The organism is Kordia sp. E (genome assembly GCF_056033805.1).
Genome location: NZ_JBRASR010000001.1, coordinates 1 through 461,373, shown reverse-complemented (window position 1 = coordinate 461,373; position 461,373 = coordinate 1). Strand labels below are relative to the sequence as shown.

At 32.3% G+C, this 461,373-nt stretch carries 442 protein-coding genes and 7 tRNA genes (1 of these 449 only partly in view); 252 read left to right on the top strand and 197 right to left on the bottom strand.

What is annotated here, in order from left to right; all coding sequences use genetic code 11:
• Together ACUUYC_RS02245 and ACUUYC_RS02240 are read right to left on the bottom strand one after the other, a co-directional pair.
• Window positions 1-637 carry the 5' portion of a GHMP family kinase ATP-binding protein gene (locus tag ACUUYC_RS02245; protein ID WP_474263367.1) on the bottom strand. Its footprint begins 338 nt before the window's first position, so the window shows 637 of its 975 coding nt (coding positions 1-637); its start codon is at window positions 635-637; the stop codon falls past the left edge of the window.
• Between the two features lie 3 nt (window positions 638-640).
• Window positions 641-1,930 (bottom strand): HAD-IIIA family hydrolase, encoded by a 1,290-nt coding sequence (locus ACUUYC_RS02240; protein ID WP_474263365.1) that lies wholly within the window; start codon window positions 1,928-1,930, stop codon window positions 641-643.
• Window positions 1,931-1,978: 48 nt separating this feature from the next.
• Between ACUUYC_RS02240 and ACUUYC_RS02235 the strand changes: the two genes are divergently transcribed.
• The 16 genes from ACUUYC_RS02235 to ACUUYC_RS02160 all read left to right on the top strand — a co-directional run bounded on the left by ACUUYC_RS02235 (window position 1,979) and on the right by ACUUYC_RS02160 (window position 18,094).
• Window positions 1,979-4,315, top strand: coding sequence for a TonB-dependent receptor (locus ACUUYC_RS02235; protein ID WP_474263363.1), 2,337 nt, complete (start codon window positions 1,979-1,981; stop codon window positions 4,313-4,315).
• 83 nt (window positions 4,316-4,398) lie between these two features.
• Window positions 4,399-4,581, top strand: coding sequence for a hypothetical protein (locus tag ACUUYC_RS02230; protein WP_474263361.1), 183 nt, complete (start codon window positions 4,399-4,401; stop codon window positions 4,579-4,581).
• A gap of 97 nt (window positions 4,582-4,678) precedes the next feature.
• Window positions 4,679-6,301, top strand: a complete 1,623-nt coding sequence (locus ACUUYC_RS02225) for a hypothetical protein (RefSeq protein ID WP_474263359.1) — start codon at window positions 4,679-4,681, stop codon at window positions 6,299-6,301.
• 5 nt (window positions 6,302-6,306) lie between these two features.
• Window positions 6,307-7,779, top strand: coding sequence for a glycosyltransferase family 4 protein (locus ACUUYC_RS02220; RefSeq protein ID WP_474263357.1), 1,473 nt, complete (start codon window positions 6,307-6,309; stop codon window positions 7,777-7,779).
• Window positions 7,776-8,561 carry a galactosyltransferase-related protein gene (locus ACUUYC_RS02215; RefSeq protein WP_474263355.1) on the top strand — a complete coding sequence of 262 codons (786 nt, stop codon included), beginning with the start codon at window positions 7,776-7,778 and terminating at the stop codon, window positions 8,559-8,561. The genes ACUUYC_RS02220 and ACUUYC_RS02215 overlap by 4 nt, the downstream gene beginning before the upstream one ends.
• 144 nt (window positions 8,562-8,705) lie before the next feature.
• Complete coding sequence (locus tag ACUUYC_RS02210; protein ID WP_474263353.1) at window positions 8,706-9,035, top strand: hypothetical protein; 330 nt, start codon at window positions 8,706-8,708, stop codon at window positions 9,033-9,035.
• A 5-nt stretch (window positions 9,036-9,040) separates the two neighbouring features.
• Window positions 9,041-10,141 carry a glycoside hydrolase family 3 N-terminal domain-containing protein gene (locus tag ACUUYC_RS02205; protein WP_474263351.1) on the top strand — a complete coding sequence of 367 codons (1,101 nt, stop codon included), beginning with the start codon at window positions 9,041-9,043 and terminating at the stop codon, window positions 10,139-10,141.
• A gap of 11 nt (window positions 10,142-10,152) precedes the next feature.
• Window positions 10,153-11,103 carry an SDR family NAD(P)-dependent oxidoreductase gene (locus ACUUYC_RS02200; RefSeq protein WP_474263349.1) on the top strand — a complete coding sequence of 317 codons (951 nt, stop codon included), beginning with the start codon at window positions 10,153-10,155 and terminating at the stop codon, window positions 11,101-11,103.
• 17 nt (window positions 11,104-11,120) lie between these two features.
• Complete coding sequence (locus ACUUYC_RS02195) at window positions 11,121-11,777, top strand: nucleotidyltransferase family protein (protein ID WP_474263347.1); 657 nt, start codon at window positions 11,121-11,123, stop codon at window positions 11,775-11,777.
• A gap of 84 nt (window positions 11,778-11,861) precedes the next feature.
• Window positions 11,862-12,101 carry an acyl carrier protein gene (locus tag ACUUYC_RS02190; protein WP_474263345.1) on the top strand — a complete coding sequence of 80 codons (240 nt, stop codon included), beginning with the start codon at window positions 11,862-11,864 and terminating at the stop codon, window positions 12,099-12,101.
• A 3-nt stretch (window positions 12,102-12,104) separates the two neighbouring features.
• Window positions 12,105-13,205: a hypothetical protein gene (locus ACUUYC_RS02185; RefSeq protein ID WP_474263343.1), complete on the top strand. Its 1,101-nt coding sequence runs from the start codon at window positions 12,105-12,107 to the stop codon at window positions 13,203-13,205.
• A gap of 4 nt (window positions 13,206-13,209) precedes the next feature.
• Window positions 13,210-14,385, top strand: coding sequence for a radical SAM protein (locus ACUUYC_RS02180; protein WP_474263341.1), 1,176 nt, complete (start codon window positions 13,210-13,212; stop codon window positions 14,383-14,385).
• 89 nt (window positions 14,386-14,474) lie between these two features.
• The gene (locus ACUUYC_RS02175) at window positions 14,475-15,473 is read left to right on the top strand and encodes an LLM class flavin-dependent oxidoreductase (protein ID WP_474263339.1); all 999 of its coding nucleotides are present in this window, start codon (window positions 14,475-14,477) and stop codon (window positions 15,471-15,473) included.
• A 145-nt stretch (window positions 15,474-15,618) separates the two neighbouring features.
• A complete protein-coding gene (locus tag ACUUYC_RS02170) occupies window positions 15,619-15,786 on the top strand; it encodes a hypothetical protein (RefSeq protein WP_474263337.1) in 168 nt (55 codons plus the stop codon).
• A 360-nt stretch (window positions 15,787-16,146) separates the two neighbouring features.
• The gene (locus ACUUYC_RS02165) at window positions 16,147-16,686 is read left to right on the top strand and encodes a cysteine dioxygenase (protein ID WP_474263335.1); all 540 of its coding nucleotides are present in this window, start codon (window positions 16,147-16,149) and stop codon (window positions 16,684-16,686) included.
• Between the two features lie 22 nt (window positions 16,687-16,708).
• On the top strand, window positions 16,709-18,094 hold the full coding sequence (locus ACUUYC_RS02160) for a pyridoxal phosphate-dependent decarboxylase family protein (RefSeq protein ID WP_474263332.1): 1,386 nt from the start codon (window positions 16,709-16,711) through the stop codon (window positions 18,092-18,094).
• A gap of 308 nt (window positions 18,095-18,402) precedes the next feature.
• Here ACUUYC_RS02160 and ACUUYC_RS02155 read toward each other — a convergent pair whose 3' ends face one another.
• Window positions 18,403-18,615: a hypothetical protein gene (locus tag ACUUYC_RS02155; protein WP_474263330.1), complete on the bottom strand. Its 213-nt coding sequence runs from the start codon at window positions 18,613-18,615 to the stop codon at window positions 18,403-18,405.
• Between the two features lie 149 nt (window positions 18,616-18,764).
• Window positions 18,765-20,474 carry a tetratricopeptide repeat protein gene (locus tag ACUUYC_RS02150; protein WP_474263328.1) on the bottom strand — a complete coding sequence of 570 codons (1,710 nt, stop codon included), beginning with the start codon at window positions 20,472-20,474 and terminating at the stop codon, window positions 18,765-18,767.
• Window positions 20,475-20,718: 244 nt separating this feature from the next.
• Here ACUUYC_RS02150 and ACUUYC_RS02145 point away from each other — a divergent pair, with 244 nt between their 5' ends.
• From ACUUYC_RS02145 to ACUUYC_RS02135, 3 genes are all read left to right on the top strand, one after another.
• Complete coding sequence (locus ACUUYC_RS02145) at window positions 20,719-21,270, top strand: LytR/AlgR family response regulator transcription factor (RefSeq protein ID WP_474263326.1); 552 nt, start codon at window positions 20,719-20,721, stop codon at window positions 21,268-21,270.
• Window positions 21,271-21,412: 142 nt separating this feature from the next.
• A complete protein-coding gene (locus ACUUYC_RS02140) occupies window positions 21,413-21,628 on the top strand; it encodes a hypothetical protein (RefSeq protein ID WP_474263324.1) in 216 nt (71 codons plus the stop codon).
• Between the two features lie 68 nt (window positions 21,629-21,696).
• Window positions 21,697-21,924 carry a hypothetical protein gene (locus tag ACUUYC_RS02135; protein WP_474263322.1) on the top strand — a complete coding sequence of 76 codons (228 nt, stop codon included), beginning with the start codon at window positions 21,697-21,699 and terminating at the stop codon, window positions 21,922-21,924.
• A 291-nt stretch (window positions 21,925-22,215) separates the two neighbouring features.
• Here the strand turns inward: ACUUYC_RS02135 and ACUUYC_RS02130 are convergent, their stop codons facing one another.
• From ACUUYC_RS02130 to ACUUYC_RS02115, 4 genes are all read right to left on the bottom strand, one after another.
• Window positions 22,216-22,854: a hypothetical protein gene (locus ACUUYC_RS02130; protein ID WP_474263320.1), complete on the bottom strand. Its 639-nt coding sequence runs from the start codon at window positions 22,852-22,854 to the stop codon at window positions 22,216-22,218.
• Window positions 22,826-23,902, bottom strand: coding sequence for a fatty acid desaturase family protein (locus tag ACUUYC_RS02125; RefSeq protein ID WP_474263318.1), 1,077 nt, complete (start codon window positions 23,900-23,902; stop codon window positions 22,826-22,828). Before ACUUYC_RS02125 ends, ACUUYC_RS02130 begins: the two co-directional genes overlap by 29 nt.
• Window positions 23,899-25,107, bottom strand: a complete 1,209-nt coding sequence (locus ACUUYC_RS02120; protein ID WP_474263316.1) for an aminotransferase class I/II-fold pyridoxal phosphate-dependent enzyme — start codon at window positions 25,105-25,107, stop codon at window positions 23,899-23,901. The genes ACUUYC_RS02125 and ACUUYC_RS02120 overlap by 4 nt, the downstream gene beginning before the upstream one ends.
• 158 nt (window positions 25,108-25,265) lie before the next feature.
• Entirely contained in the window at window positions 25,266-25,472 is a 207-nt protein-coding gene (locus ACUUYC_RS02115; protein ID WP_474263314.1) for a hypothetical protein, read from the bottom strand.
• Window positions 25,473-25,989: 517 nt separating this feature from the next.
• Here ACUUYC_RS02115 and ACUUYC_RS02110 point away from each other — a divergent pair.
• Both ACUUYC_RS02110 and ACUUYC_RS02105 read left to right on the top strand, forming a co-directional pair.
• A complete protein-coding gene (locus tag ACUUYC_RS02110) occupies window positions 25,990-27,609 on the top strand; it encodes a helix-turn-helix domain-containing protein (RefSeq protein WP_474263312.1) in 1,620 nt (539 codons plus the stop codon).
• Window positions 27,610-27,705: 96 nt separating this feature from the next.
• The gene (locus ACUUYC_RS02105) at window positions 27,706-27,885 is read left to right on the top strand and encodes a hypothetical protein (protein WP_474263310.1); all 180 of its coding nucleotides are present in this window, start codon (window positions 27,706-27,708) and stop codon (window positions 27,883-27,885) included.
• Window positions 27,886-27,978: 93 nt separating this feature from the next.
• On the opposite strand, the gene ACUUYC_RS02100 is transcribed toward ACUUYC_RS02105, so the two are convergent.
• Window positions 27,979-29,637 carry an alkaline phosphatase family protein gene (locus ACUUYC_RS02100; protein ID WP_474263308.1) on the bottom strand — a complete coding sequence of 553 codons (1,659 nt, stop codon included), beginning with the start codon at window positions 29,635-29,637 and terminating at the stop codon, window positions 27,979-27,981.
• Window positions 29,638-30,084: 447 nt separating this feature from the next.
• Between ACUUYC_RS02100 and ACUUYC_RS02095 the strand changes: the two genes are divergently transcribed.
• The 7 genes from ACUUYC_RS02095 to ACUUYC_RS02065 all read left to right on the top strand — a co-directional run bounded on the left by ACUUYC_RS02095 (window position 30,085) and on the right by ACUUYC_RS02065 (window position 37,125).
• Window positions 30,085-30,831 carry a LytR/AlgR family response regulator transcription factor gene (locus tag ACUUYC_RS02095; protein WP_474263306.1) on the top strand — a complete coding sequence of 249 codons (747 nt, stop codon included), beginning with the start codon at window positions 30,085-30,087 and terminating at the stop codon, window positions 30,829-30,831.
• A gap of 398 nt (window positions 30,832-31,229) precedes the next feature.
• Window positions 31,230-31,385, top strand: a complete 156-nt coding sequence (locus ACUUYC_RS02090; protein ID WP_474263304.1) for a hypothetical protein — start codon at window positions 31,230-31,232, stop codon at window positions 31,383-31,385.
• A gap of 92 nt (window positions 31,386-31,477) precedes the next feature.
• Entirely contained in the window at window positions 31,478-33,451 is a 1,974-nt protein-coding gene (locus ACUUYC_RS02085; RefSeq protein ID WP_474263302.1) for a S8 family peptidase, read from the top strand.
• Window positions 33,452-33,462: 11 nt separating this feature from the next.
• Window positions 33,463-33,657, top strand: a complete 195-nt coding sequence (locus ACUUYC_RS02080; RefSeq protein WP_474263300.1) for a cyanobactin biosynthesis system PatB/AcyB/McaB family protein — start codon at window positions 33,463-33,465, stop codon at window positions 33,655-33,657.
• Between the two features lie 61 nt (window positions 33,658-33,718).
• On the top strand, window positions 33,719-33,898 hold the full coding sequence (locus ACUUYC_RS02075; protein WP_474263298.1) for a hypothetical protein: 180 nt from the start codon (window positions 33,719-33,721) through the stop codon (window positions 33,896-33,898).
• Between the two features lie 4 nt (window positions 33,899-33,902).
• On the top strand, window positions 33,903-35,789 hold the full coding sequence (locus ACUUYC_RS02070; RefSeq protein ID WP_474263296.1) for a cyanobactin maturation protease PatG family protein: 1,887 nt from the start codon (window positions 33,903-33,905) through the stop codon (window positions 35,787-35,789).
• Between the two features lie 31 nt (window positions 35,790-35,820).
• Window positions 35,821-37,125: a PI-PLC domain-containing protein gene (locus ACUUYC_RS02065; protein WP_474263294.1), complete on the top strand. Its 1,305-nt coding sequence runs from the start codon at window positions 35,821-35,823 to the stop codon at window positions 37,123-37,125.
• 119 nt (window positions 37,126-37,244) lie between these two features.
• Here the strand turns inward: ACUUYC_RS02065 and ACUUYC_RS02060 are convergent, their stop codons facing one another.
• Window positions 37,245-39,347: a hypothetical protein gene (locus ACUUYC_RS02060; RefSeq protein ID WP_474263292.1), complete on the bottom strand. Its 2,103-nt coding sequence runs from the start codon at window positions 39,345-39,347 to the stop codon at window positions 37,245-37,247.
• Window positions 39,348-39,629: 282 nt separating this feature from the next.
• On the opposite strand from ACUUYC_RS02060, the gene ACUUYC_RS02055 reads away from it, so the two are divergent.
• The 4 genes from ACUUYC_RS02055 (at window position 39,630) to ACUUYC_RS02040 (ending at window position 44,234) form a co-directional block, all read left to right on the top strand.
• Window positions 39,630-39,890 carry a DUF4212 domain-containing protein gene (locus ACUUYC_RS02055; protein WP_474263290.1) on the top strand — a complete coding sequence of 87 codons (261 nt, stop codon included), beginning with the start codon at window positions 39,630-39,632 and terminating at the stop codon, window positions 39,888-39,890.
• A 27-nt stretch (window positions 39,891-39,917) separates the two neighbouring features.
• Window positions 39,918-41,693 (top strand): sodium:solute symporter family protein, encoded by a 1,776-nt coding sequence (locus ACUUYC_RS02050; protein ID WP_474263288.1) that lies wholly within the window; start codon window positions 39,918-39,920, stop codon window positions 41,691-41,693.
• A 173-nt stretch (window positions 41,694-41,866) separates the two neighbouring features.
• Window positions 41,867-43,774, top strand: a complete 1,908-nt coding sequence (acs, locus tag ACUUYC_RS02045) for an acetate--CoA ligase (protein WP_474263286.1) — start codon at window positions 41,867-41,869, stop codon at window positions 43,772-43,774.
• Between the two features lie 304 nt (window positions 43,775-44,078).
• Window positions 44,079-44,234, top strand: a complete 156-nt coding sequence (locus ACUUYC_RS02040; RefSeq protein ID WP_474263284.1) for a hypothetical protein — start codon at window positions 44,079-44,081, stop codon at window positions 44,232-44,234.
• 112 nt (window positions 44,235-44,346) lie between these two features.
• On the opposite strand, the gene ACUUYC_RS02035 is transcribed toward ACUUYC_RS02040, so the two are convergent.
• The 3 genes from ACUUYC_RS02035 to ACUUYC_RS02025 form a co-directional block, all read right to left on the bottom strand.
• Entirely contained in the window at window positions 44,347-45,699 is a 1,353-nt protein-coding gene (locus ACUUYC_RS02035) for a DEAD/DEAH box helicase (protein ID WP_474263282.1), read from the bottom strand.
• A gap of 217 nt (window positions 45,700-45,916) precedes the next feature.
• The gene (locus ACUUYC_RS02030) at window positions 45,917-46,108 is read right to left on the bottom strand and encodes a hypothetical protein (protein ID WP_474263280.1); all 192 of its coding nucleotides are present in this window, start codon (window positions 46,106-46,108) and stop codon (window positions 45,917-45,919) included.
• A 214-nt stretch (window positions 46,109-46,322) separates the two neighbouring features.
• Complete coding sequence (locus ACUUYC_RS02025; RefSeq protein ID WP_474263278.1) at window positions 46,323-47,861, bottom strand: sulfatase family protein; 1,539 nt, start codon at window positions 47,859-47,861, stop codon at window positions 46,323-46,325.
• A 257-nt stretch (window positions 47,862-48,118) separates the two neighbouring features.
• Here ACUUYC_RS02025 and ACUUYC_RS02020 point away from each other — a divergent pair, with 257 nt between their 5' ends.
• Genes ACUUYC_RS02020 through ACUUYC_RS02010 form a run of 3 tightly spaced genes read left to right on the top strand, consistent with a single transcriptional unit; the run spans window position 48,119 to window position 50,507 of the window.
• Complete coding sequence (locus ACUUYC_RS02020; RefSeq protein ID WP_474263276.1) at window positions 48,119-48,589, top strand: hypothetical protein; 471 nt, start codon at window positions 48,119-48,121, stop codon at window positions 48,587-48,589.
• Between the two features lie 25 nt (window positions 48,590-48,614).
• Window positions 48,615-48,962, top strand: a complete 348-nt coding sequence (locus ACUUYC_RS02015; protein WP_474263274.1) for a hypothetical protein — start codon at window positions 48,615-48,617, stop codon at window positions 48,960-48,962.
• Between the two features lie 9 nt (window positions 48,963-48,971).
• Complete coding sequence (locus ACUUYC_RS02010) at window positions 48,972-50,507, top strand: peptidoglycan-binding domain-containing protein (protein ID WP_474263272.1); 1,536 nt, start codon at window positions 48,972-48,974, stop codon at window positions 50,505-50,507.
• Window positions 50,508-50,528: 21 nt separating this feature from the next.
• Here ACUUYC_RS02010 and ACUUYC_RS02005 read toward each other — a convergent pair whose 3' ends face one another.
• The 4 genes from ACUUYC_RS02005 to ACUUYC_RS01990 are packed head-to-tail and all read right to left on the bottom strand — an operon-like array spanning window position 50,529 to window position 53,335.
• On the bottom strand, window positions 50,529-50,942 hold the full coding sequence (locus ACUUYC_RS02005; RefSeq protein WP_474263270.1) for a hypothetical protein: 414 nt from the start codon (window positions 50,940-50,942) through the stop codon (window positions 50,529-50,531).
• Between the two features lie 43 nt (window positions 50,943-50,985).
• Window positions 50,986-51,645 carry a hypothetical protein gene (locus tag ACUUYC_RS02000; protein ID WP_474263268.1) on the bottom strand — a complete coding sequence of 220 codons (660 nt, stop codon included), beginning with the start codon at window positions 51,643-51,645 and terminating at the stop codon, window positions 50,986-50,988.
• A 21-nt stretch (window positions 51,646-51,666) separates the two neighbouring features.
• Window positions 51,667-52,527 (bottom strand): GNAT family N-acetyltransferase, encoded by an 861-nt coding sequence (locus tag ACUUYC_RS01995; RefSeq protein WP_474263266.1) that lies wholly within the window; start codon window positions 52,525-52,527, stop codon window positions 51,667-51,669.
• A gap of 19 nt (window positions 52,528-52,546) precedes the next feature.
• On the bottom strand, window positions 52,547-53,335 hold the full coding sequence (locus ACUUYC_RS01990) for an SH3 domain-containing protein (protein ID WP_474263264.1): 789 nt from the start codon (window positions 53,333-53,335) through the stop codon (window positions 52,547-52,549).
• Window positions 53,336-53,623: 288 nt separating this feature from the next.
• On the opposite strand from ACUUYC_RS01990, the gene ACUUYC_RS01985 reads away from it, so the two are divergent.
• From ACUUYC_RS01985 to ACUUYC_RS01975, 3 genes are read left to right on the top strand one after another with little or no spacing between them, the layout of a single operon-like run.
• Window positions 53,624-54,196 carry a hypothetical protein gene (locus ACUUYC_RS01985; RefSeq protein ID WP_474263262.1) on the top strand — a complete coding sequence of 191 codons (573 nt, stop codon included), beginning with the start codon at window positions 53,624-53,626 and terminating at the stop codon, window positions 54,194-54,196.
• Between the two features lie 18 nt (window positions 54,197-54,214).
• Entirely contained in the window at window positions 54,215-55,996 is a 1,782-nt protein-coding gene (locus ACUUYC_RS01980) for a histidine kinase dimerization/phosphoacceptor domain -containing protein (RefSeq protein ID WP_474263260.1), read from the top strand.
• Window positions 55,996-56,757 (top strand): LytR/AlgR family response regulator transcription factor, encoded by a 762-nt coding sequence (locus ACUUYC_RS01975; protein ID WP_474263258.1) that lies wholly within the window; start codon window positions 55,996-55,998, stop codon window positions 56,755-56,757. Before ACUUYC_RS01980 ends, ACUUYC_RS01975 begins: the two co-directional genes overlap by 1 nt.
• A 71-nt stretch (window positions 56,758-56,828) precedes the next feature.
• On the opposite strand, the gene ACUUYC_RS01970 is transcribed toward ACUUYC_RS01975, so the two are convergent.
• The 5 genes from ACUUYC_RS01970 to ACUUYC_RS01950 form a co-directional block, all read right to left on the bottom strand.
• On the bottom strand, window positions 56,829-57,203 hold the full coding sequence (locus tag ACUUYC_RS01970; protein ID WP_474263256.1) for a hypothetical protein: 375 nt from the start codon (window positions 57,201-57,203) through the stop codon (window positions 56,829-56,831).
• A 1-nt stretch (window position 57,204) separates the two neighbouring features.
• Complete coding sequence (locus ACUUYC_RS01965) at window positions 57,205-57,915, bottom strand: hypothetical protein (protein WP_474263254.1); 711 nt, start codon at window positions 57,913-57,915, stop codon at window positions 57,205-57,207.
• A 5-nt stretch (window positions 57,916-57,920) separates the two neighbouring features.
• Window positions 57,921-59,171, bottom strand: a complete 1,251-nt coding sequence (locus ACUUYC_RS01960) for an RNA polymerase sigma factor (protein ID WP_474263252.1) — start codon at window positions 59,169-59,171, stop codon at window positions 57,921-57,923.
• Window positions 59,171-59,524 carry a YciI family protein gene (locus ACUUYC_RS01955; RefSeq protein WP_474263250.1) on the bottom strand — a complete coding sequence of 118 codons (354 nt, stop codon included), beginning with the start codon at window positions 59,522-59,524 and terminating at the stop codon, window positions 59,171-59,173. Before ACUUYC_RS01955 ends, ACUUYC_RS01960 begins: the two co-directional genes overlap by 1 nt.
• Window positions 59,525-59,598: 74 nt before the next feature.
• Window positions 59,599-60,315: a hypothetical protein gene (locus tag ACUUYC_RS01950; protein ID WP_474263247.1), complete on the bottom strand. Its 717-nt coding sequence runs from the start codon at window positions 60,313-60,315 to the stop codon at window positions 59,599-59,601.
• A 229-nt stretch (window positions 60,316-60,544) separates the two neighbouring features.
• On the opposite strand from ACUUYC_RS01950, the gene ACUUYC_RS01945 reads away from it, so the two are divergent.
• The 5 genes from ACUUYC_RS01945 (at window position 60,545) to ACUUYC_RS01925 (ending at window position 64,996) form a co-directional block, all read left to right on the top strand.
• Window positions 60,545-61,267, top strand: a complete 723-nt coding sequence (locus ACUUYC_RS01945; RefSeq protein ID WP_474263245.1) for a hypothetical protein — start codon at window positions 60,545-60,547, stop codon at window positions 61,265-61,267.
• A gap of 301 nt (window positions 61,268-61,568) precedes the next feature.
• Window positions 61,569-61,712, top strand: coding sequence for a DUF2256 domain-containing protein (locus ACUUYC_RS01940; protein ID WP_474263243.1), 144 nt, complete (start codon window positions 61,569-61,571; stop codon window positions 61,710-61,712).
• Window positions 61,705-63,003 carry a DASH family cryptochrome gene (locus tag ACUUYC_RS01935; protein WP_474263241.1) on the top strand — a complete coding sequence of 433 codons (1,299 nt, stop codon included), beginning with the start codon at window positions 61,705-61,707 and terminating at the stop codon, window positions 63,001-63,003. The genes ACUUYC_RS01940 and ACUUYC_RS01935 overlap by 8 nt, the downstream gene beginning before the upstream one ends.
• Before the next feature lie 23 nt (window positions 63,004-63,026).
• Window positions 63,027-64,562: a cryptochrome/photolyase family protein gene (locus ACUUYC_RS01930; protein WP_474263239.1), complete on the top strand. Its 1,536-nt coding sequence runs from the start codon at window positions 63,027-63,029 to the stop codon at window positions 64,560-64,562.
• Window positions 64,563-64,579: 17 nt separating this feature from the next.
• Window positions 64,580-64,996: a DUF2452 domain-containing protein gene (locus ACUUYC_RS01925; protein WP_474263237.1), complete on the top strand. Its 417-nt coding sequence runs from the start codon at window positions 64,580-64,582 to the stop codon at window positions 64,994-64,996.
• A 59-nt stretch (window positions 64,997-65,055) separates the two neighbouring features.
• On the opposite strand, the gene ACUUYC_RS01920 is transcribed toward ACUUYC_RS01925, so the two are convergent.
• From ACUUYC_RS01920 to ACUUYC_RS01905, 4 genes are all read right to left on the bottom strand, one after another.
• Window positions 65,056-65,673 carry a hypothetical protein gene (locus ACUUYC_RS01920; protein WP_474263235.1) on the bottom strand — a complete coding sequence of 206 codons (618 nt, stop codon included), beginning with the start codon at window positions 65,671-65,673 and terminating at the stop codon, window positions 65,056-65,058.
• Window positions 65,657-66,151, bottom strand: coding sequence for an RNA polymerase sigma factor (locus ACUUYC_RS01915; protein WP_474263233.1), 495 nt, complete (start codon window positions 66,149-66,151; stop codon window positions 65,657-65,659). The genes ACUUYC_RS01920 and ACUUYC_RS01915 overlap by 17 nt, the downstream gene beginning before the upstream one ends.
• Window positions 66,152-66,396: 245 nt before the next feature.
• Window positions 66,397-67,428, bottom strand: a complete 1,032-nt coding sequence (locus tag ACUUYC_RS01910; protein ID WP_474263231.1) for a hypothetical protein — start codon at window positions 67,426-67,428, stop codon at window positions 66,397-66,399.
• 145 nt (window positions 67,429-67,573) lie between these two features.
• Window positions 67,574-68,878: an aryl-sulfate sulfotransferase gene (locus ACUUYC_RS01905; protein ID WP_474263229.1), complete on the bottom strand. Its 1,305-nt coding sequence runs from the start codon at window positions 68,876-68,878 to the stop codon at window positions 67,574-67,576.
• A gap of 300 nt (window positions 68,879-69,178) precedes the next feature.
• Between ACUUYC_RS01905 and ACUUYC_RS01900 the strand changes: the two genes are divergently transcribed.
• Window positions 69,179-69,925 (top strand): zinc-dependent peptidase, encoded by a 747-nt coding sequence (locus ACUUYC_RS01900; protein WP_474263227.1) that lies wholly within the window; start codon window positions 69,179-69,181, stop codon window positions 69,923-69,925.
• On the opposite strand, the gene ACUUYC_RS01895 is transcribed toward ACUUYC_RS01900, so the two are convergent.
• The 4 genes from ACUUYC_RS01895 to ACUUYC_RS01880 all read right to left on the bottom strand — a co-directional run bounded on the left by ACUUYC_RS01895 (window position 69,922) and on the right by ACUUYC_RS01880 (window position 73,581).
• Window positions 69,922-70,578 (bottom strand): sensor histidine kinase, encoded by a 657-nt coding sequence (locus tag ACUUYC_RS01895; RefSeq protein ID WP_474263225.1) that lies wholly within the window; start codon window positions 70,576-70,578, stop codon window positions 69,922-69,924. The two genes, ACUUYC_RS01900 and ACUUYC_RS01895, sit on opposite strands and share 4 nt — an antisense overlap.
• Window positions 70,579-71,023: 445 nt before the next feature.
• Window positions 71,024-71,683 carry a ribulose-phosphate 3-epimerase gene (gene rpe, locus ACUUYC_RS01890; RefSeq protein WP_474263223.1) on the bottom strand — a complete coding sequence of 220 codons (660 nt, stop codon included), beginning with the start codon at window positions 71,681-71,683 and terminating at the stop codon, window positions 71,024-71,026.
• Between the two features lie 137 nt (window positions 71,684-71,820).
• Window positions 71,821-72,684, bottom strand: a complete 864-nt coding sequence (locus ACUUYC_RS01885) for a sigma-70 family RNA polymerase sigma factor (protein ID WP_007096854.1) — start codon at window positions 72,682-72,684, stop codon at window positions 71,821-71,823.
• 135 nt (window positions 72,685-72,819) lie between these two features.
• Window positions 72,820-73,581, bottom strand: coding sequence for a 7-carboxy-7-deazaguanine synthase QueE (locus ACUUYC_RS01880; protein ID WP_474263220.1), 762 nt, complete (start codon window positions 73,579-73,581; stop codon window positions 72,820-72,822).
• 188 nt (window positions 73,582-73,769) lie between these two features.
• Between ACUUYC_RS01880 and ACUUYC_RS01875 the strand changes: the two genes are divergently transcribed.
• The 7 genes from ACUUYC_RS01875 to ACUUYC_RS01845 all read left to right on the top strand — a co-directional run bounded on the left by ACUUYC_RS01875 (window position 73,770) and on the right by ACUUYC_RS01845 (window position 80,478).
• Window positions 73,770-76,076, top strand: coding sequence for a phosphotransferase (locus ACUUYC_RS01875; protein WP_474263218.1), 2,307 nt, complete (start codon window positions 73,770-73,772; stop codon window positions 76,074-76,076).
• A 58-nt stretch (window positions 76,077-76,134) separates the two neighbouring features.
• Window positions 76,135-76,584 (top strand): CDP-archaeol synthase, encoded by a 450-nt coding sequence (locus tag ACUUYC_RS01870; protein ID WP_474263216.1) that lies wholly within the window; start codon window positions 76,135-76,137, stop codon window positions 76,582-76,584.
• A gap of 139 nt (window positions 76,585-76,723) precedes the next feature.
• On the top strand, window positions 76,724-77,326 hold the full coding sequence (locus ACUUYC_RS01865) for a CDP-alcohol phosphatidyltransferase family protein (protein ID WP_474263214.1): 603 nt from the start codon (window positions 76,724-76,726) through the stop codon (window positions 77,324-77,326).
• A 1-nt stretch (window position 77,327) separates the two neighbouring features.
• Entirely contained in the window at window positions 77,328-77,738 is a 411-nt protein-coding gene (locus ACUUYC_RS01860; RefSeq protein ID WP_474263212.1) for a GtrA family protein, read from the top strand.
• A gap of 236 nt (window positions 77,739-77,974) precedes the next feature.
• Entirely contained in the window at window positions 77,975-79,090 is a 1,116-nt protein-coding gene (locus tag ACUUYC_RS01855; protein WP_474263210.1) for a helix-turn-helix domain-containing protein, read from the top strand.
• Between the two features lie 93 nt (window positions 79,091-79,183).
• Window positions 79,184-79,555: a hypothetical protein gene (locus tag ACUUYC_RS01850; protein WP_474263208.1), complete on the top strand. Its 372-nt coding sequence runs from the start codon at window positions 79,184-79,186 to the stop codon at window positions 79,553-79,555.
• A gap of 206 nt (window positions 79,556-79,761) precedes the next feature.
• The gene (locus ACUUYC_RS01845; protein WP_474263206.1) at window positions 79,762-80,478 is read left to right on the top strand and encodes an energy transducer TonB; all 717 of its coding nucleotides are present in this window, start codon (window positions 79,762-79,764) and stop codon (window positions 80,476-80,478) included.
• Window positions 80,479-80,554: 76 nt separating this feature from the next.
• Here the strand turns inward: ACUUYC_RS01845 and ACUUYC_RS01840 are convergent, their stop codons facing one another.
• The 7 genes from ACUUYC_RS01840 to tamL all read right to left on the bottom strand — a co-directional run bounded on the left by ACUUYC_RS01840 (window position 80,555) and on the right by tamL (window position 90,069).
• Complete coding sequence (locus ACUUYC_RS01840) at window positions 80,555-82,795, bottom strand: polyribonucleotide nucleotidyltransferase (protein ID WP_474263204.1); 2,241 nt, start codon at window positions 82,793-82,795, stop codon at window positions 80,555-80,557.
• A gap of 165 nt (window positions 82,796-82,960) precedes the next feature.
• Window positions 82,961-83,230, bottom strand: coding sequence for a 30S ribosomal protein S15 (gene rpsO, locus ACUUYC_RS01835; protein WP_474263202.1), 270 nt, complete (start codon window positions 83,228-83,230; stop codon window positions 82,961-82,963).
• A gap of 172 nt (window positions 83,231-83,402) precedes the next feature.
• Window positions 83,403-84,014: a hypothetical protein gene (locus tag ACUUYC_RS01830; protein WP_474263200.1), complete on the bottom strand. Its 612-nt coding sequence runs from the start codon at window positions 84,012-84,014 to the stop codon at window positions 83,403-83,405.
• A 177-nt stretch (window positions 84,015-84,191) separates the two neighbouring features.
• Window positions 84,192-85,049: an acetyl-CoA carboxylase, carboxyltransferase subunit beta gene (gene accD, locus ACUUYC_RS01825; protein WP_474263198.1), complete on the bottom strand. Its 858-nt coding sequence runs from the start codon at window positions 85,047-85,049 to the stop codon at window positions 84,192-84,194.
• A 300-nt stretch (window positions 85,050-85,349) separates the two neighbouring features.
• Window positions 85,350-86,417, bottom strand: coding sequence for a class II fructose-bisphosphate aldolase (gene fbaA, locus ACUUYC_RS01820; protein ID WP_474263196.1), 1,068 nt, complete (start codon window positions 86,415-86,417; stop codon window positions 85,350-85,352).
• A 291-nt stretch (window positions 86,418-86,708) separates the two neighbouring features.
• Window positions 86,709-87,494 (bottom strand): hypothetical protein, encoded by a 786-nt coding sequence (locus ACUUYC_RS01815; RefSeq protein WP_474263194.1) that lies wholly within the window; start codon window positions 87,492-87,494, stop codon window positions 86,709-86,711.
• 34 nt (window positions 87,495-87,528) lie between these two features.
• Window positions 87,529-90,069, bottom strand: coding sequence for a translocation and assembly module lipoprotein TamL (tamL, locus tag ACUUYC_RS01810; protein ID WP_474263192.1), 2,541 nt, complete (start codon window positions 90,067-90,069; stop codon window positions 87,529-87,531).
• 38 nt (window positions 90,070-90,107) lie between these two features.
• On the opposite strand from tamL, the gene ACUUYC_RS01805 reads away from it, so the two are divergent.
• Window positions 90,108-90,839 (top strand): TrmH family RNA methyltransferase, encoded by a 732-nt coding sequence (locus ACUUYC_RS01805; protein WP_474263190.1) that lies wholly within the window; start codon window positions 90,108-90,110, stop codon window positions 90,837-90,839.
• Here ACUUYC_RS01805 and ACUUYC_RS01800 read toward each other — a convergent pair.
• The 3 genes from ACUUYC_RS01800 to ubiE are packed head-to-tail and all read right to left on the bottom strand — an operon-like array spanning window position 90,836 to window position 92,894.
• Window positions 90,836-91,384 (bottom strand): NADAR family protein, encoded by a 549-nt coding sequence (locus ACUUYC_RS01800; RefSeq protein WP_474263188.1) that lies wholly within the window; start codon window positions 91,382-91,384, stop codon window positions 90,836-90,838. The two genes, ACUUYC_RS01805 and ACUUYC_RS01800, sit on opposite strands and share 4 nt — an antisense overlap.
• Window positions 91,385-91,440: 56 nt before the next feature.
• Window positions 91,441-92,160 carry a type IX secretion/gliding motility protein PorT/SprT gene (porT, locus tag ACUUYC_RS01795; RefSeq protein WP_474263186.1) on the bottom strand — a complete coding sequence of 240 codons (720 nt, stop codon included), beginning with the start codon at window positions 92,158-92,160 and terminating at the stop codon, window positions 91,441-91,443.
• Window positions 92,161-92,165: 5 nt separating this feature from the next.
• Window positions 92,166-92,894, bottom strand: coding sequence for a bifunctional demethylmenaquinone methyltransferase/2-methoxy-6-polyprenyl-1,4-benzoquinol methylase UbiE (gene ubiE, locus ACUUYC_RS01790; protein WP_474263184.1), 729 nt, complete (start codon window positions 92,892-92,894; stop codon window positions 92,166-92,168).
• A gap of 161 nt (window positions 92,895-93,055) precedes the next feature.
• Between ubiE and trkA the strand changes: the two genes are divergently transcribed.
• From trkA to ACUUYC_RS01775, 3 genes are all read left to right on the top strand, one after another.
• Window positions 93,056-94,405, top strand: coding sequence for a Trk system potassium transporter TrkA (gene trkA / locus ACUUYC_RS01785; protein WP_474263182.1), 1,350 nt, complete (start codon window positions 93,056-93,058; stop codon window positions 94,403-94,405).
• Between the two features lie 9 nt (window positions 94,406-94,414).
• Window positions 94,415-95,905 carry a TrkH family potassium uptake protein gene (locus ACUUYC_RS01780; protein WP_474263180.1) on the top strand — a complete coding sequence of 497 codons (1,491 nt, stop codon included), beginning with the start codon at window positions 94,415-94,417 and terminating at the stop codon, window positions 95,903-95,905.
• 104 nt (window positions 95,906-96,009) lie between these two features.
• Complete coding sequence (locus ACUUYC_RS01775; RefSeq protein ID WP_474263178.1) at window positions 96,010-96,237, top strand: hypothetical protein; 228 nt, start codon at window positions 96,010-96,012, stop codon at window positions 96,235-96,237.
• A gap of 552 nt (window positions 96,238-96,789) precedes the next feature.
• Here ACUUYC_RS01775 and ACUUYC_RS01770 read toward each other — a convergent pair.
• Entirely contained in the window at window positions 96,790-97,971 is a 1,182-nt protein-coding gene (locus ACUUYC_RS01770; protein ID WP_474263176.1) for a pyridoxal phosphate-dependent aminotransferase, read from the bottom strand.
• A gap of 99 nt (window positions 97,972-98,070) precedes the next feature.
• Here ACUUYC_RS01770 and ACUUYC_RS01765 point away from each other — a divergent pair, with 99 nt between their 5' ends.
• Window positions 98,071-98,796, top strand: coding sequence for a hypothetical protein (locus ACUUYC_RS01765; RefSeq protein WP_474263175.1), 726 nt, complete (start codon window positions 98,071-98,073; stop codon window positions 98,794-98,796).
• A gap of 56 nt (window positions 98,797-98,852) precedes the next feature.
• Here the strand turns inward: ACUUYC_RS01765 and ACUUYC_RS01760 are convergent, their stop codons facing one another.
• The gene (locus ACUUYC_RS01760) at window positions 98,853-99,899 is read right to left on the bottom strand and encodes a fatty acid desaturase (RefSeq protein WP_474263173.1); all 1,047 of its coding nucleotides are present in this window, start codon (window positions 99,897-99,899) and stop codon (window positions 98,853-98,855) included.
• Between the two features lie 118 nt (window positions 99,900-100,017).
• Here ACUUYC_RS01760 and rsmG point away from each other — a divergent pair, with 118 nt between their 5' ends.
• Window positions 100,018-100,647 (top strand): 16S rRNA (guanine(527)-N(7))-methyltransferase RsmG, encoded by a 630-nt coding sequence (rsmG, locus tag ACUUYC_RS01755; RefSeq protein WP_474263171.1) that lies wholly within the window; start codon window positions 100,018-100,020, stop codon window positions 100,645-100,647.
• A gap of 83 nt (window positions 100,648-100,730) precedes the next feature.
• On the opposite strand, the gene ACUUYC_RS01750 is transcribed toward rsmG, so the two are convergent.
• Both ACUUYC_RS01750 and ACUUYC_RS01745 read right to left on the bottom strand, forming a co-directional pair.
• Window positions 100,731-102,434: a DUF6029 family protein gene (locus ACUUYC_RS01750; protein ID WP_474263169.1), complete on the bottom strand. Its 1,704-nt coding sequence runs from the start codon at window positions 102,432-102,434 to the stop codon at window positions 100,731-100,733.
• Between the two features lie 53 nt (window positions 102,435-102,487).
• Window positions 102,488-102,976 carry a TlpA family protein disulfide reductase gene (locus ACUUYC_RS01745; protein WP_474263167.1) on the bottom strand — a complete coding sequence of 163 codons (489 nt, stop codon included), beginning with the start codon at window positions 102,974-102,976 and terminating at the stop codon, window positions 102,488-102,490.
• A gap of 228 nt (window positions 102,977-103,204) precedes the next feature.
• Between ACUUYC_RS01745 and ACUUYC_RS01740 the strand changes: the two genes are divergently transcribed.
• Both ACUUYC_RS01740 and ACUUYC_RS01735 read left to right on the top strand, forming a co-directional pair.
• A complete protein-coding gene (locus ACUUYC_RS01740) occupies window positions 103,205-104,512 on the top strand; it encodes an Omp28-related outer membrane protein (protein ID WP_474263165.1) in 1,308 nt (435 codons plus the stop codon).
• Window positions 104,513-104,679: 167 nt separating this feature from the next.
• Complete coding sequence (locus ACUUYC_RS01735) at window positions 104,680-104,832, top strand: hypothetical protein (RefSeq protein WP_430409893.1); 153 nt, start codon at window positions 104,680-104,682, stop codon at window positions 104,830-104,832.
• Between the two features lie 83 nt (window positions 104,833-104,915).
• Here the strand turns inward: ACUUYC_RS01735 and ACUUYC_RS01730 are convergent, their stop codons facing one another.
• Entirely contained in the window at window positions 104,916-107,333 is a 2,418-nt protein-coding gene (locus ACUUYC_RS01730) for a T9SS type A sorting domain-containing protein (RefSeq protein ID WP_474263163.1), read from the bottom strand.
• A 169-nt stretch (window positions 107,334-107,502) separates the two neighbouring features.
• Window positions 107,503-109,128, bottom strand: a complete 1,626-nt coding sequence (gene pruA / locus ACUUYC_RS01725) for an L-glutamate gamma-semialdehyde dehydrogenase (RefSeq protein ID WP_474263161.1) — start codon at window positions 109,126-109,128, stop codon at window positions 107,503-107,505.
• 370 nt (window positions 109,129-109,498) lie between these two features.
• Between pruA and ACUUYC_RS01720 the strand changes: the two genes are divergently transcribed.
• Window positions 109,499-110,512 carry a DUF6695 family protein gene (locus ACUUYC_RS01720; RefSeq protein WP_474263159.1) on the top strand — a complete coding sequence of 338 codons (1,014 nt, stop codon included), beginning with the start codon at window positions 109,499-109,501 and terminating at the stop codon, window positions 110,510-110,512.
• Between the two features lie 21 nt (window positions 110,513-110,533).
• Here the strand turns inward: ACUUYC_RS01720 and ACUUYC_RS01715 are convergent, their stop codons facing one another.
• A complete protein-coding gene (locus tag ACUUYC_RS01715; RefSeq protein WP_474263157.1) occupies window positions 110,534-111,115 on the bottom strand; it encodes a hypothetical protein in 582 nt (193 codons plus the stop codon).
• Window positions 111,112-111,714 carry a hypothetical protein gene (locus ACUUYC_RS01710; RefSeq protein WP_474263155.1) on the bottom strand — a complete coding sequence of 201 codons (603 nt, stop codon included), beginning with the start codon at window positions 111,712-111,714 and terminating at the stop codon, window positions 111,112-111,114. The genes ACUUYC_RS01715 and ACUUYC_RS01710 overlap by 4 nt, the downstream gene beginning before the upstream one ends.
• A gap of 106 nt (window positions 111,715-111,820) precedes the next feature.
• Here ACUUYC_RS01710 and ACUUYC_RS01705 point away from each other — a divergent pair, with 106 nt between their 5' ends.
• Window positions 111,821-112,783 carry a hypothetical protein gene (locus ACUUYC_RS01705; protein WP_474263153.1) on the top strand — a complete coding sequence of 321 codons (963 nt, stop codon included), beginning with the start codon at window positions 111,821-111,823 and terminating at the stop codon, window positions 112,781-112,783.
• On the opposite strand, the gene ACUUYC_RS01700 is transcribed toward ACUUYC_RS01705, so the two are convergent.
• From ACUUYC_RS01700 to ACUUYC_RS01690, 3 genes are all read right to left on the bottom strand, one after another.
• A complete protein-coding gene (locus tag ACUUYC_RS01700) occupies window positions 112,784-114,274 on the bottom strand; it encodes a S41 family peptidase (RefSeq protein ID WP_474263151.1) in 1,491 nt (496 codons plus the stop codon).
• 232 nt (window positions 114,275-114,506) lie between these two features.
• On the bottom strand, window positions 114,507-114,893 hold the full coding sequence (gene apaG / locus ACUUYC_RS01695) for a Co2+/Mg2+ efflux protein ApaG (protein WP_046757257.1): 387 nt from the start codon (window positions 114,891-114,893) through the stop codon (window positions 114,507-114,509).
• A gap of 119 nt (window positions 114,894-115,012) precedes the next feature.
• On the bottom strand, window positions 115,013-116,269 hold the full coding sequence (locus ACUUYC_RS01690; RefSeq protein WP_474263573.1) for a type IX secretion system plug protein: 1,257 nt from the start codon (window positions 116,267-116,269) through the stop codon (window positions 115,013-115,015).
• Window positions 116,270-116,462: 193 nt separating this feature from the next.
• Here ACUUYC_RS01690 and ACUUYC_RS01685 point away from each other — a divergent pair, with 193 nt between their 5' ends.
• The 18 genes from ACUUYC_RS01685 (at window position 116,463) to ACUUYC_RS01600 (ending at window position 141,904) form a co-directional block, all read left to right on the top strand.
• Window positions 116,463-117,812 carry a Na(+)-translocating NADH-quinone reductase subunit A gene (locus ACUUYC_RS01685; protein ID WP_474263149.1) on the top strand — a complete coding sequence of 450 codons (1,350 nt, stop codon included), beginning with the start codon at window positions 116,463-116,465 and terminating at the stop codon, window positions 117,810-117,812.
• Window positions 117,813-117,814: 2 nt separating this feature from the next.
• Window positions 117,815-119,014, top strand: coding sequence for an NADH:ubiquinone reductase (Na(+)-transporting) subunit B (locus tag ACUUYC_RS01680; RefSeq protein ID WP_474263147.1), 1,200 nt, complete (start codon window positions 117,815-117,817; stop codon window positions 119,012-119,014).
• Between the two features lie 2 nt (window positions 119,015-119,016).
• Window positions 119,017-119,769: a Na(+)-translocating NADH-quinone reductase subunit C gene (locus ACUUYC_RS01675; protein ID WP_474263145.1), complete on the top strand. Its 753-nt coding sequence runs from the start codon at window positions 119,017-119,019 to the stop codon at window positions 119,767-119,769.
• A gap of 3 nt (window positions 119,770-119,772) precedes the next feature.
• On the top strand, window positions 119,773-120,411 hold the full coding sequence (locus ACUUYC_RS01670; RefSeq protein WP_474263143.1) for an NADH:ubiquinone reductase (Na(+)-transporting) subunit D: 639 nt from the start codon (window positions 119,773-119,775) through the stop codon (window positions 120,409-120,411).
• A gap of 78 nt (window positions 120,412-120,489) precedes the next feature.
• Complete coding sequence (gene nqrE / locus ACUUYC_RS01665; protein WP_474263141.1) at window positions 120,490-121,212, top strand: NADH:ubiquinone reductase (Na(+)-transporting) subunit E; 723 nt, start codon at window positions 120,490-120,492, stop codon at window positions 121,210-121,212.
• A gap of 4 nt (window positions 121,213-121,216) precedes the next feature.
• A complete protein-coding gene (nqrF, locus tag ACUUYC_RS01660; RefSeq protein ID WP_474263138.1) occupies window positions 121,217-122,527 on the top strand; it encodes an NADH:ubiquinone reductase (Na(+)-transporting) subunit F in 1,311 nt (436 codons plus the stop codon).
• Window positions 122,528-122,672: 145 nt separating this feature from the next.
• Window positions 122,673-125,447, top strand: a complete 2,775-nt coding sequence (locus ACUUYC_RS01655) for an alpha/beta hydrolase family protein (protein ID WP_474263136.1) — start codon at window positions 122,673-122,675, stop codon at window positions 125,445-125,447.
• Window positions 125,448-125,740: 293 nt separating this feature from the next.
• A complete protein-coding gene (locus tag ACUUYC_RS01650) occupies window positions 125,741-126,103 on the top strand; it encodes a Na(+)-translocating NADH-quinone reductase subunit F (RefSeq protein WP_474263134.1) in 363 nt (120 codons plus the stop codon).
• A 3-nt stretch (window positions 126,104-126,106) separates the two neighbouring features.
• Window positions 126,107-127,132, top strand: a complete 1,026-nt coding sequence (locus tag ACUUYC_RS01645) for an FAD:protein FMN transferase (RefSeq protein WP_474263132.1) — start codon at window positions 126,107-126,109, stop codon at window positions 127,130-127,132.
• A gap of 220 nt (window positions 127,133-127,352) precedes the next feature.
• Window positions 127,353-129,362, top strand: coding sequence for a tetratricopeptide repeat-containing sensor histidine kinase (locus tag ACUUYC_RS01640; protein ID WP_474263130.1), 2,010 nt, complete (start codon window positions 127,353-127,355; stop codon window positions 129,360-129,362).
• A gap of 122 nt (window positions 129,363-129,484) precedes the next feature.
• The gene (locus ACUUYC_RS01635) at window positions 129,485-132,445 is read left to right on the top strand and encodes a sensor histidine kinase (RefSeq protein WP_474263128.1); all 2,961 of its coding nucleotides are present in this window, start codon (window positions 129,485-129,487) and stop codon (window positions 132,443-132,445) included.
• A 48-nt stretch (window positions 132,446-132,493) separates the two neighbouring features.
• On the top strand, window positions 132,494-133,246 hold the full coding sequence (locus tag ACUUYC_RS01630) for a LytR/AlgR family response regulator transcription factor (protein WP_474263126.1): 753 nt from the start codon (window positions 132,494-132,496) through the stop codon (window positions 133,244-133,246).
• Window positions 133,247-133,342: 96 nt separating this feature from the next.
• Complete coding sequence (locus tag ACUUYC_RS01625) at window positions 133,343-136,375, top strand: choice-of-anchor Q domain-containing protein (protein WP_474263124.1); 3,033 nt, start codon at window positions 133,343-133,345, stop codon at window positions 136,373-136,375.
• Between the two features lie 22 nt (window positions 136,376-136,397).
• Entirely contained in the window at window positions 136,398-137,216 is an 819-nt protein-coding gene (locus ACUUYC_RS01620; RefSeq protein WP_474263122.1) for a T9SS type A sorting domain-containing protein, read from the top strand.
• 155 nt (window positions 137,217-137,371) lie between these two features.
• Window positions 137,372-138,931 carry a T9SS type A sorting domain-containing protein gene (locus tag ACUUYC_RS01615; RefSeq protein ID WP_474263120.1) on the top strand — a complete coding sequence of 520 codons (1,560 nt, stop codon included), beginning with the start codon at window positions 137,372-137,374 and terminating at the stop codon, window positions 138,929-138,931.
• A gap of 155 nt (window positions 138,932-139,086) precedes the next feature.
• Window positions 139,087-140,649 carry a T9SS type A sorting domain-containing protein gene (locus tag ACUUYC_RS01610; RefSeq protein ID WP_474263118.1) on the top strand — a complete coding sequence of 521 codons (1,563 nt, stop codon included), beginning with the start codon at window positions 139,087-139,089 and terminating at the stop codon, window positions 140,647-140,649.
• Window positions 140,650-140,845: 196 nt separating this feature from the next.
• Window positions 140,846-141,472 (top strand): T9SS type A sorting domain-containing protein, encoded by a 627-nt coding sequence (locus tag ACUUYC_RS01605; protein WP_474263116.1) that lies wholly within the window; start codon window positions 140,846-140,848, stop codon window positions 141,470-141,472.
• 111 nt (window positions 141,473-141,583) lie between these two features.
• Entirely contained in the window at window positions 141,584-141,904 is a 321-nt protein-coding gene (locus tag ACUUYC_RS01600; protein WP_474263114.1) for a hypothetical protein, read from the top strand.
• Window positions 141,905-142,330: 426 nt separating this feature from the next.
• Here ACUUYC_RS01600 and ACUUYC_RS01595 read toward each other — a convergent pair whose 3' ends face one another.
• Genes ACUUYC_RS01595 through gpmI form a run of 5 tightly spaced genes read right to left on the bottom strand, consistent with a single transcriptional unit; the run spans window position 142,331 to window position 146,477 of the window.
• Complete coding sequence (locus tag ACUUYC_RS01595; protein ID WP_474263112.1) at window positions 142,331-143,095, bottom strand: class I SAM-dependent methyltransferase; 765 nt, start codon at window positions 143,093-143,095, stop codon at window positions 142,331-142,333.
• Window positions 143,096-143,116: 21 nt separating this feature from the next.
• Window positions 143,117-143,920: a type I methionyl aminopeptidase gene (gene map / locus ACUUYC_RS01590; RefSeq protein WP_474263110.1), complete on the bottom strand. Its 804-nt coding sequence runs from the start codon at window positions 143,918-143,920 to the stop codon at window positions 143,117-143,119.
• On the bottom strand, window positions 143,917-144,327 hold the full coding sequence (locus ACUUYC_RS01585; protein ID WP_474263108.1) for a BT0820 family HAD-type phosphatase: 411 nt from the start codon (window positions 144,325-144,327) through the stop codon (window positions 143,917-143,919). Before ACUUYC_RS01585 ends, map begins: the two co-directional genes overlap by 4 nt.
• A 45-nt stretch (window positions 144,328-144,372) precedes the next feature.
• Window positions 144,373-144,960 carry a thioredoxin family protein gene (locus ACUUYC_RS01580; RefSeq protein ID WP_474263106.1) on the bottom strand — a complete coding sequence of 196 codons (588 nt, stop codon included), beginning with the start codon at window positions 144,958-144,960 and terminating at the stop codon, window positions 144,373-144,375.
• Window positions 144,960-146,477: a 2,3-bisphosphoglycerate-independent phosphoglycerate mutase gene (gpmI, locus tag ACUUYC_RS01575; protein WP_474263104.1), complete on the bottom strand. Its 1,518-nt coding sequence runs from the start codon at window positions 146,475-146,477 to the stop codon at window positions 144,960-144,962. The genes ACUUYC_RS01580 and gpmI overlap by 1 nt, the downstream gene beginning before the upstream one ends.
• Window positions 146,478-146,826: 349 nt before the next feature.
• On the opposite strand from gpmI, the gene ACUUYC_RS01570 reads away from it, so the two are divergent.
• A complete protein-coding gene (locus tag ACUUYC_RS01570; RefSeq protein WP_474263102.1) occupies window positions 146,827-147,216 on the top strand; it encodes an ankyrin repeat domain-containing protein in 390 nt (129 codons plus the stop codon).
• Window positions 147,217-147,291: 75 nt separating this feature from the next.
• Here ACUUYC_RS01570 and ACUUYC_RS01565 read toward each other — a convergent pair whose 3' ends face one another.
• From ACUUYC_RS01565 to ACUUYC_RS01545, 5 genes are all read right to left on the bottom strand, one after another.
• On the bottom strand, window positions 147,292-147,459 hold the full coding sequence (locus ACUUYC_RS01565) for a hypothetical protein (protein ID WP_474263100.1): 168 nt from the start codon (window positions 147,457-147,459) through the stop codon (window positions 147,292-147,294).
• Window positions 147,460-147,678: 219 nt separating this feature from the next.
• Window positions 147,679-148,440 (bottom strand): M48 family metalloprotease, encoded by a 762-nt coding sequence (locus ACUUYC_RS01560; RefSeq protein ID WP_474263098.1) that lies wholly within the window; start codon window positions 148,438-148,440, stop codon window positions 147,679-147,681.
• 36 nt (window positions 148,441-148,476) lie between these two features.
• Window positions 148,477-149,208 (bottom strand): M15 family metallopeptidase, encoded by a 732-nt coding sequence (locus ACUUYC_RS01555; RefSeq protein ID WP_474263096.1) that lies wholly within the window; start codon window positions 149,206-149,208, stop codon window positions 148,477-148,479.
• Entirely contained in the window at window positions 149,201-150,169 is a 969-nt protein-coding gene (locus ACUUYC_RS01550; RefSeq protein WP_474263094.1) for a TolB family protein, read from the bottom strand. The genes ACUUYC_RS01555 and ACUUYC_RS01550 overlap by 8 nt, the downstream gene beginning before the upstream one ends.
• An 87-nt stretch (window positions 150,170-150,256) precedes the next feature.
• Complete coding sequence (locus ACUUYC_RS01545) at window positions 150,257-150,709, bottom strand: GNAT family N-acetyltransferase (protein ID WP_474263092.1); 453 nt, start codon at window positions 150,707-150,709, stop codon at window positions 150,257-150,259.
• Window positions 150,710-150,800: 91 nt separating this feature from the next.
• Here ACUUYC_RS01545 and ACUUYC_RS01540 point away from each other — a divergent pair, with 91 nt between their 5' ends.
• The 3 genes from ACUUYC_RS01540 (at window position 150,801) to ACUUYC_RS01530 (ending at window position 151,614) form a co-directional block, all read left to right on the top strand.
• Window positions 150,801-151,226: a GNAT family N-acetyltransferase gene (locus ACUUYC_RS01540; protein ID WP_474263090.1), complete on the top strand. Its 426-nt coding sequence runs from the start codon at window positions 150,801-150,803 to the stop codon at window positions 151,224-151,226.
• A gap of 50 nt (window positions 151,227-151,276) precedes the next feature.
• Window positions 151,277-151,349, top strand: a tRNA-Gly gene (locus ACUUYC_RS01535).
• Between the two features lie 109 nt (window positions 151,350-151,458).
• On the top strand, window positions 151,459-151,614 hold the full coding sequence (locus ACUUYC_RS01530) for a hypothetical protein (protein WP_474263088.1): 156 nt from the start codon (window positions 151,459-151,461) through the stop codon (window positions 151,612-151,614).
• A 40-nt stretch (window positions 151,615-151,654) separates the two neighbouring features.
• On the opposite strand, the gene pepE is transcribed toward ACUUYC_RS01530, so the two are convergent.
• The gene (pepE, locus tag ACUUYC_RS01525) at window positions 151,655-152,359 is read right to left on the bottom strand and encodes a dipeptidase PepE (RefSeq protein WP_474263086.1); all 705 of its coding nucleotides are present in this window, start codon (window positions 152,357-152,359) and stop codon (window positions 151,655-151,657) included.
• A gap of 161 nt (window positions 152,360-152,520) precedes the next feature.
• On the opposite strand from pepE, the gene ACUUYC_RS01520 reads away from it, so the two are divergent.
• From ACUUYC_RS01520 to ACUUYC_RS01490, 7 genes are all read left to right on the top strand, one after another.
• Entirely contained in the window at window positions 152,521-153,288 is a 768-nt protein-coding gene (locus ACUUYC_RS01520) for a carboxypeptidase-like regulatory domain-containing protein (protein ID WP_474263084.1), read from the top strand.
• A gap of 76 nt (window positions 153,289-153,364) precedes the next feature.
• Entirely contained in the window at window positions 153,365-153,865 is a 501-nt protein-coding gene (locus tag ACUUYC_RS01515; protein ID WP_474263082.1) for a DUF6702 family protein, read from the top strand.
• A 63-nt stretch (window positions 153,866-153,928) separates the two neighbouring features.
• Window positions 153,929-156,202, top strand: coding sequence for a M1 family metallopeptidase (locus ACUUYC_RS01510; protein ID WP_474263080.1), 2,274 nt, complete (start codon window positions 153,929-153,931; stop codon window positions 156,200-156,202).
• 95 nt (window positions 156,203-156,297) lie between these two features.
• Window positions 156,298-156,570 (top strand): Sec-independent protein translocase subunit TatA/TatB, encoded by a 273-nt coding sequence (locus tag ACUUYC_RS01505; protein ID WP_046757289.1) that lies wholly within the window; start codon window positions 156,298-156,300, stop codon window positions 156,568-156,570.
• The gene (locus ACUUYC_RS01500) at window positions 156,570-157,133 is read left to right on the top strand and encodes a phosphatase PAP2 family protein (protein ID WP_474263078.1); all 564 of its coding nucleotides are present in this window, start codon (window positions 156,570-156,572) and stop codon (window positions 157,131-157,133) included. The genes ACUUYC_RS01505 and ACUUYC_RS01500 overlap by 1 nt, the downstream gene beginning before the upstream one ends.
• A gap of 37 nt (window positions 157,134-157,170) precedes the next feature.
• Window positions 157,171-158,688, top strand: a complete 1,518-nt coding sequence (locus ACUUYC_RS01495) for a S8 family peptidase (protein ID WP_474263076.1) — start codon at window positions 157,171-157,173, stop codon at window positions 158,686-158,688.
• A gap of 266 nt (window positions 158,689-158,954) precedes the next feature.
• Window positions 158,955-162,110, top strand: a complete 3,156-nt coding sequence (locus ACUUYC_RS01490; RefSeq protein WP_474263074.1) for a GEVED domain-containing protein — start codon at window positions 158,955-158,957, stop codon at window positions 162,108-162,110.
• Between the two features lie 127 nt (window positions 162,111-162,237).
• Here ACUUYC_RS01490 and ACUUYC_RS01485 read toward each other — a convergent pair whose 3' ends face one another.
• Both ACUUYC_RS01485 and ACUUYC_RS01480 read right to left on the bottom strand, forming a co-directional pair.
• Entirely contained in the window at window positions 162,238-162,879 is a 642-nt protein-coding gene (locus tag ACUUYC_RS01485) for an O-methyltransferase (RefSeq protein WP_474263072.1), read from the bottom strand.
• Between the two features lie 41 nt (window positions 162,880-162,920).
• Window positions 162,921-163,391, bottom strand: a complete 471-nt coding sequence (locus tag ACUUYC_RS01480; RefSeq protein WP_474263070.1) for a GNAT family N-acetyltransferase — start codon at window positions 163,389-163,391, stop codon at window positions 162,921-162,923.
• A gap of 148 nt (window positions 163,392-163,539) precedes the next feature.
• Here ACUUYC_RS01480 and kynU point away from each other — a divergent pair, with 148 nt between their 5' ends.
• Window positions 163,540-164,799, top strand: a complete 1,260-nt coding sequence (kynU, locus tag ACUUYC_RS01475; RefSeq protein ID WP_474263068.1) for a kynureninase — start codon at window positions 163,540-163,542, stop codon at window positions 164,797-164,799.
• Between the two features lies 1 nt (window position 164,800).
• Entirely contained in the window at window positions 164,801-166,201 is a 1,401-nt protein-coding gene (locus ACUUYC_RS01470) for an FAD-dependent oxidoreductase (RefSeq protein WP_474263066.1), read from the top strand.
• Here the strand turns inward: ACUUYC_RS01470 and ACUUYC_RS01465 are convergent.
• The 8 genes from ACUUYC_RS01465 to ACUUYC_RS01430 form a co-directional block, all read right to left on the bottom strand.
• Complete coding sequence (locus ACUUYC_RS01465; protein WP_474263064.1) at window positions 166,198-166,701, bottom strand: carboxypeptidase-like regulatory domain-containing protein; 504 nt, start codon at window positions 166,699-166,701, stop codon at window positions 166,198-166,200. The two genes, ACUUYC_RS01470 and ACUUYC_RS01465, sit on opposite strands and share 4 nt — an antisense overlap.
• A complete protein-coding gene (locus ACUUYC_RS01460; protein WP_474263062.1) occupies window positions 166,698-167,225 on the bottom strand; it encodes a TPM domain-containing protein in 528 nt (175 codons plus the stop codon). The genes ACUUYC_RS01465 and ACUUYC_RS01460 overlap by 4 nt, the downstream gene beginning before the upstream one ends.
• A 157-nt stretch (window positions 167,226-167,382) precedes the next feature.
• Entirely contained in the window at window positions 167,383-168,162 is a 780-nt protein-coding gene (locus ACUUYC_RS01455) for a hypothetical protein (RefSeq protein WP_474263060.1), read from the bottom strand.
• A 68-nt stretch (window positions 168,163-168,230) separates the two neighbouring features.
• A complete protein-coding gene (locus ACUUYC_RS01450; RefSeq protein WP_474263058.1) occupies window positions 168,231-169,478 on the bottom strand; it encodes a hypothetical protein in 1,248 nt (415 codons plus the stop codon).
• Window positions 169,479-169,600: 122 nt separating this feature from the next.
• On the bottom strand, window positions 169,601-170,173 hold the full coding sequence (locus tag ACUUYC_RS01445; protein WP_474263056.1) for a hypothetical protein: 573 nt from the start codon (window positions 170,171-170,173) through the stop codon (window positions 169,601-169,603).
• Window positions 170,174-170,235: 62 nt separating this feature from the next.
• Entirely contained in the window at window positions 170,236-170,718 is a 483-nt protein-coding gene (locus ACUUYC_RS01440) for a thioredoxin family protein (RefSeq protein ID WP_474263054.1), read from the bottom strand.
• A gap of 124 nt (window positions 170,719-170,842) precedes the next feature.
• Window positions 170,843-171,730, bottom strand: a complete 888-nt coding sequence (locus ACUUYC_RS01435; protein WP_474263052.1) for a dienelactone hydrolase family protein — start codon at window positions 171,728-171,730, stop codon at window positions 170,843-170,845.
• A 121-nt stretch (window positions 171,731-171,851) separates the two neighbouring features.
• Window positions 171,852-173,024 (bottom strand): metallophosphoesterase, encoded by a 1,173-nt coding sequence (locus ACUUYC_RS01430; protein ID WP_474263050.1) that lies wholly within the window; start codon window positions 173,022-173,024, stop codon window positions 171,852-171,854.
• A 207-nt stretch (window positions 173,025-173,231) separates the two neighbouring features.
• Between ACUUYC_RS01430 and ACUUYC_RS01425 the strand changes: the two genes are divergently transcribed.
• On the top strand, window positions 173,232-174,059 hold the full coding sequence (locus tag ACUUYC_RS01425) for a sensor histidine kinase (protein WP_474263048.1): 828 nt from the start codon (window positions 173,232-173,234) through the stop codon (window positions 174,057-174,059).
• A gap of 374 nt (window positions 174,060-174,433) precedes the next feature.
• Window positions 174,434-175,138, top strand: a complete 705-nt coding sequence (locus ACUUYC_RS01420; RefSeq protein ID WP_474263046.1) for a LytR/AlgR family response regulator transcription factor — start codon at window positions 174,434-174,436, stop codon at window positions 175,136-175,138.
• 58 nt (window positions 175,139-175,196) lie between these two features.
• Here ACUUYC_RS01420 and ACUUYC_RS01415 read toward each other — a convergent pair whose 3' ends face one another.
• The 4 genes from ACUUYC_RS01415 to ACUUYC_RS01400 all read right to left on the bottom strand — a co-directional run bounded on the left by ACUUYC_RS01415 (window position 175,197) and on the right by ACUUYC_RS01400 (window position 178,008).
• Window positions 175,197-175,613, bottom strand: coding sequence for a hypothetical protein (locus ACUUYC_RS01415; protein ID WP_474263044.1), 417 nt, complete (start codon window positions 175,611-175,613; stop codon window positions 175,197-175,199).
• 269 nt (window positions 175,614-175,882) lie between these two features.
• A complete protein-coding gene (locus ACUUYC_RS01410) occupies window positions 175,883-176,752 on the bottom strand; it encodes an RNA polymerase sigma factor (RefSeq protein ID WP_474263042.1) in 870 nt (289 codons plus the stop codon).
• 60 nt (window positions 176,753-176,812) lie between these two features.
• Window positions 176,813-177,298 carry a YybH family protein gene (locus ACUUYC_RS01405; protein WP_474263040.1) on the bottom strand — a complete coding sequence of 162 codons (486 nt, stop codon included), beginning with the start codon at window positions 177,296-177,298 and terminating at the stop codon, window positions 176,813-176,815.
• Between the two features lie 176 nt (window positions 177,299-177,474).
• Window positions 177,475-178,008 (bottom strand): hypothetical protein, encoded by a 534-nt coding sequence (locus ACUUYC_RS01400; RefSeq protein WP_474263038.1) that lies wholly within the window; start codon window positions 178,006-178,008, stop codon window positions 177,475-177,477.
• Between the two features lie 156 nt (window positions 178,009-178,164).
• On the opposite strand from ACUUYC_RS01400, the gene ACUUYC_RS01395 reads away from it, so the two are divergent.
• Window positions 178,165-178,371 carry a hypothetical protein gene (locus tag ACUUYC_RS01395; RefSeq protein WP_474263036.1) on the top strand — a complete coding sequence of 69 codons (207 nt, stop codon included), beginning with the start codon at window positions 178,165-178,167 and terminating at the stop codon, window positions 178,369-178,371.
• Window positions 178,372-178,580: 209 nt separating this feature from the next.
• Here ACUUYC_RS01395 and ACUUYC_RS01390 read toward each other — a convergent pair whose 3' ends face one another.
• The 5 genes from ACUUYC_RS01390 to ACUUYC_RS01370 form a co-directional block, all read right to left on the bottom strand.
• A complete protein-coding gene (locus ACUUYC_RS01390; protein WP_474263034.1) occupies window positions 178,581-179,480 on the bottom strand; it encodes a hypothetical protein in 900 nt (299 codons plus the stop codon).
• A gap of 164 nt (window positions 179,481-179,644) precedes the next feature.
• A complete protein-coding gene (locus ACUUYC_RS01385; protein WP_474263032.1) occupies window positions 179,645-180,277 on the bottom strand; it encodes an HAD family hydrolase in 633 nt (210 codons plus the stop codon).
• Window positions 180,278-180,412: 135 nt separating this feature from the next.
• On the bottom strand, window positions 180,413-180,640 hold the full coding sequence (locus tag ACUUYC_RS01380) for a hypothetical protein (RefSeq protein WP_474263030.1): 228 nt from the start codon (window positions 180,638-180,640) through the stop codon (window positions 180,413-180,415).
• 123 nt (window positions 180,641-180,763) lie between these two features.
• The gene (locus ACUUYC_RS01375) at window positions 180,764-181,024 is read right to left on the bottom strand and encodes a hypothetical protein (RefSeq protein WP_474263028.1); all 261 of its coding nucleotides are present in this window, start codon (window positions 181,022-181,024) and stop codon (window positions 180,764-180,766) included.
• Between the two features lie 75 nt (window positions 181,025-181,099).
• Entirely contained in the window at window positions 181,100-182,785 is a 1,686-nt protein-coding gene (locus tag ACUUYC_RS01370; RefSeq protein ID WP_474263026.1) for a helix-turn-helix domain-containing protein, read from the bottom strand.
• Between the two features lie 325 nt (window positions 182,786-183,110).
• Here ACUUYC_RS01370 and ACUUYC_RS01365 point away from each other — a divergent pair, with 325 nt between their 5' ends.
• The 9 genes from ACUUYC_RS01365 to ACUUYC_RS01325 all read left to right on the top strand — a co-directional run bounded on the left by ACUUYC_RS01365 (window position 183,111) and on the right by ACUUYC_RS01325 (window position 192,216).
• Window positions 183,111-183,665, top strand: coding sequence for a DUF1697 domain-containing protein (locus tag ACUUYC_RS01365; RefSeq protein WP_474263023.1), 555 nt, complete (start codon window positions 183,111-183,113; stop codon window positions 183,663-183,665).
• Between the two features lie 163 nt (window positions 183,666-183,828).
• Window positions 183,829-184,233: a RidA family protein gene (locus ACUUYC_RS01360; protein WP_474263021.1), complete on the top strand. Its 405-nt coding sequence runs from the start codon at window positions 183,829-183,831 to the stop codon at window positions 184,231-184,233.
• 8 nt (window positions 184,234-184,241) lie between these two features.
• Window positions 184,242-185,687, top strand: a complete 1,446-nt coding sequence (locus ACUUYC_RS01355; protein WP_474263019.1) for an aldehyde dehydrogenase — start codon at window positions 184,242-184,244, stop codon at window positions 185,685-185,687.
• Window positions 185,688-185,813: 126 nt separating this feature from the next.
• Window positions 185,814-186,602, top strand: coding sequence for an SDR family oxidoreductase (locus ACUUYC_RS01350; RefSeq protein WP_474263017.1), 789 nt, complete (start codon window positions 185,814-185,816; stop codon window positions 186,600-186,602).
• Window positions 186,603-186,653: 51 nt separating this feature from the next.
• Window positions 186,654-187,136, top strand: coding sequence for a hypothetical protein (locus tag ACUUYC_RS01345; RefSeq protein ID WP_474263015.1), 483 nt, complete (start codon window positions 186,654-186,656; stop codon window positions 187,134-187,136).
• A 197-nt stretch (window positions 187,137-187,333) separates the two neighbouring features.
• Complete coding sequence (locus ACUUYC_RS01340; protein WP_474263013.1) at window positions 187,334-187,918, top strand: hypothetical protein; 585 nt, start codon at window positions 187,334-187,336, stop codon at window positions 187,916-187,918.
• A gap of 402 nt (window positions 187,919-188,320) precedes the next feature.
• Complete coding sequence (locus ACUUYC_RS01335; RefSeq protein WP_474263010.1) at window positions 188,321-189,406, top strand: amidohydrolase family protein; 1,086 nt, start codon at window positions 188,321-188,323, stop codon at window positions 189,404-189,406.
• A gap of 3 nt (window positions 189,407-189,409) precedes the next feature.
• Complete coding sequence (locus ACUUYC_RS01330) at window positions 189,410-190,549, top strand: hypothetical protein (protein ID WP_474263008.1); 1,140 nt, start codon at window positions 189,410-189,412, stop codon at window positions 190,547-190,549.
• A 119-nt stretch (window positions 190,550-190,668) separates the two neighbouring features.
• Window positions 190,669-192,216, top strand: a complete 1,548-nt coding sequence (locus tag ACUUYC_RS01325; RefSeq protein ID WP_474263007.1) for a peptide MFS transporter — start codon at window positions 190,669-190,671, stop codon at window positions 192,214-192,216.
• Between the two features lie 153 nt (window positions 192,217-192,369).
• Here the strand turns inward: ACUUYC_RS01325 and ACUUYC_RS01320 are convergent, their stop codons facing one another.
• Both ACUUYC_RS01320 and ACUUYC_RS01315 read right to left on the bottom strand, forming a co-directional pair.
• Window positions 192,370-193,593, bottom strand: coding sequence for a T9SS type A sorting domain-containing protein (locus tag ACUUYC_RS01320; RefSeq protein ID WP_474263005.1), 1,224 nt, complete (start codon window positions 193,591-193,593; stop codon window positions 192,370-192,372).
• A 320-nt stretch (window positions 193,594-193,913) separates the two neighbouring features.
• Window positions 193,914-195,863 (bottom strand): T9SS type A sorting domain-containing protein, encoded by a 1,950-nt coding sequence (locus ACUUYC_RS01315; protein ID WP_474263004.1) that lies wholly within the window; start codon window positions 195,861-195,863, stop codon window positions 193,914-193,916.
• A 120-nt stretch (window positions 195,864-195,983) separates the two neighbouring features.
• On the opposite strand from ACUUYC_RS01315, the gene ACUUYC_RS01310 reads away from it, so the two are divergent.
• Window positions 195,984-196,787 carry a class I SAM-dependent methyltransferase gene (locus tag ACUUYC_RS01310; protein WP_474263002.1) on the top strand — a complete coding sequence of 268 codons (804 nt, stop codon included), beginning with the start codon at window positions 195,984-195,986 and terminating at the stop codon, window positions 196,785-196,787.
• Between the two features lie 34 nt (window positions 196,788-196,821).
• Here ACUUYC_RS01310 and ACUUYC_RS01305 read toward each other — a convergent pair whose 3' ends face one another.
• Together ACUUYC_RS01305 and ACUUYC_RS01300 are read right to left on the bottom strand one after the other, a co-directional pair.
• The gene (locus tag ACUUYC_RS01305) at window positions 196,822-197,601 is read right to left on the bottom strand and encodes a zinc ribbon domain-containing protein (RefSeq protein WP_474263000.1); all 780 of its coding nucleotides are present in this window, start codon (window positions 197,599-197,601) and stop codon (window positions 196,822-196,824) included.
• A 2-nt stretch (window positions 197,602-197,603) separates the two neighbouring features.
• Window positions 197,604-198,698 (bottom strand): Nif3-like dinuclear metal center hexameric protein, encoded by a 1,095-nt coding sequence (locus tag ACUUYC_RS01300; RefSeq protein ID WP_474262998.1) that lies wholly within the window; start codon window positions 198,696-198,698, stop codon window positions 197,604-197,606.
• Window positions 198,699-198,874: 176 nt separating this feature from the next.
• Here ACUUYC_RS01300 and ACUUYC_RS01295 point away from each other — a divergent pair, with 176 nt between their 5' ends.
• Window positions 198,875-199,306 carry a hypothetical protein gene (locus ACUUYC_RS01295; RefSeq protein ID WP_474262996.1) on the top strand — a complete coding sequence of 144 codons (432 nt, stop codon included), beginning with the start codon at window positions 198,875-198,877 and terminating at the stop codon, window positions 199,304-199,306.
• Window positions 199,307-199,349: 43 nt separating this feature from the next.
• Complete coding sequence (gene lpxK / locus ACUUYC_RS01290; protein ID WP_474262994.1) at window positions 199,350-200,369, top strand: tetraacyldisaccharide 4'-kinase; 1,020 nt, start codon at window positions 199,350-199,352, stop codon at window positions 200,367-200,369.
• 18 nt (window positions 200,370-200,387) lie between these two features.
• On the opposite strand, the gene ACUUYC_RS01285 is transcribed toward lpxK, so the two are convergent.
• From ACUUYC_RS01285 to ACUUYC_RS01265, 5 genes are all read right to left on the bottom strand, one after another.
• Complete coding sequence (locus ACUUYC_RS01285) at window positions 200,388-200,633, bottom strand: hypothetical protein (RefSeq protein ID WP_474262992.1); 246 nt, start codon at window positions 200,631-200,633, stop codon at window positions 200,388-200,390.
• Window positions 200,634-200,734: 101 nt separating this feature from the next.
• Window positions 200,735-203,581 carry a CHAT domain-containing protein gene (locus ACUUYC_RS01280; RefSeq protein WP_474262990.1) on the bottom strand — a complete coding sequence of 949 codons (2,847 nt, stop codon included), beginning with the start codon at window positions 203,579-203,581 and terminating at the stop codon, window positions 200,735-200,737.
• Between the two features lie 57 nt (window positions 203,582-203,638).
• Entirely contained in the window at window positions 203,639-204,223 is a 585-nt protein-coding gene (locus ACUUYC_RS01275; protein ID WP_474262988.1) for a hypothetical protein, read from the bottom strand.
• A 6-nt stretch (window positions 204,224-204,229) separates the two neighbouring features.
• Window positions 204,230-205,765 carry a T9SS type A sorting domain-containing protein gene (locus ACUUYC_RS01270; RefSeq protein ID WP_474262986.1) on the bottom strand — a complete coding sequence of 512 codons (1,536 nt, stop codon included), beginning with the start codon at window positions 205,763-205,765 and terminating at the stop codon, window positions 204,230-204,232.
• An 11-nt stretch (window positions 205,766-205,776) separates the two neighbouring features.
• Window positions 205,777-207,171: a DUF4412 domain-containing protein gene (locus ACUUYC_RS01265; protein ID WP_474262983.1), complete on the bottom strand. Its 1,395-nt coding sequence runs from the start codon at window positions 207,169-207,171 to the stop codon at window positions 205,777-205,779.
• A gap of 107 nt (window positions 207,172-207,278) precedes the next feature.
• Here ACUUYC_RS01265 and ACUUYC_RS01260 point away from each other — a divergent pair, with 107 nt between their 5' ends.
• Together ACUUYC_RS01260 and ACUUYC_RS01255 are read left to right on the top strand one after the other, a co-directional pair.
• On the top strand, window positions 207,279-207,824 hold the full coding sequence (locus tag ACUUYC_RS01260; RefSeq protein WP_474262981.1) for an RNA polymerase sigma factor: 546 nt from the start codon (window positions 207,279-207,281) through the stop codon (window positions 207,822-207,824).
• The gene (locus ACUUYC_RS01255; protein ID WP_474262979.1) at window positions 207,824-208,546 is read left to right on the top strand and encodes a tetratricopeptide repeat protein; all 723 of its coding nucleotides are present in this window, start codon (window positions 207,824-207,826) and stop codon (window positions 208,544-208,546) included. Before ACUUYC_RS01260 ends, ACUUYC_RS01255 begins: the two co-directional genes overlap by 1 nt.
• Before the next feature lie 120 nt (window positions 208,547-208,666).
• Here the strand turns inward: ACUUYC_RS01255 and ACUUYC_RS01250 are convergent, their stop codons facing one another.
• Window positions 208,667-209,728 (bottom strand): T9SS type A sorting domain-containing protein, encoded by a 1,062-nt coding sequence (locus tag ACUUYC_RS01250; protein WP_474262977.1) that lies wholly within the window; start codon window positions 209,726-209,728, stop codon window positions 208,667-208,669.
• 395 nt (window positions 209,729-210,123) lie between these two features.
• Between ACUUYC_RS01250 and ACUUYC_RS01245 the strand changes: the two genes are divergently transcribed.
• Window positions 210,124-211,686 (top strand): alkaline phosphatase family protein, encoded by a 1,563-nt coding sequence (locus ACUUYC_RS01245; RefSeq protein WP_474262975.1) that lies wholly within the window; start codon window positions 210,124-210,126, stop codon window positions 211,684-211,686.
• Window positions 211,687-211,928: 242 nt separating this feature from the next.
• Here the strand turns inward: ACUUYC_RS01245 and ACUUYC_RS01240 are convergent, their stop codons facing one another.
• The 3 genes from ACUUYC_RS01240 to ACUUYC_RS01230 all read right to left on the bottom strand — a co-directional run bounded on the left by ACUUYC_RS01240 (window position 211,929) and on the right by ACUUYC_RS01230 (window position 216,123).
• Complete coding sequence (locus tag ACUUYC_RS01240; RefSeq protein WP_474262973.1) at window positions 211,929-214,130, bottom strand: response regulator; 2,202 nt, start codon at window positions 214,128-214,130, stop codon at window positions 211,929-211,931.
• A 25-nt stretch (window positions 214,131-214,155) separates the two neighbouring features.
• Complete coding sequence (gap, locus tag ACUUYC_RS01235; RefSeq protein ID WP_474262971.1) at window positions 214,156-215,151, bottom strand: type I glyceraldehyde-3-phosphate dehydrogenase; 996 nt, start codon at window positions 215,149-215,151, stop codon at window positions 214,156-214,158.
• A gap of 174 nt (window positions 215,152-215,325) precedes the next feature.
• Window positions 215,326-216,123 carry a T9SS type A sorting domain-containing protein gene (locus ACUUYC_RS01230; RefSeq protein WP_474262969.1) on the bottom strand — a complete coding sequence of 266 codons (798 nt, stop codon included), beginning with the start codon at window positions 216,121-216,123 and terminating at the stop codon, window positions 215,326-215,328.
• A gap of 330 nt (window positions 216,124-216,453) precedes the next feature.
• Between ACUUYC_RS01230 and ACUUYC_RS01225 the strand changes: the two genes are divergently transcribed.
• Genes ACUUYC_RS01225 through ACUUYC_RS01210 form a run of 4 tightly spaced genes read left to right on the top strand, consistent with a single transcriptional unit; the run spans window position 216,454 to window position 219,195 of the window.
• Entirely contained in the window at window positions 216,454-217,131 is a 678-nt protein-coding gene (locus tag ACUUYC_RS01225) for a hypothetical protein (RefSeq protein WP_474262967.1), read from the top strand.
• 2 nt (window positions 217,132-217,133) lie between these two features.
• Window positions 217,134-217,790: a hypothetical protein gene (locus ACUUYC_RS01220; protein WP_474262965.1), complete on the top strand. Its 657-nt coding sequence runs from the start codon at window positions 217,134-217,136 to the stop codon at window positions 217,788-217,790.
• Window positions 217,760-218,512: a sensor histidine kinase gene (locus tag ACUUYC_RS01215; protein ID WP_474262963.1), complete on the top strand. Its 753-nt coding sequence runs from the start codon at window positions 217,760-217,762 to the stop codon at window positions 218,510-218,512. The genes ACUUYC_RS01220 and ACUUYC_RS01215 overlap by 31 nt, the downstream gene beginning before the upstream one ends.
• A gap of 8 nt (window positions 218,513-218,520) precedes the next feature.
• Entirely contained in the window at window positions 218,521-219,195 is a 675-nt protein-coding gene (locus tag ACUUYC_RS01210; RefSeq protein ID WP_474262961.1) for a response regulator transcription factor, read from the top strand.
• Window positions 219,196-219,501: 306 nt separating this feature from the next.
• On the opposite strand, the gene lipA is transcribed toward ACUUYC_RS01210, so the two are convergent.
• The 5 genes from lipA to ACUUYC_RS01185 form a co-directional block, all read right to left on the bottom strand.
• Window positions 219,502-220,377, bottom strand: a complete 876-nt coding sequence (gene lipA / locus ACUUYC_RS01205; protein ID WP_474262959.1) for a lipoyl synthase — start codon at window positions 220,375-220,377, stop codon at window positions 219,502-219,504.
• 202 nt (window positions 220,378-220,579) lie between these two features.
• Complete coding sequence (locus ACUUYC_RS01200) at window positions 220,580-221,797, bottom strand: Nramp family divalent metal transporter (RefSeq protein ID WP_474263571.1); 1,218 nt, start codon at window positions 221,795-221,797, stop codon at window positions 220,580-220,582.
• Window positions 221,794-222,351, bottom strand: coding sequence for an RNA polymerase sigma factor (locus tag ACUUYC_RS01195; protein ID WP_474262957.1), 558 nt, complete (start codon window positions 222,349-222,351; stop codon window positions 221,794-221,796). The genes ACUUYC_RS01200 and ACUUYC_RS01195 overlap by 4 nt, the downstream gene beginning before the upstream one ends.
• A complete protein-coding gene (locus tag ACUUYC_RS01190) occupies window positions 222,342-223,445 on the bottom strand; it encodes a glycosyltransferase (RefSeq protein WP_474262955.1) in 1,104 nt (367 codons plus the stop codon). The genes ACUUYC_RS01195 and ACUUYC_RS01190 overlap by 10 nt, the downstream gene beginning before the upstream one ends.
• A 23-nt stretch (window positions 223,446-223,468) precedes the next feature.
• Window positions 223,469-223,672, bottom strand: a complete 204-nt coding sequence (locus ACUUYC_RS01185) for a membrane or secreted protein (protein WP_474262953.1) — start codon at window positions 223,670-223,672, stop codon at window positions 223,469-223,471.
• 251 nt (window positions 223,673-223,923) lie between these two features.
• On the opposite strand from ACUUYC_RS01185, the gene aqpZ reads away from it, so the two are divergent.
• The gene (gene aqpZ, locus ACUUYC_RS01180) at window positions 223,924-224,610 is read left to right on the top strand and encodes an aquaporin Z (protein WP_474262951.1); all 687 of its coding nucleotides are present in this window, start codon (window positions 223,924-223,926) and stop codon (window positions 224,608-224,610) included.
• 109 nt (window positions 224,611-224,719) lie between these two features.
• Window positions 224,720-225,241: a DUF4136 domain-containing protein gene (locus tag ACUUYC_RS01175; protein WP_474262949.1), complete on the top strand. Its 522-nt coding sequence runs from the start codon at window positions 224,720-224,722 to the stop codon at window positions 225,239-225,241.
• Between the two features lie 106 nt (window positions 225,242-225,347).
• Here the strand turns inward: ACUUYC_RS01175 and ACUUYC_RS01170 are convergent, their stop codons facing one another.
• The 4 genes from ACUUYC_RS01170 to ACUUYC_RS01155 are packed head-to-tail and all read right to left on the bottom strand — an operon-like array spanning window position 225,348 to window position 228,115.
• On the bottom strand, window positions 225,348-226,025 hold the full coding sequence (locus ACUUYC_RS01170; protein ID WP_474262947.1) for a response regulator: 678 nt from the start codon (window positions 226,023-226,025) through the stop codon (window positions 225,348-225,350).
• A 10-nt stretch (window positions 226,026-226,035) separates the two neighbouring features.
• On the bottom strand, window positions 226,036-226,818 hold the full coding sequence (locus tag ACUUYC_RS01165; RefSeq protein WP_474262945.1) for a sensor histidine kinase: 783 nt from the start codon (window positions 226,816-226,818) through the stop codon (window positions 226,036-226,038).
• The gene (locus ACUUYC_RS01160; RefSeq protein WP_474262943.1) at window positions 226,815-227,489 is read right to left on the bottom strand and encodes a hypothetical protein; all 675 of its coding nucleotides are present in this window, start codon (window positions 227,487-227,489) and stop codon (window positions 226,815-226,817) included. Before ACUUYC_RS01160 ends, ACUUYC_RS01165 begins: the two co-directional genes overlap by 4 nt.
• A gap of 35 nt (window positions 227,490-227,524) precedes the next feature.
• Entirely contained in the window at window positions 227,525-228,115 is a 591-nt protein-coding gene (locus ACUUYC_RS01155) for a hypothetical protein (protein ID WP_474262941.1), read from the bottom strand.
• A gap of 370 nt (window positions 228,116-228,485) precedes the next feature.
• Between ACUUYC_RS01155 and ACUUYC_RS01150 the strand changes: the two genes are divergently transcribed.
• On the top strand, window positions 228,486-230,225 hold the full coding sequence (locus ACUUYC_RS01150; protein ID WP_474262939.1) for a sulfatase-like hydrolase/transferase: 1,740 nt from the start codon (window positions 228,486-228,488) through the stop codon (window positions 230,223-230,225).
• Window positions 230,226-230,335: 110 nt separating this feature from the next.
• Window positions 230,336-231,112: a tyrosinase family protein gene (locus tag ACUUYC_RS01145; RefSeq protein ID WP_474262937.1), complete on the top strand. Its 777-nt coding sequence runs from the start codon at window positions 230,336-230,338 to the stop codon at window positions 231,110-231,112.
• Between the two features lie 88 nt (window positions 231,113-231,200).
• On the opposite strand, the gene ACUUYC_RS01140 is transcribed toward ACUUYC_RS01145, so the two are convergent.
• From ACUUYC_RS01140 to ACUUYC_RS01125, 4 genes are read right to left on the bottom strand one after another with little or no spacing between them, the layout of a single operon-like run.
• Window positions 231,201-231,791: a hypothetical protein gene (locus tag ACUUYC_RS01140; RefSeq protein WP_474262935.1), complete on the bottom strand. Its 591-nt coding sequence runs from the start codon at window positions 231,789-231,791 to the stop codon at window positions 231,201-231,203.
• Window positions 231,792-231,812: 21 nt separating this feature from the next.
• Window positions 231,813-232,430, bottom strand: coding sequence for a hypothetical protein (locus ACUUYC_RS01135; protein WP_474262933.1), 618 nt, complete (start codon window positions 232,428-232,430; stop codon window positions 231,813-231,815).
• Between the two features lie 27 nt (window positions 232,431-232,457).
• Window positions 232,458-233,471 carry a UDP-N-acetylmuramate dehydrogenase gene (murB, locus tag ACUUYC_RS01130; protein ID WP_474263569.1) on the bottom strand — a complete coding sequence of 338 codons (1,014 nt, stop codon included), beginning with the start codon at window positions 233,469-233,471 and terminating at the stop codon, window positions 232,458-232,460.
• 33 nt (window positions 233,472-233,504) lie between these two features.
• Window positions 233,505-234,695 carry a pyridoxal phosphate-dependent aminotransferase gene (locus ACUUYC_RS01125; RefSeq protein WP_474262932.1) on the bottom strand — a complete coding sequence of 397 codons (1,191 nt, stop codon included), beginning with the start codon at window positions 234,693-234,695 and terminating at the stop codon, window positions 233,505-233,507.
• 227 nt (window positions 234,696-234,922) lie between these two features.
• On the opposite strand from ACUUYC_RS01125, the gene ACUUYC_RS01120 reads away from it, so the two are divergent.
• Complete coding sequence (locus tag ACUUYC_RS01120; protein ID WP_474262930.1) at window positions 234,923-236,194, top strand: aspartyl protease family protein; 1,272 nt, start codon at window positions 234,923-234,925, stop codon at window positions 236,192-236,194.
• Between the two features lie 235 nt (window positions 236,195-236,429).
• Here the strand turns inward: ACUUYC_RS01120 and ACUUYC_RS01115 are convergent, their stop codons facing one another.
• Window positions 236,430-236,855 carry a DUF1573 domain-containing protein gene (locus tag ACUUYC_RS01115; RefSeq protein WP_474262928.1) on the bottom strand — a complete coding sequence of 142 codons (426 nt, stop codon included), beginning with the start codon at window positions 236,853-236,855 and terminating at the stop codon, window positions 236,430-236,432.
• 191 nt (window positions 236,856-237,046) lie between these two features.
• Here ACUUYC_RS01115 and ACUUYC_RS01110 point away from each other — a divergent pair, with 191 nt between their 5' ends.
• The gene (locus tag ACUUYC_RS01110) at window positions 237,047-239,770 is read left to right on the top strand and encodes a valine--tRNA ligase (protein ID WP_474262926.1); all 2,724 of its coding nucleotides are present in this window, start codon (window positions 237,047-237,049) and stop codon (window positions 239,768-239,770) included.
• Window positions 239,771-239,905: 135 nt separating this feature from the next.
• Here the strand turns inward: ACUUYC_RS01110 and ACUUYC_RS01105 are convergent, their stop codons facing one another.
• The 7 genes from ACUUYC_RS01105 to rsfS all read right to left on the bottom strand — a co-directional run bounded on the left by ACUUYC_RS01105 (window position 239,906) and on the right by rsfS (window position 245,492).
• On the bottom strand, window positions 239,906-240,748 hold the full coding sequence (locus tag ACUUYC_RS01105) for a lysostaphin resistance A-like protein (protein ID WP_474262925.1): 843 nt from the start codon (window positions 240,746-240,748) through the stop codon (window positions 239,906-239,908).
• Window positions 240,738-240,998 carry an acyl-CoA-binding protein gene (locus ACUUYC_RS01100; protein WP_474262923.1) on the bottom strand — a complete coding sequence of 87 codons (261 nt, stop codon included), beginning with the start codon at window positions 240,996-240,998 and terminating at the stop codon, window positions 240,738-240,740. The genes ACUUYC_RS01105 and ACUUYC_RS01100 overlap by 11 nt, the downstream gene beginning before the upstream one ends.
• The gene (locus ACUUYC_RS01095; protein ID WP_474262921.1) at window positions 240,999-241,646 is read right to left on the bottom strand and encodes a phosphatidylserine decarboxylase family protein; all 648 of its coding nucleotides are present in this window, start codon (window positions 241,644-241,646) and stop codon (window positions 240,999-241,001) included.
• Complete coding sequence (locus ACUUYC_RS01090; RefSeq protein WP_474262919.1) at window positions 241,636-242,439, bottom strand: phosphatidate cytidylyltransferase; 804 nt, start codon at window positions 242,437-242,439, stop codon at window positions 241,636-241,638. Before ACUUYC_RS01090 ends, ACUUYC_RS01095 begins: the two co-directional genes overlap by 11 nt.
• A gap of 1 nt (window position 242,440) precedes the next feature.
• Window positions 242,441-243,049, bottom strand: a complete 609-nt coding sequence (locus tag ACUUYC_RS01085; RefSeq protein WP_474262917.1) for an LUD domain-containing protein — start codon at window positions 243,047-243,049, stop codon at window positions 242,441-242,443.
• A 115-nt stretch (window positions 243,050-243,164) separates the two neighbouring features.
• Complete coding sequence (gene ftsH, locus ACUUYC_RS01080; protein ID WP_474262915.1) at window positions 243,165-245,102, bottom strand: ATP-dependent zinc metalloprotease FtsH; 1,938 nt, start codon at window positions 245,100-245,102, stop codon at window positions 243,165-243,167.
• Between the two features lie 18 nt (window positions 245,103-245,120).
• Window positions 245,121-245,492 (bottom strand): ribosome silencing factor, encoded by a 372-nt coding sequence (rsfS, locus tag ACUUYC_RS01075; RefSeq protein ID WP_474262912.1) that lies wholly within the window; start codon window positions 245,490-245,492, stop codon window positions 245,121-245,123.
• Window positions 245,493-245,586: 94 nt separating this feature from the next.
• Between rsfS and ACUUYC_RS01070 the strand changes: the two genes are divergently transcribed.
• Window positions 245,587-246,318 carry a biotin--[acetyl-CoA-carboxylase] ligase gene (locus tag ACUUYC_RS01070; RefSeq protein ID WP_474262910.1) on the top strand — a complete coding sequence of 244 codons (732 nt, stop codon included), beginning with the start codon at window positions 245,587-245,589 and terminating at the stop codon, window positions 246,316-246,318.
• Window positions 246,319-246,471: 153 nt separating this feature from the next.
• Here ACUUYC_RS01070 and ACUUYC_RS01065 read toward each other — a convergent pair whose 3' ends face one another.
• Window positions 246,472-246,864 (bottom strand): SRPBCC family protein, encoded by a 393-nt coding sequence (locus ACUUYC_RS01065; RefSeq protein WP_474262908.1) that lies wholly within the window; start codon window positions 246,862-246,864, stop codon window positions 246,472-246,474.
• 26 nt (window positions 246,865-246,890) lie between these two features.
• Window positions 246,891-247,535, bottom strand: coding sequence for an orotate phosphoribosyltransferase (gene pyrE / locus ACUUYC_RS01060; RefSeq protein WP_474262906.1), 645 nt, complete (start codon window positions 247,533-247,535; stop codon window positions 246,891-246,893).
• 7 nt (window positions 247,536-247,542) lie between these two features.
• Here pyrE and ACUUYC_RS01055 point away from each other — a divergent pair, with 7 nt between their 5' ends.
• Window positions 247,543-248,124: an NUDIX hydrolase gene (locus ACUUYC_RS01055; protein WP_474262904.1), complete on the top strand. Its 582-nt coding sequence runs from the start codon at window positions 247,543-247,545 to the stop codon at window positions 248,122-248,124.
• A 188-nt stretch (window positions 248,125-248,312) separates the two neighbouring features.
• On the opposite strand, the gene ACUUYC_RS01050 is transcribed toward ACUUYC_RS01055, so the two are convergent.
• Window positions 248,313-250,064: a M14 family metallopeptidase gene (locus tag ACUUYC_RS01050; RefSeq protein WP_474262902.1), complete on the bottom strand. Its 1,752-nt coding sequence runs from the start codon at window positions 250,062-250,064 to the stop codon at window positions 248,313-248,315.
• Between the two features lie 275 nt (window positions 250,065-250,339).
• Between ACUUYC_RS01050 and ACUUYC_RS01045 the strand changes: the two genes are divergently transcribed.
• The 3 genes from ACUUYC_RS01045 (at window position 250,340) to ACUUYC_RS01035 (ending at window position 256,451) form a co-directional block, all read left to right on the top strand.
• Window positions 250,340-251,980 (top strand): SulP family inorganic anion transporter, encoded by a 1,641-nt coding sequence (locus ACUUYC_RS01045; RefSeq protein WP_474262900.1) that lies wholly within the window; start codon window positions 250,340-250,342, stop codon window positions 251,978-251,980.
• An 87-nt stretch (window positions 251,981-252,067) separates the two neighbouring features.
• Complete coding sequence (locus ACUUYC_RS01040) at window positions 252,068-254,281, top strand: tetratricopeptide repeat-containing hybrid sensor histidine kinase/response regulator (RefSeq protein WP_474262898.1); 2,214 nt, start codon at window positions 252,068-252,070, stop codon at window positions 254,279-254,281.
• The gene (locus ACUUYC_RS01035) at window positions 254,271-256,451 is read left to right on the top strand and encodes a tetratricopeptide repeat-containing hybrid sensor histidine kinase/response regulator (RefSeq protein WP_474262896.1); all 2,181 of its coding nucleotides are present in this window, start codon (window positions 254,271-254,273) and stop codon (window positions 256,449-256,451) included. The genes ACUUYC_RS01040 and ACUUYC_RS01035 overlap by 11 nt, the downstream gene beginning before the upstream one ends.
• A gap of 78 nt (window positions 256,452-256,529) precedes the next feature.
• Here ACUUYC_RS01035 and coaD read toward each other — a convergent pair whose 3' ends face one another.
• The gene (gene coaD / locus ACUUYC_RS01030; protein WP_474262894.1) at window positions 256,530-256,985 is read right to left on the bottom strand and encodes a pantetheine-phosphate adenylyltransferase; all 456 of its coding nucleotides are present in this window, start codon (window positions 256,983-256,985) and stop codon (window positions 256,530-256,532) included.
• Between the two features lie 36 nt (window positions 256,986-257,021).
• A complete protein-coding gene (locus tag ACUUYC_RS01025; RefSeq protein WP_474262892.1) occupies window positions 257,022-258,002 on the bottom strand; it encodes a D-alanine--D-alanine ligase in 981 nt (326 codons plus the stop codon).
• A 123-nt stretch (window positions 258,003-258,125) separates the two neighbouring features.
• On the opposite strand from ACUUYC_RS01025, the gene ACUUYC_RS01020 reads away from it, so the two are divergent.
• Together ACUUYC_RS01020 and ACUUYC_RS01015 are read left to right on the top strand one after the other, a co-directional pair.
• On the top strand, window positions 258,126-258,722 hold the full coding sequence (locus ACUUYC_RS01020; RefSeq protein ID WP_474262890.1) for a PASTA domain-containing protein: 597 nt from the start codon (window positions 258,126-258,128) through the stop codon (window positions 258,720-258,722).
• On the top strand, window positions 258,709-259,749 hold the full coding sequence (locus tag ACUUYC_RS01015; RefSeq protein ID WP_474262888.1) for an RluA family pseudouridine synthase: 1,041 nt from the start codon (window positions 258,709-258,711) through the stop codon (window positions 259,747-259,749). Before ACUUYC_RS01020 ends, ACUUYC_RS01015 begins: the two co-directional genes overlap by 14 nt.
• Before the next feature lie 89 nt (window positions 259,750-259,838).
• Here the strand turns inward: ACUUYC_RS01015 and ACUUYC_RS01010 are convergent, their stop codons facing one another.
• The 4 genes from ACUUYC_RS01010 to ACUUYC_RS00995 all read right to left on the bottom strand — a co-directional run bounded on the left by ACUUYC_RS01010 (window position 259,839) and on the right by ACUUYC_RS00995 (window position 261,555).
• A complete protein-coding gene (locus ACUUYC_RS01010) occupies window positions 259,839-260,009 on the bottom strand; it encodes a hypothetical protein (protein WP_474262886.1) in 171 nt (56 codons plus the stop codon).
• Between the two features lie 127 nt (window positions 260,010-260,136).
• Window positions 260,137-260,580, bottom strand: a complete 444-nt coding sequence (locus ACUUYC_RS01005; RefSeq protein ID WP_474262884.1) for a hypothetical protein — start codon at window positions 260,578-260,580, stop codon at window positions 260,137-260,139.
• Window positions 260,581-260,615: 35 nt separating this feature from the next.
• Window positions 260,616-261,170, bottom strand: coding sequence for a hypothetical protein (locus tag ACUUYC_RS01000; protein ID WP_474262882.1), 555 nt, complete (start codon window positions 261,168-261,170; stop codon window positions 260,616-260,618).
• A 52-nt stretch (window positions 261,171-261,222) separates the two neighbouring features.
• Window positions 261,223-261,555: a winged helix-turn-helix transcriptional regulator gene (locus ACUUYC_RS00995; RefSeq protein WP_474262880.1), complete on the bottom strand. Its 333-nt coding sequence runs from the start codon at window positions 261,553-261,555 to the stop codon at window positions 261,223-261,225.
• 119 nt (window positions 261,556-261,674) lie between these two features.
• On the opposite strand from ACUUYC_RS00995, the gene ACUUYC_RS00990 reads away from it, so the two are divergent.
• From ACUUYC_RS00990 to ACUUYC_RS00970, 5 genes are all read left to right on the top strand, one after another.
• Window positions 261,675-262,556 carry an SDR family oxidoreductase gene (locus tag ACUUYC_RS00990; RefSeq protein ID WP_474262878.1) on the top strand — a complete coding sequence of 294 codons (882 nt, stop codon included), beginning with the start codon at window positions 261,675-261,677 and terminating at the stop codon, window positions 262,554-262,556.
• 166 nt (window positions 262,557-262,722) lie between these two features.
• Complete coding sequence (locus tag ACUUYC_RS00985) at window positions 262,723-263,376, top strand: VOC family protein (protein WP_474262876.1); 654 nt, start codon at window positions 262,723-262,725, stop codon at window positions 263,374-263,376.
• A gap of 33 nt (window positions 263,377-263,409) precedes the next feature.
• A complete protein-coding gene (gene yaaA / locus ACUUYC_RS00980; RefSeq protein WP_474262873.1) occupies window positions 263,410-264,168 on the top strand; it encodes a peroxide stress protein YaaA in 759 nt (252 codons plus the stop codon).
• A 4-nt stretch (window positions 264,169-264,172) separates the two neighbouring features.
• Window positions 264,173-264,910 (top strand): hypothetical protein, encoded by a 738-nt coding sequence (locus ACUUYC_RS00975; RefSeq protein ID WP_474262871.1) that lies wholly within the window; start codon window positions 264,173-264,175, stop codon window positions 264,908-264,910.
• A gap of 5 nt (window positions 264,911-264,915) precedes the next feature.
• On the top strand, window positions 264,916-265,605 hold the full coding sequence (locus ACUUYC_RS00970) for a uracil-DNA glycosylase family protein (RefSeq protein WP_474262869.1): 690 nt from the start codon (window positions 264,916-264,918) through the stop codon (window positions 265,603-265,605).
• A gap of 1 nt (window position 265,606) precedes the next feature.
• Here the strand turns inward: ACUUYC_RS00970 and ACUUYC_RS00965 are convergent, their stop codons facing one another.
• The 13 genes from ACUUYC_RS00965 to ACUUYC_RS00905 all read right to left on the bottom strand — a co-directional run bounded on the left by ACUUYC_RS00965 (window position 265,607) and on the right by ACUUYC_RS00905 (window position 278,159).
• On the bottom strand, window positions 265,607-266,803 hold the full coding sequence (locus ACUUYC_RS00965) for a DUF5018 domain-containing protein (protein ID WP_474262867.1): 1,197 nt from the start codon (window positions 266,801-266,803) through the stop codon (window positions 265,607-265,609).
• 61 nt (window positions 266,804-266,864) lie between these two features.
• Window positions 266,865-267,785: a 23S rRNA (adenine(1618)-N(6))-methyltransferase RlmF gene (gene rlmF / locus ACUUYC_RS00960; RefSeq protein ID WP_474262865.1), complete on the bottom strand. Its 921-nt coding sequence runs from the start codon at window positions 267,783-267,785 to the stop codon at window positions 266,865-266,867.
• A complete protein-coding gene (locus ACUUYC_RS00955) occupies window positions 267,755-269,554 on the bottom strand; it encodes a DUF885 domain-containing protein (RefSeq protein ID WP_474262863.1) in 1,800 nt (599 codons plus the stop codon). Before ACUUYC_RS00955 ends, rlmF begins: the two co-directional genes overlap by 31 nt.
• A 55-nt stretch (window positions 269,555-269,609) precedes the next feature.
• Window positions 269,610-270,371, bottom strand: coding sequence for a tryptophan synthase subunit alpha (gene trpA, locus ACUUYC_RS00950; RefSeq protein WP_474262860.1), 762 nt, complete (start codon window positions 270,369-270,371; stop codon window positions 269,610-269,612).
• Between the two features lie 83 nt (window positions 270,372-270,454).
• Entirely contained in the window at window positions 270,455-271,642 is a 1,188-nt protein-coding gene (gene trpB, locus ACUUYC_RS00945; protein WP_474262858.1) for a tryptophan synthase subunit beta, read from the bottom strand.
• Window positions 271,643-271,689: 47 nt separating this feature from the next.
• On the bottom strand, window positions 271,690-272,328 hold the full coding sequence (locus ACUUYC_RS00940; protein ID WP_474262856.1) for a phosphoribosylanthranilate isomerase: 639 nt from the start codon (window positions 272,326-272,328) through the stop codon (window positions 271,690-271,692).
• Window positions 272,329-272,409: 81 nt separating this feature from the next.
• Window positions 272,410-273,195, bottom strand: coding sequence for an indole-3-glycerol phosphate synthase TrpC (trpC, locus tag ACUUYC_RS00935; RefSeq protein WP_474262854.1), 786 nt, complete (start codon window positions 273,193-273,195; stop codon window positions 272,410-272,412).
• A 44-nt stretch (window positions 273,196-273,239) separates the two neighbouring features.
• Window positions 273,240-274,232, bottom strand: coding sequence for an anthranilate phosphoribosyltransferase (trpD, locus tag ACUUYC_RS00930; protein WP_474262852.1), 993 nt, complete (start codon window positions 274,230-274,232; stop codon window positions 273,240-273,242).
• 78 nt (window positions 274,233-274,310) lie between these two features.
• Window positions 274,311-274,877, bottom strand: a complete 567-nt coding sequence (locus ACUUYC_RS00925) for an anthranilate synthase component II (protein WP_474262850.1) — start codon at window positions 274,875-274,877, stop codon at window positions 274,311-274,313.
• 90 nt (window positions 274,878-274,967) lie between these two features.
• On the bottom strand, window positions 274,968-276,362 hold the full coding sequence (locus tag ACUUYC_RS00920; RefSeq protein WP_474262848.1) for an anthranilate synthase component I family protein: 1,395 nt from the start codon (window positions 276,360-276,362) through the stop codon (window positions 274,968-274,970).
• Window positions 276,363-276,557: 195 nt separating this feature from the next.
• Window positions 276,558-277,124 (bottom strand): YceI family protein, encoded by a 567-nt coding sequence (locus ACUUYC_RS00915; protein ID WP_474262846.1) that lies wholly within the window; start codon window positions 277,122-277,124, stop codon window positions 276,558-276,560.
• 44 nt (window positions 277,125-277,168) lie between these two features.
• Entirely contained in the window at window positions 277,169-277,633 is a 465-nt protein-coding gene (locus ACUUYC_RS00910) for a MarR family winged helix-turn-helix transcriptional regulator (protein ID WP_474262844.1), read from the bottom strand.
• Between the two features lie 94 nt (window positions 277,634-277,727).
• Window positions 277,728-278,159 (bottom strand): hypothetical protein, encoded by a 432-nt coding sequence (locus ACUUYC_RS00905; RefSeq protein WP_474262842.1) that lies wholly within the window; start codon window positions 278,157-278,159, stop codon window positions 277,728-277,730.
• Window positions 278,160-278,266: 107 nt separating this feature from the next.
• On the opposite strand from ACUUYC_RS00905, the gene ACUUYC_RS00900 reads away from it, so the two are divergent.
• From ACUUYC_RS00900 to ACUUYC_RS00870, 7 genes are all read left to right on the top strand, one after another.
• Window positions 278,267-279,640, top strand: a complete 1,374-nt coding sequence (locus ACUUYC_RS00900; RefSeq protein ID WP_474262840.1) for a DUF1800 domain-containing protein — start codon at window positions 278,267-278,269, stop codon at window positions 279,638-279,640.
• A 53-nt stretch (window positions 279,641-279,693) separates the two neighbouring features.
• Window positions 279,694-280,884 carry a DUF1501 domain-containing protein gene (locus tag ACUUYC_RS00895; protein ID WP_474262838.1) on the top strand — a complete coding sequence of 397 codons (1,191 nt, stop codon included), beginning with the start codon at window positions 279,694-279,696 and terminating at the stop codon, window positions 280,882-280,884.
• 95 nt (window positions 280,885-280,979) lie between these two features.
• The gene (locus ACUUYC_RS00890) at window positions 280,980-281,747 is read left to right on the top strand and encodes a class I SAM-dependent methyltransferase (protein WP_474262836.1); all 768 of its coding nucleotides are present in this window, start codon (window positions 280,980-280,982) and stop codon (window positions 281,745-281,747) included.
• A gap of 193 nt (window positions 281,748-281,940) precedes the next feature.
• On the top strand, window positions 281,941-282,495 hold the full coding sequence (locus ACUUYC_RS00885; protein WP_474262834.1) for a TlpA family protein disulfide reductase: 555 nt from the start codon (window positions 281,941-281,943) through the stop codon (window positions 282,493-282,495).
• A gap of 9 nt (window positions 282,496-282,504) precedes the next feature.
• Window positions 282,505-283,179 carry a thioredoxin family protein gene (locus tag ACUUYC_RS00880; protein ID WP_474262832.1) on the top strand — a complete coding sequence of 225 codons (675 nt, stop codon included), beginning with the start codon at window positions 282,505-282,507 and terminating at the stop codon, window positions 283,177-283,179.
• Window positions 283,180-283,403: 224 nt separating this feature from the next.
• The gene (locus ACUUYC_RS00875; protein ID WP_474263567.1) at window positions 283,404-283,715 is read left to right on the top strand and encodes a rhodanese-like domain-containing protein; all 312 of its coding nucleotides are present in this window, start codon (window positions 283,404-283,406) and stop codon (window positions 283,713-283,715) included.
• Between the two features lie 11 nt (window positions 283,716-283,726).
• Complete coding sequence (locus ACUUYC_RS00870) at window positions 283,727-284,122, top strand: rhodanese-like domain-containing protein (protein ID WP_474262830.1); 396 nt, start codon at window positions 283,727-283,729, stop codon at window positions 284,120-284,122.
• Between the two features lie 6 nt (window positions 284,123-284,128).
• Here the strand turns inward: ACUUYC_RS00870 and ACUUYC_RS00865 are convergent, their stop codons facing one another.
• Window positions 284,129-284,989, bottom strand: a complete 861-nt coding sequence (locus ACUUYC_RS00865) for a peroxiredoxin family protein (RefSeq protein WP_474262828.1) — start codon at window positions 284,987-284,989, stop codon at window positions 284,129-284,131.
• A gap of 157 nt (window positions 284,990-285,146) precedes the next feature.
• Here ACUUYC_RS00865 and ACUUYC_RS00860 point away from each other — a divergent pair, with 157 nt between their 5' ends.
• The 26 genes from ACUUYC_RS00860 to ACUUYC_RS00735 all read left to right on the top strand — a co-directional run bounded on the left by ACUUYC_RS00860 (window position 285,147) and on the right by ACUUYC_RS00735 (window position 310,036).
• Window positions 285,147-286,427, top strand: a complete 1,281-nt coding sequence (locus ACUUYC_RS00860) for a DUF2851 family protein (protein WP_474262826.1) — start codon at window positions 285,147-285,149, stop codon at window positions 286,425-286,427.
• Window positions 286,428-286,644: 217 nt separating this feature from the next.
• Entirely contained in the window at window positions 286,645-287,472 is an 828-nt protein-coding gene (locus tag ACUUYC_RS00855; protein WP_474262824.1) for a M57 family metalloprotease, read from the top strand.
• A gap of 110 nt (window positions 287,473-287,582) precedes the next feature.
• The gene (locus tag ACUUYC_RS00850) at window positions 287,583-287,810 is read left to right on the top strand and encodes a PspC domain-containing protein (RefSeq protein WP_474262822.1); all 228 of its coding nucleotides are present in this window, start codon (window positions 287,583-287,585) and stop codon (window positions 287,808-287,810) included.
• Window positions 287,811-287,812: 2 nt separating this feature from the next.
• Window positions 287,813-288,820, top strand: a complete 1,008-nt coding sequence (locus ACUUYC_RS00845) for a potassium channel family protein (protein WP_474262820.1) — start codon at window positions 287,813-287,815, stop codon at window positions 288,818-288,820.
• Between the two features lie 115 nt (window positions 288,821-288,935).
• On the top strand, window positions 288,936-290,522 hold the full coding sequence (locus ACUUYC_RS00840; protein WP_474262818.1) for an alanine/glycine:cation symporter family protein: 1,587 nt from the start codon (window positions 288,936-288,938) through the stop codon (window positions 290,520-290,522).
• Between the two features lie 70 nt (window positions 290,523-290,592).
• A complete protein-coding gene (locus tag ACUUYC_RS00835; protein ID WP_474262816.1) occupies window positions 290,593-291,675 on the top strand; it encodes a ComEA family DNA-binding protein in 1,083 nt (360 codons plus the stop codon).
• Between the two features lie 22 nt (window positions 291,676-291,697).
• Complete coding sequence (locus tag ACUUYC_RS00830; protein WP_474262814.1) at window positions 291,698-292,864, top strand: acyl-CoA dehydrogenase family protein; 1,167 nt, start codon at window positions 291,698-291,700, stop codon at window positions 292,862-292,864.
• A 575-nt stretch (window positions 292,865-293,439) separates the two neighbouring features.
• Window positions 293,440-294,822 carry an alpha-amylase gene (locus tag ACUUYC_RS00825; RefSeq protein ID WP_474262812.1) on the top strand — a complete coding sequence of 461 codons (1,383 nt, stop codon included), beginning with the start codon at window positions 293,440-293,442 and terminating at the stop codon, window positions 294,820-294,822.
• A 177-nt stretch (window positions 294,823-294,999) separates the two neighbouring features.
• Window positions 295,000-295,194 carry a 30S ribosomal protein S21 gene (gene rpsU, locus ACUUYC_RS00820; protein ID WP_474262810.1) on the top strand — a complete coding sequence of 65 codons (195 nt, stop codon included), beginning with the start codon at window positions 295,000-295,002 and terminating at the stop codon, window positions 295,192-295,194.
• A gap of 116 nt (window positions 295,195-295,310) precedes the next feature.
• Complete coding sequence (locus tag ACUUYC_RS00815) at window positions 295,311-296,198, top strand: tyrosine-type recombinase/integrase (RefSeq protein WP_474262809.1); 888 nt, start codon at window positions 295,311-295,313, stop codon at window positions 296,196-296,198.
• A 48-nt stretch (window positions 296,199-296,246) separates the two neighbouring features.
• Window positions 296,247-296,546, top strand: coding sequence for a ribosome hibernation-promoting factor, HPF/YfiA family (gene hpf, locus ACUUYC_RS00810; protein ID WP_474262806.1), 300 nt, complete (start codon window positions 296,247-296,249; stop codon window positions 296,544-296,546).
• Between the two features lie 95 nt (window positions 296,547-296,641).
• Window positions 296,642-296,715, top strand: a tRNA-Thr gene (locus ACUUYC_RS00805).
• A gap of 78 nt (window positions 296,716-296,793) precedes the next feature.
• Window positions 296,794-296,875: transfer RNA gene (locus tag ACUUYC_RS00800), tRNA-Tyr, on the top strand.
• 11 nt (window positions 296,876-296,886) lie between these two features.
• Window positions 296,887-296,959 (top strand) — tRNA-Gly (locus ACUUYC_RS00795).
• Between the two features lie 13 nt (window positions 296,960-296,972).
• Window positions 296,973-297,044, top strand: a tRNA-Thr gene (locus ACUUYC_RS00790).
• Window positions 297,045-297,102: 58 nt separating this feature from the next.
• Window positions 297,103-298,287 carry an elongation factor Tu gene (gene tuf, locus ACUUYC_RS00785; protein ID WP_474262804.1) on the top strand — a complete coding sequence of 395 codons (1,185 nt, stop codon included), beginning with the start codon at window positions 297,103-297,105 and terminating at the stop codon, window positions 298,285-298,287.
• 64 nt (window positions 298,288-298,351) lie between these two features.
• A tRNA-Trp gene (locus ACUUYC_RS00780) sits at window positions 298,352-298,424 on the top strand.
• A 16-nt stretch (window positions 298,425-298,440) separates the two neighbouring features.
• Window positions 298,441-298,644: a preprotein translocase subunit SecE gene (gene secE / locus ACUUYC_RS00775; RefSeq protein ID WP_474262802.1), complete on the top strand. Its 204-nt coding sequence runs from the start codon at window positions 298,441-298,443 to the stop codon at window positions 298,642-298,644.
• A 24-nt stretch (window positions 298,645-298,668) separates the two neighbouring features.
• On the top strand, window positions 298,669-299,220 hold the full coding sequence (nusG, locus tag ACUUYC_RS00770) for a transcription termination/antitermination protein NusG (RefSeq protein ID WP_474262800.1): 552 nt from the start codon (window positions 298,669-298,671) through the stop codon (window positions 299,218-299,220).
• A 74-nt stretch (window positions 299,221-299,294) separates the two neighbouring features.
• Window positions 299,295-299,732 (top strand): 50S ribosomal protein L11, encoded by a 438-nt coding sequence (gene rplK, locus ACUUYC_RS00765; protein ID WP_474262798.1) that lies wholly within the window; start codon window positions 299,295-299,297, stop codon window positions 299,730-299,732.
• A gap of 12 nt (window positions 299,733-299,744) precedes the next feature.
• A complete protein-coding gene (gene rplA / locus ACUUYC_RS00760; protein WP_474262796.1) occupies window positions 299,745-300,434 on the top strand; it encodes a 50S ribosomal protein L1 in 690 nt (229 codons plus the stop codon).
• A 25-nt stretch (window positions 300,435-300,459) separates the two neighbouring features.
• Window positions 300,460-300,981 (top strand): 50S ribosomal protein L10, encoded by a 522-nt coding sequence (rplJ, locus tag ACUUYC_RS00755; protein WP_474262794.1) that lies wholly within the window; start codon window positions 300,460-300,462, stop codon window positions 300,979-300,981.
• A 64-nt stretch (window positions 300,982-301,045) separates the two neighbouring features.
• Window positions 301,046-301,420: a 50S ribosomal protein L7/L12 gene (gene rplL / locus ACUUYC_RS00750; RefSeq protein ID WP_474262792.1), complete on the top strand. Its 375-nt coding sequence runs from the start codon at window positions 301,046-301,048 to the stop codon at window positions 301,418-301,420.
• 125 nt (window positions 301,421-301,545) lie between these two features.
• Entirely contained in the window at window positions 301,546-305,355 is a 3,810-nt protein-coding gene (gene rpoB / locus ACUUYC_RS00745) for a DNA-directed RNA polymerase subunit beta (RefSeq protein WP_474262790.1), read from the top strand.
• 67 nt (window positions 305,356-305,422) lie between these two features.
• Window positions 305,423-309,721: a DNA-directed RNA polymerase subunit beta' gene (rpoC, locus tag ACUUYC_RS00740; RefSeq protein ID WP_474262788.1), complete on the top strand. Its 4,299-nt coding sequence runs from the start codon at window positions 305,423-305,425 to the stop codon at window positions 309,719-309,721.
• A gap of 3 nt (window positions 309,722-309,724) precedes the next feature.
• Window positions 309,725-310,036 carry a DUF3467 domain-containing protein gene (locus ACUUYC_RS00735; protein ID WP_474262786.1) on the top strand — a complete coding sequence of 104 codons (312 nt, stop codon included), beginning with the start codon at window positions 309,725-309,727 and terminating at the stop codon, window positions 310,034-310,036.
• A 266-nt stretch (window positions 310,037-310,302) separates the two neighbouring features.
• Here ACUUYC_RS00735 and ACUUYC_RS00730 read toward each other — a convergent pair whose 3' ends face one another.
• Window positions 310,303-311,889, bottom strand: coding sequence for a peptide chain release factor 3 (locus ACUUYC_RS00730; protein WP_474262784.1), 1,587 nt, complete (start codon window positions 311,887-311,889; stop codon window positions 310,303-310,305).
• A 286-nt stretch (window positions 311,890-312,175) separates the two neighbouring features.
• Between ACUUYC_RS00730 and ACUUYC_RS00725 the strand changes: the two genes are divergently transcribed.
• The 11 genes from ACUUYC_RS00725 (at window position 312,176) to ACUUYC_RS00675 (ending at window position 328,527) form a co-directional block, all read left to right on the top strand.
• Complete coding sequence (locus tag ACUUYC_RS00725) at window positions 312,176-313,024, top strand: hypothetical protein (RefSeq protein ID WP_474262781.1); 849 nt, start codon at window positions 312,176-312,178, stop codon at window positions 313,022-313,024.
• 17 nt (window positions 313,025-313,041) lie between these two features.
• The gene (locus tag ACUUYC_RS00720; RefSeq protein ID WP_474262779.1) at window positions 313,042-321,513 is read left to right on the top strand and encodes a T9SS type B sorting domain-containing protein; all 8,472 of its coding nucleotides are present in this window, start codon (window positions 313,042-313,044) and stop codon (window positions 321,511-321,513) included.
• Window positions 321,514-321,584: 71 nt separating this feature from the next.
• Window positions 321,585-322,520, top strand: a complete 936-nt coding sequence (locus tag ACUUYC_RS00715; protein WP_474262777.1) for a PorP/SprF family type IX secretion system membrane protein — start codon at window positions 321,585-321,587, stop codon at window positions 322,518-322,520.
• A 12-nt stretch (window positions 322,521-322,532) separates the two neighbouring features.
• Window positions 322,533-324,476, top strand: a complete 1,944-nt coding sequence (locus ACUUYC_RS00710; RefSeq protein WP_474263565.1) for an OmpA family protein — start codon at window positions 322,533-322,535, stop codon at window positions 324,474-324,476.
• Window positions 324,477-324,627: 151 nt separating this feature from the next.
• A complete protein-coding gene (locus ACUUYC_RS00705) occupies window positions 324,628-325,191 on the top strand; it encodes a Crp/Fnr family transcriptional regulator (protein ID WP_474262775.1) in 564 nt (187 codons plus the stop codon).
• A 120-nt stretch (window positions 325,192-325,311) separates the two neighbouring features.
• Window positions 325,312-325,728 (top strand): DoxX family protein, encoded by a 417-nt coding sequence (locus ACUUYC_RS00700; protein WP_474262773.1) that lies wholly within the window; start codon window positions 325,312-325,314, stop codon window positions 325,726-325,728.
• Window positions 325,725-325,949: a tautomerase family protein gene (locus tag ACUUYC_RS00695; RefSeq protein ID WP_474262771.1), complete on the top strand. Its 225-nt coding sequence runs from the start codon at window positions 325,725-325,727 to the stop codon at window positions 325,947-325,949. The genes ACUUYC_RS00700 and ACUUYC_RS00695 overlap by 4 nt, the downstream gene beginning before the upstream one ends.
• A 2-nt stretch (window positions 325,950-325,951) precedes the next feature.
• Window positions 325,952-326,320, top strand: coding sequence for a nuclear transport factor 2 family protein (locus ACUUYC_RS00690; protein ID WP_474262769.1), 369 nt, complete (start codon window positions 325,952-325,954; stop codon window positions 326,318-326,320).
• A gap of 208 nt (window positions 326,321-326,528) precedes the next feature.
• Window positions 326,529-327,053: an isopentenyl-diphosphate Delta-isomerase gene (gene idi / locus ACUUYC_RS00685; protein WP_474262767.1), complete on the top strand. Its 525-nt coding sequence runs from the start codon at window positions 326,529-326,531 to the stop codon at window positions 327,051-327,053.
• An 86-nt stretch (window positions 327,054-327,139) separates the two neighbouring features.
• A complete protein-coding gene (locus tag ACUUYC_RS00680) occupies window positions 327,140-327,550 on the top strand; it encodes a 6-pyruvoyl trahydropterin synthase family protein (protein ID WP_474262765.1) in 411 nt (136 codons plus the stop codon).
• 2 nt (window positions 327,551-327,552) lie between these two features.
• Window positions 327,553-328,527, top strand: a complete 975-nt coding sequence (locus tag ACUUYC_RS00675) for a type I phosphomannose isomerase catalytic subunit (RefSeq protein ID WP_474262763.1) — start codon at window positions 327,553-327,555, stop codon at window positions 328,525-328,527.
• 315 nt (window positions 328,528-328,842) lie between these two features.
• On the opposite strand, the gene ACUUYC_RS00670 is transcribed toward ACUUYC_RS00675, so the two are convergent.
• Complete coding sequence (locus ACUUYC_RS00670; RefSeq protein WP_474262761.1) at window positions 328,843-329,217, bottom strand: hypothetical protein; 375 nt, start codon at window positions 329,215-329,217, stop codon at window positions 328,843-328,845.
• 455 nt (window positions 329,218-329,672) lie between these two features.
• On the opposite strand from ACUUYC_RS00670, the gene ACUUYC_RS00665 reads away from it, so the two are divergent.
• Window positions 329,673-329,939, top strand: coding sequence for a hypothetical protein (locus tag ACUUYC_RS00665; protein ID WP_474262759.1), 267 nt, complete (start codon window positions 329,673-329,675; stop codon window positions 329,937-329,939).
• A gap of 57 nt (window positions 329,940-329,996) precedes the next feature.
• A tRNA-Thr gene (locus ACUUYC_RS00660) sits at window positions 329,997-330,070 on the top strand.
• A 407-nt stretch (window positions 330,071-330,477) separates the two neighbouring features.
• Here the strand turns inward: ACUUYC_RS00660 and ACUUYC_RS00655 are convergent.
• Complete coding sequence (locus ACUUYC_RS00655; protein ID WP_474262757.1) at window positions 330,478-332,178, bottom strand: M56 family metallopeptidase; 1,701 nt, start codon at window positions 332,176-332,178, stop codon at window positions 330,478-330,480.
• Window positions 332,175-332,546 (bottom strand): BlaI/MecI/CopY family transcriptional regulator, encoded by a 372-nt coding sequence (locus ACUUYC_RS00650; RefSeq protein ID WP_474262755.1) that lies wholly within the window; start codon window positions 332,544-332,546, stop codon window positions 332,175-332,177. Before ACUUYC_RS00650 ends, ACUUYC_RS00655 begins: the two co-directional genes overlap by 4 nt.
• Window positions 332,547-332,799: 253 nt before the next feature.
• Between ACUUYC_RS00650 and ACUUYC_RS00645 the strand changes: the two genes are divergently transcribed.
• The 4 genes from ACUUYC_RS00645 (at window position 332,800) to ACUUYC_RS00630 (ending at window position 336,307) form a co-directional block, all read left to right on the top strand.
• A complete protein-coding gene (locus ACUUYC_RS00645; protein ID WP_474262752.1) occupies window positions 332,800-334,035 on the top strand; it encodes a DEAD/DEAH box helicase in 1,236 nt (411 codons plus the stop codon).
• 199 nt (window positions 334,036-334,234) lie between these two features.
• Complete coding sequence (locus tag ACUUYC_RS00640) at window positions 334,235-335,104, top strand: OmpA family protein (protein ID WP_474262750.1); 870 nt, start codon at window positions 334,235-334,237, stop codon at window positions 335,102-335,104.
• Between the two features lie 28 nt (window positions 335,105-335,132).
• The gene (locus ACUUYC_RS00635; protein WP_474262748.1) at window positions 335,133-335,879 is read left to right on the top strand and encodes a phosphodiester glycosidase family protein; all 747 of its coding nucleotides are present in this window, start codon (window positions 335,133-335,135) and stop codon (window positions 335,877-335,879) included.
• 74 nt (window positions 335,880-335,953) lie between these two features.
• Entirely contained in the window at window positions 335,954-336,307 is a 354-nt protein-coding gene (locus tag ACUUYC_RS00630; RefSeq protein WP_474262746.1) for a hypothetical protein, read from the top strand.
• A gap of 302 nt (window positions 336,308-336,609) precedes the next feature.
• Here the strand turns inward: ACUUYC_RS00630 and ACUUYC_RS00625 are convergent, their stop codons facing one another.
• On the bottom strand, window positions 336,610-337,638 hold the full coding sequence (locus ACUUYC_RS00625; protein ID WP_474262744.1) for a hypothetical protein: 1,029 nt from the start codon (window positions 337,636-337,638) through the stop codon (window positions 336,610-336,612).
• A 116-nt stretch (window positions 337,639-337,754) separates the two neighbouring features.
• Between ACUUYC_RS00625 and ACUUYC_RS00620 the strand changes: the two genes are divergently transcribed.
• Entirely contained in the window at window positions 337,755-338,669 is a 915-nt protein-coding gene (locus ACUUYC_RS00620) for a hypothetical protein (RefSeq protein ID WP_474262742.1), read from the top strand.
• A 105-nt stretch (window positions 338,670-338,774) separates the two neighbouring features.
• Here the strand turns inward: ACUUYC_RS00620 and ACUUYC_RS00615 are convergent, their stop codons facing one another.
• From ACUUYC_RS00615 to ACUUYC_RS00600, 4 genes are all read right to left on the bottom strand, one after another.
• Entirely contained in the window at window positions 338,775-339,497 is a 723-nt protein-coding gene (locus ACUUYC_RS00615) for a DUF4369 domain-containing protein (protein WP_474262740.1), read from the bottom strand.
• A gap of 36 nt (window positions 339,498-339,533) precedes the next feature.
• Window positions 339,534-340,799, bottom strand: coding sequence for a DUF819 family protein (locus tag ACUUYC_RS00610; protein ID WP_474263563.1), 1,266 nt, complete (start codon window positions 340,797-340,799; stop codon window positions 339,534-339,536).
• A 542-nt stretch (window positions 340,800-341,341) separates the two neighbouring features.
• Window positions 341,342-342,031 carry a hypothetical protein gene (locus ACUUYC_RS00605; protein WP_474262738.1) on the bottom strand — a complete coding sequence of 230 codons (690 nt, stop codon included), beginning with the start codon at window positions 342,029-342,031 and terminating at the stop codon, window positions 341,342-341,344.
• 22 nt (window positions 342,032-342,053) lie between these two features.
• A complete protein-coding gene (locus ACUUYC_RS00600; RefSeq protein ID WP_474262737.1) occupies window positions 342,054-342,932 on the bottom strand; it encodes a DUF6734 family protein in 879 nt (292 codons plus the stop codon).
• A 125-nt stretch (window positions 342,933-343,057) separates the two neighbouring features.
• Here ACUUYC_RS00600 and ACUUYC_RS00595 point away from each other — a divergent pair, with 125 nt between their 5' ends.
• Window positions 343,058-343,222, top strand: coding sequence for a TIGR04149 family rSAM-modified RiPP (locus ACUUYC_RS00595; protein ID WP_474262735.1), 165 nt, complete (start codon window positions 343,058-343,060; stop codon window positions 343,220-343,222).
• 93 nt (window positions 343,223-343,315) lie between these two features.
• Here ACUUYC_RS00595 and ACUUYC_RS00590 read toward each other — a convergent pair whose 3' ends face one another.
• From ACUUYC_RS00590 to ACUUYC_RS00560, 7 genes are all read right to left on the bottom strand, one after another.
• Entirely contained in the window at window positions 343,316-343,501 is a 186-nt protein-coding gene (locus ACUUYC_RS00590) for a type II toxin-antitoxin system antitoxin (protein ID WP_474262733.1), read from the bottom strand.
• 2 nt (window positions 343,502-343,503) lie between these two features.
• Window positions 343,504-344,025, bottom strand: coding sequence for a DUF1648 domain-containing protein (locus tag ACUUYC_RS00585; protein ID WP_474262731.1), 522 nt, complete (start codon window positions 344,023-344,025; stop codon window positions 343,504-343,506).
• 5 nt (window positions 344,026-344,030) lie between these two features.
• Window positions 344,031-344,195 carry a DUF4177 domain-containing protein gene (locus tag ACUUYC_RS00580; protein ID WP_474262729.1) on the bottom strand — a complete coding sequence of 55 codons (165 nt, stop codon included), beginning with the start codon at window positions 344,193-344,195 and terminating at the stop codon, window positions 344,031-344,033.
• Window positions 344,192-344,368 (bottom strand): hypothetical protein, encoded by a 177-nt coding sequence (locus ACUUYC_RS00575; protein ID WP_474262728.1) that lies wholly within the window; start codon window positions 344,366-344,368, stop codon window positions 344,192-344,194. The genes ACUUYC_RS00580 and ACUUYC_RS00575 overlap by 4 nt, the downstream gene beginning before the upstream one ends.
• A gap of 3 nt (window positions 344,369-344,371) precedes the next feature.
• Complete coding sequence (locus ACUUYC_RS00570) at window positions 344,372-345,232, bottom strand: SPFH domain-containing protein (RefSeq protein WP_474262726.1); 861 nt, start codon at window positions 345,230-345,232, stop codon at window positions 344,372-344,374.
• Window positions 345,233-345,518: 286 nt separating this feature from the next.
• On the bottom strand, window positions 345,519-346,121 hold the full coding sequence (locus ACUUYC_RS00565; RefSeq protein ID WP_474262724.1) for an alpha-ketoglutarate-dependent dioxygenase AlkB family protein: 603 nt from the start codon (window positions 346,119-346,121) through the stop codon (window positions 345,519-345,521).
• Complete coding sequence (locus tag ACUUYC_RS00560; protein ID WP_474262722.1) at window positions 346,111-347,298, bottom strand: tetratricopeptide repeat protein; 1,188 nt, start codon at window positions 347,296-347,298, stop codon at window positions 346,111-346,113. The genes ACUUYC_RS00565 and ACUUYC_RS00560 overlap by 11 nt, the downstream gene beginning before the upstream one ends.
• Before the next feature lie 43 nt (window positions 347,299-347,341).
• On the opposite strand from ACUUYC_RS00560, the gene ACUUYC_RS00555 reads away from it, so the two are divergent.
• The 7 genes from ACUUYC_RS00555 to ACUUYC_RS00525 all read left to right on the top strand — a co-directional run bounded on the left by ACUUYC_RS00555 (window position 347,342) and on the right by ACUUYC_RS00525 (window position 350,234).
• On the top strand, window positions 347,342-348,016 hold the full coding sequence (locus ACUUYC_RS00555; protein WP_474262720.1) for a M15 family metallopeptidase: 675 nt from the start codon (window positions 347,342-347,344) through the stop codon (window positions 348,014-348,016).
• 4 nt (window positions 348,017-348,020) lie between these two features.
• Window positions 348,021-348,386 (top strand): hypothetical protein, encoded by a 366-nt coding sequence (locus tag ACUUYC_RS00550; RefSeq protein ID WP_474262718.1) that lies wholly within the window; start codon window positions 348,021-348,023, stop codon window positions 348,384-348,386.
• Window positions 348,387-348,569: 183 nt separating this feature from the next.
• Window positions 348,570-348,767 (top strand): hypothetical protein, encoded by a 198-nt coding sequence (locus ACUUYC_RS00545; protein ID WP_474262716.1) that lies wholly within the window; start codon window positions 348,570-348,572, stop codon window positions 348,765-348,767.
• Window positions 348,768-349,041: 274 nt separating this feature from the next.
• On the top strand, window positions 349,042-349,182 hold the full coding sequence (locus tag ACUUYC_RS00540; protein WP_474262715.1) for a hypothetical protein: 141 nt from the start codon (window positions 349,042-349,044) through the stop codon (window positions 349,180-349,182).
• 43 nt (window positions 349,183-349,225) lie between these two features.
• Window positions 349,226-349,369, top strand: a complete 144-nt coding sequence (locus tag ACUUYC_RS00535; RefSeq protein WP_474262713.1) for a hypothetical protein — start codon at window positions 349,226-349,228, stop codon at window positions 349,367-349,369.
• A gap of 386 nt (window positions 349,370-349,755) precedes the next feature.
• Window positions 349,756-349,917 carry a hypothetical protein gene (locus ACUUYC_RS00530; protein WP_474262711.1) on the top strand — a complete coding sequence of 54 codons (162 nt, stop codon included), beginning with the start codon at window positions 349,756-349,758 and terminating at the stop codon, window positions 349,915-349,917.
• Between the two features lie 140 nt (window positions 349,918-350,057).
• The gene (locus tag ACUUYC_RS00525) at window positions 350,058-350,234 is read left to right on the top strand and encodes a hypothetical protein (protein ID WP_474262709.1); all 177 of its coding nucleotides are present in this window, start codon (window positions 350,058-350,060) and stop codon (window positions 350,232-350,234) included.
• 66 nt (window positions 350,235-350,300) lie between these two features.
• Here ACUUYC_RS00525 and ACUUYC_RS00520 read toward each other — a convergent pair whose 3' ends face one another.
• The 3 genes from ACUUYC_RS00520 to htpG form a co-directional block, all read right to left on the bottom strand.
• Window positions 350,301-351,188 carry an RluA family pseudouridine synthase gene (locus ACUUYC_RS00520; protein ID WP_474262707.1) on the bottom strand — a complete coding sequence of 296 codons (888 nt, stop codon included), beginning with the start codon at window positions 351,186-351,188 and terminating at the stop codon, window positions 350,301-350,303.
• Window positions 351,189-351,266: 78 nt separating this feature from the next.
• The gene (locus tag ACUUYC_RS00515; RefSeq protein WP_474262705.1) at window positions 351,267-352,919 is read right to left on the bottom strand and encodes a serine hydrolase; all 1,653 of its coding nucleotides are present in this window, start codon (window positions 352,917-352,919) and stop codon (window positions 351,267-351,269) included.
• 109 nt (window positions 352,920-353,028) lie between these two features.
• Window positions 353,029-354,918, bottom strand: a complete 1,890-nt coding sequence (htpG, locus tag ACUUYC_RS00510) for a molecular chaperone HtpG (RefSeq protein ID WP_474262703.1) — start codon at window positions 354,916-354,918, stop codon at window positions 353,029-353,031.
• A 498-nt stretch (window positions 354,919-355,416) separates the two neighbouring features.
• Here htpG and ACUUYC_RS00505 point away from each other — a divergent pair, with 498 nt between their 5' ends.
• On the top strand, window positions 355,417-356,433 hold the full coding sequence (locus tag ACUUYC_RS00505; protein WP_474262700.1) for a 3-oxoacyl-ACP synthase III family protein: 1,017 nt from the start codon (window positions 355,417-355,419) through the stop codon (window positions 356,431-356,433).
• Between the two features lie 69 nt (window positions 356,434-356,502).
• Here the strand turns inward: ACUUYC_RS00505 and ACUUYC_RS00500 are convergent, their stop codons facing one another.
• On the bottom strand, window positions 356,503-358,050 hold the full coding sequence (locus tag ACUUYC_RS00500) for a T9SS type A sorting domain-containing protein (protein WP_474262698.1): 1,548 nt from the start codon (window positions 358,048-358,050) through the stop codon (window positions 356,503-356,505).
• A 502-nt stretch (window positions 358,051-358,552) separates the two neighbouring features.
• Window positions 358,553-361,024, bottom strand: coding sequence for a TonB-dependent receptor (locus ACUUYC_RS00495; RefSeq protein WP_474262696.1), 2,472 nt, complete (start codon window positions 361,022-361,024; stop codon window positions 358,553-358,555).
• A 205-nt stretch (window positions 361,025-361,229) separates the two neighbouring features.
• Between ACUUYC_RS00495 and ACUUYC_RS00490 the strand changes: the two genes are divergently transcribed.
• Window positions 361,230-361,619 carry a CoA-binding protein gene (locus tag ACUUYC_RS00490; RefSeq protein WP_474262694.1) on the top strand — a complete coding sequence of 130 codons (390 nt, stop codon included), beginning with the start codon at window positions 361,230-361,232 and terminating at the stop codon, window positions 361,617-361,619.
• Here ACUUYC_RS00490 and ACUUYC_RS00485 read toward each other — a convergent pair.
• On the bottom strand, window positions 361,563-363,074 hold the full coding sequence (locus ACUUYC_RS00485) for a sodium:solute symporter (protein WP_474263561.1): 1,512 nt from the start codon (window positions 363,072-363,074) through the stop codon (window positions 361,563-361,565). The genes ACUUYC_RS00490 and ACUUYC_RS00485 overlap by 57 nt on opposite strands.
• Window positions 363,075-363,150: 76 nt before the next feature.
• Between ACUUYC_RS00485 and ACUUYC_RS00480 the strand changes: the two genes are divergently transcribed.
• The 4 genes from ACUUYC_RS00480 to ACUUYC_RS00465 all read left to right on the top strand — a co-directional run bounded on the left by ACUUYC_RS00480 (window position 363,151) and on the right by ACUUYC_RS00465 (window position 367,357).
• A complete protein-coding gene (locus ACUUYC_RS00480; protein ID WP_474262692.1) occupies window positions 363,151-364,176 on the top strand; it encodes a hypothetical protein in 1,026 nt (341 codons plus the stop codon).
• A gap of 19 nt (window positions 364,177-364,195) precedes the next feature.
• Window positions 364,196-364,816, top strand: coding sequence for a recombination mediator RecR (gene recR, locus ACUUYC_RS00475; protein ID WP_474262690.1), 621 nt, complete (start codon window positions 364,196-364,198; stop codon window positions 364,814-364,816).
• Between the two features lie 13 nt (window positions 364,817-364,829).
• Window positions 364,830-365,951, top strand: a complete 1,122-nt coding sequence (locus ACUUYC_RS00470; RefSeq protein WP_474262688.1) for a glycosyltransferase family 2 protein — start codon at window positions 364,830-364,832, stop codon at window positions 365,949-365,951.
• 80 nt (window positions 365,952-366,031) lie between these two features.
• Window positions 366,032-367,357, top strand: coding sequence for a dihydrolipoamide acetyltransferase family protein (locus tag ACUUYC_RS00465; protein ID WP_474262686.1), 1,326 nt, complete (start codon window positions 366,032-366,034; stop codon window positions 367,355-367,357).
• Window positions 367,358-367,428: 71 nt separating this feature from the next.
• On the opposite strand, the gene ACUUYC_RS00460 is transcribed toward ACUUYC_RS00465, so the two are convergent.
• From ACUUYC_RS00460 to ACUUYC_RS00445, 4 genes are all read right to left on the bottom strand, one after another.
• Complete coding sequence (locus tag ACUUYC_RS00460; RefSeq protein ID WP_474262684.1) at window positions 367,429-367,797, bottom strand: hypothetical protein; 369 nt, start codon at window positions 367,795-367,797, stop codon at window positions 367,429-367,431.
• 178 nt (window positions 367,798-367,975) lie between these two features.
• Entirely contained in the window at window positions 367,976-368,554 is a 579-nt protein-coding gene (locus ACUUYC_RS00455; RefSeq protein ID WP_474262682.1) for a hypothetical protein, read from the bottom strand.
• A gap of 78 nt (window positions 368,555-368,632) precedes the next feature.
• Window positions 368,633-369,211 carry a Crp/Fnr family transcriptional regulator gene (locus tag ACUUYC_RS00450; protein WP_474262680.1) on the bottom strand — a complete coding sequence of 193 codons (579 nt, stop codon included), beginning with the start codon at window positions 369,209-369,211 and terminating at the stop codon, window positions 368,633-368,635.
• A gap of 352 nt (window positions 369,212-369,563) precedes the next feature.
• Window positions 369,564-370,202, bottom strand: coding sequence for a hypothetical protein (locus ACUUYC_RS00445; protein WP_474262678.1), 639 nt, complete (start codon window positions 370,200-370,202; stop codon window positions 369,564-369,566).
• A gap of 95 nt (window positions 370,203-370,297) precedes the next feature.
• On the opposite strand from ACUUYC_RS00445, the gene ACUUYC_RS00440 reads away from it, so the two are divergent.
• The 9 genes from ACUUYC_RS00440 (at window position 370,298) to ftsY (ending at window position 376,139) form a co-directional block, all read left to right on the top strand.
• A complete protein-coding gene (locus tag ACUUYC_RS00440; protein ID WP_474262676.1) occupies window positions 370,298-371,071 on the top strand; it encodes an exonuclease domain-containing protein in 774 nt (257 codons plus the stop codon).
• A gap of 15 nt (window positions 371,072-371,086) precedes the next feature.
• Window positions 371,087-372,022 (top strand): carboxypeptidase-like regulatory domain-containing protein, encoded by a 936-nt coding sequence (locus ACUUYC_RS00435; RefSeq protein ID WP_474262674.1) that lies wholly within the window; start codon window positions 371,087-371,089, stop codon window positions 372,020-372,022.
• A gap of 33 nt (window positions 372,023-372,055) precedes the next feature.
• A complete protein-coding gene (locus ACUUYC_RS00430; protein WP_474262672.1) occupies window positions 372,056-372,667 on the top strand; it encodes a fumarylacetoacetate hydrolase family protein in 612 nt (203 codons plus the stop codon).
• 3 nt (window positions 372,668-372,670) lie between these two features.
• Window positions 372,671-373,009, top strand: a complete 339-nt coding sequence (locus ACUUYC_RS00425; protein ID WP_474262670.1) for an Hpt domain-containing protein — start codon at window positions 372,671-372,673, stop codon at window positions 373,007-373,009.
• A 3-nt stretch (window positions 373,010-373,012) separates the two neighbouring features.
• Window positions 373,013-374,269: a competence/damage-inducible protein A gene (locus ACUUYC_RS00420; protein ID WP_474262668.1), complete on the top strand. Its 1,257-nt coding sequence runs from the start codon at window positions 373,013-373,015 to the stop codon at window positions 374,267-374,269.
• Between the two features lie 70 nt (window positions 374,270-374,339).
• Window positions 374,340-374,576, top strand: a complete 237-nt coding sequence (rpmB, locus tag ACUUYC_RS00415; protein ID WP_046757460.1) for a 50S ribosomal protein L28 — start codon at window positions 374,340-374,342, stop codon at window positions 374,574-374,576.
• A gap of 32 nt (window positions 374,577-374,608) precedes the next feature.
• On the top strand, window positions 374,609-374,791 hold the full coding sequence (gene rpmG, locus ACUUYC_RS00410) for a 50S ribosomal protein L33 (RefSeq protein ID WP_010134999.1): 183 nt from the start codon (window positions 374,609-374,611) through the stop codon (window positions 374,789-374,791).
• A 6-nt stretch (window positions 374,792-374,797) separates the two neighbouring features.
• Window positions 374,798-374,947, top strand: coding sequence for a DUF4295 domain-containing protein (locus ACUUYC_RS00405; protein WP_474262666.1), 150 nt, complete (start codon window positions 374,798-374,800; stop codon window positions 374,945-374,947).
• Between the two features lie 235 nt (window positions 374,948-375,182).
• Window positions 375,183-376,139, top strand: coding sequence for a signal recognition particle-docking protein FtsY (gene ftsY / locus ACUUYC_RS00400; RefSeq protein WP_474262664.1), 957 nt, complete (start codon window positions 375,183-375,185; stop codon window positions 376,137-376,139).
• Window positions 376,140-376,219: 80 nt separating this feature from the next.
• On the opposite strand, the gene ACUUYC_RS00395 is transcribed toward ftsY, so the two are convergent.
• Window positions 376,220-377,557 carry a fibronectin type III domain-containing protein gene (locus tag ACUUYC_RS00395; RefSeq protein ID WP_474262662.1) on the bottom strand — a complete coding sequence of 446 codons (1,338 nt, stop codon included), beginning with the start codon at window positions 377,555-377,557 and terminating at the stop codon, window positions 376,220-376,222.
• 133 nt (window positions 377,558-377,690) lie between these two features.
• Here ACUUYC_RS00395 and ACUUYC_RS00390 point away from each other — a divergent pair, with 133 nt between their 5' ends.
• Window positions 377,691-379,334 (top strand): amidase family protein, encoded by a 1,644-nt coding sequence (locus ACUUYC_RS00390; protein ID WP_474262660.1) that lies wholly within the window; start codon window positions 377,691-377,693, stop codon window positions 379,332-379,334.
• Window positions 379,335-379,791: 457 nt separating this feature from the next.
• Here ACUUYC_RS00390 and ACUUYC_RS00385 read toward each other — a convergent pair whose 3' ends face one another.
• A complete protein-coding gene (locus ACUUYC_RS00385) occupies window positions 379,792-379,914 on the bottom strand; it encodes a hypothetical protein (RefSeq protein ID WP_474262657.1) in 123 nt (40 codons plus the stop codon).
• A gap of 405 nt (window positions 379,915-380,319) precedes the next feature.
• Window positions 380,320-381,420, bottom strand: a complete 1,101-nt coding sequence (locus ACUUYC_RS00380) for a serine hydrolase domain-containing protein (protein WP_474262654.1) — start codon at window positions 381,418-381,420, stop codon at window positions 380,320-380,322.
• Between the two features lie 81 nt (window positions 381,421-381,501).
• Here ACUUYC_RS00380 and rimO point away from each other — a divergent pair, with 81 nt between their 5' ends.
• Window positions 381,502-382,803, top strand: coding sequence for a 30S ribosomal protein S12 methylthiotransferase RimO (rimO, locus tag ACUUYC_RS00375; RefSeq protein WP_474262652.1), 1,302 nt, complete (start codon window positions 381,502-381,504; stop codon window positions 382,801-382,803).
• A gap of 120 nt (window positions 382,804-382,923) precedes the next feature.
• Here rimO and ACUUYC_RS00370 read toward each other — a convergent pair whose 3' ends face one another.
• Complete coding sequence (locus ACUUYC_RS00370) at window positions 382,924-384,498, bottom strand: T9SS type A sorting domain-containing protein (protein ID WP_474262649.1); 1,575 nt, start codon at window positions 384,496-384,498, stop codon at window positions 382,924-382,926.
• A gap of 114 nt (window positions 384,499-384,612) precedes the next feature.
• Here ACUUYC_RS00370 and ACUUYC_RS00365 point away from each other — a divergent pair, with 114 nt between their 5' ends.
• Together ACUUYC_RS00365 and ACUUYC_RS00360 are read left to right on the top strand one after the other, a co-directional pair.
• Window positions 384,613-385,209, top strand: a complete 597-nt coding sequence (locus tag ACUUYC_RS00365; protein ID WP_474263559.1) for an RNA polymerase sigma factor — start codon at window positions 384,613-384,615, stop codon at window positions 385,207-385,209.
• Window positions 385,202-385,942, top strand: a complete 741-nt coding sequence (locus ACUUYC_RS00360) for a tetratricopeptide repeat protein (RefSeq protein WP_474262647.1) — start codon at window positions 385,202-385,204, stop codon at window positions 385,940-385,942. The genes ACUUYC_RS00365 and ACUUYC_RS00360 overlap by 8 nt, the downstream gene beginning before the upstream one ends.
• Here ACUUYC_RS00360 and ACUUYC_RS00355 read toward each other — a convergent pair.
• The 3 genes from ACUUYC_RS00355 to ACUUYC_RS00345 all read right to left on the bottom strand — a co-directional run bounded on the left by ACUUYC_RS00355 (window position 385,939) and on the right by ACUUYC_RS00345 (window position 390,931).
• The gene (locus tag ACUUYC_RS00355) at window positions 385,939-388,869 is read right to left on the bottom strand and encodes a CHAT domain-containing protein (RefSeq protein WP_474262645.1); all 2,931 of its coding nucleotides are present in this window, start codon (window positions 388,867-388,869) and stop codon (window positions 385,939-385,941) included. The genes ACUUYC_RS00360 and ACUUYC_RS00355 overlap by 4 nt on opposite strands.
• A gap of 338 nt (window positions 388,870-389,207) precedes the next feature.
• On the bottom strand, window positions 389,208-389,921 hold the full coding sequence (locus ACUUYC_RS00350; protein WP_474262643.1) for a LytR/AlgR family response regulator transcription factor: 714 nt from the start codon (window positions 389,919-389,921) through the stop codon (window positions 389,208-389,210).
• Window positions 389,921-390,931, bottom strand: coding sequence for a sensor histidine kinase (locus tag ACUUYC_RS00345; protein ID WP_474262641.1), 1,011 nt, complete (start codon window positions 390,929-390,931; stop codon window positions 389,921-389,923). Before ACUUYC_RS00345 ends, ACUUYC_RS00350 begins: the two co-directional genes overlap by 1 nt.
• Window positions 390,932-391,212: 281 nt before the next feature.
• Between ACUUYC_RS00345 and ACUUYC_RS00340 the strand changes: the two genes are divergently transcribed.
• The 7 genes from ACUUYC_RS00340 to ACUUYC_RS00310 all read left to right on the top strand — a co-directional run bounded on the left by ACUUYC_RS00340 (window position 391,213) and on the right by ACUUYC_RS00310 (window position 399,600).
• Entirely contained in the window at window positions 391,213-391,770 is a 558-nt protein-coding gene (locus tag ACUUYC_RS00340) for a PepSY-associated TM helix domain-containing protein (RefSeq protein WP_474262639.1), read from the top strand.
• A gap of 58 nt (window positions 391,771-391,828) precedes the next feature.
• Complete coding sequence (locus ACUUYC_RS00335; protein WP_474262637.1) at window positions 391,829-392,491, top strand: dioxygenase family protein; 663 nt, start codon at window positions 391,829-391,831, stop codon at window positions 392,489-392,491.
• 624 nt (window positions 392,492-393,115) lie between these two features.
• A complete protein-coding gene (locus ACUUYC_RS00330) occupies window positions 393,116-393,397 on the top strand; it encodes a hypothetical protein (protein WP_474262635.1) in 282 nt (93 codons plus the stop codon).
• A 189-nt stretch (window positions 393,398-393,586) separates the two neighbouring features.
• Window positions 393,587-394,279 carry an ABC transporter ATP-binding protein gene (locus ACUUYC_RS00325; RefSeq protein WP_474262633.1) on the top strand — a complete coding sequence of 231 codons (693 nt, stop codon included), beginning with the start codon at window positions 393,587-393,589 and terminating at the stop codon, window positions 394,277-394,279.
• A gap of 23 nt (window positions 394,280-394,302) precedes the next feature.
• On the top strand, window positions 394,303-396,801 hold the full coding sequence (locus tag ACUUYC_RS00320) for a TonB-dependent siderophore receptor (RefSeq protein ID WP_474262631.1): 2,499 nt from the start codon (window positions 394,303-394,305) through the stop codon (window positions 396,799-396,801).
• Window positions 396,802-396,805: 4 nt separating this feature from the next.
• Complete coding sequence (locus ACUUYC_RS00315; protein ID WP_474262629.1) at window positions 396,806-398,251, top strand: ABC transporter permease; 1,446 nt, start codon at window positions 396,806-396,808, stop codon at window positions 398,249-398,251.
• A 2-nt stretch (window positions 398,252-398,253) separates the two neighbouring features.
• Window positions 398,254-399,600, top strand: a complete 1,347-nt coding sequence (locus ACUUYC_RS00310) for a DUF3526 domain-containing protein (protein ID WP_474262627.1) — start codon at window positions 398,254-398,256, stop codon at window positions 399,598-399,600.
• 271 nt (window positions 399,601-399,871) lie between these two features.
• Here the strand turns inward: ACUUYC_RS00310 and ACUUYC_RS00305 are convergent, their stop codons facing one another.
• Window positions 399,872-402,346, bottom strand: a complete 2,475-nt coding sequence (locus ACUUYC_RS00305) for a M14 family metallopeptidase (protein WP_474262625.1) — start codon at window positions 402,344-402,346, stop codon at window positions 399,872-399,874.
• Between the two features lie 195 nt (window positions 402,347-402,541).
• Here ACUUYC_RS00305 and ACUUYC_RS00300 point away from each other — a divergent pair, with 195 nt between their 5' ends.
• From ACUUYC_RS00300 to bshC, 3 genes are all read left to right on the top strand, one after another.
• The gene (locus tag ACUUYC_RS00300; RefSeq protein WP_474262623.1) at window positions 402,542-403,372 is read left to right on the top strand and encodes a hypothetical protein; all 831 of its coding nucleotides are present in this window, start codon (window positions 402,542-402,544) and stop codon (window positions 403,370-403,372) included.
• Entirely contained in the window at window positions 403,362-403,817 is a 456-nt protein-coding gene (locus tag ACUUYC_RS00295) for a gamma-glutamylcyclotransferase family protein (protein ID WP_474262621.1), read from the top strand. Before ACUUYC_RS00300 ends, ACUUYC_RS00295 begins: the two co-directional genes overlap by 11 nt.
• Window positions 403,818-403,992: 175 nt before the next feature.
• Window positions 403,993-405,600 carry a bacillithiol biosynthesis cysteine-adding enzyme BshC gene (bshC, locus tag ACUUYC_RS00290; RefSeq protein WP_474262619.1) on the top strand — a complete coding sequence of 536 codons (1,608 nt, stop codon included), beginning with the start codon at window positions 403,993-403,995 and terminating at the stop codon, window positions 405,598-405,600.
• Window positions 405,601-405,654: 54 nt separating this feature from the next.
• Here bshC and ACUUYC_RS00285 read toward each other — a convergent pair whose 3' ends face one another.
• Both ACUUYC_RS00285 and ACUUYC_RS00280 read right to left on the bottom strand, forming a co-directional pair.
• Window positions 405,655-406,044: a hypothetical protein gene (locus ACUUYC_RS00285; RefSeq protein WP_474262617.1), complete on the bottom strand. Its 390-nt coding sequence runs from the start codon at window positions 406,042-406,044 to the stop codon at window positions 405,655-405,657.
• Window positions 406,045-406,061: 17 nt separating this feature from the next.
• The gene (locus ACUUYC_RS00280) at window positions 406,062-407,018 is read right to left on the bottom strand and encodes a hypothetical protein (RefSeq protein WP_474262615.1); all 957 of its coding nucleotides are present in this window, start codon (window positions 407,016-407,018) and stop codon (window positions 406,062-406,064) included.
• 196 nt (window positions 407,019-407,214) lie between these two features.
• On the opposite strand from ACUUYC_RS00280, the gene guaA reads away from it, so the two are divergent.
• The 12 genes from guaA to yidC all read left to right on the top strand — a co-directional run bounded on the left by guaA (window position 407,215) and on the right by yidC (window position 418,584).
• A complete protein-coding gene (gene guaA, locus ACUUYC_RS00275; protein ID WP_474262613.1) occupies window positions 407,215-408,750 on the top strand; it encodes a glutamine-hydrolyzing GMP synthase in 1,536 nt (511 codons plus the stop codon).
• A gap of 23 nt (window positions 408,751-408,773) precedes the next feature.
• On the top strand, window positions 408,774-410,690 hold the full coding sequence (locus tag ACUUYC_RS00270; protein ID WP_474262611.1) for an amino acid ABC transporter substrate-binding protein: 1,917 nt from the start codon (window positions 408,774-408,776) through the stop codon (window positions 410,688-410,690).
• Window positions 410,691-410,711: 21 nt separating this feature from the next.
• The gene (locus tag ACUUYC_RS00265) at window positions 410,712-411,113 is read left to right on the top strand and encodes an OsmC family protein (RefSeq protein WP_474262609.1); all 402 of its coding nucleotides are present in this window, start codon (window positions 410,712-410,714) and stop codon (window positions 411,111-411,113) included.
• Entirely contained in the window at window positions 411,114-411,656 is a 543-nt protein-coding gene (locus tag ACUUYC_RS00260) for a DUF922 domain-containing protein (RefSeq protein WP_474262607.1), read from the top strand. It abuts the gene before it with no gap.
• Between the two features lie 2 nt (window positions 411,657-411,658).
• Window positions 411,659-411,898: a DUF3820 family protein gene (locus ACUUYC_RS00255; protein ID WP_474262605.1), complete on the top strand. Its 240-nt coding sequence runs from the start codon at window positions 411,659-411,661 to the stop codon at window positions 411,896-411,898.
• Between the two features lie 113 nt (window positions 411,899-412,011).
• Window positions 412,012-412,161 (top strand): hypothetical protein, encoded by a 150-nt coding sequence (locus tag ACUUYC_RS00250; RefSeq protein ID WP_474262603.1) that lies wholly within the window; start codon window positions 412,012-412,014, stop codon window positions 412,159-412,161.
• A gap of 315 nt (window positions 412,162-412,476) precedes the next feature.
• Window positions 412,477-412,695 carry a class I lanthipeptide gene (locus tag ACUUYC_RS00245; RefSeq protein WP_474262601.1) on the top strand — a complete coding sequence of 73 codons (219 nt, stop codon included), beginning with the start codon at window positions 412,477-412,479 and terminating at the stop codon, window positions 412,693-412,695.
• 291 nt (window positions 412,696-412,986) lie between these two features.
• Window positions 412,987-413,583 carry an N-acetylmuramoyl-L-alanine amidase gene (locus ACUUYC_RS00240; protein WP_474262599.1) on the top strand — a complete coding sequence of 199 codons (597 nt, stop codon included), beginning with the start codon at window positions 412,987-412,989 and terminating at the stop codon, window positions 413,581-413,583.
• Window positions 413,584-413,604: 21 nt separating this feature from the next.
• Complete coding sequence (locus ACUUYC_RS00235; RefSeq protein ID WP_474262597.1) at window positions 413,605-414,069, top strand: hypothetical protein; 465 nt, start codon at window positions 413,605-413,607, stop codon at window positions 414,067-414,069.
• Between the two features lie 18 nt (window positions 414,070-414,087).
• Entirely contained in the window at window positions 414,088-414,444 is a 357-nt protein-coding gene (locus tag ACUUYC_RS00230; RefSeq protein ID WP_474262595.1) for a hypothetical protein, read from the top strand.
• A 484-nt stretch (window positions 414,445-414,928) separates the two neighbouring features.
• Window positions 414,929-416,563: a CTP synthase gene (locus tag ACUUYC_RS00225; protein ID WP_474262593.1), complete on the top strand. Its 1,635-nt coding sequence runs from the start codon at window positions 414,929-414,931 to the stop codon at window positions 416,561-416,563.
• Between the two features lie 101 nt (window positions 416,564-416,664).
• Window positions 416,665-418,584, top strand: a complete 1,920-nt coding sequence (gene yidC / locus ACUUYC_RS00220; protein ID WP_474262591.1) for a membrane protein insertase YidC — start codon at window positions 416,665-416,667, stop codon at window positions 418,582-418,584.
• A 250-nt stretch (window positions 418,585-418,834) separates the two neighbouring features.
• Here the strand turns inward: yidC and ACUUYC_RS00215 are convergent, their stop codons facing one another.
• Window positions 418,835-419,935, bottom strand: a complete 1,101-nt coding sequence (locus ACUUYC_RS00215) for a glycoside hydrolase family 3 N-terminal domain-containing protein (RefSeq protein WP_474262589.1) — start codon at window positions 419,933-419,935, stop codon at window positions 418,835-418,837.
• A 266-nt stretch (window positions 419,936-420,201) separates the two neighbouring features.
• On the opposite strand from ACUUYC_RS00215, the gene ACUUYC_RS00210 reads away from it, so the two are divergent.
• The 9 genes from ACUUYC_RS00210 to ACUUYC_RS00170 all read left to right on the top strand — a co-directional run bounded on the left by ACUUYC_RS00210 (window position 420,202) and on the right by ACUUYC_RS00170 (window position 428,964).
• Window positions 420,202-421,347, top strand: coding sequence for a carboxypeptidase-like regulatory domain-containing protein (locus ACUUYC_RS00210; protein WP_474262587.1), 1,146 nt, complete (start codon window positions 420,202-420,204; stop codon window positions 421,345-421,347).
• 714 nt (window positions 421,348-422,061) lie between these two features.
• Window positions 422,062-423,276, top strand: coding sequence for a tRNA 2-thiouridine(34) synthase MnmA (mnmA, locus tag ACUUYC_RS00205; RefSeq protein WP_474263557.1), 1,215 nt, complete (start codon window positions 422,062-422,064; stop codon window positions 423,274-423,276).
• A gap of 189 nt (window positions 423,277-423,465) precedes the next feature.
• Window positions 423,466-425,085: a S8 family serine peptidase gene (locus tag ACUUYC_RS00200; protein WP_474262585.1), complete on the top strand. Its 1,620-nt coding sequence runs from the start codon at window positions 423,466-423,468 to the stop codon at window positions 425,083-425,085.
• 5 nt (window positions 425,086-425,090) lie between these two features.
• Window positions 425,091-426,047, top strand: coding sequence for an NAD(P)H-dependent flavin oxidoreductase (locus tag ACUUYC_RS00195; protein WP_474262583.1), 957 nt, complete (start codon window positions 425,091-425,093; stop codon window positions 426,045-426,047).
• A 59-nt stretch (window positions 426,048-426,106) separates the two neighbouring features.
• On the top strand, window positions 426,107-426,553 hold the full coding sequence (locus tag ACUUYC_RS00190) for a T9SS type A sorting domain-containing protein (RefSeq protein ID WP_474262581.1): 447 nt from the start codon (window positions 426,107-426,109) through the stop codon (window positions 426,551-426,553).
• A 4-nt stretch (window positions 426,554-426,557) separates the two neighbouring features.
• Window positions 426,558-427,604 (top strand): PLL family lectin, encoded by a 1,047-nt coding sequence (locus ACUUYC_RS00185; protein ID WP_474262579.1) that lies wholly within the window; start codon window positions 426,558-426,560, stop codon window positions 427,602-427,604.
• Window positions 427,605-427,703: 99 nt separating this feature from the next.
• Entirely contained in the window at window positions 427,704-428,084 is a 381-nt protein-coding gene (locus tag ACUUYC_RS00180) for a VOC family protein (protein WP_474262577.1), read from the top strand.
• A 42-nt stretch (window positions 428,085-428,126) separates the two neighbouring features.
• Entirely contained in the window at window positions 428,127-428,621 is a 495-nt protein-coding gene (locus ACUUYC_RS00175) for a hypothetical protein (RefSeq protein WP_474262575.1), read from the top strand.
• A 172-nt stretch (window positions 428,622-428,793) separates the two neighbouring features.
• Complete coding sequence (locus tag ACUUYC_RS00170; RefSeq protein WP_474262573.1) at window positions 428,794-428,964, top strand: hypothetical protein; 171 nt, start codon at window positions 428,794-428,796, stop codon at window positions 428,962-428,964.
• 101 nt (window positions 428,965-429,065) lie between these two features.
• On the opposite strand, the gene ACUUYC_RS00165 is transcribed toward ACUUYC_RS00170, so the two are convergent.
• From ACUUYC_RS00165 to ACUUYC_RS00155, 3 genes are all read right to left on the bottom strand, one after another.
• Window positions 429,066-429,788 carry a DUF6090 family protein gene (locus ACUUYC_RS00165; protein ID WP_474262571.1) on the bottom strand — a complete coding sequence of 241 codons (723 nt, stop codon included), beginning with the start codon at window positions 429,786-429,788 and terminating at the stop codon, window positions 429,066-429,068.
• A 133-nt stretch (window positions 429,789-429,921) separates the two neighbouring features.
• A complete protein-coding gene (locus tag ACUUYC_RS00160) occupies window positions 429,922-430,749 on the bottom strand; it encodes a M23 family metallopeptidase (protein WP_474262569.1) in 828 nt (275 codons plus the stop codon).
• An 8-nt stretch (window positions 430,750-430,757) separates the two neighbouring features.
• Window positions 430,758-431,870 (bottom strand): serine hydrolase, encoded by a 1,113-nt coding sequence (locus ACUUYC_RS00155; protein ID WP_474262567.1) that lies wholly within the window; start codon window positions 431,868-431,870, stop codon window positions 430,758-430,760.
• Between the two features lie 184 nt (window positions 431,871-432,054).
• On the opposite strand from ACUUYC_RS00155, the gene ACUUYC_RS00150 reads away from it, so the two are divergent.
• Window positions 432,055-432,540: a hypothetical protein gene (locus ACUUYC_RS00150; protein WP_474262565.1), complete on the top strand. Its 486-nt coding sequence runs from the start codon at window positions 432,055-432,057 to the stop codon at window positions 432,538-432,540.
• Between the two features lie 141 nt (window positions 432,541-432,681).
• A complete protein-coding gene (locus ACUUYC_RS00145) occupies window positions 432,682-433,563 on the top strand; it encodes a T9SS type A sorting domain-containing protein (protein ID WP_474262563.1) in 882 nt (293 codons plus the stop codon).
• Between the two features lie 55 nt (window positions 433,564-433,618).
• On the opposite strand, the gene lysA is transcribed toward ACUUYC_RS00145, so the two are convergent.
• On the bottom strand, window positions 433,619-434,863 hold the full coding sequence (lysA, locus tag ACUUYC_RS00140) for a diaminopimelate decarboxylase (protein ID WP_474262561.1): 1,245 nt from the start codon (window positions 434,861-434,863) through the stop codon (window positions 433,619-433,621).
• Between the two features lie 314 nt (window positions 434,864-435,177).
• Here lysA and ACUUYC_RS00135 point away from each other — a divergent pair, with 314 nt between their 5' ends.
• The 3 genes from ACUUYC_RS00135 (at window position 435,178) to sucC (ending at window position 437,229) form a co-directional block, all read left to right on the top strand.
• On the top strand, window positions 435,178-435,384 hold the full coding sequence (locus ACUUYC_RS00135; RefSeq protein ID WP_474262559.1) for a hypothetical protein: 207 nt from the start codon (window positions 435,178-435,180) through the stop codon (window positions 435,382-435,384).
• Between the two features lie 251 nt (window positions 435,385-435,635).
• Window positions 435,636-435,875, top strand: a complete 240-nt coding sequence (locus tag ACUUYC_RS00130) for a hypothetical protein (RefSeq protein WP_474262557.1) — start codon at window positions 435,636-435,638, stop codon at window positions 435,873-435,875.
• A 160-nt stretch (window positions 435,876-436,035) separates the two neighbouring features.
• Window positions 436,036-437,229, top strand: a complete 1,194-nt coding sequence (gene sucC / locus ACUUYC_RS00125; protein ID WP_474262555.1) for an ADP-forming succinate--CoA ligase subunit beta — start codon at window positions 436,036-436,038, stop codon at window positions 437,227-437,229.
• A 70-nt stretch (window positions 437,230-437,299) separates the two neighbouring features.
• Here the strand turns inward: sucC and ACUUYC_RS00120 are convergent, their stop codons facing one another.
• Window positions 437,300-437,515: a hypothetical protein gene (locus tag ACUUYC_RS00120; protein WP_474262553.1), complete on the bottom strand. Its 216-nt coding sequence runs from the start codon at window positions 437,513-437,515 to the stop codon at window positions 437,300-437,302.
• Between the two features lie 357 nt (window positions 437,516-437,872).
• Here ACUUYC_RS00120 and ACUUYC_RS00115 point away from each other — a divergent pair, with 357 nt between their 5' ends.
• Entirely contained in the window at window positions 437,873-438,307 is a 435-nt protein-coding gene (locus ACUUYC_RS00115) for an Hsp20/alpha crystallin family protein (RefSeq protein WP_474262551.1), read from the top strand.
• 254 nt (window positions 438,308-438,561) lie between these two features.
• Window positions 438,562-439,239, top strand: coding sequence for a methyltransferase domain-containing protein (locus ACUUYC_RS00110; RefSeq protein WP_474262549.1), 678 nt, complete (start codon window positions 438,562-438,564; stop codon window positions 439,237-439,239).
• Window positions 439,240-439,270: 31 nt separating this feature from the next.
• On the opposite strand, the gene ACUUYC_RS00105 is transcribed toward ACUUYC_RS00110, so the two are convergent.
• The 13 genes from ACUUYC_RS00105 to ACUUYC_RS00045 all read right to left on the bottom strand — a co-directional run bounded on the left by ACUUYC_RS00105 (window position 439,271) and on the right by ACUUYC_RS00045 (window position 449,401).
• Window positions 439,271-439,738, bottom strand: a complete 468-nt coding sequence (locus ACUUYC_RS00105; protein WP_474262547.1) for a hypothetical protein — start codon at window positions 439,736-439,738, stop codon at window positions 439,271-439,273.
• A 68-nt stretch (window positions 439,739-439,806) separates the two neighbouring features.
• The gene (locus ACUUYC_RS00100; RefSeq protein ID WP_474262545.1) at window positions 439,807-440,694 is read right to left on the bottom strand and encodes an SPL family radical SAM protein; all 888 of its coding nucleotides are present in this window, start codon (window positions 440,692-440,694) and stop codon (window positions 439,807-439,809) included.
• 85 nt (window positions 440,695-440,779) lie between these two features.
• Entirely contained in the window at window positions 440,780-441,358 is a 579-nt protein-coding gene (locus ACUUYC_RS00095) for a PhnA domain-containing protein (RefSeq protein ID WP_474262543.1), read from the bottom strand.
• Between the two features lie 70 nt (window positions 441,359-441,428).
• On the bottom strand, window positions 441,429-442,304 hold the full coding sequence (locus ACUUYC_RS00090; protein WP_474262541.1) for a hypothetical protein: 876 nt from the start codon (window positions 442,302-442,304) through the stop codon (window positions 441,429-441,431).
• A 15-nt stretch (window positions 442,305-442,319) separates the two neighbouring features.
• Window positions 442,320-442,922, bottom strand: coding sequence for a short chain dehydrogenase (locus ACUUYC_RS00085; protein ID WP_474262539.1), 603 nt, complete (start codon window positions 442,920-442,922; stop codon window positions 442,320-442,322).
• Between the two features lie 55 nt (window positions 442,923-442,977).
• The gene (locus ACUUYC_RS00080) at window positions 442,978-443,394 is read right to left on the bottom strand and encodes a hypothetical protein (RefSeq protein ID WP_474262537.1); all 417 of its coding nucleotides are present in this window, start codon (window positions 443,392-443,394) and stop codon (window positions 442,978-442,980) included.
• A gap of 12 nt (window positions 443,395-443,406) precedes the next feature.
• Entirely contained in the window at window positions 443,407-443,691 is a 285-nt protein-coding gene (locus ACUUYC_RS00075) for a DUF1456 family protein (protein WP_474262535.1), read from the bottom strand.
• A gap of 111 nt (window positions 443,692-443,802) precedes the next feature.
• Complete coding sequence (locus ACUUYC_RS00070) at window positions 443,803-443,994, bottom strand: cold-shock protein (RefSeq protein WP_046757511.1); 192 nt, start codon at window positions 443,992-443,994, stop codon at window positions 443,803-443,805.
• 94 nt (window positions 443,995-444,088) lie between these two features.
• Window positions 444,089-444,769 carry an ATP-binding cassette domain-containing protein gene (locus ACUUYC_RS00065; protein WP_474262532.1) on the bottom strand — a complete coding sequence of 227 codons (681 nt, stop codon included), beginning with the start codon at window positions 444,767-444,769 and terminating at the stop codon, window positions 444,089-444,091.
• Complete coding sequence (locus tag ACUUYC_RS00060; RefSeq protein ID WP_474262530.1) at window positions 444,763-445,653, bottom strand: ABC transporter permease; 891 nt, start codon at window positions 445,651-445,653, stop codon at window positions 444,763-444,765. The genes ACUUYC_RS00065 and ACUUYC_RS00060 overlap by 7 nt, the downstream gene beginning before the upstream one ends.
• Window positions 445,654-446,054: 401 nt before the next feature.
• Window positions 446,055-446,618: a hypothetical protein gene (locus ACUUYC_RS00055; protein ID WP_474262528.1), complete on the bottom strand. Its 564-nt coding sequence runs from the start codon at window positions 446,616-446,618 to the stop codon at window positions 446,055-446,057.
• Window positions 446,619-446,658: 40 nt separating this feature from the next.
• On the bottom strand, window positions 446,659-448,647 hold the full coding sequence (gene uvrB, locus ACUUYC_RS00050) for an excinuclease ABC subunit UvrB (RefSeq protein ID WP_474262526.1): 1,989 nt from the start codon (window positions 448,645-448,647) through the stop codon (window positions 446,659-446,661).
• A 193-nt stretch (window positions 448,648-448,840) separates the two neighbouring features.
• Entirely contained in the window at window positions 448,841-449,401 is a 561-nt protein-coding gene (locus ACUUYC_RS00045) for a hypothetical protein (RefSeq protein WP_474262524.1), read from the bottom strand.
• A gap of 213 nt (window positions 449,402-449,614) precedes the next feature.
• On the opposite strand from ACUUYC_RS00045, the gene ACUUYC_RS00040 reads away from it, so the two are divergent.
• From ACUUYC_RS00040 to ACUUYC_RS00025, 4 genes are read left to right on the top strand one after another with little or no spacing between them, the layout of a single operon-like run.
• Window positions 449,615-450,382, top strand: a complete 768-nt coding sequence (locus ACUUYC_RS00040; RefSeq protein WP_474262522.1) for a DUF6597 domain-containing transcriptional factor — start codon at window positions 449,615-449,617, stop codon at window positions 450,380-450,382.
• A gap of 19 nt (window positions 450,383-450,401) precedes the next feature.
• Window positions 450,402-451,703, top strand: coding sequence for a ferredoxin reductase family protein (locus ACUUYC_RS00035; protein ID WP_474262520.1), 1,302 nt, complete (start codon window positions 450,402-450,404; stop codon window positions 451,701-451,703).
• A gap of 21 nt (window positions 451,704-451,724) precedes the next feature.
• Complete coding sequence (locus ACUUYC_RS00030; RefSeq protein WP_474262518.1) at window positions 451,725-452,459, top strand: hypothetical protein; 735 nt, start codon at window positions 451,725-451,727, stop codon at window positions 452,457-452,459.
• 21 nt (window positions 452,460-452,480) lie between these two features.
• A complete protein-coding gene (locus ACUUYC_RS00025) occupies window positions 452,481-453,020 on the top strand; it encodes a hypothetical protein (RefSeq protein ID WP_474262516.1) in 540 nt (179 codons plus the stop codon).
• A 74-nt stretch (window positions 453,021-453,094) separates the two neighbouring features.
• On the opposite strand, the gene ACUUYC_RS00020 is transcribed toward ACUUYC_RS00025, so the two are convergent.
• The 4 genes from ACUUYC_RS00020 to ACUUYC_RS00005 form a co-directional block, all read right to left on the bottom strand.
• Window positions 453,095-453,643 (bottom strand): hypothetical protein, encoded by a 549-nt coding sequence (locus ACUUYC_RS00020; RefSeq protein WP_474262514.1) that lies wholly within the window; start codon window positions 453,641-453,643, stop codon window positions 453,095-453,097.
• Window positions 453,644-453,658: 15 nt separating this feature from the next.
• Window positions 453,659-458,497 (bottom strand): choice-of-anchor L domain-containing protein, encoded by a 4,839-nt coding sequence (locus ACUUYC_RS00015; RefSeq protein ID WP_474262512.1) that lies wholly within the window; start codon window positions 458,495-458,497, stop codon window positions 453,659-453,661.
• A 205-nt stretch (window positions 458,498-458,702) separates the two neighbouring features.
• Window positions 458,703-460,796: a gliding motility-associated C-terminal domain-containing protein gene (locus tag ACUUYC_RS00010; RefSeq protein ID WP_474262510.1), complete on the bottom strand. Its 2,094-nt coding sequence runs from the start codon at window positions 460,794-460,796 to the stop codon at window positions 458,703-458,705.
• Window positions 460,797-460,894: 98 nt separating this feature from the next.
• Window positions 460,895-461,373, bottom strand: a 479-nt coding sequence (locus ACUUYC_RS00005; protein ID WP_474262508.1) for a T9SS type B sorting domain-containing protein, incomplete at its 5' end; no start/stop codon positions are given.

The window sequence follows — 461,373 nt, the reverse complement described above, 5'->3', positions numbered from 1 at the left end:
TTAAAACCGTTCTCTTTTTTTCATATTCATACGATTTTAAAATACTTTTAGTAGCCGTTCTGCTTCCTATGTAAAACAATAGTAGTTTTTTATTGAGTGCTGTTTTAAAATCAGAGTTGAGTAGTATAGGCGTACGAATTACATCTCCATTCTTTGAAAATTCAAATACATTTAAACCTCCAAAACTTGCTGCATATTGATCTTGTTTTCCAATAGAAGAATACAATGATCGTTCAATTTCATATGCAGTATGTGCCAACTCATTTTTGTCAATTACTTTTTTATTCTGCGCAGCTAAATTATGTAAAACGCCAACAGTAAACGAAGAAGAAGATCCCATTCCGGTTCCAGATACAATATCTGCAATAGAGGAAAGTTCTATTCCATTGTTCACGTTCATCTTCGTAAATATTCTTTTTAAAAGTTCGTGTTGTATCTCACCAATACTTGAAATAGTTTCTGTTTGAGAATACTTAAGCCTTATTTTATTCTTGTCAAAAAACGGATGCGAACTAATATACATGTACTTATTAATAGAAGAACTTATCACTGCGCCTTTGTGCTGCGTATAAAATTCGGGAATATCTGTGCCGCCACCAACAAAGCTTATTCTAAAAGGTGTTCTCGTAATTATCATAGCTTATTTTATTATCTGTTGAACTGCTTCAAGTAAATTTTCCGCTCTTGAAGTTGGAGTTGTGTTAACTCCTTCATTAGAATCACCAACCAAAATAGTTTTAACCTTAGCAGTAGTACCACATTCAATATCTCTCCAGGTATCACCTATAAAGTAAGATTGCGTTACATCAATGTTGAATTGTTCAACAGCGCTTTCAATCATTCCAGTTTTTGGTTTTCTACAAGTACATTCTTTCTTATAAGCTGCATTTTCACCTTCAAATCCTTTATCAGGATGATGTGGGCAAAAGAATATTGCATCTAACTTTGCTCCAGAATTACCTAGAATAAATTCCAACGTATTATGTATTTCTTGTAATTCTTCCATAGAACACATTCCTCTAGCAACCACAGGCTGATTGGTAATTACAATAGCAAGAAAGTCAGATGAGTTAATTTTTTTGATTGCTTTGATTGCATTTTCAAAAACAACTAACTGTTCTGGTGTACTAATGTAACCAGACAATTTATTGATAACACCATCTCTATCTATAAAAATAGCTTTTTGGGTACGTTCTAAATTTCTAGCTTGGACAATTCCATTTTTATAATCTTTTCGAACTTTTTCAATCCGGTCAGGAGTGCCCATATCTTTTAAATATTCGGGTGTATTATATGCGTACATGTGAAGCTTGTCAATGATATTTGGGAAAATGTCTTTTCCAAAATCAGCTTTCACTCCAGCTGTTAAAAATGGAAACAGTCTAGGAGAAAAAAGATACAGACCAGCATTTGAAATATTTGGATACACAGCATCAAGATCTCTTGAGTGCTTGGGATAAAATTTAATTATTTTACCGGATGTATTTACACCTAATAAATCACTGTCTTTAGGATGATCTGTAGGATGAACAACCAATGTAGCGTCTGATTTGTTTTTTGAATGAAATTTTGCAACTCGACTTAAATCTACATCTAACATAATGTCACCGTACAATACAAAAAAATCTTCTGTCAATTTATGCTCAATTTCTTTAATTCCACCAACGGTTCCTAACTCCTTACTTTCTTTATGAACAACTATTTTTAGGTGTTCGTGTTGATTCATTTCTTGTAAAGAATCTTCTATTTTTTCATACAAATAATTTGTAATAATATAAATTTCTTTAATTCCATATTTAGATAATAAAGCAATTTGATGATGCAATATTGGTGTTGAGTTTATGAGCTGTAAGGATTTAGGAATTTTCTTAGAGATATTTCCAAGTCTTGTACCTTTTCCACCTGCTAAGATTACGGCTTTACCTACCATTATATTATTTATTTTTTATACTTTTAGTGTCTAAAATTCTACGAGAATATGGTTTTCAAATATGGGATTAATTTCTTAATAATCTTACTATTTTCAATAAATAGTTATGCACAAACAACTTTTTCTATCCAAGGATCAATCGTAGATCAAGAGAATAAATCACCGATAGAATTATGTACAATATCGTTAATCCTTAAAGATAAAATATTTCAAAAAGTTAACACAAATAAAGAAGGTAAATTTTTACTGAAAGAAATTGAAAAAGGAAACTATGTGCTTGAAATTGAAAGTCCAGGATACACAAGTTTATTGGTTCCTATAAATCAATTAGCTGCTAATTTAGTTTTAGATGATTTTTTATTAGAGAAAAAAATCGATAGTTTGGATGAAGTAATTATTGAAGGATCGTCTAATGATAAACTGATAGAGCGAAAAAACGGAAAAGTGATTGTCCGTGTCGATGCAGATATTATGAATAAAGGAGCATCGATGACAGATATAATGGAAAATATTCCTTCGGTTGATGTTGATGAAAACGGTGCAATTTCCATGCGTGGAAGTACTGATGTAAGAGTCTATATTAATGGAAAACCAACACAGCAAAGCTTAGATCAGCTATCGCCTATTAATATCTCAAAAGTAGAATTGATTACTTCTCCATCAGCAAAGTGGGATGCAGATGGTTCTAGCATTATAAATGTGATCTTGAAAAAAAATAGAGAAAGAGGGTTAAATATTAATGGAAATTTTAGTTACACTCAAGGGATTTTTGCAAAATACAGATCAAGTCTTTCCGCTAATTATACAGTAGATAAATTCAGTTTCAATAGCTCAATATCATATAATAAAAGTAAAAATTATTTTGAAGGGAGAACGCAAGATTTTTTAAATGATATCCTACAAATAACAGAAAACGTAAACAGATCAGATAATCGTGCATTTACCTTTGGAGTTGATTATTTCCTTAACGATACAAATCAGTTTTTTGTAAACTATAAGCGTAATTTTACTTCACCAACATCTATTTCTAATTTCGTAGTAAATAATTTAGATAGGAATTTTCATGAAACAGATTATGATTATAATAGTCATGATTTGAATGTTGGATACAAAAAGATTCTAGATGGAGAAAATCATTTTTTAGACATTGAAGCCTATTTTGCATGGTCGCCAGGTGATAATGAATCTGAAAGAATATCTGAAGGCAGTTTAGGAAATAATATACTTTTGTATGATTACAATGGAAGTGGAAATTTAGCGCAGTTTAATATCGATTACCAGAAAGAAATTTCTTCGAAACATTCAATTGACCTTGGATTGCAATCTAGCTTTCAAGATATTAATCAATTCTTGCAAAATACAAGTATAAACAATCCGACATTTCCTGACTTTGCATTAGATTACAATTTCTCCAGAGATATAATTGCTGGATATTTTAATTACAATGGAACCTTCAATAAATGGAATCTAAGTGCTGGATTTCGAACTGAATACGTAAAACGAGAATTGGCGTTAAATGCTGAGAATTATGACTATGATTATACACAGTTCTACCCAAATGTATTTATCTCTAATACTATAAATGATGCAAATTCAATATTCTTGAGTTATAATCGAAGATTAGTAAGACCACAACATTGGCAATTAACTACGATTCCAAAATATTTCTCTCCTACATCGTACGCGGTTAGAAACCCTGAATTACAGCCTTCTTACATCAATGCATTGGAGGTATCCCATAACTATCAAAAAAAAGGATTCAACCTATCAACAAGTGTTTACTATAAAAACATGAATGATAGAATCTCTCACATACAAAGACCATCAGATGCAAATTCGGATATATACATTTTCACGCTAGAAAACATTGAAAGTGACAATTCTTATGGTTTGGAAGTATCTAGTAGATGGAAAATAAATAATTGGTATACCATAACAAATACAGTAGACGTAAACAATGCTACTATACGAACAATAATAGACACGCAGATAATTGAAAGAGATTTCACATCATATTATTTAAGAAGCTACAATAGATTTAAATGGAAGAAGCATAATTTTCAATTAAACTTCAGATACAAAGGAAATGCAGTTTTCCCACAAGGAAAAAGGAATCCTTACGGTAAAGTTGATTTTGGTTACAGTGAAAAAATATTTAAAGGAAATGGAAATATCGCGATTCAATTGTATGATATATTCAATACGTACAATCCAGAATATGAAATAAGAACTGACAATGCTTATAGATTGGGTGTGTTTGAGCCTGAATCAAGAAGATTGCGAATATCACTTTCATATAATTTCAAATCAAATAAGACTAAAAATATTAAGCGAAAGCAAAGAAAATCAATTGAAAGAAGAGACGTGAATGGCGTCCAGTTTTAACAGTATTTTTTTGCTGTCTAATGTAATAAAGTATATATTTGGTGGTAATTATTCTTATAAGAAAATTAATTAAAATTATCATTATGAACCATTCGAAAAAAGATTTAAACGCATTAAAACAAGCGATGCTAACTAAATTAGAAGAAGCTAATTTAGTAGGTGGAAGATTATTAGCAGGATGCTGCACACAAGGATGTTGTGGAGAAGAAGAAGGTGGAGGATTAGCTGCTCCAGCTGCACCAAGTACTGCTGCACCAATTAACTAATCCTTTAGGATAATTAATAAGCTTGAAAACTATTAGTTTAATTAATTAGCGAATGTATTTTTAACATTCGCTTTTTTTTATTTAAAGAATTTCTGTAATGAAAAAAGAGGAAAAAGTATGGTTTCCGATAGCACTTTCCGATCTAGAAAAAGAAGCGCTAAAAAAATTAAAATCTACCATAAAACAAACTCCCCAAGAGTTAGATAGTAACTTACTAAACAAAGTAGATGCAAAAGTAAATATCTTATTAAAAAATAATGTCAAAATAATAGTTGAAAGAAACAGTTTACCTAATTTATCGCATTTAATATGTGGTTGGGGAAACTTTATATATGAAGGTGCGCCTATTATTGAAAAAATGGAAGATTTCATTTTTTATAAAAACAATCAACCTTTTATCAAACAATGCGATCCTGAAGGAGATTTTCATCCATGGCAATCGTTAGCATACACAAGTATGGCAGGAGTTGATTTTAATAAAGTAAAAGTAAAAAATCATTCCTTAAAAGACTTAGCGTTCAACAGTGTTTGGATTAATAAAAACAAAGGAGAAGAACTAGGTCACCTACTTTTTGCCTTTGCAAACAATTACGAAAAAAACGATTTAGAAAATATATTTTATCTAGGTGGAGTTTCACATAATTTAGAAGAATTAATACACAGAGGAATTGATGCACACGATTACGGAGGATTTGAAGTCTGTCGTAAATTTCATTTGTCGGAAGGATTATGTGCTATCACATCCAAAGTTCCGCAATTAGAGAAATATAAGCCAGATGCACAACGGTTTTTAGATGGCCAAACAGAAATGGTTGGGTTAATACAACTCATCTTTGAGCAAATACTCAATGAAGATGGCGACCTTACTTTGCTTACATCAATAAGAGATAAAATGGTGATTCTTAGTTATTTTGAGAATCATGTGTATTATTTAGGACACGCTATTGAAAATGCTTGTTTCGGAATGCTGAATGGATTCAAAATAGATATGGTTCATTATAATTTAATGATCAAAGCTGTCAATACAGCAAATAGATTTTTATATCATTTTGGATTAGATGCTATAAGCTTTTTAGAAAGTTTCCTTTCCTTAGGACATTACAGAAGAGCATCATTGCTATTGCTTGAAATTTCAAAGCATGTAGATGAAAATCTAAACTTGGATGCTGATTTTAATATCAATGAAAAACTAAAACTATATACGGTTGATTTAGATGCGATTCAAGAAGAAAATTCAGCATCGACTCCACAAGATGCAGATGAACAACATTATAAAGAATACTTCTTATTTTCAGTAAAAGATTACAACGTTTTACCAAGACTTAATGAAGTGCTAGAAAATGAAATCTTAAAAGAAAGTGAGTTGGAATTAAAAGGAGGATTTGAACACTTTAGAAGATATCATCCAAACAAATGGCCACGTTCTGTGCATTTTGAAATAGTGCAATACACACTTAATAATTCAATTGGTGTAGAACTACACATTGAAGATGCAGCATACAAAGATTTGTTTTCAGGTTTAGAAGAAATACATCAACACATTAAAGCAAACGTTCCAGAACTAGAGGTCTCAATAGATGAAACTTGGTACAATTGCGGACGTTTACATATGTTATATAATGAAGAGGTTTCTACCGATAAAATTATTCAAGACTTTATAAAATTGATAGCACTAAGTGAAGAGAAAATTTCTAACAGAATGCAAGCATTAGAAGTATAAAAACTATGACGTTAAAAAAAATAGGCTTCTTATGTATTGGTTTAAAAGGATGGATTAGTTTAGAAAGAACAAAAACATTTTATATAGAAAGTTTACAAAATACACACGAAATAATTTTAATTCATAGTGAGCAGGAATTTTTTAATAAACTGGATAGCTTTGATGTAATTATTAACTTTTTTGGAAATCTTGTATGGGAACATAAAGATAAAATTAAAACACCAGTGATATTTTGCTTACATGGCGGAGCTGTTTTAAATTATAAATTCCTAATCAACAATGCTGAAAAGGTAAGTGCTCACGATTCTTTCATTGTCAATTGTACAAGTGATATAGCAATCTTAAAAGAAGTGTTTAAAACGCCTCCAAATATTCACTTGCTTAAGTTACCAATCAGTAAAGATATAGAGCTGAACTATTCTAAAAATGATTGTAAATCTGTATTCAATATCAATGAGGATACACTATTATTAGGATATGTAGCTAGGATTTTACCTCAAAAAAACCTGAATCATGCAATTCACATGCTGAACAAAGTGAAACAGGAAGTTACAAAAGATGTAAAACTTATTATAATTGGAGACTATTGGGTAGATTATCCAATTCTAAATTGGCAAAAAACAGAAAACGAATATCACACGTATATCAATGAACTCATAGATTCGTATCAACTAAGTGAAAACATAATTCAATTTCAATCAAATCTTAGTAATGACGAATTAACCTTGTGTTATGGGGCTTTGGATTTCTTAATGCATCCTACAAATTCTTTAGATGAGAACTTTGGCTACGCACCTATTGAAGCTATGAAATGTGGTACTCCTGTTATTGGAACTGCTTATGGAGGATTAAAAGATTCTATTCTGCATGAAAAAACTGGTTTCTTATTAGATACTTGGAGTTCAGCATCAGGAATAAGGTCAGAATATTACAAAGGATTAGAATTTATAAAAAAACTCTACGGTGATGCAACCTTAAAAGCAGCAATAACCAACAATTGCTTGGAAAGAGCTGAAGAACATTATTCTTTTAAAAGTTGTGCTCAGAATTTAGTTGAAATAGTCAATGTTGCTACGAATGCTGAAATGTCTACAATTAGCATGACAGGTAATTTAGACTTCTTAACATATGAGGAAAATGAGTATTTGCCAAAAGTAAAACCCTCATGGAGTTATTATCAAAAAGTAGCGCAAATATATTGTAATACGTCTATTAAAAACATAGAATTTTCAAGTGCACTTTATCTGAGAACTTTCAGTAGATTTACCATTCAAGACAATCAAATTACATTTCAAGATCCTGCATGGCCATTAAAAATACCTTTTACAGCGCAAACCAAAGAGATCTTAGATATTTGTATGACTGGCATTAATTATGACCAATTGCAACTAAAATTATCGTTTAAATTAGATACGAATGCACTATTGAATTTACTTTCAATAGGAGCTTTAGTATGTTCTCAACACAAAACAGCATGAATGTAAGTATTATTATTCCTTGGAGCAACAGACCTGACTTGGCAGAGAGTTTAGAAAAGAATTACAATAAATTCAATCTTGATCACATAGAAATCATTATTGTCAATTTTGGCGGGAATATTGCAGAAGTTACTGAAATTGTAAATACATCCGCACTAAATAATATTAAACTAATACATATAGAAAGTGATGTATTCAATAAATCAAAAGCATTAAACATTGGCGTATATCATGCTAAAAATGAAACAATATTTATTTTAGATTGTGATATCGTAATCAATGATTCAATTGATGAAATTACAGCTGCTTTAAAAGATGAGAATTCATTTCTAACGCTGCAAAAAACGACGGAGAGCAACAGAAGTACTAAGAAAATAATAGAAGGTGAAATAAAAGAACTTGCATACTATATTGGTTTTAAAAGTCAAAATGGAAAGGAAGTTTTAGTAGAAACAAACCGAATGTTTCTATCTGAAAATGCCAGAAGTTGTCCAGGCTTAGTAATTCTTTCAAAATCTAATTTTATCAAAATTGGTGGTATGAATACTGATTTAGTCGGTTGGGGCTGGGAAGATATCGATTTGGTATATCGATTAGAATTCCATGGAATTGAAAGAGTGAAAAAAGGAAACTGTATTCACCTAAGTCATTCCGACAACAAACGTTATTTGATCAAAGAAGACAAAGCTACAAATGAAGATTTAAACTTTAAAAAAGCGCTTGCTAATTATTTAATTGGCGACTTTTTAGGAACTTACGAAGAAGATATTGAAGCATTGTAATTTAAAATGATATTATATCATAAAAATCAAGCTAGATTTCTTTTCTTCAATAAGAAAATAATACAAAAAAAAGGTATATTTACTATTGATATACTCAAAAAAATCCAATTAATTTAGAATAATATAATCCATTGATAAAATAACATGAATATCATACAAATAGATTCTTGTGAACCAAAACTGAAAGAAGGATTTGAAAAAGTCTTCAAAATGCGTATTCATTATGAAGGTGCAATTTATCAAAATAACGAAGAAATTGAGCGTGAATACTTCAAAACTGGAAGTATATTTTTTGTAAAATATATAATAAATTATATAGTAAAAGGCGAACAATACAAATCAGATCAAATTATCTTATTCTTTCATAAAAATGAAGAATTGGCATATTGCTTGTTTTATAACGGCTTAGAGGTAGAAGAATACCATAAATTTGATCGAGACGGAGATAAAACTATTGAAGCAATTAGAAAATAGAGTACATGAAATTAAAATCATTATTTAGTATACTATCCTTTCTTTTAGTTTGTAAAGTAGGATTTTCTCAAGAAGTTAAAACAGATAGTCTCGATATAAAAATTGGGCAAATGCTGATGTTAGGTATTGGAAGCGATACCAAAATAGAAGCTAACAATAAAATTCTAGCTGACATCAAAGCTCAAAAATTGGGCGGTGTATTGATCTATGAGAAAAATATAACAAAAGAAAATTCAGTAAAAAACTTAAAATCATTAATTACCATATTACGAAAAGATGCAACGCTTCCATTACTAGTAAGTATTGATGAAGAAGGTGGAAAAGTAAATCGATTGAAGCAAAAATATGGTTTCCCAAAAACGGTTTCAGCAAAATATCTTGGAGATGTTGATGATATAGATTCTACAAAGTACTACAGCGACATTATAGCACACAATTTATTGGAGTTAGGAATTAATGTAAACTATGCACCTGTGGTAGATGTTAATAATGCAGACAATCCGCCAATTGGAAAAAACCACCGTGCTTTCTCTGAAAAGCCAGATGACATAGTTAAACACGCAAGACAAGTAATCTTAAGTCATCGTTACTTCAATGTGAAAACGGTTATCAAACACTTTCCTGGACACGGAAATTCCAAAGAAGATTCACATTTCAATGTAACAGATGTTAGTAAATATTGGAAGCAAAAAGAAGTTTTTCCATATGTCAAATTACTATATGAAGGAAATGTAGATGCCATTATGACAGCGCATATTGTAAATGAAAAACTAGATGATTCTAAACTTCCAGCGACCTTATCTAAAAAAATAATGACAGATTATCTAAGAGGTGATCTTGGTTTTGAAGGCGTTATCTTTTCTGATGATATGCAAATGAAAGCAATAGCTGATCAATTTGGTTTTGAAAAATCTATAAAAATGGCAATTCTTGCTGGCGTAGATGTATTAATGTTCTCGAACCATATTCCTATGAAAGGTAGAGGTATGATTCTTCCACAAGATATTATTGACATTGTAAAAGAAATGGTTACCAATGGTGAAATTCCTGAAGAACTAATTAATGCATCATATAAAAGAATTCTAAAATTTAAGGAAAACCTTTAACAACACTGTTCATGAAAAAAATTCTAATTACAGGAGGAACTGGTTTTTTAGGACGTGCGTTAGCGCGAAGACTTAAAGAGGAACATCATGTTGTACTCTGCGGTAGAAACAACTATCTAAACGAACGTGTTCGTAAAATAATAGGTTGTGAAGTCATTCCAATGGATATTACAAATATGGACGCTGTACGCGAAACACTTTCGCTAACAAAACCTGATATAATTATTCATGCAGCAGCTACTAAATACATACATTTAGCAGAACAATTTCCAAATGAATGCTTAGATATAAATATCAAAGGATCTCAAAATGTTGCGAGAGCTGCGATAGAAAACAATGTAGAATCTGTTATTGGAATCTCTACAGATAAAGCGAGTGCACAAACCAATTCATTCTATGGACTATCTAAACGAGTGATGGAAAAGTTATTCGTCTTAATGAATGACGATACAAAGACAAAGTTTGCCTGTGTGCGTTTTGGAAACATTGCTTGGTCTACAGGTTCGGTATTTCCAATTTGGAAAAAAATGTTGAAGGAAAATGACAATTTAATAGAAACTACTGGTGCGCACATGCGACGCTTTATTTTTAGCTTAGACGATGCAGCAAAACTGGTTGAAAACTCATTAATTCATATAGAACATACGAAAGGGAAAATACTTTGTCCAGAAATGAAAACGGTGCATATGCAAGATGCTTTAGACTGTTTTATAGACATAAATGGAGGAAGTTATAAAAAGATTCCTGCGAGAGCAGGCGAGAGCATTGATGAAGTTATGATTGATCCATATGAAGTAAAATCTACTTCAAAAATAGAGCTTAATGGTGAATCATTTTTCTTGATTCATAATCATACAGTAGACAATTCGATTGAAAACTCAATTGCTACGGATAATCAGGAAACATTGCCATACGAAGAATTAAAAAAGCTGTTAACATTTAAAACCGATGCCATATTTTGATTAAACATGCTTTAATAATGGCTGCTGGACGAGGACTACGAATGATGCCTCTTACGAGTCATACCTCAAAAGCAATGATTCAGTTTAATAATGCGATGCTTATTGGGAATTCGTTAAAACAATTAAAAAATTTAGACTTAGATTCTATTAGTATTACCGTAGGATACAAAGGCGCCGAATTAGCAGAATATGCTATTAAAGAAGGTGTTCATAATATTTTTAATACCAACGGGAAAGGAAATTCTTGGTGGTTGTACAATACATTACTAAAACAATTGGACGAACCAGTATTAGTCTTAACTTGTGATAATATTGTTGAAATTGATTTGCAATGGATTTCTGAGCAATATAGCAAGCTCAATTCTCCAATGTGTATGTTAATTCCAGTAGCGCCTATAGAAGGAATTGAAGGAGACTTTATTCAAAAAGATGGCGATCGAATTACAGCATTAAATAGATTCGAAAAAAGCCTTATCTATGGTTCGGGAATACAAATTATAAACCCGAAAAAAATTAATAATAACACACAAAAAGTTGAAAATTTTTATGAAGTCTGGGAGCAACTGATTTCAAAAAAACTTTTGTTTGCTTCAGATACATATACCAAAACGTGGTATTCTATAAATACCGAAGCACAATTGCACATTGCCGAAAAATTATATACAAACATATGAAACATTCTTGCAAAAAATTATCAGCATATTAAAAGATAAATTAGAATGTTCCACTTGACAAGAATAGAAAATAAATAGTAACAAATGAAAGAAAAATTAGCAGCTATACTGACCGAGATTTTAGAAGATACGATCACTCCAGAGCAAATTCAGGAAGAAACCAATCTTACTTCCGAATTAGGGTTGACATCACTCAATATGATGTATTTTATTTTAGAAATTGAAAATGTTTTTGGAGTTGAGGTTGATTTAGAAGAAATTGATTTAAGAACATTCTTTACCTATAAATCACTCAAAGAATATATTGAGCGTGAGTTATCATAAAAAATGAGCATACACAAAGAAGCGAATAGCGCCATTACAATTAATATTGTTACTTCCATTATTGGATATGGAGTATATTTTCCTGCGCGTATTATATATGAACAGTTGAAAGCGCTAAACTATAATGTAAATATCTATATTATAGAACGTTACTTTGATGCTAATGCAATGTCAGAATTCGAAAAAACAAGAGCTGCATTTGAAAAAGATGTACGATTGGTTCGAATTGCTTCCAAAATTCCTGTTTCGTACACTCAAAAATTAAATGCTGAAAAAACGGAAATGCTATTTAATGAATGGGCGAAAAACCACAGTACACACTTTCTGTGTTTCACAGGATTATGGCTTGAAACACTTTATGAATATAAAAAGAAACATCCAACTTGCGTAATAGATACTTGTAGAATAGATTCTGCAGTTTCTTCAACTTGGGGAACACTTTCTTCTTTAAACGAGCTAATCACAAACGATCTATCTTTTTTTAATGCAGTAGAAGGTAAAATCAATTATGTTTTAAACATTCCTGAAATACAAGCTATTCCTTTTTCAGAACGAAAAAATAGTGTAACCATACATGGTGGCGGTTGGTCTTTAGGAGACTTTGCAAATACAAAAGATGAATTTATACCAGCATATCATGTAAATTTGATTGTCAATGAAATAGAAACTGATATTTCAGAAAATGAACACTTAACATTGTATGCAAACAAACCAAAATGGAATCCTTTATATGAAGATGGTTTTCCTCCTTTTGGTAAAATAGTTAGAAGCGAAGCATCTCAATTTAATTCTTATGAGAAGCATCCAGGAATTCTAAAAGTTATTAGGCAAAGTAAAGCTATTGTTAGCAAGCCAGGCGGAATGACACTAATGGATTCTTTAATCACTGAAGCACCACTAATCTTCCTTAAATCCGTTGGAAAAAACGAAGACAGTAATAAAAAACTATGGGAAACATTACAGCTTGGAATCCCAATGAAATCATGGCAAGAAAGTATGAATAAAAATGCTGTTTTAGACGAAATTCATCAACGAATTACTGCCATTAAAAAGGAAACTCCATGTTTTCTAACAACATACACAAACTTATTAAGCAAACATTAAAATCATGCAACCAAAAAGCACCAAGCCATATACGACAGAATCATTAAAACGATTTAAAGAAAAAATCGATTTCACTCGAAAATGCTATACTGAACGACTTAAAGATCCTACGTTTGCATCTGAAGTTCCTCGTGAAATAGGATTAAAGCTAACCAATAGATGTGATTTGCGTTGTACACATTGCTTTCAATGGAACGATGTTGGTTTTCATAGAGAATTAGACAAAAAAGAAGTAAAAGTTCAAGGAGATTTAGATATTGATATCGTAAAAGATCTATTTGAGAAAACACGTCAAAGAAAATCACATATCTACTTATGGGGAGGCGAGCCAATGATTTATACGTATTGGAATGAGTTGGTAGAATTATTAGCAAATGATCCTAGAGATACAGTAGTTTGCACCAATGGACTATCGATAAAACGAAAAATAGATTCATTGATAAAAATATCTGATAAACTCACCACTTTAGTAAGTGTGGAAGGATTAGAAGCGCAGCATGATAAATTAAGAGGAAAAGGTACTTTTAAAAAGATAATGGCGAATGTTGATCATTTGATCGATTTGCAAAAACAAGGTGTTTACAAAGGACATATTTCTATTGCTGCAGTATTTAGTGAAGACTTAATTCCGCATTTATATGAATGCTGTGAGTATTTTGAGGAAAAAGGAGTTGATACCTTATACTTTAACTTTCCGTGGTACATTCCAGAAGATGAAGCACAGGCTATGACTGATTACTATGACGAAAATTATTCATGGCTTGAAAAATCACGTATAAAAAGAAAAACATGGGAATCGTTTGACTTTCATATAGACATGAGTAAATTGAATGACTTACTTGCTCAAATTAATAGAATTTTAGACAAAACCTGGGATATTAGAATTCGTTTTCAACCAAATTTAGAATTGCATGAAATTAAAGGATATCTCGAAGGTAAATCTAAAGCACCTTCATGTAAATCTACATGTTTAGGAATTTCAAATCGTATGGATGTAATGCCATCAGGAACTGTAGTTTCTTGTAAAAAGTTTACAGAATTTAAAATGGGAAATCTTCATTTAAATTCTATGGAAGAAGTATGGCATGGAGAAACATTTAATAAATTTAGAGAAACACATAACAACGAATTGATGCCTATTTGTGCTAAATGTGAAATTTTGTTTTCTAATGGAATGTAATGATGAATTTGTATGATTTTATAGAAAAAAATATTCTTTGCTAGCTGCACTAAAAGAAGTCAGTATACTAGAATGAACCATCAAGTAATATGGCTATAAAAATTTTTAACCTTTTAGGAATTTCACGTGATTCAATTTTTGAAGAAAAATTACCTTTCTCAACATATCTAACTGATTTCATTCAGGAAACTGATGCGCATAATTTTTCAGGAACCTTATTGCCAGAATCTATTGAAGGTCCAATTAATCCATGGTTTTTTGCGCAAGAGTTATTAGCTAAATCTTCAAAATTACCTTTTATAGCTATTAATCCTTGTTTTGTACATCCATTATATGTGGTTCGAAATATTTATAATTTATCTACTTTCTATCAAAGGCCAATTTACCTGAATTTCATTACAGGCGGTTCAGCAGTGGATTCATCAAAGATAAATGACAAGTTATCTAAGGAAGAAAAATATAATCGATTAGATGAATTTATAACAATAGTAGCAGAATTATTAACGGAAAATGAACGCGAAACGTACAGTTTCAAAGGTGTCTATTATACTTTAGAAGATATTATATTTAAAGGTTCGTTACCTGAAAAATTATTGCCAGTTTTTCATATTGCAGGAAGTTCAGAACATGCCGAAAATTTAATTCGAAAGAAGAACATAACACAGCTAAAGATGGGCGAAAGCGCATCTAATATATCGATAAATGCCACTAAAAAAACAAGTTATCATTTTGGTATTATAGCCAGAAAAACGAAGGAAGAAGCTGAAGAAGTCTTGGCATCATTTTGTAAGCTAGATAGGAAACGGTCTATTTTACAACAAATCTCTATAAAACAATCAAATTCGGTTTGGAAGAAAAAAGTGTATGAGAATTATAAAAACGATGAAGAAGATTCTATTTACAGTTTAGTACCTTTTATACAAGGCTATTCCGACGTTACTTACTTAGTAGGAAGCTATAATGGTGTTATTCAGTATGTAAATAATTATATTGAGAAAGGAATTGAAAGTATCATTATTGAAATACCTAAAACAGGTTATGATGAATTGCAGGAAATTAATAAAGTAATTAGAAGATTAAAAAAGTAATCATTAGAAAATAATCGAGCTTTCTGTTGTATGCTATTACAAGAAAATAAACCTTTAACAAGGTATTTTGATCAAACAAATCAACTTTTCTAGTAGCTTTTTTCCTAAAAAAAAGCTATATTTGATTTAATAAATTCTTATAATTATGAAAAATAAAAATGCAAAACCCTTAAAGTTAAAAAAAATTAAGGTTTTAAAGTTTTACCAAGCAGAAACACTTCTTGGAGGATTGGCTAATAGCGGATGTATGTGTAATGAAACTACTGAAGCGGCTTCACCTGCTGCACCTGCACCTAGAAGACCTATCGGTTAAGAATTGAGTGCAATTTAGAAAAATAAAAATGCTACACTATAAATATTTTAGTGTAGCATTTTAGTTTTTTAATAGATATGGTTATTGATACTATGGTAGTATCGTATCAAAAAATAGTTATACAATTTTATGATCTTCAGTAACCTAAAAATACCTAACATAAGTATGCTAAAAAAACATGATAAATTGTGATTTTTAAACATAAAATGCCGAATAATGGCTAAAAATTCGTCAGAAAGTTTAAAAATGACTAATTTTACAATGTTAAAGTTCTTTCATAAATGTTCTAAGATAATTAACTGTTATTTAGAGAGTACCTTGAATTTGTGAATAGGATTAACAGTAAAAAGCCTCAACGATTTGAATTCTAAAGAACAAAATTCTACAACTCTTGAATCATTAAGTGATTTAGTCACAGCTCTTTGTGAAGAAGAGAGGACGAAGTATAATAACATAATACGCTCTGCGAACTTGCCAAGTTCCGACTTTATAGACTACTGTTCTTGGTCTGATAATTGTTACACCCGAAATTGTATTGTTGAAAACGAAAAATTTGAACTCATTCTGCTATGTTGGGAAGAAGGACAAAAAACACCTATTCATGATCACGGTGGTGAAGAATGTTGGGTGAAAATTATTGAAGGCGAATTCAGAGAAACAATATATACAAAGGATGAAAATGGTGCACTAATCATGACTAATCCAAAAATTTCTAAAATGAATGAGACTAGCTATATGATTGACTTTATGGGATATCATTGCTTAGAAAATCTTTCAAATAAAAGAAGTATGTCTCTTCATCTATATGCAAAGCCAATACGTAATTGTAATGTGTTTGATGAAAAATCAAAAAAAATTGTGAATAAGAGCTTGTCTTATCATACCTCTCCTTGCTATTAGCAAAAAACTTAAAAAAAAATCAATGTCTGAAATAAATAGTGATATTACTTTATTTAATGAGCTTGTTGAAATCTTATTAAACGAAGAAGAAAATAACCCAGTTGCTGACCGAATAGAAGCAAATAAACTTTACGATTCTATCGATTTATCACTAAATGATTCCGCAATATTAGATGATGAGTTTAAAGTTGCACTTCGAAACGTGATGATATCTACTCCGAAAACAGCAACAAATTTGTTCTTTAATCAACTATTTGGTGGAAGACAAAGCAAAGCTGTTTTAGGTGATTTACTTGCCGTAATGCTAAATAATAGCATGTATACATACAAAGTTGCAGGTCCTCAGGTTGGTATAGAACAAGAAATTATTAGAAAATCGTGTGCGCTAGTTGGTTATGGAGCACAAAGTAATGGAACATTTCCAACAGGTGGATCAATGAGTAACTACATGGCATTGATTATGGGACGTGATGCTAAAGATCCTGGATGTAGATCAAAAGGGATGTCCAAACCAATGATTGTGTACACATCTAAAGAATCACACTATTCAAATGCAAAAAACACAAGTTTTGCTGGAATAGGAACAGATAACATGCGTTACATTGAAGCTGATTCAAAAGGACGAATGATTCCAGTGAAATTAGAAGCACAAATAATTGACGATATAAATAACGGATATGTGCCTACCTATGTGAATGCTACTGCAGGAACAACAGTTTTAGGTGCGTTTGATCCAATAGATGAAATTGCTAACATCACCGAAAAATACAATTTATGGCTTCATGTTGATGGAGCATATTGTGGAAGTGTAATATTTAGCGAAGAATATAAACACCTAATAAAAGGAATTGAAAGATCTAATTCATTCAGTTACAATGCACATAAAATGCTTGGTACACCTTTAACGTGTTCTATCATACTTGTAAATGATAAAAAGCATTTACATCATTCATTTAGTATTGAAGCTGATTATCTGTATCAAACAGATGGAGATGACTTTAACTTAGGTAAAACTTCATTCCAATGTGGAAGAAGAAATGATGCTTTGAAGTTTTGGACACTATGGAAATCTGTTGGAACAACTGGTCTAAAGCAGATTGTTGATCAGCAATTTGATTTGGCAGCTATTGCACGTGATTATATTAAGAGTAATTCAGATTACACTTTATATAGCTTTGATGACTCAATTTCGATCTGTTTCAACTACAAAAATATTGATCCAACAGTACTTTGTACTGCCTTATATGAACATCAAATTACGGTTGTAGGTTTCGGATCTTTCAATGATGATACTTTTGTAAGATTGGTAACGGTAAATGCAAACAACACAAAACAAGACATATTAAACTTCTTTAAAGTACTAGAAGCATTTGTTGAAGAAAATCCAAGCTTACTAAATATCAAATAAGTACAAGTACTCAAAAAGAGATAAATTCATCCAAAAATAGAACAATAAAATAAGCGTAATAAACGGTTTATTTTATTGTTCTTTTCGTTTCTACTCATAAGCGGAATACGTTTATTGACCTAAATACTTCACTTATACCTTCAGGTCACTCGAAAATAGATTCTCTGTTTTTTGATAAATGAATACGCCCTATTTTGTAATACTATTAGAAGAATCGTGTTATGAAAGTCGCATTACATATAATTTAAAAGACTCTCATCTCTTTCTAATATACAAAATTTACTTCATTTAAGGATAAAACATTATCCTTAGTATCCATCCGTGCAATCATTAGTACATCTATCAGTATTGGCAAAACCAGGTTTACTATTTAATGAAGTTGTTCCAGTATTTGTTGTTGTAGGACAAGTATAACCTTCTACACTTTCTTGAGTGCAAAGAACAGTGTCTGGTATACAATTGTACTTAACAGTTTGTTGATAGCTAGGTATTTCATTGTTTCCGCCTAAAATCCTGCTCAAATTGTTAATCTTAGCGATTTTAATTTTTTTAAACTTTAAATTTTTCATAATGCAATATAGTTTGTTTTATTATTGTCAACAAGGTGAGAAATATTTTTAGAAACTACTAATTTCGTAATTGATGTTTTATAAAAGATCAATTGTGTATGTTATTGATTATCAATGCTTTTGATGTAATGTGAAGGAAGCATTTTGGTTTGCGCCTTAAAGGCTTTAGAAAACGTTTCTTGACGTTTAAAACCAAACTCTTCCGCAATGGCTTTAATGGTATACGCTCTTAATTTTGGATCATTTTTTAAGCGAATCAGTGCAGCGTTGATTCGTAATTCGGTAAGGTAAGCTTTAAACGATTTCTCTTTATACGTATTAATCACATTTGATAAATAAGAGGTGTTGGTTTTTAGTTTTTTAGCAACAAAGGCTAAGGTGCAATCTTGTCGTAAATAATATTTTTTTTCCTCAAAAGTTTTTAAGTTTTCCAATATTTCCAATACACTTTCATCTGTAATTACCGAAGCAGTAGTTTTTACCAGTTGCGGCTCGGTTTTAGGTTGCTCTAAGGTGTCTATAGTTTGTAAAAGCGCTTGAAAACGTTTTTTAACTTGCTGTTGTTTTTTTCTATACAGGAAGAAAAATAATAATAACGAAAAGATTAAAATTGCAGAGATACTATACCATAAGGTTGCTCGGCTTTTTTGTTGTTGTCCATAATCATTTGAGGATTCTAGTTCTTCTCTTAAGGGAATAATATCATGTTTTTCGTGGATTTCATTATTGATATCTGTATTAATGCTATCATTTTTTTTACCTAATACAGTTAATAATTTTAGATTTTCTCTACTTTTTTCATTATTGCCCAATAAGGAATGGCAATAAGTTAACCCCTCATAAACCTCTTCCATTTCTGGAAAAATAAAACCCTCTTCCGACGTAATTTTTTTTATTTTTTCAAAATACTTTATTACACTATCACATTCTTTTAATTGTGAATAATTTTTACCCAAATAAAGATAAGATGTCGCTAAAGATTGTCGATCACCAAACTCTAAAATGGTGTGAAGTAAAGAATGTATATGATTGATACTTGTAGTGTGTTTTTTTTGTTGAAAACTGTTAATGAATTTATTAACAGAATTATAAATATATAAATCTTGAAATTTATGAACAGAGGTTTTTTGTAATGCTTGATTACTATATAATTCAGCATTTTTATAATCTTCCATTCTTGAATATGTATCTGAAAGAAGACTAAGACTTTTAATTTCTAGGCGCTCTAAATCACTATTATTTTGCTGACGGATTAATTTTAAATTTTCAGTAAATATTTGTATTGCTTCTTTTAGATCTTTAGTTTGCTTTTTTAGAAATCCTATCTTATGATTTACAGTTAAAACAGTATTAATATTGCCCATACTTTTCGCAATATCTTTTGCTAATAAATATTCATCAAGAGCGTTTTTATACTCACCCTTGAATGAAAAAATATCTCCTTTTAGCGCAATATTTTTAAAAGTTAAAGAGTCACTATTTATTTTTTTTGCAATAGAAATTGAATTTTCTACATACTTAAATGCATTTGTATTATCATTTAATGACTTAGCTAAAAAAGCTTTTCTATATAGGGCTTCCCCAATTTTTCTGTCATCTTTAGTTACTTGAACTTTAGCATAGAGCTCATCGGCATATATTTTAGCCTTTTTAGGATTGTCATATCTATACAATAAATACAAAGCATCTAAATCTTCATACGATTTATGTGCTAAAGAATCTTGTTGTGCATACAGCATTGAAAAGTTAAAAAAGAGTACAAGGAAGGAAATTCTTTTAAAAATATTAGAGGATAGTTTACTATTAGGCATAAAATAATTTTCTTGAAATTAATCAAATATAATGAGAAAATCCATTCCATTGAAGAAGAAAAACACCCTAAATATATTAACTACTATTTTGATGGTTTTGTAAGCCTACAAAGATGGTAAAGCTTACATACAGTGTTTTATAAAAACGCAATTGATCTTTTATAAAAGGTCAAGTACATTGCTTTGTTTATCTATAGTAACGTGTTTACTTTGAATCAATTATTAATTCAAAATATCTACTGTTATGAGAAAAAAAGAAATCACACAGAAAGAAGCAGGTAAAGTTGTAGGTGGCCTAAATCAGGCAACCATTGGGATAAAAAAAATAATTCCTTGGGTTGGTATCAGAGACAACCGCTCCGCTTCTGATACTCAACTTGCGGCAGCTTTAGATAAAGTAAATAAACTATCTGTAGAAATTCTAAAACAGCAACTAAAGACGGTGAAGCAAGTTTTAAACAGTACTAGTGAAACATTAATATTATCACTTCAAGATTCTTTTCAAGTCATAGATTTAAAAGACTTAATGTATTGTGAATCCGATAAAGGATATACTACTTTTTACTTAAGCAATGGTAAAAAACACCTGGCTTCAAAATCATTAAAAGAGTTTGAAGAACAACTGACTCAAAACTCGTTTACAAGACCACATCAATCGTTTATTGTGAATCTGAAGTTTATTGAGAAGTACGATAAATCAGGGACTATCTATTTAAAAACGGGAAAGAAAATTCCAGTATCATCACGTAAAAAAGATAACTTTATAACGCGTCTTTTTACTTGGAATAAAAAATAAAATACATTTTTCAGCATTTACTAAAATGCACTTATTAATTTAAGTTTAGCAAATATATCTTCTACCTACTCAGATATAGATTCTCTATTTCTTTCTTCACAGATACCATATACATTTACCTTAATAAATAGGATAAAATAATATGGAAAATATCAAATCAAAATTAGGCGCTGGCGGTCTCTTATTCGCAGCAATGGGCATTATGTCTATAGTACTCTCAATCTTCAATTACAATATACGGTTGCTTGCATGGGTAGATGTGTGGGGAAATACAATGGGTTGGGTAATTAGAATTCTCTTAATACTTATTGGAGGTGCATTATACTTCTTTTTTGGAAACTATGATGATGATGAATAAAAACGAATAAAATAAAAAACAAAAATATAGCTATATCACATTAATATTAACATTCAAACTCAAAAATTATGAAAAAACAAAAAATCAAAAGTTTAGTATTAAACAAAAAGTCAATTTCAAATTTAAAAGTAGAAACTATTTCAGGAGGAAGATTCACATGGATCAATAATACTGAATGCTGTGATAGTAGAAATCCACGTATCTGTGAAGCGCCAAAATCAGCTGAGTGTATTCCTGTTACAGCAGTTGGATGTGTAACATATCAAGTAAATACGAATACAGTTCCTATTTGCTAACCACTAGGATTTATTCAAATACAAAAAAGCGGACTTCGGTTCGCTTTCTTATCTCAATATTATGAAAAAACAAAATTTTAAATCATTGACGCTTAAAAGAAACACAATTTCTAATTTCGATTTAACAGAAATTTATGGGGGGAATTTCTGGAGGACCTTGTGGCTCACATGGTAATTCTGCGTGTTGTCCAGGTTCATATAATGTTGAATGCGCAACAAATGAGAGAGGCTGTACTACTTCAATTTTACATTGTGCGGGATAATTTTTTAAAAGCATATTTTAATAAAGCATCACTTAGCAATAAGTGGTGCTTTTGTATTTAATGTATAATTTTCTACCGTTTCTCTATCTGCAAAAAAGTAAATTGTTTCGGAACCACTATCTAACTTTTTATACACATCAAAACCTACATGTTTGTAAAAACGAATCAATCGAATATCTGATGTTTCAAAAAGAATTGGGAGTTTAGTTCTATTAGAAAGCCTAAAAAGCATTTGGTTAATTTCATTTAAACCATCTAATTTCCCATAGCCTTTTTCTTGTGCAATGAACCAAACATATATATAATTGTCCAATTTTAATTTATGCTTTTTGATCTCTTTTTCATTATTCAATACATTCTTTAAATTGGAAAATGAAATACCTTTTATAACGTTAAAATATCTACAATAATCACTAAAACTCTTTTTCAATTTAGAATGCTCATAAAACAATACAATTGTTTTTTTGTTTTGAGAAACATACACACCATTGGCCTTTAAAGCGATATGGAAACAATAGTTAACCAAGTTAAAAACGTTCTTATTAAAACTCTTTTTATTTTTGTTAAATAACAAAGACATTCTTGGGTTTTCAATAAAACGATTTGTGAGTAGTTTTTTATAGTGTACTATCTCAGTGTCAGAAAGTTGTAGTTTGTCGTTTTCCATTGTTTTTTAATAAATTATAGTGTGATAGGTAGGCGTGTAAAGCACTACTTTCATGATTGTATTGCAATCCATACTCTTTTGTCAATCGCTTTATAATAGGAGTAATATTGGGATAATGAACATGAGAGATTTTTGGAAAAAGATGATGAGCAATATGATGATTAAAGCCTCCAAGAAACCATGTTGTTATATAATTATTTGTAGCAAAATCTGTTGTTGTAATAACCTGATGATGTGCCCATGAATACGGCATTTCCCCATCAATATTAGGTGTGATAAAAACTGAATTTTCAGAAACATGCGAAGGCACTAACGCTAATGTTAAAAAATAACTTGCAGAAACATGCAATACGACATTACCGAGCAATACTTGGGTTATAGACAAGGATGTGAAAAAAAGTGGCGCTAGAATAAAAATGCTGATATACAATGATTTGAAAGCGATTAGCTTTATATATTCTTTCTTAGGAATACTTTTTATGGAAGATTTCTTTGAGAAAAAATCAGTAAAATCCCGAATGTAAATCCAGTTTATAGTATACAATGAATATAACAATGGGACATAAATAAATTGAAATCGATGATAATATCTGTATGTTGCTTTGGGTAAAATTTTCACGATCTTTGTCTGTGTCAAATCAGGATCTTTACCTAGCGTATTCGGAAATGTATGATGCCCAAATTGATGCCTTCTTTTCCAAACATATGAATTGGCTCCAATCAAATCCATTTGTATTGAAAAATACGAATTGATCCATGTATTGGAATGCGCAACACCATGAATAGCATCATGAGAAATATTAATTGCTAAAATGATTCCCAAAGGTCCTAGAACTACAAAAAACAACCATAATACATGACTATTTTGTACATAAAAAATAAGCGCATATGTGCTGATAAATAGTGTTTTTAGGATAACATATTTTCGGATGAGTGTGTTATTGCCATACTTTGTGAGAGTATTTGTTTCAAAATACTCTTGAACCTCTTTGCAAGTCTCTTTATAAAAAGAATCAGGTTCTTTCGGAAATGTTATTTTCGCTTTCATTTTATATACTTTTTAAATACAGTATCATAAGATTTCAGCGTATGTTCCACATCTTCTTTTGTATGTAAAGAAGTTGGCGTTAAACGAAAAATGACAACTCCTTTAGGAACAACAGGATAAATAATTACAGAACAAAACACTCCGTGACGATGCACCAATTCTTTTTGAAAACTCAACACGTTTTCTAATTCTGTATTAAAATATACTGGTGTAATGTGGCTAGTAACGTTACTAGAAAGAAGATTTCTTTGTTTCAAGCCTTCTTGAAGTTGATTTGTGATCTCAAATAGTTTTCTTCTATTAGGATGTGCTTTTTTGACAATTTTCAATCGTTCGTTTAATCCATAAACGACAGGCATTGGCAATGATTTTGAAAACATTTGAGAACGTAAATTGTATTTAAAATAATTTACAATTTCTTTCTTTCCGGCGATGATTGCTCCAAAAGAAGACATAGACTTCGTGAAGGTTGCAAAATATAAATCAACTTCGTTCTCCAAACCAAGTGCGCAAACTGTTCCATTTCCATCAGGTCCCATAACTCCAAATCCGTGTGCATCATCTACCAAAAGTCTAAAGTCATATGTTGCTTTTAAAGCACATATTTCTTTTAGTTTACCTTGAGCGCCAGACATGCTAAAAACGCCTTCGGTAACCACAAGAATACCACCGTTTGTCTTCTGTGTAATTCCTTGAGCAGTTTTTAATTCCTCTTCTAAGCTTTCAATATCATTATGCTCAAAAATTAATCTTTTTCCACGATGCAATCGTATGCCGTCTATGATGCATGCATGACATTGTTCATCAGAAATCACAACATCATTTGGAGATAATAAGGAGTCAATAACAGATAACATTCCTTGATACCCAAAATTGAGTAACAAAGCTTTTTCCATATGTATAAACGCTGCAATATTATTCTCAAACGTATCATGTAAAAAAGTATCACCAGTCATCATTCTAGATCCCATAGGATATGTCATTCCCCATTTTTGCTGAGCAAAAGCATCAATTTCGTTAACTTCTGTTGAATTGGCTAAGCCTAAATAATTATTATAACTCCAACAAATGAGTTTCTTGTTATTAAAGGAAATATGATTAGAAATTTGTCCTTCGAGTTTAGGAAATGCAAAGTCGCCTTCAATAATATGTTGAAGTTCTCCTATAGGTCCGTTATTACCTTGTATTCTCTTAAAAATATCCATTCCAAAATTATTTAAAAATAATAATGGTATGAAAGTAAATAGACCGTTGTGAGCTACTGTCCAAAATAATCATTCAGTTATAAAACAGGACAAATTGTAGCGTAGATTGAAGATATAAAACCAGCAAAGTTGCCTTCACTGGTTTTACTGATTTTAGTTTAACAGAATTCAGAATGACACCATGTTACAGAGTATGTAACGCAGTCTACTAAAGTTCCTAAGCCTGTTGTATCACTACCAGTTGGAATATATTGACAGTTTTGTATAGGCATAGATTTTGCACCTCCAATTATTTCCTTTGATTGATCAAAATTTGAAATTGACTTTTTGTTAAGACTTAAATTCTTAAGATTCTTTTTTTTCATAATGTAAATTTTAAATTATAGTTTGACTGTTATAAAAAACATTAAGCACATTCAAAAGTTGGAAGACAATCTCTGAAAGTTGGGAAATATTGACACCTGTTCATTGGAACAGATTTCATTCCTCCGATTATTTCCTTTGATTGATCAAATTGTGATATAGATTTCTTGTTAAGGTTTAAATTTTTAAGCTGTTGTTTTTTCATAATAAGTTTATAATTTGAATTAATAATACTCCAAATCAACAGCAAAAAATGCTAGAAAACAATCATGATAAGTCGTGTTTTAGTTAAATACGACTAGTTCAGAAATTGTGAAGTATAAGTTTGCTTCATACTATGAACTTCTTATATTTAGACTTTAATATTGAATTTTTTCTATGTTTCGATTTTTTCTAAGTGTATGCTTTCTTGTTCTAATTCAGCAGGTAAAAGCACAAGAACACACAATTTCAAATGATCAACAATTGAAAACCTTGACGTATGATAGTTTGAGAAAAGCTTTTAAATCTACCATACATATGAAACCTAAACTAGGTAAGGTATATGCAAGCGCTCATTATACTAAAGCTTTAGAAGAAAAAAATAAAATAGAAATTTACAAAGGAGCGAATCAGTATGCATTAGCGTATAATAAGTTGGGACAAAAGGATAGTGCGTTATATTTTATTGATGTTGCTTTGAAAGAATCTAAAAAAGTAAATAATGATCAACAATATGCAAGTAGTCTTTACCTAAAAGGAAATATTTATTATTCAGCAACCAATTATATAAAAGCGATCAAAAATTATACGAAAGCTTATGATATTATTCAAAAAGATAATGATTCTATTAAGTTAGCAAGAATTGCTAATAGCATTGCGCTCATAAAAAATCAAATTGGAGAAACAAAACAAGCACTAGATTTAAGTAAACAGAACCTTTCCTTTTATGAAAGATTAGACAAAAAAAATGATTCTCGCCTTAGCGATTTTGATTACATAAATGCTTTGTTGAATATTAGCAATGCATACACACATATGGCAGAAGACTATGAGAAAGGTAAAATAGTTTATTTAGATTCTGCATCAGTTTATTGTGTAAAAGGTATAGATAAAAGCTTACGTATTAATGACGATGAAGCATATAGTGAGTTTCTTGTGATACAAGGAATTATCAATCAAGAAAAAGGAGATTTTAAAAAATCTATTGATGATCTTAAAAAGGCAGAAGAGAAAATAATAGACCTAAAAGCAGTTAGTAGATTACCTAATTTATATTTCTATCAAGGGAAAAACTATTTTTTACAGCAAGATATTGATAGTGCACTTGTATATTTTTTAAAAGTAGATTCTCTTGTAAATAAAAATAATATAAACTCTATTCTTTCACAGGAAAATTATATTCTTCTAGCACAATGTTATGAGCAAAAAAAGGATATTGAAAAAGAAGTATACTATCTCAAAATCTTTAAAAATAAAAATGCTGAAAATGATGAAATAATTAAAAGGTCATCACAAAACATATACGATAAATATGATGTGCCTTCATTTACAGCTAGAATAGATCAGCTTGAAAATGATGTAAAAACAGCAAAAAAAAGCACTTTATTTTTAACAAAAATTAGTTTCTTTTTGATTGGAATCATTATTCTTGGAATCTTATACTATTTAAAAACGAAGCGAAATTATAAAACAAGGTTTGAAAATATTCTAAAAGAACTTAATTCTACGAAGGAAAAAACAATTGAAAAAGCAGTAAAAGAAACAGTTTCTCCTAAATCAAAAGATTATAAAATAAGTGATGAGAATATTCAGAAAATCTTAGATGGATTAGAAGTATTTGAAAACGAAAAAATGTTTCTACAACAAAAATGTAGTATCAACTTTCTTGCAAAAGAAATTAACACAAATGCTACCTATTTATCAAAAACATTACAATCGCATAAAGGGAAAAAATTTGTGCAATACATTACTGACTTAAGAATCAATTATGCATTAATTCAATTGAAAGAAAATAAAAAATTTAGAGCATATGATATTAAATCAATAGCTTCCGAATTAGGTTTTAATACTTCTGAATCGTTTTCTAAATCGTTTAAAAAGCATACAGGGATTTATCCTTCTTTTTACATTAAAAAACTAAATTCAATTGACAACTAGTAGTCGTTTTTAACGTAAATACGACTTCATTTCCTTTTGAAATATAGGCACTACAGTATATTTGCTTTGTTTAATTAATCCCTTAAAATATAGACTATGAGAAAGAATAAAAAAATGAAGCTCTCTAAATTTAAAGTTGCAAAAATTAATAACTTAGAAGTGAAAGGTGGCGTAGATTCAAATGCTTGCGCATCAGCTGAATGCCTGCCAACGGATTCTAATATAGATACACATTGTCGAACAACAGGTGTGACTCGCAATAGTAATTCTTTATAAACATTCGTTTAAAAAAAATGATAATTTAGTGCCCAAAAAAGCTCAACAGGTTCTGTTGAGCTTTTTTGATTTAAATGATTTTTTCAAATTTAATTATTGTTGATCAATATATGCATGCGCTTCTTCATCCGTTTTAAACTCAGGAGTTTTGTCTTGTGCTCCAGTTTCAGCATTTCGTGCATCAGTAATTGCGTTAGCCTGCGCTCTTAAAATTTGAGACGCATGATTCTCTATTTTTACAGACGAATCTGCTACTGGTGCTTTAATGCCGTCTAATGGATTATCAGTTCTAATTTCTTTTCTTGTAATAACATCCAACATATCACTTGCAGCTTCATCACGAGCTGTTAATGGAGGCAAACCAAACAATACTTCAACTGTCTTTAAAATAGAAGTATGATCTAATGGTACTTCGCCTTTAGTTCTGTATACAGTTCCAGCTTCAATCCAAGGAGAAATTAATACACAAGGAACACGTACGCCAAAACGGTCAAATTTAAAACCATTCTTCTCATTAATAGTTGTTGGACTCGGTTGTGTTGCTCCTGTAGGTGGTACTACATGGTCATAACAACCTCCATGTTCATCATAGTTAATAATTAATAAGGTATCTTTCCAATAATCAGATGCTCTAAGCTTATTATATATCTCTAACATATATGCTTCACCAGCTGCAACATCATAGTTTGGGTGTTGACTATTTCCATAACTTCCCCATGATGGTTCTAAAAACGTATAGTCGGGAAGACTTCCATTGCCTAATGCTTCTTCAAATTTTGTAAACTCTCCACACTGACAACCTTTAGGAATTACATATTCTTCTACGGGTTTTCCATTTACTGTTACTGTTTCTTTTTTAGAAATATCTTCACAGAAAGTAAATGTATAAGGCTCTTTTTTAGCTTTATATCCATAAATTCCCCAAGTGTGTCCATTATTTGTAAGATTTTTAAAAATGCTTGGAGCACTATATTTACTTATTTCATCGTACAAATTTCCTTGTGAAGTTGCCAAATGCATAAAAGCACGATTTGGAAGTGTTTCAGAAGGAACCGAACAATAATAATGATCACAAACAGCATATCCTTTTGCTAAGTTTGATAAAATAGGAAGTGTATCTGGTGTGTACATTCCCATAATATCACTTGGAACTGTATTTGGGAATTTTGGCACAATTTTTAAGCCTTCTGCTACTGGAGGATGCTCATCTTTATACCAGTTTTTATAATCATCGTTTTTATAATCTTTGGAATGATCATAATTTTTATCGTATGTTTTTTTGGTAGATGAATTTGAGCTTTTCTTTTTCACTGGAGGATCTCCGTAATACTTTGCACCAATTTTCCCTTCAAAATCGAGTAAAAAACCTTGATTTGGACCTATTTTCTCTGAAGCAGGAAAAGGAGGGATTGAAGCACCAAATAATTGATAGTTGGTATTCATAAAACCTTCTCCCGGATCCATTTTGGGCATATAATACGCATACGGATCATCTTTGTCAATAGGAAATACCTTAACACTTCCGCCTTTACCATCAGGGTTTGTTTCATTTCCTGTCAATCCTTCAAATGGATGTCCAAGTGGCGATATATTCATGGTTGAAATATCAACACCATTCTTATCGTTTTTACTTTGATTGTTACTTTTGTTCTTATAGATGTCGTTGTATAAAAAACCTAACATATGATCAAATGATCGGTTTTCAAACATCACGACAACAACATGCTTAATTTTACTATTGATTGTAGTCATATTCCTTTGTAGATTAATTTAGTACATCAATTTATGGCATAATATGTTGTTATACAAATGCGACTATTGAAAAGGGAAACTATACGTAAGAATAAGTTTTCAAGATTTTTACGGAATTTAAAGGAATTGTATAAGAAATGATTTTCTCACCTTTTTTTATGCCCCTAATATTGACCATTCACAACATCTTTTTAATCATTCATAACATTTTATTTGATGCTTTACCTTTTTCTTAATAACTAACTATTAAATAGTAATCAAGAGAAGAATATTTTGACTGAGTATCTAATTAAAGAAATTTTTTATTTAAGACGAAGGAGACTATCCTTAGTATTCCATAATTTTAAAGTATAGTCAATATTTCTATGTTTTCTGTTTAAAATATAGAAAGGTCGATCGTTAGACTCAACTCATATTATCAGTATTTTGATTTTCAAATCCTACCAAATGAATACAATGAAGATCTTTCTGATTAAAGAAAAACATCCGAAAGTAACAAGATTAAAAGAATTGCTCGAGTCAAATTCATATCATGTAATTGGAATAGCGAGTAGTTATCAAGAAGCTTTACTTAGCTATAATAAACTATCTGTAGATATTATCATCACTGATATGTTTATAGATGGAAATCCAGATGGAATTACATTCATTGAAAATTTATTAATGTCTAATAAGAAGATATGCCCATTTATATATTTAACAGGTTTTGAAAATAGACATTTATATCAAAGAGCAAAACTAACCAAACCTTTTGCTATACTGCACAGACCTTTCAACGAAATTGAAATATTATATACCTTAGAAAATATTCTTGAAAAGTTGCAAAAACAATCAGATGAGGTTATAAAGGAAGATCAAAGTTCTGAAGTAAATAAGAAAAGTTTATTTATTAAAAAGAAAAATACATTACACAGAGTACATTTAGAAAACATAATTTATATAGAAGTAGAAAATCGTTATTGTAATATTATTACCGAAAATGAAAAGTATGTGGTGCTTATTTCATTAGGTAAAATCAAAGAATTTCTAGATGCAACAATATTTCTGCAAATACATCGCAAATACATTATCAATAGTCTGGCCATAGAACAAATTATTCCAAAAGACAATTTAATTATCCTTAAAGGGAATTATAGCGTCACCTTAGGAGTGAAGTATAAAAAAATCCTTAAAAATTTAGTCATCTTAAGATAGAACGTCTCTATAAAACATACGCTATACAACGCTTACGTTAACAATGATGTATATTATTTTCTTTACAACAATGAATCGTTAATTGGCAACATAAAAAAGGCTAATTCACTTCATATCTTTCATTTGCTATCTTTTTCATTTATAGTTTTATGTAAGAAAAATAAACATAGCGCTAGTGGTTTTTTCTAAGCATTAATGATGTAGTCATTTATAATATTATAAACTCACAGGTGTTTACCTGACTTTAATAAGACTATGATACATAAGTAATACTATTTCTAAAATGTTCAAAATACCAAACTGTGGATTCAGTGTTGTGTATCAGCATGAATCATATCACAAAATATCTATTAGAAAGCCTAGTAGATGAAACCAAAACAATTTTTAAATATAAAAAAATGAAAAATTTAACATCACCTATTCAAGCAACACCAATCAATCGTACATCTGGAGCAGTAAGACAAGCTAATGGAGTTTCAGCTTCTATTTTAGGATGTCATAATATTGGACCAATTAAAGTTTGTGTTCCATTTGCTGATAAAAATAGTAAATAAGAATCTCAAAATTCTTTACTGACCGATCTTCAGATGATCGGTCAGTTATTAAATCTCATAAAAATCTGTAAAAACAACTTAAAAAAGGACAAATGGAAAATATCAATTCAATAGAAGGATTGTCAAATCTTTGGTCAAGAACACATGGACGTTCGGAAATTTGTATTGCCATTCTTGATGGTCAGGTTGATACGACACATATATGTTTTAAAGGAGCAAAAATGATACAGGATCAGAAAACGACTTCTCCAAAAGTAGATGTTTCAGCTCCTATGGTAAAGCATGGAACACATGTGTCAAGTGTTGTTTTTGGTCAGCATCATAGTAATGTTAAAGGTATTGCGCCAAAATGTACTGGACTTTTAATACCCGTTTTTTCAGATAATAATAAAAAATTATCCCAATTAGACTTAGCTAGAGCTATTGAATATGCAGTAGAATCAGGTGCGCACATTATTAACATAAGTGGCGGACAATTGAGTGAATCTGGTGGAGCCGAGACTTGGTTAAAAAATGCTATAGCACACTGTACTAGAAACAATGTTTTAGTTATTGCTGCTGCTGGTAACAACGGCTGTGATTGTTTACATGTACCTGCAAGTATACCGAATGTTTTGGCTGTAGGTGCTATGGATGAAAAAGGAAAACCGCTAGGTTTTAGTAATTGGGGAAAAGCATACGCAAAACAAGGTCTTTTAGCTTCAGGGAAAAATATTTTAGGAGCAAACTCAGGTGGAGGAACTTCTCGTCAATCAGGAACAAGCGTTGCAGCACCAATAGTTACAGGAGTAGCAGCATTATTATTAAGTATGCAAATTGAACGAGGAGAAAAGCCAAATCCAGAAGCAATTCGGCACATCCTACTAAATAGTGTAACACCTTGTGAAGAATCAAAAAACGACAATTGCCAACTTTACTTAGCAGGTAAATTAAATATCAATCAAGCATTAAATCAATTAAACCAAAAAATTATGTCAAACAATACAGAATCAACCGTTGAAGCGTCTGCATGTGAGTGCGAAAAAAAGACAAGTAATACAGAAGACACAAAACCTTTAGAAGAAGAAAACCTAGTTTCTGCATCTACAAATGAAGCGATTAATAATGAAACAGAAAGTGTAGTAGCGAGTCATACAGAAGCTACAAAAGTTACAAAACTAACAGCTACAGAAAGTGTAGAGCCAAGTAGTACAAGTGAAAGTACTACCAATCGTGTGTTTGTACTAGGAACATTAGGATACGATTTTGGGTCGGAAGCACGCAGAGATGCTTTTAAACAATTAATGGCGCCAGAAGATGTAAGTGGTGTACTTGTTCCAGCAAACCCGTATGATGCACGTCAAATGGTAAAGCATTTTGATAATAATTTATCAGAAACAAAATCTGTTATTTGGACACTAAACCTAGAACTAACTCCTATTTATGCTATAGAAGCAGATGGCGCGTTTGCTAGAGATGTGTACGAGTCTTTATTAAAAATATTAGCAGGACAAATTAAGCAAGAAAATGACAAAGATTATATAGAAAGAGTTTGTATTCCAGGAGTACTAACAGGGAAAAAAGTCACATTGTTTTCTGGGCAAGTTGTTCCAGTTATAAGTTTAACTAACAGTAGAGGAATTTATGGATGGAAAGTCAATAATCTAATTGATAGTTCTGTTGCAGCTCTTACAAGTCACGCAGAGAGTACAGGTGTAAATACCGCTAATAACTTTGATGAAAACCTAAAAAGAGGATTGCAAGATTTCTTGGAGAAGATTTACTACAATTTAAGAAATCTAGGAACTACTTCACGTGATAGAGCATTGAACTATGCGGGTACAAATGCTTTTCAAGCAACACATACATTTTCAGATTCGGCAATAAGAGGATATGAATTGGATGATATTCAAGTAGAAAAAAGTCCTTTCGGACGTATGGATAGTGATTGTTGGGATGTATTATTAAAGTTTTTTAACCCAAAAAATAATCAAGAATCTAAACGAGTGTATCGTTTTACGGTTGATGTAAGTGATACAATTCCAGTGAGTGTAGGGAAAGTAAGATCGTGGTCAAGTAGTAATTAAAAAACATACTTATGTCGATACCATTACAAACACCACCAATAAATCGTAAAGAAATTTTTGTGCCACACAGTGTACTAAACTTGCATGTTATTTCAAGGCCTGAAGACCTTATGAATGTACAAATGGATTTATTACACGGAGCAAATTTTAATGATCCTCAACCCTTTCGGGTAATGAGTTATGCAAATGCAAAACTGACACTATAACATCTAAAAACACAGTATGATCATTTATTAAATATTTGGTCATACTGTAAAAACATACACTATGAAACCTAAGACTAGTACATCAAAAAAAGAGAAAGTAGCAAAGGTGAAAAAAGAGCAAAAGAAACCTTTATATACAGGAGCTGAGAATTTTTCATCTTTACTAAAAGAACAAGATCCAATAAAGTATTCAAAAAGAGTTAAAACAACAAACCTTAATAGAGGTATAATTTGGAGTTAGAGATATGGCTAATTTTTTAGAAATAAGAGGAATGCCAGAGTTGCGAAAAAAAACTTTAGGCGATTATGACATTAAGATAGCAATTATTGATGGAGGAATTGATCTGAAGCATTCTTGCTTTAAAGGAGCTAATCTTACAGTAAACACTAACTATTGGGCTTCCAAAGAAAATCTTGATAAAAAACAAGAAGCACAAGGAAGGTTACATGGAACATTTATTACAAGTGTGTTATTAGGTCAAACAGGCACTATTGTAGAAGGAATTTCTCCTCAATGTAAAGGTGAATTTATAGAATTTCCCATGAGTTCGGAAAGTAGTACTCCGCAATTGGACATGGTTCGCGCAATTAATCTAGCAAGACAATCTGGTGCAAATATTATTCATATTTCTGTTGCAACTCCTACAATCACAGGGAAAACCGACGAACTTCTAACAAAAACAATTCAAGAGTGCATCAATGAAAACATCCTTATTGTAGCTCCAGGAGGAAATGACAAAGGAGAATGTTTGTGTGTTCCTGCAGCAATACCTGGCGTTTTAGTAGTTGGAGCACTTACAGATCAAGGTATTCCTTTTCGCTTCAGTAATTGGGGAGGAATTTATCAAAAACAAGGAATCACAGTGCCTGGTGAAAAAATAAAAGCGGCTAAATCAGGTGGCGGTGCTATGGAAGAAAAAGGAACAAGTTGTGCAGCACCAATTGTAACAGGAATTGCAGCTTTATTAATGTCACTTCAAAAACAACAAGGAATACAACCCAACGCAAAAGCAGTTTTCAATGCAATTATACAAAGTGCTACTGTAGTATCAGCTAAAGAAGTGGAAGATGAAAAAGAACGACAACGATATTTAGTAGGGAAGCTAGATCTTGAAGCTGCTGTAAAAAAAGTACTGAATACAAGCAGTATTGTTTTGAGTACAAAAAAAGAGGTGAAAGATGGAGAAAATGTACTGCAAAATCAATCTAAAGTAGTACAAAGTGAAAAAGAATCGAATACAATCAAACACAGTTCTAAAAGTGTAGAAGCAAGTAGTGTACATCAAAATGTTAAGCGAAAAGCATTTGCATTAGGAACATTAGGGTATGATTTTGGAACAGAGGCTCGTAAAGACACCTTTGCTCAAATAATGACTCCAGAAAAGTTAGGCGATACGCTACTAACAGCAAACCCAAATGATGTGGTACAGATGATCAATCACTTTGAAAATAATGTGTCTGAAACGAAATCTGTGATATGGACATTGAATCTAGAATTAACACCAATTTATGCTATAGAGGCTAATGATGCTTTTGCAAGCGATGTTTATAAAACTTTATTAAGTATACTTAAAAATCAACTAAAACCTCAACATCACAAAGACTATATAGAAAAAGTATGTATTCCAGGTGTGTTAACGGGGAAAAAGGTAATGTTGCTTTCTGGGCAATTAGTTCCTGTGATAAGTGTACCGAACACTCGTGGAATTTATGGTTGGAAAGTGAACAATTTGGTGAATAAAGCGATTGAATCATTCGGCAGTGAAACTAGTTCTTTAAATATAAATACATTAACACAAGGCTTGCAGGATTTTCTTGAAAAAATATATTACAATCTGAGGAATTTAGGAGCTACTGCGCGAGATAGAGCGTTAAACTATGCTGCAACGAATGCTTTTCAGGCAGTACACATATTTTCTGATTCAGTAATCAAAGGATATGAGTTAGATACGATCGATGTTCAAAAAAGTCTTTTTGGAAGAATAGATAGTGATTGTTGGGATGTTATTTTAAAATTCTTTAATCCAAAAAACAATCAAGAATCAAAACGAATCTACCGCTTTACGGTTGATGTAAGTGAAGTCAGTCCAGTAACAATAGGGAAAGTGCGATCGTGGTCGAGTCGTAAATAGAATTAACAAAAAACAAAATCAAAATACAATTATGGGACAAGGAGGAAATATTACATTAGTGAATAGTACAAATTCAAACTGGAAAAAAACAAATCAACATTCGTATCAAATGAACTCTTGGAATTTTCCAGATGTCATACAAGCAAAAACATCCGTGAATATATATGTTGAATGGGATCAAGGAATTTTTACACATGAAGCTGATGATGCTGGAGAAGTTAATTATTCACTTGATGGAACGAATAATTCTTTTCAAGTTCAAGCGAGAGCTACAAATGGATTTGAGTTAAAAGTCTTTTTCACAAATATTGAAACAAATTCAAACAAACAAGGAACTTTATTTTCGCTAGGGTGGAAACATGACGGATATGTAAGTTTCGTATTATCTGGAACAAATGGGAACTATTCTTCAACCAATCTTAATGGCGCCTCTTGGATGCAAGATAATTTATCATTACTTGGAAATAAAAAAATGAATGAAGTTTGTATCACTGGATCACATGATGCCGGAATGAGTGTAAGAACCTCTGGAACTCCTCTTGCAGCTAATTGTAGTGTATTAACACAAAGTAAAAGTATACAAGGACAATTAGAGTCTGGCGCCAGGTATTTTGATATAAGACCAGTAATTAGTGCAGGAGATTATTATACGGGACATTACGGATATATAGATAAATTATCATCTTGGCAAGGAGCTAATGGACAGTCTATAGATTCTATCATAGCTGATGTAAATTCATTTACAAGTAGTCAAAAAGAATTGGTGGTTTTAAATTTATCCCATTCATTAAATACTGATGTAGGGAATGGATCTTACAGGGCATTTAATCAAAATGAATGGAATAGTTTGTTTGCAAAATTGGCAAATATTAAAAACCTTTTTGTTGCTAATAAAAATACAGATTTGACAGCAAATACATTGAATGAATTTATTACTTCAAAAGCAGCAGTAATTATCATTTTGGAAGAAAGCGCTGATTTAGGAAAATATGAAGGAAACGGCTTTTTTAAATATGCGAACTTTAATGTTTATAATAGTTATGCAGATAAAAATCAAGTAGGTGAGATGGCTACAGATCAATTTGCTAAAATGAAAGCTAACAATTCAAAATATTTCTTACTGTCATGGACGCTTACTCAAAATGCGCTTCAGGCAGCTACATGCGGATTAGGAACAGCTTCAAGTATCAAAGAGTTAGCAAGCCAAGCAAATCAACAATTAGCAAGTTTAGTATACCCAAAAGTATCAAGTACAGCTTTTCCAAATATAATTTATACTGATGATATCTTAAATTCTAATGCAGCAGCAATGGCAATGGCGCTCAATTGGAAATGATTTTAAAAACTGCTGATTTCATGATTATTTTTATTAGGTTAATTATAAACCAAACATCAATTTGCTAAGCAGATTTATATAGGTTTGGAGACTATCACATATTGCTGTGATAGTCTCTTTTATTTAGATAATTCATGCGAAAACGAAACAGGTTCATTATGCTCTTTTTTTAAAAGCTTATTTACTTCTAAATAATTTCTCCAAGCAGCAGCTCTATCACGTGAAGTACATCCGTACATATTATTTGAAGCACACAATTTATTAGGATAACCAAGCGTAGTTTTAAACCTGAGTTCTAAAATTTTAATCACTGCGTACACACCATTATCTTTAGTACTTCCGCCACCACCTGCAAAAGCAGTATTAATGTCGTATTTTAAAATCTCATATATTTTATCATAATCTAGTGTTTTGTCATCATTAGTAAACTCAATGCCAACTTGTATTAATGAATATCGATATAACTTTTCTTCTGAATATTTCTTGTAGCTTTTAAGGAAATCACTTCTGTTTTTAGCGTCTTCTATTGATGGGATATGTGAAAGTCCAAAATCACGAGTCAAAAATGAATATTTGCTATGAAGATAATCAAAAGGGATATCTTCAATTGCTTCTAATGCTTCTCCAATTTGTTGAAACTTTATTTTTGAAATTAAACGAGCGAGTTCTTTTTGAAGTTGTTTCTTATCAGTTTGAGTTTCCATAATTTTTTGGAATTCACTCTGAAAATTATCAATTCTATCAAAAGAATTTCCTTTCCATGATTTCTTTTCCTTTTCATTAAATACAACAGGTGTTTTTGCTATTCTAAGGGCTTCGGTAACTTCTGGTGAAATTTCAATATTCGTAGAAAGTTCCAGTAATATTTTTAAAATCGAGGGAGTTGCACCCGTAAATTTGACCAAATAGTTATTGCAAAACCCTATAATTCCTAATCTATCAAACCATCTTGCTTTTAATAAATAGGTTTTAAGATGCTTTTTTGAACTCGTAAGTTCGTTCCAATTCTTGGAATAAAATTTATCAAGAATCCTTCCTGCTGAATAAGTGAAATTCCATTTGGTCGAATAAATAACACACCAATATTCAAAAGCCGTAATGTTGTCTAACGTTAGATAAACAACCAATTCGTTTTCCAATTGTCTACGTTCTCTAAAAGATAAGTTGGTTTGTAGTTTTAGAATTTTATCTTTTAGAATTTTATTTCCTGTAAAATCAATTTGTTCCTTTTTACAATAATCAGTAAATAAAACAAGTTGCTTTAAAAAACGATATGGAAACGCAGGAATACTATAATTAGCTCTAATTCCTGAACGATTATATTCATTAGCGAGTTTAGTTACTTTTTCAGCATTAGAAGTTGTCAATTGTATAAAAGCGTCAAGCGAGATAGAATCATTTTCAGACACTAATTTTTCAAACAAATTAGTTTCAGCATCAATTTTATTAATAGTTAATGAAGGATTCTCAAAAATATGTAAAGTCTCGTTCCACTGATAATCTTTATAATGATTCGCAAAAAAGATTAATAAATTCACTTTAGACGTTTCAAGAAAATCATTTTCAATATGATAACTCATCACATTGTTTTTGTGTGGTACAGCAATGGATGAATTGGTCAATAAAGAAAGCAAATCAATCATTTCTTTTTGATCTCGTGAATATTCATCATGACGATAACGTCTTTTTACAAGTACACCAGCAATCTCCAACAAAGCGCGCGGATTTTTATCTGCAATAAGTCGATCAATCTGATTGTCTTTTACCCAAGTTAAATTCAGTAATTCATCTCTCTCTTTCTTTAGATTTTGTGTTTTGAACGGCGTTAATGCAACAACTTCATACGATGTTTTTCGTGCTGAAAAAGGTGTAATCACAAAAGCATTTGCCAATTTGGAAAAAGTTAATTTTGAACTATTATCTGAGAGGAATTTTTTAAAATCTTGACTTGAAGTTGTTGTGTCAATCACGATTTCATTAGTTAAAAACATACAATTCTCACGAACAATTCTTTTAGCTACACTCGATTCGGTAGTGTGAATGATGTGATATCCTAAAGTTTCAATGTACTTTTCTTTGCTGTCAAAAAAACCTGCTAATTCATACAACATTTTCACATCTCCTTTTCGGAGTTTATAATCAAGAAAATCAAATATTTTTGATTGTGAAAATACGCTTGATGTAATCAAAAAGCAGAGCGATATGATACTCTTTTTTAACATTCTTTGGTGTTTTGGTTACTCAAATCTAATGTAATACCTTTATATATAATAGATAAAACGAGTCAGTTGTTGTTCTTATTGAGTCAACATGCATTTTCAAACAGAAAAATAATTCAAGTAACGCTGCTTTTAGGATTTCTCTATAAATAAAAACAAGAAAATTTCAATGGCGCATATAATTTAATGCTAGAAAAATTGATACTATTGCTAACACTACAACTTTCTTTAGTATTGGAATAAATACATATCTTAGTGACATCATACAAAACCAACCCAAAACCTATGAACGATCAAAAAAAACGTGCAAAAGCGTACTGGAAAGAAAATATAAAATACTTGATAATTCTATTATCTATTTGGTTTATAGTTTCCTATGGTTGCGGTATTCTATTTAGAGAAGAACTCAACCAATTCAGACTTGGCGGATTCAAACTGGGTTTCTGGTTTGCACAACAAGGATCTATCTATGTATTCGTAATTCTCATCTTCATTTACGTACGATTAATGAACAAACTAGATAAAAAATACGGTTTCGATGAGTAACCCTAACTAAACTAAAAACAAGAAACTATGAGTGTACAAACGTGGACTTGGATATTAGTAGGGATTACGTTTACCCTATATTTTGGAATTGCAATTTGGGCGCGAGCTGGTTCAACAAAAGAATTTTACGTGGCTGGTGGAGGTGTTTCTCCATTAGCAAATGGAATGGCAACAGCCGCCGATTGGATGAGCGCAGCATCATTTATAAGTATGGCAGGATTGATCTCTTTTATGGGATATGATGGTTCTGTATTTTTGATGGGATGGACAGGTGGCTACGTATTACTTGCGTTACTATTAGCGCCGTACTTACGGAAATTTGGAAAATTTACAGTGCCCGATTTTATTGGAGATCGATATTATTCTAACACAGCAAGAACAGTAGCCGTTATTTGCGCATTAATCGTATCATTTACCTATGTTGCAGGACAAATGCGTGGTGTGGGAATAGTATTTTCTCAATTCTTGCAAGTAGATATTACTGTTGGAGTTATCATAGGAATGACAGTAGTTTTAATCTTTGCTTTTTTAGGAGGAATGAAAGGAATCACATACACACAAGTTGCACAATACTGTGTATTAATCTTTGCATTCATGGTGCCAGCATTTTTTATCTCCATGCAAATGACAGGAAACATCATTCCGCAAATTGGAATGGGAGGAAAGGTAGAAGGTGGCGCCTTTCTGCTCGATAAACTCGATACATTGCATACACAACTCGGTTTCAACGAATACACAAGCGGAACGAAATCAACTTGGGATGTATTTGCAATCACATTAGCTTTAATGGTTGGTACAGCAGGATTACCACACGTAATTGTACGTTTCTTTACGGTTCCTAAAGTAAAAGACGCACGTAAATCTGCTGGATTGGCATTACTTTTCATAGCAATTTTATACACAACTGCACCAGCAATTGCAGTATTCTCAAGAACAAACTTAATAGAAACAGTAAGTGATAAAGAATACCAAGAAATTCCAGGTTGGTTTAAAAATTGGGAAAACACAGGATTAATAGCTTGGTCAGATAAAAATGGAGATGGAAAAATACAATATGTTGCAGGAAACGCATTAGATGGAAAAAAGCCAGTATTTACAGAAGAAAGAGGCACAAATGGAGAACGTTTAATTGCAAATGCAAGTACCGCTAAAAATGAATTATATGTAGATAGAGACATTATGGTATTGGCAAATCCTGAAATAGCAAAACTTCCAAATTGGGTTATTGCTTTAGTTGCTGCTGGTGGATTAGCCGCTGCACTATCAACTGCCGCAGGATTATTACTAGTAATCTCAACATCAATCTCACATGATTTAATCAAAAAACAATTAAAACCAAATATCTCAGAAAAAGGAGAATTATTAGCAGCACGTATTGCAATATTAGTAGCCATTATCATTGCAGGGTTATTCGGAATCTACCCACCAGGATTTGTCGCCGCCGTAGTCGCCTTAGCGTTTGGTTTGGCGGCAGCATCATTTTTTCCAGCAATTATTTTAGGAATCTTTGACAAACGAATGAATAAAGAAGGTGCGATTGCAGGAATGGTGGTCGGAATTGTATTGATGTTGTTTTATATGATCAGATATAAAACAGGACTATGGATGACATTTGATCCAAGACCCGCGAGCGAATGGTGGTTTGGAACATCACCTGAAGGTTTTGGAACAATAGCTATGATTGTTAATGTTGTCGTTTCCGTAGTCGTTTCAAGATTTACAGCTGCACCACCAAAAGAAGTACAAGAACTCGTAGAAAATATCAGAATACCTTCTGGAGCAGGAGAAGCTTCCAGTCATTAATCAGATATAACAAAAATAAGAAGAATGTTATAGAACTTAATTTAAAATTGGAAGTGGAAAAATTCTTCGTAAATTAATCCGCAACTTTAAAAAACAACAACTAGTAACAGCGTTTATCACACAGAAATTTATAATAATAAAAAAGTAAACCTTCAAAACTACACAAACCAACCATGAGTAATTATCATATAAAACACTTAGAAGAATATTATCAAGTATATCGAAAATCTGTTCGAAATCCTGAAGTGTTTTGGGAAGAAATCGCGGAAGAACACTTTATGTGGAGAAAAAAGTGGAACAATGTACTAAGTTGGGATTTTTCAAAACCAGAAGTAAAATGGTTTGAAGGTGCGCAATTAAACATCACTGAAAACTGTATAGATCGTCATTTAAATACACGAGGCGATAAAACAGCAATCATATTTGAACCAAACAGTCCAGGTGAAGAAGCACAACACATTACGTACCGACAATTGCACGAAAAAGTATGTCGTTTTGCGAATGTGTTGAAAGAAAAAGGGATTCAAAAAGGAGATCGTGTTTGTATCTATTTACCAATGATTCCTGAATTAGCAATTTCAGTTTTAGCCTGTGCGCGAATTGGAGCAATTCATTCTGTAGTATTTGCAGGATTTTCTTCTATAGCTTTATCGACACGAATTAATGATAGTGATTGTAAAATGGTGATTACGAGCGATGGTTCATATCGAGGCGCAAAAACCATCGATCTAAAAGGAATTGTTGACGATGCTTTGGAAGATTGTGAATGTGTAGAATCGGTTTTGGTAGCCAAAAGAATCAACTCTGATATTCAAATGAAAGAAGGTCGCGATCATTGGTTGCAACCATTGTTAGACGAAGCATATCACGATTGTGATCCTGAAATTATGGACGCGGAAGATCCATTATTTATTCTATATACTTCTGGCTCTACAGGAAAACCAAAAGGAATGGTGCATACAACGGCAGGTTATATGGTATATACTGCATATACGTTTAAAAATGTATTTCAATACAGAGAACAAGATGTGTATTGGTGTACGGCGGATATTGGTTGGATTACCGGACATAGTTACATTGTATATGGCCCGTTATGTAATGGTGCAACGACAGTTATGTTTGAAGGTGTACCAAGTTATCCTGATTTTGGACGTTTTTGGGAAATTGTAGAAAAACATAAAGTTAGTCAGTTTTATACAGCGCCAACTGCCATTCGTGCATTAGCAAAAGAAGGTGTAGCGCATGTAGAAAAGCACGATTTATCTTCCTTAAAAGTTTTAGGAACAGTTGGAGAACCAATCAATGAAGAAGCTTGGCATTGGTATGATGATAATGTAGGGAAACGAAAAGCACCAATTGTAGATACATGGTGGCAAACAGAAACTGGTGGAATAATGATTACGCCAATTGCATTTGCAACACCAACCAAACCAACATATGCAACCTTACCATTTATAGGAATTCAACCTGCATTGATGGACGAAAACAGTAAAGAAATTAAAGGAAATCAAGTAGATGGACGTTTGTGTATCAAATTTCCATGGCCAAGTATGGCACGAACCATTTGGGGAAATCATCAACGTTATAAAGTCACATACTTCTCAGCCTATGAAAACAAATACTTTACAGGAGATGGTGCTTTGCGCGATGAGGTTGGATATTACAGAATTACAGGTAGAGTAGATGATGTCATTATTGTTTCTGGACATAACTTAGGAACGGCACCAATTGAAGATGCAATTAACGAACATCCTGCAGTAGCAGAATCGGCAATAGTAGGTTTTCCACATGATGTAAAAGGAAATGCATTATACGGATATGTAACGTTGAAAGAAACGGGAGAAAGTAGAAATCATGATAATCTACGAAAAGAAATCAATCAGATTATAACAGAACAAATTGGACCAATTGCCAAACTAAACAAAGTTCAGTTTACAAATGGATTACCAAAAACACGTTCTGGAAAAATCATGCGTCGTATTCTTCGAAAAATAGCAGGAAAAGATGCAGAAAACTTAGGAGACATCAGTACATTACTCAATCCTGAGGTTGTACAAGATATCAAAGATAATGCTTTATAGAAATATATAATTTTTAGATACAGAAAACTCCTTAAAACTTATGTTTTAAGGAGTTTTTTTATTTCTCTTCTATATAGTTTTCTATATGTTTTAGTCTACTTTTTACACATTTTAAATATTATTCATAGCGTAGCATATTATTTCGTTTATCATCAAAAATTATGAAGAAATCAAATGCTTTCAGGTTCCGTTAATACTAGCGTTTTTAAGAACCTCTAATTCATAAAACGAAGGTTGTGATTCTTGTTTTCTGCTTTTTTCTGTTTTAATTTCATGTCATTATTAACTTTAAAATCATTTAGTTATGAAAAAAAGGAATCTTAAGAATTTAGATCTTAACAAAAAAGTTGTCTCTAAAATTAGTGAGGTAATTAAAGCAGGAAGAGGATATCCAACGTATTTATCCTTACCATATTCAGATTGTTGGTGTTGGAGTGCAGATAAGGATACACAGCCTTAAAATTATAAACGAGCTTCGGCTCGTTTTTCTTTTCCCTATAACAGCAAGTTTGATAATGTAGCAATTTGATACTCAAAAAGTATATTGAGTTATAGTATGAATTGCTAAAGAATTACCGTTTCTTCTTCTTATTTTTCAGATTGTAATTTTTATCACCTCTCGTTTTAGGTTTTTTATACTTTTTTGCGATTTCTCTTCGGTACGAACCACCTTGATTTGTCTTCTTGTTTTTCTCTTTCTTTTCGTGAAAACCGGGTTCGAGTCCTGTAGTTTTTGAAGGATTGTTAATCTCGCGAATGTGTGTTTGTTCTTCTGGTGCTAATTCGTTTGAAATAGTAACTTCTTCAGGGAATTCTAGTTGTGGAATTTCATAATTCATCAAGGTTTCAATTGCTTCCTTGTCTTCTTTTTCTTTTGCTGTATAAAACAAAATAGAGTTTCCTTTGGCTTCTGCACGACCAGTTCTACCAATACGATGCATGTAGTTTTCAGGATAATTTGGCGTATTAAAATTAAATACATGTGTAATCATTTCTAAATCCAATCCACGTGCCATAACATCAGTAGCAATCAAAATTCGATTCATTCCTTCATTAAATTGATTGATGGAACGCAAACGGTAATTTTGTGTTTTGTTGGAGTGAATTACGCACGATTCTTCTCCGAAGTCAGATTTCAAACAATCAAATAAACGATCAGCAATGCGTTTATTCGAAATAAAAACCAATACTTTACTATAGGTTTCTTTATCTTTTAATAAATGCTTTAGCAAGTTCACTTTCGTGTAAAAGTTTTGAACCGGATAACATGTTTGTGAAATATTATCTAATGGTGTTCCGCTTACCGCGATAGAAATTGTATGTGGAGTTGTGAAGAAATCATCAATCAATACACGTACATCATCTGTCATCGTTGCCGAAAACATAATGTTTTGACGTTGTTCAGGTAATAATTCAAGAATATTAGTAATCTGGAATCGAAAACCTAAATCTAACATTACATCAACTTCATCAATTACTAACTTTTTAATCGCTTTTAGTTGCAATGCTCTACTCAATACTAAATCATACAAACGTCCTGGCGTAGCTACTATTATATCAGCACCTTGTTGCAATGCTTGCATTTGTGTGTTCATATTTACACCACCATATACACCAACAGTACGTACATTGATATATTTGGCAAACAATTCAATTTGCTCCACAACTTGAACTACTAATTCTCGTGTTGGAACTAAGACTAAAATTCGCGGATTAACTTGCTTTGAAAACTTCAAATCGCGCAACAAAGGCAACATATATGCAAATGTTTTACCTGTTCCAGTTTGTGCAATTCCGACCACATCTTTCCCAGAACGAATTACTGAAAATGATTGTTCCTGAATTGGTGTTGGCGTTGTAAAACCTAAATCTTCAATGGCATAATGCAATTGATTCGATAAGTCAAAATCCTGAAAAGTAGACATATTGTGTAATTTTGCGCAAATGTAGTGTATTTCAATTCGTTAAATGATTAGTAAGGACTAATATTTTTAATGACCGATGAGGATTTTTATGAAAATGTAATCGTAAAGATTAAAAGAAAAGCAATCCGAAGATTGCTTGTTAAATGTTTATAAGCCTGAATTTTGATTAAAAAGAAAAAGCGAACCGAAGTTCGCTTTAAACACTCTACTAACTTATTTATTGTTTTGGTGCTGGTGTTTGTAAATCACAAACAACTCCATCATATGTATTCACACAGACACCTTCTGAACCAGCGCAAAGTAGCGGATTAATAATCGATTCTATAGTTCCTCCTTTGATCGTAGATGTGTTAAAACTAGAAATAGATTTTTTGTTGAGTTTTAATGCTTTTAAATTTCTTTTTTTCATGATATAAAGTTTTAAAGATTAGATGGTAAATGTATACGATTGACCTTTTGAAAGCAATAAGTAGAAGTGCCGATTTATAAATGGATAAGTATATTAAGAATGAATAAGGAATTGTAAATCAGAAGGAATCGTTTAAAATAATATCTAGTTTCTTTTGTAAATAGAAAAGGCTACTTATATTTCATAAGTAGCCTTTAATAGTAAAAAATATATTTTATAGATTTTGATTTAACGCAATTGGTCCATCGGAAATTGCATTACGAAGTAAGAGACGTTTTTCCGCTTCATGTAATTTTTTTGCTAGTTCGTCTCTGACCGCTTTATATTCAGGATTGTATGCTAAGTTTTCCATTTCGTTATCTTCATTATCTGTCAATTTATACAATTCGTACATGGTTGGATAACTTCCTAAAGCATGAAAGTAATAGGCAAATTTCCATTCCTTGGTACGAATACAACGAATACGATTTGAAGCTAAAACTGCCGAAGCATAATCAGCCGAACTCGCTTTGGTGTCGTCAAACGTAAACATGATTTCATCTTGAACACTAGTTCCATCTGTAATAATTGGTAACAAGTTGTTTCCTTGCAATGCTTTTGAAGGATGTTTCACATTTGCAATTTCTGCCATTGTTGGCATAATATCTATTAAAGTTGCCAATTCGTTTGAAATACGTTGTGGAATTGCTGTTCCATTTTCATCTTGACTAGGAAATAGTATTGGGTTTGAAAACACCATCGGAACATTTAGTGTTTCTTCATATACATTGAATGCTTTTTGTCGCATACCACCATGTGCTAAGCCCATTTCTCCATGATCAGAAATACGGATTAAGAGTGCATCATCTGCCATTCGATTTCCACTTTCACTTACACGATAGAGTTCATCAATAAACTCTCCAATTTGTTTATCAATTTTTGTGAGTGTATGTGCATAAAAGTTAATATAATTTAGTTTTTTCTCATCATCAGGTAAATCTCCTAAAAGGATATTTGCAGATTGTACAATTTGAAACTGCGCCATTGGTTTTTTGCTCTTTAATAAATCTTCATTGACCGAATATGGCAATCCAACACTTCTGCCAAGCCAATCTTTTTCAGAATACCCATAATTTACACCATTTGGATATGCTAATACATCATGCGGATTTACCAATGAAAGCACCAAACAGAATGGAACACGTTCTTTACCGCTTTCACGTTCTGTACGAACTTGTTGTAAAAAATCAATTCCTTGTTGAATGTACATTTCGTCATGATTTGCGTAACCGCCACCAAAATTTTGTGGTTTTACATCTTCTCCAGCATCAGGCGCAATCCAACCTCTAAAGCCAGTAAGAGCAATTTCAGAAGCTGTTAAACCGTTTTCAGTTTCACCTTTACTCAAATGCCATTTTCCACGATATTGAACATCGTAACCATCACCAGAAAGCATTCGTGCCATATTGTATATTCTTGGGTCAAGTTGTGTTTCAGCATCCGAATAACGTCCGCCAAAAGTCAGTGTTTGTGTTACACCATGTTGTGCAGGATACACGCCTGTAAAAAGTGTTGTTCTACTTGGAGAGCACATACAAGAATTACAAAATGCTTTGTTAAATGTAAAGCCATTGTCTTTTAAAAAGGTCATGGTTTTTAAATTTTCAGTTTCCCAGCCTGCTGGAAAGTTTTGAGTTGCACGTTCTTGATCTGTAATAATTAAAATTAGATCAGGTTGTTCAGGTAGTTTGGCTCTTTGTTCAGAAAAATTCATAGGATTCAGTTTTTGTTTAGTTTTGAATATCTTATAAATTTTTAATTTGTGTGAGCGTGCAAATACGTTACTTGTAAAGTGAGTAAAAGTACTTATAATGTAATTACTTTTCTGATTCGTATTGTTAGATTTATGGTTTTTTCCTATCTTTTCAAAGTAAATTTTTTTATACTATTTATATGCCTGAAAATGACGATCAAAGAATTCGAATTATACTTGTGTCAAAGCGCTTAAGACGCCCGATAGATACATCAATTATGGAGAAGACTATTGAATTACTGAATAGGGTTTTTAATTCAACAGAGTTCAGGGATTTAGTAATAGATAATTCATTTACATGCTCAAACAAACCGTCATTATGCGGAACTAATCAAACCATTTCAGGACAAGCTGTATTTGATGATTTAATGAGCATTGATCATATTGAATTGAAATTACACGTAAAGAAATTATGGAATCCATTTAAGCGATATGGATATCATACAAAAGGAGAAACAAATATTAATGGTAATACAATTGTAACCTATAATTGGTGGTTGAAAAATAAAAATGAAAAAGAACGTTTAATTATATATGCATCACATGTAGGGCACGAAATTTTTCATACCAAATATTACCAATACAGACATAGTCCAAAAAAAGGCAGTCGTGACTTTGTTGAAGAAAAAGATGTTACATATAACATTGATAATATTATAGAACAAATAATTAGAACACATATTAATTAATCAAATAAAACTAACACATTACATTATGGCAGAAGGAAAAGGACTTAAACAGGCATTAACCAAATTAAATAATGCAATTGAAGATTTAACATCTTTACATGTGCAAACCTATTCAGGGGAAATAAAAGCCACTATAAATACTAATAAAGGATATAAAACACTTAAGACGGAAGTTGACAAAGCCATCGTAGATGGAAAACTTGATTTGGTAGCAGAAACGCTAGCGCAATTTGATGGTGATTCCTATAATTTTGTAAAAAAAGATTTAGATGATGTTCCTAGTATTGCCTTAGAAGTACACAAAAATGCTGTAAAAGCAGGAATTGAAACGCGTATTGGTTTGCTAGGATTGTTTAAGGGATTAATTAAATAATCAATCTACATGAGCGGATTTCCTGCATATACGTATCCGAAAGTTTCTGGTACTGAAGTAGAACAATTAGGAGACTTTGAAACTATTTTACATGGTGTTGAAAATAATGGCTTTGTCAATAAAGTTCCTGTAAATAAAACAGAAGCTTTTGACATGCAACATCAAAAGATTAGAGTTCAAACTATTGCTTCACGATTGTATCTATTAGGATATCTGCGCAGAAAATTTAACCCCAAGCGCATACATAGAAAAATTGACAAAATTAAAAAAGCTGTTTTAGCGTTTCAACGAGATGCAAATTTAACACAAGACAGTTGGGTTGGCGATGAAACTTGGTATGCGCTTGATGAATTGGTAAGCTATGAATCATCTTTTACTTATGAAAAGTGGTTTGTGGATGGACATATTAAACCAGAAGTGCAGAATGTAATGCATAGAGCTATACAGTTGCGACTTTGGTGTTTAGGTTTGTTTCATAAAAAACCCAGACCAAATTCTAAATTGTTAAGTAGTAGAAGTTTAATCAAGTTTGGAAGTATCGTTCGTATGTTTTATATGCGAAAAAAGAGCTTTGCAGCTGGTTTTAACTATGAAACTTTAGAGCTATTATTTGATCAAGAAGAATTAACGTACGCTATTACAAAACGATCAAAACCAACAAGCGGTTCTTTCTTTTTGAAATTAACAAAAGAAACAGAATCAAAAAGAAATGCTGAACGAAAACTTTCGAAAGTATTTATGATCAATTGTGCAAAAATTGAACTTTGGCTTTTAGGATATGATGTAGTTATTGATGGAAATGATAATTACAGGTATGAAGTTGAAGGCGATCTTTGGAAAGAAGTTTTTAAGTATTATCAAGACTTTGAAGGCAAAAGTGCTGCTGAAGCAAGAAAATTGGCAATGAAAATTACACCTAGTTTTTTCATAACTGTCGGAAATGCTTTAAAATCAGAAGAATCATATAAAGCTGATGATGCAAGTGAAGAAATTGCACAACAACTTATTATAAAAAATAATGTTGCCGAAACCACAAGTAATATAGAAAAAGCTTGGGATTATGTAAAAGAAAAAGGCATGCGTTTGTGGGATGGATTGAAACGTATTTGGCGCTGGATTAAAAAGATAGGGAAGAAGGTCGTTGCGTTTGTGAAGAACAATCTTTTTAAAGGTTTTTATCGGTTTGTTTCCAAGTCTTTTAAGATTGTTACAAGAGGAATTGGCGCTATTGTAAAATCTATTGGAGTTTACATTAGAGGTGGAATGGTGACTGATGATATGTTCTTCAAATTTTCAAAAGATATGGATACTTATGTATATATTGATAAAAATATAAGTGCTGAAAATTCTGAAGCTGGTTCGTTTGCACTAGTAAAACAAGCTACAGCTTTTAAGCTTGGTTGTAAAATAGTAGGATGGATATTCAATATTTTTAAAAATCTCTCCATGGGATTATTAGGTTGGGCACGAATCCTCTTTTCGTTATTAAAAGGCTACAAAGAGCTACGTGTTTTATATCAAGATTTTAAATTGATTGCTAGTTGATTTTATATAATTTTTGCTAGTTTATTCAGAACTACTTTGATACTCTAATATAAAATTCAAATCTCTTTTATTTATAGGTATTGATTTTCCATTACTATTCCAAAATTTCCATTTTTCAGGATCAGCAGTATTTTCATAAAAAGAATAAGGACAACCTCCACGATCACCTATTTCAACAAGTTCAATATCAAATACTCCTTCTGCAATTTTTACTTTTTGTGGTGAATAAAAAGCCCAAGTTCCTACTTTATAATCATAATCTACTATTTTTGGTATAATAGCGCAAAATGTAAAGGTACTTTTTTTAGATTCCCCAAAACCTTTTATGTACTCATAATTCCATTGTGGATTTGACTCAGTTTTTTGTTCGTTTTTGCAACTAAATAAAAAAAGCGTTGAAATAATAATTAGCAATAGGTAGTTCCTCTTCTTCATTAAGGTTTTAATTTTTATTAGGTAAGTTCAAAATTGTCATTTTTTATCCAAATAATTTTTTCCAAAAACTTTTCTTCTCTGTTGCTTCGTTTTCTGCTTTTTGAGGCTCATTTGAAGTCTCAATAGTCGTTGTTTTTTGAGATTTTATAGTTGTTGTCTGCGTTTTATCTACGGAAGTGGAAGTCAAGAAAAACTCACCTTTATCAGACATTCCAATAGGAAATTGTGTGCGTTCTCTCCATTCGTTTTCATGCAACACTTCATTAGGTTTTAATTGTATTTTTTTATCAAAACTATCACGTCCCATTCCAATCACTTTTTCTTCAATATTTGAAGTTGTAGCATTGAATGTACTTTTAAATTTTTCATCGAAATGAAGTAATAAAATCTGTGTTTGTTCTCCAATTTTATAAATATCCAACACTTTATAATGCGAAGGAGCCGAAATTAAATGAAAACCATATTTAGCAACTGTTGGGTTTACTTGTGACATGTTTACGGCTTTGTTAGACGCAATTGCGTATCTCAAATTTGAACTGAGTCCTTCTGCAAAAGATGAAACATCAGTGAAACCTCTTTCTAGTATAATTTGAAAAGGAATGTATGAAGCAATATAATCAGGATTCAATTCGCAATCTCTGTAATACATGGTCAATCCAGAAAATGTATTGTTATACGCTTCTTCTATTTGTGTGTGTTCCATATGTTTTTTAGTTTAATGATATTAGCCCAATTCAAAAGTTGTAATTCCAAATATTTTATTGAGATCAACCGTTGGTGGTGTGCCTAAATACATCCGCGCACATTCAAAAATATAAGTTGCTTTGTGTTTTGTTACAAGTGCTTTAGCAGCTTCATTTTTCATAGGAATATCAAGAAAGAGTGATTCGCCAATAACAGCATTTAAACACGCTTTATACAATGCTTCTGCAATAACAGGAGTGTTAGCAAATAATGGACAAACTTTGTAACCAGTTGTGGCTTTTCGAATAATAGCAAACCCTTTTAGTTGGCCATTTTCAACATATTTGAATGTTTTTGTCAATGGAAGTTGTAACCAAGGTTTTAAAAATTGTGGGCGCGGAAATCCAAAACATTGTTTGTCATATGCTAAGATGTTTTCAAAATCTTCTTTCGTTATTGAAGAAATATGTTGATCTATGTTAAAAGGAATTCCTTTTTTTTCATAACGCACATCCCTAAAGGCAATTTCAAAACCACCTTTTTGGTAAAATGGTTGCATGTCCACAACGCCGTCAAGTCCAATAGCTGCATCTTTGTGCAATCGAGAAAGCAACATATCACGTCTGTGATACCATAACTTTCTGCCAATTCCATGTGCTCTATATGCAGGTTTTACGATGAAAAATCCCATGAACCCAAAATTTCCATCATATGAAACAATGGATCCGCCAGCAATAAGTTCTCCATTGTAATGAAAACCATAAAAACCATCAGGATCGGTTGCAAAGTATACTTCTGCATCATGCGAACCAGTATTCCAACCTTCTTTTTCTGCCCAAGATGCGAGTATTTTTACACCATCTAAATTTAGCTTTTCAAATTTTAAATTGTTTATATTCATATTTAAAAAACACTTAACATTATTCGTCACTTTTTAATGTAACCGATTCCCAAGTACCATTTACCATTTGTGGTTTGCCGTTCATTTGCATAAAATGTTTGCTCGTTTTTTGAGAACGTGTATACTTTACTTTTTTAGTATGATCTTTTACAATTTCAGTTAACTCCATAATGCGTTCATTTTCGCCCACGTCAACGGTAAAGCCAAAATCACGTTCCTTTAGTATTTCCTTTTTACTATTTTTTAAAACATGTTTATGATAGTAACCGTATTCTCCAACATCAGTTTTACTTACCTCTAAAGTTTGTCCATCTTTAAAATAGGTTGTTGTTCGTGTTTCTGCGTCACCTGCTTCTTCATTTTTAACACCAATATTTTTCCAAGTAGTTAGATCGAATTTTCCAAAATGAGGGAAATCAAATTTTTCATTTGTAATAATTTCGTTTCCTGCATCAGCACCTTCTTCTTTGACGGCACCTCCATAAACCCAACCTTCTTTGTTGTCATTGGTTGTTACTCTAAACCAATATGAATCATATACAACACCACGAAGTACAATAATATCTTTGTTTTCAGATGTTGTTCCTGTAAATTCTATTTCTTGTGGTTTATATGTGCCAATTACCTTTCCTTTAGTATTTGAAGCATCACGTACATTAATATTGTCAACCCAAATGTAATATGTATTGTCTTCTTTTGGAGTTTCAACAGCCTTTTCTGTTTCTGTTGTGGTAGTTGTAGTGTCTGTTTTTGGTTTTTCTTTAGAATCGGCTCCGCAAGAAGCCATCAAAATTATAAAACAAAGCATGCACAGTTTTGAGATAAAAGAATAAATTTTCATTCGATTGTTAGTTGGTTAGAATTTAGTTTCAATGTAAGGAATATTTCTTCTTTACATAATGACTGACTTCAAAAAAGAAAACATTCACTATACAAATATATTCATTCACTCATTTTTTTTCTTTTTAGGATTGTAATCACTCACATTTAAGGAATAATCAAATAGTTTATAAACTTTTATTAACTTGTAGCAAGTAGTATTAATTGTTTTATCAAACAAACATGTACTAGAGACTACTTAAAAAAACAACTCATTATGTTAATTACATCATCATATTCAGGTACTAATAAAATTTCATTTGAAGTTCAGGTAGAACGCTTATATGAAGCGATTACTAAAACTGATATCGCTCTAGGAACTTCTGCAAAACCAATTCCTGTAGATACTTTTGTTACCATTAACGATCCCAATTTATACGAATTTAAAAGCGGTGAAACGATTGCATTTCAGTTAGTTGAGGCTGATGGTTCAGCATGTGAAAAAATGGAGTTAGAATTAGTTGCTTGTAATATACACAATGTAGGGCAAGATTTTAATGCACAATTTGTAACACTTCCTAATCCTTGGGAAAATATATTTGATACAAGTCCAGAAAACATTTTAAAACTTCCTGACAGCTCTATAAGTATAAAGCCTGTTGATGATATATGTGCTATTACTATAATTAAAGATTCTGGAACTGATCCACTAACTTCTTTCCTTTCCTATAAAGCTATTTTTAAATCAACAATTAATGTAATATCACCATCTGGAGAAAGTAAACTCAGAACTTTTTATTTTGTGATTGACCCATTAATTAAAGTGACATCAGGAGGAAGAAGGTCTTAATTTTTTTAAAAATATTTAATGAATAAACAGCACATTATATTATTCATATTTTTTTTGCTAACATTAAATTGTTTTGGACAAAATGTGCAAATAACTGATAGTTTACTAAAGCTACTTGAAAATGAAAAATTATCTAAACAGGAACAGGTTGGCATATTAATAAAAATTGCTTCCAACCATCCTAAACTAGACGAAGCATCTTATTATGCGAAACAATCTTTAGAAATAGCTGCCGAAATTAATGATCCAGTTTTACAAGGACAGGCTTGGGAAGAAATAGGTGCTATTGAACAACAATTGGGAAATAAAAATTCGTCTTTAAAAGCTGCGTTTAAGGCGTTACAGATATATGATTCGTTAGATTTAAAACAAAATCAAGGAGCTCCGTATACTCAAATAGGAAGTCATTATGTTAGAGAAACTGATTACATAGCTGGAATAAAATATTTTAAAAGGGCTAAAAAAGTATATGAAGAAGCTGAAGATAGTCTATACTTAGCATTAGTACTTATTAACTTAGGAGAAGCATATCGCTTATCTGATAATTTAGAAGGCGCCATAGAATCGAATATAAAAGTTTTGCAATTGAGCAAATCGTTTAAAGATGACGCAATAAAAGGATATGCTTTAGGAAATCTGGGAATGGTATATGCAAAGCAAAATAAATTGACGGAAGCAAAAAATAATTTGAAAGAAGCAATCACAATTCTTGCGAAATTAGAAGATGCAAATTCAACTTCTGTATATATAGCGGAATTAGGAAACTTATATAAAAATGAGGGTAATATACAATTGGCAGAAATACAATTTTTAGCAGCCTTTGCAATGGCAAAAGAAGCTGGTTTAAAAGAGCAAATCAGAGATTTTAGTGCATCGCTAACCAATTTGTATGAAAATTCAAATCGATATTCGGAAGCATTAGCCTATCAAAAAATATATCAGCAATATCAAGATAGTTTAGTCAATAAAGAAAATATTCAAAAGAATGAGCAAATTAAAGCTGATTATGAAGTATCAAAACGAGAATCGGAAATAAACATATTAAACATTACGAATGCAAATCAAAAAAGGTGGGTAATTGCTTTAATTTCTGGATTTGTAGTCTTATTATTTTTGGCTTATTTATTATATCGAATCAATCAAAAAGTAAAGAAAACCAATACAGTATTATCCGATCAAAAAGAACTGATTAGCAAACGTGAACAAGAAAAAGCATTGTTGTTACAGGAGTTAAATCATAGAGTGAAAAATAACCTGCAAATGATTGCAAGTTTGCTCAATTTGCAAAGTAGAGAATTGACAAATCATCCAGCACAAGAAGCTATTTTGTCAGGAAAACATAGAGTAGAAGCGCTATCCTTGGTGCATCGTAAATTGTATCAAGAAGGTGTTGATACGAAAATTCCACTCAAAGATTACATTCAAGAGTTAGTGTTAGGATTGTTTGAAGCTTACAACACGAAGTTTGAACCAAGTTTTTCTATTGCAGATATTAGTATTGGAATTGATATAGCAATTCCATTGGCATTAATCATCAATGAAATGGTGATTAATTCATTAAAATACGCTTATAAGGATGTTGAAGATCCGTTATTGAAAATTGTAATCATGCAAGAAACTGCGGAAGATTTACACCTTCAAGTGATTGATAATGGAATTGGATTTACAAAAACTGACAATGTAAAAAACAACTCGTTTGGAATCAAGTTAATTACGTCGCTAATTGAGCAATTAGAAGGCTCTATGGAGCGCATCAATACAAAAGGAACACATTGGGAAATGAAAATAAAATTGAATTAATGAGCGCAACTGTAAAAGTTTTAGTGGTAGAAGACGAAATTATCTTAGCACACGATATTCGTGATCGTTTAACAGATATGACTTATGAAGTTGTCGGAATTGCGCCTTCGGTAGCAAAAGCCGTTACAATTTTGGAAGCACAAAATGATATCGATATTATAATGATTGATATTATTTTAAAAGGTGATAAAGATGGAATTGAATTGGCAAAAATTGTCAATGAAAAGTATCATATTCCGTTTATATTTTTAACATCACATGCAGACACTTCATTAGTTGAACGTGCCAAAAAAGTGCATCCGTATGCTTATATTTTAAAACCTTTCAATGATCGACAAGTAAAAATTGCAATTGAATTAGCGTTGATGAATTTTTCTAACAAAACACCAGGGAAAGATGTGTTTGAAAGTCAAGAATCAGATGCTGAAGCTTCACAAGTATTGCAAATCAAAGACAGTTTGTTCTTAAAAAAGAATCATCACTTTGAGCGTGTTCCGTTGGCGGAAATACTATTCATTGAAGCCGATAATAACTATTGTACTATTTATACAAAATCGGATCGTTTTGTATATGCTGTTGTCATGAAAAAAGTAGAACTGCAATTGCCAACGGCAAACTTCATTCGAACACATCGAAGTTACATTGTTAATGTTAGTCAAGTTTCAGGGTTTGAAGGAAACATGTTGTATGTAGGGACGCATAAAATTCCTGTAAGTAAATCGCAAAAAGAACAGGTTTTTAAATTGTTCAGAACAATTTAATTCAGAAAATATAAAACGTTCACGTGAAGATTTAAGTGAATGTTTTATAAATGTTATTTTGAATTTTCGAATTACTTTTTACTTATCAATCTTTGAAATTCTATCACTGTAACAATCATCAATGCCAGATTTAAAATGACTGCAAAAATATGATTCCAAGGTGTAGTTCTTCCCGTAAAGCCAAACCCGAAACTAGAAAGTAATAATATATAAAATGACAAGAGTCCAACGAAAAGGATCACAACATATAAGAACATTAAAATCCAAGTACTCAATTTTATTTTAGAATTGAAATGCCTAAAAATATTAATGAATAGTAAAGTAGAAATTCCAATCAAAGCTCCGTTTTCTATATGATATTCATTTAATACAAAAAAGTCATAAAAAACGACACATAAGAGTAATATTGAGATGGTAATGCTAAGTTGTTTTAGGGAACTATTCATATTAAGATATTACTGCTACTTGTTTTTTGTTTACTTGTACTAAGTTTGATAAAACTAAAAGCCCACCAATTGCTAAAATGGTTCCACCGACAAAAGGAAATCCAGCGCCGACGATATCTGCCATGTTTGAAGAAAATAAAAATGGAAGGCAAAAAAACATGCCAAAAACACCAGTAATAATTGCTGTAAAAGCACCAATTTTTATAAGTTGTTGGGGTTGGAAAAGTGGTTTTGAATTTATAATTGATTGACTAAGTTGTTTTTGTAAATCGTCTAAATTCTTACATGCATACGCTTTAATTGTCCAATTTGACACAGGTATAGTATTTCTACCTTTTTTAAAATCAGTATAGAATGTTTTCCATAAATCTGGCAATAAGAAAACTCCAAAAAGTAAAATTGCAAATGAAGGAATAGAGTAGTTCCCATTTCCAATCATAAAAGCTTGCATGCGAATTTCGCCTTCAGGTGTCATGTCGTAATCAAGTAACACATGTTTTAAATCGTGACTTTCATAATTGGGAACCAAGTTGAGTTGATAATGGTCCAAGCAGTTTGCAATTTCTTTTCCTAATGTTCCATTTTCAAGCTTCCTTAAGGCAATAACTTTATCTTTGTATGGTTTCATATCACTAAATGATTCAATCAGAAAGACTGAAAAATTAAATGATTTCTTAATGATTTTTCGAGCTATTCTTTGGAATATATTCATGGAAATTATACTTTTTTGATGGTAACTAAAGTTAAACGTTTCTTTTCTAAATACTCTTTTTCAAGTGAATTTGTCACTGTTGCTAACGCTAAATCAATATTGATAATTGCCTTTTCTGTATTTTTTATAGCATAATAATAATCAGAAAGTGTTCCGTAATACAAATAACTACGTTGTGCCAAATCGCTTGCTTCCACTTGATCTAAATATTTTTTTGCTGTTGTGAAATCTAAATTCTGCAAGCACACAACTGCCATTGTTACAACATAAATTGGTAAGGGTTGAATGGTATATAAACATGTATACCAATATAAAATTTTGCTCCAATTGGTTTCTTCAAAACTTGCCGCACGCAAATGTTCGGCAGCAATTGCAGCTTCATAGTGATAGCATGAATATTCCGGATCTGTAACAGCTTTATTCATCATTGTGTTTCCTAATTCAATCAATGGAAAATGCCACAAACTTCGATCTTGGTTTTTTAAATCGAGAAGTTCATTAGAAGCATTTGTTTTTGCTTCTAATCGTGCAGAATGAAAACACATTAACGCAAATAATGCATATGCTGCAGAAGTTCGTGTATGTGTGTTTTTGAGTAACATTTTACACAATCGCATGGCTTCTCCGCACAACTCTTTTCGAATTAAATTTTCTTTTGTGTTGGAATGAAAACCTTCATTAAAAATTAAATACAAAACTTCCATCACGCTTTCCAATCGTTGTGGAAGCGCATTTCCTTGCGGAATATGAAATTTTATAGTTGATGATTTGATTGTTTTTCGAGCGCGTAACAATCGTTTTTTTATGGTTTCTTCTTTTGTCAATAAAGCAGAAGAAATCTCTTTAATGCTAAAACCTGAAACCGTTTTTAAGGCAAACGAAATTCTGTCTCTTGGATCTAAATTAGGATGACACGCGGTGAAAATCATGCGCAATTGTGCATCTTCAATTTCAGTGTCCAAGAATAGTTCATTCACGGCAATAAAATCGCGACTTTGCTGTAACTGTGGTAAATTGTTTTTTTCAGTTTTGAGTTTTCTGAAGATATCTAAAACTCTATTTTTAGCTGCTTGTGTAAGCCAAGCTTCTGGATGTTGAGGTTGTTGTTTTCGCCAAGAAATACTGGCTTTGATAAATGTATCTTGAACAGCATCTTCTATAACATCAAGATGCGATAGTCCGAAAATACGCGTAAGTACAGAGACCATTTTTCCACTGTGATAGCGGAATAAATGGTCTATGAGTTTTGATTCCATTAGTCGCGATCTTCAAAAACAGTTACTTCTCTAATTTCTACTGTTCCACCTAAATCGTAATCTGGAAAATCTTGTGCAATTTCTTGAACCGCATCAAAATCTTTGGCAACTACTAAGTAATAACCACCAATAATTTCTTTTACTTCAGCAGAAGAAAGATCGGTTACGGTACGATTTTCGCCAACAATTCTACGAATTTGAGGATTCAATGCATTTCCTCCACGCAAAACTCCTGCTTGTTCCATTTTGCCTCCCCAAGCAAACCACTTTCCCATACGGTTCTGTAATTCTTCTGGCGAAAGCCCTAAATCAGCATAATCTGCTCCGACGAAAATCATCATAAATTCTTTCATAAGTATATATTTTTTATAGTTATACCTCTAAGACGTTTTTCAAAAGACAAAAGAGGACACTTTTTTTAATTATTTTATTGCAAAGGTTGAATGTCGGTTGGAACTTGATCAATATTAATTTCAAAATGTAAACTTTGATTTTCTTTAATCCCTTTTGTGATTGCAGAAATCTTCATATTTAATGTGTCAAGTGAACCTGTTGTATTTCGTTTGATATATCCTTGATTATCATTCACTAAATCATAAATATCCAATTGTAAACCACTGTAATAATTGTATTTAGCTAAATTGTTTTTGATATTATCTTTTGTAGCGAATACATTTGGCAAAATTCCAAAAAGTGTAGAACAGAAAAAGACACCTATAAAAGTAGCTTTTAAATAGAAGTTATTGGTGTTGTCCCAACCTCCTTTTAAGACTAAGAAACCTAATATTCCAGAAAGCACAGAAAAGAAGGTGAAAAAGCCTGAAAATGTATAATTATATGCGCTATATGTTTTAAAAATATATAAGTATGATTCTTTAATGTCAGCAATCATGAGAAATTGTTCTTTTAATTGCGCAACTTCACGAAGGTTACTTGTAGTAGTGTCTAGCGCCTTTTGAATCGTGCCATCTCGTTTTTCAAAATAAGTTACCATAGTTTCAGCTGCAGTATCATACAAACGAATGGTTATAATAAAGGCAATGAGCACAATTAATGTAACCAAGACAACATATCCTATTTTTAGGATATCTCCTTTAATTATTTTCTTTAAAAAACTAGATGTTTCTGGTTGTTCATTTTCCATAATAAAATATATAGGTTTAATTTAAGTTGGCTACTCAATTATATATTAGGCGGAATTTTACATGTACAAAGGTTATAAGTTTCTAAAATATAGAACTTCAACGTAAAAATCTAATGATTCCTGAAAATCATACTGAAATTGTCCGATTTTTTGCTTTATGAATGATCTCGGACATTAAAACAGACAAGATCAAGTACACTTGTTTCATATTAATTTTAAATCGATTCTTATGAAACCATTCGCAACACTACTACAATTATGTTTGCTAACGACTATAGTTCCTTTTATACTATATGCTCAAAATGATAGCATACCGAATGTTAAAAAGCAAAAACTATATTTTGCAACACATCTTTTTGTTGGTCAAGGTTTTTCCAACGGTTATAAACCTGAAGGTACTTTTAGTGCCAATGTGCAATTTCAAGGACAAGAACGCTTTGGTTTTGGATTTGATGTAACAATTATAAGCCCTAGAAGTGCTAATTTTACTGAAAACCCATCATCAAGTATGATTATAAATTATACGGAAGGCGTTGATGAACTTTACGATAAGGTGAATTCAAATGGGTTTCCTACCCAAGATCGTTTTAGAGCATATAGCTTTTATCTATCGAAAGGAATTAAGCCAACAAATAGATTTGTAATTGATTTTCAAGCGGGTTTTTCATTATATCAAATGAAGCGAAACACCTATATATATACTTATCAGCCTAGAACTTCAGGAAGTCTTTTCAGTTCAGGTGATGCACCTCGTGTAAATACAAGTAAAATTCCAGGTTCTAGTACGCTAGATGTAGGTCTTTATTTTAGAGTGAATGGAATTGTGCGACTTCGAAAACGAACAGTCTTAGCACTTTCTCCTTTTGCACAATTAAATGGAAAACAATCCTTTTATGGAATACAACTCGGAATAACTTTCGGAAGAAAATATAAATTGAATATACTTAAGTAAGAATCCGTTGTTCTTTAACATAATCGTCAAACGCAATAGTTTTTTGTTAATAGTGGTTAATGAAAATAGTTCATTTTCAATCACTTATGAGTTTATTCGATCTCTATTACTTGGTGTAATTGTAGAATCGTTTTACGAACTCTCTTTCCTTGAAAATATAAAAGTGACAACAATGGAACCGAAACTATCGCGCAAGCGTATATTCATAATCATTTCAAATTAGCTTGTTAAAGGTTCAATTTCGAGCAGCATAAAATATTTTTGTTTAATATTTTTGTATATTTGTTAAACAAAATAGAATATGAAGAAAACACACTTACCATCTAAAGTCTGTAAAGTTTGCCAACGACCTTTTAATTGGCGTAAAAAATGGGAGCGTGTTTGGGATGAAGTTCAATACTGTAGTGAACGTTGTCGCAGAAACAAAAATAAGCAGCATGACTAACACAGGATTGGTTTGGTTTAGAAATGATTTGCGTACACACGATCAAACTTCTTTGGTAAAAGCCACTAAAGAAAATAATTTTGTGATAGCTATCTACTGTTTTGACCCACATCATTTTGAAAAAGATCGGTTTGGGTTTGTGAAAACAGATAAGTATCGTGCGCAGTTTTTGATTGAAACGGTTGATGCTTTACAGCAAGAATTAAACGACTTGAATATTACATTATTTGTCCATGTTGGAAAGCCAGAAGAAGTCATTTCTGAATATGTAAAAATTCATAAAGTAACTTCTGTGTATTTGCAAAAAGAATGGACTTCTGAAGAAATATGTGTGCTTAAAAAAGTAAAAAAAGTTGTTTCTGATGATGTGAATTGGGTTGAAAGTTATGATCAATTTTTATATCATCCAGAAGATATTCCATATGAAATTAGTAAAATACCACAAGTCTTTACAGGGTTTCGGAAACAGTGTGAAAAATATGCAAGTATTCGTGAAATAGAGACGATTTCTGGAATGCCAGAAAAAAATAGAGTAGACCATCTCACGAAAGTGCCAAGTTTACAAATGTTAGGTTTAGAAGAATTTGAACAAGATACACGAACCGCTTTTCCTTTTAAAGGTGGCGAAAAAGAAGGTTTGGAGCGTTTAAGAAATTACAGTTTTGAAACCAAAAAGTTATCGTACTATAAAAAAACACGCAATGGATTGGTTGGTACAGATTACAGTTCAAAATTTTCAGCTTGGTTAGCAAACGGAAGTTTGTCATCACGCATGATTTATCATGAAGTCAAAAAATATGAGTCACAAATCATCAAAAACCAATCAACTTATTGGTTGATTTTTGAATTGATTTGGCGCGACTTTTTTAAATATATCTCCCTTAAGTATAGAAACGATATTTTCAAGCTAGAAGGTATTTTGCAGCGGCAACACGATTGGAATCGAGATGAAAAATTAATTCAGCAATGGATTGATGGTGAAACTGCTGAACCTTTCGTAAACGCAAATATGCTTGAACTAAAACACACAGGCTGGATGAGCAATCGCGGACGCCAAAATGTAGCTTCTTATTTTGCTAAAACGTTAAAATTAGATTGGCGAATTGGCGCTGCATATTTTGAGTCCATGTTGCTCGACTATGATGTACATAGTAACTACGGAAATTGGTTGTATGTTTCAGGTGTTGGAAATGATCCGAGGAATAGAACCTTTAATGTAAAGTTGCAAGCAGAACGTTATGATGCAAATAACAAGTTTCAAAATTTGTGGCTGCAAACAAGTTTATTTTAAATGAAATATTGACAATTGAATACATGAAAACACTTCGACTTATACTTGGCGATCAACTAAATTACGAACATTCTTGGTATGCAACTGCGAATGATGATGTTGTATATTTCATGGCTGAAATGAAGCAAGAAACGAGCTATGTAAAACATCACATTCAAAAAGTAGTAGCGTTTTTTAAAAGTATGCGTTCGTTTTCAAGTTGGCTTGAAAGTGAACATCATAAAGTTGTGTATTATACATTTGATACAGAAAAGAATCAACATGGTTTGAGTACGAATTTAAAACAACTTATTCAAGAATATAACATAGAAAAGTTTGAATATCAATTGCCTGACGAGTATCGATTGGATGAACAACTAAACAACTTTTGCAAAGAAATTGATATTGAAAGTGAAGCTGTTGATACGGAACATTTTTTAACATCACGAACTGATTTTGCAGATTTCTTCAAAGGGAAAAAGCAAATGGTCATGGAATATTTTTATCGCGATATGCGAAAGAAATATGATATAATGATGATCAATGCTAAAAACCCAGAAGGAGGAAAGTGGAATTTTGATCATAGCAATCGTAAAAAGTGGAAAGGTTCACCTGAAATTCCAGCAATAAAACAAGTTGAAAATTCAGTAGCTGGAATTTATAAAATGATTCAAGAAGCAAAAATTGAAACGATTGGAAGCATTGATGTCGCTAATTTTCATTGGCCAACAAACAGAAAAGCTTGTTTAGAAATATTAGATTATTTCTGTTCAACATTATTGGTGCATTTTGGCGATTATCAAGATGCCATGCACACAGAAGAACGCTTTTTATTTCACAGTCGATTATCATTTGCAATGAATTCAAAAATGCTGCATCCAAGAGAAGTGATTGAAACTGTAATTTCTTATTGGCGATCGAATAAAGAAACCATCAATATTTCTCAAGTTGAAGGTTTTGTGCGACAAATTTTGGGTTGGCGCGAATATATGCGTGGAATGTATTGGAAAGAAATGCCAAATTATAGAACTTTGAATGCATTAAACAATACAAACTCACTTCCTGAGTTCTTTTGGACAGGAAATACGAAGATGAATTGTTTGAAACATGCTATTACACAAAGCTTGGAAAATGCCTATGCACATCACATTCAACGCTTAATGATTACTGGAAATTTTGCATTGTTAACTCAAATGCATCCTGATGCGGTTGATGAATGGTATTTAGGAATTTACATTGATGCGATAGAATGGGTTGAAATTACCAATACACGTGGAATGAGTCAGTTTGCAGATGGTGGATTAGTGGCAACAAAACCATACGTTTCTAGCGGAAGCTATATCAATAAAATGAGTAATTACTGCAAAGGTTGCTCGTATAAAGTATCTAAAAAAACGGAAGAAGATACGTGTCCATTCAATTCGTTATATTGGAACTTCTTAGACGAAAAACGCGAATATTTCAAAGGAAATCAACGTATGTCTATGATGATGAATTTGTTGAATAAAATGGACAATACAAAGTTAACAGCATTAAAAAATAGAGCACAAGCAATCATTGCAAATCCTGATGATTACTAATAGAAAAAGAACAAAACATGCAAGAGCAAGAAGAAGATAAAAAACCAGATAATGTCGTTTTTGACGAAGAAAGCAACAGTTATAATGCTGCATTAATGCCATATGCAACGAATGTAGGCGCGCCAGTAATTACTACGCCAGATACGATTACGTGGAAAAATGTAAATATTGATAAGGTCAATAAGCAAGTCAAAGCGAAATATGATGAACTCAAAGCTGAGTATGATGCGTTGATGGAAAAATTTGAATACAACAATCTAATCTACAGTGCGAAATTTAACTTTGAACCTATTGTTGGAGAAATCTATCATTTATATCGCGATAAAAAACAATTACCCTTTTTGTCTATCATTGGACCAAATCAATGTCGTTTTGATTATGTAGAAAGCTTCCGCTTGAATGCTGATAAAATGTGGGAAGTTGTGAAAGGTTAGTCATATATACTTTCTGAAATAAATAATATTCGTCATTCTGAACTTGATTCAGAATCTCATTACTGTTGTAAAGTTTCTATATCCGAAATTAGTTGTTTCAACTTGTTCGCAATTGAGCCATAACCGGCTTTAAAAGAAATACGATAAAAAACTACTGAAAATAGGGTTGCCAGTGGTACAATAGCAAATAGTAATTCGTTTGGATATGCTAAACTTTCCACACCAAAAATTTCACCAAATGTTTTATTATATTGATTGTAATATGTATAAATTACCATTGGTAATACCAACATTGGCGTGCCAATCCAAAGTAGTTTTGTGATTGAATTTCGACTCGCTAATAAAAGTGTATGTAACGATTTTAAAAAATCATAACAATTCGTTTCTTTTGATGCATTTTCAATAGTCTTAATTTGTTTTTTGATGATAAAATACCAAATAATACACCAAATTGAAGCAATGCTTCCCGACCATAAACTATTGCCAATAGCATAATTCCCGATAAGGAAAACAGCAGACATAATCAATAATACTTTTGGTTCTGTGTTTAGCATTCGCATGAGTTTATCGCCTAAATGTTTCGATTTCTGATTGTATAGGTTTTGAATTTTTGGCGCTACTAATGCTTCCGTATTCATAAATCCTTCTTTCCAAATATGTTCAATTGATTTTTCCATGTAATAATTTTTTAAGCTGTTCTTTAATTCGATTGATGCGTACGCCAATTGTAGTAACCTTCATTCCCATAATGCTTGCTATTTCATCATATGATTTTTCTTCTAAATACAACAAAATAATAGCTCTGTTAATCTCATTTAATTGTTTAATAGCTTTATATAATTCATTCAAAGATTCTTGATCAAAAAATACTTGACTATCTTCCATGACTTCTTTCGGAATTATATCGGAAGCAAACGTATTTCCGTTTTTTTTGTCCTTTTTAAGCAGCGTAAGACATACATTCAACGATATTCTATAAATCCAAGTAGACCAAGCTGATTTCTCATTAAAATTAGTTTTGCTTCGCCAAATCTGTAAACAGACTTCTTGATAATAATCTTCAAAATCTTCTTGAGAATTACTATATGCACGACAAATTTTTATAATAATTGCTGCATGCGGAAGAATATGTGATATGTAAAAATCTTGACTCATCTAAAAAGTACGCTTCAAATGGTTTTGTATATATTTTAAAATACGATAACTAAAAAATATACAACAGCATATTGTTACAATACCTACGTTAATTCCATCACTCATAATGATTGGAATTATGTAAAGAAGTATTTTATGAAAAGAAAGATACAATAACATTGTTGAGCTTTTTATGTTGATACAAATGGTGTACACTTCGTTAGTGGCTCAAAATGTCAATTATTACATGGAAGTTTAATTTTTTTCTAAAAAGTATCTTTTTGTGTTTGGATAACTGCGTCTACAGTAGTTTTAAACTCATTAGCTGTATCAAGATGTAAAGCTAATTTTGTAAATGGTTTTTTGATGCCAAATAAACCATGAAGTGCTTGTTCAGTATGTGTTTCAATAATAACATTATGACTTTCCAATTCACCTAATAAAGCAAAACGAAGAATGTCATCTTCTTTTGTAAATGATTTTTTAGAAAGTCGAATTTCTTTGATTTCACTCAAAGGAATTTCTGCTTCATGCATGATTCCGTAACGTAACAATAGCTTATCTTCTGTCACTTCAATTGGTCGTTTCATTAATGATTTTGCAAATCCAAATATTTGCAAACCAGAATAGACACTTAGTAATGTAAGAACCCAAGCAGCAATTGTATTCCATTTGGCTAGCAAGTGATGAATTGGCGTAATTTCTATCGCAACAAGCATTATTAGTACAAATAATAGAGCTACAGAACCACTTTCTTTGTGATAACTAAATTCGTTTTTTGCTAACTTTCTTTTTTTCCAATACACAAAGCCATAATAAAAAACCGAGATTTCTGTTGCAAACGGAACAACAACTGGTTTGGGTAAAATTTCTGTGCATGTCTTTTTTAAAGTTGTAAAAAAATCTAATGAAGTAGCTGTTTGTGTACGATGAAATAAAATAGCTTTTCGAACTTTATAAACTACAAATGAAGCAACACTAATTTCTATGATTGGTAAAAACCACGATTTAAAAATTTGTAAATAATGCTGATTGCTTTCTGGTAAAATATACATTCCGACCAATAAACCTAGAATCATCATTGGAACGATTGTCGTTTTGGGAATGTTTGTTTTTCGAATTAATAAGAAATAAATAAAAGGAATTGTGAGTAATAAATCAAGTGTAATTCCCAACGTGAGTGCATTTGAATCTGCTTGAAAGTAAGATGATTTTACAAAAATAATAAGTGTAACAAGTAGTAGAACTGGAATTCCAAATCGTATTAAGTTGCGGTTGAATAGCGTTGTGTTGGTCATACGTTTCTTTTTTGGCTTCGGTACTAACTGTTAGTGCAAAAATGGGGTTGTATGTTACACAAAATCAGTATTATTTTTTTAAAAAAATCAGCCTTCAATTTCTAGTGAAACTGAAGGCTGTATATTGAACTGTTTTTTAGTATAACTATAAACCTAAACCGCTTAATGCTTGGTCATCAGCTTCATAGTCGTAACATCTCCAAAAACCTGCGCCATCGCCACCATTATAACGCCAAGCAATTTCTTTTGCAGGTGTAATTTCCCAAAACCCGAAATCACCTTCACAAATTAAAGTGTTTCCATTATTTAAGCGTACCGCACCAGATATTTTACTTGAGTATATAGCTGGATTAATATAAGACCATACTAGGTTTGGTTCGTTGTCTGCATCAGGAGTCAGCGTAAAGTTTTGTGGCATTTCCAATTCATAAATCTTTGAAACTCCTTCGGTATTTCCGTTGACATATAATAACATGTTTCCTTCACCAGGAACTCCATTTTCAAGTAAATTTGGGAAATGATTACGATCGCTTCTTACTTCTCCAACTGTATTGTCATATGCTAATGGATTTCCAAAGCGATATAAGATATCTCCACCTCTGCTATAATTTCCGCCACTATTTGTAGCTGCTTCAGCAGATGTAGTACTGTGATCAATTACCCAAACTTCATTAAAAAAGTTTACACTTAAATAAATAACATCTTTGTTTTCATCATAATCGAAACCATTGGCATGCATAATATCTCCATTTGCCTGTAAATTATAATTGATGTGTACCAATTGTGGATTCTGACTTACATTTCCATAATTAGGAAGCATTGGATCTTCGTCTTGGATAATATGGTCAAAACTTCTCCATTCCCAAACGACTGAATTTGTTACTGGATTAATCTCCATTAATTTTTCAGGATAAATATCTCCAGGACTTGTTGAGCCTTGTAATTCCGCAATTGTTTCATCAATACGTTCCCAAACAAGCAATAATATATTTCCATTTGGTAACATTTCAACATCATGATGCAATATAAAGTCAGCATTACTTAGTGTATATTCCCATTCTATATTTCCTTCCAAATCCATAAGTCGTGCAATTCCGGCACTACCACCAAAAATAATCTCAGCATTTTCATCTTTAAAAATCCCTAATAATTTTCCGTTTGGTAAAATTTCTAAATCATTTCCTAATCTATCTGGGAAATTAAATTCGTGTAACTTTTCGCCTGTTTTGTCTAGTAAAAAAGCATGATCCGAACCATTTACAATAGCAAGCGTAAGGTTGTTGTGAATTTTATCAGCTTCATAAATCTCAACTTCATCAGCAAGTACAATAGGATCTGGATCAGGATCTGTACCAGTGGTTGGTGCTAGTATATTGTCATCACCAGAACAGCTTACAAAAGCTAATACACTCGCAAAAAGAAAGTATTTTATGGTTGATTGTAATTTCATAGTCATTTTTTTTATTTTATAAATGTATGGAATTATTGAAGAAATCCCGTTGTAATATAATGGCTTTTCATTTTTGAATCTAAGTAGATTTAAGTTAAGTCAAAATTTTAACAAAAACCTTACTATTTCAGACTGTATTTTTTGTTTTCGGTCTAATGAAAAATTTTAATAATTTGAACCATGTGTAATTATTGAAAGTATTTTACGTTTTATGCGTAAGAATAATTATTTTAGCTAAAATCGTTATTTTACAAATCAATATTTGAAGTATTACCTTGTTTATTAATCAAACCACTACTATTGCTCGCATATTACATTAAAGGATTCCTATACAAAAACACAAGCTTATTTCGTTTTGTGTTATTTCCGAAAAAATTAACTAAAAATCAACGTGCTATACTTGTTGAGGAGCTTTCTTTTTATAATAAGTTAACACCTAAAGAACAATGCATTTTTGAACACAGAGTACTGCGTTTTATAGAATATCATACGTTTGTTGGTAGAGAAGATTTATTTGTTACTGAACGCATGCAATTGTTGATTTCAGCGACAGCTATTATGGTAACATTTGGATTTGATCGTTATTTGCTTTCTAAGTTTGAAACGATTTTAGTATATCCACAAGATTATTTTTCCAATGTAACACAGCAATATCATAAAGGAGAAGCAAATCCGTCATATAAGACAATTGTTTTTTCTTGGGAAGATTTTGAGGAAGGAATTAAAATTGAAGATGACAATCTTAATTTAGGAATTCATGAACTTACACATGCAGTACATTTTAGTTTTCTAACTGAAAAAAGTTATAGTGCAACACATTTCTTGAAACATTACAAGTTGTTATTACGCTCCTTAAAAAATAAAGAAGCTCAAAAACGGTTGATTGAAATGAACTATTTGCGTGATTATGCTTTTGAAAATCAATATGAATTTTTATCTGTATTAGTAGAGCACTTTTTTGAAACTCCTGAAGAATTTCGTGCCAAACTACCTAATATTTACAATCGTGTAAAATTAATGTTGCATATGAATGTCGCTGGCTTTTAAAGCTGAATTAACGGTATTCTAAGACAGCTTTTCGTTCCAATTGTTATTCCTTTATCAGTTTTAATGTTTTGAACTTTTAAAAGCTCTTTTTCACAATCATCACCATTAATAATTTTTAGGCGTTCGTTAATATTTTCTAGAGAAATTCCAGAAGCTTCATTACTTTTTTCTTGTGTATCAGAAATCCCATCACCATTATCTGTAATGCATACATATAGCATTTCGTCTTCTACATCAATTGTGATGTGTAACTCACCTTTTCCAGTTTTCTTTTTACTTTTTAAACCGTGTAAAATTGCATTTTCAATTAATGGTTGTAAAATTAACGGTGGAACTTTTGTGTATTGCAAATCATCTTTCAATAGATTATTGATTTTAATAGAATACAAAAAACCGCGATCAAACAAATCTTTTTGTAATTCAATATAAAGTTTAGAGATTTCAATTTCTTCTTGTAATGTGATCATTTTTGTTTTGGTCGATTTTTGAACCAAACGATACAAATGTGAAAGTCTATTAAGCCAATTAATAGACTGTGCAACATTTCCTTTTGTGATCGAATTACAGATGCTTTGAATCGCATTGTTTATAAAATGAGGATTCATCTGAGAATTCAGAAGATCATATTTTAATGCTAATTCGTGTGTAGACATGTGAAAATAAATTTAAAGGTTTAAAAAATTCTACTACTTTGGGTTTGTTGGCTACTTAATGGGTATATGTAAATGTAGCCTTGTTACACTTGTCAAACAACTGGATGTTGTCTTTATTCATGAATTAATACTCTATTTTCACGGAAAGTAGAAATGCAATTTTTAAAGTAATATATTGATAATTAAGTAATTGAATGTAATGGAGTGTTTTTTGATAAAGTTCTGTCAACTGCCCGAAAATGAGGTGCGTTTTCCGTGAAAACGCAGTATAAATTCATGAATTTCGTGCGCTGACTTCCGTCAAAAAAATAAAAAAAATGCAGATTGATACCTCTTGTGCAGTGAAACATGACAGAATTAAAAGATTATTTTAATCAATAAAGAGCATAAAAAAAGCAGTATTTCACCAATACTGCTTTGTTATTTTTATATAAAATAGAGTTCTTTAAGAAACTATCTTCTTTAAATTTTGAATCGTTTCTGTTGGATTTTCAGACTTAAAAACAAAGCTTCCTGCTACTAAGACATCAGCGCCAGCGTCTACTAAATCTTTTGCATTTTTATCATTCACGCCACCATCAATTTCAATTTCTGTTGAAGCGCCTTTTTCTGTAATTAATGCTTTTAATTTTTTTACTTTGTCATATGTATTCTCAATAAACGATTGTCCACCAAAACCAGGATTCACACTCATAATACACACCAAGTCAATATCGTTAATAACGTCTTCTAACAGGTTTATACTTGTATGAGGATTCAAGGCAACTCCAGCTTTCATTCCAGCAGCTTTAATTGCTTGAAGCGTTCTGTGTAAGTGTGTACATGCTTCGTAATGAACTGTTAATACATTTGCACCTAAATCTGCAAAAGTTTGAATATAACGGTCTGGATCAACGATCATTAAATGTACATCAATCGTTTTTGTAGCATGTTTGCTAATTGCTTTTAAAACAGGCATTCCAAACGAAATATTTGGAACAAAAACGCCGTCCATAATATCAATATGAAACCAATCAGCTTCACTTTGGTTGACCATTTCAATATCACGTTGCAAGTTGGCAAAATCTGCGGCTAGGATAGAAGGCGCAATTCGTTTTGTAGACATAATCTATAATTTGTAGTGTTGTTGTTTGCGCAAAAGTAGTATAAAATAAACGCTCTCGCAATGCGAGAGCGTCATTCATCAATCAAAAAACGAACAGTTATGTTATAAAAACTAAACTGCTGTGCTGTTTTAGGAGATTATCCTAAATATGTTTTTAATATTTTACTACGTGAAGTATGCTTTAAACGACGAATCGCTTTTTCTTTAATTTGACGTACACGCTCACGAGTTAAGTCGAAAGTTTCACCAATTTCTTCCAATGTCATTGGATGTTGGTTTCCTAATCCGAAATACAAACGAATAACATCTGCTTCTCTTGGTGTTAACGTTTCTAATGCACGCTCAATCTCTGTTTTTAAAGACTCATGTAATAACTCTTTATCAGGATTTGGCGATTCACCAGAATTTAATACATCATATAAGTTAGAATCTTCTCCTTCTACAAGTGGCGCATCCATTGATACGTGTCTTCCAGAATTCTTCATCGATTCTTTTACATCATTCACTGTCATGTCTAATTCTTTTGCAATTTCTTCTGCAGAAGGAATACGCTCATGACTTTGTTCTAAATATGCAAAGGTTTTATTAATCTTGTTAATAGAACCAATTTTGTTTAATGGTAAACGAACAATACGTGATTGTTCAGCTAATGCTTGAAGGATAGATTGTCTAATCCACCATACAGCATAAGAAATAAATTTAAAACCACGTGTTTCATCAAAACGTTGAGCGGCTTTAATAAGACCCAAATTCCCTTCATTAATCAAATCAGGAAGTGTTAGTCCTTGATTTTGATATTGCTTTGCAACCGAAACTACGAAACGAAGGTTAGCTTTTGTTAATTTTTCTAGCGCTATTTGATCGCCAGCCTTAATTCTCTGTGCTAATTCTACTTCCTCGTCTGCTGTAATAAGGTCAACTTTACCGATTTCTTGAAGATATTTGTCTAAGGACGCAGTTTCCCTATTGGTAACCTGCTTGGTAATTTTAAGTTGTCTCATGTAATCTACTTGGGATTTTAATCATTGTGCTTACGCTAGTAGTTATACGTATGAAGTCGTTAAAATGTTACAGAAGTTTACAAATTATTTAAAATAAAGTTTACATAAAAGTGTAAATAATTCATAATTAATGAATTACACACCTCTTTTATCACCATAAATATGCACATGTAAGCGATCTGTATAGTTAAATTGATGTTTTTTACAGATTTCAATCAACCATTGTTGCTTTTTTTGCAATGCTTCCGGATTGGTTCCTTCGGGCATTAAATATACTTTTTGATTTGGAATGTTGTAGTTTTTGCAAATTTCTAACACTTCCGTGAGATCGTCCTCAGAGGCAATTACAAACTTAAAAACTGCCTTTTTGTTTGCCGAAAAATAAGTATATGCTTCTGGCTTTTCGCGTAATTTTTTAGGATTGTTTGAGTTTGCCAACTTGGGTGATACATTATATTGATCTATTAAGGATTCAAAAGTTGCATCAGGCAAAAGTGTTCCGTTGGTTTCAATCTCAAAGAAATAATCATCTGCTTTAGTATTGAAAAATTTCATTAAGTCTGACAATTCTTCTAATTGCATCATTGGCTCGCCACCAGTTAAGACAATGTTTTTACAACCACTTTTCGAAACTTCGGCATATATTTCTTCCAGCGTAAGCGAAATAATCATTTCATCCATCTTATACTTTTTATAATCAGGAGCTGCATCTTTTACATGTGCAAAACGTGTTTTTTCCCAGTTCCATGTATAATCTGTATCACACCAAATACAATGTAAGTTGCAAAGCGATGTTCGGATAAACACGCTTGGTTGTCCAATATTTTTTCCTTCTCCTTGTATAGAATGAAAAATTTCGGGCTTCCCGTCAAGATTTGCAATTTTCAATGTTGTCATAAATGATGCTTCAAAAGTAGAATGCAAAATTAAAGTATTCCTACTTGAGAGACAAAACTATATAGAATTGAATCTTAATATGTTAGTTATTTGTGATTATCGCAAAAAATAATTTAGGTATTTGTGTTGTTTCCTTATTTCGATGTGATTATAGCAATAGTTTTGATTAGCATTTAAAACTTTAATTTATGAATATACCGATTATACCAGGAAGAGGATTGGTCACAAGCACAGCTACAAATATGCGTTTGGACTTTTTAGAGACCAATAATATACAAACGAATTTAATTTCTAATGCACGATTAGACTTTCAAGACATTCGAAATAATATTGAGTCATATATAGGAAGTACAGAAATTCCTTTAGGAATTGTTGGGCCATTACTTTTTAACGATGCCGAAAAACAGGAATTAACCTATTGTGTTGCAGGAACTTTAGAAGGCGCTCTGATTGCAAGTATGAATAGAGGCGCAAAGGTGATTAGTAAAAGCAATGGTTTTTCTGCGGAAGTAAAATGGCAAAAAATGACACGTTCACCAATGTTCATTTTTGAAACAGAAAATGAAGCAACAATCTTTAAAAAGTATGTAAAAGATACATTTTCCAACATTAAAAAAGCCGCAGAATCACATTCCAATCATGCGAAATTAGTAGAAATAGAAAGCATTCAACATGATGAAGTTGTGCATTTGAAATTTATATATGAAACAGGTGATGCATCTGGACAAAATATGACAACCACATGTACTTGGCATGCGATGTTATCTATTGTGGAACAGTTTAAAAATGCTACTGATATTGTTCCTGTTGATTTTGTGATTGAAGGAAATGGCGCTTCTGACAAAAAAGTTTCACACTATAATATAGATAGTGGTCGTGGAATTCATGTCGTTGCCGAATGTACTATTCCAGAAGAAATCATCACTAAGGTATTACGAACGACTTCTGATAAGCTGATGAATTGTTTTCATCCATCTAAAAAACTTGCCAAAAAAGACGGAATGGTTGGTTATAATATTAATGTAGCCAATGCTATTGCGGCAATTTTTGTAGCAACAGGACAAGATTTAGCGTCCATTCACGAATCGAGTGTTGGAATCTTACATTTAGAGCAAAAAAATGGTGGTTTATATATGCAGCTTACGTTACCAAACTTAGTCATTGGAAGTGTTGGCGGCGGAACTTCATTGCCAAAACAATCGCAAGCATTGGAGATTATGAACTGTTACGGAACGGGAAAAGTGAATCGATTTGCCAAACTTATTGCTGGTTTTGCATTAGGATTAGAAATATCTACGTATGCTGCAATTGTAAGTGGCGAATTTGCAAAAGCGCATGAAAAGTTAGGAAGAAATAAACCTGTAAAATGGTTGTTGAAATCAGAAATTACGCCAGATTTTGTTGAATCGAGTTTGAATGGTTTTTTTGAAAATAAAGATATTCAATCCATACAATCGAAGAAATGTGATTTGTTAGCCAATGGAATTCTGACCAATATCGCATCAAAAGTTAATAAGAAAATCATAGGATTTATTCCTTTTCAAGTTGATTACAAAGAAAATAATAGGTTTGGAACGAATAACATATTAATCAAATCTAAACCCTTAGATGATGAAGTTATTAAAGGTTTGCATACAATTGCGGCTTCTATAAATCCGGAACTTTCAGATTTGTTGAGAACGTCCAAGCGACATTTAGAATACCATGCTAGTCATTTGAAGGAAATTGAATTGTATGAATATTTGAATAAAAGTGGATTTAAAAATATGCCTGCTTATTATGGAAAACGTGTAAATTCAAAACGAGAGATTTATATGTTGATTCAGGAATTTTTGGATGTTTCAGACATGAAAATTCTAAATTCAGAAAATCACCCTGAACATTGGAAACCCGTAACTATTCGTTCTCTAATTACAACGATTACAACGTTTCATCAAAATGTATCTATAATAGATGTGAAGCATGTACAAGAATTTAAACCTTGGAAATCTCCCGAATTATACAAAAAAATGATGCACATTTTAATTACAGAATGTGCAGATGTAACACATCAACTAGCTTTGTGTGCGTTGCACGATGAAATTGATCATTTAGAAAATGAAGCAAATGCTTTAAGCGTTGAAAAAACAGTTATCCATAACGATTTTAACCCAAGAAATATTGCTGTCAGAAACGATGATTTTCCTATTATTTATGATTGGGAATTAGCCGTAATCGATTTTCCGCAGCGAGATGTTATAGAGTTTTTGAGTTTTGTGTTACCACAAAATTTTACAAAAGAAGTATTCTATTCATATCTAAAAGAACACTATCAATTACACCAAAATGCTGATTGGAATGAATGGTTAAAAGCGTATAAATATTCATTAAAAGTGTATATCATCACCAGACTTTCGTTTTATGAAGTTTCAGGAATTTTGATTCCGTATGATTTCTCCAAACGTGTATTAAACACAGCACTTTCAATGTTAACTTACTTGAGCGAAGATGTATAGTTTTTTACAACATATCTGCATTGTTTTAGTGCCATTGATCATTTCAAATGTATTGCATATGATCATTATTAAGAGAAATACATTTCAGTGGTTAAAACGTCCAATTTCCAAGAAACTATTTGGAGCAAACAAAACATGGAGAGGTTTTGTGTTTGTTTCGCTAGTGAATGCTTTTCTATTATACATACTAGATTTAGCTTTTGGATTCAAACTGTCGAATGCATTCTTTTTAGGTTGCATGCTTGGTTTTGCATATATGATTTTTGAATTGCCAAATTCATTCATGAAACGAAGATTAGGAATTCAATCTGGAAAACAGGCAAAATCAAACAAAATTCTATTCGTATTAATTGACAAAATGGATTCTGCATTTGGCGTGAATCTAGTGTATTTCTTGTTAGGTTTTGTAAACTATCAATATGCACTATTGTTGTTTGTGTGTAGCAGTTGTACACACATTATCATCAGTCAAGTATTAGTTCAATTACAAATTAAAAAATCATTTTAATATGAAACGAGAATTAATAAAATTTAAATAGCAATTTCATAAAATGAATATTTAAAATTTTTAATCTGAAAACGCAGTGATTGCATGCGTTCTTAATTTTATAATAAAGTTAGCCAAATAATTATTAAAATTTAAACGCATGAAAAAAAAAGAAAATATATATAACGTTCCCAATTTTTTGAGTTTTTACAGATTGCTCACATTTCCTTTAATCTTGTGGTTTATTTATGCAGGAAAAGAAAACTTATTCGCGATATTTTTATGTGTCAATTTAATCACAGATATTTTAGATGGATTAATTGCACGTATGTTTAATTTGAAAACAAAATTTGGCGCAAAGCTAGATTCATTGGCAGACAACGGAACATTCATTGCTGCGTTTATCGGAATCTTTACTTTTAAACTCAACGAGATGTCTGAATCTATTTGGATGCTTTGGCTCTTTATCGGTTTTTTTATTGCTGGTTTACTCGTTTCTTTTGCCAAATTCAAGCAATATCCTAGTTTACATTTATACACCACAAAAATTGGTGGTTACGTACAAGGAATCTTTATTTTCATTTTATTTGCTTTTGATTATTACGAATATCTCTTTTATGTCGCCATGATCTTTGGATACATTTCACACATAGAAGAAATCATCATTTTACTAACCTCTAAAGAAATGAAAACGGACGCAAAAGGACTGTATTGGGTTTTAAAGGAGCGTAAAGAAATAACGCATCAAACTTCTTACGAATAAGATGGCTTTCAGTATTTATAAACAATCAGAAACGATTCGGATGTTATGTATCGCAATTGTAGGTGTGATTTTTGGATTCATAACCTATGAGATTATATATTATGTAAATCCGTTTGCTCCAAAAGCTACGATAAGTTGGATATTTGCTTTCTTACTCGGAATTGCACGACAACATGCGCTTCACAGACATTTTACTTTTCATGATAAAACATCTTATTTTAAAAGTTTGCGCAAAGCGTACATTGTAGATATTGGTGCATTATTTTTTAGTGCAAGTTTGAATTGGTTTTTGTCTGAAACTTTACAGCTGCATCATCGCATTGTTTGGATTTGTTGTTTGTTGTCAACAGCTTTGATTAGTTTGGTACTTTTGAAAAGCTATATTTTTAAAGTTCCTGTAAATTCTAAGTAATGCTGTGTTTTTTCTTTTTTACAAGAAAATAAATATGTCCGATATCTTCATCAAAGCTATATTTCGGATAGTAAATTTTAATAAAAAATTAAAATTTACTATTAAATAGCAAAAGGACAAATTTTTGTTAGCGAGTGAAATAAATACTGGTTTTCTTGAAATTTTTAGTGTTAAATAAAACTCAAAATTTTTTCAATTTCAGTCTGAGTTTCCTACATTCACAACAAATAAAATGAATGGGTTCCAATTTTTTTAATTTTTTACTGATTGCAGGTGCGATTCAAGGATTTATCTTTAATGGCGTTACATTACTATCACAGAAAAAAGTTGATAAGGTTATTATTTTTTTGAATCTTACAGTTTTCTTTTTATCACTTAACAATTTGCAAGCTTGGTTAATTGCGAAAGAATTTCGATTCGATATTTTCTTTTTGCGACAATTTTTAGTGCCTTGGTATATGTTTATTATGCCAATGTTTTACATGTTTTTGATTCATTATTTGAAGATTCAAGATCGTGTAAAAGGCTTTCTAAATTTTGCTGTAATACTTTTTGTGATCGAATTGATTGCACGTACTTATTTTATTTTAAATGCTTCTGAAGATGATGTTTCAGCGATAAAAAGATATACATCTATTGAAGAAATCGTGAATGCCGCATTTGCTATTTTTCTTTTTATAAAATGTCTTAAAATTGTATTTGAACAAAATAAGTTGCTCGATTTTATTGTAAGTTATGATGACATTATTTGGATAAAACGTTTCTTGATTTTAGGAAGTCTTGTGTTAGGATTTTGGATTTTTGCTATTGTCTTGAATAATTATTTTAATGATTTACGAGCATATTATCCATTACGATTGGCAACTTCTATATTGTTATATTGGATTGGTTATCAAGGTTTTTTTAGGTATACATTGGTGAATGATCGTATTTTGTTACGAGGGAAATTAGCCGAATTAAAGCCAGAAACGAACCAGAAAATAGTACCACAAGAAGAGAATAGTTTGTCTGAAAAACATCAGGAGTCATTTGAGAATATCGCAAATTATATACTAAATGAACAGCGATTTTTAGATGTTTCTTTGAGTTTAGAACAACTTTCAGATGAGTTGAATATTAGTTCGGGACATTTGTCAAAATTAATCAATACATATAGCGATCATAACTTTTCAGACTATATCAATTCATTACGAGTAGCGCAAGCGAAAGCTTTATTGAAAGATGATGATTTTGATAACTATACCATTGTGGCTATTGGTTTGGAATGTGGATTTAATTCACGGTCTACCTTTTATACAGCGTTTAAAAAGTTTGTAAATCAAACACCTTCTGAGTATCGTAAATCACATTAAAGTGTCTTAAATTTTCATTTGATGAAGATTTCGGATGCAACATTTTCATAGGCAAACTACATTCGTTTCATACTAATTCTAAAACTATATAGTATGAAAACATTCAAAAAGCAATCCCGATTATTTAGTATATTCTTAATGATGTTGTTGTTATTTCATAGTTGTAATGTGTACACACCAGAATCTTCCACATTGGATGAAGCTGCAACAAGCAATAGAAGAGTTAAGATTCATACAAATGAAGGAAAACGTATTCGGTACAAACGAATCTTTAAAAAAGAAGGATTGTATTATGGAATTCAAAAAAGAGATACGGTTCAAGTTAATACATCTAATATTGAACGATTGCGTTTAAAAAATAATGCGTTGTCTATAGTGTATACAACATTACTTTCTTTAGTTGGTGTATTAACGATTGCAGTTTTTATAGCACTTAAAAACCTGAGTATTTCTGTTTCTGGTTGAGATTTGAGTTTGCTGTATTGTTAGCAAAACAAAAATCAATTGTTAGAAGATTACAAGAAGTAATCAGCTAAATAAGTTAAAAAAATGTCCTAATTCATAGATGAAAGCGTATTTCGGATATCTAAAATATAGATATAGATTAGGTTTACACTTTATTAAAATTCTTTAAAAATAATACTAAATTATAATGATTTAACATAGTTAATATGAAGTTCAAAATATATATAGCAACACTTTTAGTTCTTTCAATATCGATTTATTCTTGTAACCAATCTGACTCATCATCTCAAGCAAAGAATAATACTGATTGTGATAGTGGAATAGAAAAGGCAGTTTCCGATGCTGAAAAGGGAAACTACAAACTTCGATCACATGGATTGCGTTACGATTCTGATTTTGAATTTAATAAGTCATACAGGAGCTTTGTTTTAAATAAATACGGAATAGCGGTAGAAATGGAGAGTATAAGTTGTGGAATTCTCATTACTGAGTCTCAGGAAGATGAATGTTATTCGAAAAAGATGAAAACACTTGTCTTAGGGAAATTTGGAAAAGATATACATGAAAAAATAAAATCTGAAGCTCAAGTTCATTATAAAAATTATATTCAGGAAAAAATTGATAACGGACATGTGTTTTCTCAAGTAGAAATTGATACAATTCCCAAATTTGTGGGAGGACAAAATTCTCTTAAAGATTTTTTAAGCCATAATTTAAAAAATATAAATACAACAAAAGATAAGGTATATGTCGGATTTGTAGTAGAAAAAGATGGTTCAATTAGTGCTATTAAAACTGGAGAAACAAACGAAACAGTTAATAATAAACTGATTAATGTATTGAAAAAAATGCCAAAATGGAAGCCTGGTATTTATTTAGGAAAACCTGTTAAAGTAAGGGTATATATTCCAATTAAATTTTAATAGAGAATAGAAATAAATCTAAAAAAAACGCCTCGAAATTTCGAGGCGTTTTTATATATATTAAGAATTGAAAAAATTAACTTTCTTTCTTGTCTTCTCTTGGTTTGCGATTATCACGTCCGCGATTATCTCTTCCTCTGTTATCACGTCCACCAGAACGTTTGTCATCTCTTGGTGGTCTTGCAACATATCCTTCAGGTTTTGGTAAGATAGCTTTACGAGATACTTTTTCTTTACGTGTTTTTGGATCAGTTCCAAAATATTTCACGTCTAAAATGTCTCCCATTTTTACTACATCACTTACGTTATCTGTACGTTCCCAAGCTAACTCAGAAATGTGTAATAATACTTCGTTTCCTGGTGCTTCTGTATATTCTACAACAGCTCCAAAATCTAGCATTTTGATAACTTTTACTTCGTAAATACTTCCTTTTTCAGGTTTGAATAATAAAGAATCTATTTTTGCCATAACTGCATCAATACCTTCTCTTCCAACACCTAAAATTTCTACGATACCTTCTTCAGTAACTGGATCTTCGTTAATAACGATTGTTGTCTCAGTTTCTTTTTGCATCTCTTGAATTACTTTTCCACCAGGTCCAATTAAGGCTCCAATAAAGTCATTAGGGATTCTACGTGTAACCATTGTTGGCGCGTGATCTTTAACATCAGCATTTGGTGCAGCAATTGTATCAGTCAATTTACTTAAAATGTGTAAACGTCCTTCACGTGCTTGTTGTAAAGCATTTACCAAAATTTCGTATGATAAACCTTTTACTTTAATATCCATTTGACAAGCTGTAATACCTGCATCAGTTCCAGTAACTTTAAAATCCATATCTCCTAAGTGATCTTCATCACCTAAAATATCAGATAATACTGCATATTTTCCAGATTCTGCATCAGAAATTAATCCCATTGCAATACCCGAAACTGGTCGTGTCATTTGTACACCTGCATCCATTAATGCCATTGTACCAGCACAAACAGTTGCCATAGAAGATGAACCGTTAGATTCTAATACTTCAGATACAACACGTACTGTATACGGGCAATCTTCTGGAATCATTCCTTTTAAACCACGTTGTGCTAAGTTTCCGTGACCAACTTCTCTTCTTGAAGTTCCTCTTAACGGTCTTGCTTCACCTGTACAAAAAGGAGGGAAGTTATAATGTAAATAGAAATTCTCCTCACCTTCGTAAGATGGCATGTCTATTTTGTTTGCATCTCTTGATGTACCTAAAGTAACAGTTGCTAATGCTTGCGTTTCTCCACGTGTAAATACTGAAGAACCATGTGTTGATGGTAAGTAATCTACTTCACACCAAATTGGTCTAATTTCGTCAGTTTTACGACCATCTAAACGTAAACCTTCATCTAAGGTTAAGTTACGAATTGCTGATTTTTCAGCTTTTCTGTAATATTTAGAAACTAAATCTCCGAAATCTTCTAATTCTTCTTCTGAAAAAGTAGCTTTGATTTCTTCTTTAATTTCTGCAAATGCAGTACTTCTTTCATGTTTAGCAGAACCAGCTTTTGCAATTGCATATACTTTGTCATATGCCATGTCATAAACTTTCTTCTCTAAATCTGCATCTTCTCTTTCAGGATCGTACTCACGTGTTTCTTTCTTACCGAAAGCTTCTGCTAAACGAACTTGTGCAGCACATTGTACTTTAATAGCTTCATGTGCAAACTTGATAGCGTCTGCCATTTCTTCTTCAGAAATTTCATCCATCTCACCTTCAACCATCATTACAGAATCAGCTGAAGCTCCAATCATCATATCGATGTCAGATTCTGCCAATTGTGCTCTTGTTGGGTTAATTACAAATTCACCGTTTACACGTGCTACTCTTGCTTCAGAGATAGGACATTCAAATGGGAAATCTGATAATTGGATAGCTGCTGATGCGGCTAAACCTGCCATTGCATCTGGCATCACGTTTTCGTCATGAGACATTAACTGAATCATCACTTGTGTTTCTGCGTGATAATCTTTTGGGAATAATGGACGTAAAACTCTATCCACTAAACGCATAGTTAATACTTCACCGTCACTTGGTCTTGCTTCTCTTTTGAAGAAACCACCAGGATAACGACCTGCCGCAGCAAATTTTTCACGGTAATCCACCGTTAAGGGTAAAAAGTCAACATCACTTTGTTTGTAGTTCGAAACAACTGTACATAATAACATACATTTTCCCGACTGTACAACCACAGATCCATGTGCTTGCTTTGCTAACTTTCCTGTTTCGATAGAGATTTCTCTTCCATCACCAAGGTCTATGACCTCTTTAAAAACTTTTGGAATCATAAATTTTTTTTAATTCTAATTAAACAAAGGTCGTTGTGTTGTTGTGTGTGTAGTTGTTGTTTTGACCCAATGAAAAACCAGTAATAATAGCTTTTTATTACTTTTCAATATTGTGAAAAGTGTACTTATATATATTAAAAAAAGAGGCACGAAGCCTCTTTAGTTTTATTTTCTTAATCCTAATTCTTTTACGATCGCACGATATCTGTTGATCTCTTTTTTCTTTAGGTAATCTAGTAAGCTTCTTCTTTTACCTACTAACATTACTAGAGAACGCTCTGTATTGTAATCTTTACGATTTCTTTTTAAGTGCTCAGTTAAGTGATTAATTCTGTGTGTAAATAATGCAATCTGACCTTCTGATGTTCCAGTGTCTGTTGCAGATTTCCCGTGCTTTGCGAAAATTTCCGCTTTAACTTCTTTAGTTAAGTACATGCCAATATTAATTTTAATGATTTTTATGTATTAATACGTTTATCGTATCAAGCGGCAAATATACTACTATTTTTTTAAAATGAATTGTTTATTATGTCTTTTTGAAGTGTATCATTTTGCAGTACATATAGTGTGCTTAGAAATCATTTAGTACTTGATTAGTTTATAGGTTTCATGATGGTTGAATAGTCCAAGTATTATCAGGATTTAGTATCGCTGTCATATCATATATACCAGGAGGAAATTCGATAGTTGCAAAGTGAGAAATTTGATTTATATTTAATACTTCTCCTTGTTCATAATATCCAAAAGTTAATCTGTATTCTATTTCGGGAGAAAAATTAAAGCCCATGTTTGGTTCTGCTTGACGCGCAAATGCAGCAAAACCAGACATTCCAGTTCCTATAGCCGCTTGTTTCTGTACTATTGTAGCATCACATTCAATATGTTGCAAACCGTTGTAGTTTGGATTTGTAGTAAGGTCTTTATATTGATATACTCCGTTTTCTTGGGTAAATGTAATGTCATTGTTTTGCGATAAACCTCCATCTACGATTTGATTAGGTTCAAATACAACACCTGGAGTGAGTAGTCCAGTTTCTGCCCAAGTAAAAATATACTCAGTCTCCCATTTGTAGTTTAAAAATGTATTAGGATGTGCGCTTTTAGAAAACCATGCTAGCGACATTATATTTGGATCTTTTATGTTTGAATCTAATTGGAATAAACAAAAATCTCCTGTTTGATCGCTATTATTTTGAATGTTTAGTGAATACTGTGCCATGATTTTAGTATTTTAAAGATTAGTGAACGAATTTAATTCTTTCATGTAAAAAATCATAGCGTGTAAATACTCGTTTTTTTAACCGTATTTAATCTTAAAGTGTTGATAAATAGTGAGAAGCGTAATGAAAAAAGGCATCCAACTGGATGCCTTTTTTTAAATATGTTTAAAATAAAACTATGCTCTTACAGGTTGATTCTGAATTAAATCAATGTATAAGTTAATTTTGTTTTTCAAATGTTTTCTGTGTGAAATGAAATCTAAGAAACCGTGTTCTAGTAAGAATTCAGACGTTTGGAAACCTTCAGGTAAATCTTTTCCTGTTGTATCACGTACAACTCTTGGTCCTGCAAATCCGATTAATGCACCAGGCTCTGCAATGTTAATGTCTCCAAGCATTGCAAATGAAGCGGTTGTTCCTCCAGTTGTTGGATCCGTACATAATGAAATGTATGGAATTCCAGCATCTGCTAATTGTGCTAATTTTGAAGATGTTTTTGCTAATTGCATTAATGATAATGCTGCTTCCATCATTCGAGCTCCACCAGATTTAGAGATAATCATGAATGGAATGTTGTTTTTTAAAGAATAATCTGCCGCACGTGCAATTTTCTCTCCAACAACACTTCCCATAGATCCTCCAATAAAAGAGAAGTCCATACAAGCAATGACTAAGTCTTTTCCTTTCGATTTTCCAACACCAGTTTTTACAGCGTCTTTTAATCCAGTTTTTTCTTTGGCAACTTTAAGTCTGTCAACGTATTTTTTACTGTCTTCAAATTTTAAAGGATCTTTTGAAGTTAGATTTTTGTCTAGCTCTTTAAATTTCCCTTCATCAAATAGTATTTCGAAATATTCTTTACTTCCAATACGAACGTGATAACCGTCTTCAGGACTTACGTAATAGTTTTTTGCTAATTCTTCAGAATCAACAATTTTTCCAGTTGGTGATTTGTACCAAAGTCCTTTGGGCGTGTCTTTTTTATTTTCTGTGGAAGTTTGAATTCCTTTTTCTTTTCTTTTAAACCAAGCCATATGATTTATGAGTTATGATATACAATGTTAGGATTGTGGTTGCAATACAATCGTTTTTGTTGCGATCAATTAGTTAGTTTCGTTTTTTACTAGCCTACAAAATTACTGTTTTTATTAATGAAACTCAAAATTTGAAACTGCTATCTGCCGATTCGAATATTTTAGATATTAAAAAACCTCGCTAACACATTGTTTTTCAGTGTCAACGAAGTTTATTTTGTTTGCGTTAGGGATTGAAGCGGCATCCTTTTATAAAAAGATATAGCCGAAAGCCCGACCTTTTTAGGGAACGCCCAAATATTATAACGTATTTACGTTGTTTAAGTCTTCAAAAGCTTGCTTTAAACGTGTTTTGAATGTTACTTCACCTTCACGTAACCATTTTCTTGGATCGTATGTTTTTTTGTTAGGAATGTCATCTCCATCAGGATTTCCAATTTGCTTTGCTAAGTAATCTTGTTTCGTTAACATGTAGTCACGAATTCCTGTCATGAATGCAAATTGTAAATCTGTATCAATGTTCATTTTAATTACTCCGTACCCAATTGCTTCTCTGATTTCTTCTAGCGTAGAACCTGATCCACCATGAAATACAAAGTCAATATGATTGTGCTCAACATTGTATTTTTTAGAGATATGTTCTTGCGAATTTTTTAAGATTTTTGGAGTCAATTTTACATTTCCAGGTTTGTATACACCATGAACGTTTCCGAAAGCTGCCGCAATTGTAAATTTTGGACTTACTTTCATTAACTCTTCGTATGCGTACGCAACTTCTTCTGGTTGTGTGTATAGTTTTGAATCGTCAACATCGCTATTGTCTACACCATCTTCTTCACCACCTGTAATTCCTAATTCGATTTCTAGCGTCATGCCCATTTTGCTCATGCGTGCTAAGTATTCTTTACAGATTTCGATATTTTCTTCTAATGGTTCTTCCGAAAGATCGATCATATGTGAACTGTATAATGGCTTTCCAGTTTCAGCAAAGTGCTTTTCACTTGCATCTAATAAACCATCAATCCAAGGCAATAATTTTTTTGCACAATGATCTGTGTGTAAAATTACAGGAACTCCATATGCTTCAGCCATTTCATGTACATGTTTCGCACCAGCGATAGAACCTGCAATGGCAGATTTTTGATTTTCATTGCTCAATCCTTTTCCTGCATTGAATTGTCCACCTCCGTTTGAGAATTGAATAATTACAGGAGCATTTAGTTCCGCAGCAGTTTCTAAAACTCCGTTAATTGAGTTAGAACCTACAACATTTACTGCTGGTAAAGCAAAGCCTTTTTCTTTGGCTAACTTAAATATTTCTTGTACTTCATCTCCAGTAGCAACTCCTGCCTTAATTGTATGACTCATCGATTTTAGTTTTTTTGTTTGGTTTACAAAAGTAATAAAAATGTGATGAGTTTTTAGGTTGTTGTTAATTTTAGAAGCGAAACAGTAATGACTTTTACGAATTTGATAATTTTAGCCGTTTTTAACCTTGTATTCCTGTGGAAATGTTTGTGTTTTTATAGAATTATTGATTTGTTTTTGAAAGAAATAAAACGCTGTTTAGTAATGGTTTGATAACGCAAACGTTTTAGTTGTGTTTGTTGAAATTTCTTTTGATTAGAATTTGTATTTCACTTGCTAGCAATTCGTGATTTATTTATAAGTAGTTTCTCTAACAACCTTTATTTTTTTGTGTTGATTTTTCAAATCAGAACTTTTTATTTTACCATGTAATACTAAAAATGTTTCAAGATCTGCTGAAGAAAACCCAATACAAGATTCTTTTAGTTGTACTTGATAATTTTCAAATGTATTATTAGAAGTGTTTTTTAGATTTAAATTATAAATGATTTTAATATCCATTTCATATCCGTAATCGGGAACAGTCTCAATCATAGATTTCGATTTCCTTACTTTTTTGAATTGCCCAATTTGTTTCCAATTCGGATCTACACAGATATCTATTTCATGAGTAATTTCCCATTCGCCAATTTCATCTTTGATATCTAATCTTCCATTGTTTAAGAGTAGTTTTTTCCAATTTAATTCAGTAGCTGTGATTATGTCATTATCAAAATATTCGCGAGCATTTTTAATATTCCATAGATTTACGGTATCTAGAAGTAGTACGTCGTCAGCTATGTCGTTTTCAAAAGGAAAGAAGTGTTTCTCTATTTTATTTTTAATAGTACTTGATATAAAGCCTTTTCCAAGCAAGCTGTCAGAAGCGGAAATGATTTTAGTAGCTATTTTATCCAAATCAATAGTTTCCAGTCTGAGTATTAAATCACTTGGATAGCCAGAATCATCTTTGCATACAATGTCAATAGAAGAATCTACATAATTTCGTGCGTTTTCAGAAAGTCCTTTTCTTTCAGGATTACTACAAGAGAGAAAAAATATGGATACTATTAAAGTGTAATATTTGATATCATTCATTAATAAGTAATTAGATTCAAATATAGTAAGAATTTTAGAAGGGATAATTAATTCCAATATTGTAAACAGCGTTTCCAAAGTTGTAATCTTTAAACCATCGATTGCCAATGTCATACGCTGGATCGTAGGTTTTGAAACCAACATCAAAACGTAGTACGAAGAAACTAAAGTCGTAGCGCAATCCAAATCCTGTTCCTAGCGCGATATCTTGTAGTGATTCAAAACCATTAAATTTTCTATCGGTGTCTTCAATATCATCAAATACATTCCAAATGTTTCCAGCATCAGCAAATAATGCGCCTTTGAAACTTCCGAATAAGTCAAAACGATATTCTAAGTTTGACGTTATTTTTAAGTTTGCTTCATTAAAGTCTAAAATACTAGCCGAACGTCCAGGACCTAATTGGTATGCACTCCAAGCTCTGTTGTCGTTTGATCCACCACCAAAGTAACTTCGTGCAAACGGAATGTTGTCTGAGTTTCCATATGGAATAGCAATTCCGAAAAATGTACGAAATGCTAATACATCTTGCTTTCCAGAAAGTTCCCAATGTTTGATATAATCAAATTCTGCTTTTACATATTGCGAATAAGGAACGCCAAATAACTTGTATTTCCCTCGATCATTTTTTTGAAGATTTGCACTACTTGCAATCGTAGATAATAAGTTTCCTGCTAATTCCAACTCGGTTCTAAATTGATAGAAATTATTATCAGAAAGGTTTTCCTTGTTGTTGTGTGTAAAATTGATTTTTGATGAAGCAATTAAATTGTCTTGCGTCAATCGGAATTGTCGTTGTGCAACACTTAATACTGTTGAAAGCTCACTTGAACTTACAGCGTGATTGCTAGATACAACATCATTAATAAACGTGTCCGTTTCGCCTGAAGCGATATTTAATGAAGCATCTGAGTCAATATAATTTGAACTCTGAGCAACTGCATTTAAACGATCATATGAACTTTGATATACATTGAAATAGTTACTTGCATTTAAGTTTCGGATAAATTGCAAATTGAAAAGTTCAAAACTAAATGAGTTCTTTTTACTTGGTGTCCAATTATACCGAATCAATCCTGTAAAGTTTTGTCTGTCAAGCCCAATATTTTGCTGCACACTTGTTCCTAATGAAATGACAGTTGTTGGCAGCATATATTTTGGAATAATTCGTTCTGTATTAAATGGAAAGAAAAAGCGTGGAAAGCTTAGTTTTACATCTGTTCCAATTTCAGAAATATTAAAGAATTGATCTTCCGAATCAGCAACATCTTTGGAAGCACCAAGTGTTCCACGTGCAGAAATTTCAAGTGTTTCTGCGCCGCGAAATATGTTTCTGCTAATTAACGATGTACTAAATGAAAACCCGTAATCTTGAATGTTAGAATGTGTAATGTCAATATCAAAACCAAGAGAAAACTTTTTTCTAGGTGTTAAGTAAATATCAGTAATCAAGTCAGTTAAGCTGTCATTTTCATACTTATATTGAATATTCGGATACTTAAACGTTCGTAAATTACTAATATGTTTGTACGTTAATGTTCGGTCATTGTCTCGGTAAATTTCTCCTGGATTGATGAAAATTGCATCTGTAATTGCTTTTGGGCGAAAACGTAATTTGTCATTCGAGTAAATGGTGAAGTTCTTGTATGTTACCGAATCTGTATATGTTTTTTTAGAATTTTCATACGTGTAATCCGTATAAATATTCACTTTCTTAACACGATGTACTTTGTATTCTTCTTCAACAATCGAATCGCTTTTTCGAACTTGTAAGTTGTTTATTTTGAGCGAAACTGCCAAATCGTAATCTTTATTAATCGTATCAAGTCCGACAGTTGGCTTAATGGAGTTTAGCTGAAAATTATAAATTCCAGAATTTCTAAATAAAACAGTTAAACGTTCACGTTCATTATAAAAATCACTTGTGTTAAACTGATTACCTATTTTGATAAAAGATTTGTCTTTACTAAGATTGTAGATAGAATCTAAATCGGATGATTTTATGGTTACTTGTAAACTGTCAATCTTATAAGGTTCTCCAGTATTTACAGTATAATCAATACTTGCTCTTTTTTCTTCTTTAGAAGGAATAATGTCATACTTGGCTGTTGCGTTAAAATATCCTTTATTTTGATAGTATACTTTTAAACGATTGGTCGTTTTTTTCGTTTTTCGATCATTAATAATTATAGGTGCTTCTCCAGTTTTTTTCAACCAATTATTAAAACCTCTTTTGTAATTCGCCATTTCTCTAATTTGTTTATTAGAGTAGCGCCTTTTTAAGCGTTCATAGCGTTTAGGATCTTTATTAATCCAAGCATTAAATACTGAGTCAGGATCTTGTCCAGCAAGATTATATATATTGAGTCGTAACGGATAATTTAAAAAACGACTGTTTGGTTTTTGATACATTTGACTCAATGCATTAACATCGTTTGATTTTTCGTCGTTGACAATCAAATTATTTTTTACTAGTAATAATTCACCATCTTTTACACGCTTGATAGAATTACAAGCGCTAAACAATGTGGCAATTATAATAAATAATGATATTTTTGCTAAAAAGGATTTCAATAAGAGGTGTTTTTCGAATTCAAAATTAAACTATTTGCATGATTAGCAAAAGACAAATCAAAACAATAACGAGTTTACATCAAAAAAAGTACCGAAAATCAACAGGACTCTTCGTTGCGGAAGGCAAAAAAGTCATTGAAGAGTTTCTAAACTCTAATTTTGAACTTGATACGTTGTTTACTACTGATGAAAATCTGTTTGATATAGATAAAAAAGCAGTATTAATTTCTGAAGCAGAACTTAAAAAAATAAGTTTCTTAAAAACACCGAACAAAGCGCTTGCACTTTTTAAAATTTCTGAAGCTAGTATTCTTGATCAAAATGGATTGATTTTGATGCTTGATGATGTTCGAGATCCTGGAAATTTAGGAACTATTATTCGTTTGTGTGATTGGTTTGGTGTAAAACAGCTCGTATGTTCGGAAGCTACTGTTGATTGTTACAATCCGAAAGTGATTCAAGCAACCATGGGTTCACTAACGCGCGTGAATGTTGTGTATACAGATTTAAAAAATTATCTATCAGAAACAAAGTTACCAATTTTTGGAGCGTTTATGGATGGAAGTAATGTGTATAAAGCCGAATTGCCAACTGATGGAATTCTCGTCATGGGAAATGAAGCAAATGGTGTTTCGGAAGAAATTTCAAACTTAATTACTGAAAAAATAGCAATTCCACGATTTGGAGAAATACAACAAACTGAAAGTCTCAATGTTGCAATGGCAACAGGAATTTTATTGAATGAGTTTAAAAGAAGTATGTTTGCTTAATTGTGTTGTCTTAGTATATCTCTAACTTCCATGAGTGCATAACCAAGTAAATTTGAACCACTCCAAAGTTGTGGGTTTTTAGCATTTTTATGATTTTGATCCAAACCAATTCCCCAAATATGATCTACAGGACTTGCTTCTGTCAATATCCTATTATTTGTAGTTTTTAAGAATTCTGCTAAGGCTGGGTTTTGACTAAATTTTTCAAAGTTTCCTTTGATAACAATATCAAACCTATGTTCCTCCCAAATTGTTTGATCAAAATTACGAACTTTTCTACCAAGATTTTTTGCTTCTCCAGGCGTATTACATGTTACTATTTTTGAATAAATTTCTTGATCTTTAAATAATGAAGCTTTTTCAGCCATCATATAATGTTCAGCAGTTTTAAATATAACTCTGTTAATTATGAATGAAGATTCATACCATTGACTAAAACAAGATTTAGTGATTTGATTAGATTTTTTATGTCCCCAAAAAAATAAGAACTTTAAATTATCACCTTTTTCTAGCTGTGCTATTATTTTCTCATTAGTATATTTCATATGTAAAATTCCTAGAGATTCTATCAAAATGTGTCACATTGAGTGCGGTCGAGATGCTACTGAAACGTAAAATTAATAAAAACTCCACGCGATTGCATTTTCTGAATATTACTGGTCCAAGGACTGTTTGGGTCCTTATCACGAACCAATTCATCATTTAATGCAAAAACTCCACGAATAGAAGGTGTAAATTTGAAGTAATACAAATAGAAATCAACTCCAAAACCTAATTCGTAATAATAGGTCGTTTTTTTCATACGAAACTGATTATTACTATTATCATCTGGATTACTTTCATTACTAGATAAATTCAAAGAAGTTGAAAATCCACCAACGATAAAAGGTTTTATATTATTGATACGTTTTGTTCCAATTTTTAAAAGTAATGGAATGTGTACATAACTAGATTTTACTTCACGTTTTCGATCTACAAGATCTGTTAGGCCATAACTTTCAGGATATTCTAAATTACGTGTAGAAAAGAAAATTCCTGGCTCCAAACGCAAGTTCATATAATTATTCAATTTTACATCACCAACCAATCCAACATTAAAACCTGTAGAAGGTTTTAATTGAATTGCATCTGCATTATTGTTGTAGGTGAATTTAAAATCGTAACTATTAAATCCTAAAAAATAACCCCAAGTAAGTAAGTTATTATCAATTTGTCCTTTTCCTCCACTTGCATCATTTAATACTTTTTTCTTGCTAAATAACTGAGCAGAAACAGACTGTATTGCAAAAACACAACATATGATTACCAAAAACTTCTTCATAAAATCTATTTTGTTGCGGTGTAAATAGTCGCTACACCAAACGTTTGTGGTTTATCGTTCACATCTATAAACCCAATTTTTCGTAAAATATTGTTGAAGTTCTCACCATAAGGAAAAGCAGCAGCAGATTCTGATAAGTATCCGTATGCAGAATTGTCCTTAGAAAAGAGTTTTCCAATTAATGGTAGTATGTTTTTTGTGTAAAAGTTATAGAATTGTTTAAAAGGTGTTTTTACAGGAACCGACGTTTCCAACACTACAAAAATTCCACTAGGTTTTAAAACTCTTAGAATTTCTTGCAATCCTTGTTCTAAATTTTCAAAATTTCGCACGCCAAAAGCAACAGTAATTGCATCAAACGAATTGTCTTCAAACGGAAGTTTTTCACCGTCGCCTAAAACCATTTCTATCTTTTCGTGTAACGCTTTCTTCTTAATTTTCTGTTTTCCAACTTCCAACATTCCTGGCGAAATATCTAATCCAACAATGCGTTCAGCGCTCGTTTCTGCTAAATTAATAGCCAAATCAGCAGTTCCTGTAGCAATATCCAAAATGGTTTTTGGTTTTTTGTCACCAACCAAACGAACTACTTTTTTTCGCCATTTAATATCAATACCAAAAGAAATTACACGATTCAAACCGTCATAATTCTTTGAAATTGTATCAAACATCTCCGTTACCTGTTCCTTTTTACCAAGATTTGACTCTTTGTATGGTGTTACATTCTTCGACATGTAGAAAATTTTGGCAAATATAAACATTCCTAAGATGAATGTAGTATTGCAAAGCCTATAATTTATGTAGGATATACGATTCTGATAGTCAATAGACAAAGTATACCTTACTAATTGCTTTTTTATCGTATATTTGTCTTCTTTTTTCAATAGATTATTCAATGAAAATTATTATCGCTGGAGCTGGTGAGGTAGGATATCATTTAGCAAAACTCCTTTCTTACGAATCTCAAGATATTACCCTAATAGACTGCAACAAGGAAAATCTTACGTATGCAGATGCGCATTTAGATATTCGTATTATCAAAGGTGATGCAACTTCAATCAATGTTTTAAAAGAAGCTAGAGTTGCCTCAGCGGATTTAGTAATTACGGTAACTTCTTCTGAAACAACTAACATTACTATTTGTGTATTAGCAAAGCAACTGGGTTGTAAACGTACTATTGCACGTATTTCTAATACTGAATTTATTGATAATCAGGAAGAATTGCGCTTTACAGATTTAGGAATAGATGAATTAATTTCTCCTGAAAAGTTGGCTGCTGCCGAAATAAAATTATTACTAGATCAATCTGCATTTAACGATAGTTATGAGTTTGAAGATGGAGCGTTAACAATGGTTGGAACCACTTTACAACGTACAGCACCATTTGTTGGGAAAAGTGTAAAAGAAGCTGCAAGTGTTTTTCCAGAACTACATTTTGTGCCGATTGCTATTCAGCGTTATGGAACGCAATACACATTAATTCCTCGTGGAGATACATTATTTAAAGAAGGTGATCAAGTATATTTTATTACTTCAAAAGGTGGTGTAGAAGAATTATATAAATTAATTGGAAAAGTAAAAGAAGAAATCAAGAATGTAATGATTCTTGGTGGAAGTAAAATTGGAATCAAAACATCAACTGATTTATGTGAAAATCGATTTAATGTAAAATTGATTGAAAAAGATAAATCAAAAGCATTTGAGTTGGCAGATGATCTTCCAAACGCTTTAATTATTCATGGTGATGGACGAAATGTAGAACTGCTTGAAGAAGAAAGTATTTATGATATGGATGCTTTTATTGCGGTAACTGGAAACTCTGAAACGAATATCATGTCGTGCTTAGTTGCCAAATCTAAGAATATTCGAAAAACAATCGCGCTCGTAGAAAACATGGATTACTTCCAACTATCACAATCTATTGGAATTGATACATTGGTCAATAAAAAACTACTAGCGGCAAATAATATATTTAGACACATTCGTAAAGGTGAAGTTGTTGATATGACACGATTGAACAATATGAATGCAGAATTGCTAGAATTTATCGTAAAGCGAACTTCTCGCGTATGCGGAAAAAAAATAAAAGATCTCGATTTTCCAAGATCAGCCATTATTGGTGGTGTCATTCGTGAAGGCGAAGGATTGATTGCTTTAGGTGATTTTGAAATAGCACAAGGTGATAGAGTTGTAGTCTGTAGTCTTCCAAGATCAATAAATAAAGTAGAACAAATGTTTCTATAACTGTCACGAATGAGAGTAAATTATAAAATCATTTTTCACCTCATGGGACTATTATTACTTTGTAATGGTGGTTTTATGTTTTTGGCTACGTTAGTCAGTTTTATATATGAAGATGGTGTAACGCTAGAACTGTTTTTAGCAGGGTTGGTGACAATTATTGGTGGTTTATTATTCATGTTAACCACACGTGATCATAAAAAAGAAATTAAAAAGCGGGAAGGATACATTGTTGTAACTTTCGGCTGGATTTTTATGTCCCTTTCGGGAACATTTCCGTATTTATTTACAGATGTTATTCCAAATTTCACCAATGCATTTTTTGAAACAATGTCCGGTTATACTACTACTGGCGCAACTATTCTTGAAAAAATAGAAGGTTTGCCTGAAGGTGTATTGTTTTGGCGAAGTTTGACGCATTGGATAGGAGGAATGGGGATTATTGTATTGGCAATTGCTATTTTACCATTGCTAGGAATAGGAGGAATGCAGCTATTTGCAGCAGAAGCGCCTGGCCCAAGTGCTGATAAATTACATCCAAGAATTACAGACACTGCAAAGCGTTTGTGGTTAATTTATGTTGGATATACGGTAGCAGAAACTATTCTATTGAATCTAGCAGGAATGTCCTTTTTTGATGCAATAAACCATGCGTTGTGTACTTTATCTACAGGTGGGTTTTCTACAAAAGATGCTAGTGTTGCACATTGGAATGGGCAGCCAATTATTCAATATATTATTATTGTATTTATGTTCTTGGCAGGAACAAACTTTGTTTTAAGTTATTTTGCTTTTAAAGGAAAAGTTCAAAAAATAATCAGAGATGAAGAATTTAAAATTTATACAATTCTTACACTTATATTTACGGTAATCGCAACGGTAATTATTTACACGCAAGTTGATGTACAACCTTCAGCATATCATCCGATGGTTTGGGGCGAATTGGAAAGCGACTTTAGACATTCGTTATTTCAAGTCATTGCAGTAATTACCACAACTGGGTTTGTAACGGCAGATTTTACTTCGTGGACAACCTTTTTAACGATTTTCTTTTTCGGTTTAATGTTTCTTGGAGGTTCGGCAGGTTCAACTTCTGGTGGAGTAAAAGTAGTTCGACATTTATTAATGATAAAAAATGGATTGTTAGAGTTTAAACGAACATTACATCCAAGAGCAATTATTCCTGTGCGTTATAATAGTAAATCAGTATCAGAACATATTGTATATAACATCTTAGGATTCTTCATTCTATACATGTTGTTGTTCATTATTGGCGCCTTAGTTTTAGGTTCTGTAGGATTAGATTTTGAATCAGCAGTTGGTGGAGCTGCATCTTCTTTAGGAAATGTAGGGCCAGCTTTAGGTTCGTTAAATCCGCTTGAAAACTACAATGGAATTCCTGCGTTTGGAAAATGGTGGTGTACATTTTTGATGCTTCTTGGACGTTTAGAATTATTTACGGTATTAATTCTTTTAACGCCATTCTTCTGGCGAAATCGCTAGTTTTTAGCGTTTTGAGAAAGTAAGTTTTTAATTTTTTTTTGAAAGTTGTGTAACATTTTTTGTTTTGATGCGTCATACAAGTGTAATCAATCAAAAACAATATTATGAAAACTACACACCAATTAAACGTAAATTCAGTTCCCGTCGAAGACGGTCAAAGAGGTTTATTAAATTCAAATTATAAACAACAAACTCGATCAAATTTTACAGGTCGTTCACTATTCGGTTTAAAACAACGTGTTAAAACCAATCAACATCAATTAACTTCTGTAACAGGAACAATTCTTAAAGTTTCAGTATTTGTGATCGCGTATCTTATCGCTTTCGTATAGAGATTCTCAAAAAAAAGGGGAAAAATCCCCTATAAAAGGGTTTTTTAACTTCAAATGTTTTGGTCATCTTTACATCAGTAAAAAAAAGAGATTAAAACACAATGCGAAAAACATTTAACTTTCTGGAATTCTGTTTATTAGCAACAATACTTTTATTAACAAGTAGTGTAGTGATGATCTTTACAAATATGGATGTTTCTGTTGAAATGCCTGTGTCACGAACATTGTTCGGTATCGATTTAAATTATTGCATTGTTATCTTTTACGCCTTTAATTTATTTTTATTCTTCGGAGTTAAAGAGTTTTTTTGGCGATATAAACGAAAGTTTCCAAATACCATTATTTTATCTAGTGGTATTATATTAACGATTTCACTTTTAATACTTAATATTATATAGTTAGTCTCAATTAAGGCAAAAGATGTCCTTATCAAATATCTTTTGTCTTATGTATTACCATTCTCGTAAAGCGAGAATACTTTAGTTTAACGATCAAAAAAAGCTGTTTTCTGAAGAAAACAGCTTTTTTTTATGATGTGTTATTTTATCTTTTTTAAAGAACGTCTTTTATTTGTTGAATTGCAGTTCTCAATTGTGCTTCAGAAGCTGCATACGAAATACGAATACAGTTTGGATCTCCAAATGCATCACCTGTTACTGTAGCAACATTTGCTTTTTCTAATAGATATAATGAAAAGTCTGTAGCGTTGTTTATAGTTGTTCCGTGCAACGTTTTTCCAAAGAATGCTGATATATCTGGGAATACATAAAAAGCGCCTTCAGGCGTGTTTACGTTGAATCCTTCAATTTCTCTTAATAATCCTAAAACGATATCTCTACGTTTTAAGAACTCATCCATCATGTATTGGATTTTATCTTTAGAAGCTTCCAAAGCGGTAATTGTAGCGCGTTGTGCAATACAATTAGCTCCGCTTGTTACTTGTCCTTGAATTTTATTACAAGCGCGTGCTATTGCAGTTGGAGCACCAATATAGCCAATACGCCATCCAGTCATTGCAAATGCTTTAGAAACACCATTTACGGTAATTGTTCTATCATACAAAGATGGAATTCGAGCAATACTGAAATGTTCTTTTGTAAAGTTGATGTGTTCGTAAATTTCATCTGAAACTACATAAATATTTGGATGCTTTTCTAAAACTTCTGCCAATGCTCTTAATTCAGCTTCGCTATATACTGAACCACTTGGATTACAAGGTGAACTAAACCAAATCATTTTTGTTTTTGGTGTAATTGCAGCTTCCAATTGTGCAGGCGTCATTTTAAAATCTGTATCAATAGATGTTGTTACCTGAACTGGAACACCTTCAGCTAATTTTACAATATCGCTGTAACTTACCCAAAATGGAGCTGGAAGAATTACTTCATCACCTTCATTTAATAAAACCATCGCAATATTTGCTAACGATTGTTTTGCACCTGTTGAAACTACAATTTGCGAAGCTTCATACGTTAATTGGTTGTCACGTTGAAATTTATTAATAATGGCTTTCTTCAAGTCTGCATATCCATCTACTGGCGTATAGCTATTGTAGTTGTCATTAATTGCTTGAATTGCCGCATCTTTAATAAAATCAGGTGTATTAAAGTCAGGTTCTCCTAAACTTAAACCGATAATATTTTTTCCTTCATTTCTTAACTCTCTTGCTTTTGCAGCCATTGCAAGTGTTGCTGAAGTAGCCATGTTTAAAACACGCTCAGATAATAGTGCCATTGTTGTGTTGTGTTTAATCTGTATTTAATAACTGAATTGTGCGAAATTAGTTATTTTTGGTTAAGGATAAAAAATAGTTGCCAATAATAACAATAAGAAATGAAAAACGAAGAAAAGTTGAACTCAGAAGAGTATTTTGTGGAAACTGTAACAACACAAATATCAGAAACTAAGAAACGACTAGATCGATTGGTGTTTCTTTTAATCTTAATGATTGCTATTGGTGCTATTTACTATGAAAATCCACCAGAAAGTTTCAATTTGGTAATTTCTAAAATTACACCATTAGGATATCATCTAGGAATTATTTTTGGCTTGTTGGGCGTATTTGCATTAATAGGTTCAAAGTTTATTGATTATATCACCAAAAGAAAAAAAATTGATGATTACTTAGTGGACAACAGTTTTTTGATTCAAAATTATAAAGCTGGTTATGTACCATTTACAGAAGAAGCTTCAGCGGATGAAATTGAATTAAACAAATTACATTATGTTTCAAGAACTGTAATTCCTAGTTCGTTTTACGAATTTTTCTATACATTATTTATCTCAAAAAATGACCTACGCTTACCTTCAGCTATTATATTGATTGGAATTTTTATGTTTGCGCATGCGGTTTCTATAGTGCATGTATTTCGTATCTGTGAAGGGAATTATAAATTTGCTGCCGTAGCTTTAGTAGGCGTTTTGTATGCTATTCTGTATTATGGGTTTATAAGTTCTATACGAAAATACAGAGAGAAATTAGCTGATAAAGCATTTGTTTTATGTCTTGTTTCAGCGCTTATTACAATTGTTGGATTAATTATTTTGTATAATCTATAGTATAAAAAAAGCCTACATAGAAGTAGACTTTTTAAAATTGTATTTATTTTTTTGACTTAGTTAGAAAAGCGCATCTTTTCTAATCTATAGTATTCTCTGAAGGTTATCATACGTTCTTGTTCCTCATCCCACAATTTGTGGAACATCATTTTTATACCATCTTTAAAAGAAAGTGTTGTAACGTATTTTGATAAGACTTTATTTTCTGTAAAACACTTCTTTAAGTTGTAATTTGGAATTCTACTATTTAAATGGTGAATGTGATGAATTCCAATATGTCCAGTAAACCATTCCATGATTTTTGGTAACTTTAAATACGAACTTCCTTTAATTGCTGAAAGTAAGAAATCCCAATCTTTTTTCCACTTTTTATATGAAAACTCATGTTGATGTTGAATGTAGAAAAACCAAAAAGCAATGATTCCAAAGAAGAATAAAATAATAAACTGAACCGCAAAAAAGTTTGCCCAACCTGTTAAGTAACCTAGTATTAAATATGGAATAATAATTACAATATTATCTTTTAATAGAAGGTAGGTTGTTCTTCTCCAGTTGTTAAATGTAAGAAACGGATATTTTGTAGTAATAATTAAGTAATACACAGGTGCAATTACAAAAATCACAATAGGACTTCTAAATACTTTATATTTAAATTTTCCCCACCAGTTTTTTGAACGAAACTCTTCAACAGTCATTGTTGGTAAATCTCCAATTTGTCTAGTTTCAAGTTGTCCGTTGTGTCCGTGATGAAACGTGTGTGTTTCTGCCCAATATTTAAAAGGTAAAAAGCTAAATACACTACAAATGTATCCTATAGCGTCACTTGCTTTTTTCGATTTAATAAATGAATTATGTCCGCAATCATGTTGAATTATAAAAATTCTAACTAAAAAGAATGCGTTTACAATACCTAATAGAAAGGTAAGGATTAAAGAAAAATCAAGTGTAAAATACATTAAAACCCAAACAGCTATGAATGGTAAAAATGAAGAAGCTATTTGTCCAATGGCTTTTTTAGTACTTTTTTTCTTGTATTTAGCAATCATTGACTTCCAATTTCTTAGAGCGTCTTTAATTTCTTGATCAACATTTGGTTGCGTCATGGAGGAACTATTTAATCTTTAAATTGGTAACGAAATACGCTACTTTATATTGCAAATATCGTAATTTGAAAATAATAAATTTACATAATCACAAATAAAGATTAGTTTTGTCGCAGATATGGAAATTATACAAAAATATTTTACTGATTTAACAGACGAACAAATTGAGCAATTTGGTCAGTTAGAAGCATTATACAAAGAGTGGAATGCACAGATTAATGTCATTTCACGAAAAGATATAGACGAATTGTACATACGACATGTATTGCATGCGTTGGCAATTGCAAAAGTGCAGCCATTTGTTGCAGGTTCACGAATTTTAGATGTTGGAACTGGCGGCGGATTTCCAGGAATTCCATTGGCAATATTATTTCCTGAAGTACAATTTGTATTAGTGGATGCCATTGGTAAAAAGATAAAAGTGGTGGAAGCTGTAGCTGAAAGTATTGGCTTAACAAATGTATCTGGACATCACATGCGCGCTGAAAAAGTAAAAGGCGAATTTGATTTTATCGTTAGTAGGGCAGTTACAAATATGTCCGATTTTGTAAAATGGGTTCGAAAGAAAGTTGCTAAAAAACAAAAACACGAACTTAAAAATGGAATCTTATATCTAAAAGGAGGTGATTTAACCGAAGAATTAAAAGATTTTATAAGAGCAAAACTATTTTCAATTCCAGATTATTTTGAAGAAGAGTTTTTTGAAACTAAAAAAGTAGTACATGTACCATTAAAATATAAACCATAAATAAAAAGCCCTTGCAAAAATTTAGCAAGGGCTTTTTCGTGTTTAGTTGGTTGGTTTGGTTATTGAGAGTCTTTATTTCTTTTTTAAAATGCTGTGGTAAGATTTACGGTCAAACCTGTACTTTGTGGTACAAATCGACAAACACCTCCAACACATACAAGTCCACCACGTTGTCTTCCGTAATTTAGTGCAATTCTTGATGCACCTCTTGCATAACTTCCTCCTACATTGTAATAGTGAATTTGTTCATCTTCTACATCATTTCCGTAGTTGTAAATATCAGTTGCGTAAAATGATAATCTTGGTGTTACGTTGAATTCTACTGTAGCTCCTGCCCAGTTTTTGTCATCATCTGGAGTCCATAAATGTTGTAATTCAAGTCGAACTGATCTTTTTGAGTTTATTTTATAAATAGCTTCAGCAACAGCAATATTTGAGTTTACAATACCGCGTTCATCATTAATAAAGCGTTGGTTGTAATATTGATTTACATAGTAAAAGATACTTTGCCATTTTTTATTCCATTTTTTTCGAACTTCCATACTAAATTCTGAGAAGTATTTTTTTCCAAAGCCAAAATATTCTACTTCAGCATCTCTATCTGTAAAATCAAAGTCTCCTTTTAATCCAGCCCAGTATGAAGCATTAACAGCAATTTTAGTTCCGTATTTACCTCCTAGTGTACTTCCTTTTTTGAAGTTGTAAAACATATCTATTTGTCCACCAATTTCTCCAAACTTGTTTAGTGTTGGGTCAGGAACAGAGATTGCAGCTTGCGCTTGATACACATAAATGTTTGTCAATGAATAATCGTGCTGTTTTGTTAAACCAGGTAAATAGTTCATAATATTTTCATTGAATACATTACCTGAAGCTTCTCTTTCTGAAAAGAAGGTCATGTTTTCTAATCTTCTAAAAGTAGCGTCAATTCCCAATCCTTTTTGAGAATATCCAGCGTTTACTAAAAGTGCGCCTCCTTTTTCTACGAAATTTTCAATATATCGTTGTGAATTTACAACGGCATCTTTTCCTTTAGTAATATATTCGACTCCTGAATAGAAAGAACTTCCTGAATAATCTAGTCTTGCAGAAAATGCATTTGTCATTTCATCAAAACCAGTATTTTGAAATTCTTGTGGAATATCTTGTTTTCTTCCAACATAACTGAATCCAGCGGAAAGTGTTGAAGTATCTAAGCTTAATGCTTTTGTTAAATCAATTTCTGAGTTAAATCCAAAAATTTCTCCATCAGAAACTTTAAACCCATCACGCTGTTTTGCATACATTGCTGTGAATGCTAGCGAGTTTGATGGTTCATATTTAACTCTTCCTCCTCTAAAGGAATTGTTGATACCTAAAGGTCTATTTTCCCAGCCTCTTAAAATAAGTCCACTTCCAAATTGCTCATAAAAATAACCAGCAGTTACTTCAAGTTTTCTTGATTTATACATTGCATAATATGTTGCAATGCCAGTATCATCTAGTTTTGGAGAGTAATTCAATAGCGGTTTTGGAAGATATGCTTCTACTTGAATTCCTGCGAACCAATTTCCGTAGTTGTAATCTAATTTTAAATAATTGTTAGATCTTAAATGTTCGTCTGGCTCACCAGGTTGTAAAAGTGGATCTGTAAAAGGTCCCAGTTGTGTATCGTCATTATACCATTGTACATTTGATTCAAATCCACCAGAGAGTGTTCCCCAATCTTTCTTTTTTTCTTCTTCCTGATCTTGTGCAAACGCAACAGAAAATGCCAATGCAAAAGAGAGATATAGTAATTTTTTCATGTAATAGTGTTAGTTAGTTTAATTTTGGTTGGTTCGTTAAGCCAGTGTCAGTTTTACTTGGCGTTTTTCTTAACTACATCATATAGTTCATCTTCTGCGCCAGGTTGATATCCTGTGTGACGCCAAACAATTTTACCATCTTTAATAACTATTACATGTGGAATAACTGAGATGTTTAATGATCGTTGTAAATCTTGATTTCCATCTAAAAGGATATTGTATTCCCAGCCTTTACCGTTAATTAATGGTTTAATTCTTTTTTTAGTTCTAGCATCATCTGTAGCGATTGCAATCAATTCAACATTTGTTTCATCTTTCCAATCGTCATATACGTCACTAATTGCATCAAGTTCATTAATACATGGTACACACCAAGTAGCCCAAAAGCTAATTATTTTAACACCTTCTCCTTTGGTGATTTCGTCCATTGAAATTGAAGTTCCGTTTAACTTTTTTACGGTAATATTCGGAATTTTTTTCTGTGCATTTGCTTGTATTGTGCATAATAGGAATACAACAACAATACTCATAATTGACTTCATAATATCTAGTTTAATAGTGAGATTGCCGTAAATATATAAAAGCTGACGTTAAAAAAGCAAGAAAAATAAAATAATTCGTTTTTAGCATTTTCTACACATTCTCTATATGTGTACTAGGCTATTTGTTTGGTTTACTGTTTATTAGATTTTTCTTTTTTTTAACAAAAATTTAATATAAATTAGTCCCCTATTACACCAAAACCAAACTTTATAAACAAAAAAAATCTTATGAAAACAAAAAACATTTTAAAGTGTTTAGTTGCTGTTGCAGCGCTATTTGCATACTCATGTGGTAGCGATTCAGATGGTGACGGAGGAACAACTACAGATCCAGGCGGAAGTACTGCGATTACTTCAATAACGGTTGCTTCAAGTAGCAATTCAGTTGAAGTTGGAAATCCAATTACATTTACTGTAACTGGAAATGATGGAACTAATGTTACATCAAGTTCTACTATTTTAGTTAACAATGCTGGTATTACAGGCGCTTCTTATACGCCAGATGCACCAGGTACGTATACAATTAAAGCTACGTATGAGCAATTAACGAGTACTCAACTTTTTGTTGAAGTAACTGCGGGACCAATTACTGCATTACGTGTTGAAAGTGCTGTTACAAGTTTAAAAGTAGGAGATACTGCTGACTTTATCGTAATCGGAACTGATGCGTTAGGAAATGAATATACTATTACTGACGATACTAATATTTCAGTAAATGGAACTCCAATTACTGGAAGTAGATTTATGGTTACTACATTAGGAGATATTACGGCAGTCGCTACAAAAGATGACGTAACATCAGATGCATTTATGCTTCCTGTAACAGATGAAACTGCGCCAGCATCATTTGTTAAAAACGCATTAATTGAAGATTACACTGGAACATGGTGTGGATGGTGTCCAAGAGTAGCATATGCTATTGAGCTTGTTGAAGCTCAGTCTGATAAGGTATTTGTTAATGCTGTACATAGTGGTGACCCAATGGAGAATCCTTATGGTGCTACTTTAGATAATATCTATGTAACTTCAGGATATCCTACTGCAGTATTAAATAGAGATGTTGATTGGACGTATCCAGAGCCAAGTAATGTTGCGCAAGCTACAGCTTTAGCTACAGGATATACAACTTCAGGTTTGTCTATAAACTCTTTATTAACAGGAAATGAATTAAACATATATGTAAGTTCTGCATTTTCACAGAGTACACCAGGAGCTAAATTAGTAGTAATGATTCTTGAAGACGGAATTGTTGCTTCTCAAGCAAACTATACAAGTTATTATGACTCAGCAGATCCAATTCCACAATTTGAGCACAATCATACTTTAAGACATTCAGTTACGAATGTTTTAGGAGATGCTATTGCAAATACAGGTGCTAGCTCAAAGAACGAAGATGTATTTACGCTTACTGTTCCAAATACAGTAAACAATTCTAGTAAAATGTCTATTTTGGTTTTAATTGTAGGACCAGATGATAAAGTACTTAATGTGAATGGTGCGCATGTAGGAGTAGATAAAGACTATAGCGGAACCTAATAATTATAATTAGCGGGAATTTTTTTAAATTCTTAAATATAAAAAGCGACTCAATTGAGTCGCTTTTTTTTGTTACCCACTATTGACTATTAACTTCTTATGGTAAAACCGTACCGAAAAATGATTATGAGTATGTATTTTTAGGTATAAATCAAAAAATACATATCATGAAAAAAAGAAATTTAAAGAAAATTAGCTTAAACAAAAAAGTAGTTTCAACTTTTAAAGTTGAAGAATTAAAAGGAGGAGCGCTTAGTGATTTATGGCATCAAGATGAAGATGGATACTATGTGTGTTGTACTTTTTTTGGACCATGTTAAATCTGTAAACTGATTTTAACCATAAATAACAATAATATAAAGAATAGAAAAGCCAGTACTTTTATAATACTGGCTTTTTATATTTATTTAATGATTACTTTTTCTGTTTGAATGTTATTATCGTATTTCAACTGTAACATATACATTCCAGCTTGAAGTGAAATAGGAAGATTTAATGTTGATTGCAATGCAGTCTTTTTTGTGTTTAAAACGACTCTTCCTGAAATATCATAGATTGAAATACTAAGTTCATTAATCGGTTTCTGAACGATTAATTTCAATTCATTTTTAATTGGGTTTTCTGCTAATTGTATTGTGTTATTTTCAATATTTGATGGAATACTTAATGTAGAAGAAACAATTTCATTCCAAGCAAATTGTACGTTTGGATCAGTAAGAATAACATGTCCTTCATTTGTTGGTGGCATATACCAAGCATCAAAAGGAGATTCGTTTGCAGTAGTTCCATTATTTGGGTCTGGAGTCGCATACCAATCATTTTGGTTTTTTAGCGCCATGCCACTTATTGTTGGAATAAAGTTGAAGTAATCTGTTTGTAATCCCGCGAAAAATGCATCTATAGTTGGATCACCGCCAGCAAAACTTCCAGATAACGCACCTAAATCAAACAATCCGCCCATTGCGGCATCAATTCCATTAGAATAACTGTAAGAGCGAGAATCTGCATTTGCATTAATATCACAAAAACATAAAAAAGGCGCATCAATCCATATATTACTAACTTCATCTGTTACATTGGCGGCATGTGTATACCAAACTTTTAAATGCGCATCTGTTAAGAAAGCTACGTCATTAATAGTGATGTCTAATACTTGTCTTCCGGGCAATATATTCCCTCCGTTTTTATCTTGATATGGAGCGCTATTTCCACTTCCATTTATGATAGAAACTTTTCTTAGGTTTTCAGGGAATCCTGAAGTTGTTAAACCGTTAAGTCTATTAAAAAATAAGTCCTTAAAAGAATGAGCAGTTGGTAATACAATACTATTATCAAACTCTGCAATTTGCCCGCTTTGTAAATGTGCTTCCATGTGATCTGTTAACATCTGTCTAGCAGCAGGAGACTTAAGCATTCCATCTACAATTGGACGTAAAGATTCTACGCTAAAATCCCCAACCCAAGTATCTAATCCGTATGCGAGATAGTTGAATAAGTGTTGAAATCCAATAGGAACATTCGCCCCTAAATGTGGTGAGTCAAAAGAAATCCATAAGCGTGTATCATGATTTTGTGAAGGTTGACTTTCCATATAGTTTAAAGCATACCTTGAAATCAATCCGCCCATACTTGGGCCAATAATAACGTTTTCTTCGTTCCCTACTTTTTGACTATTTATGGTATTGATGAGTTCTACTAAAATCATTGCGTTACGTTCTATATAATCGGCACCGCCATCAACTAAAGTACTTCCTGCGGGATAATCATTTTCATCAATAATCATATCATTATTAGTATCCATTACTTGACTCAGTAATATTAATGAGTTATCAGCTAACCGTAGATATTGTGGTAAGTTTAAGATGATAATGTCAAAATCTTCTTCTGCTCTAATACGATCTGCTAAATTTTGTGTCATTCCATTGTTGTCAGTATACGTCAGTAAGTCGTAAACAGAATTAATATCACGTGTATCACTTGGATCAAAGCCATCAATAACAATAATAGGTTTGACTATGTCAGTATTGTTTGCGCCTAAAAAGACTTGGTATTCTCCCATACCCGCAAAACTTGTAGCACCAGAATAAATCGATAAATCAGGACTTATAGAGGCAGTAATTGATTGAGGATTCTCTTGATCTTCTGTTTGTGGACGACCGTGAATGATAATATGTGATGAGGTAATTTTCTCTTCACCAGAAGCCAGTCGTACTTTAAAAGTCAATTGTTTCTTTCCAGAAGTTGTATAGTTTATGGGAATTGGTAGATCAAAGTTCACTTGAGTGAAACCATCACCAGTATCAAAATCAATAAAAAATTGCGCAATGTTTGTTTCCGCATCAGCGTTAAATAATGAACGATCTACATAAAAAGAAGTTTGCAATCCATGTTTGTGAACGCTCAAAGGCGCAATGATCAATTCTTCTTTTTGAATAAAAATAGTTGTTACGGCATTTTGATGAACTTTATATGTATTGTCTTCTAGAATGATATCACCATTAACAGCAGCTTCTGGATTGATGATTTCATATTCAGCATAAATTCCTCCAATTTTTATGGTTTCATTATATGAAGTAACTCTCATGTTATTTTCAATAGAAAGAAAAGGAGTTGTTTTCCCAGCATGCGTTAATTCTTTTGAAGCTTGCAGTAAGCTATACATGCTATTGTATTCAGAATGATTTTTCAGAATAGAAAATGGAGCCGTTTCCAATACAAGTGTTTCGGTTTGTTTAGGAATAGAACTTAATTCGACATAATTCGTATTTATTTGCGCAAAAAGACATAGCGGAAATAGAAATAAAAATAATTTCAACTTCATGTGTTATAATTTAGGGGTTTTTTGAAAAAACATAGAAAATTAACATATTTATTGTTAAATATGAATTTTTAAACCCTTAAATGTTGAAAATTAATAAAATAGGTGAGAGGTTATAATAAAAAAAGCTGAAGAGTTACCTTCAGCTTTTCCACTAATATATTTATAATTCTTATCCTAAGAATGGATATCTGTAATCTATTGGTGTAACAAACGTTTCTTTAATTAAACGTGGAGAAACCCAACGAAGTAAGTTTTGTGCAGAACCAGCTTTGTCATTTGTTCCAGATGCTCTTGCACCTCCAAATGGTTGTTGTCCTACAACAGCTCCAGTTGGCTTGTCATTAATATAGAAGTTTCCAGCACAGTTTTCTAATGCTTTCGTAGCTTCATCAACTGCATAACGATCTCTAGAGAAAACTGCTCCTGTTAATGCATACTCAGAAGTTTCATCAACTAGCTTTAATGTTTCTGACCAATCAGCATCTTCATATACATAAACAGTCATAACAGGTCCAAATAACTCTGTTTCCATTGTTGTATACTTTGGATCTTTAGCAACAATTAGCGTTGGTTCAATAAAGTATCCTTTCGATTTATCATAATTTCCACCAGCAATAACTTCTGCGTTTGCATCAGCTTTCGCTTGATCAATATATTTTGCCAATTTGTCAAATGAACCTTCATGAATTACTGCTGTAATATAGTTTCCTAAATCAGCAGGTGAACCCATTTTGAAAGTGGCCATATCTTCTTTTACATAGTTTAGTACTTCATCAGCCATTGATTTTGGTAAATATGCTCTTGAAGCTGCACTACATTTTTGTCCTTGGAATTCAAAAGCGCCACGTGTAATTCCTGTAGCAACTTGTTTAGGATTTGCACTTGGATGTGCAATGATGAAATCTTTTCCACCAGTTTCCCCAACAATTTTTGGATAGGTTTTATAAGTATGAATGTTGTTTCCAATCTTTTTCCAAAGCTCTTTAAATACATGTGTAGAACCTGTAAAGTGAACTCCTGCAAAATCAGGACTTTCTAAAACTGTATCAGTAATCATTACTGGATCACCATAGACAACATTAATTACTCCATCTGGCACACCAGCTTCTTTGAAAATATCTACAATCACTTTTGCAGAGAAAATTTGACTATCACTTGGTTTCCAAACAACAGTATTCCCCATCATTGCAGCACTTGCTGGTAAATTAGCTGCAATTGCAGTAAAGTTAAATGGTGTAATAGCATATACAAAACCTTCTAATGGTCTGTATTCAACACGATTCCAAATACCTTCTGCTGAATCTGGTTGCTCTTCATAAATTTGAGACATAAATTCTACGTTAAAACGTAAAAAGTCAATCAACTCACAAGCAGCATCAATTTCTGCTTGTTGCACAGTTTTAGATTGTGCAATCATAGTAGCAGCATTAATTTTTGCTCTGTAAGGTCCAGCGATCAATTCAGCAGCTTTTAAAAAGATAGCTGCACGTTGTTCCCACGTTAATTGTGCCCACTTTTCTCTAGCTTCTAAAGCAGTTTCAATAGCCTGAGTTACATGCTTCTTTTCTGCTAAATGATACGTTCCTACAACATGTTTATGATCGTGTGGAGGTGTCATTGTTCTGGTGTTTCCAGTTTTTACTTCTTCACTACCAATGTACATAGGAACATCTACGTTTCCATTAAAATAAGTATCATATTGTGCAGTCACAGCAGCTCTTTCTGGTGTTCCTGGTGCATATGATTTTACAGTCTCATTTATAGCAGTCGGAACTTGAAAAAATCCTTTTCCCATAGGTGATATATTTAATTGTGTATTGATTAAAAATTTAGGTTGCAAAGATACAAAAAAAAGTACCGTAAAAAGCAGTTCATTTTTTGTTATAATTACCTTGTGTTGGTCGTTTTTTATTAAAAAACATACATTTGTATTATTACACCACAACTACAGAAAATTTTTGTAAGTTGTTCATCTAAAGTTAGACAAAGTTTTCTATGTGTACAGTAGGTTTTATTTATAAAGGAAATCAAGAGTTTATATTGACTTCAAATTTAGAAGAATCGCTAACACATGCTACAAATTTGCCTGCTACTTATGAAATGTTCAGAGCAAAAATGATTTATCTGAAAAAGTGTAATATCTTTAAATTTACTAGAAACTGTGCATGAGTAATACTGGTACTATATTAATATTAGCGTATCCTGATACTATTGTAAGAACTGCAGAAGAATGGTATTCGCCATTTCTTAGATTTATCGGAATCGGTAAGAAGAATTATATTCGTGCAGGACATGCGGCATTAGTGTTGATAGAAAAATCAACAGGAACTATTGATTATCATGATTATGGACGGTATGTTACTAAATTATCTTACGGACGTGTTCGGTCTAAAGAGCGAGATCGTGAGCTCGATTTCCCACTAAAAGCAATTGTACGCAATGGTAAAATTGTCAACTTAGACGAATTGTTGTTATTTCTTGGGAACAATCCGCATTTAACACATGGAGAAGGAAAAATGATTGCTTCGGTATGCGATCAAGTGGATTACACAAAAGCACGAAACTATATCGATTTTTGCCTAAGGCAAGGATCAACAACGTATGCGGCTTTTTTGAAAAATGCATCTAATTGTGCTCGATTTGTAACAGATACACTCATTGAATCTGTGACCAATCTGAAAGTAAAAAAACGATTGAAAAAATCAACATGGTTTACGCCAAGCACCGTTGAGAATGTAATATTGGCAAGCACAACAGAACAGGTATATGAAGTTGTTGACGATACTGTTAGCAAATTTACATCAACTTCTCGGAAAGAAACAGTGCGTTGTTTTTCTGATCGATTAAAAAATCATCAAGCAAATTTAGAAGGAACGCTAACTCCTAAATCAATTAGCAACATATCTGAAAATGCACAATGGTTGTCTGGAATAGGATCAGGAGTTTGGTTTGAAATAGAGAAACTTCCAGCGGTTACTTATTGTTATAGAATTCGAAGAATTTCTCCGAATGCTCACGTGGATGTTGATGGAATTTTTAAGGTTAGTGATCCAAGATTTGATCTTGAAAAACCGTATCAATTTATTCATGACTCTAACTGTTCTTACTGCAATATTCTGCAAGATGACACTATATATTACTTTAGTTTTCAAGAAGATTACAAGCTATCCATTGAATAGCTTAAATCGCTTGAATATGTTTTATAATGGCGGATTTATTTTTTTGTAATAATGTGTGCGATTGTATCTTGTGCCTGATGAAAAAAAGATGAACGATCCAAAAATATCATATGCGTAATGTAGTAGAAGATCTCCGTTTTCAGAGGTTCCGATACGCATTTTTTTACTTTCAACGCCACCAAAAAGTAACGGAACTCCTATAACTTTTACATGCTTATTCTTTAAGTGAATAAATCCGTTGGGTCTTAATTTCATTTTAATGGTTCTTTCAAAAAGAAATGTATTCTTGCGTTTAAACGTAAATGAAACTTTGTTTTTTGATACAATTTTTACTGCCATGGTAACATCAGCAGGATTTAACTCCAATCTAGTTCCTAAAATGTAATGGTCGGGATATTCAATGTCATTGTCAATTTCGTATACATCGCCACCTTTTGATACAAAAGATTCGAATGCTTCAAATTCGTAAATTCCTTCAATAGAATGAATATTGTTTTTCGTTAATTCAGATTGCTGATCTTTTGAAATTTTGTTTGAATACGAAGCGCAACTCGTGAGGCTAATCACTAATAATGCGAGAATTATTTTGTGTAATTTTTTCATGATGAAGTATGTATTCGTTTAAAATAAAATGTAGTATTATGATTTCTAGAATCAGACAAAATAATTAATGCGCCACCAGTAATGTGATGAATATTATGAATGACGAGATCGTTATTTTTGCTAATTCCAATTCTAGATTTATTGATTTGTATATTCCCGAAAATAAGCGGAACTCCCATGATTTCAGTTTTTCGATTTTTTAAATGAAGCATGCCATTTCTTCGAATTTTCATTCTTAAAATTGTCTCTTTAATTATTCTATCTTCATTACGATATGTGAATTTAATTTCTGTGTTGGATATAAGTTTAATATCCACAACAAGTTTTTTTACGATAATTGAATCAATATAAGATGTATTTGTAAAGCGGTTTATGGTAGTGCCTGTATTTGGTTTGTCGTATTGAATAATCTCTGGACCACTTCGCATTTTGAAATAGGAATCATAACATTCAATTTCGTAGGTTCCTTCAATATTTTGGACGTTCTCTTTAGTTAATTTTTTTGTTTGATCGCGAGTGATTTTATTCGAAAACGAAGCACAACTTGATAAACTTAAAATTCCGACAAGCGCTACAAGTATGTAGTGTGTGTGTTTCATGGTAACTGATGTTTTAATGTTTATTTCAAAAGTATTGCAATAATTACAAGATGAATCGTAGGAATAGCAATTGGGAATATTTATTTTTGTGAAAATCACAAATGAGATGCAAGATTTTTTTCTATCTAAAATAAAAGAAGTATTGCCTGAAAATACTTCCTTAATTGATACAGTTGCGGAAGTATTAGATATCAGTTATGATGCAGCACACAGACGTACAAGCTTAAAAAGCAAGCTATCTTTAGAAGAAGCTGTCAAACTATCACGTCATTTTAATATGTCTATAGATCAGCTGTATGCAATTGGTTTTCAGAATGTTGTTGCAGTTGAAAAAACACAAATCATCAAATCGCAAGAAGATTTAGAAGTTTATTTTAAAGCTTCTCATGATAACTTGAAGCAAATTTTGGCAATGAAAAATTCAGAAATCATCTATTCAGCCAAAGATTTGCCAATATTTTACACAGCTTCAGATAATGTGTTATCACGTTTCAAAATGTATGTTTGGTTGCAATTATTAAGTGAAGAAAATAATGGTATTGCTTTTGAAAATTTTGCACCTTCCGTTTCTTTAGTTGCGGCGGCTTCTCGCTTGGGCGAATTGTATGCAAATCTAAAAGTAACTGAGATTTGGGATATTACTACAATCAATAGTACGCTAAAACAAATTCATTTCTACTATAAATCAACATTGCTAACAGATGAAATGGCAATTACATTGTGTGATGATTTAAAAAAGTTGGTAGAAATGATAGAAGATAAAGTTGCCAATGATGAGCAATATCAATTGTTTTATAATGAATTGCTCTTAATGAATAATACGGTTTTGGTGAAAACGCCAATCATAAAAACCTTATTTGTTCCGTATACAATTCTATCTTATTACAAAACAAGTGATACGAAAACATTAACGCAAGTTGATCAGCATTTACAGCGACAAATGCGAAATTCAAAACTATTATCGAGTGCAGGAAAAAAGGAGCAACGTATTTTTTTTAGCAAAATGTATAAAAAAATTGATGCTTTAAAATACCTAATTGATGCAGAGAACGTGTTAGATTTTGAATGATTATTTGTGAGATTCTAAACTTATTTTTTCAATAGCAAAATTTAGTTGAGTATCCTTATAATTCAAAAAATCTTGATGGGTTTGGACAACTCTGAAATCTGGCTTAACTCCGTCTCCATATTTTTGATCTGCGAGCTGTTTTACATCTTGCGCTATATCAACGATTGAAAAAGTTAGATCTAATTTAGAGTTTGGTAACTGATATGTTACAGGAATATGTCCTGTGTGTCCATAATATCCGCCCAAAGTTTCTTCGCCAATAATTATTGCATTTCCATCACTTTTTAATAAGCTAGCAAATAATGAACCTGCGGAAGCCACGAACGGATCAATGAGCACTGTTATTTTCCCGTTGAAAGCATTTTTGTTAGGATTCCAAATGCTATTGAATGTAGTATTTTGATAATATTTAGAGTCTATAAAAATTGAATGTTCTTCTTTTAGTTCATCAGCTAATTCTTCAATATCGTCATATATATAATGTTCTTGATTTGGAACCTTTTGGAAGAGTGTAAAAGCAGTAGTGTTTTCTTTAAAACTTCTTTTTGTTAAATACGAATATAAAAGCAAATCGTTAGGATCATTTCCACCGCCATTTCCGCGAATATCTACAATTAAGTTTGGAATATTATTTGTTTTTAATTGTGTAAAAATTGAATCTAAAAAATGAGCATACTTTTTATGACCTTCAGATTTTGGTCCGCCAATTGCAAAAGTGGGAATTTCCAAAATCCCAGTATGTATGCTATCAATATATTTATAGGTGTAATTTTCATCCTTTAGTTCCTCATACTTTTTTGAAAATCGGTTTTTATAATTTTTGTAAAAATCTTTATACGTAATACTTTCTATTTTTAACTCTTGAATTTTATCTGAGTTTTTCACTTTGTACTTTAAATCGAAATTATTTTGCTTCCCTAATGCTAAATAAATATAGAATGGAAGCCAATCTGTTTCAATACTGGCATACTTTCCTGTTGTGTTGAAACCGTCTGTACTGACATATTTTGAGATAAGACTTGAAAATTGATTTCCAGAAATAGTATTCACTGAAATTAGTTCACTGCCAATAGGAATTCCTTTATAATCAAGATTTGTATAAAGCTTGTCATTAATATATTTTAATGGTATTGGGAAATATATTTTTTCCTTGCTTAAATTTTCATCTAAAGAATCAGGATACTTCAAACTATTATGGCAACTACCAGTATAATCGATTACGTTCCATAGAATGTTGTAAAATTCACGGTAAGATAATTTTTCGATAAGTAACTTTTTATTAGAAGTAAATACGCTATCAATTTCTGCTTTTGTATGATATTTATACAATCCAGCATTGGCATTTGTGTAAATAGAAGTCAGTAAATTATAATCTTCAAGCATTTCTTTTTGAGTAAGTAAACCTGATTGATTATTACCAGTTTCTTTATTTGCTGAGTTGCAAGAAACTAATAAGAGAACGATTGAAAGTAATTTTATATAATTCATCATGTGAAGCTTTGTGTGTACAAAATTGATACTAAAAAAGTACACATACAGTTAAGCCTTGGTTAAAGAAGAGTTAATGCTAATTGAGGTGAGTTGATTTGAAAAATGAAAGATTCGTAAAATTTTGTTTATCAGAATTTTATGAATTTTTTAAGTTAATGCAAGGTTAATGCTACCATTTTAAAAATGCAGCATAACAAAATTTAAAAAACGATCTATAAATATTAACTTAAGATTAGTTCAATGCAAAAGGTGCACTCAATTTAAACGTAGGAATCACAACTCTAAACTTTTTTGTCGTTGTGAAATTGACCATATTATAATGTCCGCGCATAGCTCCAATAGGAGAAGAAAGTAAACAGCCAGATTGATAGGTGTGCGATTCTCCAGGTTTTAAAACTGGTTTTTTCCCTATAACACCTTCGCCATCAACAATTTCAATGCTATTTAAAGCATCAAAAATTTGCCAATGTCTTGAGGTTAATTGGACAGAATCTTTACTTTGATTTTCGATCGTGATTTCGTAACCAAATGCGAAATGCATTTTGTAGTTTTTGTAGAAAGTGCCTTCAAAGCTAGTTTCTACTGAAATTTTTATACCTCTGGTTACTTGTTGAATCATTTGGTTAAAGGGTAATTACAAATAGTGATTTTAAAGCAATACACTCAAAAATACGAATTTTATAATCATTTTCTAAAAGCGAACTGAAATTTTAACGTATTTGTAAGATAAAAAAGGGTTTAATTCTTAATTACACTTGAATTTGTAGCTCCAATTCCAATAATACTATCATACACTTGTCCAAATTTTCTAAAGTATACAATGATCAAATAATCATTTTCTGTTTGAAAATAAGAACCACTAATTTTTGCATGCTCTATCTCATTCTTGCCATTTACGACAACATATTTATAATTGTAAAAACCTTGTTTGAGTAAAATTTCAGCTTCATACAAATCAGTCTCGGCATTGTAAAATAGTTGATTGTCTTCAGTCAATGCATAATTATTAAAACGTCCGTACACATAAATCTTACTATTTTCAAGCTTCATATAATTATTCAATGAAAAATGCATCATTACATAGTCAGCTTCAATAGAAGGATCTTCACCTTGAATTGTATTTATTAAAAAATTACCATTTACATCAGGATTAAAAGTGTATGGTTGACCTGCGCGAGTTCCATTTGTATGGAGATAATTGTGGTATACATCACGTAATTCAATTCGAGCAATATTAATATTTCCACCTCTAATTTCTTTATTGTCAAAATTGAAGAATTCGTTTCCTCCACGAAAACTCGTTTCCGTATTGTAACGATACATTAATTTTTTGCCTAATGTATATTGTGGTTTTACATTCATAATAGCTCTGTTCCATTGATAATTCTGTAAAATCGCTACTTTTACTTCGCGTTCAGGGTTTCGTAAAAATAGATTAGGAGAATTGATTTCAAACTGAATCAATTGGTCTTTTTCAATAGTGCTGAGGTTGCGTGTACGATGCACAGCTGCGCTAACATTTACATCGTTTTGATACACAATAAATTTTCTGGAAAACATCAATTCGTCATCATCATTGTAAATAGAAAGCATATAATTTCCGTTCAATAAAAGGGTCGTGAACCTATTTGGAATTGTTAATCTGTAATTTGAAAATAATTGTAATGTATTGAATGAATTTTCATAATTAATGATACGTTGATTGTCAAAACCTCGCATGTACTGAGCTTTAGAAAGGTTTGAAGGTGTCCAATCGTAATTACAATGTACTATTTTATAATAATAATCTGCTTCATCTCCATTAACATCATCAAACGTAATATTAAAAGGATCGCCTAATTTTAAGACAGGAAATTGATCGCCATTATTTGATCCTGATAGGATAATACTTTTAATGAAATTTGGAGGAGCAACTTCTTTCAAAGGTTCAACTTGAGCATTCATTAAAAAAGAAGGGCTCACAATAAAAACAAAAATGTAAAAAATACGAAGCATCATTGATTTTGAGTTTTTACAAAGATATGCAAATTGTATGCCTAAACGAGATTCAATAGATATTGGTATGAAAAGCTGGAATGAATATCCTAATTTAGAATAGATATAAATAAATTTTATAGTTTAGTACTTGTTTTTAGATGAGTTTAGAAATGCTTAAATTTGCATGTTTTTTAGAAAAAAATCCATAACTATGTCAAAAGACATTCGCATAAAAAAAGGCTTAGATATTAAGCTTGTAGGCGAAGCAGAAACTACTACGATTGCAGCGAAAGCGAGTAGTGTTTATGTAATAAAGCCAGAAGATTTTCACGGAATCATCCCTAAGTTGTTAGTGAAAGTTGGTCATAAAATTAAAGCCGGTGAGGCACTATTTCATTCCAAATCAGACGAAGCATTACTTTTTCCTTCTCCCGTAAGCGGAGAAATTGCAGAAATCGTTCGAGGCGCAAAGCGAAAAATTTTAGAAATTAAAATTTCAGCAGCAGCAACTCAAGAACATCACGATTTTGGCAAAAAAGATGCTGCAAAAATGTCTGGCGAAGAAGTGAAAACGTTTTTACTAGCTGCAGGTTGTTGGCCATTTATCAAACAACGTCCATATGATGTTATTGCAGATCCAAGTAAATCGCCAAAAGCAATTTTTGTTTCAGGACACAATAGTGCTCCGTTAGCTCCAAATTACGATTACGTATTAGCTGGAAAAGAAGCAGAATTACAAGCGGCATTGACAGCATTAACAAAACTGACAGAAGGAAATGTTCATGTAGCAACTAAAAAAGGAGGAAATTCTCCATTAGCAAATGTTGCAGGAACACAATCACACACGGTTTCAGGACCGCATCCTTCAGGAAACGTAGGTACGCACATCAATAAAATTGATCCTGTAAACAAAGGAGAAGTTGTTTGGACGGTTTCAGCTTCAGATCTAGTAATCATTGGAGAAGCATTACTTACAGGTAAATTCAACGCAACACGAACAATTGCTATTACAGGTTCTCAAATTACAAATCCAAAGTATGTAACAGCAATTGCTGGTTCAAGCATAAAGGATTTAATTGATGGGAATATTAATACGGACAATACGCGAATCATTAGCGGAAACGTATTGAATGGTAAGCAACAAGTAGCAGAAGGTTCTTTAGGATATTATGACAATCAAGTCACTGCAATTCCAGAAGGAGACGATTATGAATTTTTCGGATGGAATAAGCCAATCTTCAATAAAGTAAGTGTGTCTAGAGCATTTACATTTTCTTGGTTAAAACCAAATAAGAAATACGATTTAAATACAAATACAAACGGTGAGCATCGTGCATTCGTTACAACAGGAACGTACGAAGAAGTATTCCCATTAGATATTTATCCAATGCAAATACTAAAAGCTTGTATGTATAAAGATTTAGATGAAATGGAAGCTTTAGGTATGTACGAAGTTGCGCCAGAAGATTTTGCATTGACAGAATTTGTGTGTGTATCAAAACAGCCACATCAAAAAATCATAAGAGAAGGTTTAGACTTAATGCTTAAAGAAATAGGATAACCATGAGCTTAAAAAATAAATTACATAATTTCAGACAAAAGAATAAAGACAAAAAATGGTTGCCAGCATTTAGTGCATTGCATACGTTTTTATTCTTACCTAACGAAACTACGCATAACGGAACGCACATTAAAGTAGCGGACGATTTAAAGCGTACAATGAATACGGTAATCATGGCAATGGTTCCGTGTTTAATATTTGGAATATTCAATGCAGGTTACCAGCATTTTAATGCTTTAGGAACTCCAGTAGACTTCTTATCGTGGGATGCAGCTTGGATAGGAATTGTAAAAATATTACCACTTATCTTAGTATCTTATGGAGTTGGTTTGGCAATTGAAGTTTTATTTGCTGTAATCAAAAAGCATGAAGTAGAAGAAGGATACTTAGTAACAGGAATGTTAGTTCCGTTAATTGTACCAATTGATACACCGCTTTGGATGCTTGCAGTAGCAGTTGCTTTTGGAGTTGTTATTGGAAAAGAAGTTTTTGGAGGAACAGGAATGAACATCTTGAATCCAGCATTAACAATACGTGCCTTTTTATTCTTTGCATATCCAACATGGATGTCTGGAGATAAAGTTTGGATTCATGGAGCTGTTGAGAGAGATCAAATGATTGCTGCAGGACAAAATATAGATGCGATATCAGGAGAAACTGTTTTAGGTGCATTAGCACAAGGAAAAGAAATGGCATATAGTGTATCTGACATGTTCTTTGGGTTTATTCCAGGTTCGGTAGGAGAAACATCAACATTGCTAATTTTACTAGGAGGATTATTCTTAATTTTTGCCAAAATCGGAAGTTGGAGAATTATGCTGTCAGCTGTAATTGGAGCCTTAGTAATGGGATTAATATTTAATGGTGTAGCCGCTTCAGAATTAATTGGAGAATCAAGTAAGTTCTATGCATTAATGAATACTGAATTCTGGCATCATCTACTTATTGGAGGATTTGCTTTTGGAGTTGTATTCATGGCAACTGATCCGGTAACCGCATCACAAACTAATAAAGGAAAATGGATTTACGGATTTTTAATTGGTTTCTTATCAATTATGATTCGTGTATTCAACCCTGCATATCCAGAAGGAGTAATGTTAGCAATATTGTTAATGAATGTATTTGCTCCAACAATTGACCATTATGTGGTTCAAGGAAATGTAAAGAAAAGAATGAAACGTCTAAAAGTAAAAACAGCTTAACGATGGAAAAGAGAACAGATAAAAACTCATATACCGTAATATTTGCCATTGGAATGGTATTGGTTGTCGGAATTTTACTTTCTGGAATTTTTGTAGCTACAAAAGAAAAGATTGATGAAAATAAGCGTTTAGAAAAGCAGCAGAATATTTTGTATGCAATGGGCGTAAATAATAATGAAGGAACAAGTGCTACATTTGTTTCTACAGATGAAGCACCTAAGTTGTTTAGTCAATACATTAAGCAGCAGCTTGTAATTGAAAATGGAAATGTAGCTGAAGATACTACAGCGTATCTTATAGATGTAAAAAAAGAACAAGCGAAAGCTAAAGCTGGAAAAACAAGAAGGCTACCATTATTCGTTGGAGAGAAAGATGGGAAAACATTTTATATCGCACCAATTAGAGGGAAAGGACTTTGGGATGCAATTTGGGGATATGTTTCTTTAGATGAAAACATGATTGTACAAGGAGCGTATTTTGATCACAAAGGAGAAACACCAGGTTTAGGAGCAAATATTAAACAACGTTTCTTTATGGATGATTTTATTGGAGAGCATTTGTTAAATGAAAATGGAAACTTCAAAGGAATCGTTGTGGCTAAAGGAAATGCAGATCCTAAAAACGTGGACAAAACAGATAACGAAGTTGATGCTATTGCAGGAGCAACAATTACAGGTGATGGAGTTACAGCGATGATCAGAATAGATTTGAAGTTGTACTTACCATATTTTCAAAACTTAAAAAACAACAAATAAGTCATGGGAAAAGATAGTAAATTAATATTAGACCCATTAGCAGACAATAACCCAATTACAATTCAAGTATTAGGTATTTGTTCAGCATTGGCAATTACAGCAGAACTAGAAGCTTCTATTGTAATGTCTATATCTGTATTGTTTGTATTGGCAATAGGAAACGTGATAATCTCATTAATGAGAAATATTATTCCTTCAAAAATTAGAATTATTGTACAACTAATCGTTGTTGCAACACTTGTAATTATTGTGGATTTAGTGCTTAAGGCTTTTGCTTATGAGCTAAGTAAAACACTTTCTGTATTTGTTGGATTAATTATTACAAACTGTATCATTATGGGGCGTTTTGAAGCATTTGCTTTGGGTAATGGTCCATGGAGAGCATTCTTAGACGGAATTGGAAATTCATTAGGATATGCAGTTATCTTAATTATAGTAGGTTTCTTTAGAGAGTTATTAGGCTCTGGAACGTTATTAGGATATCCTGTATTAGGAAATCCAATTCCAGGTGAACTTTCAGGATTATACGCTTATGGATATGAAAATAACGGTTTCATGTTGTTATCGCCAATGGCATTAATCGTAGTAGGGATTATCATTTGGATACAACGTACAAGAAACAAAGCTTTAATAGAAGACTAAAAAAATAGTAGTGAGATGTTAGTTGTGAGAATTGAGAGTTCTCAATACTAATTACTCAAAACTCAATACTAAAAACATATGGAACATATAGAATTATTTTTCAAATCAATATTCATAGATAACATGGTATTCGCAACGTTCTTAGGAATGTGTTCGTACCTAGCCGTATCTAAAAAAGTAACCACAGCCGTTGGACTTGGAGCCGCAGTTATATTTGTACTTGCGATTACAGTTCCGTTAAACTGGTTATTAGATCAATATATCTTACAGCCTGGAGCCTTATCTTGGTTAGGAGAAGAATATGCAAGTTATGATCTTAGTTTCTTATCATTTATCATGTTTATTGCAACCATTGCAACTATGGTACAATTGGTAGAAATTATTGTAGAGAAGTTTTCTCCGTCATTATACAACTCACTGGGTATCTTTTTACCATTAATTGCCGTAAACTGTGCAATCTTAGGAGGATCATTATTTATGCAATCAAGAGAAATTGCAACCTTAGGTTTGGCAACTACATACGGAATTGGTTCAGGAATCGGATGGTTCTTAGCAATTTTAGCAATTGCAGCTATTCGTGAAAAAATTAGATACTCTAACGTGCCACCAGCATTAAGAGGTTTAGGAATTACATTTATCATTACTGGTTTAATGGCAATTGGATTTATGAGCTTTGGAGGAATGTTAACAGGTGGAGATGAAGAAGAAGGAGACAAGAAAGAAAAAACAGCTCAGATTGAAACTGTAAACGATAACAGTACTACAAGGGAAATCGCTAACAATACAAAAGTAATTGAGTAACATTATGATAATATTAGCAGTAAATCCATTAGGAACAGTAGTAGCAACCGTAGCAGCCTTTTTACTAATCACTTTAGTATTGGTTTCTCTATTGCTATTTGTAAAGCAAAAATTATCGCCGTCAGGACCTGTAAAAATTACAATTAATGGTGAGCGTGAAATAGAAGTAGCTTCAGGAAGTACACTTTTAACTACTTTAGGAGGAGAAAAAATATTTTTACCATCTGCTTGTGGTGGTGGTGGAACATGTATTCAATGTGAATGTCATGTAAATTCTGGTGGTGGAGAAGCATTGCCAACAGAAGTTCCTCATTTCTCAAGAAAAGAATTAAAACATGGAGCACGTTTAGCTTGTCAGGTAAAAGTAAAGCAAGACATGAACATTACAATTCCAGAAGAAATATTTGGAATTAAAAAATGGGAAGCTACAGTTGTGCGTAACTATAATGTTGCCTCTTTTATTAAGGAATTTGTAGTGGAAATCCCAGAAGATATGGGTTATAAAGCAGGTGGATATATTCAAATTGAAATTCCGCAATGCGAAATAAAATATAGTGATATGGATATCACTGCGCATCCTGAAGAACATGAAACTCCAGACAAATTCCAAAAAGAATGGGATAAATTTGGTTTATGGCCTTTAGTGATGAAAAACAATGAAACGGTAGAACGTGCATACTCAATGGCTTCTTTCCCAGCGGAAGGACGTGAAATTATGCTAAACGTTCGTATTGCAACACCACCATGGGACAGAGCTAAAAATGCTTGGATGGAAGTAAATCCAGGAGTAGCATCATCTTATATATTCGCACAAAAACCAGGAGACAAAGTAATAATTTCAGGACCTTACGGTGAATTCTTCATCAATGAATCTGAATCTGAAATGTTATATGTTGGTGGTGGAGCAGGTATGGCGCCAATGCGTTCACACTTGTATCACTTATTCAAAACATTAAGAACAGGTCGTCAAGTTACATATTGGTACGGAGGACGTTCTAAACGTGAATTATTCTACTTAGATCATTTCTATGAGTTAGAAAAAGAATTTCCAAACTTTAAGTTCTACTTAGCATTATCTGAGCCATTAGAAGAAGATAATTGGAAAGTGAAAAAAGATATCAATGACGAAGGTGATGGTTTCGTAGGATTTGTGCACAATTGTGTAATTGATAACTACTTAAATCACCATGAATCACCAGAAGATATAGAATTATATTTTTGTGGTCCACCATTAATGAACCAAGCTGTTCAAAAAATGGGAGAAGACTTCGGAATTCCAGATGAACATATCAGGTTTGATGACTTTGGAGGATAGAAATAACTATTCAAAATATACTAAAAAAGATCGTTTACTCAGTAAACGATCTTTTTTTTGTCAGAAATTCTGTTAAGATGGTAGAAAATGCTAGTTAAAAAGAATAATCTAGTTATATTTAATTATTAAATATTCAACCAATATAATGACGCATAAAATACTATTACTAATTTGTTGTTTAACCATAGGAATCACCTTCGCCCAAAAAAAAGCAATTACGCATGATGACTATGATTTATGGAAAAAAATAAATAATACAAAGGTTTCAAATACTGGAAAGTTGATTGTTACTAGTATTGGGACAGCAACTACTAGAGGAGATGGATATCTTCAAATTTATAATACGGAAACACAAAAAAAAGTAAATTATTTCAATGGTGTTTCAAGTGCTATATCGCAAGATGAAAATTTTGTAGTTTTTAAAAAATCAGCTGATTATGCTAAAAAAAGAGCTGAAAAAAAAGATAAAACCAAAGATAAAGATAAAGCAAAAGATGTTCTGTACATTTATGATGCTACTAATAACACATTGCACGATTCTATACATAGAGTAAAAAAATACCGTTTACCAAAAAAGAATAGTGACTATATTGTTATCGAAAAATTCAAAAATAAAAAGGATTCTATAAAAGGAGATAGTTTACCTGCTTGGAAAAATAATTATGTTCTTATATATCACTTAAAAACTAAGCGTCAAGATACTATTTTTGATATAAAAGATTTTGTCATACCCGAACAAGGAACAACTTTTTATTACACTACAAAAAATAAAAAGAATGCTAAAAAAGCACACGGAGTCTATGTGTATAACGTTGCTGCTCAAACTCGAAAGACTATAGATACTTCATTATACAATTACACAAAACTTAGCGTAAATAAACAAGGAAATCAACTCACATATGTTGCTGAAAGAGATTCTGCAAAAACAGATTCAGTTCCATTGAAGTTGTTTGTGTACAAAGAAAATACGCTACTTCCGTTAGTTGAAAATGAAGAATTACGCTTAGGAAAAAACCAAACATTAAGCGGGAAAAGTGGTCCTTATTTCTCAGAAAATGGGAAGAGATTATATTTTTATTCAAAAATAAAAAGTAAACACAAAAAAGATACAACACTCATTGATGATGAAATTCCGCAAGTAGATGTTTGGAATTGGCAAGATAAAATAACACAGCCACGACAAAAAGTACTAGCAAAAAATTTAGAAGAAGATGTACGACTTTACTATTTTGATCTAAAAGATAGAAGGTATGTGCAACTCCAAGATGATATCATAGATCAAGTGTATGTCTACGATAAATACACTAGTAAATATGCGTTTGGAATTGATGAAACACCATATCAAATAGAAACTTGGTCATTGCCTTGGAAAAGTGATTACTATGTAATTGATTTAGAAACTGGTAGGAAGCGTTTGTTGCTCGAGAAAACGATTACAAGAGTTGATATGTCGATTGACGGAAAGTATGGTGTGTACTTTGATTATGATCTTAAAGATTGGATGTCTATAAATTTAGAAACTTTTCAAAAACATAATCTAACCAAAGACATTAATGTTGCACTTGATGATGAAGATCATGATCAACCTACAGTGGCTGACCCATACTTTTCTGGTGGTTTGGATAATGAAGGAAATATATTATTTAATGATAAATATGACATCTGGAAAGTTTCTGTAGATGGGAAAACTAAACCCGAAAATATTACAAAAATTGGTAGAAAGAATAAAATTGTATTCAGAACAAGAAGGTTTAATAGAGAAAATGCTTGGCTTGCTGGATATGTTGATAACAAGTTATTCTTGGCTGCTTTTGATGAAAAGCTAAAAGCTAATGGTATTTATTTATTAGATAATGGGAAACTGATTGAAAAAATAAAGCCAGCTGCAAATACAATGTTAAGTTTCATAAAAGCGGAATCAAAGAATGTTGTTGTATTTAGAAAAGCTAGCTTTACAGAATTTGGAGATTTGCATATAACTACAGATAATTTTGATACACATAAAAGAATCACAGATGTAAATCCACATCAAAAAGACTTCAAATGGGGAACTTCTGAACTTGTTTCTTGGAAAGCATTTGATGGTGTAAAACTTGAAGGTGTTGTATACAAACCAGAAGATTTTGATCCTTCAAAAAAGTATCCAATGATCGTATATTTTTACGAAAGAAGCTCAGGCGCAATGAATAAATACAGAGCTCCTCAGCCAAGCGCATCTATTGTAAATCCATCATATCTTACAAGTAACGACTATATCATGTTTGTTCCAGACATTGTTTACAAAACAGGACAACCAGGGAAAGATGCTTATAACTGTGTAATTTCTGGAGTAGAAGCTATGGAAAAGAAAGGATATGTAGACAGTAATCGTATGGCATTGCAAGGACAAAGCTGGGGCGGATATCAAGTAGCATATCTAATAACAAAAACAAATAAATTCAAAGCCGCAATGGCTGGAGCTCCGGTAAGTAATATGACTTCCGCATACGGAGGAATTCGTTGGTCTTCAGGACTTAGTCGTATGTTTCAGTATGAAAAAACGCAAAGTCGTATCGGTAAAACATTATGGGAAGGATTTGATCAATACGTAGAAAGTTCTCCTTTATTTAGCTTGCCTAATGTGCAAACGCCGCTACTAATAATGCATAATGATAATGATGGCGCTGTTCCATATTATCAAGGAATTGAATTATTTATGGGAATGCGTAGACTGCAAAAACCTGCTTGGTTATTAGTATACAATAAGGAAAGTCATAATCTTCGAAAAATGAAAAATAAGCAAGACCTTTCTATTAGAATGATGCAGTTTTTTGATCATTACTTAAAAGATGCGCGAGCACCTTTATGGATGACAAAAGGAGTGCCGCGTTCGCAAAAAGGTATTAACTTTGGATATGACTTAGAGGAAGGAAAACCGTAAAACATACTTTTTTTGTGTTAAAAATGACTTCAAGAAAGTTTTAATAATAACCTCTTACTATATAAAACGATACGAATGTATTTATGTGATTAAATTACATAAAATTCGGAATATAGTTTAGTAGCAATTACCTTTGTGTAAATAGTAATATTTTGTAATATAAATACTTAAAAGTGCACTTGTTCGATGAAAAATGTATTTTATCGATATTCATTAAAAAGTGAACCTAAAATATAAAATGCACTATTGTAACCAATACTTTCGCTCATGTTAGTATGGTATTCATGTACACTATGGAAAAGCTAACAAAACAAGAATTGCATAATCTTGCGATGAATATCGTAGGAAAAGAATTGGAAACAAGAGGATACGAATTCTTAGCGGTAAATAGCAAACTCAATAAGCATCCGCAATTTGTTTGTATTGACAAAAACAATAAAAAGAAATTTGTACTTGTAAAAGCTGTTACATATCCAGAAGATCCAAAAGAATATGACGCTATTTGGATGGAAACATTTAAACAACATGTCGAAAAGTTTGAAGCCGAATTGTTCTTTGCTGGCGTTGGACTTGGTAACGCAGACAATCCTTTAGAAGATGTAATCAAAAATCAACCATACATATTAGATTATGATGGTTTAATACAAATAACATAACAAATGAAGGCAATTACATTACCCCTATACATGTGTATAGCTTTTTTAGTAACATCCTGTGCAAAACCAGAAGGTGTTATGATGCGTACAAATCAAGGTTTCGCCTTAGGAACAACGTATGCGATTCAATATGAAATTTTAAATGGAAATGATGATTATCAAAATGAAATAGAAAATGTATTTCATGAGGTAAATCAATCAATTTCTGCATACTTACCAACTTCCGATATTTCACGTATCAATCGAGGGGAAAAAGATGTAATTACTGATGATTACTTCAAAATGGTATATAACTTTTCAAGAGAAGTTTATGAAAAAACTGATGGCTTCTTTGATCCTAGTGTAGGAGCATTAGTGAATGCATGGGGATTTGGTCCAGAAAAACCAATTAACAACCTTAATCAACGACAAGTAGATAGTATTATGACATTTACAGGTTTTGATAAAGTAAGTGTTACAAATGATGGAAAAGTAATAAAAGAACATCCATCAATTACATTTGATTTCAATGCACTAGGAAAAGGATATGCTATTGATTTAATTGGAAAAATGTTTGATGAAAAAGGTGTTAAAAACTATATCATTGAAGTTGGTGGAGAAATCTTAACAAAAGGGAAAAACACCAAGAAAGTTAAGAAATGGACAGTTGCTATAGATAGTCCTGTTCAAGACAGCGATGAACGTCAATATATAGAATTAATAACATTGGAAAACAGTGCAATGGCAACTTCTGGTAATTACAGAAAATTTAGAGTTGATCCAGAAACTGGAGATCATTACGTACATATCCTAAATGCAAAAACGGGATATCCAATGAAAAATAACGTTTTAAGTGTTTCTGTTATTGCAGAAAGCTGTATGAAAGCGGATGCATATGCAACTGCATTTATGGTAATGCCATATGAAAATACAAAAGAATTATTAAGTAAACTTCCTGAAGTTGATGCATACATAGTAAGTAGAGATCAGTATGGAAATATTCAAAAATATATTACAAAAGGATTTCAAGACCTAATCATTAAAGAGTAGTTTGCTAAGCAAATAAACATTTTAAATTTTATAAAGTAACAGCCTTTGGTTTTCTAAAAACTGAAGGCTGTTTTTTAGTTATACGGAATCACTTTTTCATTAAATATAACTACTTCACATAGTCAGAAGTTACTTTTAACAGTTCATTTGATGTATTCAGAAGGTAAAATAGAAGTTTCGTAAATAAAAACAGGAAATTTGTATGTTATAATTACAGCATATGAACTATAAATCCTTAGTATACATTATTATATGTTTTGTTCAGTTAGGATTTTCTCAACAAAAGGAAATAGATAGTTTAGAAAATGTATTTTCTAAACTAGAAAACGATTCGCTCAGATTAGTTAAATCTGATAAACTGATGAGTTACTATAGAAATAGTAATCCTGAATTACATTACTATATAATAAATAGGGCATTAAACTTAAATGCAAGCGAGCAAAAAAATAGTATAAAGCAAAAAGCAATAGCAACAAGAGAACTTGGAGTTTATTATCGTAAAAAAGGACAATTAGATTCTGCAATTGTACAATACGACAATGCTATAAAAATGTTTCAACAAATTAAAGATTCATCAGGAATTATAGCCGCTAAAATGTCGAAAGCAAATGTGTTAAAAGCACAAGGGAATTTTTCAGAATCAATTAGTATTTTTAATGATGTACTTGGTTTCTATGAACGTCAAGGAATGAAAACAAAGTATAATTTGTTAGCAGTCAAAATAAATTTAAGCGGAGTTTATACAGCAATGAAAGATTGGGGAAATGCTGCAAAATATCTTGAGGAAGTATACAACGATTCGCTAGCTAAGACAAAGAAAAGAATGTTAGGAGCTGTCTGTATAAATCTTGTCGGAATTAAAACAAAACAAAACCTATTAGAAGAAGCTTTGAAATATGCCAAAGAAGCTTTAAAGCTAATGGAAAAGCCACGAAGCATGGCAAATTTATATACGAACATAGGCGCGATATATGAAAAAAAGAAAAATCATGAATTGGCAGATGTCTACTTTAAAAAAGCGCTTGAAAATTATACTACTTTAAAAAGTGAACATGGAATTCAGAAGAGTTATAACAATATTGGAAACAATTTAACGAAGTTGAAAAAATATAAAGAAGCAGAATACTTTTTGTTAAAGTCGAATGCATTGCTTGAAAATGGGAATAATATAAACTCTTTGTGGTATAATTATGAAATGCTTTCAGCGCTTTATGAAGATAAAGGCGACTATAAAAAATCATTAGATTTTGCTAAAAAGCAAGCAAGGATTAAAGATTCAATACTAAATATAGAGAAACAAAAAGAAATTGCAAACTATGAAGCCTTATATAAAACTGAAAAAATTGAAAAGGAAAAAGGCATTGCGGAACAAACAGCAAAGATTGCAACTTTAGAAAATCAAAAAAATAGAAATCGGTTTATTGGAGCATTAGTATTGGCAGCTTTTATAATATTATTATCAATATTTTACCTCAGTAAAACGAAAGCGAAAAAAAATACCGAGCTTATATTGATAAAGCTTGAAGAAACAAAAAAGCGACTTGACATAGAAAAGAAATACCGAGATTCTGAGCTAAAAGCATTAAAAGCACAGATGAATCCACATTTTATATTCAATGCATTAAACTCTATTCAAGCGTACATTATTCTCAACAAGAAAAACTTAGCAAGTGATTACTTGGGTAAATTTGCCGATTTAATTAGAACATACTTAAATCATAGTAGTAAAGGGTTGATTCCTGTAGAAGAAGAATTAAAGTGCTTAGAAATGTACTTAGAATTAGAAGAGTTAAGGTTTGAGGAAAAAATAGCGTATTCAATTGATGTTACTGACGATATAAATATAAGTACTGCATTAATTCCAACAATGTTAATTCAACCATATATTGAAAATGCATTAAAACACGGATTATTACATAAAACAAATAATCGAAAATTGACAGTATCATTATCAAAAGCTATTGAAGAAGATAATATTATATGTGTAGTTGAAGATAATGGTATTGGAAGAAAAAAAGCATTAGAAATAAAAGCCATGAATAATAGAATGCATCAATCGTTTGGAACGAAAGTAACCCAAGAAAGATTAGATTTGTTGAACTATGGAAAGGAAAATTTAATAGGTGTTCAGATAGAGGATTTATATGAAAATGAAGTGCCAAAAGGGACAAAAGTAACCATCAGTATACCACTTGCGAAAAGTGATCCTTCTGTATATTCATTACTTTAGAAGCTCTAAAAGATCATTATTACTTAATTTTTTGATACTTAGAAGTTAATACAAGCGTTCTACAAAAGTTTTTTAAAACATGATTTTTAAAATTGTAATTTTGATAGCCCTAATTTAAAGAAGTGAAAAAATATATACTTAACATATTTGTGCTGTTATTTGCGATTTTTCTAAATGCGCAAGATCCAGTATACATGCAATTCTCAGAAAAAGACGGATTGCCTGATATTGAGTTTTATAATATGATGGAAGACAGTAAAGGCTTTATTTGGTTGGCAGCTGATAAAGGATTCTATCGATATGACGGAAAAGAATTTAAACACTACACAAATACAGAAAAAAGAGGACTTTCCGTTTTTGATCCAATAGAAGATAGTAAAGGAAGAATTTGGTGCTCCAATATCTCAGGACAATTTTTCTATGTAGAAAACGATCAGTTAATAACATTTTTTGATTTAGGGAAGCTCGAAAATGGTCAATTAGGACATTTCATAGTAACGGAAACACATCTGTTAATATTTGGATCGCGAAAACTGTATAAAGTTTCATTAGAAACAAAGGAAGTAGAACTAAAATTAGTTGATAATAGCAATGATTTAGAAATAAGCGCGTTAGGTGTTCCTTGTGAATATGAGAACAATATATATCTTACAATAGGAAAAGATATTGTGCTGTTGGATGAAAATCAAGAAATCAAAACAAGAATTCCATTATATGGAAAAAATAGTCCTTATAAATACATAGACGGAAAAGCTAGAGTTGTTAGTATTAAAGATCAATTATATGTTCTCTTTAGATCTTATGAATTAAACTATTTAATATATTTTGATATTAATACAGGAAAAATAAAAGAAATAACGCTGCCAGAAGGTATTAAGTCAAATCATATTGTAACAATTCTATCTAATAAAAATGCTGTTTTATTTAGTACTGATGAAGGCATTTGGAGTTATACATTTGAAGACGAAAAATTTACATATCAGACTAGATATTTTAAAAAAGAATATGTTTCTAAAATTGTCATAGATAGAAATAAAAACTACTGGATGTCAACGCTTCGAAATGGTGTTTTTGTAGTGCCAAATATTAATATTAAACAATATGATTTTCCAGCAGAAATAGCACATGTTACCTGTATAGAGAAAATAAATGATCACACATTTTTCTTTGGAACGACTGATGGTAAAGCTGGGTTATATAACATAAAAAATCAAAAAATAGACTTTATAAAACTTGAAACAAGCACTAAAATTACTAGTGCATTATACAATAAGTATAAGAAGGAACTGTATATAAGTCAGCACAATAGAAGCTATGTTTTTAACCTAGAAACAAACGAGTTAGTTACTAGTAGTAAGTTTGTTAATAGATGGAGCATGTCTCTCATAGATGCAAATACTTTTTTCCATACAAGTTATGCAGGTGCAGTAATTGTTAGTAATAAAAAAGACCTTAAATATTTTTATACGGAAAAAGATCATTCTTCAAATGTGAAAAGAGCATACACGGGATATCACGACAGTATTACTAAAAAAAATTACATATCCTATGTTGATGATTTTACAGTATATGACAAGGATCTTAAGGCAAAAGCTATAAAGAATGGTGATAAATCCATATTTGCAATACATAGCACGCAAACTGTTGATGGCACTATTTGGGTTTCTACATTCAAAAATGGAATCTATGGAATAAAGAATGATAGTGTTGTGAAAAATTACACAACAGCAAATGGACTCGCCTCTAATCAAACACAGCAAATCAAAGGTGACGGAAATAACTTATGGATCGTTACCGATAAAGGAATTCAATTATTAGATACAAAGGAAGAAACGTTTGAAACACTATCTAAAAATGGAGGAATTTTAACCTATCTAATTACGGGAATTGAGATATTTAATGACATCGTTGTTTTTTCTTCAAACAAAGGTGTTTTTAGTGTAGATAAAAAAAGTGTATTTAAAGTTGGGGCTAAGCCTGAGTTATACTTCACAGATGTTCAAATTAATGAAAAAGATACACTACTTCAGCAAAAATATAATTTGCCATACGATCAAAACGCTATCAAAATAAACTTCAATTCTAATGGATTTGCGTCAAAAGAAAATATAAAATATCAAAGTCGTTTAGTTGGATTCAATGACAATTGGATTCCAGTAGGTCTAGGAGTAGACTTTGTAAAATACAATAGTTTGCCAGTTGGAAATTATACATTTCAAGTAAAAGCAATATCTACCATGTCAAAAAAGGAATCAGAAATTTTGACATTAAAACTCGCAATTGAAAGTCCATTCTGGAAAAAAGCATGGTTCATTATTAGTGTAGTCTTTGCTATTCTATTATTGATTATTCTGTATTACAAAAGCATTCTAATAAAACGTGAAAAACAAAAAAATAAAGAATTAGAAAAACTAGCACAAGAGCGTGAATTAGTATTTCTAAAACTTGAAAACTTACGTTCACAAATGAATCCGCATTTTATATTTAATGCGCTAAACTCAATTCAGGAATATATCATACTAAACAAAAAAAATCTCGCAAGTGATTATTTAGGGAAATTTGCCGATTTAATTCGCACCTATCTAAATCACAGTAACAAAGGAGCGATTTCAGTACAAGATGAAATAGATTGTTTGGAAATGTATTTGGAGTTAGAACAATTACGTTTTGAGGATAAATTAAACTATTTCATTCACGTTCGTAATATAGATTCTGATATCTGCATGATTCCAACAATGTTAATTCAACCCTATGTTGAAAATGCACTAAAACACGGATTACTTCATAAAAAAAATAACCGCATACTTACAATTGAATTAAAACCTTCTGAAGAAAAAGGAATGATCATTTGTACGATAGAAGATAATGGTATTGGAAGGGAAAAAGCACTTGAAATAAAAGCGAGAAAAGATACATCATACGAATCACTAGGTACGCAAGTGACGAAAGATCGATTAGACTTACTCAATCATGGAAAAGAAAAACCGATAGGAGTTACGATAGAAGATTTATATGAAGAAGAAACGAAAAACGCTAAGGGAACAAAAGTGAGTATCATAATTCCAACTTCTAGTATAGAGTAGAGAAACTAAGGGGAAATAATAACAGCAGGATATTAAAAAAAGAAACGCATGAAAGTAATTATAATAGATGATGAACGTAAAGCAAGAAACTTACTTCGCATTCTAATTTCGGAGAATTGTCCTAAGATTACTGAAATATTTGAAGCAGAAGATTTGCTTTCAGGAATTGAACTCATCAAAAAAGAACAGCCAAAAATAGTGTTTTTAGACATTGAAATGCCGCAACACTCTGGTTTGGAAATCTTAGATTTTATAGAAAAAGACAATTTCAATTTTGAAATCATTTTCACAACGGCGTATAGCGAATATGCAATCAAAGCTTTTCAACTTTCTGCTATTGATTACCTATTGAAACCTGTTCGCGCAACACAAGTACAAGAATCGGTTGAAAAAGCGCTAAAACACATTGGAAAATCACAAATAAACACAAAATTAGAAGAGCTCAAAAAAAGCTTGGCATCTTCCAATTTTAATAAAATAGGATTGCCTTTCTCTGATGGATTCAAATTTGTAGACTTCAATGAAATCATTCTGCTGGAAGCAGATGGTATGTACACGAAAATCACAACTACGAACGAATCTGAAATATTGGTCAGTAAACCACTAAAGCATTTTGTATCCTTATTAGAAAAAATAAAAACATTCTACAGACCACATCGTTCATACTTGATTAATCTAAAATACATAAAAGAATACATCAAAAAAGATGGCGGTTATATTGTGATGGACAATAATGAAACAGTTTCCATATCTAAAGACAAAAAAGAAGAGTTTTTAGCTATTGTTCAAAATATAGGGTAACCATTCGGAAGTCCAAAATGAACATTCGGAAGATAGAATAATATATAGGTAGATAGCTAAATACTTTTGCTTTCATAAACTATAAATTATACTATAATGAAAACAAAATTCCTCTCAATTTTTCTTCTAATCACAAGCATTGCATTTGCGCAATACCCCATAACAAATTTGGTAGGTGCGTATGAATTTAATGGCGACTTAACAGACCAAGCCAATGGTGTCAATATGACTGCTAATGGCTTGATGTTATATTCACCAGATAGATTTGGAACTACAGGTGCGTCAGCACGCTTAGTATTTGGAGACGCTAGCAGAATAAATGTAGATTTTCCTAATAACGACGTCGTTGAATATAATTTTTGGATAAAAACAACTATAGATGATGCTAATAGAAGAACTATTATTGAAGATTCAGATAGAGCAGATGATACAGACTCAGATTATGATGGCTATTTTGTGTATTTAAGAAATGGAGTAATAGGAGTGCGAGCTACTTTAAGATTTGGTTCTAATCTTTTAGAATTTGCTAATGATCATACTACAACAATATCAGATGGAGAATGGCATAATATAAATGTACATATAGATTATTATTATGATTTTACATATACTGATACATATGGGGTTATAAGTATTAAAGTTGATGGTGTTGAAGATGTTGTAAATCCAAGAGTAAACAATAACTCAACAAACGTAACAACATCATATAATAGTATTGATGGAAATGTTGTGCTAGGAAATAATAGAGCAGGAAATATGCCAGCAGCTAATAAGTTTGGAGGCGAAATAGATAACTTATTGATTTATTCTCAAGCTTTAACACAAGCGCAAGTAGAAAGCATTATAGATTTTGGTAATTATTGTCAAAAACCAGACGCTTCCATACTTTCGGTAACTTCTATTACGAATGATGGCGCCACTGTAAATATAAATGATACTGGTACGTATGATGTAGCGTATCATGTTCAGGGTGAACCGTTTTCTAACGCAACAATTGTTAATAACGTTACTAGTAGTCATGTTATAACAGGATTAGAATCTAATTTAGAATATGAAGTTTACATCAGAGAAATTTGTTCGGTAACAACAGCTTGGTCTGAAGCAGTAGGCTTTAAAACGAATAGACCTACAGGAATTGTCTATGTAAATCCAGCCGCAACTGGTCTAAACACAGGAACGAGTTGGAGTAATGCATTTACAGATTTACAGACAGCTTTAGATGATTCAAGAATAAACGAATCTGTTTGGTTAGTAGGAGGAACATATAAACCTACAACTGCTAATGGAGATAGAACCATCGCATTTACTATAAGTTCAAGAATTAATGTAATAGGTGGCTTTGCAGGAACAGAAACTTCTGTAAATGATAGAGTGTATGGTACAAACGAAACCATTTTATCTGGAGATTTAAATGGAAATGATGATGCCAACATAGATACTTCTAATGCGTTAAGAGCAGATAATAGTTATCGTGTTCTAGTTACAAACTCAACTGTAAACTCTCTTAATGTAGGAATTCAATTAGAAAGATTGACAATTACAAGCGGTAATGCGAATGGAACAGGAGTTTATAACCGAGGAGCTGCCATCACGAAAGGAGCAATAACTAGAGCATTTACATTAGTAGACTGTATTATAGAAAATAACAGTGGTATAAATAGAGTTGTAGATACGAGAGTAGGAGGCGGACAAGTTGGCTCAATAACTATTTCTCGCTGCATTTTTAGAAACAACTATAGTCGTGGAGGTGCTTTTTATTGTCTTTCTCAAACGACAACAACGGTAAATGTTTTAAATTCTTTATTCGAAAAAAATATAGCTACAAATGTAGAAGGTAATGGACAAGCAGGAAGTAGTATTTGGTTAAAATCTGACGTTTATGACACTGTTATTTTAAATGTTCGTAACTCTACGTTTGTAAACAATCAAGATTTAGGGACTACTACAGGATACAACAACTTTAATAGAGCTACCATCGTTTTGGAAAGAACAATTAGTAACGGAGGAACACCATCTTCGACTTCTGCAGATATTTATAATTCAATATTTTATAACAATACGACTGTAGGTGGAAATACATCGAAATTTATTTCGGGAGGTATAACGACTGCACCAACAACAGATGTTTTTAATTCTATAGATGAAGACGGATTTTCTCAAGTAAATGCGGCAAACGTAACCAATGGTATAAGTGCTAATCCTATGTTTGTTGATGCTGTTAATTCAGATTATACTTTGACAGTAGGATCGCCAGCAATAGATACAGGAGACAATTCGTATGTAACAGGAACTTTAGATATAGTAAGAAATCAAAGAATTTCCAATACTACAGTAGACATGGGAGCTTACGAATATAGTGCAGGAATTATTATATCGCCAAGTGTATATTTACAAGGCGCAATGTTAAGCGCTAGTGGAGGAAATATGAACGATAATTTAAGAGTTGGAAATAACTTGCCAACAACATCGCCTTATGCAGATGGAGCAACTTGTAATGCTTCTGTCTATACAATAACAGGAAATGATGCTATTGTAGATTGGGTTTGGGTAGAGTTAAGAGACGCTACCACAAATACTACTGTTGTAGATTCGCAATCAGCATTATTGCAACGTGATGGTAATGTTGTTGGAGTAGACGGAACTTCTTCTTTAGTCTTTAATCAGGCTGCTGGTAATTATTATATAGTGCTTAAACATAGAAACCATTTAGGCGTTATGACAAATACTGCTATGAGTTTAAGTGGGACAACTACAGTAGTAGACTTTACAGATGCAAATAATCAAATTACTTTTGGGACGAATGCGCAAACTACTTTTGGAATGCCAAGCGGTTTGGTTGGAATGTGGTCTGGAAACGTAAATGGAGACATAATAGTACAGTATTCTGGAACAACACCTGATGCACCAAGTCTCTTATCGGAAGTATTAAATGATTCTGGAAATTTCTTAAATTTCCCAACCTATGTTGTTACTGGCTACAGTGCTTTAGATGTAAACATGGATGGTAACATACAATACACAGGAACTACACCAGATACACCTTTCATTCTTCAAAATGTATTAGCACATCCAGGGAATTTCTTAAACTTTAGTACATACCAAATTCAAGAACAATTACCAGAAAACTAATTAATAGATCAATAATTATATTATGAAAAATATCACTTTAAAAATAACCCTTATTGTCGCTTTATTTACGTTGTTTTCAAACAGTGTAAATGCTCAAGATGGATATACATATACTTTACAGCACAATGGCGGCTATAGTTTTACAGTTCAAGCAGTGCCTAATGCAAGTGCTAATAATTTTGCTACTTCGGTGCAGAGTTACGGATTTACATTAATACTTCCTGATGGTGTTACCATTACGACAGCATCTTCATTAGGAGGAGCTGCGAGTGTTACATTTTTTGATGGAACTAATGTAGCAATGCCAACTATTGATGGATACTTAGTTACAGAAACCTTAGGGAGTCCTGCATCGTTATCAGCGCCATCTGCAGCTGCAAATTCAAACATGTTTACATTCACAGTAAATGGTAATCCAGTAAATGGGGAATTGAAAATTTTAGAAAACAACTCAGCATTAGCAAATACAGTTACACCTTTAAAATCGTTTATGCAAGCAGATATGATTGATAACGGATCAGCACAATTTGTAAATGTAGTTGATCCTAACGCAGCGGCAGTTTCAGGAATGAGTACGTTTACCTTTGCAACATTAAGTACAACTGATGTTCAACTTTTAGAAGATGATGTAAAAATCTATCCGAATCCAACAATAGGAATTATCAATATTCAAACAAATGCAAACGTAGAAAATGTTTCAATCTATAATCTATTGGGGAAAGAAATGCTAACAACAACAGCAATGAAAATAGATGTTTCTCATCTTTCTTCAGGAATGTATATTTTAAAAATTACTTCAGATAAAGGCGCAGAAATCACTAAACGTTTTATCAAGCAATAATTTATAGTTTACATTATTGTATAAATCCTGTAAGTGCTAAACATACTTGCAGGTTTTTTTTTAATTAGAAATTGAAAAAAGACTTTCGGAAACTGCTTAACTTTTTTTCGAGAAGCAACAAGTAGTTTCGCTTCACAAAATATAAAACAGATACTATGAAAATACGATTACTTTTATTATTAGTACTTCTAAGTACTTATTCTTTTTCTCAAACGTATGTAGATACTAACGCAACAGGAATAGATGATGGTAGTTCTTGGACTGACGCCTACACCGATTTACAAGATGCTTTAGCAAATGCCAACGATGGAGATGAAATTTGGATAGCACAAGGTGTATACAAGCCAAGTACAAATTCAAATACAGAGTCATTTAATATAAATACAATTAACCTTACTCTTTATGGTGGTTTTAACGGTACAGAAATTCAATTAACTCAAAGAGACTTTAGAAATAACGTAACGATACTATCTGGAGATATTAATGGTAATGATGATAACATTATAAGTTTTAATAATGCTACAAGAACTGATAACTCTATAAGTGTCGTAAAAATAAATGCTAGCAATATTAGTATTGACGGACTTCAAATAAATAATGGTCATGCAAATCAATCCTCTGGCTCAGGTAGATTTGGAGCTGCAATACAAGTTGGAAACGGACAAGACACATTTACGAGTGGATTTACATTAAAAAATTGTGAAATAAAAAACAATGTAAGTTACAATGGAGGAAATATTTCAGCTTTTTATACTTCGAATGCAACAGTGCTTTTTGAAAACACAAAATTTGATAACAATCTAAGTCGCATAGGAGGCGTTGGTTATTTTACACATCGCAGCGCTAATACGCAATTAAATTTAAGAGTTTACAATTGTTTGTTTAGTAATAACAAAACAGCTGACCGATTAGATGTACCTTCAAATACCATTGTTACAGGCATATCTGGAAGCGTTTTATATGCGGCGCCATTATCAATAACATCATACATTGATACGCGTATTAGCAATTCAACTTTTGTAAATAATATAGATAGTGGTACGTCTCCTAGTACCATAAGAGGGCCATTAGATTTAATTAAATACAATACAACCTTTACTACACATCAAGGTTTTATAAATAATAATATATTCTTTAATAATATAGATGCAAACAATAATACATCTATAGCTATTAATGGAGGAAATGACAGAAGAATAACCTCTTTGCAACTAACTCATTGTATTGATGAGGATGGTTTTTCTAATTATAATAATGGTGGTTCAACTCAGTTGAATAATAATCAAACTGCGGATCCTCTATTGACAGATCCAGTAAATAACGACTTTACATTGCAAACAACTTCACCAGCTATAAATGCAGGATATAACTCTTGGCTTCCATCAAGTATAACAACAGACTTAGCAGGTAATCAAAGAATTGTAAATACAACTATTGATATTGGAGTGTATGAGTTTGATGCTACATTAAGCGTATCTGATTTCGAATTAAGTAAGAATGAAATAAAGCTTTACCCAAACCCTGTAACATCAGTTTTAAACATTGAAATGCCTCAAAATTTAAAGCAAGTAACTATTTATAATATAGTAGGAGCTAAAGTATTTCAGTCTACATCAAAAACTTTAAATATTGCTAACTTAAAATCAGGGATGTATTTAATTTCAATAAAAGATGAAACAGGAAGCGTAGCAATCAAACGTTTTATCAAGCAATAGTTTATAATTTTATATTGTTGTATAAATCCTACAAGTTATCATGCTTGCAGGATTTTTTTTGGTTTAGAAGTCGATAAAAGGCTTTCGGAAACTAACTAAATTTTCACTAGTAACAACAACTAATTTTACACTTTAAAACTATAAAACCTTGATACATGAAAACAAAATTACTTCCCTTATTATTCCTAATTGTAGTAGCATACGCAAACGCACAGAATGTAACTATTCCGAATGCAAATTTTAAAAATTATTTAGTCAATAATTCTGCGATTAATACAAACGGAGATGTCGAAATACAAACTAGTGAAGCTGCTGCTTTTACTGGAGGAATAGATTTAACTAGCGCTGGAGGCGTTCTAGATTTAACAGGAATAGAAGCATTTACGAATCTTACGGAACTCAGGGCGAGTGGAAATGATATTGTAAGCGTAAACCTTACTCAAAATACCGCGTTAGAAGTTTTATATTTAGACAGGAATCAGTTAACAACACTTGATTTATCTCAAAATATAAATCTAATAACAGTTGACTTAGAAAGAAATCAACTGACGACGATAGATGTTAGTTTAAATCTAAATCTAGAAAATTTGACGATAAGACGTAATGATGTCACTATATTAAATATCACTCAAAATGTAGCATTAAAGTTTTTAGACACATCACTAACTTTAATAACTACAATAGATTTTTCGTCAAATACTTTATTAGAAACGTATTGGACTCAAGATTCATCACTAGCCAATTTAGATCTTTCTCAAAACACAAATGTTACCTATATTTCTGCGTATAACTGTAATTTGACAAGCGCAAATATTGCTAATACAAACAATACAAATATGACTAATGTTTTGCTTTACGGCAATCCAAATTTAAATTGTATTCAAATTGATGCAGGATATACACCGCCTAGTGGTTATAGTGGTTGGTCTAAAGATGCAACAGCTACTTATAGCGCTAATTGTGCTGCAATATGTAGTGGAAATGTATACATTCCCGATGTGAATTTTAAAAACTATTTAGTCAATAACTCAGCAATTAATACTAACGGAGATACAGGAATACAATGTACGGAAGCAATTGCTTATACAGGTGCTATTTCAGTTTCAAATTTAAATATTCAAGATTTAACAGGAATTGAAGTTTTTACTGAAATAACAGGTTTACAGGCTTTTGGGAATTCTTCACTGACAAGTATTGATGTGTCTCAAAACACAAAAATCACACAATTACTTATAGAACAAACTGGTATTTCGGGCATCTTAGATTTAAGTATGCTCACAGTTCTTGTAGATTTTAAAGCGCACACTACAGCTATTACAGCCATAAATATGGCAAACGGAAACAACAGTAACGTAACACGTTTTAACGTAGTAAATAGTACTGTTGATTGTGTGCAAATTGATGCTGGTTTTACGCCTAACTCCAATTGGGATATTCCGCCTACTGGAAGTTTTAATGTAAATTGTCCAACAATATTAAGTGTAGATGAGTTTAAATTTAATGCAGTGTCTTTATATCCAAACCCAACAAGATCAGTTTTAAATATTGAAATGCCTCAAAATTTAAAGCAAGCAACTATTTACAATATTGTAGGAACTAAAGTATTGCAATCCACATCAAAAACTCTAAATACTGCTAACTTAAAATCGGGTATGTATTTAATTTCAATAGAAGATGAAACAGGAAACATCGCAATAAAGCGTTTCATCAAACAATAACTTATAGTTTATAATTAGTATACAAATCCTGTAAGTCAGATGATACTTGCAGGATTTTTTCGGTTTAGCAATCAAAAAGCACTTTTCAGAAAGTCTCCAAATATATCATTTATACAATGCAGTACTTTCAATGTTGAAAACTATACACATGAAAATAAAACTACTTCTTTTATGCTTGTTTTTTACAAGTATGCTAATGGCACAGATTACATTTCAAGGATGTCCATCTGTTTTGGGAGCTCAAAATTTTGTATTAAGTGCTACAGATACAACAAATGATGCTGGAACAGTTAGAAATACATATGAAAGCACACCGTTAAACTTTGGGCAAAGTTGTCCGGCAGGTGTTTGTGAAATCAGAATCATTTGGAATGATACAAACTCACGCTGGGAAATACAACTAGATAATGATGGACCTATAAATACGCCAAATTATACAACAGGCGTTTTATATTTTAGTACAACAGCTTCAGCTCCAAATCCGCCAGATATAGCCTCTGGAAGTTGGCAAAGTGCTGGCTCTTGTCCGGGAACTATCAGCGCAATGAATGGTGATGTAGATGACGGAACAACATTAAACATTGAAGAACTTTCAGAAATGGAGCGTCAAATAGTTATTTATCCTAATCCAGTAAAAAATGTAGTAAGCATAGAAACAGAAATCTCGCTATCAAAAATTGAGATACACACATTACTTGGGAAGCAGATCTTAAAAAGTAAGTCAAAAAGCATAAATATTTCTGCATTGCCACAAGGATTATATTTTATGAAAATTACTTCTTCCAAAGGAATTGAAACTGTCAAAAGATTCATCAAACAATAATAACCCAAGCCAACAATTGCTAGTCATTTCTGGTAATTATACAATCGGGTTGATACTAACACAACCTGATTGTTCTTTTAATTAAATAAAATTAACTTAATAACAATCAATATGAAATTAACAATTACAGCAATCAGTTTATTAGCAATGCTTTCTTTTACAGAAGTTACACAAGATTCAATAACTACAATTGAAAACACAGAGGAAATTTACGGAAGTAGTTTTTCATTAATAAACGATACAAAAAACAAAATATCAATCTATACGGGAACTGGTTATGTTACTTTAAACAAAGGAAGTAAAACAAGTATTTCTTGTAAAGTTGGTAAAACGGTACATTGGGCAAGTAAAGGTAAAAAAGGAGATGTGATTTTTAAAATTACAAGTGATATGTGTGGCGAAACGGTGAAACTTTCAAAAGTGATGGACTAATAAGTATATTGAATATATTTTTTAAAAGCCTATATAATCAACCAACAAGTTTAGTATTAAAAAGGGGAGAAAGTGAAGACTTTCTTTAGTGTTTAAAAGAGAATCTTTTCGAGGATTCTCTTTTTTTGTTTAATGAAACTTTAGTTTGAAAAGCCACAAAGTGACACATTCGAGATATCTTACGGTTCTATAATACCAAACTTTGCTAATTTGACTAAGATCCAGAAAATGATTATAATTATAATTAGAATATAGAGTGTAAAGTGCGGTAATTTAGGTAAGTACTCATTGAATTTTTTATCAATAAAATTATATATAGTAAACAGTAAAAACATGATTCCAACTAGAATCGCTGTTTTGATTATATAGGTTGCTAACTCTGTTAAATCTTCAATATTCATAAATGTAAAACAAACAACTCAATACCTATTTAAAACAAACAGGAATAATTTCACCTTCCATTAAGCAGTACTTTTCTAGTTCTGTTTTAGAGAATTTCGTAGTATAGTCTTCTTCTTTTACAGTGAACCCGATACTTCTGAGTTTATCAAAATAATCACGACCGTACACGCGTACATGATCGTATTGACCAAAAATTTTTGTACGTTCTTTTTCATCCGTAATTGTGTCGTCTTCAAAAGTAACATCACGTTCTAAATCTTGTGGAATCTGAAGAATTGCCATTCCTTTAGGTTTCAAAATACGATACAACTCTTGCATCGCTTTTGTGTCATCTGGAATATGTTCCAATACATGATTGCACAAAATAGTATCAAACGAATTGTCTTCAAACGGTAAATCGCAAATATCTGCTTTTACATCTGCTAATGGTGAAAACAAATCTGTTGTAGTATAATCTAAGTTTTCTTGTTTGCGAAAACGTTTATAAAACGCTTGTTCTGGTGCAAAATGTAATACTTTCTGTGGTTTGGTGAAGAAATCTGTTTCCTTTTGTAAATACAACCATAACAATCGATGGCGTTCTAAAGACAATGTACTTGGTGACAATGCATTTTCACGATTGATTGCATATCCATACGATAAAAACGTTCGAAAACTTTTCCCATCAATAGGATCTGTAAATTTAGTTCCTTTCAACATAAAAGAAACAATCGGACGTATCCAATAACTCATCTTAATTAAAAGTGGTCTTGGAATCGTATTGAGTATGTATTTAAAAAGGTTTTTCACGAAGATGACTCCAAGAGTGATTTACTGTCTAAATTCGTTTTCTTCATCACTTTCAATACCTAAAGCATCGTATATATACTTAAATGTAGATAACAATTCAGGTTTTCCGTTTACAATAGCAACATCATGTTCAAAATGTGCACTTGGCTTTCCATCACGTGTTAAAATCGTCCAACCATCACGCAATTGTTTTATGTTTTTTGTTCCCATATTAATCATAGGTTCAATAGCAACAACCATTCCTTCAATGAATTTTTTCCCACGTCCACGACGACCATAATTTGGCATTTCAGGATCTTCATGCATCTTTTTTCCTAATCCATGACCTACTAATTCACGAACAACACCATATCCATGTGCTTCTGTATATTGCTGAATTGCATAACCAACATCTCCAACACGATTTCCAATCTTCAATTCACGAATTCCTGCGTATAAAGATTCTTTCGTTATGGTCAATAATTTGGTTACTTCAATTGGTACTTCTCCAACAGGGAAAGTATATGCGTGATCACCATAAAAGTCGTTCTTAATAGCACCGCAATCTATGGAAATAATGTCACCTTCTATTAATGGTGTATTGTTTGGAATTCCATGTACAACTTGTGCATTAGGACTCATGCATAGTGTATTTGGAAAATCGTATAAACCTAAAAATCCAGGAATAGCACCTTGTTCACGAATGAAATCTTCGGCTAACTTATCTAAATATAAAGTGGTTACACCAGGTTTTACTTCACTGGCTAACATTCCTAATGTTTTTGAAACAACTAACGCACTTTCGCGCATTAATTCTATTTCTTCTTTTGTCTTAGCTATGATCATTTTTTCAGAAAGGAAAACAATCCTTTTTTCTTTTTTAATTGTACGTTCGGTGTTTCTTTGGTGAGCAACTGATATATTTCGCCCCAACCTATAAAACCACCAATATTTCTATCATCAATAAAATAGTCAGCATTAATTTTTCTACTCACTTTGCCTTCAAATACTTCTTCAGGATAACTATTATTTACAGCATAAAAATCAATACCATTGCTTTTGCAGAAATCAACAGCTTCATTCAATTTTTTTCCGCATCTGTATGTCCACAAAATCAAACGATGTCCGTCTTGCTCCAATCGCTTTAACGTTTCAAAAGCAAATAGTTGAGGCGTACCAATTTTTGGATACGCATCTTCTACTATGGTTCCATCAAAATCAACGGCTATTAACAAGCTTTCTTTCGCAATCATTACATCTTCCTATTTTGGTCTGCAAAGTTACAAAGAATTAGTGTCTTATTCAGCATAACTGTGCTTGTATGCTTCACCAGATAAAATACTTAGCATATCTTTTTCTAAAGAAGTTACAGGAAACTCTACAATTCTGTTTATTTCTTTGCCATCTTTATAAAAGATAAACGTAGGAACATTGGTAATATTGAAACCATCTTCTAAATGTTTTGGAGTCTCTTTTTCCTCATCAACTGTAATAAGTTCAATTTTTTTCTCATCTAATTTTAAAACATCTGTAACTTTATAAAAATGCGGAACTTCACGCTGGCTATCTTCACACCAAGTTCCCATAAATACTTTAATTTTTATGTCTTTTGTTAATGGTTTTAAAGCGTCTAAGGTTTCTTTGTCTGCTGAATAGACTGCGTATGTTGTACCAAACCAGCTGTCATATGGCGCAGAGGCAATAGCTTCTCGCGTTTGAATTCCTGTCAAAATTGGTAATTTTTCTTCCTCTTCTTCTGTTTCTGAAACTTTTTCTTCAGTAGTTGCAGTTGTTTCTTCTTGAACAGGTGCTGGCGTTGCTGTCTTCTTTTCGTCTTTACACGCAAAAAATGCAAGCGCTATACATATATATACTAACTTCTTCATTATACAAGTGATTTTTGAGTCATTAATTTAGGTTGTGGAATTCCAATCATAGCTAAAACAGTTGGTGCAATATCTCCCAAAACTCCATCTTTTATAGTTTTAATATCTTCATCCACTAAAATAATAGGCACTGGATTTGTTGTGTGCGCAGTGTTTGGACTTCCGTCCGGATTAATCATTGTGTCACAATTTCCGTGATCGGCAATTACAATAGTGCTGTAACCATGCTTTTGTGCAACTTCAATAATAGACTTGCTACAGGCATCAACAACTTCACAGGCTTTTACAGCAGCTTGAAAATCTCCTGTATGTCCAACCATATCTGGATTGGCAAAATTTAAACATACAAAATCAGCTTCTTCTTTTTCCAATTCTGGAATGATAGCATCACGAATATCATAGGCACTCATTTCGGGTTGTAAATCGTACGTTGCTACTTTTGGTGACGGACATAACAATCGTTTTTCACCATCAAAAGGAGTTTCTTGTCCGCCATTAAAGAAAAAAGTAACATGCGGATATTTCTCCGTTTCCGCAATACGAATTTGCTTTTTACCATTTTTTGCTAGGACTTCGCCTAATGTATCTTTAATATTTTCTTTATTGAATACAACGTGAACATTTTTGTAGGATGCGTCATAGTTTGTCAACGTTACATAATAGAGTGGAAGTGGTTTCATGTTGAATTCTGGAAATTTTTGCTGCGACAACACTTCTGTTAATTCACGTCCACGATCTGTTCTGAAGTTGAAAAAGATAATGACATCATCTTCCTTTATTTTAGCAACAGCTTCATTCTTATCATTCGTCATAATGATTGGCTTGATGAATTCGTCCGTAACGTCTGCATCATAACTTTCTTGAATGCTTTGCGTAGCATTTGAACTCAATGTGCCTTTTCCGTGTACCAATGCGTCATACGCAAGTTGAACACGTTCCCAACGTTTATCTCTATCCATAGCAAAGTAACGACCTGTAATTGTTGCTAGTTGTGCGTTGGTATTTTTACAGAAAGCTTCTGTTTTAGCAATAAAATCCTTTCCAGATTTTGGATCAACATCTCTTCCGTCTGTAAATGCATGAATAAATACATCTGATAATCCGTAAGAATCTGCAATATTTACAAGTCCTTCCAAGTGATTAATGTGTGAATGCACGCCACCGTCAGAAACCAATCCTAAAAAATGAACTGCTTTGTTGTTTGCTTTTGCATGTTCGAATGCGGTTTTTAAAACGACTTCGTCTTTTAAGGTGTTATCCTGAATTGCTAAATTGATTTTTGCTAAATCTTGATACACAATACGTCCTGCGCCCAAGTTCATATGTCCAACTTCACTATTTCCCATTTGTCCTTCTGGCAAGCCAACATTCATTCCATCTGTTAGTAAATTAGCGTTTGGGTATTTTGTATACAAACTATTGATAAACGGAACATTTGCATTCGCAATAGCAGAAACAGCAGGATTGGGTGATTTTCCCCATCCATCTAAAATCATTAAAATAACTTTCTTATTCATTCGAGATAATTCTTATTTAAAAAACTAAAATAAGTGTATTTGATTACATAATAACAACCCAAACTCAAAAAACCATTCTTTTTAATGAAGGTTTATGATATTCATACTAAAAGGCTGTTTTTTCTTATAAAACGTCAAAAAATATACATTAAGGAATTCTTAAAAATTTCTATATAAACTCTTAACAGAATAATTGTTTTTAAGATGGTTTTAACAGATTTCTGTCCGAATAGTTAAGATTATGTTATAATGGGAAAATGTTTGCAACAATTTATGCCGATGGTCGTCTCTTTAGAGTAATCAAATTACAAAAATCGACAATCATCAAATTAAAAAACAACAAACAAAAATGAAAAAAACAATCTTTATGATCGCTCTTATAGTAGGAGCTTCATTCACTACGGTAAACGCAACAGAGAACAACAACGAAACAGTAAACAGCGAAGTAACAGTTACTAAAATTGTGAAAGTAAATCCATTTTGTGTAGCAATCGCAAAAGGAGATTTTGATACTGTAAAACGAATGATCCAATTTGGAGAAAATGTAAATAGAAAATCAAATGGAAAAACACCTTTAATGTATGCAGCACGTTACAATAGAGTAAAAATTGCTTCATTATTATTGGATAATGGCGCTAGAATTGGTCCAAAAGATGACAATGGACAAACTGCTATTGATTATGCAGTATCAGCACAGGCAAAAGAAGTAAAGAAAGTATTGGTAGATGCTAAGAAATAATACCACAAGATTATACTAAAAGAAAAGCCGTTTCTGTTAAGAAACGGCTTTTTTATTTTATACTATATTTTAATCTTAGTCAGGCCATTTTTGACAAACATTAGCTCCGTAGCACATAGTAATTCTTATGGTTACTACAGGGCATTGTCTTGAAATTTGTGGTCCTCCACCTGAAATATCTATTTGATTTAAAATACTAATCTGTTTCTTGTTGAGGTTTAATTGGTTTAGCTGTTTTTTCATGGTTATGATTTTTAAGTTAATAACAATGAACAAGATAACTATTAAAACTCCAAGAGTAGTACTGTTTTACCATCATGATGGTAGTGTTGGGAAGTTATAAATGCTAAATGTTGAATTTTAAATAAAAAAGTGATTGTAGTTATCGATTTTTAGTAACATCATTAATCAACAAAACTCAAAATATAAAATGTAAAAGTATTTTCTCTAACATCTAACAAACTACTGACGATACTTTTCAATAGCTTCTTTAATGCGTTGAATTCTATTTTCTGGGTCAGGATGTGTGCTTTGAAACTCAGGACTTCTATTTGGTCCAGCAGCAGCTTTTAAAATTTTCATTACTTCAATCATTGCTTCAGGATTGTAACCGCCATATAACATTAATGCAACGCCCAATTCATCACTTTCCAATTCATCATCACGTCCATTTTTTAGTAAAGTTTGTTGCCCGATTCCATTAATCATTCCGCCCATATCAGCACCGACGGAAGCACCAGTAGAAACTGTTTTCCAAAAATCACTTTCAGCAATTCGTTCTGCAGAATGTCTTCCCAATACATGACCAATTTCATGTCCTAAAACACCGGCCAATTGATCATCGTCTAGTTTACTATACAATGCATTGGTGATAAAAATTTGCCCGCCAGGAAGCGCAAATGCATTAATGGCTCTATTGTCTGCTAATAAATGAAATTCAAACTTATAATTAGATTCTTTAGCCATACTCATAGCAACTAATTTTTCTCCAATAAAGTCTACACGAGCTTGCGCACCAGCATCAGGATACAATCCACCATGTTGTTGTGCCATCGCATCACGATTTGCAAAGCCTAAAGCAATTTCTTCGTCCGTAGACATGCTAATTGTTTGTGTACGACCTGTATATTGATTTTTTTCTTGACTTGAACATTTTTTAAAATATGCAAATGCTACAATAGCAAGTCCGATCAACAAACGGATTTTTAACTTATTACCTCTCATGATTGTTAAAATTGGTGTGTTATAAAAGTACAAAAGTTAGTCTAAAAGCACAGGATTGATATCCAAAATGTTCTCTTTTATATATGAATTGATAAAATTTTCGTCAAAATGCTCACTTCCTAATAGTTTTTCAGCTTGCAACATTTTTTTAACGTCCAACTTTTTATAGGCTTGTAACATTGGTTTTGAAATTGGCGCATAAGTGTAATGCCATGGTTCGTATTTAAAACCTTTACGATCAGAGTGATCTGTGTATACAATATAAAACCCGAACGAATTTGCGTTGATTTCTAACCATTCACGGAGTTTGCAAAACGGTCCGTCGCCATGAAATTTCTTTGGAACTAACACATCACCACTATAGGAAGCATTTTTATCAATAATATCAATATCAGTTGCCCAATGATGTCTAGAAGTCCCTGGGATTGTTGAATATTCTATAATTTTTTTAATTGCGTTTATAGGTGTCAAACCTTGCTTGGTAAAACGTTTGTATTTACGTTCCCAAATACGATTTTGATGTGCATAATTGCGATAGCTTGAAACAACATGAATAGAAAATCCATCTTTTGCAGCTGCTTCACGCATCTTTACAAATGCATCATATGCTTCTTTTCGCAATGAAAATCCTTTTCCAAAAACGGCTGGATTTCCTTTCCCGATAAGTTCTAAGTTTTTTGAATCTTGAGTGTTAAAAGCCATGCTTGGTACACTGTGTAATGCAACAGTTCCAAGTCCGAGAAGCTTCATAAAATTTGATCTATTCAAGTTGAATTGATTTTAATAATTTTTCAAACGGAAGATAGTAAATTTTTGAAGTTCCATTGCTTCCTTCATTCATAACTTCTTTCAATTTTTCTGTGGTTAAATTGTTATAGCTAGCTTTAATCGTACTTTTTTCACTGGTAAAGAAGAAATATTTCTTGTCAAAAGATACAAACGGACAATAATCTATCTGATTAGAATTAATCAGTTTACCTAAAGAAACAGCTTCTTTCCAAACACCATTTTCATTAAAACTAATATATAAATCTCCACGCCCTAAACTTCCTTTTCGTCCATACGAACCAAAAATTAGAAACGATTCATCAGGACTTACATAGGCATTGTATTCGTAGGTTTTCGTATTTACACCTTCAGACAAACTTATTGGAGTTTGGTAACTTCCATTGTTGAATTCACTTTTATAAATATCTTCTTTTCCTTTTGCGTCATCATAATCTGCTGTGAAATAAATAGTTCCATTATTCGCAATAGAAGGATAATATTCGTTTTTATCAGTATTAATAGTATTTGGTAATCGTTTTGCATTTTTCCACTTTCCATTTACATTTGATACAAACCATAAATCGTAATCTTTTTTTGGAGAAGTTTCATTTCCTACGGGACGTTTGGAGGCAAAGAATAACTTTGTTCCGTCTGGTGAAAATGCAGGTTCAATATCATGAAATTTCCCAGAGAAAGAAGCAATCGTAAAAGCTGTCCAAGTTCCGTTTACTTTTTTAGAAGTTAAAATGGTTCTAAAAGCATTTTTCGGAGCATCAAGCGTAAGGAAAATTTCATCATTGTTTGGTGAAATCGCCATGTCTCTGACATTAATATTTTTAAAATCTGGAAGATTGATAAAAACTTCAGGAGTATTAAAATCTTTTTTAAATGTAATATCTGCCTGTTTTTGTGCAACTAATTGTGTGCTCGCGAAAACGAGTAAGAGTAGTATTTTTTTCATAATGTATACAGTTTGATTGATGAGTTCAAGGATCAAAAAGTACTTATTTTACTTTTTTAGAAGCGTTAAAGAGTCGTTAATCTTTTTTTAGAATGTTTTTATCATGGTAAAGTGTAAACCAATTTCTGGAATTGAAAATGGCTCGCCATGCTTAACATATCCTAATTTCTCATAGAATCGAACAGCAATTTCACGTGAATTCATCCACATAAAAGTTCCGCCTTTTTGCTGAATCATGACTTCTGCTTTTTTTACCAAAGCATCACCAATTCCTCTTTTTTGAAAATTACCTAAAACGCCCATTCCCCGCAATTGAAATGCTTTTTTTGTTTTTACAGTAGCATGATTTCTTTCTAATAAACTTACAACACCGACCAATTGTTCATCTATAAAATATCCTAAATGAAACGTTGTGGATAGTTTGTCTCCATCAAAACGGCAAGAATCAATTGGCTTTCCTTCACGTAATACAGGATGGCGTACATCATACGCTTTTTTTGCAGTAATCTCTTTAATAGTATATGATTCCTTGATTTTCATAATCACAAAATTTATTCTAATATTCAAAAGTATAACTAATTATGGAGTCTATTTTTACAGAAATAAATTATTTTTGAATAAAAATTACAACATGCAGATTAGGTTTAAATTACTTAAAAATGATGAAGCAGAAATTATTTTGCCATATTTAGATATCATGAATCAGCAAAAAGTTCCAATGGATATACTAAAAGAACGTTTTGCAGAAATGCTAACGCAAGATTATGAAGCGTTTGGAGTGTATGATAATGAAGAATTAATTGGCTGTTTTGGTTTGTGGAGTATGACACGTCATTATTGTGGAAGAAGTTTAGAACCTGATCATGTATACATAGATGAAAATTATAGAAGTAAAGGAATTGGGAAGCAATTATTTGAATGGATTGAGGTCTATGGAAAGAAAAAAGGTGTTACTACGATAGAATTGAATACATATGTGCAAAATTTTCCGTCACATAAGTTCTATTATAATCAGGGATTTAACGCACTTGGTTATCATTTTTTAAAAAAAATCTAAAAAAATGTTTGGAGAAATGAAGCATGTTTCTCTATATTTGCACCCGCAATGCGAAAGTAGCTCAGTTGGTAGAGCGTCAGCCTTCCAAGCTGAATGTCGCCGGTTCGAACCCGGTCTTTCGCTCTTCAAAAGCCGATTCATCTGAATCGGCTTTTTTTATGGTAAAACCTTACCAAAATTTTAAAAGCTATTTTTAGCTTGGCTGTCTTAATAATTTAAAATTCTAATAATTATGAAAAAAAGACAATTCCAGAAAAAATTGAAATTGACAAAAATTGTAGTAACTGATCTAAATTCAGTTAAAGGTGGAAGAGCAGCAGGAACACATTATGAATGGTGTGATACAGGAGGTTCTAACTTTCCTTGCGATGTAGGTCAAGATAGATAACAAAAAGAAAAGGTCACATACTATATGTGACCTTTTTTATTTATGAAAATATAAGAGCTGTTCCTGAGTCAAGTTCGTATGGCGCTTTGTCATATTCAAAAATACGAGTTGTGTGTGGACCTTCTAAGGTGATTTTTTCATCCTCAACACGAATCCAGCTTCCTTCTCTAATTCCAACCACAGGAAGTGTATTAAATTTATGAAACTCTTTAATTCGCGTTTCACGTGTTTCTCCCATATGTGTATTTCCTTCAATCGGATCTAAATAATGAGGATTTATATTAAAAGGAATCGTTCCTAATGTTTTAAAACTTGGCGGATATATAATTGGCATATCGTTCGTTGTTTGCATCGTTAACCCGCAAATATTGCTTCCTGCACTTGTGCCCAAATATGGTGTTCCATTAAAAATGGCTTCTCTAAGTGAAATCATCACTTCCGTTTTATACAATTGTGAAACTAGTAGAAATGTATTTCCGCCACCTGTAAAAATTCCTTTGGCATTTGCTACTGCTTCATTTGGATTTTCAAATTCATGTACACCACGCACAGTTTTTCCAATTGTTTTAAAAGCTTTTGCAGCAATAGCAGTATATTCATCATGTGTAATTCCGCCTGGTCTTGCATAGGGAATAAATAAAATTTCTTCCGTATCTTTATATAGTGAAGCAAGTTCATCAAGAATATAAGCTAAATAGCCACTTCCGTGAACTGTTGAAGTACTTGCAATGATCATATTTTTCATAAGGCGTAAAATGCTTGAGTTTTATTCTATAATGTAAAAGTAATCATAATAAGGTTTTAACAAAAGTTTAATGGATGTTGACATTTTTTTAAGGACATTAGTTTAGTTCTTTATGGTCTAATTTGAAAATTACCCATATAACCAAAAACACCAAGCCTGAAATGAAGCAAAAATTACTCTTAATATGTCTCTTAATTTCAACTATAACACTAGCGCAAGATGCTGAACGAAAAATATTGCGCGGAAAAGTGATCTATAGAAATGTAAATGTAGTTGGTGTTAATATTGTAAATAATACCGCAAGTAAAGGAACAGCTACTAATAGCAAAGGTGAATATGAAATTTTAGCGAAAGAAGGTGATATTTTAGTTTTTTCTTCAGTTCAGTATACGATAAGAGAAGTGACAATTACAAACGAAATTCTTCAAAATAATCGTTTGGTTGTTGAGGTGAAAGAAAAGGTAGAAGAACTTGATGAAGTAGTTATAAGCCCAGAAAACCAAGAAAAATTTCTTGATTTCCAAGAAAAGGAAATTGCAAAATACAAAGATTATCAATTTGCGGATGACCGTTATTCAGAAGTACATAATGAAGCACTAGATCAGGCAAACTTTCAAGGCGCTAATATAATTGGGCTTGTGGGAATGTTACTTACTTCAATTATTGGAAAAGGTAAAAAAGGAAATAAAGAAAAAGTAAAACCTATCTATGAGCGTACAAGTTTCAATGACATTCGCGCTCGTTACAAAGATGACTTTTTTACAAAAAATCTAAATATTCCAGAAGATCAAATAGCAACATTTCTATATTATTGTGATGATCAATTGCCTTCAGAAGATATATTCACAAAGAAAAATGAATTTCTAATGATTGATTTTATGGTAAAACATAGCAAAGCATTTTTGGAATCTATCAAAACAAAAGACTAGACTAAATAGATTAATATATTTTTTGGAACGCTTTTTGGATATCTTTGTCAGAACAAAACAAAGTTAAAATACAGCAATGAAATTATACAAATCACTCGTTTTACTCTGCATATTTCCATTAGTATCTTTTGTTGCAGCACACAAATTTTACGTAAGTGTTACCAATATAGAACATAGCAAGCTCAATAATTCATTACAAATTACAACTAGAATCTTCATTGATGATTTTCAAGAAGCCTTGCAATTGCGGTATGATTTAAAAGAAGAATTGACTACAGAAAAAAATGTAAAAGAAGTAGAGCAATTCATGGAAAAATACCTCAAAAAGAAACTCAAAATTTGGGTAAATGGTGAACAAAAAACATTCACGTTCATCGGAAAAAAATATGAAGATGATGTTACGGTTTGTTATCTCGAAATTACAGACATACAAACGGTTACTTCTTTAGAAATAAAAAGCAACATCTTATACGAATTAGAAGAAGATCAACAGAATTTAGTGCATGTAAAAATTAAAGATCAACGAAAAAGTTTATTATTAGTCAAAGAAAATGATAAAGGTTTGTTAAATTTTTAACAATAACTCGTGAAAATAATTATTTTCACAAATTGAAAAATACAAACCTATTTACAAAGCCTAATGAAACGGATACAATTCTACATTCTCGCATTCCTATTTTTAGGAGCGAACTTAGCACTAGCTCAAGATAAACAAGATGATAAAAAGCCGCAAGGACACATCAATAAAAACAAGTTTAGACAGCTATACCAAGAATTCTCTACACCAAACATGTACAGAACTGCTTCTGGTGCGCCAGGAAGCGCTTACTATCAGCAACAAGCTGATTATGAAATGGATATTGAGCTTGATGATAAAAACGAAAAGCTTTATGGAGTTGAAACAATTACATATACAAATAATTCCCCTGATGACTTAGAGTACCTTTGGGTACAACTCGATCAAAATGTTAGAGCGAAAAATTCGCAAGCTTCTCTAAAAAACGGAGAACGTATTCCACGTTTACAAAGAGCATCTACGTTTGTGAAAAGTTATGTAGCTGATCCTTTTGATGGAGGTTTCAATATTGATTATGTAAGAGATGCGAAAGGGAAACCATTATCATTTACAATCAATGAAACAATGATGCGTATTGATTTGCCAAAAGCATTAGAGGCAGGTGATAAAGTATCTTTCTCAATAAAATGGTGGTATAACATCAACAATCACGTTACAAACAGAGCACGTTCAGGGTTTGAGCATTTTGCAAAAGATGGAAACAATGCCTACGTAATAGCACAGTTTTTCCCAAGAATGGCGGTTTATAACGATGTTGAAGGATGGCAAAACTATCAATTCTGGGGAAATGGTGAATTTGCATTAGCATTCGGAGATTACAAAGTAAACATTACAGTTCCTGCAGATCATATCTTAGATGCTACAGGGAAATTAGAAAATAGAAAAAATGTTTTCACTAAGGAAATGATGAAACGTTACGAGCGTGCAACAAATTCTTATGACAAACCTGTAATTATAGTAACACAAGAAGAAGCAGAAGCTGCTGAGAAAAACTTTTCAAATAAAAAGAAAACGTGGAAGTTCCATGCTGAAAATGTAAGAGACTTTGCTTTTGCTACATCACGTAAATTTATTTGGGACATGCAAGCTGTTGATATCAATGGTAAAAAAGTAATGGCAGTTTCAATGTATCCTAAAGAAGGAAATCCACTTTGGGAAGAATATTCTACAAAAGCTGTTGCAAGTACACTTGAAACATTTTCAAAACATACATTCGATTATCCATACCACAAAGCAATCTCTGTACACGCAAAGAATCAAGGAATGGAATATCCTATGATTTGCTGGAATTATGGACGTCCAAATGAAGACGGAACATACTCTGAACGTACAAAATTTGGAATGATTAGTGTAATTATCCATGAAGTTGGACATAACTATTTCCCAATGATTGTAAACTCTGATGAGCGTCAATGGGGATGGATGGATGAAGGTTTAGATACTTTTATGCAATACTTAGCTGAACAAAAATTTGCAGAAACATACCCAGAATCTGTTGCATCTACAGATGGAAAATATCCTTCTCGTAGAGGTGAAGCTTCTAAAATTGTTCCGTATATGAAAGGAAGTCAGTCTAGATTATCTCCAATCATGTCAAATCCTGAAAACGTACAACAACTAGGTCCAAACGCCTATGGAAAGCCAGCAACAGGATTAAACATATTACGTGAAACTATTATGGGGAAAGAAGCATTTGATCATGCATTCAAAACATACTCAAAACGTTGGATGTTTAAACACCCAACTCCAGAAGACTTCTTCAGAACTATGGAAGATGCTTCAGGAATCGATTTAGATTGGTTTTGGAGAGGATGGTTTTACACAACTGATTATGTAGATATTGGAATTGAAAGTGTTGAAAAATATCAAGTGGGAACAAGAAAAGGTAGAAGCGGAAGTTTTGTATACTTCATACCAAGTGATGATACACGTTACAAAAAAGAAAACGAAGGACAAGCAGTATTAAGCATGGAAGAAAATGTTCCATTAAAAGAATACTTAGTAGACAATTTCACAACGCAAGAAAGAGCTTCGATGAAAAACCCTAAGTACTTCTATGAAGTTAAATTTAACAAGCCAGGCGGATTGGTAATGCCTATTATTGTTGAATGTACATATGAAGATGGATCTACTGAAATGATTAAGTATCCTGTTCAAATCTGGAGAAAAAATGATAACAGTGCAAAAATTGTAATCTCATCTGACAAAGCAATCAAAACGCTTCAATTAGATCCAAAATTAGAGACTGCAGATATAGATACTTCTAACAATTCATGGCCTAATGAAGAAGGAAATACAGACTTCAACAAGTTTAAAGAAGACAAAATAAAACAGTAATATTTACAACATATTAATAAAAAACCAGCTTAATTGCTGGTTTTTTTATTCCATAATATTAACTTGACTATATTTGCATAATAATACAAGAACACATGGCATTATTCATTAGTGGAGGAGAAATATTCGTAATTATGTTAATCGTAGTTTTGGTATTTGGTGCGGACAAAATTCCTGAAATAGCAAGAGGACTTGGAAAAGGAATGCGTCAACTAAAAGATGCTACCAACGAGATAAAGCACGAAATTCAAAAAAGTGCGGAAGATAATGGTCTAGATACTGACATTGCAGGTGATATTAAAAAAGAAATAGATAAAGTAAAAGAAGACATAGAAGATATGTCAGGTCCTATCAAAAGGCAGTTTTAATGCTTGATGAATTACTGGCATATGACAAAGAATTACTGATTTACCTAAATAATCTAGGTGAAACCCAATTCAATACTTTTTGGATATATGTTACGAGTTTTGTCTATTGGATACCATTGCTACTCTTTATTTTCTACAAAATCTATAAAAAATTCCCGAAGCGTCAAGCAAAATATATAATAGGATACGGATTCTTTATTCTATTCGCTTCATTATTTTTAGTTGAAATTATTAAAATTGGAATTGAACGTATTCGTCCGTGTAACGATCCTACTGTTGCACCATTTCTAAATATTATTATCAAACCTACGAACTATAGTTTTTTCTCAGGACATGCAACGGTTTCTGTTGCACTAACAACTTACTTGGTATTAATAGTGCGAAAAATATTCCCTTTTATACGCTTGCTATACATTTGGCCATTATTATTTATATACAGCCGATTGTATTTTGGAGTACATTATCCTTCCGATATCTTAACAGGAATTATTATTGGTATTTTAATTGGTGTTGCATTTCATCGAATTTGCAATGCACGCATAGTAAAATTACGAATTTATTAATATATTCGTTAAAATTTTAACCAATCAATAATAAATAATGAAAAATCTTAACCTAAGGCTTGTCATAGTAATGGCGGCTTTGAGCATCATTTCTTGTTCAAAAGAGACTGCAATTAATGAAAACCTACAAGAAGAAAGTGTTGTTGCAATTGACCAACGCGAACCACTTACTCCACAACAAATTAATACTAAAATCAATGAAACTATCGCGCAACGTGTAGATTTTGAATGGAAAAACATGGATGCACACATGATTTGGAGTGCAACTATGCATGGAGATCACATTGTTACTGTCGGATTTGGAGCTGATGATAATGATTTTAACAAAGAAAATTCAAACGCAAGTGGAATCAAAGATCGATTACTTGGTAATATTGCCGTTGATGAAAATGTTGGCATACAAAAAACATCAGATATCTTACTTGATGAAGATGATAAACTAAATATCATTGATGTAAAAATTGAAAACTTAACAACAATTGAAAACTTATTAAAAGAAGAAGGAATCCGATATATAGAACCTAGTGGATATAAATATTGGGAATATCAAGGTACGCCAGAATCTGGTGCAGGATGCGGATTTGATGGAGCAACATTAAATTCAGCTGACTACACAACAATTGCTCCAGGTGCTAAATTACCTTGGAACTTTAATATACATAATATTCCTGCAGCTTGGAATTATAGTACAGGTTCAGGAATCGGAATTGGAGTTATTGACACAGGATTAACACCAAACAATTCGTTAATGAATGGAAACTTCAATGATGGATATTCTTCAGGGCGCTATGTTCAAAAATATGGAACCTTTGTAGATTCTTGGTGGCCATGGTCATCAAATATTGATGGTCCAAATGATCAATGTGGACATGGAACAAGTATGACGTCTGTGGCAACAGCTCCAAGAAACAATAATGGAATGCCAGTTGGAGTTGCATACAATGCAAATTTAATTAGTTATAGAGGAACAAAAAACGTACTTTTAGATGGTTATCATGAGCAAAAAGGTGTTGCAAACGCACTAAAAGCTTTAGGGAATAGAAGTGATGTGAAAATTATTTCTATGTCTATCGGAAACATATTTTCTATAGGTAGAATCAAGGATGCGGTGCGATATGCAAATAATAGAGGAAAATTAATCTTCGCAGCTGGTGGAACTTCGACAACTTTTACTAACTTTGTAGGTGTAATATTTCCTGCTTCGATGAGTGAAACGGTTGCCGTAACAGGTGTAACGGATGCAAATAACTATGAAGAATGTGATATTTGCCACAAAGGAAGCAAAATTGATTTCACGATTGTTATGCAACGTGATGGTAATGGAAATAGAACAACACCAGTATTGGGGTATTATAATGGACAAACAGATTACGTAGGTGGATCGTCTGTAGCAACAGCGACAACAGCAGGAATTGCAGCCTTAGTTTGGTCAAGACATCCAAGTTGGACAAAAGAACAAGTATTAAACAGATTGAAACAATCTGCAGATTTCTATCCAAACAAAAACTCACAGTATGGATATGGAAATATAAACGCATTGCAAGCCGTTCAATAGAACAGTTGGCATATTTAGTTTAGTAAATAGGGAGAAACTCTCGTCGTAATGGCGAGAGTTTTTTTATGATTTCTATTTAAGTAGTTTGTAATTAGTGTTTTACAAGGTGCTATAAAGCGTTTTTTTATAATTTCATTACGTTTTCACCTTACTTTTAATACACGAAAAGTAGGTTTTTTTTGAATAAAAAAGGACTATATTACTGAGTGTTTATTTGTGAAAGAATAAATACCTAATTAACCTTAACCAAATTTTAAACCTACATTATGAAAACAAATTATTTTTTATTGCTGTTTTTGATGAGTGTTTTTACTATTCAAGCTCAGAAACCGGGCTCTTTAAAAGCAACATCAAACGCAAAGGCAGCTTACATGGTAGAAGTTCCAGCGTTATCTAAAATGGATAACATTATTGCAGCTAAAGGATTAGGACATGTTGCGCCTCCTAAGCGTAGAGGTACTAACACAGTAGTTCCTGGCAAAGGGCTTCCTGTTGGACGCGATCCATTAATTCAACAACAATTAAATTCTCCGAAATCTCCTGGTAGAGCACCAACTATAGATTTTCCTGCACATACAGGAACGGTTCTGAATGATCCTACGGGAGCAATTGGACCAAATCATTATGTGTATGCATTCAACTCAGGATTCGGTATTTTAGATAGATCTGGGAATGTATTAGTTCCTGAAGCTTCATTAGCAACATTATTTCCTAATGAAGATCTTGGTGATCCTGTAGTGGTGTACGATCGCTATGCAGATCGTTTTATCATCATGCAGTTTAGTGATACTCCGAATGGTATCTTAATTGCTGTTTGTCAAGGACCAGATCCTGTAAATGACGGATGGTACACATATCGTTTCAATACTGGATCTTTTCCTGATTATGAAAAAATGTCAGTATGGAGTGATGGTTACTATATCACTGCAAATAAAGATTCAGGGAGTGCTGGAAGTAGTGATGTAGTTTATGCGCTAGAAAGAGATGAAATGTTAGCAGGGAATGCGAATGCACAAATAGTAGGGTTTCCTCTTCCAACTACAGCAACTAGTGGTTTTTATAGTCCAGGAGGATTTAACTGTATTGGTCCAAACTTACCGCCAGTTGGGACGCCTCAGCCTATAGTTTATATGCAAGATGATGCTTGGGCAGGTGTTTCACAAGATCATCTAAAAATATGGAATGTAAGTGTAGATTGGAATACGCCAAACAATTCTTCTATATCATCTCCACAGATTATTAACACAGCACCTTACGATTCAGTATTCGATAATGGATCATTCAATAACTTGGACGAACCTGGAAATGGACCAGATATAGATGCCCTACAAGCAACTATGATGTATATGACGAATTACAGACGATTTGGTTCTTATAATTCTGCTGTGATGAATTTTGCAGTAGATGTAAGTGGAAATGATACTAAGTCAGGAATTAGATGGTATGAACTAAGGCAAACTGCAGATGGGCAACCTTGGACAATTTATCAAGAAGGAACTTATTCGCAACCAAATTATAGTACTTTTTGTGGTAGTATAAGTATGGATGCTCAAGGAAACATAGGACTTGCCTATACCATTGTAAGTAGCACAGTATATACTTCATTACGTTATACAGGACGTCAAGCATCCGATCCTTTAGGAACAATGACAATAACAGAACAAAATATTGTTGATGGAGATGCACAAAATAATAGAGGTGATGGACGTTATGGAGATTATGCTCAGCTAACCGTAGATCCTACTGATGATATGACCTTCTGGCACATTGCTGAATATATGAAAGGACCAAATAACGTTAGAAAGAGTCACGTAGCAGCATTTCAAATAGTTGCTGGACCACCAGATACAGAAGCGCCGACGACACCAACAAATTTATCTGCTTCTAATACCACAGATACAACTACAGATTTATCATGGACTGCTTCTACTGATAATGTGTCCGTTGCAGGATATGATGTTTATCAGGATGGTAACTTAGTCGGAACAGCTTCAGGAACTACCTATACAGCAACTGGCTTAACAGCATTAACGAGCTACGATTTTTATGTAGTAGCAAAAGATGGCGCTGGAAATACTTCAGGAAATAGTAACACAGTTACAGTGGTAACTTTAGATGTTCAAATAACATATTGTGATTCAGCAAGTACAAATATTAATGATGAATTCATTGGTCGTGTACAGTTAAATACGATAGATAATGCATCTGGAGGTCAGTTCTATACTGATTTTACAGGTATTTCTACAACACTTGATAAAACTTCACAATATACAATAACAGTTACACCTACTTGGACAGGAACTATCTACAGTGAAGGATATTCTGTATGGATTGATTATAATCAAGATGGTGATTTTGCAGATGCTGGTGAGCAGGTTTGGACACAAGCTCCAACTACAAATACACCTGTAAGTGGTAACTTTACTGTTCCTGCAGCTGCGACTAATGGAGCAACTAGAATGCGTGTATCTTTAAAATATAATGGTATTCCAACATCTTGTGAGACCTTTACATATGGTGAAGTAGAAGATTATACAGTGATCATACAAGATGGTTCTGGCGGACCAACGTGTAGTGATGGTATTCAAAATGGAGACGAAGAAGGTGTTGATTGCGGAGGTTCCTTCTGTGATCCTTGTTCTTCTGGAAGTGTAGTAATTCATGAAGGTTTCTTCGAAACTGGATGGGACAACTGGGTTGATGGAGGAAGCGATAGTTTCCGCTACAGTGGTACACGTTCTTATGAAGGAAGTTATTCTATTAGATTAAGAGACAACACAAATAGTTCTACAATGACTTCAGAAACATTTGATTTGTCTGGATTCGATTCAGTTAGTGTTGAATTTTTCTTCTTGCCTAATAGTATGGAAAATAATGAAGATTTTTGGCTTCAGTATAATGATGGTTCTGGATGGCAAACAGCAGCTACTTGGGCTCGTGGATCAGAATTTGAAAATGATTTATTCTACACATCTACAGTGACATTTAGCTCATCGCAATACAATTTAAATTCCAATGCACAATTTAGATTTAGATGTGATGCAAGTGGTAATGGCGATCGCGTTTATATTGATGCTGTAACTATTACAGGAAATACAGGTACAAGTAGAATTGCGAATTCTACGAGACGTGTTGATAAAGAAACATCACCTCAAACAGTAAGTACACATGAACTTAGTATTGATGAAGAAGGTTTTACGATTTATCCGAATCCAACGAAAGGTATTCTTAATATCAAAAATACTTCTGGTTTAAAAGTAAATACTGTAAAAGTATTTTCTGCTTTTGGAATGCTAGTTAAAGAAATGAAAGAACTTGACAATGATGCAAGTATTGATGTTTCTAACTTTGCATCTGGAACTTACTTTATAAGATTTGTTTCTGGAGACACTATAGTAACTAAGAAATTTATTAAAAAATAAGTTGTACTAAAAGTATAATCATAAAATTAAAAATGAAGCCGTTTCAATGAATGTTGAAACGGCTTTTTTCTATATATTTTATATGGATCTCGTCCAATGACAAAACCTAAAACTCTAACGACCTAAATTAAATCACTCTACTAATCGTCAAACCATCTCTAATAGGTAAAACAACTGTTTCAATACGCGAATCTTCCTTTAATAATGTATTATACTCAAGTAATGCTTCTGTAGAAATATCATTCTTTTGAAGTGGTTTGAGTACTTTTCCACTCCATAAAACATTATCAGACAAAATAATTCCATTCGGACTCATCTTATCAATAATTGCATGAAAATAAGCAGGATAATTCGGTTTATCTGCATCAATAAAAACCAAATCAAACGTCCTATCGATATCAGGAATAATGTCTAAAGCATTTCCTGTATATTGGTAAATTTGATCTCCATAATTAGAAGCATCAAAATACTTACGTTGAAAATCGTGTAGTTCTTCGTTAATATCAATAGTGTGCAATTCGCCTTCTGACTGCATTCCTTCTGCCAAACACAAAGCAGAATATCCAGTATACGTTCCAATCTCTAAAATGGTTTTTGGGCGAATCAATTTTGCTAGCATACTTAACAAGCGGCCTTGATAATGTCCACTTAGCATTCGTGGCTGTAAAATTTTCTGATACGTTTCACGTGTCAACGCTTTTAACAACTCAGGTTCATTGGCTGAATGTGCTACAACATAATCATCTAAAGCTTCTGGAATAAAGTGCATAAACTAAAAAATTTAAACAAAAATACTACTTCTTTTTATAATTAAAGTGCTTTTAATGACATTCGCATATTGACCATATGTTTGCGAAACCTAGCTTTTTCATATGCTTTAATAGCTCCTATGTTTTCATCATATACATCGAGTCGAACTTCATCAATATCATGAATTGAAATCCAAGAATTTAACCCTTTTATAACATGGTTTATAACACCTAAGCCTCTACGTTCAGGGACTACATACATAAAACCCAAATAGGCAAACTTCTTATGTTTTAAATAATTTTTTGGAGTTTCAATTCGTGCATAACCAGAGCCAATAATTGTGTCATTAGCAATTGCTACAATAACTTCAACATCATCAGCCATAATCATTTCTTTGATATCATAATAGTGAATAGTACCTTCTTTTAATGTTGAATCAAAAGGGCGTTCTGCAGTAATAATACCTTGTTCAAAAGTTAATAAAATGTCTAAATCTTCTAATAGTGCTTTACGCGTAGTGATGGAAATCATAGGAAAATTTATAGTATAATATAAAATATTATGTGTTTAAACTCAAAGATAAAAAACCTATAGATAATAAGATCTTTTTCAAGGAAAAAACCAAGAAGCTTTTATACCAAAAATCTAATACGTATTTTTGGTAAAAATAGCATTCAATATGTTCCAAAATACATTGGCGTATGCAAAAGAGCAAGACGCAAAAGATCCACTAAAAAGTTATCGAAATCAATTTCATATCCCGAAAGACAAAGACGGAAATGAATGGCTATACTTTTGTGGAAATTCACTCGGATTGCAGCCAAAAGTAACACAAGAATACATTCAACAAGAATTGAATGATTGGGCAAACTTAGGTGTAGAAGGACATTTTGATGCAAAAAATCCGTGGATGCCATACCACGAATTTCTTACGGAAAACATGGCAAAAATAGTGGGAGCGAAGCCAATTGAAGTCGTAATTATGAATACGCTTACGACGAATTTGCATTTATTGATGGTTTCGTTTTACCAACCGACAAAAACTAAATACAAAATAGTTATTGAAAGTGATGCATTTCCATCAGATCGGTATGCAGTAGAATCACAATTAAAATTTCATGGATTTGATCCGAAAGAAGGTTTAGTAGAATGGAAACCTAGAGTAGGTGAAGAATTGCTTAGAATGGAAGACTTAGAAGCAATAATGGAAGCTGAAGGTGATGAAGTTGCACTGGTATTAATTGGTGGCGTAAACTATTATACAGGACAGTATTTTGATATTAAAAAAATTGCGGAACTCGGTCATGTAAAAGGAGCTATGGTTGGAATTGATTTAGCACATGGCGCTGGAAACATTCAACCAAATTTACACGATTCAGGTGTAGATTTTGCTGCTTGGTGTACCTACAAATACTTAAACGCCGGTCCAGGAAGTTTAGGTGGATTATTTGTTCATGAAAAGCACGCACATAACAAAGAATTAAATCGATTTGCAGGTTGGTGGGGACATGATAAAGGTACTCGTTTTAACATGCGTTATGACTTCAATCCAATTCCAGGAGCAGAAAGTTGGCAACTAAGCAATCCACCAATACTGTCAATGGCAGCTATCAAAGCTTCTTTAGATATGTTTAATGAAGTTGGAATGGACGCTTTACGCGAAAAATCTGAGAGGTTAACAGCATATTTTGAATACTTAATTAATGAAATTGGTTCAGATCATATCAAAATAATTACACCTTCAAATTCAAAAGAAAGAGGTTGTCAATTATCAATTCAAGTGAAAAATGCTGATAAATCATTACATCAAAAACTAATAGACAAACATATCATAACTGATTGGCGGGAACCTGATGTAATTCGTTGTGCACCAGTTCCACTATACAATACTTTTGAAGATGTTTACAGAATGGTAGACGAACTAAAAAAATGCTTGTAACATGAAGAAAGAAAATATACTCATTGTTGGCGCAGGATTATGCGGTTCATTACTAGCGTTACGTTTAGGACAACGCGGTTATAAAGTTACAGTAATGGAAAGCCGTCCCGATTTACGAAAAGTAGATATCTCTGCCGGACGATCAATCAACTTAGCATTTTCAGACAGAGGAATTAAAGCTATGAATATGGTTGGAATCACTGATAAAGTAATGCCATTATGTATTCCCATGCATGGACGTTTGGTACATGATATAGAAGGAAATACATTTATGTCTAACTATTCAGGACGTGATGATGAATACATCAATTCAATTTCCAGAGGTGACTTAAATGCGTTATTATTAACAGAAGCTGAAGAACACGAAGCTGTTGATATTACATTCAATAAAAAATGTACAGCAATTGACATTGAAGAAAACATGGCAACTTTCTATTGTTATGAAACAAAAAAAGAAATGCAAGTCAGTGCTGATGTAATTATCGGAACAGATGGTGCAGGTTCTATATTGCGTAAAAGTTATTACTTAGAACGTAAATTTTTATTTAGCTATTCGCAGAATTATCTCAGTCATGGATACAAAGAGCTAAGTATTCCGGCAACGGCAACTGGTGGATTTCGTACTGAGAAAAATGCATTGCACATATGGCCAAGAGGCGATTATATGATTATTGCCTTGCCAAACTTAGATGGGAGTTTTACGGTAACATTGTTTTTGTCGTATGATGAAGGCGAATACAATTTTAACAATCTAACGACAGAAGAAAGAGTTCAAGAGTTTTTTGAAACACAATTTCCAGATTTAGTGCCGTTAATTCCTGAATTGACAAAAGAGTACTTCGAAAACCCAACTGCACCATTAGGAACCGTAAAATGTTCACCTTGGTCATATAAAAATAATACCTTATTAATGGGCGATGCAGCGCATGCAATTGTTCCGTTTTACGGACAAGGAATGAATGCTTCTTTTGAAGATGTAGTTGTGTTAAACGAAGTGTTAGATCAGCATGAAGGCGATTGGGAAACTGTATTCAAAGCTTATGAAAAAGCGCGTAAAAAAGATACGGATGCCATTGCTGATTTAGCGATTGATAACTACTACGAAATGCGCGATCATGTAGCCAATCCAATCTTTAAAGAAAAGCGAAAACTAGAAATGGATTTAGAGAAAAGTTTTCCTGAGCAGTATTTCTCTAAATACTCAATGGTGACATTTAACGAAGACATTCCGTATAGTAAAGCAATGGAAATTGGCCGTGCGCAAGATAAAGCATTACTCAACATGATTGCAGATGCCGAAATAGACACTACAACTAATTTAAACGAAATCCTTCAAAAAGTACAAGCTGAGACGAATGAAATCTTAGATGAAGACAATGTTGCAAAGACGATGAAGCACTAGTCTGTTTTCCGAACTGTTTTTCGAGTAGTTCTATTTCTTTTTATCTTAAAATATTCTTTGCCAATTCCCTGACCCAGATTTGCTGAGAAATTGAAAATTTCACCAGTACCTAGTTCTACGTTTTTGACGATCACACTGTTGAAACCAATATATTGTGCTCCTATTTCATAAGTTGCAGCTGGAATAGTAAGCTGGTATGATCCATCTTGTTGTGTGATTTTACCAAGAACTTCTTTAGTTTTAACATTAGTGAACATCACATTTGAAAACTCTAAAGGATCAGTAATAGTATCTTTTCCTTCATGAATATAACTTCCAAGTATTTTTCCAGAAACACTCACAATAGTAGTATCTGCAATTAGAAAGTTTTCACTGATCGTAACAACACTTGGTAGTTTTTGAGGATTCATATTTTCTCCCACTAAACCACATTTAACTACTTTTTGAGCACAAGCTGTAAGTAGAAATAATGTGATACAATAGAAGCCTAATTTTTTCATGATTTTTTCAATTCCCGGATAATTTCTTGAATACCTTTTTGAAAGCCAGAAAAGTAAGCATCTTTCTTAAACTCAGGTACAATTATTTTTTTGATGATATCTAGTGTTTCAGCATCGGTCAATTTGTCCATAATTCCGTCACCATTGTGAATCCAAATGCGACGGTCTTTCATATACAACGCAATTAAGATACCATTATTTTTGTCTTTTTGACCAATTCCCCAATTATTGGCTAAGTCAAGTGAATATTCTTCCAAACCACTATAATCTTGAATAGAAGTAAGTGTTACAATTGCAATTTGATTCGTTGTTTTAGCTTCGTATTGTTTTACAATTTCTAATAATGTTGCTTCTTGTTCATCAGATAAAATATTATCAAAATCATTGATAAATCCGACAGGAATTGGAAATGCAGTATCTGGATGTGACGGTCCAGAAGAAGCATCATAATGAGGTTTGTGAGAAGCTTCGCAGCTAAAACTAAACGTTATTAGCAGGCAAAGCAGTAGGCTTTTAAATTTCATAGTAGGTTATTAAGATCGATTTGGGTAGATGCAATATAAGAAATTCCTTTATATCTTATCAAAAATTAACATCTTGATGATAAGAAACAAACCTATTCGACTCACTAGATTTATTAAAATAGATTACTTTTTTCAAAAAGATGTTTCGTGGGAAATACTATAATTTAGCTAATTCTTTATCAATTTCTAGATGGATTGCCTCAATTTGAAGATCATATTTGTCGGTGTCTTCTTTTAATGCTTTTTTCATTAATGCAAACACCTTTAAACGTAATTCACAGTAGCGTAACAATGTTTTATTTTGTTTCTTAATCTCAGAAGGCATACCTTTTAAAGTGTCCATTTGACGAACGATTTCCAAGTTTTCTTTCCAAGCAGGAATTACTTTTTTATCTAATTCAAGGATCAATCCAAAATTACTTTCAGTATCTAAACGGTCATAAAAAACCAATGAATTTTCTTCATTTTTTGAGAACTGTTCAAGTTTAGAATTATAGAAGTTTTCCGTTTCAAAATCAGTAAATGCATAAATGCCTGCAAATAATCCGACTCCTAAAATCAATAATGATATAAATCCAATTCCAGCCGCTCTCCAACGAGAAAAGAAGGCATATTTATGCTCTTCATGTTGTTTAAAAAGATCACCAAAATTTTGTTCTACCCAAAAAACAATAAGTCCTGTATAGATAGCAGGAATAATTACTTTAGGAATTTTTTCTACAATGTAATCCGGAATTGCAAAAATAACTGCAAACAATGCTATCGTTACAATAATTGAGATTATTAGTACTTTATTTCCTTTTTCTGTCTCATTCAGCGCTTTATAATTTTCTCGTATCAAATAACCAGCAGCTAATGGACCGCCAATAAATGTCGCAATACCAATTGCTTTTGGAGAATAAAATGTTAATTCTTTTGTGTCGATTTCTTGCTGCATTTTTAGAGTTTAAAAAGGGGAATTTGTATGTGTCAAATATATTAAATAAGCTAGAAACAAGTAGGATATTATTCATCAAAAGTAATCTTTGCGCTAATATATTCTGGAAGCAGAGCAACAGCATTTTTCAACTTTTCAACATTGCGTTTCTTCAATATTTCATCTTCAAGATAATAGATGTAATTTTGATATAAAAAATAAATCAGCACTCTATTATAATCATCCAGTTGTGTGTCTTTTATCATTTCCGACATTGCGTGTTCAATTTCTTCACTGTTTTTCGATTCAGACAAAGCTCTTCCAGTTCTACTAATACTTCCAAAGTAATGATTTTCGACAGGATTTTCAATACGTAAACTAATACCAAAAATTAAATCAGAAACATTAATATTCAGTTCTTCCAATTCTCGAATGTAAGTTTTTCGTCCTGCATGTGCATAACTCCCATCTGATACTCTATCAAAGCGATCATTCATAATATCTAAATGTGATCGCAGAAAAATTTCCCAATTAACCGTTTCGGCAGCTAGTAAAGCAATATTTGCAGCATGTTCTCTTGGACTTGAATCCATACTACAGCTTCCCATTACTTTGGTGTTTCGCATTTTATCTAATAAAGCTGACTTTTCTTTTTTGGGAAGTTGTTGCCAGTTTTTAGGTAAATCTCTGTAGAAATCTTGTCCGGCATCTTCCTTAAATTTGGTTGTTGTTGTATCAATCAAACAATTTGAATAGCCAACCATCGTAGCATATTTTTTAGCTAATGGTTCTGCTGTAAATGTATTGGGAAAATAAAATGCTCTTAAAGATTCACGTGAATAGGCAGCTTTACTGTAATAACTATATACCCAACTTTTCTCTTTTAGATTTTTATAGTTTTCTAAGTTTTCGGTTTCTTTGATTGCAATTTCGCGACCAGTATCTAAATTTATTTTGCGAAACTCAACAGTATCTTTCCCGTAATAACTTGTGTATTGATTTTGTACAATAAGCACATTTTTTTCAATTGTAGTTTGTGGATATTTTTTAATAAACGTTTCAAAATCAATTTGATTTTCTATGTCTTTCTTTGCACCGAAAATGTCTCCTTTGGTAAGTTTAATCATGTGTCCGACAGTTTGATTTTTCGCTAAATACACTTTGTCAAGATCACAATATTTGTATTGAAGATTTAATGAATCTACAATGTGCGAAAGTTTGTTCATGGTTAATTTGGTGTAAATCAAACCATTTTCATGCGTGGTAAATTCTCCATCTTGACCAAGTGCTTTTATACTAGATGCCAAAATGATTAGAATTAGTAGTTGTTTTTTCATCTCTATTCGGTTTTAACATATAACGATTAAATGATTATTTTATTTAAAAGTATATGGATTTAGTATACGATAAAACACGGAATAAGTGAGCGTTACTTTTGAATTCGTAAACAGGTAAATAATTAATAATCACCACTGCGTAATTTTTTATAATAAATTCGGGCAATGTTTGGATGCTTTGAAGAGTAAAATATTGGAATAATTTTACCATTATTAAAGTTGTTATATTCACTGCTACTAATATCAATTGTAGCTTCTTGTCGCTCATTATTTTCATCTAAAAATTGAACATCAATACTTTGAATCGTTTTTCCGCGTTTGCCATAAATTCTAGTTTTATCCACAATAGTGGCAGTTGTATAGACACCATTTTTGGCAAGTTCATCAGAACTATAACTAGTAGTTTTCCATATAAAACATGCACCAAAAATAAACAGTGAAGCAATGCACAATAAAAATATAGGAATAGCCATGTATTTTAATAAGCTTCTTAGCAATGTATCTGCTGTCCAAAAAGATAAAATTACTGTAATTACACCGCCAACAATTGCAAATAACATACTGTATTCTTCAGCAATATGATCGGGGATGAGTTTGAAAAAAAGGAAGATATTAAAGATTAATAAACTTGCTGGAAGTAGCTTTTGAAATAGTGATAACTTTTTTTGTTCTGTTTCTTCTGTGGTTGTAGTCATAATGAATAAATGTTTTAATTGTAATCGATTTAAAACGGATATGTAAAGATGTTATTAATTCGTTACAAAATAGCTTCTAAAGCGGCTTTAAGTAAATTTGTATAGATTCTTTTTGTGTCTTTGCCTCTAAATCCAGAAGCGCGTGCAATTACATTTTCATTAGTGTCTAATACAATCACAGTAGGAAACCCTTGCGCATTGTATTTTTTCCGCAATGCCATATACACATCTATATATTCTTCACGTAAAATTTCTTTATTTTTAGGGAAGTCTAATTCAACCAAAATAAATTCTTCTGCTAATTTTACGAATGTATTTTTAGCAAAATATTTTTTCTCTAATTCAATACAAGCGCCGCACCAATCGGAGCCTGTAAAAAACAATAAAATAGGTTTTTTTAGTCCTTTGCTGACTTCTCGTGCTTTGTTATAATCTAAATACCAGCGTAAATTATGGCTATCTGTTTTGACGTATTTGCCTTCTTTTTGCGCATGGAGATTGCATACAACAAACAACGCGAATAGAATTGTAGTAATCGTTTTCATAGGTGTGGTCTTAATGTTGATGAAAAGATATTCAATTCTAAGGAATATTTATAAATTATTACATAAAATCTACTGCTGTTTTACTTGCTTCCCACTTTTACAATACATTTTTTATTTAAGACAACTACACCAACTTCTCCTTAAAAAAATCAATTGTTCGTGTCCAAGCTAATGTTGCAGCTTTTTTGTCATAACGTGGTGTTGTATTGTTGTGAAAACCGTGATTCACATTTGGGTAAAAATGTGCTTTGTAATCAATTTTAGTTGCTTTCAATACTTTTTCATACGCTTCCCAACCTGCATTGACGCGTTTGTCCAAGTCAGCATATTGAAGCAATAAAGGTGCTTTTATTTTCGCGGCATCTTCATCATTTGGTTGTCTTCCATAAAAAGGAACCGCAGCTTTTAAATCGTCTAATTTAACAGCCATCATATTGGAAATCCAACCGCCAAAACAGAAACCAACAACACCTACTTTTCCATTGCAATTCGGATGCTTCTTTAAGTATTCATACGCAGCAATAAAATCTTCCAACATTTCGTTTAGGTCACGCTTTTTCTGCATCGTTCGTCCATCATCATCGTTTCCAGGATAACCGCCCAAAGGAGTTAAGGCATCTGGTGCCAGACTTATAAAACCTTCCAAAGCAGTTCGTCTGCCAACATCTTCAATATATGGATTCAAACCTCTGTTTTCATGAACGACAATAACGCCCGGAACTTTTTTTGAGACATCTTTCGGTAACGAAAGCAATCCTTTAATTTTTCCGCCACCTTTTGGAGAATTGTACATAATATAATCCGATTGTAAACGCGTATCATCTTTCGGAATTTCCGCAGTTGTTTTGTAATTTGGAGACATAAAACTCATCAATGCTCCAACAGTAACACTTCCTGCGGCATACAATGAAAGTCGTTCTACAAACTGACGACGCCCAATTTTATTATGTGCATAATCGTCATACAAATCAAATACTTCTTGTTGAATGTCTTCTTTCTTTAACTCGCTCATGATGTAGGTTTTTTTGATGACTAAAGTTACGGAATTTGAAAGACTTTGAGAATTTGTTATTTTAGTTACATACTAATTCCAAAATCAAATTCACTAGGTAATACACGAATACAATCATAACTTATAACGTTTTTTTAGTTCCATCATGTAGCAAGCGATACATAATAGTATCTTCTATTAATAAGCCTTCCGATTGTCTGTTTGGCCAACTCTTATTATAATCTTTTGGATGATGCACATCAATCCCAATGATTTTTCCGTTAAAAAATGTGTTGACTTTTGATTGTAATGTGTGTCCAACAACAATTGATTTGGCGTTGAATGTTTTTAGTTGAAAATCAATTTGTTCTTGAGATAAATCTTCTCTAAAATATCCGCGATACCACGAAATTCCTTTGCGTGTAGAAATGATCAATTCGGTAGGTTTTTTTTGTGGTGTTGGAAAATATGCTGTGTAATAATACTTGCGCGAAATGGTATTCATTTCTTCTAACGACAAGCCTAATTCTGCAACTTCAGGATGAATGCCACCATGAACAAAAATATGTCCGTTGATTTTTTCGATTGCATTCTTGCTTGACAACCATTTGCCTAAAAATGATTCCTGACTATACAAATCGTGTTGTTGTTTATCTAAAATTGCCGAAACTCCTAAATACTTCTGAGAAGCTGCGCCAAACTTTGCTTGCATGTTTTTTAATTCGTGATTCCCAATGATAAAATGTACTAGCCCATTATGTTCTTTTGCTGCTTGTTCTAATTTGTATACAAACCATAAAACTTGTGTTGTTGAAAACCCACGATCGACAAAATCACCAACTAGTACTAAATGCCCTTTCCCAAATGTCCAATTCAATTCGGCGTCGATTACGTTTTGCTGAATCAAGAAATCGCGAAAGGTTTTAAAACCACTTTCAATATCTGAAATAGCTATAATTGGATTGCCGTCATTGTAAATCGTTTTTGGTGTTTCAAGTTTGGTGTTAATTGTGAAATCAAACGAAGTATCTTCTAGTGGGAAATAACAACTCCCAGGAATTATTTCGGTAGTTGCATACGTTTTTTTTGTAGTGTAAAAACCATCTTTTTTGTTTCCTTTGAGGTAATTCACGCTAAGTGTAGAATCATTTTCATAAAAAACATACGGACCATCTTTATCAAGATTCATGCGAGAAGGATGATCACCATAATGAAGTGACGCGCCGTGATACAATCCGAAAGAAATTGCGATTATTGCTAAAAATAAAAAAGTTAAAAAGATATGTTTTAAATATCGAACTATTCGTTTTTTCATGATGATGAGTGTTTAATTATTTCCGCAAACTTATGCGCGAGTGATTGTCCAGAAAAGCTTTTGGGTTCAACAACTCGGGAAAAGTGATACAATGATTTTTTTTGAGGTTGAAGTGATTTTGTCACACATTTTGGACAAAAGAACCTCAGATTTTGGTCGTTTGTCAACTTCTTTTGTTTGCCAATCGTTTTCAGCTACATTTGTGCTATGTCATTCAAAAAACACTATAGGAAAATATTATTTGGTATCGGAAGCGTGATATTGTTATCTCCGATAGTGATTGCGATGTTTGAAATTATAACTTCAGAGAAAAATTCGATCACCTTTTTAGGAGATTATCCTCCGATGATTAGTTTGGGAATTCTTGAAGGATATATAGTTTTATTAGGATTTATGGTGTCCATTGTATTGCATTGGTTGTTTAAACGAATTCGATCTATATTGAAGTTGAAAAAAGAGCAACAACAAATGGAATTGTCACATTTACAGAGTCAAGTAAATCCGCACTTTTTCTTCAATATGTTGAATAATTTATATGGTTTGGTTGATAAAGATTCTAAAAAGGCGCAAGCGTTGATTCTGAAACTGTCCGACATGATGCGCTATAGTATTTATGATGGACAAAAAAGTAGCGTATCAATTCAAGAAGAAGTAGCTTATTTAAAAAACTATATTGAGTTACACAAAATGCGCTATCACAAAGAAATTGATGTGAAATTTGATACAAACATTCAAAATGAAAAAAGTGAAGTAATGCCATTATTGTTTATCATTTTACTGGAAAACGCATTCAAACATGGTGTGGAAAATTTGCATGAAAACGCTTTTGTTAGAATCAATTTGAAAGCAAATCAAGATGAAATTCACTTTAGTGTTGAAAATAATTTTGATCAAGAATCGGTTACTGATGAAAACGGAATCGGATTAAAAAATCTGCAAAGGCGACTGGAATTGGTCTACCCTAAAAAACATTTAGTATCTTTTACCAGTGAAGAAAACATATACAAATCGCAACTAACCATTCAACTTTCATGATTAGTTATGTAAGATGAATTTGTTGAATAAATCGAAGTTTTTCTTTTTCCGCAGTATAATAATTGTTTTTCGTTAAAAATTTTTGAATCCTTGGAGAAAATTTAGGAAAAGAATTATGGTTTTAGTTTTCGATAGAAAAACTAAAAATACCTCTGGAAATGCTGTGCATTCATGAATACCAAAATATGAAGTAAGAATGCGTGAACTAAAAATTCCCTTTCTTTTGTTTCTTTTCTTTGGGAAAGCAAAGAAATCAAAGATTCATGAGTTCATTGATTTAAAATAGAAAATGTACGAACTAAAACGAAAAAAGGAATAATATGGTATTTAGTAAGACAGTCTTACAGAGTGCTAAAAATTATAATTAAAAAAATATGGCAAGCATAAGCTATTTAATTATTGACGATGAACATATAGCGCACGATATCATAAAAGGATATTGCAATTTGTTGCCAAATATGGAATTGAAGAAACATTGTTACAACGCGCTAGAAGCAATGGAATATCTAAACGAACATGCTGTCGACTTGATTTTCCTCGATTTAAATATGCCCAAACTCAAAGGATTTGATTTCTTAAAAACGTTATCGCATCCGCCAAAAGTAATTGTAACAACGGCGTATCAGGAATATGCTTTGGAAGGTTATGAATTGAACGTTTCAGATTATTTATTAAAACCATTTTCTTTTGAGCGTTTCTTAAAAGCGATTAACAAAACTGTGAGCGTTTCATCGAAAGTGAAATCTGTAGTAACGGAAAAAAAGGATGAAGCTTCTCAAAGTATATTTCTGCGTTCGCAAAACAAATATGTGCAAGTATTTATCAATACAATATTGTATGTTGAAGCTTCAGGAAACTATACAAAAGTAGTTATGGATTCAGAGACAATTTCCATTCGCGAAAAGCTTTCCGATATGATTGCGTTATTGCCAACAGAAGACTTTTTACAAGTGCATAAGTCGTTTGCAGTCGCTACAAAACGTATCAATAGTATTGAAGGCAACCGAATTATGATTGGAGATCATATGATTCCTATTGGGAAAATGTATAAGGTGAATGTGAATGCGTTGGTGAGGTAGTTGTAGTTAAGAACTAAAACTCGTATTAATTATAGCCATTGTTGTGTGTTCGTTATTTTTATATATCATACATCCAATCCATTTCGGATTCAATCCAATATAGTCCATCCAAATCATTCTTGCCATAATCACCAAACATTGACTCTTTAAGTTCAATTTTATTGTCGTTGAGTTCAAATAATCCATAAAAAGGATCTTGATAAGACCTAAAGCATTCGTGGTTATTAGGTTTTGATAACCAATATATTTTGCCCCAATATTTTAGAAACTTATTATTTTCAACTTCTAGTTTAAGCGCAACTATATCATCTGCTCCAAAATTTCTATCGTTTTTATTCTCACTTGATGCAAATCGAGAATTTAGCAATAAAGCAAGCAAATATTCCAAATCAGTTTTTCGCTCAAGTTTTGACAAGTCAACAATTCCGTTTTTTTCAAATAGTGGTTTTATTATATCTAATATTTTTTCAAACATTCAGTCAAATTATCATTTAATTTATTTTCATTCTCATTAATCTTTCGTTCGCTTTAATGACACACAACGGTTAGTATAAGAAACGTATGGCAAGTGACAAGCAATACCTTTCGGATTGGTACTAAGCCAAATATAATATTTTGCTTTTATATTTTTTGTTGAAAATACTAAATTTTATATTTGGCGTACTTTTTAAATAAACACAGATTTTTCGGCAAGCCTAAACTGCCCTATGTTTTTTTATACATTGTTAGGCTTTCGTACTTCTTTTAATCGAAATTGAATGTTTCTTTTATAGTATTTGAAGAAAGTAAATTCTTAATAGATTCTAATTTATCAGGGCTTTGTAAAAAAGGGTGTTCTTGATATAATTTTTGATATTCAGAAGTTACTTCATCTTTATATTTTTCTATTTTTTTATCTATTACTTTATTGATGTTAGTAATAGTATTTTTCTGAAAATGTAAATTTATTGGGTCAACAAATCCCATTTTTATAAATCCCGCTGTTTTTCTTGCACAACGACAAGGATTGTTTTTGTTAATAAGACCACATTTGTTGTCCATAAAATTGTAGAGTTGCTTTTTTGCTCTATGTAGTTTAACTCTAAAATTTTCTTTTGAAATTTCCATTATTTCGCTACCAATGACATCAGTAAATTCAAATAATTCTCCAATTATGTATATCATTCGTTGTTCTCGGTCAAGACATAGTAACATTCCTTTCATACAACTAATTTTGGCTTCTTTTACTAATAACTTATTTTCAACTTCGTAAGAATAATCAGAAAGAGATTCATTAGGTAGTTGCTCAATTCCTTGTCCAAACTCTTCGAATGTTATCGAATTGATTTCATATTTACCTCTTTTCATATTTAGAAAGTGATTTTTTACAATCCGATATACCCAAGTTTTAAAGCTACTTTTTTGTTTAAATGAATCCAATTTTACAACAATTTTTATTAAAACTTCTTGTGTTAAATCTCCTGCTTCATTTTTATCACCTACAAAAGTTAAGGCGATATTATAAATCCAATCTTGATGTTTTTTTATAAGATTTTCTAATGCTTTTTTATTACCATTAAGCGACTGCTCTATTAAAATAGAGTCTGAAGTTTTGATGTTGAGCGATTTCTTCATTTTATAAATTTAAGAAATAACATTTTGCCTTTAAAAAAACAAAATGTTATTAGAAAGGTATTATTTAGTCATTAAAAATTGTCCGTGAGGATTATCTATAACCATTAACCATTCTCCATTTTCTTGTTTTCTTAAGACAGCAACAGAAAGACCACTTTGTTTAATTTCAGTTCCGTCTGGTGCTTTTGCAGTCATTTCCCAAGGTGCAATATGAGTAGCAATATCTCCTGAGATAAATACTTCGTGACCACTATAAGTAAAAACTGGATTTGCCATTGACATTCCTGTGAACATTTCTCTTAAAGCATTTGAATCAGATACTGGTGATTCTGGTTCAAATACGACAACTGAATTAGGTTCATAGCAAGACATAACCTTGTCAATATCTTTGTTTTCAAAAGCTTTTGTCATTCTTTGGATTGTGTTTAGTACATTTTGTTCTTCTACTGTCATCTTTTTTGTTTTATTTGTTTGTGAATTAATTGTGATTGAAGCCATACAGAATAGTATGACCATTAATAATTTTGATTGCATTTTGTAAATCATAAAGTTTCGTTTTTATAAATTATTACTCGCTTTATGACTTAGACACAACCAAAAGATGACTGTTACAGTAGATGTGAATTTATTATAAAAAAATGTTATTTCTGGGTATAAAGCCTAACGTTAAATATATGGCGACTTTGCAAATAGACAGACCTTTGGGTTAAACACTAATCGCCCTATTTGCTATATATAGTGTTAGGTGCTTTTTTTACTTTTTCAATTCTATCCATTAATTTTTGAAAGTCAACGACCTCCTTATCTATTTTTTTCAGTTCATCAAGCTCTTCCATAACAACTGATTTATTTACTATTTTAAGAATTGCTGGTTTATGGATTTTAATATTTGGATTCCACTTCATTATTTCAAATACAATTGAGCGTTTTATGTCTCCAATTAATTTTGGTCCATCATAATAGACTTCCATTACCTCATATGGAATTTTGGGAATAAAGTCAGTTTTTATTTTTTCTTGAATCGGCTTCTTTGTTGGATAAAATAAAATGAGTTTTTCCTGATTCGTTTTAGTCCAATTATCTAATTCAATTGCATAATTAAAATTGTCAATTCCTGATTTAATAATAGCAAGCAAAATCAGTATTGCAATACCCATTCGGATATATCCATCATTTGCAAATCCCCAATAGAATATTCCTCCAGCAATTAGAATACCTATTAAATTTGATTTTATGATTGATAGATATTTGTTCATTTTTTGTAATTGCACCTAACGTTTTATATAAAAATTGAAGCGTTTAAATAGAACGAAACATCGAGTAAGAAAATAAATTTAATTAACCAACAGAAGCCTTAAAAAATGGCTAATAATAGCTTTTGTTTTTATATTGTGTTAGCCACCGTTTTTATTATGAAAATTGAACTTGACAGAAAAGGATTAGAAACACTAGTAAAAGGTAGTCAACCTTACTACAATGAATTTGAAAATACCTTAGTTAAAAAAGCAGGACACTCTTATAGTGACCAATATGGTAGAACAAGTTGGGGTAGTTTAGGGAACCTAACAGATGAAGAGCTTTACAAACTATACTTAATTTGTAGAAATAGTTGGTCTTAAATGGTGGCTAACGGCTAGCATATGAAACGTAAGGGATTTAACGAACTTACCTATCAAGTTTGCACTGAGCCATATTTGCGATTAGACACAAATTTAAACTTTTTAATCAACTCGTCAAATTGCAAATTTGGCGGGCTTGATTAAACGCACAAACGCTTCGTAAACCACTGAACTCCTTATGTTTTATGATGCATTGTTAGGCACCGTTTTTATTCTGTTATTAGTTTGTCTAAAATTGGAGGAAGGCTTAATATTCCTCTTGCTCCTTGTATCATATGTTTAATTGGGTCTACAGATTTATTCTCAATACACTTATTAATAAGAGAGAAAGTCTCAGTCATCTTGTTAATTAGAATATTTGTTTCTTTATCTAGTTTTGCAACGTAGTTGTCTAATTCATCAATTGTTACAATATCAACTGTTGAATGCAAATTCCATGCTTCAGAACCTTTCCAATGTAGCCGCATTTTCTTTTGCTCTTTTATTACCATCTCTTCTTTCTGAGCATCAAAATAGGTTTCAAATAACTTTCCTTCAATAACAACTATTGGGATAATTAAAGTACCATGAGAAAATATGTCTTGTTGTTTTTTCACATATCCCTCATAAAATTTCTTCTCTGAATAGCAGGCTGATATTATAGATTGAAGAGTTGTATAGACAAGGTCATTTTGTTTGCTAAATGCCTGTTTGCCATTGAATCCAGGTCTATCTGGAGTCCCAAATATTGAAAGTGTCTGAATCTCTTTGTCATTGGCCAATAACCATAAAATTGAATCTGCTATATTTGAACTAATTGATTGAGCAATACATGCTGAGGATGAAATTTTTGAATTTGTATCAGTGAAAATTACCCAAGGTTTATCAGCGCTCCACTTACATTCTGTCAAGTACATTATTCGCAGAAAAGAATCATTAACTTCAACTGTTCGTTGTGCAATAACATCAATTTCTTTTGGTGTATTTGTTTTGTAATCATTAACGTACCTACCTTGAAATGTTGAGAATTTCCATTTTTTAAAAACATTAGCACACCTATACTCTAGCGGAAAACCTTCACTATTCAGCCAGTCAAGAATATTTTTTTCTAAATTTTCATTTTGTGCCATAATTTTCACTTCTGCGGTTAAATGGTGCCTAACGTATGTATAATAAACATATGTTCATTATACAACTTATATTAATTCCCAATAAAGGTAAGTCAAATAGTACAACTATACAATGAGGTTTCCCGTAATCAGTAACATAATACCTTAACAATTACATCTACACATTACCCCAAAACAGCAACCAATTCACCAAAATCAGAAATACAATACTTAGCAAATGTTGATTTCTCTTGTCCAAATTTAAAAACCTGTATGGTTTGTAAACCCAATTCAAAACCTGCTTTTAATTCTGAATTCGGATTGTCGCCAATTATATATACTAGTTTCGGGTCAATCTTTTTTTCTAGAAGAATATGTTGAAAAATTCCTTTCTTAAAAATTCGTTTTGAGTCAAGAATATCGTCAATATAAATTTCACTAAACTGTTCTTTAATTCCTAACGAATGAATCTTAGCATGTTGCAGTTTTGAAAACCCAGTAGTGACTAGTATTTTCTCTTGTGGTAAGTTTTCAATTATATTAAAATCATCAAAGGGTTGTATGTTCAGTTCATACTCATGCGCATTTATCAAACGAGCAAATTCAGCATTTTGGTGATCGTCAAAACTGTATTTCTGTGATACAAAGTCAAAAGGATATTTCCATAACTCAGGAACAATTTGTGCAGTCAATACGGTTCCAAATTTTTTGATCAACAACGGTTCAAACTGATCAAAGATTGGTTTTACAGCTTTTTTACCAATAGATTTGGTTTCAAATAGCGTATCGTCTAAATCGAAAATTAATAACTTGTTCATGTGTTTTAGATAAATCTAATTGCTAGCTACAAGTTATAAAGTTAGTATTTAAAAGTTAGTTAATAATAGAATAGCCGGAAGAAAAAACCTCCCGACTATGACTGAACCAAAGTTCACTAACTTGTTCACTAAGTTTTAGCAACGCCAGCATGTTTCATGATTAAACATTGATACAGCATTATTTGGAATTGTTGCTTGTACCGCATCTTTTGGATAGGCTAAGTAATGATGAGGATTAAGATACTCAAGGCATATTGTAGCGCAAGTAACAGTATTAGTTCTCCCTCCAGAAATACGAGACTTTGTTAAGTTAGAAATAGAATTCTTGTTAAGGCTTAAAGACTTTAAAGTTCTTTTTTTCATGATATATGTTTTAAAATTAATTGAGGTAAAACAAGTTCTTTTTTTTAGAGCAAAAAAGAAGAGGCACTGATGATTTATAATTTATCAATACCTCTTTCATATACTCTAAAATCAAGGTGTTTTTTAAAAGCCTGGCTGGTTGCATCCAACATATTCTGTTGGCGGAGGTGCTTTTACAGTTCCTCCATTTGTAATACAATGCGAAAAAATACAGCTTTCATATTTAGTTTGACACTCTCGTGCTATTGTTAAATCATAAGCGTTTATTGTTGGTTCCGTATTGATATGAGTATTTACATTTCCTCCGATGCTTCTATAGAGTAACGTTAAATTTGAAATTCTATACGTGTGTAGTGTTAGGTTTTTGAGGTTCTTTTTTTTCATGAAATATATGTTTTATAATTAATTATAATAAAGCTAAAAACAATAGATGAAAATAAAAGATATGCCATTGATGATTCATAAATCATCAATAGATAAGCTGTTTTTTGTAAGAATTTTTAAGAATTGAGAAGGATATATACCAGTATGTGCCTTAAAAGCTTTCGAAAATGTTTCCTGTCTCTTAAATCCAAACTCAGCTGCTATAGCTGTCATATTATAGGATTGTAATGTTTTATTATTCTTCAATTTGATTAAAGCAGCATCAATTCGCAATTCGGTGATATAGGTTGTATACGATTTTCCTTTATAAGTATTAATTATTTTGGATAAATAAGAAGTATTAGTTCCCAACTTTTCTGCCATAAAGCTTAAACTACATTCTACCAATAAATAATCTTCATTCTTTTCAAAATCAGTGATTCTGTCTAAAATAACTTTTGCCTTATTATCTAGTATCTTCTCCTTTTTGGAAGCAATTTTTTTCTTCTTTTCTTCAAGAGCAGCTACTTTTTTAAGTAATTCCTGAAACTTTTTCTTTGTATGTTTTTCTCTTACTTTATAATATATAATGCTGCTTATAAAGAGGGCAAGTGAAATAATAGCTATCATAAGTAACCATTTTTTATTTCTTGATTGTGTTGTCAACTTTTTTCCTAAAGTGTCTATTTCTGTATGTAGAGGCGCAACATCAACTAATTTATGTGTTTCATTATTGATTTTTAAATTTTCAACACTCTGCTTTTTTTCTAATGTTGAATAGTTCTCAAAATGAAGTGATGCTTTTTCAGATTCTCCTACTTTATTATAGGCTAATGCAAGAAATTTATGCAACTCTTTTTCATTAATATTTATATTATCAGAAGTTTTTGTAAATGCCAATGCTTTTTCTAAATACTGTATAGATTCTTGATATACGTTTAATTTATAGGAGCTTTTCCCTAAATAGAATATGGAAGTAAGATGTAACCCTTGATTATTGTCATTCAATGTAGCATCTTTAATCTGTTTTGCTACAGAAATACAATTATCATATTCAGCTCTTTGATACAGAATAATAGCTTTATTCATTAAAAGTGGATAGTATAACTCTGGCAAGTCTTTAGTGCTACATTTTGTTAATCCGGCTTCGTTGTATAATTCAGCCTCATCTGGGTTTTCTAACCACAGATACGAGTCGGCAATATTCAGAAATGCAATAAGTCTGTTCACCTTATTACCCATGTTATCTTCTAAAGTATCCAAATGCTTTAATACTTCTTTGTATAAGTCAATCGCTTCTTCAAAATCTTTATGTAGCTTCTTTATATAAGCGATATTAGATAAAAGAGGAATTTTATAAGTAATCCCTAAATCTTGTGTGTATTCCATGGCTTTTAAATACGCGACAAGTGCTTTAGAATCTTCACCTAAGTCATTAAGAATATCTCCTTTTAAGAAAAAACACTTATACAAAAGCAATTCATTTTTGAGTAATGTACTTTTTGATAAAGCCGATTCAATATGCTGTAAAGCGTTTTTATTTTTATGTAATTTATTATAGCAATTAGAAACATTATAAAACGCTTGTGCTTTTTGTTCATCATTAATATCAGGTAAGCTTTTAGCTTGGATAGCATACTTTAATGCGGTGGTAGGATTTTTATATATAAATTCAGAATATAATTTAACCAATTCATCAAATGATTTACCGTTTGACAAATCAGTCTGAGCATTAGTATAGCTTAGAAAAATACAAAATGCGAGTAGAATTAACCGTTTCATGAACAAACTCTTTTTTAGAACTGTAAATCTAGAACAAAAAAATATTGTCATAAGACTTTTTAATAGTAAATAAACCTCTAGAATATATGCTGTAGTATAAAATCATTTCAACTAATTCAGTGTTCATAAAAAGCCGTTTGAAACGTTCCTGTAGACTTACGAGAAGATTCTGTTGAAGCACAAAATAGTGTTGAAATCTAACAATGAAGATGAAAGGTTTATAAGTTTACACTTTGATTCATAATTTAGAAAAACAAATCCACAAAAGCATAATGCCCAAATCCTAAAATCTAAAACCTCAAAAATTACCTCAAAAAATGTATCTTTGAAACGCACACAACCAACCAATATGATATACATAGCAATCTTACGTGGAATCAATGTTTCTGGAAGTAAAAAACTGCCAATGGCAGAACTTAGAACACTGCTTTCTAGTTTAGGATTTTCAGACGTTCAGACGTATATTCAAAGCGGAAATGCAATATTTACATCTGAAGAAAAAGGTCAAGAAAAATTGGGAAGTCAAATAGCAGCAGCTATCAAAAAGCAATACGATTATGATGTACCTGTCTTAGTGAAAACAATTGCACAATGGAAAATAGCAATAGCTAACAATCCATTTACAGAAGGAGACATTTCAAAACAAGCAATTACATTTTTAGCAACAATTCCAGAAACAACAACAATTGATATTGATAGTAAAGGCGATCAATTTAAAATCATAGATTCAGAAGTATATCTTTATTGTCCAAATGGTTTTGGACGTAGTAAACTTTCAAACAATCTCTTTGAGCGCAAACTCAAAGCACAAGCAACAACCAGAAATTGGAAAACGATTTATAAATTGTTACATCTCGCGGAAGCGATGGAGGAAGAATGAAGTTATGAGATATAAGAATTGAGTAATGAGATTTTTAGAAACGTCACTTCGAGTGAAATTTTTAAAAATTTTGTATCGAGAAGTATTATGAAATTAAAAAGTATTTTAGAATTAAAGAATAACAAACACCTAAAAGCAAAGCGACTTAACAATAAAAAAGAATATGCAAGAAAAAAAAGTAACACCAAGAGGCGCTTATCCACACACTAAACGTGTAGGCGATTTTATATTTGTATCAGGAACAAGTTCGCGACGACCAGATAATACGATTGCTGGTGTTGATATCATTGACGAAATGGGCACAAAACACTTAAACATTGGTACACAAACACGTGAAGTTTTAAAGAATATTGATAAAAATTTACAAAGCGTCGGGGCTAGTTTGGCTGATGTGGTAGATGTAAGTTCGTTTCTAGTAAACATGAATGATTTTGCAGGATACAATGAAGCATATGGCGAATTCTTTGACAAAGCTACAGGACCAACACGAACAACAGTTGCTGTACATCAATTGCCACATCCAGATTTGGTAGTGGAAATTAAAGTGGTAGCGTACAAAAAACAATAATCCATCGCATGAAAAAAATTCTTAACTATATCAACGGAAGTTACGTTGAACCAAAAAGCAACGAATGGATTGATAATTACAATCCTTCAAATGGAGAAGTGTATGGGCAAATTCCAAATTCGTCTGCTGAAGATGTAGAAGCTGCATATGAAGCGGCAAAAGCTGCGTATCCAAGTTGGTCAACAACAACGTTAGATGAGCGAAGTAAAATTCTTGGCAATATAGCAGATTTAATAGAAGAAAACTTAGCAGCGTTGGCACATGCAGAATCGTTGGATAATGGAAAACCGTTAAGTTTAGCCACTCGAATAGATATTCCAAGAGCAACAAGCAATTTTAGATTCTTTTCGCAAGCAATCACACAATTTTCAAGTGAAGCACATGAAAGTATTGGACTCAACGCAGTGAATTTTACCTTGCGACAATCCATTGGAGTTGTCGGTTGTATTTCGCCTTGGAACTTACCTCTATATCTCTTCACCTGGAAAATTGCTCCCGCATTAGCTACAGGAAATACAGTAGTTGCAAAACCAAGCGAAGTAACGCCAATGACAGCATATCTATTAGGTGAAATTTGCACAAAAGCAGGATTGCCAAAAGGAGTTTTAAACATCGTTCATGGTTTGGGACATACTACTGGACAGGCAATTACGGAACATCCACACATAAAAGCAATCTCTTTTACTGGCGGAACAGCAACAGGTGCGCATATTGCTAGAACGGCTGCGCCAATGTTTAAAAAACTTTCGCTAGAATTAGGTGGAAAAAACCCAAACATCATCTTTGCGGATTGCGATTATGATGAAATGTTGAAAGTTACAGTTCGATCTTCCTTTGCAAATCAAGGACAAATCTGTTTATGTGGTTCACGAATATTTGTAGAAAGAAACATCTATAAAAAATTTAAAACTGACTTTGTAGCACGTGTGAAACAACTTAAAGTTGGAAATCCATTTGATGAAACAACAAAGGTTGGAGCATTGGTTTCTAAACCACATTTAGAAAAAGTAAAGTCATACATAAATATCGCAAAAGAAGAAGGCGGAACTGTTTTATGTGGCGGAAATGATGTTGTCGTGGAAGGATCTGAAAACGGATACTATTTGGCACCAACAATCATAGAAGTACAAACAGATCAATGCCGTGTAAATCAAGAAGAAATATTTGGTCCAGTAGTCACAATGATGCCTTTTGATACGGAAGAAGAAGTATTAGCAATGGCAAATGGAGTTCGCTATGGATTATCGGCAACACTATGGACAAACAATCTCAATCGTACCATGCAAATGTCTAAACAACTAGAAGCAGGAATTGTTTGGGTAAATACTTGGTTGTTGCGAGATTTGCGTACACCTTTCGGTGGAATGAAAAACTCTGGCGTTGGACGCGAAGGCGGAATGGAAGCATTACGATTCTTTACCGAACCAAAAAATATTTGTATTAAATACAAGTAATTATAAATGTTGAATTATAAATAAAAAAGATACTTTTTAAGAGCCAAGAGCACAACAGAACTAAAAACATCGAGCTAGCGAGATTACCTCAATACTCACTACTAACATCTCAACACTAAATAACCAATGAATCTCAACTTACAACATAAAAATGCACTCGTTTGCGGAAGTACTCAAGGAATTGGAAAAGCGGCTGCAAAAGAATTAGCAACACTTGGAGCAAACATAACGTTAGCTGCTAGAAATGAAGAAAAACTACAACATGTGCTAGCCGACTTAGACACTTCAAAAGGACAAAAGCATAGTTACATTGTAGCAGACTTTCAAAATCCTGAAGCTTTAGGAGAAAAAATTACAGGATTTATCTCAGAAAATCATACGTTTCATATTCTTATAAATAATACTGGTGGACCAGCTGGAGGACCAGTTTTTAGCGCAAAAATTGAAGAATTTGAACGTGCATTTACACAACACCTAAAATGTAATCACATCTTAGCGCAAAGTGTTGTAACTGGTATGAAAGAAGCTGGTTATGGCCGCATTATCAATATTATTTCTACTTCAGTAAAACAACCGTTGGATGGTTTAGGAGTTTCTAATACCATTCGTGGAGCTGTTGCCAATTGGTCAAAAACGTTATCAAACGAACTTGGACAATTTGGAATCACTGTAAACAATGTATTGCCAGGTGCAACGGCAACTGAACGTTTATCAGAAATCATTAAAAACAAAGCTGCCAAAACAGGAAAAACAATAGATGAGGTAAGTGCCGCGATGAAAAATGCAGTACCAGCAAAACGGTTTGCACAACCTGAAGAAATTGCCAATGCTATAGCGTTTTTGTCAAGTGAAGCAGCATCTTATATCAACGGAATCAATGTTCCTGTTGATGGAGGACGTACAAAATCACTGTAAAAATGATCATGTTTCTTCAGTAAATACTACTATAAAACCAAAATAAGCTACATGAACAGAGGATTAATGCGAAGTATTTTTATATCCTACCTTATTGGCGCGCCAATAGGAATTTTTGTTGTAATCGCGACACTCTTAATTCCTCCTTTTTTAGGCTCAGGAATTTTAACAATTGGAATGCTAGCTGTATATGGGTTGCCAACTGTTGGACTTGTATTAGCGTTTCTTATTGCACTAGGCGTTGGAGGAAAAATAGCTTATGAAAATATTAAAAGAAGAAAATCATTGTTGCTAACTTCTTTTATATACTCAACAGTTGTAAATGTAATTATCTGGACAGTATTCTGCTTTATTCTAATCTTAACTTTTGAAGAAGAAAAAGCATTGGTACTATTTCCTGCAATTGTAGCTTTCTTTGTGTGTATAATTCTCACAACATTTTCAATCGGATTATTGATTTCATATGTGATCAAACGAATTTACATCAAAGCAAATGAGCCTGAAAATAGAATGATGAATACTGCATATAATTAAATGCAATATTTTATGAATATAATTATTGTATAAGATAATTTACATTAAAAAAAATCCTACATACTAGAAAGTGAAACTACGTGAATTTAACATTTTTTTGCTCGTTCGTATATGAAAGTGTTAAAAAATTCTTAAATTGAAAAACTAATAAACTATTTTATACAGTGTAAAACCTTGTAAACTAATAACTAACCATAATGAACAGAAGAAACTTTATTGTATCCAGTGTAATGGGCGCAGGTGCGCTCTCAATGTTCCCAACTTCAGCCTTAGCTAATAACAACGGTATTTCCCTAACAAAAATTGGAAAAGGATTTGAGCGCTTACTCGATAGTGTAGATCAAATGTCTATTTCAAATTTATCAAGCGGAGTTGCAAAAACACACCAACGATTGGTGGCTGCATTAAATGAATCAGGGTATGCATACAATGCTACTGAAGTTGTAAAACTAAGCAATTCATGTTATGCTATTCCACTTCACAAAACGCCTATATTAGGTTTTGAAAGTAAAGAATTGGCTTTAATTGTTAAAAACAATGGAGCTAGTAAGTTTTACATTTTAAATGAAAAATTAACAAATGAATTTAGTGGTTTGATTGATACTTTTAGTCAAAATGCTGAATCACATGAACTCGATTTAGATGCAGCTTCGTTTGCATTTCCTGTAAAAGTTGTAAAACAACAACAAGGACGCGAAACTGTTTTTACTTATGAAAACAAGTTCGAAAACACGATTGCATTAAAAAGTACTCGAAAAAAATCAGAAGTTCATTTAAGCTAATTACTGCCTAAAAATAAACATATATAGATTCCAGTCTTTCTGCTTTTAGCATATTAAAAGTTATGAAGGCTGGTTTTTTTATGCGCTAAATTTATGTTTTCAAAAAAATTAAAATTTAAAAACATAAATACAATACACTATATAAGAAGAAATAGTATTTTTATAGGATTAATTTGCGTGAAGGATTGATGCGGCATCCTTTATAAAACCTTTAAATCGTAATTACGAGGAGAAAACGACGAAGTAATCTGATTATTTAATCTACAGATTGCCACGAATTTTGATAAAATTCTCGCAATGACAGCATTTTTATAAAGATATAGCGGAAAGCCTGACCGGCAAGTGTACACTACGGTACTTGAAGTGAACATTTGGAGGGCACGCCCAAAAAACAACCCAGCTTTGAAACGAAAACTGCGTATTAACGGACATTCACATTTGTTACCTTATCCAGAACAGATTCCTCAATTTATGAAGGATCAAAAGATTTTTTGGGTAGATGATGAACGTAAATATATGTTGCAAGAAGGATGGAAACGTCCTGTGACCGATTCTAGTTTTTTCTTAAATGAAAAGTTAGAATGGATGGAGCATAATAAAATTGACCATGCAGTAATTTTGAATCTTTCACAATTGTACGGAAATGGTTTGCGTTTGGAAGCAATGAAACATGCGTTGCGTTTTCAGAACGATTTTAATGCAAAAGTGCAACACGATAATCCGTCAAAATTTACTTGTGGATTTGTAGTGCATCCAGGTTTTATACATGGTGCTTTGTGGGAAATAGAACGTTGTGTAGAGCAACTTGGTTTGAAAGTTTTATGCTTACCAACACACTTTATGGATTCTATTGGACAATGGCGATCTGTGTTTGATGAAGAAAATGATCCAATTTTTGAATTGGCAAATAAATATAAATTAGCGATTGAAATTCATCCGTATGATGGTGATAAAATGATCAAATTACAAAATGTAAATTGGCGTTTTCACCTTATTTGGATGTTAGCACAATGTGGAGATGCATATCATTTTTATACATTGAACGGAATGCAAGAGCGTTTTCCAAACATCAGAACGTGTTTTGCACATGGTGGACAATTGGCACAAATGAACTTGGGAAGACGTATTCAAGGATTTGATGGACGACCAGATTTGTTTGAAGGAAAAGTGCATCCGAGAAAAGCGGTTGGACATCCAAATATATATTTTGATACGTTAGTACATGATACAGATTCGTTTAAATTGATGGTTGAACGTCAAGGGAACAGTCAAATTCTTATGGGATTAGATGATCCGTATCCTTTAGGAGAAATGGAAAGTGATGCACAATCGTCGTATCCTGGAAAACTATTGGATTTAGCGATGGAACGCGATATTATTGACCAAAATCAGTATGATAATATATGGGAAGACAATGTATTACGATGGTTGTTTGGTGATGATAACGCTGCAAAGAATGACTTGGTTCGTAAGATTATAGAAGGATAATAGATGACCGATGTAGCACAATTTCATAATCTAGCACATATTTTTATTTCCTTTATTGGAGCAATTTTGTTATTGGCAATTTACTCGAATATTCGGAAGCGTTTTCGTCAGATTTTAGAAGAAGACGAATCGCAAAAACGTGTTGATAGTGGATTGTTATACTTAAGTCTTGCCATGTTTGTTTGGGTAGGTTCTGGAATTTGGGCATATGTTTCGCAACGATTTGAGTTTTCGGATACAATGATCTATCAAATTGGTGTCAATCTACTTTCGATTATCAATAATCTATTCTTATTATTGGCACTGTTCTATTTTTATTACGCACCAAAATTTATCTATAACAATACAAAGAATGTAAAAATCATTATCGGAATTATCATTGCAGTGACTTCTATTACGTTATTAATGTCTAGTATTTTCGGAAATGATAATGTATATCATAATATTAAACTCAATGCAATTCCAGATTTAGTTTTATCAGGTTTTCTATGTTTTTTATTATTAATTTCTTTTTACAAAACCTTTGTACATCGTGGTTTAAAGATTGTTGCAACGATTTCTGTAATCATTATGATTTTGATTTTCGTATCGCAATTGCCAGAAATATTTTTAAGTTTTAATGATGAATTTGCTACCTATTTGATCAAGATTATTGCGAAAACATCTTTAATTTCTTTATTCTTAGTATTGGCGACAAGTTGGGTAATTCAATTAGCAAACACGCCACGACCAAACGAAATGCGCATTAAGTTTTTAGATTGGTCGCTGATTCAATTAAGCATTCCATCAAAAAATATCAACAATGCACACGTTGATTTTGGGTCAAAAACGACACAATATAAAAACCTATTAAAACTTGCCATTCGTCGCGAATTTGGAAATGGTGATTCGCAAAGTATTTTGGTGAGTTCGGCTGGCGAAATAAAAAACCAAACCTATCTGACTAGAATCATTGAAAATATCAATGAAATTTTACAACTAGAAACGGATCAACAATTGGAACGTAGAGACTTATTTACGTTTTTGGGCGAAGGAAAATATCGCTTGCGTATGATTCCCGAAAATATTAACATTGACGAAGGCTTGTTACATGAGTTTGTGCAAAGCGCTGAAAATGATCAATATAAGTCTATTTGTAATTAATTGTGTTTCAGGCACAAATCCACACAACTTATTATTTTTTGCTATACTTAACGACACGACTTTTATATAAAAGGTAAGCAGTACACATTTGTATTCTATTAAAATTTAATACAATATATATGACACCTGCAACTGCTTCCGACACACGATTCGGACATCCAAAAGGATTATTTTACTTGTTTTTTGCTGAACTCTGGGAGCGTTTTTCGTTCTACGGAATGAAAGCATTATTGATCTTATACATGACCAAACAGTTATTGTTTAGTGATGATATGTCTATCGGAATTTTTGCTGCATATATGTCATTGGTATATGTAACGCCAGTTTTAGGAGGAATTATTGCCGATCATTACATTGGTTATAGAAAAGCAATTTTCCTTGGCGGAATTCTCATGGCGTTAGGACACTTTTTCTTAACGATAGAATCGCCAATTTTCTTTTATGGTTCTTTGGCGCTGATCATTGTTGGAAACGGATTTTTTAAACCAAATATTTCCACATTTGTTGGAGCATTATACAAAGAAGAAGACAAACGACGCGATTCAGGCTTTACCATATTTTACATGGGAATTAACATTGGTGGCGCAGTTGCTCCATTGTTATGTGCTTGGTTTGCAGAAGTATATGGTTGGCATTATGGCTTTATGTTGGCAGGAATAGGAATGTTAGTTGGATTGTTTTATTTCTATAGAGGAACGAACAAAGATGTGTTTCAGGACAAAGGAAATGTGCCTGATCAGAAAGTATATGACGAGAAGTTTTTAGGAATGAACAAAGGACAAGTAGTAACGCTTGGCGCTTTTTTGGCAGTTCCTGTATTTGCAATTATTGTAAAATACAATCAATATGAACATTACATTGTTTGGATTGCTACAATTGCGATTACAGCCATGATGATTTACATTTATCGCTCTGTGGGAACCATCGCGCGAAAGCGATTATTAGTGACAGCATACTTTACAATTTTAATGTCTTTGTTCTGGGCAATTTTTGAACAAGCAGGAAGTTCATTGACACTTTTTGCAGATAGAAATATTAACCTTATCGGATTAAATGCGGCACAAACCAATAGTATCAACTCAGGATTCATCATTTTGTTAGCAATTCCGTTTTCATGGTTGTGGACCGTATTGATCAAGAAAAATAAAAACCCAAATTCAGCCATCAAAGCAGGTTTAGGTTTGTTTCTTTTAGGACTTGGATTTATTGTCTTTGCAATGTCTGCAAACTCTGTAGATAGTTTTGCCAAAACGCCAATGTGGTATTTATTTGTTGGATATTTTATTTTGACAGTAGGAGAGTTGTGTATTTCTCCAATTGGATTGTCTAAAATGACAGAACTCTCGCCAAAAAAATACTTGGCATTTATTATGGGAGTTTTCTTTTCAGCTTCCTTCTATGGACATTTCTTTGCTGGAAAGATTGCAAAGCTAACAACCGTTTCAAGTACGGAAGAAAATATGTTTTCAAGCGGAATTTTTGGAAGCATTACAGAAACCGTCACAGGATTGACACCAAGTTTTTCTGGTGGAAACCAAGCAGCATTTGAACAATTATACCAATATGTCTCTGTATACGCTGTTTTTGGTGTGCTTACAGCAGCTATTGGGATTATTGTCATCATCATATCACCTTTTGTTAAAAAGTTGATGAGCGGCGTTCATTAATCAAAAAGCGAAAGATTGTTTTAAGAAGTTTCAAGTTGTTTTTACGCTGTTCGCAATGATTTTTTGAAACAGTCTTTATAATTATTTGTTAGTAATCTAGAAAAGCCTCACAATTGTGAGGCTTTTTATATTCAACGAACTATTTGTGCTGAATTACTTCTTCACAATAAGTTTTGTATATGTATTTCCAGTAGTACTTTGTACGTTTACAAAATAGCTTCCTGTTTTTAATTCTGAAATATCAATTGCGTTTTGATCAACGTGCATTGTAAACGTTTTTACTTGTTGACCAACCAAATTATAGATAATTACACTTGAAAGTGTTTGCTTAGATTCTATTTGTAGTTTTCCAGTTGTTGGATTTGGGAACATTGAAATTGTAACTGCAGTATTAAATTCATCTGTACTCAATGCAGGACAATTAGTATCATAACTAGCTGTAGCATCTTTTGTCCAAGACGATTGACTTTGTGAATAGGCAGCGTCATCTACGTTGATGCAGGTTAGGTTTGGATTTTCAATTGCATTGAATAATGTAATACTCGTATTTGTTCCATTTTTCACATCTAACCCAGTCAAAAGATTACCTCTACAAAATACACCTGTTAAGTTTGTATTGGTACTCAAATCTAAAAAAGTAAGTTGATTAAAAGCACATTCTACTCTTTCTAATAATGGATTATTACTTGTGTCTAAATAATTCAATTGATTAGAGTCAATATCTAACCAGTCTAAGTTGGCGTTTAAACTTAAATCAATGAAAGTAATTTGATTGTTATATATTAATAGTTCTTCTAAAAGTAAATTGTTAGTTAAATTTATAGATGCAAGTTGATTATAACCTATAGATAATCTTTTTAAATTAGAAAGTTGAGAAAGATCAATTGTTGTTAAATTATTGCTTGCACAACGAACCCATTCTAAATTTGAGTTGTTACTAAATGTTAAAGTTGTCAACTCATTGAAGTTAGCATTTAGTATATTCAGATTTGTATTTGTACTTAAATTAAGTTCAATTATATCGTTACTATTACACTCTAATTGTATTAAGTTTAAGTTTTGACTAACATCTAGTTCTGTAAGATTGTTATTTACGCACGTTATAAATTGAATATTAGTAAATGAAGCAATTCCTTCTAAAGAGTCAATAAAATCGGAATCAAGGTCAAGTCCGAGTACTGCATTTGCTTCCATAAGATCAATTTCTCCATCATTATTAGTGTCAGCATCTCCATCAGGAAGTGTATCTCCATCAAAATCTGCGCAATAGTGTGTTAAAAGTGCATTTTTAAAATTTGCATCGGGAATATTAATTATTTGTGCAAAAGTGAATTGTATTACAAATAATAGAATAATAGAAAGGTAACTTTTTTTCATAGGTAAAATGTGTTTGTGTATTTGTACAATTAATTAGTGTTTGGCTTTTAAAAAATTGTTACACTTTTGTGGGAAAAATATTTTATTGGAGGAGTAATAATACAGCGAAACTATTAAAAAATATATAGATAATACAATAGAATATAGTATGATTCCGTGAATTATAATAGTTTTAACGATATCGAAATAATGATTTACAATAGTTTAATAGTAGTAATGATTTGTAGATCAATCATTTGCATGGTGAAACTGTATAGAGCCAAAAAAGCCCCACAATTGTGAGGCTTTTTCAAGATTTAGAACTATTACTTTGATCCGAATTACTTCTTCACAATAAGTTTCGTATATGTGTTTCCAGTTGTACTTTGTACATTCACAAAATAACTTCCTGTTTTTAATTCACTAATATCAATTGAGTTTTGATCAGCCTGCATTTTAAATGCTTTTACTTGTTGACCAACTAAGTTGTACACAATTACTTGTGAAAGTGCTTGTCTTGACTCAATATGTAATTTTCCAGTTGTTGGGTTTGGATACATTGCAAAGCTAGTATCTTCAACATCAGTTGTACCTAAAGTATTTGTAATGGTCATCATAGTTGATGCTTCATACAAGTCACAATCACCAACTGTATGTGTAATTGTATACACTCCATCTGAAGACATTGTTAAGTCAATTTCTCCTGTAGTTGGATCAACTACTAATCCTGCTGGATCTACTGTAAATACTCCAGTTACTCCTGTTGTTCGTGTTGGAGTAGGATTAGGATCTGCAAGGTCATACATATTAGAAGCATACATAAAGTTTGCAAAATCATTGTAATGTAAGTCGATATAGTTTTTAATAACCGTAGCATAATCATCTGCAAAAGGAACTAAGGTTTGCGGTCGTGTATCATATACATTTCCATTGTAGGTTCCTAAGTCACGGACACGCCTGTTTACTTCGGTCATAATTCCGTCAATGGTTCCACCACCACCAAGTCCATCACTTGCAGTTGGTCCAGATCCGTGACGTCTGTTATTGTAGAAATCTCCATCAAAATAATCATTTGTAAATGGTCGTGTATCATCACAGGCATTAGAACTTCCTTGGTCAAAATCACTTGGAAGTGTACGGTAACCACTTGTTACCGCACAACCAGAATATCCTTGTGCGTTGTAAAAAGCGCCACCAGTATCTTTAAAAATTCCACCTAAACTATTTGGACCTCTAACGAGTTCTTCTTGCGTTAAGTTTCCTAAATTATTACTTACCAAGTTTGTAATGGTAGAGTTTGAAACTCCATTTAAGTGATTTGCAGTTGTGTTATTTAAATCGGAAGCAGAAATATTATATCCAGCTTCAATTCTTGGAACACTGTGGCTTTGTCCGTGTAAGTCTATGTATAAACCTTTTCCCCATTTGTTCATTACATCTGTGCTTGCATCATCAATAAAGTTATGGAAAGCATTCCAATAGAATAAAGCATCTGCATCTCCACAAGTTGCTTCATTTTGCTCTCTGTTTGGATCTAACTTGCTTCTGTGTAAGTTACTTATAATAATATATGGATAACATCCTGTTTGTTCGAAAACCGATTGTTGTATTTCACGAATTAAAATTTCTGTGTTATCGTCTCTTTCAACGCTTCCACCACAATTTCTATCTGGTAAAGCACTATCATTGTCAGGATAAAAAGTTCCTCCAATCGTTTGTCCAGATTGTTTTACGCCACCGTGTGGTGCAGAAATAATGATTGGCATGTTTCCAGGAATGTATTCAATATACTCGTTTCCACTTGTGTCAAATTGTGAAACTCCAGGGAAAGGTGGTGGTGGTGGTGCAGGCTCTTCTAAAGCAAAATATGATGTTTGTGAAATTTCAACAGGATTTCCTGAACCAACGTTATTAGAGAAATCTCCATTAAAAGTAAAAGCTGTTGCTCCATCAGCAGTAATAGTTACACTTCCGCCACTATTCCAATCATCACCATAAAAATCATATAGAATTACATAGTATCCAGATCCTGCAGGGACATTGTCATCTACAGAGTAACTTACTGCAGTTGTAGTTTCATTATATGCAGCATTACCATTGCCGTCAAAACCATTGTCAACTGTTTGTAACAGCATACCACTAGGACTGTATAATTCTACTTTGTTTTCAGATGACCATTGTGGCCAGTCTACGGTTATTATAACATCAACATTCTGAGCAATACTAGTTGTACTCAGTAATAAAAAAAGCGCAAAAATACTTTTGAAAAAGGGAAAAGTAGTTTTTTTCATAGTCATTTATATATTAAGTAAGATTTATTCGGGTACGATTTAATTTATTTTCCTTACAATTGTGCAAAGGATCATAAACCATTAACAATAATACGATAAAAGGTATAAAAAACCGACGAAATGAGCGATAATTATTTTAAAACCAACAAAGAGACATGGAATAAAAAGGTTGCCATTCATGCAAAAAGTGAGATGTATGATATGGAATCTTTTAAAAAGGGAAAATCATCTTTAATGAAATACGAATTAGCTAGTTTAGCAGATGTAGCTGGGAAATCATTATTGCATTTACAATGTCATTTTGGACAAGATACGTTGAGTTGGGCTCGAATGGGCGCAAAAGCAACAGGAATTGATTTATCAGATGAAGCGATCAAACTAGCAAAATCATTGAATGCGGAATTAAACTTAGATGCAACATTTCATTGTTGTAATGTGTTTGATGTAAATGAACACGTAACTGATACATTTGATATTGTCTTCACGAGTTATGGCGTCATTGGTTGGTTGAACGATTTACATAAATGGGCAAACATCATTGCTTCGCGACTAAATGACGGCGGAACGTTTTATATGGCAGAATTTCATCCCATAGTGTGGATGTTTGATTATTTGCAAACGCCACCAGTTTTAAGATATGCGTATAGTCAAGAAGAAGTTATTTATGAAGAATATGAAGGAACATATGCTGAAGATGGAGAAACTAAAATGACAAGCAAGGAATATGCTTGGAATCATGGAATGAGTGATGTAATCAATGCGTTAATAGAAGCCGGACTCACTATTGACTTTTTAAACGAACATGATGCATCACCATATGATGTATTGCCAAACCTAATCAAAAATGATGAAGGTTTATACGAAACAAAAGATAAATTGTATCCGTTGATATACGAATTAAAAGCCACAAAAAAACCTCGCTAAGTAGCGAGGTTTTTTTATTTATACTAGTTTGGAATTAAAACTTAGCGAAAAGTTTTTCCATTTTTGCTTTTTCTTCTTCAGCTAACGCAGGATCTACTAAAATACGACCACTGTGCTCATCTGTAATAATCTTTTTTCTTGAAGCAATTTCAACCTGTACTTGTGGTGGAATTGTGAAGTATGAACCTCCAGAAGCTCCTCTTTCGATTTTTACAACTGCTAAACCGTTACGTACATTTTTACGAATACGCTTGTAAGCTGCTAATAATCTGTCTTCGATTAGTTTTTCGAACTCTCCAGATTTCTTTAAAAGAAATTCTTCTTCTCTTTTTGTTTCTTCAAGAATATCATTCAATTCAGCTTTTTTGTGCTTTAAATGAGATTCTCTTAAGTCTGCGCGTTCTTTCGTTTGTGCAATAACATCTTTCTTTTGGTCAATAGAAACCTTAAACTCTTTGATGTGCTTTTCAGCCAATTGCATTTCTAACTCTTGGAATTCAACTTCTTTAGATAAAGCGTTGTATTCTCTGTTGTTACGAACATTCTTTTGTTGCTCAGTATATTTCTTGATTAAGGTCTTAGCCTCTTCAATAATATTCTTTTTGTTTTTGATGTTATCATCAATCTGATCAAGGTCACCGTGAAACTTTTCAAGTCTAGTGTTCAATCCAGTTACTTCGTCTTCTAAATCTTCTACTTCTAATGGAAGTTCTCCTCGTACATTTTTAATCTCGTCAACACGAGAATCAATTAGTTGTAAATCAAAAAGCGCGCGTAATTTTTCTTCAACCGTAACTTCTTTCTTCTTTGCCATATTTATGAATACTTGATTGGATTTGTATTTTCTCCTGATAAAATGAATGCAAAATTAGGAATTTTTTTCGTAAGATACTCAAATAAAAGATTTTTTGTGTACTGTTCACTTTCATAATGACCAATATCAGCTAACAAAATAGCATTTTCTGCCTTGTAAAAATCATGGTATTTTAAGTCTGCTGTCACATACGCATCAACTCCTGCACGTTTCGCATTCCCAATAGCAAAACTTCCGCTTCCACCTAAAACTGCTACTTTTTGAATCATTTTTCCTGATAATTCAGAATGTCGCACCACAGGAACGTTCATTTTTGTCTTCAATAAAGTCATAAAATGAATTTCAGTAATTGGTTTTTCAAAGGAACCAATCATGCCCATTCCTATATGTTGATTTGTATTTTCGAGTGTTGTAATTTCATAAGCAACTTCTTCATACGGATGTGTTGCATGCAATGTTCTAATAACTTTGCTTTCTAAATGCTTTGCAAATGTAATTCCAAGTTGTACTTCTTCTTCAAAATGCGTTTCTCCTTTTTTACCAACTACTGGATTTGAAACTTCATTTCCTTGAAAACTTCCGATTCCATCAATATTAAAACTACAATGATCATAATTTCCAATATTTCCAGCACCAACAGCAAACAATGCATTTCGAACTTCTTCTGCATTTTTCTTTGGAATAAATGTCACTAACTTTTTAATAGTCCCTTTTTGTGGAATTAGAATAGATTTATCGGTCAAGCCTAATTCGTCACACATACGATCGCTGACACCATTCCACGAATTATCGAGCGCAGTATGCATGGCATAAATAGCAATATCATTCTTAATAGCTTTCAAAACGACACGTTCTACATACGTTTTTCCTGTGATTTTTTTTAAGCCAGAAAATATAATTGGATGAAAACTCACAATCATATTACAGTTATTCTCAATAGCTTCATCAACCACATTTTCTAGTGTGTCTAAAGAAATTAGTACACCAGAAACTTCTTGTTTGTTAGAACCAACTAACAAACCAACATTGTCAAAATCTTCGGCATAGGCGAGTGGGCATAATTCTTCAATGTGTGAAATAATATCTTGAACGATCATTTTATCTTGCATTTTTATCAAATATAGAAATAAGGACTAAAAAATCACATGATAAAATTCAAAAACAAGCCTATTTAGAACGCTTACGAATTTGTAACTACGCTCACGAAGTATTTTGAGCAACTTTTCCATGATTGACTTACTTTAAATGGATTAACCAATTAATTATTAAAATCATGAAAATAAACATGTGTACGATCCTGCTTTTACTGTTTACTACTTTTATGTTTGCACAATCGCGGCGTGGAATTATTCCTATTGACGACAATCGATTGTTTAAAGTCGTTTTGGAAATTAATGAAAACAATGTGTTATCGCGAAGCAATGAATACTTTAGAATGCAAGCGGTGAAAGTTGTGAGTGAAGAGCGCGTCAGTGATGATGAAGAAATTCAGGCATTTAAAAGCTTTTATTATATTGTAATTGCTGATTTTGAAGAATCGCCACAAGGCAAATTATATCAAACGGAAAACCTAATTTCTCCAACAATTTCTGTCTATCCAGATAGTTATCGGTTTTTTAAAATTTTAATCACGCATGGTGAACAACAAGAAAAACAATTGGTTTTGTTTGCGTCTAATGAGAAGATATATGTTAAAAAGGAATGATTTTTAGTATTTCAATTCCTTAAAAAAGTATATTTTCGCTTTTATGCGACGACTTCGACTTCTATTATTACCTTTCTCTATACTTTATGGAGTAATTGTGTTTGTGCGCAATTGGATGTTTGATAAAGGCATTTTGAAATCAACTTCGTATGGTTTTCCAGTGATTTGTGTTGGAAATTTAAGTGTCGGCGGAACTGGAAAGTCGCCAATGATTGAATATTTAATTCGATTGACGAAAGACAACTACAAAGTTGCAACATTGAGTAGAGGTTATAAACGCAAAACGGAAGGTTTTTTAGTCGCGAATACGGAAACAACAGCCGCTGATATCGGTGATGAACCATTGCAGTTTTACAGTAAATTTAAAGATGAAATTATAGTTTCGGTAGAAGCACAGCGCACTGTTGGAATTGAAGCATTGCAAAGTTTGCCAAACAAACCTGAAGTGATTTTGTTGGATGATGCGTTTCAGCACCGAAAAGTTACTGCGGGTTTCAATATTTTATTGACGCCTTATCACGATTTGTATGTGAATGATTTTATGTTGCCAGCTGGGAATTTGCGTGAACCACGTTTGGGCGCAAAACGCGCAGCTATTATTATCGTAACCAAATGTCCACAAGAAGTTTCGGAACGTGAAATGCTTCAAATCACAAAGAAGTTACGCCCAAAAGCACATCAAAAAGTATATTTCACAACGATTGCTTATTCTGAAACAATTCAAAGTGAAACAGCAACCATACAATTATCTTCATTAAAACAAGAAGAATTTATTTTGGTAACAGGAATCGCCAACCCGAAACCATTGTTGCAGCATTTAAACGATCAAGGATTATCGTATACACATCTAAAATATCCAGATCATCACCATTTCAGCGAAAGCGAAATTAATACCATTAAACAAAAAGCAGGAACTAAAAAAATACTCACTACGGAGAAAGACTTTATGCGTTTGCAAGGAAGTTTGGACAATTTGTATTACTTGCCAATTAAAGTTTCGTTTTTGGCGGAAGAAGCAGGTTTTCAAGAAAAAATGAGTGACTTTATAGCAAGCAAATTGTAGTTAGTATTTTATAGATCTTCAAATCGTAGGATTGTTACGACTATTTTTGTCATGCTCATCTTTGAAATCTTGATATATCCTTTTTGTTTTTTGAGCTCTTTTTTCTTTGCTAAGAGGTATTCCTAATTCAACTCTTATATACCAAAATCCATAAGCTATAACAACTAAAGTTCCTATGAAAGAATATTTAATAGAGTTGGTAAAATGGTAACATATACCAAACGAACATATACTAACTACACCGAATATTATTTTCTTACTCATGCTATATAGAATTACTATTATTTACAATAAATTAGATTTTGTAAATTAATTCATATTGAATTTATAATAATCTCTCATGAATTCAAAGAGTTTTATAAGATTTAAATTACTTCTTCTGAACTTTTTAATCTTTTAATAAGTAGAAATATACAGATGCACAAAATGCTAATAATCAGTAGATACCAAACCATGTTTGAAGTTTGTAGCGATACAGTACTTTGATCGCCATAAAGTATAAAACCTGCCCAGTAATACGGTTGTGAAAGTTTTGTCCTTTTATGTTTGTTTACATAATTGAGTTTGGCATTTTGCAACGCTTTTGATTTGGAATTGCCTTTTTTTAGATGCTTATAAAAGCTTTCCATGATTTCACTTGTAGATTGATCGGGAACTTCCCAAAGACTTGCTACTGTAGCAGGAACGCCAGCAAACGTAAATGCACGCTGAAAAGATTCCATGCTTCTACCAGCATTTTCTTTTCCTAATCCTGTGTTACAAGCGCTTAAAACTGCCAAATCTGCATTTAGATGTAATGCATATAGTTCTTCTAAATATAAATCGTCTTCATCTGCATTATTTTTGTTGAATAAGAGCTTGCTCAATCCTGCTTCTTTGTTGTTTATTTTGGCATGCATTGCCAAATGTAATATCTGCGCATTGTGTGCTGTTTTTAAGAACTTTTGTTTAGAGACATCTTTTCCCATGTATAATTTTGAAGGAAATAATTTGCCAATGATTTTGGCTTCTTCTTTAGCACCTTCTAAACTTGAAGAAGCACTTCTGGTAGCTAATCCAGTTGTACTGCCTTCATAAGTTGGTGCGTATATTGCCAACAGCGCTTCTTTTGTAGTTTCCGTTTCGGCTTCTAAGTGTATAAATTTTAGATTGGATGTATAGCTAATTTCATAGGTTTCCGTTAAGAACTTATTGTTTGTTTGAAGCGTTTCAAAAGGAATTTTATACAATTCTCCATCAGGATTGAAAATGACTTTTTGAATGTTTTTATCCATTGTAGGAAGCACATAATTTGCAAGAAGTACGGCATCTTTTGGATTGTAATCTCTATTCTTTATAGCTACTATATACTTGTTTATTAGGTCAATTTCTTTTGTTGTCCAAGGTTGAAGTTGCCATGTTATGTTGTTTTTAGTAATGGAAAAAATTGCCAACTTCTTTTCAAATAAAATGTATTTTACAACAAGCTCGTCAACTGCTAAATTGTTTTGTAAATCGGTTAATTTAAATTCTTTACTGCTTAGTAATTCAAGGTTTGGGAACTTTTTATTAGTAAAGTCTTCATGTTGGTTGATTAAGTTTAGAATTGAATCTTCTTCACGAATATTACTTTCTCTTTTTGCAGCTGTGAGTAATGTTCTTAGATTCAAGTGTCTGTATTTTAAGGAATCTAAGGCAGGAAGATTATTGGTATATCTATTTTGATAGAAACGTTGCCATGTCATTTGATTCATCATGGTTTCCGTGTTACTTAAAAATGTATTTGTGGTAGTATCTTCTAAATCGGCACCTTCTTCTTTTGTATTCAGTACACCATAGACTATTTCTCGAAGTAAATCATTCTGAGCAGGATTAAATTTTGTTTTGGCATAACTGTTTTTAAATTGAATGAAGGCTAAGTAATACATTTTAGAAATTGTTTTTTGTACTGCAATATCATCTTTGTAAAACGTTTCTAATTTTTCTGCAACTCTTCGTATCAATTGAGTTTCACCATATACTTTACTTGGTTTAAAATTGCTATAATCTTTTGCGAGTTTTGTGGTGTCTGAATGTATTTTTTCTAGCACGTTATGAAAGATGTGCAAAGCGCTATCTTTTTGTCCAAGTTTAGCTTTTATGAGTGCTTTTTGAGCCAAGTAAAACGGTCTGTGTCCATGATTTTGAGACATAGAATCTAATAAATGAATAATGAGCGCATTTGCTTCTTCTAAATCATTTGCTTTTGTAAGCGCTTTACATTTGTTGTATTTAAAGGTGAAATAATTTCCAGGATAACCTTTGGTTTCAATTAAATCAATAGACTTGTCTATATAAAAACTTCCTTTTTCAATATCTTCTTTAGTGATTAAGGAATCAGCTCTGTGACTTTGATACCAATCGCCCACATGATTCAGTCCTGTACTATAATAGATTCTTTCATTTTCTTTGAATGATGGTAGCGCATGCATATCTTCCAAGTTTTTTACAGTTTTTGTAAGTTCTAAACTGTCTTCTTTTTTCTTGGCTAGTTTGTAAAGTAGATATATTTTTCTGTACGCTAAGATAGGTTCATATCTATGCGATTTTACTTTATCAAGATGTTGCTTGTGTTTTTTATAAATGCTTTCTGCTAAACGAATATACCGTTTTGCCGTTGCCAAATTACCGTAATATGCTTCTTGTGTAGACATAAAAACATGTGCATCCACTAAATAGTCTAAGTTTGGACCATAATCATCAGTTAAGTATTCAATGGCAGTTTTCATGGTGTTTGAAGCGCGCTTAGGAAAATTAAGACTGGCTTCTCCGTATGCTTTTTTGTAATACAATGCACCAGTTATATTTTTCCCTCTTTTACTTGTAATAGAAGTGCAAAATGGAAAACCTTTGTCAGTGCTTTTTACGCTTTCTAAATAATTTCCTGTGTAGAAATGTCCTTGAAATTCATAGTAATATAAATCTGCCACATCCAAACTGTCTTTTTCTGTTGTTGGTTTTACAGTGTTAATGTGTATGTCTAAATATTCTAGAAGTTTACTGTAGGCTTCTGTATTGTTTAATGCGCTTGCCGTTTTCCATATAGTATGAATAGCAGGCTTTGTGAGTGTATCTTTTTGTGTAGTAGTTTGATGGTCGGCATTTTGGGCAACTAAGCTGTTATATGTAAATAGTACGCAGAGTATAAAAACTATGCGTACTATTTTAACTATTTGTAGTTTGGGTGTGTTCACTTTTTTAAAAATGGTTGGATTGAGATTTCTTTAAATATACATTTTTTTGATTGTCTTTTAGAAAAGATTGGTGCTTTTTGCAATAGCTAATCCAATTTTTTTATAGTCGCGATTTTTGGCAACTTCCTCTTCTTTAAATGTAGATCCTGGTACAGTAATAAAAACAGTATAGCCTTCCATTTTTATTAAAAGTTCTCTTTTTTTAGCAATCCAAATGGCTGTTTTTCCTAAACCAGAAACATATTCAGAAGATTTTGAAACTTTCTTTTTGAGTTCCCAGCTTTCTTCCCATTTTTCGCCTTCTGCAAGTACATCTTCAGAGGCAAATATGCTTCCACTGAGATAATTATACTTTTCATCATCCATGTAGACTAAAAATCGACAGCTTTTAGATTGAAATGTTTTTCCATCATCAACAAGCATTTTTTTAGCATCAGCATAAAACTCCATTACTTTAGCTTCGCTTATGTATGCGCACATATTTTTGGGAAGTGCTGAGAATTCAACTTTGTTTCCAGAAAAATCTTTATTTACAAAATTAGTATCTCCTAATTCTTGTCCGATAACTGTTCCTTTATCTCCAAAGCAGGATGTAAGGATCAAAGGAATAATAAATAGTGCAATCAGTTTTAATTTTTTCATAATTGGTTAGTTGATTAGTAGTTTTTTAAGCGTTGTTGTTTTTTCAGTTTTAATTTGTATCATATACAATCCACTAGCAAAATTTTGAAGATTCATTGTCTCTTTATTTGATGCGAAGTTTTTATTTTTTAAAATCAATTTTCCAGACAAGTCATAAATTGAAACTTCTTTAAGTGTTGTTTGTGTACTTATAGTCAATAAGTTTTTTGCAGGATTTGGATACATCAGTATTTGATTTGAAGTAGTTGAAACATCATTTACGCTAAGTGTACTTGTATCTTGAACATTTAAGACGAATCCACCGTTCATGTTTTCTGGAGTAGCTCCAGTTCTGTTCATGGTGTCAGCTTCCAGCCAAACTTGCAAATAATACGTTGCATTTGGAGTTAAACCTGTAATAGCTAATTCACCTTCTTGGCAAGCTATAGGGTTTGCATCTGTACAGGATTCATACAAAGCAATTTTTCCAACTAGTGGTGGCGCGCTGATAGTCATTGTTACACTGCCCGAAGCTGGTGCTGGAAATTCATACCAAATGTCTAAAATGGTAATTCCTTGTTCTTGACAACTTGGTGTATTTGTGCTATTTGTGGCATTTAGTGTTGTTCCTGAAGCTGGTTGTACCAACGTAATTGGAACTGCTTGTGCACAATCGTCATTTGATGGTACACAGCTCAAGCTAAACCCAGGGAAATAATCGGTTACATATCCCCAATAAGTATTACTCCAAGCAACATCATCCACTTCTATACACGTAAGTGAAGGATTGTCTGTTACTCTAAAATTTTGACCTATATTAGTATTGCTTCCACTTTTAATATAAATTGTTTCCAGAGCTGTATTGTCATTAGCTCTGACATCTATTAACCCTGTATTTGCAGATAAATCCAAATAGGGCATCAATGCATTATCATCAAACCTAAATACATCCAATAACATATTTTGACTGACATCTAAACCTATTAAAGAAGGGCAATGACTAATCACTAAATTAGTCATTGCAGGACAACCTGAAAAGTTTAGTTGACTTATAGCTGTTTCAAAAAGACTCACGTCATCTAATACGGGGTTATTTGAAAAAATAATTTCAGTTAGTGGCGTAACTCCAATAGCGAGTTCTATAAGACTGCTGTTGTTTGAAAGATCTAAACTTGTTAGTGCAGCGTCATTTATGTATAAATATTCTAGGTTTACCAATGCACTTAGGTTTACAGAAGTGTCTAGCACATCACGAATTGCTAAATATTCTAAATTTACTAAGTTTTGAATTGGTGATAAATCAGAAATTTCATCACTAACAGTTAAATTTTTCAAGGAAACAAAATCCTGTAAACCTGTAATATCAGTTACGATAAAGTTCCCAAAATCAAAATCTTCTAAATCATCAATAGCGCCTGTGAATACGAGATCATCTAATGGACCAGAATCGAGCCCAAGCTGTTGTAATCTTCCTTCAAAACTGTCATCAGGCACGTAGGTATATTGTGCAAAAGTAATAGAGCTACATAGTAGTGCGAATAATAGGAGTAATTTTCTTTTCATAATTTTCTTGATTAAAACATTTTTTTATATTCTTTCGGATTGATGGTTTTGCTAATATGATCTTTGATTTCGATGACTTCACTTTTCATTGTTCCTTCTTTTGATTGCATAGTATATTCCATAATATGTCCATCTAAAGCTTCGGTGTTTTGCGCAAACCAGTTTGGTATATTTATATCAGGAGCAATCCAAAGGTTAATTTTTGTGGTGTTGTCAGACATGGTATATTCATAACATGTAGCGCCCAAAATCGTTTTTGTGTTTCCAGTTTTTTTGAGTTTAGCATAATCATACTTCATCATTTGATCGGTTGGATTTTCCATTTTTTGTTGCTCCATCATTCCGTTTGACATGCGCATTTTCATTCCAGCCGTTTCTACAAAAATGTGTGTGTTTCCTTTGTCCATTACAATGATCGATTCTCCATTCATGCCTTCGTCTGAATATTCATTCATGTCTACTTTTATACCAACATAAGAAGCGTTTGGATTTAATAGATATGACATTTTGTAGGTTCTATTTTGATCGGGAACTGTGATATTTGTCACTGTTTCATGTGTGAAATTATACGTTCCGGCTACTGCACTTTTTGTTTTGTATGTTGGTGTACTGGAAACTTCTTGTTCGTCTTTTTTGTTTTTTGTGATGGTTTCTTCATTGAAGAATTCAGGCGTTTTAGAATCGATTCCGCCAGTAACAGAAGCTTCATAAAAGGTTTCTGAATAATCATCCGTATTTGCTTTTCTGATTACTTCTCGTAAAGTTGCCTTTCCTGAAAAGCTAATTTGAATAGTTTCATCGGATAAAACATCAACGCTTACTTCACCTTTTGAGATGTCATAGTTTTGATAATCATCAGTTACAGCACGTTTAAAATTGCCTTCAGGCTTTTTATTGTATGGCAATTGCGGGTCATAGCCAATACTTAGAGAAGCATCTTCAGGAATTTGAAATACGAGTCTTTCTCTATTTTTAGCTTCTTCGGTATCGTGTTTTAAGTTTTTGTCCGTTTTAATATTAATTGTAAAACCATCATAAATATCTGCTTCATGTGACCACCAATTTCCTCTTATTGTATAGCCAGAATTGGTTTTAGTTACTTTTATTCTACTTGCTTCCGTAATTTGAACACTTCCGTATTTCTTAGAATGTTTTATGATAACATCACCAAAGTCTTTTTCGTTTTTATTAACGTTAGGTTTCCCTGCATTTGGATCATTTTTACCTTTTAAAGTTTTATCTATTGTTTTTTCGACTTCTTTTTCAACCTTATCTATGGCTTTGTTTTCAAGTTCTTTTGCTTTTTGCTTCGCTCTTGTTTTTAGCTTTTTAAAAATCTGTGCATCAGCATTTTGGAATGCCAAGAAGCAAAAAAGGAAAAGTAGTATGCTTAATTTTGATTTCATGATAAATACGTTTGTTTATCCTTTTGTATCTTTAGCAAGCTTAATATTAACAGCTACACAAAAAAAAATCAACTCTATTGTTAATATTTTAATCTTTTAAATAACTAATGAATAGAAATAGCACAGATGCTGAGTTACAAGATTTATTAAGATCGGATGACAAAAAGGCGCTTGAGACTATATATATTAGGCATAAGCATGAGTTTTTAAATTATTCAAAGAAGTATGGTTTGGACACGTATAGTGCATTAGATATTTATCAAGATGCTATTATTGCCATGCACCACAATTTTGTTTCATCACAATTAGTGATTACATCAAGCTCTATTAAAACGTACTTATTTGGAATTGGAAAGTTTAAAATTTTAAAAAAGTTAAAAGAAGAAGATAAGTTTTTGCGAGTTGAAACAAAAGATGAAGGTTATACCGAAATTAGCATTGAAGAACTATCTCCATCTGAACAGTCGATTATGTTGAGTAAAAATTTAGATAAGATTTCTGAAAGTTGTAAAAAGGTATTAGAGCTATTTTATTATAGAAATTTAACAATAGACGAAATAGTTGAGGTAACAGAATATAAAGATGGAAATACTGTAAGAAGTCATAAATCGAGATGTTTAAAACGTTTAAAGTCTTTATTTAAAATAAAGTAATGCAGAAAGAAGAATTCATACAAGATTATATAGCAAATCGTTTATCTGATGAAGATAAAACGCGTTTTGAGGCGTTGTTGAAAACCGATTTAGAGTTTCAAGAACTATACGAAACTCATAAAGAAATGGGAACTGCCTTTCAACTTTCAAAAAGTAAAGAAATTAAAGCACGTTTACAGGCATTAGATGCAGATGAAACTTCCTCAATGACGAAAGGATTTTTTCAAAGTAAGTTTAGTAAAATAGCCATTGCGGCTGTTTTTATTTTAGGTGTATTTTTTACTATAAATCTATTGCAGTCGAATGGTGATTTGTTTGAATCTTATTTTGAAATTTGCCCAAATACGCACCTTCCAGTTACAAGAGATGTTAATACTGATAACGATTTACAATTTGAAGCATTTAAAGCATACGAAAGTAATAATTTTGAAACAGCAGAAATTAGATTTAATGATGTACTAAAAACAACCGAAAACCCTACGATTCGTTTCTATTATGCGATGTCATTATTGAATCAGGATAAATTTGAATCTGCTTTAAACCAACTAAATACATTACATAGCAAATCGTTTGATTATCAAGTAGAATCACTTTGGTATGCAGCGTTAATAGAGCTAAAAAATAAAGATATTAAAAAAGCAAAACAACATCTTACTACTATCCAGCAAGTAAATATGGATTTTAAATCTGAAGAAATACAATCTATTTTAGAAGAACTTTGATTTTCAAAAACAAGATAGGTGAGTAGCTAACTTGCAGTTTTAACTTTTGATCTTTAAAAATCAAGTAGTTTCTATATTATATTTTTTTACTAAAATCGTGTTCAACCTCGTATTATTAGATTATTTCTTTATAATTTTTTTGACCTTATAATCATTAACTTTTAAAAAGTATACTCCATTCGGTAAATCACTTACGTCAAGTTTATTGTTGTTTATTATATTTCCTTCTAAAACTATTTTACCAACGATATCAGTTATTACATAGGTTGAATTATCTTCAAATCCTTTAATATTCAAAACTCCCGATGTTGGATTTGGGTAGTATGATAATGATTCCCCCTGAATATAATCTTCTATACTTAAAGTTGATAAATCAAATCGAGAAACTCTATTTGCAAACTGTTCAGAAATATATAGAAAATTGCCAGTAATAGCAATATCCCATGGATTCGTAAGAGAAGAGACAATATCTACAATAGTTGGAGTAGCCTGAGTGATATCAAGTTTTGAAATTTTATTTTCTGATGTTCGAGCTACATATAAATAATTATTGTGAATCTCTATACCTGCGCTTCCAAACATTGGAGTAACTTCAATAATATTAGGGTTTGATTGTGTAATATCTATTTTTGATATTGTTGTGTTATTATGTGAAAAATACAAATCATTACCATGGAATGCTAATCCATTAACCCAGCCATTGATACCAGTAACAACATCGATTGGGGAAGGGTTTGATTGTGTAATATCGATTTTAATAATTTTATTAGAAAATCTTAACGAAATATATAAGTCATTTCCATTTAGAGCTAACCCAAGAGGTGTATTAATTCCAGTTATTACATCTTCAGTTACCGCATTTGAGTCACGAACATCTCTTCTTATTACTTTACCGTCTGATGTTTGGGGTATGTATAGATAATCGCCTATAAGTAATATGAATCCTGGGAAATTTATATTTGTAAGATAGTCGGAGGCTAAAGTTGTTGATGTGTCCAGTAAATCTTTTTTCATTATTTTTTGATTTCCTACAGAACCTATATATAAATCATCTTGATTCAAAGCTAGACCTACTGGATTTGATAAACCAGTAACAACTGTAGTTGTTTGTGCAAAACAATTGAATGTAAGAACTAGTAAGAAATAAAGTATGTAATGTTTTTTTATAATGTATTGAATCATTTTTTGAATATTTCGATTATTTTGACTCAAAAATAATACTGTGTAAGAAAAATTAATAATAAAGTAAACGACAATTCCGTGAATTTAATGAATTTACGATGACTTTTAATCGTTTATCTTTTGCTGTCTGCTTATACTGGTTGGGTCTTATCGTGTTCTGTTGCATGTTTTTACATCTTGTTATAGGTTAGATGTTTTGTATGTATATCAAATTTGAGAGCCCATTTCTATTTTTTGATGAAATAAGGAAAAGGACCAACAATGAAAAGAGTAATGTTAATTAATAACACTTTTATGCGTATTAATTACGCTATTTTAAAATAGGAGTTTATACGCGAGGATTTTTTTTCATGCACACCTATCTTGTTAGACTTTAAAATCTTACCTCTATGTCTATGCAAAATATTAAGCATGTAGTATATTACATGTTGGAAAATCGAAGCTTTGATAACCTTTTAGGATGGCTTTATGAATTGGATCAACCTGCTCAAATTATAGCTAATGAAAAACAAAAAAATGATCCGTTTTACGGTCTAAAAGAAAATACTTATTCTAATACTTTTGAAGGTGATCCTACCCAGCATTTTGTCCAGAAAGGGACAGAAAGTTTAGATGTTCCTTCTCCCGATCCGAACGAAGGGTTTGAAGATGTAAACAATTGCTTGTTTGGAGCAAAAGAACTACCTCCCAAAAATACTCCGCCCAATATGGAAGGCTTTCTAAAAGACTACTTAACTGCAAAAGATGATTTTGGTATTGGGAGTGGCATTAGTAGCAAGATTAATAAACTTGAAACCCAAACTAAACAGGAAGCATTACAAATTCTGCAAACTTATACACCCGAACAGCTTTCCGTAATTAATGGACTTGCTAAAAACTACGCTGTTTCGGATTACTGGTTTAGTTCTGTACCAGCACAAACCAATTGTAACCGAGCTTTTTCGCTTTGTGGTACATCTATGGGTTTGGTTAATAATGCTGGGATTAAAGTGGACGGTGAAAATGTTACCGACGGCTTAGTACCAGCACAGTTTAAAACTAATAATATCTGGAAGGTATTGTCGGAGAACGGTTTTAACACTACTGACGATTGGATGATTTATGTACAAGCATTAGAATACAATCTATACAGCTATAGCGCCGACGCTTTTGAGGTGCCAAATGATGGAAAGAATATCAGTGATATCGAACAATTTTTCGAAGCAGTGAGTAACGGAAATTTACCTTCTTTTAGTTTTATTGAACCAGATTGGGTGGGTCTGATGGGCAGCGCCAATTCCTATCATCCACCTTCAGAATTAGCTCCTGGCGAGGCGTTCCTCAAAAAATTATACGATGCCTTTAATAGCTCTGATGAAGCAAAAAAAATGTGGAAGGAAACGCTCATCATTATTACCTTTGATGAACATGGTGGTAATTACGACCATATCCCTCCTGAATGGGGAGCCACACCACCTTGGGGTACTGGCACACCTCCTACATTGGAAAAAGGTTTTGGTTTTGATCGTTTTGGTGTACGTGTCCCTACCATTTTAATTTCCCCATGGATAGATGAAAAAACGGTATTCCGTTCTCTTACTGATGTTCCATATGATGCTACCAGCATGATTGCAACTATTCTAAATTGGAAAGGAATCCCCAAAGATAAATGGAATTTGGGCGAACGGGTAGCTAATGCTCCCACCTTTGATAATGTATTAAACCGTACAACTCCTCGCACCGATTTTCCAGAAGTAAATATTTCTCCGTCTTGTGTAGCCTACATAAAAAATAACCCTATTCATGAGGCACCTATTACTGATATTCAAAAATTGGTGCTGCCAGGTGTTTTAAAAGCAATCAGTGCCGGAAAAACCACTGCTCAGGTTGCATTTTCCGAAGCAGAAAAGATTTTAGCCTCTTCTAGTACAGTTGGTGACCTTAAAAAGGGAATAGATGGTTTTTTGGGTAAGTTATAATCAAAACACTATCTAGAATTGCTACATTTGAAATATACATATACAAGAAAGGCGAGTAACTAACTCGCCTTATTCTTTAACTAACCAATCCAAATTTATGTGAAATGAAAACAAAGCGTGATAGCTTTTGTTTGCTTTCAAATTTGAATATACAAACCGCGTGCCAAAAGTTAAATCTCTGATTTTTTAGAATGCTAAATATTTGTTAATGAGTAGCTTTGAGTAGTCGTTTCTTTCTTTGATTATGATAAAATGTGCGAAATCTTTTTGTAGAAAATCTCAGGATCAAATGGCTTTGAAATTACTTCATTGAAACCATCTTTTAAGAAATCATCTTTGTTATCATCTAACGAAATTGCCGTTAATGCAATAATTGGCGTAGACACATCAAACTTTCTGATTTCTTTTGTAGCTTCAATTCCACTAATTCCTGGCATATGAATGTCCATTAGAATAAAGTCATAACGATTGCTGCGTGCATAATCAATAGCTTGATAACCATCGTCTGCAATATCACATGTCATGTTTTGCTTGGCAATAATTTTCTTAGTAATTACTTGATTTATCTTGTTGTCTTCTACCAATAATACTTTAAACTCACGACTTTTAAGGTCAGTTTTTTCTTCGTTAATTGCTTCTGTTTCAATTGTTTCTTCAGGAATCTTAGTGAGAAATAATGAAAATCGAAATGAAGAACCTTTTCCAAGTTTACTTTCTAGTTGTATATCACTTTCAAGCAATTCTAGCAAGCTTTTTACAATAGTCAATCCTAATCCAGTTCCACCATATTTTCTATTGATTTGAACTGAACCTTGTGAAAAACTATCAAAGATATTTTCTTGCATTTCATCAGAAATACCAATTCCATTATCTTTTATTTCAAACTGAATATGTTGTTGAGTTTCGTTCTCTTCTAAAATTTTAGCGCCTATTTCTACGAGTCCATTTTTCGTAAATTTAAGTGCATTACTAATCAAGTTGATAAAAACTTGTGACATTTTCAGAGAATCACCAATTAATTTTTCTGGAATGCCTTTATCAACATTCAGAACTATTTTATTGTTGTTTTCCTTAGAAGTTTGGTTAAGCGAGCTTACAACATCATTCAATATCTTTTTCAACTGTAGCGGCGATTTCTCAACAGCTAATTTTCGAGCTTCTATCTTATTAACTTGAAGAATATCGTTGATAAAAGTTAATAAATAATCACCTGAAAACTTCAAGGATTTTAAGTGTTCTTTTTGACTTTCACTTGGGTTTTCTTCTAGCAATAAATGTGTCAAACCTGTAACTGCATACAATGGTGTCCGAAGTTCATGTGTTACTGTTGATAAGAATTGTGCTTTGGCTTTCATTGCTTTTTCAGCATTATCTTTTGCCAACTGCAATTCAGAATTTTTCTTTAATAATAAGTTATTTGTTTTTACTTTAATTTGATTATTTCGGTACAACGAAATCGTTAATAATGAAATAATAATTAGTAGAGCCGAACTTAGTATAGAAGTTAATTTATTTCGTTTTCCTTTTTGTGATTCTTCAGTATTCTCACGTTTTAATTCTTCAATATATCGAGTTTTAAACTCGTTATCAAAATATGCATCAGCAGTAACTTCTTGTTCCAAACGTTTAATATTATAGATAGAATCATTAATTCGTATATATTCCGATTGAAAAATATAAGCGTTTTCCATATCGCCCATTCCTGAATAGGTGTCAGCAATAACTTTAGTACTTTGAAGTTTTATGATTGGAAAATTATATGAAGTTGCAATGCGCAATGCAGCTTCCGCATTAAGTTTTGCATCTTTATATTCCTTAACGTTTTTATATGTTTTTGCTAAATTTAAGTGAACTTTAGCACGAAGATAATTAGGTTGATATACATCATTGATTGGCAATGAATTTTCAAAACTTTCAATAGCACGTCCATTAATTCCTTGACTTAAAAAAAACAAACCTTTATAATATTTCAGTTTATTAATATCATCTTTAGATTGATATTTGCTAAAAATAACTTCTGCATCACTAAAATGTTTATCAGCAATACTGTATGAAGTATTTCGGGTTGCAGTTAAGGCTTGCAGTATGTAATTATACCCAAGTCCGAGTGAATCATTAATATCTGTTTGAATTTCTCCAGCTCGTATTAATATGTTTTTAATTTCTTTTGGATTGAAATCTTTGTAGTTTTCTTCAATCTCTAATTCTGCGCGAAGCATATATGCTCTTGCTCTACTTTTTTTATCATCAATACTATCGGAAAGGTCTAAAATAGTAGTAAGCTTCTCCAATGCTAAGTGCATTTTTGCTTTTTTCTTATATTCATAAACATCCACAAAAGAGCGCTCAATACTGTCCTTAACTATTTCATTTGACTGCGCTTGGGACAATACAGAGAATAAAGCAAACCAGAGATATAGAATGTGTTTTACTTTAAACACCATGAAGTAATGATTTATTCAAAAATACTTATTTATTTGAAATATATAGAATTAAATCAATTAATCTGTGTGAATACCCGATTTCATTATCATACCAACCAACAATTTTCACCATTTTTCCAATTACAGAAGTCATTAAGGCGTCAAATGTGCAAGAATATGGGTTGTCAATAACATCTACTGAGACAATTGGATCTTCTGTATACGATAAAATACCTTTTAAATTGGTTTCGGCAGCTTCTTTAAATGCTGAATTAATTGCTGCAATTGAAGTTTCTTTTTTCACGTTAAACGTGATATCTGTCAATGAGCCATCAGGTACAGGAACACGAATTCCACAACCACCAATAACATCTGAAAATTCAGGAAATATCTTTGTTAATGCTTTGGCAGCTCCTGTTGTCGTTGGAACAATACTTTGACTTGCGCCACGAGCACGACGTAAATCACGATGTGGCTGATCGTGCAAACTTTGATCTGTTGTATACGAATGAATCGTTGTAATATACGCTTGTTCAATACCACACAATTCGTTAATGACTTTCATCATTGGTGCCGCATTATTTGTAGTACAAGAAGCATTGGAAATAATCGTTTCTGAACCATTTAAAATATATTCATTAACACCTAAAACCACCATTTTAATTTCTTCATCTTGTGGCGGAACAGCTAAAATTACTTTCTTAGCTCCATTTTTAATATGATTCTCTAAAAGTGGTTGCGTTTTAAACTTTCCAGTGGCTTCAATGACAAAATCAACATTGTATGGTTGCCAATTGAGTTGTGTGATATCTGAAATATTAGTGACAGGATATTTTTTTTGATCAACCAAAATATCGGTTTCAGTATGTTTCACTTCTTGCGAAAGCACACCATGGATACTATCATATTTTAATAAATGACTTAGTGTACGTGTATCAGCCAAATCATTAATGACAACAACTTCAATTGATGGATGGTTTAGGAGTAAACGAAAGAAGTTTCGACCAATTCTACCAAAACCATTAATAGCAACTTTAATCATGCGTATTATTTATATTAACAAGTGTAAAATTACGGTTTTAGATTGAAATAGCGCTTAGTATTGAGAATTGAGTAGTGAGATTTTTTAGTTATTAAAAGTCTTAAAAATAAAAAGCGCAACCTTCTAAAGTTTTGAAGATTGCGCTCGCCGTAATAAAAAGATATCTTGCGTTGATTATTGTTTTACGAATCTTTTTGTGCCTATATTTTCAATTCTTATAAAATATACAGCACTTTTTAGATCAGTAATATTTATTTTTTTACGATCAGAAATGATACCTTGCTGTACTTTCATTCCTAATAAATTATAAATAGTATATGATTCTTCTGTATCTAAACCAGCAATTTGAATAAAATTATTTGAAGGATTTGGATATAATTCTACATCTTTTGTATTTGCTATGAATTCATCTGTAGATAAAACTCCAGGCGCACCAATACTAAAGTTGTCAAAAAAGATATACATACTAGGTGAAGCTACTCGGATTTCATCAACTGCAGACCAACCATTCATAGTAAAAGTTCCAATTTGATCATCTGGAACAGTAAACGCTTGCGATGCTACTTGAACTCCATCTCTGAAACCGAAAAAAGTGATAGTAACTGATGAAATTGTACGTAAGTCAATTAAATAATCAATACTTGTAAATTTAAAGTTAGAACTATCAGAAGTGTACAATTTTACACCAGAGTTTTGATCATTTGTTAAAAATTCATTGGCAGGATACACTCCGCTTTCATTTTGATAACTGTTAAATCTCCAACCATCATATGAAATATCATCGATAACCGTTCCATTAGCTATGTATTGAATATCATTAAAAATAGTATCTTCATATAAATAGTCAGAAGTTTGATCACCAGTTACTGGCAATGCATAAAAATCATCTTCATAAGATGTTTCACATACGTTATTCGCATTAGCCAAATACGTTATTAAAAGTAATGTTAAAAAAGTAATTTTTCTTGTCATAATGTTGAGTTTTAGAGTTTTTAATTAACTGTACTGATATTATTTACAGTACTTTAGGGGTGTTTCGTAAAATAAATTCACATAATAGTATATTCTATTAATTACGGTGTAAAACTATATTTTTATTAGAGAAAGTAACCATGTAATTTTTACAATATTTACTAAATAGGTAAAATTACGTACGATGAATTTTTCTATGTGTAATATTTACAGTATCTATGAAATACGTAAAATTACGCACGCTTACATTTGCTACTTTTTTTACATTTACAATCAAATAGAATAAGAATATTTATTAATAGATTAATCAACTTAAAACCCTTAAACATTATGACTGAATTCGCAGACCCTAGTATCAGTATTGAAAATTGGCAAGCACTTGCGCAAGGCGCGCCTGATGATGGTATTATTTCAATGTTTGAAACAAATGGAAATAGTTTTCCATTAACATTAGATGCAACCTTAAAAGCTTCCGAACGATTGCATATTTATTTTACATTGGATGATTCTGGTAAAATTGATTTTTTTGTAATTCCAGCTGATTCAGATATAAGTACCAACAAAAAGATTTATAGCGCTGGGCAATATCCAATTGCACTTAGCTCAAAACAGAATTCAATAAATAACAATGAAAATAACGAATTAGTCACATGGATTGACAACTGGTGTAATGAAACATTGCGTAATAATTGGCTAATGAATATTACTGCTGCACCGCAAGTATTAGTTATTCATACATCTGACTTTACTGTAAACGATTTACATGAATGTTATTTAGCGTTAAGACCCAATTCAAACCCAACAATACCTACTAAAAACAGAATGGATTTGGTGGTAAAAAATACAGTAACCAATACATTTATAAATGTAAAATTGACAACAGATGTCGCAGGTGATTTTGGCCCACAATTTAGAGATATGGCACGACCAGTTCCACCATTCGGACAAGAAAACCATGCTTCAACAGATCAATCTAATTTTGGAATTTTAAGTACATTAGGAAGTTAGTAATGAAATTTAATACATTTTCTGAAATAATAACTAATTTATCACCACTCGTACTGCTTATTGGTACGAGTGTTGGATTATTTTATTACAAAAAGTTAGATAAGATTACTAAGTTATTGTTATACTTTTTAATAGGAAGTTTGGCTATAGATATGTGCTCTAGAGTTTTAGCGGAACTATTAAATAACAATTTAATCTTATACGTAGCGCTCAGTTTATTAGAGCTCCTCATTTTTTTTAGAATATATAATAGGCTATGTAAAAAGAAAAAACTTATCAAAACCTTAGCAATTTTAGGTGTACTGTATACATTGATTGAATCAATATATTTAAATGCAAATAATGTAGAACTGTTTCAACCGTATGCAAAAGCATTGACGCCTTTATTAATTGTAGTGATGGCGTTGGTTTACTTTTTTGAATTAATTCAAGATGAAATGAAACTCTTAAAAGGAGAATCACGTTATTTTTCATTCAATAGTATTGTATTGTGCTTTTTTGCACTAGAATTTTTATTTTTATTACCAATTAACTTTTTAATTAACGGAGGTTTCTATTTGGCAGTATATGTGTTAGTAGCACATGTTTTTTTACTTGTATTATTTTATTCGTACCTAACTTATTTTATATGGAAGCATGGCAGAAACCAGAAACGATAATTCTCTGGATTATTATTGTGGGAATATTTCTAGTGGTACTGTTAACAGTAATCATCTTTTTAGTGCGTGCTATTTTTAGAAAAATAATCAAAGCGAAAGAAAAAGAAGCAAACATACAATTGGCATACCAACAAAATTTACTTGAAACAACCATAAAAACACAAGAAATAGAACGACATCGTATTGCTGCTGATATTCATGATGGATTGATAGGAAAGTTGACAGCAATAAAAATGGAGCAAGAAATAAAGCAGCGAGATCAAAAAACGGTGGAAGCCTTGCATGAAAGTATTAATATTGCTCGTAGAATTTCTCATGACTTAAGTCCACCATTAATTGAGTTTACCAAACTTCCAGAATTAATCAAGGAATTGCTATATCCTTGGGAACAACATATACTTATTAAAACTATTTATGATATTCGACATGACACCATAGATTCTGACGATTTTAAAGTACAAATTACACGGATCATTCAAGAAGTCATTACAAATATCATTAAACATGCTGATGCAACTCAAGTTCATTTCCACTTAAAACAAACAAAAAATTACATGGCACTACGAATTAGTGACAACGGAAAAGGATACGATACTGAAAAAAACAGCAAGGGATTAGGGACTAAAAATATTGAAACCAGAGTACAATACTTAAAAGGTGTATATAAAGTAAAGTCGCAACTAAAAAAGGGAACGTTTAACATGTTTCTGTTTAAAAATTAAAAAGAATTATGGAAAAAATAACAATTGCTTTAGTAGACGATGATGCATTAATTGTATCATTATTAAAAGACTTTTTAGGGAATCAAGAAGGTATAGAAGTTTGTTATACTTCTGATAGCGGCGAAATGCTCATAGATAAACTTGCTACGGAAAGTGCGTTGCCAGATGTTATGATTCTAGATTTAAACATGAAAGCCATGAATGGTGTAGAAGTGACAGAGTTTCTAAAACAAAACTATCCAAGTATTCGTGTGATACTAATGACGTCACATTACAAACGTTCTTTTATGGGATTCATGTTAAAAACAGGAGTCTCTGCCTTTTTACCTAAAGGAATTTCACCTGTTCAATTGTTAGAAATTATCAGAGAAGTCTATGACAAAGGTTTTTACTTCATGGACGATCAATTAGGGACATTGCGTGAGCAAATATCACACAAAAGCCCAAAACCAACCTTAATAGAAAAAAACAGACTTACCGAACGTGAAGTGGAAGTCTTAAAATTGATCTGTTTTCAAAAAACAGCCAAAGAAATTGCAGAAAAACTCTTCATTACACCACGTACGGTAGAAGGTCATAAAAGTAATCTATTCATAAAAACGGAAGCACGAAACATTGCAGGTTTGGTTATCTATGCCATTCAAAACAATTATATAGAGCCGAATGAAATTCCACTTATTTAGTAGTGAGAATTGAGATGTTAGTAATGAGAAGTGCTTTGAAATTTCAAGTGTCATAATACTTCTCGATACAATTTTTTCATTTTGCTATGCAATGAACAAACCTCTCGAAATGATGTTGCTGAATAAACAAAGGAAAATTGATAGATTCCTGCCTTCGCAGGAAATCGAAGATTCGACAAAGTCAATGACAAAGAAAATATATAAAGGTTGAGGTACTGAATCAAGTTCAGCATGACGTTGGTGTCAATAAAAAAGACTAGCAGCAAAAAGCAACTAGTCTAGATTATAATTTAACATTTAAAATTCCTATTCAATATGTTTATGTGCTTTGTAAGACGAACGTACCAAAGCACCGCTTTCTACATGACGGAAACCTAAATCCAATCCAATTTGACGGTATTTGTCAAACTGATCTGGCGTAATAAATTGTTGTACAGGTAAATGCTTTTTACTTGGTTGCAAATACTGTCCAATTGTAACAACGTCCACATTTGCGTCGCTTAAATCGTGTAGTGTTTGAATCACTTCATCTTCTTGTTCGCCCAAACCTAACATAATACCCGATTTCGTTCTATTGATTCCTTGATCTTTCAAATACTTCAACACACCTAAACTACGATCGTATTTTGCTTGTATACGTACTTCACGCGTCAAACGACGAACGGTTTCCATATTATGCGAAACTACTTCTGGAGCAACTTCTACAATACGATCTAAATGACGTTCTACGCCTTGAAAATCTGGAATCAAAGTTTCTAGCGTTGTTGTAGGATTCATTCGGCGAACAGCTTTTACTGTTTCTGCCCAAATGATACTTCCCATATCTTTTAAATCATCACGATCAACCGAAGTCAACACCGCGTGTTTAATTTTCATGATTTTTATAGAACGTGCTACTTTTTCAGGTTCGTCCCAAGCAACCGTTTCTGGTCGTCCCGTTTTTACACCACAAAATCCACACGAGCGTGTACAAACATTTCCTAAAATCATAAAGGTTGCAGTTCCTTCGCCCCAACATTCACCCATGTTTGGACAACTTCCAGATGTACAAATTGTATTTAATTTATACTTATCAACCAATCCACGAAGTTCTGTATATTTCTTTCCTGTTGGAAGTTTTACACGAAGCCATTTCGGTTTTCCTTTTGGAGGTAATACACTAGCTTTTGTTTCTACACTCATAGCAACTTTTCTATTCATTGAAAATATGAAATGCAAAGATACAAAGAATCTCTTTTAAAATAATGCTAATCTAAATTGGTTGATTTGTTTTTTGTTAGTTCGAGCGCAATCGAGAATCTTTTAAAAAGAAATAAAGCTTGATAGCTTTTTTGAACACTTTTAATCCTTTAATATTTACCTTATTTTGTTGTTAGTTATACAACTAAAGCGTAGTCAAATACCAAATAGAAAACCCCGTTAAAGCCAACATTCCAACCCAACTTAATATGCGTAAGAGAGTTTTTGGTTGCCATTCTTTAGGCGTGTGTTTACTTGTGATCAAAATATAGTTTGAAATTGCATAGAAAGGCGCTGTAATAAAAGATAACGCCGTAGCAATATAAATTAACGTGCTCATTTTGGTTAAGAACTGTGTAAGAATGATAACAGTTCCAACAACTAAAATTAACATCCAAAATATATAACTATGTTTTATAAATTTTCCGAATAACAATTGACTTGTTTTTGCCATCGCTCTTGGTGAAGCATCTAACGTGGTTAATGTTGTACTAAACATGGTTGTAAATGCCGCAATTGCAATAATAATATACGTTCCGCTTCCTAAGTTTTGTGTATATAAATCTATTAATTGAGAAGCAAAAACGCCACCTTTTGGTGAAAATACAGTTCCTGAATTAAACATGACATATGCGCCTAATGCCATAAAACATACTCCTAAAATGATTGTAATAATGTACCCAAAGTTGAAATCAAAGAGTGCATTTTTGGGTGTAAAACTTTCTGTTTCGTTCTTTTTTTCAATTGCCCAAAGCGAATGCCAAATTGAAATGTCTAATGGAGCTGGCATCCATCCCATAAAAACAATTAAAAGTGTAATGCCGCCTACTTCTGTTGGGAAAATTTGCCCAGCACTCAACGCTTCATTTCCGCTAGTCATTGCAAAACCTACAGCAATTACAGTACTTATTGTCAGTGTGATGATAATTACTTTCATCAACTTATCTAAGACATTATAGCGTCCAGCTGTTAAAATTCCTAAACAAATAAGCGTAATGATTGTACTCCAAATTTCCATAGATAATTCTATTCCGAAAAGTTGAGAAGCCAAACCTGCTGTGACAATAGTGACCGCAGTTTGTATGGTAAACATTGTTGCAAATGATAAGATGAAATATGCAACTAATAAACCTTTGCTGAGTTTTTTGTAACCATCAAGTAAACTTTCGCCTGTTGCAGCGGCATATCGTGGTCCAAATTGAAAGAAAGGATATTTAAACAGATTTACTAATAATAATGCCCATAATAATCCAAAACCAAATTCAGCACCAACTTTCGTTGAATTTACTAAATGCGAAACGCCAATTGCAGCGCCTGCAAACAATAATCCTGGACCGAGTTTTTTAAGAAATGTAGTCATTATTTTTTCTGAATAATTTCGGCTAATAATTTCTTAGCGCGTAATAATTTCACCTTTACATTATTCATCGGCTCTTGTAATTGCTCTGAAATTTCTTTATAACTCAACTCTTGAAAATAACGCAAATTGATCACTTCCTGATAATGCGGTTTTAACTTTTTGATATCACGTAAAAGCTTTGCTAAGTTTTGTTCTGTAATGATTTTATCTTCAGGCGTTGGACCATCATCAATGATTCTATATACTTCTTCTTCTTGCTCTTGCGTAGTTTCAATGAATGTTTTTTTCTTACGTAAAAAGTCAACATGAACATTTTTAGAAATTGTAATCAACCACGTTTTAAACTTATAGTTTTCATCATACGTTTCAATTTTATCAAATGCTTTTGAAAAGGTCTGAATTGAAATATCTTCCGCATCATTTTCGTTCTGAACGCGTTTTAATTGAAAACCATAGACATCGTTCCAAAATGAATTGAGTAGGAAATTGAACGCTACTTGATTGCCAAGTTTAGCTTTTTGAATGTATGCTTTCAGAATCGTTTCTGCTATTTCCAATGCGTTGGTTTTGAGGTCAAATTAGTGATAAAGATACCAAAATGTATGATAATTAAAAAGATTTCAAGAATTGGTAACAAATATAAAATGTCCTGTTCTTTAAGTTTACTCGTTGCAAAACTAAGCACAAAGTATTGAATAATGATTTTGAATAAAAGTACACAAAGTGCCAATTGCCACATAGAAGTGAATAGCAATACAATTGCTAAAACCCAACATAATAACTGCGTTAGAAAAAATGTTCCTAATAAGAATTTGTGAATAAATTTATAATGTGAAGAGGTACTTACGTGTCTACGCTTTTGACGAAACCATGAAATGAAACTTGTTTTTGCGTTCGATACAGTAACGCTATCTTTTGAAAAACAAATGGCTGTATTTTTTCGAGTTGCCGCATCTTTTATGAATAAATCATCATCTCCAGAGCGTACTTTCATATGATTTACAAAACCATTTACACCATAAAATTCATCTTTATGATACGCTAAATTTCGTCCTACAGCTGTATATGGAATTCCTATCTTAGCATAACTAAATGCTTGCACAGCAGCCATCACTGTTTCAAATCGTATTAAAAGATTTAGTAATGAGTATTTCTTTTTTGCATATGAACCATATCCAATGATGATTTTTTTCTCACTTGAGAAATGCAAACTCATTTCAGTAATCCAATGCTTAGAAACAGGTTTGCAATCTGCGTCTGTAAAGAGCAAATAATTGTGTGTTGCAGCTTTGATTCCGAGTGTTAAAGCGTATTTTTTATTTCCCCAGAAAGCTTCATTATTTTCTACATTAACAATCTTAATATTGGAATGTTCTTTTTGAAAACGTTCCATAACATCTAGTGTTTCATCAGATGAAGCATCATTTATGAGTACAATTTCAAAATTTTTGTAGGATTGTTGAAGCAACTCAGGAATTAAAACTTCCAGATTTTCAGCTTCATTTTTAGCACAAACAATTACAGAAACTGGAATGTCGTATTGTTGTTTTTTGCGTTGAATCTTCGCGAAAGCGAAAACACCAAAAAGGATATAATAGATAATTTGTATAGCTGCAATTGCTACAAAAATGTAAAAAAGTAGTGTAATCATAAAATTGGGAGAAAGCAAAAAGCCTACTGATGTTGCGGTTCAGCACATGAATCAAATTGATCTGGAGTTTTTCCACAAAATCCACAAGCGTCTCCATCTTTGTTTAGCATTGGGTTTTGACTTGCGCAAGTTCCTGCAAACTTTCCGTCTTTTTTTGCCCAAATTTTAATTGCAATTCCTGCAACACCTAATGATAATAAACCAATTGTTAATAATGCGAGTTTCATGACCTTGTGATTTTTTCTATACTCAATAAATCTGCTGCAAAGATACGGTTTTTTTACAAGATTGATGCGTAAGAATATTTGAATAATATATTAACAATTGTAAAGAAAAATAAATGAGAGACTACAAGTGATAAATAGTGATAAAACAGTAATATGACTGCATTTTAGTTATTTAATTGTTAGTAAGTTAAAATGCTTTGCGAAGGTTTTTTCTCTATATTGAGCTAACTAATCATTTAAATATAACAATTATGAAGAAGTATTTTGCAGAAATTTTTGGAACTTTTTGGCTTGTATTTGGAGGTTGTGGTAGCGCAATTTTTGCCGCAGGTTATCCAGATTTAGGTATTGGATTTGTTGGAGTTTCATTAGCTTTTGGTCTTACTGTACTGACAATGGCGTATGCGGTTGGACATATTTCAGGCGGACATTTTAACCCAGCAGTTTCTATAGGACTTTGGGCAGGAGGAAAGTTTTCAGGTAAAGATTTGCCAGGGTATATTGTTTCGCAACTTGTTGGAGCTACCTTAGCCGCAGCAGCTTTGTATTTAATTTTTACAGGAAAACAAGGCGTTACAGATATTGGTGGTTTTGCCGCAAATGGTTATGATAGTTTATCGCCCGATAACTACTCCATGATGTCTGCATTTGTTGCTGAATTTTTACTGACAGCATTTTTCTTGTTGGTAATTCTCGGTAGTACAAATGAAAGAGCACCAAAAGGATTTGCACCAATTGCTATTGGTTTATGTTTAACGTTGATTCACTTAATTAGTATTCCAATTACGAATACTTCGGTAAATCCAGCGCGATCTACAAGTCAGGCGTTATTTGCTGGTGGAGATTATTTACCACAAACTTGGTTGTTTTGGGTTGCACCAATATTAGGAGCAATTGTAGCCGGATTTATTCATAAAGCATTATTTGATAAAGAGTAGATAACATTCTTGTATAATTTTAAAAATCCTGTTTTCCCATGAAACAGGATTTTTTATGGAATAATTTTTGATATCTTGTAATAGATTTTTTAATGTAAAAAGTTGTGCTATGAAGTATTTAGGAATGATGTGTATGTTGATTTTAGTAGTTGGATGTTCAGCGCCAAAAGTTGTGTATGATTATGATACGAAGCTAGATTTCTCAGCATATAAATCGTATAATTTTTATCCTGAATTTGAATCAGGTTTAAATGAATTGGATACAAAACGGTTACTAAGACAAACGGACTCTATTTTACAATCCCGCGGATTTACAAAAACTGCTACTCCAGATTTTTATATTAATATAATGGTTAGTGCTTTTGAAAATAATCAAAATAGTACTGTAGGTGTTGGCGTTGGTGGCGGCGGACGTAGTGCTGGTGGCGGAATTTCTATTGGATTGCCAATTGGAACTTCAAAGTTAAATCAACAATTAATCTTTGACTTTGTAGATGTTAGAAGAGACGAAATGTTTTGGCAAGCTGTTGCTGAAGGTTATTATAAAGAAAATGTAACACCACAAGAACGCGAAGCATATTTTAGATCAATCTTATTGAAAGTATTGGAAAAATATCCACCGAAAAAGTAGTTATGAGTTATTAGAATTGAGTAGTGAGTCTTCTATTTTGAATACTGAATACTGAATACTGAATACTGAATACTGAATACTGAATACTGAATACTGAATACTGAGTTTACTTCTTGTTTAGTTTAATAGAATGAATGTCTATTAATTCATTTTGTAGAACATACACAACCAATCCAGCAACATTTTTACAATCTAGTTTTGACAATAGATTATTGCGATGTCCGTCTACGGTTCGCGCGCTTATGAACAGTTTTTCGGCAATTTCTGGTGCTGTATATTGTTCGCAAATTAGTTGTAATACTTCTTTTTCTCTATTAGTCAGCTCTACTGAAAATTGCGCTTTTGGCTTTTTCTTTGAAATAATATTTTCTCTAATAATAGCCAATACTTCTGTATTGTAATGAAACCCTTTTTCATAGACAGCTTCAATAGTTTCTACAACTTCTTCTGGTTGCGAATTTTTTGGCAAATATGCAACTGCCGATAATTCAATCATATTAATAATAAAAGCTCTGCTAAAATGTGTAGAAATCACAATGATTTTTAATTGAGGATATTTCTTTTGAATTAATTTTGCTGCTTCAATACCATTCATCTCAGGCATTTTTAAATCGAGCAATAAAATATCAGGTACTGTTTCGCAATTGGCTAATTTTTCTAACAAATCGACTCCATTTTCGGCTTCTAAATCTACTTGAAGATTTTCGTACGCATTCAATAGTAAACTCATTCCTTTTCGGAATAATGCTTCGTCGTCTGCAATGGCAATTGAAATGATTTTCATAATTAATGTATTAAACTTTGGTGCGTATTGGAACTGATTCAATAACTACGTTTGTACCGTTTTCTGCGGAAGAATTCAATTGATATGTTGCGTTGATGATTCGCAATCTACTTTCAATATTTTTCATTCCAAGTCCTTTTTTATGTGTTGTTTTAGAACTATCAAAACCAATTCCGTTGTCTTGATACGTTAGCTTTATAAAAGCTTCTTCTGAATGTAAAACAATGTCAATTTCGGTTGCTTTTCCATGTCGTATTGAATTACTTATGAGTTCTTGTATGATTCTAAAAAGATTCAATTCGATTAACGAATTTTCTATAGGAATTGTATCTTCTACAGTAGTGAAATCAACCTGAACATCACCAGCCAAATTGTAACTGTGTTGTAATTCTCTAATCGTTTCTGCCAATCCAAACTCTTCTAATGTTGGCGGCAATAATTCATGCGAAATAAAACGGATTGAATCTATGGTAGTATGGATCACTGTTTCGACTTCATTCGTAATTACATCTATTTCTTCATGCTCTTTACCAAACTTTTTTAAGCGACAAATGTTTAGGAAAATCACATTCAATTTTGAACCTATTTCATCATGTAAATCGCGTGCAATTCGATTCCTCTCTTTCTCTTGTGTTAAAATGGTAGCATGTAATAATTCTTCCTGATGTTTATAATCTAATTTCTGAACGCGCATTTGCTCTTTGAGCATCTTTTTTTGCGAGTAGTTTACAAAAAGCACAAATGCCATCGCAAACGCTAGCATAATTAATATGCCAATGATTATAAATATCATAAAGTTGTTTTCCTGAAAAATACTTTCCATAATCCTACTAAGATAAGCAACTGAAAAAGAAAGTTTAACAGTGCATTAAAAAGCCAAAACGGAACATATATTTGTTCATTGTCTAAATAGATATTGCCGCACATAAATATAAATAAACTTCCTGAATAATAGATAAGTATAGCCGAATTGATAAGGCGCAAACTTTTAGATATTTGAGGAGGAAATGATTGATTATCAATGAGGTTATAAAAATACAATACGGCATATCCAATAATTGTTACCTGAACAAATGTTTTGGCATAACTATTAAATTCAAAAATGCTTTGAAAAAATATAGAATTGCTGATGATAAAAAGACTTCCAACAATGATAAAATACCAAAATCTTCTTTTTAAAAAAATAGGTTTGTTAAGTAAGCTTTTAAAGAAATATGAAAGTAAAAGAAATTCGCCCAACGTATACAGATGTAATAATGGCAAATTATTATATTCTAAATTCGTGAATATGATTGCCGAAATTTCAATAGCAAGATTCCAAATTAGAAAATAGAATAATCGTTGAAACGGAACATTTAACTTTTTTCGATGGAAAATGCAAAACGCTACACTAATACATAAAAATAACAATGCACTATTTGCAGTATGAAAGTAAATACTATTTAATGTAGCGTTTGTATCCATTAGATTTATTTCTGTGTTTATATAGTTTGTTTAAGTTAGTCAATTTCTGGGTATTCAATTCCAAGTATTCCTTTTGGGCAACCATTAGGACAAGGCCGCGTAAAATCAAAATACGTATGCGTTATTACATCTTTACTAGTTTTTGCATCTGTTGTGGTTGTTGTAACTTCTTCATGAACAAATATAATTTCGGTAACAAATTCACCTTCAATTATTTTTTTATCATCATCAAATACTGGTCTTATTCCATTCATTAAAAATAATTTATGAGAACAGTCTAATTTACGTTCCGACAAAACTTGTAGTAAGAGATCAAAATCTACTTCAGAGCCATAATTTAATATTTCATTTTTATCAAGAAATTCACAATCAGTTGAATCTTTTGAGTCTTGTGGAGAAAGACAAGATTTTACTCTATCTATATAATCTTTATACAGTTTTAAACTTGTCTCTGCTGAATCTTTATTTATTTCATGTTCTCCGTAATCTTCAAGATTTTTACAAGGAGTCCAAGAAATATTAGTTAAGTCTGTGCTTATTTCTTTTGAAGATTGTTCTTGATTGCACGAAACAATTAGTGTGAATGCCAGCACAAATACAACAGCATATATAATAGTTGATTTCATAATAATTAGTTTAAGGGTTTATCCATTTTTCATGTTGAAGATAGGGAAGAAACATGCTATAAAAATGGTTTCAAGCCCAAAACAGGTTGAACTACCTAGTATTTTACGTCAAATTGCCTGTTGTTTTCTTGTGAAAAATCACTCCGACGATTCATCTTCTAAAATAAAAGTGACTTTTTTATATAATGTATTTATAGTCAGAGAAATAACAGCTTTGTAAAGTGTGCGAAAATGACCAAGTAGTTTAACCTGATTTTACAAAACAAGCTCATACACGCTAAAATCATGTAATTAATTTAGAGACATTTGTTACAGAATCATATCATTATTACTTCTAACATGATTCCCTTAAAAACTAAAACGAAAAGCCATGACAAAACTAAAAAGTCTTAAGAAACCAAACATCGTTCTCATTATCTCCGACCAGCAAACTTGGAAACAAAATTGGGATGAAGTTTGGGCTAAAAATAATTTGCCGGCAATGAATAAGTTACTAAAGAATGGACTTGCGTTTAACAATGCATTTACCAATTCATGTACATGTACATCGAGTCGGACAACGCTTTTTACAGGGACTTTTCCTGCTACGCATGGTGCAACGCAAGTATTAGCTTTTGATGATCCTTACAACGAAGAAAATCCACCAAAAGGATATACACAGGTAATGCAAGGGCAATTGCGTAACAATATGGACAATATGTTCAAAATGATGGAAGATGCTGGTTATACTACTGCGTATAAAGGCAAATGGCATATAAGCAAACCTACACAGTTTATTAAACAAAAAGGAGTAGGGCCATTAAAACCAGATGTCAATCAATTGTATTGGACGTCCAAAGATGTTTCACATTTAGATGCGATGTATGGCGTTAAAGAATGGACGTATCCTGATGCTGGAGACGATGCTAATATTTTTAATTTTGGTGGCGGACGATTTAATAATGACGGTCGTTTTGTAGATGGTAAAGGTCAAAGTGCTTTGTATGGTAAAAAACTTCCAGGAATGAGTTTAGAAGAGTCCAAAGCCGAAAGATTAAAAGCATGTGCTAAAGAATACATTAAAAACTATAAGGATGACAAACCTTTATTTTTAGTAGTTTCGCTTGTAAACCCACATGATGTATTGTCGTATCCAGGAAATGAAACTATGACTTCTACTGATGGTACACCTCGCAATCCACCTTTATATAAACTTGGTGGATACAAAAACGATGATTTTAAAGATATAAATGTTACACTGCCAACAACGTGGAACGAAAAATTAGATACGAAGCCAAAAATTCAGACTACTTGGCAAGGATTGTTACAAGGATTCGGAGAGATCAATACTAAAGAAGTTGCTACTAATTATGTGAAGTTTTATGCGCATCTAACTGCCGTTGTTGATAAGGAAATAAACAAAGTCTTGAAAGCACTGAAAAAAAACCCAAAAACAAAAGACTCATTAATTATTAGATTGAGTGATCATGGTGATATGGCAATGTCGCATGGAATGATGCGTCAAAAAATGTTCAATGCATATCAACAAACGATTAATGTGCCTATGATATTTTCTCATCTTTCAGATAAAAAAATGTTCTCAGGTAAAACCACGGAATCTTTTGCAGGATTGATTGATTTAATGCCAACAATAGCAGAAATCGCAGGCGTGAATACTAAAAAATATAAATTTCAAGGAAAGAGTCTAGTGCCAATTTTAGAAAATCCTGAAAAAACGGTACAAAATCATGTTCATTTCACATTTGATGATAGTTATATTCAAAGTGATACACCTCAAGATATGGGCGCTTGTCGTATTCGTTCTATCATACAAGTGAAAGGCAATCAAAAATGGAAATATTCGGTGTATTTCGATCCTAATTATGGGCAAGAAATAGAATATGAAATGTATGATATGACCAACGATCCTGAAGAAAGATATAATCTAGCATTCCAAGATGTCAAGAAAGTGATAAAACTTTATAACAGTTCTAAAAAAGATAAAATTAAAAAGACTGCACTAATGAAAAAGCGCCAAAAATTACATGAACTATTAACAAAAGTAATGATTGAAAAAGGAACGATGCCAAATACTATTGTTTGGCCAAAAATTTCTGGAGAAAAGGCATAGTACATAAAATCGTATATTAAATCCTCAATGATGTTATTTTTATTATTTGAAGATTTAGTATAAAAAAAGACATTCATTCTCATGATCATTTACTACTAAAAACTAGCAATATGAAGAAAAAAACCGTTCACGTTCGGAAAAGTGTATACGATCTTTCAGAACAAGAAATATCAAATTTGCGAAAAGCATTTACAAGATTGTATAAAAATCGTGTATATCAAGAAAAAGCAGGCATTCTCATCAAAGATGGTCACTATATGCGAAATGATATGCTTTTTTTACCATGGGCAAGAGCCTATTTTGCAGACTTTGAAAAGGCACTTCAAAATGCTGTTCCAAATGCAAAACCTTTGATTATGTTGCCATATTGGGACTATACTTCAGAAACTGCAAGAGAAGAAGGAATTCCTCCATTATTGGCAGATCCGTATTACAAAACCAAGAAAAAAGGTGAAAAGAAACCAAATCCATTTTACAGGGCGGAATATGAAATTCCTTTATACACCTTTAGGAATAATGAACCAAATAATGAATTGCTAAACTCAGCACTTGCGTTAGCTAGTAAAGCCCTGAAATCTGATGATTTTGTTACTTTTGGTACAGAAATCTATTTGGCAGATATTGCAAGTCATATGTACTTAGGCGGCTCATCGGCAGACACAAACTGTACTGCGTATGATCCTATCTTTTGGTTTACGCATTGTCAATTAGATCGTTTTTGGAGTCAATGGCAAAAGCAACCAGAACGAAAAGATCTTGGAGCATCGGGCATGCCAAATTCGGTCTTAAATGCGAGTTTAGAACCATTTAATAACGATGAAGAAGCAACATTAAAAACTACAGATGTATTAAATACAGAGAATCTTGGATATACCTATGTAGGCTAAGATTTAGTATTATTATATAAAACTAAAAGTACATCTCTGTTGAGGTGTACTTTTTATAAAATTTTAATCGTAAAGTAAATTTGAAAAACTATTCTGTACAATACAAATTGTAGTCTTCTACTAGTTTTTTCATATCACCTGATTTATATTCTCCAGATTCAATTCCTTCGGTTACTTCAATACAGTCTTTAAAATAAGTGAGCATTTTCTTTTTCCAACCACTAAATAAACCAGTGGAAACTTGTATTACTTTTTCTTGTGTTGGCTTTTTAAGAAAAAGTGTAAAATCAGTATGTTTTTGACTAACTCTATGCTCATTTCCTTTGGTACCATAATTCACTGTTGGTGTTGTCCAGCGAGTGCTAGATTTCCCATATAGTTTTATTTCTCCATCTACCACAACTTCCATCAATTCATGTTTGCGTTGCCATTGCGCTTTTACATATTCAAATGTTACTTCTGTTTTTTCAAAGCCAAAAAATGTAATACGCTGTACATTTTCATTTCCCCAAACATCAGATTTGCTTTTTCGATCAATTCGAAATTTGATACTATCTTTTTTCGTTAAACTTCCATATCCTTCAATGGTTGTTCCATCTTTAAATACTAATTCGCATTTTTGATTTTGACCAACGCTAATTCCTGTAAAGCATAGGAAAAGAATAATATATTTTAACATGCGTTTTTTAAAGTTTTCTTGTTATTCTTTACAATACAAATTGTAATCTTCTGCTAATTGTCTAATTGATTTTTTATCATATAGATCTGCTTTTAAATCTTCTACAAGTAATGGACAATCTTTAAAAAATTCGATCATTTTTCTTTTCCAGTTTTTGTAAGACCACGATAATTTAATTGGAAAAAGTTCATTTGCTTTTTTTCTTTTCAGATAATAACCAATAACGGCATCTTTGTACTTATAATCTTTACGAGTAGTTCTTTCAATAATCGTTTTTTTGGGATCCTTTACTCGTCTTTTTGTAGTTCGTACATATAGCATAACATCTCCATAAATAATGATCTCTATAAGTTTTGGTTTTCGTTTTTTATGTATTTTCCAATACTCTAATACTTGATCTTGCTGACTTCTATAAAGGCGAACACTTTTTACCATTGTTGCATCCCAAATATTGGGTGTGCTGTCGCGATCCATCGAAAATAAGATTCTGTTGTTTTTTGTAATTTTACAAAATCCAGAAAACGCAGTACTGTCTTTAAAAACTATTTCACATTCTTGAAATTCTTTTTCACCATGTACTTGTCCCACACAAACTGTGGTAAGTAAAAATGTTATAAGTGTAAGTATGTATTTAAACATTGTACTTTTTTAATTTTGAATACTGAATTAAATCACATTTACTTCAGCTTCAATAGCAATATTAAATTTATCCAATACAGTTGCTTGAATTTTTTTGGCTAAAGCTAGAATTTCCGCACCAGTTGCATTGTCATAATTAACCAAAACTAATGCTTGATTCTTATGAACACCCGCGTCTCCATATCGTTTTCCTTTGAAACCACATTGCTCAATAAGCCAACCAGCCGGAACTTTAATTTCAGTGTCTGAAACTACATAATGTGGAACAGTTGAATGTATACTTTGTAAAATATCAAAGTTAGCTTTTGAAATCACAGGGTTTTTAAAGAAACTTCCGCTATTTCCAATTTCTTTTGGATTTGGAAGTTTGCGTTCGCGAATAGCAATCACAGCATCACTAACGTTTTTAATCGTTGGATTTTTAATATTATTACTTTCTAATTCTTGCTGAATAGCGCCATAGGAAGTATTCAACGTATGTTTCTTCTTTGTCAATCGGAAAACGACCGAAGTAATAATATACTTGCCTTTTACTTCCTGCTTAAAAATTGAATTTCGATACCCAAAATTACAATCCGCATGCTTAAATACTTTTTGCTCTTGTGTTTCAATATCAATAGCAGAACAACTAACAAATGTATCTTTTAGTTCTACGCCGTACGCACCAATATTCTGAATTGGAGAAGTTCCTACGTTTCCAGGGATCAATGATAGGTTTTCAACGCCGCCAAAATCGTTTTCAATACACCAAAGAACAAATTCGTGCCAATTTTCACCAGCTTGAATTTCTACAAGAACTTCGTTTTCTACTGAATATACAACTCTTTTTCCTTTGTTATTAATATGTAAAACGGGCGTTTCTATATCTTTTGTGAGCAACATATTACTTCCGCCACCAAGTATAAAATAGGCTGAAAACTCTTCTAATTGTAAAGCAACAATGAGTTCAGATATATTTGTAATAGTGATAAAGTTTTTCGCTCTTGCATCAATGCTAAACGTGTTAAACTTTTTGAGGGAAACATTATGTTGTATTGTAATCACGTATGATTTTTGAGTTTTAAAATGTAAAAATTAAGCGTTGTACTGTGCTAACGCTTCTTTTAAAATTGTTACGGAAGTTATTAAATCTTTTTTATTTAATACATACGCAATTCGTACTTGGTTTAGTCCAATGCCTGGCGTTGAGTAAAAACCTGCTGCTGGTGCTACCATAATTGTTTCACCATTATAATCAAATTTTTCTAATAACCATTGTGCAAAGTCATCTGCATTTTCTACAGGCAATTCGGCAATGCAATAAAAAGCTCCTTTTGGGTTTGCTACACGAACACCATCTATTTTTTGTAACTCTGAAACCAACGTATTTCTTCGTTCTACATATTCTTCAATTACGTCGTCAAAATAACTTTGAGGAGTTTCTAAAGCAGCTTCACTTGCAATTTGTGCATAGGTTGGAGGCGATAATCGAGCTTGTGCAAATTTTAACGCAGTCGCCATAAATGCTTCATTTTTAGAAACAATACATCCAATACGTGCGCCACACATGCTATAACGTTTTGAAACAGAATCAATCACGATAGCATTTTCTTCTAAGCCTTCTTCTTGCATTACAGAATAATGTACCAAACCATCATAAGCAAATTCACGATATACTTCATCAGCAATTAAAAATAAGTCATGCTTTTTTACAATAGCAGCTAATTTTTGAACTTCTTCTTTTGAATATAAATAACCTGTTGGATTCCCAGGGTTACAAATTAAAATTGCTTTTGTTTTTGGTGTAATTAACTTTTCAAATTCTTCAATTGGAGGCAATGCAAAATTGTCTTCCATTTTCGAAATTACAGGAACAACTTTGACACCAGAAGCAGTAGAAAAACCATTGTAATTAGCATAAAATGGTTCTGGAATAATCACTTCGTCACCAGCATCCATAATACTTCCAAAAGTAAATAATAATGCTTCACTTCCGCCTGTAGTAACAATAATGTCGGTAGCAGCTACATGAATATCATTCTTTGCATAATATGCTGCAATTTTAGTTCTATATTCTTCAGAACCTTCTGATCTGCTGTACGCTAATACTTCAAGATCATTATTTTTAATTGCATCAAGCGCAACTTTAGGCGTTTTAATATCTGGTTGCCCAATATTCAAATGATACACTTTTGTCCCACGTTTCTTAGCATCTTCTGCATACGGAACCAATTTACGAATTGGCGATTGTGGCATTGCAATTCCTTTGTTGGAAATAGTTGGCATACTCTTGGTTTTTAGAAACACAAAATTGCGAAATATATTTTAAATTTATATCATTATTAGACACATTTTCAACAATGTTAAAAAATGTGAAATATATAGGGATTTATGTTAAATTTCGTATATTTAAATGTTACCAAACTCCCTTTATTATTTTGATTACAGTAAAAAAACATATCATTTTATTCTTTCTATGTATCGTTAGCTTTGCGCAAGCTCAGTATAAATTTATGATGCCTGAAGGAAAAGATAAAGTTACAGTACCTTTTAAATTACTTAATAACTTAATTTTAATTCCTGTAGAAATAAATGGTGTTGAAATGTCTTTTTTATTAGATTCAGGTGTAAATAAACCAATTTTATTTAACTTAAATCCTGGCGATTCACTCGAAATTGAACAACGGGAACGAATAGAACTTCGTGGATTGGGTTCGGGAAGTACTATTTCTGCAGTTCGTGCAGAATCTGATTCATTCAAAATAAAAAATATTGAAAAGACAAATTTAGAATTGTTTATCATTTTAGATGAAGAAATTAATATGTCTACACGCTTAGGTGTTCCTGTTCATGGAATAATCGGCTATGATGTATTTAAAGATTTTATTGTTGAAATTAACTATAGCACTTCAAAAATAAAACTACATAACCCAGATACATATACATATAAATCATGTAGAAAATGTGTAGATCTTCCACTTACTTTTAGGCATAGTAAGCCATATATAGATGTTAGTGTAAACATAGAAGATGGAAAAGAAATTCCTGTAAAATTGTTAATAGATTCTGGCGGAAGTGACGCTTTATGGCTATTTGAAGAAAAAGGACTTAATATTGATGTTCCTGAAAAACATTTTGTCGATTACCTTGGAAGAGGATTGAGCGGAAGCATTTATGGAAAACGATCTCGTGTAAAAAAGTTTTCAATGGGCGATTTTTCGTTTAAAAATGCAAAAGTTGCATTTCCCGATTCTACAGCAATTGTATATGTGAAAAACTTTAAAGAGCGAAACGGAAGTATTGGCGGTGAAATTTTAAAACGATTTAGAGTAATAATGGATTATGGAAATAAACGAATTCGCTTGCGAAAAAGCCGTTTCTATTCCGATCCATTTCGTTATAATATGAGTGGAATTGAACTTCAACACAACGGAATGCGCTTAGTATCTGAAGTTGTAAATCGTAGTAGTACTGAAACAACTCCTGGTTCTAGTAGAAGTGCAAGTGCAGTTGGGGAAGTGAGTATTGTGTTTGAACATTACAATAAATTTAGCCTCGTAAAATCATTTGAAGTTGCAGAAGTACGAGAAAATTCTCCCGCAGGACATGCAGGTTTAATAAAAGGTGATGTCATTATATCTATTAATGGACGTTATGTACACAAATATACACTTGATAGAGTGACAGGAATGTTGGAAGGGAAAGAAGGTAAAAAGATACGACTGAAAGTAAATCGTAATAATATATTATTTGATTTTGAATTCCGATTGAAGGAAGTTCTTTAAAATAAAGAACGCTTCGCTATTAGATCGCTTACGCTGTTAGAAGCTAGATAATAAACTTGTTCTACAGGTAACTTAAAACTATCAGATTGATTAATGCACTACATTACGTTCGTCATTCTTAACTTGACGAATTGAATTTACTTTCTATTCAAATTGAATTTCAATGAATCTATCATATAAAAAAACGCCTTATCGTTTGATAAAGCGTTTTTCTGTACTAAAAATATCGTTTAAATTATGATTCGATTTCTGACTTATCTTTCATCATAATACTTTTTCCTTTACTAGGATCAATAATCTTTCCTTTAATCTTGATCGCTTTTGTTGGTTCGTCTGCGTTAGAATATACAGTAATTGTCTTTCTGATTGGACCAACTCTCTTTGTGTCATACTTTACTTCAATAACACCAGTTTTCCCTGGTAAAATTGGCGCATCTGGTTTTTTCGGAATGGTACAACCACAACTAGAGTATACTCTTGTAATGATTAATGGCGCATCTCCAGTGTTTGTGAATTCAAAAACACGTACGCCATCGGCACCTTTTTCAATTTTTCCGTAATCAATTGTTTCTGTCTTAAACTTGATTTTTGCAGTTTTTTCCTGAGCTTGAATAGCAAAGGCAAATAAACCGACAAATAATATAGTAACTATTCTTTTCATTATTTCTATTTTTTGTATTAGTGTAAAATTAGGTACTTATTTGTAATCTTACAAAATTTGTTTCATAAAATACAAACTAATCTGTATTACATGCACATATTTAACAATTAAATGCAAAAGTGATAAAACACTTTTTAAATAGTACAGATATAAGTACTTTTGCCAACTATATTACAAAAACAATACCAAAAATGAGTATTCAAGCAAAGTATGATCCAAGTAAGATCGAAGACAAATGGTACAAGTACTGGATGGAAAACAATTATTTCCATTCTGAACCAGACGAACGTGAAGCGTATACAATAGTAATTCCGCCACCAAACGTCACAGGAGTCTTGCATATGGGACATATGTTGAACAATACCATTCAAGATGTATTGATTCGTAGAGCGCGACTTAAAGGATTCAACGCTTGTTGGGTTCCTGGAACGGATCATGCTTCTATTGCTACGGAAGCTAAAGTTGTAAATAAATTAAAAGAAGAAGGAATTCAAAAAGCTGACCTTACGCGTGAAGAGTTTTTAACGCATGCTTGGGATTGGACACATAAACACGGAGGAATCATCTTAGATCAGTTAAAAAAACTAGGTGCTTCTTGCGATTGGGATAGAACAAAGTTTACAATGGATGACGATATGTCAGAAGCGGTAATCAAAACATTTGTTGATTTACATGAGAAAGGCTTGATTTATCGGGGATATCGTATGGTAAATTGGGATCCTGAAGCAAAAACTACGTTGTCTGATGAAGAAGTAATTTATGAAGAAAAACAAGGGAATCTTTACTATTTGTCATATGCCATTGAAGGAAGTGATGAAAAAGTAACGATTGCTACAACGCGTCCTGAAACGATTTTAGGAGATACTGCAATTTGTATCAATCCAAATGATGAACGATATACACATCTAAAAGGAAAAAAAGCAATTGTTCCATTAGCAAACAGAGTAATTCCTATTATTGAAGATGAATATGTTGATATCGAATTTGGTACAGGTTGTCTAAAAGTTACGCCTGCACATGATGAAAATGATAAAGTTTTAGGAGAAAAGCACAACTTGGAAGTAATTGATATTTTCAATGATGATGCGACACTCAATAGTTTTGGATTGCATTATCAAGGAAAAGATCGTTTTGTAGTTCGTAAAGAAATTTCAAAAGAACTGGAAGAAAAAGGTTTCTTAATCAAAACGGAACAACATATTAATAAAGTTGGAACGTCAGAACGTACCAAAGCTGTCATTGAACCAAGATTATCAGATCAGTGGTTTTTAAAGATGGAAGAATTGGTAAAGCCAGCTATTGAAGCAGTTTTAGGTGAAGACAGTGAAATTAACTTATTTCCTAAAAAGTTTAATAATACATACAGTCATTGGATGGAAAACATTCGTGATTGGAATATTTCACGTCAACTTTGGTGGGGACAACAAATTCCGGCATACTTTTTTGGTGATGGAAAAGAAGATTTCGTTGTAGCAGAAACGGCTGATAAAGCGTTAATTCTAGCGAAAGCGAAAACAGGAAATAACGACTTAACAGTTGCCGATTTAAAACAAGATGAAGATGCGCTAGATACGTGGTTTTCTTCTTGGTTATGGCCAATAAGTGTATTTGACGGAATCAGAAATCCTGAAAATGAAGAAATAAATTATTACTATCCAACAAACGATTTGGTAACTGGACCAGATATTTTATTTTTCTGGGTTGCCCGAATGATTATTGCTGGATACGAATATAAAGACATCAAACCTTTTACAAACGTATATCTAACAGGTTTAGTTCGTGACAAGCAAGGTCGTAAAATGTCTAAATCATTAGGAAACTCGCCTGATGCTTTAAAATTGATAGAAGAATTTGGAGCCGATGGTGTACGTGTTGGATTATTATTAAGTTCTGCCGCAGGAAACGATTTATTATTCGATTTCGATCAACTTGATGAAGAAGGAAAGGTTTTAAAACCTAAAGAAATAACAGCATGGAAAGAAGCTGGAAAAGAGCCGATTTATACGTCAAGTTTATGTCAGCAAGGAAAAGGATTTGCGAACAAAATTTTCAACGCATACAATTTAACGCAGATTTGGGAAGTAAGTGAAACTGCTGAACAACCAGAAGTTGCTAAAATTGCTATTGAATGGTTTCAATCTAAATTTCAAAAAGCATTAATTGATTTAGAAGATCAGTACAGTAAATACAGAATTTCAGATGCATTGATGATTTCATACAGATTAGTTTGGGATGATTTCTGTTCATGGTTCTTGGAAATGGTAAAACCTACATATGGTTCGCCAATAGATAAAAAAACCTATGATGCAGTAATTTCTTTATTTGAAGATAACTTGAAAATATTACATCCGTTTATGCCATTCCTTACGGAAGATATTTGGCAGCGTATGGCAACTAGAACGAAAGAAGATGCATTGGTAATTTCTCGTTGGCCAGAAACAGCTGAAATTAATGAAGAGTTGTTATCGAATTTTGAAATGATTCAAACTGTTGTGTCTGGAATACGAACCATTCGTAAAGAGAAAAACATTTTACAAAAAAATGCAGTTTCGTTAACAATTATCAATAACGAGAAGTTTACAACAGCTTTAGATTCTGTTGTTGCAAAGCTTGAAAATGTTGAAAGCATCAATTATAGCAACGAAAAGCTAGAAGGAGCATTATCATTCAGAGTAAAATCGAATGAATATTTTATTCCGATGGAAGGTGCGATTGATATTGAAGCTGAAATTGAGAAGTTGACCAAAGAATTGGAATACGTTCAAGGTTCGTTAAAACGTGCAAATGGAATGTTAAACAATGAAAAATTTGTCAATAATGCTGCGGAAGTAGCGGTAAACAAACAACGAAAAATTGTGGCTGATTCAGAAGCTAAGATTGCAACATTACAAGCAAGTTTAGCAGGATTGAAGTAATTTGTTATTTTGCGCAGTTCAATTTTTGTGTTGCTTTATAAATATTTAAAAAGTCATGTAGAGAAGAAATTCTTTAGATGGCTTTTTTGTTTTTCTGCTTCATGCTGAACTAAGTAATATAACGAGTCTAACAATCTAAGAAGTCTTTCTTCTATAATACTGATCAATAAAGAAGATAGAAATCACCATCAGTAAAGTTGCTAGGAGTGAACCTTCAAATCCAAAACTTCCACCATTTAAGAAATTATCTTCTATACGTGTTTGTTTGATGATAGCATAAAATTCTTGTCCACTAACTTCAAAACCAAAGATTGGACCTTGAAAAAAGTTCCAGCTAAAGTGAAGTGCAATTGGAAACCATAAGTTTTTTGTGTAGATATACGTGATTCCAAGCAAGATTCCCGCTAGAAATAAGTTGAGTATAGGAATTGTTCCCATATTTGGATTAAACGAATGTAGCGCCGTGAAAATGATCGAAGAAATGATCAAAGCAATATATTTATTAGACGTTTCAAGTAATTGTCCCAAAATGTATCCTCTACATAAAACTTCTTCAATCAATGAAATCAATATGAAAAAGACAATACTAAGCACAATTCCTTTTGTGTTAACATTGTAAGAATCTAGTACAATTTCATTTAAGCCAAGTAAAGAATAATATGCAATTGCCATAATTGCAAAGCCTAATACAATTCCGAAAATAATATCTTTTACACTGTTTTTTAGCTGAAAACCAATAGAAACAAATGGGATTTTATCTACATATTTTGTGAAAACCCAAATGCTACACAGTGTCCCAACGAGTTGCATAAAACGTGAAATAGTTTGTGGAGCTAATGATTCAATTCCGCCAATTTCTTTCGCTGATTGTGGAATCCAGATTTGAGAAATAATTTCAAAAACAATTAAAAAACCAAACCATGTAATAATAAATAGGCATAGTTTTAACCAAGTAGGTAAGTTGCTTTTACTTCTCAAAATATGAGTTAACTAATTCTATGTAAGCTGTTTTTGCTTCTTCTGGAGAAATGTCTTGTGTTTGAAGTAAAGCGTTCATTTTAAACGCATTTATAATTGGTCTACGACTACTAGGTTTGTCATAATTGTTAGTCGCTTTTTTATAATATGCGTACAGGCGCAATAAAAAATCAGCAGGAAAAGCTTCCTTACTGCTATTTACACGTTCAACAGCTTCATAAAATGTTATGTCTAACTTTGTATTGTTCATCTATTTCGTAGCAATTACGTCAATTCCTCCAGTTACTGTTTGGTTGAGCTTTACATTGATGTTTGTATCAATTGGAAGAAATAAATCTACCCGCGAGCCAAATTTAATAAATCCGGCATCTTCTCCTTGCACAGCAGTATCATTTTCTTCAGCGTAATTTACAATTCTTTTCGCTAAAGCTCCAGCAATTTGTCTGTACAAAATGGTTCCGTATGTTGGGTTTTCTACCACAACAGTTGTGCGTTCGTTTTCTTCAGAAGCTTTTGGATGCCAGGCAACTAAGAATTTCCCAGGGTGATATTTGCTAAACTTTATTGCACCACCAATTGCATAACGTGTTACATGTACATTAATTGGCGACATAAAGATAGAAACTTGCAAACGCTTGTCTTTAAAGTATTCTTTTTCAAATACTTCTTCGATAACAACTACTTTTCCATCAACAGGAGCAATGACATGTTCGTCATTTTTTGAAGTTGTACGTTTTGGATTTCTGAAAAATTGTAGAATCAGAATTAAAAATACAACTGCAATTCCTTGCAATAAGTATTTAATCCAAGCAGTATCAATTTTGTCTGCTGTAATAACAATAGCTGCAACAATAATGAATGTTACAATGATAATTTTATATCCTTCTTTATGAAACATAATGTAATATCTTTAAAAACAAATAAATAAATGGCGCAGAAAATATCATGCTATCCAATCGGTCAAAAATACCACCATGTCCTGGTAATATAGAACCGCTATCTTTTACATTGGCTTGTCTTTTGAATTTTGATTGAATCAAATCGCCAATAGTTCCTATCGAACTTATTATAATTGCTAATATAAGCCAACTACTAAAACTCAAAGTTTCGGTAAATTTAGCTATAAAATAACTAGCAACACAAGAAAAAAGCAAACCGCCTAAAAAACCTTCAACAGTTTTCTTTGGTGATATGCGTTCAAATAATTTTTGTCTACCGAAGTTTTTCCCTGTCAAATATGCAAATGAATCATTAACCCAAACTAATATGAAACTTCCTAATATAATATAAGGTTCATAGGTAGTGGTTACAGATGGAATTAACAATAAGAATGCAAAACTGCTACTGATGTAAAATGTAGCTAATAGAAATTTCTTAAATTGAAATAGCGGAATAACTTTTCGGGTAAATAAATCTTGAATCAAGAAAAAGGAAACAAATATGGAAAATACTAATAAGATCATAGTAGCTTCCTCGCTCGGTTTCCAGTATGCAAATACACCTACAATAGCTAAGAATATAATATATTGAATAAATCCTCTAAGGTTGATAAGCTTGCTGAATTCAGACATACATATCAATCCAAAAATTACGAAGACAGTTAAAATAGCTGTTTCTGAGTAGAATACTGAAAAAATTAATAGTGAGATAAAAATTAATCCAGATAAAGATCGCGTTAAGAGTTCTTTCATTTTAGAGGTCTTCCAATAGCAGCAAATATAAGTTTTTTGAGCTACTTCCATAAGATAAAAAGTCCTTTTCTTCCTGTACTTGGAAATGCTTGATAGTAGTGATGTTGCTAGGGATATTTGACTTGTATTTGTTCTTAATACCGCGTAAACCTTCACCAATAGCGCCAACAAGTTGACTAGTTGTTGCAAGAATTACAAAGTTATCTGGTAAGTCGTTAAGTTTTTTTTCTTTGATTTGATGAGAACTGACCAATATAGAACCGTTATCAGCAATTAAGTATTCACAAGAGGCTAGATAAAAACTTGAATTCATGTTGATTTTTGAAAACCGAACGTCAAAATTGTCAAAACGTTCTTGCAATTGTTCATCAAAGCAAAGTGCTTCTTTACCTTCCCAACCGTTTTCGATAAGAATATTTTCTAAACTATTATAGACGTCAGTGAATGAATCGCAGTATAAGAATTTACCACCATTTTTTCTGAAGTTTATTGTAAATTTCTCATCTGTAGGAAGTTGTATTTGAGGCATGTACTTACCTCGCTCATCTACAGAACTATCTTCCTGTCGCGGTTTAGATTTGGAACCAAAAATTTTTTTAAAAAGACTCATAGAGTCAAGATGCGGTTTTTAATGTTAGGACATATTTTCGTAAAGATAAAAAATCTCGAGGTATGCTAGCGATAAATCGAGATTTTTTAAATATAAATATCTGTTAAAGTAAAACCTATTCTTCTGAATCGTTATTTGTGTTCGATTTTTCAAACGGTCTTGACCCGAAAATTCCTTCCAAATCATCTTTGAAAATTACTTCTTTTTCTAAAAGTAATTCTGCAAGCGTTGTTAACTTGTCTTTATTTTGCTCTAATAATTGAATAGCTCTTTGATATTGATTTTCAATAATATTAGAGATTTCCTTATCAATCACTTTAGCAGTTTCTTCACTATATGGCTTTGAGAATCCATTATCATTTCCACTTGAATCGTAATAGGTAATGTTTCCAATTTTATCATTTAAACCATAAACCGTAACCATAGCACGTGCTTGTTTTGTAACTTTTTCTAAGTCACTCAATGCTCCTGTAGAAATTTTATCAAAGATTACTTTTTCGGCAGCTCGTCCTCCTAATGTAGCACACATTTCGTCTAGCATTTGTTCGGTACGAACTAATAAGCGTTCTTCTGGTAAATACCAAGCAGCTCCTAACGATTGTCCTCTTGGTACAATTGTTACTTTTACTAATGGTGCAGCATATTGAAGTAACCAACTTACTGTGGCGTGTCCTGCTTCATGAAAAGCAACTGTTTTCTTTTCACCTGGCGTAATGATTTTATTTTTCTTTTCTAATCCACCAACAATACGATCTACTGCATCTAAGAAGTCTTGCTTTTCAACAGATTTCTTTCCTTTTCTTGCAGCAATTAGCGCAGCTTCATTACAAACATTTGCAATGTCAGCTCCTGAGAACCCAGGTGTTTGTTTTGATAAGAAATCAGTATCTAAGTTATCGGCTTTCTTTAAAGGCTTTAAATGTACTTCAAAGATTTCTTTACGTTCACGAATATCTGGAAGATCAACATAAATTTGTCTATCAAAACGTCCAGCACGCATTAAGGCTTTATCTAAAATATCAGCACGGTTTGTTGCAGCCATTACAATTACATTTGTATTGGTTCCAAAACCATCCATTTCAGTTAATAACTGATTTAATGTATTTTCACGTTCATCATTTGAACCTGTGAAATTATTTTTTCCACGTGCACGTCCAATCGCATCAATTTCATCAATAAATATGATTGCAGGCGATTTTTCTTTTGCTTGTTTAAATAAGTCACGAACTCTAGAAGCTCCAACTCCAACAAACATTTCTACGAAATCAGAACCTGAAAGCGAGAAGAAAGGTACTTTTGCTTCACCAGCTACAGCTTTTGCAAGCAATGTTTTACCAGTTCCTGGAGGTCCTACTAATAATGCTCCTTTTGGAATTTTTCCACCAAGAGATGTATATTTTTCTGGATTTTTTAAGAAATCAACTATTTCCTGCACTTCTTCTTTTGCTCCTTCTAAACCAGCTACATCTTTAAATGATGATTTTATATCTGTTTTTTCATCAAAAAGTTTTGCTTTCGATTTTCCAATGTTGAAAATCTGTCCGCCTCCACCAGCGCCGCCGCCGCCAGACATTCTACGCATGATAAAAATCCAAACTCCAATAATTAGGATAAAAGGAAGTATGCTAAATATAACACTTGTAAATGTGTTACTTTCTTGATCGGATGCAACTTCAAAATCGAGATTTTTATTGACTCTAATTTCATCAAGGTATCTTTCGAAATTCTCTAGATTTAAATACTTAACAGTAAAATCGGGTGATTCTCCCATAAAGGATAAACCGCCTTTTTTATTTACGATATCTTTATATAAATCTTTTTCTGACGCTCCTTCTTTTAAGAAGATTCGTGCAACTTTCGTATTTGTTACAACTTCTATTTTTTCAATATCGTTGTATTCTACCAATTCTTTGAATTTGGAGAATGTTACTTTATCATTCGATCCTGAATCATTTGAAAATATTAGGAAAATAAGGAAGACTCCAATCATTCCATAAATCCAATACGGACTGAACTTAGGTTTTTTATTTGTGTTCTTGTTATCGTTTGCCATTAAATTAAAATGTAATTTTTAATAATTTGCTTGAATAGTAGTGACTTTAGCATCTCCCCAAAGTCCTTCAATATCATAAAATTCACGAATGTGTTTTTGAAATACATGAACAACTACATTCACATAATCCATTAATACCCATTCTGCATTATCAGCACCTTCAATGTGCCATGGTTTGTCTTTTAATTCTTTACTCACCATTTTTTGAACAGAACCTACAATAGCATTCACCTGTGTGTTAGATGTACCATTGCATATTATAAAGTAGTCACAAACTGTATTATCTATTTCTCGTAAGTCTAGGATAGTAATGTTATTTCCTTTTACTTCTTCTATCCCTTTTATGATGCCCGTGATCAATTGATCCGTGCTAACTTCAGTTTTTGTCATTCAATTATTTATATTTTGTACAAAAGTATTACTTTTAAATGTTATTTATAACACCATTAACATAAAGAATACTTAAAGAATTTTTAAATATACAATGAAAATAATCAAACTTGATGCCATTGACTCTACAAATAACTATTTACGTCAGTTAAGTAATAGTGAATCATTAGAAGACTTTACGATTGTTGTAGCTGCTTCACAGACTAATGGTAAAGGGCAAATGGGAACAAAATGGAGCTCAGAAGAAGGCAAAAACCTTACGTTTAGTGTCTTTAAAAAGATTTCTTGTTTGGACATTGATGAAGGATTCTATATTAGTATGGCTACTTCATTGGCTATTTATAATGCATTAACATCTTTTCATATTCCAAAATTAGCAATTAAATGGCCTAACGACATTTTGTCAGAGAGTCAGAAAATATGTGGAATTTTAATTGAAAGTGTCATACAAAATAGCAAAATGACAGCCGGAATTATTGGAATTGGCCTGAATGTGAATCAAACAGAATTTGAAATTGGCTTAAATGCTTCCTCCTTAAAAAAAATTACAGGGATACATTTTGATTTAGATGAAGTATTATCACGACTCATAGATCAGTTAAGAAAGTATTCTCGCTTAATTACTGATCGATCATTTGACGTGTTGAAAACAGAGTATGAATCGTTATTATTCCGAAAAGATAAACCTTCAACCTTTAGGAGATTGGATGGAGATGTGTTTATGGGATTTATTCAAGGTGTAAATGAAGATGGAAAATTGAATGTTTTGTTAGAAGATGAAGTGTTAGCTGCCTTTGATCTGAAAGAAATTAAGTTGTTGTATTAAGTTGGATCGCTTCGCGTTGGTTCATAAATGTCTTGTCATTCCTGCGTAGGCAGGAATCCACCTTATATAAATCAAACTCATACTATAGTAACAATAAAAAGCTGAACAAAGATATCTTCATTCAGCTTTTAAAACTATATGTTATATTTAATCTTACAACTTGCCCATATTTTCAGCAAGTGTATTGATAAATTTTCCAATTGGTCCTTTGATCATCATTGCCATCATTGGATTGAAATCGCCATCAAATGCTAATTGCGCTTCGCTTTTTCCAGCTTCTAATTCAGAAATATTTCCAGTAAGTGTAAATGGAAGTTTATCAGATGCAGCTCCTAAAACTACTTTGTTTGGAGGTGTACTATCTTTTAATTTTAATATTATTTCAGGCATTCCTTTTAATGCAAAAAGAAACTTTCCTTCAGCTAATACTTCAAATTTACTAATACTTTCAGGCATTAATTTTTCAAAATTCTCAACATTTGTCAAAAAATCGTAAAGCTCTTGCGGCGATTTTGCTACGGTAACTTTTGGGCTTTCTAAATTCATTCTTTATTTTTATTTGGGTATTCTAATCAATTTGCGTTCCAATTTGCAGGATCTTTGCGCCAATTTTCTAACGTTTCTAATTCAGCAGATGTTATATAATTGGTATCTAGAGCTTGCTCTAACAGGTTTTCGTAATTGCTTAAAGTGTTCAATTGTACATTCGCATTTTCAAAATTCTCTTTAGCAATGTCAAAATTATATGAAAAAATGGCAACCATTCCTTTTACATTTACCTCAACTTCTTTTAATGCTTTTACGGCATTTAAGCTACTTTTTCCTGTGCTAATTAAATCTTCAACGACAACAACATTTTGTCCTTTTTGGATAAAACCTTCAATTTGATTTTGTCTTCCGTGCTTTTTTGCTTCAGGTCTTACATATACAAAAGGAAGTCCTAAATACTCAGCAACCAAAATTCCAATTCCAATGGCACCAGTAGCTACACCAGCGATTACATCAGGTTTTCCGTATTCTTTTTCAATATGTTTTGCGAATTGTTCTCTAAGGTAATTACGTATCGGCGGAAACGATAATGTAATCCTGTTATCACAATATATTGGAGATTGCCAACCAGAAGCCCAAGTAAAAGGTTCTTGTGGTTGTAATTTAATTGCGTTAATTTGCAATAATAATTCGGCAGTCTTTTTAGCTGTATTTTTATCAAAAATCATAATGCAAATGTATAAAGTTTTTATCAATGAAAAGCTTATTATTCTATCTAATGAAGTAAATAAGCATGAAATTTCCGACACTTTTTTATTGAAAGACGTTGATTTTGAGTGGCTTATTGGACAAATTACTTCTGGAAAATTAGATAAAGCGATCCTTTATCACGACAACGGTGACGAGTTATTAGAACTTTTATCTACAAAATTACCTTTAGTGGAGGCTGCTGGTGGATTGGTAAGAAATGCAAACAACGAAGTATTGTTTATTTTTAGAAATGAAAAGTGGGATTTACCGAAAGGGAAAACTGAAAAAGGGGAAGATATTAAGGAAACCGCTATTCGAGAAGTAGAAGAAGAAACTGGTGTAAAAGGGTTAGTGATCAATGATTTTATTACAAAAACCTACCATGTATTTAGGCGAAATGGAGAATATCGCTTAAAATTGACACATTGGTACACGATGCAAACTGCCTATGATGGTGAACTAATTCCTCAAGAAGAAGAAGGTATTATGGAAGTTGTATGGAAAAATGAAGTAGAAATTACTGAAGCACTTCAGAATTCATATGAAAATATAAAATTGTTGTTTTAATATAGATTAATAGACTACTTGGATTTTTAGATTTCGAAGACTTTTTTATTTCTCGATACAATTTTCTGTAAAAAATCACTCGAAATGACGTTAGGGTTATTTAATTTTCATCTAACAATCTAACAATCTAACAATCTAACAATCTAACAATCTAACAATCTAACAATCTAACAATCTAACAATCTAACTTATCTAAGAATTCTAAAAATCGGATAACGCATATGTGCTTTTTCATAATGGTTTGATTGTTTGTAAATCCAACGCAATTGTTGTCTAGCACTATTTGAAAAAGCCGTATCAGTTGCTTTTTTCTGTGTAAATTCTTCACGTAAACGTTGATTAGTGACCAATATTTCTTTGGCTTCATCTTCAAAAACATAAGCTGAAAATCCTTCTTTTTGTTGTAAAATAGTGTCAAAGAAATTCCAATTGAAAAATGAATCTACAGCTTCTGGCTCTAATGTTTCCAGTAAGTAACGAAATGCTGCTTGATCTGTATTGACAATAAAATCACCTTCTTTGAAACCAATTTTTTGAGGTGTTTTAGTTACTTCAGTATTGTAATGAGTATAATGACCTTCATATGGATTTGAATAGGTTTTGTAGTCTTTTATATGATAGGTTTCTACTTGGATAATTGTATCATTTTCAAGTTGTGTCATTGCTACATTATTCAATTTTAAAAGCTCAATAATGTTATGCCAACCTTTTGGAATTACATATGCTTTTGGAACAACAACTTCTTTTTTTGATTTAAAATAATTTGAATAGTTAACTTCTTTCGTGAATGGTTTTGTCGGATCGTATTTTAAGCGTTTTTGTCCTGTGAGTTCACTTTCAATAAAATTTCCTTCATATCCTTTGAAGTTTAAAATAGTTTTTTTGCTTTTATCTAATTCCCATTGAATTGCATAAGTTTCTGAATTCACAAACGATTCATGTGTCTTCGCACGAATTGACTCAATAACTGTATAATACTTTGTGTCAATATTTTCAATCAATGCGTCCATTAATGCATATGTACCTTCTACACGTTGTTTATAGGGTTTTAGCATATGTGTTTCTACCATTAAACCAAGCGTGTTAAACAACGTTGTATATCCTGTAGAATATCTTGGAGAATCCATAAATTGTGAAAATCCAGCTTCTGGTGTTCTACCAAAAACGTTTACATATGGTGTAATATCCCAATTATTTTGTAGCAAGGTTTTCTCTAAATCGGGCATCATGGTTTTGTGTAAAAACGTACCAGCTTCATGTCCTAATTTATTATGCTGTGTAAATAAATGTGTCAAGGTATATTGGTAATCGGCTCCATTACTCACATGATTGTCTACAAAAACATCGGGTTTTACTTTGTGAAAAATTTCAGCAAAAGCTTTAGCATTTCGTGTGTCAGATTTTATAAAATCACGATTTAAGTCATAATTTTGAGCATTTCCACGAAAACCATATGCTTCAGGACCATTTTGATTAGCTCTTGTTCCCGAATTCCGATTCAAACTTCCGCCAACATTGTATACTGGAATTGCTGCAATTACAACATTTTTAGGTGTTTTTTTAGTGCCGTTTGCTAAATCTCGTAAGAGCATCATAGTAGCGTCAATTCCATCACTTTCACCTGGATGAATTCCATTATTGACTAATAAAATTGTCTTTTCTTTTCGAATCGCATCAAAATCAAAATTTCCATCAGAATTAAAAGTCACTAAATGTAATGGTTCGCCAGCATCTGTGCTTCCAATGGTTTCTAACTGAATTTCATCATAACTTTTCGCTAATGCTTCATAATACGCAATTACTTCTGGGTACGTTGGTGTTTGCGTTCCTTCAGATTTTTCAAAAGTAGTTGTGAAATCGAAAGTATCTTTTGAGTCTTTCTTGTCAGTATCACAAGCAAAAAATAAAGTAAAGGCTAAAAGAAATAGTAGTTTTTTCATTGGAATAGATTTTGACTTTTCAAACTTAGTCAAAAAAAATAGAAAAAATACTGTGCTCATTGTCTTCATATATTTGATAATACTTTAAAACATTACGATTTCATCCGTTTATTTTACTTTATAAATACTATCTGATGTAATTGACCAATAATCAACTCAATTGGTATTAAAAGATAGTTTTGGCTTATTTCATATTCTCAAAAACTTGCCAGTAGAAATAATAACTGTATTTTTGCCGCTTCTTTAAAAAGGAAGAATTTCAAGAGCAAAGAATTATGACTGAGTTTATTAGAAAGAGAGCGGCGAATGCCAAAAATGATATTTTAAGTGGATTAACAGTTGCGTTGGCATTAGTGCCAGAAGCTGTTGCCTTTGCCTTTGTTGCAGATATTCCGCCAATGGTTGGATTATATGGAGCATTCATGATGGGATTAATTACCGCTATTTTTGGTGGACGACCAGGAATGATTTCTGGAGCAACAGGAGCAATGGCAGTTGTAATGGTAGCTTTGGTAAAGAAAGGACACGAATTTGGACTTGACGCTGGTATAGGAGAACAAGGATTACAATTCTTATTTATTACCTTATTAATGGTTGGAGTTATTCAAGCGTTGGCAGGAGTTTTTAAGCTAGGAAAGTTTGTAAGATTGATTCCACATCCAGTTATGATGGGATTTGTAAATGGTTTGGCTATTGTAATTTTTATGTCACAATTAGCTATGTTTCCACAAATAGCACCAGATGGTGTTTCTATTTGGTCAGATGCAGGCGCTTGGTTTTCAGCATTATTTAGCAATGCTAAGTTTTGGTTAATGTTAGGATTGGTAAGTTTGACAATGTTGATTATGTGGGGATTACCAAAATTGACAAAGAAGTTGCCAGAAGCATTAATTGCGATTATTGTAGTTTCTGCTATTGTAATTTTAGGAAATATTGATGTAGCTACTGTAAAATCATTTATTGTTGAAGGAAGTGGTGGAGAAGTACAAGGATTAAAAGGTGGATTGCCAGCATTTCAATCAGATATATTTACAGGGAAATTGTGGAGTATGGAAGCTTTATTAATAATGGCTCCATATGCATTTATATTAGCAGCAATTGGATTGATAGAATCTTTAATGACATTAAACTTAATTGATGAGTTAACGGAAACACGTGGAAATAGTAACCGCGAATGTTTGGCACAAGGTGGTGCAAACTTCTTAAATGGACTTTTCGGTGGAATGGGTGGTTGTGCAATGATTGGACAATCTATTATAAACATCAAAGGTGGTGGACGTGGAAGATTATCCGGAATTGTAGCAGCATTAGCATTATTATGTTTCATATTATTTGCGTCAGGCTTAATAGAACAAGTGCCAATTGCAGCATTAGTTGGTGTTATGTTTATGGTTGTTATTGGAACATTTGCATGGAGTAGTTTTAGAATCTTAAATAAAATTCCTGTAAGTGATGCTATAGTTTTAATCGCAGTTTCTTTAATTACAGTTTGGCAAGATTTAGCAATTGCTGTAATTGCAGGAGTTATTATCTCAGCATTAGTTTTTTCATGGGAAAATGCAAAGCGTATTCGCGCACGCAAAAAAGAATTAGCAGATGGAACAAAAGTGTACGAAATTTTTGGACCGTTATTCTTTGGAAGTATTCAGGCATTTAATAATAAGTTTGATATAAAAAATGATCCAGAAAAGGTAGTAATTGATTTTATGGAATCGAGAGTTTCTGATCATTCAGCTTTGGAAGCAATTTATAATTTAATACAGAAATACGAAACAGCTGGAAAACAGTTACGTGTCAAACATTTAAGCGAAGATTGTAAGGCTTTAATGGTTAAAGCTTCTCCTAAATTAGCAAATGTGATTGAAGATGCAATTGACGATCCTAGGTATTATGTAGTGATGGATCCTGAGAACTAGTTCTTTAGGATTTGAGCGTCAAAAAAAAATAGAATACTACGCTAATTTTTGTATCTTTTTCGCAGATTTTTAGTCTACTCGCAAGCTATGAGTATCATACGTGTATTTTTATTTTTTCTTGTCTTTGTTTCTATATCACATGGACAAATAAATCGTACCGTAGATAAAGATAGTATTATTCATTTACAGACTATTGCCAAAGAATTATCTTCTCAACGAAAATTTAATGAAGCACTTGTTACGAGTCAAAAAGCCTTAAAACATGCTAATTTTATAGAAAATGATAGCCTTGTTGCAGAAAGCTATCGCACCTTAGGAATTGTTTATATTCGAATGGACTATGGTGAACTTGCCATTGAAAATTATCGAAATGCGATTTCATATTATGAACGATCAAACAATCAAAAAGGATTGATGAAAATTTATAATAACATAGGTTATTATTTATTTAAACAAAAAAAATACGAAGAAGCAGAAAAACAGTTGCGTAAAAGTTTAGTGCTTTCAGAAAATTTTAAAGACGATCTCAGTTCTATCTACCCAAAGTATAATATTGGACAATTACACTTAGAACAAAAAAAGTATGAAGATGCTAATAATTGTTTCAAGAAAGTAATTGTGTATTGTGATACAAGTGCAAGTTACGCTACTTCTTCAAAAATATTACCAACTGCATATTTATTTAGTGGGCAGGCTTTATTTGGGCAAAAGAAAATAAAAGAAGCAATCGTAGCTTATAAAAAAGTAATAGAATTGTCTACTAAGAATAGTTCTGAACATTACGAATTATTATCTCTGGCTTATGAAGATCTTATCAAAATTTATAAGAAACAAAAAAATGAACCTGAGGAGTTAGCAGCACTTGAAAAGCATATTTACTTTTATGAACTACATAAAATAAAAGAGAAAGATAAAACCTTTGAAGAAATTCTTTTCAAATATGGAATTGATGAATACGAAAGTCGTTTAGAAGTCATAGAAGAAGATAGAAAGGTAAAAGAAAACTATATTGATTGGTATGATAAATTAATTTATGTATTGATTGTAAGTCTGATAATACTATTACTTTTTACAGGATTTTTCTATCTAAATCAACGTTGGCGCGTACGAACAAATGCATTGTTGAGCGGACAAAATAAACAACTACTTGAAGCTAAAAGGCAAATAGAGAATGTTTCTAAAATACGTTCTAATTTCTTTTCATTAATCAGTCATGAATTGCGTACACCATTGTATGCAATTATTGGTATGACAAATTTATTACTGCTCGAAAAACCTAAGGAGTACCAAGAAAGATATCTTAAGTCATTAAAATTTTCAGGGGAACATTTGTTGGCAATCATCAATAATATTCTTCAAATGAATAAGATTGAAGCAAGTAAGATGAATACGGTTGAAGAAATAGTTGATTTAAAGAAAAGTATTCAAAATGTCATTACTTCTGTGGGCTTTCTTGTAAAAGAAAACAAGAATAATATTGAAATACAATTTGATGAGCGAATTCCCAATCAATTATTAGGTGATAGCTTAAAAATATCTCAGATACTATTCAATTTGTTAGACAATGCTGCTCGCTATACATATGATGGAAACATTATACTTGCCATTACGAAAGTTGGAGAAACGAATGAAAATGTTACGTTGAAATTTTTAATTAAAGATGATGGTTTAGGAATTCCACAACAGAAAAAACATATCATTTTTGAAAACCTAGAAAAAGGTGTTGTGTTAAGTGAAGATAATGGCTATTTAGATTTAGGACTTGGACTCACAACAGTAAACAATTTATTGAAGGTTTTAAAATCGAAATTGCACTTAAAAAGCTTTTTAAACGAAGGTTCAGAGTTTTACTTTCAATTAGAATTACTCAAAGCTGAAGTTGAAGAAGTGACTGAAACTACTTTTGATGTAAAAGAATATGATCTTGAAGGACTGAATGTTTTAATTGTTGATGATAATGCCGTAAATGGTTTATTAACTCAAAAAATATTGGAGCGCAAACAAATAGAAACTAAAGTTGTACATAGTGGATTTTCAGCTTTAGATATTTTGGATGAACAAGAGTTTGATTTAATTCTGATGGATATGTTCATGCCAAAATTAAACGGTATTGAAACTATTGAGAAAATTCGTGAAAACAATAATAACATTCCTATTATTTTATTAACTGCAATGGAAATTTCAGATGCCTATGCAAAAGTAGTTGATACAGAAATAAGCGGTGTTATAAGTAAGCCATTTGAGCCAGAAATATTATATGATAAAATTGATACTATAATACAATCTTTCAATGCGGAATAATTGGAAACTACATATCGTCCTATGTTTGTTTGCAAGCATGCAGCTGTTTTCTCAAGACATTGATAAAGATAGTATTCGAAAATTGAATGAAGAAGCTTTTGAACTGACACGTAATTTTAGTTTTGGAAAATCACTTTCATACAGTTATCTCGCAATTCAGTATTCTATAACTAATGGTGATGATAAATCTTTGGCAAGTTCTTATAATACATTAGCTATTACGTATCATCGTATGCATTATTATAATAAAGCAAAAAAGTATTATGAAAAAACATTAGAAATTCATGAAGCATTTGATGATAAAAAACAAATTGTATTACTAAACCATTATTTGGCGCGAATTTCTTTAGATCGAAAAAACTATGGAAGGGCAAATGAATACTTAAATAGCGCTTACAAAATAGCAAACGAAACTGGCGATCCTGAAAATGTTCTTGTTCTAGATTGGGTTCAAATAGAATTATATCAATTAGAAGGAAAATTTATAGAAGTAGTCAAGCATGTTGAAGGAATGTATGAGCGTATTAAAAAAGCCTCCAATACAGCTTTTTATGTTGCACGTAAAAATTACTTAGGCTTTTTACTTGGAGACGCTTATTATCATTTAAAGGAGTACGATAAAGCACAGGAATATTTAGAAAAACATACTAGAGACGAATATGTACATAGTAATGATTTAGCTGTGTCATACATGCAATTGTCAGCTATTTACAAAGCAAAAGGCGAAATTGATAAGTACAAAACCGCTCAAATAAAATATCAAGAATACTTAAAAAAGAAGTTAGATGTCGATCATGAGCGACTCAAAGAAGAATTATTGATGAATCATAGTTTGAGTAAAGACAAGCTCAAATTAGATGTTTTAGAAGAAAGAAATCAGGAACAAACCGCTATTGTAAATCGTTCTAGAGTTTTTGCAATCATAATCATAATTTTATTACTAATCTGTTTGGCTTTAGTAGGATTGTTGATCAAAGCTATTTATAAAAAAATAAAAAGTAATAAGTTATTACGTATCAAACACGACATATTAGAAGAGGCGAAACTGAAAGCAGAAATGACATCAAAAACGAAGTCAAACTTCTTTTCCATGATGAGTCATGAATTAAGAACACCTTTGTATGCAGTTACAGGAATTACACATTTATTACTAGAAGAAAGTCCAAAACCTTCACAAAAGCAATACTTAAAATCATTAAAATTCTCAGGAGACCATTTATTATCATTGGTAAATAACATACTTCAAGCAAATAAATTAGAAGATAATACCATTACAATTGGCGCGTCTACGTTCAATTTAAAAACCAATATTGACAACATTCTAAAATCATTCGATTTACTAATTAAAGAGCGTGAGAATGAATTGCACATTGCGTACGACAAGGAAATTCCAGAATTGTTAGTTGGTGATAGCTTAAAAATTTCTCAAATTCTAATCAACCTTATTAGTAATGCAATTAAGTTTACAAAAGCAGGAGCAATTCGTTTAAGTGTTGAAAAAATAGAAGAAAATCTAGAAGATGTATTGCTACATTTCTGTGTTCAGGATACTGGAATCGGAATCCCGAAAGAAAAGCAAGAAAAAGTATTTGAAATGTTTTCGCAAAACTATGATGCGATTAATGAAGAATACCAAGGTTCTGGATTAGGATTATCAATTGTGAAAAAGCTTTTAGAAGTGTATAATAGTGATATTAAACTTGAAAGTGAAGAAAATAAAGGAACAACATTTACATTCAACATTCGTTTCCCAAAAACGACAGAAACCTTAAATACAATTGGTGAATTTGATTTAGATGGTGTTGATTTTAGTCACTTAAAAATGCTAGTGGTTGATGATAATCGAATTAATCAAATGCTGACTAAGAAAATTCTATCCACAAAAAATATTACAACGGACATTGTTGCGAGTGGCGCAGAAGCTATTGAAATTGTAAAAGAAAATGCATACGATGTCATACTAATGGACATTCATATGCCGGAAATGGACGGATATCAAGCAACAGAAGCAATTCGGAAATTTAATTCAGAAGTGCCAATTATTGCATTTACGGCAGTTTCCTTAGATGATAGTTTTCATAAAATTATCAATTCAGGTATGAACGATATGATTCTAAAACCATTTGTTGCTTCACAACTATTTACGTTGATTCATAAACACATGAAGTAGTCTATTAATATCTAGAAATTATAAATGCTACATGTTGAATTTTAAATATAAAAGTATTTATTAAGATCCAAGACCTAATTAGTCAACTCTCACACTATCAGGAACCAACAATTTATAATCTCCATTGTGACGAATTACTTCTCTAACAATAGAAGATGAAATATATGAAGTACTTGCAGCAGTTAATAAGAAAACTGTTTCCACAGGCGCTAAATCACGATTGGTATGTGCAATTGCTTTTTCAAACTCAAAATCAGCAGGATTTCGAAGTCCACGCAAAATAAAATCTACATTATTTTTTTCACAGAAATCAACGGTTAATCCTTCGTAGGTAACAACAGTTACTCTTGGTTCATCTTTAAAAGAGTCTTCAATAAATTTTTTACGCTGTTCTAAGCTAAACATGTATTTCTTTGCAGAATTGACACCAATAGCTACAATAATTTCATCAAATAACTTTACGCCACGTTTAATGATATCATAATGTCCTAAAGTAATTGGATCAAACGATCCAGGGAAAATAGCTCTTTTCATTTTGTGTAAAATTTCTATGTAAACAGTAGCAATGTACTACTTTTTCGACAAAGCCAATGTAACAGCATTTCCGAATAATTCTGTTAATGAAATTCCGGCAACATTTGCTTGTTGTGGTAAAATACTTTCTTCAGTCATTCCAGGAACTGTATTCACTTCTATCAAATGTGGTTCATTATCTTTAAAAATAAATTCACTTCGTGAAAAACCTTCCATCTTCAAAATTTCATACACTTCTTTGGCTAGCTTTCTTACCTTCGTTTCCATTTCAGGAGAAATACGTGCAGGTGTAATTTCTTGTGATTGTCCCAAATACTTTGCTTCGTAATCAAAAAAGTCATTTTCGGAAACAATTTCTGTAATTGGTAATACTGTGATTTTTCCTTTATAATTAATAACGCCAACAGATACTTCAACACCATCTAAAAAAGATTCGATAATAATTTCATCATCTTCTTTCAATGCAATGGCAATTGCATTTTGTAATTCTTCTATTTTGTAAACTTTTGAAATCCCAAAACTGCTTCCTGCTTTATTAGCCTTTACAAAACATGGTAAACCAACTTTGTCTACAATTGCTTGTTCGTCAATAGTGTCGCCAGCATTTACATAATAAGAAGTTGCGCATTTAATCCCGTAAGGTTTCAAAGAAGCTAATAAATCACGTTTATTAAATGTTAAAGCAGCTTGATACATTCCACAACTTGTATGCGGAATTCCTATCAATTCTAAATATCCTTGCATGTAACCATCTTCTCCTGGCGTTCCATGAATAGCATTAAACACACAATCGAACGTAATTTTTAAATCGTCTATAACTACAGAAAAATCATTTTTGTCAATAGGAAACTCTTTTTCATCTGTAGTGACACAAACCCATTTATCTTTAAAAATATGAACTTTATATGCATTATAAAGTTCACTATCTAAATGTTTATAAACTACACTTCCAGTTTTCAGTGAGATGGCGTATTCACTAGAATATCCGCCCATTATGATGGCAATATTTTTCTTCATTCGGATAAGAAATAACTCAAATAAACGTTATTCAAACGAAAGTAAATCTATTTGTGGACAAATCAAAGTAGAATATTAGGAATAATAGTATGTATATTTGCCCCAATAAAATCGTTTTAATACATGAATTTTTTAAAGTTTCTCATATCAAAAGTATTTTTAAAACAAATAGCGTTTGCTATAGGAATGTTAATTGTTATTGTTTTTCTCACAATGCAATGGTTGAGTTATTCAACAAATCAAGGTGATTTTAAAACAGTTCCTGATTTAAGTAAACTTTCGTTTGAAGATGCCAAAGCAAAATTAGCTGAAAGCGATTTAAATTATATGTTGCAAGATACATCAAACTACAATCCTGATTATCCTGCATTTTCTGTTATTGAGCAAAGTCCAGTTGCAGGAGAAAAAGTAAAAGAAAATAGAAAAATATACCTAAAAATAAATCCTTCTAAATATCGTGAAATTACAATTCCTCATGTAATTCAAATCACAAGAAGAACTGCAGAGTCAACATTAAATGCTGTTGGTTTTGGAGTTGAAAAAGTGACGTACAAAGATAATATTGGGAAGGACATGGTATTAGGATTACAATACAAAGGGAAACCAATAGATCCAGGGCAAACACTTCCAAAAACATCAAAAGTAGAATTGATTTTAGGAAATGGAAAACGTCCAGGTTCAAGTTCCAACAATGAAAATGATGAAAATGCAGGAGAATAATTTTCCACAACCACAACAAGAGTCAGACGAATTATACGAACATTATTCGTTTACAGCCGAAAAAGGACAACAACCTTTACGTGTCGATAAATATTTAATGAACTTCATTGAAGGCGCAACGCGAAACAAAATTCAGCAAGCAGCTAAAGATGGAAATATCCATGTCAATGACAAACCTGTAAAATCAAATTACAAGGTAAAAGGCAATGATGTTATTAGAGTATTATTTGCACATCCACCATATGAAAATTTATTAGTTGGCGAAAACATTCCAATTGATGTTGTGTATGAAGATGATGACTTATTAGTAGTAAACAAACCAGCCGGAATGGTAGTACATCCAGGACACGGAAACTACTCAGGAACGTTGATTAATGCGTTAATATATCACTTTGATAATCTTCCAAAAAACTCTAGTGATCGTCCAGGATTAGTGCATAGAATTGATAAAGATACAAGTGGTTTATTGGTCGTGGCCAAAACGGAAGAAGCCATGACACACTTGGCAAAACAATTCTTTAACAAAACTTCAGAACGTATTTATTACGCATTGGTTTGGGGAAATGTAGACGACGATGAAGGAACTATAGAAGGAAATGTTGGACGTCATCCTAAAAACAGATTGCAAAACACGGTTTTCTTTGGCGATGATGCAGACAAAGGAAAAGCTGCGGTTACACATTATAAAGTATTAGAACGTTTAGGATATGTTACGTTGGTTTCATGCCAGTTAGAAACAGGTCGTACGCATCAAATACGTGTACATATGAAACATATAGGACATACATTATTCAATGATGAACGTTATGGTGGCGAGCGTATTTTAAAAGGAACAACCTTTACCAAATACAAACAATTTGTAGACAACTGTTTTAAAATATTACCACGACAGGCATTACATGCAAAAACACTTGGGTTTATTCATCCAAGAACAGGCGAGAAGATGAGTTTTAACTCAGAAATTCCATCTGATATTGCAGAGTGTGTAGAAAAGTGGAGAAACTACGCGAAGCATACTGAAATGTAACCTTTTTATAGTATTGAGATATTAATAATGAGAATATTCAGTATGTTATTCCTGCGTAGACAGGAATTCTAGTAATAGTTGGTATTTGATTACTTTGCTTTTTTCTCTCGTTGACTTAATTCGCAATATCCATAAATCAAACTAGCGCCACAAACGAATCCCATAATTTTGTTGACGTACTCTTCTCCATAGATTACCATATAAATAGAAGCTATAATAGATAAAATTCCGATAACTAATAATATATACTTTAATTTCATATAACTGAATTTTGTAGTTATTGAATTAGTATCAAAAGTGATGATTTTGTTACCGAATTTTTTAAATAGTAATCGAATAGTCTAAAAAACCAATAATCTTGTTAAGAGTAGATTGAGCTTGTCGAAATTACTTTTTTCTATCAAACAACAATGATTTCTTTTTAAAATCGAGTCGTAGTTGATTGAACTTTTTCTTTTTAATAAAGTTTAAATCTTCCTTAGTAATTCCAAAATTAATTGGCGTTATCCAACGATTTGAAACATTAGAATAATCAGAGTCAACCTCATAATCGTCAGAAGCTAGCGTTAGTTCATCATCACCTAAAAAGGTTAATTTTGCACCTTTTAGTGTTTTGATTTTTGTAGTGCCTAAAATAATTATGTTCAGAAAAATATAACCATTCAAATCTTCAAGTTCTGCCCAAATTCCTCCATGCTGTGATGTTGCAATTTGTTCTCCTCTAACATTTTCTATTTTGTTTTCAGTAAAAGTATCAACGTGTGTACGTTCCATAGCGCGCATATTTCCCATACGAGCTAATACTTTATCAATCGCTTTAAATAATTTCATGATCCTGTTTTTAAGGGCTGCAAGATAGAATTATTCTACGAAAGTTGAGTCAATTGACCAAAAATATCAAGATGATGTAATTCGCTTCTCAATTCAATGGTTAATTTGTTGTCCTTTAGCGTAATTCTGTAAATTTCACCTGTTTCAAAAAGTGGTTTTAAAACTTTTAAAATATTTGTGAAAAATGGAGAACGTTCTCCATTTGTTTTCATCACATACGTTGGATGTTGTGTAAGCTTTAAATAAGAAGGTTTTAGTATATCCATAAACTTTTTTCTACGAACGAAAAAAGTTGCATTATTTCTTTTTATTGTATCACTAGTCCATGTTACTAACGTTAAAAGGTTTTGATGTTTTGAAGAAAACCAGATACTTCCTGCTCCAGAATAAACAGCTCTTTTATACTTTAAATCCCAAGCGCTGCCTGTTTCAACCTTTCCGAAAATCACATAGCTCCAAGCATTATATGTACCTTTTACTTTTCCTTGTTTACTTGCAATAAAGCGTTCAAATACTTCACAAAACTTTTTGTTAGCTTGATAAAATGGAGAATCTAACTCTTGTGGTAATGCATTGGATTTTATTTTCATATAGAAGAACTTTATATAATCAGACGCTATATATAGTTTTCTGTTACACCTTTTATAAATTGTCTTTTTCGATCAAAATATTTCCAAATGTTTTAATTTGCTCAATAATAGGCAAGACTTTATGTCCATATGTAGTGAGTGAATATTCTACTCTGGGCGGAATTTCTTTATACGCCTTGCGATGTAAAATGCCAAAAGCAACTAGATTTTTCAACTCTTGAATCAGCATTTTTTCGCTAATCATAGGAATCAATCGTTTCATTTCTCCAAAGCGCCTTTTTTCTGTTCCAATTTCATTTATAATTAGGAGTCTCCATTTACCTCCAATTACTTTTAAACCTTCTCCAACGGGACACAAGGAATTATTTTCACTTTTTATATACATGCTAAATATTTGATAATCAGTTTTACATACTTTTTAGTTGGTACCTTACTTTTAGGTAAGTACTTGTCAAAAGTATAGTAAAGATATAATTTTGTATTCAAATTATAAGATAAATAAAAATGAAAAAGAAAATATTTGTTGCAGGAGCTACTGGTTTTCAAGGTGCTGGAATTGCAAAAACTTTATTGGCTAAAGGAGAAAACGTAATTACACTTTCGGGTTCAGTTACAGAAAGAACAATCAATGCAGATGGACTAGAACTTATTCCAGGAGGATTTGAAGATACAAGCGCTCTACGAATTGCTTTAACAGGAGTAAAAAAAGCAGTGTATACGTTTCCTCTAATTTTTGATGTTGAAAAAGCAAAAACATATACTGGAAACTTTATTACTGAAGCAGAAGCACATGGAATATCACATATTGTATTTAACTCAGGATTTGATTTGCCTACTGATACAACTAATTTAATAACGTTAGATTTAAAACTAGCGATTAAACGTCTTTTTGAAGCTTCAAATTTACAAGTCACAACGCTAATGCCCGATATTTATATTGATAACTTGGCGGCTCCTTGGTCAATTCCGGTAATTATGCAAAATGGTATTTTACCTTATCCCGTAAAATCAGGAGAAAAAGCACCTTGGATTAGTCATAAGGATTTAGCAGACTACACAGTAAGTGCTTTAGATAAACCTGAATTAGCGGGTAAAACATTACCTATCGGGGGAAATTTATTTACGGGAGAAGAAATTGCACATGCAATAGGAAACAAAATTGGGAAAAAAGTCAACTTTTTAAGTGTACAACCAGATGATTTTGAACAACAATTAATTCCTGCTTTTGGAGACTTGGCTGCAAAAGAAATATCAAACTTATACCGTTACGTAGCTGATAAAAAAGAACATTTATTACACAAGGATTTTAAAACAACACAACAACTATTAGGAATAAAACCACAATCATTAGAAGACTGGGTTTCTTCGGTGAATTGGAATTCGTAAATTGGTAAAATAGTGTATAGGAAAAGATATTTGAAGAGTTGCAATGTTGACTTTTTAAATATCTTTTTTTGTTTTCATAGTTTCTTATAAAAAATCCTTATTTCTATATAAAAGATAACTTCTTTGATCATTATTAAATGAACTTTAAAAGCAGTAATTTTATCATATGAAAATTAGCGAATTAACTCTTTATACAACGAACTTAAATTATCAGAAACAATTCTATACACGAGTATTGGAATTGCCTTTATTGTTTCAGGATGAAGAAAAGTTTACAGTAAAAATTGGTGTTTCTTTACTAACATTTGTAAAATCAAAAACAGCAAATCCTGCACATTTTGCCATTAATATTTCATCGTATAAAATTCAAGAAGCATTGCATTGGATTCAAAAACGAACCGAAACTTTACTGTGTGAAGGTAAGGACATCGCAGATTTTTCTAATTGGAATGCAGAAGCACTTTATTTTTATGATGTAGATGGAAACATTGTAGAATTTATTGCGCGAAAAGACTTAAACACTATAAATACACATCCGTTTTCTTCTTCAGATTTGGTAAGTATTAGTGAAATCGGAATCGTTTCGGATGATAATCAAGCAATTTACGAGCAGCTTCAAACAATACGACCAATTCCAATATATGATGGAAATCTAGATCGTTTTTGCGTATTAGGAAATGTAGAAGGTTTGTTCATTTTGGTAAATAATACCAAGAAAAAATGGTTTCCAACACAAGAAGAAGCTTTTGTAGCAGATTTTAAACTGAAAGGCGACTATAATTTTGCATTTACAAATGGTAAAATAATCACAGAAAAATAGTACATTTAACAACAAAAAAACGAAAGAGAAAAAATGAAGATTGTCATATCACCAGCAAAATCATTAGATTTAGATAGCAAAATTCCAACACAAAAACATACAGAAGCTAGTTTCTTAAAAGAAGCAGAACGCTTGAGTAAAATATTAAAAAAGAAGTCTCCTAAAAGTTTAGGGAAACTCATGCATATTTCTGATGCTTTATCAGAATTAAATTGGCAACGTAATCAAGATTGGAGTTTGCCATTTTCAACAGAAAATGCACGTCCAAGCATTTACACATTTAGCGGCGCCGTTTTTCAAGGATTGGATACATATTCCTTACCAGAAGATAAAATTGACGTATTGCAAAACTCACTACGAATTTTATCAGGTCAATACGGATTGTTAAAACCACTAGATTTAATGCAACCATATCGTTTGGAAATGGGAACGAAATTAGCTGTTGGAAAAAACAAAAACTTATATGAATTCTGGAAAAAGAAAATCACAACACAATTGAATAATGAATTAGAAGATGACGAATTATTTGTGAATTTAGCCAGTAACGAATATTACAAAGCTGTTGATGCAAAAGCATTAAAAGTACCAGTAATAACGCCAGTTTTTAAAGACTTGAAAAATGGTGAATACAAAACCATTATGACCTACGCAAAGTTAGCAAGAGGTTATATGACACGCTATATTATAGACAAAGACGCTAAAACTATTGATGACTTAAAAGGATTCAATTACGAAGGTTATGGATTTAGTGAAGAAATGTCTACCGAAAATGAATTAGTTTTTACACGATAAATATATGTTTCGTTATTATACACCTATTTTAATTCTTCAAATCTATTGTTTGTATCATGCATACAAAAATGGGAAAGATTACTTCTGGTATTTAATGATATTTATGCTTCCTGTAATTGGCGCTATTTTATATCTATTCACGCAAGTATTTAATAAAAATGATTTAGAGAAGTTTTCAGAAGAAATCGTAACGATTATTGTGCCTTCTAAGAAAGTAAAAGATGCAGAAAAAAAACTTGCTTTTGCCGAAACGTTTCAGAACAGAGTTGCACTTGCAGATGCACATTTTGAAAATGGTGATTATGAAAACGCAAACATTCACTATGAAGCTGCTTTAAGAGGAAACTTTCAGCACGATTTTTATGTCATCAAACAAATGATGGGTGCTATGAGTCAATCACAAAACTATGCAGAAGTAATTCGGTTGGCCGAAAAAGTCAAAGACAATTACGAATTTGAAAAATCACATGCACAATTTATTTACGGATTGGCGTTGGACAAATTGGGTAGGATAGAAGAAGCAGAAAAAAACTTAAAACCAATTGATCAACGGTATTCTAACTATGAAGAACGTTTGGTGTTAGCACAGTTTTATGTTAGAAATAACAAACATGATGAAGCAAAAGAAATTTTAGACGAAATCATTGTAGAAGCTCAGCATATGACGAAGCCAAACAAGCATGTCTATCGCCAAGTAATTACGGATGTACGAAAGTATCGTGAGCAATTAGATAATGCTTAATTTATATGTTTCAACATAAACATCCGTATGAACCTTTCATTCAATCTGATACTGAAAAACTCATTGTCGGAACGTTGCCGCCACCACGATTTTCTACAGGCGATTTGCTCGAAAAAGATGTGAATTTTTGTTATGGAAGTTACTACAATTCGCTGTGGTTATTCATTGATAAAATTCATAATTTAAACTTACGTTATGACAATTCACAAGAAGCGATTGACGAACGAAAGCAATTCTTAATCAAACATAAAATTGGCGTTTGCGATATTGTAGATAGTTGCGAACGCGAAAAAATAGATGCTTCTGATTTGGGAATGCAAAACATTCAACTGCGCGATGTTGTCAATTATCTCCAGAAATTTCCAAGCATTCATACCATTCTTTTTACTGGTGGAAACTCTAAAAACGGACCTGAATATTTCTTTAGAAGACATATAAAACTATACAATCTAAAATTGGAAGTTGTTTCTGACATTGTTCCCAGAATTCATCAATTTGATCTCAGTCATGCTGAACTTGATTCAGCATCTCATAATCATGAGCAAAGAATTATAAAGACTGTTTCACTTACCTCAGCTTCTGGCGCAGCAAACAGAGCTGTTGGAAGCATTCCATTATACCGAAAATTAAAAAGCGAAAACCCAAAATTTACTACTTTTGATTTTCGCGTGTTGCAATATCGGGAGTTTTTTTGAATTATTTCTTTCCTACTATTTTCATATTATAATGCCACGGATGTTCGTACCAAATACTCCAATCGTCTAGATTTGTATTTTCACTTAATTTTGATACTCCTGAGTAGGCTTGTGCATTACAAAATCCATTAACTTCATAATTAATACCATGTATTCCTGTGTTCACACCCAAATTTCCGCCATTTACAACATGCATTGTGAAAATGTATTCTATTCCTGCATCAAAGAAAAGTTTAAAGTTTGTGATATCAAAATCAACCCAGCCACCATTAAAATTCGCAGGAATTGTTTGTGTTAAGTTTCCAATTAATGTTCCATCTTTCTGTCTAATATTTAATTTAACATCTAGTGGATTATTATAATTAGAACCATTTTCAGAAGATCTGAAAGCTCCTGTAAGGTTAAATCCAAATTTAGTTGGATGTGCATCTTCTTCAAAAACAACTCCTTGTCCAGTGCCTACATTTCTGTCAAAAGCAGCAATTCCAGCGGGATTATTTGTTCTATCATCTCCTCCAAACCATCCACTTGAAATCATGTCATCACAAACATTATTAAAATCCATGTCCATAGTTTCAACTCGTAACGTATAAACTCTTTGATCACCATTTAAAGCTGTAACAGTATATTCTACATCAGAAGAGTAATTTGTGATAGTCGAAGGATCAGGTGAAATAGTAGCCAAAGGAGAGAACTCTATACTCAAATCTAAATTTGTTTTGTCTGTGAAAGTTGGGAATCTTTTAATAATTGTTGTTGTATTAACATTCACATCAGAAGTAGTCGCGAAGTCAGGCGTCGTAAATGTATACGAAAGAATAAAGTTTTCATCATTTAATTCATTAGTGATATCAATGGTGTATTGCCTTGTGTCTCCATTTTCTGCAGTTACAGTTAAATTAAAAGGACCTGAAATTGATGTTATTGTCGCTGGATCAGGAGCAATAGTTGCTTTATTTGATATAGCAACATCTAGTAGAATGTCAGTTAATTCTAAAGTTTCAGGAACAGTACCAATGATTGTATTTGCTGAAATAGGAAAACTAGTACCATAACCTCCTTTTGTTAATTGAAAAGAAGTAATAAAATTATTAGAACTTAATGTAGGAGCTACATCAGAAGAATCATCACTGCTACAAGAAAATAATAAGATTAATAAAATTAATGGTAATTGAAATAGAATATTTCTTTTTTTCATAATATAAGGTTTTAACGATCGCAAAAGTATATAATTAATCCTACAAATTTTGATTTTTATATTAAAAACTCCAAGCGACAATTCTACTCACTTTATTGCCTTGTCCCATCGGAATGGTTTTTATAGTAGAAGCATTCACACGTTTTAATGCATCATAAATTGCAGGAAGATTTTCTTTTTTAGAAACCAAGGTTGTAAACCATAAACACGATTTTGAAAATTGTTTACTTTCTTTAATCATGTTTTTAATAAACTTCTTTTCGCCGCCTTTACACCACAATTCATTGCTTTGTCCACCAAAATTTAATTCAGTTTTTACAGTTTTGTCGCCTTTCAAGTTTTGTAACTTTCTTTGTGTTCCTGCTTGAGCTTCTTTAGCAGATTTATGGAATGGTGGATTGCAAAGTGTCACCGAAATACATTCAGACGAATCTATAACTCCTTTAAAAATTTGATTTGGATTTTGTTGTTGACGAATCTCAATAGAATCTTTTAAATTCATGTTTTTTGAGATTATCTTTTCTGCATTTTCAATCGAAACAGCATCAATATCTGAAGCAATAAATGACCAACCATATTCCTGTGTTCCAATAATTGGATAGACCAAATTTGCGCCAGTTCCAATATCTAAACATTTAATTTGTTTCCCTTTCGGGATTTCATTCTGATAGGTTTCAGCCAACAATGTTGCAATATGGTGTATATAATCAGCTCTTCCAGGAATTGGTGGACACAAATAATTCTTTGGAATGTCCCAGTAATCTATACCATAGTATTGCTTTAATAACGCTTTATTAAGCATTTTTACAGCTTCTGAATCAAAAAAGTTAATAGATGTATCGCCAAACTTGTTCAATGCTACAAACTGCTTTAATGCTGGACATGCTTTTATAAGTACATAAAAATCATACCGTCCTTGATGTTTGTTAAGCGGATGTAGTTTAGACTTCTCTATTTTGTGTTGCTTTTTGTTTGAATCCATACATTAATTTTATCTTCTAACAATTGCAATGGAATACAACCAGTACTCAAAACTTGATTGTGAAACGCACGAATATCAAATTTTTCACCTAATTCCTTTTCAGCTTTAGCGCGCAACTCACGAATTTTTAATTGTCCAATTTTATACGACAATGCTTGCCCCGGATTTGCCATATAACGTTCAATCTCAGAAATAATACTTGCTTCACTTTCAGCTTCATTATTTAATGAATACTCAATAGCTTGTTCACGTGTCCAACCTTTGGCGTGTAATCCTGTATCAACGACCAAACGAATTGCACGATGCATTTCCATACCTAACATTCCAAAATATTGATATGGATCTGTATATAAACCTAACTCTTTTCCTAAGGATTCTGTATATAATGCCCAACCTTCGCCATATGCACTATACCATAATGTTTTTCTAAATGCAGGTAAATCGTTATTTTCTTGTGTCAATGAAATTTGATAATGATGTCCTGGAATAGCTTCATGTAAAAACAACGCTTCATCTGAAAACACATTGTATTTTGTTGCGTCAGGAATTGGCGTATAAAAAATACCCGGACGTGTTCCGTCTAATGAACCTGGATTGTATTCAGCACTTGCTGAAGCTTCTCTAAAAGCTTCCGTACGACGAACTTCAAAAGATGTTTTTGGCTTCAAGTCAAATAGTTTTTCTAGTTGAGGTTTCATTCGATCATGAATCGCATTGAAATTGTCAATAATCTGTTTTGCGTTCGAATACGGCATTAATTCTTTATTCTCTCTCACAAAATTGAAAAATGATTTCATATCACCTTTGTATCCAACTTGTACTTTTACTTTTTCCATCTCTGCCAAAATTCGAGCTACTTCTTTCAATCCTAATTGATGAATTTCATCAGCCGTCATGTTCGTAGTCGTATAATTTTTTATAGCATGATTGTAATAGGCTTCTCCATTTGGAATTCCTGAAATACCACTTGTTTCTCTTCCAGCTTTTAAATAATCTCCTTTTAAAAATTGGTGTATTTCATCAAATGAAGGAATTAATTTCTCAGTTAAGATTTTAGTATAGGAAGCTATTAATTGCTTTTTATCACTATCTGAAAAACCTGTTGGAAAGTTTTTAATTGGTGAATAAAACAAATGATTTTCTACTGCTGTAGAAGCTAATACTTCAAACTGTGGAATTACCTTTTTAATCAATGATTTTGGTAATACAACTTCTTGTTGAACACCTTCTTGCATGCGTTTTTTAGCAGTTTGCAACCAAATGTTATAACCTTCCAAGCGTTGTAGCCAATTGTTGTAATCTTCAACCGTTTTAAAAGGTTGTGCGCCAGCGCCACTTGCCAATTGACCAACGGATAAATTTAACGTCCACATTTGATTAATTGGGAGTAATTGATCGTTTCTAAAACTTAATTGCTTTAAATTCGTATCACAATCCCACTTCAAAATTGCTTTACTCAACTGCTCACTTTCAGAAAGATCTTTGTCTTCGAAACTTGAAAGCTTTTCTTTAAAAGAAGTATAATGTGATTTTATCTTTTCATGATAAGTTGCTGACAAGAAATTCGGAAACTGATCATTATATTTATTATTTCCTGCAAATGTTGCGTTTAAAGGATTCAATTCTAATCCTTTTTGATAGTAACTGTCTAAAAAATCAGCAAAAGTTTGAGTAGATTTTGAAGTTTCTGTTGTGTCTTTTTTCTTTTCACCTTCGCAAGAAGTCAAAGAAAATAGTAATACGAAAATGATATAAATATATTTTTTCATTTGATGAATTTGATGAATTTGATTAATGAAGAACTAAAAGTACTACTTTTTTGAATTACCGAATGTTTGAAACAAAATCAGAAATGGTATTTGTTCCGTTTTGGGTTAAGTGTTTTATAAAAGCACTTCCAATAATAGCACCTTTTGCTTTGTCAGTTGCTTGATTGAAGGTTTCACGATTGGAAATTCCAAAACCAACTATTTGAGGGTTTTTTAAATTCATGTTGCCAATTCTATCGAAATAATCTGATTGGGTATTTCCGAAACTACTTTTAGCTCCAGTGGTTCCTGCCGAACTAACCATGTAGATAAATCCGTTAGAAATGCTATCAATAAATTTGATACGTTCTTCAGAAGTTTGAGGTGTAATTAAAAACACATTAATCAAACCGTATTTCTCAAAAATGGCTTGATATTCAGTATGATAAACATCAACAGGCATGTCTGGAATAATCAATCCGTCAATTCCAACTTCTTGACATTTAGCACAAAAAGCTTCAATCCCATATTGCATCATCGGATTTAAATAGCCCATAATAATTAGTGGAATGGAAACCGTTTTTCGAATGTCTTGTATTTGTGTGAATAAAATTTCACTTGTCATTCCGTTTTCTAACGCTTGTGTAGAACTTGCCTGAATCGTTGGTCCATCTGCTAATGGATCACTAAATGGTAAGCCAATTTCGATCATGTCGATACCATTTTTTTCTAACTCTTGAATCACGCCAACTGTATCATTTAAACTTGGATAACCTGCCGTGAAATATATAGATAATAACTTTTTATCTTCTTGTAATTTTTGGTTTATTCTGTTCATGTTCAATAGTATTGAGTACTGAGTTTTTAGTATTGAGATGTTAGTTTCGTCTTGTCTAATATCTCAATACTCATATCTCATTACTATAATTTAAAATAATCAATATATGTATTCAAATCTTTGTCGCCACGACCAGATAAATTCAAGACTACAATTTCATCTTCTTTGAACTTTCGTGTGTCAAAAATCGCTAATGCGTGCGAACTTTCTATAGCAGGAATTATTCCTTCTAATTGCGATAACTCTAAACCTGCTGTCATGGCTTCATCATCTGTAATAGAAATAAATTCTGCTCGTTTACTTTCGTATAAATGTGCATGCATTGGTCCGACTCCAGGATAATCTAATCCAGCCGAAATTGAATACGGTTCTGTAATTTGTCCATCTTTAGATTGCATTAATAAAGTTCTACTTCCGTGAATAATTCCATCTTCACCTAAAACAGAAGTTGCAGCACTTTCACCTGAGTGAATTCCTTTTCCAGCCGCTTCTACTGCAATTAAGTTGACGCGTTCATCATCTAAATATTGATAAAAAGCACCAGCCGCATTACTTCCGCCACCAACACATGCAATGACATGATCAGGATAGGAGCGACCTTCTTTTTCTTTTAATTGCCATTCTATTTCTTCAGAAATTACAGCTTGAAAACGCGCTACCATATCAGGATACGGATGCGGTCCAACAACAGAACCAATGATGTAATGTGTGTTTACAGGATTACTAATCCAATCGCGAATAGCTTCGTTTGTAGCATCTTTTAATGTTCTACTTCCTGACAGTGCAGGACGAACTTCTGCGCCTAACATTTTCATACGAGCTACATTTGGAGCCTGGCGGGCAATATCAATTTCGCCCATGTATACAATACATTCCATGCCCATTAGCGCACAAACTGTTGCGGTTGCTACACCATGTTGTCCAGCGCCAGTTTCGGCAATGATTCTAGTTTTACCCAAACGTTTTGCCATTAAAATTTGTCCAATCGTATTATTTACTTTGTGCGCGCCAGTATGATTTAGATCTTCACGCTTTAAGTAAATTTTTGTATTGTATTTAGCAGATAAACGTGCTGCATAAAATAGAGGAGAAGGACGACCAACATAGTCTTTTAGTAATTGTTGAAATTCTTTTTGAAAAGAATCCTCATACATGATTTCCAAATATTTTTGGCGTAATTCTTCTACATTCGGATATAGCATTTCAGGAATGTATGCGCCACCAAACGGTCCGTAATATCCTTTTTCGTTAACGTGGTATGTTTTTTTCATTTTTCTTTTAAGTTGCGTCAAGCTGAACTTGATTCAGAATCTTTTATTTATAATATATGTTCTTTAAAACTTTTTAATTTGTCAATATCTTTTAATCCTGGAACGATTTCAAATTTACTATTAATGTCTAATGCATGACAATATTTTGAAGCGTTACTATTCAAAAAGGCTTCAAGTTTAGGAACCGTTTCTAAGCCAATTCCGCCACTTAAAAAGAATGGTTTTTCGGAAGGATAATTTTCTAAAACTGTCCAATCAAACGTAACACCATTTCCGCCAGGTAATTTTCCTTTCGTGTCAAACAAAAAATAATCGACAACTTCTTCAAAATCTTTCAAAACGGAAAAATCAAATTCATCTTTAACTGAAAATACTTTGATGATTTCTATATCTCGACTGCGCTCGATGTGACATTTAGTTTTTAAGTCTTTACAAAATTCAGGACTTTCACTTCCGTGTAATTGTACAGCTTGTAAATCGTATAACTTTATTCTGTTTAAAATTTCTTCAACAGAAGCATTTACAAAAACGCCTGTTTTTTTGATATTCTCTGGGATTTCTGGAATCATTGTGTCAAAAAAACGAGATGATTTCTTATAGAATATAAAACCCAAATAATCTGGCTGCAATTTGCTAATTGCCGTCATATTATCTTCATATTTCATTCCGCATATTTTGAGTTTCATAGTAAAACTTGTTTTGCTTTCCCGTGAAAACGGGAATCTGTTTGATGTGATGCTGAATCAAGTTCAGCATGACGCTTGGTTCTATTTCTTCAATTCATTAATAAAATCCAATGCACTAGTACCTGGATTTTCAGTTTTCATAAAATTTTCACCGATTAAGAAACCTTGATAGCCAAAAGGCTGTAAATCTTTGATTGCTGCAACCGAACTAATTCCACTTTCTGATACTTTTACGAAGTCATTAGGAATATGCGTTGATAATTCCTTGCTGATAGCTGTACTTACTTCAAATGTTTTTAGATTACGATTGTTTACACCTAACATATCTAACGAAGGCATAATTGATTTCTGTAATTCTTCTAAATTGTGAACTTCTAATAAGACATCCAAACCTAAGCTTTTTGCAGTTTCTGATAAACTTTTAATTTCATCTCGTGTCAATACTGCTGCAATTAATAAAATTACATCAGCTCCATGTGCTTTTGCCTCTAGGATTTGATATTCATCAATGATAAATTCTTTTCGTAAGATTGGCAATTGTGCGCTCGCTCTTGCTAATAAAACATCATCCAACGAACCACCAAAATATTTTCCGTCGGTTAATACAGACATTCCACAAACGCCAGCATGTTCGTACCCTTTTGCAACATCTTGTGCACTTGCACTTTGATTAATGACTGCTTTTGATGGTGAACGTCTTTTAAATTCTGCAATAATTCCAGTGTCACTTTCACGCAAAGCGTTTGCCAGCGAAGAAGTTTCACGATTAAATAATACAGAAGCTTCCAATTGTGATACAGGAATGATACTTTTTTTGAGAGTAACTTCCTTGTATTTATCTGCTATGATTTTATCTAAAATGGTCATAAAAATTTTCAATTTTTATTCCCGAGTCATCGGGAATCTCACTATTACTTACTAAATTCTTGTAACTTCTTTAATACGTTTAATGCTTTTCCAGAATGCAAAGATTCTTTTGCGATTTCGAAACCTTCTTTTGCTTTTAATCCTTTTACGGTAGCAATTGCCATTCCTGCGTTGGCGCAAACAACATTGTTTTGTGGATCAGTTCCTTTTCCTTGTAATATGTTTGTGAAAATTTCGGCAGCCGAAGCCACAGAATCTCCACCATATATTGACGCCTGCGTATGTTTTGGAACACCAAAATCTTCTGGCGTTAGCATTTCTTCTGAATTGTTCCGAATTGCTTTGGTTGCGCCTGTTAATGAGATTTCATCGTAACCATCAAGTGCATGTAATATGGTATAATTTTTATCTGTGTTTTGATATAGATATCCATACATTCGTGCTAATTCTAAGTTGAAAACTCCAACCATTTGATTTTTTGGAAACGAAGGATTTACCATTGGCCCAAGCATGTTGAAGAATGTTTTTACACCTAAAGCTCTACGAATTGGAGCCACATTTTTCATTGCTGGATGAAATAAGGGCGCATGTAATACACAAATTCCTGCTTTGTCAATACACTTTTCTAAGAAGTCAGCATCATTGGTGAATTTTATACCTAAATGCTCCATTACATTTGATGAACCACTTACAGAAGAAACTCCGTAATTTCCATGTTTGGCAACTTTTACATCAGCACCAGCAGTAATAAAAGAAGCTAATGTTGAAATGTTGAATGTATCCTTTCCGTCACCGCCAGTTCCGCATAAATCAATTGCGTTGTATGCTGATAAATCTACAGGAATACACAGTTCTAATAATGCATCACGGAAACCTTTGAGTTCTTCAAGCGTTACGCTTCGCATCATGAAAACAGTAAGGAATGAAGCAATTTGACTAGGATTGTACATGTCTTTCGAAATATTTACCAATACTTGCTTGGCTTCTGCTTCGGTAATGTTTTCGTGATTTATAAGTCTATTTAGTAATTTTTTCATGTTTTTTAAAGTATTGAGGTTTTAGTATTGAGAATTGAGAAGAAAGACTGCTAACTACTCACATCTCAATACTCATTACTATTTAGTAACCCAGTTTTCTAATATTTGTTTTCCATGTGGCGTTAATACAGATTCTGGATGATATTGTACACCACGAACATCATATACTTTATGACGAAGCGACATTATTTGCCCGTTTTCATCAAAAGAAGTTGCTTCTAAACTTTCTGGTAATGGACTTGTAACAATCCAAGAATGGTAACGTCCAACTTCAAATGATTTTGGCAAGCCGTCAAATAATGATTCATCAGTAACAGACAATTCTATATTGGTAGCCACACCGTGATATACTTCCGATAAGTTTGAAAGTGAACCACCAAATACTTCACCAATAGCTTGCTGTCCTAAACATACACCTAGAATACTTTTGGTAGCAGCATATTTTGCGATAATTGGTTTTAGTAAACCAGCTTCATCGGGAATTCCTGGGCCTGGAGAAAGAATGATTTTTTCATATGCATCAACTTCTTCTAATGAAAGTTGATCGTTCCTTTTTACAGTAACATCACAATTCAAATCTTCTAAATAGTGTACAAGATTATAAGTGAAACTATCGTAATTATCTATGACTAGTACTTTTTTCATGTTTTTTCTTTTAGGTTTGAGACTTTAGTATTGAGAACTGTGACAGGTTTTATTTATCTAATTACTCACTACTCATAACTCACTTCTATTTTATATTGTTTCAGCAATTTCCAATGCTGTGTTTAATGCTCTTAGTTTGTTGTATACTTCTTGATTTTCGTTTTCTTCAGATGATTTTGCTACAATTCCAGCGCCAGCCTGATAGTGTAATTTATGATTTTTACTTAAAAATGTTCTGATCATAATTGCATGGTTAAAGTTTCCGTCAAAGTCCATAAAACCAATAGCGCCACCATAAAAATCACGGTTTGAAGTTTCGTATTTTTCAATTAATTGCATGGCTTTATGTTTTGGCGCGCCACTTAATGTTCCAGCTGGAAATGTGTCTGCGACTACTTGCATTGTCAATGCATCTTTATGTTTCTGAGCTGTTACTTTCGATACTAAATGAATTACATGTGAAAAGAATTGTAATTCTTTATAAGTTTCTACTTTGACTTGGTTTCCGTTTCTACTTAAATCGTTTCGAGCCAAATCGACCAACATTACATGTTCGGCATTTTCTTTTGGATCATCAAATAGTCTTTTTGCAGATTCGGCATCTTCTTCGTCATTTCCAGTACGTTTGAAGGTTCCGGCAATTGGGTGAATTTCTGTGTGATTGTCTTGAACAACTAATTGTGCTTCTGGCGAAGAACCAAAGATTTTGAAATCGCCATAATCGAAATAGAATAAGTATGGAGACGGATTGATACTTCGCAATGCACGATATACATTAAACTCATCTCCTTTAAATTTTTGAATAAACCTTCTTGATAATACTAATTGAAAAACATCGCCACGATAACAGTGTTTTTTAGCTAATGCTACATTTTGTTTGAATTGTTCATCATTTAGGTTTGAAGTACGCTCACCATCAATTTTGAAGTTGTACGTTGTAAAGTTTTTTGAACTAAGTAGATGCTCAATAGAAGCAATATTGTCTTCTGTTTCATATGAATGAGAAAAGATATAGGCTTCATTTTTGAAATGATTGAACGCAATAATATTTTGATAGACGGCGTAATAGATGTCTGGAATATCTAATGATTGTTCTTTTTTAGAAACTTCTACATCTTCAAAATACCGAACAGCATCATATGCGATGTAACCAAATAAGCCGTTATTGATAAACTTGAAATCGTTTTTATCCGTTTTAAATTGTTGTGAAAACTCATGAACTAAAGCTGGAACATCTGTTGTGTCATCAATAGCAATCGTATTCTTTTCTCCATTTGGATATTCGCGCATGAGTGTTTCATTTTCTACCTTTATACTTGCAATTGGATTGCAACATACGTAGGAAAAACTATTCCCGCTAGCATGATAGTCACTACTTTCGAGCAATAAACTGTTTGGGTATTTATCTCTGATCTTGAGATATACACTTACTGGCGTAATCGTGTCAGCCAGAATTTTTTTGTAGGTTGTTTTTAAAGAATACATAGTTTGGTTTGTTTCAAAAAAAAAAGACTTGTCGTGATTGACAAGTCTTTTTTTATATCTATTGTTTAATAAATAGGGACTTTGCTCACGATCTTTGAGTTCGTAAGTTCCACCACCAAGTATTTACTAAATTTGTGTTCATTTTTGTTTTTGTTGTAACAAATATAGCAATGAATTCTAAAAATAAAAAAGTTTTTAGAATTTTAATTTAACATTTAAATCAAATTCATTGCTAATCGCTTTGTCTTTTAGTCCATCAATAAAAGAAGCAGAACCATATTTGATTCCATATTTAGTACGATCAACTTTTAATTTTGCTTCTGCAGAATTTTCTTCTAATTCAATATCAAATGTAATAGGAGACTTTTTTCCTTTAATAGTTAAGTCAGCAGCAACTCTATAAACGTTGTCATCTGATTCAACAACTTTTCTAAATTTCAAAATTGCATCTGGAAATTTTGCCACTCCAAAAAAGTCATCTGATTTTAAATGTCCATCTAACTTTCCTTTGTATTCTCCTGTTAGATCTGTAGTATTAATGGTTGTCATGTTTATTGTAAACATTCCACCAACTAGTTTTCCATCTTTGAATTCTAATGTTCCATTTGTGAAATTAATAGTTCCTTCATGTTGTCCGGTTACTTTATAACCTGTCCATTCAATAGAACTTTCTTTTGCGTCAATTTTTTTGTTTTGTGCAAAAGTAGTTGTAACAGTAGTCATAACAAATATTGCTACTAATGATAAAATACGTGTTTTCATTTTTTTGTTTTTAATTTATTTCGATATTTATGTATAGGGCAATTTTATAAGGATTGCGTACCTCTTAATTTTTCTAATAATATATTTAATGTTTCCGCTTCTTCAATAGTAAGTGGTTGCATGATGTTTTCTTCTAGTTTGGTTAATTCTGGATCAATAGTATCTAACAAGTTTAGTCCATTTTTTGTAATAATAATTTCAACTTTTCTGCGATTTTCAGGACAAATGGTACGTTCCACTAATCCTTTTAAAATCAACTTATCAATCAAGCGAGTCGTATTACTATTTTTATGAACCATTCGTTCTTGAATCGTTGCTAAATTTGCTGGTTTTCCTTTTTGACCTCTTAATATTCGAAGTACATTATATTGTTGTCCAGAAAGATCATATTGTTTAAAAAAATCCAAATAGTTTTCTGATAACATGTTATTTGTAATCAGAAAATTCAAGGATGTTCGCTTTGCTAAAGATAAAATAGCATCGCTTTTTAATATGTCTTGAAGTTTCATAGTTGTATGTACAATATTTGTATATACAAATGTAATAATATTTTGAAAATAGAAAAGAAGAGTAGTGTTAAAATTTCATTAAAAAAGGAATGTTTTATTTTTGATCGTTGATTTTTAGAATTTCAACTTTTCCGCTTTTGTGAACTTCGTGTTGATATGTAAAACTATCTGCATATCCTATATGCCATTTGTCAAATAGATAATAAAAATGAAGAGATTTGCCTATAAGTTTCTTTTTATCATATCTTTTTTTTGGATTCACACGTTTAATCTCTAAACTGTCATTCTGTTCAGGTTGATAATTGAAATCAAATATGTTTTTCGAGTTGAGTTCTTCTATAATAAATTCAGGTAGTAATTCATCAAGTTGTTTTGAAGGTTCCATCATAAGTCCATCCATAACAAAATCATTAATTCCAGATACACGTTCTAATGTCCAAACATAATATATATTCTTTTGATGTTTGGTAGCTTCTAAATTTTCTGAACAACTGCAAAATCGAATCGAACTTATGGCTTTACACATTATATGAGCTTTTAAACTTTCAAATTTAAATGAATTCTATTTGAGATCAAAAATACCAAATTAAACTTTTTTCACGTTTTATAGTCTTAGCATAAAAGCTGTTATTTATGACATTAGAAGAAATCATACACGTGCATTACCGAACTGGATTTGGAATTTCATATAAGCAGGCTACTACATTACAAAGAAAATCGAGAAGGACAATTGTGAATGAAATTTTTGATGCTTCTAACACATTTACACCATTACAAGTTGATATTTCGGAGTTACTGTCAAAAGTAAAAGGACTAAAAATGAAAGATCGTAAAAAACTACGATCACTCTTCAAAGAAAGTGCAAAGAAAGTACATGAACTCAATATTGCCTGGATATACAGATTAGGAACTTCTAAAGAAGCATTACGTGAAAAAATGACGCTTTTTTGGGCAAACCACTTTGTATGTCATGACAAAAATATTCTTCATATTCAAAACTATAATAATACACTTCGCAAACATGCACTTGGAAACTTTAAAGATTTTGTGATTGCAATTTCCAAAGAAGCTTCCATGATTAAATATTTAAACACAAAGCAGAATAAAAAGCGAAAACCTAACGAAAATTTTGCTCGTGAGTTAATGGAATTATTTATGCTTGGACGCGATCAGTATTCTGAAAAAGATATCAAAGAAGCTGCTCGTGCTTTTACAGGTTGGAATCATGATATATTAGGTGACTTTCGCTTCCGAAGTAGGCAACATGATTATGAAGAGAAAACATTTTTGGGTGAAACTGGAAGTTTTGGAGGTGAAGACATTATAGAAATCATTTTACAAAAAGAGCAATGTGCACAATTTATCTGTGAAAAGATATATGCGTATTTCGTGAATGATGAAGTTGACAATTCTCGCGTAAGCGAAATGACAAAAGTATTTTTTAAAGATTATGATATTGAAAACCTGATGCGTTTTATGTTTATGTCTGATTGGTTTTATGATGAAAAAAATATTGGAACGAAGATAAAATCACCAATGGAATTCTTAGTTGGTGTGCATAGAGTTGTACCAATGCAGTTTGAAAAACCAAAAGAATTAATCTATCTGCAAAAGTTATTAGGACAACATTTATTGTTTCCGCCAAATGTTGCAGGTTGGAAAGGCGGACGCAATTGGATTAATCCAAATACGATGATGTTACGCCTCAAATTGCCTTCTATATTATTAGCAAATGGTGTCATTGCCTTAGATGAAAAAGGAGCTTTTGAAGACGATTTTCAACGGTTTAATGACAAACAGAATCGACAACGAAAACTGAAAGTAACTGCAGATTGGGAACGCTTCAAATCACAACAGAAAAATGTGACTTCACAAGAATTGCAAAATGCTTTATTGACAAGTCCCATAAATAAAGGAACGCAAGAATATTTAGCTAAATTAAAGGAACAGAACCTTCAAGAATATTGCATTCAATTAATGTCATTGCCAGAATATCAATTGTGTTAAATGTGTAATCGTAAGAGATTCCCATTTTCATGGGAATACAAAACAAGTTTTGTATGAAAAGAAGAGATTTTTTAAAACGCACATCATTAGCAAGTACTGCTTTATTGTTGCCAAAATTTTTATCAGGATTCAACCTAATTGATGAAGCCATTGCAACTGGAAAAAAGTTAGTCATCATCCAACTTTCAGGCGGAAACGACGGTTTAAACACTATTGTTCCGTTCAGAAATGATATCTACTATAAAAATCGACCTTCATTGGCACATCAAAAAAGTAATTTGATTGGAATTACCGATGAAATTGGTTTTCACGAAAGTCTCATCGCGCATAGCAATTTATACAATAACGGAGAATTATGTGTAATAAATAATGTTGGTTATCCAAATCCGAATCGTTCACACTTTAGAGCAACCGATATTTGGCATACGGGAAGTGATGCAGATGAATATTTACAATCAGGTTGGATTGGTCGTTATTTAGATGCTTCTAAAAGTAAATCGTTAGATGCCATAGAAGTTGATGATACATTATCATTGATCATGAAAGGAGAAAATACAGACGGAATTGCTACAAAAAACCCGAACATTTTTTATAAAACAACACAAGCGCCATATTTTAAAAAAGTAGTTTCACATCATGATGATGCACATTTAAGCGAGCACAATTTGGGGTACTTATACAAAACGATGGTAACAGCTTCTTCATCTGCGAAATATATTTATGAAACGTCAAAAACGTATACAACTAAAACGACATATCCAACAAATGGATTTTCAAAACAGTTGAAGCAAGTAGCTCAATTTATCAATTCAGGATTACAAACTAAAGTTTATTATGCTTCGCTTGGCGGATTTGATACACATGCGAATCAGGCTACTAAACAAAAGCGATTGTTAAAAGTATACGATGAAGCGATGGAAGCTTTTATCAAAGATTTGAAATCACAAGACTCATTCAAAGACACATTAATTTTGACCTTTTCGGAATTTGGAAGGCGTGTACAACAAAATGCTGCGAATGGAACGGATCACGGAACGGCGAATCAAGTATTTTTAATTGGAAATCAACTCAAAAAGCAAGGATTTTACAACTCAATGCCAAATTTAAGTAACTTAGACGCAAATGGTGATTTGATTTATGATATTGATTTTCGAGAAATATATACGTCTGTGTTGAATAATTGGTTAGCTATTGATGCTAAAAAAATAATAAACAAACCGTTTTTTGATTTGCGTATTATTTGATCTAAACATAGTGTTAGTAATTGTCTTTTTGATAGAATTGCACATTATTTTTGAGTGTAGTAATTATAAAGTAATAGATAAACAATCAATAAGTTTTGAAGGAGAAAATAAATAATAATTATAAAGTTGGCGATTTAATTTATGATGCGAATATTTATGATGGAATGAATACCAGCCTAGCTGATTTGGAATTTTACAAGCAATGGATGCCAAAAAATAAAGATGCTCGTATACTTGAGCTTTGTTGTGGTACCGGCAGACTTACACTACCATTAGCAAAGGAAGGATATGACATAAGTGGAGTAGATTATACTTCTTCAATGCTCGAACAAGCTAAAGTAAAAGCATCCGAAGAAGGATTAGAAATTGAGTTTATTGAAGCAGATATTAGAACTTTAGATTTGCCAGAAAAATACGACCTTATATTTATTCCATTTAATTCAATTCATCATTTATATAAAAATGAAGATTTATTTAAGGCGTTTACTGTTGTTAAAAATCATCTCAAAGAAGGAGGTTTATTTTTGTTAGATTGCTTTAATCCGAATATTCAATTTATTGTTGAAGGTGAAGCAGAACAAAAAGAAATTGCTAACTATACAACCAACGACGGAAGAGAAGTATTGATAAAGCAGCTGATGCGATATGAAAATAAAACTCAGATTAATCGTATTGAATGGCATTATTATATAAATGGTGTGTTCGATTCGATTCAAAATTTAGATATGCGACTGTTTTTTCCTCAAGAATTAAATTCATATTTGGAATGGAATGATTTTACAATCACTCATAAGTTTGGAAGTTTTGAAGCAGCAGCATTTAGTGACACTTCTGAAAAACAAATATTTGTTTGTCAATTATGAAAACTCTCGCTAATTTTCTATTCGATTTTTAATTTAAGAGTTTCTTCAAAGAAGTTAAATGATCGTAAAAAATACGTATCTCAAAGTAGCATTGTTCAAAATGTGAAAAAATCACTCAAAAAACTGTTTAAATTTTGTTAAACAAACCTTTGTGAATGCTAGTTTTTGTATTTTTAAGCTGAAAATTATCACCATGCTACAAAAGAGTATTTTTATTATTATTTGTGTGTTGTTTATTTCGTGTAAAGACGACACAAAAAATAAAGATGTTGTTGCAACAAATACAACTTCCAAAACGGCGTCAAAAGCTACATCAAATTCAGAAACGATTACTTCTGAAATTCCAGTATTAAATTTTGAAGAGTTTGAAAAGTATCTTCAAATTGAAGACAATAACATTCACGTTGTAAACTTTTGGGCAACTTGGTGTGCGCCATGTGTGAAAGAATTACCACATTTTGAAGCCGTAAATGCAGAGTATAAAGACAAAAATGTAAAAGTATTGTTGGTGAGTTTAGATTTTAATCTCAAGAAATTGAATTCATTCTTAGCGAAAAATGAATTGAAATCTGAAAAAGTACTCTTGGATGATCCAGATCAAAATGCTTGGATTCCTAAAGTATCTCAAGAATGGTCAGGAGCAATTCCGGCAACGGTAATTTATGGAAAAGGAAAACGAAAATTTTATGAACATTCCTTTACCAAAGTAGAATTAGAAAATGAACTTAGAAAATTTATAAACCAATAAACCCACAAAATGAAAACATTAAAATTAGCAGTATTAGCCATACTTTTTATGACCTTTTCATGTAAGGATAAAAAGAAAGAAGACACAACTGATGCAAAAATGAAAGTAGTTGCTGAAAATGTCTCAACACCAAAGAAAGAAATGACGGAAGGTTATGCAGTTGGTGATATCGTAAAAGATTTTTCATTAAAAAATGTTGATGGAAAAATGGTTTCTATGGCAGGCTTTAAAGATGCCAAAGGATTCATACTTACGTTTACGTGTAATACCTGTCCATATTCTGTTGCGTATGAAGACAGATTGATAGAGTTGGACAAGAAATATGCAAGCAAAGGATATCCTGTAATTGCGATCAATCCAAACAGTCCAGAAGCAAGACCAGATGATAGTTTTGAAGCAATGCAAACGAGAGCTAAAGAAAAAGGATTTACATTTCCATACATGCTTGATGTAGGACAAAAAGTATATCCAGTTTTCGGAGCTACACGAACGCCACATATGTATGTAATTGCTAAAACGCCAAAAGGACATCAAGTAAAATATATAGGTGCAATTGATGATAACTACAAAGATGCTTCAGCTGTTTCAAAACGTTATGTAGAAGATGCTGTTGATGCATTATTGTCAGGAAAAGAAGTTGAAGTAACTACTACAAAAGCAATTGGATGTTCAATTAAAGTTTAGATTTCTTAGACTTTACTAGCTATCTGAATTGATACAGATATAAAAATAAAGGCACAATTGTTGTCTTTTTAAAAGCCGAAGTAATTTACTTCGGCTTTTTTTGTGAAACTAAATTTTGAGAAAGTGAAAGCGGATTGCTAGCTAAATATTTTTTATTGAAGAAAATTATCCGAAAAAGTTTAACTTTGAAAACAAAACAACAAACAACTATTTACAATAAAGTTATGGCAGATTTAACACAACAAGAATGGCAAGAGCAACTTGCAAACGATACAAATGCAGTAATCATTGATGTACGTACACAAGACGAAGTAGATGAAGGTCACATTCCAAATGCAAAACATATTGATATCTTTTTAGGACAAGGTTTTATTGATGAAGTTCAAAAACTAGACAGTTCTAAAAACTATTATGTGTATTGCAGATCAGGAGGAAGAAGCGGACAAGCATGTGCTGTGATGAATAGTATAGGTTTTGAAAACGCATACAATCTTATGGGTGGATTTTCAGAATGGGAAGGCGATAAAACGAACTAAATCTTATTTGTATGAAACTTTCTAAAATAACAGTCACATTAGTAATAACGTCTTTTTTATCATTTTTTGGATGCTCTAACACTCCAAAAGAAAATGATGTTTCAGTTATAACGCTTCATGAATTATTGGAAGATGAAAATGTAACCGTTTTAGATGTTCGTACGCCAAAAGAAATTGCACAAGGGAAAATTACTAAAACTGCATTAGAAGCAGATTTCTTTGAAGATAACTTTATTGAAGAAGCAACTTCAAAAATTTCAAAAGACGAAACCATTTACGTCTATTGTAAAGGCGGAACAAGAAGTGCAAAAGCAGTTGTGAAACTTCGAGAATTGGGCTATTCAAAAGCATACAATGTAGAAGGTGGCATCAAAGCTTGGAAAGCAGAAAATTATACAGTAGAATAAATATAATTAGATATTTGCATCAATCACTTTGAGTAATTCGGAAGGTTCTGGTCGAACTCTATAATTGTCAGTTTGATTGGTGTAAGTAATCTTTTCATCAGAATCTGTAATAATAATTGTAGGCAAAATTGTATCTGCTTTAAATCCAAAAATTTGGAATCCGAAAGGCAAACCATTTTTTAGGAAAATATCTAACTGTTTGGCAACTTTTCCATCAACATCAACCAAAAATTGAAAATCGAGTGCATGTTTTTTAGTTAACTTCTCACTAAATTCATGCGGTTGCGAACTTATAAAAACGGTATTAATATTTCTATCTGTAAGTTCTTCATGCTTAGCAACCATTTCTTTAATTTGTGCCATACAAAACGGACACCAATTTCCTCTATAAAAAATAAAAATGCTTGGCGTTCCTGCAAAACGATCTGTTGTTACAATTTCTCTTTGATGATTCTCTAAGCTAAGTGAAGGCAATTGTTTCCCAACTTTTAAAATTGAGTTTTCTTGTGCATTTCTACCTTGAAAATATGAATACCAGACCAAGTATAAAACCCAGCAAAAAGTAAGTGTAAGGTTGAGTATGCTGCAAACTAGATGCATTTCTTCATATAGATTTCCAACAATAAAACTAAGAATACAACCAAAAAATACTAAAAACGTGTATACTTTTAAAGTAGCATCTGTTCGTGGTATTGGTTTAATGAAAATTCGAGAAAAGAAAAATACAATACTCGCAGCTGTAATAAAATGACCTAAATGTTGTGTTGTAAACTCAGATTTAAACATATGCACAATACTATCAGTCAAAGCAATGAGTGCGAGTGTAGGAAAAGCAACAATAAAAATTGACTTACTTAGGGAGTTCATGTACAGAAAGATTCAGATATCAGTGATTTTTAGGAAAATTTATACAGGACAATGTATAAAAAAAATATAAAAAAGTATATTTTTACAGTAATAATCTTACAAAGGATACTAAACTTCTTCTCCCCATTGAAATTATTAAACACTAATAATTATCAATATGACCATAAAAGAAGACTTTCTATATCATGTATGGAAATTTAGCAAACTTCAGCTAAAACAACTGCAAACCACTAATGGAGAAGTAATTCAAATTATCAACTTAGGAACACACAATTTATATGCTGGACCTGATTTTTTCAATGCACGTATAAAAATTGGCAATCAGCTTTGGGCAGGAAATGTAGAAATGCACGTAAATGCTTCAGATTGGTTTGTGCATCATCACGAAAAAGATAAAAACTATGACAACGTTATTTTACACGTAGTTTGGAATCATGATATTGAAGTGCATCGGAAAGATAACTCTGTAATTTCAACATTACTTTTAAAAAACTATACCGATTTATCACAAATTCATACCTATGTTAGTTTACTAAATTCGCCTAAAAAGTGGATCAATTGTGAAGCTGACTTTCCTTTACTTCCAGAGTTTCAATTAAATAATTGGATAGAACGTTTATATATAGAACGCTTAGCGCGAAAAGCCTCAGAAATAGAAATATTAGTAAAAGAAACAAATTATGATTGGGAAGCAATTTTATTCCGATTATTAGCAAAAGGTTTTGGTTTAAAGTTGAATAGTGAAGCTTTCTTTGAAGCTTCTAAAACGATCGATTTTTCAATCATTCGAAAGTTAAGCAGTAATCAAACTTTATTGGAAGCGTTTCTATTTGGAAGTTTTGGGTTGCTTTCGGAAGAAGTATCACAAGAAAACTATCATGAATCCTTAAAGAGTGAATTCAAATACATTGCTAACAAATTCAGTTACAAAAGAAATAAACATATTCAAATACAATTTTTTAGAACACGACCAGCAAATTTCCCAACCATTCGGGTTTCACAATTGGCAATGTTATACCATCAAGAAACATCTTTATTTTCAAAATTGATCACTTCAACTTCGGTAACCGAAATGTATTCCATACTACAAGTAGCAACTTCAGAATTTTGGGAAACACATTATACCTTTGAAAAAAGTTCTCCAAAACGTAAAAAAGTAGTTTCCAAAAAATTTATAGATGTATTACTAATCAATACAATTTTTCCACTAAAATATATCTATGAAAAATATCTAGGAAAATCGCCTATTGAATCAATTTTGGAACTATTGAGAGTCGTAGAGCCAGAAAAGAACACAATCATTCAAAAGTTTTCAGAAAAAGAAATTACAATAAAAAATGCGCTAGAAACACAAGCATTATTAGAACTAAAGAAAAATTATTGTGATCAACAGAAATGCTTACAGTGCGCAATAGGAAGCAGTTTATTAGCTCAATAGAAAATTATGACTTTCTGATTTTTAACGTGTTGTTGTTTTGTGTAACTACAGTAACTTCTTGCTAAACATTTTTTGTAGTAAAAATCTTTAAAAGAGGTTTTTAATTGTGATTATTTATCTTTGAAATAGGTAGTTTGTCTAAAACTTCAATTTTAGTAATAAAAATCTTATATATTCGAAAGTAGCCCAAATTTAATGACCAAAAACTTTTATATTTATGAAGACCAAATTTTTTTTAACAATGTTGGCTGTATTTGCACTTGTATTCACAGCATGTCAATCAGACCAAACAAATGAACTTTTACAGGAAGAAGGAAAAATAAATCCTGATATTTTAGCAAAATTAGACGCTGCGTATTTTGATACTACAAACGCTAAGATCACAAACTTTATGGGAGAGGAAGGTATAGCTGTAGAAGATATGTTTTTTACCTATGCACAAATTGATGAATTACAACCAGCTGATCCGTTAGCAAAACATTACCGAACTAGTAGATTAGTAACTAGCTTGCCAAGAGTAATTACAATTAGTGTCGATCCAGATTTAGGAACATTAGGTTCTGATGCGTTGGATGAAACCATCACAATGTACAATAACTTGAATTTGAGACTTACATTTACCAGAACTACTTTTGGACTAAGAGGAAAAAACAGAGCGGATATTGAAGTAACTGAATTTTACGAATTAGAATCTGGTGGATTCATCACTTTAGGTAGAGCTGCAGGTTTTCCAACACGTAAAGGAAATCCGTCAAGAGGATTTGGAATTAATAGTCGTTGGTTTGAACTTTCAATTAGTCCATCAGTAAATGAACTAGCAGGAACAATGGTACATGAAATAGGTCACTGTATCGGTTTCCGTCACACAGATTATCAAACACGTGAAAGTTGTGGTCAAAATGTAAATGAAGGAAGTGCTGGAGTTGGCGCAATCTATATCAATGGAACACCAACAGGTTCAGATGCATCTTCTATTATGCAGTCGTGCGGACCAGCAATCGATTTCAATAATAATGATATTTTTGCTTTAGAAGCACTTTACTAAAAAAGTCATTATATAAAATTCAAAAAGTCACTAGCTATTAGTGACTTTTTTTGTGTAAAAAAAATTATCTTGCAATAAATGTGTAAAACAGTATAAACACAAAAAAAGCAATGAAATTGATATACAGACTACGTTACTTTTTTGAAAAACATGGTTTCGGAGCGTTGTCACGATTGGCAGAACGTTTAGGAATGCGCGCTAAAAATGTACGTTTATTTTTCATATATGTTACGTTTGCAACCTTAGGAGTTAGTTTTGCATTATATCTAACATTGGCGTTTGTGTTACGTTTAAAAGATTTAGTCTACACCAAACGAACTTCTGTATTTGACTTATAACTATGTATAGACTCTTCAAGTCAAAATTTTATATTGCACTATCACTGCTCGTTTTTGTATTTGCAGCAGGAGTTATTGGATTTCGTATGATTTCTGATGCAACTTGGATTGACGCAATATATATGACTGTTATTACAGTAACAACTGTTGGATTTGGAGAAATTATTCCTTTAGATCAAAATGCACGTTTATTCACAGTATTTTTAATCATTATAAGTGTATTTGTATTTGCGTATGCAATTTCTGTAATTACAGAATACATATTAAGCAGAAGTACTTTAAAAAACATTATACAACGTAAGACTTTAAAAAAAATCAAGCGCATGGAAAATCATATCATTATTTGTGGATTTGGAAGAAATGGAAAGCAAGCTGCTGAAAAATTAAATGCGCACAATCAAGAATTTGTCATTATTGAAAAAGATAGAGCAGTTATTGAACGTTATGAAAATCCCGAAACATTTTTTGTAGAAGGAAATGCAAGTGAAGACGAAGTCTTACAAAAAGCAGGAATTGAACAGGCAAAATGTTTAATCACGGCACTTCCAAGTGACGCCGATAACTTATTTGTAGTGCTTTCGGCACGTCAAATAAACAAGAAACTATTAATTATTAGTAGAGCATCACAAGAAACATCCTATAAAAAGCTAAAACTTGCAGGAGCTGATAATGTAATTATGCCTGATAAAATTGGAGGTGAACATATGGCTTCTTTAGTTGTAGTACCCGATTTGGTAGAATTCATTGACAATCTATCAATTAGTGGCGATAATACAACGAATGTAGAAGAAATAAAAATGGAAGACTTGGCAACTTCTGGGAAAGAAATTACACTAAAAGAACTCGATCTTCGTAAAGAAACTGGATGTACGGTTATTGGCTATAAAACACCTAATGGTGAATATATAATCAATCCAGAAGCAGAACTAAAATTAGCTAAAGAATCTAAAATCATTGTATTAGGTCGCCCTGAGCAAATAGAATTATTAAAGCAAAAATATGATCTCTAAAAAGAGACGAAAAATCTTATTTAACGTGCCAAAACTTGATTAACCAATTTTTTTTTAGCATCTTGCTAGCTTATTAAAATTCCCAACATAAATATTAACTAACTGACATTATATTATGAAGAAATATCTTCTATTCTTAATTACAATCCTATTACCCATACTAACTTTTGGGCAAGAAGTTGCCGAAAAAGGAATTGACAAACAAATTGATGAGGCTTTTAAACCTGTATCAGACTTTTTTGGAGGAGTTATCTTTTTTCCAGTATTTGGAGTTCCTTTCGTGCTAATACTCTTAGTGGGAAGTGCTTTATTTTTCACAATTTATTTTGGTTTCATAAACATAAGACGATTTCCAACAGCAATTAATGTTGTGAGAGGTAAGTATGATGAGGTTGATAATCATGGTGTTGAAAAGACAGATTTACCAATAGATGGTGATATTCCAGATACTATTAGAGATGAAAGTCAAGATGGAGAAGTAACGCATTTTCAAGCATTGGCAACCGCCGTTTCTGGTACCGTAGGTAACGGAAATATAGCTGGTGTTGCATTGGCAATTGCTTTAGGAGGTCCTGGAGCTACGTTTTGGATGATTATTTGTGGATTACTAGGAATGTCTACAAAATTTGTAGAATGTACTTTAGGAGTTCAATATAGAGATGTTGGAGAAGATGGTACTGTATATGGAGGACCAATGTATTACTTAAGCAGAGGTCTTAAAGAAAAAGGTTTTGCAATGTTAGGTAAAATCACTGCAGTTTTATTTGCTATATTCTGTATCGGTGGATCATTTGGTGGTGGAAACGCTGCTCAATCTAACCAAGCGACTATCGTATTAAAAGAATTAATGGGATTAGAAAGCACTAGTGCAGGAGCAATCATTGGAGTTATACTAGCAATATTAGTAGGTATTATTATCATTGGTGGAATTAAAAGAATTGCATCTGTAACAGAGAAAGTAGTTCCATTCATGGCAGTAATGTATTTATTGGCATGTCTTTATATTATACTAAGTAACTTTTCTTTAATTGATGATGCCTTTGGACTTATCTTTAAAGAAGCTTTCAATCCTACAGCAATTGGAGTAGGTAGTGTTATAGGTGTGTTACTTGTCGGATTTAAAAGAGCAGCATTCTCAAATGAAGCTGGAGCAGGTTCAGCATCTATTGCGCATTCAGCAGTAAAAACAAAATATTCAGCTTCTGAAGGTTTAGTAGCTTTATTAGAGCCATTTATTGATACAGTAGTAATTTGTACAATGACAGCATTAGTAATTATCATATTTAACTTTGGAGGAGCATTTGAATACGGAGGTGATGGAGCTGTAATGATTGATGGTGTAATGGTAGAAGGAGCTGGAATTACTTCAAAAGCTTTCGCTGAATATATTCCTTATTCTAACCTATTCTTAACTGTAGCAGTAGTATTATTTGCAGTATCTACAATGATCTCTTGGTCATACTATGGACTACAATCATGGAAGTTCTTATTTGGAAGAGGTAAAGTAGCTGATTTAGTATATAAGATATTATTTTTAATCTTTGTTGTAATTGGAGCTGCGGCGAGTATGAAATCTATTTGGGATTTCTCTGATGCAATGATCTTTGCAATGGTATTCCCTAACATGATCGGATTATTCTTCTTATTCCCAGTTGTGAAAAAACAATTAAAACGATACTTAGACGCAATCAAGGATATTTAAAATAAATAAAATAGTATAGAATAATAAACCCAAAAATACTCATGTAACGATAATTTAAAATATCGAAAACATGAAAAATATCAAATCCCACTTCAAATTTGCAAAAGCAGAAAGAAGTGGGATTTTGTGTATACTATTCCTAATTTTTATAGTACAAGGAATCTACTTTTACACAAATCCCACAAAAACACCTCAATTATTTGCAGATGCAGAACTAGCCGTTTATCAACAACAAATTGATTCACTAAAAGAAATAGCAATACAAGAACGGAAACCAAAAATCTATCCGTTCAATCCTAACTTCATTTCCGATTACAAAGGATTCAACTTAGGAATGTCAATAGCCGAAATTGATAGATTACACGCGTTTCGAAAAACCAACAAATACGTAAACTCAGCCAAGGAGTTTCAAACAGTTACAAAGGTTTCGGATTCTTTGCTAAACAAAATTCAGCCGTATTTTAAATTTCCTGAATGGGTTACAAACAAAAAGAATAAAAAACGAACCTATAAATCCTACACATCCAATAAAAAGGAAGAAGTCATTCTGAAAAAAATTGATCTTAATCTGGCAACGACTGAAGACCTCCGAAAAGTCTACGGAATTGGTGAAAAGTTATCTGAACGAATTGTAAACTACAGAACAAAACTAGGCGGATTTGAAACAAAATCTCAGCTAGAAAATGTATATGGCTTAAAGCCAGAAGTAATTCAGAAAGTTTGGAAACGTTTTTATATTGGGAAAATTACAATTACCAAAATCGATCTCAACAAAGCAACGATTGAAGACCTCCGAAAAGTCTACGGAATTGGTGAAAAATTATCTGAGCGGATTGTAAAATACAGAGCAAAATTAGGTGGATTTATATCAGAATCTCAGTTAGAAGATGTATATGGCTTAAAGCCAGAAGTGATTCAGAAAGTATGGAAACGATTTTACGTAAAAACACCAACGATTGTTAAAGTGAATGTCAATACGTGTTCGTTAGAAGAATTATTGAAAATTCCATACATAAATTACGAATTAGCAGATGAAATCATAAATGAACGAACGCTTCGAGAAGGATTCAAAACTTTTGAAGAATTGACAAAAATTCGCAACTTTCCAATGAAGAAAATCGATATAATTGAATTATATTTGCTAATTCAATAAAAAAACAAAAAAATTGCCATATATGGAAGGTATGTACTTTAACGAAGAACACCAACTTTTTAGAGAAAGTCTAAGAGATTTTTTAAAGAAAGAAGTCGTTCCTCACATTGATAAATGGGAGAAAACAGGAACAATAGAACGCTTCATCTGGGAGAAATTTGGTGAAATGGGATTCTTTGGAATCGCATATCCTGAAGCATATGGCGGAATGGACTTAGATCTTTTCTACACAGTAATACTTTTAGAAGAATTACAACGCATCAACTCTGGTGGATTTGCCGCAGCAATCTGGGCACATGCATACTTAGCAATGACGCACGTAAACAAAGAAGGAAGTCACGAAATAAAAGAAAAATATCTTACGGCAAGTATCACAGGTGAAAAAATAGGATGTTTATGTATCACAGAGCCTTTTGGTGGATCTGATGTAGCAGGAATGCGTACAACAGCTGTTAAAAAAGGTGATAAATATGTATTAAACGGTTCAAAAACGTTTATTACAAACGGATTATACAGTGACTATCTAGTAGTAGCTGCCAAAACAAATCCAGAACTAGGAAACAAAGGAATCAGTATTTTTATCATGGATAGAGATACACCTGGGATTTCAGCTACAAAACTAGACAAACTAGGTTGGAGAGCTTCTGATACGGGAGAAATCGCTTTTGATAATGTTGAAATTCCATTAACAAACTTAATGGGAGAAGAAAACATGGGATTCCCATACATAATGCAACATTTTGCACTCGAAAGATTAATCATGGCAGTCAATGCACATGCAAGAGCAGAATATGCAATTGAATACACGTTGCAATACATGTCAGAACGACAAGCATTCGGAAGAACGATAGATAAATTTCAAGCATTACGCCATACAATGGCTGACTTAGCAACAGACGTTGAGGTTTGTAAAACATTCAACTACTCAGTAGCTTTCAGATTAGACAAAAAAGAATATGTAGTAAAAGAAGCTACAATGTCTAAACTGCAATCAACTAAAATGGCAGACAATGTCATCTATCAATGTTTGCAAATGTTAGGTGGATACGGTTACATGGAAGAATATCCATTAGCACGTATGTTACGTGATAGCCGTTTAGGTCCAATTGGAGGAGGAACCTCTGAAATCTTACGAGAGATTATCGCAAAAATGATTATTGATAAAAAAGATTACAAGCCAGCGACGTAATGATCTAAATCATTTTGCGAAAATTTAAAAATGATTATCGATAAAAAAGATTACAAGCCAGCAACGTAGACACTATATAAAATACATCATACCAAAAAGATCACTTTAACAAGTGGTCTTTTTTAAATTTATAGCATTCTAAAATCTAGGTTCTAACTAAGTATAGTTGATTTTTAGAATAAAATTTTAAAAATAATTTTGACCTGTTAAATACTTAGTAAGTGACGATCTTCAGAAATAATGAGTGAAAAGTGGAATTGCGAAGCATAGCTTCAAGCATGAAACGCATGAACGAAAGTTGCGCAGCAATTTTCTATAGATCGTCTTGACTTTTTTGGTTCGTTTTTGTGTTAAGACAAAAATGAACGTTACTAAATGATTCTTATATAATTTTATATTTACACTAATATATAGTATGTCTAAAGTGGTCTTTTAGTTTAGAGTATGTTCATATTCATTATTGTAAAACTGTTAAAGTGTGAAACTTATCAACACGAAAACGTTTGCGTGAAATAAAGGATTATCGTTCTACAAAATAAATATTTACATTGAAAAAGAACTTTAACCAAAAGAATATGAAAACAAGTAAAACCATCTATTTCTTATTGATCAGTTTATTTCTAATTAGCTGTTCAGAAGATGAAATTAATCATGAAAATGAGCAAAGTGTAGAAGTAACTAAAGAAACCATAACTGCTAAAAATCGATCCAATCTAAAACCAATTGGTTCAGGAGTAATGATGCAAGCGTTCTATTGGGACGTTCCTGCAGGTGGAACTTGGTGGAATGTCGTTAAAGGAAAAGTTGACGATTGGAGCAATGCTGGAATCGATGCTATTTGGCTTCCGCCTGCTTCAAAAGCACAAAATGGACCATTTTCTATGGGATATGATCCTTTTGATTATTTCGACTTCGGAGAATATAATCAAATGGGAAGTGTAGAAACACGATTTGGTTCAACTGCCGAATTACAAAGTTTAGTCAACACAGCACACAATAATAGATTAAGCGTCATTGCTGACATTGTATTAAATCATAACAGTGGAGGAAACAGCGAATACAATCCATTCAAAGGAACAAATACATATACGGACTATCAACCAATGTCTGGAATGTTCAATAGAACGCATTTAGATTTTCATCCAAATGATGCTCAGGCAAGTGACGAAGGTGTATTTGGCGGATTTGCCGATCTATCACACGCAAAAAGCTATGTGCAAGATTGGTTGTGGAAAAATCCGAACTCTGTTGCCAAATACTACAAAAATGTAATTGGTTTTGATGGTTGGCGCTTTGATTACGTAAAAGGATTTGGAGCTTGGGTTGTAAAAGATTGGAAAAATGCAGTTGGAGGATTCTCAGTAGGAGAATATTGGGACGGAAATGTAAACACCTTAGATTGGTGGACAGGACAAGCGGAAGTAAGTGCATTCGACTTTGCTTGTTACTACAAAATGCGAGATGCCTTTCAAGGAAACGATCTTACACAACTAAATGGAGACATGCTATGGAAGCGAAACGCATCAAAAGCAGTAACCTTTGTGGCAAATCATGATACAGACGAAATTATCAATAACAAAATTCTCGCGTATGCGTACATATTAACACATGAAGGATATCCAACACTATTCTACAGAGATTACGAAGAATGGTTAAACAAAGAACGTTTAAACAATCTTATCTGGATTCACAATAACTTGGCAAGCGGAAATACATCAATATTATATACAGACAATGACGAATATATTGCCAGAAGAAATGGTTACAACAGCGCTGGGCTAGTTGTATATATAAACAATTCAAACAATTGGCAAGAACGCTGGATAGAAACCAATTGGTCAAACACACGTATCAAAGACTATACAGGGCATTCAGGTTGGGAACCTGTAACACAAGGAGGAAAATGGGTTAAAATTCAAGCGCCACCAAAAAGTTATTCTGTTTGGTCTGTAAAATAAATAACTGGGCATTCCGCAAAAAAAATGCGTCCGCGCTTTCGGCTATATCTTTTTAAAAAATAAAAAAGGATGCCGCCTCTATCGCTAATGCAAAAATAAACGAACAATCTATTTGAAATTAAAAAATAGTCTCTATATTTGCATCCACAAAATCTAAAAGAGAGGAGGTTAAGGACTATGTTAATTATACCAGTTAAAGAAGGAGAAAATATAGACAGAGCACTGAAACGTTTCAAGCGAAAGTTTGACCGTACAGGAGGAATGCGTCAGTTAAGAGCTAGAAAGCACTTTGCAAAGCCATCAGTTGTGCGTAGAGCGCAAATCCAAAAAGCTCAATACATACAGCATCTTAGAGATCAAGAAGAAGTTTAAGACGCTAATAACAAAATTAAAAAGGTTTCCGATTCGGAAACCTTTTTTTTATGCTTACAATTTAAATCTTACAATCAAGTTTAGTAACTTTAGCCAACAACAAGCCGCAACCCAAAATGATCTTCACATCTTTCATAGAATATTTAAAGCTCGAAAAAAACTATTCAGATCATACGGTTACTGCATATCAAAAAGACTTAAGTACATTTTCTGAATTTTGTAAAGATGAATATGAAGATGACAACATAAAAAATGTTCACTATGTGCAAATTAGAAATTGGATTGTGTCATTAGTAAACAGTGGGTTGCAAAATGTAACAATAAATCGTAAAATATCTTCACTAAAAACATATTACAAATACTTGCTCAAAACAAAACAAATAGAAGTTAGTCCATTAGTAAAGCACAAAGCATTAAAAACAGCAAAAAAAGTACAAGTGCCGTTTTCAGAAAAGGAAATGAATATTGTGCTCAGTGAAATTACACATGAAAATACTTTTGAAAGTATACGTAATAAAACTATCATTGAAATGTTGTATGCTACAGGCATGCGTAGAGCAGAGCTAATCAATCTAAAATTGTCAGACATAGATTATGCAGCTAAAACCATCAAAATATTAGGAAAAAGAAATAAAGAAAGAATTGTACCGCTATTACAAAAACTAGAAAAACAACTAAAACAATATATTACATATCGATCAGAAATAGATACCGACAACAAAGAAGAATTATTTTTAACTTCAAAAGGAAATAAAATGTATCCTACTCTTGTTTATCGTCTAATAAATGATTATTTTAGTATAGCATCTACGAAAGTAAAAAAGAGTCCGCATATTCTTAGACATACATTTGCAACTCATTTACTAAATCAAGGTGCAGACTTAAATGCCGTAAAAGAATTACTTGGTCATGCTAGTTTGGCTTCTACTCAAGTATACACACACAATAGTTTAGCAGAACTCAAAAATGTATATGCAAAAGCACATCCTAGAAACAAAAAGTAACTCTTTTAACATAAAACCTAAAAAAAATAACCCTTTAAAAAGCCGCGTATGAAAGTAAACATGCAGTCCGTGAACTTTACGGTAGATCGTAAACTAGTAGATTTTATTCAAAGAAAGATGGATAAACTAGAAAATTACTATGACAAGGTGATAGATGCTGACGTATATCTGAAAGTAGAAAACACAAGTGCGAAAGAGAATAAAATAGCGGAAGTAAGAGTGAATATCCCAGGCGATGACATCATGATGAAAAAGCAATGTAGAACATTTGAAGAAGCTATTGATGAAGCTTCAAAATCACTTCAAAGAGTATTACTAAAAAGAAAAGAAAAAGTAAGAGCACACTGATCAATAAAAATTTTACAAAAATAGTTTTGATTAAAAAAAATAATCTTTACATTTGCAGTCCGTTAGAAATAGCGGGCTTTTTTTATGAGCAAAAAGCCGATGTAGCTCAGCTGGCTAGAGCAGCTGATTTGTAATCAGCAGGTCGTGGGTTCGAGTCCCTCCATCGGCTCAAAATTAAAGTTTAGAAGAAAATAATAATTACTTCTTCTAAAATGCTTGTAAAGTTTTGAAATATTGATTTTTTATTGGGGAGATACTCAAGCGGCCAACGAGGGCAGACTGTAAATCTGCTGACTACGTCTTCGCAGGTTCGAATCCTGCTCTCCCCACTAAATAAAAAGCGAAAGTAGCTCAGTTGGTAGAGCGTCAGCCTTCCAAGCTGAATGTCGCCGGTTCGAACCCGGTCTTTCGCTCTATATATTTCTTGCCGGTGTAGCTCAGGGGTAGAGCGTTTCCTTGGTAAGGAAGAGGCCACGGGTTCAAATCCCGTCATTGGCTCATGTAATGTATAAATTGAACACTAATATATAACTAAGATTAAAAAAATTATTAAATCATGGCAAAGGAAACTTTTGATCGTTCCAAACCGCACTTAAATATTGGTACTATTGGACACGTAGATCACGGTAAAACTACTTTAACAGCTGCTATTACTAAAGTATTAGCTGATGCTGGTCTTTCTGAAGCAAGAGATTTCGATACAATCGATAACGCTCCAGAAGAAAAAGAAAGAGGTATTACAATTAACACATCACACGTTGAGTATCAAACGGGAAACCGTCACTACGCGCACGTTGACTGTCCAGGTCACGCCGATTACGTAAAGAACATGGTAACGGGAGCTGCTCAAATGGATGGTGCTATCTTGGTAGTTGCTGCTACAGATGGACCAATGCCACAAACACGTGAGCACATCCTTTTAGGGCGTCAGGTAGGAATTCCAAGTATGGTAGTCTTCTTGAACAAATGTGATATGGTAGATGACGAAGAGTTATTGGAACTTGTTGACATGGAAGTAAGAGAATTACTTACTTTTTATGAATATGATGGTGATAATGGACCAGTTATTCAAGGATCTGCTTTAGGAGCTTTAAATGGTGAGCAAAAATGGGTTGATTCTGTTATGGAATTAATGGCTGCTGTTGATGAATGGATCAAATTACCTAAGCGTGATGTTGATAAAGATTTCTTAATGCCAGTTGAAGATGTATTCTCTATTACTGGTCGTGGTACTGTTGCAACTGGTCGTATTGAAACTGGTGTTGCTAATACAGGTGACGCAGTTGATATCATCGGAATGGGAGCTGAGAAATTAACTTCTACAGTTACTGGAGTTGAGATGTTTCGTAAAATCCTTGATAGAGGTGAAGCAGGAGATAATGTAGGTATCCTTTTAAGAGGTATTGAAAAGACTGATATCAAAAGAGGTATGGTAATCTGTAAGCCAGGTTCTGTAACTCCACACGATAAGTTCAAAGCTGAGGTTTATGTTTTGAAAAAAGAAGAAGGTGGACGTCACACTCCATTCCATAATAACTACCGTCCTCAATTTTATGTTCGTACAACGGATGTAACAGGGACAATCAGCTTACCAGAAGGTGTTGAGATGGTTATGCCAGGAGATAACTTAACAATTACTGTTGAGTTATTAAGCACAATCGCGATGAACGTAGGTTTACGTTTTGCGATCCGTGAAGGTGGTAGAACTGTTGGTGCAGGTCAGGTAACTGAAATCTTATAATTAAGAATCAACAATTAAATAGATATAGAGGTGTCTCGTTTTTCGGGACGCCTTTTTATAGAATACGGGTTTAGCTCAGTTGGTAGAGCACTGGTCTCCAAAACCAGGTGTCGGGAGTTCGAGCCTCTCAACCCGTGCTAATAAAATCACAATATGGCTGGTATAGTAAATTATGTAAAAGAGTCTTTCGAGGAGTTGAGAACTAATGTGACTTGGACTAGTTGGTCAGAAGCACAACGTTTGACTATTGTCGTGGCTGTCTTCTCTATCTTGTTTTCACTAGCAATATGGGGAGTTGATACTGTGTTTTCAGAATCATTAGGATATATATATGAACTAGTGTTGAAAACTAATTAATCACTCTCAAAAATTATACTTATTATGGCGGATTCAAATGTGAAGAAATGGTATGTTGTGAGAGCTGTCAGTGGGCAGGAAAATAAAGTAAAAGCTTATATTGAAAGTGAAATAGTAAGACTTAATCTAGAAGATTATGTAGAGGAAGTTTTAGTTCCAACGGAAAAGGTAATTCAAATCCGTAATGGAAAAAAAGTAAACAAAGAAAGAGTTTACTTTCCAGGTTATATTATGATTAAAGCTAATATTGCAGGGGAAGTAACGCATGTTATAAAATCTGTTACAAATGTGATTGGTTTCTTAGGAGAAGTAAAAGGAGGAGATCCTGTTCCGTTAAGACAGTCAGAAGTAAACAGAATGCTAGGTAAAGTGGATGAGTTAGCTGTGAAAACAGATAATGTTGCAATTCCATTTACATTAGGGCAAACGGTAAAAGTAATTGATGGTCCTTTCAACGGTTTTAATGGAACTGTAGAAAAGATAAATGAAGAAAAACGTAAGTTAGAAGTAATGGTGAAAATTTTCGGAAGAAAAACACCTTTAGAACTAAGTTACATGCAAGTAGAGAAAATATAATTGTTACATATTATATATATACGTAAACATTTTTAGCTTCCAAATAAAAGTGTTACACATTTAAAAACAAGAAAATGGCAAAAGAATTAAGTAAAGTAGTTAAGCTACAAGTTAGGGGAGGTGCAGCGAATCCGTCGCCACCGGTTGGACCCGCTTTAGGTGCTGCCGGAGTTAATATCATGGAGTTCTGTAAGCAGTTTAATGCTAGAACACAAGATAAACAAGGTAAGGTAGTACCAGTTGTTATTTCTGTATACAAAGACAAATCTTTTGACTTTGTAGTGAAAACAGCACCAGCAGCAGTTCAGCTAATGGAAGCGGCAAAGATTAAAAAAGGATCAGGAGAACCAAACCGTAAAAAGGTGGCAAGCGTTACTTGGGATCAAGTAAGAGCAATAGCAGAAGATAAAATGCAAGATTTAAATGCATTTACAGCTGAGTCAGCAATGAGTATGGTTGCAGGAACTGCAAGATCTATGGGATTAACAGTATCTGGAGACAAACCTTTTTAAATCTAAGAGAAAATGGCACGAGTAACAAAAAAGCAAAAAGAAGCTTTAGCTAAAGTAGACAGAAATAAATTATATTCTGTTACTGAAGCATCAAGCTTAGTTAAAGAAATAACAAATGTAAAATTTGATGCGTCTGTAGACCTTGCTGTTAGATTAGGTGTTGATCCACGTAAAGCTAACCAAATGGTAAGAGGAGTGGTAACATTACCACACGGAACAGGTAAAGATGTAAAAGTTTTAGCATTAGTAACTCCAGACAAAGAAGCTGAAGCTACAGAAGCAGGAGCAGACTTTGTTGGATTAGATGAATTCCTTCAAAAAATAAAAGGTGGTTGGACAGATGTTGATGTAATCATCACGATGCCAAGCGTTATGGGTAAATTAGGTCCTTTAGGTCGTATATTAGGACCAAGAGGTTTAATGCCTAACCCAAAGACAGGAACAGTAACAATGGATGTTGCAAAAGCTGTAAGAGAAGTGAAAGCTGGTAAAATTGACTTTAAAGTTGATAAAACTGGAATCGTTCATGCAGCAATAGGAAAAACTTCATTCTCTGCAGATAAAATTGAAGGGAATGCAAATGAATTATTACAAACATTACTAAAATTGAAGCCAACTGCGGCAAAAGGTACATACATTAAAAGTATTTATATGTCTAGTACTATGAGCCCAAGTATTGCTGTTGATCTAAAGACAGTTTAATTGGTAGTTAAAAACGATTTTTATCATGACTAAAGAAGAAAAATTAGTAGTAATAGAAGAATTAACTGCACAGTTAGCCGATAATACAAATATTTATTTGACAGACATCTCTGGATTAAATGCTGAAGCAACTTCAGATTTAAGAAGAGCATGTTTTAAAGAAAATATTAAACTTGCAGTAATCAAAAACACATTGCTTGCAAAAGCAATGGAGGCTTCTGAAAAAGATTTTGGAGAACTTCCTGATGTATTAAAAGGGAACACTTCATTAATGCTTTCAGAAACAGGAAACGCTCCTGCAAAACTAATCAAAGAGTTCAGAAAGAAGAAAAAAGCTGAAAAGCCAATCTTAAAAGGAGCTTTTATTGAAACAGCAGTTTTTGTTGGAGACGACCAATTAGATGCATTAGTAAACATCAAATCTAGAGAAGAGCTTATTGGAGAAATCATTGGATTATTACAATCTCCTGCTAAGAACGTTGTTTCTGCTCTTCAATCTGGAGGAGGAAAACTTGCTGGTATCTTAAAAACATTATCTGAAAGATAATTTAAAAAGTACGCACTTAATAAAACAAATATTTAACAAAACATTATTTTTAAAACGATAGAAAATGGCAGATTTAAAAGAATTCGCAGAACAATTAGTTAACCTTACTGTAAAAGAAGTTAACGAATTAGCAGATATATTAAAAGATGAGTACGGTATTGAGCCTGCTGCTGCTGCAGCAGTAGTTGCTGCTGGACCTGCTGCTGACGGTGGTGGAGAAGATGAGCAAACTGAGTTTGATGTTATCTTAAAAGCTGCTGGAGCTTCTAAATTAGCAGTAGTTAAATTGGTAAAAGAATTAACAGGTTTAGGTCTTAAAGATGCTAAAGGTATTGTTGATTCTGCACCAGCTGCAATCAAAGAAGGAGTATCTAAAGATGAGGCTGAAGGTCTTAAAACATCTTTAGAAGAAGCAGGAGCAGAGGTTGAGCTTAAATAAGCTTACCAAGCTATAAAAACTTGGTTTAGGTCTTTGGGAATGTCCCCTGAGACCTAAACCCTTTTGTGTATATAAGCGTGAATACGTTTTATTTTATTTTATTTTAATCATAATATTGTCCATTGATGTTCACAAATCAGACTGAAAGATTAAATTTCGCCTCGGCAAAACACACACCTAAATATCCAGATTTCCTAGATATTCAGATTAAATCATTCCAAGATTTCTTTCAATTAGAAACGAAGTCGGAAGAGCGTGGCGAAGAAGGATTATACAACACCTTCCAAGAAAACTTTCCAATTACAGACACGCGTAATCAATTCGTATTAGAATTCCTCGATTACTTTGTCGATCCACCACGATACAATATTCAAGAATGTATTGAAAGAGGATTAACGTACAGTGTGCCATTAAAAGCACGTTTGAAATTATACTGTACAGATCCAGAGCATGAAGACTTTGAAACAATTGTACAAGATGTTTATTTAGGAACTATTCCTTATATGACTCCAAGTGGAACATTCTGTATCAACGGAGCAGAGCGTGTAGTAGTTTCTCAATTACACCGTTCTCCAGGGGTATTTTTTGGACAATCTTTCCATGCAAATGGAACAAAGCTTTATTCTGCCAGAGTAATTCCTTTCAAAGGATCATGGATAGAATTTGCAACAGATATCAATAGTGTAATGTATGCATATATTGATAGAAAGAAAAAATTACCTGTAACTACATTATTTAGAGCTATTGGTTTTGAAAGTGATAAAGATATCCTTGAGATATTTGACCTTGCGGAAGAAGTAAAAGTATCTAAAAGCGGACTTAAAAAAGTATTAGGTCGCAAGTTAGCAGCACGTGTATTAAATACATGGCATGAAGACTTCGTAGATGAGGATACAGGAGAAGTAGTATCTATAGAGCGTAACGAAATTGTTCTTGATAGAGATACTGTTTTAGAAAAAGACCATATAGAAGAAATCGTTGAAGCTGGTGTAAAAACTGTTCTTTTACATAAAGAAGAGAACCAAGCTGGTGATTATGCGATTATCCATAATACATTACAAAAAGATCCTACGAACTCTGAAAAAGAAGCCGTAGAACATATTTATCGTCAACTTCGTAATGCTGAGCCGCCAGATGAGGAAACAGCACGTGGTATCATCGATAAATTATTCTTCTCTGACCAACGTTATAACCTTGGTGGAGTAGGTCGTTACCGTATGAACAAGAAGTTAGGGTTGAATATCGCTATGGATAAGCAAGTCTTAACGAAAGAAGATATTATCACAATCATTAAATACCTAATTGAGTTAATTAACTCAAAAGCGGAAATTGATGATATTGATCACTTATCTAACAGACGTGTTCGTACAGTAGGAGAACAATTAGCACAACAATTCGGTGTTGGACTTGCGCGTATGGCAAGAACAATCCGTGAGCGTATGAATGTTAGAGATAACGAGGTATTTACACCAATCGATTTGATTAATGCTAAAACCTTATCATCTGTAATTAATTCATTCTTCGGGACGAATCAGTTGTCGCAGTTTATGGATCAAACGAATCCATTAGCAGAAATTACACACAAGCGTCGTCTATCAGCTTTAGGACCTGGAGGACTTTCAAGAGAAAGAGCAGGATTTGAGGTGCGAGATGTTCACTATACACACTACGGACGTTTATGTCCTATTGAAACACCTGAAGGACCAAACATTGGATTAATATCTTCTCTTGGAGTATTTGCAAAAGTAAACTCTATGGGATTCTTGGAAACTCCTTACCGTAAGGTAGAGAATGGAAAAGTTGATATCAACAAGTTTGCATACTTAAGTGCTGAGGAAGAGGAAGGAATGAAAATTTCACAAGCAAACATTCCAATAACTGAAGACGGTACAATCAGTGTTGAAAAAGTAATTGCACGTGAAGAAGGAGATTTCCCAGTAGTAACTCCATCAGAAGTTGATTACACAGATGTTGCGCCAAACCAAATTGCATCAATCTCTGCATCGTTAATTCCATTCTTGGAACATGATGATGCCAACCGTGCATTGATGGGATCTAACATGATGCGTCAAGCAGTACCATTATTACGTCCACAATCACCAATTGTAGGAACAGGATTAGAACGTCAAGTTGCTTCTGATTCAAGAGTATTGATAAATGCTGAAGGAGATGGATACGCAGAGTATGTAGATGCAAATAAAATTACAATCAAATACGATCGTACGGAAGATGAAAGATTGGTGAGTTTTGATGGTGATTCAAAAACATACAACTTAATTAAATTCCGTAAAACCAATCAAAGTACATCTATTAACTTAAAGCCAATTGTAAGAAGAGGTGATAGAGTTAAAAAAGGACAAGTACTTTGTGAAGGATATGCAACTCAAAAAGGAGAACTTGCACTTGGACGAAACATGAAGGTTGCCTTCATGCCTTGGAAAGGTTATAACTTTGAGGATGCAATTGTAATCTCTGAAAAAGTAGTTCGTGAAGATATCTTTACGTCTATTCACATTGATGAATATTCAATGGATGTAAGAGATACAAAATTAGGAGCTGAAGAATTAACAAATGACATTCCTAACGTTTCTGAAGAGGCTACAAAAGACTTAGATGAAAACGGAATGATTAGAATTGGAGCCGAAGTAAAACCTGGAGACATTCTAATTGGTAAAATTACTCCAAAAGGAGAATCAGATCCTACACCAGAAGAAAAATTATTACGTGCAATCTTTGGAGATAAAGCAGGTGATGTAAAAGATGCTTCATTAAAAGCATCTCCATCATTACACGGAGTTGTAATTAATAAAAAATTATTTGCACGCGCTATCAAAGACAAGCGCAAAAGAGCTAAAGATAAAGAGGAAATCGCAACTTTAGAACTTGAATATGCAACTAAGTTTGAAGACTTAAGAGATGTTTTAATTGAAAAACTATTTACAATTGTAAATGGTAAAACTTCTCAAGGAGTTCAAAATGATCTTGGTGAAGAAGTATTGCCAAAAGGGAAAAAGTTCACATTAAAAATGTTAAACGCAGTAGAAGACTACGCGCATTTAACAGGTGGAACTTGGACTACTGATGATGATACAAACAGAGCAGTTGCAGATTTAGTACACAACTATAAAATCAAACTTAATGACCTTCAAGGAGCATTAAGAAGAGATAAGTTTACAATATCAGTTGGAGATGAATTACCAGCAGGAATTTTAAAACTAGCAAAAGTTTACATCGCTAAAAAGCGTAAACTAAAAGTAGGTGATAAAATGGCAGGTCGTCACGGTAACAAAGGTATTGTAGCACGTATTGTACGTCAGGAAGATATGCCTTTCTTAGAAGATGGAACGCCAGTTGATATTGTATTAAATCCATTAGGTGTACCTTCTCGTATGAATATCGGTCAGATTTATGAAACGGTATTAGGATGGGCAGGAGAAAAGCTTGATAAAAAATATGCAACACCAATCTTTGATGGAGCTTCTTTAGATCAAATCAATGAGATTACTGATGAAGCAGGTGTGCCAAGATTTGGACATACATACTTATATGATGGAGGAACAGGAGAACGTTTTGATCAGCCAGCTACAGTAGGTATTATATACATGCTGAAACTTGGTCACATGGTAGATGATAAGATGCACGCACGTTCAATCGGGCCATACTCGTTAATTACACAACAACCATTAGGTGGTAAAGCACAATTTGGAGGTCAGCGTTTTGGAGAGATGGAAGTTTGGGCACTAGAAGCATATGGTGCATCAAGTACGTTAAGAGAAATACTGACTGTAAAATCTGATGATGTAATTGGAAGAGCTAAAACATACGAGGCAATCGTAAAAGGTGAACCAATGCCAGAACCAGGATTACCTGAATCATTCAATGTATTAATGCATGAATTGAAAGGTCTTGGATTAGACATTAGATTAGAGGAATAAATAAAAATGCCGTCTAGCTTTTTGTTAGGCGGCTACAATTACACATAATTCATTATCAACCATTAGTATGGCAAGAAATAAAGATAAGAATACTGTAAAGAGATTTAATAAAATCTCGATAGGTTTAGCCTCTCCGGAGTCTATATTAGCAGCATCAAAAGGTGAAGTGCTAAAACCTGAAACAATCAACTATCGTACACACAAACCAGAGCGTGACGGACTATTCTGTGAGCGTATCTTTGGACCTGTAAAGGATTACGAATGTGCTTGTGGTAAATACAAGAGAATTCGTTACAAAGGAATTGTTTGTGACCGTTGTGGTGTTGAAGTAACAGAAAAGAAAGTACGTAGAGATAGAGTTGGTCATATCAACTTAGTTGTACCAGTAGCACATATTTGGTATTTCCGTTCTTTACCAAACAAAATAGGATACCTTTTAGGTTTACCATCTAAGAAATTAGATATGATCATTTACTACGAACGTTATGTAGTAATTCAGCCAGGTGAAGCTAAAAATGAAGCTGGTGAGCCAGTTCAAAAAATGGATTTCTTAACGGAAGAAGAATACTTAAATATTCTTGAATCACTTCCACAAGAAAACTTATACTTAGACGATAATGACCCTAACAAGTTTATCGCTAAAATGGGAGCTGAGTGTTTAATTGAATTATTATCTAGAATAGATTTAGATCAATTATCATTTGACTTACGTCACAAAGCAAACAACGAAACATCTAAACAACGTAAAACGGAAGCATTAAAACGTTTACAAGTTGTTGAGTCATTACGTGATGCGAACAAAAATCGTGAAAATCGTCCAGAATGGATGATCATGAAAGTTGTTCCTGTAATTCCGCCAGAATTACGTCCGTTAGTACCGTTAGATGGTGGTCGTTTTGCAACGTCTGATTTAAATGATTTATATCGTAGAGTAATTATCAGAAACAATCGTTTAAAAAGATTAATGGAGATTAAAGCTCCTGAAGTAATCTTACGTAACGAGAAGCGTATGCTTCAAGAATCTGTAGATTCATTATTCGATAACACGCGTAAATCATCAGCAGTAAAAACAGATTCTAACAGACCATTAAAATCATTATCTGATTCCTTAAAAGGTAAGCAAGGACGTTTCCGTCAAAACTTACTTGGAAAACGTGTAGATTATTCAGCACGTTCGGTAATTGTTGTAGGTCCAGAATTAAAATTATTCGAATGTGGATTGCCTAAAAACATGGCAGCAGAATTATACAAGCCTTTTGTAATTCGTAAATTAATTGAAAGAGGTATTGTAAAAACTGTAAAATCTGCAAAGAAAATTATAGACAAGAAAGAACCAGTAGTTTGGGATATTCTTGACAACGTTATTAAAGGTCATCCAGTATTACTAAACCGTGCACCAACGCTTCACCGATTAGGTATTCAGGCATTCCAGCCAAAACTTATTGAAGGAAAAGCAATTCAGTTACACCCATTAGTGTGTACTGCATTTAACGCCGATTTTGATGGAGATCAAATGGCGGTGCATTTACCATTAGGACCAGAAGCAATCTTAGAAGCACAACTATTAATGTTAGCTTCTCACAACATTCTGAATCCTGCAAATGGTTCGCCAATTACAGTACCTTCTCAGGATATGGTACTTGGTTTATACTATATGACGAAGTTGCGTAAATCTACTCCAGAACGTAAAATTAAAGGAGAAGGATTAACATTCTACTCTGCGGAAGAAGTAGTAATGGCATACAACGAAAAAAGAATTGAGTTGAATGCTTCTATGAAAATTAGAGCAATTGACTTCAATGAAGAAGGAGAATTAGTTCCACAAATTATAGAAACAACAGTTGGTCGTGTACTTTTCAACGAAAAAGTGCCTGCACAAGCTGGTTATATCAACGAAGTATTAACGAAAAAATCGTTGCGTAATATTATTGGAGGAATTCTTAGAGTTACTGACATCCCTACAACTGCAAACTTCTTAGATGAAATCAAAAATCTTGGATACGGATTTGCCTTTAGAGGTGGATTATCATTCAGTTTAGGAGATATCATTATTCCAAAAGAAAAGCAGTCGTTAATTGACAAAGCAAACAAAGAAGTTGACGGAATTACTGCTAACTATAACATGGGATTAATTACCAATAACGAACGTTACAATCAGGTAATTGATAAATGGACAACAACAAACGCAAACTTGACGGAGTTGTCTATGAAGCACATTAGTGAAGATCAACAAGGATTTAACTCTGTGTATATGATGCTTGATTCTGGAGCCCGTGGTTCTAAAGAGCAAATTCGTCAGTTAACTGGTATGCGTGGATTAATGGCGAAGCCTAAAAAATCAACAGCTGGTGGTGGAGAAATTATTGAAAACCCGATTCTTTCTAACTTTAAAGAAGGATTATCGATCTTAGAATACTTTATCTCTACACACGGTGCACGTAAAGGACTTGCCGATACCGCATTAAAAACTGCCGATGCAGGATACTTAACACGTCGTTTAGTAGATGTTTCTCAGGATGTAATTGTTAATATTGACGATTGTGAAACATTAAGAGGTGTTGAAGTAAAAGCATTAAAGAAAAATGAAGATGTAGTTGAACAACTAAAAGAACGTATCTTAGGTAGAGTTTCTCTATACGATGTATACCATCCATTAACGGAAGAAGTTTTAGTTGCTGCAGGAGAAAATATTACAGAAGAAATTGCACAAACAATCGAGGATTCACCAATAGAATCAGTAGAAGTTCGTTCTCCATTAACATGTGAAGCACCAAAAGGTATTTGTGCTAAATGTTACGGAAGAAACCTTTCTACAAACAAAATGGTTCAAATTGGAGAAGCTGTAGGTGTTGTAGCTGCACAATCTATTGGGGAACCTGGTACACAGTTAACGCTACGTACATTCCACATGGGAGGAACAGCAAGTAACATTTCTGAAGAAAACCAATTAAAAGCCAAATTTGCTGGTGTTGCTGAAATTGAAGAATTAAAGATTGTTAAAGGAGAAGACAGCGAAGGAAAACTTTCTGACATTGTAATCTCTCGTACTTCTGAAATTAAAGTAATTGATAAGAAAACAGGAATCACACTAAGTACAAATAACATTCCTTATGGATCTACAATCTTTGTGAAAAGCGGAGATACGATCAAGCAGGACCAAGCTATTTGTCAATGGGATCCATATAATGGTGTAATTATCTCTGAATTTGCAGGAAAGATTAAGTATGAAAACATCGAACAAGGTGTTACTTTCCAAGTAGAGATTGATGAGCAAACAGGATTCCAAGAAAAAGTAATTTCTGAATCAAGAAATAAAAAATTAATACCAACACTTCAAATCTTAGACAGTAAAGGAGAAATCCAAAGGTCATACAACTTACCAGTAGGTTCTCACTTAATGGTAGATGACAGTGAAAAGATTAAAGTAGGTAAAGTTTTAGTGAAAATTCCACGTAAATCTGCAAAATCAGGAGATATTACAGGAGGTTTACCACGTGTAACAGAATTATTTGAAGCACGTAACCCTTCTAACCCAGCGGTTGTATCTGAGATTGATGGAGTTGTTTCTTTTGGAAAAATCAAAAGAGGTAATCGTGAAATCATTGTAGAATCTAAGTTTGAAGATGTTAGAAAGTATTTAGTAAAACTTTCAAACCAAATTTTAGTTCAAGAAAATGATTATGTACGTGCAGGAATGCCACTTTCAGATGGTTCTATTACACCTAACGATATTTTAAATATCAAAGGACCTTCTGCAGTACAACAATACTTAGTAAATGAAGTACAAGAAGTATATCGTTTACAAGGTGTGAAGATTAATGACAAGCACTTTGAAGTAATTGTTCGTCAAATGATGCGTAAAGTAAGAATTGGAGATCCTGGAGATACAATCTTCTTAGAAAACCAATTAATTCACAAGTCTGATTTCATCAGAGAAAATGATAATCTTTATGGTCAAAAAGTAATTGAAGACGAAGGTGAGTCAGAAAACTTCAAAGCAGGACAAATTGTTTCTCCAAGAGAATTGAGAGACGAAAACTCTGTATTAAGAAGAGCTGATAAGCAATTAGTAACAGCAAGAGACATTGTTCCGGCAACGGCAACACCAATCTTACAAGGTATTACAAGAGCTTCATTACAGACGAAATCATTTATCTCAGCAGCATCGTTCCAGGAAACAACAAAAGTACTGAACGAAGCAGCAGTAAGTGGTAAAGTTGATGCATTAGAAGGATTAAAAGAAAATGTAATTGTTGGGCATAAAATACCAGCAGGAACTGGAATGCGTAAGTACGATGATATTATTGTAGGATCGAGAGAAGAATACAATGAAATTATGGCTGCTAAGCACGAAATTAACTTTTAATACATGAGTCAGGACAAAGCAAAAGAAAAGCAAATCAACATTGAGTTAGATGACGCAATGGCGGAAGGAATTTATTCCAACTTAGCAATCATCAATCATTCAGCATCAGAATTTGTAGTAGATTTTGTAAACATTATGCCAGGGAGACCAAAGGCAAAAGTGAAATCTAGAATTATATTGACACCACAACATGCAAAACGATTAATGAAGGCATTAGGTGAAAATATACATCGCTTTGAAAAAGCTCATGGACAAATCAAAGATTTTGAACAACCTCCAATTCCAATGAATTTTGGACCAACTGGAGAAGCTTAATAAAAAAAACCTCAATTTTCGAATTGAGGTTTTTTTATTTTTAGATCAATCATTAAAACTTATTAAAATATATTTTAAAATAGATTTTAATTATTTAGGTTAAAAAATCGACTTTTTTAAATAGTATTTAAAAGATAAAAAAAAGACATCAATATATATTGATGTCTTTTTGCTATAAGCTTGTTAAAAAGCTTTAAAATGATGTTTTTTGAAATATTTGAAAAGAAAATTGAATCTTTCAATCATTCAATTCTTGTGTCTATTTTTTAAAATTCACTTGTAAAATGAAATTTTATTTTTGGATATTTCTGTTGTGTCATTTGTAGTGAAAAAGAAGAATCTGCCAAGAACACTAATTTATTTTCTTTATCACGTGCTAAGAATCGTTGTTTTACACGTTTAAAATCTAAAAACTCAGGATCTTTTTCATTGTCAACTTCAACCCAACATGCTTTATGAACATTTAGGTTTTCATACGTACATTTCGCACCATATTCATGTTCTAATCGATACTGAATTACTTCATATTGAAGCGCTCCAACGGTACCAATAATTTTTCTTCCATTCAAATCTAATATAAATAACTGTGCAACTCCTTCATCCATTAACTGAGCAATTCCTTTCCCTAACTGTTTGGATTTCATTGGGTCAGCATTGTTGATGTATCTGAAGTGTTCTGGTGAAAAACTTGGAACACCTTTATAATTCATCTTTTCTCCAGCTGTTAATGTATCACCAATTTTAAAATTCCCTGTATCGTGAAGGCCAACAATATCACCCGGAAATGATTCGTCTACAATTTGTTTCTTTTCTGCAAAAAAGGCATTTGGACTTGAAAACTTCAGCTTTTTGTCGAGTCGTACATGAAGGTATGGAGTATTTCGTTTAAAAACTCCTGAAACAATTTTAATAAATGCTAATCGGTCTCTGTGTTTTGGATCCATATTGGCGTGAATCTTAAATACAAACCCTGAAAAATCCTTTTCGTCTGGTTTTACCAAACGTGTGTCGGAATCTTTAGCTAAAGGAGTTGGAGCAATCTCAACAAAGCAATCGAGCAACTCTCTAACTCCAAAATTGTTTAATGCAGAACCAAAAAATACAGGTTGCAATTCTCCACTTAAATATTCGTCTCTATCAAATTTTGGATATACTTCATACACTAATTCAAGTTCTTCTCTTAAAGTTGCGGCAGAAGTTTCTCCAATATAAGTTTCTAATTCTGGGTTGTTAACATCTTCAAAATGAATGGCTTCAGAAATCGTTTGTTTGTTTTCTCCAGTAAATAAATTGATATTTTTTTCCCAAACATTATAAATACCTTTAAAGTCGTATCCCATTCCAATAGGAAAACTCAAAGGCGTAACACGCAAACCCAGTTTCTGTTCAACTTCATCCAATAGGTCAAAAGCATCTTTTCCTTCTCTATCTAACTTATTAATAAAAACGATAATTGGAATCTTTCGCATGCGACAAACTTTAACCAATTTTTCGGTCTGTTCCTCTACACCTTTTGCAACATCTATTACAACAATAACACTATCTACAGCGCTCAAAGTACGAAAAGTATCTTCAGCAAAGTCTTTGTGTCCTGGTGTGTCTAAGATGTTGATTTTTTTATCTTTATATATAAAAGCTAATACGGAAGTTGCTACAGAAATTCCTCTTTGACGTTCAATTTCCATAAAGTCACTTGTAGCGCCTTTTTTTATCTTATTATTCTTTACAGCTCCTGCTTCTTGAATAGCTCCACCAAATAGTAACAGCTTTTCTGTTAAAGTTGTTTTTCCTGCATCTGGATGTGATATAATTCCAAAAGTTCTTCGTTTTGCTATTTCTTGTTGTATGCTCATTAGAAGTATTTAATAGGAGGCAAAAATATCACTTTTAAATTAAATAAAAACATAAAGTTAACAACAAGTTTAAGTTCTAAAAGTGTAATTTTTTAACAAAAAAGATGAGATTATCCTAAAAAAAACGTGCTAAACACTTGAACGAAAAAAGCTTGCATTTTAACGAAAAAACAAATCCTTTCATACGCATTGGTACGTATGTATTAATATCAGTGATTACATTTGTTAAAATATGTTAAGGAAAGTATTGCCCAATTTTTCCCTTAACTGCCTTAAAAATACTCGAATGAACAACATTACTATTGATGTACTGTTGAGACGTCAAGTCTTAAACGGTATTTCTATTGTTATACTTATTTTTAAAAGGCTTACCCCTATTTTTGTGATGTTGCTATGCATGCTACATACACAATATACACTTGCGCAAGAAAAAACAATCTACGATGTGCAAAACCTAAAACTAGATGAAACTACAGTAGACGGAATCATTTCTTTTCAAAAAATCATACCACATCTCACAGGTGTAGCAAAACTCAGAAAACATGTATATGACAATCAAGAGTTGTATCCTATGGAGCAAAAAGCGATTGAAACGAGTAGAGATAAAAAGCATGAAGCACACAAACGCTGGGAAAGATATATGCGGAAACTTCCAGTATATGTTTATCTAGTAGATGATATACAAAACTACATTTCAGTGACTACTAATGTAAGTAACCATTTAACAGTTTGTAAAAAGTTCAATGATCAACTAAAGGTAAATATTGAAAATAAAAACGATTATCCAATTAGTGCAGAAATAGAACTTGATGCGGGAAGTATTGTAAACTTTCCAAAATCAAATGACAACATCAAAAAAATATATAATAAAAATAAAAAAATAGCCTTCAATTACATTGGTAATGGTAGAGCTACTTTTAGTTTACCTGCAAATTCAAAACTAGCTGTCAATATACCAATAGTGTACAGTTGTGATGGAAAAAAGGGTGAAACAATAAAACAACTAAAAAACCAAATCTTGATAAACCATAAGATTAATCTTGTAGGCTACATTTACAACGAAGAAAAAAAGGAGTTATACCGAATAACTTCAATTCCAGTTACAACCTCAAGTATTAAACTTAGATATCTATAAAATAAAGTTTCATGACTATGAAAAATATTACATCAAAAATACTAGTAACACTTTTAGTGTCATTATTATTTTTCTTTAGCGCTAGTGCACAAAACATATCCGGAGTAGTAAACTCATACACTACAGTTTCAGCTGTTAGTGGAACAAGTGTTACTGTTGGTAGTAGTGCTGGACTAGCAATCAATGATCCTGTAATGATAATTCAAATGACAGGTATTAGTGGTGGTGGAAATACAGGTGGAGTAGACAATGGTGCGGGTAATTTTCATTTAGCCAAAATTACCAATATCGTTGGAAACACATTAACAATAGATGTAACTGTTACAAAAACATTTACACCAGCTACTGAAAGTGTTCAGTTAGTCAGAGTTGCAAAATATACGAGTGATGTTACTGTAGTAGGTACAGTGTCAGCACAACCATGGAACGGAACTACAGGTGGAGTTATTTTTATAGACGCATGTGATAACAATATAACGCTAAATGCGAACATTAATGCTTCTGGAGATGGTTTTTTTGGAAGAAATACAACAGGGAACTTTGCCGTAGATAACTGTGGTGAATCTTCAGCATTAGTAGCTACACCAGATGAAAACTGGGGAACAGACCCAATATATTTTGGAGGCGACTTTGGAAACGCAGCACCATTATCAGGAGGAACTGGACGTGGTGGTCATGGAGGATGTGATGGAGCACAAGGAGCACCAGATGGAGGAGCCGGAGTTGGAGGTAATGGAGCAAATTCTACCGACCTTACACTTGGTTCAGGTGGTGGTGGTGGTGGCTACGGAGGTGGTGGAACCAGTGGAGGAGCTGGTACAACGATCTCTGGAACAGCAGCCCCAGCAGCAGGAAGTGTTTTTGATACAGCAACTAATTTAAGACTTTTCATGGGAGCTTCAGGAGGTTCTGAAGTAGAATGGGCACCAGCAACTGGTAACGGCGGTGGAATTGTAATTGTATTAGCAAACAACATAACAACAAATGGTTCTAACAGAGATATCGTAAGTGACGGTGATGCAGGTCCAAACTCAGGAACATATACGTTTTTTGGAGATGCTTCAAATGTAACAGGAGGAGCTGGTGGAGCAGGATATATTGCAATACAAGCAAATTCAATTAATAGCCAAGTAAGAGCATTTGCTCGTGGAGGAGATGCTACAATACAAACTGGAGTTGCACCTATATTTATTGAATATGGTGGTCCAGGTGGAGGAGGATTTGTAATAAGTTCTTCTGCAATCACAACTACTGCTGTAACTAGTGGAAATATTCCAGCAGGTAACGGAGCATTAGCAGGAGCAAATGGTAGAGTGGTGACTGACGCAGGAGTTAGTACAACTTTTTCTGTTGATTGTCTAAATTGTAATTTAGCTGATGCTGGAAAAACGAATGAAACATGTAATAACAATTCAACGCGTGTTCGATCTGATGATTATGCAAATTTTGACTTAAATCCAACAGGAACAGATTTAGGAACAACATATACAGTTTCTGTAAATAATGGAGGTGTAGTAACACCAACTACAGGAACATACGGTTCAGCAACAACTTTCAGATTACAAGATGGTTCAGCTGATAATACATTATATACAATTACAATAACAGATAATACAACGGGTACATGTACAATAACAACAACAGTACAACAAAGTAACTGTGACATAGATTTTTGTGATTTATCAATTACAGGAAATGTAGATAGTGATTTAGATGGTGTAGCCGATTTTTGCGATGAAGATGATGACAACGATGGTATCTTAGATACACAAGAGCAATGTGGGACAGATCCTGTAACATTAAATCCTGATTCAATTATTCGAATTGAAATAGATGTAGATCAGTTCTCAACAGAAGTTGGATGGACTTTATCTAGAGGAGCATCAACACTTTTTAATGTGCCAGCTGGTACTTACACTACAGGAAATATAACAGTTTCACAAGACATAACGATTACCGAAAATGGAAACTATTTATTTTCTATAACAGATACTTTTGGTGATGGTATTCAAGGAAATTCCTATAGAATAATAGTTGATGGTACTACGATTGTAAATAGAACTTTTGGTTCTCCTACTGATACAACTACTTTTTCGCAAGCAGATAACTTTAATGTAAATACAATAGTATCAAATCCTTTTAGTTGTTTATCAGGTGATCCTATGGGAGATGACGATGGTGATGGAGTAATTAACTATCAAGATTCAGATTTCTGTGCATTAAATGCGAATGGAGTCTGTACTTCTTTAGATTCTGATAATGACGGAATAATAAATTCTTTAGATTTAGATAGTGATAATGACATGTGTTTTGATGCGCTTGAAGCGGGACATACAGATGATAATGATGATGGTATATTAGGTGATGCTCCAGTAACAGTAAATGCTACAAATGGTAGAGTTACAAGTGCAACAGGATATACTGGTACTCAATTAGCAGTGACGAATTCAGGAAATACAACAGCCTGTGATTCTTGTGAAATTTTAAGTGCTTCCGTTACAGCAGTATTTTGTAATGATAACGGAACGCCAACAAACGATACAGACGATACATTTACTTTCTACATAAGTCCTAATGGAAATCTCTTAGGATCTACATACAGTTTATCAGGAGACATTACACAAGCAAATGTTTCTTACAGTTTACCACAACAATTTGGACCATTTTCAATATCTGGCGGAAACATAACTTTTACCATTACAGATGATACAGATGGTTCATGTCAACTAACAAACGTAGTAGTTGCGCCACCAGCAACATGTTCAACATCTACAGTAGTTGATACTGATAATGACAATGTTGTAGATAGCATTGATTTAGATAATGATAATGACGGAATCATTGATAATGTTGAAAACCCTTGTACAACAAGACCATTAACAACGAGTGCATGGGCAGGGAGTTTACCATACACAAACAGTGCAGGTCCAGTTGGAGTTACATATAACAGTTCAATTCCAGCAGGAGGTCTTATCGCATATACACCAAATGGTACAATGACTTCCAATTCCTTCTTCTCTGATGCCGCGGTAGAAGGCTCAAATTCTTTAGAATTTTTATTTGCATGGGATACATCTTCAGAATCTCTTGATGCTGCTGCAGATGATCGCGTTACAGGAACAATTACAATAACATACGATCAACCAGTTTACAATCCAATAATTCATATTGATAGACTAGGAGGAAACAATCAAATACTTTCAGGGAACTTTATATCTAATACTTCATTGTGGACGTTGCAGAATGCAAATCTTTCTATGGGGAAAATTGCTGGAAACAATCAACTAATAGTAACACCAAAACAATTTTATAGAGATGTAAATCAGAATCTTGGTACAAGTTCGCCAGTAGTTCTTTCTGGTGAAGCTGATAGTGCTGGACTTGGTACTGCAGCAGGAAGTATTCAAATTTACGGACGTGTAACAACATTAACTTTCCAAGTTACAGGAGAAGGAATTGATGGTACAGGTTCAGATGTATTAGAAATGACGTTTGATGCATGCCCAATTGTAGATACTGATGGAGATACAATTCCTGATTTCTTAGATACAGATAGTGATAATGATGGATGTCCAGATGCATCTGAAGGGTCAAGTAATATAACTACAGGTTTAGTAGATTTTACAGGAGGTAGTAATAGTCCTGGTAGTATTCAAAATTTAGGAACAACAGTAAATACAAATGGTATTCCTACAGCTGTAACAGCAGGTGGTACAACAGGAGGTACAGAAATTGTAGGACAGGCAACTACTACAGGAGTTGTTACTGCGGTTCAAGTTACACCAGCAACACTCGCAAATCAATCAGGGAATTCAGGTGATACATTTACATTTAATGTAAGCGGAACTACAGCAGATTCTGCAACGAGTTATACAACAGGAACACCAGTTTATGGAACACCTAACAACGCAAACTCAGGACTTCTATATGAATGGCAATTTGATGATGGTTTAGGCGGTGGCTTTACTACTGTACAAGCAGCATCAACGACAGCTACTTACACGGTAAGTTCAGCAACAACAGCAAATTCAGGAACTTATAAGGTTATTATAACACATGCAAATAATGTTTGTATACAAGAAGAAGTACAGGCAACATTAACAGTTAATGCTCTGGTTGCTATGAGTGTTGGTGATGTAACGATCGCAGAAGACAGCGGACCGGCAAGTGTACCCGTAAGTATTGACAATCCAAGCAGTGTAGATACGGTAGTTAGTATTACTACAGTAGATAACTCAGCGGAAGATCCAAATGATTATACCACGACCACTACTACTGCAACAATTCCAGCAGGACAGACAATTGATGATCCAAGTACACCATTAATACCATCTGATTTTGGAGTTGTACCAGGAAGTCCAAGTAATCCAAATGATCCATGTGATCCAATTGGAATCAACACGACTGATACAGATATGGATGGATTAACAGATTGTGAGGAAACAACAGGAATTGATGATCCAAGTACTCCATTAACACCACCGAATGATGATGATGGACCAACGAGTGATCCAAACGATCCATGTGATCCAATCTCAACAAGTTCATTAGTTGATACTGATGGAGATGGTCTTACAGATTGTGAAGAGACAACTGGAATGGATAATCCAAACACGCCAACAATACCAACAGGGCCAAGTGATCCAAATGATCCTTGTGATCCAATAGGAATTAATACAGTTGATAGTGATGGAGATGGTTTAACAGATTGTGAAGAGACAACAGGAATCGATGATCCAAGTACTCCATTATCACCACCGAATGATGATGATGGACCAACGAGTGATCCAAATGATCCATGTGATCCAATCTCAACAAGTTCATTAGTTGATAGTGACGGAGATGGTCTTACTGATTGTGAAGAGACAACTGGAATGGACAATCCAAACACGCCAACAATACCAACAGGGCCAAGTGATCCAAATGATCCTTGTGATCCAGTAGGAATCAACACAGTTGATAGTGATGGAGATGGATTAACAGATTGTGAGGAAACAACAGGAATTGATGATCCAAGTACTCCATTATCACCACCAAACGATGATGATGGACCAACGAGTGATCCAAATGATCCATGTGATCCAATCTCAACAAGTTCATTAGTTGATACTGATGGAGATGGTCTTACAGATTGTGAAGAGACAACTGGAATGGACAATCCAAACACGCCAACAATACCAACAGGGCCAAGTGATCCAAATGATCCTTGTGATCCAGTAGGAATCAATACAGTTGATAGTGATGGAGATGGTTTAACAGATTGTGAGGAAACAACAGGAATCGATGATCCAAGTACTCCATTAACACCACCGAATGATGATGATGGACCAACGAGTGATCCAAATGATCCATGTGATCCAATCTCAACAAGTTCATTAGTTGATAGTGACGGAGATGGTCTTACTGATTGTGAAGAAACAACAGGAATGGATAATCCAAACACGCCAACAATACCAACAGGGCCAAGTGATCCAAATGATCCTTGTGATCCAATAGGAATTAATACAGTTGATAGTGATGGAGATGGTTTAACAGATTGTGAAGAGACAACAGGAATCGATGATCCAAGTACTCCATTATCACCACCGAATGATGATGATGGACCAACGAGTGATCCAAATGATCCATGTGATCCAATCTCAACAAGTTCATTAGTTGATAGTGACGGAGATGGTCTTACTGATTGTGAAGAGACAACTGGAATGGACAATCCAAACACGCCAACAATACCAACAGGGCCAAGTGATCCAAATGATCCTTGTGATCCAGTAGGAATCAACACAGTTGATAGTGATGGAGATGGATTAACAGATTGTGAGGAAACAACAGGAATTGATGATCCAAGTACTCCATTAACACCACCGAATGATGATGATGGACCAACGAGTGATCCAAACGATCCATGTGATCCAATCTCAACAAGTTCATTAGTTGATACTGATGGAGATGGTCTTACAGATTGTGAAGAGACAACTGGAATGGATAATCCAAACACGCCAACAATACCAACAGGCCCAAGTGATCCAAATGATCCTTGTGATCCAGTAGGAATCAACACAGTTGATAGTGATGGAGATGGATTAACAGATTGTGAGGAAACAACAGGAATTGATGATCCAAGTACTCCATTATCACCACCAAACGATGATGATGGACCAACGAGTGATCCAAATGATCCATGTGATCCAATCTCAACAAGTTCATTAGTTGATACTGATGGAGATGGTCTTACAGATTGTGAAGAGACAACTGGAATGGACAATCCAAACACACCAACGATCCCAACAGGACCAAGTGATCCAAATGATCCTTGTGATCCAGTAGGAATCAACACAGTTGATAGTGATGGAGATGGTTTAACAGATTGTGAGGAAACAACAGGAATCGATGATCCAAGTACTCCATTAACACCACCGAATGATGATGATGGACCAACGAGTGATCCAAACGATCCATGTGATCCAATCTCAACAAGTTCATTAGTTGATACTGATGGAGATGGTCTTACAGATTGTGAAGAGATAACTGGAATGGATAATCCAAATACACCGTTATCACCACCAAATGATGATGATGGACCAACGAGTGATCCGAACGATCCGTGTGATCCAATCTCAACAAGTTCATTAGTTGATACTGATGGAGATGGTCTTACAGATTGTGAGGAGACAACAGGAATGGACAATCCAAATACGCCTCTTGTACCAACAGCGCCAAGTAATCCTAATGATCCATGTGATCCAATTGGAATCAGTACAGTTGATAGTGATGGTGATGGATTAACAGATTGTGAAGAGACAACAGGAATCGATGATCCAAGTACACCATTATCACCACCGAATGATGATGATGGACCAATGAGTGATCCGAACGATCCGTGTGATCCAATCTCAACAAGTTCATTAGTTGATAGTGACGGAGATGGATTGACTGATTGTGAAGAAACAACAGGAATGGATAATCCAAATACGCCTCTTGTGCCAACAGCGCCAAGTAATCCTAATGATCCATGTGATCCAATTGGAATCAGTACAGTTGATACTGATGGAGATGGATTAACAGATTGTGAAGAGACAACAGGAATTGATGATCCAAGTACACCATTATCACCACCAAATGATGATGATGGACCAACGAGTGATCCAAACGATCCATGTGATCCAATTTCACTAAGTTCATTAGTTGATAGTGACGGAGATGGATTAACAGATTGTGAGGAGACAACAGGAATGGATAATCCAAATACGCCTCTTGTACCAACAGCACCTAGTGATCCGAATGATCCTTGTGATCCAGTAGGAATCAACACAGTTGATAGTGATGGTGATGGATTGACTGATTGTGAGGAAATGACAGGGATAGATGATCCAAGTACTCCAACTGTACCAACAGGAACAAGTGATCCAGCTGATCCATGTGATCCTAATCCATCAGCAAATCCAGATGGAGATTGTGATGGTGATGGAATACCAAATGGAGTTGAAGGTGATCAAGATACTGACGGTGACGGAATTCCAGATCTATTAGATATTGATAGTGATAATGATGGTATTATTGATACGGTTGAAGCAGGAGCAAACCCAGCAACACCTGTTGATAGTGATGGAGATATGATTCCAGATTACCTAGATCAGGATAGTGATGATGACGGTATCTTAGATAACGTTGAAGCACAAACAACTGATGGATATGTTCCTCCAAGTGGAATGGATGTTGATGGAAACGGATTAGATGATGCGTATGAAGTAACGCCAGGTTCAGGAGAAGGAATTGATCCTGTAAATACTGACGGAACTGATAATCCAGATTATATTGACACGGATAGTGATAATGACGGTGTATTAGACATCGTTGAAGGTCATGATTATGATGGAGACGGAATTCCAGATGTAATGCCATCAGGAAGTGATGTTGATAATGATGGTGTAGATGATGCTTATGATGGAGACTTAACTGGATATGGAGACCCTAACGGATCTGCTGTAGATGATCCAACAGATGATTTACCTGATACAGATGGAACTGAAGATCAAGATTACAGAGATACTGATGATGACGGAGACGGAACTTCAACATCTGATGAAAATCCTGATCCAAATGGAGACGGTGATAACAGTGACGCTGTTGATAGTAATGGAAATGGAATTCCAGACTATCTAGAGCCAAACAATAATTCACCTTCTACAGATGACTTAGAAATCTTCAATGCAGTAACGCCTAACGGAGATGGAGATAACGATGTGTTTACAATCAGAAACATTGAATTATTCCCTGATAACCAAGTTAGAATTTACAACAGATGGGGAGTATTAGTATACGAGACAAAAGGATACGGACAAACTGGAAACTACTTCCGAGGTGTATCTAATGGTCGAGTTACAATACAACAAAATAAGTTATTACCAGTAGGAACATATTACTACGTTGTTGACTATGTAGCCAACGGTGTTACCAAGAGTAGAGCAGGTTACTTATACATACAACGATAAATTGATAAGCGAACATACTATATTTGTAGTATGTTCGCTATAAATAATAAACAAAAACATAGCATACTATAATGAGAAATAAAATCATCATCATCATAGGAGTATTGAGCACCATATTTTCACTAGAAATGCATGGACAACAAGACGCTCAGTATACGCAATACATGTACAATACTATAAGTATAAATCCAGCCTATGCAGGTTCAAGAGGAGTATTTAGTATGGCAGGATTGCACCGTTCGCAATGGGTAGGTTTAGAAGGAGCGCCACGTACGCAAACACTAAACTTGCATACACCAATAGGGAAAAAAGGAAAAGTAGGACTAGGTTTTTCAATAATCAATGATCAACTAGGTCCAACAGATGAAACCTATTTTAATGTTGATTTCTCATACACAGTTAATACTTCTGAAAAAGGAAAACTTTCATTCGGGATAAAAGCTGGTGGAAATTTATTAGATGTATGTTTTGACTGTTTAAATCAATACAATCCTGAAGATTTATTATTACAAAGTAATATTGATAATAAATTCTCACCTAATGTTGGAGCCGGAATCTACTATCGTAACTCCGAAAAATGGTATGTAGGGTTATCAGCACCAAACTTATTAGAAACAAAACATTTTGATGAATCTTCGCTATCAGTTGCCAAAGAACGTATAAACTTATACCTAATTGGTGGATATGTATTTGATATGAGTGAAAGCGTAAAATTTAAACCAGCAGTACTATTCAAAGCAGTATCTGGAGCGCCTTTACAGGCAGATTTATCAGCAAACTTTCTAATCAATGACAAACTAACGCTAGGAGCAGCCTATCGTTGGAGCGCAGCCTTTAGTGGACTTGTCGGATTACAATTATCTGATAGTTTCATGATTGGGTTTGCCTATGATCGTGAAACAACTGAACTTGGAAATACACAATTCAATGACGGTTCGTATGAAGTCTTCTTACGTTTTGAACTATTCAATAACCGCGATAAAATAATCTCACCAAGATTCTTCTAAAAACCAACAATGATGACACGAAAAAAATATCTAATATATACGCTGTTAAGTTTATTCGTTCTTGTAGGTTATGCACAAGAAAAAAAACTGGACAAAGCAGATAAAAAATACGACAGTTATGCTTTCATCAATGCCATAGAAATCTATGAGAAAGTAGCGGAAGAAGGACACAAGTCGAAAGAGCTATTTGAAAAACTTGGAAATTCATATTATTTCAATGCTGACTTAGTAAGTGCTTCAAAATGGTATGGAGAACTCTTCAAATTAGATGAAGAAATTGCGCCAGAATACTATTTCCGTTATGCACAAGCGCTTAAAGCAGAAAAACGATATGCTGAATCTGATGAAAAAATGAAAAAATTCAGTCAATTGACTGGAAGCGATTTACGTGGAACGAAATTTATAAAAACTCGTAACTACTTAGACGAAATCGCAGAACAATCAGGTCGTTTTCGTATAGAAAATCTAGGAGTAAATTCTAAATATTCAGATTTTGCACCATCATTCTATGAAGAAAACCTAGTATTCTCTTCAGCACGTGATACAGGTGTCACTTCTCGTTACAAACACAAATGGAATGCACGTCCATTCTTAGACTTATACGGAGCAGAAGTTGCAGACAATGGAAGTCTATCTAATGTTGATAAATTCTCAGGAAAACTAAATACAAAATATCACGAATCAACATCTGCTTTTACAAAAGATGGAAATACTATGTATTTTACACGTAACAACTATTACAAAGGAAAATACAAAAAAGACAAAAAAGGGATCAACAAACTAAAACTATTTAGAGCAACACGTGAAGATGATCGTTGGACAAATATTGAAGAATTACCATTCAACAGTAACAACTATTCTGTAGCGCATCCTGCATTAAGCGTAGACGAGAAAAAACTATACTTTGCTTCCGATATGCCAGGAACCATTGGAATGTCTGACTTATATGTTGTTGATATCAATGATGATGGAACATTTGGTGAGCCAAAAAATCTAGGAACAGGAATCAACACGGAAGGAAGAGAAAACTTCCCGTTTATCAGTCAAAAGAATGAATTCTACTTCTCATCTGACGGACATGTTGGTTTAGGTGGATTAGATATTTTTGTGATGAATCTAGAAGATGAAGACAGCGAAATATTTAATGTTGGTGAACCAGTAAACAGTTCTATGGACGACTTTACTTTTATCATCAACAGTACAACGAAAAAAGGATACTTTGCTTCCAATCGTGATGGCGGGCAAGGAGATGATGATATCTATTCATTTGTCGAAATGAAACCAATTCAATGGACATGCGAGCAAGAAATTGCAGGTGTTGTAAAAGATGATAAAACAAATGAAATCATTGAAGGAGCAAACGTAAAACTATTTGACAAAGACAATAAAGAAATAGAAAATACATACAGCGAAGTAGATGGGAAATTCAGATTCAAAAGACTGCTAGAATGTGATCAAGTGTACTTTGTAAGAGCTTCTAAAAAAGATTACAACTCAGCAGAAGCATTATTGCCAAAGCAAGAAGAAGAAGGACTCAGAGAAGTAACACTATTACTTGAAAAAGAAGAAGTACCATTTGAAGTTGGTGACGATTTAGCAAAAATTCTAAACATTCCAATTATCTACTTTGACTTTGATAAATCGAACATTCGTCCTGACGCTGCGGCAGAATTAGAAAAAGTTGTAACAGTGATGTTACAATACCCAACACTAAAAATCGATGTGCGTTCGCATACAGATAGTCGTGGAACTGATAGTTATAACATGAAACTATCACAACGTAGAAACGAATCTACACGAGCATACATCGTTTCAAGAGGAATTGACGCAAGTAGGCTCATTGGAGCTGGTTACGGAGAAACACGCCATGTAAACCAATGTAGCAATGGTGTAAAATGTTCTGAAGAAGAACACCAACTCAACAGACGAAGTGAATTTATCGTTACAGAACGTTAAAAAATCAGACTCATACAAACTAAAAAAGCATCCTAATCTTAGGATGTTTTTTTGTTTAACATAAGATTTTATAATAAAAGGTTTTATCAATTTTGATTTAAGTATAGAAACAAGTAGTTTCGATTGATACAAAAACTGAACGAGAACTAAAATGATACATCCGTTACGACAACATATTGAAGAAATCATTCCTCTTACAGATGAAGAATTTGATTTTGTTCTAAGTCATTTTGAACAAATAAAAAAGCGCAAACATCAATACATTGTTCAAGAAGGAGAATTTGTGAACAAAGAATATTGGATTATCAAAGGTTGTTTAAAAAGTTACTTTATTGCAGACAATGGAAAAGAACATATTCTTCAGTTTGGTATGGAAAATTGGTGGATTACAGATTATGAAGCCTTTGTAAAACAAACGAAATCCAAAACCGCTATTGATTGTATAGAAGATAGTGAACTCTTATACATTACGTATGAAAACAGAGAAAAACTCACAGCTGAAATGCACAAAATGGAACGCTTTTGGGCAAAAAAAAGTAAGATAGGACGAATAGCGCTTCAAAACAGAGTTCTATCATTACTAAAAAACTCAACAAAAGAACAATACGATATATTGCTAGAACAATATCCAAAACTCTTCCAACGTGTACCTAAAAAATTGATTGCAGCATATTTAGGTGTTTCTAGAGAAACGCTAAGCAGATTAAATTCCTAATTACAATAATACTCTTTCTTAAAAAGTGACATACATCACTTCAAAAGTGTGATTTAACTCCTGTTAAACTAACATTTTATCGCTGAATTTTGCTTCATAATAATTTAAATCAAATTAAATATGAACGCACTAAAAGTAGCGCAAAACAATAACATCGGATTATTAATTCTTAGATGTACCATCGGAATACTAATCTTATTTCATGGTATTGCAAACATGAGTTCTAATTATGCCTTTATTAAGGAATTACTTCAAGGATATCAAATTCCAAGTTTCCTGGCTTATGGAGTTTTCATTGGAGAAATTATAGCTCCTATTCTCATTGTCATAGGTTTCAAAGTCAGGCTTAATAGTCTAATTATAGCTTTTAACTTTTTTATAGCTATTCTATTGGCGCACAGTTCGGATATATTCACGCTCAATCAATTTGGCGGTTGGGGAATAGAATTACAAGCACTTTATCTATTTGGAGCAATAACCTTATTCTTTACAGGAGCAGGAAACTATGCGCTATCAACAAATTCAGAATTAGATTGAATACACAACTTTTAAAACATAAAAATATGCCGTATGTAAATATTAAAATCACAGACGAACAAGTAACAAAAGACGAAAAACGCCAGCTTATAGAAGGAGTTACACAACTATTAGTAGATGTACTAAATAAAGATCCAAAAACTACACATATAGTAATCGATGAAGTGCCCGTTGAAAATTGGGGCTTTAATGGAGAGCAAACAAATAAAAAGAAAAAATAAGTATGTACAAAGAAAATAGCAAAGAAATTGAAAGCCTGATCACCAATTATTTCGAAGGAATTTTTTATGGAGACATAGAAAAACTAGAAACTTGTTTTTACGAAAATGCATTCTTGTACGGAGACATTAAAGGTGTTGACTATTTAAAAAGTATAAAAGAATATATTGAAGGAGTAAAAAATAGACAAAGCCCAGCAACTTTAAATGAAACTTTTAAAATGGAAACTATTGGAGTTGATATCATGGGAAAAATAGCGATGGCAAAACTACATGTACCAATGCTTGGATATAATTATTACGATTACTTATCGCTTGCAAAAATCAACGATAAATGGAAAATTGTAAACAAGCTATTCACTCACATAGAATAAATAAAAAATCAAGAAGCAACTTGCAAAGTGCAAAACATAATGTTTTGCACTTTTTTTATTTAGGCTTACATAAAAAAATAAAGGAATGAGAAATAATCTATATTGCTAAGAACAATGTCAAAACTTATGTTAATTTTAACTAAAAAATAGCTAATAACAGTAATATACACCGAAAGCTATTTTGTAAATTTGCTTTTCGACAAAAAATATGGCAAAAGAAAACGTAATCTTAGTAAATGAAAATGACGAGCAAATCGGTTTAATGGAAAAAATCGAAGCGCATGAAAAAGCACTCTTGCACAGAGCATTTTCAGTATTTATTCTTAATGACAAAGGCGAACTCATGTTACAACAACGCGCCTTAGGCAAATATCATTCTCCAGGTTTATGGACAAATACCTGTTGCAGTCATCAACGTGAAGGTGAAAGCAACATAAGTGCAGGTAAACGAAGATTACAAGAAGAAATGGGATTTGTTACGGAACTTGCGGAAGCAGTATCGTTCATATACAAAGCACCATTCGACAACGGACTTACAGAACATGAATACGATCATGTAATGATAGGAACCTATAATGATGCACCAGAAATTAATCCAGATGAAGTTGCTTCATGGAAATGGATGAAAATACAAGCGGTAAAAGATGATATCAGTAAAAACCCTGATGAATACACAGCTTGGTTCAAAATAATATTTGACAAATTTTACCAACACATAAAAGTTGATATATGAAACGAGCATGTTAAAAAGTTTATCACTAAAAACAATGATTATTAGCAAACAACATGTGACCAATGAAAAACAAATAATATAAACACATGAAAGTTACCGTAAGTAGAAAAGCACATTTCAATGCTGCACACAGATTATATCGACCAGATTGGGACGACGCTAAAAACAAAGAAATCTTTGGGAAATGCAGCAATCCAAACTATCACGGACATAATTATGAACTCATTGTAAGTGTAAAAGGTGAAATAGATCCTGAAACTGGATTTGTAATGGATGTGAAAATATTAAAAAACTTAATTCGATCAGAAATAGAAGATGCTTTTGATCATAAAAATTTAAACATAGAAGTTCCAGAATTCAAAAACTTAAATCCAACAGCAGAAAATATTGTGGTTGTGATTTGGAATAAACTCAGAAAACACATTTCAACAGCATTAGAGCTAGAAGTTGTGTTATATGAAACACCAAGGAACTTCGTAAAATACACAGGAGAATAACTATGAAATTACATCCATTAAAATTCAATCCAATTTTTAAAGAACGCATTTGGGGCGGTAACAAACTGCAAACGATGCTTCAAAAAAACAGTCATGGCGATGCCATTGGTGAAAGTTGGGAAATATCGGATGTAAAAGGAGAACCTTCTGTTGTTTCAAAAGGAGAATTACACGGTAAAACATTACAAGAACTTAGCGAAACGTTTCAAGCTGAATTACTAGGAAAAAAAGTATATGATGCATTTGGAACTAAATTTCCACTACTAATCAAATATATTGACGCTAAGAGCGATTTATCCATTCAAGTACATCCAAATGACGCATTGGCAAAAGAACGTCACAATTCGTTCGGAAAAACGGAAATGTGGTATGTAATGCAAGCAGATGAAGGTGCAGAACTCATGGTCGGATTCAATCAAGAAGTTACTAAAGAAGACTATCAAACACATTTAAAAAATAATACACTTACGGAAATTCTCAACTTTGCAAAAGTTCAAAAAGGAGATGTATATTTCTTGCCTACCGGCAGAATTCACGCAATTGGTGGCGGAATTGTATTAGCAGAAATTCAACAAACTTCAGACATCACATATCGAATATTTGATTGGAATAGAGTAGATGCAGAAGGAAATTCACGTGAATTGCATACAGCTTTAGCGCTTGACGCGATAGATTACACACTACACAAAAACTACAAAACGGAATACGAATCTGAAACAAACAAAATATCCACAATAGTTGACTGTCCATATTTTACAACAAACCTAATTCCATTTGAAGGAGAAGTAACCTTAAATCATCATGACAAGGATTCTTTTGTAATATACATGTGTGTAAAAGGAAACGTTTCATTTCAAACAGAAAACCATCAAGAAACACTTTCATTTGGCGAAACATTATTATTGCCTGCTTCTATCAAAAATGCAATTGTAACTACAAACGAAGCTTCCGAACTTTTGGAAGTATATATAAAGTAGTTTTTAGACCGCTAACGCTGTTAGATATTAGATCGCTTCGCTTTTGGATCGCTTCACTTTTGGATCGCTTCGCTTGGTTCTTAAAAATCTTAAAGTCGTCACTTCGAGTGATTTTTCGTAATGAAATGTAGAAAAATTGTATCGAGAAGTACTATGAAATTATAAATGTAAAATGCTAAATTTTAAATTAAAAAGTATTTTCCAAACACCAAACACCAAACACCAAACACCAAACACCAAACACCAAACACCAAACATAAAAAAATCCCAAGCCGCTACAACTTGGGAATCTTATCTCTTATAACTTAATTCAACTTACGAAGCTTTTCGAATTGGTTCTTTGTGTAAAGGAAAACCAAACAAAGCGCTACAAATCACTTCTTCGGTTTTAGATTTCCTTTTTGTTTTAGTTACCATAATTCGAACTTTAAGCGTTTTTTCATCGTGTTGGATCAATTGTGCCTGAATGGTTAAATTGTCGTTTAAACGAGCGCTCTTGTTCATTTGAAAGGCATATTCAACAATGTTAGGAACATCATGAAGATAAAATTCTCTAATTGGATAGGTGGCTACTACTTGAATTTTATCAAATAGTATGTGCGGATGTAAAAATCCATTGGCGTTTGTCACTTTTTTAGTGACTGCAAATTGAACATTTGTCTGTATAATATGTTGTGCAATAGTATTCATAATTTCAAAGTTTTAATGATGTAACAAAAGTGGTATTGGTTCGGAAGGCGCATGCGAATTAAAAAATAGCGAATAGGAATTGAGCATGGAGTTCGTTTTTGTAATCATTTTGCGGAATCTTAAAATACATTTCATAATAAATGGGTTTAAAAAATTAATTATTTAAAAATAAAAAAGATGCTTCGTAAAAAGCACCTTATAAGTTTATGATATAGATATTAAATTATTAACTAAACTTGTTTGGATGCTTATAATATGTACGTTTCATATTGGACACAGGAATACAAATCATCATACGCTTGGCATTTGTATTATGATTCATAAATTGTCGATATAGTTGTACTAAAGCATTCATAGACTAAAACTAATTAAATAAAATGTAACTAAATAACATTTGTGGTATTTATAACAAATTATATACCATTTTAGTTTAAATTTGCAAAAAATTATAAATCATGTCAAATAAAAGAGATTTAAAAAAGGACTTAAACTACGTTTTTGGAGATATTATCGATGCTGCCTTATTATGGCAAATGGTTAATCCAGGAGAAGATGTTGCAAAAAGCGAAGCTATCATTGATGAATCTATCCAAAGCTTTGATTCATTGATTGTTGAAGTAAATAAAAGAGGTGTTGAAAATACGAAAGCACACTTTAAAGGAATCAGACAAACATTAGAGACAAAAGCAACTGAATTAGTAACAAAAATTAACAGTCTTTAAAAAAAATAAAAAAAGGTTTGCAGAGAATAAAAAGGTTTTTATATTTGCAACCGCTTTGCCGATGTAGCTCAGCTGGCTAGAGCAGCTGATTTGTAATCAGCAGGTCGTGGGTTCGAGTCCCTCCATTGGCTCAAAGTGAAAAGCTCCTTGAAAAAGGAGCTTTTTTTATACCCGAAAATCAAGATGTATTTGAAACATATAATAACTTGCTAAGTCCTAATAATCAGGAGTCAATAACAAATAATAATACTTTATTTTTTTAGAATGGTACTTTTTTGAAGTCAGAAGTATCAAAAAAACGGAGACTGAATGAGTCTCTATCTCATTAAATTTTCTCAAAATTGACTTTGAATGGTAAAAGAAATACTTCTCAAGAGAATTTGAAATTGCAAGTGGAAAATATGATAATTGGCAGAATGCAGTAGTTTTTAAATATAAAAACAATCAAATTTGACTACAATACTCAGAAAAAATTGAACTATTAAGAAAAAAGCAAAGTTGATTGTAAAGAATCATCTTTGCTTTTTTTGTTTACTATTTATTTTTCAGCAATAAAAACAGCTTTATATACGCCATCATTTATGCTACTATATTCTGACCTTTCTAGTTCATGACGATCTTTTCCAAACAATTCTTGGGATCGTACTTGATATATTTTTTCAAAACCTTGAAATACTTCTGCAAGATTCGTTAGGTAATTTTCAAAGGTATCTGTATCCTCAAACGTTACACTTATTAAATAGGCTCTAGATCCTTTATCAACATGTTTTTTTACGAACTTATATACTTCTTCTCTGTAATTTATTCCTGTACGACTTAAATTAAGTTGAAGATACTCAATACCATCTAATGTGGCTACATTACCTTCTATTGCAGCATTCGTCAAATCAACTTTTGCAGTTAAAGAACTGTCGCGAGAAGGATCTGCCCAATGGAAAGGAGGAACTAAAAATGGTTGAATCATTTGTTTTCCAGAAGCAGTCTCGCCATAATAGATAACTTTCCTTTTATCAAACTTTCTAAATTCGTTCTGTATTTCTCGTACCTTTTTCATATTCTGATTGCGATCAATTTCCATGCGAATTAAACCGTGAGTTAACACATTCTTAACCGCAAATTCTATTCCTTCAATCGTGGAAGGTTTTCCATTTACTGTAAACTGATCATTTGATATAGCAAATAATGGAGAAGTAATCTCCCGATTAAGCATATCAATCTTTCTTTCTGCTAAATATCTGTTCCAGAGTATTTCCATTTTTTCAGTTTCAACTGACGCTTCTTTATCAGTTTTTGAGTTACACTGAAATAATACTAGGCTAAATAAAATAGCGCAAGTTATAGTTAGTGCTACTTTCAATTTGCCAATAAATCCTGATTTATTATTTTTCATCATGGTTATCCTTTTTTTTATAAATGATAAATTAAAATTGTTTACCAACCCATATGAGTTGTCGCTAACTAATTGTCTCAAAAGTAAGGTCTGGTAATCAACTAAGGAATAACCCGCTTTAATTATTTTTTTGTCTGCTATATATTCATGTATTGTTTTTAAAGATTTAATAAGCTTCCAAATCAATGGATTGAACCATAAAAATGCTGCTAAAAATTGTACAAATATTAAGTCAATAGAATGTTTCTGTTCAATATGTGTTTTTTCATGCGCAATAATCTGATCAAGCTCTAGCGTATCAATTATTCCTTCATAAACAAACGCGTATTTTAAAAATGAAAATGGTGTAATTGGGTATGAAACGCTCACAACCGTTATACCATCAATTTGTGTCTGAGGATGCATCAAAATCATTTTTCGAAGTCTTCTAAAAGTCCAAAACAATTTAGATATACAGAATACAATTCCTATGATATAGATCCCAATTACAAACTTCAATAGAATGCTTATCCAATCTACAGTAGTGGATTCAACCACTTTTGTAGTAATAACACCTTCATTAGAAGAGACAGGATTTTTATAAGTATCATATTCCCATGTTTCCATAGTTTCTTGATACGATACCCTAAATTTGCTAAACTCCTCAACAGAGTTGTCTATAACTGCTATTTTACCTTGGCTAAAATCAAAACTCATTAAAGGTAATAGCAATGAAAAAACTACGATTCCAATAAGGAAAAACCGATTAAGATTAAAGAATGTCTCTCTCTTCATCATAACAATATAAAGTAGGTAGAATACTGCTAATACAGCACTCGACTCTAATAGATATATGATAAATTTGATCATTTCTTCTTAGCTTTTAATGCTTCCAACATTCTCATTGCTTCGTCCAATTCCTTTTCATCCAATTTTTTACTCTCAGTGAAAAAGTTGACTACTTGAGAAAATGAATTATTGTAATAATCAGTCACTAAGCGCTTCATCTGTCCCTTACTATATGCAGATTTACTAATCATTGGATAATATTGATGCGAATTTCCATACGCTTTATAACCTATGATTTCCTTTTGCACTAATACCCTAACGATTGTTGATACAGAATTGTAAGGAGGTTTTGGAGTAGGATATTGTTCAATTATATCTTTGATAAAACCTTTTTCAATATCCCAGAGAATTTTCATTATTTTCTCTTCTGCCTTAGTTAATGTGACCATTACTTTATGAGTTTTATTAATTAGCTGATACAATTATACAACTTAATTTTAAGTTGACAAACTTATTAATAAGTTATATAACTTAAAATTAAGTTAAACTATTTATTTTTAAGTTGAATTATGTCAACGTTACTTTTACTAAAGACCTATTTCTTCTAAAAATTAAAATGTACAGGCTCATAAATAAGTAAAAGATAGTTTGATAAAACGAACCTTACCGTATCTTTGCCAAAATCGTTAAAGCAATAACTGAATGCAATTCAAAGAACTAAAACTCAACAAGCCAATTATTCGTGCGTTATTCGAAAAAAACTACGAAGAACCAACGTTAGTTCAAGAACGCGCCATTCCTGCAATCTTAGCTAAGAAAGACATTATTGTCTCTGCACAAACTGGAACAGGAAAAACGGCGGCATTTGCATTGCCTATCTTACAATTGTTATTTGACAAGCAAGATGCACCAAAAAAAGGTAAAAAAATACGCGCGTTAGTAGTATGTCCAACACGCGAATTGGCAATTCAAATAGAAGAAAACTTTGAAATGTACAGTAAGTACACAAATTTACGTACAGGTGTTATCTTTGGTGGAGCATCTATTCAGCCACAAAAAGAAATGCTCAAGAAAGGAGTAGATATTTTGGTTGCAACTCCAGGAAGATTACTCGATTTACACAAACAAGATATCGTGAATCTTGATTATATAGAAACCTTAGTCTTAGACGAAGCAGATTTAATGTTGGATATGGGATTCATTGATGACGTTAAAAAAATAGAACGTTTATGTCCTGATGGAAAACAAATTCTATTGTTCTCAGCTACGATGCCGTACAAAGTAGAACAATTAGCAAACTCAATTCTTAGAGATCCTGAATTTGTTGAGGTTTCACCAACATCATCAGCTGCAAAAGGTGTGGATCAGACATTATATTATGTGCCAAAACCCAAAAAAATAGAATTGTGTTTGCATTTATTGCGAAACAATATCAAAGGAAGTACTATTATTTTTAGACGTACAAAATACGGAGTTGACAAACTCGAAGAAACACTTTTAAGAAACAACTACAAAGCTGTAAGTATTCATGGTGGAATTGCACAAAGTTTACGACAAACAGCCTTAAACGAATTCAAAAAAGGGGAAGCAAGAATTTTAATTGCTACCGATGTCGCGGCACGTGGAATTGATATCAAAAATGTAGATGCAGTTGTCAATTTTGACATTCCAAATATTTCTGAAACCTATGTGCACAGAATTGGTAGAACAGCTCGTGCAGGTGCTTCAGGAATGGCCTTATCATTCTGTTCGGCAGACGAAAAAGAATACATAAAAGATATTCAACAATTGATCAATACTACAATTCATGTTGAAGAAGAACATCCATATCCATTAGATCCAAAAGCAAAAGCGCCAGTTCATAAAAAGCAAGGAAGTAAATACAAAAAAGGACGTAAATCAGAAGCTTCTAAAAAGAAGAAAAAACGTTGGTACTAAACAATTTTTAGATTTACGATTGTAAATTTTTAATGTGAATAAACGTCACTTCGAGTGATTTTCGAGAGAAAATTGTATCGAGAAGTACTTTGAAATAGTATTGTTTTGGATTTTAATCATTGTTCTTAAGTGAATTACCTTCAAACTCATAAATAATTCTGTATCTTAATTGATCAAAATAAATCTTAAAATTGATTAAGTGGAATACGAAGATAAAATCAAACAAGCCGAACTAGATAAGTTAGTAGCTGAAACTGAAAAAATAAGAGCCGAAGCTAAAAACCTCGAAAAAGAAAGAGAAAAATTAGAAAAGCCATTATATAAAAAACTCAGTTTTTTGAAAGCAGTTATGACAGGTTTAGTTGGTGGATTGGCAATATTAGGTGTGTTTAAAAGTATTATTGAACCAACATATAAAAAAGATATAATTAAAACAGAATTAGAAATTGCAATCAGAGAAAAGAAGATTTTTGAATTAAATAAAAGTGTGCAATTTGCTGAGAAGAATATACAAGATCTAGAAACGAAAAATAGTAATACACTCAAAGAAATTGAACTCGAAAAAGCGAATAAATTATTCTTATTAGATTCAATTAAGCAATATGAGAAAAAAGTTAAAAATAGAGAACAAAGTATAGTTTTTCAAAAAAGGCAAACAATTGAAATTATAAACGATCAATTGAAATACCTAAAGGGATTAAATGAAGAAAATCGAATTCACATTCAATCCATCTATTTCAAATACGATAAATCTAATTTTTCAAGAGATCAAAACAAACAATTAGACATAATTATAAAGTTTCTCAATGAAAATAATACATTCAGAATAGACGTAAGAGGATATTCTTTCGTAAAAGGAACTAAAGTATACAATCAAAGATTATCCGAAAGACGTGCAAAATCAGTTGTAGGTTATTTAATAAGTAAAGGAGTCTTTCCTGAAAGAATTACTTCTAGGGGCATGGGAGAAACAGATATGCATCCAATAATTGTCAATAATTTAGATAGAAAAATAGAACAAAAATTATACGAACTGAAGACTGTTGTGCAAATATCTTTGGTTTACTGAAATAATATATTTCTATCAAACAATACATATGTACCTTAAAAAAATATATTTCGGTTGCAGCCTAATTTTACTCGCTACTTTATTGAGTTTTTGTGCAAAACAAGAAGCTAAAGTAGAACGAGATACTGCTCGAATACTTTCCTATGAAGTAAATCCAAAAAAAGAAAAACTAGACTTTTATTGGAAAAATGAGCAAGGTGAAATCTATGGAAATGCGCAAAATTTAAAAACACAGCTTGAAGCTAAAGGACAAGAATTGATTTTTGCCATGAATGGCGGTATGTACAAAAAAGATCAATCGCCACAAGGTTTGTATATTGAAAAAGGAAATTTAAAATCACCAATTGATATTTTAGAAAAAGGATACGGAAACTTCTATTTACAGCCAAATGGTGTGTTTTATATGACCAAAGAAAACAATCCTATAGTTTGTACAACTAAAGCGTTTAGAAATACTGAAAACGTCAAATATGCAACACAATCAGGTCCAATGTTAGTCATAGATGGAAAATTACACGGAAAACTCACCAAAGGTTCTAAAAATCTAAACATTCGGAATGGAGTAGGCGTGCTGCCAAACGGAAACTTACTATTCGCGATGAGTAAAGAGGAAATCAATTTTTACGATTTTGCTACGTTCTTCAAAGAAAATGATTGTAAAAATGCTTTGTATTTAGATGGATTTGTGTCTAAAACGTATTTGCCAAGTAAAAACTACAAACAACTCGACGGTAATTTTGGTGTAATCATCGGAGTTACGAAATCTCTAAAGTAATTTTCTCAACAAAACTTTTAAATATATTGTATCTTCCCGTTCAGAAAAACGATATACACTCAAAATAGAATCAGATGAAAAAATATATACTACTTTTTGTAATGCTTTTTGCGTTACAATCATACGCTCAAAAAAACAAAACAGTTTTTGAGTTAAAACCTTCTCAAAGCATGTCCATTACTGGAAAAGGAGCAGGACAAGATGCAGCAGTTAATCCATATATGAATGGAAATAGTATTGCAATTATTGAAAATTTAGGAAAAAATAGTTTTACAGTACGCGTTCAATACAAAGGAGATATCGTAAAAACTTTTGTATTGCAAGCCAACAAAAAAACAAAAACAAGTCTTAAAAAAGGATCTGAATTGTATTTAGATAGTGACTTGGAAGCAAAAGCGAAAGTAGAATTTGTCAAAGGAATAAAATAATAAGAGTTACTTTAAAAATAGAAAAGAGAGTGCTTGAAGTTTTATGTTCAAGCACTCTCTTTTTATATTAAATAACGTAAGTTCGATATAAGTATTAAGAGTCATTTTTTTCTTTTCCGAAGTATAGCTGGGATTTTCCGTTAAAAATTTTTGAATCCTTGGAAAAAATTTAGAAAAATCACTGCGGTTTTAATTTTTGACTTTAAGAAAAATTAAAAATACCTCTGGAAAAGCACACTTTCTTTTGTTTCTTTTCTTTGTGTGAGCAAAGAAAATGAAAGTAAAAAGCTGATTTTCATAATTTACAATTCTTTCTCGAAATGTTTCTTTAAGAAATTTTCAATCTTAGTAGCTTCTGATTTTTCTATATCATGAACAGCTTCTTGCATTGCACCTTTAACTTCTAGATCTAAGGCATCAGCTGCTTTAAAATCGTCACCATTAAAATAACGTGGTTTTGTTCCAGGTCCTGTAGGACTTCCATGATCTTCATCAATAGATTTTCTCCAGCGTTCTGCATGTGTACGCCATTCTTCTTGATCAACTAATGTAGGTTGCGTAAACCAAACATTCCATGTCAATGTGTTTCCGTTTTTTAACATGTTTCCGGAAGCGGTATTAAAAGCTGCCATGACCAATTCATTAAACTCATCTACAATTTTTTGACCAGTTTTTTTAATCGGACCAATTTCTACATCAATATGTCCAACATTCCAAGCTTCTGCTTCATGACGTGCAAATGGCGGACTTTTAAAACGAGGTGTTTCTCCTTGACTTACTGGAAATATAGGTTGACTAGGATCTTGAAATTTATGTGTTGTCACTTTAATTGCTTTTTCTTTAGATGTTGGGAAATCTAACCCAAGTTTATTAAAAATATCAAAAGCTTTCTTTACCCATTCTTTTTGATGCGCACTTGGACTAAACCAAATAGTACCTTCTACGGTCATATCTGCATAAAACGTCTTTGTATCTTCATCAACCCAACCACGTTGGCCAGTAACGGTCACTTCTACGTTCATACAACCAAACGTAGGCGAACATGCGCCTTGTTGTGGACAAATAATAGAATATACACGTCCTTCATCTGTATACCCAAGTCTGGAAATATAAGGTGAAAACATTTGAAAACATCTTGATGCTTCTTTACCAGGAATTGTTTGCCAACTAAACTCAGGCCATTTTACGCCTTGTTGACGTTGTAACAAATCAATATTGTCCATATTGTCTAACATTGGTAATGAAGAAAGGTCTGGAGTTGGATATGCAAATGCTGGATTTGACTGTGCAAATCCACCTTTCCATCCTGGAGGAATTTGGGTATTACTCATGGTATATTAGTTTTTAAATTTATAGAATTCTAAAAATACCTTTTTTTTTAGGAATGTGTTCGCGTAGAAGTACTTGGTTTAGTTTTTGTAATTTTACTCAAACAGAAAAAATACATATGGGGCAAAGAGGTAATTATGTCATAAAATCTAATGATGAAACAACTATTTATTATACACATTGGCGCGCTATTTATATAGCAAATGATTTAATATTAGGTCCCGAAAAGTTTATAGAATTTGTAAAAGGATTTGAACAAAAAACATATTTAACTAGTGAACCTTGGATAGAATCATGTGTATATATTGATATTGACACAAAAGAATTACTTTTTTGGGAAGTAGATGATTTAGTAGAAACTTCAGTAAGGCAACGCTATTTAGAATTACTATCTAAACAATGGCAAGGTTGGAATGTATCTTTTGCAGAAAAAGAAATGTATGATATTGCAGAAAAAATGAATATCAATTACACAAAAGAACAAGGCTATGATTTTGAAGCAGGAAAACTAGAAGATTTACTAAATGAAGAAGTAGATGACTATGAAACTACGATTGTAATTTTCAAGAAAAATGGAAACATTCACACAAAATGTTCCTATGATTTAGATACTGAAGAATTGATTTTTTTAGGAGAACAAATTGTGACTGTTTTAGATAAAAGGATGCCAATTGATATATCTAAAAGGGCAGAGGTTGAAAATTATACTGCTATAGCAATTGATTGTGATGAGAAAAAATTAATAGTTAATTATACTTTTGCAGGATTAGCAGAAGAACTGTCGAATTTCTGGAAAGGTTGGACAATTGACGCTGGAAACTATGGATACATACAAGTTTTAGAAAAAGCAGGATTTGATACAACTCATTTAAAAATGAAACCCGCAGAGGTTGACAAACAAATTTTAAAAATACTCAGTAAAGAAGACAATTTCGATCCAATAAACTTTGCAGAAGAAATGTTGAAACAAGATAAAAGTACTCAATTTCATCCAAGCTTCTTTGAAAATAGAAAACCTTCTACAGATGATTAAGAAAACGAATAAAAGAGAATTATAATTGTTTTAGTGATTTTAAAAACAAAAAAATCCCAACTTCACTAAAGTTGGGATTTGTAATTTTTATATAAAATTGAAGTACTATTGTATTGCTGCTTCCTTCTCTTTTCGTTCAGCAATCAATTCTTTCAACTCTTTCCCATACTTAGATTCCATAATTTTTGGAGCTAATTGCTGATAGATAGTATCTAAAAAACGAACATTTGCATCAAATGTTTCTGTAGTCACAATATAAGGTGTAATTTCTTTATCATTATTTGTAAACGCATAGTTAAGAATGTAACGCATGCGACTTTTACTATAATTATCAATCTGTGTATTAATTTCTTCTACCTTCTGAGTATCAGCCTCTTTTTGTGCTTCTAAGCCATCTTTAAACAAAGCCAATTCTTTAGTGTTAAACTTCGTCATGAATTCTTTAAATTTATCTAAATCTTCATGGTTTTTAGAACCTGTAACTGTTACATCATTTTGAAATCTACGTAAACTTGTATGAATTGTCATTTCACCAGGTTCAGCAAAAAAGTCAATTCGATCATTTAAATCATTAAAATCTTTCTTCTCTAAGTATAAATACAATACTTCTGGCTCGTCAATAGTTGTTGTGAACGTAAAACTTGGATCACCATTTATAACCAAAGAATCTAAGGTAATTAGTGTTGTATCGCTTACTTTTTGTAAAAACAACGTTCCTTCTTTCAAACCATCAATCTTTCCAGCAATAGTTAAATTACCTTTTGTCTCTGTTCCACAAGCAATAAATCCTAAAGCAACTAGGACAACAATAAATTTTCTAAACATCATATTGAATTTTAACGAGGGCAAATATCTACAATTTTACTAAGTTTTTGAAGCCAATTCCATTAAAATAGTACACAAAATTGCACCATAGGTTCCAACTACATATCCAAACACGGCTAATAACACACCAACGGACGTTAACGAAGGATGAAATGCAGAAGCTACAATTGGAGCTGAAGCCGCGCCACCAACGTTTGCCTGACTTCCTACAGCTAAGAAGAAAAACGGTGCGCGAATAAGTTTTGCAACTAAGATTAACAATCCTGCATGAATTGCCATCCAAACCAATCCAATAACAATTAACCCTGGATTTTCCAACACTTTTCCTAAGTCCATTTTCATACCAATAGAAGCAACTAATACGTATATAAAGATGCTTCCAATCTTACTTGCGCCAGCGCCTTCATAGTTTTTTGCTTTTGTATATGAAAGTCCAATTCCGAATGCAGTTGCAATGGTAATCATCCAAAAGAATCCAGAACCTAAAAATGATAACGCGCCATCTTTATCTTTTACAGCATCAAAGTTTCCAGTTAAAAAATCAGTAATATTTGCCGAACCATAATGCGCTAACGAAACACCACCAAAGGCAATTGCCAAAATGATCATAAGTTCAGTAAGTGTAGGATTTCGTTTTATTTTATCTGCAAAGGAAGATACTTTTTCTTTCAAGCGTTCAATAGCAGAATTATCGGCTTTAAGCCAATTATCAATTTTTTGAGATTTTCCAATTCCTAATAATAAAATCGCCATCCATAAGTTTGCAACGACAATATCTACTAATACCATAGCGCCATATTTATCAGGAGAGTATTCGTAAATTTCATACATCGCAGCTTGGTTTGCGCCACCACCAATCCAGCTTCCCGCTAAGGTTGATAATCCACGCCAAACTGCTTCTGGACCAATTCCGCCAACAGTTTCTGGTGAGAATACAGAAATTAATAAAATTGCTATAGGTCCACCAATGATAATTCCGACAGTTCCTGTAAAGAACATAATTAATGCTTTCGGACCTAAATTGAATACACCTTTTAAGTCAATACTTAAGGTCATTAAAATTAAGGCTGCGGGCAATAAATAACGACTAGCAATCATGTACGTTTCAGAATACTTATCAGAAATAATTCCGAAAGAACTCAAAATTGCAGGTAATAAATAGCAAATTAATAAGGCAGGAACGTATTTGTAAAACTTTTTCCAACCTTTAGTTTCTTTAGATTCTGTATAAAATACAAACCCAAGAATCAGCATTAATATTCCAAAAACGATTTTGTCTGTTTTAAAAAATGGTTCAGGATGAATAATGGTTTTTTCTATTTTTTGATTTTTACTATCATATTCTTGATTTATACTGTCATAGTTGGTAAACGATGCATCAATAATTTCATAAATAACTGACGAAAATCCACTTTTTGGGGTTGTAGTAAGTTCAAACAAAGTAGTTGCTTTGTCAATAGTAATTAAGTTTCCTCCACTAAAAGAAACAGTAGCAACTGAATTATTTATATTAAACCTAAAACTACCATCAGCAATAAATTTTTGATTGATATTACTAATATTGTCCAATGTTGCCAGCGAATCATTTACTTTGATTTTCATATGAAATCCTGTAAATGTAATAGAGTCTATAGCGACTTTGGTGTTGAACGTAGTTTCTTTGCCTTCATGATGTTTCAACGTAAGTTGTTGTGAAAACATGGAAAACGAAACAAAGAATAGGAGTAAAGCAATGGCTTTTTTCATGATGCTTGGATGGTTTATGTTTGCAAAATACCAAAAATAATCATGTTTCCTACTTCAAAGTGTCTTGATTCTAGGATTGTAGAAGTGGAATTATTACTTTTTTAATTTTGAACAATGAATTTTCGGAAAATGAGAAATTTAATAATTCGTATGATTTCTCGCGTAAGCGAATTAAATTCTTCTTCAGTTTCCACATCAAAAACATTCATAAAATCATTCATGACACTTGCTACAGATTGTAATCCTTGAAATAATTGCAATACATAATATTCGTATTTCGTGAGATGAAATTCTAATACATTGGTTTGTAAAACGTCGTCAAAAAGGTCTGTGCGTTGAAATAAAAAATAATATTCATCTTTTGGGAATTCTAGGATTTTATCTAACAATTGCTGTTGATCGGTTTCGTTGAGAAAGACAAATTTCCAATCGGAAGCATAACACGCGATATAAGAACTTTGTTGTAGTTTTATTTTTTTTAAATCATCTACATTCAAATGTAAAATGGTTTCTCTTTCGAGATTGTAGTTTGAATAATCAAATATTATTTTTTCGTCAATTTGAATGTCATTTGTGTCGCTTAGCGCGAATTTTTCCTGTTCTATATCCAATATTTGCGTAATCATTTCTAAATGCTCGCTCGTTTGAAAAACTGTTTGTGTATGTTGGTAAAATGCTTGATTGATCTTAGCTTGATCATTATTCTTTGAAGAAAAATTATGAAGTAAATCGTGCCCAAGAATCGTTGCGATACTAATAGTTTTGTGAAAAAAGTTGCTGAGGTTGTTCATAAAAATTTGATTAAAGCTTACGCTAGATTTTTGATAATTTCATAATACGTTGGATAATTTCATAATACGTTGGATAATTTGTTTTGAGTTGATCGCGTAAGTCGTAACAATATTCCATCTCGTTTTTTCGCATGGAAAGTAAATGCACAAACTTCTTTTTTTGTGTATACTTATTGAAAAATGTGTGGCTTTCCTCAGATTTATCAGATTTATTCTCTAAATAATATGCAATTGATTTTTCCTGTTGTTTTGCCAAACAATGAAATAAATACTGTTCATAAAGCAATGCGTAAGAGGTTCCGTTGAAACGTGGTTTGTTGAGGTTTTTATCAATAATATCAAATGAAGCTTTGCAATATTCTTGAATAAATTCTAAATCATTTCCACCAATAATTCCTGCATTGCTTGAAACCATCGTTTGTTGGTTTTGGAATTCTTCTAATAGGAAATCTGGAAATTCATAATTATGATTCAATGCTTCTTGCATTGCATGCGAATAATGCCCGAAATCTTCATCTCTTTGTTGTGAAACTAAACTTGCGCTTTCAATAGTTTTACCAAATGAATTCCATACATAAACATCACCATCAACATGGATAAAAGGTTCATTTTGAATTTCGTACGCTTTTAGTTTTCCAATTGCCCAAAGTTCTTTTGGATAGTGATTCAATTCGTCTAAAACTACCTTTATACTTGTGTATGGAAGCTTTAATGTATCAATCAATAAGTTATAACCAAAAGCATCTGTGACGAGTTCAACTTCTTTATATAGTTCTTTAAATGTTAAACAACTCAATGCCCAACTCATGTAGAAATATTGTGAATGTCGCCAACCAGTTTTGCCAAGTGTACCATCTTGTGTAAGCATTGGTTTTGACCATAAACTGTGAACAATTTTCATAAAGTAGGTTTTTTAAAGAAAGATTTATCTTAAGCTAACTAATTGATAATTAATATTAAATTTAAGTAATTTTCTTTCATGTTTTGTATATTTAGTAGCATATAAACCAAATAAATTTTTAAACCATGAAAAAAAACAAAGAAATCAAGTTAAGCTTGAAAAAGGAAAAGGTAAGTGAGTTAAACAAGGACATGATGAACAAAATCAAAGGTGGATATCAAACCTATGAAATTCAATGTGCAACATATCCTACATGCTATTGCTGGACTGGACCAAAGCGTTGTCGTTAATACGACTAGTATAAGAAACTGTGCTATATTTTTATAACAAACCTACGCAATTCTTATACGTAGATTTATTTACAGCAAACATCAAAATAGAAATTATTCTGGCGTTTGCTGTGATGTATCATTCTTCTTTTTGGGTTCTCTTTTTGCATTTTTCAAACTTTGCATGAGCATCCATTCTATTTGACCGTTGGTGCTACGAAATTCGTCCGCAGCCCATTTTTCAATAGACTTTAACATCTCTTCATTAATTCGTAATGCAAAAGCTTTCTTTTTTGCCATAATTATATTTTTGACGATGCGTCTTTTTTCTTTTTCAACATATAGATATACAACGTAAGCGGCATAACTACACTAAATACTATTATAATATAGATAAAAGAAGATTCTAAAATAATATCATTTCCAGCTGATTTTTCAATGACGGAATATACAACATATAGCATAATTAGAATTGTAAAAAGGTTCACAAAACGCAACAATCTACAACTCATTTTATAGTTTCTTAGCGCGCTTTCTTCTGTAATTTCCTCCATATAATTATGAATATGTGGATATTTTGTCAACACATACATTCCGACAGCAACTACTGTTGAAATTATCATTAAAAGCCAAATAGAATTGCGTCCTCCATAACTATCAACTTCACCACTTACATTGAAATGCATAGGGATTTTATTTGGTAATTCTGAATAGGATACAAATACATAGCTCCACATAAATAGTAGAATGGAAAGTACAATAAGATCAATAATTAAATCGATGCCTTCTACTGGAACTTGTATTTTGGGTCTATTTGTTTTCATGAATTTTATCTATTCTTGTTACGTTCCATAATAACTTGTACGTACGTATCAACATTATTTATAGAATGTAATGCCCAACCTTGTTTTGCGTAAGTATTTAGAAATTCTTCTAACTTTTCCATTCTATTTGACCAACCTAGACTTGGTTTTAGTACTTTATATTCTTTCATTCTTTTTCTTCTTTAAAAATAATCAAACTTAGTATGACACCAATCATAATTCCTATAGACAAACCAATTACGGTTCCTAAGGCAACATGCCCTATAACTGCTCCAATAGTGGTTCCAATACTTGAGCCACCTGCTACGCCAACGCCAATTGCTGTAATTTGCTTTTTGTTCATAATTTATTGATTTAACGTTCCGGTGTTTACTACAGGAGAAGCTTCTTTGTCACCACATAAAATAACTAATAAGTTACTTACCATAGCTGCTTTTCGTTCTTCATCCAAAACTAATAATTCTTTTTTATTTAGTTCGTCTATTGCCATTTCTACCATACTTACGGCGCCTTCTACAATTTTATGTCTGGCAGCTACAATAGCAGTTGCTTGTTGTCTTTTTAACATAGCACTTGCAATTTCTTGTGCATAAGCTAAATAACCAATACGTGCTTCCAATACTTCAATTCCTGCTATGGATAAACGTTCGTCTAACTCTTTTTCTAGCGCTTCACTTACTTCATTTACACTAGAGCGTAAAGTAATATCTTCATCATGTCCTTCATCGGCAAAGTTATCATACGGATACATACTAGCCAATTTACGTACGGCTGCATCAGTTTGTACACGTACAAAATGTTCATAATTATCAACGTCAAAAGCGGCTTTGTAAGTGTCTTGAACGCGCCAAACTAAAATAGTACTAATCATAATAGGATTACCGAGTTTGTCATTCACTTTTAAACGTTCACTATCAAAATTGCTAGCACGTAATGAAATTTTCTTTTTGGTGTAAAATGGATTTACCCAATAAAAACCATTTTGTTTAATCGTACCAACATATTTACCAAATAAAAGAAGTACTCGTGAATTATTTGGGTTTACCATAATAAAACCAATTGCTAGAATAATTGCGATAACAATCGTAATTACTGGTAATGGGTTTTCGAATATAATAATGGTTGCGATGCTTCCAAAAAATAAGACTAAAAATACAAATAGCATCAAATAGCCATTCGCAGGAATTATAATTTTCTCTTCTTTCATAATATGTTATTTTAGATTGATATTAAAATGATATCATAAATATATGAAATTAAATTTTGATTTTGCAAGAAATTTTAGAATATATTTTAGAATCAACTTGTGCTGAAATATAGAGAAGTCAATAAAATAAAGGGTTTAAAGTGGAAAAGTGAGTTTGGCACGCCGTTTGTCTATATAGTAGTGTAACATTGCAAAGACATTTAGTAAAGCTGGTTACTTTCTAAATAGAGCAGGTTACAATTTTTGGTTGGTTAGTTTTAAAAAAGCATCTTTCGGGATGCTTTTTTTATACAATAATGCGAAATGTAATATTGATACGACCTTGAATTTGTTTTGCCGTTTTAGGTATTTGATGGAGCCAATGATGTTGTGTTGTGCCTTTCATTAATAACAAACTTCCATGCTGAAGAAGTAATTTATGTTTCAACGTTTTATCAGTACGATGTTTTAAATGAAAAAAACGTTCCTGTCCAAAACTTAAGGAAGCGATTATAGGATTTGTTCCTAACTCTTTTTCATTATCAGCATGCCAACCATTACTATCTTTTCCATCTCTATAATAGTTTAGTAATAAAGTTGTGAAATTTGCCTGACATGTTTCGTCTACACGATTTTTCAGATTAATTAAGGTTGATGTTAATTCATGTGGAATCATTTCAATATTAGAATAGCTATAGGTTTTCTTATTTGTTCCGTATAAAGCTGTCAAGCGCGGTTGTGCATACACTTTTCCAAATACTTTAATATCATCTTGTTGCCAAGGCGTTTCTTGCTTTAAGGATTCAAAAATAGTTGTTGCTTCCGCAGCATGTATAAAACCTGGGTAATAGATAATGTCAGCGTCTTTTAAATGCAATGGAAAACCTTGTATATTAATGTTATTCTTCATCTGCAAATAGCTCTTTATAAGAAGGAGAATTCACGAAAGATTCAAATTCCTTTAAGTCAAATGTCAAATCTTCTTCGCTCAAAAAGAAATTTGCTTTCATGTCGGCGATAACCTTTAATGCTTTTTTTGGTTTGTTAAGCGTAAGTAAAGAGTATAATTTAAAATAGTAACCGTCAAAAAAGGTTGGCATTTCTTCAATGGTTTTATCAAAATATAAAACTGCTTCTTCTGGATTTTCATTATCAAAATATATAATTCCTTTGTAGAAATCAAAAATTGGATCAGTGCCAACATGTTGTGTTAAAGTCTGAATATGCGAATCAAGTGTTTCCAAATTTCCGGTATAAACACTCTCTAAAAAATAGAGATACGTATGTAATTTGTCATCGTCTGGTGTAGCAGTTACCATTTTATTAATTACAGCTTGAAACTGATCTGAATCTTGATACGTGACAGCGATCAATAAATATTGAAAATACAACGCATCGTGATATTTAGCAGGAATTGCAGTCAATACTTCATACGCACGGTCATGGTCTTCATTTTCATTGTAATACTTTATTTTATTGTAAGTTTCTATATTTGACAGGTATTGTCGATCCAAATTCACAGCTTTGTAATACAAGTTAGAAACGTTTTCCGACATGGTAATTCCTGAAAAGTAATAATAGGAATCATTCAGTACGAGTTTATTATCATTAATACCAACAGTAAAATCTATAAAATATATTATTTCACCATCATATATTCTATATACAAAGTGTGGAATTCCTTCTTCTTTATAAAAACGGTTAAATCTGAAATCTCCGTACGGATAAATTTGGCCAGCGATGATACTACCGAATTTCATTATTGGTCCTAAAATTTCCGAGATTTTTCGTTTATTAAAACTTTCGCTTAATTCTTTATCAGAAAAGCTTAAAAAAGATTTTGTATTTACTTTGCTATCAAAAAAATCAGGGCGATTGTCAATGATAGAAGTTTCTAACTCTTGGGCGAAGTAAAGATATTCATCATCAGTAAATTGATTGTAAAACGCTATATTTTTATCAATTTGCTGTTGCTTTTTGTAGCTATTCCGAATATAAATACTACCGAAAAGGATAATTCCGATTCCTGCCAATGTGCTTATATACTTTATGAAACTTTTATTACTGATCTCATTTGGAGAATCCATACTTAATTATTGCTTATGTTTGTAGTAAGATGTAACTATTACTATGCTACGAATCATAAATATACTACTAATTCTTGTATGTTCATTAACGATACAATCCTCATCAGAACTTCCAAAAGGTTTTGTGTATGTAACGGATGAAATACCTACAATTGTTTTAGAAATGCGCTATTTTGGAACGAATAATTTTGTTGGTGCAAAAGTTGACGGCTACGAAGCTGAAAAATGCATTCTATCAAAGGAAGCCACACTTTCTTTGAAAAAAGTTCAAGAAGAATTACACAAAAAAGGATTAGGCATCAAAATATTTGATGCGTATAGACCACAAAAGGCAGTTGATCATTTTCGCAGATGGGCACGAAACTTAAAAGATACCTTGACCAAGCAACAATTTTATCCAGATGTAGCCAAAAAAGATTTATTCAAACTAGAATACATTGCAACCAAATCACGTCACAGTAGTGGAAGTACAGTTGATATTACAATTATTGACCTCAAAACAGAAAAAGAACTCGATATGGGAAGTTCCTATGATTTCTTTGGAAAAATTTCATGGGTAAACTATCAAGGACTCACTAAAAAACAATTAGAAAATCGTCAATTATTACAAAGCGTGATGCTTCAAAATGGTTTTCGAAACTATCCACAAGAATGGTGGCATTTTACGCTACGAGGCGAACCTTTCAAGAATCAATACTTCGATTTTTCTATAGAGTAATAGCATGGAAACATTTAAACCGAAAATTAACAGAGTTTTCATAAAGGATTCAATATTTGAAACAGAAGGAGGCGATTATAGAATTATAAGTGAAATTAGAAACTATTTGGACAACCACATGGTCAATAGTTTTTTTGAAACGTATATAGAATTCTGCGCACTTCATCAAGTAATCTATACATCATATATTGTTGACAATCATTTCAAAATCACTATTTATTTATATAAACAAGAATGGTTTACTATGTCTTATATAGATAAGAAAAAAGATATTTCTGAGGAATTATCAGGAGCACTTTTTGATGCGTTGAGAACTTCAATATTAAATGCAAAAGTTATTGAAGAAGCTAAGCGAAATGGTAATTTATAAACTAGATGCTGAACCAGTAAATATAGTTTCTGATTGACTCTATAAAATGATAAAAAAGCGAACTTCGGTTCGCTTTTTCTATAAAACGAGCTATTTTAAAAGTAAAGTAAGGTATTACCGTATGTCTTTATTGTTGAAATTCATTAAGTTAGAAGTATTGTTAACCATGAAAAACAACTAATTATGTTAAAAAACATTTTAAAAGTAGAAGGTACGCGTGTACTAAAAAAAACGGAGCAAAACAGTATCAATGGAGGAAAAAAACAATGTGGTGTTAATGGATACTGTGGTCCAGGAAATTGTTGTAATACAGCAGGTTGGTGTCAAAGATTTGGATCGCACGGTACCACTGGTTATTTGTGTGACGGAAGTTATGTTTAGATACATATTATAATATACGATTTGACTACTGAATAGACTAATTGTGAATAAAGCGAACTTCGGTTCGCTTTTTTTATACTTCACTTTTTTAAAATAATATGGGTAATGAATCTTCAATAATTACCCTAAAGGATATAATAACTAAACGAATAGTATCAATATTAATTGCTAGACTGAGGGGTTTTAGTTTTTAATTGTTGACAAAAGAGCAAACATTAGTTTGCTCTTTTTTTGTATCTTATTGGTTATTAACCTTTTTTAAACATATATAATTATGATCAACAAGTTAAAAGCACTCGAAATTAAATCGACGCAGCAAATTTTAGGTGGAGAAATGCATAGAGAAACTACGATTAATAGACCAAAAAGCGCTTCAAAAATTCATAATAAAATTGTGCAAGTGATTATGGCGTAATAAAGAGTATTCTTATTTTATTAATTATTTAAACAAATATAGTATGATCAATAAACTTAAAATATCCGAAATTAAAAATGTTCAACAAATTATAGGAGGACATTCAATTACTGCAGAAGTTACCATTAATAAAGCGAAAAGCGCAGATAAATTAATGCAAAAAATGACACAATACATTTCTTCGTAAAGCGAACCTTTGTATACGTTAATTATGGTCTTCCCGTAAATGATTGAGAACAACATTTTCTACATTCGTGTGTAACCTAAAAATTAGTATCATGAAAAAAAGAAATCTTCAATCGTTGACAATTAACAAGAAAGTCATTTCAAATTTAATTTTTAATGAAATCCAAGGAGGAGCGCAACCCGGAAAAAGTGGAGCTATTACACGATGTAATTTTTCAGATTGCGTATGTCTGTAATAACAAAGTGAGTTTCGGTTCGTTTTTTTATGAAAAATGACTCTTTAGTGTTTTGTATCTTATTGATTTAGAAATGTTAAGTAAGGTGTTTCCGTAACAATTTTTACACTACATTTTATATTTTCATGAGTATAACTTAAAGACTTTAACCATGAAAAAAAGAAATTTTAAAAACCTAAACTTACGTAAAGAATCAGTTAGTAACCTTGAACAGACTGTTTTAAAAGGTGGACGTTTAGGAACTGGATCGTGTATCTGCGGAACAGGTGGCTGTCCACAAAAACCTACAGAATCTTGGTGTTGTCACCAATAAAAAATCAAAGCGGACTTCGGTTCGTTTTTTTTGTGCTTATAATTTACATGTGATGTTTTATAAAGTATCAAAAGCTTTTCTTTTTTATCATAGATAAATATTGTCATTTGCAATATTATTAATTTTTAAAACGTAGTAAAATGAAAAAAAGAAACCTTAATAAAATGGTCTTAAGTAAGGCAATTGTGGGAAGACTTTATGGAGGAATTAACGACGATGATGAAGATGATAATGCTTCTCCAAGACGAAAGAGTGACAATGGTAATTGTGCAAATGATCGTACTAGAGGTTGTCCTTCGTGGAATATTGCTTGTTAACATAAATAGAAAGCGGACTTCGGTTCGTTTTTTTGCATTGAGTAAAAATTCAATGACTTGACAATTTTAATTATTAAACTTTAAAAATCGCCTTTCTTCGCGTGCTAAGAAGCTTTTATATTTGTTTGGTGGAGTAATCGTAAAAGAAAGCTGTTTCATTGTTTTTGGATGATAAAACTGAATAGAAGTTGCGCATAAGAACAATCCTTTTTTATAATTTTCTATCGCTTTTCCGTGAAGTTGATCGCCCACTATTGGATGATTGATACTTGCCAAATGAATTCGTAGTTGATGTGTTCTCCCCGTTTTTGGAACTAATTTTACATGTGAAAGATATTCGTTTTGTAAGGATGAAACGGTTTGTAAAGTTTCATACGTTGTAAACGCGTCTTTTTCGGCTACAGCCGAATTAATTTCACCTTGTAAAGCAGTTTTACCAATTACAATAGCTTGATAGATTTTAGAAATTTGTTGCTGTTCAAACTGTTGATGCAAATGAATTTGTGCGCTTTTCGTTTTGGCAATAATTAAAATTCCTGAAGTCGGATTGTCCAATCGATGTACAGGTTTTGGAAACTGTAAAACATCTATTGCTGTAGAAGACACTAAATTGTGTGGCAATGCATTTTCAATAGTTTTAAAATAATTTCCGTTTGTTGGAAAACCAGCTGGTTTATTAATGATGGCAATATCATTATCTTCAAAAATAACAGGAATTTCTAGTTTAAATACCTTTTTTACAATCGTTTCAATATCAAAAACTTCAATTGTATCATTTGTGTTGAGGTACGTTGCAGTTGTAGCAATAGTTCCGTTTACATAAATACATTTCTTTTTTATTACTTTTTTAAGTGCACTTTTACTAAGGATACTTTTAAAAACAGTGATGTCATATTCTTGAATTCGTATAGAAGAATTCAATTTTGGGACAATATGTGTTTCAAGGAGTTTCAAAAACAAAGTTTTGGTAAAAATATAAAAACCACCTCGAAAGAAGTGGTTTTTGTTTAGATATCTAAAAAGTCTAAAAATCTACTTAACTTTTTTACCTTTTGTTTTTTGTCCATCTTGTTCTAATGTCAAACTAGAAGACATATTTGTCTTTGTGTCTATTTCAAAAGTAATAGTTGCAGGAACTACTTTCAAGAAGAAGCTATCTTCAGATGTTGCAAACATTTCTATTTTTGGTTGATTCGTTGCTTGTCCAAAAATTTGATTTCCTTCCACCGTAACTTCAATATGAAAACTAGGAGCAAACTGATATGTACCAATATATTTCTTTAACACATCTACTGAAAGTTGAATTTCCTTTTTAGGTTCAAACATTTTTTCATCTGTTTCAATACCTTTTGATACATTGATATTATTTTTAAAAATAACTTTTTTAGTTTTTCCATCAGTGAAAACATATTGCGCAAAACTGTCTTCAAAGAAGAATTGATTCTGCGTAAGCGGGAAAATCTTAAAAGCCGCACTACTACCAGCACGTTGACTATATAATTGATTATCTTTTAGTGTAATAAATCGAACTGCTCCATCTTCAAACTCATATGTGCCAACCCATTTTTGCAATTGTTTTTTGGTAAGAGTTATCTTTTTTGAAAGTTCTGGGTATGGTTTTCCAATAGCAATCGCTGCAATTTTAAAAGCAATTTCGCTTGGCGAATTACAATTACAATTTGTCAAAATAATTATATATGCATTTTCACTTGGAACGTAAATTCCGTGAGTAGTATATCCAAAAATTCCACCACCATGTTCAATGACAGGAACTCCATTTATAACATTAATTGACCAACCATAACCATAATTTATTTTTTCACCATTAGTAAGTGTATAGTTTGTAAACGCTTTTGCCAAACTTTCTTTAGAAATTAATGTGTTTGCACGAATCGCTTTTTGCCATGTTAGCATATCATCTACATTTGCCATGATAGAGCCAGCTGCGTATGGAATGCTCATACTAATGTAATCCGCGTTTAAATATGTTTCTTGTTGTTGATAGCCAGAAGCTCTGTTCTTGATAATTTTATATTTACTTCCGTAATAAGAGTTGTCCATTTTTAAGACATCAAAAATTCGCTTTTGAATAAATTCAGCATATGATACTCCACTTATTTTTTCAATGATATAGCCTAATAGTACAAAACCAGAATTATTATATCTGTACTCTTCACCAGGTTTAAAATCCATTGGTTCATCTTTAAATGCAGCAACGAGTTCTTCTGGAGAAATGTCTTTTCGTGCAAAATCTCTTAATGAAGGAATAGACGTATAACTTTTAATACCAGAAGTATGTGTTAGTAAATGATGAATAGTAATTTTTGTTCCTTGTGTTGGATAGTCAGGAATAAACTTTGTGATTTCATCATCTAACGAAAGCTTTCCTTCTTCGAGCAGCATTAAAATACTTACCGCTGTAAATTGCTTTGTGATAGATCCAATTTCAAAAACATTTTCGGGGATCATGTCTGTGTTCAATTCTAGATTTGATTTGCCAAAAGCTTTTCGATAGACAATTTCTCCTTGTTTCGCAATTAAAATCGTAGCGCCAGATTGGTCTGCTTTGTATCGATCACTCATTAATTGATCAATTTCTTCTTCCATATTTTGTGCAAATTGAACAGATGGAATAGCCACAATAAGTAGCAAGAGTAGGAGTTTAAAGGTGAAGGTTTTTTTCATGTTCTATTTTTTTTGATTGATTTACTATATGACGATGTAAGTTAATATTTGGTTACAAAAAAAGCCTCTTCAATTTGAAGAGGCTTTAAGGTAATAAAAGATTTTTATATTATTTGATCATCTCGTAACTACGATTGATAAATTGTGTCAATTCTTCTCCCGTTAATAGGTTTTGAGATAAACGTGCCAAATCTAACGATTGCTTGATTAAGCGTTCTTGTTTTTTCTTTGTTTTGGTGTTCAGAATCTGTCCAACCAATTCATGATTTGTATTCACGATAAGGTTATACATTTCTGGGAAATTCCCCATTCCAAACATTCCGCCGCCGCCAGTTTGCTGCATTTCTTTCATACGACGCATAAATTCTGGTTGCGTAATCATAAACGGTGAAGCGCCTGAATCCATTGCTTCTAGCTGAACTGTATATTTGTCAGCAGGAACAATTTCTGTTAAGGTCGTTTTTAATGACTCTTTTTCTTCATCAGAAAGTTTAGAAATCTGTTCTTCATCTTTCTTGATAATATTATCAATATGATCTGCATCAACACGAGCAAATGAAATATTCTCTTTTGATGTTTCTATTTTTTGAATTAAGTGTGAAACAATTGGAGAATCTAACAATAATACTTCATATCCTTTTCCTTTTGCAGCTTCAATATAGCTGTGTTGTTGGTCTTTGTTAGAAGCATATAAAACGATGGTTTTACCGTCTTTGTCTGTTTGTGTATCCTTAATTTTTTCGTTTAATTCTTCAAATGTGTAATAGTTTCCATCTACAGAAGGATATAATGCGAATTTGTCAGCTTTGTCAAAGAATTTTTCTTCTGAAAGCATTCCGTATTCAATCACAATTTTGATATCATTCCATTTCGCTTCAAAATCTTCTCTGTTATTTTTAAATAAAGAACTTAGTTTATCAGCTACTTTACGTGTGATGTATGAAGAAATTTTCTTCACATTTCCATCAGCTTGTAAGTATGAACGTGATACGTTTAGTGGAATATCTGGAGAATCGATTACACCTTTTAACATTGTTAAAAATTCAGGTACAATTCCTTCTACATTATCGGTAACGAATACTTGGTTTTGATATAATTGAATTTTATCCTTTTGCATATTCATATCGTTCCCAAGTTTTGGGAAATACAAAATACCTGTTAGGTTAAACGGATAATCTACATTTAAATGAATATTGAATAAAGGCTCTTCAAATTGTGCAGGATATAGTTCACGATAGAAGTTTTGATAATCTTCAGTTTCTAAATCTGCAGGTTGTTTAGTCCAAGCCGGATTTGGATTGTTGATGATATTATCAACAGTTATCTTTTCAGCTTCAGCATCTTCTGCTGCGCCTTCTGGAAGTGGTAATGTTTCTTCTTTCGTTCCAAATTTAATTGCAATCGGCATGAATTTATTATACTTCACTAACAATTCATTAATTCTTGAATCTTCTAAGAATTCAGTTGAATCTTCAGCAATATGTAAAATAATTTCAGTTCCTCTTTCCGTTTTATCGTGCTCTTCTAATGTAAATTGAGGTGAACCGTCACAAACCCAATGTGCAGCTTTTGCGTCTTCTTTATAGCTTTTAGAAATAATTTCAACTTTTTCTGCAACCATAAAGGCAGAATAGAAACCAAGTCCAAAATGTCCGATAATTCCTGAATCTTTGGCAGAATCTTTATATTTTTCTAAGAATTCTTCAGCTCCAGAAAAAGCGACTTCGTTGATATATTTTTGAATTTCATCCGCAGACATTCCAAGTCCTTGATCAATAATATGCAGCTTTTTTCCTTCTTTATCTACTTTAATTTCAATAACTGGATTTCCATATTCTATGCCTACTTCTCCAATGCTTGTTAAGTGTTTTAGCTTAAGCGTAGCATCAGTTGCGTTAGAAATAAGTTCTCTTAAAAAGATTTCGTGATCACTGTATAAGAACTTCTTAATTAAAGGGAAAATATTTTCGACAGATACATTAATATTTCCTGTTGCCATTTGTTATCTTTTTAGTTTGTGATTAAATAATTTGTATTGTTTGATGAGGTTCATTTCAAAAAAAATACCATTCTTACACAAGTGACAAGATGACATAAGTTTTATTAATAGATTCTAAAGGATATTCAACTTTTTCAGTGGAATTGATTCAATTTATAATCTTGAATTCGTCTTGAAGACTTTTTAAAATTGAGCTTTTTTAAAATAAAATCAAAATAAAATAAAAACTTTGTAAGGAATCCGAAATCATTTCGATTTACTGTATATGATTAAGGAAAAAGATTGCTATGAGAAGAGAACACTTCCTTAATCGATTGTTTATTTATTGGTTAGGTTGTTTTAAAGCGCATTTATTTAAGAATAGATGCGCTTTTTCGTTGGATAGAACTTTTTATACTTCGTCAACTGATTAATAATGCTTATTATTGTCCTACAAATTTTGAGAATTTGTAAGTTTGTAACTCAGTTTTTAGCTGAAAAATATAAAATTGATAATTTATGTATACATCTAGAATTATAGGATTAGGACATTATGTTCCAGATAATGTGGTAACAAATGATGATTTATCCAAGTTAATGGATACTAATGACGAATGGATACAGGAACGAACTGGAATTAAAGAACGAAGATTTGCCGTAAAAGGAACCGAAGATACAACTTCAGGAATGGGCGTAAAGGCAGCAAAAGTTGCTATTGAACGCGCAGGAATTGATAAAGATGATATTGATTTTATCATTTTTGCAACGCTAAGTCCTGATTACTATTTCCCTGGACCTGGTGTTATGGTTCAAAAAGCATTAGATATTAAAACTGTCGGAGCATTAGATGTACGAAATCAATGTTCAGGATTTGTGTATGCAATTTCAGTTGCAGATCAATTTATAAAAACAGGAATGTACAAAAATATTCTTGTCATTGGTTCAGAATTGCATTCACACGGATTAGATATGACAACACGTGGAAGAGGCGTTTCTGTAATTTTTGGAGATGGAGCAGGAGCAGCAGTTTTAACGAGAAGTGAAGAAGAAGGCAGCGGAATTTTATCAACACATTTACATTCACAAGGAGAACATGCTGAAGAATTAGCATTAACAGCGCCAGGAATGGGAACACGTTGGGTAAATGATATTTTAGAAGATCATGATAATAAGGTAGATGACACTTCGTATTTTCCACATATGAATGGAACGTTTGTATTTAAAAATGCGGTGGTTCGTTTTAGTGAAGTAATTATGGAAGGTTTATCACAAAATGGATTAGAAAAAGGTGATATTGACATGTTGATTCCGCACCAAGCGAATTTGAGAATTGCACAATTTATTCAAAAGAAGTTTGGACTTGGTAATGATCAAGTATATAACAATATTATGCGCTATGGAAATACAACAGCGGCTTCAATTCCGATTGCATTAACAGAAGCATGGGAAGAAGGAAAAATTAAAAAAGGTGATACAGTAGTATTGGCAGCTTTCGGAAGTGGATTCACTTGGGGAAGTGTCATTATAAAATGGTAGCGATCTAAATAACACATAAAAAAAGTCCCAAACTCATATAAGTTTGGGACTTTTTTATTTAATATGAAATTATTGTTTGATCACTTTCCCTTTTTTTACAAGTTTATTGCCTAAAAATAATTTATACATATAAATGCCAGCTCCTAGTTTGTTTAAAGATATTTTTTGCGAATTTATCTTCTGCTCAAAAACCTTACTTCCTATCGTAGAATACAATATTATAGTTGCTTCATTGTAAGAGTAATTGTTCAAGGCTATATTTAAATCACCATTTGTAGGATTTGGATATACTGTTACAATTGCGTTTGAAAACTCTTCAACAGATAAACTATCTTCAGTTTCATACCTAGCAACTACAATATTATTTCCTGTATAACCTACTAGAACAATTTTTCCATCAGCTTGAATTGCAACATCAAAAGCTTCGTTTAAATTATTAGAACCGAAGCCATTGATAACTTTTCCATTTGTACCAAAGTCAGTGTCTAAAGAAAGGTCCGTATTTAAACGACTTAAAGTAATAGACTTGTTTGATGTGTTTCCAGAACTTCCAACTAATATATATTCATTGTTTCCATCTTCGATCATTCCATAACAAAAATCTTGTGAAATAACTTGAGTATTATATTCTATACGAGTGTAAGGTGTAGCAACACCTCCGGAAGAAGTTAATTCGAAAGCAGTAACATCGTATTGTAAATCATCAACATATCCAGCTCCTGAAAGTAGAATATTTCCATTGTTCTTAAATAACATAGAAAAAGCTCTGTCATGTCCGTTAAAACTACCATTATATGTATTGACTCCATCGTTTGAAAACGTTGTGTCCATCGTTCCGTTAGTGTTTACTTGACATGCCCAATAATCGGAACTCCAAGATAGATTTATAAAATCTCTCCAACCAATAGCCGTAATTTTTCCATTGGTTTTTACCTGAAAATCTTCTAGCGAAAATTTATACTGATAATCTAAGTTTGTAATCCATAATAAACGAATTCCTGTATTGTTAAAAGATGTGTCAAGTGATCCGTTAGAAGTATATCTTGCCAATACCGGTTTTGAGGTTGTGGAATTGATTACAGTTTCGCCTCCAATTATAATGTTCCCTGTTAAGTTGTGAATTCTTATGCGATTTACTAAATCCTGCTGATTGTTTTCAAAATCAGTTAAAACAATTCCTCCATTACCAAAACTAGTATCTAAACTTCCATCGTTATTATATCTTACTATTGCAGCGTCTCTATCTGAACCATTATCGCTGTAACCAGCCAAAATAATCTTTCCGTCATTTTGAATTGCAATACTTTTAGCTCTGTCATCACTACCTAACTGAACGTCGGTAGAAACAATTCCTCCATTACCAAAACTAGTATCTAAGCTTCCATCTGTATTATACCGTATGCATATGAAGTTTTCGCCAAATGTTGGATCTTGCGAGTAACCTGCAATAAGTATTTTAGAATCACTTTGCATAGCTATCCCATAACCTTTTTCATTTCCATTAATGGAAGTAATGACTTTTCCATTATCTCCAAAAGATAAATCTAAGGAACCTACTTGTGCTTTAAGGAAACCTGAAGAAATTAATAGTAAAATAAGAGTAATTTTTTTCATCATCTATATGTGTTTTTTGTTAATGTATAAATCAAAACTAATGATAATAGCAGCTAAAAGGATAGACGAATTAATAAGCGTAGTAAAAAGTTAATAAGCGTTATAAAAAAGGATGAAAAGTAGAATAAAAGACAAAAAAAAGTCCCAAGTCCTAACGAACTTGGGATTTTTTGTTAGATATAGATATATCTAATATATGTTATGCAATATTTAAAGGGTATTTGTTAGAGTGCTAAATTCGAATAATTAACCTATGTAATCAATACTGAATAACTTTCTGATTACAAAATTGAGCGTTTTTTTTGAGATTTTAAGATTGCTTAGCAGAAATTTAACAGTATTTCGGATCAAACGTATTAGTTTCTAGATTAATAGCATTTAGGCAACGATATAAAAACAGAAAACCTTACTTGTGCACAAGTAAGGTTTTCATTGATTAATAACGTTCAATTAACACTAACCATCAATAATAATTGAAGTTATTAAAGTTGTATAGGCGTATGGTTTATAAAAATCCGCCACTTCCTGATTTTTCATTGTTATCACGTCTTTTACGTGATTTTGCTCTGTACTTTCTACCTCCAAAACGGTATGAAATACTAACATTTACAGTATTACTTTCCCATCTAAAAGCTCCTTCTTGCTTAAAAGGTCTATTTCCATTAAAAGCAAATTGCATTGTATTAAAAATATCATTGTAGTTTACACTTAATGTTCCATTTCCTTGAGCAAAAGAATAACGAGCTCCTACATTTACAAAATACATAGGTTCCATTTCAAACTGTAATCCTTGAACACTACCTCTGTAAAATCCGAAAGCAGATAAATTCAATTTTTTAGTAACTCTAAAGTTGTTAAACATTCTAAAATTCCAAGCTGCATTATCAACTTCTACTGTTTCACGAACAATATTATCTACTGTTGCTACATCCGTTGGCGCATTTAATGATTCAGTGATTCCTTTTTGTGTTTGTGAAAAGAAGTCAAAACTTGAGTTAAAACTCCACCAGCTTGTTGGTCTGAAATTACTTGAAATTTCAACTCCATATGCTGAAGTATTGTCAAAATTATCGTGAGTTAAAATTAATCTGTTGACATCTGTTCTATCTACAAAAACAGCTCTGTTAATTTCGTCTTCAATCAATCTATAAAAAACTCCACCAGTAATTGTTCCTTTATTTCCTAGTTTACGTGTATAATTTACTTCCATTGAGTTTGTAAATTGTGGTTGTAAATTGATATTTCCAAAAGAAGAAATCAACGGTGTACTCCATTCTCTAATTGGATTAACTTGTCCAATTCCAGGACGATCTACACGTCTACTATAACTTACTTGATATGAGTTTTTCTCAGATGGAGTATAGGTAAAGAATGCAGATGGATATACTTGAATATAATCGTTTTCAAATACAATATTATTTGTGTCTGTAGTTGCGATTTCTCTTGATAATGCATTTGCATCTACTTGTACGCTTTCTGCTCTTAAACCAATTTGGTACGACCATTTTTCAAATTGCTTCCCATAAGTTCCATATGCAGAAAAAATATCTCTACTGTATTCAAAATCAGTACTTGGTGTTCTACGTAACGTTCCTAGTTCATCAAAAGAAAATCCAGAAGATTGATAGTCAATGCCAGAGTTGAACAAACGTGCTTCTAAACCAAGTTCTAACTTTGCTTTGTTTTTCAACGGACGTACATAATCTAAATTAATCGTTGTACGATCTCTATCAGTTTCAGTTTCATCCATATAGTTTGGAAATGGATTTAATCCTGAGAATTGAAAATCAATATTGTCATCAGCATCAAATACATTATAATCTACTTCCAATTCAATATTGTGTCCTTCGTCATCAATATCATACTTATAGTTAAAGTTATACTGAGAAGCAAGGTTGTCATTTTCGGCTAAGAAATCTTGGAAATTATTACGAGAAGGATCGTTGTTGAAAAATACATCTGTATTACCATCATTCTTACTATCTGTAATATTCTGATTGGTGAAAAATGAAACGGTATTTTTATCATTTAAATAGATATCAACTCCAACTTTAAATAAATGTGTTTTACGATTATCTAAAAAGCTAAATATCTGTTGAGAATTGTCAGCTACTCTAAAAATATTTCCTTCGTTTGCATTTTTAGAAATATTGTTCGAATAATTTCCGAAAACATTAAATTTTCCATTACGATAATTCATGTCAATAGAACTATTAAACTTCGCTTCACGCTCACGTGTTAAACCAATATTTACGTTTCCGTTAAATCCAATATTTACATTTTTACGTAAAACAATATTGATAATTCCACTCATTCCTTCAGGATTGTACTTTGCAGAAGGATTTGTGATCAATTCAATTTTCTTAATAGAGTTTGAAGGTAATTGCTTTAATAACTGAGCAGTTGGAATGTTTGATAATTTTCCGTCAACCATAACGCGAACGTTTTGATTTCCTCGTAAACTGATTGCTCCAGTTTGTTGATCTACGTTTACAGAAGGTAAGTTATTCATAATATCAGAAGCAGTTGGTCCACTTGTTACCAAGTCTTTTCCAACCGTAATAACTTTACGATCTACTTTTTGTTCTATGGTAGTACGTTCAGCAACGACTTCAACTTCATTTAAAGTAGAAACACTTTCGGCAAGTGAAACAGTTCCAATAGCAATCTTTTTATTGTCGCTCGTAATCGTTACATTTTTCGTGATTGTTTCATAACCAATAAACTGAATTTCTACTAATAGAGTTCCTGTTGGGATTTTTTCAATTTTAAAATTTCCATTATCGTCTGTAATTGCTCCTTTAATAATGCTATTGTCTGCTTTAGACTTAATAACAATAGTTGCATACGGAATCGTTTCTTGTGTAGTTGCATCGATTACTTTTCCAGTGATCGTCCCAATTTTGGGGGCAGTAGTGTTTTGAGCGTTTAATGCATAGCAGAGCATTATCACGCAGAATGTGATTAGTTTTCTCATGTAATTAGTTCGTTTTTTGTTTTTGATGAAACTTCCGAATTATCAGAAGTATGCATACTTGACGAGAGAAAGGTTTTTGTGTTACGTTATTTAACAACTTTTAACATAATTTAACAAATAACAACGTTACAATTCAAAAATTAGTAGATTTGCACATGCTTTACCAGAGCGTATATTAAATCTTAACCTATAAATATTCAACCCATTGAAAACACTAGTATTAGGTGCTTCCCTAAAAACGCATCGTTTCTCCCACAAGGCAGTTCAGAAATTAGTAGACTATCAACATGAAGTTGTAGCATACGGATTAAAAGAAGGTGAGATTAACGGAATACAAATTGATACTGAATTAAAGCAATATTCAGATATTCATACAATTACATTATATTTAAACGCAACACGGCAAGAAGCTTTTTACGAATATATCATTTCGTTACAGCCAACACGTGTTATTTTTAATCCAGGAACTGAAAATCCAGAACTTTATAAATTGTTAGAACAAAATAATATTGAACACGAAGTTGCGTGTACATTAGTATTATTGGCGTCTAATCAATACAAGCCCCAAGAAAGTAAGCAAGCCGTTAACAGCTAACAACTCATATCCAAATTGATAAAGTGTTCCTTTTGCTAATTTTCCGGCTTCCGCCAGATTGGCAACATCTTCGGTTACATATATGTAATACGAGCCAGCATTTGCAATTACATACGTAAGACAAATAGAGACAAGCGTGACAATCCAAACATGCTTGTCTATCACTTTATATTTGGTGAAAATTCCAAAAGCAAACAATCCTAATAAAGGTCCATACGTATAACTTGCAATCGTAAGTAAACTGTCAATTACACTCTTATTTGCTAAGCTGTTAAATACAATTACTACAATAATTAAAACAACAGACATAGCAATGTGAACCACTTTACGTAATTTTTTCTGTTCGTTTTCTGGTTTCTTTTCAATGCCTAAAAAATCTACTGAAAAAGAAGTTGTCAAGGAAGTCAATGCAGAATCGGCACTAGAGTACGCAGCAGCAATCAAACCAAGTAAGAAAACAATAGCTAATGAAATTCCTAATCCGCCTTTCAGCGCAATTTCAGGAAATAACAAATCTGTTCTTGGTTTTCCATCCATTAAAGGTACTGCAATATCATTCGCGTTAGCGTACACAAATAACAAAGCACCTAGAAGCAAAAAGATAAAATTGACAACGACTAACACAATGCTAAACGAAACCATATTCTTTTGTGCATCGCCGAGTGTTTTACAAGTTAAGTTCTTTTGCATCATATCTTGGTCTAATCCTGTCATGCAGACAGCAACAAACAATCCGCCAATAAACGATTTTAGGAAATAATTCTTCGCCAACCAGTTATCGGTAAACAAAATTTGACTGTACTTATCCAATTCTTTCGAATTCCAAAATTCACCAAAACTCATATCAAGATTCGTCAAAATCAAATAAATCGCAACACCAACAGCAACTAACATGAATAAGGTTTGTAGTGTGTCTGTCCAAACAATCGTTTTAATTCCACCTCTAAATGTATAGAGCCAAATCAATAAAATAGATAAAGTCACTGTAATCGCAAACGGAATTCCATACGCATCAAAAACATAACGTTGTAATACAATAGCAACTAAATACAATCGGAATGAAGCACCTAAAATTCTGGAAATCAAAAAGAAAAAAGCTCCAGTTTTATAACTTACAATACCAAATCTATCTTCCAAATATTGGTAAATAGACGTTACATTCAAGCGATAATAAATAGGCATCAATACATAGGCGATAATAAAATAACCGACCAAGTATCCAAAAACAACTTGCATATAGCCAAACTCAGCAGCTTCAACCCAACCAGGAACGGAAATAAATGTAACGCCCGAAAGTGAAGCGCCAATCATACCAAAAGCTACAATATACCAAGGCGATTTTCGCGAAGCTTTAAAAAAGGATTCGTTGCTATCATCTTTTCCTGTGAAATATGAGATTAAAATTAAAACGCCAAAATATCCGGCAATGAGAAGTAAAATATGAATCGGCTGCATGAATGTATGTTTTCTGTATTGCAAAATACAAACTTCTTAATTATAAAATATAAATTAGTAGATTATTTGGAATGTCATGAAAAAGAAATATGTTGTCATACTATATAATATAATTGTAGTGTTGCTCATTTTTGGAGCTATAGAATTCTATTTTGAATACAAATTATCGCATCCAGAAAATTTAAGTGGTCGATTGAAAATTGCTTCTCAAAATTATTATATGAAATATGGAAGGCACATTATTCAATACGAACCAGAAATGGCTAAGTATGATGAAAACCTGTTTTACACGTTAAAATCTGGAACATTTCAGTTTAAAAATAGAGAGTTTGATGTCACCTTTAATGTAAACTCATTAGGCGTTAGAGATGATGAGTTTTCGTTAAATCAACCCAAAATAGTAATCTTAGGAGATTCGCATGCAATGGGTTGGGGAGTTCATCAAAAAGAAACATTTGCAGAAGTATTGCAAGAAAGTACACAGAGAAATGTCTTAAATACAGGAATATCATCCTATGGAACGGTACGAGAATTTGAATTGCTAAAACAAGTTAATAAAGACAGTTTGCAATATGTAATCATACAATATTGTGACAATGATTATAATGAAAATCAAAAATACTTTGCCAATAACAATGTGTTGAAAATATCTTCTGAAGAAGTCTATGAAAATGTTAGTAGTAAACAAAGCAATAGGGGAAAATATCATCTTTTCAAGCATATATTAAAGTTCCCTAAATTAATAATAAAAGCAGACCCTGAGTTTTCGTCGGTTCTAAAACCGAAAGAAGATGAGGTTGCCGTTTTTTTAAATGTTATCAGGCAATCAGAAATTCTTCAAAAAGAAATAAAAATAATTGTACTCAATATAAATGGTCGTAAAACAACAAATCATTTTATAAATGATCTTAAAAGTACATTACAAAATGATGAATGGAAAGACATAGCAAAATACATCATTCCTTTAGATGTATCTTTGGGTTTAACAGAAGACAACTATCATGTTTTGGACGATCATATCAATACAAAAGGACATGCGTTTATAGCAGATCAATTGTATAAGCGTATAAACTTATTTGAAAATGCACAAATGATACCGTGAAAATTGTAAATTTGCACTCATGGAATTCTCCTCAAAACTATTAGAAAATGCAGTAAACGAAGTTTCGCAACTTCCAGGAATTGGAAAACGAACGGCTTTACGTTTGGTAATGCATTTATTAAAACAACCACAAAGTCAAACAGTGCATCTAACAAGTGCGTTGCAAGATTTACGTACTGAAATCAAGCATTGTAAAAACTGTCACAATATTTCTGATGTAGAAGTGTGTGATATTTGCATGAATGCGAATCGCCAACAAGATTTAATTTGCGTAGTAGAAGACATTCGTGATGTTATGGCAATTGAAAGTACGGCACAATATAAAGGTTTATATCATGTGCTTGGTGGAAAAATTTCTCCATTAGATGGAATTGGCCCGCACAATTTAACGATTGGCAGTTTGGTTGAAAAAGTACAAGAAGGAAAAATCAAAGAAATCATATTTGCGTTGAGTTCAACAATGGAAGGTGATACTACCAACTTTTACATTTACAAGCAAATTGAAAATTACGAAGTAAAAACGTCGACAATAGCACGTGGAATTTCGGTTGGTGATGAATTAGAATATGCTGATGAAGTTACGCTTGGACGAAGTATTATAAACAGAGTTCCATTTGAAAACTCATTGAAAAGCTCTTAATTTTCAACACTGCATGAAGCTCTCTGTCATCATTCTCAATTATAATGTACGCTACTTTTTAGAGGCTTGTCTCAGAAGTGTACAAGCTGCTATTGCAGAACTAGATGCGGAAATTATAGTAATTGATAACAATTCGCCTGACGATAGTTGTGAAATGATGCGAACTGTTTTTCCTGAAATCCAACTCATTGCAAACACAGAAAATGTTGGTTTTGCCAAAGCAAATAATCAAGGTGTGGCGGTTGCTAAAGGTGAATATGTTTGTATCTTAAATCCTGATACAATAGTTGCGGAAGATACTTTTATACAACTATTAGAGTTCGCAAAAAATAAAGAAAACCTTGGAAGTATTGGTTGCAAACTAGTTGACGGAAGTGGAACATTTTTGCCAGAAAGCAAACGAAACGTTCCAACACCAATGGTTTCTGTAAAAAAAATTCTTGGGAATAAAAATTCAGGATATTATTCGGAAGTACACGAAGATGAAATAGGGAAAGTTGAGATCTTGGTTGGCGCATTTATGCTAATGAAAAAAAGTGTGTATGAAGCTGTAGCTGGATTTGACGAAGACTATTTCATGTATGGTGAAGATATTGATTTGTCATATAAAATAAAAAAGGCAGGCTTTCAAAACTACTATTATGGTAAAACAACGGTGATACATTACAAAGGAGAAAGTACACTAAAAGACAAAACCTATGCAAAACGTTTTTATGGAGCAATGCAATTATTCTATAAAAAACATTTCAAGCGAAATCTAATCTATGATATTGCAGTGACGCTTGGCGCGAAAATAATTCCGTTACTATCAACTTCAGATACTCAAATTAAAAAAGACATTCAAAAATGTGTGGTTGTAACGAACAATGCAACACATTTTGAACAGATTCAAGCAGCATATAACGATAAAAATTGTGTGAAAGTTGAAAACTTAGATCATTTTTTTCGTCAAACAGAAAATGAAAATCATACGGAAATCATATTTGATAATCATTTTATTGAAATGAAAACGATCATTCAAATCTTTGAAAAACAGCTTGGATATTACAAAATATTACCAAAAAGCAGTACTTTTATCCTCGGAAGCGATTCGTCTAAAAATAGAGGAGAAGTATTGATATTAACAAAGAATTAAATTGAAAATAATTCAATAAAAGATCATATTATTTAGTATTTTCGCAAAATAAAATAAAATAACATCTTTAGATTAAGGATATGGCAAAATTTGAACTAAAACTTCCTCAAATGGGAGAAAGTGTTGCAGAAGCAACAATTATATCATGGCTCAAAGAAGTTGGCGACACTATTGAAGCCGATGAAGCAGTGTTAGAAATCGCAACGGACAAGGTAGATTCTGAATTGCCAAGTGAAGTTGATGGTGTTTTAGTTGAAATACTATTCAACGTAGATGATGTTGTAAAAGTAGGACAAACTGTTGCTATTATTGAAATAGAAGGAGAAGGAAGTGCGGAAGCTACTCCAGCACCAGCAGCAAAAGCTGTCGAAACTCCAGTTGCTGTAGCAGAAGTTGCACAAACTGTAACTGCAGCAAAAGAAGCAGTAAGTAATGACTTTTCAACTTCTGAAAAATTTTACTCACCACTTGTAAAGAATATTGCAAAAGAAGAAGGGATTTCGGTAACGGAATTAGACACTATTGCAGGAACAGGAAAAGACGAAAGAGTTACAAAGAATGACATTCTTGCATATATAAAAAATAGAGGTACAGCACAACCAGAAGTTGTAGCTCCAAAAGCAGCGGTACAAGAAGCTGCCAAAGTTGTAAAAGCGGCTCCGAAAGCAGCAGCAGCAACTCCAGTTTCTGTAAACGGAAGTGATGAAATCATTGCAATGACACGAATGGGGAAACTCATCGCGCATCATATGGTAGCTTCTGTGCAAACATCCGCACACGTACAAAGTTTTGTTGAGGTAGATGTTACAAACATTTGGAATTGGCGTAAAAAAGTAAAAACTGCTTTTGAAAAACGTGAAGGTGAAAAACTAACATTTACACCAATATTCATGGAAGCCGTTGCAAAAGCATTGAAAGATTTTCCAATGATGAATATTGCTGTTGATGGTGATAACATTATTAAAAAGAAAAACATCAACTTAGGAATGGCGGCTGCATTACCAGACGGAAACTTAATTGTTCCTGTAATTAAAAATGCAGATCAGTTGAACTTAGTTGGAATGGCAAAAGCTGTAAATGACTTAGCTGGAAGAGCAAGAAATAACAAGCTAAAGCCAGATGACATTCAAGGCGGAACATATACTGTAACAAACGTTGGTACGTTTGGAAGTATCATGGGAACTCCAATCATCAATCAACCACAAGTTGGAATCTTAGCGTTAGGAGCGATCAGGAAAGTTCCTGCGGTTATTGAAACGCCAGAAGGTGATTTCATCGGAATCCGTTACAAAATGTTCTTATCACATTCATACGATCACAGAGTTGTAAATGGAGCGCTTGGTGGACAATTTGTAAAACAAGTTGCTGATTACTTAGAAGCTTGGGATAGCAATAGAGATATTTAATAAATAGAGAATTTATATAAGAAAAGAGCCTTCGAAAGAAGGCTCTTTTTTGTTTAAGTGGTTTTTGAAATCTAAGATGCTAATTGTTGTAACTCAATAGTACAATACGCATCATGGTGCGCCAAATGATTCTGTGTCATTTTATCTGTGTATCCTTTCGGATCAGTCACATTCACATACGTTTCTCCAGTTCCGTATGGATGATTGTATGAAAAGTTATATGCTTTCCCTGAACCGTCTTGAAATGTAAAAGAAAAAGAACCTTGTGGTCCAATTAATCCTGAGTTTTCTGCATAAACAACGCATTGCGCTCCATCTTTTAACGTTCCGCTTCCGCTTGTGATTTTTGGAGTTGTTCCATGTTGATGGGTTACATTGTCGAATTTTACGGTTGTTCCACAATTGTTGACTACTGTAATACTAATAGGTCTAGCTGCCATTATAATAATATTTATAGGTTAATAATAGTGTAATATTACTACAATTACTAGAAGTTTTTTATAGCATAATCTCGTGTTTATGAGATAAGGTGTTTATACTGTTTTTGAATTTCACATACAGTAATAAACACTTGATTTTATACAAAAAATGCCATATTGTGTATTGTTGAATAACTAATTAACGGAACGATAAACGTTTCAATGGTAGTACAATTTTACTCCAAATGCGTATTCCTTTGGGAAATAGTAAAATAAAGTGAACAAAACCCAATACTACAGCGCCAGGAATAATATTAACTGAGATGATTTTAATTAACTGTTGTCCAAAAGAATCAGTAGTTAATTCATGTAAAGTGAATCCAGCTTCTGTGATTTCTATTTTTGTTGCAAGAATTAAAAAGATAGCAGCAAGGTGAAAACTATTTGCGAAAAGGTGTAGAATATATTCCCACTTTGGTAATCCACCAATAGATTTTCTACTATCACCTTCAGCATACGCATCAAATCCCAAAACGATAAGATCAAGGCTGATAAGTACTATGGAAATCCAAAAGCTAGTCGGATCATTATTAATAAATAACAACCAAACAATTAAAGGAAACAGGATGGCTCTTATAGTATGTGTTTTGTGTTCAAATACACTTTCCTTTCTTTTAAATAATTCATATTTCCATATATGTAAATAAAATCCGTCGTATGTAGCTATAAGCATAAAAAGAATTAAACATAAAGCACTTAAATAAAATACTATTTCCATTTTCTGATTTGTTTTAAATTTTAACAAAAATCAGCGAATAAAAAATAGAATCAATTGACATATGTCACATACGTACAGCTATGAAATTTTGGATCTAATTCGGCTTAATGTTTCTCTTGAAACACCAATGTAGGATGCAATGTGTTGAATAGATACGCGTTGAATAATTTCTGGTTGATTCTCAATCAAATGAAGGTATTTTTCCTGAGCAGTTTCAAAACTTAAAGTGTGAACTCTATCAGATAAACGAGCGCATTCCTTTTCTGTTAACACTCTGCTAAGTGATTGCCATTTAGTGTTTAAGCTATATAATTCTAGTATGTTTTTATAAGATATTGTAACAATAACTGCATCTTCAATAGCTTGAATATATTCTTTAGATGCTTTTTTATTTACAAAACTTTCAAGTGATAATGTAATAGAATTTTCCATGCAAAAACATGTATTTATTTCGTTTCCATCCTTTAAGTAATACGTTCTAAAAAGTCCTTTTTGAACATAAGAAATATAATTGCACACAGTTCCTTCGGTAAGTAAATAGTCGCCTTTATTTATTTCTTTAATGACAAAATAATCTAAAGCTAGATTAAAAGTTTCGTCATCCATTTGAATGTTAGTAGTGATGTATGACTTAATTTCTTTAAATTCAGAATTCATAAAATTTCTTCAGTAATTTAGGATGTCAAATGGAGTCAAGCTCGATGTGACATTCATTTTGAAATATCAAACGTTAAATATAAAATTTTAAATGTAAAAGTGTTTTCAAGAACTTAGGAAAATATCGGACAACAAAAAATAACCTAAAACCAAAGAGCGAAGCGACCTAAAAGCAAAGCAATCTACTCGTGTGATTTTGAATCAAGTTCAAAATGACGGTTAAATAATAGTTCTAAAAAGATGTCGAATAACAAATAAACAAAAGAACGTCAGCGACCAAAAGCGTAGCGTTCTAAAAGCGCGAAGCGCGATCTAACATCTAACAGCGAAGCGGTCTAAAAACGATAGTGATCTACTTCTTAAGCATTTCAACAAAAGAGATCAAATTTAATCCTTCATGAAGTTCGCCTTTTACAATAGCAATAGGGATTGAGGAAATTAACACATCTTGACGCTTCATCTTAGAAATCGTATTCCAGAAAAACTCTTCATAACGCTTATTTTCAGAAATGTTAAAGGATTTGTGTTTAATTCTATTGGCTTTCAACATGCCGATCAATTTTTCACACTTGGCACATTCATCTTTCGTGAAAATGATGGTTTCACCATTGTCAATTAAGTTATCTAAAGCTTTCCAGCTTTTGACTTTCGTTTCTAAATTTAATTCTTGTAATTTATCATCAAACGAATGAAAATAAGTGTATTCTGGAGTTGTGTTTTTTAATGGAATCAGCGTGGCAATTAATATTTTTTTCTTAGCCGGAACTTTCTTAATAACAGGTCGATAACTGCTTTTTCGAAAGCCTTTTCCATCAACCTTAAAAAAAACTTCTTTGTCAGTTTCTGTATGATTAATAGCGTAAAACGTGATTTTCTTCTTAGCCTTGACTTCCACAATTTCAATAGTTTCAGTTTGTGCGTTTACTGGAATTAAACAGCAAAAAAACATCACAAAGTTGAAGAATATTAACGTAAGTATATTAGTTTTCATATTATTGTTAATAATACATTAAAATCAATTATTATACCATAAAATAATTTTATTTGCCCTGTAATAGTGGTAAATTTACTCTTTTAAATAAAATAATGGAATTAAAACTAAATAATCCTATTTGCTTCTTTGATTTAGAGACAACAGGAATTGACGTAGCAAAAGACAGAATCGTAGAAATTGCAATACTTAAAGTATATCCTAACGGAAATAAAGAAAGTAAAACGTGGTTGGTAAATCCTGAAATGCCAATTCCTGCACATGTTTCTGAAATTCATGGAATCACTGATGATAAAGTTGCGAATGAGCCAACATTCAAAGAGCTTTCGAAAGAAGTGTATAGCATGATAAAAGATAGTGATTTGGCAGGATATAATTCTGACCGATTTGATATTCCATTACTTGCCGAAGAATTATTACGTTCTGATATTGATTTCGATATGAAAAATAAAGTATCAGTGGATGTGCAAACTATCTTCCATAAAATGGAAAAGCGTACACTTTCAGCTGCATATAAATTTTACTGTGGAAAAATACTTGAAGGAGCACACGGAGCAGAAGCAGATACAAATGCTACATATGAAGTTTTAAAATCACAACTAGACCGTTATGACGAACTAGAAAATGATATGAAAAAGCTTAGCGAATTTACAACACGTAAAAAAATGGCTGACTTTGCAGGATTCATTTCATTCAATAAAGACGATGAAGAAATCTTCTCATTTGGAAAGCACAAAGGTAAAAAAGTAGAAGCAGTACTAGAAGAAGAACCAGGCTACTTCGGCTGGATTCTCAATGCAAACTTTCCACTCTACACGAAGAAAGTATTAACAGCAATTAAACTGCGAAAACTCAATACAAAGTTCTAAATACAAAAAATGAACATGAGAAAAACTACCATACTACTCATTACATTTTTTAGCTTCTTTTTTGCACATACCCAAAAAAACATATCGGGAATTATTGTCAATAAAGATACAAAACAGTCAATTGCGTATGCACATCTAATCATTCCTTCTCAGAAAAGAGGAACGACTGCAGACAAAAACGGAAAGTTTGAGTTTACAGTGCCTGATGATTGGATTGGCACAATTTTAAAAATTACATGTGTTGGTTTTGTTGAAAATACAATAGTACTGAAACGTGGTAAAGACATTGTCATTTATTTAGAGCCAGCAGTTGAGTTCTTAAATGCTGTACACTTATCTAATGAGGAACGACAAGATATTGTTCGCGTAAATTCATTCAGAGGAAGACGAAGTATTGGATTAGGAAACTTTAGTGGTGGCGCATATCCATCTATGTTTGCACGATATTATCCGTATAATATATCTTTAGGAAATGAAAACTATCTCAAAGAAGTATCAATTTTTTTCTTCAAAGAAGGAAGGCATAACGCAAAATTTCGACTAAGAATAGTCTCTTCAACGGCAGATAAAATGCCAAAAGATGATTTGCTCGATCCAATAATTGTAGATATTAGTTACAAACAAGCGAAAGAAGTAATAAAAATGCCTGCTAATGGAATTGAAGTTCCCGAAGAAGGTTTTTTTGTCGTTGTAGAACATTTATTCATTGAAGAAAATGCTTTCGAGGAAGTTATTCATTTGCAAGTAAGTGATTCGTTGCAAATACAAGATATAAAGCAAAAAAGATATGCTCCAATTTTCAAAGGAATTATAGAAAATGATGGTGATTCACATTCATATTATATGTCAGTTGATGGTTGGAAAAAAGTACGAAAATTAAAAATGCCGCGTGCCGATTTTAAAATAGAAGAAGTTGTAGCACCAGCATTCAAACTAAAACTAACTAATTGACTAAAACTGATATTAAAACCAAAAGATAATAAAATGAAAATAATTTGTATCGGAAGAAACTACGCAAAGCATATTGAAGAACTTGCAAACGAAAAGCCTACAGATCCTGTAATTTTCATGAAATCGGATTCCTCGATATTGTTAAAAAAACAACCGTTCTTTATTCCTGATTTTTCAAAAGAAATTCATCATGAAGTAGAAGTCTTGGTAAAAATTAATAAATTGGGGAAATATATTGATCAAAAGTTTGCGCACAAATATTACAATGAAATCAGTGTAGGGATTGATTTTACTGCACGTGACTTACAATCAAAACTCAAAGAAAAAGGATTGCCTTGGGAAAAAGCAAAAGCATTTGACGGATCGGCAGTCGTAGGACAATGGGTTTCAAAAGATCAATTTGAAAACTTAGACGATCTTAATTTTAGATTAGAAAAAAACAAAGAAATTGTTCAACAGGGAAACACCAAACAAATGCTTTGGAAAATAGACGAACTAATTGCATATGTATCACAATATTTTACGCTAAAAATAGGAGATATCATCTTTACAGGAACGCCAGCAGGTGTAAGCAAAGTAAATGCTGAAGATAGATTAGTAGGATATTTAGAAGAACAACAATTATTTTCAATACTAGTAAAATAAAAAATGGCATACAATTTAGACAAGATACTCGAACTAGGAGATGGAGACAAAGAATTTGTAGAAGCAGTAGTGATTGCTTTTGTGGAAGAAATTCCAACAGATCTCATACGATTCACAAAAGCAGTTGATTCAGGGAACTATAAAGAAACATACCAAGTTAGTCATAAAATAAAACCTAATCTAGATTTGTTAGGAATGGACGAATCATACCAATTAAACCTTCAAATTTTAGACTGGGCTAAAGCCGAAACAAATAGTTCTGATATTAGAAATGCGTACCAAAAAGTATATGCAAAAATTACAAACAATATCACAGCACTAAAAAAAGATTTCAACCTATAACATATGATTGCAGAAATAATTACGATTGGCGATGAAATTCTCATTGGACAAATAGTAGATACTAATTCCGTGTTCATATCGAAAGCATTGAATGAAATCGGAATCTCAGTACATCAAATTACGTCCATACAAGACGATAAGCAACACATTTTAGAAGCGTTAGAAGCTGCAAAAGCAAAAGCTGATCTGGTTTTAATTACTGGAGGTTTGGGTCCCACAAAAGACGATATAACAAAGCATACGCTCTGTGAGTACTTTAATGATGCATTAGTTAAAAATGAAAAAGTACTAGCGCATATTGAAGAATTATTTGCAAAATACATTACTTCTTCAACGATATCTACTATGAATCGTGATCAAGCATTGGTGCCTTCCAAAGCACAAGTTTTAATGAATCATTTTGGAACAGCACCAGGAATGTGGTTAGAAAAAGACAATACAGTTTTTGTGTCAATGCCTGGTGTTCCATACGAAATGCGTGGATTGATGAGCAATTATATCATTCCAAAATTACAAGAAGAATATGAACGTCCTTTCATATACCACAAAACAATACTAACCTATGGAATGGGTGAAAGTAGTATTGCAATGAAAATTGAAGATTGGGAAAACAATCTGCCTAAGGATGTAAAGCTTGCATACTTACCTAATGCTGGAAAAGTTCGTTTGCGTCTAACTGGAAAAGGAACAGATAAAGAACAAATAACCAAAACGGTAGATGATTATGCTGAAAAACTCTATCCAATAATTGGAGATATCATAAAAGGAGAAGAAGGTAAAAGTAATATTGTAACACAAATAGGCGAATTGTTGATTGCTAAAGGTCAAAAATTGGCTGCAGCCGAAAGTTGTACAGGCGGACGCGTTGCTGCACAAATAACCCAAGAATCAGGTGTTTCTGCCTTTTTCAATGGAAGTGCTGTGACATACGCTGTGCAATCCAAAATTGACTTGCTAGGTGTTTCTGAAGATATCATTAATACATATTCTGTTGTAAGTAAAGAAGTGGTAGAACTGATGGCTGCTGGCGCAAAAAAAATCTATCATGCAGATTATGCAATTGCAACAACAGGAAATGCTGGACCAACCAAAGGAAATTCAGATGTGGAAGTTGGAACCGTTTTTATCGGCATCGCAACTCCTAAAGGTGTAATTTCCAAAGAATTTAATTTTGGGCAGCCAAGGGAAAAGGTAGTAAATAAGGCAGTTACGAAAGCTTTTGAAATGTTACTTGAAGAAATTTTAAAAAACAGTAAATAAATATTTGCTGAGAAAATAAAAAAATGTAAATTTGCACCTCGTTTTTGAATAACTTAAAAGTTTAGTACAGATGTCAAGAATTTGTGAATTAACAGGTAAGAAAGCTATGGTAGGGAACAATGTATCCCATGCAATGAATAAGACAAAGCGCAAATTTAATGCGAATCTTACAAAAAAGCGTTTTTATATTCCTGAAGAAGATAAGTGGGTAACCTTAAAGGTATCTACTTCAGCATTAAAAACAATTAATAAAATAGGAATCTCTGCGATGCTTAAACAAGCAAGAGCAAATGGTTTTATCAAATAATATACAGTCATAAAGTATAAATACCAACAGTAATGGCGAAGAAAGGAAATAGAGTTCAAGTGATACTAGAGTGTACAGAGCACAAAGCTTCTGGACAACCGGGAACTTCACGTTATATCACAACTAAGAATAAGAAAAATACTCCGGACAGATTAGAGATTAAGAAATTTAATCCAATCTTAAAGAAAATGACTGTTCACAAAGAAATAAAATAATAAGTCATGGCAAAGAAATCAGTAGCATCCTTACAAACAGGATCAAAAAGGTTAACAAAAGCAATTAAAATGGTAAAATCTCCAAAATCTGGAGCTTACACTTTTGTTGAATCAATCATGTCTCCAGAAAAGGTAAACGATTGGTTAAAGAAATAAGTATATGTTTTATACTATAATAAAAGCTACTTTCGAAAGAGAGTAGCTTTTTGTTTTTGTACTTGAACGAACGATACATATGACAGTTTTTCATGTTTATCAATTAGGCAAGATAATTGACTTACACATAGTATAAAATAGCAATGCAAATAGATGCTAATTTTTGAGTATCTTGTTTTGCAACTTATGCAATCAAATAAATTGCATATAGCACTTAACTATAGTACCACAAATTATGAGTTTTTTTAAAAGAATATTTTCATCAGAAAAAAAGGAAACACTCGATAAAGGTTTAGAGAAATCTAAAACAAGTTTCCTTTCTAAATTGACAAAGGCTGTCGCCGGAAAAAATAAAGTCGATGATGAAGTTTTAGATAATTTAGAAGAAGTATTAGTCAGCAGTGATGTTGGTGTTGATACAACGTTAAAAATTATTGATAGAATAGAAGAAAGAGTTGCCAAAGATAAATACTTAGGAACTGACGAATTGAATAAAATTCTTCGCGAAGAAATTGCAGGATTATTATCCGAAACAAATTCAGGTGAAGAAACAGAATATACTATTCCTGCTGACAAAAAGCCATATGTATTAATGGTAGTTGGTGTAAATGGAGTTGGTAAAACAACAACTATTGGGAAATTAGCATATCAGTTTAATAAACAAGGATTAAAAGTAGTTCTTGGAGCTGCTGATACCTTTAGAGCTGCTGCGATAGATCAATTACAAGTTTGGGCAGACAGAGTTAATGTTCCTTTAGTAAAACAAAGTATGGGAAGTGATCCTGCTTCTGTTGCTTTTGATGCATTACAATCTGGTGTTGCACAAGATGCAGATGTAGTTATTATTGATACTGCCGGAAGATTGCACAACAAAGTAAACCTAATGAAGGAATTGACGAAAGTCAAAAAAGTAATGCAAAAAGTAATTGGCGATGCGCCACACGACGTATTACTAGTTTTAGATGGTTCTACAGGTCAAAACGCCTTTGAGCAAGCAAAACAGTTTACAGCGGCTACAGAAGTGACTACATTAGCTGTTACAAAACTAGACGGAACTGCAAAAGGTGGTGTTGTGATCGGAATCTCTGATCAATTTCAAATTCCAGTAAAATATATTGGAGTTGGGGAAGGAATTGAAGACTTGCAAGTATTCAATAAATACGAATTCGTAGATTCATTCTTTAAGAAGTAATTCACACAAAAACATATAAAAATAAAAAAGCTGCATATTTTAAATATGCAGCTTTTTTTATATTGAATAATTTCTATTGATTAAATTTTTGTCAATCGAATAACAACTTCTGTCATTGGTGCGTTTGTACACATTACACTACTTGTATCTTCAATGAAGCGAATATCTATTGTAGTATCGTCAATCATATTATAAGTAGTTGGTGTGGCTGCGCCTAATCCTAATAAGACATTATCACCTCCACAATTGAAGTTTGTATCTTGATCATTATTTACACTTACTGTACCATCACAATTTAATGTAAAGTTAAATGTCATTGTCGGTTGTGTTCCAGCAACATCTAAGTTTGCTAAGTATTTTACAGTAATACTTCTTTCAGTATCAGAAACAGCTACAATATCAACTGCTACAGGATCACCAAAAACAGGTTCGTCAGTATTTCCAACTTCTTCATATGTATACATTCCTGTATATCCTAAAGAAGGTGTTCCAATGACTCCAGAATTAACCCAAGCACTCGTCGTTGTTGTTCCACAAGAACTTCTAACAACAAATGTGTATAATGTTTCTGGACATAAACCAGTAACTGTATATGTTGAATTGGTTGTCGTAAAAGGAGTTGCAACGTCAGGATTAAATCCTGCGGCTTCTCCATAGCGTACTTCCCAACTTGTTTCACCATTTGAATCCCAATCTAAAACAACAGAATTCTGAGTTGGTGTACTTGTTAAATTTAATGGAGGTAAGCATGTTACAAATCTGAAAGGTCCTGTAAACGAACTAGAGCTTCCTGCTTGACTTCCATCAGTAGCATCATTACAGTTTGCACGAACATAAAATTCATACTCTGTATTTGGCTGTAAATTCATCACTGTATGCGCTGCATTATCACCTGTGGCATATGTAGGCACTTCATCTAAATTGAATCCTACTTGCCCGTATTTAATTTCCCAAGCAATTTCACTTCCACCTGCTACCCAATTAAATGTTGCAGAGGTTTTTGTCAAATTCGTTACTGATAAATCAGTTGGAGCAGGACAAGAAGTACGGAATTGTAAAGGTCCGAACCATTCGTTGCTAGTTAAGCTACAATCAGACTTTACATAGAACTCATAAGAAGTTTGCGGTGTTAGTCCACCAATATTTGCACTTGTTGTTGGCGCATTTACAATAGTTCCTGCATCAGGATCAAATCCTGGGACACCGTAAGAAGCTATCCAAGTTACACCAGTAACAGGCAAACATTCTCCAGCGTCATTAACGCTTCCACACCAATTTAGTCTTGCTGACGTATCAGTAATATTTGAAGTAAAAGATGCTACAACAGGTTGACAGGGTTGTATAATTTCTGGAATTTGTACATCATCCGAACAAGAGAAGACAAGTCCAATTAGTAGAATTAAAACTACCTTTTTCATATAATTTTATTTTCGTTCATGACAAATATATAAAAACAATGATGAGTTTATCATTTAGAAGCTAAAAAAACAAACATTCTAGTAGTTAAACTTTTAGATTGTATATTTATACATTCATAAATAACGAATCAAAATGAAGAAAATTATATTTTTAGCCACTGTATTTCTTTTTATTGCTTGTGGACCAAAAGAACAAGTGCAAAATCCCGAAAAGGAAGAAAGTGACATTTCTGCAATTAGCGCAAAAGAACTAACTGATTTTAAAGTGTTAGATTCTAAAGTGATTGATAGTCAGATGTTTTTGTCGTCTTTGGATGCCGAAATGAAAAGCTTTACGGAAAGCGATTATCAAAAATTAAAGCCGTTTATCTTAGAAAAAAATATCTTAGAATTACATAAAAATAGAACAGCAGGAATCTTTACTTATGAAACACTTGTGAAGTTTTATCTGTACAGAATCAAAAAATATGATCGAAATAATGAATTATCATTAAATTCTATAATTAGTATAAATCCAAATGTAATTGCAGAAGCAAGGCAAAAAGACCAAGAATTTTTTAATAAAAGACTAAAACCACTCATCTTTGGAATGCCAATTCTATTAAAAGATAATGTAAATGCTTCAGGAATGCCTACAACAGCAGGTGCAGTTGCATTAAAAAATAATAATACGGATGATGCGTACATTACAGCTCGACTTAAGCAAAATGGTGCTTTAATTCTTGGAAAAGCAAATTTAAGTGAATGGGCTTACTTTTTCTGTGGCGATTGTCCAAGTGGTTACAGTGCAGTTGGAGGACAAACTTTAAATCCTTACGGAAGGAAAACAATTGATACAGGCGGATCAAGTTCTGGAAGCGGAGTGTCTATTGCAGCAAACTTTGCAGTTGCTGCTGTCGGAACAGAAACTGCGGGTTCCATACTATCACCGGCAAGTCAAAACTCAGTTGTCGGATTAAAACCAACTATCGGATTATTAAGTCGCTCAGGAATTGTGCCAATTTCAAGTACGTTAGACACGCCAGGACCCATGACAAAAAATGTTATTGACAATGCAATTCTGTTAGCAGCACTATATGGATATGACAATACAGATAGTAAAAGTAAATCATTCAAATGGCCAGGAAATTATTATATAAATGGTCTTAAAAATGGAAACCCTTCTATCAAAGGAAAGCGATTTGGAGCTATTAAACGTTTATTGTCAGATACACTATATATAAATGCTGTCAATGTATTAAAAGCACAAGGCGCAATTATTGTAGAAATAGAAGAAGAGAAAGTTGATTTGCCAAAATTTATCAATTTGTTAAATTTAGACATGCAAAAAGATTTGCCTAGCTATTTTAAAAGCCATGTAGGAAAAGATATTTCGTTAGCTTCGGTACAAGATGTAATTGATTTTAATAAAAAAGATTCAATAACGTCAATGCCCTACGGGCAAAAATTATTCTACGGAATTGTAGATGACAAAGCAACGGAAGAAGAATTCTCAAACATGAAAGTAGTTTTACATGACAATGGACAAAAATTCTTTGATATTCCTATGAAAGCACACAATTTAGATGGTATTTTGTCAATAAATAACTATCATGCGGCGTTTGCGGCAGTTGCCGAATATCCAGCGTTGACAGTTCCAATGGGTTACACAAAAAAAGGTGAACCAAAAGGATTAACATTTATTGGAAAACCATTTACAGAAAAAAACTTATTCGAATGGGCACATGTGTATGAGCAAGCTTCTAAAATGCGAAAATCTCCTAAAAACTATAACTAGTAAAATAATTTGGGCGTTTCCATCATAAAAAAAGCATACTTCACATTTTGACTTTGCTCAATGTTTAGTATGCTTTTTTTATGCTCGTCGGGCTATTCGCAGTCGCTTTTCTGTACTGTCATTCCTGCAAAGGCAGGAATCCAAAATCAAAAGAGCTTCAACAATGCTTCTATCCCTAACGCGATTGCTAAATTGAATATCAACCTGAGTTCAATACAAAATTCAATTAAACAAAAGCGTTCTTGATGTGTTACTCATTTTTAACCGTTTGTAGGAGTTTCAACTTTCTTTTTTTCTTTACCACCTATAATTGTGCTTAGAATACTATTATTAAGTTGTTTTCTTGCGAATGCGCTTTGCTTCAAATTATGTTTCTTCATCTTTATTTTTTTAAAATTAATACTATAGCGAATCAGTTTGAGTTTAACGGAACGTTACTTCTCAGATAGTTTCATTTTTAACCGTTTGTAGGAGGAGTGGCTTTTGGTTTTTTCTCTTTACCACCTGTAATAGTATTTGCAATACACATGTTTGTTTGCTTGTTTGCAAATACAACATTCTTTAAACTTCGTTTTTTCATTTTTAATCTGTTTTAAATTAATACTGATACAAATCAAGTCAAAAAAGAGTATTAAAAAAAAGGAAGTAAGCCATGATTATCGAATTGTAGGATCAAAAAAAAAGTATAAAAAATAATTACAAATCAACCTGTTGAATCTCTTTCATAATTCTTCTGATGTTAATCTATTGAAAATGATTCAATAATAAATAACCGAAACTTTAGAAAAAGAAGTGAGTATAAAAGTACTATTTCAACCTGTTGTACATTTTGAATTCAAACATATAAAGAAACGTCAGTTCGAGTGATTTTGAGGCACGAAAAATCGTATCGAGAACATGTTTCGTATAAAAAATTACTATGCTCGATACAAATTTTATTCACTTTCAGTTATAAAATTCACAACAAGTTTTTTTTAGTATAAAACTATTGATTAATCAACAAATTAATATTCTCCCAAAGTTCATTATCAAAATTAGAAAGTGCAAAATTATCACTTTCAGCCGCTTCGCCCATTCGGATAATTACTAAATCTCTACTGGGAACCACATAGATTTTTTGATCATTCTTACCCAAAGCACAATACATGTCTTGCGGAGCATTTGGAATCAATTCTCCGGGAAACTCTAGTTGACTTTGTGGTAAACGATAATTAGATTTCCCATTCAACCACCACAAATAACCATAGGCTTCATTAATATTTTGTGAAGTCGAAGTAGCTTCAGTCAAAAAGGTTGAAGGAACAATCGGAGTTGTATCCCAAGTTCCATTTGCGGAAACTAGTAAACCAAAACGCGCCATACTTCTGGCTGTACTCCAATATACATTGGCGTTTCCTGTTTGAATCCAAGCACCTGTCATGCCAATTCGGTTCTTTAATTTTGTGTTGAAATACGAATCCCAAGTTTGATTACTTGCAGTTGCAATCACATCTTGCATTTTTACAAAAACACCGTGATATGCCCAACGTGTTCCCGCGTCAGCGACATATTGTAAATCATTAGGGGAAATTCCGTTGCCTAAACCATCATCCAAACCAGAAGTCATGGATAACAGATTTTTGCAAGTAATAAGATTTTCTTTTTCTAAAGATGCACTTGTCCAATTCGTGCCAATATAATCTGAAACCTTATTATTGAGATCGATGAGGTTTTCTTCTTGTGCAATTCCAGCGACAGCTGTAGTCAATGTTTTTCCAGCGCTGGCCCAATACCAAGGTGATGTTTCAGTATGTCCATTAAAATAGCGTTCTACAACTATTTTTCCTTTATGAAGTATTATAAAACTTTTAGAATTTTTAGTTTCTAAGAAATCCAACAATGGTTGTAATTGCGTTTCGTTCCATGTCAACTCTGAAATTGAAGTTGTCTCCCAAGTATCTGAATTCAAAGGAGGAAAGTATGTTGAAGGTATTACAGGTGTTTCTAAAGGTGTTTCTTCTTGCGGAATTTCATCAACAGCTTCTGAGGAACAATTCACAAAAAGGAATAAAAAAAAGAGCGGGAATACATAAAATAGTCGGTTCATGTTTCTGATTTTGATATTAAGACCTATAAATGTGTCAAAGGTTTAAATTACGTTGTATCTTTGCCAACTGAATTTTTTGATATGAGAACAAAGACTTTAAAGAAAAATAAGATCAATGTAGTAACACTTGGATGCTCTAAGAATGTGTACGATTCTGAAGTTTTGATGGGACAATTGAAAGCCAACGGGAAAGAAGTTGCACATGAAGAAGAAGGAAATATTGTTGTAATCAATACATGTGGATTCATCAATAATGCAAAAGAAGAAAGTGTAAATACTATTTTGGATTATGTTCAGAAGAAAGAAGAAGGAGTTGTTGATAAAGTCTTTGTAACAGGTTGTTTAAGCGAACGCTACAAGCCAGATTTAGAATCTGAAATTCCAGATGTTGATCAGTATTTTGGAACATCTGATTTGCCACGTTTGTTAAAAGCACTTGGCGCAGACTACAAACATGAATTGATTGGTGAACGAATTACAACAACACCAAAAAACTATGCATATCTTAAAATTGCTGAAGGTTGTGATCGTCCATGTTCATTTTGTGCAATTCCTTTGATGAGAGGAAAACATAAATCGAAACCAATTGAGCATTTAGTGACTGAAACTGAAAAGTTAGCTGCAAAAGGAGTTAAAGAATTAATTTTAATTGCTCAAGATTTAACGTATTACGGATTAGATTTATACAAAAAACGTAATCTAGCAGAATTGCTAAAAGAATTAGTAAAAGTAGAAGGAATTGAGTGGATTCGTTTACATTATGCATTTCCAGCAGGTTTTCCAATGGACGTGTTAGACGTGATGAATGAAGAACCGAAAGTTTGTAACTACTTAGATATTCCATTACAACACATTGCAGATGATATTTTAAAGTCAATGCGTCGTGGAACCAATCAAGCAAAAACTACAAAACTATTAAAACAATTTAGAGCTGCAGTTCCAGAAATGACAATCAGAACGACTTTAATTGTTGGATATCCTGGAGAAACAGAAGAGCATTTTCAAACATTAAAAAAGTGGGTTGAAGAAATGCGTTTTGAACGTTTAGGATGTTTTACTTATTCGCACGAAGAAAACACACATGCATACAATTTAGAAGATGATGTTCTAGAAGATGTGAAGCAAGATCGCGCAAACCAAATCATGGAAATTCAATCACAAATTTCTTGGGAATTGAATCAACAAAAAATTGGTCAAACATTCAAATGTATCATTGATCGTAAAGAAGGAAACTACTTTGTTGGTCGTACTGAGTTTGATTCTCCAGATGTTGATAACGAAGTTTTAATTGATGCGGCAAAATTCTACGTAAAGCAAGGTGAATTTGTTGATGTAAAGATTACAGAGGCAGCAGATTTTGATTTATATGCTGAACCAGTTTAATACTAAAAAAGCAGTAATCAAATTTTAGTTAATTTAATTACTACTTTTTTATTCTTAGAAGAAATATATAGGAAGCCTAATTCATTTTTTTCTAGTTTAGAACATTTAAATAAGGTTTAATTAGTTAATAATTAGTTTCTTAGTATTGATTCCTTTAGTTGTTTTTATCGTAATGATATATAAGCCAGTTGCATAGTTTCTTATAGGAATTTCTATTTGTTCTACTGTGTTTTTATACTGAAAGGATTCAATTAAAACACCATTCATAGAATGTATAGTAATGATCTCAAAAACACTATTGTTATGAGCTGTAAGCGTAAGATTTTCTGAATTTTTTATTGGATTAGGAAATAAATTTATTTGAGGAGTTTCATCAAAATTTTCAACGCTTAATGTAGGATCTAAATATTCGAATAATTCAAACCCTGAAACACCATCAGTTCCGCCCATGTATAATGCTGGACCAGCAGTAACAGTAAGTTCTTTTGGTTCTCCAGACCCTGCTCCAGCATCTAATTCTATTTTAGATAATGTTCCGTCATAACTATAGAGTTCTTTACCTGTAGCTAATTCACCAGCAGTAAAGTATAATTTATCGCCCATTTCAACAAGCTCTAAAGGTCCACTTGGTCCTGTAGGATTCACATCTATTTTAGTAACCATTCCTGTGGTAGTATCAAATTTGTATAACTCTCTGTCTCCGCTAATTTCGGCAGGAACAAAAATATCAGTACCTACTTTTAGATAATTTCCAGGGAAAATAGCAGGAAAACTAGAGCCTGAAGGATTGATATCTATTTTTGAAAGCGTACTACTTCCTGGATCATATTCATACATTTCTGCATCACCAAGATCATCAGCTGTAAAATATAAAACTCCATCGGCATTGTATAAAGCAAAAGGAGAACTAGAACCTGTTGCGCTTACTTCAATTTCAGTTGCTATTGACATGGCTGTGTCGTACACAAAAAGCTCTTTATCGCCAGTAGTTCCTTCAGCATTAAAATAAAGATCGTCACCAACTGTTGTAAGTTCATTTGGGTCACTTGAACCAGCAGGATTAATGTCAACTTTTGTAAGTGTCATTCCATCGAATTTATATAATTCTTCATCGCCAGCTACCGTCGCAACAAAAAAGACAAATCCGCCAGCAAAAGTATATTCTTCAGGATCTCCACTTCCAGTAGGATCTGTATCAATTTTAACAGGAGTTGTTCCGCTAAGGAAAAAAGCTTCCTTGTCACCAGCAACAGTTGCTGTAAAAAAGAGTATTCCACCAGCATTGGTGAGTCTAAACGGCATGCTAGAACCTGAAGGATCTACGTCTATTTTTGTTAACATTCCTACTGCATCAAATAGATATAGTTCTCGATCACCAGAAGCATCTTCAGCAGAGAAATACACATCGCCGCCAACATTTGTAAATTCTGCAGGAATGCTAGATCCGCTAGGATTTACATCTATTTTCATGGCAGTTGGTCCAACCATTGGATCAAAAACATGAGGTTCATCATCACCAGAAGCATCAACAGCAGCAAAAAACACAGCGCTTCCTACTGCTTCAAAATCTGTAGCAAAACTAGAGCCAGGACCTGCTACAATGTCAATTGGAGTAAGTTGAGAAAATGAAGTTTGAAACGATAGCATTGTACTAATAATCAAGATAGATTGTAATTTGAGTAATTGTATTTTCATAGTAGTATTGTTTGGTTTATATGACTTTGTCAATCTAAAAGGGTTCTTTGTAACCTCTTTTTTAATATTTTTTTGATATTTTTATTACATATCCTATAATTCAATTGACTAACTATTAAAACTACTACTACAGATAAAGAACTTTTAAAGCTATTACTTGCAGGTAAAACTGCTCGTGATAAGGCATTAGAGACTATATATAACGGTAATAAGAACAAAATTTATTCTTATGTTATATCTAATAAAGGAAGCAAGGTTGAAGCGAAAGATATTTATCAAGAAACGATTATAGCTTTTTATGAAAATGTGAGAGATGGAAAATTTAATGGGGAAAGAAGTGCTATAGGTACATATGTATATGCAATTGCAAAATTTAAATGGTTGAATCAATTGAAAAGAAAAGGCGCCATTAACGAATTTCATCAAAAAATAGAGTTGCCTGACAACTTTGTTGAAAGCCCTTTGTCTGAGTTAATTCACAAAGAACAGAAAGATTTGGTTTTAGACGTATTAGCGCAATTGGGAGATACTTGTAAAAGTCTCTTAGTAGAAAGTATCTATCACAATAAAACAATGAAAGAGATTGTTGCTGAAACTAGTTTTAGTAATGAGCAAATAGCACGTAATAAGAAGTATAAATGTATGAAGCAATTAAAAAAGTTAATTGCAAAAAATCCTCATCTAGTTAAAATTTTAAAGTTTAATGGATAATATAGAAGAGTTAATAGACCGTTATTTATCTAAATCAATGACAGCAATTGAAGTGAAAGACTTTGAAGACTTACTGAAAGTTGATAAGACTTTACATGCCGAATATTTAAAAAGTATAGCTGCACGCAAATTTATTGAAGAAGCAGGAAGACTTGAATTGAGAGAGAAATTTGATGTTTTTGATAGTGAAGAGCAAATTAGTGAAAAAACAATTATTCCGTTATGGTTTAAAAAGACAATGGGAATAGCTGCCGTTTTTATTGTCGTCTTCGGATTGTATCAGGTTGTGTTTAATAGTACTATTTCAACCGATGAGGTTTTTGAATCGTATTTCGAAACGTATAAAACGCCATCAGTTGAGAGAAATTCAGGAACTACTTTACATACTAATTTGCAATCGGCTATGAACGCTTATGAAGCAAAAGACTATGAAAAAGCACTTGTGTTTTTTACTAAAGCGGAAGGTGAATCAAATTATGTAACGAGTTTTTACAAAGGAGTAAGTTATCTATCTTCAATAAAGCCTGACTACACCCAAGCTTTACTAAACTTCGAAATTGTTTTGCAAAATGATAACGATTACAATCAGCAAGCACTTTGGTATAAAGGGTTAACATTATTAAAGTTGAAAGAAACCGATAAAGCTATAAAAGTGTTTCAGGAAATAAAAGAAACTACATCTTATAATCATGCAAAAGCTGCGAAAATACTAGCTGAGAATATTGAAAATTAAGCGGAAATGCTACGCTTTTTCTTATTTCTGACCGCAACTAAAACGAATAGAAATATCATGAACGCGCCTAAAATATAAAATATAATATTTGAAGATTTTGAAAGAGCTTCTGTGCTTCCTGTTAACTTATAACTACTCCAATAATATGGCGGCAACACTTCTGGTGTAGCAGAATTTAGATATGCTATTTTAGCTTGTTGTAGTGCAATATCTTTGTTTTTTCCTTTCTTTAATTGATCTAAAAATAATTGTGTCAGTTTTGAAGAAGCTTCATCATCTACGGTCCATAAAGTAGAAATTAATGACTTGCTTCCTGCATATTGAAATGCACGTTCCAAGCTTAAAATACCTTCTCCTTTTTGCAGTTTTCCTGTAGCTGTATTGCAAGCACTTAAAATTACCAATTGCGCCGGAATTGTAAGATTGTAGATTTCATACGTATGTAACAAACCATCGTCTTTTTCGGAAGAATTGAAATATAGTTTTGATAATAAAGGTTCTGTGTCTTCAACATCTCCGTGCATTGCCAAATGTAATATTCCTGCTTTACTCACGATAGATTTCATGGTGCCTTCTGTAGCAGAATTTCCAGAATAATGTTTGCCATCTAACAATTTTGAAGCATAACTTACTTCTTCTTGATTGTAAGCTAGTTTCGCTAATTTTTGTCTTGAAGCTGTATAATTTTGATCTGAATAATCGGGCGCAAACCCAATATAATCTTGTTCACTATTGGCATTGTTTGTTGCTAGTTTTATGGAAGCCGATGGACTATAAGAAGTAGCAAAAGACTTTATCAAATATGGAAGGGCTTTGTAATCTCTAGTGTCTTTAGTGTGAGATTTAGTAAGCAGACTCTCAAAAGGAATATAAGCCAACAATCCATCAGGAATAATGATAAGATTGTCTATTGTTTCTGCATTCAAAATCTCTGGGAATAGTAACTTTTCATAAAGTGCATATGATGTATTGCAATATGAATTGAAAGCGGCTGTAGGATGTTCTGTAAACTCTTTTTTAGATCTGATTAGGTTGAAAAAAAATGTGACTTCATCAGTAAGTTTTTTTGCGTTTGAGATTTTCCGAACAGAAATATCTTGGTCAGTTACAAAGAAAACATAAACATTGTTTGTTCCTGTAAAGTAAGAAACTAAAGCAGTTTTATCATTTAAGAGTGTTTGTTGAATCTCTTTTAAAGAACTGGTTTTTACATCATATTTTAATTTATAATATTCAGGGTATTTCGTTTTAATTGAATTGACAAGAATGTCATACGAATTTTGTTTTTCATCTAATTCAGTATGCCAAAGTTCAACTATTTTTCCTCTGCGTTCTGCACAACGATTTTCTTCATTTGCAATTTTCCCTGTAATTTGAGTGATGTCTTTTTTGAGTGCTGTTTCTTGTTTAATAATATCCTCAGGAACTTTAGAAAAAGAAGTAATGTCTTGTTCTTGAATAACAGATAATAGTAGTAATGCTTTATTCTTTTCAGAAAACTGGAATGCTTTTTCTAAATAAATTTTGTCTTTTGTGAGTTTATGTAATTGTATCGCAGTAGCAATGCTTTCTTCAATAACGGAAGAAACATGATTGGTCCAAAACAATTTTGAAGCATCAGACGATTGCTTATTTTTCATATCATCCAACACATCTACAACAAGTGTTTGTGTGTCAAAGGCAGCTTCTAAGTCTTTTAAATCAGAGTTTTTATCATATAGCTTTCTGAATAAATTAGCTTTCGCGATCAAAGATTCTAAGAGATAATGATGTGATTGAAACGTCATATCTAACGTAGGATTCTCATACCGAGAAGTTGAATCCATTTCTTTGACAAGAATATCAATAGCAACTTGATAACTGTCTAAAGCAGCTTCAATATTTCCAGAAGATCCAATAGCTCTGGCAACAAAATTTTGACATGCTCCAGTAACTACATGATTTTTTCCAAATGTCTTTTTTCGCCATTCATACGCATCATTATAATAGGTCATTGCTTCGCTGTAGTTTCCTTTATTCAATAAACTATCTGCTTGATTAATGTATGATTTGCTAATATCTTTGTCTGTGTTTTTTTGATCTAATGTTGCTAAATCAAAGTACTTCAGTGCATTTTTTTTATCTCCCAATTCCCAATACATATCGCCCATTGCTTCATTTAAATACCGCATATACCTAAAATCTGGAGCATATACTTTGTGCCAAACTTTGTGTGCTTCTACATAATGATCAACGGCTTTTTGATAGGCTAATTTCCCGTAATACATGTTTCCAATATGGTAATTAGATTTTGCAATATTCATGTGATCAGGACTATAAGCAGTACTTAAAAGAGCTAGTTCACGTTGGTAAAAAGAAAGTGCTTTGTCATAATCGGCAAGTATACTATACATATTACCAAGAGCCATTAAAATTGCAGACTTATAGTGGACAGATGTATCACCTACAATTGCCAAACCTTTTTGTAGATAATCAATAGCAGTATACGTATCTCCAACCTTGTCGGTAACTAAGAATTTAGAAAAAAAGTAACGTACTTTATTCAAGGAATCTAATTGATCAAAGTCAATTTTAGCAATGCTCTTTTCATATTTTTCATCTTTTCTTACCGTTGCATAGCTCTCAGCAATTAAGATTTCCTGATCTGTAGAAGGGACAATGTTTTTATCTTTAAAAATCTTACGGGCTTTGCGCATTGCTCTATATGCCGTCTTTTTTTTAGACCTATTTCTATAAAGTTTATATTCCCATATCGCAAGTGCTATTTGCTCTTTGTCAGAGAGTGCATCACAGGTATATAATTGTGTGATAATATTTAAAGCATCTGTATACTGACCTTTGAGTGTTAAAGCTTCAACATTCTTCAATTCAATCTCTATATCACATGTTTGAGCAGAAACACTATTGATTAATAAAAAAAGAAACATGAAGTACTTCATATTGAAAATGAGTTGTTTAAGTCTCTTAAATTTAAGAAATAAAAAGGATATTATGATGACTAAAACTAGTTATTCTTTAAGAAGAAATGAATAGATAGATTTTAAGTTGTGAGATTTTAGTATTGAGTATTGAGAAGCGTTATGAAATTAGTAATACTAAATGTTGAATTTTAAACGTGAAAATATTCTTGAATAACCATAACAGATAAATAAATTAACGAATCAACTGATTCACAAAAAAACATTGAGCGTAGCGAAATAAAAGAAGAGTCAACCAATAAAGGAATCCAGTCAGAAGGTTTCTATTAAATTTTTACTTTCTAATATTAAGCTCTCATTTTTTTAATAAATCCTTCTTTAAAAGCCCTTCCAATAGGAATTTTTTGTTCAGTCTCAGAAATAAAAATTTGATTACTAGAGACTTTTGAAACATAATTACTATTCACAATATATGACTTATGTGTTTGCAAAAAATGGTCGTTAAGTTTTTCTAACCATTGTTTTAATGAATCGGAACTTACTATTTTCTTGCCTTTTGTTACTACTTCTGTGTAATCAGAATCTGAGTGAATATACATAATATCATCACTTTTAATTTTAATTAAATCATAACCTGACTTAATTAAAAATGTCTGTGTAACAGGCGTTTTAGCGATTTCTTTATAAGTTTCTTGTGTTTGAGATGCAGCTTTGCTGTTTGCTTTCGCAATAGCCTTTACAAATCGTTGAAAAGAAAACGGCTTCAATAAATAATCTACTACATTATACTCATAACTTTCAATGGCGTAATCTGAAAATGCAGTAGTTAAAATTATTTTAGGAGAATTTTGTAGTGTTTTTAAAAAATCAATTCCAGATATTTTTGGCAAATGAATATCTAAAAATACAATGTCAATGCTATTCTGTTGCAAATACGGGATGGCTTCTAATGCATTATTAAATGTATGCATTAACTCTAACGAACCTAAATCGGCAATATATTTTTGTAAAATTCTTTGCGCAGGCGGTTGGTCCTCAATAATTATACAAGTTTTTAGCATTATACAGGTTCTTTTAATTGCATTGTAAGTGATACATCATATACAGAATTAGTCGTGTTAACAGTAAGATTATGATTGTTTGGATACAAAATCTCTAATCTTTTTTTAACATTATCAAGTCCAATACCATGCGATAAATTATCATTGTTACTCATTGTTGAAAAACTATTTACACAAGAAAACGCTAACAAACCACTTGAGTTGACATTTACATCTATACCAATATTTATATTTTCACTTTGACTAGCAGCACTATGTTTAAAAGCATTTTCAACAAAAACACTCAATATTAAAGGCGCAATAACAAACTTATCTGATGCAACATTTTTATTAAAACTAATCTTTCCTCGATCTTCTATTTGTAATTCGTTAAGTGCTGTAAAATTCTGTAAATGTTTTATTTCTTTATGTAAAGGCACAAAATCTTCTTTACAATCGTATAGCATATATCTTAAAACCGAAGATAATTCTAAAATTATTGAAGGTGTTTTGCTTGAATTTTCTATTGCATAAGAATACAAATTATTCAGGTTGTTAAATAGAAAATGAGGATTAATTTGAGATTTTAAAAATCGTAGTTCACTATCTCTTATAACATTTTGTAACTCTTCAAGTTTTTGTTGTTTTTTCCAAGAATCCCACGCAAGTTTAAAACCTACCATCATAAATAAATAGGGTAAAATACTGAATAGTGTATAGAAAATATTTGAAACATATTTTCCTCTGTCACCACCAACAACAATAGGTTCTAATACATATTCTTCAACTATAAATACTGTGACTAAAGTAATTAAAATCAAAACCCAAAACTGCCATAATTTTTTAGTGTAAAAAAAGTTTGGCAGTAAAACATAATTGATAACAGCTGCTATACCTACGTAGAATGAAAAAAAGATAAAATCATAAAATTGAATACCACCATGCTTGTCTAAAGCGAACATTAAAAAAAGTACGCCAGACAAAATAATTTGATATATAAATTCTTTGAGTTTAGATTGTGGTATAATCATGCTACAAAAATACATTTTGTATTTAATTACTTAGTAGTGAAACCACTAAACTGCATTTATTTCACCTTAAACAACTTAAGTTTAAGGGTTAACTGCTAATATGAATAATAAAGGTCTAATTTGGTCGTTTATAGATTTCTTTTTTCTAGTCAATAAAACTATATCATTTTTGTGAAAACAATATGAATTGTGAAAGAATCTAGTAATGTTTTTATCTTATTTCCTGTAATATAGTAACGCAACAACAATCATTAAATTAGAATTGAATAAACAATAATAAAATGAACAAAAAAGAAAGAGCCATACTAAATAGAAGTCTACACAGAGATATCAGTTATTTCTTTGTAGGATTAATTTTAGCCTTTTCAATTTCAGGAATAGCCTTAAATCACAGAACAGATTTTGATCCTCAAGAATACACGGTAAAAATAGAAAGTTTTAAAATTGATTTACCTAGTGATGCATCACTAATTACAGAAGATTTTTTTAAAAAAGAAGCGAAGAATATATCTCCTGAAGAATTTAGAGGACATAGAATGCGTGGTGAAGAAGCACGATTATATTTTGAAGATGCTTTTGCTTCTGTAAACTTAAAAACAGGCGAAGGAGAAATAGAATATGTAAAAACTATTCCTGTGCTTGGACAAATGACCATTCTACACAAAACAACCAATGTGTGGTGGATATGGTTCTCTGATATATTTGGCGTTGCAATGCTTTGTATTGCCATTACTGGAATGTTTATCTCTAAAGGAAAAAATAGTTTTAAAAAACGAGGTTGGTGGTTGGCAACCATAGGCCTAATTTTTCCTTTTATCTTTTTATTCTTGATTAGATAAAAACACGTACGATACAGTATAATTTAAACTATTTATTAATAAAGTAAAGACTAAAAAAATGAAAAATAAAAGTAATGTAAGTCGAAAAGATTTTTTGCAAAAACTTGGCTTAGGAGTAGTTGCAGTTCCTTTAACAATATTTGGAATTTCATCATTTAAAAAAGTAGAAGAAAAAATAGTAAAAGAAGAAGATTGTGGATTAACGGACTGGGCAACAGAAGGACCGTTTTATGTAAAAAACACCAAAGAAAGTGTAAACATTAATTTCACCAACTTACCAGGAAATACAATGAAAGTAACTGGAACAGTTTATAGTGGAACTGAAAAGTCGAATCCTATATCAAATGCTAAAATTGAGATATGGCATGCAGACAAAGATGGCATATATCATCCAACTGGAGATGGAGATATTACAAATTATAAACAATCAGAAATTAAATTAAGAGGCTTTGTTATCACAGATAAAGACGGGCATTATTCGTTTCATAGTATTGAGCCAGGTTTGTACTCTGGAAGACGTAGACACATACACTATAAAATTTCTGCAAAAAACCATGAAAACATAACTACACAAAGTTATTGGTTAAGTGAAAAAGGAGCAAAACGTGAAAGAATTGATAGAACAGACAGAAACACGGAAGATTGTAGATATATAGATTTTAAAAATAGCAAAAATGGTATTGCAGGCACGTTCAATATTCATCTTAAACCTAATGAATAAGCTTGCTGCTGGAAATTGAGATGAGTTCAATTATACTTTTTAATAGCTTTATTCTCTAATAATCAAAGACAGTATATTTGAAGATAATTGAGATACTACTATTGTTGTGTGTTTGAAGTAAAAAAGGACAATGTTTTTATCTTTAAAAATGTTTCGAGCTTAGCACAGCGCGTCAATGAAATTACCTATGAGAATTAAAGCTTCAACATTCTTCAAGAAAATACCTAATAGATGAATTTTAGATTGTAAGATTTTAGTAGTGAATATTGAGAAATGCTATGAAATTATAAATGCTAAATGCTAAATGTTGAATTTTAAATGCAAAAATATTCTTGAATAGCAATAACAGCTAAACGAATAAACAAATTAACAGAAAAGCATACTTTTTAAGACCTAAAAAAACATTGAGCAAACCGAAAAAAATCTAAAAGCACTTCAGCGTGACCCAACAGCGTTCACAGTGAGCGAAGTCGAAGTGAAGCGATCTAAAATAAACAACTATTACAGCAACATAGTTGCATTTAAAAAAAATACCTAGTATTATTGCAACTTAATCGCAATTAAGCAAAAGTATTGGAGCGAATAAAAAAAACAATAAGCTTTCTTTTTTTGATGATCATTTTCATGAATCATCTATTCGCTGTTTTTCATGCTTTTGAACATAAAAATGCTGTATACGATACTACTTCTAATGCCCTAAATTTTCATGAGGGAGTTGATCTTTCAACTAGTTGTTTCTATTGTGATACGTATTTGAATTTAGATTATACACAACAGGAATTTTTATCATATTCATTAATTGCTCCCGATTTTATTTCAGAACGTTTTCTTGAGAAAGAAAAACAACTACTTTCCTCAATAGTATACAGGAAAAAATCAAGGTCTCCACCTTCTTACAATTCATAGTTTACAAAACATATTTTATTACCCAATAGTAATTAGAAAAGATATTTTTAGTCAAAATATCGCATATCTATCTATTAGTATATGCTTTTGTAATACTTGAATTTATTTTGATTTTAAGGATGTTCCTTAAAGCCTTTCTTAATTCTTGAGAAAAGACACCACACAATTTTAAACTTTAAACAATCTTGTATGTTACAAGCAAACAAGCTGTGTATGCGTTATGACGATACATTGGCGATCAAAGATTTAAGTTTTACTGTAGCTCCCGGAGAAATTTTTTGTCTATTAGGGCAAAATGGAGCTGGTAAAACGACGACTATCAATATTTTTTTAGGATTAATAAAACCTACTTCTGGAGAAGCATTAATCAATGATCATTCAGTGACAAAAAATAAATCTACAAGAAATCTAATTGCATACATTCCTGAAGTTGTTCAGCTATATGGTAATTTATCTGGTTTAGAAAACTTAGACTTTTTTAGCCGATTAGCAGGTTTTAAATATACCAAAGAAGAACTTGAAGACTTTCTAAAATGTGCAAATTTACAAGCAAATGCATATCAAAAAAAGTTAGATACATACTCCAAAGGAATGCGTCAAAAAGTGGGCATCGCTATCGCATTGGCAAAAGATGCTTCCTATATACTTATGGACGAACCTACTTCAGGTTTAGACCCAAAAGCTTCTGTAGAATTTGCAGAAGTATGCAAAGACTTATCTGCTAACGGTGTTGGTATTTTAATGGCAACACATGATATTTTTAATGCTGTCAATATAGGTTCAAAGATAGGAATCATGCGAGAAGGAACACTCGTTCATACTACAGAAACATCAAAAATCTCTGCACAACAACTTCAAGAATTATATATAAAAACAATTTAATAAACTCAACTAACCCAGAAAAAATGAATTTAAAAAAGGGCGTATTCGCTATTATTTTACTAGCAATACAATTTGGATTTTCTCAGTCTAAAATAAACGGAAAAGTTTTAGATGAAAATAATGCTCCAATATTAGGCGCTAATATTATTATATCGAACGATTCACAACAAAAAAAAGGAACTACTTCTGATCTAGATGGAAACTTTAGTATTATAGTTTCAAACGCAGGAATATACAATGTACGCATCACGTATATTGGATTTAATTCCTACACACAATCTATAAATGTAGAAACAAATCAAAATATAGACTTAGGTTCTGTTACACTAAAAGCGTCTCTAGAGGCAATGCAATCAGTAGAAGTTATTGGTAGAAAACGAAATGATTACAATAGTGATTATTCGTTCTCTGCAACTAAAGTAGCTATTCAAAATAAAGAATTGCCACAGGCTGTTGCTACAGTTACCAAAGAACTCATCGCAGACCGACTGGCTTTTCAATTACCAGATGCCGTAAAAACAGTGAGTAATGTTTCAGCTACTGGATTATACAATCATTATAATATTCGTGGTATTACACAAGCTGACGATGGACAAGTACTAAACGGAATGCGTACCCGTCAATATTACTTTTTACAACCAATAACATCGCATTTAGAACGTGTAGAAGTTATCAAAGGACCATCTTCAGTTACTTTTTCTAGTGCAGATCCAGGAGGAACCGTAAATATGGTGACTAAAAAGCCATTACTTGAAAAACGTAGTGAAGTTTCTTTATCAACAGGAAGTTTTGGAACCATAAGAGCTACAGCCGATTTTACAGGACCGCTAAATGAATCCAAAACATTGCTATATCGTTTTAATGCTGCTTTTCAAGAAGCTGACTCATTTAGAGATGTTGTAAACAACAATGCACTTTTAATTGCGCCATCTTTGAGTTATATCCCTGACGAGAATACTTCATTGAATGTAGAAATGATTTATAATGATGCCGAAGGTAATTTAGATAGAGGGCAGCCAATTTTTGGTGCTATTAATGGTGAATTTGATTTGAATAGTACGCCAATTACAAGAAATGTGGGTGCCTCAAGTGACCATTACAAAAACAAAGAGTTTATTTTTATGGCGAACTTTAGTAAAAAGTTTGCTGACAACTTTGGTTTCAATGCGCAGTACATGAAACAAACTTGGGATGAAGATTTAGCCGAACATAGAGTTGACGGTACAGCGGTTGATATTGATGGAAATGTGATTCCAACGCTTGCAAGGATGCGATATGATGAAAGACAACAATTTTGGGAAACAAATAATTTCAGCACCTATTTTACATATGATATCAAAAAAGGTAACATTACGAATAAAATATTAGTTGGATATGATGCTACACGTTGGGAACGAAAAATTGGAGCTGGATTTCTACGTGCTAGAAGATATTTAACTGTTGATGGTGGTCAGTCTAATTTTGACCCAAGTAACGCAGCTAACTTTCAACAAATGACTGTAGATGGTGTAACAATGCCAGTACCTGCCGTTCCTCATTTCAATTTAGCAAACCCTTTTAACGGAGCCAGAAATACAACAGGTTACAACCTTGCCGAATTATCTATTCCTGCAAATTTAACGACTTCAAGTGGTATCTATATTCAAAACCAATTCAAGATTGGAAAATTCTCAGCCTTAGTGAATTTACGATATGAATGGTTCACAGATATTTTTAATTATGAAGGAGATGAACAAGAATTTAAAACGAGTGCTTTTGTTCCTAGAATAGGTTTAACATATGAAGTAACCAACAATATTAGTGCTTATGCTACCTATCTAGAAGGATTTCAACCACATACAAATACTGTTTCCTTATCACCAAGTGCTGAAGGTTTTTTCTGGTCTGCTTCACCAAGTAGATTTGATCCTTTAGAAAGTAGCTTAATAGAAATAGGAGCAAAAGGAGAATTCTTAAATGGAAAAATATTTGCGAATCTTGCTGTTTTTAATATCACTCAAAAAAATATTTTACTAGGAGATACTTATGATTTAGACAATTTAACAACAAGAGGAGAGCAAAGAAGTAGAGGTTTTGAAATGGATATTTCTGGGTATATATCACCAAACTTTCAACTTACAGCGTCATACGGTTTTACAGATGCTGAAATTGTAGAAGATGCTGTTGAAGATTTTGTTGGAGAACGAATTGGAGGTGCTCCAAAACACAATGCTAACTTTTGGGGTCGTTATGATTTCATGAATAAAACCTTAAAAGGTATTGGAGTTGGTTTTGGCGCTCAATATGTAGACGAAAGATTTACTTGGTATAACCCAACGTATTCCACAGATAGAGTATTATTACCAGACTACACTGTATTTGATGCTGCTGTATATTACAAACCAAATAATACAGGTATCCAATTAACACTTAAGTTAAATAATGTATTTAATAAGACGTATTGGTTAGGTGGTTTGAACCCTTCTAGACTAGGTCCAGGCGCACCAAGAAATGTATTGCTTAATGCTACTTATAAATTTTAATTAAATGCAAAGTAACGCTGTTATTTTAATTAGCAAACAGTTTTTCAAAAAGACCTTTTATACCAAAGGTCTTTTTGTGCTGTTATCACTCTTTCTTATCGTATTGGCATATGTAACCATTACAGGCTGGAATTCGTATGAAAGTCATCATCATGCTGTTGAAGATCATCAAGATGCATCGAGAGCGAGTTGGGAAAATAATCCTGATAAACATCCGCACCGAATGGCACATTTTGGCACATTTGCATTTCGTTCGCAACATCCACTAAGTATTTTTGATTCTGGAATAGAAAGTTACACAGGAAATGCTATTTTTTTAGAAGCACATCGACAGAATACTGCTAACTTTTCAGAAGCGAGTTTATCTACTGGTTTAATTCGTTTTGGAGACCTAAACATTGCCATGTTGCTTCAATTGATATTGCCTTTAATTATCTTTTTTATCGGATATGCTGCTATAACTGCTGAGAGAGAAAGCGGAACACTTAAAATTATTTACATACAAGGAACCCCATTAAAAAAAGTACTTTTAGGAAAAGCCTTGGGGTTATTTTTGGTAACGTTACTGTTTTTCGTGCCTGCTTTGATAGCTTTATGGAGTGTTTCATTCTTAGAAAATCATGCAATTAACAGTGCAATTGTTCTCAGATCTATATTGATAAGTCTTGGATACATGGTGTTTTTTATGATTTTGTGTTGCATCACAGTTATTGTATCCGCTAAAAGTGCAAACTCTAACAAAGCATTACTAAGTTTATTAGGTGGTTGGTTACTGTTCTTTATCATCATTCCAAAAACAGCACAAGTAGTTGGAAACTCTTTATATCCGAATCCATCTAAAATTGAATTCAGAGCTATTATTGAAGAAGAAGTTGTAAAACAAGGTGACAGTCATGATCCTGATGATCCGTATTTTAATTCTGTTAGAGATTCTATCTTAAAAGCCAACAATGTAACAGATGTGAACGATTTGCCTTTTAATTACAGTGGTTTTCTAATGAGTAAAGGCGAAAAACAAACTGCTATCATCTATAGTGATCAACATAAAAAATTGATTAAAACGTATGAAAATCAAAATAGTATCACTGATAATTTAGTGCTTATTAATCCGTATTTGGCAATTAAAAACTTTTCCATGAGCTTGTCGGGTACAGATTTTGATACGTATTCCAATTTCTTATCACAAACAGAAACATACAGATATGAGCAGTCTCAATATTTGAATAATCTACAAATGAAATTCATAAGTAACAAAGCAAAAAGTAGCGAAGGAAAAGTAAATGTTATCGATAGATCGTATTGGAAAAACGCACCAAAGTTCGCTTATGAATATGTAGCAGTTTCTAAAACCATTCGCAATCAAATTATCGCTTTAATAGCGCTTGTAGTTTGGCTACTGCTAACCCTAGTTATTATCACTAAGTTCTCTAACCGTTTTAAAATTATTTAGTCGTGTATCGTTTATTAATAAAGCATTTTTTTAGATCAAAAACAGTATGGTTAGCCTTTGGTATTCTTATGTTTCTTGGTGTTTTAAGTATTAGTACTGGAAAGCAATTCTTGAATCAAAAGCAAGCCGCTATTGCAAAAGTTACAGAACAACAACAGAAGCATATAGAAACCCAAACTTCTTTGCACGAAGACGATCTTGGGTTGTTACTCTATTATTTAAAGTTTTCTTTTGTCAATCCATTAAAACCCTTGGCGGGAATTTCCATGGGACAAAGTGATCTTAATACACACATACAAAATGTCAAAATCCTTAATTTGGAAGGGCAAAAATATGATACCGATTTAGTGAACCCAATGCGTTTACAAGTAGGTAATTTAGACATGAGTTTTTTGATTATTTTTCTTTTTCCGCTCGTAATTATTGCATTGAGCTTCAATATACTTTCTGAGGAAATGGAAAAAGGAACTTGGAAAATGATTACCACGCAAGGAACATCTTCTTTTCAATTCTTATTGAAAAAATTCTCTATTAGAATAGGCTTTATTTTTGTCATATTAGGAATCTTATTCTTATTGGCTAAAATTACGTTTGGTATTCCATTTACAATCGATTTTATACAAATTATTATTATAAGTTATTTATACCTCCTTTTTTGGTTTGCCGTGTGCTTTTGTGTTATTCTTTTGAGAAAATCTTCCAATACAAACGCTATATGTTTATTAGCGAGTTGGCTAGTATTAGTTGTCTTTTTACCTGTATTGGTAAACAATTATGTAGCAAATCAATATCCTGTGGATGAAGCTTTTGCAATGACCATAAAACAACGAGATGAATATCATGAAAAATGGGATACGGACAAACAAGAAACCATGGAAAAATTCTACAATCATTATCCACAATTCAGAAAGTACGAGTTGAAAGAAACTGGATTTTCATGGCTTTGGTATTATGCAATGCAACAAATGGGAGATGATGAGTCGAAAACGGAAAGGGAAGCTATGTATGCTAAAATTGAAAAAAGAGAAGCTTTAAGCATGAAAATAGCACAGTTTTTTCCGCCATTACAAGTGCAACTATCTATGAATACTATTTCGGAGACTGGCTTATCAAATCATATTGATTTCTTGAATAAAACCACAAATTTTCATGAAGATGTTCGCTTGCAGATGTATCCGAAAATTTTTGAAAATAAGCCAGCTTCTAGCGTAAATTGGAAACAATACAAACCTGTATTTTTTGAATCTGAAAATAATTTTGACATACTCAAAAATTCATTCTATTTACTTTTATTGACTTTGATTTTAATTGGCTTTGGAATTTTTAGAAACCTAAAGCATTTTAGTTAATAGGTTACTAAAAATAGCCTATTTGTATTTACTGCAATGAAATTATAAATGCTAAATGTTGAATTTTAAATGTAAAAATATTCTTTAATAACGATAGGTAGACAAACAAATAAATCAGCAAATACACAAGTTTGAAGTTTATGTGTTTATAAGTTTAAGTTCCTTGAGAAACTAACAAATTGACAAATCAACAAATACACAAAAAAACATTGAGCCAAGCGAAAAAAATCTAAAAGCGTCTCAGCACGGTCTAAAAGCAAAGCAATCTAATCTACAGCTCAAAACTGTTATTATTTACCAAGAAAATTGCATTGGCAAAAAACAGTTTTCCGTTTTCCCAAAAAGCTCTAAACATAGGATTGTCTACCATGTAAATCATGCTTCCGTTACCAATTCTATATTCTCCAAAAACCAATGTGTTTTTAATGTTTTTAATTGCTTTATGTCCTGCAAAACCAGAAAAAGGAGTGTTGTTTTCCAAATAAGAAACGGTATATCCTTTATCTAAATAATTATAAGCAGTACTCCCTAATTTTAGTGTAAAGTATGAATCGCCATATCCAAAAGCTAACGGATGTGTATTGTCTACTTTTGTTTTAAAAATTGCACCAGTAATATAATTGGAAACATTTTCACGTTCACTTTTTGCATAAGTTGTGATGCTGTTTTTATCTTCTTCATCTTTCTTTTCTTTTTTAGTCAAGCCAAAATCATCTTTTCCAGCAAATGTGCTTAATGAACTTCCAATAGCAATCACTTTTCCACCACGAGAAATCCAATTCTTTAATAATTTTAATTCATCTTCATCAAACAAAGAAGTGTAGTTCCCATTTGGTAAAATCAAAATATTAAATGAATTCAATGTGCTTGCTGAAAAATTAGTTGAATTTACATTCGTTACGGGAAACTTTAATTCTTGCTCAAAGAAATACCAAAGTTCACCAAATCCTAATGAACTTGTGGCTTTTCCAGATAGTATAGCAACTTTTGGCATTTTAATTTCTTTCACATCTGGTGAGCCAAAATCAACTCCACTATCTGAAAATCCTGAAGCAAGACTTGAAAGTGTTATTTCGTTTGTGTTTGCTAAATCTGTTACTTTCTTATGAAAGTCTTCAATATATTTGTTATCACTTTGAGTAATAATTAACGAACCACGATTAAAAGTATTTCCACCAGAAGTAAATGCTTTTTCTGTAAAGCGCACACGAATTCCTTTCTGTAAAAGCGTACTTAAAAAAGCTGCATCTTTTACCGTATTCCAACGTGCAACATACGCAGAAGAATTATTATTATGAAATTCAATTAAATGCTCTTTTTTATCTGTATTAGGAGTAATCAAAGTTTTAGAAGCAACAGTTTTCAAACCATACGCATACGGAATGCTCCAGGCAGTAATATCATAGGTTAGTGAATCGCTCAATTTTGCATTGGGTTCAAACAATACTTTGACCATTTTTGCTTTTGGCTGATTTGTACTTACAACTAAAGCATTTGATACATTGCTAGATTTTTGTTTTCCACTTTCATAATCAAATCCTTTTACAGTCTTATCAGTTGCGAAACCATACTTGATTTCATGTCTGTCCAAAAGTTTAGCTAACTTTTTGATTCTATCTGTGTTTCCTTCCAACACATAACTTTTATAGGTAAAATTTTTGTCGCTAAAGAATTTCTTGAACTCAGTATTTAATTTATCAGCATTCTTTGAAGAAATCTCTACAGTAGACATTCCTGTTGTATGATGATGTGCAATTCTAGCTTTCAACGTTAACAAATCGCCTTCATCATTTATAATTCCTAAACCAGCTCTTCCGTGTCCAGCTTGTTCATAGGTCATTCCAATTGCACCATTAAAAGTAGGATACGTATCTCCATAACTAGGATAAAACAAATCAAAACGTTCGCGAGTAAAATATAACCAACCTTCTTTATCAAAATATCCTGCATGATTTTTTCCTATTTGCGTTTGAAAATCGCGTTGCCAATCGGTAATTACTTCGTGAAAAGGTTCTGCGGCTGGTGCAAAATAATACGGTTCATTAATTCCTTGTTCATGAAAATCTACATGAATATGTGGCAACCATTTATTATAAACTTTTAAACGTTGACGTGTTTCCACTTGCGTTGCCCAAGCCCAATCTCTATTCAAATCAAACAAATAATGATTTGGTCTTCCACCTGGCCAAGGCTCGTTGTGTTCTTTTGCTTTTTGATGTGAATTAAAAGGAACGCTTGCTACTTGATTGTACCAATTTACATATCTATCGCGTCCATCAGGATTAATACATGGATCTATAATAACAACTGTATTCGCTAACCAAGCTTTCTTTTTTGTAATCAATTCATAAATCGTTTGCATAGAAGCTTCTGTACTTGACGATTCGTTTCCGTGTACATTATAACTTAACCAAACAACGGCTTTTTTTGCTGTAGCTGAAGTAGTTCCAATTCCTGCATTTGCCAAATGATTTTTACGAATGCTTTCTAAACTCACTAAATTTTCAGCAGTCGAGACATAGGCAACTTGCAACAAGCGATGTTCGTTTGTTTTACCATATTCTTCTAACTGAATCATATCAGAAGTTTTCGCTAGGTATTGATAATAGTCAACAACTTGAAAATGATTTGTAAAACGTGTACCTAATTCGTACCCTAAAAATTCTTGTGGAGATTGGATGTTTTGTGCAAAAACGGTACTAGAAAAAATAAAAAATGAAAGTAAGCTAAGAATATGTCGTCTCATTATAAATGATAAGTTAGATAAACATCAAAGCTAACTAAATAATTTCAATTGCCTAAATGTGAATATTATAAATTTATAGGTCGCATCTGAGTTATTTTGAAAAAAACAGAAATCAAATTTTATATTTTGTAGTCTTATTCTTTTATTATTATATGTAATTTCATATTTTTATTTAACATTCAAAACAAAATTTTCATGAACTTTCAATCTAGTCTAGCAAAAAGAGTTAATTATCTGGCTTATATTATTGTTCTTCTTGTATCTGTGATATTGATTTTGATATCTAAAAGAGAAGATTTAGGTGAATTTAAAACCTACGAAGATTTCTTTTTCAATATAGGAATTGGACTGTTTGTTGCTTCAATCTTATTTTTTATGTTGATTACAATTATAGCACCTAATGAAGCTGAAGAAGAAAGAAATAAAAAACTAGATGCCTTTTTATCTAGAAACTCTCAAAAGCAATATAGTACAGTTTTCGTAGAAAATAAGGAAGAGGATTTTAAAGAGAACCTATATAAGTTTTTCACAAATAAGATCAGAAATGCTAAAGAGGATATTTATTTTTCTGGGGATGGTTTTAGTGGTTCTGATAGCGAAAAATTTGCTGGGATGTTTTCAGCTTCTTGTTATTATGCATTGAAGAAGGATGTACACATCACTAGACTACAAACAACTGAGAATATTTGTGAATATTGGGCGGAATGCTTAAAAGATTTAATGAGGTTTGAAAAATTTGAACTATTTTTAAAAAAAGGAAGTTGGACCCACGGCTCAATCTGTTGTGTAGATCCTTTTGATGAAATTAATAATGTTTCGGAATATATGTTAGAAGTTGATAGATTGAAAAAAAATAAAGCAACTAAAAAAGCGAGCATAGCTGTTTTTATTGAAAAAAACACTTCCTTATCTAGAGACATAAGTAATATAATTCAAAATTATACAAGTAATAATGAATTTGCTCAGCGAGTTACAATTGAAAATTTTGATGCAATTATGAATATAACCGATACAGATGACTTATAATATTTACTTCTCTTTTGGTTCAAATATGTCAGAAGAACGACTTAAAGAGCGATGCGATTCAGCTGTTAGACTAGATACTTATGGAATTTTGAATGATTACAGACTAGTTTTTAATAGAAAAGGTGATTATGAAAATGGAGGAGTTGCAAGTATCATTCCTTCTAATGATGATGTGGTATTTGGTGCAATATTTTTGATTAGTAACGAAGATCTACAAAAGCTAGATAAGATAGAGAGTCCTAATGGTGATAGTTACTATAGAGAATCTATCAAAGTGAAAACAAAAACTAACTTATTATTAGAGTGCCATACTTATATATCGTACCCAAATGGAAGCTTCAAGCCAACTAAAAAATATTTGAATTGGATTATTACAGGAGCACAAGAAATTGAATTACCAACCGAATATATAAACAAACTCAAAAGTATTTCTACAAATGATTAATTTTAATTTGGTTCGTGAAAATTTATTATCTCAACAATAACGTTACTATTCGCTGTAGTTTGATATAAAAGTTGATGAATATAATTTTTGAAAAAGAATATCTTAACGAAATTTTGAGAAAATTCCATTTCAAATAACTTTATCTTTGCAACTTTAAAATCCTGACGACCAAACTATGCCAACTGAATGTATTCCTTATAGTGAAACTGGATATTTTTCTACGCTAATGTGCGATTACTTAGCAGAAAAATCAACGCTTAAACCATTTTACAATCGTTTTCCGAAATTAGAGAATTTTGAAGCGCAAATTCAAGAAAAACAGCAATCTAGCTTAACGGATGCTTCACAAAGAGCCGTTTTAGTAAAAGCTTTACAAAGTCAATATGCCAACGTAGATGCTTCAGAAAGTACACTTAAAAATATTCAAAAACTAGCTTCTGAAAACACATTCACAATTACAACAGGGCATCAATTGAACCTGTTTACAGGACCATTATATTTTCTATATAAAATTATTTCAACCATAAATCTTGCAACAACATTAAAAGAAAAACATCCTAGCTATGAATTTGTGCCTATCTATTGGATGGCTTCAGAAGATCATGATTTTGATGAAATAAGTTTCTTTAACTACAAAGGGAAAAAAGTAAATTGGAATCGTGAAGCAAGTGGTGCCGTTGGTGAATTATCTACGGAAGGATTAAAAGAAGTTTTTGAAACGTTTTCTAAAGAATTAGGAAACAGTAAGAACGCAAAACAATTACAATCACTTTTTGAAAAAGGATATGTAAAGCATGATAATCTGACAGATGCAACACGTTATATTGCTAATGAATTATTCAAAGAATACGGTTTGGTTATTGTGGATGGAAACGATAAAGCATTAAAGCAATTATTTGTTCCATTTGTTGAAAATGAATTATTTAAACAGACTGCTTTTAAGGAAGTTTCAGCAACAGCGAACAAATTAACGGAAGCTGGCGATTCATATAAAATTCAGGTAAATCCACGAGAAATAAATCTATTCTATATTGTAGAAGGAATTCGCGAACGTATCATTGAAAAAAATGGTGTTTTTACGGTTAATAACACTTCCGTGAGATGGAACAAAGACGAAATTCAACAGGAAGTTCAACAATTTCCTGAACGTTTCTCACCAAATGCACTTTTACGCCCGTTGTATCAAGAAATCATTTTGCCAAACCTGTGTTATATTGGTGGTGGTGGAGAATTGGCATATTGGTTTGAACTTAAATCATACTTTGAAGCCGTAAATGTTACGTTTCCAATGATTTTACTTAGAAATTCTGCAGTTGTGAAAACGGCAAAGCAATCGGAGAAGATGGGAAAATTAAACATCACAAATCGTGACTTATTCTTAAAAAGAGAAGCGTTTGTTACTCAAAAAGTAAAAGAACTAAGTGCTGTTGAAATAGATTTTACTATACAAAAAGAACATTTACAACAACAATTCAAAGACTTGTACAAACTAGCAGAACAAACAGATAAATCGTTTATTGGCGCAGTTGCTGCACAAGAAAAAAAGCAGCTCAACGGAATTAAGCATCTTGAAAAACGTTTATTAACAGCTCAGAAAAAAGGACTAAAAGACAAAATTTCAAGAAGTACAGAGTTGCAAGAATTATTATTTCCTGGAAACTCTTTGCAAGAGCGTAAGCAAAACTTCTCTGAATTGTATTTAGAATATGGCGAAACTTTAATTCCAACTTTAGTGGAACACTTGCAACCGTTATCGGGAGAATTTTTGGTTTTAGAACTATAAAAAAGACCGAAATCACTTCCGGTCTTTTCTTTAAAATTTAATTAAGTTTTTATTTTAAGCGTTTTCATACATTTGATTAAATCGTAAATAACCCAAGGATTGTATAATGCGCAATAGTCTTATATGAGCTAAAAACAAACCAACGAGTTTTCCTAAAATTGCAAAGCCTACAATAGTTGCTAAAACAATTTTTATTGAAATTGGGATCTCAAAAATAAATGTATATGTCAAATACAGAAGTGTGCATAAAATTCCAATACCAACAAAGTAACTTCCTGTGGTACAACCACAACTAAAATATTCTTTGTTTACAAGCTTTTCCCAAACCTTATTTTCAGAATTGTTCAAGTATGGTAAATTCAATTCAATTTTTCTAAAGTTTTTTATAATGGATTTCAATTCATGAAGTTGTTCAGCGGAATTGATAGAAATTTCTTTTTTCATCTTTCAATAATTTAAAATTATAAATACACACAATGTCTACTAGAACGTACTACAGAAACTTGCCAATTGGTCAATGTTTGCGGAACTGAAAGTACAATTGGCGCCATCATGTTATTTGGATCATCATCACGATGTTGTAAAAAACAGGCATGTCCCATTTCATGAACAATCATATTATCTTGTGTTTGTGCTTCCGTTAATATGTAGTTTGTTGTAGGTCCCATGCTACATCCACCTGTACGACCAGGTGTTACATCATCAACTACAAAAGCAATAATTTCTGCTCCATAGCCTGAAACGCGTCGCCAGCCATCTTCAAACTTGCATAAAGAAGTTGCAAACTCAAAAAACGAACCTTGTAATAAAAAATCTCTAAAAAACCCTTCTGCATTACATGCATAATTAAATGGATTACTTGGTGCGTTTACACCAGAATTACAAGCGCCTGTATATATTAGGTTAATGTTGCACAAACGATCCATATGTTCAATTGCCGCGTCAATTTGTGGTTGTAAATCCGCTTCTGTTGCAATAGGAACACCATCATGCGTTGGAATAATTAATCCAAAATACATTTTTTTACGCGGTTGAAATCCTGCCAGACTTACTAAGAAATCGACCAATCCAACAATACGCCATATAATTTCGGTAACCCAATTTAAAATGGTTCGTATAATTCCGCCAATAATAGGAATGCTCATCACCAATGTGACTATAAACGCAATGACATCTAAAATAGCAGATATAATTTCACAGATAATCCGCGTGACCCATTTGCCAATAATGACGACGACAACGCGTATTACTTTTACAAGCACAAGCGCCATCCAACAGAATAATTTATTCAAACAAAGTGTCCACCAATTACAAGGTTCTTCCCGACATCTTTCTTCTTGTCGTTCTTCCCATTCTTCCATGCGTTGTTCTACTTCTTCTTCAATCCATTCCTGTACTTCTCTACAAACTCTTCCCATGATTTTTGATTTTATCACAAAATTAAATTCATAAAACAAAACAAGTAAGAGTGTAACTCCTTGATTATCATTAGGAAAAACACTGTTTTTAACTTAAGCTCTGCTTTAAAAAGTATTAACAATTGAGTGTGGAAACTTTTAGAAAAAATCTTAAAAGTGTATATGAAAAAATAAAATCTAAATACTACTTTTGCGTATGCAACACGACAAGGTATTAATAGTAGACTTCGGATCGCAATACACACAACTAATTGCGCGCAGAGTTCGAGAATTGAACATCTATTCCGAGATTCATCCATTCAACAAAATTCCAACAAACGTAGACGATTATAAAGCGGTAATTCTTTCAGGAAGCCCAATGTCTGTACGTTCTGAAAACGCTTTTCATCCAGATTTAAAAGGGATTCGAGGTGAAAAGCCAATGTTAGGTGTTTGTTATGGTGCACAATATTTAGCGCACTTTTCTGGTGGAGAAGTTGCCGAATCAAACACACGTGAGTATGGTAGAGCTAACTTAAGTTTCGTGGAAGAAAACGAACCTTTCTTAGCAGGGATTTCTGCGGGAAGCCAAGTTTGGATGAGTCATAGTGATACCATTAAAAGTTTGCCAACAAATGGAAAGCTATTAGCAAGTACACATGATGTTAAAAATGCAGCTTATAAAATAGAAGGAGAGACTACTTATGCGATACAATTTCATCCAGAAGTATATCATTCCACAGATGGAAAACAATTGCTTGAAAATTTCTTAGTAAACATTGCAAATGTGAATCCAGATTGGACACCAAACGCTTTTGTTGGAGAAACAGTTGAAGCATTAAAAGCACAAATTGGTAACGACAAAGTAGTATTAGGATTATCAGGTGGAGTTGATTCAAGTGTAGCAGCCATGTTATTACACAAAGCTATTGGAGAAAACTTATACTGCATCTTTGTAAACAACGGTTTATTACGTAAAAACGAGTTTACTAGCGTCCTTGAACAATACGAAGGTATGGGACTCAATGTAAAAGGAGTTGACGCTTCGGCACGCTTTTTGGATGCGCTAGCAGGATTGAGTGATCCAGAAGAAAAGCGAAAAGCTATTGGACGTGTATTTATTGAAGTATTTGATGATGAAGCAACACAAATACAAGATGTAACTTGGTTAGCGCAAGGAACAATTTATCCTGATGTGATAGAAAGCGTAAGTGCAACAGGCGGACCAAGCGCTACGATAAAAAGTCATCACAATGTTGGAGGTTTACCAGATTTCATGAAATTGAAAATCGTTGAACCATTAAAAGCATTGTTTAAAGATGAGGTACGTAGAGTTGGTGCTTCTATGGGAATGGACAAAAACTTATTAGGTCGTCATCCATTTCCAGGACCAGGATTGGCAATCAGGATTTTGGGAGATATCACTGCTGAAAAAGTTCGTATCTTACAAGAAGTTGATGCTGTATTTATTGATGGATTACGCAGTTGGGATTTATATGATAAAGTATGGCAAGCTGGCGCAATTCTTTTACCAGTAAACTCTGTTGGAGTTATGGGAGATGAGCGTACTTATGAAAAAGTAGTTGCCTTACGTGCCGTAGAAAGCACCGATGGAATGACGGCAGATTGGGTAGATTTACCTTATAAATTTTTGCAAAAAGTATCCAACGATATAATAAACAAAGTAAAAGGCGTTAATAGAGTAGTGTATGACATTAGTTCAAAGCCGCCAGCTACCATAGAATGGGAATAATAAAAAGTAAAATAAGACAAAGAATGAATAAGTTGTTAGGATTTTTATTGGTAATCTTATTGTCTAGTTGTGTCGCAACAGCACAACAGTACAAAAGTCATACTGTAGAAAGAGGTGAAACGATAGAAAGTATAGCCAAAGAATATAAAGTTACACCAGAAGATATCATCAAACTAAATCCTGAAGCACGACGCGGCGTTCGTCGTAATAATGTATTAGTTATTCCTTCAAAGTCGCTCAAAGTTGCCAAAGATGTTGATGTAACGTTTACGAATCATAAAGTAAGAAGAAAAGAAACCTTATACAGTATTTCTAAAAAATATGGTGTAACGGTTGATGACATCAAAAAATATAATGAAAAAGTTGCCAAAGAAGGATTAAAAAAAGGAGATCGTATTGCTATTCCAAAATTTATAAAGAAGCCTACGGAAGTCGTTACAACTGAACCAGTTGATGAGAAAGATGAAAAAAGCGAAGAAGTAACAGCAGATGTATATATTGTAAAAGCAAAAGAAACGAAATGGGGAATTGCACATAGTTATGGATTAACAATTGAAGAATTAGAAGATTTAAATCCTGAAATAAAAGACGGATTAAAAATTGGACAAGAAATAAAATTACCAAAACTTGAAGTAAAACCTGAAGTAGCCAGTAGTGAACAATTTGCTTTTTATAATGTAAAGTCAAAACAAACAATATATACGTTGACACGTAAATTGGGAGTTTCTGAAGATGAATTAATTCACCTAAATCCAGCATTGAAAGACGGTCTTAAAGCTGGAATGGTTTTAAAATTACCTGTAACAAAAACAGAATCAATGGAAGTCGTTGATGCTGAAATTGTAGACAAGTTTAGTTTTCTTGAAAATGCAGACACAGAAAATGTATCAAACATAGTATTGATGTTACCATTCAAGCTAAATGAAATAGACATTGATTCGGTAAGTAAAACAAAAGAAAAACTACGAAAAGATAGATTCTTAGGATATGCTACTGAGTTTTATACAGGTTCATTAATGGCATTAGATTCTATCAAAAAACTTGGTTTCTCTGTAAATGTAAAAGTATTAGATACACAAGGAAAAACATCGACAACAAGAAGTTTAGTAGAGAATAATGATTTTTCAGATGTACATGCGGTTATAGGTCCACTATTACCAAACAACATTGAAGTTGTTGCTAGTGAGTTAAAATCTGACGGAATTCCAGTAATATCTCCATTAACAAAAAAGGAAGTAAAGTATAAAAACGTATATCAAACGATTCCATCAAAAGATGTTTTGGAAAAGAAAATGCTTGAGTTTTTAGAAAAGAATGGTGCAGATAGAAATGTAATTATTATTGCAGATAAAGACAAAGCTGCGATTAAAGCAAAATTAAAATCAATTTTACCAACGGCTTCTGAAATCGTTCCAGAAAAAGGAAACTATATCAAGCCAGATATCATAAAACCATTGCTAAAAGAAGGAGAAGACAATTGGGTGATTTTAGAAACAGAAGACCTATCGTTATTGGCAAATGTGACATCAGTATTGAATTCATACACAACTGAAAAAGCAAAAATTGTATTATTGACAACAGATAGAAATAGTCAATATGATAAATCGGATAATATTTATAACAGTCATTTAGCAAATCTTAGCTTTCATTATCCATCTATAGACAAACCTTCTTCGTACGACAATGTGTTTAATAAACGCTACGAAAAAAAATATAAAATATCTCCAAGTAAAATTGCAACACGTGGTTTTGACGTAACGTTTGATATCTTATTGCGTTTGGCATACGATCAAAACTTAGCAAAAAGTGTGCGTGCAGGTGCAGAGACAAATTATGTTGAAAACAAATTTGATTACTCTAAAAAAATGTTTGGTGGATTTTTCAATAAAGGAATTTACATTGTAAAATACGAAGGATTAGAAATAAAAGAAGCTAAATAACTACAATATAGACATATACATATGACTTCAAAAGTAACTTACAAAGGAAATCTTAGAACGGTTTCACAACACATAAAATCTGGAAATGAATTCATTACAGATGCACCAACAGACAATAATGGGAAAGGAGAAGCGTTCTCTCCTACAGATACTGTTGCGACAGGACTCGCAAGTTGTATGTTGACAGTAATGGGCATAAAAGCGGAACAAATGGATGTAGATATGGAAGGTACTACAGCAGAAGTTACCAAAACAATGGCATCAAATCCGAGACGAATCTCTAAAATTGAAGTAAAAATATCACTTCCTTTTGAAGCAGATGACAAAACCAAAAAAATACTAGAAAACACAGCAAATACATGTCCTGTTCATTACAGTCTTCATCCAGATATTGAAAAGATTGTTGAATTTTATTGGAAATAAATGTATAAACTTTTAGGTGTACTTTGTCTCTTTTTATGTGTACAAAGTGAAGAAACTATCGATTGGAACGGAAAAACAAAATTGCATTGGGGAAACTTTGAAGCTACCCCAGAAGAAGATACAGATGCTGTGGCGATTACAGCTTCTGGTATTACGTATGGTTTTAGATCAAAAACGTACTCTAATAGTTCAAAAATAGAATATACAACTTCAGTTTTGGCACAATTCTATCCAGAGAAATCTTGGTATCTAAAAGGACGTGTAAATGATACTGTTTTAGGACATGAACAATTACACTTTGATATCACAGAATTACATGCACGAAAATTTCGAAAGCGCATCAAAGAAGTGAAATTAACAAAAAACATTAAAGAAGAAATTTCTAAAATCTATGCAGAAATCAACCAAAGTTTACAACAAATGCAAAATGCATATGACAATGGTTCAGATTACTCTAGAGATTATGAAGGACAAATAGCATGGCAAAAACGTATTGCGAAAGAACTTAAAAAATACAAAAAGTACGAATTGCCAGTAAAATAATTATGACTCATCTTCCTAGTAAAGAAACACAACAAAAACTCCTTGTAGAATTGGCGCATGCAAAAATGCCATTTGGAAAACACAAAGGAAAATATCTCATTAACATTCCTGAAAGATATCTACTCTGGTACCGTCAAAAAGGATTTCCAAAAGGAAAACTTGGTCAACAATTAGCTCAAATTCTTGATATCAAAATAAATGGGTTAGAACCGCTTATTTATAATATTCAACGACAATTCTGATAAAGTGAAAAAGCAAGTGTCTCATTTATAAATGGGCATATGTAGTGGTGAAAACGTTGCCCTTTTTATGATGTTTTGCTATACTTTTATGATATAATCAATACTTTAGTATCATGAAAAAAAAGAGTATTAGTAGTTTAGTATTAAACAAAAAATCAATTTCAAATTTAGAGCAAGAAAAGCAATTAAAAGGAGGAGCGACAAGAGGATGTACTCATCTTCCAACCTGTTATTGGGGAATGTGTGCTCCAACTGATGATTAAAAAACAGACATGTTTAATAATTTAAAAGCAAACAAAAGTTCAGTTATGGTCGGAAGAAATTCCGACCTTTTTTTATTAATGCACAAATTTTAATACCCTTTTCAAAGGTTTCTATTTGAATAAGGAAAAATTCTTATGTAATAAGACCTTATTTTTATTTCATCACTATTTTGTAGTGATTTATCACAAAGTCGTGCAAATAGTATATATGGATGTTTTATGAATATATATTTGACTTATTGGTTGTGCATTAAGATTTATATCATTTTTTCAAAATGCCAACAAGTTTTATCAAACATTAAAACCTTTGTCATTATGAAGAAAAAAAGAAGTATTCAAAAACTGAGTATTTACAAAGAAACGATTAGCACATTAAACACTACAACGGGAGGTGCAAAGACTACTACAACTATTGTTGATGGAGTAACGATAGTTATATCAATAGCAGGAGGTAGTTGTGTTGACACTTGTGATTGCCCCAATAAAACTTATAATTGGATGATATGCGTGGCTAATTTCACTGATGATTGCTAGATAATAAAAAAAGCCTTTTTTAATAAGTAGTATTGAAGCTATTAGTTTTGAAAATTTTTCAAAGTTAATAGCTTCAATTATATATAAAATATTTGTTCTGAAAAGAAGTCTTAATAAGCTTTAACCTGCAACTACACAAAAAGGGGAAAAGACCCTTTTTTTGCTATACAAATAATCCATATCTTTAATTTCCCCTTTTAATATGCAATGAATCAGTGAAATAGCACTATTTAAAATTGTATTTTAAAAGGTTTTTTTATTTATAAAACTAACTACAACCATAAAAAAAGCATGATAGTATTACTAGACAACGGTCACGGAGGACTAATTAACGGAGAATATCAAACACCTGGAAAACGCTCACCAATATGGAACGACGGTACACAATTATTTGAAGGTGAATACAACAGAGCAATAGTAAACGGAATCATAGAAGAACTTACCAGACTTCGTATTCCATACGTTAATATTGCGCCTGAATACAGAGATGTAACTTTAGCAACTCGAATGAATCGTGCTAATAGAATTGATAGAAGAAAATCGTTCTACCTAAGTGTACATTCAAATGCAGGTGGTGGAAATGGAAGTGAAATATTTACATCAGTAGGAAACACAAAAAGTGACAGAATTGCCACAATTTTTGGAGAAGAATATAAAAGAGAATTCCCAGCTCGAAGATTAAGAGCAGATTTCTCTGATGGAGACTTAGACAAAGAAAAACAATTCTTTGTGCTAAGAAATACAAGAATGCCAGCAATCTTAACGGAAAATTTCTTTATGGATAATGAGGAGGAATGTAAAGAATTGCTAATGACACGAGAAGGACGCGCACGCGTAATTCACTACCATGTGGAAGCGATCAAAAAAGTAAAACAACAATTATTCTAATACACTAAACCTATCTAACTTATGAAAACACGTTTTTACACAACGTATCTTGCAGCACTTGCGTTTCTTTTAGTAACCTCATGTGGCTCGCTAAAAAAAGCTGTCTTTGATCAATTTTCGTATCAAAAAGGGACAGAAATAAAAGTAGATGCTTTACGATTAATGGATAAATCTTCTACAGAATACAGCTCGCAAACGGCTGCTATTGAGCATTTAGAAACTGAATTGGCTAAAATAGTAGAGTACGAAAAAAATAAGCCTGAAAATAAAATTAGTTATGCAATGTGGAAAATGATGGCAAATCCTGATAAAAAATTCATTGCAGGCTATCTAAAAATGTGGAAAGAAAAAGGAACGGTAAGTCCTGTCTTTATTACAGAAGCAAAAGGACAAGTAACGGAAGCATTGGATTTAATTCTTCAATATGAAGGAAAAAAAGATCCTGCGGCAGAAAGCAGACTCAAAGCATTACTTGGTTTACAATAATTACAAAACACAAAAGACATGGATGTTAAAGACATACTCAAAGAAATAAAAGGAAATTTGCTAACTTTAGTAGGCGGGAAATTTGAAGATTTAAAAGCTGAATCAAAAAAAGATGTTGAAGATTTTTTAAACGCATCTAAAGTAAAACTAGAACGCTGGACACTGTTCTTAGCTAATGGAAGTATCACTGCCGAAGAATACAAATGGTTGGTGGAAAGTCAAAAAGATTTAGTCGTTTTAAAAGGACTATACACAGCAGGTGTTTCTAAAATAAAATTGGGGCATCTAAAAAATACGATTCTCAATACTGTCATAAATACGGCGCTTGGAATTGTGTTAAATACAGATGATACTACAAATAATGCTGAAGCATAAAATGTTAGTACTTAGAAGCCGCAAGCAATTAACATTAACTAGTTAAAAAAAATGTAGTGAAATTTTTTTCGATAACTAGAAAGTTGAAAATGACAATCTTCAGAAATAATGAGTGAAAAGTGAAATTGCAAAGCGAAGCTTTAAGCATGAAGTGCATGAATGAATGTTGCGTAGGAATTACCTATAGATCGTCTTGACTTTTTTGGTTCGTTTTTGTGTTAAGACAAAAATGAATATTATTAAAAAGGTTGTCATGTAGTTAACAGTAAGATCAAGAGTTTCTTCAATATTCTAAAGCTTAAAATCATTGAAACTGCTGTTGCATGTAATTGAATAAGTTGTATTTTACTGATAATCAGATTTATCACTAAAATAAACAAAGGTTGAATACACTTGAAAAATAGTTATTCAACCTTTATTGTTTATTAATTCTTCTTTGTATTTTTGCCGCCGAATACAACAACAACACAACACACAATTACTAATGGCGAACACCAAATACATATTTGTTACTGGCGGTGTGACTTCTTCTTTGGGAAAAGGAATAATTGCGGCTTCTTTGGCGAAATTATTACAAGCAAGAGGTTACAGAACTACCATACAAAAACTAGATCCTTATATCAATGTTGATCCTGGGACGCTAAACCCTTATGAACATGGAGAATGTTATGTTACAGATGATGGAGCAGAAACAGATTTAGATTTAGGTCACTATGAACGTTTTCTTAATGTTCCAACTTCTCAAGCAAACAATGTAACTACAGGACGTATTTACCAAAGTGTTATTGAAAAAGAACGTAGAGGTGAATTTTTAGGAAAAACGGTTCAAGTTGTACCACACATTACAAATGAAATTAAAGAGCGAATTCAAATCCTTGGAAAATCAGGAAACTATGATATCGTAATTACGGAAATTGGCGGAACTGTCGGTGATATAGAATCATTACCATACATCGAAGCTGTACGTCAATTATTGTGGGAACTTGGTGAAAACAACGGAATGGTAATTCACTTAACGTTAGTTCCATATCTATCTGCCGCTGGCGAATTAAAAACAAAGCCTACGCAGCACTCTGTAAAAACATTAATGGAAAGTGGAATCAAAGCAGATGTTTTAGTTTGTAGAACAGAGCATGAACTTTCTGAAGAATTACGTCACAAGCTTGCATTATTCTGTAATGTAAAACGTGAAGCTGTAATTCAATCCATTGATGCAAAAACAATTTATGATGTTCCAAACCTAATGCTTGAAGAAGGATTAGATGCAGTTGTATTGAAAAAATTAGCATTAGTAGAAGAAGATAAACCAAACTTAACAACTTGGAATAAATTCTTAACCAAGCTTAAAAATCCAAAACATACAGTTACAATTGGTTTAGTTGGTAAATATGTAGAATTGCAAGATTCATACAAATCAATCTTAGAATCATTTATTCATGCTGGAGCAGAAAACGAAATCAAAGTAAAGGTTGAGTCAATTCATTCTGAACACATTGCAGAGAAAACAATTGCAGAAAAATTCAAAAACTTAGATGGAATTTTAGTCGCGCCAGGTTTTGGAGATCGTGGGATAGAAGGAAAAATAAGAGCAGTTCAGTACGCAAGAGAACACAATGTTCCTTTCTTAGGAATTTGTTTAGGAATGCAAATGGCTGTGATAGAATTTGCTAGAAATGTCTTAGGATTAGAAAGTGCAAACTCTACCGAAATGAACTCAAATACAGCAAGTCCAGTAATTAACTTAATGGAGGAGCAAAAAAATATAGAAGACAAAGGCGGAACCATGCGTTTAGGTGCTTGGGAATGTGAGTTGAAAGAAGGAAGTAAAGTATATGACATCTATGAAAAATCAATGATCTTAGAACGTCATCGTCATAGATACGAATTTAACAACGATTACAAAGAAAAAATAGAAGCAGCAGGATTAGTTGCTACAGGATTGAACCCAAAAACTGGATTAGTAGAAATAGTTGAATTGCCTTCGCATCCTTGGTTTGTAGGTGTTCAATACCATCCAGAATATAAAAGTACTGTAGCCAATCCACATCCATTATTTGTAGCTTTTGTAAAAGCTGCATTAATACATTCAGAAAAAAAACAAAATGCCACTTTGGCATAAAAATGTAAATTGGGTGCTTTTTTGAGTAACAAAAAAAGAAAAAAGGTGTCTATCATATAGGTAGATGCCTTTTACATGAGATTAGCATAAATAACGATTAGATGGAAGAAAACAAGTTTGATTACAAACAATTTATAGGATTTGGATTATTAGCCTTAATTGGAGTCTTTTGGATAAACTCTATGCAGCCAACTGAAGAAGAAATTGCTGCACAAGAAGAAGCCGAAAAAGCAAAAACAGAGCAAGTAACTACGCAAGCTACTGATACAAAAACTGCAACGATACAAGAAACAACGTTAGATCTTACAGATTCTGTACAAGCTGCAACATATAAAAACAATGTAGGCGCATTTAGCTATAATGTTGGAAAAGTATCATTAGATAACACAACGACCATTGAAAACGAGTTACTATCACTAAAAGTTAGTAATAGAGGTGGACAAATTATTGAAGCGCACATTAAAGGACAACGTGTAAAAGGTCAATTTGAAGAACTAAAAACATATGATTCACTTCCTGTATATCTAGTTAAAGATGGAAACTCATCTTTTGGGTTAAACCTTACGACTGCTGGCAATCGTGTGCTAAACACAAAAGATTTACCTTTTGAACCTACATACACTGAAAATGATAGCACCAAAGTACTTTCGATGAAATTGAAAGTTGCTGCTGACAAATATCTAGAATATAGATATGAGATGAAGAATGATTACATGGTAGACTTTACAATACGTTCGCAAGGACTAAATGGTGTTGTAAATGCAAGTCAACCAGTAAACATGGAATGGAAATTAAAAACATTCAGACACGCTAAAAGTGTTACCTATGAAAATCGTTACACTGACTTACATTACGAATATGACGAAGGAAAAGACAGTTACTTAGGACAAGCTACTGAAGAAGAAAAAATAAGTGATGTTACATGGTTAGGATACAAACAACACTTCTTTTCGTCAATCTTATTGACAGATACAACATTCAAAACGGCAACACTTTCTACGAATAACATTGTAGATAGTGAGATGGCTGAAAAAGATGTAGAATTCTTAAAAGAGTTTGAAGCAACAATTCCATTAGAATTAAAAGGTGGAGAGCTAAACTACAACATGGACTTATACAATGGTCCAACAGATTACGATACATTAACAAGCTATGATAGAAACTTAGATGAAATAGTTCCATTAGGTTGGGGAATATTTGGTTGGATCAACCGATTCTTCCTAATTCCACTATTTGGTTTACTAAGTGCATTCTTACCTGCAGGTATTGCGGTTGTTGTGATGACAATTTTGGTTCGTTTATTACTATCACCAGTAACCTATAAATCATACTTGTCACAAGCGAAGATGAAAGTAATTCGCCCAGAAATTGCTGAAATCAACGAAAAGTTCAAGGATGATGCAATGAAGAAGCAACAAGCAACCATGAAATTATATGGAAAAGCTGGTGTAAGTCCAATGGCAGGTTGTATACCAGCATTGCTACAGATTCCAGTATTCTATGCACTATTCATGTTCTTCCCATCGGCTTTTGAATTACGTCAAAAAAGTTTCTTATGGGCAGAAGATTTATCATCATATGATACCATCTATCAATTCCCAGAAGGATTTAGTATTCCATTATATGGAGATCATATTAGTTTATTCCCAATCTTGGCATCTATCGCAATATTCTTTTACATGCGTATGACAACAGGACAACAAATGATGGCACAACAGCCAGCACAAGAAGGAATGCCTGACATGAGTAAAATGATGAAATACATGATGTATTTCTCTCCATTAATGATGTTATTCTTCTTCAACAACTACGCGAGTGGATTGAGTTTATACTACTTTGTATCGAATTTAATTACGATCGGAATCATGTTAGTGATCAAAAACTACATAATTGACAACGATAAAATTCATGCAAAAATAGAGGAGAACAAAAAGAAGCCTAAAAAGCAAAATCGTTTCCAAAAGAAAATGCAAGAAATGATGGAACAAGCGGAAGCTCAGAAAAAAGCAAACAAAAAGTAATTTTCAACTTATAGATATATAAAAAAGCATCTCAATTGAGATGCTTTTTTTGTGCGTATTAATTTCTTATCAATATAAAATTGAGAAACTATCAAGATTGAATAAAATAAGAAGTTTTGAAATCAATTGGACGTTAGTCTAAATATTTATAAAATGTCATTCCTACGCAGGCAGGAATCTAAAAATCTAACAGCAAAGCGATCTAACATCTAACAGCACGCAAGTGCGGTCTAAAAGCAAAGCGGTCTAGTTACAATCCCTTCTTAAACTTCAAAATACGCTGATACGATTCATCAATTCGTTCTTCTGAAATCTTTCCATCTTTTACGAGCTGTTTTACGATCGCTATAATATCTCTAGGTAAAATCATATCGCGTCCTTTCATTGGAATATGATTAGAAAACATCAAAACATCAACGCCTGCCAAAATTGCCATTTCAATAGATTTCTCAAAACCAAACTGATTGGCAATAGCTTTCATTTGCATATCATCCGAAAAAATGACACCATCAAAACCAAGTTCATTTCGTAAATAATTGGTCATAATCTTCTTAGAAAGTGTCGCTGGCAATTTAGAAGTATCTAATTTTTCATTCACAATATGTGCAGTCATAATTGCATCTACATTTCCTTCAGACAATAACTTTATATACGGGAAAACTTCTTCTTGTTTCCAATGCTTACTAACGTCTGTAATATTAAAATGTGAATCTTCTTTAGAGTTTCCATGTCCTGGGAAATGCTTCAAAACAGTCTTTACATTAAAATAACGATGACTCGAAATTACTTGTCGTGCATGCTTTACAATATCTTTTGTATTCTTAGAAAAAGCACGTTCATTCTTTCCAATTGGTGGATTCTTATCATTATGAACATCTACAACAGGCGCATAATTCACGTTAATGCCTAACAACAGTAAATTGTGCGCAATAATATCACTAAAATACTTTGTAGAAGCAACATCATCAAGATCACCTAAATACTTTGCAGAAACAGTTTCTGGAAAACCATACTTCTCTTTCAAACGATTCACTTTTCCGCCTTCTTCATCAATACTCACCAACAATGGAAGTGAAGCTTCTTTCCGTAACATGACAATTAATTTTTTCAAAGTCTTCACGGAATTTTGCTTAGCAATATTTTTCTCATACAACAAAACACCGCCAAGTTGCTGTGCTCTAATAGCTGCAACAATCTGATTAGTTGGTCTTATTACGGTATCATCTCCAATACCTAACATAAGCATTTGTCCAATCTTAACATCTAAACTATCTATTTTGACATTCTGAGAAAACCCGTTACTAAAAGCAAAAAGGAAACAAATGATACTAATCGAAATTTTAAACTTCATACTATAAAATTAGTGCTTCAACAAAACCGAATATACGGTAAAAAATAGAATGTAATTCTTCTCAAAACGTTTTAAATGCTGGTTTTATTTGAATTATAGAATCATTTGTTCAAACTAAAAAAACAGAAAATCTTAATAAACTACAGGGGAAAAATTGTATTTGAATTGTTTAAAATATAAGAAAACATATTTAATGTGATGACTTACAATATGTTACTTCAAGCTAAAAACAATCAAACATAACATACAACCAAAACCGATAACGTATGAAAATTCAAAAACTAATATACTTAATAGTTGCCATAACTTTCTTTACAGCTTGTAATGAAGACAATGAAGCTGTTCCTTTAGCAGAGAGTAGTATTTCGGGAAAATTCTTAGCGCCAAATGCTATTGATCCTATTGTAAATGGTCATATTACGGCAACAAAAGACGGAAACATTGTTGCAGAAACACAATCAGGAACTGATGGAAACTTTACGCTAACGAATCTGCCAGCAGGCGAATACGAAGTACTATTACAAAAAGGATTATTCAGTTCGGCAAGAACAATAGAAGTAGCTGAAGATGATGATATTCAAATTCCAAACATTCCTATTGAAACATTTCCTCGAATTGGAGTTGTAAAAGGCGTGTATGATAATATAGAATCTATATTGTATGATATCGGCTTGATAAATCCGTTTACACAAGAACCATTATTTGATATCATTCAAGGAAACAACTTAGGAAGACCATCAACAGCTGTAGGGCATAATGGGCATCATCATGCAAATGATGTAGGAATCTTTACTCCTGAAGATGGTAATAACTTAGAACCAAATGTAGACTTTACATTTGCAGACTTAGTAGCTTCACCAGACTTATTAGCAGAATATGATATCATCTTCTTAAACTGTGGGTTAAGTGAAGGATATACAGAGCACAACGCAAACATTTTAGACTATGTATCTAATGGAGGAATTCTATATGCTACAGATTTTGCATTCAAATATGTACAAGGAATCTCTGATGGACCTGCATATATTGATTTCTTAGACAATGAAAAAACGGGACAATCACTTTCTACAGAAGCAACCATTTTTGATCAAGACTTAATCGATTGGTTACAAGTGAATTTTAATATAACATTAAACAATGACGATACAATTCTGCTTGACGAATTTCTTCCAGGATGGCAAGTGGTTGATGCTGCAAATGATGCAACAGTAATCAGTTGGTTTAACGGACCTGTAGAATATAGAGACAATAACAATGATACTGTTCAACAAAACAAAGACTTAGCGTTTACATTTCAAGTTGGAGAAGGAGGCGTATTTTATTCATCATTTCATACGGAAAATCACGATGATGGATTTAGTACGGTGGATCGACTTCTCGAATATCTAGTATTTGAATTGTCTTCGCTTTAAATACCATTTCTATAAAGTAGTGGTGTAATTATCTTGATATGATAGCGAAAGCCTGAATGTAAAACATTCAGGCTTTATGTTTTAGTGAAACTCAATGTTTAGAAGCTTGAAAGATAAACTCAACGTTATAAGTTGAACTAATCCCACTGCATAGCTGGATCTTTAATTTTGTGTTAATTCGGTTTCTTAGAATGTTCTCTTTTTCCGAAGTATAACAAATATTTTCCGTTAAAAATTTTTGAAGCCTTGGAGAAAATTTAGGTAAATAATTGTGGTTTTAGCTTTTTCAGCTAAAAATACCTCTGGAAAAATTCCTTTTCTTTTGTTTCTTTTCTTTGGGAAAGCAAAGAAAACGAAAAATAAAAAAAATGAAAGTTAGTTTCTTATCTGAGAATTCAGTTGAAAAAATGAAAGATTGTTATTAAATAATTATATCGGATTCACGTTAATTAAAATTCAATATCTCGAAAACACGCTTGACACAAAACAACTCGTAAAAAAAGCGAAAAAGGTAGTATCTTTGTCAACAATTAGTATAAGCTACGTCTTATACCAAATAATGTTTAAAATGATTGATGAAAAAATGAATTATATTTTCTTTAAGTGAGACAGTAAATCTAAGCATAGCCTTAGCTACGGTTATATTTTATGTTAAAAACAAAAAGGAAATAGAAACGATTTTAAACTGTTATTTTAAATTTTAATTGGTATTAAATAAATAAACAAGCGAAAGAAATAAAAATGAAACGAGTAATAGTAGGACTTTCTGGAGGAGTAGATTCAAGTGTAACAGCCTATCTTTTAAAAGAACAAGGATATGAAGTAATTGGTCTATTCATGAAAAACTGGCACGATGATTCTGTGACGATTTCTGACGAATGTCCATGGTTAGAAGATAGTAACGACGCTATGATTGTAGCTGACAAACTAGGAATTCCATTTCAAACAGTAGACTTAAGCGAACAATACAAAGAACGTATTGTTGACTATATGTTCAATGAATACGAAAAAGGACGTACACCAAATCCGGATGTATTATGCAATCGTGAAATAAAATTTGATGTCTTCTTAAAAATTGCCTTGGATTTAGGTGCTGATTATGTGGCAACAGGTCACTATTGTAGAAAAGAAACGATTGAAAAAGATGGTAAAGCAATTCATAAGCTCTTAGCAGGAAAAGATGGAAACAAAGATCAATCGTATTTCTTATGTCAACTATCGCAAGAACAATTAGAAAAATCATTATTTCCAATTGGCGAATTGACAAAACCAGAAGTGCGAGAAATTGCTGCAAAAGCTGAACTAATTACTGCGGAAAAGAAAGATTCTCAAGGATTGTGCTTTATTGGTAAAGTAAAACTTCCAGACTTTTTACAACAACAGTTACAACCAAAAGAAGGTGTTATTGTTGAGGTTTCTACTGACAAAGAAAGCTATCACAAAATAGTACCGACATTTAAAAACAAAGCAGCCGAATTAGCATATTATGCTGAAAAACATACCTACGAACTCACAGATGGAAAAGTAGTAGGAAAGCATCAAGGCGCGCATTATTTTACCAAAGGACAACGAAAAGGATTGGCCGTTGGCGGAACAATAGAACCTTTATTTGTCATTGAAACAGATGTAAAAGAAAACATAATATATACAGGACAAGGAAAAACACATCCAGGATTGTACAGACGCACACTATTTGTAAAAGATGATGAATTGCATTGGGTTCGTGAAGATATGGCTTTACAGCCAGATGAATCTATGGAAGTGATGGCGCGTATTCGATACCGTCAATCATTAGAAAAAGCATTGATATACAAAATTGATGGTGGTATATACGTAGATTTTGAAAACCCACAAAGTGCAATCACAGAAGGGCAATTTGTTGCTTGGTATCTAGAAGATGAATTAATAGGTTCTGGAGTGATTTCTTAAAAGGAAAATGAAGTTGAGTTTGAAAACTTAAATTTTTAGTATAACTAAAATAGTTAGTACGTATTTTTCAAGTGTAGTTTTTCTTTTGTTTCTGTTTTCTTTGCTCGCACAAAGAAAATGAAAATTAGAATTGAAGAAGTTAGTTGTTAAAACGATTTAATAATAAAAAACTGCTATAAAAAAGATAAGATGAAAAAACTAATCATACTATTACTATTTTTCGTTTCAAGCTTTAGCTTTGCGCAAACTCAACATGCTTGGGTATATTTTACCGATAAACCTGATGTTACGAATGCATTAGCAAATCCGACAACAATTCTCACCCAAAAATCAATAGATCGTAAAAATAATCATGGTGTTGCTATTGATGTGCGTGATGTTCCTGTAAACGAAACTTACATTACACAAATAAAAAACCAAACAGGAATTATAGTAAAAGCGAAATCAAAATGGTTCAATTGTGTACATGTTTTAGGAACTCAAACTGATATTGATGCCTTGGTAAGTTTGGCTTTTGTAAATGAAGTTATCTACGCTGATCGATCATTAAATACTGCTGGCAGACCTGCGACAACCACAACTATTGAAAGAACAGTAGAGAAGTTTGAAACTCTAGTGATGTACAACTATGGCGATGGTTCCAATCAGGCAGCAATGATTAAAATAGACAAACTCCATGAACTTGATTATACAGGTGAAGGTGTTACGGTTGCTGTTTTAGATGGTGGATTTACCAATGTAAATACATTAGCAGCTTTTCAACGCTTACGAGACAATGGCGATCTGTTAAATGGTTATGATTTTGTAGATCGAAATGTAGATGTGTATGCGTATACAGGAAATAGTCATGGAACGAATGTATTATCTGACATGGCAGGTTATGTTGATGGTCAATTTGTAGGAACTGCGCCAGATGCAAGTTATTATTTATTTAGAACTGAAGACGCAGGAAGTGAAACACCTGTGGAAGAATCCTATTGGGTTGAAGCTGCAGAACGTGCTGACAGTTTAGGTGTAGATGTTGTAAATACTTCATTAGGGTACAATCGCTTTGATGAAAGTAGATACGATTATACAACGGCAGATATGAACGGAAATACAGCATTTATTACAAAAGGTTCTAACATTGCTGTTGAAAAAGGATTATTAATTGTTAACTCAGCAGGAAACTCAGGGAATGATGGAACTTGGGGAATTATTACAGCGCCAGCAGATGGTAATGGATTTACCGTCGGAGCTGTTGATGCAAGCGGAAATTATGCAGCATTCAGTTCAAGAGGAAGAACACCAAACATTCCTGTAAAACCAGATGTTGTTGCACAAGGAGAAAGTGTATATGTAGTAAGTGATGCAGGAAGCATAGTATTGTCGAACGGAACATCATTTTCTTCACCAATCATAGCTGGGTCAATGGCATGTATGGTGCAAGCATTTCCTAATAAAACGAACCTTGAGTTGATGCAAATAATTCGCGAATCATCATCAATCTATGCAAATCCTACGATTCAATTAGGACACGGAATTCCTAACTTTGAATTGGCGTTTCAAACTTTATCAACTCCCGAAAATACTTTCCAAAATACGATTCAAGTCTTTCCAAATCCCGCGAAAGCGATAGTATCTATAAATCTACCAGAAGGTTTTGAAAATGTAACAATTACATTAGGAACGCTGGTTGGAAAAACAATCAAAACGTATACAGTTACAAGAAATTCAAACATTGATATCAGTCAATTAGCAGTCGGAATGTACTTGTTACGAATAGAATCTAACGGAGCACAATTCACCAAAAAACTTATAAAACAATAAAACGAATGACTTTATTCGCAGAGAATAGAATTACAAAATTATATAACATACAATATCCAATAATTCAAGGAGGAATGATTTGGGCAAGTGGTTGGCGATTGGCTTCTGCTGTAAGTAACGCAGGCGGATTAGGCTTAATTGGCGCAGGATCAATGTATCCAGATGTGTTGCGTGAGCACATTCAAAAGTGTAAAAAAGCAACCGATAAACCATTTGGAGTCAATGTTCCAATGTTATACCCAAACATTGAGGAAATCATGAATATAATTGTAGAAGAAGGCGTGAAAATTGTCTTTACTTCTGCAGGAAATCCTAAAACGTGGACGCCGTTTTTAAAGGAAAATGGAATTACTGTGACGCATGTGGTCAGTAGTTCAAAATTTGCTTTAAAATCACAAGATGCTGGTGTACATGCAGTCGTGGCTGAAGGTTTTGAAGCTGGTGGACATAACGGAAGAGAAGAAACAACAACGTTAACGTTAATTCCGACAGTAAAAGAAAAACTAGAAATTCCTTTGATTGCAGCTGGTGGAATTGGAAGTGGAAAAGCAATGTTGGCAGCTATGGTTTTAGGAGCTGATGGCGTACAAGTTGGAAGTCGTTTTGTAGCAACAAATGAAGCATCATCACATCTTGAATTTAAAAAGCAAGTAGTAGAGGCAAAGGAAGGAAGTACAAAATTAATGTTGAAAGAATTGGCGCCAGTTCGATTATTGAAAAATAAATTTTACGAAGATTTAGAAGAATTATATGCCAAAGCACCTAGCGTAGAAGAACTCAAAAATTTGTTGGGAAGAGCGCGTGCAAAACGTGGAATGTTTGAAGGTGATTTGGTAGAAGGAGAATTGGAAATAGGGCAAGTTTCTGCTTTAATTCACGATATAAAACCTGCGGCAACAGTAGTTAGTGATATGGTTACAGAGTTTCAAGAAAGTGCGAATTTTATTAAAAAAAGCTATTAAAAATAGTATATTGTAGGTAGTATTGAAGCTAGTAAAAAAATCAATCAAAAATAAAGCACATGAAACAAATTTTGACAGTCATCTTTAGTATTGGATGTATTCCTGTATTGTTTGGACAAAATATTGCATCTGTAAATTCGGGAGCTGTATCAAACAACAATTTAATTTATACGGTAGGAGAGATTTTTGTAACTCCAACAAATCCAAATGAATCAGCTTCAGGAGTTATTGGAGCGCTTTCTAGAATTGAATTCTTGTCATTAGGAATAGAAGAACTTTTGTTTTCAAAGAAGATTACGTTTTACCCTAATCCAACTTCAAATTCTGTGTATTTAGAAACAAATGAAGTCATTAAGAAATTATGGATTTACGATAGTAACGGAAAGTTAATTTCTGTAAAAAACATATCAAATAACAAAGTAGAATTAGGCACTTTACAAACAGGAATTTATTTTATAAAGCCAAACAATTCAGACAAAAAATCTTTTAAAATTATAAAAAAATAACACTATGAAGCGACTAATACTTTCGTCATTACTATTACTTTTTTCTACCTATGCTTTTTCTCAAACTCCTCAAGGAATTAGTTACCAAGCTATTGCATTTGATACTAATGGAAGTCCAGTTATGGACGGAAATGTAGGAATTAGGATAAGTATATTGGATAATGCTGCTGACGGAACTGCCGTTTACGTTGAAACACATACAAAATTGACCAACGCTCAAGGGTTATTCAATTTAAATATTGGACAAGGAACTGCTAGTACGGGAACTTTTTCTGCAATTAATTGGAGTATAAACTCTAAATTTCTAAAAGTTGAAGTTGATCCAGCTGGAGGAACAAACTATACTATTACTGGAACAAACCAGTTAATGAGTGTTCCGTATGCGCTTCATTCGGGAAGTACGAATGTGTCAAATTTACCACAATCTATAAGAGCAAGAAGTAATACGAGTGAAACTATTGTAATCTATACCGATACCAATGCTTATGGATTCTATCAAAATAGTTCTGGTGGCGGATTTTGGTCTTCAACTTCTATAAGTGGTACACCAATTGGCGCAATAGCTTCTGATGATACCATTGTAATTTACACTGACAACAACGCGTATGGATTTTATCAAAATGAAGCTGGAGGTGGATTTTGGTCTTCTACCTCAATAGGCGGAACTCCTATTGGAGCAATAGCTTCTAATGATACTATAGTTGTGTATACTGATATCAATGCATATGGCTTTTATCAGAATCCTACAGGAGGCGGATTTTGGTCATCTACTTCTATAAGTGGAAATAACACCAAAGCAGTAGCTTCTAACGAAACTATCGTAATTTATACTGATATCAATGGGTATGGTTTTTATCAAAATGAAACTGGTGGTGGATTTTGGTCTTCTACCTCAATAGGCGGAACTCCTATAGGTGCAGTAGCTTCTATGAATACGATCGCAATTTACACTAATATCAATGCATATGGCTTTTATCAAAATCCTACTGGAGGCGGATTTTGGTCTTCTACTTCTATAAGTGGAGCTTTTGTAGATGCAATAAGTAGATAATTGAATAAGATATAATTACATTTAAAAACTCTTTATGTCTGATCACATTAAAGAGTTTTTTAGGTTTAAAGATGGTATGAAAAATTATAGATGTAAAATATGAAAACAACCGAACAATTCTTAAGTGTACATCCAGTTTTGGCGGTAAAAAATGTATTAGCGTCATTGGATTTTTATGTAAATAAACTCGGTTTTGAAGTTGCTTTTGCAGATCACAAAACAAATCCAACGTATGCAGGAATTAGACGTGGAAATGTTGAAATTCATTTGCAATGGCATGATGCTTCTGAATGGGAAAACAATATTGATCGTCCAATGTTGCGTTTTTTAATATTGAATACGGAAGCATTATTTGATGTGTATAAAACTAAAGAAGTGTTTCATGCACAAACTTCACTCAAAGAAACCGCTTGGGGAACGAAAGAATTTGCTTTTTATGATATCGATAAAAACGGATTGACGTTTTATGAAGATATATAAATAATAGGAATAGCAAACTATAAAATAAAACACAACTAGTAAATGCAATATACTTTCAGGATTACTTTATGTCTTATCTTTTTTGTGGTACTAAGTTGTAGTAATTCAAAAAAGGAAACGACCAGTGATGAATTGTTTAAGCTTGATCTTATACTAAGTGAAAATTTTGTTAGAATTACAGTTCCTGAAAAAACGGATTTTACCTTTCCAGACAGTGCAGCTAAAAAGGAACCATATAAATTTGGAGACTTCAATGCAGATGGTAAAGAAGACATAATGGTCTATTTAGGAGCTTGCGGAACAGGTGGTTGTATGTATGGTTTATTTCTGAATCAATATGACAATTATTATAAATTGGCATTCTTCGATTATTTAAAAGGAGCAACATTTGAAAAAGGAAAAAATGGTTTTTTGACTATCAAATCTTTTGAAGAAGTTGAAGCGTACAATCCTTCAAAATTGAACGTTTCGGTTTATAAATTTGATAAAAATCATAATGAATACAGGCTCGATTTCACCTATGTGCAAAAGAATTGAAAATTAAAAGGAAATAATATTTTCATATCGAAAACACATTAGAATATACAATTCCGTGAATTGCCAGAAGCTTCACCAACCAATTCACGGAATCGTCATGTACGTTACTATTATACCTCTTTTACACTTCCTACTTTTGAGTCATTATTAACTTTATAAAAATGATTCTATTATGAAAAAAAGAAGTTTAAAATCACTCGATCTTAACAAAAAAGCTATTAGTAATTTGGAAATGAATACTAACAAAGGAGGATTGCCTTGGACGGTACATATTAAGGTTTCTTGGGCTGTTTGTCCTACGCCAATGGATATTGCAACGAGGTTATTAGATTGTAATGATTAAATAGTTGCAGGTTCTTAAAATGACCCAAGCTATTTAATAAAGAAAAAAACGATCCTAGGATCGTTTTTTTCTTTTTATGCTTAAACTATTTAGATAGAAATTTAATCATCTTCTAAACGATCATTAATCTGTTCTAACAATATTTTAGCATTTCTTGTATATCCTTTTATTAATGCCAAATGATTTTTAGATGCTAATACATTGTATGCTGCCACTTTTTTCCGGTAATCTTCACTTACAAAATATTCTTTCATTTCTTCAGTTAGGACGCCTTGTGTCCAATCAACAAACCAAGGATGTACTTTAAAGCTGTCTAAATTTCGTAAAACTTCGTTTTCTAAGCGTTCGTTACTCTTTTCGATATTAGGAACGAAAATTGCATAAAACTGCGACAAATCCGTAAACAAGCTATCTTTTTCATTTACTTGCTGATCAGTAATTCGTTTTAAAATATCAAAACCTTTTGTCTGAATGTTATAAGGTTGATAAATAGTTGTTAGACTTCTACAAGTAGAACATTCATTAAAGTTTTCTAGTGTAATTTCTTTTTTAATGACGCGTCTACTGTTTTCATTATTAATTTCAAGATATTTTGCAATTTGTGTTGCAACTAAAGTATCTCTTGCCAAATCATTAGAAATAGTTCTTAAGGTATTATTTAGTGTTGCTGCGGTTTTTCTACGTTCGTTCCAGTTATTCACTTGTAATGCTAGTAAAATCCCAATCATAACTAATAGAATCTCTCCAATAGCATACAAAATATAGTTTTTAACCTTTTTTTGACTTACTAACCGTTGACGAATTGATCTAAAAAATTTCAGCATACTACAGAGTTTAGGTTATATTATTCTGATCATCTTGATCGTTTGATTTCGGGAAATTTTTATACAATCGAATACCTAATCTTGCGAAAAGCAACACAGCAATTACAATAACAATATTTAATCCATCCATAAATTATTTTCTTCTTCGAGCGTATCGTTTTCCTTTTCTAAGTTTCTTTCCAACAAAGCCTTCAAACTGAATAGGAACTGATGTATTTCCATTTTTTAAAGTTGCTTTATGTACCACAAAATGTAAATGAGGTGTTGTGGTAAATCCTGTCATTCCTGAGATTCCAATAACTTGACCTCTTTCAATAGTATCACCTTTTTCAACCAAAGAACCATTAAAGTTCAAATGAAAATATGAAGCAGTTGTTCCGTCACTATGTTGAATGATTATATAATTTCCGTCATTGGCAAACTTTCGAGTTCTCCCATGTTTCTTAGAATTTTCTTTAATCATAACTACCTTTCCTTCGCGTGCGGCGTAAATAGTATCACCAATCTGAGTTCCAAAATCAAACGCGTGATACGACGCAACATGATCATGTGAAAAGTTTCCAAAATTTCCTTGAATCAACTTTCGTTTCTTTTTATAAGGCAACAAATAACGATATGCATCGTCATGTTTTACCGTACTTGGATCACCATACCCAAATTTAAAACTAAAATAATCATATAAATCTACCAAGGAAGTATCCGTTTCTAAAATATTGCGTGGCACTTTGATAAAATTATCAATTTTTTCAGAAGGTTGTATTGTCGTATTTTTTGAAAAAATAATTTCTTTCGGAATGTTGTCTTTTGGTGTAATCTTAAAAAATAATGGTGATAGCATATTGTTTTTTACAGATAAAGAAACATATTCTTTTGTAGACAAAACAGTATCTCTTTTTACACTAACTTGTTGTGCTTGAGAAATAGAAATGCTAAAAACTAAAAAGAAGATAATTGCTCTCATTGTATTATTTAATTTTGTTGTTTTTTGATGTAAAATTGATGAATTTGTCGTCCAAGTTCAGCTAAAAATGGAATGCCAATTGAATCATATTCATACATATCATCATTAAAAATTTTATTTTCATTTACATGAATTGTCGCAGTGATTGTAAATGAAATATTATTCTTTTCGTCTACAATATGCGCACAATCGGTTAAATAACCATACGCATAACCAACTTTATTATATATTTTAATATGAGTTGGCATCGGTTTGTCTGAATCACCAAACATAAAGAACTTTACATAACTATCATAATATTCAGTATTATCAAAACCTTGCTGTTTTGGCGTTTTATGCATAACAGCTAATAAAAACTCACGATCATTTTCTGAAAGTTGAAATTGTTTCTTTAAATCGTAATTTTTAGGAAATTGTATGCGTTTCATAAGTTCGTGAAGCGTTACAATTGGTAGGTAATTCTTCTTAGAAAAATCCATTGGTTTAGAAATCAATGAATCATTTCTATAAAATCCTTTGCCTTTATGAAACTTTTTCAGATCTATCGAAAAAATAGGCAAATTTCTCTTTTCCGGCTGCTGATATAAAATACTATTATTTTTAATAAATGTAATAGGTTTTGTAACATAGTGCGCAGCACTATCAGTACTCAATCGATGCGAAATCCGTTGCGAGTATAAATCTCTTGTATCTAATTTAAGGTGAATTTCATCCTGTCCTAAAAATTCAAACAAACGATTATAGGCTTCATTATCACTGATTGCAAAAATTTTCTGAACTTCTTTCCGAATTGTAGTCTTTGTAGAATCATCTTCAATTTGAAAAAGTGTTTCACTGTCAATCTCAGGAATTCGATGCGCCTTTTCTAGAGCCAAAATAGCCACAGGAAACTTTACACTACTTGCAGGATAAAAGTAATTTTTATTATCTACCTGAAAACTAAAATCATTTCCTTCTGAATCTGTCACCATAATTTGAACTTCATGCGCTTCCAAATTTTGCATCACAGTCTGGATCTTTTCAGAATCTGCAGCAAGTGCAAACTGTATAGGATCAGTAAAATCCTTTTGTTGAGTACAACTAAAAACTAGAATAGAAACTAAAAAGAATAATTTTTTCATTAAACAAAGTACAGTTGAATGTTTCTACAAGATACTATTTTATCTAAATAGTAGAAATGTTAAAACTATTATACTTTTAATTGTTGTATTGTACAATAAGTAAATTTAAATAGAAACGTAACTTTCTTATATTTGAGTGTACATATAATATAAAATACTTCATAAAACTTAAACAATAACAAAAATGAAAGTTCAGTTTATAGAAGAACAAAAATTTTCACAATGGTGGCTCTGGTTAATTCTAATTGCTGTTGGAGTCATGCCTGTTTACGGAATCTATAAACAAGTAATACTTGGAGAATCATTTGGAAGTAAACCTATGTCAGATACAGGACTCATAGTAGTAACGATAGTTGTTTTGCTAATCTTAGGATTGTTTCTAATTATGCGTTTAAAAACGAAGATTGATGCAGCTGGAATTCAGATGCGTTATTTTCCTTTTATAAAAAAAGAAGTGAAATGGCATGAAATTAAAAAAGTAGAAGTTGTCAATTACGGATTCGTTGGTGGTTGGGGAATTCGACTTTGGACATCCTATGGAACTGTATATAATATGAAAGGAAATCAAGGGTTGGCAATAGAATTAGTCAATGGGCATAAATTCTTAATCGGAACACAAAAAGAAACTGAACTAACAGAAATTATAGAAAAAGTAAATAAAACGAAATAAGACTTTTAAGGTAAAAAAAATATGTTAAATCTATTAATGGTTTTGTAAATAGTTTAATTTCAATTAATTTCAGGAAAGAATTCTATTATTACTGTATTTAAGTTGAGAATACAATAGAAGTATACTTTAAAACCAAACTCCGTGAAAAACTTTATTTTAATTCTTTTTTTATGTCTAAGTTATCTTTCTTCTGCGCAAGAATTCAGCGTTGAACTATTTTTTCAAGATGCTGCTGGAAATCAAGACAGTGTTATTTTAGGCTATGATAACAGCGCTACTGACGGTGTTGATAGTGCTTTTGGTGAAACTAACATAATAGCTACATCTTATAATGCTGGTTTAGATGTTAGGATTAGTGATGAACTTAAAGCACGAACAACTTATCCCAATCCGCTTACGCCAACGTATCATACAAAAAAACAAATATTTCAGAAAGGTTGTCCTACAAACTTTACGATCCATGGTATTGATATTGTAACTGATAATTGGCCTGTTACTTTGACTTGGGATAACTCATTATTTAATAATGATTGTAGAAATGGAACCGTTTTTACAAGCATAAACCCAGGTGGATGGTGGGATACTTCAAGTCCAAGCGCATATACAAGTGGTTTTTGGCGCGCTGAACTTTTAAATCAGAATCAAGTAGTTTTTAGTGCTAATACATATGATGAATCAACTAGTACTCCAAACTATTCATATATGTCCGATAATAATAGAGTTGTGTCTGTTTTTTGGTTCACTTTTGGGAATGAGTCACAACTTTTAAGCACTAAAGGAGATAAGCTTTCCAATGTTACTATGTATCCAAATCCGACGTTAAATGAAGTGAAAATTGATATTGGGACTCTAAATTTAGAAGTAAAAACGATAGAATTGTTTGATATTAATGGGAGAAGTTCAAAAGTCACGCTTGATAAAAACAATGTAATCCATTTAAAGAATTATAAGAGCGGAATTTATTTTGTTAGAATACAGTTTAAAAGCGGTCAAACCTTATTAAAAAAAATAATAAAAGAGTAATAATCTAAAAAAGTGCCTGCAATTTACAGACACTTTGACCAACACTGATATTAACCTAAACTTCTTTAGGCGTCTTTTTTTTCTTTTTCTTGGGTGAAAGATCAATTTCAACCTGATTTTTTAAAATATCATCAAAAGTTTCGCGCTTGCGAATCAAATGTGCTTCATTTTCAAACCATAAAACTTCCGCAGGTCTGTAGCGCGAATTATAATTACTAGCCATTGAAAAACAATAAGCTCCAGCATTATTAAACTTTAAAATATCGCCTTCGCGGATTTCACTAATTCTACGGTTATTTCCAAATGTGTCTGTTTCACAGATATAACCAACCACAGAATAGTAACGTTCACGACCAGTTGGATTTGATATATTTTCTATATGATGATATGAATTGTATAACATTGGACGAATAAAGTGATTGAAACCACTATCAATTCCAGCAAAAACAGTTGAGGTTGTTTGTTTTACAACGTTTACTTCTGCTAAAAAAGAACCAGCTTCGCTTACTAAAAACTTTCCAGGTTCAAAATTGAGTGATAATTCTTTTCCATATTCTGTACAGAATTCATTGAAACGTACACTTAGTTTTTGACCTAGTTCTTCAATATTTGTTTGAATATCATCTTTTTTATACGGAACCTTAAAACCACTTCCAAAATCAATAAAATCTAAATTTTTAAAATTGCTTGCTGTTTTAAATAGTATTTCAGAAGCATACAAGAAAACATCAATATCTAAAATATCACTTCCTGTATGCATGTGAATTCCGTTAATGTGCATTCCTGTTAATTCTACAATACGTAACACATGTGGAATTTGATGAATAGAAATTCCAAACTTAGAATCTATATGTCCGACAGAAATATTATGATTTCCACCAGCCATTACATGCGGATTGATACGAATACACACAGGAATTGTTGGATGCTTACTTCCAAACTGCTCTAGAATAGAAAGGTTGTCAATATTAATTTTGACACCAAGTTGCGCAGCGTGTTCAATTTCTTGTAATGAAACACCATTTGGTGTATACATAATGTCTTCTGCGTTAAATCCGGCAGCAAGTCCTAATTGGACTTCTTGAATAGAAACGGTATCCAATCCAGCTCCAAGCGATTTCATCAACTTTAAAATGCTCAAATTGGATAATGCTTTTACAGCATAATGTAGTTTCATCTTTGGTACTTCTTGAAACGCTTTCGTTAAGCGTTCGTATTGCGAAGTTATTTTATTGGCATCATATACATACGTTGGACTTCCATACGTTGCTGCGATATTTTGTAAATCGGTCTGATTCATTATTCTTTTTTTAATGGTTCAAAACTATATCAAAATCAAGTTACAATAAAGAAAAGGAGTTAAAAAATATAAAAATAACACAAAATGTTTCATTTGTAACATTTTAAATAGTTTCAAGTACTTAGAATATTTCATAGTGATAGTCTATTGTTTAAATGAAGAGGTTTGAATTTAAAATGCTGGTTTACAGTGATTTTTCATGCTTTTTTTAAATAGAGGATATAGCGTATTTTATCTAATTTAAGGTGTATATACTTGATTCTTATTAGAAACGATTATTTCTTTATACATATTAAATTTTAAAACATATAACCATGAAAAAAAAGAACTTAAAAAATTTATCGTTAAAAAAGTCAGTAATATCTAGTTTAGAAATAAAAGGAAGAGGTATTCCTAGTCCACCATCATTTACTTGTTTTACTTGGTGTGGTGGACCTAAATGTGTAACGGCAGTGCCAACAGTTAGCTGTGTAAAACATTGTGGTACTGTAACAGACGCTACTGTTATAGGATTAGGATAGGGAAGAAATATGTAGTCACTAGTATAGAACATCAGAAATGATTGTGAATTACAAACAAATATTGGTGGACAAAATAAAGGAGCAAATGGCTGTCTAATAGTTAGTGACTGTAATTGCTAGAATCAATTTATAAAATTAATAAGAGCGAACAATTTTGTTCGCTTTTTTTATGGAGAAAAGTCTATGGAAAAACCGTAACAGTTTGATTATTAATATTCTTAACTTTAAGTGTAACCAAAAACATTTTAATCATGAAAAAAAAGAATATTAGATCTTTAGCATTAAACAAAACAAAAATTAGTGAACTGCAAATGGAGAAAGGAGGACTAAACAATACTAGTGATTGTATTACAGCAAGTACGTGTAGTTGTGTAACTTGTATGCAAGGTTTCTGTCCAACAGGGCAAAGTAGATTTATTTGTCCGCCTAGCCCAACAGAACAGTGCACTTTTATTACGTGCCCAGGACCAACAGGATTTGATCTTCCATAATTATTGTAAATCGGGAAATCTATTTTAGATATTTCTATGAATTTTAAAAGAGTTGTTCGTTGGAATGACTCTTTTATTTTTTAATCAATCAAAAACCAAAATTAATTGGGTTTAATGCGTTCGATTATTTACATTTGTGCTCTATAAAAAATTTCGTAAAATGAACTTACACGAATATCAAGGTAAAGAAATATTAGCAAGTTTTGGCGTACGCATTCAAAGAGGAAAAGTCGCTTCTACACCTGCAGAAGCTGTTGAGGCTGCAAAGCAATTAACAGAAGAAACTGGAACAGGATGGCATGTGATTAAAGCACAGGTTCATGCTGGTGGACGTGGAAAAGGTGGCGGAGTGAAGCTTGCCAAAAATCTTCAAGAAGTGGAAGACATCGCTGGACAAATCATCGGAATGGATTTGGTAACACCACAAACTTCTGCGGAAGGTAAACGTGTACATCAAGTTTTAATTACAGAAGATGTATACTATCCTGGCGAAAGTGAAACCAACGAATTTTATATGTCTGTTTTATTAAATAGAGCTACTGGACGTAACATGATTATGTATTCTACTGAAGGTGGAATGGATATTGAAACGGTTGCTGAAGAAACGCCACATTTAATATTTACAGAAGAAATCGATCCTGCATTAGGATTGTTAGGATTTCAAGCAAGAAGAATTGCTTTCAACTTAGGATTAAGTGGATTGGCATTCAAAGAAATGACAAAATTCGTTTCTTCATTATATAAAGCATATGTAGCTTCTGATTCTTCATTATTTGAAATCAATCCTGTATTGAAAACTTCAGATAATAAAATCATGGCAGTTGATGCAAAAGTAACGTTAGACGAAAATGCATTATTCCGTCATAAAGATTACGCAGCAATGCGCGATTTACGTGAAGAAAATCCAGTTGAAGTTGAAGCGAGAGAAGTAGGACTAAACTATGTTGACCTTGACGGAAACGTTGGATGTATGGTAAATGGTGCTGGTTTAGCAATGGCAACAATGGATTTAATTAAGATGGCTGGTGGAGAACCTGCTAACTTTTTAGATGTTGGTGGAACTGCAGATGCAAAACGTGTTGAAGAAGCTTTCAGAATTATCTTAAAAGATGACAATGTAAAAGCAATCTTAATCAATATCTTTGGTGGAATCGTTCGTTGTGATCGTGTTGCACAAGGAGTTGTAGATGCGTATAAGAATATGGGAGACGCTATTAAAGTGCCAATCATTGTTCGTTTACAAGGAACAAACGCAGACATCGCAAAGGAACTAATTGATAATTCTGGATTAGATGTTCAATCTGCTGTTGAATTCCAAGAAGCTGCTGACAAAGTACAAGCAGTTTTAGCTTAAAAATTAGTACAGTTATATAGTATTCAATTTATATATAAAAAGCCTTTCCATTTGTTTGGGAAGGCTTTTTTTATTTAATTATTCCTAGCCATACAGATAGTATTAGTAAAATAATAATTATAACTATCCATAATATGATTTTAAAAAATATCGACCAACAACCATTCTTTTTTTTTGGAGTGTAATTAGTATAATTACCTGAAGAATTTCCTTTTGGTGTTCCTGCTTTTGCTTCCCAAGCAGCAACATCTCGCATGTGTGAATCATTTTTAGAATCCTTTCCCATTTTTATTTGAACTTTTAGTATTTCGTTTAGGTATTATTTGTCTTGACTCAATTTTTTCTAACCTTTTTGTGAAAATCGTATTATAAATTGTATGACCCTATTTCTAAATTTATAAGAATATCAACTTAAATCAAAACAATTCATAAGATTTCTACTACAATCTGAAATTTTCACAAATACAATTTCGTCACGCTGTCACATCAATTTTTAGATAAAATGCCACTTTGTCATTATTTTAACATGTAAAGATGTCAATATGGCGCATTTTTTCACTTGGAATCCTTTTTGACTTATACAACTCGTATTTGAATAACAAAAACGAACATAAAAAATTAAATCACTAAAAAAACAAATAAGATGAACATAGTAAAAAGTAAAAACGTAGATCTTCCTTCAATTTTTGACGAATTATTTCCAGCAGATTGGTTTGGTGGAATTGCAAATCAAGTAGCCAGTAATACAAATATTCCTGCTACAAATATTAAAGAAACTGCAGACAGTTTTACACTAGAAGTTGCTGCACCAGGAAATGTAAAAGAAGATTTTATCCTGTCATTAGATCACGATCTGTTAACAATTAGCGCAGAAGAGAAGAAAGAAGAAGAGAAAGTTGAAGATACATATACACGTAAAGAATTTAGCTTTGCGAGTTTCAAAAGATCATTCAAATTGCCGCAAACGGTAAACAAAAAAGAAATCAACGCAACATATGAAAACGGAATATTAAATGTGACGTTACCAAAGCGTGAAGAAGATAAAGTGAAACCTAAAAGAACAATAGAAATTTCATAAAAAGTATTTAGGATTGGTTAGTTAATGGGAAAAAGGTTCGTCAAGAAATTGGCGAGCCTTTTTTATGTTTTTGAGATTATTAGACTTGCTCCGCTTTTGGATTGTTAGATCGTTATGCTTTTAAGCGTTGCGTCAAGCTGAACTTGATTCAGCTTCACACTAGTATGGCAAAGCTAAATTATTCGCGATTTCGTGATAAAATGAACTAGTATATTATTGTACTTTTATACTTTGTATATACTAACAACATATCTGTGAAAGCGAAATCATCAAAACCGAAAAAAAATAAAAAGCCTTGGCCAACAAAAGCTGCAATGGAACAAGTGTATGCACAAAAACTATGGGGGAATAACGAAACTGATTTCTATTCTGGAGAAGGATCGCATCATCCAAAAATTGCAAATCCATACATTAAAGTAGTACGTTCTTTTTTAGCTTCTTTTAAACAACTATTAGTTGTGTGCGATTTGGGTTGTGGAGATTTTAATATTGGAAAACAATTTGTAAAACTTACAAAGAAATATATTGCGATTGATATTGTAGAAGATTTGATAACGCATAATAAATCAACGTTTAAAGAAGAGAATTTAGAATTTCATTGTTTGGATATTGCAGTAGATCAATTGCCAGCTGGCGATTGTGCTTTCGTTCGGCAAGTATTACAACATTTGTCGAATGCAGAAATACAAAGTATTGTAAAAAAGCTAGCAAATTTTAAATATGTTATCATCACAGAACATCTGCCTAAAGGCGATTTTATTCCAAATAAAGATATGATTTCAGGGCAAGGAATTCGACGTAAAAAGCAAAGTGGAGTTGATTTGTTAGCTTCACCATTTAACTTCAAAGTACAGGAAGAGAAACAGTTAATAGCTATTACATTACCTAATTCTAAAGGCGTTATAGTAACGACGCTTTACACTAATTTTTAGAGATAACTTTATGTGGATTTCGTGAAAATGTTTATTCTTTTAGAACTATTTCAGCTTTAGTTATTTCTAATGTTGGGTTTTTCGAAGCGACTAAAATTCCTTTGAATGTATATTTCCCATCTTCTTTTATTTTAATTTCAGAATTTTTGCCAGTAAAACTCCAACTCGTTTTGCCATTGAATGTTGTTTTTACTTCACCTATTGTAATATTCTTATCAGTTGGATCAATTTCTAGTCCGCCATATTCTTCTCCATTTTTCAATACTTCAATTTTGAATTTTACAGCAACATCGCCTTCATATTCAAAATCCATTTCAGACCAAAAAGCAATTTCGTCCCCTTTTTTAAGTGTTAAATCAGCTTCTTTGATAATTAAATGATCATTACTTTTACTAACTTCATTAATTTCTAATCTAGCTACTTCTTCACCTGTCAACCCGCAACTTGTCATGAGCGTAAGTGATAAAGTAAGTGTTATAATTGAGTATATTCTTTTCATTCTTTAGGTTTTAAAATTATATATATTAAGTCACGAAAAATAATAATTATTGTTTCAATTTACAATCATTACACAATCCGATCTTTTAACTCATACGTTTTTCCAAGCTCTTTCATTTTCTTATAAAAAGCTTTTCTATAAAATTCGGGTAATTGATGACTGTTTGAAAAATAGCGAAGATAACGCGCTTCTAATTCAGGATAATGTTTTTTAACTGCGTTGAGCAGTAACGTTTTACTATCGGCTTTTCCGTTTCCGAAAACTGTCAAAGTTGCTGGCATTACATAGTTTGCATTGCAGTTTTTGAATGTACTAAATAATTTTTCTAAATGTTCAGTCGTGTCTGTGATAAAAGGCAATAATGGCATAAGGCTTACGCCAGAATGGAAACCTGCTTGAATTGTTCTTTTTAAAGTTTCAATTCGTAAAGATGGTTTGGGTGCACCAGGTTCAAAAATGCTTCCAATTTTATCATCAACGGTAGCGAAGGAGAATGTAATTAATGTTCCGCCAGAAAGTTTAGATTGTAAATCGTTGGGCAAAATTGCGTGTTGATTAATTTCATGTAGCAAATCGAAATCACGTTCAACTAAAGTAGATTTTGTAATGATATGTACTGGAAAACGATATTTTAGAATGATTTCTAAGGCTTTTCGCGTAAGTTGATATTCTTTCTCAATAGTAATATATGGATCCGTTACAGATGATAAAACGATGAAACCATATTCGCCTTTTTCGGCACGTTTCTTCAATTGTTTTTCAAGTAATTCAATTGCATTTGTTTTAACTGATAAACTCGTAGCCAAATTAGTTCCGTATTTACTGCCGCGAATATAACAATACAAACAATTATATGAACAACTCTGATACGGATTGAAAGTGTAATCATCCAAAAACCAAGTATCTCTTTTCTTGGTTTTATTCAATACAGATTTGACTTCAATTTCTTTGATCATAAATTATATGCTGAGAATGAAAGATACAAAAAACGACCTGACATTTCTGTCAAGTCGTTTTATTATATTTTATGTTTGATAAAAATTACGTCTTCTTCACATATTTTGTAATAATCACAATATGCTGACCATTTAAACGACCTTCAATATGTTCTGCATTGTCGTGCGTCAAAGAAATGTTTCTAACTGCCGATCCACGTTTTGCGACAAATCCGGCACCTTTTACGTTTAAATCTTTAATTAAAACAACACTATCACCAGCTTGCAATTGTACGCCATTTACATCTAAATGCTTGATGGCATTTTCTTTATCTTCTGCTTCTCCAGTTGCTGCTGCCCAAGTTAAATCGTCTTCATCCAAATACATCATGTCCAACAAATCTTGCGGCCAACCTTCTTTTTTAAGTCTGTGTAGCATTCGCCAAGCAACAATTTGAACAGCTTTTACTTCACTCCACATACTATCATTTAAACACCTCCAATGATTCGCATCCATTGTTTCGGCATCTTCTATTTGAGAAATACACGTTTCACATGCATAGATAGATTTTTCGAGCTTATTATCATGATTTGGTGGAACATGATACACTGCTAATTTTTCAGTTGTAGCACATAATTCACATGCAGCACCACTACGTTTTTGTATTTCTCTTTCGATACTCATATTGGAAATTCTTTAATTCTGGACAAAATTATAGGTTTAATTGATATATGAAAGAGGTTTGGTTTTTATTTTATTGTTCAACATAAAGATCAAAACTAGTTTTAAAGCTATGTTTGGTCTTATTATCTGTTACTTTAAAAACACAAGTAATAGGATTTTTTACGTATCCTTTTGTAACGGAAAGTGTACCGTATAATTGATCTTTTAGATCTTTGGCACTCACTGGTTCTGGAAATAAATTATCTTTTGCATCAATTATAGTTCCATCAGCACTTGTAAGACTTATGGTGCCAGTTAAATCTACTTTTCCGTTTTCGTCAACTTCATAACCTTCTAAGTTCTCTAACAGTATATAAATATTTTCATCAGGTTCTATTTTATCATCAATCAATGCAATATTTCGCGTTTGCGAGTATAAATATAGAATGTTGTATGTGAAACCATTTGTTTCTGTTTTCATCAAAGGATTTTCAACGAGCTTGAAGTTTTTCTTCAAATTGAAATATCCATCGCTATGTTTATCACTAACCATAATGTTCAAGATATACGAGTTTTTTGGTAACATTGGCAAAGCAAACGTGAGCGTGCTTGTGAGATTCAATTTTTCTTCTGTGAAACCTTCAGAGGTGTTTTTTAATAGATTTTTCTGAGATAACAACGTGTCACCTTTTTTGTTTAATACAAAGATGTCCATGTCTGGATATGCTAAACTATCTTGCAATGCAAACCCTGTCATATTATCATAAAACAGTGTGATTTTTTCACCATACGTAAATTCAGACCTATTAATAGCTCCTGTATAATTTTTCATGATTATACCGTCACAAGAGAGTTGTTCGTTTTCGATAACTACATCTGTTAGATAATCGTTTTTTTGAGATCTATCTTTTCCACAAGAAAAGAAAAGACAACTTGCAAGTATGAGATAGGAGTATTTTAGTTTCATGTTATTGATATTAAATTAGTTGTATATTCTAATGATTTCGCCAGTACCTTTACCTTCAACACTTTTACGATATCCATTAATTACTTTTTTCATCGGAATTGGATCGTGTCCTGGAAAATAGGCATCATATTTTTCTACGGCATCTTCTACCAAACCAGACGAAACTACATTGACACGAATTTTTCCTTCTAAATCTAGGATAACGGCTTTTACAAAACTGTGAATTGCTCCATTAACCATAGCAGCACTTGCAGTCATTGGAACTGGGTCGTCTGCTAAAATTCCCGTTGTTAATGTAACTGATCCACCTTTGTTGAGATAGTTTTGGCCAATACGAACCAAATTGACTTGTCCCATTAGTTTACTTTTAAAACCGATATAATAATCGTCTTCTGAAAGTTCATTAAACGATTTCCATTTGGCTTCACCAGCGACACATATAATAGCATCGAGCATTCCAGTTTGGTCAAACATTTGTTGAATACTTTCACTTTTACTAATATCTACAGTGACGTTTCCAGTAGTTCTTCCAGCAATTAAAACTTCATGATTTTTAGCGAAATAGCTTGAGACTTTAGATCCAATAGTACCATTTCCACCAACAATAAGTATTTTCATGGTTGATTGATTTATACTTCAAATATAGCGGATATATTTAAGTGCAAATAAAAATTTAGCAATCAAAAGGTACTAAGTCAGGCGTTAAATAATTGTTTTTTACATTTTTGGCGGTGAAAATATTAACAGAATAGTGAGCTTCCATCAATTCTTTGAAGTTGTATTTGAGTCTTGGAAATTCAGTAATAAAACCCTGAAAACTTATTGTTTCTGATTTTAATACAAAATGATATACCGCTTTTACGGCTGCGATTGTAAGCGTTTTATTGTATTTATCTTTTGCACCAACATGTATAACAAAATTTAAAAGTTGAGCTTGAATATTTTGCAATGCTTTTTCAATCCCATAATTAGTTATGTGAATCCAAGCAAGTCGCAAATGTGCTTCATGACTGAATAGAGAAGGATCTAATGTACAGTTTGCAAACTGCTGTTGGAATACAATATCTGTTAATTGAAAATGATCATCCATTACAAATCATGTTTATTGCTTACCTTTTCGTTTAGAAGTAGTTGGTGTCGATTTTGGTTTGTTTTCCTTTTTTGGCATCGGTCCACGCAAGTGAATCACCAAACCATTTAAGAAGTTACGTAAAATTTGATCGCCACAATTTCTGTAATTAGGATGATCTTCATTTCTGAAAAATGCTCCTAATTCACTTTTGGAGATTCTAAAATCTACCAATTCTAATATTTTTACAATATCATCATCACGGAGCTTGAGCGCTACGCGTAATTTTTTGAAAACGTCGTTGTTCGTTAATGCCATGCGACAAAGATACTTATTTTTAAATCACAATAAACTCAAATTTTAGACATAAAAAAAAGCCTATCAAATTTGATAGGCTTTACTTCATTAAGGAATAAAATATATATGATATTAAATTACTCTTACGTCTACTGCGTTAAGTCCTTTTCGTCCTTCTTTAAGTTCGAATTCAACTTCGTCACCTTCGCGTACTTCATCAATTAATCCTGAGATGTGTACAAAATGTTCTTTGTTTGAACCTTCTTCTACGATAAAACCAAAACCTTTAGTGTCGTTGAAGAATTTTACTGTTCCTTTGTTCATTGTAATAAATTTAATAATTATTTTAATAGTTGCAAAGATAATACCAAAAATGATGCGCTCAACTTTTTACACCTTTTTTTTTAGTTAGTTACAATTATTTAATATTGAAATTTCTTATTTTTTCGTCTAAAGTCGCGTCTTTCATGAGGTTTTCAATAATTTTAAAGTTTTCCTTTTTGACAGATTTTTTAATTTTTCCTGCTTTTAAGTAGTGTAAATGATCGCAAGTGTCTTGTAATGTGGAAAATATGTGTGAAGAAAGCAACACTATTTTACCTTTCTCTTTTAGTTTTTTGAGTAACTCTTTAATGATAATATTACTTTGAATATCAACCCCATTAAATGGTTCATCGAGTATGAAAATTTCATTATTTTGAAGTAAAACACCTGTCAAGGCTAATTTTTTCTTCATTCCTGTAGAATAGGTTTCCGCATATTGTTGTAATGGTAAGTCAAAAATATTAGTTTCTTCAAAATTTACATTTTTAATAGTTCGTGCGTTACACACTAATTGTAAATATTCTTTTCCAGTAATTTTAGATAGAAATTCTGGGTTTGTTTCCAAAAATCCAATCGTATTTTTAATGTTCGCTGTTGTATATTTTATTTTTCCTTGATGCGATTCTAATCCTGTAATGCATTTGAATAATGTTGTTTTTCCAGCTCCATTTTCTCCAACAATTCCATTTATTTCTCCTGGTTTGCATTGCAGTTGAATTGCATCCAGAATTTGCTTTTTGCCAAATGATTTAGAAAGATTTTCAATGCTTAACATGTCAATATGGAATTAAGGTTTTTGATTGATTTTCTATAGAAAAGTGGAATGAATACAAGTAATAATGGTGGAAACAGTAAACTTGCCAACATGGCTAACGTTTGAAATATTGGAATTTGTGATGGATAGTTATGATACTTTCCTAAAATAGTTAAGATGATAAAACAAAACCCGAGAAATGTAAAAAGTAATGTGAACTGTAATTCTATGAATGGAAAATAAATAGATAATGCAATAATAATTGGAAGTACAAGTATACTACTGAATGTAATTGCGGTTTTTATTTTATCATATAAAAACACTTTTGGAGTCATGCTATGTATCCAAACGTAATATAATGGTTCAGGTTTTGAATAATAAGACATGCAAATGACAAAGACCAGAAGTAGACTGAAAATTCCAAGATTGTAGTTGTTGACCGAAATTGCAATAATTGTTACGATATATGATATGATGAAAACCCAAAAACTTTTTCTAAAACCGATAACAAATTCAAATGGTTTTTTACCAAATGGTGTCGGAATTGTAACACTTTGAATTTCAATATTGTTTATAAATGATGTCAGTAGCGCAAGTATATGTATTACAATCGCTTCAATATATAGTTGTTTGTAGATAAGAAATGTGCTAAATGGAAGTATAAAGAGTGTGTTTTCAAGCATTCTGACTTTCCAGAAAGTGTGTTTTGGAAAACATTGTTTTAAGAATGTAGTTCGTTTTGTAGTTCCTAATTTCAAACTCAGTCCAAGACCAATTGAGATATAGTACAAATAAGCATTTGGTAATTTATCAAATAGTACTCCAGAAACTCCAATAAAAACAGCAACAAGTAACGCAAAACCAATAATAGGAATTGTGCCAAATTCATCAATATGACGATACATACGCTTGCATTGTAATAGAAAATAGAACTTCACTAATATGGGCTGGTTTTACTAAGAAAATTCAATATACACATAAAAATGATGTTAGAAGTTTTGTGGCAAACTTTAGCGAATTCTTAACGTAATTTATCAAAAACCTCTTCGTGTTTGACTAGGTATTTCTACCTGATTTTTAGTTTTAGGAAATCTACGGGTATATAAAAAGTGCTATTTTCTTACATTTACATAGTTGAATAAAAGCAAGTAAAATACAATTCAAACGGTTAACAAATCATTTTTAAAAGTTTATTTGTTTTTTGAAAACAAGATTGTTTAGTATATATAATTGAGAGTAAAAGCACAGAAGAAGCAGTAAATTGCCCTATCATTTCTTTTGTGCTTTTCGTTTGTATATACTTAGCCTAGGTATCTATAAAGGTTAAGTCCATATAAATTTGATCCATATCGTTTGGATTTATATAGAATGTTGTAATTTTTTGGGTATAAAAATGCATGCGTACGGAAGTTTCATCTTTGGGAATAATTTCCTCAACAATAAGTTTTTGTCCTTTATAATTTAAAGTAAACGTAACTAAACAATATGTGTGTGTAATTCTTTCCTCGTTGTAATGACCGTTTCCTGAAATTTCATTGATTGCCGAAGCTCTGTAATCTTGATCTACATTATTTGTTTCGGTATGTTTCTTTTCTGCAATTTTTGCATCATCTAAGGTAACATGAATACGATCCGCCGTTTTTAAGAACTTCTGAAATGCTACTTCTTGTTGTTTGATGTTCATTTCTGCTTTGTTTTTAATCCAAAAGAAATAAATTAAAAAAGGAAACAATAATACAACTCCAATGCCTATAAATATCCAATTAGTCTCTGTACTTTTTAGTCCAACTATGATGAATACAATTCCAAAAAATACAATTCCAAGAAGTATATTTTGACCAATGTTAGCAAGACGTTCTTTTATATTCATGTTCTATATGTATGTAGCTTTAGGCAACTTGTTACAATCATTATAATTTTTCTTGTAACAACTTAATTTCATCACGATATTTTGCTGCATCCATAAAGTTGAGTTCTTTGGCAGCAGTTTCCATCGACTTACGTTTTTCACGAATTAACTTTTCAATCTGTGCTTTGGTCAAATATTCCAAATCTGGTTCAGCAGCAGCTTTTGCTTTAATTTCATCTTCCCAAGATAAACTTTCATCTTTTCCAAGCGCACTAGTCAATGCTTTGTTCAATCCTTTTGGTGTAATACCGTGTTTTGTATTATATTCTATTTGTTTTTCACGTCTGTATGCAGTTTCATCGATTGTTTTTTGCATACTTTTTGTCATTTTATCTGCATACAAAATTGCTTTTCCATTTACGTTTCTCGCAGCTCTACCAACAGTTTGAGTTAATGATCGCGCTGAGCGTAAAAAACCTTCTTTGTCTGCATCTAGAATCGCGACAAGTGATACTTCGGGTAAATCCAATCCTTCACGAAGTAAGTTGACACCAATTAATACATCAAACAAACCTTTACGTAAATCGTGCATAATTTGTACACGTTCCAATGTATCAACATCACTATGAATGTAACGACAACGAATTTGAATACGTGATAGATATTTTGTCAATTCTTCCGCCATTCGCTTGGTTAATGTTGTCACTAACACACGTTCGTCTTTTTCCGTACGTTGATGAATTTCTTCTACCAAATCATCAATCTGATTCAAGCTTGGACGTACTTCTATAATCGGATCTAATAATCCTGTCGGACGAATTACTTGTTCTACATATACACCATCTGTTTTGTGCAATTCGTAATCTGCAGGTGTTGCACTTACATAAATTACTTGATTTTGAATCACTTCAAACTCTTCAAACTTTAACGGTCTATTATCCATTGCCGCGGGCAAACGAAAACCATATTCTACTAAGTTTTCTTTACGACTTCTATCGCCACCATACATTGCATGCACTTGCGAAACGGTTACGTGACTTTCATCCACAATCATTAAATAATCGTCTGGAAAATAATCTAATAAACAAAAAGGACGCGTTCCAGGTGCACGACCATCTAAATATCTTGAATAGTTTTCAATTCCAGAACAATAGCCCAATTCCCGAATCATTTCTAAATCGAAGTTTGTACGTTCTTCCAAGCGTTTTGCTTCTAAATGTTTCCCGATCTCTCTAAAATAATCAACCTGTTTTACCATATCTTCTTGAATAGAGTGAATGGCATTTTGTAACACATCAGGAGAAGTCACAAACATATTTGCAGGATAAATAGTGAGTTCTTCATATTTCTCAAGCACATTATTTGTAGCAGGATCAAACGATTCTATTTCTTCAATTTCATCACCAAAAAAGTGAATTCTAAAGGCAAAATCAGCATATCCAGGAAACACATCAACAACATCACCTTTTACACGAAATGAACCGCGCAAAAAATCAGCTTCTGTTCTAGAATATAAACTTTGCACCAAACGATGTAATAATTTCGTTCGCGAAATTACTTGATCGCGTTCTAGTTTGATCACGTTTTTCTGAAATTCCACAGGATTTCCAATACCATATAGGCAGGAAACAGATGCAACAACAATAACATCACGACGTCCCGAAAGTAGGGAAGAAGTTGTGCTGAGTCGTAATTTCTCAATTTCTTCATTGATAGATAAATCCTTTTCTATATACGTTCCAGAAGATGGCATGTAGGCTTCTGGTTGGTAATAATCATAATAGGAAACAAAATATTCTACCGCATTTTCAGGGAAAAACTGCTTAAATTCAGAGTATAACTGAGCAGCCAACGTTTTGTTATGTGCTAAAATAAGCGTTGGTTTTTCAACTTGTTCAATCACATTGGCAACCGTAAACGTTTTTCCCGAACCTGTAACTCCTAACAACGTTTGGTAACGTTCATCTGAGTCAAGTCCTGAAACTAATTCTTTGATTGCTTGTGGTTGATCTCCAGTAGGAGAGAAGTCAGATACTATTTTGAATTTCATATGTATGTATTCCTTTTGCTGTTTTTGGGCGTTTCTACAAATGTTCACTTTCACGCCGTTCAGTGTACATTTATAGTCAGGCTTTCATCAGTCGCTCTCTTCGAGGAGCTCCAACAATGCTTCAATCCTTAACGCATTTGCAAAAATAATGAAAAGACGTGAAGTAAAATTCTTTTAGGAAACTATTCCGTAACTACTTTTCAGTTAATTCATAAATACTTAGTTCATAATTGTCACCATTTACAGCGTAACTTTTATATAGCATATACAATTCATCTGTACCATTATTATTTAAGTCCATTGTACTATATGTAACAGTTGTTGGATTCCCAAATAGTAAGGTGTCAGTATGGAAAATGGTTTGATTTTCTCTAAAACTAAGTATCAAACCTTCGGTTTCAAAACTGTCAGGATATGAAATGTGTAGTTTTATATTTCTATTTGAAGCTTTATACGTGAAATAATCAGGTAATGAATCAAGTTTGTTTAAAGCAAGTTCTTTATTATTGATGATTTCGTGTTGTGTCAGTTTATCGTAAAAGTTACCTTTTTTTGATTTGTATTCTAAATTTTGAACAGGATTTCGATGCATGAATTTTTCTAATTCTTTTCCCACCAAAGTGTCACTTCCAAAATAATTTCTTCGAAACGAATATGCGTCTAACAGTTTTACATCGTAATCTTTTTGCTTTTCTGATTCGCAACTAAAAAATAGTATTGCAATGAAGAAAAAGGAGAGATGTGTTACTTTCATGAGGATACGTTGAGCAGTGATTGTAGTTATTCTTCTAAAGTAATAAAAGTCAACAGCTTTCTATACGAATATTATTTTTTTGAGATAGATTTAACAGTAATTAGCCAAGTATCCTATTTGAATTAAAAATTTTACTGATATTGCTAAAAATGACCAATTTATACAATTTGAATTCATAAAGAGCATGTATGTTTGAAAGTTATAATTTCTACTATGTCAACCCCTAAAGAATATATTTATAAAGAACTATACCCAAGTAAACAATTACATGATTATGTGTCGTCTTATTGGGAAAGTAGTAATCTTTCTGACTCTTACATAAAAGCAACAATTTGTCCTGATGGATATGTGAAATTAATAATTCAAACTCACAAAAAAAAAGTTGTAAGAGCTATCATTACAGGGTTGTGGACGAAAGAACTTGATATTGTAATACCACCAAATACAATTTCATATGGGATACGGTTAAAAGTGATTGCACCTGAATATATTTTGAAAAAAGATGCTAAACAATCTTTCAATACTACTGTAGAGTTAACTCATGATTTTCTTGAATTTGATACCTTAATTATTACATCTTTTGAAGAAGTTGTGGCGCAAGTTGAAGCTATTTTTTTAAAAAAATTATCTGAAAATAGAGAAGTAAAAGGAAATCGACTTCGTTTAAGTCAGTTATTGTATAATACATTTGGAGACATTCAAGCAAGTGAAGTTGGCAATCAAATATTTTGGTCACAACGAGAAATCAATCGCTATTTAAATAAATATATCGGGATTTCTTTAAAAAAGTATCTTAACATTCAAAAATGCTATCGATCGTATCTAGAAATTAGAGAAGGCGAGTTTTTTCCAGAAAAGGGCTTTTTTGATCAAGCACACTTTATAAGAGAAGTTAAAAAACATACAGGACAAACACCACGAAATTTGTACAAAAAGCAGAATGACCAATTTATACAATTGAAGAATATGAAGAAGCTATAAGTTTGAAAAAAAACTTAGGATGCGCATTTTAAAACAGGAAATTTATTTTCCTATCATTATCGGAATTCACTTTATATTTTGGGCAATTGATCTGTATTTCTATAACGGAAACTTTAAAGAAGTCACATCCGACACTTTATTTTTTGGTGAATTAACAAACGTCACTTGGAAAAACCCACATCGAATTTTAGGTGAAGTCTTTTCATCTTGGGTTGTTACCGTTTTCGCATTTAACTTTTTGATGGCAACGCGTGCTAAATGGGTTGAAAATTTATTTGGTGGATTGGACAAAATGTACCTTGTTCATAGGCGTTCAGGAATTATTGCAGTAGCATTATTATTAGCGCATTTTATCGTAGTTCCAAGAGATTTAGTAACATTTAATGCTGGAAAACCATTAGGATTTTATGCGTTTATTTTAATTATTTTGGGTGTAATAGTTTCCGCAGTACCATTTTTTAAGCGAAAGATACCATATCATAAATGGATTAATTTTCACAAATTGATGGGCGTTTTTTATGTGCTTGCTGTTGTACATGGAATTTTAGTGGAAAGTTTGATTAAAGAATTACCAATTACACGAATCTACGTATTCGGAATGGCGTTTGTTGGAATTGGTGCTTGGTTCTATAAAGCATTTTTCTTTAAAATATTTAATAAAAAACTAACATATACAATATCAGATATTCGTCATTTAAATGATCAGATTGTTGAACTATATATGAAAGCAACTTCAAATAGTTTACAGTATAAAGCTGGACAGTTTGCCTTTTTTACGTTCCCGTCAATTAACAAAAAAGAACAACATCCATTTACATTAAGCAGTCATCCACATGATGAAAATTTGACAATTACCGTGAAAGATTTGGGTGATTTTACAAAGAAAATGACTTCCAAATTATCTGTTGGCGATTCGGTTCAAGTTGAAGGTGCATATGGTAAGTTTTCTAGTGGATATTCAAAAGAGAGAGAGCAAATTTGGATTGCTGGCGGTATTGGAATTACACCATTTTTATCCTTAATTAAAGATTATTACACTAATAATGTCACATTGTATTGGTGTGTTTCTTCAGAATCTGAAGCTGTCTATAAAGAATATTTTGAAAAGATTGCCAAGCAAAATCCATTGTTTGAATTTGTTTTGTGGGAATCATCCAGTAGAGGACATGTTTCAGTAGATGATTTGAGCATTCGCTATCCAAAAGAAAAATCATATCTCATTTGTGGACCAAATGCGTTGAAGGAAACTATAACAAAAGAACTGAAAGAAGATGGCGTAAAGCAGGCATTTATTTATGATGAAGAATTCGCATTTAGATAATTTAAATTTTAAAAATAGAACATGAAAGAACAGGAATTTAATCCCGTAATTACTGCGGTTGTTTCCATTCGAGAACTCGCGAAAACACTTCGTGGAAATTGGGCAGATATGATCAAAAACGGAAAAACTATAGAAACTTCTTTAAAGCATTTGAATAGTTTAGTTGCATCTTATGGAGCTGAGGAGACAATACGAATTTGGAATGTTGAAATGGTTGCTTATACTAATAAAATAGAAGCTTTGAAAGCAATTATGAATTCTGTGCAAGCGCAAGTAAAGCGTAAGAATAGCGACGGAATTGTGGCAAAATGGAGCGCATATACTGATCATGTAACAAGTATTGAAACTACTTTTGATAAGTTGAAAGCAATTGGAAAAAGGAGTTTGCCTGAAGTTGAAGTAGAGAATTGGAATATTCATTGGACAACTATTGAAACCACTCATGATACAATTACGAAAGAAGCGGAAGCGTGCTTGTTGCATTTACAATTAATTGAAAAGTATACGCCAAGTGAGATTGACGAACTTTCAACGACGATTTTAAAATATATTCCATTGAATTATTCCCAATCGGAAGCAAAGCAATATACAGACGAATATATGGAAGCCTATGAAGCTATTAAGAAAGAAGTTTCTCAAAAAAAGAATTTGTGGGATCGATTTTTAGACATCTTAGCTGGTGGCATACAACAAACACCTGCGGAGCGTGTAATGATGCAACGTTGGGTTGAAGGAGAAAAAGGAGAAGCACATTAAAAAAATAAACAAAACTATTAAATGAAAAAAACATTTTACTTAGCACTTAGCGGACAATTGTTGATCGCTTCCGGATTGATTTTATTTTTTTCGAATAAAATTGATATTGATATTTCAAAAAAGTTAGTTCCAGTGTTTATGTTACTCGCTGGTGTGTGTACGCTTTTATTTTCCAACTATGACAAATTACCAAAAATAGCCAAGCAGTATCATGCCATACAAGGAATCGGATTTATGATATATGCTGTCATCATATTAGTATTGATTACATCATTGAATGGATTTTTACTCACAACAATTTATTTTATAATTATGTTCGGAATGTTTGAATTACTATTTGCTTTTGGCGTTTTGAATTCAAAACATACTATTAATAAAGAAATTTTAATGAGTAGAATTTTAGCAGGAGTTGTGAATCTTGTTGGAGGATTTATTTTATTAATGATGACATTTGAAGATGAAAAGAAAGGATTGTTATTTGCTAGCATTTTAGTAGCAATTGGAGGAGTTTCAATGCTGATTTTTTCTAGTAAAATTAGTAAATATCTGCACGATGCATAAGTTGATAAACATCACAGTAAAAAAGCCTTTATTACATGTAATAAAGGCTTTTTTATTTATTTTTAGATTGAATTTTACTGTTTAGAAACTTTTTCCCAAACGGCATATATAAGTTGTTTATCTACTGTATATGTTTCAGGAACGTCGTCAACTGGCGATACGGAAAAAGAGAATGTTTTATTAGGTTCAAAATTCCAGTAATTGCCATTCAATTTTCCATCAGTCGTTGCAAGATTCCATTGTGGAATGTTGATGATTGAAAATTTTCCTTCTCGATTGATGTCAATCGCAAATATTTTTAAATCTTCTGGTTTGTTATATTCAAGTGTAATAGTAGCATTCAAATCACCTTTTTTGGGAGAACTATAGACAATAGATTTTTCAGGATATGCATCAAGTAATGAATTCCAAGTATCTTTTTTAGTGTAAATTTCTAAAAATTGTTTTTCAACTGTAGTTGGATTATCTTCTTTCGAATAAATCGCTAAAAGGTGTTGTTGCTGAATTACAATCGTATTTTCTGTCGGATCAATGGTCACTATTGTTTTTTCAGGAATAACAGTTGTAACCTCTATTCCAAAGAATAAACCCAATACAAATACAACTATTTTGATCGTTTCCATGTAGTTTAGAATATATTATCGTTTCAGTGTAAAATGTCCTTTTACTTGAAAAGCTTGGTCACCATCTTTAATTTCTGCTAAGAACCAATAATCGCTTGAAGGCATTTTTCGGCCTCTATACAATCCGTCCCAACCAACATCATTTGGACCTAAAGCTGTCAATAATTTTCCATAACGATCAAATATGTAAACAACAGAATTTGGCAGTGTTTCTATTCCAATAATATGCCAAGTGTCATTATAACCATCATTGTTTGGTGTAACAAACTTGATATAATCTACAACTACAGCTTCTTCTGTTACTTCTCCACAACCATTTATATCCGAAACTGTTACTGTATGATATCCTGGACCTACGAATTCAAATAGATTTGAAACTTGTGGTGTTCCACCGTCTAAGGAATATACATAATCTCCATCTCCAGTTACATTTACAGTAATGGTATTATTATCGGAAAAATGTACGACATCTATATCAACAATAGTAGCCAATTCTGATTCGGTTACCGTAAAACTAGCTGTTTCTACACAACCAAACTGGCTTGTTACAGTTACATCATAGTTTCCGACAGATACAATGTCAATAGAAGCTGTCATTTCTCCTGTAGACCATAAGTATGAGTTTCCAGTAGTTGAACCAGCGGTTACAGTTAATGGTAGATCATTTAAACATAATGTAATATCTTCTGGAAGATTTACTATAGGCAATGGATGAACTATTGTCATAAACGATGTCGTTGTATAACAACTAGTATTTGTATTCTCAACTCTAACATGAATAATTTGTTCATCAAAAGCGCTATACAAATCTGGTAACGTGTTTATGTCGTTTTGAGCATCTTCTATACTTATGTGATATGTTACTTCAAATATACCAGGATTTTGTGCGCCTAGTATTGTAGCTGTTTGTTGTTGTAAATTGAAAACTTGTGTAAAGTTTCCATTGTCATCAATACAAGCTTCCATATCACTTACAGGATTTGCTATCGGATTTGGATTGATAATAACATTAATACTCGTAACAAAGTAACAACCTGTATCATTATTTTCAGCACGTATAAAAATTGTTTCAGGATTTGAAGCGTATGTGTAAATATCTGGAAGCGGATTTGTTTCACTGTGTGCATCTGCTGCTGAGTTGTGGTATGAAAGTGAAACTCCAGTAGCATCATCAATGATGATTTCGTCTATTTGAGTTAAATCAACTGTTCCCGCATTTTCGGCTGCACAAAATGTAGCTTCCGTGATGTTGTTTAGTAATGGTGGTAAGTTTATGTTTAGTGTAAACGGAACAATCACGTAACATTGCGAAATTGTATTAATCAATCGTACAAAAATAGGTTGCGGATTGATAGAGTTTGTATAATTTGCTGGACCTGGAATTGCATTAGCTCCAGTTTCTGCATCTGCTTCCAATTCATGATACGTAATTACTACATTGTCTTGTCGAATATTTAAAATATCAAATTCGGCTAGTGTTAAGTCAAATTCAACTTGTCCATCATAATCTACATCACAAACTGTTACGTCTGATGCAGAATTTGTTTCAGGCACTTGAATTACATTTACTTCAAAAGTTACTACTGTATGACAATCTGAATCATTTGTAATTCGTGCAAAAATTGCTTGCGGATTTGTTGTGTTTGTAAGTGTGTTTCCGATTGGATTCATATTCATGTTTGCATCATCTTCTGTTGAAAAGAATACAACAGTTAGGTTTTGCGGAATTCCTTGCATAATTTCTTGCACAGTTGCATCGAAATTGAAGGTGTCAATTCCATCATTACTTGAATCATCACAGACAAATATGTCATCTGGTTGATTGAAAAGTGGAGCAGGACTTACTTGAATTACAAAAGAAGACGTTGCAAAACAATCAGGATCTGTATCGTTCTCTATACGAACATGAATTGTTTGTGGGTTCGTCTGGTTTGCATATGGAATTGTTTTATCAATCACGTTTGTTTTATCCAATGCATCTTGTGCAGTTGGATAGTAGAGGACATTCATGGCTGTTTGACCGTTCAAGATTTCATCATCTCTGGTTTCCATGACAAAATTCTCTGTTTGATCAGTGTCTGTTTCACACAATTGATAGATATCGGTTGCTACAACTGCTGGAATTGTATTTACAATAATTGGAAGCGTAACAATAGCAAAACAACCTGTAGTTGGATTTTCAACACGAACAAAAACATCTGTTGTAGCTGTTACAAATGCAGTAGGTACAGGAACTGGATCGATAGCTCCATCTTGTGCACCAGCTAAGGTAAGGAAGAAGTTAATATTTATGTTTGTAGTATTGGCAACAATATCAGGAATACTTAACGTTAAATTTATTGAAGAAATTCCATCTGTATCATCATCACAAATTAAAACTGTTGGCGGTTGCGTTACTGTTGGCGCTGGTAATATTTCTAACATAAATGAAGAAACATCATTACAACTGGTAGTAGGATTTGTTATTCTAACAAATATTTCTTGTGGATTGGTTTGATTTGCCAGTGGAGCTACAATAGCATTACTAAAGGCATTAGCATCTGCTAGTGTGGCGAAATAAGCGATATCAAATGTTGTGTTTGCTCCTTGAATTGTAGTGTTGAATTCAGTTAAATTTACCAATGTGAAACCATCGTCATCGGTGTCACAATATGTCAATGTACCTATTGTTCCTAATGTTACAGAAGGATTTACAATTAAGTCAAAGGAAGAAACTTCCACACAGCCTTCATCATCTGTTAAGGTGATAAAAATTTCTTGAGGATTTGAAGTGTTTGAAAAAAGAACAGATGTATCAATAGGATTTACAGCATTGTCTCTATCATCTTGAGTTGTGTAGAATAGAATGGTAATATCATCTAAATCATTTTGAATATCTTCAGAAATTGCTTGCAGATCAAATGCAAACACTCCATCATTACTATCATCATCACATCTACTAACATTTATTATACTTGTTGCTGTTAAAAGGGCATTACTATGAACTTCTATCGATGAAATAGCAAAACAACCAGTAGTGTCATCTACAACGCGTACATAAAGTATCTGTTGATCAATTTGTGTATTGTCAAATGAAGAAGGATCTGGGATTGGGTTTATACCATTTTGAGCATCATCTATTGAGGTATGAACTGTAATGGAAATACCTGTAAGTCCCATCGTAATTTCATTAATTAGATCAGTAAGATCAAAATTTGCAAAACCATCATGATCTGGATCACAAGCATCAATTAAGTTTCTATCACCATCATTTAAATCTGGAGCAACACTTACATTAATATCTAACGTAGTTGTTGTGAAACATCCAGTTTCTGTATTGATAACACGTACAAAAACAGTATTACTCGGAGCCGTATTTGTATAAGTTGTTACAATAGGATTAAAATTGTTATCAGCATCTGATTGTGTAAAGTGATAACTTACACCATATACAGGGTTCATTCCTGTTATTTCATCATTTCTAACAGTTAAGTCAGTGGCAACTATTCCATCAGCATTGGTGTCACAAATGTCAAAAGGAGTTGGGTCTGTAATGTCAGGTAATGTATTTACAATTAAATTAAAGCTTGTAAATGCTAAACAACCGTTGTCTATGTCTCTAACACGTACAAATATTTCTTGTGGAGAAGAAGTATTTTGAATAGCGTTTGCAAATGGGTTTGTATTATTTTCTGCTTCAAATTGAGTAGAATGATAACTTATTAGATAGTTTGCAGGTGGAACAGTTGCTAGAATTTCTGGATCTTTAATTGTGAGCATAAATGTTTCAATTCCATCTAATGAAGCATCATCACAGAGTTCATAATCTGTAATTGGTCCTGCAGTTTGTGCTTCATTTAGCGCAACTTCAACCGTATCTTCAATAACACAATTTTCAGTTCCGACAGGAATTGTAATTTCCACTCTATAGGTTCCGCTTACAGTTGCATCAAATGTTGTCGTATTACTACTTGGAAGTGCTACATTGTCTCTAAACCATTCATATGTTGCTAACGGATTTCCAATATCAGCTGTAAGTTCATATGAATTGGCACATGTTGTAATATCTGGACCAAGATCAACTGTTGCATCAAAGCTATTTCCTTGAATAAAGATAGCCGAATCTGCATTTTGATCTGTTCCATCAGCGATAATTAGTTTGATGTGATATTGTTGATTTGGAATTAGATTAGCTGTTGCTGTTAAAACTGTTGTACGTCCGTTATAGTTTGTATCTCCTAAATTATAACCTTCAAAATATTCAGGATTTTCAGCAGGGCAGAATCCTACAATTTCATCATGAATTACACTTGTACTCACAGGAATATTTGTTCCAGGAACAACGGCAATATTAGTATATGGAGTTGCACTTCCTGTAGGTCTTATTAAAAATGCAAAACTATCAGAAAAACGACAAGGGAAATCCTCAGCGTATTCTTCGGAAGCCAATAGGTAATTAAAACTTATTTGATTGGTTACGGCAATAAAGTCAAATTCTATGGAAGTTGCATTTACGGTATTACTCAAATCTATGGCAGCATTTGTATCAGGATCTGTATCAGTTCCCCAAGCTGTTGTTCCACTGTTTAGTGGAGATGTATTTATAGGTGTTCCTGCATCAGAAGCCTGACCAGAAGTTAATACCAAACCATTTGCAAATGGAAAATTAGAACCTGCCTGATCAAAAAAGGCATAACTTTGCAGACCATTTACATTTCCATTAATAGAAGATGAAACATTAGAAATTTCTACACAACCTTGGGCAAGTTGTTCTACAAGTTGTTGCAACGGAATAGATTCGTCGGTTGTTACTTGCTGGGCAGAAATTGTATGGCAGGCAAAAAGGGCAAAAAGTATTAAAAAAACTTTTTTCATAGGTATGGGGTTAAGTCGTGTTTCCGACCTAATACAACATTAGCTGGGCAAACTTATGCTATATCGGATATTAAAAATATTCTAGGCAAAGATATACATTATTTCATGTCTGAGAAATTATTTTTAATGGTAACAATTTGATTTTTAATAGGCTATTTATCATTACTAAAATACAGAATATCAATGATATTAACGTGGTTTTTTACTAATTATTCTGAAGATACACCCATCCTGTGTATGTTTGTTCTAATAAAATAGCATTTCCAGTTGTATTTGTATCATTTAAATAGAGGACATAAAAGTAAGTTCCTGTAGGAAGTTTTTTATTTTTAGGAGTTCCTTTATTGGCATAACCATTCCAACGTCCTGTATTTCTATCACCAATAAATATAAGTGTTCCAAGTCTGTTGTAAATATGAATTTTATGATTTGGATGCGCTTCTAGATTTAAAATATTAAACACATCATTTTTGCCATCATCATTTGGTGATAATCCGTTTGGAATATAAATTTCACAATCACTTACACGTACTTCAAAAGCTGTAGAATTGATACAACCGTTTGTATTTTCAATAGCTACATAAATTGTTTGTGGATTGTTGTTATTTTCAAAAGTTTCAGGAGTTGTAATTTCATCTTGAAGCGAACCATCTGAAGCTAATGTTTCAAAATAACTAAATACAATATTTGGTTGATTATTAATTGTTGTTTCATTCGTTGTAAGATCGAAAGTTGCGATTTCGGTAGCATCAATTGTGCAGGCAGTTAAGTTTTCAGGTTGATTTATAATTGGACTTTCCAATACAAGTAAATCAAACTCAGTAATTGTTCTACATAAAGTTGCACTATTAGTTACTTCCAAATAAATAGTTACAGGATACAAACTGCTTTCATATGCCATAGGGTTTATGATTGGATTCATCATATCGGAAGCATTATTGAATGTTTCATAATATTGAAATGTCAATAAAGGATCACTGAAATGACTCTCTTGAGAAGTTAAATCAAACACTAAATTTAGATTGTCACACACTTCTAAATTGGTTAATGGTGGAACTTCTGGAGAAGTAGGCAACGTTATATTTTCTAGGGCACTATTATTATCTTCATTTATTTCATCAATTATTCCAGTACCTGTACCATCATCATCTACAACAATTGTTAAATCAAATGGATTTGAAATACTCGTAGGAATTGTAAGTGTAATAGTTTGTTGAATAGTTCCGTCAATTGGTAGTGTTATCTGTGTTGTAGCTGTAGAGATTAATGTTCCGTCTGCATAAAAAGCAATAGGTGTATTTTGAGGTAAAATAGCTGTACTATTTGTATTGTAAATTGTATAATCAATCATTATTTCTCTAGAATCACACGTTGTTTCTATTTCATCAATAGTTACTGTTGCATCAGGAAGTTGACTATTAAGAACCGTAATGATATTATTAATCATTACAAAGTCTTGTCCAGATGTAAGCGAAATTGTAGCTTCTGTATCACCAATTGCAATATAATTTTGAATACTATAAAAATCAATATCCATATTATACAAATCGGAAGCTCCGGTAAAGCTATTTGTTCCATTAAAAGCATTGTCAGCGGGATTTAGCGGGAAATTCTCAATGATTGATCCGTTAATACGTAGCGATTCGTTTACACTTAGTGCACGATCACCTTCCCAAGCAACAAAACCTATTTTTGCGCCCATATTATCAAAAACGTTGAGGTTTTCTAGTGTAATTTCTAGCTCGTCAGGTACACTTTCTAACCCATCATATACATTCAATTGATTAAGTGGGAGTAAAGGATTTTCATAAATAACCGTAATTGCCCAGCCACCAAAATTTGTTCCTGTCGGACAATATGGATTTATTACTGAAGTCAGATCAAACTCACTTACCGTATATACGCCATTTCCTTCTGAGTTTACAATAGCAGTAACATCTGCAAAAGCTGCGAAAAAAGTTCTATCTCCTGATAAAGCATCGCTAAAAGTTCTGTCGGCTGTAACTGGTATTCCGTTTAGTTCAATATCAAAATCTCCATCATCAGATCCAGCCCAATATAAATAAGCTGCTACCATTGTTTGATTTGAATTTAAAAGTAAGCTTGCGCTAGAACTTGTATTGATGGTACAAATACCAGCAGGTCCATTTTCTACGGTATTCATTGTATTTCCGAGTGCAGTATAATCGTAACGCCCGTTAAATTGTTGGAATAGAGTAATCTCTTGAGCAGTCGCTCTATATGTGTTTATAAAACAACCTAAAAGAAGGTAAATACAGATGTACGTTAGTTTATTCACATATAAATGATTAATGCTTGAAAGTAACAAAATCTTGGCTTATAAAAAAACCGAAGGTAGTATTCCTTCGGTTTTTTTATTTTTTATTTCAGTGTAAATTATCTCTTAAGTGTAAAATGATTGATAAACTCTTTTGGAGTTCCATCAAATGGATCTACATATTCGACTCTAAACCAATAATCAGCTGATGGCATAATGTTCCCATTGAAAGTTCCATCCCATCCTGGTCCAGCAGGACTAATCTGTTTTAAGAGCTTTCCATATCTGTCAAAGATGTAAATCTTCGCCGCAGGTTGGTTCTGCAATCCAATAATATTCCATGTTGGGTTGTACTCATCTCCATTTGGAGTAAAGAACTGCATAAAGTCTATCAGTCCAAAGGTCTTAACAATCTCTCCACATCCATTGGTATCTCTTACCGTAATAGTATGCTGTCCTGATTGCAGATCCGTGAATATTCCATCAGTTTGCCAAGCTCCATCATCTAATTGATACTCATAACTGCCTGAACCACCTGATGCGGTAGCCGTTACATTATGTGTATCTGCAAAGGCAGGTGTATTCACTGCAATGTCTA

What these genes read in the sequence shown, in the direction of transcription:
- ACUUYC_RS02195 (WP_474263347.1), top strand. Translation starts at nt 11,121, where the DNA reads ATGGCTGCTGGACGAGGACTACGAATGATGCCTCTTACGAGTCATACC.
- ACUUYC_RS01110 (WP_474262926.1), top strand. Translation starts at nt 237,047, where the DNA reads ATGAGTATTCAAGCAAAGTATGATCCAAGTAAGATCGAAGACAAATGG.
- ACUUYC_RS01470 (WP_474263066.1), top strand. Translation starts at nt 164,801, where the DNA reads ATGAAGAAAGAAAATATACTCATTGTTGGCGCAGGATTATGCGGTTCA.
- ACUUYC_RS01960 (WP_474263252.1), bottom strand. Translation starts at nt 59,171, where the DNA reads ATGGAATCAAAACTCATAGACCATTTATTCCGCTATCACAGTGGAAAA.
- ACUUYC_RS01265 (WP_474262983.1), bottom strand. Translation starts at nt 207,171, where the DNA reads ATGAAATCAAAATTAAGCATACTACTTTTCCTTTTTTGCTTCTTGGCA.
- ACUUYC_RS01955 (WP_474263250.1), bottom strand. Translation starts at nt 59,524, where the DNA reads ATGAAAGAATTTATGATGATTTTCGTCGGAGCAGATTATGCTGATTTA.
- ACUUYC_RS00130 (WP_474262557.1), top strand. Translation starts at nt 435,636, where the DNA reads ATGAAAAAAAAGAATATTAGATCTTTAGCATTAAACAAAACAAAAATT.
- ACUUYC_RS01440 (WP_474263054.1), bottom strand. Translation starts at nt 170,718, where the DNA reads ATGAAAACGATTACTACAATTCTATTCGCGTTGTTTGTTGTATGCAAT.
- ACUUYC_RS01945 (WP_474263245.1), top strand. Translation starts at nt 60,545, where the DNA reads ATGAAACCATTCGCAACACTACTACAATTATGTTTGCTAACGACTATA.
- ACUUYC_RS00595 (WP_474262735.1), top strand. Translation starts at nt 343,058, where the DNA reads ATGAAAAAAAACAAAGAAATCAAGTTAAGCTTGAAAAAGGAAAAGGTA.
- ACUUYC_RS01345 (WP_474263015.1), top strand. Translation starts at nt 186,654, where the DNA reads ATGAACAGAGGATTAATGCGAAGTATTTTTATATCCTACCTTATTGGC.
- ACUUYC_RS00255 (WP_474262605.1), top strand. Translation starts at nt 411,659, where the DNA reads ATGACTCATCTTCCTAGTAAAGAAACACAACAAAAACTCCTTGTAGAA.
- ubiE (WP_474263184.1), bottom strand. Translation starts at nt 92,894, where the DNA reads ATGTCGAAGAATGTAACACCATACAAAGAGTCAAATCTTGGTAAAAAG.
- ACUUYC_RS01940 (WP_474263243.1), top strand. Translation starts at nt 61,569, where the DNA reads ATGAAGAAAACACACTTACCATCTAAAGTCTGTAAAGTTTGCCAACGA.
- ACUUYC_RS01420 (WP_474263046.1), top strand. Translation starts at nt 174,434, where the DNA reads ATGGCAAGCATAAGCTATTTAATTATTGACGATGAACATATAGCGCAC.
- ACUUYC_RS00975 (WP_474262871.1), top strand. Translation starts at nt 264,173, where the DNA reads ATGTTTCGTTATTATACACCTATTTTAATTCTTCAAATCTATTGTTTG.
- ACUUYC_RS01600 (WP_474263114.1), top strand. Translation starts at nt 141,584, where the DNA reads ATGAAATTAACAATTACAGCAATCAGTTTATTAGCAATGCTTTCTTTT.
- ACUUYC_RS00060 (WP_474262530.1), bottom strand. Translation starts at nt 445,653, where the DNA reads ATGTATCGTCATATTGATGAATTTGGCACAATTCCTATTATTGGTTTT.
- ACUUYC_RS00270 (WP_474262611.1), top strand. Translation starts at nt 408,774, where the DNA reads ATGAATAAGTTGTTAGGATTTTTATTGGTAATCTTATTGTCTAGTTGT.
- ACUUYC_RS02035 (WP_474263282.1), bottom strand. Translation starts at nt 45,699, where the DNA reads ATGTCTACTTTTCAGGATTTTGACTTATCGAATCAATTGCATTATGCC.
- ACUUYC_RS02000 (WP_474263268.1), bottom strand. Translation starts at nt 51,645, where the DNA reads ATGGAACACACACAAATAGAAGAAGCGTATAACAATACATTTTCTGGA.
- ACUUYC_RS00300 (WP_474262623.1), top strand. Translation starts at nt 402,542, where the DNA reads ATGAACTTTCAATCTAGTCTAGCAAAAAGAGTTAATTATCTGGCTTAT.
- ACUUYC_RS01930 (WP_474263239.1), top strand. Translation starts at nt 63,027, where the DNA reads ATGAAAACACTTCGACTTATACTTGGCGATCAACTAAATTACGAACAT.
- ACUUYC_RS00175 (WP_474262575.1), top strand. Translation starts at nt 428,127, where the DNA reads ATGCAATATACTTTCAGGATTACTTTATGTCTTATCTTTTTTGTGGTA.
- ACUUYC_RS01950 (WP_474263247.1), bottom strand. Translation starts at nt 60,315, where the DNA reads ATGGAAAATGAACAACCAGAAACATCTAGTTTTTTAAAGAAAATAATT.
- ACUUYC_RS00295 (WP_474262621.1), top strand. Translation starts at nt 403,362, where the DNA reads ATGACTTATAATATTTACTTCTCTTTTGGTTCAAATATGTCAGAAGAA.
- ACUUYC_RS01155 (WP_474262941.1), bottom strand. Translation starts at nt 228,115, where the DNA reads ATGAAATCAACTATTATATATGCTGTTGTATTTGTGCTGGCATTCACA.
- ACUUYC_RS00045 (WP_474262524.1), bottom strand. Translation starts at nt 449,401, where the DNA reads ATGAAAGTAACACATCTCTCCTTTTTCTTCATTGCAATACTATTTTTT.
- porT (WP_474263186.1), bottom strand. Translation starts at nt 92,160, where the DNA reads ATGAAGAAGTTTTTGGTAATCATATGTTGTGTTTTTGCAATACAGTCT.
- ACUUYC_RS01915 (WP_474263233.1), bottom strand. Translation starts at nt 66,151, where the DNA reads ATGAGTCAAGATTTTTACATATCACATATTCTTCCGCATGCAGCAATT.
- ACUUYC_RS00885 (WP_474262834.1), top strand. Translation starts at nt 281,941, where the DNA reads ATGCTACAAAAGAGTATTTTTATTATTATTTGTGTGTTGTTTATTTCG.
- ACUUYC_RS00160 (WP_474262569.1), bottom strand. Translation starts at nt 430,749, where the DNA reads ATGAGAGCAATTATCTTCTTTTTAGTTTTTAGCATTTCTATTTCTCAA.
- accD (WP_474263198.1), bottom strand. Translation starts at nt 85,049, where the DNA reads ATGGCTTGGTTTAAAAGAAAAGAAAAAGGAATTCAAACTTCCACAGAA.
- sucC (WP_474262555.1), top strand. Translation starts at nt 436,036, where the DNA reads ATGAACTTACACGAATATCAAGGTAAAGAAATATTAGCAAGTTTTGGC.
- ACUUYC_RS01050 (WP_474262902.1), bottom strand. Translation starts at nt 250,064, where the DNA reads ATGAAAAAACTACTATTTCTTTTAGCCTTTACTTTATTTTTTGCTTGT.
- ACUUYC_RS01015 (WP_474262888.1), top strand. Translation starts at nt 258,709, where the DNA reads ATGCAGGAGAATAATTTTCCACAACCACAACAAGAGTCAGACGAATTA.
- ACUUYC_RS00165 (WP_474262571.1), bottom strand. Translation starts at nt 429,788, where the DNA reads ATGCTGAAATTTTTTAGATCAATTCGTCAACGGTTAGTAAGTCAAAAA.
- ACUUYC_RS00835 (WP_474262816.1), top strand. Translation starts at nt 290,593, where the DNA reads ATGAAAAATATCAAATCCCACTTCAAATTTGCAAAAGCAGAAAGAAGT.
- ACUUYC_RS01685 (WP_474263149.1), top strand. Translation starts at nt 116,463, where the DNA reads ATGTCAAAAGACATTCGCATAAAAAAAGGCTTAGATATTAAGCTTGTA.
- ACUUYC_RS00875 (WP_474263567.1), top strand. Translation starts at nt 283,404, where the DNA reads ATGGCAGATTTAACACAACAAGAATGGCAAGAGCAACTTGCAAACGAT.
- ACUUYC_RS00900 (WP_474262840.1), top strand. Translation starts at nt 278,267, where the DNA reads ATGACATTAGAAGAAATCATACACGTGCATTACCGAACTGGATTTGGA.
- ACUUYC_RS01850 (WP_474263208.1), top strand. Translation starts at nt 79,184, where the DNA reads ATGAAAACATTCAAAAAGCAATCCCGATTATTTAGTATATTCTTAATG.
- ACUUYC_RS01675 (WP_474263145.1), top strand. Translation starts at nt 119,017, where the DNA reads ATGGAAAAGAGAACAGATAAAAACTCATATACCGTAATATTTGCCATT.
- ACUUYC_RS01135 (WP_474262933.1), bottom strand. Translation starts at nt 232,430, where the DNA reads ATGTTTAAATACATACTTACACTTATAACATTTTTACTTACCACAGTT.
- ACUUYC_RS01530 (WP_474263088.1), top strand. Translation starts at nt 151,459, where the DNA reads ATGAAAAAAAGACAATTCCAGAAAAAATTGAAATTGACAAAAATTGTA.
- ACUUYC_RS01275 (WP_474262988.1), bottom strand. Translation starts at nt 204,223, where the DNA reads ATGAAAAAATTAAAACTGATTGCACTATTTATTATTCCTTTGATCCTT.
- ACUUYC_RS01175 (WP_474262949.1), top strand. Translation starts at nt 224,720, where the DNA reads ATGAAGTATTTAGGAATGATGTGTATGTTGATTTTAGTAGTTGGATGT.
- ACUUYC_RS01550 (WP_474263094.1), bottom strand. Translation starts at nt 150,169, where the DNA reads ATGAAAAAAATACTACTCTTACTCGTTTTCGCGAGCACACAATTAGTT.
- ACUUYC_RS01230 (WP_474262969.1), bottom strand. Translation starts at nt 216,123, where the DNA reads ATGACAAGAAAAATTACTTTTTTAACATTACTTTTAATAACGTATTTG.
- ACUUYC_RS01970 (WP_474263256.1), bottom strand. Translation starts at nt 57,203, where the DNA reads ATGAATAGTTCCCTAAAACAACTTAGCATTACCATCTCAATATTACTC.
- ACUUYC_RS01680 (WP_474263147.1), top strand. Translation starts at nt 117,815, where the DNA reads ATGAGCTTAAAAAATAAATTACATAATTTCAGACAAAAGAATAAAGAC.
- ACUUYC_RS00370 (WP_474262649.1), bottom strand. Translation starts at nt 384,498, where the DNA reads ATGAAAATACAATTACTCAAATTACAATCTATCTTGATTATTAGTACA.
- ACUUYC_RS00505 (WP_474262700.1), top strand. Translation starts at nt 355,417, where the DNA reads ATGTATACATCTAGAATTATAGGATTAGGACATTATGTTCCAGATAAT.
- ACUUYC_RS02180 (WP_474263341.1), top strand. Translation starts at nt 13,210, where the DNA reads ATGCAACCAAAAAGCACCAAGCCATATACGACAGAATCATTAAAACGA.
- hpf (WP_474262806.1), top strand. Translation starts at nt 296,247, where the DNA reads ATGAAAGTAAACATGCAGTCCGTGAACTTTACGGTAGATCGTAAACTA.
- rimO (WP_474262652.1), top strand. Translation starts at nt 381,502, where the DNA reads ATGAGAACAAAGACTTTAAAGAAAAATAAGATCAATGTAGTAACACTT.
- ACUUYC_RS02080 (WP_474263300.1), top strand. Translation starts at nt 33,463, where the DNA reads ATGTCGATACCATTACAAACACCACCAATAAATCGTAAAGAAATTTTT.
- ACUUYC_RS00830 (WP_474262814.1), top strand. Translation starts at nt 291,698, where the DNA reads ATGGAAGGTATGTACTTTAACGAAGAACACCAACTTTTTAGAGAAAGT.
- ACUUYC_RS01580 (WP_474263106.1), bottom strand. Translation starts at nt 144,960, where the DNA reads ATGAAGAAGTTAGTATATATATGTATAGCGCTTGCATTTTTTGCGTGT.
- ACUUYC_RS00530 (WP_474262711.1), top strand. Translation starts at nt 349,756, where the DNA reads ATGAAAAAAAGAAATTTTAAAAACCTAAACTTACGTAAAGAATCAGTT.
- pruA (WP_474263161.1), bottom strand. Translation starts at nt 109,128, where the DNA reads ATGGGAAAAGGATTTTTTCAAGTTCCGACTGCTATAAATGAGACTGTA.
- ACUUYC_RS02225 (WP_474263359.1), top strand. Translation starts at nt 4,679, where the DNA reads ATGAAAAAAGAGGAAAAAGTATGGTTTCCGATAGCACTTTCCGATCTA.
- ACUUYC_RS00340 (WP_474262639.1), top strand. Translation starts at nt 391,213, where the DNA reads ATGAACAAAAAAGAAAGAGCCATACTAAATAGAAGTCTACACAGAGAT.
- ACUUYC_RS01400 (WP_474263038.1), bottom strand. Translation starts at nt 178,008, where the DNA reads ATGAACAAATATCTATCAATCATAAAATCAAATTTAATAGGTATTCTA.
- ACUUYC_RS01980 (WP_474263260.1), top strand. Translation starts at nt 54,215, where the DNA reads ATGAATAAACAGCACATTATATTATTCATATTTTTTTTGCTAACATTA.
- ACUUYC_RS01240 (WP_474262973.1), bottom strand. Translation starts at nt 214,130, where the DNA reads ATGGTGTTTAAAGTAAAACACATTCTATATCTCTGGTTTGCTTTATTC.
- ftsH (WP_474262915.1), bottom strand. Translation starts at nt 245,102, where the DNA reads ATGGCAAACGATAACAAGAACACAAATAAAAAACCTAAGTTCAGTCCG.
- ACUUYC_RS02170 (WP_474263337.1), top strand. Translation starts at nt 15,619, where the DNA reads ATGAAAAATAAAAATGCAAAACCCTTAAAGTTAAAAAAAATTAAGGTT.
- ACUUYC_RS00580 (WP_474262729.1), bottom strand. Translation starts at nt 344,195, where the DNA reads ATGAAAGAATATAAAGTACTAAAACCAAGTCTAGGTTGGTCAAATAGA.
- ACUUYC_RS00850 (WP_474262822.1), top strand. Translation starts at nt 287,583, where the DNA reads ATGAAATTGATATACAGACTACGTTACTTTTTTGAAAAACATGGTTTC.
- ACUUYC_RS00395 (WP_474262662.1), bottom strand. Translation starts at nt 377,557, where the DNA reads ATGAAAAAGGTAGTTTTAATTCTACTAATTGGACTTGTCTTCTCTTGT.
- ACUUYC_RS01750 (WP_474263169.1), bottom strand. Translation starts at nt 102,434, where the DNA reads ATGAAAAAATTACTATATCTCTCTTTTGCATTGGCATTTTCTGTTGCG.
- ACUUYC_RS00330 (WP_474262635.1), top strand. Translation starts at nt 393,116, where the DNA reads ATGAATCATCTATTCGCTGTTTTTCATGCTTTTGAACATAAAAATGCT.
- ACUUYC_RS00280 (WP_474262615.1), bottom strand. Translation starts at nt 407,018, where the DNA reads ATGGGAAGAGTTTGTAGAGAAGTACAGGAATGGATTGAAGAAGAAGTA.
- ACUUYC_RS00940 (WP_474262856.1), bottom strand. Translation starts at nt 272,328, where the DNA reads ATGAAACTCAAAATATGCGGAATGAAATATGAAGATAATATGACGGCA.
- ACUUYC_RS01630 (WP_474263126.1), top strand. Translation starts at nt 132,494, where the DNA reads ATGAAAGTAATTATAATAGATGATGAACGTAAAGCAAGAAACTTACTT.
- ACUUYC_RS00265 (WP_474262609.1), top strand. Translation starts at nt 410,712, where the DNA reads ATGACTTCAAAAGTAACTTACAAAGGAAATCTTAGAACGGTTTCACAA.
- ACUUYC_RS01295 (WP_474262996.1), top strand. Translation starts at nt 198,875, where the DNA reads ATGAAAATAAACATGTGTACGATCCTGCTTTTACTGTTTACTACTTTT.
- ACUUYC_RS01245 (WP_474262975.1), top strand. Translation starts at nt 210,124, where the DNA reads ATGCAAAATATTAAGCATGTAGTATATTACATGTTGGAAAATCGAAGC.
- ACUUYC_RS00575 (WP_474262728.1), bottom strand. Translation starts at nt 344,368, where the DNA reads ATGAACAAAAAGCAAATTACAGCAATTGGCGTTGGCGTAGCAGGTGGC.
- ACUUYC_RS02015 (WP_474263274.1), top strand. Translation starts at nt 48,615, where the DNA reads ATGGCAGAAGGAAAAGGACTTAAACAGGCATTAACCAAATTAAATAAT.
- yidC (WP_474262591.1), top strand. Translation starts at nt 416,665, where the DNA reads ATGGAAGAAAACAAGTTTGATTACAAACAATTTATAGGATTTGGATTA.
- ACUUYC_RS00040 (WP_474262522.1), top strand. Translation starts at nt 449,615, where the DNA reads ATGTCAACCCCTAAAGAATATATTTATAAAGAACTATACCCAAGTAAA.
- ACUUYC_RS01855 (WP_474263210.1), top strand. Translation starts at nt 77,975, where the DNA reads ATGGGTTCCAATTTTTTTAATTTTTTACTGATTGCAGGTGCGATTCAA.
- ACUUYC_RS00925 (WP_474262850.1), bottom strand. Translation starts at nt 274,877, where the DNA reads ATGAAAAAAGTACTAGTCATAGATAATTACGATAGTTTCACTTATAAT.
- lipA (WP_474262959.1), bottom strand. Translation starts at nt 220,377, where the DNA reads ATGAGTGTAGAAACAAAAGCTAGTGTATTACCTCCAAAAGGAAAACCG.
- ACUUYC_RS00585 (WP_474262731.1), bottom strand. Translation starts at nt 344,025, where the DNA reads ATGAAAACAAATAGACCCAAAATACAAGTTCCAGTAGAAGGCATCGAT.
- ACUUYC_RS00620 (WP_474262742.1), top strand. Translation starts at nt 337,755, where the DNA reads ATGGGGCAAAGAGGTAATTATGTCATAAAATCTAATGATGAAACAACT.
- ACUUYC_RS01350 (WP_474263017.1), top strand. Translation starts at nt 185,814, where the DNA reads ATGAATCTCAACTTACAACATAAAAATGCACTCGTTTGCGGAAGTACT.
- aqpZ (WP_474262951.1), top strand. Translation starts at nt 223,924, where the DNA reads ATGAAGAAGTATTTTGCAGAAATTTTTGGAACTTTTTGGCTTGTATTT.
- ACUUYC_RS00855 (WP_474262824.1), top strand. Translation starts at nt 286,645, where the DNA reads ATGAAGACCAAATTTTTTTTAACAATGTTGGCTGTATTTGCACTTGTA.
- kynU (WP_474263068.1), top strand. Translation starts at nt 163,540, where the DNA reads ATGTTCCAAAATACATTGGCGTATGCAAAAGAGCAAGACGCAAAAGAT.
- ACUUYC_RS00215 (WP_474262589.1), bottom strand. Translation starts at nt 419,935, where the DNA reads ATGAAGTTTAAAATTTCGATTAGTATCATTTGTTTCCTTTTTGCTTTT.
- ACUUYC_RS01770 (WP_474263176.1), bottom strand. Translation starts at nt 97,971, where the DNA reads ATGGCACTATTATCTGAGCGTGTTTTAAACATGGCTACTTCAGCAACA.
- ACUUYC_RS01330 (WP_474263008.1), top strand. Translation starts at nt 189,410, where the DNA reads ATGACCGATGTAGCACAATTTCATAATCTAGCACATATTTTTATTTCC.
- ACUUYC_RS00730 (WP_474262784.1), bottom strand. Translation starts at nt 311,889, where the DNA reads ATGAGCATACAACAAGAAATAGCAAAACGAAGAACTTTTGGAATTATA.
- ACUUYC_RS02025 (WP_474263278.1), bottom strand. Translation starts at nt 47,861, where the DNA reads ATGAATTTTTCTGAACAAAGAGCCAAACTACCTGAACAACCTGATCTA.
- ACUUYC_RS01005 (WP_474262884.1), bottom strand. Translation starts at nt 260,580, where the DNA reads ATGAAATTATTTAAAGCGATTGATAAAGTATTAGCTCGTATGGGAAAT.
- ACUUYC_RS02135 (WP_474263322.1), top strand. Translation starts at nt 21,697, where the DNA reads ATGAAAAAACAAAAAATCAAAAGTTTAGTATTAAACAAAAAGTCAATT.
- ACUUYC_RS01310 (WP_474263002.1), top strand. Translation starts at nt 195,984, where the DNA reads ATGAGCGATAATTATTTTAAAACCAACAAAGAGACATGGAATAAAAAG.
- bshC (WP_474262619.1), top strand. Translation starts at nt 403,993, where the DNA reads ATGCCAACTGAATGTATTCCTTATAGTGAAACTGGATATTTTTCTACG.
- ACUUYC_RS01035 (WP_474262896.1), top strand. Translation starts at nt 254,271, where the DNA reads ATGCGGAATAATTGGAAACTACATATCGTCCTATGTTTGTTTGCAAGC.
- ACUUYC_RS02085 (WP_474263302.1), top strand. Translation starts at nt 31,478, where the DNA reads ATGGAAAATATCAATTCAATAGAAGGATTGTCAAATCTTTGGTCAAGA.
- ACUUYC_RS00525 (WP_474262709.1), top strand. Translation starts at nt 350,058, where the DNA reads ATGAAAAAAAGAAACCTTAATAAAATGGTCTTAAGTAAGGCAATTGTG.
- ACUUYC_RS02070 (WP_474263296.1), top strand. Translation starts at nt 33,903, where the DNA reads ATGGCTAATTTTTTAGAAATAAGAGGAATGCCAGAGTTGCGAAAAAAA.
- secE (WP_474262802.1), top strand. Translation starts at nt 298,441, where the DNA reads ATGGCTGGTATAGTAAATTATGTAAAAGAGTCTTTCGAGGAGTTGAGA.
- pepE (WP_474263086.1), bottom strand. Translation starts at nt 152,359, where the DNA reads ATGAAAAATATGATCATTGCAAGTACTTCAACAGTTCACGGAAGTGGC.
- acs (WP_474263286.1), top strand. Translation starts at nt 41,867, where the DNA reads ATGAGTAATTATCATATAAAACACTTAGAAGAATATTATCAAGTATAT.
- ACUUYC_RS00260 (WP_474262607.1), top strand. Translation starts at nt 411,114, where the DNA reads ATGTATAAACTTTTAGGTGTACTTTGTCTCTTTTTATGTGTACAAAGT.
- ACUUYC_RS00990 (WP_474262878.1), top strand. Translation starts at nt 261,675, where the DNA reads ATGAAAAAGAAAATATTTGTTGCAGGAGCTACTGGTTTTCAAGGTGCT.
- ACUUYC_RS01985 (WP_474263262.1), top strand. Translation starts at nt 53,624, where the DNA reads ATGTTAATTACATCATCATATTCAGGTACTAATAAAATTTCATTTGAA.
- ACUUYC_RS01025 (WP_474262892.1), bottom strand. Translation starts at nt 258,002, where the DNA reads ATGAAGAAAAATATTGCCATCATAATGGGCGGATATTCTAGTGAATAC.
- ACUUYC_RS00430 (WP_474262672.1), top strand. Translation starts at nt 372,056, where the DNA reads ATGAAAATAATTTGTATCGGAAGAAACTACGCAAAGCATATTGAAGAA.
- ACUUYC_RS00600 (WP_474262737.1), bottom strand. Translation starts at nt 342,932, where the DNA reads ATGAAAATTGTTCACAGTTTATGGTCAAAACCAATGCTTACACAAGAT.
- guaA (WP_474262613.1), top strand. Translation starts at nt 407,215, where the DNA reads ATGCAACACGACAAGGTATTAATAGTAGACTTCGGATCGCAATACACA.
- ACUUYC_RS01360 (WP_474263021.1), top strand. Translation starts at nt 183,829, where the DNA reads ATGCAAGAAAAAAAAGTAACACCAAGAGGCGCTTATCCACACACTAAA.
- ACUUYC_RS02145 (WP_474263326.1), top strand. Translation starts at nt 20,719, where the DNA reads ATGAGAAAAAAAGAAATCACACAGAAAGAAGCAGGTAAAGTTGTAGGT.
- ACUUYC_RS01315 (WP_474263004.1), bottom strand. Translation starts at nt 195,863, where the DNA reads ATGAAAAAAACTACTTTTCCCTTTTTCAAAAGTATTTTTGCGCTTTTT.
- ACUUYC_RS00630 (WP_474262746.1), top strand. Translation starts at nt 335,954, where the DNA reads ATGAAAAAATATATACTACTTTTTGTAATGCTTTTTGCGTTACAATCA.
- ACUUYC_RS00675 (WP_474262763.1), top strand. Translation starts at nt 327,553, where the DNA reads ATGAAATTACATCCATTAAAATTCAATCCAATTTTTAAAGAACGCATT.
- ACUUYC_RS01800 (WP_474263188.1), bottom strand. Translation starts at nt 91,384, where the DNA reads ATGAAATATACTAATGAGAAAATAATAGCACAGCTAGAAAAAGGTGAT.
- ACUUYC_RS01520 (WP_474263084.1), top strand. Translation starts at nt 152,521, where the DNA reads ATGAAGCAAAAATTACTCTTAATATGTCTCTTAATTTCAACTATAACA.
- nqrE (WP_474263141.1), top strand. Translation starts at nt 120,490, where the DNA reads ATGGAACATATAGAATTATTTTTCAAATCAATATTCATAGATAACATG.
- ACUUYC_RS01320 (WP_474263005.1), bottom strand. Translation starts at nt 193,593, where the DNA reads ATGAAAAAAAGTTACCTTTCTATTATTCTATTATTTGTAATACAATTC.
- ACUUYC_RS00015 (WP_474262512.1), bottom strand. Translation starts at nt 458,497, where the DNA reads ATGAAAAAAGTTTTTTTAATACTTTTTGCCCTTTTTGCCTGCCATACA.
- ACUUYC_RS00120 (WP_474262553.1), bottom strand. Translation starts at nt 437,515, where the DNA reads ATGGGAAAGGATTCTAAAAATGATTCACACATGCGAGATGTTGCTGCT.
- ACUUYC_RS00115 (WP_474262551.1), top strand. Translation starts at nt 437,873, where the DNA reads ATGAACATAGTAAAAAGTAAAAACGTAGATCTTCCTTCAATTTTTGAC.
- ACUUYC_RS00550 (WP_474262718.1), top strand. Translation starts at nt 348,021, where the DNA reads ATGGAAACATTTAAACCGAAAATTAACAGAGTTTTCATAAAGGATTCA.
- ACUUYC_RS00845 (WP_474262820.1), top strand. Translation starts at nt 287,813, where the DNA reads ATGTATAGACTCTTCAAGTCAAAATTTTATATTGCACTATCACTGCTC.
- trpC (WP_474262854.1), bottom strand. Translation starts at nt 273,195, where the DNA reads ATGACCATTTTAGATAAAATCATAGCAGATAAATACAAGGAAGTTACT.
- ACUUYC_RS00170 (WP_474262573.1), top strand. Translation starts at nt 428,794, where the DNA reads ATGAAAAAAAGAAGTTTAAAATCACTCGATCTTAACAAAAAAGCTATT.
- ACUUYC_RS00470 (WP_474262688.1), top strand. Translation starts at nt 364,830, where the DNA reads ATGAAGCTCTCTGTCATCATTCTCAATTATAATGTACGCTACTTTTTA.
- ACUUYC_RS00590 (WP_474262733.1), bottom strand. Translation starts at nt 343,501, where the DNA reads ATGGCAAAAAAGAAAGCTTTTGCATTACGAATTAATGAAGAGATGTTA.
- ACUUYC_RS01870 (WP_474263216.1), top strand. Translation starts at nt 76,135, where the DNA reads ATGATCATTATTAAGAGAAATACATTTCAGTGGTTAAAACGTCCAATT.
- ACUUYC_RS01070 (WP_474262910.1), top strand. Translation starts at nt 245,587, where the DNA reads ATGAAAATAATCAAACTTGATGCCATTGACTCTACAAATAACTATTTA.
- ACUUYC_RS01020 (WP_474262890.1), top strand. Translation starts at nt 258,126, where the DNA reads ATGAATTTTTTAAAGTTTCTCATATCAAAAGTATTTTTAAAACAAATA.
- yaaA (WP_474262873.1), top strand. Translation starts at nt 263,410, where the DNA reads ATGAAGATTGTCATATCACCAGCAAAATCATTAGATTTAGATAGCAAA.
- ACUUYC_RS00135 (WP_474262559.1), top strand. Translation starts at nt 435,178, where the DNA reads ATGAAAAAAAAGAACTTAAAAAATTTATCGTTAAAAAAGTCAGTAATA.
- ACUUYC_RS00860 (WP_474262826.1), top strand. Translation starts at nt 285,147, where the DNA reads ATGACCATAAAAGAAGACTTTCTATATCATGTATGGAAATTTAGCAAA.
- ACUUYC_RS00390 (WP_474262660.1), top strand. Translation starts at nt 377,691, where the DNA reads ATGAAGAAAATTATATTTTTAGCCACTGTATTTCTTTTTATTGCTTGT.
- fbaA (WP_474263196.1), bottom strand. Translation starts at nt 86,417, where the DNA reads ATGAGTCATACAATTAAGGCAGGAGTTGCTACTGGAGATGAAGTACAA.
- ACUUYC_RS01260 (WP_474262981.1), top strand. Translation starts at nt 207,279, where the DNA reads ATGAATAGAAATAGCACAGATGCTGAGTTACAAGATTTATTAAGATCG.
- ACUUYC_RS01585 (WP_474263108.1), bottom strand. Translation starts at nt 144,327, where the DNA reads ATGATTGCGAAAGAAAGCTTGTTAATAGCCGTTGATTTTGATGGAACC.
- ACUUYC_RS01610 (WP_474263118.1), top strand. Translation starts at nt 139,087, where the DNA reads ATGAAAACAAAATTACTTCCCTTATTATTCCTAATTGTAGTAGCATAC.
- ACUUYC_RS01300 (WP_474262998.1), bottom strand. Translation starts at nt 198,698, where the DNA reads ATGATCGTTCAAGATATTATTTCACACATTGAAGAATTATGCCCACTC.
- ACUUYC_RS01490 (WP_474263074.1), top strand. Translation starts at nt 158,955, where the DNA reads ATGAAAACAAATTATTTTTTATTGCTGTTTTTGATGAGTGTTTTTACT.
- ACUUYC_RS00645 (WP_474262752.1), top strand. Translation starts at nt 332,800, where the DNA reads ATGCAATTCAAAGAACTAAAACTCAACAAGCCAATTATTCGTGCGTTA.
- ACUUYC_RS01570 (WP_474263102.1), top strand. Translation starts at nt 146,827, where the DNA reads ATGAAAAAAACAATCTTTATGATCGCTCTTATAGTAGGAGCTTCATTC.
- ACUUYC_RS02020 (WP_474263276.1), top strand. Translation starts at nt 48,119, where the DNA reads ATGGAGAAGACTATTGAATTACTGAATAGGGTTTTTAATTCAACAGAG.
- ACUUYC_RS01115 (WP_474262928.1), bottom strand. Translation starts at nt 236,855, where the DNA reads ATGAAAAGAATAGTTACTATATTATTTGTCGGTTTATTTGCCTTTGCT.
- ACUUYC_RS01430 (WP_474263050.1), bottom strand. Translation starts at nt 173,024, where the DNA reads ATGAAAAAACGAATAGTTCGATATTTAAAACATATCTTTTTAACTTTT.
- ACUUYC_RS01120 (WP_474262930.1), top strand. Translation starts at nt 234,923, where the DNA reads ATGATGCCTGAAGGAAAAGATAAAGTTACAGTACCTTTTAAATTACTT.
- ACUUYC_RS02115 (WP_474263314.1), bottom strand. Translation starts at nt 25,472, where the DNA reads ATGAAAAAAAAGAATCTTAAGAATTTAAGTCTTAACAAAAAGTCAATT.
- ACUUYC_RS01140 (WP_474262935.1), bottom strand. Translation starts at nt 231,791, where the DNA reads ATGTTAAAATATATTATTCTTTTCCTATGCTTTACAGGAATTAGCGTT.
- ACUUYC_RS01160 (WP_474262943.1), bottom strand. Translation starts at nt 227,489, where the DNA reads ATGGATACAAACGCTACATTAAATAGTATTTACTTTCATACTGCAAAT.
- rplK (WP_474262798.1), top strand. Translation starts at nt 299,295, where the DNA reads ATGGCAAAAGAATTAAGTAAAGTAGTTAAGCTACAAGTTAGGGGAGGT.
- ACUUYC_RS01325 (WP_474263007.1), top strand. Translation starts at nt 190,669, where the DNA reads ATGACACCTGCAACTGCTTCCGACACACGATTCGGACATCCAAAAGGA.
- ACUUYC_RS00445 (WP_474262678.1), bottom strand. Translation starts at nt 370,202, where the DNA reads ATGAAAACTAATATACTTACGTTAATATTCTTCAACTTTGTGATGTTT.
- ACUUYC_RS00075 (WP_474262535.1), bottom strand. Translation starts at nt 443,691, where the DNA reads ATGGCATTAACGAACAACGACGTTTTCAAAAAATTACGCGTAGCGCTC.
- ACUUYC_RS01165 (WP_474262945.1), bottom strand. Translation starts at nt 226,818, where the DNA reads ATGATATTTATAATCATTGGCATATTAATTATGCTAGCGTTTGCGATG.
- ACUUYC_RS02205 (WP_474263351.1), top strand. Translation starts at nt 9,041, where the DNA reads ATGAAATTAAAATCATTATTTAGTATACTATCCTTTCTTTTAGTTTGT.
- ACUUYC_RS01840 (WP_474263204.1), bottom strand. Translation starts at nt 82,795, where the DNA reads ATGATTCCAAAAGTTTTTAAAGAGGTCATAGACCTTGGTGATGGAAGA.
- ACUUYC_RS01885 (WP_007096854.1), bottom strand. Translation starts at nt 72,684, where the DNA reads ATGAGACAACTTAAAATTACCAAGCAGGTTACCAATAGGGAAACTGCG.
- ACUUYC_RS00020 (WP_474262514.1), bottom strand. Translation starts at nt 453,643, where the DNA reads ATGGAAACGATCAAAATAGTTGTATTTGTATTGGGTTTATTCTTTGGA.
- ACUUYC_RS02090 (WP_474263304.1), top strand. Translation starts at nt 31,230, where the DNA reads ATGAAAAATTTAACATCACCTATTCAAGCAACACCAATCAATCGTACA.
- ACUUYC_RS01500 (WP_474263078.1), top strand. Translation starts at nt 156,570, where the DNA reads ATGCTTGATGAATTACTGGCATATGACAAAGAATTACTGATTTACCTA.
- ACUUYC_RS01370 (WP_474263026.1), bottom strand. Translation starts at nt 182,785, where the DNA reads ATGAAACGGTTAATTCTACTCGCATTTTGTATTTTTCTAAGCTATACT.
- ACUUYC_RS01690 (WP_474263573.1), bottom strand. Translation starts at nt 116,269, where the DNA reads ATGCTTCGTATTTTTTACATTTTTGTTTTTATTGTGAGCCCTTCTTTT.
- ACUUYC_RS02200 (WP_474263349.1), top strand. Translation starts at nt 10,153, where the DNA reads ATGAAAAAAATTCTAATTACAGGAGGAACTGGTTTTTTAGGACGTGCG.
- ACUUYC_RS00285 (WP_474262617.1), bottom strand. Translation starts at nt 406,044, where the DNA reads ATGAAAAAAGAAATTTCTATCAATTCCGCTGAACAACTTCATGAATTG.
- ACUUYC_RS01285 (WP_474262992.1), bottom strand. Translation starts at nt 200,633, where the DNA reads ATGAGTAAGAAAATAATATTCGGTGTAGTTAGTATATGTTCGTTTGGT.
- ACUUYC_RS00230 (WP_474262595.1), top strand. Translation starts at nt 414,088, where the DNA reads ATGGATGTTAAAGACATACTCAAAGAAATAAAAGGAAATTTGCTAACT.
- ACUUYC_RS00920 (WP_474262848.1), bottom strand. Translation starts at nt 276,362, where the DNA reads ATGTATTCTTTAAAAACAACCTACAAAAAAATTCTGGCTGACACGATT.
- ACUUYC_RS01620 (WP_474263122.1), top strand. Translation starts at nt 136,398, where the DNA reads ATGAAAAATATCACTTTAAAAATAACCCTTATTGTCGCTTTATTTACG.
- ACUUYC_RS01255 (WP_474262979.1), top strand. Translation starts at nt 207,824, where the DNA reads ATGCAGAAAGAAGAATTCATACAAGATTATATAGCAAATCGTTTATCT.
- ACUUYC_RS01055 (WP_474262904.1), top strand. Translation starts at nt 247,543, where the DNA reads ATGTATAAAGTTTTTATCAATGAAAAGCTTATTATTCTATCTAATGAA.
- ACUUYC_RS00450 (WP_474262680.1), bottom strand. Translation starts at nt 369,211, where the DNA reads ATGAATTCTGAATTTAAAGAAATTAAGTCATACATCACTACTAACATT.
- ACUUYC_RS00910 (WP_474262844.1), bottom strand. Translation starts at nt 277,633, where the DNA reads ATGAAACTTCAAGACATATTAAAAAGCGATGCTATTTTATCTTTAGCA.
- ACUUYC_RS01190 (WP_474262955.1), bottom strand. Translation starts at nt 223,445, where the DNA reads ATGATTACACTACTTTTTTACATTTTTGTAGCAATTGCAGCTATACAA.
- ACUUYC_RS00670 (WP_474262761.1), bottom strand. Translation starts at nt 329,217, where the DNA reads ATGAATACTATTGCACAACATATTATACAGACAAATGTTCAATTTGCA.
- trpB (WP_474262858.1), bottom strand. Translation starts at nt 271,642, where the DNA reads ATGAAAAAAACATACCACGTTAACGAAAAAGGATATTACGGACCGTTT.
- ACUUYC_RS00460 (WP_474262684.1), bottom strand. Translation starts at nt 367,797, where the DNA reads ATGGCAGCTAGACCTATTAGTATTACAGTAGTCAACAATTGTGGAACA.
- ACUUYC_RS00405 (WP_474262666.1), top strand. Translation starts at nt 374,798, where the DNA reads ATGGCAAAGAAATCAGTAGCATCCTTACAAACAGGATCAAAAAGGTTA.
- gap (WP_474262971.1), bottom strand. Translation starts at nt 215,151, where the DNA reads ATGATTAAAGTTGCTATTAATGGTTTTGGTAGAATTGGTCGAAACTTC.
- ACUUYC_RS00200 (WP_474262585.1), top strand. Translation starts at nt 423,466, where the DNA reads ATGAAAAAACTAATCATACTATTACTATTTTTCGTTTCAAGCTTTAGC.
- ACUUYC_RS01495 (WP_474263076.1), top strand. Translation starts at nt 157,171, where the DNA reads ATGAAAAATCTTAACCTAAGGCTTGTCATAGTAATGGCGGCTTTGAGC.
- ACUUYC_RS02040 (WP_474263284.1), top strand. Translation starts at nt 44,079, where the DNA reads ATGAAAAAAAGGAATCTTAAGAATTTAGATCTTAACAAAAAAGTTGTC.
- ACUUYC_RS00440 (WP_474262676.1), top strand. Translation starts at nt 370,298, where the DNA reads ATGGAATTAAAACTAAATAATCCTATTTGCTTCTTTGATTTAGAGACA.
- ACUUYC_RS02140 (WP_474263324.1), top strand. Translation starts at nt 21,413, where the DNA reads ATGGAAAATATCAAATCAAAATTAGGCGCTGGCGGTCTCTTATTCGCA.
- ACUUYC_RS00100 (WP_474262545.1), bottom strand. Translation starts at nt 440,694, where the DNA reads ATGATCAAAGAAATTGAAGTCAAATCTGTATTGAATAAAACCAAGAAA.
- ACUUYC_RS01905 (WP_474263229.1), bottom strand. Translation starts at nt 68,878, where the DNA reads ATGAAATTACAATCAACCATAAAATACTTTCTTTTTGCGAGTGTATTA.
- gpmI (WP_474263104.1), bottom strand. Translation starts at nt 146,477, where the DNA reads ATGAATAAGAAAGTTATTTTAATGATTTTAGATGGATGGGGAAAATCA.
- ftsY (WP_474262664.1), top strand. Translation starts at nt 375,183, where the DNA reads ATGAGTTTTTTTAAAAGAATATTTTCATCAGAAAAAAAGGAAACACTC.
- ACUUYC_RS01745 (WP_474263167.1), bottom strand. Translation starts at nt 102,976, where the DNA reads ATGAAGTCAATTATGAGTATTGTTGTTGTATTCCTATTATGCACAATA.
- ACUUYC_RS01740 (WP_474263165.1), top strand. Translation starts at nt 103,205, where the DNA reads ATGAAAACAAAAAACATTTTAAAGTGTTTAGTTGCTGTTGCAGCGCTA.
- ACUUYC_RS00605 (WP_474262738.1), bottom strand. Translation starts at nt 342,031, where the DNA reads ATGAACAACCTCAGCAACTTTTTTCACAAAACTATTAGTATCGCAACG.
- ACUUYC_RS01805 (WP_474263190.1), top strand. Translation starts at nt 90,108, where the DNA reads ATGATTAGCAAAAGACAAATCAAAACAATAACGAGTTTACATCAAAAA.
- ACUUYC_RS01565 (WP_474263100.1), bottom strand. Translation starts at nt 147,459, where the DNA reads ATGAAAAAACAGCTAAACCAATTAAACCTCAACAAGAAACAGATTAGT.
- ACUUYC_RS00555 (WP_474262720.1), top strand. Translation starts at nt 347,342, where the DNA reads ATGCTACGAATCATAAATATACTACTAATTCTTGTATGTTCATTAACG.
- ACUUYC_RS00095 (WP_474262543.1), bottom strand. Translation starts at nt 441,358, where the DNA reads ATGAGTATCGAAAGAGAAATACAAAAACGTAGTGGTGCTGCATGTGAA.
- ACUUYC_RS01455 (WP_474263060.1), bottom strand. Translation starts at nt 168,162, where the DNA reads ATGCAGCAAGAAATCGACACAAAAGAATTAACATTTTATTCTCCAAAA.
- ACUUYC_RS01390 (WP_474263034.1), bottom strand. Translation starts at nt 179,480, where the DNA reads ATGGCACAAAATGAAAATTTAGAAAAAAATATTCTTGACTGGCTGAAT.
- rpmB (WP_046757460.1), top strand. Translation starts at nt 374,340, where the DNA reads ATGTCAAGAATTTGTGAATTAACAGGTAAGAAAGCTATGGTAGGGAAC.
- ACUUYC_RS00235 (WP_474262597.1), top strand. Translation starts at nt 413,605, where the DNA reads ATGAAAACACGTTTTTACACAACGTATCTTGCAGCACTTGCGTTTCTT.
- ACUUYC_RS01170 (WP_474262947.1), bottom strand. Translation starts at nt 226,025, where the DNA reads ATGAAAATCATTTCAATTGCCATTGCAGACGACGAAGCATTATTCCGA.
- ACUUYC_RS01125 (WP_474262932.1), bottom strand. Translation starts at nt 234,695, where the DNA reads ATGCCAACTATTTCCAACAAAGGAATTGCAATGCCACAATCGCCAATT.
- ACUUYC_RS01880 (WP_474263220.1), bottom strand. Translation starts at nt 73,581, where the DNA reads ATGACAACATTGAAAATTGCAAATCTTGACGGGAAGCCCGAAATTTTT.
- ACUUYC_RS00915 (WP_474262846.1), bottom strand. Translation starts at nt 277,124, where the DNA reads ATGAAAACACGTATTTTATCATTAGTAGCAATATTTGTTATGACTACT.
- ACUUYC_RS01895 (WP_474263225.1), bottom strand. Translation starts at nt 70,578, where the DNA reads ATGTCTACACACGAATTAGCATTAAAATATGATCTTCTGAATTCTCAG.
- ACUUYC_RS01815 (WP_474263194.1), bottom strand. Translation starts at nt 87,494, where the DNA reads ATGAATGATATCAAATATTACACTTTAATAGTATCCATATTTTTTCTC.
- ACUUYC_RS01375 (WP_474263028.1), bottom strand. Translation starts at nt 181,024, where the DNA reads ATGAAAAAAAAGAACCTCAAAAACCTAACACTACACACGTATAGAATT.
- ACUUYC_RS00720 (WP_474262779.1), top strand. Translation starts at nt 313,042, where the DNA reads ATGAAAAATATTACATCAAAAATACTAGTAACACTTTTAGTGTCATTA.
- ACUUYC_RS01990 (WP_474263264.1), bottom strand. Translation starts at nt 53,335, where the DNA reads ATGCTTTGTTTTATAATTTTGATGGCTTCTTGCGGAGCCGATTCTAAA.
- ACUUYC_RS01380 (WP_474263030.1), bottom strand. Translation starts at nt 180,640, where the DNA reads ATGAAAAAAAGAACTTTAAAGTCTTTAAGCCTTAACAAGAATTCTATT.
- ACUUYC_RS01625 (WP_474263124.1), top strand. Translation starts at nt 133,343, where the DNA reads ATGAAAACAAAATTCCTCTCAATTTTTCTTCTAATCACAAGCATTGCA.
- ACUUYC_RS01650 (WP_474263134.1), top strand. Translation starts at nt 125,741, where the DNA reads ATGGAAAAGCTAACAAAACAAGAATTGCATAATCTTGCGATGAATATC.
- ACUUYC_RS00425 (WP_474262670.1), top strand. Translation starts at nt 372,671, where the DNA reads ATGGCATACAATTTAGACAAGATACTCGAACTAGGAGATGGAGACAAA.
- trkA (WP_474263182.1), top strand. Translation starts at nt 93,056, where the DNA reads ATGAAAATTATTATCGCTGGAGCTGGTGAGGTAGGATATCATTTAGCA.
- ACUUYC_RS02230 (WP_474263361.1), top strand. Translation starts at nt 4,399, where the DNA reads ATGAACCATTCGAAAAAAGATTTAAACGCATTAAAACAAGCGATGCTA.
- ACUUYC_RS00360 (WP_474262647.1), top strand. Translation starts at nt 385,202, where the DNA reads ATGGATAATATAGAAGAGTTAATAGACCGTTATTTATCTAAATCAATG.
- ACUUYC_RS01615 (WP_474263120.1), top strand. Translation starts at nt 137,372, where the DNA reads ATGAAAATACGATTACTTTTATTATTAGTACTTCTAAGTACTTATTCT.
- ACUUYC_RS02065 (WP_474263294.1), top strand. Translation starts at nt 35,821, where the DNA reads ATGGGACAAGGAGGAAATATTACATTAGTGAATAGTACAAATTCAAAC.
- ACUUYC_RS01935 (WP_474263241.1), top strand. Translation starts at nt 61,705, where the DNA reads ATGACTAACACAGGATTGGTTTGGTTTAGAAATGATTTGCGTACACAC.
- ACUUYC_RS01090 (WP_474262919.1), bottom strand. Translation starts at nt 242,439, where the DNA reads ATGAAAGAACTCTTAACGCGATCTTTATCTGGATTAATTTTTATCTCA.
- ACUUYC_RS00325 (WP_474262633.1), top strand. Translation starts at nt 393,587, where the DNA reads ATGTTACAAGCAAACAAGCTGTGTATGCGTTATGACGATACATTGGCG.
- rpmG (WP_010134999.1), top strand. Translation starts at nt 374,609, where the DNA reads ATGGCGAAGAAAGGAAATAGAGTTCAAGTGATACTAGAGTGTACAGAG.
- ACUUYC_RS00355 (WP_474262645.1), bottom strand. Translation starts at nt 388,869, where the DNA reads ATGTTTCTTTTTTTATTAATCAATAGTGTTTCTGCTCAAACATGTGAT.
- ACUUYC_RS00840 (WP_474262818.1), top strand. Translation starts at nt 288,936, where the DNA reads ATGAAGAAATATCTTCTATTCTTAATTACAATCCTATTACCCATACTA.
- ACUUYC_RS01775 (WP_474263178.1), top strand. Translation starts at nt 96,010, where the DNA reads ATGAAAACTACACACCAATTAAACGTAAATTCAGTTCCCGTCGAAGAC.
- ACUUYC_RS00865 (WP_474262828.1), bottom strand. Translation starts at nt 284,989, where the DNA reads ATGAACTCCCTAAGTAAGTCAATTTTTATTGTTGCTTTTCCTACACTC.
- ACUUYC_RS00825 (WP_474262812.1), top strand. Translation starts at nt 293,440, where the DNA reads ATGAAAACAAGTAAAACCATCTATTTCTTATTGATCAGTTTATTTCTA.
- map (WP_474263110.1), bottom strand. Translation starts at nt 143,920, where the DNA reads ATGATCATAGCTAAGACAAAAGAAGAAATAGAATTAATGCGCGAAAGT.
- ACUUYC_RS01395 (WP_474263036.1), top strand. Translation starts at nt 178,165, where the DNA reads ATGAAAATTGAACTTGACAGAAAAGGATTAGAAACACTAGTAAAAGGT.
- ACUUYC_RS01485 (WP_474263072.1), bottom strand. Translation starts at nt 162,879, where the DNA reads ATGCACTTTATTCCAGAAGCTTTAGATGATTATGTTGTAGCACATTCA.
- ACUUYC_RS00385 (WP_474262657.1), bottom strand. Translation starts at nt 379,914, where the DNA reads ATGAAAAAACGAAGTTTAAAGAATGTTGTATTTGCAAACAAGCAAACA.
- ACUUYC_RS01645 (WP_474263132.1), top strand. Translation starts at nt 126,107, where the DNA reads ATGAAGGCAATTACATTACCCCTATACATGTGTATAGCTTTTTTAGTA.
- ACUUYC_RS01705 (WP_474263153.1), top strand. Translation starts at nt 111,821, where the DNA reads ATGCAAGATTTTTTTCTATCTAAAATAAAAGAAGTATTGCCTGAAAAT.
- ACUUYC_RS00350 (WP_474262643.1), bottom strand. Translation starts at nt 389,921, where the DNA reads ATGCTAAAAACTTGTATAATTATTGAGGACCAACCGCCTGCGCAAAGA.
- rlmF (WP_474262865.1), bottom strand. Translation starts at nt 267,785, where the DNA reads ATGGATTCAAACAAAAAGCAACACAAAATAGAGAAGTCTAAACTACAT.
- ACUUYC_RS01010 (WP_474262886.1), bottom strand. Translation starts at nt 260,009, where the DNA reads ATGAAATTAAAGTATATATTATTAGTTATCGGAATTTTATCTATTATA.
- ACUUYC_RS00250 (WP_474262603.1), top strand. Translation starts at nt 412,012, where the DNA reads ATGAAAAAAAAGAGTATTAGTAGTTTAGTATTAAACAAAAAATCAATT.
- ACUUYC_RS01145 (WP_474262937.1), top strand. Translation starts at nt 230,336, where the DNA reads ATGAAGAAAAAAACCGTTCACGTTCGGAAAAGTGTATACGATCTTTCA.
- ACUUYC_RS01505 (WP_046757289.1), top strand. Translation starts at nt 156,298, where the DNA reads ATGGCATTATTCATTAGTGGAGGAGAAATATTCGTAATTATGTTAATC.
- ACUUYC_RS01735 (WP_430409893.1), top strand. Translation starts at nt 104,680, where the DNA reads ATGAAAAAAAGAAATTTAAAGAAAATTAGCTTAAACAAAAAAGTAGTT.
- ACUUYC_RS00335 (WP_474262637.1), top strand. Translation starts at nt 391,829, where the DNA reads ATGAAAAATAAAAGTAATGTAAGTCGAAAAGATTTTTTGCAAAAACTT.
- ACUUYC_RS00565 (WP_474262724.1), bottom strand. Translation starts at nt 346,121, where the DNA reads ATGAAGAATAACATTAATATACAAGGTTTTCCATTGCATTTAAAAGAC.
- ACUUYC_RS00655 (WP_474262757.1), bottom strand. Translation starts at nt 332,178, where the DNA reads ATGATCAAATTTATCATATATCTATTAGAGTCGAGTGCTGTATTAGCA.
- ACUUYC_RS01410 (WP_474263042.1), bottom strand. Translation starts at nt 176,752, where the DNA reads ATGAAGAAATCGCTCAACATCAAAACTTCAGACTCTATTTTAATAGAG.
- ACUUYC_RS01830 (WP_474263200.1), bottom strand. Translation starts at nt 84,014, where the DNA reads ATGGCACAGTATTCACTAAACATTCAAAATAATAGCGATCAAACAGGA.
- nusG (WP_474262800.1), top strand. Translation starts at nt 298,669, where the DNA reads ATGGCGGATTCAAATGTGAAGAAATGGTATGTTGTGAGAGCTGTCAGT.
- ACUUYC_RS00180 (WP_474262577.1), top strand. Translation starts at nt 427,704, where the DNA reads ATGAAAACAACCGAACAATTCTTAAGTGTACATCCAGTTTTGGCGGTA.
- ACUUYC_RS00665 (WP_474262759.1), top strand. Translation starts at nt 329,673, where the DNA reads ATGTCAAATAAAAGAGATTTAAAAAAGGACTTAAACTACGTTTTTGGA.
- ACUUYC_RS02160 (WP_474263332.1), top strand. Translation starts at nt 16,709, where the DNA reads ATGTCTGAAATAAATAGTGATATTACTTTATTTAATGAGCTTGTTGAA.
- ACUUYC_RS00955 (WP_474262863.1), bottom strand. Translation starts at nt 269,554, where the DNA reads ATGAAAAAATATATTTATATCATTTTCGTATTACTATTTTCTTTGACT.
- ACUUYC_RS01415 (WP_474263044.1), bottom strand. Translation starts at nt 175,613, where the DNA reads ATGTTTGAAAAAATATTAGATATAATAAAACCACTATTTGAAAAAAAC.
- ACUUYC_RS02105 (WP_474263310.1), top strand. Translation starts at nt 27,706, where the DNA reads ATGAGAAAGAATAAAAAAATGAAGCTCTCTAAATTTAAAGTTGCAAAA.
- ACUUYC_RS00690 (WP_474262769.1), top strand. Translation starts at nt 325,952, where the DNA reads ATGTACAAAGAAAATAGCAAAGAAATTGAAAGCCTGATCACCAATTAT.
- ACUUYC_RS01730 (WP_474263163.1), bottom strand. Translation starts at nt 107,333, where the DNA reads ATGAAGTTGAAATTATTTTTATTTCTATTTCCGCTATGTCTTTTTGCG.
- recR (WP_474262690.1), top strand. Translation starts at nt 364,196, where the DNA reads ATGGAATTCTCCTCAAAACTATTAGAAAATGCAGTAAACGAAGTTTCG.
- ACUUYC_RS01465 (WP_474263064.1), bottom strand. Translation starts at nt 166,701, where the DNA reads ATGAAAAAATTAGGCTTCTATTGTATCACATTATTTCTACTTACAGCT.
- ACUUYC_RS02190 (WP_474263345.1), top strand. Translation starts at nt 11,862, where the DNA reads ATGAAAGAAAAATTAGCAGCTATACTGACCGAGATTTTAGAAGATACG.
- ACUUYC_RS00815 (WP_474262809.1), top strand. Translation starts at nt 295,311, where the DNA reads ATGATCTTCACATCTTTCATAGAATATTTAAAGCTCGAAAAAAACTAT.
- ACUUYC_RS02220 (WP_474263357.1), top strand. Translation starts at nt 6,307, where the DNA reads ATGACGTTAAAAAAAATAGGCTTCTTATGTATTGGTTTAAAAGGATGG.
- ACUUYC_RS02210 (WP_474263353.1), top strand. Translation starts at nt 8,706, where the DNA reads ATGAATATCATACAAATAGATTCTTGTGAACCAAAACTGAAAGAAGGA.
- ACUUYC_RS00480 (WP_474262692.1), top strand. Translation starts at nt 363,151, where the DNA reads ATGAAAAAGAAATATGTTGTCATACTATATAATATAATTGTAGTGTTG.
- ACUUYC_RS00240 (WP_474262599.1), top strand. Translation starts at nt 412,987, where the DNA reads ATGATAGTATTACTAGACAACGGTCACGGAGGACTAATTAACGGAGAA.
- coaD (WP_474262894.1), bottom strand. Translation starts at nt 256,985, where the DNA reads ATGAAAAGAGCTATTTTCCCTGGATCGTTTGATCCAATTACTTTAGGA.
- ACUUYC_RS00545 (WP_474262716.1), top strand. Translation starts at nt 348,570, where the DNA reads ATGTTAAAAAACATTTTAAAAGTAGAAGGTACGCGTGTACTAAAAAAA.
- ACUUYC_RS01965 (WP_474263254.1), bottom strand. Translation starts at nt 57,915, where the DNA reads ATGAATATATTCCAAAGAATAGCTCGAAAAATCATTAAGAAATCATTT.
- ACUUYC_RS00345 (WP_474262641.1), bottom strand. Translation starts at nt 390,931, where the DNA reads ATGATTATACCACAATCTAAACTCAAAGAATTTATATATCAAATTATT.
- ACUUYC_RS01560 (WP_474263098.1), bottom strand. Translation starts at nt 148,440, where the DNA reads ATGAGAGGTAATAAGTTAAAAATCCGTTTGTTGATCGGACTTGCTATT.
- ACUUYC_RS00030 (WP_474262518.1), top strand. Translation starts at nt 451,725, where the DNA reads ATGAAAGAACAGGAATTTAATCCCGTAATTACTGCGGTTGTTTCCATT.
- rplA (WP_474262796.1), top strand. Translation starts at nt 299,745, where the DNA reads ATGGCACGAGTAACAAAAAAGCAAAAAGAAGCTTTAGCTAAAGTAGAC.
- nqrF (WP_474263138.1), top strand. Translation starts at nt 121,217, where the DNA reads ATGATAATATTAGCAGTAAATCCATTAGGAACAGTAGTAGCAACCGTA.
- ACUUYC_RS02215 (WP_474263355.1), top strand. Translation starts at nt 7,776, where the DNA reads ATGAATGTAAGTATTATTATTCCTTGGAGCAACAGACCTGACTTGGCA.
- ACUUYC_RS00420 (WP_474262668.1), top strand. Translation starts at nt 373,013, where the DNA reads ATGATTGCAGAAATAATTACGATTGGCGATGAAATTCTCATTGGACAA.
- ACUUYC_RS00870 (WP_474262830.1), top strand. Translation starts at nt 283,727, where the DNA reads ATGAAACTTTCTAAAATAACAGTCACATTAGTAATAACGTCTTTTTTA.
- ACUUYC_RS00570 (WP_474262726.1), bottom strand. Translation starts at nt 345,232, where the DNA reads ATGAAAGAAGAGAAAATTATAATTCCTGCGAATGGCTATTTGATGCTA.
- ACUUYC_RS02150 (WP_474263328.1), bottom strand. Translation starts at nt 20,474, where the DNA reads ATGCCTAATAGTAAACTATCCTCTAATATTTTTAAAAGAATTTCCTTC.
- ACUUYC_RS01385 (WP_474263032.1), bottom strand. Translation starts at nt 180,277, where the DNA reads ATGAACAAGTTATTAATTTTCGATTTAGACGATACGCTATTTGAAACC.
- ACUUYC_RS01605 (WP_474263116.1), top strand. Translation starts at nt 140,846, where the DNA reads ATGGCACAGATTACATTTCAAGGATGTCCATCTGTTTTGGGAGCTCAA.
- ACUUYC_RS00245 (WP_474262601.1), top strand. Translation starts at nt 412,477, where the DNA reads ATGAAGAAAAAAAGAAGTATTCAAAAACTGAGTATTTACAAAGAAACG.
- ACUUYC_RS00535 (WP_474262713.1), top strand. Translation starts at nt 349,226, where the DNA reads ATGATCAATAAACTTAAAATATCCGAAATTAAAAATGTTCAACAAATT.
- rpsU (WP_474262810.1), top strand. Translation starts at nt 295,000, where the DNA reads ATGTTAATTATACCAGTTAAAGAAGGAGAAAATATAGACAGAGCACTG.
- ACUUYC_RS00315 (WP_474262629.1), top strand. Translation starts at nt 396,806, where the DNA reads ATGCAAAGTAACGCTGTTATTTTAATTAGCAAACAGTTTTTCAAAAAG.
- ACUUYC_RS00225 (WP_474262593.1), top strand. Translation starts at nt 414,929, where the DNA reads ATGGCGAACACCAAATACATATTTGTTACTGGCGGTGTGACTTCTTCT.
- rpoC (WP_474262788.1), top strand. Translation starts at nt 305,423, where the DNA reads ATGGCAAGAAATAAAGATAAGAATACTGTAAAGAGATTTAATAAAATC.
- ACUUYC_RS01445 (WP_474263056.1), bottom strand. Translation starts at nt 170,173, where the DNA reads ATGACTACAACCACAGAAGAAACAGAACAAAAAAAGTTATCACTATTT.
- ACUUYC_RS00495 (WP_474262696.1), bottom strand. Translation starts at nt 361,024, where the DNA reads ATGAGAAAACTAATCACATTCTGCGTGATAATGCTCTGCTATGCATTA.
- ACUUYC_RS00650 (WP_474262755.1), bottom strand. Translation starts at nt 332,546, where the DNA reads ATGGTCACATTAACTAAGGCAGAAGAGAAAATAATGAAAATTCTCTGG.
- ACUUYC_RS02055 (WP_474263290.1), top strand. Translation starts at nt 39,630, where the DNA reads ATGAACGATCAAAAAAAACGTGCAAAAGCGTACTGGAAAGAAAATATA.
- ACUUYC_RS00155 (WP_474262567.1), bottom strand. Translation starts at nt 431,870, where the DNA reads ATGAAAAAATTATTCTTTTTAGTTTCTATTCTAGTTTTTAGTTGTACT.
- ACUUYC_RS01875 (WP_474263218.1), top strand. Translation starts at nt 73,770, where the DNA reads ATGAATATACCGATTATACCAGGAAGAGGATTGGTCACAAGCACAGCT.
- ACUUYC_RS02010 (WP_474263272.1), top strand. Translation starts at nt 48,972, where the DNA reads ATGAGCGGATTTCCTGCATATACGTATCCGAAAGTTTCTGGTACTGAA.
- ACUUYC_RS00085 (WP_474262539.1), bottom strand. Translation starts at nt 442,922, where the DNA reads ATGAAAATACTTATTGTTGGTGGAAATGGTACTATTGGATCTAAAGTC.
- ACUUYC_RS00615 (WP_474262740.1), bottom strand. Translation starts at nt 339,497, where the DNA reads ATGATGTTTAGAAAATTTATTGTTGTCCTAGTTGCTTTAGGATTTATT.
- ACUUYC_RS01250 (WP_474262977.1), bottom strand. Translation starts at nt 209,728, where the DNA reads ATGATTCAATACATTATAAAAAAACATTACATACTTTATTTCTTACTA.
- ACUUYC_RS00380 (WP_474262654.1), bottom strand. Translation starts at nt 381,420, where the DNA reads ATGAACCGACTATTTTATGTATTCCCGCTCTTTTTTTTATTCCTTTTT.
- ACUUYC_RS01860 (WP_474263212.1), top strand. Translation starts at nt 77,328, where the DNA reads ATGGCTTTCAGTATTTATAAACAATCAGAAACGATTCGGATGTTATGT.
- pyrE (WP_474262906.1), bottom strand. Translation starts at nt 247,535, where the DNA reads ATGATTTTTGATAAAAATACAGCTAAAAAGACTGCCGAATTATTATTG.
- ACUUYC_RS01215 (WP_474262963.1), top strand. Translation starts at nt 217,760, where the DNA reads ATGGAAGCATGGCAGAAACCAGAAACGATAATTCTCTGGATTATTATT.
- ACUUYC_RS01720 (WP_474263159.1), top strand. Translation starts at nt 109,499, where the DNA reads ATGAGTAATACTGGTACTATATTAATATTAGCGTATCCTGATACTATT.
- ACUUYC_RS01450 (WP_474263058.1), bottom strand. Translation starts at nt 169,478, where the DNA reads ATGAAAAAACAACTACTAATTCTAATCATTTTGGCATCTAGTATAAAA.
- ACUUYC_RS00320 (WP_474262631.1), top strand. Translation starts at nt 394,303, where the DNA reads ATGAATTTAAAAAAGGGCGTATTCGCTATTATTTTACTAGCAATACAA.
- ACUUYC_RS01845 (WP_474263206.1), top strand. Translation starts at nt 79,762, where the DNA reads ATGAAGTTCAAAATATATATAGCAACACTTTTAGTTCTTTCAATATCG.
- ACUUYC_RS00500 (WP_474262698.1), bottom strand. Translation starts at nt 358,050, where the DNA reads ATGATGAAAAAAATTACTCTTATTTTACTATTAATTTCTTCAGGTTTC.
- ACUUYC_RS00710 (WP_474263565.1), top strand. Translation starts at nt 322,533, where the DNA reads ATGACACGAAAAAAATATCTAATATATACGCTGTTAAGTTTATTCGTT.
- ACUUYC_RS01340 (WP_474263013.1), top strand. Translation starts at nt 187,334, where the DNA reads ATGAACAGAAGAAACTTTATTGTATCCAGTGTAATGGGCGCAGGTGCG.
- ACUUYC_RS01225 (WP_474262967.1), top strand. Translation starts at nt 216,454, where the DNA reads ATGACTGAATTCGCAGACCCTAGTATCAGTATTGAAAATTGGCAAGCA.
- ACUUYC_RS02030 (WP_474263280.1), bottom strand. Translation starts at nt 46,108, where the DNA reads ATGAAAAAAAGAAATTTAAAAGCATTAAAACTCAACAAAAAATCTATT.
- ACUUYC_RS01185 (WP_474262953.1), bottom strand. Translation starts at nt 223,672, where the DNA reads ATGAAACTCGCATTATTAACAATTGGTTTATTATCATTAGGTGTTGCA.
- ACUUYC_RS00435 (WP_474262674.1), top strand. Translation starts at nt 371,087, where the DNA reads ATGAGAAAAACTACCATACTACTCATTACATTTTTTAGCTTCTTTTTT.
- ACUUYC_RS00700 (WP_474262773.1), top strand. Translation starts at nt 325,312, where the DNA reads ATGAACGCACTAAAAGTAGCGCAAAACAATAACATCGGATTATTAATT.
- ACUUYC_RS01655 (WP_474263136.1), top strand. Translation starts at nt 122,673, where the DNA reads ATGACGCATAAAATACTATTACTAATTTGTTGTTTAACCATAGGAATC.
- ACUUYC_RS00070 (WP_046757511.1), bottom strand. Translation starts at nt 443,994, where the DNA reads ATGAACAAAGGAACAGTAAAATTCTTCAACGACACTAAAGGTTTTGGT.
- ACUUYC_RS00985 (WP_474262876.1), top strand. Translation starts at nt 262,723, where the DNA reads ATGAAAATTAGCGAATTAACTCTTTATACAACGAACTTAAATTATCAG.
- lysA (WP_474262561.1), bottom strand. Translation starts at nt 434,863, where the DNA reads ATGAATCAGACCGATTTACAAAATATCGCAGCAACGTATGGAAGTCCA.
- ACUUYC_RS01405 (WP_474263040.1), bottom strand. Translation starts at nt 177,298, where the DNA reads ATGATTTACAAAATGCAATCAAAATTATTAATGGTCATACTATTCTGT.
- ACUUYC_RS01765 (WP_474263175.1), top strand. Translation starts at nt 98,071, where the DNA reads ATGAAAAACGAAGAAAAGTTGAACTCAGAAGAGTATTTTGTGGAAACT.
- ACUUYC_RS01510 (WP_474263080.1), top strand. Translation starts at nt 153,929, where the DNA reads ATGAAACGGATACAATTCTACATTCTCGCATTCCTATTTTTAGGAGCG.
- ACUUYC_RS02120 (WP_474263316.1), bottom strand. Translation starts at nt 25,107, where the DNA reads ATGGATATTTTTAAGAGAATACAAGGTAATAACGGACCTATAGGAGAA.
- htpG (WP_474262703.1), bottom strand. Translation starts at nt 354,918, where the DNA reads ATGGCAACAGGAAATATTAATGTATCTGTCGAAAATATTTTCCCTTTA.
- rpoB (WP_474262790.1), top strand. Translation starts at nt 301,546, where the DNA reads ATGTTCACAAATCAGACTGAAAGATTAAATTTCGCCTCGGCAAAACAC.
- rplJ (WP_474262794.1), top strand. Translation starts at nt 300,460, where the DNA reads ATGACTAAAGAAGAAAAATTAGTAGTAATAGAAGAATTAACTGCACAG.
- ACUUYC_RS01045 (WP_474262900.1), top strand. Translation starts at nt 250,340, where the DNA reads ATGACTGAGTTTATTAGAAAGAGAGCGGCGAATGCCAAAAATGATATT.
- ACUUYC_RS01040 (WP_474262898.1), top strand. Translation starts at nt 252,068, where the DNA reads ATGAGTATCATACGTGTATTTTTATTTTTTCTTGTCTTTGTTTCTATA.
- ACUUYC_RS00965 (WP_474262867.1), bottom strand. Translation starts at nt 266,803, where the DNA reads ATGAAAAAAAGAAATATTCTATTTCAATTACCATTAATTTTATTAATC.
- ACUUYC_RS01460 (WP_474263062.1), bottom strand. Translation starts at nt 167,225, where the DNA reads ATGAAATTTAAAAGCCTACTGCTTTGCCTGCTAATAACGTTTAGTTTT.
- ACUUYC_RS01095 (WP_474262921.1), bottom strand. Translation starts at nt 241,646, where the DNA reads ATGTTTCATAAAGAAGGATATAAAATTATCATTGTAACATTCATTATT.
- ACUUYC_RS02075 (WP_474263298.1), top strand. Translation starts at nt 33,719, where the DNA reads ATGAAACCTAAGACTAGTACATCAAAAAAAGAGAAAGTAGCAAAGGTG.
- ACUUYC_RS00035 (WP_474262520.1), top strand. Translation starts at nt 450,402, where the DNA reads ATGCGCATTTTAAAACAGGAAATTTATTTTCCTATCATTATCGGAATT.
- ACUUYC_RS00210 (WP_474262587.1), top strand. Translation starts at nt 420,202, where the DNA reads ATGAAAATTCAAAAACTAATATACTTAATAGTTGCCATAACTTTCTTT.
- idi (WP_474262767.1), top strand. Translation starts at nt 326,529, where the DNA reads ATGGCAAAAGAAAACGTAATCTTAGTAAATGAAAATGACGAGCAAATC.
- ACUUYC_RS01760 (WP_474263173.1), bottom strand. Translation starts at nt 99,899, where the DNA reads ATGACGCAACCAAATGTTGATCAAGAAATTAAAGACGCTCTAAGAAAT.
- apaG (WP_046757257.1), bottom strand. Translation starts at nt 114,893, where the DNA reads ATGATTCAACAAGTAACCAGAGGTATAAAAATTTCAGTAGAAACTAGC.
- ACUUYC_RS00905 (WP_474262842.1), bottom strand. Translation starts at nt 278,159, where the DNA reads ATGTGTAAAGCCATAAGTTCGATTCGATTTTGCAGTTGTTCAGAAAAT.
- ACUUYC_RS02095 (WP_474263306.1), top strand. Translation starts at nt 30,085, where the DNA reads ATGAATACAATGAAGATCTTTCTGATTAAAGAAAAACATCCGAAAGTA.
- ACUUYC_RS00735 (WP_474262786.1), top strand. Translation starts at nt 309,725, where the DNA reads ATGAGTCAGGACAAAGCAAAAGAAAAGCAAATCAACATTGAGTTAGAT.
- ACUUYC_RS00515 (WP_474262705.1), bottom strand. Translation starts at nt 352,919, where the DNA reads ATGAAAAAAACCTTCACCTTTAAACTCCTACTCTTGCTACTTATTGTG.
- ACUUYC_RS01670 (WP_474263143.1), top strand. Translation starts at nt 119,773, where the DNA reads ATGGGAAAAGATAGTAAATTAATATTAGACCCATTAGCAGACAATAAC.
- ACUUYC_RS00995 (WP_474262880.1), bottom strand. Translation starts at nt 261,555, where the DNA reads ATGTATATAAAAAGTGAAAATAATTCCTTGTGTCCCGTTGGAGAAGGT.
- ACUUYC_RS02100 (WP_474263308.1), bottom strand. Translation starts at nt 29,637, where the DNA reads ATGACTACAATCAATAGTAAAATTAAGCATGTTGTTGTCGTGATGTTT.
- rsfS (WP_474262912.1), bottom strand. Translation starts at nt 245,492, where the DNA reads ATGACAAAAACTGAAGTTAGCACGGATCAATTGATCACGGGCATCATA.
- ACUUYC_RS00625 (WP_474262744.1), bottom strand. Translation starts at nt 337,638, where the DNA reads ATGAGTAATACCCAAATTCCTCCAGGATGGAAAGGTGGATTTGCACAG.
- ACUUYC_RS00065 (WP_474262532.1), bottom strand. Translation starts at nt 444,769, where the DNA reads ATGTTAAGCATTGAAAATCTTTCTAAATCATTTGGCAAAAAGCAAATT.
- ACUUYC_RS01515 (WP_474263082.1), top strand. Translation starts at nt 153,365, where the DNA reads ATGAAATTATACAAATCACTCGTTTTACTCTGCATATTTCCATTAGTA.
- ACUUYC_RS00305 (WP_474262625.1), bottom strand. Translation starts at nt 402,346, where the DNA reads ATGAGACGACATATTCTTAGCTTACTTTCATTTTTTATTTTTTCTAGT.
- ACUUYC_RS01085 (WP_474262917.1), bottom strand. Translation starts at nt 243,049, where the DNA reads ATGAGTCTTTTTAAAAAAATTTTTGGTTCCAAATCTAAACCGCGACAG.
- ACUUYC_RS00895 (WP_474262838.1), top strand. Translation starts at nt 279,694, where the DNA reads ATGAAAAGAAGAGATTTTTTAAAACGCACATCATTAGCAAGTACTGCT.
- trpD (WP_474262852.1), bottom strand. Translation starts at nt 274,232, where the DNA reads ATGAAAAAATTACTAAATAGACTTATAAATCACGAAAACATTACCGAA.
- ACUUYC_RS01305 (WP_474263000.1), bottom strand. Translation starts at nt 197,601, where the DNA reads ATGGCAAAGAAGAAAGAAGTTACGGTTGAAGAAAAATTACGCGCGCTT.
- ACUUYC_RS00195 (WP_474262583.1), top strand. Translation starts at nt 425,091, where the DNA reads ATGACTTTATTCGCAGAGAATAGAATTACAAAATTATATAACATACAA.
- ACUUYC_RS00635 (WP_474262748.1), top strand. Translation starts at nt 335,133, where the DNA reads ATGTACCTTAAAAAAATATATTTCGGTTGCAGCCTAATTTTACTCGCT.
- ACUUYC_RS01715 (WP_474263157.1), bottom strand. Translation starts at nt 111,115, where the DNA reads ATGAAAAAATTACACAAAATAATTCTCGCATTATTAGTGATTAGCCTC.
- ACUUYC_RS02130 (WP_474263320.1), bottom strand. Translation starts at nt 22,854, where the DNA reads ATGGAAAACGACAAACTACAACTTTCTGACACTGAGATAGTACACTAT.
- uvrB (WP_474262526.1), bottom strand. Translation starts at nt 448,647, where the DNA reads ATGAAATTCAAAATAGTATCTGACTTCTCTCCTACTGGAGATCAACCA.
- ACUUYC_RS00025 (WP_474262516.1), top strand. Translation starts at nt 452,481, where the DNA reads ATGAAAAAAACATTTTACTTAGCACTTAGCGGACAATTGTTGATCGCT.
- ACUUYC_RS01640 (WP_474263130.1), top strand. Translation starts at nt 127,353, where the DNA reads ATGAACTATAAATCCTTAGTATACATTATTATATGTTTTGTTCAGTTA.
- ACUUYC_RS02050 (WP_474263288.1), top strand. Translation starts at nt 39,918, where the DNA reads ATGAGTGTACAAACGTGGACTTGGATATTAGTAGGGATTACGTTTACC.
- trpA (WP_474262860.1), bottom strand. Translation starts at nt 270,371, where the DNA reads ATGAACAGAATAAACCAAAAATTACAAGAAGATAAAAAGTTATTATCT.
- lpxK (WP_474262994.1), top strand. Translation starts at nt 199,350, where the DNA reads ATGCGACGACTTCGACTTCTATTATTACCTTTCTCTATACTTTATGGA.
- ACUUYC_RS01925 (WP_474263237.1), top strand. Translation starts at nt 64,580, where the DNA reads ATGCAAGAGCAAGAAGAAGATAAAAAACCAGATAATGTCGTTTTTGAC.
- ACUUYC_RS00705 (WP_474262775.1), top strand. Translation starts at nt 324,628, where the DNA reads ATGATACATCCGTTACGACAACATATTGAAGAAATCATTCCTCTTACA.
- ACUUYC_RS01425 (WP_474263048.1), top strand. Translation starts at nt 173,232, where the DNA reads ATGTCATTCAAAAAACACTATAGGAAAATATTATTTGGTATCGGAAGC.
- ACUUYC_RS01700 (WP_474263151.1), bottom strand. Translation starts at nt 114,274, where the DNA reads ATGATGAATTATATAAAATTACTTTCAATCGTTCTCTTATTAGTTTCT.
- ACUUYC_RS01000 (WP_474262882.1), bottom strand. Translation starts at nt 261,170, where the DNA reads ATGAAAATAAAATCCAATGCATTACCACAAGAGTTAGATTCTCCATTT.
- ACUUYC_RS01910 (WP_474263231.1), bottom strand. Translation starts at nt 67,428, where the DNA reads ATGACCAACACAACGCTATTCAACCGCAACTTAATACGATTTGGAATT.
- ACUUYC_RS00080 (WP_474262537.1), bottom strand. Translation starts at nt 443,394, where the DNA reads ATGGATGATCATTTTCAATTAACAGATATTGTATTCCAACAGCAGTTT.
- ACUUYC_RS01545 (WP_474263092.1), bottom strand. Translation starts at nt 150,709, where the DNA reads ATGAAAATCAAGGAATCATATACTATTAAAGAGATTACTGCAAAAAAA.
- ACUUYC_RS01540 (WP_474263090.1), top strand. Translation starts at nt 150,801, where the DNA reads ATGCAGATTAGGTTTAAATTACTTAAAAATGATGAAGCAGAAATTATT.
- ACUUYC_RS00560 (WP_474262722.1), bottom strand. Translation starts at nt 347,298, where the DNA reads ATGGATTCTCCAAATGAGATCAGTAATAAAAGTTTCATAAAGTATATA.
- ACUUYC_RS01355 (WP_474263019.1), top strand. Translation starts at nt 184,242, where the DNA reads ATGAAAAAAATTCTTAACTATATCAACGGAAGTTACGTTGAACCAAAA.
- ACUUYC_RS00190 (WP_474262581.1), top strand. Translation starts at nt 426,107, where the DNA reads ATGAAACAAATTTTGACAGTCATCTTTAGTATTGGATGTATTCCTGTA.
- ACUUYC_RS00055 (WP_474262528.1), bottom strand. Translation starts at nt 446,618, where the DNA reads ATGAATATAAAAGAACGTCTTGCTAACATTGGTCAAAATATACTTCTT.
- ACUUYC_RS01865 (WP_474263214.1), top strand. Translation starts at nt 76,724, where the DNA reads ATGAAAAAAAAAGAAAATATATATAACGTTCCCAATTTTTTGAGTTTT.
- ACUUYC_RS00465 (WP_474262686.1), top strand. Translation starts at nt 366,032, where the DNA reads ATGGCAAAATTTGAACTAAAACTTCCTCAAATGGGAGAAAGTGTTGCA.
- ACUUYC_RS00105 (WP_474262547.1), bottom strand. Translation starts at nt 439,738, where the DNA reads ATGAAAAGAATATACTCAATTATAACACTTACTTTATCACTTACGCTC.
- tuf (WP_474262804.1), top strand. Translation starts at nt 297,103, where the DNA reads ATGGCAAAGGAAACTTTTGATCGTTCCAAACCGCACTTAAATATTGGT.
- ACUUYC_RS01220 (WP_474262965.1), top strand. Translation starts at nt 217,134, where the DNA reads ATGAAATTTAATACATTTTCTGAAATAATAACTAATTTATCACCACTC.
- ACUUYC_RS00090 (WP_474262541.1), bottom strand. Translation starts at nt 442,304, where the DNA reads ATGAAACTAAAATACTCCTATCTCATACTTGCAAGTTGTCTTTTCTTT.
- ACUUYC_RS00970 (WP_474262869.1), top strand. Translation starts at nt 264,916, where the DNA reads ATGTTTCAACATAAACATCCGTATGAACCTTTCATTCAATCTGATACT.
- ACUUYC_RS01100 (WP_474262923.1), bottom strand. Translation starts at nt 240,998, where the DNA reads ATGAACAATACAAAGTTAGACATAACATTTTATGAAGCTGTTGAACGT.
- ACUUYC_RS02185 (WP_474263343.1), top strand. Translation starts at nt 12,105, where the DNA reads ATGAGCATACACAAAGAAGCGAATAGCGCCATTACAATTAATATTGTT.
- ACUUYC_RS01995 (WP_474263266.1), bottom strand. Translation starts at nt 52,527, where the DNA reads ATGAATATAAACAATTTAAAATTTGAAAAGCTAAATTTAGATGGTGTA.
- rplL (WP_474262792.1), top strand. Translation starts at nt 301,046, where the DNA reads ATGGCAGATTTAAAAGAATTCGCAGAACAATTAGTTAACCTTACTGTA.
- ACUUYC_RS01975 (WP_474263258.1), top strand. Translation starts at nt 55,996, where the DNA reads ATGAGCGCAACTGTAAAAGTTTTAGTGGTAGAAGACGAAATTATCTTA.
- ACUUYC_RS00540 (WP_474262715.1), top strand. Translation starts at nt 349,042, where the DNA reads ATGATCAACAAGTTAAAAGCACTCGAAATTAAATCGACGCAGCAAATT.
- ACUUYC_RS02125 (WP_474263318.1), bottom strand. Translation starts at nt 23,902, where the DNA reads ATGAAAGCGAAAATAACATTTCCGAAAGAACCTGATTCTTTTTATAAA.
- ACUUYC_RS00455 (WP_474262682.1), bottom strand. Translation starts at nt 368,554, where the DNA reads ATGGAAATAGTATTTTATTTAAGTGCTTTATGTTTAATTCTTTTTATG.
- ACUUYC_RS02240 (WP_474263365.1), bottom strand. Translation starts at nt 1,930, where the DNA reads ATGGTAGGTAAAGCCGTAATCTTAGCAGGTGGAAAAGGTACAAGACTT.
- ACUUYC_RS00715 (WP_474262777.1), top strand. Translation starts at nt 321,585, where the DNA reads ATGAGAAATAAAATCATCATCATCATAGGAGTATTGAGCACCATATTT.
- ACUUYC_RS02005 (WP_474263270.1), bottom strand. Translation starts at nt 50,942, where the DNA reads ATGAAGAAGAGGAACTACCTATTGCTAATTATTATTTCAACGCTTTTT.
- ACUUYC_RS01480 (WP_474263070.1), bottom strand. Translation starts at nt 163,391, where the DNA reads ATGATTTCCATCACTACGCGTAAAGCACTATTAGAAGATTTAGACATT.
- ACUUYC_RS01065 (WP_474262908.1), bottom strand. Translation starts at nt 246,864, where the DNA reads ATGAATTTAGAAAGCCCAAAAGTTACCGTAGCAAAATCGCCGCAAGAG.
- ACUUYC_RS02175 (WP_474263339.1), top strand. Translation starts at nt 14,475, where the DNA reads ATGGCTATAAAAATTTTTAACCTTTTAGGAATTTCACGTGATTCAATT.
- ACUUYC_RS00680 (WP_474262765.1), top strand. Translation starts at nt 327,140, where the DNA reads ATGAAAGTTACCGTAAGTAGAAAAGCACATTTCAATGCTGCACACAGA.
- ACUUYC_RS01210 (WP_474262961.1), top strand. Translation starts at nt 218,521, where the DNA reads ATGGAAAAAATAACAATTGCTTTAGTAGACGATGATGCATTAATTGTA.
- ACUUYC_RS02235 (WP_474263363.1), top strand. Translation starts at nt 1,979, where the DNA reads ATGGTTTTCAAATATGGGATTAATTTCTTAATAATCTTACTATTTTCA.
- ACUUYC_RS02110 (WP_474263312.1), top strand. Translation starts at nt 25,990, where the DNA reads ATGAAACCTAAACTAGGTAAGGTATATGCAAGCGCTCATTATACTAAA.
- ACUUYC_RS01920 (WP_474263235.1), bottom strand. Translation starts at nt 65,673, where the DNA reads ATGGAAAAATCAATTGAACATATTTGGAAAGAAGGATTTATGAATACG.
- ACUUYC_RS01270 (WP_474262986.1), bottom strand. Translation starts at nt 205,765, where the DNA reads ATGAAAAGAAAATTACTCCTATTATTCGCACTACTATGTAGCTCTATT.
- rpe (WP_474263223.1), bottom strand. Translation starts at nt 71,683, where the DNA reads ATGTCTACAAAACGAATTGCGCCTTCTATCCTAGCCGCAGATTTTGCC.
- ACUUYC_RS01435 (WP_474263052.1), bottom strand. Translation starts at nt 171,730, where the DNA reads ATGAGCGAGTTAAAGAAAGAAGACATTCAACAAGAAGTATTTGATTTG.
- ACUUYC_RS02060 (WP_474263292.1), bottom strand. Translation starts at nt 39,347, where the DNA reads ATGTTAAAAAAGAGTATCATATCGCTCTGCTTTTTGATTACATCAAGC.
- ACUUYC_RS00485 (WP_474263561.1), bottom strand. Translation starts at nt 363,074, where the DNA reads ATGCAGCCGATTCATATTTTACTTCTCATTGCCGGATATTTTGGCGTT.
- rpsO (WP_474263202.1), bottom strand. Translation starts at nt 83,230, where the DNA reads ATGTACTTAACTAAAGAAGTTAAAGCGGAAATTTTCGCAAAGCACGGG.
- ACUUYC_RS01150 (WP_474262939.1), top strand. Translation starts at nt 228,486, where the DNA reads ATGACAAAACTAAAAAGTCTTAAGAAACCAAACATCGTTCTCATTATC.
- ACUUYC_RS01710 (WP_474263155.1), bottom strand. Translation starts at nt 111,714, where the DNA reads ATGAAACACACACACTACATACTTGTAGCGCTTGTCGGAATTTTAAGT.
- rsmG (WP_474263171.1), top strand. Translation starts at nt 100,018, where the DNA reads ATGGAAATTATACAAAAATATTTTACTGATTTAACAGACGAACAAATT.
- ACUUYC_RS00880 (WP_474262832.1), top strand. Translation starts at nt 282,505, where the DNA reads ATGAAAACATTAAAATTAGCAGTATTAGCCATACTTTTTATGACCTTT.
- ACUUYC_RS00725 (WP_474262781.1), top strand. Translation starts at nt 312,176, where the DNA reads ATGAACAACATTACTATTGATGTACTGTTGAGACGTCAAGTCTTAAAC.
- ACUUYC_RS01780 (WP_474263180.1), top strand. Translation starts at nt 94,415, where the DNA reads ATGAGAGTAAATTATAAAATCATTTTTCACCTCATGGGACTATTATTA.
- ACUUYC_RS00185 (WP_474262579.1), top strand. Translation starts at nt 426,558, where the DNA reads ATGAAGCGACTAATACTTTCGTCATTACTATTACTTTTTTCTACCTAT.
- ACUUYC_RS00150 (WP_474262565.1), top strand. Translation starts at nt 432,055, where the DNA reads ATGAAAGTTCAGTTTATAGAAGAACAAAAATTTTCACAATGGTGGCTC.